Source organism: Vallitalea okinawensis (assembly GCF_002964605.1).
GTDB classification, from domain to species: Bacteria; Bacillota; Clostridia; order Lachnospirales; family PQDH01; genus Vallitalea_A; species Vallitalea_A okinawensis.
On the sequence record NZ_PQDH01000002.1, the window covers coordinates 57672 to 519044 of the forward strand.

Here is a 461373-nt window from a genome sequence, read left to right on the forward strand (position 1 = left end):
CAACGTACATGGCGACTAAGGAATATCTGGCTGGAAATGAAGATGTCATTCAAGGATTTACCAATGCCATTTACAAAGGCCAAATTTGGGTAGAGGATCATACCCCCGCTGAAATTGCAGAAGTTATTCAACCTTATTTTGAAGAAACAGATCTAACATTGATTACACAAATCGTTGAAAGATATAAAAGTCAAGATACTTGGCGAACTGACCCTTACTTTGATGAAGGTGGATATGACCTACTTCTTGATATATTAGAAACAGGTGGTCAGCTAGAAAAACACCTGAGTTTGATGTTCTAGTTAATAATACTTATGCTGAAAAAACAATGGAGTAGCTCACGCTACTCCTTTCTCAATATATCAATGTGCATTTAGTACTATCGGTACGTAACTCTATTTAATTTTTTTATTCTCTCTAGTCTATATGAAGTAAATCATATCCGCCATTTTCGTTCAGCATGAAAATACCTTCGAAACTGAAATGATTCCCATAAACATTTTCTACACCTTCCACTGTTACCTTCAACTTTTCTACTCCAGGTAAGTTTAAAAGAGTCATTACTAGTACATTAGTCCGAGTTATGCCACCACAGCTGCCATTATCAAAATTTATGGAAGCCGCTTCTGTTAAATCAGCAATGACTAGTTTTTCATCCTCATTAATCGTTAGATTATTTAAGCTTATTCCACTTTCTGAAAAAATTAAATTTAATACTTTAACCAAATTATTATTATACTCTTCTTCTGATATTGTAATTACTTTAATGTCTTCTGGATTATCATAATCATCAGCCCCGAACTCATAGAACGATAGAACTACATCAGTATTTACCCCTCCAGACTCTACACTTCTCTTTTCTTTCATATAATCTAACAAATTTGTTTTCTCATTCATATTGTCGCTGTAAAAACTTAAAACATAGCCATTACGAATATATGAAATGTACCAAGATCCTCCTGATAATTCAGCATCAGAATCAATAAATCCTTGAAGATCAGGACTTCCTAAAACCTCAATAATTTCCTCTGTAGTCATACCAAGTTTAACGCCTAAGAGTTCATGATTATTCCTAACAGAAATCAGTGAAACCGAACCTGTTCTATCACTTCCATCTCCAAAATAGAAGATGTCATCATAGTTAATATAATAGCCACTAAACCATCCTTCTTGATCAGGCTCGCCCAACTCAGTTGCTATGTCTTCTAACTTTGTACCAAGTCCAAATCTAACATTTTCTAACTCTCCACCTTCTATCCCTTGTAATGGGTCTAGCATTTCACTTTCTTCAACTTCTTTTATTTCATCGCTCTTCTCAACTTTATCAACCACAGGCTTTTCGTCATGCTTTGTTGATTTGTCTATACTATCTACTTTCATCACATCGTCATTAACTTCAGAATTTATCTGATTATCACCACCTACACTATCTGCATTTTTTACGCATCCGGTAATAGATTGTAATGACAAGATTATTGCAGTAATTAACAATAGATACCTAAACCTATAAACTTTATCTTTCATATGTACACTCCTTCGTTTCTATATAAGGAAATTGATGAGTTTCATACTTATTATAGATTGTTAAATAATATATGTCAAAACTTTTATATCCAATTTTTACAATTACGTTTTAATAATTTAAAAAAGCCTTATGAGACCATTTATATAGGTCAATTTGAGTGGAGGATCATTTGAATACCATTAACATATATAGTATACTGTAGATACTAACTTAATATAATAAGAGCAAACAGGTAGTGACGTGCCTACTAAGTGATGAGGGGGGTAATCATGAAAACAATAGGAAATATCATATGGATCATCTTTGGGGGACTCTTTGGTGCAATAGGTTGGTGTATTAGTGGCTTAATACTTTGTATAACCATCGTTGGTATCCCATTCGGAAAGCAGTGCTTTAAAATGGCAAATCTTCAATTAGCACCATTCGGTAAGACTGTGAGAGATAATGGTTCTGGAACTTTAGGCTGTTTTGGAAATATTATATGGCTTGTTCTCTTTGGTTGGGAATTAGCTCTTGCTAACTTAATTGCTGGTATCATTTTTGCTATTACCATCATTGGTATACCTTTTGCAAAGCAAAGTTTTAAATTAGCTAGACTTTCACTTATGCCTTTTGGTAAAGACATTGTGTAAATAACAAATCTAAATCCTAGGATCACAAGAAATAATGTGAACTTAGGATTTTTTTATACCATAGGGAAACATTTACTTCCGGTCTAGACCATGTTATAATACAGATGAAAAAATATCAAAGATGGGGTGACAGCAATGGGAACTCGAATAAAGTACATACCAGGTATTCTTTTGGTACTGGTAATATCTATAATTTCCATGTTTCTAAATGACTTTCTAATAGCTGAATTTAATTTAGCTTTGGAAGCGCTTACAATAGCTATTATTATTGGTATCCTTTATAACAATACGATTGGTACAAGCGTTAAGTTAAAAGATGGTATTACATTTTCATTAAAGAAGTTATTAAAAGTTGGGATTGTCTTACTGGGTTTTAAGCTAAACTTTGCAGCACTTCTCAGTTTAGGACCTAAAATCCTTATGATGGTTATTATTTATATACCTGTTGCATTGATACTTTCTGTTTTGCTAGGAAAATTATTTAAAATTGATACAAAATTAGCTACCTTAATAGGTGTCGGTTCCAGTATATGTGGTGCTTCAGCAATAGTAGCCATGACACCTTGTATCAACGCAGATGATGAAGACTCTGTTATCGCTGTATCTATTGTTAGCTTTCTAGGTGCCATTGGTGTTCTCGCTTACTCTGCAATCGCAGTAAGCAATATCGGTTTATCAGATTTACAATATGGTGTTTGGTCTGGTTTAACACTACATGGTGTTGCTCACGCTATTGCAGCAGCCTTTGCTAGAGGAGATGCATCAGGTGATATTGGTACCTTTGTAAAGATGACAAGAGTGTTAATGCTTGTACCAGTTTCATTAATTCTTAGTTTCATCTTTAATAGAAACGCTAACTCAGAAGAACGTAAGAAAGTTAAATTCCCTATGTACGTCTTATACTTTGTTGTGGCAGGAATCATCAACTCCTTGGGTATTTTACCACCTGCATTAACAAATGTTCTTAAAGAGTTAAGCAGTCTATTTATATTAATGGCAATGACGGCCATGGGGCTATCAGTCAGCTTAAAAAGCATCATAGGAAAAGGTCTTAATGCTCTTATAATGAGTTCCATTATGTTTACACTTTTATCATCAGTAGCATTAATGATTATATTTCAGATCATTTAAAGTACTAGCTAAACTTATAAATGAATTTAAATAGTACAAAAGCTCATTGGATTATATCCTATGAGCTTTATTAACGCATAACACTATTCAATTATTGAGCAGGTGCAAAACTCTCTAATAACCAAGAGCCATCAACTTTCTTAGCTGTATAAACCCAATCATATTCTTGTAATGTTTCTACACCATCTTGCACTTTTCTAAATTTCTCATAATTATATATGTATGCAACATCGCCTTCCACACGTATATCGTTCACTGTCATCTCTAAAAGTTCTTCTGTTAATCCTACTTTTTCGAATACCATGATATCATAATGGATATCACTGTTGTTTTCTACATAGTTAAGTACATCTGTTGAATCCTCATTAACATAAGTTATCCAAGCATTATTAAAGTCAGTTATTAATGCATTCAGCATATCATGATCTGTTAGTTCTGTAGAGATTGTTGGTTCTGCTTCATCAGTGTCGCTTTCATTTTCTTCATTATCATCTTCGACTAAAGTAAGTTCACCTTCAATAAGGTTTCCTTCTGCCAATGGATCTTCTTCATTACCATTAAGCATACCGAATACAAATAAGAATACAACAACGACTACAATGACTCCTAGAACCAAATAAGAATTATAATTTTTTTTGTTCATACCAAGGCCCCCACAATATTATTAAGGCTGGTTATTTTCAGCCTTAATAATTAATTTTCAATAATATTATATTTGCGAGAAAGCCAAAATATGTTTTATTTTTTAAATAAGCTTTGAATAAATTACAAATATGATTATCATAACAATGATAATTAATCCAATATTATAGCCAATAAAGCTTTTATCAATATTTTTCATTATAAGCACCTTCTTTAAATCAATAACAAGTACTAATATTATAGCAACTATACTCAACACATTCAAGCTATCGAGTCTAGATATCTATAAGCACATTCAAAGCTAATCCTTAATATGATAATACTATGGAATAATGTGTTAACTAGGAGGTTAAGTTATGAAACCCCTTTTATCAATAAAAAATCTTTCCATGAACTATCACACCCTTCGAGGAGAGACACCTGCCTTAAGAAACATCTCTATGGATGTGCATAAGGGAGAATTCATATCTATTGTCGGACCCAGTGGCTGTGGTAAATCTACATTACTTTCATTAATAGCTGGTTTATTGGACAGTTCAAGAGGTACCATTGAATTAAATGATTCTCAAATCACCAATCATTCACATCCTATTGGCTATATGTTTCAAAAAGACCATCTCTTCGACTGGCGCACTATCGAAAGCAATGCTAAAATTGGTCTGGAAATACAAAAGATGAAAACGGACGAATACCTTTCTTATATTGAAACTTTGATGAAAGACTATGGACTAGATGACTTTCGTAATCATTATCCTTCACAACTTTCGGGCGGTATGCGACAAAGAGCGGCTCTAATCAGAACACTAGCATTACAACCTGAAATATTATTATTAGATGAACCCTTTTCTGCCCTTGACTATCAAACACGCTTAAGACTTTCTGATGATGTTTGGAAAATCTTAAAAAAAGAAAAAAAGACAGCATTACTTGTTACACATGATATTTCGGAAGCCGTCAGCATGTCGGATCGTGTTTACATTCTATCCGAACGACCTGCTACAATTAAGAAAGTGGTCTCCATTCAATTCGAAATCGATGAGCCATCACCAATAGCTTTTAGAAGCATCCCTAAATTTCAAACTTATTTCCATACTATATGGGAGGAGCTGAACGAAACATGACAGATGCTCAAAAGTCCTATATTAATCAAATAAAAAAACAAGAAAAAATAATATCCATTTCTCGTGTGCTTATATTAATCTCATTCCTTGGCTTGTGGGAAGTTGCTGCAAGACTTAAATGGGTAGATGCCTTTATTTTTAGTAGCCCCAGCCGCGTTGCCATAGCATTATGGGAGATGATCATTAATGGATCTATTTTCTACCATACTGGTATAACTGTATATGAGACATTTTTAGGCTTTATTTTGGGCACTAGTTTAGGTATTATCATTGCTATTATACTGTGGTGGAATCATACTTTAGCACGAATTTTAGAACCTTATCTTGTCATTTTAAACAGTTTACCGAAAACTGCATTAGCACCAATACTTATCGTATGGTTTGGAAACAACATGAAATCAATCATCATAACATCGATCTTAATATCTGTCGTCATTACCATTATGACCACATTAACAGGTTTCCTGGAAGTTGATGAAGATAAAATAAAACTCATCTACTCCTTCGGTGGCAAAAAGAGTACAGTACTAAAAAAAGTAATTTTACCTGCAAATATCCCAACAATCATGAACGTATTAAAAGTCAACATCGGCTTGTGTTTAGTGGGGGTCATTATTGGTGAATTCCTAGTTGCTCAAGCTGGATTAGGCTATTTAATTGTTTACGGAAGCCAAATTTTTAAGTTAGATTGGGTAATGCTAAGTATTATTTTATTAGGTATCTTAGCAGCATTCCTCTATAAGATTATTGTGTATATTGAAGCAAAAATAACAGAGCATTTTCAATAAACATTAAAAAAGATTATAATAATAACTGATAAACAAAAGGCACATGTTCAAAGTCTCTTTGATCATGTGCCATAATTTATTCACTCACTAGATTTTTAACCCACTTCTTTGAACGATAGCGGTATAGTCCAAAGAAAAGTTTGAACACCTCTTCAAACATCACAAGTATGTACACGCCATAAAGATCAAATCCAAGAAAATACCCAAGCCATGCAAGTGGTACACCCACACCCCATACACCAATACCATCCAGTAGGAGTGTAAAGAAGGTATCTCCACCGCTCCTTAATATACCCACTATGTTTATGGTATTGAAGACCTTAAAAGGCATGACAATCGCATAAATAACGATGCAGCCTAATACATAATCAATAACAACCTGCTCTACATTGTATAATTGTAGGTATAACGGTGCAAATCCTACGAGTGCTATACCGATAACTACGGAAATCATAGCAGATAATAATACAATTTTTTTAGAATAGTCCCATGCCTTATCCAATTCACCATTCCCCAGAGCATTACCAAGCATGACTGCGCAGGCATTACCCATACCAAAGAAGAGTACCATGCCTAATTGCTCGATAGTACCTAATATGGTTATGGCTGCAAACTGTTCTGTTCCTAAGTGACCATAAACTACTGAATATATGGTAACTCCAACTGACCAAGCAATTTCATTTAAAACTACTGGCAAAAGTTTAATAGTTACTTTCATTAAAAGCTCTTTGTTCCAATCAAATAATTCTTCGAGCTTAGCAGCCAAGGGTGTTTTCTTTGCATAAACTAATAATAATAAAATAACCACTTCTATTAGTCTGGCGATTAGTGTAGCTATAGCAGCTCCCAATACACCTAGTTGTGGAAACCCTAAAAGTCCAAAAATTAATACAGCATTTAAACCTATATTAATAAACACTGAGATTATACTTGTCACCATCGGTAAAGTAGCTTTACCAATGCCTCTCAAAGCAAATCCATAGCTAAATGAGATTGCTGTTATACCATAACTGAATCCAATAACACGTAGATACATTGCTCCAGCTTTGATAACCTCTGGGTTATCATTAAATACACGAATAATGTTCTCTGGTATAAGAACCGCCCCTAAAGTAAAAGGTAAAGCTCCTATGATACTTAGAGTCATGGCAAAACCTAAAACTCTACGTATATTCTTAACGTCTTTAATCCCCCAATATTGAGATACAAAAATAGCTGCCCCACTATTAACACCGAAAATAAATAAATTAAACAAGAAAAATAACCTGTTAGCAGCACCTACACCTGCTATGGCAGAATCACCAAATTGTCCAATCATTAAGTTATCTGTCATATTTAATAAGGTAAAGATTAAGTTTTGAAAAGCTATAGGTAATGCCAAAGAAAATAACTGTTTATAAAATACTTTATCACCCTTTTTAAGTAACTCTTTCAACATATGATGCACCTCCTATACATGTCATGGAATTAACTCACTCCAGGTTTTATGTAATAAATTAATATTTAAGTTTTGCTGTTAAGTTCGTACTCTATGAGTTAAAACACAATATAAGCAATTAATGGTATCGTAATCATCGATAACAACGTGGATATAAAAATACTTTTTGAAGCTAGATCCGGATGCTGATCATACCGTTCAGCTAAAATAGCAGCATTAACAGCCACCGGAAGTGCTGATACAATAATAGGTACTCCCATAAGATAAATATTCAAGCTGTCCCCAAAAAACAATCTCATCAATCCGAATATTAATAAAGGAAATACAATCATTCTATAAAAACTAACAAAATAAATCATATAGTCTTTAAAAAGATCTTTTAACTTAATATCAATCAATAACCCACCAACTATAATCATGGATAGGGGGGTTGTTAGTCCTCCTACAATACTGATAGCTTCATTAATGGCATAAGGTAGTTTAATAGGTAACACAAATAACGCAAACCCTATAAAGACAGCTATAACACCTGGATTAAAGCATTTCTTAAGGTTAAACTTTTCAACATGTTCATTATTCTTCGTCATATAATAATATCCTAGTGTATAAACTAGAAAATTAAAAGGTAAATTGAAGATAGCAGCATAAAAGATAGCTTCTTTCCCCAGAACAGCCTCCACTAATGGATAGCCTATAAAACCAACATTAGCAAAAACTAAAATAAACTGATATAAGCCTAATTCATTCTGTTTGATAGGTAATAGTCTAGGTATGATCATTGCCAGAACAATAGCAATCAAATATGTAACGATGGAAATACCGGTTAGCAATAGAGTTTCTTCCAGCAGTTCTGAATTAAAGTCTCTTAATTGCATGGAACTAATAATTAACGCGGGAAGCGTTACCTTCAGTAAAAAACCAGATAATTTCTTTATAAAATTAGCGTCTATGATTTTAAGCCGATGAATAACATAACCTAGTATTAATAATAAAAATAATATAATTATTTGATTAATAACTAATATAAAGTCCATAGATGGGCACCTCTTCTGTCTTCTTTTCTCATTATGTACTCCCTCTATTATATCTTATCCTAATCAAAAAACAATACCTTTATCTTGAGGTACTTAAAAAAACACAAGATTGAAGGCTGCTCACATGAGCAGCCCTATGTAGACTATTTGTAGTTTTCATTTAATCCAAAACTAATCATCAAACATTTATCTACTTTGTTCATAATATCTAAATCAAGATGACAGATTTTTTCTTTAAGCCTTTTCTTATCAATGGTTCTAATTTGTTCTAATAAAATAACCGAATCTTTAATCAATGCATATTTCTTTGCCTCTATCTCAATATGAGTAGGCAATTTTGCTTTGTTAATCTGAGAAGTTATAGCAGCGCAAATAACTGTAGGACTATATTTATTTCCTATATCATTTTGAACAATTAATACTGGTCGAATACCTCCTTGCTCTGAGCCAATAACAGGTCTTAAGTCAGCATAAAAGATATCGCCTCGTTTTACGATCAAGTTTTTTCACCTACTATAAAGGAATAGGAAAATTTATAGCCATATTTGCTCTTCTTAATCGTTTTTACAACTTCTCTATATTTATTTTGTCGGTCTTTATTTGACATATAAGCAATCACTCCAATATCAAAAAGTCCATTATCTATTTGATATTATTGCCAGCTGTGACGCTTACTATTCCCATTATTTCAAATTTTTATATAAATTACTTCAAATAGCCTCTTGGAACTCTCTTGCCAACCATACAAATAACCTCATAATTAATGGTTCCCATAAGAGACGCAATATCTTCAAAAGATATCATTTGATCACCTTGACGACCGAATAATACAACTTCATCTCCCACTTTTATATCTTTTATATGCGTTACGTCTATCATAAATTGGTCCATACAAATTCGACCTATTATAGGTGCAAATTCATTATGAACTAGTACGCCGCCTTTAGAAGACAGCAATCTAGAATATCCATCACCGTATCCCACTGGAATGGTTGCTATTTTTTTCTTACATGGTGTTAAGTAGGTACCTCCATAACTTATAGGTGTACCTTGATCAACATCTTTTATGAAGATAACGTGTGTTTTCAGGGTCATTGCTGGTTGTAAACGAATCAGGTCTTTATTCGTAAACTCTGAAGGGTATAACCCGTATAAAATGATTCCGGCTCTCACCATATTAAAATGGCTGTCACCAACATCAAGAATTGCTGCACTATTCGCAGCATGCTTTATGGGTATATGGATGCCTCGTTCTTCAAGTCTTTGATTAAATGCATTAAATTGATTGATTTGATTAACTGTAAAAGATTTATCTTCTTCATCAGCCTTCGAAAAATGTGTAAACATACCCTCTATATCAAGATGAGGCAGCTTATAAATCTGCTCGATCTCATTTATGGCCTGGTCATTACATAAAAAGCCGATACGTCCCATTCCAGTATCTATCTTTATATGTATTTTTGCTTTCTTTCCAAGCTTATAAGCCACCTCCGAAATAGACCTTGCCATACTATATGTAAAAACAGTTTGAATAAGGTCATATTCAACGATCTTGTCACTGAATACTTCTGGTGTATAACCTAGTATAAGTATAGGTAAGTTTATCCCTTGTTTTCTTAACTGTACCCCTTCATCAAGAATAGCAACCGCCAAACGGTCGACGCAGTTTTCTAATAGTGTATTACAAATACCAAAGACTCCATGCCCATAGGCGTCCGCTTTTACAACAGCCATAAGTTCTGTATCCCTCGGTATAATCCTTCGTATTTCGTCTATATTATGCGCTATAGCATTTAAGTCAACCTCTGCCATAACACGATAATATTCTTCCATGCTGGTTCCTCCTAGATAGATTTGAATTATTGCTTAACTTCAGGTATTTTAAATAAATCATCCTCCAAACCTACATTATATATGAAATCTTCATATTGAACAACTATGCTTTCTTTTCCCTCTGCATTGAGGACTGTCATCGAAATGGGATTTAAAGTTTCATTATCAATCAGTAATTTGTGTGTAACAAGATGAGGATTATTGCCTGGTATGACTGCTTCAAGTTCAGTCACATTTTCTAAATCACTGCTTGCAACAACAACAACATCTTCACCTTGTAAATAGTTTTCAATAAAACTATTTAGCAGTACAAGATTACGTACCACATTTGGCTTAGCCACGTAAACTTTACCACCTACTCGATTATCAATTTGTACAATTGTATTTCCATCATATAAAGTTACAGTATCTTTTAAACGTTCAGGTTCTAGTATTTCCATACGGTATTCGCCACTCATTCTCGCATATTGAACCATTCGATAATCATTTTGGCTCTTGTTACCGATGAATGTAACAACACATGTGGCTTTGTAATCTTCCATAGTAGTAAACATCTTTTGTATTTTAGCCAGAGGAGGTTCATCAGAATTCGTTCCTGTACATCCTACACTAAAGGTAAAAACACCAATCAAAAGAAGAACAATAAGTATTTTAAATCTTTTGATAAAGCATAACCTCCTTACCGAGGCCAAAAGGTTCTACAGAAGAAGCTTTAACATATCATGACGACTTATGATACCTACAAGTTTTTCATCATCATTCACTACTGGTACACGATTAACATTGTCTTCTACCATTATTTTTGCAACTCTTTCTGAAGGGTCATTTTCATTGACATACTTTACTTCACTAGTCATGATTTCACCAACTTTTGTAGCAACTAGTTTTTTTAACTCCCTTTCGTACCTCTTTACACCTTCAATATATATTATACTCCCAAGAATATCGATATATGAAGGTAGACGAGGTTCTTTTTCTTTCTGAATTAAATCTGCCTCAGTAACCATCCCAATAATATGCATGTCATCATTAACTACTGGAACACCACTAACACCTGTATTATACAATAATTTCACTACATCCTCTATCAGCATTTCTTCGTGAACATAGTGTACATTTTTTTCCATCATATCTTTTATCAGCATAGTATCCCTCCTAAACCATCGCATAAATCTCCAGCCATTAAGGCTCTCATACCATTTTCTTTCGCTACCCAATCGCCTGATGCACCATGAAAATAAACACCTAAGAATGCAGCTTCATTTACAGACACACCTTGAGCAATTAAACCACAGATTATACCTGTAAGTACATCCCCTGAACCAGCAGTTGACATCCCCTGATTTCCTGTTTGATTGATATATACTTCACCATCAGGGATGGATACAATTGTTCGCGCATCCTTTAAGACACATACAACACCATACTCTTTGCTAAACTCACTAGCTGTATCAATAGGATTACCTTTAATCCAAGCTATACTCTTTCCAGTAAGACGACTCATTTCACCAATATGAGGTGTTATTATAATTTGATTACTACAACGCTTAAGTAAATCTTTGTTATTTGCAATCAAATTGAGACCATCTGCATCAATAACTAGAGGACATTGACTTTTCTTAATAATATCCTGTAAGAAATCATATGCATAATCCTCCTGACCTAAACCAGGACCAATGCCTATGACAGTAGATTGAGTGCATAATTGTTCAAAAGTGTCTCTATTTATAATATACCCAGAACCATCAATTCCATAAGGCAAAGTAACAGCTTCTGCTAATCCTTGCTGTATAATAGGTTGAATATCCTCTGGTATGATAAGGCGTACTAATCCCGAACCGATACGATAAGCAGCTTTCCCAGAAAGAATAGCTGCTCCAGTCATGTTTTTTGATCCTGCAATAAGCGAAACTTTACCAAAAGAACCTTTATTACTCCATGGAAATCGCTTCGGTAATTTACTGTAAGCTTCCTCTTTCGTAAGAGTAAAAATATTTGCTTCTTCTATTCGAGGTATATTTTGAGGTATACCAATATCAGCTACCGTTAATTCACCACTTTGATAGGCTCCTGGATAAAGCAGATTACCTATTTTAGGTAAAGCAAAGGTAACTGTCTCATCAGCTTTAATAGCCACACCCATGATTTCCCCTGTATCACCGTTAATTCCAGATGGGATATCTACCGCTATCGTGTAGGAACTATAGGCATTAACCATATTAATAACATCTAAATAAACCCCAGTCACTTCTCTTGATAATCCTGTTCCAAATATACAGTCAAGAACCAAATCACTCGTTCCTATGATCTGATTGAGATTCTCTATTGGATAATGTTGGCTTATCAGAGTTACGTTAATACCTAATGGCTCAAGCATATCATAATTTATCTTAGCATCACCTACAATCTTTTCCGTCACTCCTATGATGAAAACTTCTACTTGATAATGCTTTTGATTAAGATGGCGTGCCACTGCAAAACCATCACCACCATTATTCCCTTGTCCACAAAATATGAGGATTTTTCCTGATTGTTTATATGTCTCAACTGCATTTACAACGCTAATAGCTGCATTTTCCATCAGTATAATGCCAGGAATACCATAGTCTTTAATAGCGGACTCATCGATCAACCTCATCTGAGAATTATAAACTACTTTCATCTAATGACCTCCTCAGCCACCACAAAAGCAACTACATCTTTTCGATTATGACTTATCGTCACATGAATATGGTCAATACTTAGTTCATTTTTAAGGGTTTTGGCTTGATTATATAAATTGACATAAGGCTTACCTAAGCGATCTCTTAGAACTTCAATATCTAACAAAGAAAAACTTCTAAAGCCAGTTCCTAAAGCTTTTGAGACAGCTTCTTTTGTTGCAAAATTGGCTGCAATCGTACTGGGATTAAATGAGCGTTTTTCAAATAAATCACGTTCATCCTCTGTAAAATGCTTTGTTAGAAAACGTTGATTCTTTTCAACGGCTTCTTTTACTCTGTCAATTTCAATAATATCAGTACCAATTCCTTTAATCATCTTTGCCTCCAAATATATTATCAAGTTTTTCTACAACTATTGCCCCTGCTACATTATGTATACTTTCATAGAGATGCTCCATCTCTGAATTAATTTCTTCTTTTTGTACCATCTTCTCTTTAATCAGTTGACGAAGTTCTTCAACTTCTTTATCGATCTCACTTACTTTTTGACTTTTTACTTCTAATTTATTATAGCATACAACTGCGCTATCAATAAATAATGCTTTGTTAGCAATCTGGATTTCATAAGGAACGTCGATTAAGCGATCTTGTATTTGAATCATTTCATCATTGATGTCTTCAACTCTTTCTTTTAGTTTAAGCAATTCATCATTGTCTTCTCCAGAATTTAAATTCTTATTGGCAACAACTAAAATCTGATCCATTAGCTGCTTCTTTGTTTTAAAAAGTCTTTTGTGATCGTTAGTTAATCCTCCTCTTTCTTTAAGAAGAGTATTCACTTTTTCCTCTAATTTTATAATCTCTTGATGCTTCTCACCTTCATCAAATAACTCATGCCAATTTACATCAATGGTCAATATGTTAAGTTTACTAGCTGCAATCTCGCTATTAAGCCTTTGAAATAGTTCTTCTTTATCTTGTTTTTTTAAATTCATCTTCAACCTCTTTCTAGACCTATTGAACTCAATAATTAAAGGTTTCTTTCCTTAACGCTCAATAAGTCTAACATGAATAGCATTTTAATCTTTTTTTTATGCTTAAATCTTACCCGTCTCATTGGGGGTAACGGGTTCCATATAATATATCGACAGTTCTATCAATTATTTGAAGTTAATGTCTTCATCTGCTACACGATGAATAAAGCCAAATTGATCTCTAGCAAAAAGAGTTAATGAATATGTACCTTTCAAATCTTTTTTAATAGCATTAACCCTACCATCATCCAAGGATTTGATGCCGCTTCCTAACCTTGCAACAGTTTTATCACTCTTCTCAATTCTCTTTATAGGTTCTGGAAAACTATTGTCACCTTTCGGATACATAATGAGAGTATATTCTTCAGCATCATTAATAGGTATCCAGTTAACAAGGTGACTCTTATACCCTTCTAATACGTCATTTTCTTCAATGATGAGATTGGTATATGACAGAGTCTGTGGCATTATTACCGGTTTCGTACCTGTAACTTTCTCATACCAGTATTCAAATAATCCGACCACATCAGCTGCTAAAGGTATATCCAAGTTCTCTTGGGGTATGAGATTAAAATCCACGTTTGTATAGGAATATTGATAAATGCTATCTTCTAGTCTTTCCTCAACATCTTTAAAATCAATGGAATTCCTAGCTAAATCTGATCCAAATAACTGTACATAATCTTCAGCAGCTATTTCACTTATATCCCATCGATGCTTAAGTGGGTCTAATTTATCATCATATGACTTCACCAAAGGGTACATATAAAATTGCCTTATTTTAGCGTATTCTGTTTCTGTCCACTGTTTTTGCCCCTTTCTCTCTTTTTCAATCAGATAGTAGGTGGTGAAATGATGCCCATATTCATGGGCTAATACTCTTGCGATCTCTTCTATTTGATTATACTCGTCCATGTTGTAAATCTCAATCCGAGCCTTTTTGCCTAATGAAATCCCACCATCTCTTTCGTAGTAGTCATCATAATAATATGCTGCAACATCTTCTTTTTGTGGATACAGATAAATTCCTTCTAAGTACTTTAATTCTTCACCATGAAAATTATTTAGCAACTCATGGTAAAGCAACTCAAGTTTTTTTACATCCTTCCAATTATTTGAATAGCTAATAATCCTAGTGCCTTCTTGTCCTTTATAAACACTAACCGGCTTGTCAGTACTATAATAAAATACTGCTAGTCCAATCAATATTAATGAAGAAATAAGCACATATATTTTAAAAAATCTCATCCACTATCACCTTGTCCTTTATAAAAATCTATTAAGAACAACGTTTATTTAGTACAATTTTTGGATAACCCCTAGAAAAAAAACTAAGAAACCTATATAATAATTGAGATAAACAATATTGAAATGAAAGTTTTAGAATATAGAATGGAGTGTTTATATTGGCTAATATTGAACTCATCGCCACTTCCACATTTGGTTTAGAAGCCATTGTAAAAAAAGAGGTTAAAGATTTAGGTTTTGAAATAAAACAGGTTGAAGATGGTAAAATAACCTTCTTAGCAACTAAAAAGGATATCCCCAAAGCTAATTTATGGTTAAGAGCCGCTGATCGTGTTCTTATCAAATTAGCTGAATTTAAAGCTGTTACCTTTGAGGAACTTTTCCAAGGCGTTAAGGCTATCCCATGGGAAGAATGGATTTCAGAAGACGGAAATTTTATTGTTAATGGTAAGTCTGTTAAATCCAAATTGTACAGTATTCGTGATTGTCAATCCATCACCGAGAAAGCTCTCGTTGAGCGATTGAAAAAACATTATGAGACAGACTGGTTTAGTAAAAAGGGACCTGATTTTCAAGTACAAGTTTCTATCCTTAAAGATGTTGTTACTATAACGCTAGATACATCGGGTCCAGGGTTACATAAACGTGGCTATCGAACGCAGGCAGTTGCAGCGCCTTTAAAAGAAACCTTAGCTGCTGCATTAATTGATATAAGTTATTGGAATCCTAGTCGTGTGCTACTAGATCCTTTCTGTGGTTCAGGAACTCTAGCAATAGAAGCTGCCATGATGGCGAGAAATATCGCTCCTGGCTTAACAAGAAGTTTTGATTCCGAAAAATGGCCAACCTTAAATAAAGAATACTGGCAAGAAGCTCGTAAAGAAGCTTATGCAGCTATAGATCTTTCCAAAGACTTAAAGATCTACGCCTCTGATATTGATGAATCTGCCATTGAAATAGCAAAAGAAAACGCCATAGAGGCAGGCGTTGATGATTGCATTCACTTTGATGCCAAAGGAGTAAGTGAAATCAAAGTTGAGGATAATTATGGTGTTTTAATTACCAATCCACCGTATGGGATAAGGATAGGTGAGAAAAAAGAATTAATAAAAATCTATAAAGATATGCGAAGAATATTCCGCAATCGTAAAACATGGTCTCTTTATGTGATTACTTCCGACGAGCGTTTTGAAGGAACTTTTGGGAAAAAATGCAACAAAAAAAGGAAGCTATACAATGGTCGCTTAAAAGTTGAGTACTATCAATACTTTGGTGAGCGACCAAGCTCCCTTTAGAATTAAATTATGAATCCACCTTCGCCAAGTTGGAATGTAATTGTTATACCAACAGTAGGTGTTAGATTAACTGTTAGTGTGAAATATGGTGGATCTGTTGTAGTTCCTTGAGTAAAAGATAGATTAAATGATATATTGGCTTTAGTTAATGTATTAATAGCAGCATGGACTTGTGCAAGATTAGCTGCTTCTAAATCACATGACGATTTATGTATATCCGTTAATATCAGGTCTAAGAGTTCCTTATCGTTCATAAGCTGCCCACCTATTAGTTCTCTTAACCATTATATGCAATATTATGTATATCGGTGAACGGGCAAGCTTCATTTAAACTATTGAATTAAACCTCCTTCTCCAAGTTGGAACGAAATTGTTATGCCTACAGTAGGAGATATAGCGATAGTTAGTGTAAAGTAAGGCGGATCTGTATTCGTTCCCTCATTAAATTGAAGGTTAAAAGATACATTAGCTGATGTTAATAAATTAATGGCAGCATGTACCTGCACAAGATTAGTAGCCTCCAAATCACAGGTTAATTTATATATATCTGTTAATATGAAATTTAATAGATCTTTTTCGTTCATATGCTGTCCCACCTATTAGTTCTGTTATCATTATATGCAGATGATATAGACATATTCGGTAACTAAATCATTTACAGAAAAAGAAGTATACAAAAAGCTCCTTATAGGAGCTTTTATATACTTCTTAGCCATTTATTAACCGTTATAAAAATTTCTCTGATCCGATATAATTCACTTTCTTTATTGCGTTGTCGCCATATCCTCTTATACTTAACCAACCATTTTTCTATCCCCTCAGCAATTGTCTCTGGATTTAGTAGAAGTTGACACGATTGATTGAGTATATTTTTCTTGCATACAAGATAGAGTGCATTGAACAGATAAACACCTTCTAAAGAAATCAGGAACTCCTCCAAATCTTGACGATGCTCTACTTTTAGACAACCCAAATAATCTAAAAGCTGCTCTTTTATTTCTATTAGCTCATTGTTGGCTTTAAAGACAGATTGCTCTTCTACCTTCAAGTCCTTAAGTTTTTCTACATGACCATTATGAAAATATCTGCCAATAGGTGTAAGATCCATTAAATGATTATTCGACACTTCAGCTATCCTATTGACCAATTTACCAGTCGTATCACCATAGTGAACTACACTTATTGCCTCATTACATTTTTCAAAATCTCTATCCTCATCTGTGTTCCATGACATGATTGCCCCATATATGAGACCTGGCGTAGAATTAGCCAAAAGATTAATGTGTCCATAATCGCCCCAATCTGTATTTAGTAATCCAACAGCATTATATTTAGCAGCGTATTGACTTAATCGTCTAATATTCTCATAGGCATTTTGATGGTGATTCATTAACTTATTCCATCCCATTACACCTGGGCATACATATTGCTGTAAGCCACTCTTAGCAATTTCAGCAAATTTATCTTCTTTGACCTTCGGATTGTAATCCCAGTTTAAGCAAATGATGTCCTTAGGTAATTCTTCTATGAAAGCAGGTTCATTTAAAATAATATCTCCCCAAAACATCACCTTTTTATTATGCCCTTTTACAATATCTATGATTTGCTTCAAAAAGTCTACATACAGTCGGGTTTTGCCAACTTCTTCAGCTTTAACCTTATTCTTACCACGACCTAAGTCAAATGTTTCATCTGCACAAATATTAAATTGGTTGGATGTAAATAGAGGTATAAATTCATCTATCATATTTTTCACAAAATCTATACTCTTTGGATTAGATACATCTAAAGTATGATGCGCCATTCGATCATGCCAAGAATAGTTTGTATCTAACGAGTCATCTAATTCACATAATTCATTAAAACTATAGCTTTTTAAGGCTTCATAAAGATGCCCAAATGTAGCTATCGAAGGAACTAACTCAATGTATCTTTCTTGGCAATAGCGATCCAGTTCCATGATTTCTTCGGCAGTTAAAGGGTCTGTAACATTCCAAACTTCGCTTTGACCTTCAAATGCAAATGTATGCTCAATATAAAGTTGAAGTTGATTGATTTTATACATGGAACAGATATCAACTAAATGTTTCATCGTATCAAGTGTTGGAATTTTCCCTCTTGTTACATCATGATAAAATCCCCTATGAGGTAGTGATGGTTCATCTTCAATTTCTAAGCAAGGAATGCGTCTACCATATTGCTTGACTAGTTGTAAAAGCGTTTGGATACCATAAAAGACACCCCTGGATTCTCTACCAAGAATTTTAATATTTTCCTCTGTTATAATTAAGTGATAACCCTCAATATCGCTCAAGTCCTCTGATAATATCAGCTCAATGCATCTCTTACTATGTGAGAAGCAATCTAATTGGCAATGTAATCCTAAATACTTTTGAATGCCTTTTTGAAGCTGCTTACTATTGAATAACATGGCATTTTCTCTTTTAGAAATAATCTTTATCTGGTCATCAATGGCAAAACATCCAGTATGTTTGACCAATGTTTTAGGTTTTGGTAATAAGTACATAAAAAAACCACCTTCCATAATGATGTTTACATTATAAAAGATGGTCTATTTCTCAACAAGGAGAATGTTGCTATTATTTAGCACAATATTGCTATTGATTAAAGACACTTGATTAATCTCTAAAAGAATTATCGAAGTCATGTCCTTTATATTTCTTAATTAGTTCAGATAATTGTTGAGCATGATGGCCTTCATCTTCTGCTAATTGTTTAAAACAGGTACACACTTCTTCGTCTTGAATACCTTTGGAATACATTTCATAGTCTCTTACTGCTTCCTGAGTATTTAATAACGCTCTTTCTAAGCAATCTAGTTTATCCATAGTAAAACCTCCTACATCAATTTTCATGGATAACACTAGTATACCCATTATTTCAAAGCATATGCCTAAAATAATATTTTCTCATCTAAACGACTTCTTGCTCTTTATGGCTGTACTTTTTTCGTACCTCAATAAATTCTTCTTGATTTAAGAAGAAGAGTTCTATTAACCTTGGGTCGAATTGCTTACCCTTTTGATCATTAAAATATTCCATAATATGTTCTCTCTCCCACGCATCTTTATAGCAACGTTTGCTACTTAACGCGTCAAACACATCAGCTATAGCTACTATTCGTGCATAGATATGTATGGATTCACCCTTTAATTTTCTTGGATAACCAGATCCATCCCATTTTTCATGATGTTCATAAGCAATAATACGAGCCATCTCAAAGAGTTCACGTTTAGAACTTTTTAAGATGTCATTACCTAGCTTAGTGTGGGTTTTAATAGTTTCAAATTCTTCTTTTGTCAATTTCCCTGGTTTCATAAGAATTTTCTCAGGTACACCAATCTTTCCTATATCATGTAAAGCCGAAGCTATTTTTAAGTTTTCAGCTTCATTTTCTGGTAGGCCCGCTTTAATCGCTAATAAATAGGATAACTCGGCTACACGTTTTACATGATCAGAAGTTGCTAGACTTCTAACTTCTATTACATTACCTAACATATAAATAAGTTCCTTTTGCGTATCCATTAATTCATTAGATAAATCAATGACTTCGCTATTCTTCTCTTCAATGACTGTTTGTCGTTTGTTGACTGCCATTAAATGAGCAATAATCATTAACAATAAAGCCATTATGATTGAGAAAAAAAGAAGTATTAATCCATATTGATCTAGAAAGCTTGGTGGTTTATTTACTAACACTGCACTTTCAGGTAATGAAGCTTCAGTAATATGGTATCTTTTTATTTTTGAATAATCATAAATTGAGAACTTAAATAATTGCTTGTCTTGTATAATAGAGGGTAAGTCAATACCACTCCAATACTTTTCTAAGGTTTCCACTGCTGTTTTTCCATATGTCATTTCGGAAACTACGTAGCCACCAAAACCACCATCTTCTATTTCATATTCAAAAAAACAAAAAATAGGAACCGATGATATCTCAGAAAAATCTCGTAAAGCATAGGTTGGATTAAATCGTTTACCATTAGCATCCTGAGCAAAAACACTATAAAATATCAAATCTTCTGGTGTTGCCTCATACAAAACTCTCTGTAAATCTGAATACGAATATTGATCCAGATACTCAACATTATATGTTTCACTATAAGGTTCTAATGTTTTTTCTAATTCTTTTTTTAAATAAATACCAGTTGTTGTTTGGTCTACGATAACTTTAATATTTTTGGTATCTTCGTTAACCATAAGTGCTTCCTTAAAAGCCCTATCGTAATCAACTTTATCAGATATAACAGTTGTAAGAGGTTGTATCTCTTCTACTGTATATAAATTATTAATACCAATGGCTACAATAGGTTCATCTTTAAATAATGTTTCTCGATTTTTTGTTATAAATTCGTAAGCATTATCATCTGTAAGGATAATACCATCAATAGCCATATCACCATATTTCATTAGTAGCTCTTCATAAAGCTGTGCAAAATATTCATCTGAATAATGTAATTTCGTATCAAAATATTCAACATAATATGTAATTTTATAATTTGATGTTTGTTCGATGGTTTCAATTTGCTCTATAATCCCTGAATGAAGTTGATTGGTCCATTGATAAACTGCATCATAGGAATGTAATATTAAAATACTCTTTTCTTCCTTTGCACTTACTGTAGTCATCTTGGGGGTATTAAATAAATTAGCATTCTCCTGAGTAATAATGAATATAGATCCTAGAACAGCTAATAAAATAATAGATGATACGAGTAGTAAAATGTTTATATTTCTAAGCTTCTTCATCCTAATCACCTTATCGTATATTTTTTATCTAGGTTTTTCGAATAGTAAAATTTCCTATAAAATAAAAACACATCAATTTTTTCTCTCTATAAGTAGTGGTATTTCACACTAAAAGGAAGATGAAAACGGAGCTTTTACGCTCCTTTTCTTAAACTTATTAAATTATAAAAGAGCACATACACACATAATAACATCATTGTAAATAATCCGACAAAAGATAGCATATCCATATGTAATGTTTGGATCACATTATTGAATAGTTTTATTGGATTTAAAATATCCCAACTATTTAGTCTTAAATATCTACCTATATATATAGCATAACTACTGAGAACCATAACAATTGCGACAAATCCCCAACTAAATAATGGTCCATAATTGGAATCAAGTATATTTTGCATTGCATATAACGAGATAATCCCCATAATAAAACCAAGTAAGATCACGAATATTAGTAACCAAAATTTAAGCCAACCGCCATTGTCCATGACAACAATGTCGTTATTAAAGTAGTAATCAACTCGACTTTTTATGTGTAACGCATCTGTGATTATATATAGTGTATTGGGGTAAAAAAATAACCACATCAAAGTTAATAAATGATTAACCCATGACCTGCCGCGTTTTATAATCATTTTTCTTCTATAAATAATTAGAGAAATAATATATGGAACCCAACTTAAGAAGATATTCCATATCAAAAACATAAGACTCCTATCGTCAAAGAACATGTATCTACTAGCTATAATCACAGAACTAACTATTGAGAAAAAAAGTAATAGGCTGGACATGAATTTGAATTGATCATAAAATTTATTCTTCATAACACCACCACATAGTTTATTTAGATTTTACTGCAACGTATACTTTGTCAACACCCTCCTTTTTTATTTCCATGAGAAAATTATACCAAATTTTTTGACAAGTTACAAATAGATTATTCAAGTTTCGTCTTTTTAGTAAACCTGTTTACTTCAAATTATTCCATATTATATGGGTAAATGAAATAAAGCACATATCAGCATAAGACATGTGCCTGTATTGGTTAAATAACATTTAAAAGATTTTCTATAAATTCAAAGTTACTGTACCAGTGGATATGAGGATATCCACATAAAGTATGATACTTTTGCATACCAGATTGCCACTTAGACTCTCTGCCATTTCTAATCTTGTTCATGTTAAATAGCAAATCTTTTTCTTCCTCTAGTTCAACGATGGACCGATGAAATTCATGCACTTTAATTTTTCTTCCTGCTATACCGTAAAGGGACGAATCAGCAAGTTCAAGGTTAGCGTAACCAAATCGCTGCAACCTTTCTGTCATCTTACTTTTCCCATTAATGAATCCAACCATAGAAGCTTTATTTCCATCCAAATCTTCAATCTCATTGGTTAAGTACATATATCCTCCACATTCAGCTATACAATAAAGACCCCTCTCTAAGTTTTCAAGTATTGAAAGTCGCATGGAACGATTATTCTCTAATTCTTTCATGTAAACCTCAGGAAATCCCCCACCTATATATAACAAATCCACATCTTCAGGTAGCATCTGATCTCGCAAAGGGCTAAAAAAATGTATACTAGCACCATAAGCACGAAGTAAATCTAAGTTATCCCAATAGTAAAAGTTGAAGGCTTCATCAAAAGCAACTGCTACTTTAATCTTTCTCCCCAAGGGTGTAATAGATGGTTCCAAGTAGTGTAGTTCTTGTGTGGAGTCGGGTGTAGCTGCTAATTCAAGTAATCCATCCACATCTATGGTTCTTTCCATGGAAGAAGCAAGTAAATCCAGTCGTTCATTTAGCCCTTCTTGTTCTACACTTGGTATAAGACCTAGATGTCTTGAGGGTAATGTAATTGCTGCATCATTTTTAACGTAACCAAAGGGCTTAATATCTGTATAAGCCTCCACGGCTGCCTTTAACAATTCATAATGTGCTTCACTGCTTACGCGATTGAAAATTACACCCTGTACTTGAAGATCAGAATCAAATTCAGAGTAACCTTTTACGATGGCAGCACTACTTCTTGCCATGGCCTTTGCATCCACTACTAATATCACAGGTGCTTTAAGTATCTTGGCTACATGAGCTGTACTCCCCAAATCGTTATCTGGCTTTGCCCCATCAAATAACCCCATAACGCCTTCAACAATGGACACATCTTTTCCCTTAGAATTCTTATTAAAGAGATATTTAATGGTGTTCTCTTCTAACAAAAAACTATCAAGATTCCTACACTTTTCCCCAGTTATATAGGTGTGGAAGCTAGGATCAATATAATCAGGACCTATTTTGAAAGACTGAACATTCATCCTCTTAGAAAGTAGTTTCAATAGCCCCATGGTGACAGTTGTTTTGCCCGCTCCACTATGGGTACCCGCTATGACTAATTTAGGTATGCTCATCACTTAACCCCGTTTCTTATTCACAATAATAGTAGATAAGTAATTAATTTTTGTACCTTTTTTACTTATAAGATCTTTACAAATCTCTTCTTCCTCATAACCACATTTTGTGATCATATAGGCTTGATCCAATAATTGTTGTTCCTCCAATTGGTCAACGATCTGGTCAAATGCCTTTGCAGCTTTCATTAACACTACATTATCAAATTCCTTTAAGTAATACTCGATCTTATCTGTCTGATAGTTAGATGGATAGATAAGCAAAGGTTCATCCCATTCACAAAGACTTTTACCTCTCTTGGCTGCAATAGAACAAAAAGAAGGAATGCCAGAAATAAGTTCTACATCAAATCCTTTCTCCTTAACGCCATCCATAATATAAGCAAATGTACTGTAGATTGAGACGTCGCCAATAGTCACAAATCCTAACTGCTTGCCTTCTTCTAAGTGTGTAACTAATTCATTGATATTCTTATCCCATTGTTCAAAAAGCACCTTTTTATCCGTTATCATTGGGAAATACATCTCAATTATATCTTGATTAGCAAGATAAGACTCAATAGCACGATATGCTTGACTCCTCTTACCTCTCATGCTCAATGGAACGATAATAGCATCGCATTTTTCGATAGTTTTAACAGCTTTTATTGTAATTTCTTCTGGATCTCCTGATCCAACACCTATACCGTATAATTTCCCACTCATCATATGCCTCCTTAAAGCTTAACCCAACTAGCCTTTCTCTATCACTACCTGGACCATGGATATCTTTTCGGCTGTTGCTTCTAAATAATAATATTAATTCATATTTTGTAAGTATTTAAGAAGCTCATAGATCTCATTAAATACTTTGGGATACTTAATAGCTGGTCGCTCTACGAGTATCGTCTTAACACCACACGCCTGCGCTGCTTCAATTTTCTCCTTTGCTCCACCAATCTCTCCACTGTCCTTAGTAATAATTGTTTTAATATTAAACTGTTTATACAATGCCATATTGAGCTCCTTAGAAAAAGGACCTTGCATTGCAATTATCTGTCCTAACTTAATTCCTAAGTCTAAACACTCTTTAATGACTTCTGGTTGTGGCAATATTCTAACAAACAACCTATCCAACGGTATGCTCATGACTAATTTCTCTAACCTTCTACTTCCAATAGTTGATAAAACATTACCTTGTTCAAGTGAGGCAACTTTTGCGGCTTCCAAATAATCTTGAACTGCCACAATTTTATCCATTGAAAGTTCTTGAAGAATTGAAGGTCTTTCGTAACGAAGATAGAGAATGTTCAGCTCCTTTGCTACATTTAAAGCTAAATGACTTATTGCTTCGGCATAAGGATGGGTCGCATCAACAATCACCGAAATCTCGTACTGTTGAACTACACTGTGTAATGCTCCCTCATCTAACTTTCCACAAAGAACTTCCAAGCCATTTTCTCTTAATAACTGACTCCCATAGTTGCTTGTAGCTGTTGCAATAACCTTTAAATGACTATTCTTTAGTTCTGTGCCTATTGCCCTTGCATCAGAGGTTCCTGCTAATAAGAGAATCATATATGATAACCTCGAGGTGTAATGAATAAATTGTTAGAGATAAAAGAGCAACTATTACCGATTATAACAATACTATTCATGTCCACCCATTCATCATTGAAATCTTTCAAGGTTGATAAAAACAACTCTTCCTTCTCTCTTCCTGCATGCTTGACAATTCCTACTGGCGTATTAAGTTGTTTATGCTTTGCTATGATGTCACGAGCTCTTTTCAATAGATGAGGTCGTCCGTTACTTCTTGGATTATAAAGTGCTATTACAAAATCTCCAGCTGCTGCATGTTCTAACCTCTTTTCAATGGTTTCCCATGGGGTCAGTAAGTTACTTAGACTAATGATTGCAGTATCATGCATTAACGGTGCCCCCAAAGCTGCAGCACCTAAATTCATAGCAGTGATTCCTGGAATTACTTCCACATCAACATCCGGGAATTTTTCTGCTTTTAATTGAAGGATGGGACCAGCCATACCATAAACACCAGCATCACCACTACTGATCATAGCAACCTTTTTACCTTCTCGGGCACATTCCAACGCCTTAGTGCATCGTTCAATTTCCTTTTTCATACCTGTACTGAAAATCTCTTGATCCTCTATCAAATCTTCTATATATTGGATGTAACGTTTATAACCAACGATCATGTCACATGTCTGTATGACTTCAATAGCTTTCAAAGTCAACGACTTCCTATCCCCAGAACCAATCCCCACGATATAAAGTTTATTCTTCATGTTAGACCTCCATATAAAGTGTCAAATTTCATTTGCTATGCTCACTCCTGACGTGTAAGACCCAATGTCTTTCCAATAGTTGTATGAATAACTCTATTTAATTGATACATTTCCCAATTCAATACCAAAAGCTTATTTGGGGGGCTATGGAGCAGTGAGCCATGGATGGTGAACCCAACTGTCTAAGACATGGACATCTTTTCAGTTGGCGTAATAGTACCCCATATAAGCTTGACTCAATTTAAATTTCTATTGAATACGCCCTCTCTTTAACCAACGCAAAAGTAATCCCATCATAACTCTCTTTACCTACAATAACCTCTGGCTCCGTTGCCCCTAGATAAGCTGCCGGTTCACATACAGCCCCTACCCCAAGTACATTTTTAACAAAAGGTGATTCCTCGAATAAATGAATTACCCTAGAGATTTCATCTACACCATAAGTTATGAAAGGAATATTATACTCCCTAGTTAATTCAATAATTCCTTGTTCATCTGCTTTGAGATCAATACTGACCACCTTAGTAATAGAAGACATACTTAAACCCTTTTGTCCAAGAAAGTCTTTTAGTGCTGTATCAATTTTAGCTTTTTCTACACCACGTCTACACCCTATTCCTAATATAAGGCTAGGTGGTCGTAATATTAAGGCTTCCTCATCAATATTGAATACACGTTCTGAAATGATAACCTTACTTTCAAAAGCCTTTAAGTCATCAATATGCTCAACAAGTTTAATGGAATTAGGAAGCTGGGTAGGAAGATCAACAGAACTGTATAACCCCACTTTTTTATTTTCCAATAAACCAGAAGAGATTTCCTTCAAGTAATGGAAATTCTCAATTTTGCACTTATTTTGTTTAGCAATAACGTCAAAAGAAAGGACTCCTTGAACATCAGTTGCAGTTGTTATCACTGGCTGTGCATCAATTAAGTCAGATACCTTTATAGCCCAGTCATTGGCTCCGCCCAAATGTCCAGAGAGTAATGGAATAACAAAGTTACCACCTTGATCAAGTACTAGTACTGCAGGATCAACAGCTTTATTCTCCAGTAACCCATCTATAGATCTAACGACTATTCCTGTCGCCATGATCATGATGAACACATGATAATCCTTCCAATTTTCAGTTAAACTCTGCTTTAAGCTACCAACTATAGGATGGTACTTTTCATTAGCATGCCTTTCTGAAACAAATAGATAGCAATCTTCTAACTGGTCTATTATTTTTTCAGCTAATTTTATTCCTGGTTGAGTCAATGCATAAATTGCTATCATCCTTCACTTTTCCTGTACTCATGGGTAAAGTTTTTATCATAAAGCTTTGAAAGCTCGTAATCATCTCCTAAAAAATCACCAACTAAAATTTGAGCTGTCTTAGTAATATTGGCTACCTTTACTTTCTCAGAGATAGTGCTGAGATTCCCTAAAACGATTATTTCATCTGGCCAACTGGCTCGTTGGACAACAGCAACAGGTGTATGCACTGGATAATGAGTCTTTAGATCCTCAACTACTTCATCGATCATACCCACACTTAGAAAAATAGCCATTGAAGCTTGATGAGCAGCTAAAAGTTTAAGATCTTCTTTCTCTGGTACAGGAGTCCTACCAGCTTTGCGGGTCAATATAACTGTTTGTGATACTCCAGGCAAAGTGAATTCTTTATCAAGAGAGGCTGCTGCTGCAACAAAAGAGCTCACTCCTGGTATCACTTCGTAGTTTATATTTTCATCTTTTAATCGATCCATCTGTTCACGGATAGCGCCATAGATACTAGGGTCTCCTGTATGTACTCTAGCAATTATTTTATCCTTTTCTTTCTCCTTTACCATCACGTCAATAACCTCATCCAAGTGCATGCCTGCACTGTTATAAACAATACTATCTGCTTTTCGCCATTGCAAAACTTCTTTATTGACAAGAGATCCTGCATATATGAGAATGTCTGCACTTTCAATAATACTCTTTCCTTTTAACGTCATGTATTCTGGTTCGCCAGGTCCTGCACCTATAAAGTAAACTTTCATTTTTTTCACTCCTTATCAGCCCAAATAATATGAACGGGGTTAAGTGGTGAATAATAATGTCCCGTCCCCAGTCGTTTTAATCTCTTTATATCAACGGAAATACTGCTTGGGTTAAACCCTTTGTCATTTAATACTTTCATAGCGTCTTGATAAGTTTCTAATAGTATAGCATTGATTACTATCCTTCCACCCGGCTTCAATACTTGAGACGCCCAAGATAATATAGCTGCTAATTCTTTTCCGGCACCGCCGATAAAAATTCGATCTACATCATAAATCTGACGAATAATCTCTTCAGCTTGCCCTTTTATAACTTCTATATTACTACACCCAAATTTTTTACAATTTTCATGGATAAGCTTTATAGCTTCATCCTTTTTTTCAATAGCAAGGACTTTTCCAGAAGGCAAGTAACGACTAGCTTGGACAGAAACAGAACCCGTTCCTGCTCCAATATCAACTAAGGTAAGTTCATCCTTTAATTTTAATTTCGCTATTGATAATTCGCGTATTTCTTCTTTTGTCATCGGAACCTCACCACGAATGAAATCACGATCTTCTATATTTAAATAATTATTATTCATCATAAATCACCATCACATTCAAAGGGCTAAAAGACTTGTCAATCCATTCTTCTAATACTACTTTTGTAATACATTCATCATCATAAGACAAATTTTCCCCCACTAAAATACGTTTATGTTTTATAGAGGCATTTTGTAAGCGCTTTACAATAGCATTGGGATGATTAATAGCGTCAGTAAATAAAGCTACTTTTTCATGGGCACCTACTATTTCTTCTAATTTTAATAATTCTCTACCATGTAAACTCGTTATATAGCTTTCGTGCCATGGAATAATCCCCTTTGCAAAGAGATATTGAACAGCAGATATCCCTGGATAAACTTCTAAAATATTCGAAGGAAAATAGTTCATTAGTGTCTGAGTAAAACTATATAGCCCGGGGTCTCCAGATACAAGAATTGTAATTTTTTTATCGGCATATTCATTTTTGATGGTTTCTACAATACCTTGGATATCTTTTGTTATAGGAACTTTGATTCCGGTAAATGTTTTAAATAGCTCTAGATGCCTAAGACCACCTATCAACATATCTGCATCTCCTACTAGTCGATGTACAAGAGGCAAAATATAATCTGGATGACCAGGTCCCATTCCACAAACATTAATCTTATTCATTTTTCATCTCCTTTATCATTTGCTCGGCACTTTTATCCCGGTATAGTTCACCAGTGCTTCTTGAAAAAATAACCGTCCCTACATTTACTTCTTCATGACAATAAGAGGTTGCTCTACTTGTGACCCCTTCAGCTATTTTTTTATAGAGATTTTGTATCTCATTAAATTCCTGTTTGACTAAGATCTCAATTGCCGCAACTGTTGTTGATGCTTCAAGCAACTCCTGTAATAGTTGCTGATCTCCACCTAATAAAGCAACATACGCAATCATTAACTCGATACGACAATCCGCTTGTCTACTATGAGTCTGAAAGATGCCACCAGAAACTTTTATGAATTTACCTAAGTCTCCAACCATCAAAACTTCTTTAACTTTTAATCTCTCACATTGTTCCAGCATATAACCAACAAAATTACTCATCTTTATGATAGGCCATCTATTCATACCTAAAATATCTTGGCAGAAATCATAACCATAGTTACCTGGTACTAAAATCACTTTTGAATGACCGTTTTTCACATACATTTCTAGTTCAATACGCAAGGATTCTTTATAGGCATCCTCTGACATAGGTTTTACTATGCCAGTTGTTCCTAGGACAGAAATGCCACCGATAATACCTAACTTTGAATTCAAAGTCTTCTTAGCTAACCTTTCACCCTCAGGCGCATAGATGGTGACAATAATTCCCTCTCCTTCTGGTAGTAGCTTTTTACATGCGTCTTTGATCATCTGATATGGTACTGGGTTAATAGCATGCTTCCCTAATTCAACAGGTAACCCTTTCTTGGTGACCATACCAATACCTTGACCACCTTTAATAATAATTTCTTGACTATCATTTCTCTCTACCTTGGCATAGATTTCAATACCATTGGTGATGTCTGGATCATCACCTGCATCTTTCACAACACAACAGCTTACATAGTCCTTCCCCATTTTTATATTACTTATTGGGATGACAAGCTTCTTACCGATTGGCAAATCAACACGACAGTATTCTAATCGACTTTTTGAGAGCAACATTTCCAAGGCAGCTTTTGCTGCAGCTGTGGCACAGGTACCTGTAGTAATCCCGTTTCTTAATTTCTTACCACCTACATAGGTATATCCTAATAATTGCTCCAGTCCATCCATCTACCGCTCACCAATCATGTATAGTATTGCATTGACAATTGCAGCTGCTACATTACTGCCACCCTTACGGCTAAGTGTAGTAATGTGGGGTACTTCATGTCTTGCCAATAGCTCTTTAGACTCTTTAGCTCCAACAAATCCCACAGGTACGCCTACTATCCCTTGTGGAAATGCTTTCTTTTGCTCTGTTAATTCTAAAAGACGTACAAGAGCAGTTGGTGCATTACCAAATACAAACAGGGCTTCGTCAAAGGTATTAACTGCTTTATCTATAGCTTTTACAGATCGTGTCATCCCAGTCTCTCTTGCCACTTTACGGACATCTTCATCCCCTACAAAACAATGGATTTCACATCCAAATTGGCTTAAAGTTCTTTTATTAATCCCTGCTTTAACCATATTAGTATCCGTAATAATAGGCAATCCTTTTTTGATAGCCTCACTAAAAGCCTGGATAAAATCATGATTCATTCGAATAAAATTCTCATAGTCAAAATCAGCAGTAGTATGTATAACCCTTTTAACAATCTGTAATTCTTGTTTCGTAAATGATTCAGGCGATTTCATTTCAGCTTCAATTATAGACATGCTGTTGTTTTCAATGTTCATCGGGCGTTTATAAAAGTCTTGGTAGTTCATTTTCCTTCCTCCTAAGTCTGGTTATTTTTAAAAATAAAAAAACTGGTCAATGACCAGTTATGTATATGAATGGATTATAGAAAATCTTTTCAATTCATAGACCTAACTTCCCACCGAAGTATTGCTAACAGTTAGGATAAGGCAGGTCTCCTGGCTTCGATTCAACTTACTCCCAACCTTCCCAAAACAAAAGCTTCAGTGGTATTTGGTTTCATCCTCGTTACAGTAGCGGGGGCTGCGTCGGTTTCTCACCGATCTTCCCTTTTCATCCATCTTCTCTTTTGATGTTATCCATTAGCATTTCATCAAATGATTAGAAGATTAGAACCCGATCCTTTTATTCAGTTACTTATAATTATAATTCGTTACAAGTAAAAGTCAATGCTTTTTTTGATACTCCTCTTTCTTTCAGTCTTTAAGAGGTTTTTTTAGAATACTTTACTGATAGTTAACTGTCCTATGGCACTTAATAGAATGAATAACCTGTCGAAAATATCTCGTTGACAAAACTTCTTTCGGTATGCTAAATTGAAGAAGTACAATTGAATGTTAAGAAATAATAAGTTAAAGGAAGTTCGGTGTAAATCCAACGCAGCCACCGCTACTGTGATAACTACCTATGTACATTGCCACTGATTAATAAGTTTCTTACTTATATTGGGAAGGCGTCCATAGGGTTTGATGTTTAAGCCAGGAGACTTACTTATTGTTTATAACATTCCATATTTCGGATGGGAATTATGGAATATTCTTTCACCCCCATCCTTAAAGTAACACAGAAAATATTCTGTCTTTTAAGGAGGTTGATCATTATGATCAAGAAAAATTTAAGTTTCTATTTACTATTATCACTGTTTTTTCTATTGGCTCTGTTTACACCTGAGCGTATCTATGCTATGCATATCATGGAAGGCTATTTACCTCCAGGTTGGTGCATTTTTTGGTCCCTTGTATCTCTACCATTCTTTATTTTAGGTATTTTAAAAATCAAACAATTGATTGCAGACCATCAAGAAAACTTGATGCTAATCGGTGTTGGTGGTGCATTCTCCTTTGTCCTATCTGCTCTCAAGTTGCCTTCCTTGACAGGAAGTACCTCCCATGCAACAGGTATTGGTTTAGGTGCTATTCTTTTTGGTCCATTTGTTATGACCGTTGTTGGTTCCATCGTACTTCTTTTTCAAGCCTTATTATTAGCTCATGGCGGTATTACTACTTTAGGCGCCAATGTCTTTTCAATGGCAGTTGTGGGATCCTTGGTAGCTTACGGTATTTACGCAGGGTGCAAGAAACTAAATATATCATTGAAAATATCAGTGTTTTTAGCTGCCTCACTTGGAGACTTAGCAACCTATATGGTTACATCAGGGCAACTTGCACTTGCTTTTCCTGATGCTAATAGTGGCTTCATTGGTGCATTCACTAAATTTATGTCCATTTTTGCTATAACTCAAATTCCTCTAGCAATTGCAGAGGGTATATTAACTGTACTGATTATAGATATACTCTATAAATACAATAAGGAAAACTTACATATCTTTCAAAAGTCAAACATAAGAAAGGGTGTGAACTAAAATGAAGAAAAACATTTTCCTCCTACTTATTGTTTTACTATTGGTCATCGTACCTTTTTATATACAAGAAAATGCGGAGTTCGCTGGTGCTGATTCCCAAGCTGAAGAAGCTATCATAGAAATGAATCCTAACTACACACCTTGGTTTGAGTCAATTTATGAACCTGCAAGCGGGGAAATCGAAACTTTACTATTTTCTCTTCAAGCGGCACTTGGAGCTGCTTTCATAGGCTATTATATTGGATATAAAAAAGGTAAGTCAGGTAATACAAGATGATCATCGATAACATTGCACAGGAGAGCCCTTTAAAAGGGCTTCATCCTGTCGAAAAAATCATTGGCTGCATACTAACATTAACTACATTACTCGTACTTAAAGAGATAAGATCACATCTTTTAGCAATTGTTCTTTTGAATATGTTTTTACTTTTTATAGCAAAAATTAACTGGAAAACACTAAGCCTTATGCTACTTGCTTTTTTGCCATTTCTTTTGTTTGGTGCTTTATCCATTGCTTTAACACTATCCGTTGATTCTGGCATAACGGTAAACATAACATCAGCGAGTTTAAACCAAGGCATATTCATTTTTTTTAGAAGTTTCTCCTGTCTCTTATGTATGTATTCTCTCGTATTGACGACACCTATTCAGCAAGTCATTTGGGGATTAAGGAAGTTAAAATGTCCAACAATAATATGTGAAATGATGTTAATTATTTATAAGTATATCTTTATTCTTGCTGAAACTTCAAAAAAAATATACCTTTCTCAACATGCAAGACTTGGTTACAAAGGTTATAAACAAAGTTTACGTTCCTTTGCTGCATTACTTTCGGCTTTATTCATAAAGTCTCTTGATTACGGTAGAAAATTATTTACTTCATTAGAATCAAGAGGCTATGTTGGTACTTTGCACACAGTTGCTACGTACCCTCCTGTTAAAATCAGTCATTTACTAAGCATCTTAATCATCAATTTAATCATTTTATTCTTTGGCTATTAATGGTAAGCCACTATTATTAAGGATACTTGTTTAGAAAGAAGGTCATTTATGTGTCAATCACTTTACCAGATACAGTCACTTGACTATCGTTATTCCAATGGAACAATGGCTTTAAGAAACATCAATGTAACAATTCATAAAAATCAGCGTGTTGCCTTAGTTGGCAGTAATGGAGCAGGTAAGTCTACCTTCATACAGCATTTAAATGGTCTTCTGAAACCGACAAAAGGAAGGATTTATTTTGAAGGTAACCCCATAGATTATCATAGAAAAAACCTCAATCAAATTCGTCAAAAAGTAGGTATCGTACTACAGGATCCAGATGCCCACCTTTTTTCACCTGACGTATTAGATGAGTTAATATTCGGTCCCATCAATTTTGGTATGGAAAAAGATGAAGCAATAAAAAATGCTTATCAAATTATGGATAATCTAGGTTTAAAACATTTAATTGAGCAACCTACACATCATTTAAGTTATGGACAGAAGAAACAAGTGAGCATTGCATCAATCTTGGTAAGTAAGCCAGATGTCATTATATTAGATGAACCAATGGCTGGGCTTGACCCATATAATCGTCAGTTAGTCATGAGATCTTTAGATCATTTATATCAACAAGGTATTACGATCGTATTATCAACCCATGATGTCAACTTAGCTTATGAATGGGCAGAAGAAGTCATCGCTTTTTCTAATGGACATTGTATTGGTCAGGGAGACCCTATTACTATCTTCTCTAATGAGATACTATTAAAAGAGGCGCACTTAGCCTGTCCTATGGTTCTTGACCTTTATAATAATCTTCCAGATAAGCTTAAAAAACAAATTCCAAGAAATCATGAGCAACTAAAATTACTTCTGCAAAATGCTTAATGAGATGTAATATTCTTAGATACGGGATTAAAATATATTTTATTATTGTGAACTGAAAGGATTTGAATCAATGAAAAATGCAATTGTCGTTGTTAGTTTTGGTTCCAGTATGGAACATGTTATAAACACATATATACAGCCAGTTGAAAAAGCTATTAAAGCTGAATTTACAGATGCCCATGTCATCAGAGCTTTTACCTCAACCTTCATTCGCAAGAGATTAGGGAATAAAGGTGTTCATATTCTGTCTCCTGAAGAAGCTATTGAAAAACTCATTTCTGAAGGTTTTGATACCATTAGACTACAACCCCTCCATATCATTCCAGGTTATGAATATGAGAAAATTGAAGAGGCATACAGAGCTTATAAAGATCAAGTAAAACTCTACCTTTCTCAACCATTACTTTTCTCAAGTGATGATTATAGTCGTGTTGTCAATGCCATTAAACCCCACTTACCAGAATTATCTTCTGAAGAAGCTTTATTATTTATGGGTCATGGAACTAATCATCCTGCAAATGCAACTTATTTTTGTATGGATCATCATTTTAAAAAGATTCACCCCAATATTTTTATGTCAAACATAGAGGGCATCCCTCTCTTAGAAGAAACCATTCATCTCTTAAAGGAGAAAGGTATAAAAAAAGTAAACATTATGCCTTTTCTATTAGTAGCAGGAGATCATGCTCATAATGATATGGCTTCTGATGAACCGGATTCATGGAAAAGCCAGTTACTTCGTGAAGATTTTGAAGTTGAAGTGATCATGACAGGATTAGGCTCTTTTCCTAGCATTCATAAAATATTTGTAGAGAAATTAAGGAGTACTTATGAATAATGGTTGTTTTAGCATTTAAAAATTATACTGAGCAAAAGTAATTTAGTCTCGCTCAGTAACTTGTTTTCAAGAGAAGAAGAAAAGAAGGACATGGTAAGTAAAATATTATACTTATTATGTCCTTCTTCAAATTTAACCTAAATGGTCTTTTATATTATTACGTAAAGCTACTGCTTCTTTTGGATTTCTCCCTTTTGAAGAAACTGCAATCTGATAATCATCAGCTTCAATTAAAGCCCCAAATCTAATATTACAATCGTCAGGTGAAGTGATGTTGTTGACTAAAATATGGTACTTCATACAAAACTCAGCTATTACCTTGTTAAATGCCTCATCATTTGTTGCAGCTATAACTAGGTACGCCTCCTTGAGGGTATCCATTTTAAAGTCATTCTCAATAATTTTTTTACTCGGAAGAACTTCTCTAATCCTAGATTCTTTCACTTCCTTTGTAAATACCTTTACATCCGCTCCATATTTCTGCAAGGTTCTTATTTTACGATAAGCTATGTGTCCTGCACCAATAACTATACACGGCATCTTCTCTAATTTTAAGAATAGAGGAAAATAATCATGCATCTCATCAACTTCTTTCACTTATTGCTTTAAAAGCCTTATCAATAGCACTTAATGTCAACTCTAAATCCTCTTCCATATGAGCACTGGATACAAAATGAGCTTCAAACTTGGAAGGAGGTACCATTATCCCTTCTTCAAGCATCACATGGAAGTAAAGATTATAGTTTTCTGTTGAAGTAGCCAAAACATCATTTAGAGATGTCACGCTATCACTTATTGTGAAGAAAAGCGTGAACAGTGATCCTAATTGATTGATACAGATAGATACGTCATATGCTTTTGCAATCTCTTTAATTTTCTTAACAAGATTCTTAGTACGTTTCTCAAGAGTTTGATATAAGTCGTGGTTTTCTTGTAAAGTTGTAAGAGTTTCTAACCCAGCGCATACGGATATCGGATTGCCAGACAAAGTACCAGCATGATATACATCGCCAACTGGCGCAATGTGATCCATTAATTCCTTCTTACCACCAAAAGCACCTACAGGGAATCCACCACCAATTATCTTACCTAATGTAGTTAAATCTGGTATGACCCCATACCTTTCTTGGGCACCCCCTAAACTTAATCTAAAACCACTGATGACTTCATCAAAGATTAGAAGAACACCGTATTGATCACATAGATCTCTTAGACCTACCAAATATTCTTTTTCTGTGCAGATTAATCCCATATTAGCAGGTACTGGCTCAAGGATAATACAGGCAATATCTTGATTTTCTTGTAAAGCATTCTTTACTGCATCTATTTCTCCAAAAGGAAGTACAAGGGTATCTTTCATTGTTCCTTCAGTAATACCATTACTATCTTGGTGACCTGAAGTCAGTAATCCAGATCCAGCTTTGACTAATAAAGAATCACTATGCCCATGATAGCAGCCATCAAACTTAATGATTTTATTTCTTTTTGTCACTGCTCTAGCAAGGCGAATAGCTGACATAGTAGCTTCAGTACCCGATGTGGTTAAACGAACCTTCTCTACGGATGGAACCAATTCAACTACTTTTTTAGCTAATTCAATTTCTCCCTTAGTGGGTAACCCAAATGAGCTCCCCTCATCCAGTTGTTCTTTAACTCGATTAAGTACTTGATCTGGATTATGTCCCAAAATCATAGGCCCCCATGAACCTATATAATCAATATAAACACGGTCATCTTCATCGACAAGCTTGCTACCTTTAGCGCTCTTTATAAATACGGGATACTCTTTACCAACAGCTTGAAATGCTCTGACTGGACTATTTACACCACCAGGTATGATGCGTCCAGCTTCTTCAAATAATCCTTTTGATCGGCTCATCTTAACACTCCTTCAAATATTCCGCTATATCTAAAGCAAAATAAGTAATGATAATATCTGCACCAGCTCTTTTAAAACCGTACATGGTTTCCATCACAATTTTCTTTTCATCAATCCAACCATTTTGAGCTGCAGCTTTAATCATGGCATATTCACCACTTACATGATAACATGCGATAGGTACGGGATAACGATCTGATAAATCCTTGATGATATCCATATAAGCACCAGCAGGTTTTATTATGAGAAAATCGGCTCCTTCTTTTAAATCTTCTTCAGCTTCAATAAGGTATTCTTTTTGACGTCTGAAGTCCATCTGATATGCTCTCCTGTCTCCAAAACTAGGAGCAGAATCTGCTGCATCTCTAAAAGGTCCATAGAAAGATGATGCGTACTTAACACTATAAGCCATGATAGGTACATGTTGATAGCCTTCTTGATCCAATAAAGATCTAATAGCTTGTACACGTCCATCCATCATATCAGATGGTGCTACAATATCAGCACCTGCTTTGGTATGAGATAAGGCTACCTTGGATAAATAGCCAATGGTAATATCATTGTTCACATCACCATTTTCCTCCAAGATACCGCAATGACCATGGGATGTATATTCACACATACATACATCAGTGATTACTAAAATATCGTAATGTTTCTTAATGTATCTAATAGCTTTTTGTATGATACCATCATCATTATATGCTTCTTTTCCCATTTCATCTTTAACAGCAGGGATACCAAATAGGATAACGGCTCCAATCCCTGCTTCTACCACGTTATTCATTATTTCATTTAAGCTCTTCATTGTATAACGAAATTGACCTGGCATTGATGGAATTTCTTTTTTATAAAAGTCTCCTTCATCAATAAAGATGGGATACACTAAGTCCTTTGCAGTTAAGTGAACATCTTGTAACAGATGTCGCATACCTTCACTTCTCCTTAACGATCTTGTTCGTTTAAACATGTCATTGCCTCCAATAATCCTTCTACAGTATATTCCTTAGCTTCAATAGCTACCTTTAACCCATGCGCAACAATCCGCTGGCTTGTTTTAGGTCCGATTGAAGCGTAGTGTAGATGTTCTAAACCGGAATAGTCACCTTTCAAACAATTATGAAAAGACTCTACAGATGAACCACTTAAGAAAGTGACTATATCCATATCTTTTAAGATCTCTATCATTTCATCTCGCGTATATTCGATTGCACTAGTAGTGTGACTAGTGATTACATGAACCGTCTTGCCATAAGCTTCTTGAAAATTTACTTTATGAAGTGGAGACTGATCTGATGTAATCACTAATATCTCCTCATTGCTATTAGATGCTTTTATTGTTTCTTTAATTAATACATCTGAAACATATACTTCTGGCATTATATCTGGAGTTATTCGATACTTTAGTAGAGCTTCTTTTGTCTTTATACCTACTGCCCCAATTTTCTTGTCTCCTAAAATCCGAACATCAGTAATTTGATGGAAGAAGCTATGGACACCATTAGGACTATTAAACAAAATGTATTTGTATTGATTTAACTGGATTTCAGGTAAGCTATAGGTAATATCCAATAAAGGTAAGTGAATACCCTCACCACCAAAATCGTATACTCCTTGAATTAATGATTGTTCTTGCCCTTTTGCTCTAGTAACCAATACCTTTTTACCATAAAGAGGTAGTTTTGAGAACCAACCAAAATCATTTCTTAGATCAACAACTTCACCAATAACAATAACAGCTGGGGGTTCCACTTCTTCCACCTTAGCAATATTGATAATAGTATCTAAAGTACCTGTTATTGTTCTTTGCTTTGTCCTTCCACCTTTTTCAACAAGTGCAATGGGTGTCTGTTTATCCTTCCCAGCCTTTATTAGTCCATTGACAATTTTGTCAAGATTACCAACCCCCATGAGAAAAATAAGAGTTCCCTCTAAAGGGGCTATAGCCTCAAAATCCAGCATCATGGATGGCTTACTAAAATGAGCAGTAAACACGTGAAAAGAACGACTGATACCGCGATGGGTAACAGGTATTCCAGCATATTCTGGAGCTGCTAATGATGAACTTATACCTGGTACCATTTCAAAAGGAATTCCCTCATCGATTAAAGCCCCAATTTCTTCCCCCCCTCGTCCAAAAACAAATGAATCTCCGCCCTTTAATCGGACGACTACGGCATGTTCTTTTGCTTTATCAACCAATGTTTTATTGATACGCTCTTGTAACGTTCCACCTTCTGTATTCCCTTTGCCTAAGTAGATTAATTCTGTTTTTTCTTTACAATAGTTAAGAAGCATAGGATCAATTAGTCGGTCATAGATAACACAATCTGCTTTTTCTAATAAACTTTTACCTCTAACTGTAATCAGTTGATATTGGCCGCACCCAGCCCCAACAAGATACACTTTACCCATTAATCTTCCTCCATATATCTTCTGCTAATCTATCAGCTAATATTTCTGGTTTACTTATAGATCCTTCAGCTGTTCCTCTATAGAGATTTCCTTCATAGACGTACATCCCTTGAATGGTCATTTGATCACCTTCAAAAGAAGTTGTACACCCCATAGGTGTATGACAGCCAGCATCAAATAATTTAGCAAATTTTTTCTCCACCTTAGCCATAATAGCTGTTTCTGGGTCATTAATTGCAGAGAGTATTTTTAATGTCGACTCATCATCTCTTCTGCATTGAATGGCTAATATTCCTTGTGTCGGAGCTGGTAACATCTCATCATAAGTAAAATAACAAGTTATTCGCTCTTCTAAACCAGCTCTTTTTAAACCAGCAGCTGCTAATACGATGCCATCATAATCGCCAGCCTCCATTTTTTTAATACGTGTGTCAATATTTCCTCGGATAGGTTTAACCTTAAGGTCTGGTCTCACATGTAAAATGCTTTCTTGTCTTCGCAAACTGCTAGTTCCAATAACAGCTCCTGCTTTAAAATCATAAAGAGGTATATTTCCACCTGAGATCAATACATCACGGTTATCTTCTCTTTTTGGTATAGCTCCAATGACCAATTCCTCATGAGATACTAAAGGCATATCTTTCATGGAATGCACTGCTAAATGAATATTGCCAGCTAAAAGCTCTCGTTCTATCTCTTTAACAAAATCAATCTTTAGTGATCCGCTGTCACCAATCATAGGTACCTTTTGATGCTGATCTCCCGTAGTCACAATGGTCTTTATTTCAAATGACAATTGAGGATGAACTTCTTCTAGCATTTTCTTGACAAGATTGGTTTGCTTGACAGCTAAAAGACTTCCTCTTGTGCCAATTATTACTTTCTCCATAATTTGCACCTTCCTAGAATATAAGTTAAAAAATCCCCTAAACAGGGGACTTTTCATATACTAAAGTTTCCTAATTCAATTATAATAATTGGATGCTTTACTGTCAATTAGTTGAGTGATATTTATTTACCTTGTTGATAAATACTCATAGGTACTCCTAATCCTTCATGGTATGGTACCATTTCAAATGAAAACTGAGCTTTATGCGGCATTAAGCGATATTGTTCTAGAACCTCTGGTCCACAACTATGATTACCAAGACCACATTGAGCGTAATCTAAATTAATAATAGTTTCCTTTCTCTTTTTTAAGTCGTAGGTATGCATAGCTTCTTTTAAGTCTTTTGCTGTATAGTGATGAACACTCATATTGATAGTTGTATTAGCACATATCAACCAACCAAAACCGTTACCATTGGAAACTAATCCCCAACGAGTATCCATCTTATTACCGTTTTCTTGAGGTACGATATAATTAACAAATTGCTCATCGACAGTACCTTTATAAACGTCAACAATGGCACTTTCATTTCGATCAACATAACTTTCATGAGGTCCCTTACCGTACCAACTGAAGTATTCAAAACCTTCAGGAGTAGCCATTGTAAGACCTAATCGTGGTAGTACAGGTAGCTCTTTTTTAGGGTCGAATGTGGTATCAACTTTAATCTTACCACTTCCATCCACTATATATGCAACATTGGTTTCAAAGGCAATCTTTTCACCTGGTTTACCAAAGTTGGATAATACATTAATCTTAACTTGATGTTCTTCTTTTTCAATCCTTATACTTAATATGTTACGCATGAATACATCTAAACCTGCTTTTGTCCATTGTCCAGCATAACTGTCTTCTCGTTTCTCCCAGCCACGTTCATCATTGTCTGTTCCTGCTCGCCAGAAGTTCTCTTTCAATCCTCTATGAATAAGCTCTACACCTTTGTAGTTATAAGAAACAAATGTACCCTCAGCACGATCAAAGATGGTAGTGAAATCTGTTCCTTCAACAACAATGTTTCGCTTCTCCTCTTTCACTTGAAGAAATGAAGTTAAGTGACAAACTTGCTTTTCTTCCTTATAATCAACTGGGATACTAAATTGCTGTCTTCTTATTTCATGCCCAGGTTTCCCCCACTTTGTGACCGTTTTTGTGGTGAAATAAATATTCAGCCAATATTCACCTTTCACTGCTTTATTGATCTTATATGGTAATGCTATATCTTCCTCTTGATGAGCTTGAATACCTTCTGCTGTCATCTGCCCACTATCAATAACTTGCTCATCACGTTTCAACTCCCAAATGAGATTGAGATGGTCTAGAGTAAGAAAGTCATAGCGGTTAATAATCTTCACGATACCTTCAGTGAGTTCAACAGGAACAGCTTCAACAGGTGCAATTAAGTTTTTGTATTCGATTAATCCGGTATGAGGTTGTCGATCAGGATCTACCATGCCATCAATACAGAATTTAAAATCATTAGGATAATCACCAAAGTCACCACCATAAGCAAACCACTCTTCGCCCTCTTCAGTAAACTGACGTATACCATGATCTGCCCACTCCCATACACATCCACCTATCAATCGAGGATATGAGTAGATGGCATCCATATATTCTTTAATATTCCCCATGCTGTTACCCATAGAGTGGAGAAATTCACATTGGAAAAATGGTCGTTTATCTGTATCATTTTTTCCAGCTTCAATGAATCGCTCTACATCCCAATACATAACACTAACGACATCTACCATCGGAGCATCTACAGCACTTTCATAGTGAATGGGACGCGTTGGTTCATGAGCCCGAATCCATTCTGCCATGGCATCATGGTTGGTCCCATAACCGGATTCATTTCCTAATGACCACATGATAATGGATGGATGATTCCGATCTCTTTCTACCATTCTAATTGCTCGCTCAACGAAAGCCTCAGTCCATTCGGCCTCACCATTAATAAGTGTTGTCTGACTAATTCCATTATGACTTAATCCCTCAGTTCTTATTATTCCATGCATTTCAAGATCAGCTTCATCAATGACATACATACCATACTGATCACAAAGATCATACCAGTATGGATCGTTGGGATAATGAGATGTTCGAACGGTATTAATATTGTGTAATTTCATAGTTAGAATATCTTTAACCATATCATCTCTTGTAACTGCATAACCTCGATCTGGATGAGTATCATGACGATTAACACCTTTTAACTTAATGGATACGCCATTCACCCATAATTGCTGCTCTTTAATCTCGATTATTCTAAAACCAATATTAAAAGCTTTTACTTCTAAAATATGATTTTCACTGTCTTTAATTGTAACAAGAAGTTGATATAGGTTTGGTGTCTCAGCTGTCCACTTGTTAACCTTAGGTATTCGTGCACTAAATTGATGCTTTAACCCCTTATCCGCTTTCACTTTTAATTCCTTAATATCAGAATAAGACAAATCATCTTTAAATAATAGGTTTACCTCAACTTTCACACACTCATCAACTGTAGAGGAAAGCTCAAGATCAATAGTTAACTGTCCATCTTCATATGTATCACTGAGTAAAGCATCTACATGAATATCACTAGCATGAATACGTGGTTCTGAGATTAAATACACCTCTCTAAAAATACCATTCAAACGCCAGAAATCTTGATCTTCAATATAACTCGTGCAACACCACTTGTAGACTTCTACGGCTATAGTATTCTCACCACTAACGATGTAGTCTGTTATATCAAATTCAGCCGGTATATGGCTTCCTTGACTATATCCAACTTCTTTACCATTAACATAAAGAGTAAAAGAAGAACTTACGCCACCAAAATGTAAAATAACCTTGTCGTCATTCCATTCATCTGGCACAGCAAATGTTCTTCTATAACACCCAATAGGATTTTCTTCAGGAACATGAGGTGGGTTAACAGGGTATGGATAAATAACATTGGTATAAACAGGTATATCATAACCATGCAATTGCCAGCATGCTGGAACGGGTAACTGACCCCAATCCCTATCATCAAAATCTGGATGCTCATAACCATCTGGAACATCTAGAGGATGTTCATTATATAAAAACTTCCAAGTACCATTTAACAACATAAAACGATCTGACAAGTGTCTTTGGCCTTCTAATGCCTCTTCTACGCTTGGATATGGTATTGCAGTTGTTGATGGACTCATTCTATTTATGCTCAAGCAATTTAAATCTTTCCAATAGTATTTTGCTCCCATCATCTTACCTCCATTAATAAATTATTTTAAGTATTTACCTTCATATATAAGAATTTTCATCTATTCATACTTACATTTTAACAACCTATTATTTATCATTCAATCTAAATATATAAAGATAACTATAACAATATTAAGATATAAGAAAGTAGCTTTGCTACTAAAAAAACACTACCGAAGTAGTGTTTAGCTAATTTTTTCTTTATATTTGCACCAGTCTAAAGTCTTATTCATGTACTCTTGTAAGATGAAGTAATAATTCTTCATATAATCTTGTCTCTCTTTAAGGCATTGGTTATAGACTTCCCAACAATCATCTAAGTTAAGTAAATCCACGCCCTTTAATGTCTTCACTTCACTTTCAATATCCCGTGGTACAGCTAAATCCAATAATACTCTTTCTTTCTCATCCACAAGATAATCTTTCATGTCCTCAAAGAATAAGATGGGATGCGGCGCAGCAGTAGCGCTAATAATAATATCACTATCTGGAATGAATGTATACTTATCTTTGTAATCAATACCTTTAACAGCATACTGTTTAAGAATTGGATGCAGTTTATCACCGTTTCTATTACAAATGGTTATATCAGCTGTCTCTCCAATAAGGAGCTTCATAATATCTTGAGCTAGATCACCTATCCCTATGATGAGTACACGCTTTTCATATAATGCTTTACCATATTTACTCCTGAGTAAGCGTACAACAGTAGCGGGTAAGGATTGACTGTTATGAGAAATCCTACTTACAGTTCTAATCTTTTTCCCTAAAGCAATAGCCTTATTCATAAGGACATTTAAAAGTTTTGAAGTTGTTTTTTGCTCAGTCGCTTTAACACATGCTTTTTTAAGCTGTGATAGTATTTCATCTTCTCCCATGATGACAGATTCAAATCCACAAGCTACTCGGTAAAGATATTCAACAGCATCTACGCCTGTAAAAATCTGACACGCTTTCATATAATCCACGAAAATGCACTTAGCAGATTCGAATGATTCTTGGTCACACTCCAAATAAAACTCTAATCGAAGACATGTAGATAGATGTACATAACCCTTCAATAGCTGTTTTTCTAGCAATTCTTGAATTTTCATATGAAATTTCTCTTTAACGATTAATTCTCTTTCCTCAAGTTGAAGATATTTATAATTTAAACTTATGCAGTAAAAATTACTAAAGTAAATCCCCATGTTATGTCACCCTCTATTAGCGTTCTCTCGAAAACAAACAAAAAATAATACATAATATCTTGTTTTCATGCAATAATTATTGCAACATATATATCATTATATGGAATAAGTTATAGCTTGTCAATTCAATCAATTGAACAATTACATCCACAAATGTTAAAAATTGAGAACATAAAAGAGATAGGGAATGGCGTTCCTATCTCTTCTAGTATTCTATATATTCCTAGGGGAAGGTTTATATGAAAAAAATTATTAACTTTTACGCTTTAGCTTTATTCTTTCTTGATGAAATATCAACCCAAACAGCAATTAATAAAATTAAACCCTTTATAATATATTGCCATGTTGGTCCAACATTCATCAAACTCATACCATTATTAAGTGTTGCCATAACTAGAGCACCTATAATAGCTCCGACAATGGTACCTTCACCACCTAATGTACTTGTTCCACCAATAATGGCAGCTGCAATAACCTCAAGTTCCATACCATTACCAGCTTGTGCACTTGCAGCATTTAATCTTGCTGTAAATACAATACCACCAATAGATGATAAAACACCCATTAATACAAAAATCATCATGTTAACTTTTCTAATATTAATACCTGATAACTTAGCTGCCTCTTTATTACCACCAATGGCATAAACATAACGCCCAAATGGTGTCTTATTTGTTACGTAAGTGAATATAAGTGCTATAATCAGAACTAATATAATTGAATACGGAATACCTTTGTACATAACAAGAATCATAAAGAATGATCCAATTGCTATTGATACAAGAATCATCTTGATTAATTGAAGTGACATAGGTAAAACTTGAAAATCGTATCGAATTCTTTCGTTTCTTTTCTTAATTTCAAATAGAATATAGATTAATATGCTTGCTGCACCAAAGATCAATGTCGTTACATGAAATGATGCATTCGGCATAATATTAAACAAATATTCTTGACCAATAGCTTTAAAACTATCGTTCATTGGAGCAATTGTTGCTCCATTTGTTATACCAATAAGCGCGCCTCTAAAAATAAGCATACCTGCTAACGTTACGATAAAGGCTGGGACATCTCTATATGCCACCCAATACCCTTGCCAAGCACCTATTAATGCACCTACACCTAAAGTCAGGATAATAGCTGGTATTGTACCTAAACCAAAATTAACTTGTAATATGGCTGCAATAGCGCCTGTAAAACCTACTACTGAACCTATTGATAAGTCAATATGCCCTGCTACTATGACCAACACAACACCTGCAGCTAAAATAGCGATATGACTTGTTTGTGAAAATAAGTTTGATAAGTTTCTGGAACTGATAAATGTTCCTTCTGTTAAAAATGTAAAAATAAGCATGATACCTATAAGTGCTATAAACATGGTATATTGACGCATGTTATTCTTAATAGAAAACTTAAGGATCTCAGAAGCTTTCTTTTCTGTAGAAACTTTTCCCTCCATCTTACATACCTCCTGTTGCAAAATGCATTACTTTTTCTTGTGTTGCTTCTGCCCCGATAATTTCACCTGTTAATTTACCTTCATGCATGACTAGAACACGATCACTCATCCCTAATACCTCAGGTAACTCTGATGAAATCATAATGATAGACACGCCTTTTTTGGCAAGTGAATTCATAATATTATAGATTTCATATTTGGCTCCAACATCAATACCACGCGTTGGTTCATCTAAGATTAAAACACTTGGTTCAGCCATTAACCATTTTCCTAGAACAACCTTCTGCTGATTACCACCAGATAAATTATTTGTTTTTTGTTCTATAGATGGTGTTTTAATACGTAACATTTCTGAATAGTCTTCAACCTGCTTGATTTCTTCATTCTCATTGATGGCTAAACCACTTTTTATTTTATCCAAGCTGGCCATTGTCATGTTTTGCTTTATGTCCATCATGAGAACTAGACCATTCTTTTTCCTATCCTCTGACAGATAACAGAGTCCTTCTTTTATAGCACTCTTTGGATTTTTTATATGAACTTCCTTACCATCCATTTTAACTGTTCCTGATTTATTAATACCGTAGGCACCAAATAGACTCATGGCTAATTCAGTTCGACCAGCTCCCATTAGACCTGCAATACCAAGTATTTCACCTTTTCTTAATTCGAAGTTAATGTTATCAAGAACCTTTTTCTCTGGTAATTCTGGATTATAAACATTCCAATTCTTTACTTCCATAGCTAAAGCTTTTCCAGGTGCATAATCCTTACTTGGATAACGCTCTGTTAATTCTCTACCTACCATGAGAGATATGATCTTATCTTCTGTCATGTTTTCATCATTAGGTAAAGAATCAATTGTTTTACCATCACGCAAGACAGTGATTGTATCAGCAATAGCTTTAACCTCATTCAGTTTATGCGATATATAAATACATGTTACACCATTATTTTTTAACTCACGAATAATATTTAGTAAGTTTTCACTTTCAGTCTCATTAAGTGCTGCTGTTGGTTCGTCAAGAATCAATATGCTGATATCTTTTGTCATTGCCTTTGCTATTTCAATAAGCTGTTGTTTTCCGATACCAAGATTAATAACCTTTGTCAAAGGATTGTCATCAAGTCCTACTTGACCCAAAACTTTCTTCGTCTTTTGAACTGTCTCATTCCAATCAATGAATTTACCTTTTTTTATCTCATTTCCTAAATAAATATTTTCAGCAATATTCATTTGCTTAACAAGAGCAAGCTCCTGATAAATAATAGCGACTCCAGCTTCTTCTGAATCTTTGATTCCATAGTATTGCTGTATTTTCCCATTTAATACAATATCACCATCATAGGAACCATTAGGATGCACACCACTTAGAACCTTCATTAATGTAGATTTCCCTGCACCATTTTCACCACATAAAGCATGGATTTCTCCGCGCTTCACCTTGAAATTAACATTATCCAATGCTTTTACACCAGGGAATTCCTTAACAATGTTCTTCATTTCAAGTATAAAATCACTCATTCTTTCACCACCTATAATGTGAATCTAAACCTTTATTCCATCAAAGAAAAGCGAAGGGGCATATAGCCCCTCAACTTTCTTAAGTGTATCTTACTTGTATACATCTTCTTTCTTTAAATAACCGCTCTCTATTAGAAGTTCATCTATATTATCTTTATCAACTACATAAGGTGTTAATAAAACAGATGGTACGTCTACAGAGTTATTGCTAACAGCCCCGTTTGTTTTAACTTCTTCACCATTTGCAAGAGCAATAGCAATATTGATTGCTTCTGCACCTAGCATTCTTGTATCTTTGAAGATTGTCATGGATTGAGTACCTTCTACGATTCTTTGAGCTGCTGCTAATTCAGCATCTTGTCCAGTGATTGGAACTTGACCGTCTAAACCTTGTGCTGCTAAAGCTTGTATAGCACCACCAGCTGTTCCATCGTTAGGAGCTAAAATAGCTTGTACATCATTGTTTGCTTTAGTTAAAGCATTTTCTATGATTTTAAGTGCGTTTTCTGGTTTCCAGTCATCAACTGGTTGGTCTACGATGACATTAACTTTACCTTCGTCGATTAATGGTTGAAGATAAGTCATAGCACCTTCTTTGAATAATTTAGCATTGTTATCTGTTGGTGCACCTGACATGATGATATAATTACCTTCTGATACTAAGTCAGTGATATAAGCACCTTGAAGCTCACCTACTCTTACATTGTCAAATGAAAGGTAGTAATCTAATTTATCTGTGTTTGTGATCAAACGATCATAAGAAATAACAGGGATTCCCTCTTCACTAGCTGCTTCTACGATTGATGCTGCTGCAGCTGCATCTTGTGGAGCTAAGATAAGCACATCGATACCTTGTGCAATAAGGTTTTTAGCTTGTGCATCTTGCTGCGCCACATCATTGTTAGCTACTTGAACTAATAATTTAACACCAGCTTCTTCAGCTGCTGCTTCCATTTTCTCTTTATCTCTTACCCATCTTTCTTCTTGTTGAGTAGGTAATGATAAACCAATAACGATCTCATCGTCTGCTGGTTCTTCTTTTTTAGTTTCTTCCTTCTTAGTATCTTCTGTTTTTGTAGTAGTTTCAGTTTTTGTTTCTTCATCAGAAGAACATGCTGCAATTGTGAATACCATTGTTAATAATAAAAATATTGCTAAACTTTTGCGTAAAAATTTCATTACATTCCCTCCATTTTAAAACTCTTCTTATATAATACTAGTTACTAGAGTGCTCATCCATCTAATATGAATTACCAATGTGTTAAGCACCTTGTGATATTATAATACTGAAAATATGCACAAATAACACTAGAATTAAATACGATAATCTAGATATTTTTAAGAAAGAGAAAAAAATAAATCCACTTAATAGCATTATTTTAATATGGTATTTGTACTATTACTTCTTTTTTGCAGAATAAAAGTAGCTTTGCTATACCTATCTTTGAATTAATAACTCTATAAAATGAAAAAGGTGGAGAATCAAGGATTTCCCTTGACTACTCCACCTCTTTATTAGCATTTGTCGTTCTTTCAGGCCATTCACTTTCTGGGATGTAGCGATAAACATCTTCAAACTTGTGAAAACCATCAGCAATAACTGTGTCAACAATATTATCTTTATTAACCGCTACAGGCTCGATCATAACATATGGAATCTCTCCAAAGCCATTATTAATAGTCTCTTCATAATCAGCCGTTTCATTGATGACCAGTTCTATAGCTAAATCTACAGCTGCTGTTGCCAGTTGACTGATTGGTTTATATACTGTCATCAACTGTGTTCCTTCAACAATTTGCTGACACGCAACCAGATTGGCATCATGTCCTACAACCTGAACCTCTCCTGCCAAACGGTATTCAGATAAAACACGAATAGCAGATTCTGCTAAACGATCATTAGCGCAAATAACAGCATCTAAAGTATTCCCTTCATTTAATAACCGATTTAAGGATTCATAGACAATATCCTCTCTCCAATCATCAGCCCACTGTTCATCAATAACTTGTATTTGACCAGATTGAATATAAGGTTTCAAGACATCCATATACCCTTCATTAAACATATAGCTATTGTGATCAAAGGTAGAACCGTTGATCACTGAATAATTTCCTTGTGGTACATTTTCAACAATTGCCTGCCCCATAAGCTCACCTACTTTAACATTATCAAAAGAGATGTAAGCATCAATATCTGCATTCAGTATCAGACGATCATAGGATATAACTTTGATTCCTTTTTTCTTTGCCTCAGCGATAACCTCAGTAAAGCCATCTTTATCATAAGGAATGATGACAAGAACATCTACATCTGAATTGATAAGTTGTCTTGTTTGCTCTACTTGCTTTTCAAGGCTTTCATTTGCATTTTGGACGATGACCTCTGCTCCTTTTTCCTTTGCATTAGCTAGAAACATATCACGGTCTCTTTGCCATCTTTCAATGACAAGAGAATCCATAAGTAAACCAATCTTAATCTGTTCATCTTTTTTCTCCCAATTGCTTACACACCCAGTTACTAATATTAGAATAGACATTATTGATATACCAACTTTTAGTACTCTCTTCATACCTACTCCCCCTAAAATTCTTTAACATATTCAGTTGGTCGGCACCCTACTTGCTTTTTAAATAATCTGCTAAAGTAATTAGGGTCTTTATAACCAACTTCAAAACATATCTCCTTAATACTTAAATTATTTTCTTTTAACAGCTTTTTAGCTTCTTCTATACGTAAATGCGTCAAGTATTCTATGAAGCTTCTCCCCGTTTCTTCCTTAAACACTTTACTAAAATACTGCGGACTAATAGCCACGTTATTCGCTACGTCCTCTAAATTAAGATCAACCTTGTAGTTTGCGCTGATAAATGTAATAGCTTCTTTAACTTGAGTACTTATTCCTTGAGTCTTTGATTCTTCAATATGTTGCACGATATCAAGTAACGTTTTAATACTCCTTCTAACTACTTCTGCTAATCCTACTCCTGTATCTAAGACAAAACTATAACTGGTCTTGTCCATATTTTCCACAACCCCTAAATCCATAGCTTCTCTATTCATAACTACTAACATCTCTAGTAGTTGGTTCTGGATAAGCCCTACAGCCTTTGTGTTTAAATCAACAGAATCTACAAGATGGATATATTCTTTCCCTAGCAGAGTCATTTGCTCAAAATTTCCAGCTTTACCTTGACGAATAATATTTTCTTTTAAGTCCTTTAATTTATTAAGACTTTTATCAAAATAATGACTGACATCCATGATATGAAGATAACGTTCTCCATTATTATACCATAATGCTTTTAAAGCTTCATCATAAGAACTATAGAGTTGTTCCATTCTCTTATAACTTCCAATGCCAATGAAGAAATTAACATCTGATATAAATTCAATTTGTCGCCCAATGCTCTTTAAAAGATGGAGTGCTTCTTCCTTTTCATCCAGGGCTTCATCATGCTCATAAGATGGTATAAAAATCACTAATCGATTAACGATAATCGGACCAACAATACATTTAGTTTTGTATTTTAATATTTCTTTAACAGATTCATAGATCTTTTGACTCTGTATACCTGCCCCGATCTTATTAACCTGTTTTTTGGGATCATCACCTTCGCCAAATTGAATAACCACCATGTATCCACCAGTTGTTTTAATATCAAAGAGTTCACGATAAAGATTAATCTCATCCTCAAACTCTTGATTCATCATAATGGAATAGATAAATCCATTCTCCAGCATTGGGGTGACCTTATTGATTTTTTCAATGGTCTCCAGTTCACGTTTCTTTACATCTTTTTCTTTCTTAATCATCTCAATAGTTTTCTTAATTGTTTCAACTAACTTAAAGCGATTGACTGGTTTAATTATATAATCAGTTACACCTAGAGCTACTGCTTCTTTAGCAAATTCAAATTGTTCATAGGCTGATACAATAATAAACTTGATGGCAGGATCTCTTTTCTTGATTTCGCGAATAGCTTCAATCCCATTAATACCTGGCATACGAATATCCATTAAGATGATATGAGGTCTTGCCTCTTCAATTTTTTCAATAGCTTCTCTACCAGATCTTGCAACTTCTATAACTTCAACCTGCTCCATGTACTTATCTATTATAAATTGAACACCTTGTATAACGATCTGCTCATCATCAACAACCATCAGTTTATACATACTCTTTCCTCCCCACTTAAAACTTCTTAAATCATACAGATACTTCTTTAACTATCTAAGCTTGTATGATGAGCTGGTAAAACAATACGTACTTCTGTCCCTTCTCCAAGTTGACTCTTAATACTCAGTATATCTTTAATTCCATAGAATATTTCTAGACGATGAATAACATTTGACATACCAATGCCAGTGGTATGTCCCTTTTTAGGCTTTGTTAAAACAGATACTTCAGGACAATTCACCTTTGAATAGATATGATTAATATCCTCTTCACTCATTCCTTTACCATTATCTATAACACAGATAACGATGTTTTCATCTTCTCTTTGAACTTTAATCAGAATTCTCCCACCATCTTCACTGTCTCCAACACCATGTATATAGGCATTTTCTACAATAGGCTGTAACACAAGTGGCGGCATTTTCATACCTAATGTACTTTCTTCAACATTAAACTTAAATTGTATTAAATCTCCAAAACGTACTTTAAGTAACTCATAATAGGACTTAACATTTTTAACCTCTTCTTTTAGAGTAACACTTGTATCTAACTTACGAACATTATAACGGAACAGGGATGCAATGTTTTCCACAAACATACTTGTTTGGTCTGCTCCCTCGATCATGGATAATTGCACTGCAGCATTTAACGTATTGTATAAAAAATGAGGATTAATTTGAGATTGTAGTGCTTGTAATTCTGCATTGTTCAGAAGATGTTGCATGTTAAGATTCTTCATCTTCTCGTCCATTAATGTCGCTTCCATCTCAGCTTTCTCATGCAATTCATTAATATATTCCTGAATGTTGTATTTCATCTTATTGAATGCTTCAACCATGACCTTAATCTCATCATCAGAAGTAACATTGACTTCTTCAACATCAAAATTTCCCTTGGATAATTCATTGGCTGAATGGGATAGTTTTCTAATAGGTTCAGTCATCGTATATGTTGAATAAATAATAATCAAAAGTACCAGTAGAACAATAACCACAATCATAAAAATATTTGCACTTTGAATGTTATTCATATTCTCTGAAATAGCTCTATAAAAATCTGTATTCTTGTTAATTTCTGTAATACTTAACTCATCAATATATATCTTAATAAAGCCTGCTATTTTGGATGCTTCTTTGTAATGACTCATGTATTCATCAACTTTACGACCTCTTTTAGCAGCTACAGCACTATCTGCATATTCAAAATACGTAACAGTCATGTTCACTATATCTTCAAGCTTTAAATATTCATCATAATCGTGTAAATTCGCTTCTAGCTCATAAGCATCATTTAAGAGCTCAGTGCTATAACTGTTATACAGTACCAAATTATCTGAACTCTTTGTTGTCAAATATTTCGTTAATTGCTCTTGTAATAAATCCAGATCTGTCTCAATCTTCTTTAGTGAAGTCGTTAAATCATACATATTGCTCATCTGATCAATAAAATCTTCAGATACTTTGAATGAATAGATACTAACAGTACTTATAAGTACAGTCGTCATAATAAACACAAAAAGCATTCTTTTTCTAATACTGTTAAGCTTCACCTTTCATCCCTCACTTATCTGAGTAGTTCTTTATGTTGTCTTTTGTATAAATGATAATTCCAGTATCAATGAATTCTGATACAACTTGCTTTTTTAGTATCTTTTTCATGGTTTCTATGCTTTTTACTCCCATTTCTCTAGGATTTCTAGCAATAGCACCATAAACAATACCTTTTTGTATATAGTCCACCATGTCTTCACTCATATCATAACCGATAATTTGAACACTTCCAACTCTATTAAACTCAATCATAACCTGAGCCACACCAAGGGTATCATTAGCACTTGTACAGATGATCATATTTGCTTCTGGATTGTTGTTAATGATTTTATATGCAATACCTTCAGCACTAAAATCAGCATAACTTGATTTTTCCTCAGCTATGATTTCCATGTTCTCGTCATTATTTATTACTTCATATATACCAGATAAATAATTACTGGTACTTATGTCTGTACTCTCGTGTTCATCTTCCTGAGTAATAATTACGATCTTAGCCTCATCCGTAGCTTCTTTAATAAGTTCACCTGCTTTTAGGCCCGTCTCATACGCATTGGTTCCTATGTAAGATTGGCGAGTACTTTTAATACAATCAGAAGCAACAGTTATTACTGGAATCCCTTTTTCTGTAGCTTTATTGATATAGGTTTCAAAAGCTATATCTTCCTCAGCTTGTAGAATTATACCATCTACTTTAGAAGCTATTGCCATATCGATCTTCTCTAATATACTTTCTTGGTCATCTAATGGCGATACCTTACTAATTTCTAAGTCAACCTCTTCTTTGATACATGCTTCCAAAGCACCTGTAACAAATTCTTCCCAAAAAATGCTATCTTCTTCACTATAAATCAGAACATAATGACCTTTTTCATTATTATAATCTCTTATCTCAGGTATTTCTGTTTGTCCTTTAATCTTATTACCATAATAAAGAGATACACTGAGAGTACCGAATAAAACAACAAGTAAAATACCTAAGGTTACTCGAAATAAAATTTTCATCTTACTCACCCTGTCAAATACTACTGATATTTTTATATTCAACCTTCTATATCTAGTATGGATTTTTTTAAAATCATTTATAAGGTTTTTAGCACTCTTATAACTCATTGATTTTTGCAGTTCTTATTATAACACGATATTTCACAGAAAAACAAGAACACCTACTTCGATACTTGTAAGTGTTCCATCATAGCTTCATTCCAATGACCATATATGAATTAAATAAATCTAGCTCACCATATCCCCACTCTCTATTGGGGTATAGGAGCATCTCCTTTCTTCTAGCCCCTCTTGCAAGATAGGTCTTAACTGCCACTGTATTAAGTAATGGATCGTTCCCTTTTACTATTCCCCACTCCAGTAAGAGGGCGCTGGCACCAGCTGTGATCGCCGCTGATACACTGGTCCCCGAATAGAGTCCATAGACATTGTTCGGGTATGGTCCTATGACATTTACTCCTGGAGCAACAATATCTGGCTTGATTCTATTATCTTTTGTATAACCTCTACTGGATGGTAAGTAAATACTGTTAGCAGCTACATTGTATGCACCCACAGTTATGGTCCCCACATTAGTTCCTGGATTCACAATAGTAGTATTTGGATTGGGTTGCATAAACACAGTTAAATCATCTATAAACCCTTTTACTGGCAACCATATATCAAATTCTCCATTGATAACAATGTCTCCATGAATAACAATAGTCCATAATCCAGGTAAGGGATTAAGAATCCTTACATAGATGGCTTCTTCACCACCACGCTCTTCTATGAATTCATAATAGATAAGAATTTTAGTTGATTCCAATAATACCTCAATTTCTTGCCACTCATCTGACACAAAAGGAACTTTACCTGTTGTTTCTCCTGAGGGAGTAATAAGTTCAATGGTTAATTCATCTGGGAGCCCACACCAGACATTGAAGAAAAGTCCTCTTTCTTCCTCAGCAATATTGAGAGATATATTGATCCGCTCTTCATCATCTCTAAAACGACCATGATAATGTTTACTTGCTCCTGTCTCATTACCTGCACTTACTACAGAAACAACTCCAAAAAAATTACCGTAATATTCTAGTTCCTTCTCCAAAAAAGCACTTCCATTATGGGGACCTTCATTTGATGCACCTGTAAATAATACCACAAGAGGCTTCTTGAATTCCTTGGCTTTTGACTTTAGATAATTGAGTCCTTGGATGATATCATTTGTCTGAAATGCTACAGCATCCTCTTTAACTTGAAAATAATCGATAACATTCTTTTTTGCTTGCTTTAACTTAACAATAACGAGTTCTGCACCAGGTGCAGCCCCCTGAAAATTCTCTTCATTATTAGGCATACCCGCTGCTATACCTGCTAAAAAAGTCCCATGTCCAATATCGTCAGTAGAAGATACTATGGATAGAGGATTTTCAGATTGCAATGCATGATTAATTTCTTCATTGGTATACTCAGTTCCATAAAGAAATCCTTCTGGCGAGTTTCCAGCAATACTCTGATCCCATATGGCTATTATTTTGCTCCTTTTTTCATCGAACCTAAAAGCTTCATGGGTATAATCGATTCCTGTATCCAAAATACCTATAACAGTACCTTCACCCGAAATTTCTAAACTTTTATTATCTAATATAGCACTGATCCCTGCAGCCTCAATACTTTCACTACTTGTCAATCCATAGATATTCGGTAATATAATATGAGGAGTAGTTTCAAAAAAACTCTCAAGATCTTTTTCTTCTACTTTAACATGTAGTACCCAATCATTTGGTGCCAATTGCTGAAAACACTCCACATTAAGTTCTTCAGCTATCTCTTTAATCTCATCTATCCCTATGGTACTCCTTTGATAAATGTCGATGTATTCCTCTGATATTATTATTTCATGACAGTTCTGTCTTTTATCAAAATCATAAGATTTCATATTGACTCACACCTACTCGTTAAAACTATTTTGTTCCAACTACATTATATGTGTTCAATAAATCTAACTCACCAAATCCCCACTCCCTGTTTGGATAATCAATATTCTCTCTTCTTTTTGCTCCTCTGATCAGATAGGTTTTCACTGCAACTGTGTTAAGAGCTAGATCATTACCTTTTACAATACCCCATTCTAATAAAAGTGCACTGGCTCCAGCAGTGATACCTGCCGATGCACTAGTACCAGATAAGACGCCATAGACACCTTTTGGATATGGACCAATAATATTTACACCAGGTGCTGCAATATCAGGCTTTATTCTCCCATCTTTTGTAAATCCTCTACTTGAAGCAAGAAAGATACTATTATAGACCTCATCATATGCTCCCACAGTGATTGTTCCTGGATTAGATGATGGATTCACAATGGTTATATTAGGGTCCGGCTGCAAGAATATTGTTTCACTATCGATTAGACCACTAACAGGTAACCATATATCAAACTCCCCATTTAGAACAAAATCTCCATGTACTGCAATGGTCCATATCCCAGGCATCGGATTAATCATTCTTACATAAATAGCTTCCTCACCACCTCTTTCCTCAATAAATTCATAAAATACAAGTATTTTTGTGGCTTCCAGTAATAATTCAATTTCCTGCCACTTATCAGAGATAAAGGGGACTTTACCCGATGTTTCTCCAGAAGGCGAAACAAGTTCAATGGTTAATTCATCTGGTAGAACACTCCACATGTTGAAGAATAAACCTCTGTCTTTTGGGGATATATTCAGAGCCACATTAATCTTTTTCTCACCTTTTTCAAATTTCCCATGATAATGATGAGCTGCATTACCTTCATTGCCTGCTGCTATAACAGCCACAACGCCATAAGTATTACCATAATAAGCAAACTCTCTTTCTAAGAAAACAGATCCATTGTGCGGTCCCTCTGTCGAAGCTCCTGTAAATAAAATAACCATTGGCTTGCCAATCTCTTTAGCCTTTTGCTTTAAATAGTTTAATCCTTGCATGATATCGTTAGACTGGAAACCAACTGCATCTTCCTTAAATTGATAATATCGCATGAGACACTTTTTGGCCTGCTTTAATTTAACAATGACTAGATCTGCATCAGGTGCAGCCCCTTGAAACCTCTTTTTTCTATTAGTCCTACCAGTAGCAATTCCTGCTAAAAAAGTTCCGTGACCAACTTCATCTGTTGAAGGTATCATTGATAAAGGATCTTCTAAACTTAATGCCTCATTAATTTCTTCATTGGAATATTCAGCCCCATAAAGAAATCCATCTGGAGGATTACCAGGTAGGGTTTGATCCCATAGACTCAGTATCTTACTGGTATTATCTTCATATATAAAGGCTTCATGGGTATAATCAATACCCGTATCCATTATTGCAACGACGACACCTTTACCAGTTATGTCTAAACTTTTGTTCTTTAGTATTGGACCTATGCCTGACGCATCAATACTACTCATGCTGGATAATCCATAGATATTCGGTATAACCATATAGCTTAATTCATTATAGTAAGCATCACATTTATCTTCATCCACTTTTATATGAAATATCCAATTCTCTTCAGTTAGATTTTGAACACATACAGCACCAGCCGCTTTAGCTTTCTCTTCAACATCTACAGTTAATCTCTGGTAAATATCTACATAATCTTCTGAAGTAATAATTTCATGACAGTTTATTCGATCTATTTCTTTTGGACACATGCCACTTCACCTCTATAGAAAGCTTTATTAGTGTCTATATGTACTTCATTATGTAATTCCATTAGGCAACGTATTGTACTAATTCTTTAAGAGCATCAACAAGTATATCTATTTCATCAACAGTGTTATACATGCCTAGACTAATACGAACTACCCCTACAGGTTTACCTTGAGTATACTTCTCATATGCTTCCTGAGGATTAACCTCCATTAAAGATTGAACATATACATCTGCTCCTACAGTTCCGATTCCTACCTCAATACCATGATTATAACCAAGATACTTACCAACCTCCATAAAATCAATACCTTCTATGTTAAAGGAGATAATTGGAATATTGATATGACATGAGTTCTGTGCATACATCTCAATTTTGGGCACTTCCCACAATTTACTTTGCGCATAGACCAATAGTTTTTTTTCATAATCAGCAATTTGGTCAAGTCCTATTTTTTTAAGAAAGTTTAATGCTTTACCCATAGCCATTACTCCAAATATATCAGGGTATCCTGCTTCATAACGTTGAGGTGGGTCATCTAATATAATTTTTTCTCTACTAACAAATTGAGTGCTACCGGAACCATCAACAAAAGGATGATATTTTTCAAAGAACTCCTTGGGTCCTACTAAAGCTCCCCCATCAAAAGGTGTATAACATTTATGGGCACTAAAAACCATAAAGTCCAAATGATCATCATCGCCATAAGGTTTCATACTAAAAGGACGGTGTTGTATTGATTGTACGGCATCTATTAGTATTTTTGCACCATATTTATGTGCTAGTTTAGCGATTTTATAAATTGGAGGTGTAATACCTGTTACATTACTTGCTGCAGTAACTGTAACTAATTTTACTTTTCCCTTAAACTTTTTAAGCTTATTCTCCAAATCGTTTAAATCAAGATCACCGAATTTTGTTACATCTACAATGGCTATTTTAAACCGACTTACAAAAGGTAAATAGTTAGCCATATGTTCCATGGCAGTGGTAATGACAATCTGATCAGGGTCTTCTTGATAGAATAAGTCACTTAGTAGATTAATACCTTCTGTAGCATTCTTTACGTAAATAACATCATCTTTTTTTTCATCTCCGCCAATATAATTAATAATCATCTGCCTTACTTCTTCATAATGTATTGTATTCCTTTTGCCTAATGGACTGGGTGCATCTGTATATGTTAACATCGGAACATTGGTATTAACTTTCCTCATGACGGATTTTAAAGCTAATGATGTTGCTGCATTATTAAAATATATTCTTTTCGTTATTTCTCCATCTTTAGTCTTAACAGGTAGGTTCGCTCCCTCAATGTATTTATTCATATTATTTAGCACTACTTATACCCTCTTTTAAGCTCTAAATTACCTTTTACTAATGTTTATTTTTCTTATCAAGAAAAATACCTGCTTTCTTGTATTTAGCAAGTGATTAATAACTTTTATGTTGAATTTAATTATACAAGGATTTCAATAGAGGCTTACTTTGAAGAATCCATAGACAGCTCTATAGAATCAACCAGCAACAGAATAAAATCAAAGGTATGTTAACATTTTTTGTAGTGTTAACAATAATTGGTTTATTATTTTCACTCTTAAATATGTTAGCAACTTATTAAATAGAATAAGAATAGAGCGATAGCTTAAACCCATCGCTCTACTCATGTAAGTATTAGAAAAATTATCTATTGATATACTAGTACAAGCTCTTCCTTAAATAAAATATTGTCAACTAACTCCCCTGTAATATCATATGTTAATTCCATCTTTTCTCCATCTTCAAATAGTCTATTAAAAGTAATTTCTAAGGTATAAGGATCAATAAGTGATTCTGATATTTGAGGTGTTCCAGGCTCTTCATTATAACTAATTGAGTGAGAACTCCTATATGCTTCTTCAATCTCTGATTCAAACTTAATAATGATTTTTTGGGGTATTGCTGTAATATCAGGTTCCTCCCCCTGTATTACCTCATAACTTAAATGCTTTGAATCATTTTTTGCAATACTTGCCACTTTAATCGTTCCATAAGCATTTAGTACTAATAAAACTATTAGAATGATTAGACTAATTCTTTTTATTGATTCATGATTTTGAATTGATTTTTGTGATATCAAGTACATTACATTATTCTCTATATCCTTTCTCCATAAGAATGCAAATGGGATAACAACAATTATAGATATCAAATGCAATACTTGCCCAAAGTTCTCAAAAAAACCTTGTTGCTTTACTAATACCTCGAAAATAGGAATCCCAAATAAATCAAATATCAATAGAAGAATAGATAGAATTATGTAGATGTCTTTGAATAGTCTCTTTCCCTTATGTTCATATAGTATAATAATAATAAGTATGAAAAATGTATGATACCCCCATGCTATCCCCGATGCTCCATGACCTAAAAATCTACTTGTTGTATGAAGATAACTGACCAGTGTTGTTGAAAAAAAAGTCAACACTGTTATAAAGGCAAATCGCTTAGAACCTATTAGCATCTCAGCTAAAACTCCAAAAAGTAAAAATGCCAAAAGATTTCCTATGAGATGTGTCCCTAACATACCTGGAGAATGTGTGAATGAACTTAATGTAAATAAATAAAAACTTTCTGCAGTTGCTTTTTGGCTAGCGATGTCACTATAGATAACCGGCAAAAAAAATTGTGGCACCGTTGAGAGAATACAAGACAAGATGAGTAAAATACTGACAATAGGTACCTTCTTTTTAAATTGAAACATTAAATCTTTTATCATCTGAATACTCCTTAATAACTTATATATACTTTTAAAAACTGAGAAAATCAACCTAGTAACTTAGTACCTCCAAAAATCAGCAATTGAATCAATAACCCAATTCTTGGTTACATTTTCGTTTTTTCTTTGTTCGTTCTTCAACCAGATATAAAATTAGAAGTAGAACAAGAATTCCGACCAAAGAAGCGCTTAGCATAAATACACCAATAACATTTTTCTCAAAACCAAGTCTTTTGCTTAGAAACATTGCTAGAAAAGGAAATACAAATCCCCCAACCGAGTTGATAAATCGTTGAATGGATAATATGTAAATCTCTTTCGGTAACCCTTGATACTGTTTAAATGCTCCAAATATCCTCATTGTATCATCCCCTCGTACTAATATATTTTCAAAATTATTGTTATACATTAATTTTGTGTATTATCATATAATGAACCAAACCCCATTGCATGTCAAGAAGTTTTTTCATATTTTAATATAGATCCAACCCTTTACTTACAAACAAAGCAAAAAGTATAAAAACCAACTAATTAATATATTGAAATAAAGATAAATGATTTATAAAAATCTAGGATCTTGCGTAAAGATAATTTTTTATTTTAATGTATAAAAAATTTTAAAACGTGCATACTATTATTGATAGTAATTATAGTCTTTAGTAGATTATAATTTACTATCACCTATATCTCGATTGATATAGGTGAAGAAGAGCGATGACTACGAGGTTGTCGCTCTTTTTTTACTGCTTTTCATTATTTTTCTTATATCTTCATTCCAAATTAAGACCATAACCTCTATAGTCTGAACACTTTATCAGCTGTAGCATATTATGTAGTAAAACGTATTATTGAGGTTGGAAGGAGATATAATTACATGAATTTAGAGCATATTTGTATAAACAAGATCGAATGTGGTGATGAAACTGTCTTCTTAGCGAGAGTGAAACGTGATTCTGCTGAAGGTGAAATTCGTATAAGTGAAGAAACAGCTAATTTCCTAAATCTTATTCTTGGTGTTCCATTCTGTGAAGAAAATATTTAAAAGTATAAATAACTTAAAAGATCTCTGACTAATCAGAGATCTTTTATAAAACCCATAATATCTTTACCTATCCGAAAAGCTACTCTTGTCAAATATAGTTTGATGAGGAACTTTTATTAACTCCTTAAAGCTTAAATCAGGATACTTTTCCATGAATGACTTAACAATTTTACTTCCGAAATAATAACCTGCCGAAGGTGGTATCCCTAATTTTTTATTCCCAAACATATAATGACCCAGGTCTTTTAGAGAAATTTCATCATAGAGTACAGATTTGAAAATTTCCCATACCCTCTGTTCATCTTCTAATGAGACTCCTTTATGCCATGAAGGCTGCCAACCAGGATACAGACTTTTTGCAAATTCATCTGCTTCACCTTCATTAATAAGTTTCTCTAATAAATTACCTTTAGTTTCTTTCCCTTCTTTTTGACAATACCAGTAATTTCCCAAAGCGACATGATGATATTCATGCGCAAATACAAAGGGGATCAAATTAAATGATTTTGCTGTCAATGGATTAATACATATTATAATGTTCCCCCAAACATTTGATCCAAAGACACCCTCATCAATGTTAGTGGCTGAAGGATAAAATGCAATCGTCATTGGGTCTTCATCTTCGATAGGTAGTTCTTTAGCAATATTCTTAAACACCTTCTCGAAAGTAGATAAATCTAATTTCTTAAATAATTCAACCTGTTTTATAATGATTTGTTCATCTTGAATAGCTGTAGGCTTCATAAAATCACAGGAATCCCCCGCCCATTCAGAAATTTGATTCCAGTATGGAGATATCATTATCCGTTCCCACAATTCATCTTTTTTTTGCGGGTATTGCGAATATTGCTCTAATTGTTTATAAGGGTACAGAAATTTAAATTCCATTTAAAGTCCTCCGTTATATTGAGAAGTATGCTCTTCTCTTTTATTAACTCTAAGCATCTGATGTAATAATCATAAGATAGACAAAAAAAGATATCAATGCAGAAAATAACTATATCCATACTTACCAACATGCACCTTCTTCAAATAGTTAACATTTATACTAAAAAGAGAGAGGATAACTCCCCCCCCTCTAATTCAATATTTAACCTTAACTACTTAATATATTTACCTATTATCATTCTTAACAACAGGTATCCATACTTCAAACTTATAATCATCATCATGCTTATTTCCTGCATTGGGGAAACATTCAATCTCTATTGATTCAGCATGTTTATAGTCTGACGTCGGTAACCATTCAGAAAAAATACGCTTCCATGCTTCTGCCATTGCGGTTTTAACTGGTCCCATCACTTCAAATATAGCCCATGTCGATTCGGGTATTATTTGACTACTCATGCCTTCTGGTACTTCATCATCAGATATGCAAGCAATGGTATAGTCAACAGTATCCTCTCCTAAGACTTCGATAAAACCATGTACGCCACTAGGAATACCTGATGATAGGTCAGATAAATCTTGTAGAACTCCATTTCTGTAAAGTTCAACCCAAAATTCAGGTACAACAATTCCACTTTCGTCAGGAGCTTTAAAATGCTTCTTGATACCTATAATCTTAAAAGCTTCTTTTCTCTCAATCCTGTAATTCATTTCATCATCTCCCTTAATTGATATATGGAAGGATATACGCGGGTAGGCTTTCAAAGATACACCTCCCTTTCGAACTTTTGAAGGGATTATCCCATGTAAATTTTGAAATGCTCGTGAAAAGGAGTCTGGTGACTGGTAACCGTATTTGATAGCCACGTCAATAATCTTAACATTGCTATTTTGCAATTCAAAGGCAGCCAGTGTCATTCGCCTACGCCGTATATAATCCGATAAAGTTATATCAGCTATAAACGAAAACATTCTCTGAAAATAATAAACTGAACAACATGCTAAATTTGCTGCTATCTTATAGTCAATTTCTCCATCTAAATTATTCTCAATATAATCTAATGCATCATTCATTCTTTGCAAATAATCCATTCTACGTCCTCCTTCCTGATAATAATATATCAGAAATGAATTACTCTAACCCGATGATTCATGCTCTTAAAAGTGGGGTTTAAATCGCCCATTTTTTTACGTAGAGGCATGAGAAAAGAGCCTATGGGCTCTCTACTCTTGACTTTCTTCTAATAACTTTTCCATTAAATCTAACATTCTTAGTCTTTGCTCTTCTGTAAAAGGTAGATCATCTCCTTTTTCATCTGGGGCTTTTGAGTTATCATCTTCTTTAGTATTCATGCTGTCATCCCCTTCCTGCGTCTACTTTGCTTAGATTCTTTATCTTTTGTAAATATATATATGACACTTTTAAAAGCTATTTTGTTCCAGAAAAATTGAAATTTAATTTCTTTTATTTATATTAAACCTTTTGATTGTAAGAAGAGTTCTACTTAAAGTCTTATAAATTATTGTATTACAGGTAAGAGCTATAGTTGATTTATTAAAGACAACAAAAAAGACCCTATATCATTATAAGGTCCTTATCACTACTTCTTTGATTATGTACTTTTACTTAAGCTGATTTTATTTATTCTCAAATTATGATTGAGCTAGTTCTATCGTAACGATGTAACTCTTATCATTAACACGTGAAATACCAATAATGCTTTCTTCTTCAATATTTGATGAATTGAAATCGAATTCTTCAATGTCATCAATGTAATATACTTCATTGGTCTGACCATTTTCAGATTTGATATATAGTATTTTTTCGTCTTGCAATAGAATAAGATACTCTTCTAAAGTCATATGGTGCGTATAGATGTACTCTGAATGCACGTTACCAACATAGCGATAATGCCAAGGTTCATACATAATATTTGTTATTTCTGTCTTATCCTCAGGATATCTAAGTATAAAACCATATTTATAAGCATTGTCCATTAACCACGTTCCTGCTGGTGTTTGAGCAAAAGAATTATCTAAACGGTATGTAGTAGTAGATAAAAAGTCAACAGCCATGCCAGATTGATGCTCACTTGTTCCTGGTGGAGCAACTGCTAAACTAGCTTTCTCATATGCTTCCTCTTCACTATATGTATTGGTATAAAGGTTCATTTCTCTATTAAATAAGTTCCTTTGATAATTTATGTCTCGGTACCCACTAGCAATTATAAGATCTGAGATATTACTAGCGGTACTATCCTTAAATAACTGATTTAATGCCTTTTGTGCTTGATCATTCATGGATATTACCTTGGTTGCTGGCAAATCATTCTCAACTAAGTTGCTAGTGAAATCAACTTGTATAGGACTTGTTTTACTAATTAACAGTACTTCTGGTATATCATCGCTGATAATCCTCTGCTTTAATGATTTTATCTCTTCTGTTGTTTTTAATAATTGATCTTCATTAGATGCTTTTGCTTCTACACTCTGATATTCAATACGAGATAAGTTTCTCTGTTGAATATCTTCTTCAGTTGTTACTTGAGTAAAAGTAAGCATCGCAGAGGAAAATAATACAGCAAATGTAATGTTTTTCATCACAAGATATCATCCTCCTTTTTTGTATGACATTATTATATCCTACTCGACCCTTAGAGTCAAATATATTACATTTTTATTGCACTATGTATGATTTTTGTAATATTTTTTACACTCCATAGTATTAATCCGACTTAGAATAAGTTCTATACTCATTATTAAGCGAATTTAATTGCTTCACGAGTAATTTATAAACTATATGGCATTATAGCCTTGATTGGTATATAAATCTAATTTTATACACTAAAGTATTGAAATGGATTATTATATGTAGTATACTTAACAGTCTAAAAAATGTCATGTAGGGGGTAAAAGCATGCTTGTTGAATCTAAAATTATTCAAGGAAGAAATTTTTCATGGACACTGAGATGTCCTACAAAATCTGATGCATATGAACTATCACAACTGAGAGTTAAAATCGATGAAGAAACTGATTACCTCGACCGTGAGCCTGGTGAAGGGATTTTATCACCAGAAGATTTTCAGTCCCTAATTCATGAAGATACTTCAACTGATAACAATTTATTTTTAATCGCAGAAGTTGATAATAAGATTGTAGGTTTCACACGATGCGCAGGCAACACATTACATAGGTTTAGACATAAAGCAGAATTTGGTATATGTATCCTAAGGGAATATTGGGGAAACGGAATTGGACGTGAATTACTCTCTAATCTTCTAAAATGGACTGATCATGCAGGTATTGAGAAAATTACCTTAACCGTAGTAGAAGATAATACTAAGGCCATTCAATTATATAAACAGTATGGGTTTGTTGAAGAAGGATTATTAATAAAAGATCGGAAGCATAGTGATGGGCACTATTATAATACTGTTGTTATGGGGAGAATTTCATCACAGTAGTATTCAATTAAATTATTATTTTTTAGGGGTAAAGGAGCGTGATTATAATGCCACATGCATTAATTAAACTATGGACAGGTAGATCAGAAGAACAGAAAAAGTTACTTGCTCTAAGAATTTCTCAAGTTATAGCTGAAACTGCTAATGTTGAAGAAGAATGTATTTCAATCGCTATTCAAGATATAGAAAAAGATGTCTGGTACGAGCAGGTTTATTCAAAAGATATCATTGAATACCAAGATATACTCTATAAAAAACCCGGTTATGGACCTTTATCTGACATATAAATTATTTAATTCAAAACTTAACTACATTTATTATTGTTTTAATTCTTAAGTGCAAATCATTAAGGTCAATAAAAGAAAGAATAGGGATGTTAAGTGATAAACAATCATACACGTAATACATCCTTATTCTTTATAACAACTTTCTTATCTTTTATGCAAGTTTCCTCATCAAAGTTAGAACACATCTTAAGCAGCTTAATAATAAAATCACAAAAAATACTAAAGTTCTAAGTATGATGCATTATTATTGTTGGATTTGCTACTTTGCAACTCTTTAAGCAAATACTTATATAAGCCTATGGTTCCAACTAAGGCTATAATACCAGTATACAGATGTAGATTTACAATATCTATTTGATCCATTAGTACTCCTATTAACGGATACAATACTGCAACTGTAAGATTCTCGCAAAGACTTTTAAAAGAAATTATCGTAGCCCTTTTATCTGTAGGAATATTATCATTTACATACTTTAAGAGTAACGGTCTTCTAATTCCTCTAGCGAATTCCTGAAATAGAATAAAGAATGCGCCTATATATAGTCTTGTCATTCCCATCATCAAAAATGAACTTATGAATAATGAAGCTAAAAATAATAGCGATTTATTTTTCAGTCTCTTCATAATGACATTTGCATTTCTTGAGCCGATAGCTGCAGCTAGATTAAAAATAGAAAATAATATACCGAAATATTTAGCATCAATATAAACTGCTTTCATATAGGGCTGATAATACCAAAATCCAATTCGCCATATAATATAAATGAATACTGAATACATAATGATAGCTCTAATCTTATGATGTTTCATTACATAGGCAGCACTAGATTTTACATGTTTATAGTAATTTGACTTCTCTTCCCCTATTTGTGCATGAGTCTCTGTAAAAAAAATAGTGAACACTCCAGAGATAGTTAGCAAACCTATTGAAACAATATAGGGCAAGTTTACGTTTATATTGTATAGATATCCTATTATGATAGATCCAACTGACTGTAATAATAGAGCATAAAACAGAGCTTTCCCCTGTATTGAAGAAAATTCCTCCTCTCGTTTTAGCTCCTTCAGTGTATCGTATAAGAGTGCACTATCAGCTCCCGACTTAAAACTCAATCCCAGTCCAAACATAATTTCTGCAAGAATGAATAGATAGAAATTTCTTGTGACTACATAGATTATTAAACCAATAATCAACATTATACTAGATATCATTAGGCTGAATTTCCTACCTACTAAATCTGCTATAGCTCCAGTTGGTACCTCAAGTAAAACGATACTTACAGCATTGATGGACTGGAGCATCATTATCTGTGTAAAACTTATTCCTTTATCCAACAAAAATAAGACTACGATCGGAGCAATGAGTCGAACCCCAAACCCTAAGTATAGATAATAGATAACAATATTCTTTTTTAAATGTTTATTATTTACCTTATTTCCTCCTTTATAGTATTTAAATTTCCGCACATTTTTGTAAATACTATTAATAATATTAAATTCCGACCACATTTCCAAAATTTATTATATAGCATAAAATCATTTATTTCAACCTGTTTTCTCAAATCTTACTATTTTACTTGCTAGCATACTTTTTATGTTTATGCTCTATTTAGCTACTATAAATTCCATAATAATCTACTATATGTTATAATTTACTCAATTAGTTATGCTCTATATATCATGCATAGAAATGAGGGATAAAATGTGGAAACAAGTTTATAAGACCTTACACTATCATCGCCTTATAATTATTACTTTGGTTACATACTTAACAATTCACCTAATCGAAGAAGCTCTTTTAGGATTTCCTGCTTGGGCATTAACACGATGGGGTATTCCAGGTTATACGACTTTTAAATGGTTAATACATAACGTTTATTTTGCCGGCTTCTTAATTATAGGTTATTTCATTTATAGAATTAATAAAGAAAAATATCTCGTGTTCGGGTTAGGTATTGTTGTATGGGGCTTATTGAACGCATTAAATCATATTATTTTTACAGTTATTTTTTTGGAATATAGTCCTGGACTTCTTACAGGATTACTATTTTTAGCTTATACAATTATGACAATTTTTAAATTAAAAGAGCAGGATAAATTATCGTTTAAGATAATATCTTTATCTATTTTTATTGGGGTAATTTATTGGGTGCTGCCGATCGTTAGTTTTATAGAAATAGATAAATTAATGGGTCTATAACCTCTCCCATGACTCGCTATCTAGTTTTGATCTCCTAATTCTATTAACTATCTATTCTATTCTGAATATCTTATACTAGAGTTATTATAATAGGAGATTCAATTATCTATGTATTAACATAGCAAATCACACGATCAAATAGGCATGAACAAGGAATATTAGCTCATAATTTCCTTGTTCATGCCTATTTGATTAAGTTAATAAATTAAACATCTCCTAATAGTACATTATCATGTTATTTTTTCTTTCTTATATCTATTTTGTATGCTTCTGTTACGCTGATGAGTATTCCCACTATAATCAATAACCAAAATAATGTATACGCTGAGGTTGCATCATAGCACAGCAAAAAGCCTTTAAACCCACTTATGCTATTATAGGTACATGGCTTAAAAATTGAAATAACCAATAATAATAGATTTCCAACAAAACCACTCAAGTACAGTAATGTACCTAAATACATTTTTTTCATTCTTTTCCTCCAAACTAAACTTAGTCAACCACTTTCCCCTCAATTAATACTCTTCCATTGTCTGGACATTTGCATTGAAATTTTTTGGCTTTTCTGGTTCCAAAGTCTAAATCACCATTATTTATTAACGTGTAAACACTAGGGTATATACATTGCCATAATTCGTGGCATATAGGAGGACAAATATCCTCAACTATGTAAGTATCACCTTCTTTATGATAGCCTCCTCGACATGTGCTTTCTAAGACAGTTAATTTAACTTTCATAATAAATTTCCTTTCAATATGTAATTTATGCAAAAACTTTGTTAAATTATAACATAGAAAGTAACTAATTAGTATCAATCACATAAATAAACACCAGATATGGTTATTACCTTGGAGATAGGATGTCACATTTACTTTATACTGTTAACATCCTTTAAAATTTCCTCAAGCTTATCAACAGCTGAAATTCGCTGGTTGCACTTGGTGCTATCTAGACATATATCAAAACCTATTGACCTATAGGTACCTTTTTTAGAATTAGCTGATTTACAGATATGTGAAACGAAGGCTACTTCACTACTACTACCTGTATGATAGCATAGTATACATATATGAATATTATTTGAACTATGCTTCGGCATCCTACATGCCATTCCTATGAGTTTACCGTTCATATTGTAGACAACAAATAATTTTCTAATGGCTTCATCGATCCAACCTAAATACACACTCTTTGTACCCTGTGTATTAATATTTGGTATTCTAATTTTCTTTTCTTTTTTAAATAGTCTCTTTACTTCTGCGGCTGTTATGTTTGGCATCCCATATACATATTCATCCAAATTAGCTAAGTAGTTATCAATTTGCAACTGCTCCTTAATTGTACTTATATCAAGTAATTCTTTTTGCTCCCATGATAAATCCGAAAAAAGATTTAATATCTTATCTTGCAAATATGCATTCGTTGCATCAATAATATTTATATCTACACAGCCTCTAAGAGTATTATTTAAATCCGTTAAACATTGTTTAATATAATTGTACTCATGTTTTTTTATAAATGCATCCATTATCATTACACCTCTCTTCTTACAACAATTATTTTTTATACTTTTTAAGAAGTAATTATATTTCTCTTGTTTTTTCTCACTAGCCTATCACTAAAAAAGATGATTATTATTACTCCACTGAAAGTAACAATAATCATCTTTAATAAAAAACACACTAATCTTTTGCAATCATTTTACTCTTGATCTTTGTGTTAAACCAAAATGATAACTTTCATTGGATTACTACAATGAAATCATATCATAGTTTAAAATAAGGAATCAATCTAACAAATAATTCTGGAACGATTATGAGCATAGACGTTTCTTTTGACCAATTATTCTTCTTATGCTCTTTTCTGATAAATAGTACTCTTGTGTTAGTTCTTTAATCGTAGTACCTTGATTATATTTTTCGTAAATTTCATTATTTCTGACTTGAAGGCTACTCTTTATACCACTCTTTTCTCCCCATGATTTATGATTTTCATGTTTTCTGGGTACATAAAGATATTTTCCATCTACATATTCTTGTATTATTTTAATTATTTCCTCAGGTAACACTTCTAGTGCTTTTACATATTTCATTTCTTTACTCCTCCACTTTAGTCAATAGTGTTCTAGCAAAGAATACTAAAAAGCTATGTGTTACTGAACCTAAACCTGTTCAGCTAAATTAACAGATTAGGCTCCAAGCAAAGCATAGCTGACTATGTTGTAGTCTTTGCAAGGAGCAAGCTGTTTTGGAGCTGAAAGTATCTATAGCTTTCAAAAAAACACCCCCAATACGTTAACATATTATATCATAATTAATGTTAACTTGGAAATTTTATATTTTATAGGACTATCTATACTAACTTTTTTTATTCTCACTTCTATAAGTACCAATTTAATCTATAATGTGATATAATTTACTCAATAAATTATGGGGGAATGTTTATGGAAAATAAAATAGCTATTAAAGATTTAATAGATACTTTTTATGATATTATTTCAGGTGAAACTGAAACAGAAAGGGATTGGGATCGTTTTAGGACATTGTTTTTTGCAAACGCTCACCTAATGCCTTTAAGATTTAATGACAGCAATGAGTGTGTAACAACACCAGTAAACGTGGAGGCATATATTTTAGGTTTGGATAGGTTCTTAAAATCTAAAAACTTCTACGAGTATGGACTAAATTATAAAATAGACATTAATAATAATATCGCTCATGTGTATAGTGAATATGAAGCTAAAATATCTTTGCAAGATAAAAAACCGATTAAAAGAGGAATAAACTTAGTGCAACTCATAAAAGAAGGGAATGAATGGAAAATACTGAATATGTTGTGGCAAGATAAATGAAGCTTTAATCAACCCTGATTGATTACTTGGAAGATTATATTATGGATAAGAAGCTTGATGGTATAAACAAAACGCAATACTATCCTACACAATAAAAAAGGATAGTTTCTACAGTTATATGTATATGCTATCCTTTAGAAATACTTATTGCTTCTTAAACTAAAAAACCTTCGTAGCTACTCCAGGGATTAGAATGCCTAGTGGTGACCCAGTATTTGAAAGGCTAAGTATAGGTAAGTATTATTATCCTGATAATTAAATTCTTCTGTGTAATATTCTAAGTCAAACTTTTCATTTAGTTTATACTCACGAGAAATCCTAGGTAAATACTCCTTAATAATTTCTCGAATCTCTCTATCCTTATTTTTATAATTCACTTTAAAAAGAATATACTCGCCTTTAGGTATTATAATCTTATGAAAATCATTTATCTCATCACAATACTCTATTTCGCAAGCAGCATAGTATTGATAAGATTCTCTCTTGTCACTCTCATTCAAATATTCCCTATATCCTATAGCTTCGTGATTTTCAATTAATCTATCAGTAAACTCACTGCTATATAACTTTTCAGTGAAATGTTGCCAAAATGTATGTATATCGGTATAACTACTATTATTCTCATTATCATATTTCAAACCAATATAAACTCTGTCTTGAGGAAACAATTTAATCTGAAAATTCATTATAAACCTTCTTTCATTATTATATCTACTTTACTCCTTTACTAAAATAGATCTATGTACACTGGCCTATAAAGAACTTCTCCTAGCTTTATATATACCAATCAATAGAATAAGATAGGGTATGCCACCTAGAATACTCATAAGTATAATAATTGGAGCATTTAAATATCCTAACAATATCAAAAAATCAGACTGGAGACCAAATTCATGTAATAAAGATATTGCAAGTGAGTAAAGTATACTTATAATTCGTACTATTATCTTAGCAATCAAGAATATATTAATGTACTTATATATAATTGATTTTTGCTTTAAAGGTGATAAAAAGATAATTCCCAAAATATAAAGAATAACTTCCCCACCACTTAATAGAATTGTAAAAATCATCTTCTTCTCCTTCTTTTTTAAATAGTTTACTGAGTAAATTATATCATATTTTAGATTACTTTGGAATTTATTGCATAGAAAAAGAGTAGCGTATTCATAATACCTTTCATTCGTCAGCACTCATTTTAAGTAGTGGTATGTATACACAGAGTGAATCCATGCAAAATAAATGGAAAAAACCTATGTACTGTTAGTTTGATTATTCAAACTCGTGCTATTCTATGCTATAATTTAACATATTTAATTGGAGGTGAGTAATTATGGATCAAAAGCTAAATAAAAAAATAATAATTCTTATTGTCACTTTATTGATTTATATATATGGAATACTCATACCCATCATCCCTTTAGGTACGTTTTTCTTGTCTGATGCAAATATTATAAGAGTATATCCACATCATATTTTCCTCCTAAAAGAATCCCCTAATAATGAGGCACCTGACTTTGAAAGCTATATGAAAAGCAAGGGTTGGAGTAATACAGGAGAAATGGAAAGTTCAACGATATATATAAAAGAAAACTCGAAGCGATATATTCACGTTGATCAATTTATACATGTTGTTATGAATGACTCTAATATACAAATATATCGAGGAATGACTTCTTTACTTGATTGGTCAATATTTGGGTTTAGTATAGCCTTCATGTTTTACCTATCACCTATATTGGGTTGTATTATTCTGATAGTAAGAAATAGAAAGTTAATAATGTATAAATATAGAAATTAAAAAATAAGAGAACCTTGAAAGCTTACTAGAATATCTAACTAGCTTTCAAGCTTATATTTAGGTTCCTCATTCCATTCATTAAATCCAACTTAGATAAATAACATTACGCGTTCGCGACTATTTATCAACTTTTAATAGAGGTCCATGCCCTAGCAAAGGGCTATTTAGACTATATGCTCTAGTACATCTATTAAACTATCTGTGTTTAGATAAACATCAGCTTTTCCTATAAGTGAATCCGAATAATTTATTGCAATAGCTTTCTTACATTTCTCAAATACTTTTATATCAGATGTGCTATCACCTATTGCAATACATTCGTTTAGATCTATATCATTTGCTTTACAATAAGATATTAAACATTCTAACTTACCGTTGTCTCCCAAATGATTTTCAATTTTTCCTGTGAACTTTTCATCACACACTTCATATGTACTTCCATATACTTTTGAAAACAGGAATTTCTGCCCTAAAACATCAGCTACTTGAACTGGTCCAGCTGTGACAATAATAGATTTTATATCATGCTTGTTCAGTTCAGACACCACCTCTGCAATTCCATCAATCAACTTTACAGTTGACTCAAAGTTCTTATTTACTTCATGGATTGATAAATTTTGAAATAATTGTGCTTTTATATAATCAGCTTCAATCCAGTCAATCTCATGTCTATCTTCTTGTTCTTCAATCTTGTCTACTTCACTTTTATTACCACTAAGTTGACATAAGTACTTAACCGAATTCGTTTCTCTTATTAAAGTACCATCCATATCAAAACATACTAATTTAAACCTTTTATCCATGAGACTCTCCTTTCTAATGCTCATAAAAAATAGCCCCGTCACTTTCCTTAGCCTTTGGTATCTATTTATTCATGGTTCCACTTATCCAACCAATTTTTTTCTCCTAATTCTTTCAACTGATTTTGATTCAAAATTAAATTTTGTCCAAGTTTCCTCCAGCTTTCTGAAAACTTTTTAAATCTACTACATGGAAATGTCTTGCACTCAAAACAATAATCATAACCTTTTTTTTCCTTACAACATACATAAATCCCTTTGCACTTTCTATTCTTACAATGTTCTTCTGCTCCTAAACAAGGATTTTTTTCTCTTAAATAGTTTGGGCACCCTCCACAGTAAATGCCACACGGAGGTATGAAACCATTATATTCTTTGATATAAACCATTTCCTTTCTCTAAGAAACTCTTCAATTGATAGGGTTATCTGAGATAAATAAATCATTTCACTATTTAAAACTGTTCTCATATATATCAAAAAATTGCGATATAATACGACCTTGTTCTTTACAACACATAATTATTAAGTTTTATTTCTTTCATCATTTCTTAGATATATGTACCAATAAATTGGAATAGTTATAAATGAAAAGAACCAAATGCAAACAGTCCAAATAATTTTTTTGCCAATGATCAATTCCTTATTCATAGCAAATATATGTACAATATAACCAATAATAAATCCCCATAATAATAATACAGATACAAGTAATAGTATCAACCACAGAATGACTACACTACGTAAAGATACTGGGATTTCTTGATTTACAAGATCAGAATTAACAATTATTGCAGCAAATACTAGACTTAAAATTACTATCACCGATGGTAGTACACTACCTAACATAACCAATTTCTTCTTCATAAGTCCTCCTTTATATTATCTTTAGTTGATTATAAGTTATTATGTTAAATTATAACATATAATGAAACTAAGTTGAATATTGTATTAAAAAAGAACATTGCCCGAATTTTATTATCTCAGACACTTAATTTTTATTAATTGACTGTTAAAACTTATATCGACTATGGTATACTTCTACTGTAAATAGAATTTTTAGGAAACATTAAAAGGGAGAATTTCACATGGAGACATTTGCACTATTAGGTTTTGTTTTTGGTATGTTTGCCTTTTCTCAAGTGCTTATACTACCAAATAGAATTAAAGCTTTGGAACAAAGAGTGATTATTTTAGAAGAAAGAATTAGAGAGAAGGAAGAAGATAACTTAGACACTGATGACTAAACTTAATTTTAACCTACATGAATGTAGATTATAAGGATGAAATCTAGGACCAGAAGGTAAAGCTTTTAACACCTTATCCAATACAAAAGGGAAAATTAGTATTATCATTATGCTTCTTGTAAGACACAGCGAGTATGTTTCGCTGTGTCATGTAAATTAAATTCTTCCGAAGAATACCATATAATTGTGACCATAATGCTTAGAGCACTTTGGACAAGTGGTATAAAAGACGAAGAATTCTTTCATTTTATGTCCTTTGGATTGAATAGAGGTTTCTAATTTTTTGATTAGTTCAGGAAATTGCTTAAAATCAGCATTGAATACCTTTGTTATAAATGTTCCTGATATACGTACCATTTCTAGTTCAGGGACTTCTTTGGATACACGAAAATAATGGTCTGCTTTCCATTTGGAAACATCTTGAGATAATGTCAGGTAACCACAATCAATATTCGCATTGGATTTGTCTATAGCTTTTTGAACATTAGCAAAAACTTTCCCCAAATTAAGAGGCATGTAAAAAAGGCTTTTTGTGGATGCTTTGGCAAATAGCATGTTGTTTAATACGATAGTTTTTTCATCCCATGGTTCAGGTGAAAACTTAGGGCAGCATCCTGTTTCAGCATTCTCGGGGTCGATAAAGGGTAGATTATTGACTTCACTCATTGGGTACCTCCTTAAATATAACGAAACTATTTTATATACGTATATTTAATTATACAATAATAAATCTGGCTTTGTACAGAATATAATTCCATTAAAGGCACCCTTACTCAAATTTCTTATACATCGAAATGCTTTGTACCCCAGGTAAAAATCCCATTTTATAATATAAACCCTCCGCAGCATTACCAACTGTCACATCTAACTTTACTGCTGGTGATATGTCTTTTAAAACAGTTAATGCTCTCTTTATCATGTTCTTAGCAATACAATCTCCTCTGAAACCCGGTGTTACTCCTATTTGGTTAATCATAGAGAACTCATTGTCATCTTCCTCATTTTTCCCTGCTAAACAAACCCCTATTAATTCATTAGTATTTCTTCCATAAACTAAAGTAGAAGCCTGTATACTATTCGTGGAAATGTACCTTTCTAAAAACATCTTAGAGTATTCAACTTCTTCATCTTGAGTGTTGTTTGAAAATTCTTCATAATGGATGCCGCCTTTATATGATTCATGTAACACTTTTCCGATCTCAATAGCATCCTCAATTGTAGGTATTTTAATAACTAAATCTTCCCTCCACTTTATATCATCAAATATCTCCGTTGGACGAATCATCATTCTTCTAGCAAAATTTCTCCTATATCCAAGCCTATTGTAAGAATCAACATCTCTTGGAGGTATTGTATATAAAACGATTTTCTTATTCTTATCTGACCAGTGTAATAATGCATTGTTTAGTTCACTAATTACAGAAAACTTGTCTACTGAATAGGGTGATACTACAAATAAATACGCCAAAAAATTAGGCTGTATTACTACACCACCAACTTTTTTATTATCCTTAAAAATCCAAAATCTATTGAAATCATCCCCATCTGTATCATGAGACAGCTTGTTCCAACTATATGTAAGTTCATCATCCATATCTCCATATATGGCATAATGTATTCCATAGTCAGCTTCATTAGCTCTTATAAGAATAAATCCATCATCTAACTCATATTGCTCTTTTCCCTCTTCCCACTTCTCAATATTTTTCATATAAGTTCCCCCTTAAGTAATTCATTTTTAGCTATATTCATTTTAATAAATTATATATACCAGGTAAAGATAAAGAATAATTCTGTATTATTTTTTACACAAAAAAGCTATCCTATTTCTAACCACTAAACAACTTCATTTTTTACAATTTATATCAGAAGTTCAATCATTGATGACTTTATTCGATTGGAGTAAATTTCTTTCTTATAGAATGGAATTTACTCATTAGTATTAATATCGAATTCATGATTCGAGATTTGCTATTCTTTTGTTGGAATCTATCATAGATATGGTTTCTTGTTTAAATCCTCTATTCATCTTGCATTTAGTTATTTTACAACTTAAAATGTATATATAAATAAAAAGAGAGGGGTTTTATTATGGACATGTTAGCTGGTATTGTAGGTGGATTATTTGGATTAGCTTTCTTTGTAGCTTATTTTGGTTTTTGCATCTACCTATTAGTTCTTACAGTTAAATTTCTCAGAAGAGGTATAAAAGCTTTTGATAAATACTTGGCTGAAGATAATAATAATTCGAATCAGTTCTAGTACATATCATGCTACCAGGTATTAACTTGGTAGCTCAACCTTGGACTTCGCAGCATAAGAAAAGAAGCAAGATGAATATATTACTCACCTTGCTTCTCACTATAAATTCTTCTTATATTCTGATGTAACCTTTGATAAATCTTTTTACATTTACAGAAAGGGAGTAATGTGCTTGATATTGCTATGATCGAGGTGCTTCTTTATTTTATCCTGGCAATCAAGTTGGTCAAAATGGGAATGATCTAACAAAGAGTAAAACCCTATGATTAGACTACTTTTCATCAATACAAACCACTGTGGCACAAAATTTATACATCTAAGAAAGAACCTTTTCAAAAGGTCCTCAAATATCAATGGATATGCATTCTATAACATGAAAGCGTACCAAGTACTAATTAAAATCATCTCTTTTTTTAAGTTCTTTTAATCTCTTTTTGTGTCCTTTTGCTGTTCTCTTTTCTTGCTCTGCTGCATTAATATATTCTTGGTATGTTTCAAATAATGATTCATCTGATTCTTCATAGTTATAAATTATTTGATTACTTAATTTCTTAATCTTCTTGTTAAATTTATTATAGCGAGCTGTTTCTTTTTTAATTTTGCTTTTTTCTATATCAGATGGATTTGAATATTTATGGATACGATTATAACTTTTATACTTTTCCTCAGACATTTGATAACACCCCATCATTAATAATAGCTACATGCAAACGTTTTAGCTATTAATACTACTCAAATTCATAATAGTCTAAGTAAAAAAGAAATTCAATATAATAAATAAATATAATTATATTCTCATAAAAACTTAGATTTTGAACAAGGTCCATGTCTTTCTATTTTTATTATATCTTATTCACACCATTAGATTAATTAATCTAATATAATTTAATTCTTAACAAGGTTGGTCAGTAACTAGATTAATAAGTTTCTCATGGCTAAATGTACAACTAGCTATAGGGGTAACTTTTACAAATCCAGAACCAGCTGCCTCCGTACGCAGAGCCGTATAACAGTATACTCCTGGTTTTATATTAAAGTACTGTACTGCTAATTGATTACCCATCATACCCATGAGATTTATCGGAACTTCAAAATTATCAGTCATACCAGCTGGTATTCTTCTTTGATCTGTAATACAGCTTCTATTACCAGCAAATGTATATTGCACTACATTTATGTCAATAACTTGCTCAACATTAGTCTCATTCTGAACTGATATTATTAAACTACCTGTTTCATTCTTAAATATAATAGTATCAATAAAGAAAGGTCCTGTTGTTAAATCTAATGCACATATAATTTCTTCAATACATTTTACCTCACTCTTTATTTCTCTTAGTCCAAATTTTGGATTTTTAAGCAAGCATATTATTTCATTTACTTTATTGCAAATTTTCTTTAGAAGTTTAATTATATAATTTATAGCCCCTTTTTTTTCTTTTGGGTTATAAGGATCACAATAATTACAATCTCTACTCCTTTGCATTTAATATCGCCTCCAGCTAATACATTAATATTTATTTTTATAATTTATATTATGATATTCAATATATAATTGTTAATATTTATCAAAATATGATAATGATTATCATATTATTATAATTATAATGACATTAAATACTTTTAACTCTAAATAGGTTTTTTTATTTATTAAAATGGACCTATAAAATTTTTGTGATTATGAAGCATGCGACTGTTGATGGTAGAGTTAATCTATAGTTATAGAGTTCAATTTATATCACTTCTTTACATGAGTAAAGGAGTATACTCCATAAAATTCAAAATTAGAGCATAAAAAAAGAATGTTTAAATGTAAACTAAATACATTCATAACATCCTAAATTGATGATTTATATGTAATGAGCAAGTCTATAAGCCGAGTTCTGTATTGGATGATCATCTATCTCGACTTACTGTCACCAGTAAGCTCTAGCAACCTACCCGGGAACGTGGCGGGCTACCACAATTGTTCCCCTATCCGGTTTTGCTCCGAGTGGGGTTTACAGAGCCCTCTTTGTCGCCAAAGAGGCGGTGAGCTCTTACCTCACCTTTCCACCCTTACCAGCCGAAGCTGGCGGTTTATTTCTGTTGCACTTTCCTTAGAGTCGCCTCCACTGGGGGTTACCCAGCACCCTGCCCTATGGAGCTCGGACTTTCCTCACATACAGCCTTTCAGCTTTGTATATGCGATCATCTGACTTACTCATTCAATTTTTCAGCTAGTATAATATAACACATTTAATTAAGCATTGTCAAATAGAAATATATACCTTTTATAAATCTTCATCATAACTATAACGGATATCAATAAACTCTTGACGATAGTCGAGAAATATTCTTATTAAATATGGATCGAACTGTTTCCCTTTTTGTTCTTCTAAGTATTCAAGAACTTCATCAATATCCCATGCCTCTTTATAGACCCTTTTACTGCAAAGTGCATCAAAAACGTCTGCTATAGCTACTATTCGAGATGGAAGATCTATAGCTTCACCTTGTAATCCATTGGGGTAACCCCTACCATCCCATCGCTCATGATGTTGAAGCGCTATGCTAGCTATCATTTTAAACAGCTCTCTCTTAGAATCCTTTAATAAGTCATAACCAATCTGAGTATGCGTTTTAACTACAGTAAACTCTTCTTGTGTCAAAGTACCTGGTTTACTAAGAATTGATTCGGGTATACCAATCTTACCCAAATCATGTAGGGCAGAAGCTACTTTAAGATTCTTTGCATCTTGTTCGCCAACTCCTGCTCTAACTGCTAAGAGATATGATATTTCTGCAACTCTTTTAACATGAGCTGATGTAGCAGAAGACCTTTGCTCTATTATACTCCCCAATCGATAAATGATCTCTTTTTGAGTGTCTAATAATTCATCGGACATTTCTAAGAGCTCTTTTCGTTGCCTGTCCATGTTAAGTTGTCTTCTATAGATAAATAATAGATAAATAACGACAAAGGAAAAAGTTAAGACAGTCATCAAAAAATTTCTAACTAAATCTCTATTCTCTAAAAAGTAATCAGGTGGTTCATTCAGCAATATGGCGTCATTAGGTAAATTATTTTTATCCAATTTATACCGTTCAAAAACGGGATAATCGTATACATAATTAAATACATTATCATAATCATGTAGTATTTTAGGAACCTTTTTACATTGCCAATAACCTTGTAACGCATTGATGGCTTCCAGGGCGAAACTATAGGTTGATGACATATAGCCCCCTAACACATTGCTCACAAATTGATATTCATAAATAGCATAGATTGGAGCATTTGAAATACTAGCAAGACTGGAAAGCGTTTTAGTAGGGTTAAAACGTACTTCTTGACTATCCACAGCAAAAATGATGTATAGAATGATGTCGTCATCCGGATCACTGTTTTTCAGCACTACCTCCACTTCATCTAAAGAAGCATTATCGTAATAGTAGAAGTTGTATCGATCCTCATAGGTCTTGTAAGCCTCTAACATTTGGTGTTTATTATATTGTCCTGTTGGTGTACTATCGATTATAAGATGTACATTCTCTGCATTAGGTTGTAAAGCTATAGCCTGTTCTAAATTATCTATGTATGGAATGACTTCCGGTATAATGCTAATGCCATCTTCTATTTGCGCTTCACTATACACCTTATTAATTCCTATTGCTACAATGGGAATATCTTTAAAGACATCTTCATTGAGCTCCATGACAAGCTCAAATCCTATATCATCTGTAACAATGATACCATCCATAGGTGTATCTTGATACTTATATGTAAGTTCTTGAACCAGTATGTCCATGTATTCCTCAGTATGAAACTGCTTGGTATCAAGGTATTCTGTCTCTATTTGATATTCATGAGTATCAGATTCTTGTGTTACCTTAGTAATGCTTTCCTGTAAACCTGCTGTCCATGCAAAACCCTCATCATAAGAATGGATAACTAGTATAGTCCTTTTTTCTATAGGTGGTTGTAGAGGTATTAAATGTACGGTGTTTTCTCTATTCATCTCTTCTGTAATTGATATGTACATAAAGGATATGATAAATATGAGAGGTAAAAAGATCAGTAATACAAATTTTATCCTATTCATCAAAATCACCTCATTATAATTATCGATTATTTTCCTTAGTTTATCAAGCATTATCCACTAATTATGCTCTGTTTATTTATAATTCAGAAAATCTTACCATGCAAAGCCCCTCACTGATGTAAGGGGCATCTACTAACTTCTAAAAATACTACCACCAATAAATTCTCGAATAATCGAGTGTCTTGGTACGTCTTCCGAACTAACACCTAGGAAATAATCTAAGAACTTAATAAGGCGTCGTGCTTCAAAAAATTCAGGCTGATCTTTAGTAATATTAAAAAGTAAAGGCTCAGCGTATTGTTTCAGTACGGCTAATTCATAGATATGAGATGAGTTAAACATAACATCAGCACCCTCTTGAAAAGGGAAAATATTTTTCTCTTCTCCTCTACGAACAGATGGCCACATCTCAATGGTTCTTGATGCATCAATTCCTCGATACTGATTATCTCTAACAATTCTTCTTAATAAACGTACATCTGTTGTTGGTATACGGTTATGGTCATCGATATTTAGTTGCGTTAAGGCACTAACATAGATTTTATATTTTAATTCTTTGGGTATATCCTTGGTCAGTTCATCATTAAGACCGTGAATCCCCTCTACTACCAATACATCGTTGTCATCAAGTTCAACATAGTGACCCTTATATTCTCTTTTCCCTGTTTTAAAGTTAAAGGAAGGAATTTCAACTTTTTTACCATTTAATAAATCCATTATATCTTCATTAAACTTCTCTATATCAATTGCATAAAGGGACTCAAAATCATATTTCCCATCTTCATCTAATGGTGTAAATTCCCTATTAACAAAATAATCATCAATAGAAATAGGATGTGGTCTAACTCCATTTACTCTCAGCTGAATGGATAAACGATGAGCTGTTGTTGTCTTACCACTTGAAGAAGGTCCCGCAATGAGAATAACTTTTGCTCCGCCCTGATCGATGATCTTATCAGCAATTTCCGCTAGTTTCTTCTCATGCAATGCTTCTGAGACTTGAATCAGGTCACGAATCTCCCTCTTTGATATATTATCATTTAGTGCGCCAACTGTATTGACATTAAGTATGTTACTCCACTGTTTAGACTCTTTAAATACACTAAATAATTTATTAAAAGGTTTATATTCGATTAATTTGTGAGGTTTCTTCCTCGTTGGGTACTGTAGAACAAAACCATCATCATAAGGTATTAGCTTAAACCATTTAAGATAACCTGTACTCGGAGCCATAAACCCATAGAAATAATCTGTAAACCAACCTAATGTATATAGATTAACTGTTGAAATACGACGATATTTAAACAACTCAACCTTATCATACATTTTATTTTTTTCGAATAACTCTAACCCATTATCAAGAGATAGTGTGTGTTTCTTAATAGGTTCATCAGCCTCAACGATGGCTTTCATTCTATCTTCTATTCGTTGGATAAGTTCGTCTGTTATAACTATAGGAGCATCAATATCACAATACAAAGCTTTATTGATAGAGTGATTAAGAGACACTTTTTTAACTTCTTCCCTTCCAATGACTTCAAAGATCGCACGTAGTAAAACTAGACTTAAACTACGTTGATAAATTCTCAAACCATCAATATGAGTTAAATCAATAAAGGATACTGTACAGTCATCTTCAACAGTCTCAAATAATTCTTTTAACTTGCCGTTTAATATACCAGCTAAGATTAAGGTATCTTCCTCTGTCTTAATCATTTTTGAAATCTCTAATAATGAAGTCCCTGGTTGAACATGTAGTTCTTCCCCACCCTTGAATGTTACTTTTACCGACTCCTTATGCATGTAACATCACTTCTTTCTTTTTATGCTTATGACATAGATTGATTTCTATGCATACCCCATCTATTATAATGTTATAAAGGGGTCCTTTTGAACCTTTGTTCTAATAATATCGACATTTGCGAATATATTATTTAGCTTTTCCTCTAACATCTGTAATATGAGGCATTCTGTTCCGAAATGACTCGCATTAACAAGTGCTATACCATCTGAAACTGCATCAGAGGCTTCATGATACTTAATATCACCAGTTAGATAAACATCTGCACCTGATCCTATGGCATCATCAATAAAATCCATTGCAGACCCTGTACATAAAGCCACTTTTTTAATAATCTTGTTTGGATCACCTACATATTGGATGGATTCTAGCTGTAACTTCTCTTTAACTTCTTTAGCAAAACTTTCTAGTGACATTGTTGTTTTTAGATAACCTACTCTTCCTGCGCCGAAGGGTTGGTCTTCTAATTTTAGTGGATAAAGATCATAAGCAACCTCTTCATAAGGATGAGCATCTATCATTGCTTTAATAACATTACTTACTTGACTGCTTGATACAATCGTCTCAATTCTCAGTTCATTAACTTTTTCTAAGTGACCCTGCTGTCCAATATAGGGGTTAGATCCATCTTGAGGTAAAAATGTACCTTCTCCAGATGTACTAAAAGTACAATGGCTGTAATTACCGATATGCCCTGCACCAGCATCCCCTATAACCTGCCTCACATGTTCAGCATCCTTCTCTGGTACAAAAACTACCAACTTTAATAGCTTCTCTACTCCTAATTGAGTTAAGAGTTTTTGATCCGTAAGCCCTAGTAGATCAGCAACTACATCGGCTGTGCCACCAGTTGTAGCATCTAGATTAGTATGAGCCGTAAATAATGCAATCTTATTCTCCATAAGGTCTAGCAATTGCCTGCCAACTAGATGATCCGAATTAATGCGAGAAACAGGCTTAAAAGGAACAGGATGATGTGTGATAATTAAATCTACTTTATTGTCTATAGCTTCATTAATTACATCTGGTGTAGCATCTAACGCTAGTAAGATTCTTTGTACTTTCCTTTCCTTCCTGCCTACGAGCAAACCAACATTATCCCATTTCTCAGCCATATAAGTTGGGGCGATCTGCTCCATTGCCTTGCAAATATCTTCTACACGTACATTCATTCCATTGCTTCCTCCAACTCTTTTGTCTCCATCTGCAATTCTTTTAGCCGTAATTTACTTTCATCACTTGACTGTGCTTCGAGATGCTTAATGACCTTTTTCTTTTGATTAACCAGTCTATTCATATAAGATAATAACAGTGGATCTTTTTTTTGCAAAAGTATTTTTCCGTATTTATAATATATGTCTTGTTCATAAGATTCATAGCCTTTTTCACATAAAAATATAAAATAAACTTTATTTGCATCCTCAAGTATTTTCTCATCTACTATTTTATAACCTGACACATGAATACCTCTTCGAACCACATCATAGTCAGACTGAGGTTGCAATATGAGTTGTTGGATGTTAGTAAGTTGGTCTATACCTTCTGTGATAATATTCTTTACAAGGTGCCCACCCATCCCAGCGATAATAACTGTATTAATAGCATCCTCATTTTTTAACTTATTTAAACCATCAGAAAGCCTTGTCTCAATAATACCATCCAGTTGATGAGACTTGATATTCTGTGTAGCTGATTCTAAAGGACCTTTATTAATATCCATGGCAATGACATGTTTTGCAATCTTGTTCAGAACTAAATAGATAGGTAAATAAGCATGGTCTGTACCAATATCGGCAACATTCGCTCCTTTTTTAACGTATCTAGCAATCTCCAGTAATCTTTTCGATAGTTCCATTGTTTTCCTCCATACTGCCTTGATTAAAATTATTATTAACTATAGGATATAGATAAACCCTCCATTTATGGAGGGCTTTAATAACTATTTGTTTTGACTATACCTTACTCTAAATAATCCTTCAACTTCTTACTTCTACTAGGATGACGTAATTTTCTTAATGCTTTTGCCTCAATCTGACGGATACGTTCTCTCGTTACATTGAATTCTTTACCAACCTCTTCAAGAGTTCTTGCACGCCCATCATCTAAACCAAATCTTAATCGAAGAACTTTTTGCTCACGCTCAGTTAATGTATCAAGAACATCAACCAGTTGTTCTTTTAGTAATGTAAAGGCTGCAGCATCTGCTGGTACTGGCATCTCATAATCAGGAATAAAATCACCCAAATGACTATCTTCCTCTTCACCAATTGGTGTTTCTAATGATACAGGCTCTTGAGCAATTTTTAAAATTTCACGCACTTTTTGAACAGGTAAATCCATTTCTTCAGCTATTTCTTCTGGACTAGGTTCTCTACCTAATTCTTGTAATAGCTGTCTTGAGACACGGATTAATTTATTGATTGTTTCAACCATATGAACCGGAATACGTATCGTTCTGGCTTGGTCAGCGATAGCACGTGTAATGGCCTGACGAATCCACCAAGTTGCATAGGTACTAAACTTATAACCTTTTGTATAGTCAAACTTCTCAACTGCTTTTATTAAACCTAAATTTCCTTCTTGGATTAAGTCTAAGAAAAGCATCCCCCTACCAACGTATCTTTTGGCTATACTTACAACAAGTCTTAAGTTGGCTTCAGCTAATTTTTGCTTAGCAATTTGGTCGCCTTCTTCCATTCTCTTAGCAAGCTTAACTTCTTCATCGGCAGATAGTAATGGTACTTTACCAATTTCTTTTAAGTACATACGCACAGGGTCATCAATATTTATACCCTCTGGTAATGAAATATCATTGATATCTTCCTCTTCTTCTTCTTCTTCTGCATCAATGATTCCAAGAACATCTATCCCCTGACTTTCAAGATACTCATAGATCTTATCAATCTGATCAGGATTAAGATTCAAGTCTTGGAAAAAATCCATGATCTCTGTGTATTCTAACACATTTTTCTTTTTCTTAGCAATTTCTATGATCTGCCTCATCTTTTCCTTTAATTTTTCAGCATCATTAGATTGCACGGAAACCATCCTTTCGTAATCCTGTTTAATCCTCTTTAGAATTTAAAGATATATTAATGGATTGTAATTGCCTCTTCATCTGAATCAATTTGTTCAACTGATTAATATCTGTAGTAGTTCGACTGTAATAATCTATATTAGCTTGTTTTAAAGCTTTTACTAACTCATTAATAGCTTTCTCTTCTAGAAGTTGTGATTCAAATTTGATTGTAGGATTTAATACATTTGTGATACGGTTTTGTTCGCCAACTTCATCGTATAGAGCAATAATACTCGCTAGTTGAATATTATTTCCTTTTTCATGCTGTTTATATACATATTCAGCGGCTTTTCTATAAAAGGGACTAATAAACTCATCAACTACTACATGTTCCTTTATCGCATTAAAGAAACTTGGGTATTGAATGATGAGTGAAAGAATATTGCTCTGAATTTTATCAGTGCTGTCTTCTTGATCCTCTTTCTTAGCTTTAACTTCTTTCTTTGCTTTATTACTATGATTAACAATTCCAGTATTTTGTATTACTTTTTTCATCTGCTCTTTTAGTATATTGAGAGAAATTCCAAAACGTTTTGCAATATCCTCTGTATAAACGTCTCTAGCTACGTTATCTTCAATCTCTAAGAGCCGTCTAGTAACTGCTTCAATGAACTTAATTTTCTCATCTGGTTGATTAATATCATGCTGGTTTCTTAATACAGTAATATCATAAAGAACTCCTTGAACAGCTTCATTGACTAATTCTTCAAAAGCAGCACTTCCTTTGTTCTTAATGAACTCATCTGGGTCTTTATAGTCTACTACTGTTAGTACTTTTACATTAAGACCGTTTCGCTCTAAGATAGGTATGGTTCTTAATGTAGCTTTCACCCCGGCTTGATCACTATCAAAAGCAAGTACAACATCCGTAAAATAACGTCGTAATAACATTGCTTGTTCTGGTGTAAATGCAGTCCCTAATGGGGCTATAGCGTTATCAAATCCAGCTTGATGAAGTGCTATCACATCCATATAGCCTTCAACTACTAAGGCATAAGGTTTCTTTGATGTTCTAGCAATATTTAACCCATAAAGATGTTTTCTTTTGTTGTAAATATTGGACTCAGGTGAATTAAGATATTTGGGTTCTGCATCTCCAAGTACCCTACCACCAAAACCAATAACCTTGTTGTGGACATCTAAGATAGGAAACATTAAGCGATTCCAAAAGCGATCAAAATAGCCATTACCACTTTTCTCAGGAATAATGAGTCCAAGTTCTGATATAGCTTCTAAATCAAATTTCTTTGATCGTAAATATTGAAATAAATCATGTCGAGTTATGTTTGAGTAACCCAAACCAAATCGTTTATAGATATCTTTTTCAATTTTTCTATTAAATAGGTATTGCAATACCGCACTACCTCTGTTAGAATAGAGTTGGTGATAGAAATATTTGGCAGTTTCCCTATTAATCTCCAATAACTGTTGTCGGTGTTGAAGCTTTTTCTTTGCTTCCTCAGATAGTTCTGGAGTAGGTAAGGTAATATTTGCCTTATCAGCTAAATGTTTAACAGCTTCCAAAAAGGCATAGTTTTCCATTTCCATAATGAATGTATAAACATTGCCACCAGCGCCACAACCAAAACAATGATAAATTTGTTTGTCAGCGCTCACACTAAAGGAAGGTGTTTTCTCATTATGAAATGGACAAAGCCCAAAATGAGAACTCCCTTTTTTATTAAGCTGTATATATTCTGAAATAATATTTACTATATCATTACGTAATCTAATTTCTTCAATTAATTCTTCAGGATAATACATCAAATACCCCTTTATTCAATTGAATATTTATAAACATGCTTAGCATGTTATTGATACCTCTTATATATTCGACAAAACAAATTAAAATCCTTTTATTGATTTTATTTTTTTTGCGCATTTATATATTATTGTTATTTATTTTTTTCGAGCAAGCCTATATAATATCAGCTTTTTAAAGCAATGTCAATAAATATCCCATGGTCTTGGTAATTTAAGTCTACAGTATGCATTTATAGCAAAAGTATCTGTCATACCTGCGATATAATCGCACACCACCCTTTCAATAGGTTCTTGATGTTTAATAATCAAACTGGTGTATTCATCAGGCATTGCCTCCCAATTCTCATGATAGTAGAAAAAGAGACTTTTAATTAAATCTTTAGCTTTCTTTTCTTGCTCTTTAGCTTTTGACCCAATATATACGTTCTTAAACATATATTGCCTAATTTCCTTTAATGCCATGCTATAAGCATCACTCATTGTAATTTTATTTTGATCAAGACTATGTATGATTAGATTATGAATCATGTTATTAATTCGTTCCCTACTGGTATCTCCAAGAACTTTAACAGGCTCCTCTGGTAAACGACCTAAATCCAATACTTTTCCTCTAACTGCATCATCAATATCATGATTAATATAGGCTATTTTATCCGAAATTCGTACTACCTGCCCTTCTAATGTATGAGGTTGATTGGATGTAGGATGATTGAGGATACCATCAATCACTTCATAGGTAAGATTCAGTCCAGCACCTTTTTTTTCGATCTGTTCTACAACTCTTACACTCTGCTCATTATGTCTAAATCCCATTTTTGTTATTTCATTTAATGCTTGTTCACCACTATGACCAAAAGGTGTATGGCCTAGATCATGTCCCAAAGCAATGGCTTCTGTCAGGTCTTCGTTAAGACCTAGCGCTCTTGAAATTGTTCGTGCTATTTGAGCAACTTCTAATGTGTGGGTAAGGCGAGTTCGATAATGGTCACCTTCTGGTGCAATAAACACTTGAGTTTTATGCTTTAATCGTCTAAAAGCCTTGCAATGAAGTATCCGATCACGGTCGCGTTGGAATTCGGTTCTTATATCACATTTTTCCTCTTCTTGCTTTCTTCCCTTAGACGACTTACTTCTGGTAGCAAATTGATTTAACAACTGCTCTTCCTTATCTTCATAAACCTCCCTTAGAATCATCATTGCTCCTCCTAAAAAAACCTCTATATATTATATACTACAAAAGATCCCGTATCCCTTTTTTATAATATAGGAAAGTTCGTATTTTGCTAAGCTAAATAATCAAGGAAGGAATCCTACTTTCCTAGCGGCAATTATTTTCTCGTTCGCACACTTGTCCTTTGCTATCTCTCTTTATTATATTTAAAGAAAATTTTTTTAGAACTAATTAATATGAAAAAGAACTGGTTAGCCTCAGCTTTCCAGTTCTTTTTGAATAAGATCCCAAAAATCTTTTTTGATATCTTCAATATAGTTGTATTCATTTTCTTTAAACTTCAAATCAAATTGACATATAGATGAATATTGACAGTAATCACAACCTGTTTCTGTGCTTCGCTTATAAGGTTCAATACTCACTTTACCTGATAAAATATCCTGTCCAAGAGATTTTGTTTTCTTTCTTACATAGTTCTGTAAAATTTGAAAACCTTCTTCATCAGCTACAGATGAATAACTTGAGAAACTTCCACTCTTATTTAATCTAACAGGAACGATCTGTGAAGTTGTGTTCATACTTTTATCCATCCTACGAATGATAGACTCATCACTTAATACAAGACCTGACATCTTCATTTCAGAAAATAATTTATTTTGAAGTTGTTCCACAGTGATCTCACCATGTTCTTGAATAATAGGATCATCAACTTTGAAGTAGAAAACACCAGCAGGCTTAATGGGTTTCTTAAAATGTTGCTCACCTAATTCAGTCAAAGCATCTAGATAGACAATCAATTGAAGCTGTAAACCATTATAAATAGCTACGACATCAAATTTTTCACTTCCAGATTTATAGTCAATAATCTTAGCATAGTAGTGATCCTCTTCTTCAAGTAAATCTATCCGATCGACTTTCCCTGTTAGCTGCATCTCTTTGCCATCCTCTAATTCAAACTTAATGGCTGGCAGCTTTCCATTTTCACCAAAATCCAATTCAAAGTCTTTAGGTACAAATTCTCCTTGATTTAAGTGTTCTTGTAAGGTGGATACTGCTTTTTGGGTTATTTTCTTTAGACGATACTTTAAATAATTGCTACGATTGGATTGTAAGAAGGTAGTGTATTTAATGAGTGGTGAAACTTCTTCAATACTATCTTCTAATAACTCCACTCGAGTCTTTTCATCTAGCTGACTCCATTCCAAGCCTCTATATTGCAACTTTCTTGCGAAAACTTCTAATACCATGTGGAAAAAAACCCCTACATCTGGAGGACTGATTTCATTCAGTTTTCTTTCTTCAGCTTTTAGACCATAGCGTAGGAAGTATGCAAAAGGACAAGCCGCATAACTCTCTAGTTTGGAAACAGAGCCATGTAAAACATCACCATAAAGTTGAACTACAGCTTCATCTGATAGATGAGTCTCTTGATTCTCGTGGTCAAAGCCACCTTTAATTTTTCCATACCGTAACTTCCATTCCTCACTACTTTCAAACCATTGCTCTACTTTTAGCCACTCTTCATCTAATTCACCATCTTTTCTTTTCTCTTGTATCAAATTGAAAAGTGTAGGTCTTGGCATCGTTATATGACGCTCATCACAACATTTAGGATCGTCGAACTCTTCCTTTGTGAGCGGAAGAATACGATGAATTTGCTTGAGTAAAAAGGATTCACTCATTGGTTTACCTTCATTAGTGGCTAATGAATAACTTAAGTAAAGTCTTTCTTTTGGTTTTGCTAAGGCATTATAAACTAAGAAATGCTCCTCATTTACTTTCTCTTTATTACTTGATCCAATACCCTTACTCTTTTCATTGATCAGATTTCTATCATCATCGGTAAAGAGCCCTCTCTCATCTCTGACCGCAGGAATCAATCCATCATTAAAACCCATTATAAACAAAGCTTTAATTCCATGTAACCGGGTTCTCTCCAAATCACCTACAATGATTTGATTAATACTTGGAGGGACTAATCCAATCTTACACTGCTCCAGCCCAGCTTCAATGAGTCCTGCATAATCTTTGATAGAAATTTTTTCTTCACCAAGAATTTCTACCACTTGATCGAGTAATTCCATTACTGTCTTCCAGATCTGAGCATACTCTTTAGCCATTGTTAATTCATTCTTTATCTCAAAGTTCTCCTGCATTGCTCGTAATTGTTTGGGACATTCTAATTCAATCATGACATCGTATAATGCTTCAGTTAAGTCCTTGACTCTTTTATCTTTCAATGCCATACAGCCAGTGAAACTTTGAATTTCATCGATAAACTTGTGCTTAGCTTCTTCAATTCGCTTAAGCCTAACAAGGTTCTCCTCAGATAGATGTTCTTTTTTCTCATAGGCATCAATCCATTCTACAGATAACCAATTCTTTTTCCCTTTAATACCTTTTTCTAAAACATAGTTTTCTAATAAATCGATGGCTTCCATATCTAAACGTGAAAATCCTGTTTTTAAGAAACGCATAATACTCTCATAACTAAAGTTGCTGACATATATATTTAATAAGCTTCTGATAAGTTCAATTAAAGGATTAGAAAGGATCTCACGCTTACTATCGATGAAATAAGGAATGTGATATAAATGAAAAAGTCGTTCAAGGGGTTGCTTATACCCTTCTATATCCCCGGTCAATATAGCAATATCTTTATAATGATAGCCTTTTTCCTTAACCAAATGATAAACCTGTCTACAAACATATTCACACTCTTTTAAAGGATTAATAGATGACGTTACGTTCACATGATTCTCTTTCCCTTGATAAACTTCATATGGATAACGGAATATATTATTACGCAGATGTAATAAATCCTCTTTAAAACATTTCAATTCCTCTTGTATCATAATAGGACGATTAATTTTTATTTCTTTATCTTGAGCTAATTTACACAACTGATCAAAGGTGTCCTTACTGGTATAAAACAGATGAGTCTTGTCAAGTTGCCTTTGTAATTGTTCCTTTTGATCAATGGTAATCGTGAATATCAGGTGCTGGGTAATATCCATCAATAAATTGATAATACTGTATTGCTGAGGTGTAAAACCGTAATAACCATCAAAGATAATAATGGCATCTTTTAATAGATTAGATTTATGAAGGCTACCTTGCAGCAAGTCCAATGTTTCTTCAGTGGTTATATAATGATCCTTTATGTACTCACTAAATGCCTCATAAATGAGTTGTAAATCATTAATCTTATCCATCAAAATGGGGCGTTCTTCTATGACAGCAGACAGATTGCTTAAATCCTCACTGCCATATTCGTATTGATGAAATTCAGTAATAATGGATTTAAGGTTATCGATAAAACCAAACTTATCTACCATGTTTGTAAAATAATTAAGATCCTTCCTATGTTCTGAAACAACTTTTCGAAGGACCATACTCTTACCTGTATCCTCAAGTGTTCTTTGCATAGCCATGCCTACCTCTTCAAAAACACGAAAAGCAAGACGCTGAAAGCTCAACACTTCTATTTTCATTATACCTCTATCTGGATGACGACTTACTATATCCATTTGTGCTTGCATAGTGAATTGCTCTGGTACAATGAGTAATATATTTTTATCCGTTTGTTGTTCAGATAGACCTATAATCCCTTTATAAATATGATCTGTTTTACCAGAACCAGCCCCACCACAAATAAATGTTATAGGCATCTCATCACTCCTTACATACTTTATCTACCTTATATCTAAAAATATTACCTAATCTTATATTCTCCCATTATATCAGAGATTCTATAGGAGTACAAAAATACTAAAGCTATTAGTAAACTAAAAAGGATGACCAACATTGATAGTGGTCATCCCCTAATAAGCTTATTCTAGTAGACAATTAATTCTTTTTCACCCAAACTATCCATATTTACATTCTTCTCTTGATTACTTGGTACTGCAATGGTATTTGGATTACCATCTGATCGATAACGTTGATTTGGACTTTGTTCGTAATAATTAAAGGCATACCATAAGTCCCAATCATACCCCTCAGAAGCAGTCACCCTAGGATGATTAAAAGGTTGATAGTTAATATGATTAGGTCCAACATATGGTGCACTGTACCCTACTCTAAACGCAATTTCATTTGTATATGTATAATCATTATATGTGCCTTCTTCGACAAGATCAATAGCATTTAATGGTCTTTCACCGAATGGGTACGCTAAAGATCTTACTTCATAACCTGGTACTGCATTTGAGATCATTTCATCAACGATAGCCATTTCTTTCTGAAGTTCATCAGCTGATAAGGTATTTAAATGAGCATGTGTTGCAGTATGATTCCCTAAACTATAGTCGTTATCAACAAGCCATTGTAATCGTTCCCTATAAGTTCCATCGCCTTCTCCAAATGCATCGTCACCATTGATAAAAAAGGTTGCAGCTTTGCCGAAATCAGGGTGTTCCTTATAGAACTCCTCCATCATATAAACAGCGGTACCCTCTTTAGGTACTAAGGTACCATCATCACCTTTCGTTAAGGAGAATGATGAGGATAGTCCGTCATCAAACGCCAATACAATCGGTGTTAATCCAGCTTGTACAGTAATATTGTTATTTATATAATCTTCTATAGATATAGGACGATACCCATTTTCATACATGTAACTAAGATCTTTTTTAAAATCTTCTGCAGTTCGATGATAAGGTGGATTATCCATGATACCATGATACATTACCACCATAATGCTTCCGATTTCGTTAGGTTGAACCTCTTCATAGTTAATCGGCTCAGGTTCCAAAACCACTTCTTCTTTAGTCTCCTCTGTAGGTTCTTCTGTAGGTTCTTCTGTAGATTCTTCAGACTGATCTGTTTCTTCTGGTGTAACCTCTTCAACTTCTACTGGTTGAATGTTCTCTTCTTTTTCACTTATTTCATTATTAGGTTGAGGTTTTGGTTGGTCTGTATCACTACTGTTACACGCCACGAATACAAACGTTAACATGAGTGATAATAGTAAAATCATTGCTTTTTTCATTGTCTAGCCCTCTTTTCAGTTATATGTATTAACAGTAATATTTGTGGGTCAAAAGTAAAGTACTTTTGATACATAATTCAATAATAGAATCAATATCATTATTATAACACAAAATATATAGATTATATATATGGAACTTAACATGTTTTACCTTACCCAAAAAGATTATTGCTTTCCTTTAATATTGTGGGATTAAAGGCTCAATCAAATTGTTGGTTTTATAGTTAGTATTTAACTCATATGATATCCTGTGAATACTTTTATACATTTTAAAAACCTTATTCATAATTCCACACCTTGTTAAATAAAATATATTAACGGAAGGTTATAAGGAGGCTATAGTATGAGCACACCCAAAATTATCATACTCAAAATGAAAGATATTATTTATACAGCCCTGTTTGCTTTACTTGGTATAATTTTAATTATCGTATTGATTTACATGTTTATGCCCGGGAATTCTGATTCTGAACCAACCATTCATTATACCCCAGGTATTTACACGTCATCAGTTATACTCAACGATCAAGTCGTTGGTGTCAACGTAACTATATATGATAATGAAATACAAAGTATTAGCTTTAAAGATTTAGACCCTGATTTGTCAATGATGTATCCTTTGCTAGAAGAAACGATGACAAATATCAATGAACATATGGAAAAAAAGGGTGATATTAAAGAAGTTAAGCCTAATGATGGTGCTGTAGAAACTACAGCATATATAATGAACGCTGTTAATAGTGCTTTAACAAAGGCTGAGATAAAAGAATGAACACCATACATATAGTAAATTTTTTTTCAAAAAATTCTACAAGAAAAAAAGACTAGGGATTTAATCCTTAGTCTTTTTACATGCAACATGTTTTTGATTACATCATTCCCATGCCACCCATACCGCCCATACCTGGTGCTCCACCTGGCATAGCTGGTTCTGGCTCTGGTTGATCTGCTACAACTGATTCAGTAGTTAATAATGTAGATGCTACTGAGTTTGCGTTTTGTAATGCACTTCTTGTTACTTTAGCTGGGTCAATAATACCTTCAGCTACCATATCAACATAAGCTTCTGATAAAGCATTGAAACCAACACCTTCTTCGGACTCTTTAACCTTATTTACAACAACTGATCCTTCTAAACCAGCATTTGCAACGATTTGACGAAGAGGAGATTCTAAAGCTTTAAATACGATCTTGGCACCAGTCTTTTCGTCACCTTCTAATTTTTCAACTAAAGCTTCGATACCTTTAGTAGCGTGTACGTAAGCAGTACCACCACCTGCAACGATACCTTCTTCAACTGCTGCTCTTGTAGCTGCTAAAGCATCCTCAAGTCTTAATTTTTTCTCTTTCATTTCTGTTTCAGTAGCGGCACCAACTTTAATTAATGCAACACCACCTGCTAATTTAGCAAGTCTCTCTTGTAATTTTTCACGATCAAATTCGGAAGTAGTTTCTTCGATTTGAGCTTTGATTTGGTTAACTCTTGCATCGATTTCACCACGATCCCCATAACCATCAACGATGATTGTGTTTTCTTTCTGGATCTTAACAGATTTTGCTCTACCTAACATTTCTAATGATGTTTCTTTAAGGTCTAAACCAATTTCTTCAGAAACCACTTGACCACCGGTTAAGATAGCGATGTCTTGTAACATAGCTTTTCTTCTATCACCGAAACCAGGAGCTTTAACAGCTACACAGTTAAATGTACCTCTTAATTTATTAACAACTAATGTTGCTAATGCTTCACCTTCAACATCTTCAGCAATAATAAGTAATTTTGCTCCTGCTTGAACAATTTGCTCTAATACAGGTAAAATCTCTTGGATGTTAGCAATTTTTTTATCAGTAATAAGGATGTATGGATCTTCTAAAACAGCTTCCATCTTATCCATATCTGTTGCCATGTAAGGAGATAAGTAACCTCTGTCAAATTGCATACCTTCAACAAGTTCTAATTCAGTCTCCATTGACTTAGATTCTTCAACAGTGATAACACCGTCATTTGTTACTTTTTCCATAGCGTCAGCAATAAGTTGACCTACTTCATCGTCACCAGCAGAAATAGCAGCAACTTCAGCGATTTGAGCTTTACCAGCTAAAGTCTGGCTAACACCTTGGATATATACTACAGCTTCATCTGTTGCCTTTTTCATACCTCTTCTTAAGATAATTGGGTTTGCACCAGCTTCAATGTTTTTGATACCTTCTTGTATCATAGCTTGAGCTAATACAGTTGCAGTAGTTGTACCGTCACCAGCAACATCGTTAGTCTTAGTTGCAACTTCTCTAACAAGTTGTGCACCCATATCTTCGAAACGATCTTCTAATTCAATTTCTTTTGCAATTGTAACACCGTCGTTAGTGATTAATGGTGTACCAAATTTCTTATCCAAAACAACATTTCTACCTTTAGGTCCTAGTGTAACTTTAACTGTATTCGCTAATTGATTAACACCTGACTCTAAAGCTTTTCTTGCCTCTGCACCAAATTTAATATCTTTAGCCATTTATATAAACCTCCCTTTTACTATTGTACGATTGCTAAAATATCGTTTTGACGAACAATAATGAACTCTTCGCCTTCTAATTTAACTTCTGTTCCAGCATATTTAGAATAAATAACTTTATCGCCTGCTTTAACTTCCATTTTAACTTCTTTACCGTCTACAATGCCACCTGGTCCAACGGATACTACTTCAGCTTCTTGTGGCTTTTCTTTAGCTTGGTTAGGTAATACGATACCTGACTTTGTCATTTCTTCAGCCTCAAGTTGTCTAAGTACAACTCTGTCACCTAATGGTACTAAATTCATAAAAAATACCTCCTTACAGAAATTTCATATTGTTAGCACTCACCTTTAAAGAGTGCTAACTTCTTTAACTAGTTTATTAAATACCTAAAACTTATGCAAATATGAGAAATAGGAAAATATTAGCTTATACTCATTGTGAATCCTATTATTCCTGATTAACTCACTTATTCTCTTTATTACTCAATATTCCTATGCATATTGATTATGTTCCATTAATTTCTTACATATTATGTCCTGCTAAGTCGTTTTTATACCCATGTTAACCCCTTATTTACCAATTTTCTTCTCTCTTGCATAGTAAAATAAGTACTGCTGAGCAAATCCTGCTTGTCGTCCGAATTTCTCTTTAGCATAGACTTGAATAGCATCTAATTTCGTATCTTCTTTTAAATAAAAATACTCCATGACCCTTTTTACCCAGATATCAATTGGGAATACCTCATGACGTCCTAATGAAAAAAGAAGTACACAATCAGCTATCTTGTTGCCCACACCTTTAATCTGCAACAATTCCTTTTTAGCTTCTTCAGTAGTTAGCTCTTGTAGACCATGTAAATCTAATTCTCCAGTAAGAACTCTTCTAGTCGCATCAATAATATAGGGGGCACGGAAACCTGCCTTCAAATCTCTTATATCTTGCTCTGTAGCTTCTCTTAATTGCTCAGGCGTTGGGAAGGTATAGAGCTTCTCTCCATCATGGTCTCCAATGTAATCACCGTAAGCTTCTGAGATATTCTTAATGATTTTTTGAATATGAGGAATGGCTTTGTTTTGTGATATGATAAAGGATATTAAGCACTCCCATACCTCTTGTTTTATGATTCGCACACCTGGCTTATAAGCGATAGCTTCTTTCATAACCAAATCTTCTTCAAAACTACTCTTGATACCTCTGTAATCTCTATCCAAATCAAAATAATGTACCCAAGTATCATGATATTCTTCTAGGGTTGTATGATGGAAGTGGATTTCATTATTTTTTTGCATAACTTCTAATACCTTGCCATGAGCAATCACCTTATAGTGCCCATCATCTAATTTCATATATCTAAAACATTGTCCACACTCTAGGGTTTGTTCAAGATCAAAATCTTCTATTTCCTTAATAAATGTAGTCATTGCTTCCTCCTTCATAACCTGATAGTAGGGAATTGATTAGTCCTTTAACTATTATAAAAGAACCTCTCCACACAAACAACTGTTATATTGTAGGAGTTATATTTTGCTGTTTTCTTTCTTTTATTAATGCTTTTTGTAGAACGATAATACTTAGTGCTCCTAATATTGTATAAATAATTAAGCTGCCAAATCCGACTTGTATACCAAAAATGTCCCCTAATTTACCAACAAACCACATAAAAACATATTGCAACATGCCGCCCATCATAGAAATCCAACCAATCAGTTCTGCATTATCTTCTCCCAGATTCTCTTGCATCATCGTCATGATTAATGGATAAGTTAAGCTGGTAAATATACCTGTTAGTGAAATCAATATTAATTGCCCTGTTACTAATCCTAGAAGAATTAAAGCAAAGTTAGCACAGAAAGAAATCAGTAAACTCTTATATTCTCCTAAAGTTGTAACCACTTTACTAAGTAACAATCTGCTTATAGGAAAGCAAACCAGGAATAAGGTTAAGTAGTTAGCTGCCTGGAATTCAGTTAAGCCATTAGTTTTTCTTGCATAAATGATAAACCATGTGCCAACACCATACTCCCAAATCTGTGCAGATATGTATATGAAAATAAACATGATAACAACAGTACTCTTCATATTGTACTTAGCAGTTTTATTTTGATCCGTGTCCAACTTCTCTTCAGTAGTTATAACATCTGATGATTCCTTTACAAGGAATAAAAGGATCAGTAAAATGAAAACAGGGATACTAGACAAACTAATAATCATTTGCCATGTTATTCCTCTGCTCATTAGTTCGCTTAACATTTTAGGACCTATACTAAAACCAATGGATGCACCAAAGTGAAGGATCATTAACGCTTTTCCTCTATTCGCTGCTAGAACACCAGTGTACATATTTAAGGCTAAAATACAGAAACCAAACCCAAACATGTATATGGTAAACAAGGTATCAAATACAAAAATGGATTTAACTGTAATCATGGACAGTATACTTATACCAACAATACTCATGCCGATATACAACGTTGGTTTATGACCAAGTCTTTTGATACTGTGGCCAGATAAATAGATCGCTAGTTGCATGAGTATACCTGAAACCAGTACTAAGGTTGCTATATGACTGTAATCTAAATTATAATCACTTTGGATAATAGAAAAAATATTCGTTCGCAACGCTATTATAAAACATAACTGAGCATAAATCATTAAAAGTATAAAAATCGTTTTTTTAGAATTAGATTTCATTCATTTATCCCCCACCAGTATTATTTGTTCTCTAGAAAAAGTATAAGTCTGTATGTATGATAAGACAAGGGGCAATTTTATAGTTTTTTGACAAGATTTTTAGGTTGATTTCTGTTCATTTATCATGAAATTCAGATAAATACCTCTTTTCATATGTATGGGATGGAGAAGTATGTTATAATTGTTATATTTCAAAGTCTGGAGAGTTAAACTGAAATAATCAACTTTAGGTATTTAATGAGGTGAAAGGTATGAAGGAAAATATATATACGATTCCAGTTTTAGATGGATTTAAAGATGATCACGAATGTCCCTTTTGTAGTATGAAGAGTAAACTTGAACGAGATACCATCAATTTTGTGTTAGGTCCTTCTTATATGGAAGATGACGTAAGAACAGAAACCAATAAATACGGATTCTGTAAGGAGCATATTGAAAAACTGTATAAGGAAAAAAATCGTCTTGGCTTAGCTCTTATGTTACATACTCATATACTAAAAACACGTGAAGAGATGGAAAAACTACTAGCAACTCATCGTCCAAACTCAAACAGTGGTTTGAAAAAATTCTTTACTAAGGGTTCCGAAGATGGCTCAAACCCATTTCATTCCTTTATGGAAGAAAAGATCAATGGGTGTTATGTTTGTAACCGTGTTAACTCAACCTATGATCGGTATATTGATACTTTCTTTTTCTTATTGAAAAAAGATCCTAGTATGTGGGAACATCTTCGTTCAAGTAAAGGTTTTTGCTTTGAGCATTTTTATCAAATATACTCTGTTGCATCAGAGCATCTTAATCAAAAGCAATTGGATGAGTTCATGGATATCATCATCGATATTCAGATGTCCAATTTAAAGCGTATAGAAGACGATTTAGAGTGGTTTACGATTAAGTTTGATCATCGGTTTAAGGACGAGCCTTGGAAGAACTCTAAAGACGCTATACCACGTGCTATGATCAAAACAAATAGTATCATAAATGAGTAAATGAGAAGTGCATTGATTGGATCTAGTCCATCAATGCACTTTATGTATTTAGCATATTTATCGATTAACAAATTTATACGTTGCGTAATTCTTCACGCCGATCACGAGCTTTATCCCTTAATCTAAAGTTAGCTCCTGCATAGGACGCTACCTTTGTAAACCACTCATAGGCCTCTTTATCCTGACCTAACTCTGAGTAAAGTTGACCAATGATATACATCAACTTACTCTCATCAAATCCAAAACTGCTGAAGTGTCCTTTGAGATAGGCATCTAAAAATCCTTTCAAAGCTTGTTCTGTTATATTATCCTTCTGTTGCCTATACTCAATGACTTCGGGATGATTATCATCTTCTATGGATTCAATAGCTACATCAAACAGCCATTTCAATTTCAAGCATAAATAAGCTTTCTCAATAGATGGTGCACCCTTTAAAACTGCATTCAGTAATGCTAACTTATAACGCAATACGCTGGTCTTGTAGTCATAAATATCTGGATAAGTTTCAGCATTAAACTTTGTACCTATTTTTTGCTCAATGACTTTTGCTTGAATGGGAGTTATTTTTGTGAATACACTGTTCAATGCTCCATACCCACATTGTGGACAAACGACAACATCGTATTTATACATCTCGAAATAATCGTAAACAGGTCTTAAATCGTATTCAATGCTTAAAATACGTTGCCTGGATGACTTTACTGCTTTATCTTTAAACTTTGATTTACAGACGGGACATATATAGCTTTTATCATACAAAGCTTCCTTTTCAACTATGGTTTTATGTTCAATGTCAATCTGCTCACCATCATTATAAATATCTATACCTTTTGTCTTATCAAGTCCGTATTTTTCAAGCCCTTTAAATATATTACCCAGCATTTTATCCCTACTTTCATCCCCTTAGTTATAACCCCAAAATTGCTCTATATTATTTTTATCGTCAAATTATTTAACTATCTAAACTATTCCGAATCAATTTCATCTTGATTGATAAATGAGAAAGGAAAAGCATATGACCAGTCCTTCGCTTGGTCATATGCTTTATTCTATTTCTTAGGTGGTTTATAGGAGCTCTTAAGTGATACAATACGATTAAAGACGATGTTACCATCCTTTGTATCTTCCGTATCAATAATGAAATAACCATGTCTAAAGAACTGATAGCGACTACCAGGTTCTGCATCTTTAATGGATGCTTCGATCTTACATCCTTCAAGAACTTCCACAGAATTTTCATTTAAGATGGACTCCCCTGATTCTTCATCTTCATTAAATAAATGATCATAAAGGCGTACTGATACGTCAACAGATTCTGTTGCAGATACCCAATGAAGAGTTCCTTTTACTTTTCTTCCAGTAAAACCAGTACCTGATTTGGTTTCTGGATCATAAGTACAGCGTAACTCAATAACCTCTCCATTCTCATCCTTAATCACTTCTTCACACTTAATGAAGTAAGCATGCTTTAAACGAACTTCTTTACCAGGTGCTAAACGGAAGAATTTCTTTGGAGGTTCTTCCATGAAGTCGTCTCTTTCAATATAGATCTCTCGACCAAATGGAATTTGACGTTTACCCATTTCAGGAACTTCTTGATTGTTCTCAGCTTCTAGGTATTCAACTTCGCCTTCTGGATAGTTGGTAATGACAACTTTTAAAGGATCAAGAACACCCATGATTCTTGGCTGTGTTAACTTCATATCTTCACGAATAAGGTGCTCTAAGAAGGCAAATTCAACCACACCTTTATTCTTTGTCAACGGTGTCTCATAACAGAAAGTGCGTAGAGCATCTGGCGTAACACCTCTCCTTCTAAGTCCTGCTATTGTTGGCATACGTGGGTCACTCCACCCATCAACAATACCATCTTGAACAAGCTTTAGAAGTTTACGTTTACTCGTCACGATATTGGTAAGCTCTAAACGAGAAAACTCAATTTGCTTAGGTGCTTCTTTCCATTCTAATTGCTCTAAGAACCAATCGTAAAGTGGACGATGATCCTCAAACTCTAGTGTGCAAATAGAATGTGTAATCCCTTCAATAGCGTCACTGATTGGGTGCGCAAAGTCATACATTGGATAAATACACCACTTGTCACCAGCTTTATGATGATGAACGTGGGCTATACGATACATAACTGGATCTCGCATAGTAATATTAGGTGACGCCATATCAATCTTTGCTCTTAATACCTTTTCACCATCAGCAAATTCGCCTTTACTCATTCTCTCAAAAATATCCAAATTTTCCTCTACAGAACGATCACGATATGGACTATTCTTACCTGGCTCAGTAAGTGTACCCCTATATTCACGCATCTCTTCGGCGCTTAGATCACAAACATAGGCTTTTCCTTTTTTGATTAATTCTACTGCACACTCATATAATTTATCGAAATAATTTGATGCGTAGTGTAGCTCATCCCATTGAAAACCAAGCCACTTAACGTCTTCCATAATAGACTCTACGTACTCAGTGTCTTCTTTGATAGGATTGGTATCATCAAATCTTAAGTTACATTTTCCGTTGTATTTCTTTGCCATTCCAAAATCTGTACATATGGCTTTTGCATGACCAATATGTAAGTATCCGTTTGGCTCTGGAGGGAAGCGTGTATGAACACGTTGTCCATAAACATCTTCTTCTAAATCTTTTTCAATTATTTCTTCAATGAAGTTTTTTGCTTCATCCATGCCATTTCCTCCTCGTGTAATTTATAACTTTACTATAGTATAAACTTTTTTCATTTTGTTTACTCTTACGCTGTCTTTTGATTTCCATCCATTACTATATATTAGCATAAAATATTCTTTTTTTAAAGATGAAGTTTGTAAAATAGAATCGAAAAGAGTACCATCAACGCAGTACTCTTTCATCTCTTAAGATTATTCTAGATCTAACGCTTTTAAGACTTCTATTTTACGCTTGAGTTGATTATCATCATCATTGAGGTCTACAGCACTTTCTACGTTAATATGATTTATCTCTTCAATAATGATAAAGTACTGATCTGAACTCCCTGATGGTAAATCCTCTACCTTCGCACGTAAGGTGATTTCATATGTACCATCTTTTTTAGGCAGCTTATCAATGAGTAAATACTTATAATCATCATTATCACGCCTAGCATTATCCACTCCACTAGTTGTTGTTACTACATTCTTTATTTCAAAAGCATTGATAACAGATTCTACTTCAAGATTACCTCCACTATTTTCAGCTGCTTTGACTACTTTAAATCTTAGCGAAAAATCATCTATATCAACTTCATCAAATGCCTCTATAGAAACCCTAAAACTTCCGTTACCTGAGTATTCAAAAACTCCAAATGCATGATTACTGAAATACACAATATCCTCTAAAGGAGTGCATGTAATCACTCTACTGTCAGTACGATTGATACGTACTTTTTCACTTTCACCGGAAGGTGTTAAATTGATTGCTGTCAATGACAGCTCCATGCTATCAATATCAGAATCAAGTACTTTATCCTTCTCAAACATAATTGGCACGCGAAAAGTATAAACACTATCCACATCTAAAGGTTCGTCATAATTAATGGTCACAGTGTTATCTGCATTTAGTACAGTTGTACAACGAGCCACCTGTTCTTCAATACCATCTCTTTCCTTCATTAGAACTGCAACATCGCCATTTGGTATAATGCTTTCATCAATAGCATCCACTATTTCATCCAGGTTAATGATGAAGTCGATGTTATCGATATCTATAGGTAAATCTAACTTTAATTCCGCATAGTACACTTGATCTTCTATAACTACATTCGCTGTAGGTGTGCTTCTAAGTAAGAGATTAAATCCATTACCAAATTTAATATTCAAGTCATCATTATAACTGATTTGTATAGTAGCCTTAATAGGATTGGATGATACTTTTAAGTCTACACTCCCGCTTATTAGGCCATTAGTACTAGATACCGTACTTTGAGTTACACCTTCACCGTTATCTTCTTGAACAGTTAAAGTTACTTGTTCATAGACATTTGTATTGAAATCATATTCAACATTAAAGACGCCACTACCAGGCAAATCTGTAACTGAAACAGTACCATTTTCTGCAGTAGTATATTCTTTCCCATTTACTTTAACTTTCTGTACTCCCATTGGACTATCGTTTTCATCAAGAACCATTAATGATATCATACCTTTAGAAACTTTTAAGTTATTGTTTTCAATAAGGTCACTAAAATTATGATTAAAGCGTTCATTTGTAATCTCGACATCAAAGCTTATCTTATTGGTTATATCACTAAAAAGTAAATCAAAACTATCATCTTCATATAAATTAACACTATGGTCTCTGAAATTCTCAATTTCAGTTTTACTAAAATTTAGATCCCCAATACTTTTTGTCCACATTACTTTATCAGAAGTTGTACTCTTTGTCCAACCGGCTACATCAGTACTTTCATTAATAACTTTTATATAATCTTCTTTATCAGCACTAACTTTAAGCTTAACATTTTCAAAACTAATGGATTCTATAAGTTCTAAATTAGCTGTACTAATTTCAACGCCTAATCCAATATGCATTTCTCCATGATCTCCATCAAGTATCTCATTTGAGGTCCATCCAGTATCTGAACTTAATACCAATTGCGTATCATCACTATTCTTTAATCCGGTTATTTCTTTATCCCCTTCTGCACCTTGGCTATCAGAAGCTACAATTTTTAAATCAAAATCATTCAGGTTATTAAAATCTTCTTTATCTAACCTTATTTCCATATACTCATCATTGGTGACTACTTCATAGCCCGCACTAGGGTAAATTTGCTCATCATAGATAACTTCAGGATTACCATCGTCATTAAAGTCATTACTCTTATCATTGTTAATATAAATTCTTAACTCTGATTCTAAATCTTTTAAATCAAAATCGCTTACTAATACATCAAATACTATCTCATCTTGAGATTTAAAGTATTCTTTGTTATCACTTATTCTACTTACCTGCACAATAGGTGCATGGTTAGCAGAACTGGCGGCTTTAAGCATGGTATTAACAAATAACTTATTTTCTTCAACTTTTCCACTAGGGCTTTTATGACCTGTCCCTGAATAGGTTACATTCCCTAGTGAATAGACATAATAATTGTTCCTAGCATCAAATTCATCATAGTAGCTGCTATTCAATGTATACCATACTATAAGATCTTCATCCTCTAGGTCCGCCATATAGTATTGCGCATGGGTAGTAGCTATACTTAGATCTTTATCCGTATCAGTAGGATGAAGTATGTATGGAAACATATTTATTGCTCCCGTATTTAACTTATAAGCCTGTGTTGTCGTCTTTAAGCTGTTCCCTACATAAGAGGTAATACTATAATCACTAGAAGGTTTATAAGAGTATTTATTATAGTAGCGTTCCATATGTGGACGGGTAAACCCCACAGAGTTATACTCAACTCCATTTTTAACAGGGTATTCTTCTCGCCAGTCATAAAGACTTTCATTATTACTATTCATATAGTCTTTTGCATAAATATTTTGACCCATTGGATCTCTGAATTTCTGCGTAAACTTCATGTAACTGCGATCAATATCACCGACATAAAAGTGAAACATATCATGAGTAATCATTAAGGATTGTCCCGTCTCAACAAAACTTTCTATAGCTGCTAACGCTTGTGGACTATTAATATCGGCAGTTTTAGAGACACTATCACTAAAACCAATAATGATCATATCATACTTGCCGTTAAGTTCACCTGGATTAGTATTGAATTCCTTAGAACCCATTCTATCAACAGTTATTTCAAACAATCCATCTTCACTTAATAAATTATTTCCGCTTATATTCTCTAATGAGCTTAGGTCAAATATATCTTTCGAATTACTACCACCGTTGTTATTAGGATATATTTGAAGCACTTTTATTTCGATTGGTTCACCAACATTATTTTTATGTTTGAAAGCAGTATACCCAGTTTCATACGTCTTAACATTTGTTATCTTATCAATAATTTCAACCTTCCAACCAAGCATACCAATGAAACCAACTGGTAGCATATAATCAACAATTGCTGAATCTGGATTTAGTATATCCCGAGTTACAAATACTTCCTCATCCTTGAATATGCCATCGCCATTAATATCAAGATAGAGCTTCACTTCGTAATTATGCTCCTGATAACCTTGAAGTTGGTAACTGAATCTTAACCATCGATCTTCAGTATCTTCTTGGTACGTTGGTATTCCATCTTTTGTATAATCTAAAGGTACACTACTCATCACTAGTTTAGGTCTTAGAACACGTTCTCCATTAGAGATATCGTCAAGTAAGTCATTAAGTTCAGACGTAACTTGGTCAACAACTAAGAAATTCTCATAGTCACCTTCTTTATAGGACAAGAAATTCTCATAGAGTTTTGTATTGTCGTAGTTCGTTTGGAAGATGCTTTCATCAAAAAGAACTAGCTGACCAGATTCTATAACTTCCTTTATGGCCTCACTTTGTAAGGTTGTAATGTCGTTTCCCGGAAAAACCTCGCCTAACATTCTATTATTATCAAAGTTAAGCAAGTATTTTTTCTTGGACGTTACACTGGTTCCAGATTGATTGGAGGTAGATGAAGTAATAAAATCAGGGTGGTTTCCATTATTCCCCCCATCAGGTGTGTAGTTAATCAAAGGACTGTATTCACCTGTCTTCATTCCAATATAAATTAAATCATATTTACCATTCAATTCTTCTCTTTGTGAAACAAACATGCCCATAGGCATTTGGGTAACAGTAACGTCTGATCTACTTGAATAAGAAGAAAGTTCATAGCTGTTGGTTGGTTGAATTTCTAGAATATGTACAATCTTGCCATCATTGATATCATGGTTTGTTGAATCAGTGGCTTCTACTGGAGTTGTCCAAATAGAAAATACCATTGTTATACATAGAATCATACTTAGTATTTTTTTCACTATCATTCACCCCACTTCCAAGAATTTATCTTATAACGCTTTTTCTCTGTGAAATAGCCTGTAGTTGCAGTTTTATATTTGTAGATATTAGGAGTCCCATGTGTGTACTCGTTAAAGAATTCTTCTACCTCACTACTGCTGTTGAGCAACTTAGCAATGACTTGTTCATCATAGTTAAGAATAAGCTTATCAGTTCCTGAACCAGATGAGGCAATTGTAACATTACCGTCACAGATGATTGTTCCATTAAAAGATCCACTTCCTTGAATAGTTAAATCACCTTTGCAATAGATAATTCCTTTTGTATTACCTGATATTCTAACTGGTAAGGAACCATCAGTATAAATAAATTTTTTATTAGCCTCTCCACCAGGAGATAGATCTATCAACGCATCTGTTGATGAAGGCTTATAGATATAATAATCAGAAGTAACTGTGTTCATATGACTCTCTTTAACAAATTCAGTAACTGTGGTTTTACCCGACGTATCTAATAAGCCAAATTGAGTTGTTTTTTGATTATAAAAGTCTGTTACCTTTATATTCCCTATCGTCTCTTCATTCAGCGTTGCATAGGTTGTATTCAGATCTATAATTCCACCCTTTTTGTAATCAGCAGATGCATCATAAGTACCAACACCATTTTTAAAATGCGCTAATACTGCACCGGTCGAATAACCTATAACATGAGTTGGAGCATCAACATTAATAAATATATTTGTCTCTACATCCAGGTTATTATCACTATCATAGTCCAACACATTAAATTTATCTTTTAATTCACTATCATCACTAATGATACCAAAGTAATCTTCAAGGTAATAATCAAATTCACCCTGTGGAGTAACTAATGTATACCTTGGATTACTAGAATCACCTGTATCATAGACTTCTGTGAAAATTTCTGTATTATTCGATGTTATACCCTCAACTGTTCGAAAATAATGGTTCCCCGAATTTCCGTCTAATTTATCAAAAGGCATAAATGCTAAACCTGTAATGAGGTATTTGTTTAAAGTAATTTTGCCACCTTTATTAAATGAGTTATTAATAACAGTACTACTCTTTGTAGGATCTATGCCTGAGCTCCCATAAGCCCCTTCTGAGTTTAATCCTAATAATATTTTATTAATCATTAGGTTAGAGTCTCTATTAAAAGTATCCTTAGTACCATTCATGATGACATCATTGAATACCCACGCATTTTCAACTTCAAGAATTGCATTCTCAGCAGTACCTACCTTCAAATTATTACAATATACATTACCGCCTTCATCGTCTTTATTAAAATACCAAAAATCTTTATCATCCATCTCGCCAATAGAATAGGGTTTATTACCATCATCATCTTCAGGTCCAAAAGTTGATGTGACATTCTTACCGTTAACACCTTCCAAGTAATATAAGCTGTCTATAGTATCACTATATAGATGCTTTTTGTAACTCACCTCCATGGTATCTACATAGGTTTCTACATTTAACTGGCTACTATTTCCTTGCACAACTATATCCTCAGGTGTATAAACATTACCCTTTACTACCGCATTGGCTCCTGAAGAAACACTAACACCTTGACTACTATTTTCACCAACTGCGTAGAGATCACCATTGATCTCAGTTTCACCACTTGTAAAATCGATATAGTCTGAAGCAATTATAGCATTCGTCCAAACAGGATTTGTGCTAAATTGCTTATAGGATATCTCTGGAGCTACTTGGTATTGCGGGATTATTACTTGAAGTTTAAGCTTTAAAGATTCGTCTACGCCATCGCTTTTTCCTTCAACAATCAAATCTGGTTCATACATACTACGATTATCTGGACCTAGACCACGATTATCATCTAAAGTCAATGTAAAATAATCCTCAAGAGGTTTAGAACTATCCTCTAATAAATCATCTAAACGTTCTTTTGCCACCATAAAATAGATTGAGTTAAATATTTCTTGAGTATAGTCCTCTAAGAGGTCAAAGTAAGCATTTGCAGGAGCACTTGTATCAAACTCATCTTTTAATAAATCTGCTTGTTCCACTACATCTCGAATGTACTTCTCATGAAAATATGTCTGATAATTAAAATCAGTATTAAACAATTGTAAATAAGTAGCATCATCTTGTTTTGGCAACTCATAATCATATATTGTTTTCAGCAAACTACTCATATTAAAACTTTGAGTTCCTATTGATTGATCAAGTTGATTATCTGATAAATCACTTATCTTATAAAGTTCGTTGCTTATATATTCTTGCGCAAACTTTTCTGCCAATTCTAATTCCGTGTCAATATGCTTTAATATTACTTCTGACTGCTGATCTAATTCGTAAAACTCATTAGAATTTTCATTATAAGCATGGCTAATTTTAAAATGTGCTGCACTCAAAGTGATTAATACCGTTGATAAAACTACTAGTAACATCATAACCACTACTGTCATGAGGAGGGTAGAACCATTAACATCATAGCGAAATTTTTTTAACATTCTATAGCCCTCCATATTTATAATTCTGCTTAGTGATTACTTGATAAGATTCATCGTCCTTCTTAAAAAATTCTATAGAAATTGATTGTAGATTTTGGTCGCTTCCAACTTGTACATCTTCAGTGATAGTTATACCTACTCCAGGATTCGTTATAGTAAAGTTATCTTTTTGAAGCGTATGTTCCTTATCATATAACAGTATTTTTACAGGTATATCAACCTGACTCTCTATGTTCTTCATTGGTAAATCATGATCGCCTTCAATCAAGATAACTAATTCATTCCCAATAGCGCTCTTGTTAAGTAATTTTTCTTGTCCATAGATTAACTTGATTTGTGTTGAGTCAAAGTCTTCTATTATTAGAGTATTATTTATCAAATTGCTAGCACTTATATTGCAGTCTTCCTTGGTATAAGTTCCCTTTGTCTTAATTGTGGCCCCAGTTCCATTATCAATGATAATTGTACCTTTATAATACTGATGAGCTTCGTTGGTTTCCTTATACCAGTTATAATCAAAGTATTTATCATACTTAATTCCTGAATAGGTATTATCTTTCTGCCAACCTGAAGCAGCCCCTGAAGTGTTTGCACTTAAAATACTTTCAAAACTGCTTATACTTTCAGCTAAATCATAGAAACCAGCTATCTCTTCACTGATACTTAATGCACGTTCTCTTGCACTTGCTTTAGCCTCAACTTGAGCTGAGAAGATGTACATGTTTAGCAATGTACCTGTGATGATAGATAAAACAGCAAGAGAACAGACAAGTTCGACAAGGGAGATACCTCTTTCATCCTTAATTAATTTCTTTAATTTCATTTTTTGACAATCACCCTCCCACTACTTTCAACTAATCGAAAGCGTGGACTATTCTCATCATCACTTATAATAGTCAACTGAACTAAATGGTTCGTATCATTATTAAGTGTCAACAACACACCAGTTTGATCATTTTGATCAACTCGTTTTTTGGATACGACATTAATATATATGATCTCATCCTTACTACGAATCTCTGAAAATTCTCCCATATAGGTCGTTTCTCCAAACCCATAAGTATATGTATACCTATCTGCCCCCTCAGAAATGAGTATATTTGCTTCAACAACTTTGTTACCATCAACATAAACTTCAGAAGAGTTGTCACCACTCTTACTTAAACTAAATTTTGGTCCATTCTCTAAATATGTGTTAATTAGCAGAGAAAAGTCTGGATTGTATTTATTGTAACTATTCTCAGTAGGAGCGCTACCTTTGAAGTCAGTTTGAGCAAAAATACTCTCTCTATCTCCCGTATTCTTTAAAGAATTATTGATGACATTAGCCTGATCTCCATTTAAGAATCCAATATAAGTGAGATTTAGAGAGCAGTTTATCCTTCTCTCTGAACTTACCATAGAAACAGTATTAACTTTTATATGCTCTTCATGATTTTCAATTGCTTCAATAAAATCATATACCTCTTGAAAGTCTCCGTTAAGGCTCAAAGAAACACCATATTCCAAAACATAAGCATTGGGATACTTTGATAAATCTACATCTAATGTATTAGTAGTCGCACTTTTTTCTGATTTATTTTCACCGTCTAGTGATTGAATTGGCTGATAATCAGCAATAGGAAATAACTCTAAAGTGTTAAAACTATAGTTACTAATAACGACTTTACATTCTTCTTCATCACTTATTAAATCTAATAATATCTTTTCTTGATCGATACTATCCGGGAATTGCTTAGTAAAAACTTTAATCTCATCTATTAAATTATTTTTTTCTTCGTCATAGGCATCTTTTTTTTCTATATCTTCTTTTACATGTACCGATTTGGTCCGTGCTATTTCAAATTGAGATTTGGCTTGATCATGTTTCTCCATAACAGGTGTTACAATATAAGTGTAACTCAAATACATGAGTAAAACTGTGAATAGTACAACAATAAGTACTAACTCTCTAAAACTTAATTTACTTAATGCTTTGTTACGCCCCATTTGATTCACCTTCTATCTTGAATGTAAGTGAAAATGATGACTTACCTTCCTCATTTACTGTAATTGAACTAACTTCTATTTGATAAAAACTCTTATAGGTCTTCAGGTTATTGATGAGATAAGCAACACTTTCTTCATCATCAGCTTCACCAGACATTGTACAATCGCCTTGATCATTAACTGTATAGCTCAAGATAAAGACCCCTTCTGGAAATAGCAATTTTAAATCATCAAACAATGTAATCTGACTAATTGATCCATTAGCATTCTTAAGACTTTCATAGATTATCTTCAAATCTTGTAAATCTGTTATTTCTGTTTTAATTTCGTTAATTTGAGCTACTGTATTTTGATCTACTTCAATAGCTATTCTTTTTTCTTCATATGTACTGGTCTGCATAACATAAGATATATACATTATTGCTGTTATGGCAAATACAAGCAGAATGGGTAAAGCTAATAAAAAACTCTTAGTCTTATCTCTTCTTTTGGCATTTAACTTTTCTTTAATGGTATATAGTAAATTTATATCAGTCATTTAGTACCCACCTACTCTCTTATGGTACAACCAATTATATTGGCAAATGTACCTTCTTCCTTCATATAAGTATTAACTGGTATATTCGTCATTCCTTTAATAACATCACATAATGGTTTAAGGTGTGCATACTCACCGTATAATAATATCTCATCTAATATTAAATCTTTTCTATTATACTGCATGAAATCAACGAACTGATTAATAATATCTTCGAGTTCCATTACTCCTTGATTGATGTATCCCTTGAACTCATCTTCACTAATTTCAAAACGTTTATAATCTCCTTGAAGGCAAGCACTCACCTCTTCTTCAGCTAATGCAAGTTGCTTTTGCAATGTATAATCGACAAAGTTCATACCATTAATGACATATTTACTTAATAAAATCTTCTTCTTACTCGTTAACATGACATTGATGTAATTATAATTAACGTCAACTAAGATATAATGTTTGTTATACTTCTGTCGAGTAAAATACTTAACTGCGCAATTTGCTGAGATATCTACCGTTTCTGGAATCATTTTTAGCTCTCCAGCTAGCACCATATAGCTATTAATGATATCCCGAGGTACTAATACAACAATACCTGATATTTGCTCATCTATCTCCTCATAAATTTTAAAGGACATAAAATGTGTCTTAAGAATATCAGGTAATGTCTCATAAAGTTTTATTTCAATTGCTCCTCGAATCTCTGATTCACTTTTTAATTTTGGTACTATAAACTGTCTAATAATGGTTTGAGATGAGCTTAAGCAAAAGGAACATCTTTTTGCCTTTAACTTATTATCACTCAGTAGACTTCTAATTCTTGTTGATAGTTTTTGTGATTCTACAATTTCTCCATCATTAACAACATTTTCAGGTGTATCAAAAACAAATTTATGATCAGCATCATACATAAGTTTCGTCTTGTTCTGTGTGACTTCTATGTATAAATGTTTATTCCCCATAATTATTCTCCTTAATGATCGGACTTAATCGGTATTAAAATGGAATTTGATTCAAAATCCGCTGAATCATTTATATAGTATTCTACTGTCACTTTTATACTATCTGGATATGTCTCTCCATCTGGTTCTTCTTCAAACTTCAAGCTTTTAATTTTATTATCGTAAGTTAAGGAATAGGTCCTTGAAGTATCATCGAGATCAAATGAGATTTCAAAAGAATTATCACTAAACTGATGGTATACACTATTATCTTTGAAATAAATCCATTGATACTGATATAGATTATTTGAAACACTAAATTCATTCTCAGACTTAATCTCCAGAATATCATTTCCACTCTTTGTTCTTAATGCTATAGCATTGGATACATCGTTTCTCTTAATTTCGGTTGTAATGAAATTAAGAGCAAAATTTCCTTCACTTCGTCCACCTATGGCATCGCTAATATTGTGAAACTGCTGTCCACCAAAAGATATGAGTCTGAGTATCAATGTTCCAACAATTGCTATCAACGCCATGACAGTAATAAGTTCAATTAAAGTAAAACCTTTTTCATTTTTCTTTATTTTAAGCATGGTTCACCTACTTATTTTGCTTCTACTTCTATTTTGCCAAATAACCCTTCCAGGGTATATTTAAACTTATAGTCATCATTAAAATATATATTGGTCTGATTATGTAGTACTTGGAAAAATTGATATTCCTGTAGATTGGTATCATCGGTTAATTCTTTAAATCCACTAAATTCTCCTACTGTGTGCTTAACATCAGAATCATCCATATAGTATAGTTTCTCACCGTTATCTAAATAAAACTGACGTAATGCTATGTTTAGCTCTTTTTCATAAGCTTGTTTGTATTGATTTTCTTCTACTGATTTCATATCTATGTACTGCGGCATAGCGATTGATGCTAGTATTAATAAAATGGCTATAACAACCACTACCTCTACCATGGTAAAACCTTTTTCATTCATTTTCTTTCACTCCCTAAAGGGATAGTAATTTGTAATAATCCCAAATAGCAGGTAAGCCAAGGCTGTACCTTGGCTACATGTTCTTATTAAATTACTTTTTATCAACTGTTATTTCACCTTCTGAAGTAATGTCAACATCATAAGTATTTCCATTGTCAAGATGCACTTCATAACTTATAACTCCAGAAGATAGACTAAAATCCGTAACTCCCTTAATTGTGTAGGTTCCATAAGTTGTAGCATCGAAAACTAAGTCAGTAGCCGTATCTGCATCTTGACCACCAGTAATGATATCACTAGCCTCTGACCCAACTGATGGATATCCAGCTTCACCAGCATGGTACAGATTAACCATTGATAAGAATTGTCTACTATCTTGTTCTATAGCTGCTTGCTCCGCACTTGATGTAAAATTACTAAATCTAGGCACCATCACTGCCGCCAGAATTGCAATTATAGCAATAACAACTATCAATTCAATCAACGTAAACCCCTTCTCTTTTTTTAATAACTTTTTACTCCATTTTCTCATTTGTATTTACCCCTTTCAAAATATGTATATGTATTTTTTCAACCTTCGCACTCTATATTGATTGCACATCAAGCAATAGTAAGGGTAGTTATTATCGCTGACCATTTTAGCGAATGTTGATTTATATCAAGAGCATTTCGCTCTTAATAGCTTCATAATATGTATTTGACTACATTCCACTCATTGCACTTTGCATAATCTCTGTCATTGGTAACATTATAGACAATATAACGATTCCTACGATGATTGCCAAGGAAATAATCATGATGGGTTCAATTAACGTAGTAGCTCTGTTGATTGATTCCTCCACTTCATCATCGAAAAAATCTGCTGTTCTAAGTAGCATATCGTCCAGTTGACCTGTCTTTTGACCTACAGAAATCATTTCGATGAGTAGTGGCGAAAAGACTTCAACCTTTTCTAAGGCTACAGATAATTCATAACCTTTTTTGACTTCCTCTTTAGCTAATTTAAATCGCTCTTCTACAGCCGTATTACCGATAAGAGAAGAAATAATATCGATGGAATCCAACATAGATATACCACTATACAAGAGAACACCTAGACTTCTAGCGAAGCGTGTAGTAATGACTTTTTTTTGCACATTTCTAACGACTGGTATGGCTAGTTTTAGTGAATCAAAGAAGTAGCGCCCTGCTCCTTTTCTTCCCCATAGATAGAGAAGTGTTATAGTACCTCCTAATGCAATCATGATGTAAAGAAAATTCGCTTGCATGAATGCACTTACAGCCATTAGTATCACAGTGATAGCTGGCATCTCTCCCCCAAATCCAGCTAATGTATCTGCAAAAATAGGCAGTACGAAAGTAAATAACATAATTAAAACACCTAACATAAGTATCAGCAGAATGATTGGATAAATCATCGCTGATGTCACTTTGTTTTTGATCTTATTGTTCTTTTCATAGTATTCAGCCATTCGAGTAAGAATAAGATCCAAATTACCACTGATTTCCCCAACTCGCACCATGCTTCTTAAAAATTCCGGGAAAACATCATGATGTAACTCCATTGCTTCTGATAGCAAACGTCCTTTTCGTATGTCTTCATAGATTTCGGATAGGGTTTTCTTAAATTTCTTATTCTTAGTTTGTAATGCCAGTATATTAATAGCTTCTGCTATATTCACACCAGAACTAAATAATACAGCGAACTGTCGACAGAAGAGTGCTAAGTCTTTCAACTTAACAGACGACAATAATCTAATTTCTTTAGAACTATCACTGAGCACCTTATATTCAGATAGATAATAGCCTTGACTTCTGAGATGCTCTCGAAGTTCTTCCATATCTGCAGCTAGATACTCACCTTCTGTTTGTTTTCCTGCCAAATTCTTAGCAGTATATTTATATTTAATCATTTGTATCCTCCTTTAGGTATATGGACATTTCAACTCTCAATATACCCTAGTGACGAGCGAGCATGACATGAAGTTCATTTAAATCATAAGTTTGGCTTGTCATAGATCTCCTAGAAATCGTACCTTGTTTATAAAGTTCAACTAAATGTTGATTCATGGTTTGCATACCATCCATCACATTGGTCTGAATCACATTTTGAATCTGATAAACTTTGTTTTCCCTAATAAGATTGCTGATAGCAGAATTATTTTTGAGCACCTCACATGCTGCAACCATACCTGTACTATCTTGACGTGGTATCAGCTGTTGAGTGACAACTCCTCTTAATACTGTTGCTAATTGGCTCCTTATTTGGTTCTGCTGCTCATGTGGAAAAATATCTATAATACGTTCAACAGTTTGCGCTGAACTAACTGTATGCATGGTAGAAAATACCAAGTGACCGGTCTCAGCAGCAGTGATAGCAATTCTTGTAGTCTCCAGGTCACGCATTTCTCCAACAAGAATTACATCAGGGTCTTCTCGAAGTGAGGCCCTTAAGGCAGTTGCAAAATTGTTTGAATCAATCCCCATTTCACGTTGATTGACGATACTTTTCTTATGTCGATAAAGATACTCGATGGGATCTTCTATGGTAATAATGTGTTTTGCATCTCGTTTATTAATAATATCAATCAAACTTGCAAGAGTTGTAGATTTACCACTACCAGTGACCCCTGTAACAAGCACTAAGCCTGATTGATAGTTTGTCAGTTCTTTTGTGACAGGTGGAAGATTCAAGTCCTGAAAATCAGGTATCTTATAGGGTTGTATCCGAATAACCAGCGCATAACTACCTCTTTGCTTGAAAGCATTAGCTCGGTAACGTCCTAAATTCTCTCTAGAGAAAGAGAAATCGCTTTCACCCACATCTAAAAGCATATGTAAATTTCTATCATCAATACATTGCTTGATAAGTTCAAATGTATGATTAGGTGATAGTTTACCGAAATCATCTAACTGCGTTAATTCACCAAGTCGTCTAACTCTTGGGTACGTGCCAACAGATAAATGAATATCAGTAACATCCATTTCATGAGCTTTCATCAATAAATCATTTAACGTAAAATCCAAATCTATATCCTCCTCTAGACAAATACAACACGAGTCATTTCTTCAATGGATGTTTCGCCTTTTAGAACGAGTCGCTTACAACTTTCGAACAATGTATCCATACCTTCATTGACAGCTAGGTTATTGATCTCTTGGGTTGTTTTTCCTTCTGCTATAGCTGCTTTAATCTTATCACTTACATCAAGAATCTCGTGAATAGCTGATCTTCCTGTATAACCTGTCCAATTACAGATATGACAACCAATGGGCTTAAATATGGTTAGGTTTTGATCGACTTTTAGGGTTATCTTCTCCATATTCGTTGCTAAAACCTCATTTTTACAATGTGGGCATAATCGTCTTACCAGTCGTTGTGCAATAACACCTACGATCGCATCCGCTACTAGATAAGATGGAATTCCCATGTCTAATAGTCTAGTAATGGTACTTGCTGCATCATTGGTATGGATGGTAGACAATACCATATGACCAGTGATAGCCGAACGTACGGATATCTCAGCTGTTTCTTCATCACGAATCTCGCCAACCATGATAATATCTGGGTCCTGCCTGAGTATACTTCTTAAGCCTTCTGCAAAGGTTAATCCAGCTTTTGTATTTACCTGTACCTGGTTAATACCAGTAAACATATATTCTACTGGATCTTCTACTGTTACTAGATTCTTATCAACTGTATTTAATTCTTTTAACATGGCATACAGAGTGGTTGTTTTACCACTTCCTGTAGGTCCAGAAACTAGAACAATGCCATAAGGAATCCTCGTAAAACGATTGATAATTATTTTCTCTTCATCTGTAAAACCTAGATGTTCAATGGCTAATAAACTAGCGTTACGATGCAATATCCGCATGACAATTTTTTCACCAAAGGTAGTTGGTAACGCCGAAACACGTAGATCAAACTTTTTACCATCAACTTCTGTTTCAATACGTCCATCCTGTGGCACCCTTTTTTCTGCAATATTCATATCTGCCAGTAGCTTTATCCGAGTGGATATGGCAGAAAAAGATTGGATTGGTATACTCATGACCTTTGTTAATGAACCATTAATTCGATTTCTTACAAAAATCTCTTGATCAAAGGGTTCTATATGTATGTCACTAGCCTTCATGCGAATAGCTTGGGTTATTATTGAGTTAACTATCTTAACGGTTGGAGCATTAGCTATATCATCATTCTCAATAATTTCATCTACAGTGCTATTATCATCTAGTTCTTTAACTAACTCTTCAATAACTTCTTTCGAGGAACCTTCTTTGTAATATCGATCAATAGCTTCTTCAATTTCCTCATCACTACATAAGTGAATTTTGACTGATTTTCGAGTTATGAGTCTAACATCATCTCTAGCTTCCATGTTATAAGGATTAGACACAGCAATATGTAAAATGTTATTTTCCAATCTAAATGGAATGATATTGTACTTCTTTGCAACACTTTGGGGAACTAATTTAACAACAGGTTGCTTAATATCTTCTTTCTCTAATGAAACAAGTGGAACAGATAACTGTTTAGATAAGGTTTCTATAATTTCTTGATCGGTTATGTATTGCAAAGCTACCAGTGCTTTACCAATCTTGCAATTATGTATTTTTTGATAGCTTACAGCTTCCTCAAGACTTTTTTGATCGATTTTGACAGCATCTATTAATAGTTCACCTAATTTTTTTCTTTTCATAATAGTCCCACATTCTATATAATTTCTAATGAAATCAAACCTAGTTTTATCATTTGTCATGTTAAAATTATTTATATTGCTCCATTAAAACGAATTTTTACTTTCAAAACTATTTACTTAATCATTGTTTGTTACACATTTATGTCAATTATGATAATATAAGTTATTACAGATATTATTTTACATTATTTTACAAACAAATAAAAAAGTTGCAGTATTATTGAATACTGCAACCGATCGATCATAGTTAAAAACCTTAGACTCTGGTTTTGCGTCTTAGCTTTTCAGCTAATTTGCCCTTTTTTAATTAAGTTAAACATATTATAATATAATTCTCACTTTATGTAAATAGATATTAATAGATCTTGTTTTGTAGAATTTTGTAATCTAACAGGATTTCTAACAATTAAAGATAGTAATTTACTATTTGCTCACCAAAAATCAGTGCTATTAAGACACCAATGACGATAAAAGGTCCAAAGGGTATCATTGATTTTCTATCAATCTTAACAAAACTTAATAATACTACACCAACTACTCCCCCTATTACAACAGCAAACCACAAAGATATAAGTGTTAATGGCCAGCCTAAAAAGAGACCTAGAGGAATATATAACTTAATATCTCCCATACCTATTCCTGCCCGACCTTTATATATGATTAGTGATAGAATATATATAAGGATTAGTAACGATAATACCAAAACAATCGCTATAAAGCCACTAAATCGACTAAAACCTAAGTAAATACCATAATTTCCAGTAATTATATGATACCCTTGAATAACTAAGCCAATGACTAAACCAAATAAAACAACTTTATTAGGGATGATCATATGCTTTAAGTCAATGAAAAATACCACATTGAGAATACAGCACAAAGTTGCCACTGCAAAAAAATCAATACTTAAACCATAAAGATAAAAGAATAATATGAACTCAATACCTGTTAATAATTCAACTAATGGATATTGAATGGTTATATGCTTTTTGCAGAATCTACACCTGCCTTTTAATAATATATAGCTAAAAAAAGGTATCAGATCATAGAACTTCAGCTGTTTTTGGCAATGTGGACATTTAGAACGTCCATTAGCAATACTTTCTTTCGACGGGATACGATAGATACACACATTTAAAAAACTACCTATGACTAGACCCAAGATAAAAATAAATAAATATATTGTCAATCACCCTTCACGCATTTTTATTTTTAACCCTTATTTCAACCTTATATTACCATAAATTATTATTAATATCAATTTTTTTGCTTAATTTATACGAAATAATAACCATATCCCCTTGCACCCTTCCCTCAAAGATGCTTTAATGATATGTATGGTTTATATACAATCGGAAAATAGGGAGGCTTATATGTATTGGGATGACAAACCTTATTACTCGCTGAGTTATAAATTAAAAGAGAAATATGGGGAAAAAGTATTTAAAATTGCTTTAGATGCTGGTTTTACCTGTCCTAACCGAGATGGTACTATTGACTCAAGGGGATGTATTTTTTGTAGTGCAGGTGGTTCGGGTGATTTTGCCTCTTCTAAACAATTATCCATACACAATCAAATAGAAGAAGGTAAGCTGCGTCTACAGAAAAAATTCAAAGGTGATCAATTTATCGCTTACTTTCAAGCTTATACGAATACCTATGGCGATCTAGACTATCTAAGAAAAGTGTATTTTGAAGCTGCTAATCATCCAGATATAGTCGCTATCTCCATAGCCACACGCCCTGACTGTTTAAGTGCTGAAGTCTGCGAGTTACTAAAAGAACTCAATCAAATAGTCGATGTTTGGGTAGAATTAGGACTTCAAACGATACATGAAGAAAGTGCAGTTTTTATGAGAAGAGGATATACTCTTCAAGTTTTTAATGATGCTGTATCACTATTAACTTCTTATAATTTAGATATTATCGTTCATATCATTTTAGGGTTGCCAGGTGAAAGTCAATCAGACATGCTGACAACAGTTAAATACGTTAGTCATCTTCCTATCCAAGGTATCAAACTTCAGCTGCTTCATGTTCTTAAAGATACGGATTTGGAGAAAGTGTACTTAGATGGTGATTATCAACCCTTAGAGCGAGAGGAATATATCGACCTAGTTATCGATTGTATTGCGAACATTCCTTCTCATATTGTTATTCATCGTATTACCGGTGATGCACCTTGGAAATTACTTGTTGCACCCCGCTGGAGCACAGATAAAAAAAATATTTTTAATCAAACCTTAAAACGCTTTAAACAGAGGGATTCTTATCAAGGTAAGGCATTTCATGCAACAAAAAGTACTTGTAACTGATTACTATTTGTTATACAATATTAATAACGAAAATTTGTTCTAGCGTTAAATACCGCGAAGGTATTGGAGGGATTAATATGACCCAGAATACCCACGATTTAACTGCCAATAAGCTTATACTTCTTTTTCTGCTAAAAAACGTCTCAGGTCCTTTGAGCCAAACGCAGATAACAGATTTTATATTATTCAATAACTACACGGATTATTTTTCTTTGCAGCAATATTTAGCAGAACTTGTTAATGCAACATTAATTGCACAGTCAAAGAATAATAATACTACCTTATATGAGATTAATCAAAAGGGCATTGATACGCTGGAGCTTTTCATAAACCGTATACCTTATAGCATACGACAAGAAATAATGGAGTTTACAAAGAATAATGACTGTAAGGTTAACCTTTATAGGAGAATTGAATCAAATATAAAAGAGGAAGATGGACAATACGTTGTCAGTTGTTCCATTAAGGAGAATGATAAGCCCATCATTTCCTTGGATGTTAAAACAGAATCTGAAGACGAAGCTAAAATGATAAAAACCAATTGGCAGAAAAGAGCTCGGTCTATTTATAAGACAGTGGTCAAAGATTTAAAAAATGAGAATTAGAAATAACCTATCGACAAAGGTCAATAGGTTATTTTTTATTTACTCTTCTATTTCTTTTACCTCATCTTCCATAGCTGCATGTTGATCAGCATATTCTTGTAATAAGGTATCAAATCGTTCCCAAATTTCATCTTTACCTTGTTTACTCACAGCTGAAAATGGAATAATATTTTTTTGGTTAGGCATTTTTAATGCTTTTTGTATCACGTTTAAGTGTTTCTTGATTTGACTTCTTTTAAGTTTATCCATTTTCGTAGCAATGATCAGAGGTTCGAAGCCTTGATACTTAATCCAATCGTACATCAGCACATCATTCTTACCTGGTTCATGTCGGATATCAATGAGTAAGACTACTAATCTTAATTGCTGACGAGTAGTCAGATAATCCTCAATAAAGCGACCCCATCTTTCTCGATCTGCTTTGGATACTTTAGCATAGCCATAGCCAGGCAAATCAACAAAGTAAAGCTGCTCTTCTACGTTGTAAAAGTTAATGGTTTGTGTTTTCCCAGGTTTTGAACTTGTTCTAGCTAAAGACTTACGATTAATCAAGGTATTGAGTAAAGATGATTTTCCTACATTTGATTTTCCTGCAAAAGCTATTTCTAAAAAATCTGTGTCAGGTAATTGATCTTTTCTCCCTGTAACAACATCTAAATATACATTATTTACATTCATTCTTCTCCACCTTCTTTATAGGCTCAGTTAGTGCATGGCTGAGAACTTCATCCATGTGTGACATGAATAAAATGTCAACACCTTCTCGAATATGCTCTTCTAATTCCATTACATTCTTTTCATTATCAACAGGCACTAGGATAGTTTTAATCCCCGCCCTTTTAGCTGCCAATATCTTTTCTTTTAAGCCACCGATTGGAAGGACGCGACCTCTAAGGGTAATCTCACCTGTCATTCCTACGTCATTACGAATTGGTATATTGGTCAATGCTGAAATCATAGCTGTAGCCATGGTTATGCCCGCAGATGGTCCATCTTTTGGAACTGCACCTTCTGGTATATGGATATGAGTATCCACCTTTTGATAGAAATCTTCTTGGAGCCCGAGTTCTTCTGACCTTGAACGAATGTAACTCATAGCTGCTTTAGCAGATTCCTTCATCACATCACCAAGTTGTCCAGTTAATTGAAAAGCACCTTTACCTTTCATGGTATTGACTTCTACTGACAAGGTATCTCCACCTACACTAGTCCATGCAAGTCCTCTAGCAATCCCAACATCTGCTTTGTCTATTATTGTATCATATCGGTAAGTTTTTATTCCCAAATACTGATCAATATTTTTTTCAGTAACTTTTATGTAGCTCCTATCACCAGAAATAATCTCTTTTGCACCTTTACGAATAATCTCAGCCAGCTTTCTTTCAAGATTACGTACACCAGCTTCTTTTGTATAATTATTAATAATGGTCTTTAATGCTTTATCATTTATACGAATATGTCCCTTTTTGAGACCATGGCGCTTGAGTTGTTTAGTTAAAAGATGTTTCTTTGCGATGAAGAACTTCTCATCTTCTGTGTAACTGGATAAATGTATAATTTCCATACGATCCCTTAAAGGTCGTGGTATTCTTTGCAAATCATTGGCAGTCGCTAAAAATAACGTATCCGATAAATCAAAATCTAATTCTATATAATGATCTCTAAAATTCTTATTCTGTTCTGGATCAAGAACCTCTAATAATGCTGCAGTTGGATCTCCTCTAAAATCGTTACTCATTTTATCAATTTCATCTAATAACATTAAAGGATTATTGGTTCCAGCTTGTTTAATAGCAGAAATAATACGCCCTGGCATAGCACCTACATAAGTCTTTCTATGACCTCTAATCTCAGCTTCATCACGAACACCGCCTAAAGAAATTCGGACGTACTCCCGATTTAAACTCTCTGCAATTGATGATGCAATTGATGTTTTACCAACACCAGGAGGTCCAACTAGACAAAGTATTGGACTATACGATTCTGGAGCAAATTCACGTACTGAAAGATGTTCCAATATCCTTTCTTTAACCTTCTTAAGACCATAATGATCTCTTTCAAGGATCTTCTCAGCTTTCCTGATATTCACAAGCTCTTTTGACTTATCTTTCCAAGGAATATCCAATACCCATTCAATATAGTTACGCTGCACAGCTGATTCTTGAGAACTAGGTGTCATTCTCTCTAAACGTTTAATTTCTTTTGTTACTTTCTTCATAACATATTCAGGAACGTCTTTTTCTTCTAATCGCTGACGATATTCATTGATTTCATCACCAGCCACAGCATCATCACCTAAAGTGTCTTGGATAATTTTTAACTGCTCGCGTAAATAGTAGTCTTTTTGTGTTTTATTAATCTTACTTTTTACCTTAGATTGAATATCTTTTTGTAGCTTAATGATATTGCCTTCCTCTTCAACAAGCATAATAATCTTCTCTAAACGTTCTAGAGGATTAGTCAAACAAAGTAATTCAACCTTTTTTTCAAGTGAGAACGGTAGATTAGCGGCGATTAAATCCGCCATCTCATCAGGGTCTTCTGTAGATAAAATACTTACAACTGTATCAGGAGCAATCCTTCCCATTTCAGCAAATTGTTCAAGTACATCACCAACAGTTTTCACCCATGCTTCTGAATATTCTTTTTCCAATTCATAAGTTTCTGTTGACACTTCTGCAAAGAAAAAAGGCTCTTCATGAACATACTTTTCTATAACTGCTCGCTCAACAGCCTCTACTAAAACCCTTATAACACCGTTGGGCAGCTTCATGATCTGCTTAATTCTAGCTATTGTTCCAACCTGTGTAATATCTGAAACTGTAGGTTCTTCAATCTTAGCATCTTCCTGAACTGCTAATAATATGTATTCATCCTCAACCATTGCTTTTTCAACTGCAAGTATTGACGATTTACGCCCTACATCAAAATTTATTATCATCTTAGGAAAAATTACAAACCCTCTTAATGGTAAGACAGGTAATGATCTTCTTCCATCCATATGGTCACCTCTATCTAATAATCACATAATTACGAAAGTATCCTTTTTAGTATACATCCTTTATTTCATAACTTCAAGTATTTTATATGGGCAGTAAAATGAGCACATGAAGTATGCCATTTGATACAACTTCACATGCTCTTTCAGTCTTAACCACAGAGCAAAAAAATATTTTACACTTTACTTGCAGTTAACACTTCACTCTCTTTGTTTTGAATAGTCTCACTTACAGCTTCTTCTTTCTTCATTAAGAGATCCAGTATTTCTGTTATCGTATTAACTGGTATTACCTGTATCTTATAACTACTATAACTCTCTTTATAATTTGCCATCGGAATATAAACCTTTGTAACACCAGCTTGGCTTGCAGCATTAACCTTTTCTTGGACTCCACCGACTGGTAATACATAGCCTGCAATAGAAACTTCGCCAGTCATGGCTATCTTTGAGGATATGGATTTATTGAAAACAGCTGAATAAACAGCACAAAATATAGCTGTTCCTGCTGATGGTCCATCCACCGGCACGCCACCTGGAATATTGATGTGAATATCATAATCTTTATGACTAATTCCAGTTATATTCTCGATTAATGTAAGCACATTCTCTATAGAACCTTTAGCTGTGGAATCCCTCTTTAACTTAACATGACCACGATTTATCTCTTCTTCTTGTACGAAGCCAGTCAATGTTAATTTACCATGTCCCTTTATATTGGCTTTTTTAGCATTCACCTCAACTTCTAAAATACGACCTATACCAGTTCCGAAAACACCTAAACCATTGATACACCCTATTCGATCTTCATCTTTTACTCGTTGAGAAACTTTAGGGTTATAATGACCTGATTCTAATACCCATTCTACATCTTCTACAGTTATCATTTGTCGCTCATCAATGATAGCTGTACAGCCAGCTGTTTGCACGATATTAACTGCATCACGGCCATTATCAGCGTACTTTGATACTAAATCAGACGCCCCTTCTTCTAACTGGAAATCGCCTTTAATTGCGCAATTTTCCACGATGTTTTTTATCTCATTGGGTCTAAGTGGTCTAAAAAAGATCTCTGTACATCTGGATCGTATGGCTGGAGGTATTTCATCTGGTGTTCGAGTTGTAGCACCAACTAAACGAAAATCTGCAGGTAAACCATTTTTGAAAATATCATGTACATAAGATGGAATTTGACTATTCTCAGAAGAATAATATGAGCTTTCTAAAAGAACTTTTCGGTCTTCCAATACCTTTAACAATTTATTAAGTTGAACAGAATGCAGTTCACCTATTTCATCAATAAACAAAATTCCACCATGGGCTTTGGTAACAGCACCTTCCTTGGGTTGAGGTACTCCAGCTGGCCCATAAGCTCCGGCTCCTTGGTAAATCGGATCATGAACTGAACCAATTAATGGATCAGCAATCCCTCGTTCATCAAATCGCAAAGTTGTAGCATCCATTTCAACAAACTTAGCCGTATCACCAAAAGGACTAACAGCTAACTTTTTAGCTTCTTCTAGTATAACTCTTGCTGCAGCAGTTTTACCTACACCTGGTGGACCATAAATGATTATATGTTGTGGATTGGGTCCACAAAGGGCTGCCTTTAATGCTTTGATACCATCTTCTTGCCCAACAATTTCGCTTAAAGTAGAAGGTCTTGTTTTTTCAGCAAGAGGTTCTGTAAGTTTAATCTTTCGTAGCCTAAAAAGCTTTTCTAACTTCTTCTTGGATTCTTTTTCTAAGGATGTCTTGGATACTTCTTGGTTTTTTAGCTGAGAATAAAAATATAACCCAATAATAATGGTTATAACAAATTGTACTATGAAAAAAACAGAAGTTAAATTTAAGCTCATCTTATCACTCCTTCTCAATGTTCTTAGTATGCTCGATAAAGAATAAGCTTAATCTTAAATTTAACTACCAAAAAAAGAAAAAAGCTTCTTTAGTATAGAAACTTTTTCCTTGTTAGATTTACACTCTCAATTCTCCGTCTCAAAAATTAATTAATAAATTAAACCTATCACTAACATAAAGGACCCATCTAAGGGTCCTTCATACTTATTTATTGAATATTGATATCGATAGCTCCTACACCTTGAGTAATATCAACTGTTATATAAGGACCATCTTCGCTATACAAATCATTGGTATAATAGCCTTCAAACAACCCAAGACTTACCTTCTTGCCTTGATCACTTACAGATGCACTATTGACTCCTGTTGTGAGAATCTTTATACCTACGTTAGCTGGAAGCGTTAAGTCTATGTTACCTACACCACCTTCTACAGAAATAGAGCCACCTTCGTTAAATGCACCTGTACACTGGATTTCAGTATCACCAACACCACTCTCTACATTGAAAGTGACAGGTTTATTAAATTCTCCGCCCATTTTAAATTCTGAATTCCCTACGCCACCTTCTAAAGAATAGCTTTGTTCTTGGTCATAGATACCATTAGCAACAACCTCTAAATCACCTACACCACATTCGATATTCACATTACGGATTTTTACATCTGTTAGATCGATATTAGCCTCTCCAACACCCATGCTTAAGTCCATGTCTGTAATAACATTGGCATTGATTTTTGTATTGATTTCAGACTCTGCTCTTCCAGTAAAACTTCGCAAATTTTTTTGCTTGATGCTGTAGTTAACTTTTGTATCCCCGCTTATACTGAATTCTGGTTCAAGGGGCTCATAATTATAAGTTGCTTCTGTCTCTACTAACTGTTCTGTTGTACCTTCTAAATTCAGATTGAATTCAGTAACAGAGAAATTAAAATCTAAAGCTAACTCCTCCTGATTTTGATACGCTTCCGTAAAACTGACATTCCCATCAACAGACTCAAAATTCTCATCATCGAATTGAGAGACGATAAATTCCCCGAGACTCACATCTTCACCAAACTCATCATCATTAAAAGTTATTCTACAACCCGTAAAGGTAAATAGTAACAACATAATTAAACATAAACTTAAACTCTTTTTCATTACACTCACCTCATTATAAATTTATCTTTTTATCCATTAAATAAGCTGTTGCAGTAAACAAGCCGGCCCCCACTATTAAGTAAGTTAGACATTCATAACCCATATTATACATCCATGTACCTTCCAAAATATCCTCAAACATAAATTCATTTGTTGAATATAACCCTTGTGCAATGCTGTAAACCCTATTAACAAGATAATTGATAACTAAGAAAAAGCCAAAGCTGATTAATCCACCATACCTTACATGGGCTAGTAAACTCTTAAAAAGGGTTATGGCCAATGTAATGGTTAACATAAAATTCAACCAACCCAAAGCTATAGTCATACATATGAATAGAATTGTAAGGAAATCATTAACAGTATAGTCAATCTGAATATACTGGCTGATCCCCAATGCTCCTAATGGTTCTTCAACTATATTTAAAAAGGTAACTGTAAAAAATAGACCTATTAGAGCATATAAAATAATGAAAACAGCATTTTCAATAACTGTAGCAAGGACTTTTGATCCTAAAATTTTATAACCATTATTCGGTGTTAAGAACACCATATAGCCTGTTTTACGTCGCAAATCACTGCTAAATAATAGTATATTATTAACCAGTAAATAAATGACTAAAACCCCGCCTAGTAACAAATATATGCTAAAACCTATTAAAGCTCCTTCAACTTCTCCATCAACAAACAAGTATAATGTATATAAACTCATCAAACCAAAAACACTTAATAATATTAATAAACTCTTATATTTTTTTATAATTTCATATTTAATTAATTGGATCATGCTCCAAACACCTCCTTGTAGATACCTGTTATAGACATTCCTCTTTCACTACGTAAGTCATCAGAATCACCTTTTAACATGATTTGACCATCTTTAATCATTATAACTTCATCAAGAATTTGCTCAATTTCGTTGACTAGATGACTTGAGATTAGGATAGTTTGTGTTTCATCTGCTTCATTAATGATGCATTTAATGATCTTTTCTCTAGAAATAAGATCGATGCCATTAAGCGGCTCATCAAGCATCACTAATTTAGCCCTACGAGCTAAAGAGACTGCTAACTTTAAGCGGTTCTTTTGACCAGAAGATAAGCTGCCAACTTTATCTTCTTCTTTAATATCTAACTCCGCAATAAGGCGATTAAAAGCTTCCACATCAAAATCTTTGTATAGATCTTTAAAATAATTTCTAACCATTTTAACTTTCATGAACTCATAAATATAGTTTTCTGTAGGCATGTAAGAAATGGCAGCCTTTGATTTCTCTCCGATTTCATGACCATCTACAATTATCTCACCTTCACTAGGTTTAAGCAAACCACTAACCAGTTTCATTAATGTTGTTTTACCACTTCCATTGGGTCCAAGTAAACCATATATTTTACCTTGTTCTAATTCGAATGAAACATGATCAACTGCCGCTTTACTAGAAAATCTTTTGACTAACCCCTCAATTTGTAACATCATTTATTCCACCTCTTTCTCGTACTTACTCACCAAACAGTCAACTATTTCTTTTTTTGTGAATCCTAGTTTGACCATTCCATCCGTGAATTGTTCAAGTAGCTGCTCAGCGAGTTCTTGTTTTAATGTGTCTATAATTTCTTTAGAATCTATAACATAAGTACCCATACCTCTTTTTGTATAAACCATACTATCATTCTCCATTTCTCTATATACTCGACTAGCTGTATTAGGATTAACGCCATATACAATGGCTAGCTGTCTAGTTGAAGGCAACTTATCTCCTGGATTAATTTTACCAGTTGCTATATCAGTCTTTATGCTATCAATAATCTGTAAGTAGATCGGTATATTATTATCATATTCCACGCCTTCACCTCCTTATTAATTTAACTCATCTTCATGGTATAGCGCAAGGTTCATCATATTATCATAGCGACTTCTGCTTATCATACTCTTCAAAAATTGATTTTAACAAAGAACTTGAACTTTCCATTGCCAAATCATAGACTTTAGAACCATCAGCTGTTAACACATTAGCATCTGCACCAGCTGCTAATAATGTTTCTGCAATTTCACAGTTATCCATGATCAATACCATTTCAAGAGGATAGTGACCTTCTGAATCTGGTTGATTAATATCCAACAGATTTTCTTCAATAATTGCATTGACTAATCCAGTATCATTACTTAGGATAGCATTTGTTAACTCATCTATTGTGTAAGAAGCTTCAGTCATGTTTTCTGTATTTATTGTGTCAGTCGTGTCTGTGGTAACTGTTACTTCATCTCCTAGATTAACACTTAAATCTTTAGAATCATCTTTTGATCCCATACAAGCAGTTAAGACCATTAAGCAAAGTAACAGTGTAAAACTTACTCTTTTCATTTGATCACTCTCCAAATCATTTATCCATAAATGCTATACAGTATTAGTGTACTATCTACATAGTACACTAATATGCAATCCATGTCAATATATTTTTGTAATTTTCTTCTAGATTTATTAAGATGTTAATACGACATACTTATGTCACAATAATACATGTATAATAGAGTTATAGGAGTAAATGAAATTGGAGTGAAGTTGATGAAGATCACATACAAGGAAGCAAAAAAAATGCTCATTAAGAATAAAAGACCCGCGTCATGGTTTGGTACCTATTACACCATGAATATCTATAGAGGCTGCCAACACGGCTGCATTTATTGCGACTCAAGAAGTAGTTGCTATCAAATAAGAAACTTTGATTCTGAAATCATTGCGAAGGAAAATGCTATTGAATTGCTTAAACGTGAGTTACCATCAAAGACTGTTAAAGGAACCATTGGGACAGGTGCTATGAGTGATCCCTATATGCCAATAGAAAAAGAACTCTCATTGACAAGACAAGCTTTGGAACTCATGGCTTATTATCGCTATCCCGTTCATATTAATACAAAAAGCGATCTAGTCCTTAGGGATCTGAACTTATTGAAAAAAGTCAATGAAGTATTCGCTGCTGTCGCTATTACCATAACAACTACCAACGATGAATTAGCAAAAATTATTGAACCCCATGCACCCTTGCCCTCTAAACGACTCGAAGCAGTAAAGGTATTAAGCGAAGCGGGGATTTATGTAGGTATCTTATTAATGCCTATACTTCCTTTCATTGATGATAGGGTTGAACAGGTCATGGATGTGGTTGAGAAAAGTATTGATCATGGTGCTAAGTTTATATATCCCAGCATGGGGATGACTATCAGAGATGGGCAAAGGGAATATTTCTATGAACAGCTCAATAATCACTTTAAAGGTCTATCTCAGAAGTACCATGATACCTTTGGGAAATCTTATAGTTGCTATTCTCCACAATCAAGGCATACTTATAATCGTCTTAAGGAGTTTTGCCAAGGTAAAGGTATCCCCATCAAGATGAGGGATATTAAAACCTATCATACCAACTCTTATGAACAAATTGGACTTCCATTCTAAATTCATTGAATGCATACATGAAAAAATCGCAACCTTTATAGGTTGCGATTTCTATTAAGCTGTTTCACCTTTTTTATTATCAACTGCTTTTTTGCGTTTCTTAGCAATAGGCTGTTTGTTTTCATTAATGACAACTGATGGTGGTTGATTATTCTCAATGGTTTCTTTAGAGATAATCACTTTTTCCACATGTTTACGAGAAGGAATCTCATACATAATTTCAAGCATAGATTCTTCAATAATAGCTCTTAAACCTCTTGCACCTGTTTTTCTTTCCATCGTCTTATGCGCTATGGCTTTTAATGCGTCTTCCTCAAATTCAAGGCGTACATCATCCATTTCAAACAGACTCTCGTACTGCTTAACTAAAGCATTTTTAGGTTCTGATAGAATACGGATAAGCGCTTCTTCATCTAAAAGATCAAGAGTAACACTTACAGGTAAACGACCTACAAATTCAGGAATAAGCCCATACTTGAGCAAGTCCTGTGGTAACAAGTTTTTAAGGATTTTATCCTTCTCTTTTTCTTTAGTAGTCTTAATATCTGCACCAAATCCCATGGCTTTTTTACCAATACGATTTTGAATAATTTTATCCATACCATCAAAGGCACCACCACAAATAAATAGAATATTTGTCGTATCAATCTGAATAAAATCTTGATGTGGATGTTTACGACCACCTGAAGGTGGAACTGATGCAACCGTACCTTCCAATATCTTTAGAAGGGCTTGTTGCACACCTTCTCCACTTACATCACGTGTAATGGATGGGTTATCTGATTTACGAGAAATCTTATCGATTTCATCAACATAAATGATACCGTGTTCGGCTTTCTCAATATCATAGTCAGCTGCTTGAATCAGCTTTAATAGGATATTTTCTACGTCTTCACCAACATAACCAGCTTCTGTTAAAGATGTAGCATCAGCAATTGCAAATGGTACATTTAAGAATCTAGCTAAGGTTTGAGCTAAATAAGTTTTACCAGAACCAGTAGGTCCAATCATAATGATATTACTCTTTTGAAGTTCAACATCATTATGTTTATTACCAGCATGGATACGTTTATAATGATTATATACTGCAACAGCCAATGCTTTTTTAGCATCATCCTGACCAATAACATATTCATCAAGAAATGTTCTAACTTCTGCTGGTTTAGGTAAATCACTCATTTCGTAGTCTTCTTCAAATTCTGCAAACTCTTTTTCAATAATCTCTGTACAAAGATCTACACACTCATCACAAATATATACTTCATTACCCGCAATAAGTCGTCTTACTTGATCCTGAGATTTGCCACAAAATGAACATTGTAGTTTTCTTTTATTATCTTCAAATCGATTAGGCATTGCATCACCTCTTTAATTATCTGTTAGCGATAACTTTATCGATAAGTCCATATTTCACAGCTTCATCGGCTAACATAAAGTTATCTCTTTCAGTATCTCTCTCGATAGTTTCAAGGTCTTGACCAGTATTCTCACTTAATATAGTGTTAAGGCGTTTTTTCATTGCTACGATTCTTTCCGCATGGATTTGAATGTCTGTAGCTTGACCTTGTGTACCACCAAGAGGTTGATGAATCATAATTTCAGAGTTAGGTAATGCGAATCTTTTACCCTTTGTGCCTCCGGCAAGTAAAAATGCACCCATACTAGCAGCCATACCAATACAAATAGTTGAAATATCAGGTTTGATGTATTTCATTGTATCGTAGATAGCCATACCAGCAGTAATAGAACCTCCTGGACTATTAATATAAAGTTGAATGTCCTTATCAGGGTCTTCAGCTTCTAAGAATAATAGTTGCGCTACTATAAGGCTTGCTGTAACCTCATTAACTTCACTACCTAAAAATATGATTCTCTCTTTTAAAAGTCTAGAATATATGTCGTAAGAACGCTCTCCGCGGCTAGTTTGCTCAACAACCATTGGTACTAAATTACTCATTATCATACCTCCTAACTGTTTTATCTTACGTAAATAAGCTAAAAAATATTACACTTCTTTAGCATTTTCAACTAATAAATCTAATGCTTTACGAGTTGCTAAGTCTGCTTTGATGTTCTCTTTCTCATGCTCACCAACAGCTTTAGTTAACTCTGCTAATTCCATATTATACATTTCAGCCATTTTTTTCATTTCTTCATCTAAATCTTCTTCAGAAACTTCAATTGCTTCAGCTTTAGCAATGGCTTCTAATACTAAACGGCCTTTAACACGTTTTTCAGCTTCATCTTTCAAACTATCTCTAAATGTAGCCATGTTACCGCCAGTCATACCTAAGTATTGCTCTAATGAAAGACCTTGGTAACGCATTGTGTTTGCAAAGTTGCTAACCATGTTATCAACTTCATTATCAAACATTTCTGCTGGTACTTCCATCTTTGCATTTTCAACAGCTTTAACTAATAATTCATCTTGTTGTTCTTGCTTTGCTGAATCTTCTTTTTTGCTAGCTAAAGTTTTAGTAATATCTTCTTTTAATTCTGCTAATGTATCAAAGTCAGATGTATCTTTAGCAAATTCATCGTCTAACTCTGGTAATTCTTTTGCTTTAATAGCTTTAACGTTTACTTTGAATAATGCAGGTTGACCTTTAAGTTCATCAACATGATATTCTTCTGGGAAAGTAACGTTAACTTCTAAATCATCACCAATATTCTTACCAATTAATTGATCTTCAAAATTGTCAATGAAAGAACCTGAACCAATTACTAATGGGTAGTCTTCACCTTTTCCACCTTCAAAAGCTTCACCGTTTACGAAACCTTCAAAATCAATAGTAACTTCATCATCTTTTTCAACTGCACGATCAGTTACTTCTATTGTTCTAGAATTTTGCTCTGCTCTTTTCTTTAACTCTTCTTCTACTTCTTCGTCAGCGATAGTTACATCTACTTTACTAGCTTCTAAACCTTTATACTCACCTAATTCTACTTCTGGCTTAACAGCTACAGTAGCAGTAAAGATGAAAGTTTCACCTGCTCCGATTTGCTCAACATCAATCTCTGGACGAGAAACAACTTCCAATTTATGTTCATCGATAGCTGCTTCGTATGCATCAGGAATAACATGATTTGCAGCATCTTCATAGAATACTTCTTTGCCGTACATACGTTCAATCATATGTCTTGGAGCTTTACCTTTTCTGAAACCAGGTAATTGTATACTTTTTTTGTTTTTATTGTAGGCTGCTTTTAAGCCTTCTTCAAAACGTTCAGATGATACTTCAATCGTTAATTTAACTTTGCTATTCTCAAGCTTTTCCACTTTAGCACTCATCTTATTAAATTTCCTCCTTATATATACTGTAGATGCAAAAGTATTTATTACATCTAACTTTGAATCTACGTCACAAATGGATACTACACAGAGTACCTCAAACAAACATATATTATAACATATATTCTTTTGAATATCTACAGAATTAGAACAAAATACTTTGCATTTATAAAATTTTTGCGTAAATATTTATCAGTATTTTACATGATTAGTATATTTACGTCGTTAGTTTATACCATTCTAAGCTATTATAACGAAATCACTGTTTCAAGTCAAGATAAGAAGGGTAAGATTTGGTACTCTGTTAAAAATAAGATATGATTTACTCTCTATTTCGTGCAAGGACATCAAAACAAAAGTCATTAGCAACTGTAGGCTCTAGAAATATTCAATCTAAAAGGGGCGTTCTGCCCCTTTACTATGAAGAAGCACCCTTCTCCTCATCTTTCTTTTTCATTTCTCGCTTTTTCTTTGTCATAAGTCCACCAATACGACCAGTCTCTCTTGCAGTCAATGACTTCCATCCCTCTGATTGAACTTTATCCAGTAAACCTAGCTCTTCAGCAATTTCATATTTTAGTTTTTCGTGAGGTGTTAATATTTTTTTCTTTTTTTTGCTTGTTTTATATTTACTCATAAATAAGTACCTCCTTGACTCATAATATATTCTTGTATCCATTGAATTAAGTATCTAAAAGTATAGGCCTATATAAACGATAATATACGTCATTTAAAGAAGATTCTTGTCCGCTTATTCTAATTCGTTTATAATTGAATTAAAGATTCAAAAGATATTAAGTTCAATATATAAGATAATTGGAGGGATCTTATGTTACCAAGAGAACAATATTATGAAAATTTATCTAAAAAGATAATTAAGTCATTAGAAAAACGAAATATGGTAGGGTATTATTACCCGACTAAAGATGAAGCTATTAAACAAGTTCTGAACCTTATTGATAAAGAGAGCACTGTCTCCTGGGGTGGTTCTATGACTTTACATGAAACAGGTCTTTTAGAGGCATTAAAAAAAGAAAACTTGACCTTACTTGATAGAAGTCAGTGTTCGTCTCCAGAAGAGATTCATGAGCTTTATCACCAGGCACTAAGCGCTGACTACTATCTAATGAGTACAAACGCCATCACTATGGATGGTAAACTGGTTAATATAGATGGTAATGGCAACCGTCTTGCTGCACTGATTTATGGCCCTCGTAACGTCATTATCGTCGTAGGTATGAATAAGGTCGTTCTAGATGAGGAAGCAGGGCTTAAACGCGTACGTAATGAAGCTTCTCCCATTAATACTGTTAGGCTAAATATGAATACACCATGTTCGAAAATAGGTCATTGTCATGATTGTCTTTGTGAAGATACCATCTGTTGCCAAACAGTTATCACTCGAATGTCAAGACATCCAGGCCGCATAAATGTTATTCTTATAGGCGAAGAATACGGTTACTAAGGGAGCATATACTTAAAGTGAAGGGCATATGCTCCTTCACTTTTTTTGATTTGTGTCTATTATTCGCTATCTTTTGGCAACCAATAATTTGCATCCATGATATCATGATTGATTTTATCTTGGTCATTATTTATTATTTCCTGATAAAAATAAGCTTGGATAGAAATAATAAATGAACTTATAAATATACCAATAAAGTTAGTAATCAATTGAACTAGATTTCCCATTATCGGTGAAGCAAATGCAAAAAATAAAGTAATTATAAAGAGTGGTAACAAAGTTACTATTGAAATCAAGAAAATCAAACCAAAATACTTCCCTTTTAAGCCTTTCATCATTTCAGAACTCTTCTTAACTATCTCAGTAGCACTTGTTGTTTCATCTTGAACAAGATACAGTATTTGAGCATACCGTAATTCAACAATAATAGGGATAACTAGCAATGGCAATGCAAGAAAAAGAAAGCCTACATGAACATAACTAAGTCCCATACATATAATGGCTGGTATGGCGGTAATAAAAACGATGAGACCAGCTAGAAAAGATGCTTTAAAACCTAACCAGAACTTTTTATAACCCATAAAAAAATCTTCAAATTGATATTTACCGGTTCTTACAAAATTCAGCGATGCTCTAGCATACCCCATCCGCAGATAAACTCCCATAACTAGTGCAAATACCGTTATTATAGCTAAGATTATAATTATTAACATTAATCTTGATGTTGGTATGGAAGGTGGTACAAAGTTATCTATAGGTGTTGTCATCGATGTCTCCATAAAAGCATCCGCACCAAATGCAAACATACTAATGACTATAATAACTGCGGGCACCATAATTATCAGTGACATAACTAGTTGGACAACAAACATAGCCGCAGATGACAATATCCATGAATAGTTCTTCGTCCACTTCTCAAACGTCGTTGAGATCATATCTGTTATTGAACTGATATTTTGAGTATTAATATTCATCATTAACCTCTCTTCTAATACATGGTAAAGCAATATATTCGCAGTCATACAACTCCTTTGTAGTAATGATCTACTGCATACTTGCTTTCATGTAATCAATATTTAAAAATAATATCGTATTAAATGTATTTAAAAAATAAACTAGACCGCTAACAAACAATTGTATCAGTATGTTTAATATAATATTCTCATTTAGGATGAATATACCTGATACCACAAATAGACTAAAGCCAATGGTTATAACATTGAGTAATAAGGTATATAAAAATACTTTCCACCATTGACTCTTAACTATATTAAAACTATAACGTATTGCTTCAAATCCATAACTCCCTCTAAGTACCGTAATCGGATTAGCAAACGTTAAATAGACCATTAAAATAATGCCTGGTAGTATAAGTAGGGAAAAACCAAATGTAATAAGAAAGTTGGTTAATATATAGGTCATAATAATTTTGGGCCACAAAGTAAAAGACTGGTTAAAAAGTTCAAAAAACTTAACTTCCTTCTTACCATGCAATCGCTGATCTGCTAAAAGTGTAACAGCAACCACTGGCATTAAAGCTATCAAGCCAACAGCTGTGGATAATAAATTGCCCCAAAACCCAAAATAGACAAGAAATTCGATGCTTATTAAACTTTGTAGGATCGTTACTGGTAATCCAACCATAAAGATTAAGAGTACATATTCCTTAATAGAACCGAAGAAAACCTTTGCAGTATAAACGAGTATTTTTAAGAAACCTAAAGGATGGCTCCTAACCTCTTCTATCATTTATTTTCCTCCAATATATTGAGTAATTTTGAAACTGATGTCTCTATATCTGTTCCATCACAATTCACGACCATATCTGCATATGCCTTATATAAGCTACATCTTTCTATATAAATATCATGTAATGATTGGGTCTTATCCATAGCAATACCTCTGGTCTTAATGTTGTGGAGTCGCTTCTCAACGGTCTCATATGATAATTCTATGTAAATAAGTAGACCTTGGCTCTTTAAATGCCTCATACCTTCTTCACAGTAGACCACACTTCCACCTGTTGCTATAACATGTTTTTCCAAATCTAATTCTGTAAGCATTTTGTTCTCAATTGCTTTGAACACTTCTAGTCCTTTTAACTCTATTATTTCTTGTAATAACTGACCTTCTCTATGTTGTAATATAAGGTCAGTATCAATAAATGAATAGCCTAAAGCTTTAGCTAGCAATACTCCAAGTGTACTTTTCCCAGCACCAGGCATACCAATTAAAATCACATTATTCAAATTAATCACCTTTAAATCTCCTTCCATCTCTATAGACAGAAGGAGATTATCGTTTATTCTTCTGTCTCTTGTTGTTCAATTAAGTAGCTATTATTCTCTTCAATTGCCAGTGTATCATCTAAACTGGGCTCATCATCATCTAATAAGTCATAGTAAAATTTAGCTGACGCAGTCATAGAAAATGAGTAAAGTAATGGCATCAGTAACATGGAAGCTCCGGCAATTATGATTAAACTACCAGCTGCAGCAATTATTGCTTCTCCTAGAACCATAAAAATAATAGGGACAGTCATCAATAAGGTTGGTATTAGTGTAATTAGCATAATTATTAAAATGAAACCCAAATATTTTAATTTAGCCCCTTTCATCAACCTTACACTTTCTTTGAATGAATCGATGGTCTTCTTTCCTTGGTCAACCATAACGTTATACACTTGAGCAAAAGGTAAGAAAACAAGGATTAATAGGAGATAGAACAAGAGTACTCCAATAACGACGAATACTGTACTATCAATGAAAACTCCAACACCAATTAAGATGCCCAAAGATGGTATTGAAACAGCGAAGACTAATAAAACAAACAGTAACATTGCTAATAACCCTCTACCTAACCATTTATATCCTTTAAAAACATTTTCAATATGGGCTTTTCCCGATTTCACCATATCCAGTGATAAATAAGTATAACCTAATGTTGTATAAACACCGTATATGATAAGAATGATGTAAACAACAATAAATCCTATAATAAATCCTCCAAAAACTGGACCCATAGATGATGGATCATCCATAAACATCATTGACGGAAATAATAAGACAAGATAAATGACACCTATAAACATTTGCCCGATAAACTGAATGGCTAAGATTCCTGCTGAACTAATCAACCAATTGAGTTGCTTTACCCACAAGGTCCAAGTCTCTTTAAGTAACGCAAAATTGTTCGTTAACTCTCTATTCATAAAAACCCTCTTTCTATATACTTCTCAAAGCGATTTTACCATATTTAGGCTTAACAATCAACAATGTCCCTGAATAGTATATATTAAATTCTTAACAAGATTGGGGAAATATATAATGTTTAGACAACGTTTTTGGTTAAGACCACCTGTGTTTCCATTTCCTTTTCCTGGCTCTGGGTCTGGTTATGGACCTCCTGCACCACCACCAAGTACTGGTGGAGGCCAACAAGGTGGAAAAAGGCCTCCTGGTCCACCTCCCACAGAAGTACCTAAAGAGGAAACTGGTCCATCTTTAGCAGCCGTTGATCCTGGTGCCATCAGAAGATGTATGTACCGTTATGTGTATATCTGGACCGTCAGAGGCGATGGTTATTGGGCTTGGTTAACTTACGTAGGTCGTAAATCAATTGCTGGTTATCGTTGGATTGGTTACCGCTGGGTATACTTTGGTACTGACCTTGACAATATTGCAAGCTTTTATTGTTACTAACGTATAATTTTCTTACAATAAATATAGCCAGTTAGATATGCTCTAGCTGGCTATTGTTTATTGTCTAATATATCTTCTAACACTTTAACAGAAGTATAGGAAAACATTCCATATCGAGGTATTTCATATGGATCAGTTTCTTGGGTTACCCTACCTTCCTTCGTAGTAAAACCTAGCTTATAACCTAATTCCTTCACTATATCTATTGTTGCCTCGTCATAGGCACCAAAAGGATAGGCTACGGCTGTAGTATTGAGCAACTCCATACTTGTCAATAAGTCTTCTCTAATCGTTTTATCACTGAATGCAAATATAGCCGGCTGTCCATATATCAATTGATGCAAATTATGGGTATGACTCCCATATTCAAATACATCATCTGTAACGCCTATTTGACCCCAACTTAATTTATCTCTTTTATTAGGATCAAAGACTACCGACTTCTCTTCTACAGCATGAGTAATAGGAAAAACTACACCCTGCATACCGTAAGCAGCAAGTAAGGGAAATGCATATGTAAAGTTTGATAAGTACCCATCGTCAAAAGTGATCAAAACACTTTTTTTTGGTAAAGGGGTCTGATTATATAAGAAATCCTCTAAATCCTTCAAGGATATCGTTGTATAACCATTCTCTGAGAGATACTTTAGATGATCCTCGAAATAGTTATAAGATATAACACTGTAATTATTCTCATAAGGATTTTCTTCGTCCTTAAGGATATGATGATACAGTAAAACAACAACCTCTTCATTAACTAAAGAAGTTGTTGATAATTGACGTCTTGATGATTCCTCAATTGTTAGTTGCAGAGTTTTTTCTAACTGAGGTTGCACAGCATGTTCAACTTCTACATGCATGCTATTCAGTGACTCAACTTGTGAAATTTGAATCTCAATAGGTATTGTTTCATTCTTCCAAATACTCATCGTCGACAGATAGCCGATTAAAAAGGATAGGACAAGAATCAAAATTAGGAAAAAATATTTCATATTTTTATTCATGTAAATCAACCTTATCTTTAGTAAAATTTCTCATATTTTATTATATCTGATAACCAAAGATATAACAAGTTTTTTATAGAATACTCATTTAAATCTAACATGAATTTCTATAAAAGAGTAAAAACTCCATTCTACTAAAAGTTTAGCAGAATGGAGTTCTAATTATCCGATAGGATTCTCAATGAGAGTCGTAGCATTGAAATCATGCTCATGGAAGAAATCACAAGAAGTTGTTCCATCCATGACATGAATATGACCAATTACGTTACCCTCTTCATCTCTAACAGGTATTGCAGGACCTGTTTCAATCTCTATCCTATGAAAATGATTAAAGAAAAAATCAGTGTTTGTACATACTATATGGACATGGCTACCTTTAATAGGTTTCACTGGTCCAGAGACTCCTGCAAAACGGTGATTGTGTAACAATCCTTCAGTATCAGGAGGTGCTGCTAACATGACACTTCCTGTGAACTCGTGAACATGTGTTTGAAAAGAATCACATTCATCTTCACAGTAATGAGGTTTAACTTCTATCATAATATCACCCTTGTTGGCATTATTGCCTTAATATTTTACTTCTATTACACAATATGTACAAGCTGCGATATATGTTACTATCAAAAAATTATTTAATCATCCATAGAAAAAAGCTATTGATGGTCCCAGACATCAATAGCTTCTATTCATATTGTACAAACTTATTCCTTAACAGTCCCAGAATAAGGATTGCCTCCTTATATGTTAAATCATAAGTCTAATACAATTAATTATTTTAAGTTAAACCAAGCATCTAAACCTAAGTATTCAGCTGTTTCAGCTAATTCTTCTTCGATTCTGATCAATTGGTTGTATTTAGCAACACGGTCAGATCTACAAGGAGCACCTGTTTTGATTTGACCAGCGTTTACAGCAACTACGATATCTGCAATAGTAGCGTCTTCTGTTTCACCAGATCTATGAGAAACAACTGCAGTATAACCAGCTCTGTTTGCCATTTGAATGGCATTGAAAGTTTCTGTTAAAGTACCTATTTGGTTAACTTTGATAAGGATTGAGTTAGCTACACCAAGTTGGATACCTTTTGATAATCTCTCAGTATTAGTAACAAATAAATCATCACCAACTAATTGCATTTTAGTTCCTAATTTTTCAGTTAATAACTTCCATCCATCCCAGTCTTCTTCGTCAAGACCGTCTTCTAATGAAATGATAGGGAATTTAGCAGCTAAATCTTCATAGTAAGCAACCATTTCTTCTGAAGTTCTTACTACTTCTTCACCCTTCATTTTACTTTCACCAGGGAAATGGTATTTTCCAGTTTCATCGTTGTATAATTCTGATGCAGCAGCATCAATAGCGATTCTAATGTCTTCGCCTGGCTTGTATCCAGCTTTTTCTACAGCATCCATAATAACTTGGATAGCTTCTTCTGAGCTAGCTAAGTCAGGTGCGAAACCACCTTCATCACCTACTGCAGTAGCTAAACCTTTTTCACCTAATACTTTTTTAAGGTTATGATATACTTCAGCACCCATACGTAAACATTCGCTGAATGACTCAGCACCAACTGGCATAATCATGAATTCTTGTAAGTCAACAGTATTGTCAGCATGCTCACCACCATTTAAGATGTTCATCATTGGTACTGGCATAACTTTAGCATTAACTCCGCCTAAGTAGTTATAAAGTGAAGTTCCTAAAGCTTCAGCAGCAGCTTTAGCAACAGCCATAGAAACACCTAAGATTGCATTAGCACCCAATTTAGCTTTGTTAGGAGTACCGTCTAACTCGATCATTTTCATATCGATTTCAACTTGATCTAAAGCATTCATACCGATAATTTCTTCAGCGATAATATTGTTAACATTGTCAACAGCGTTTAATACGCCTTTACCCATGTAAGTGTCGCCACCATCACGTAATTCTACAGCTTCAAAAGCTCCAGTTGAAGCACCAGAAGGAACTGCAGCACGGCCAAAGTAACCGCCTTCAACAAATACTTCTACCTCTACAGTTGGGTTTGCTCTTGAATCTAAGACTTGTCTAGCATGTACGTCAATAATTTCAATATATGTTTTCATCTTAAATTTCTCCCTTCAAATTTAATTACATTCATCATTTAGTATTTCCCTATTACTCAATAAATTACACGGCATGCCTTACTTAAATGTAATTCAGTTGCAATAAAGAATTTAATTATTTTCCATAAGTAAACTGATACCTGTCATTTCTTCTGGAATTGGAAGTTCCATCATCTCTAATAATGTAGGAGCTATATCAGCAAGCTTAGCGCCTTCTTTTAATACAACACCTTCTTTGTAATTAACGAGAATAAATGGTACTGGATTTGTTGTATGCGCTGTAAAAGGGGAATGATCATTATAGTCAATAAGTTGTTCAGCATTTCCATGGTCTGCACAAACAAACATTTGACCATCAACTTCAAGTAAAGCTTCAACAGCTTTACCCACTTGTGCGTCTACAGTCTCAACAGCTTTAATTGCAGCTTCCATAATCCCCGTATGACCAACCATATCAGGGTTAGCAAAGTTAATAATGATTAAATCATACTTATCAGATTTAATGGCATCTACTAACTTTTCATCTACTTCTGGAGCGCTCATCTCAGGTTGTAGATCGTAAGTTGCAACTTTTGGTGATGACACTAACACACGTTCTTCTCCTTCATTTGGTTCTTCAACTCCACCATTAAAGAAGAATGTTACATGGGCGTATTTTTCCGTTTCAGCTAAACGAAGTTGCTTTAAGCCTTTCTCAGCAAGATACTCACCAAGAGTATTACTTAAGCTTTCTTTCTCAAATGCAATAATTTTATTTGGAATCGTTACATCATAATTGGTGAAGCAAACATAACATAGTTTCATGAATGGACAATCAAAACCATCAAAATTCTCATCACAAAAACTTCTTGTAATTTGACGAGCACGGTCCGGTCTAAAATTGAAGCAAATGATAGAATCATTTTCACTAATAGTAGCAGTTACCTCACCGTGGCAAGTAACTACAGTTGGTAAAACGAACTCATCATACTTCTCTTCCTCGTAAGATTGTTGAACTGCAACAACAGCAGTAGGTGCAGTAACACCTTTACCTTTTACTAATGCGTTGTATGCTAATTCAGTTCTTTCCCAACGGTTATCTCTATCCATAGCGTAGTATCTACCAGAAACAGTAGCTATTTGACCTACACCGATTTGTCTTATTTGCTCCTCCAACTGCTCCACATAAGCTTTACCAGATGCTGGAGGTGTATCTCTACCGTCTAAGAAGCAATGTACATATACTTTTTCTAAACCATGCTTTTTAGCAAGTCTTAATAAAGCATATAAATGCGTATTATGACTGTGTACACCACCATCAGATAATAGACCATAAAGATGTAAAGCAGAGTCATGTTCTTTGCAATTGTTAACAGCTTCTAAGAAAGCTTTATTGTCGCAGAAGTCACCATCTTCAATAGCTTTAGTAATTCTTGTAAGCTCTTGATAAACGATACGGCCAGCACCGATATTAAGGTGACCTACTTCCGAATTACCCATTTGACCGCTTGGTAAACCAACATCTAAACCAGAAGCGTTACCATGAACAAAAGGGTAGTCTGTCATTAATTTATCTAAGTTTGGCGTATTAGCCTGTTTAATAGCGTTGCCTTCTTCTTTTTCATTCAAACCATATCCATCAAGGATCATTAAAACAGTTGGTCTCTTAGTCATCGTAAACTCCTCTGTCTCTAAGACCACAAAGTGGCCGAATTATTATTTATAGTTAACAACTTTGCCAAAATCAGCTTTTAAGCTTGCGCCACCAACTAATCCACCATCAATGTTAGGCATAGCGAATAACTCAGCTGCATTGCCAGCATTAACACTACCACCGTATTGAATACGAACTTCTTCAGCTGTAGCATCATCATAGATTTCTCTAACAACTTGGCGAATAGCTGCACATACTTCTTCAGCTTGCTCTGAAGTAGCTGTTACACCAGTACCGATTGCCCAAATTGGCTCGTAAGCAATAACTGATTTTTTAGCATCGTCAGCAGTCACATCTTTTAGAGCAATTTTGATTTGTTGTCTAACTAGGTCAATTGTAATACCTTGCTCTCTTTGTGTAAGTGTTTCACCACAACAAATGATTGGAACTAAACCATGTTCAATAGCCTTTAATACTTTTTTGTTAACAGTTTCATCCATTTCACCAAAGTATTCTCTTCTTTCAGAGTGTCCAAGCACTACATAGTTAACACCACATTCTTTAAGCATAGCAGGTGCAATTTCACCTGTGTAAGCACCACTTTCTTCAAAATGCATGTTTTGAGCACCAATTTCAATGTTTGTACCTTTAGCAGCTTCAACCGCTAACAATAATGATACATATGGTGGGCAAAATACCACATCTACTTCTTCGTTCTTTACTAAAGGCTTTAACTCTTCGATTAACGCTAAAGCTTCCTTAGGTGTTTTATTCATTTTCCAGTTACCTGCAATGATCTTTTTGCGCATTGTATTCCCTCCTATTATTAACAACGTTACCTATTTATCGTTAGCTGCTGCTACCCCTGGTAATTCTTTACCTTCTAAGAACTCTAATGATGCTCCACCACCTGTAGAGATGTGTGTCATCTTATCACCGAATCCTAAGATATTAACAGCTGCAGCAGAATCTCCACCACCAATGATTGTAGTAGCATCTGTTTCAGCTAAAGCTTTAGCTACTGCAATTGTACCATGAGCAAAGTTTTCAAATTCAAAAACACCCATTGGTCCATTCCAAACAACAGTTTTAGCATCTTTAACAGCATTAGCATATAACTCCATAGATTTAGGTCCAATATCAAATCCAGACCAACTTTCTGGAATGCCTGCCTCAGCAGTTACAACTTGGCTTTCTGTATCATTCTTGAACTCTTTACCAATAACATGATCAACAGGTAATAAGAAATTAACACCTTTTTCTTCCGCCTTCTTAATCATTTCAGCAGCATAGTCTAATTTCTCAGCTTCGAGTAATGAACTTCCTACTTCTAAACCTTGAGCCTTTAAGAAAGTATAAGCCATACCTCCACCAATGATAATTGTATCTACTTTTTCTAATAAGTTATTGATAACATTAATTTTATCAGATACCTTTGCACCACCTAAGATCGCAACAAAAGGTCTTTCAGGATTGTTAACCGCATTACCTAAGAAGTTGATTTCTTTTTCCATTAAATAACCTACTACTGCTTCATCAACAAACTCAGTAACACCTACATTAGAACAGTGTGCTCTATGAGCAGTACCGAAAGCATCGTTAACAAACAACTCTGCTAAGGAAGCTAGTTCTTTAGAGAAAGCTTCACCATTTTTAGTTTCTTCTTTACGATAACGCGTATTTTCTAATAATACAACATCACCATCATTCATAGCTTCAACAGCTTTTTTAGCATTCTCACCAACAACAGTATCATCAGCTGCGAATACAACTTCTTTTTCTAATAATTCACTAAGTCTTTTAGCAACAGGTGCTAATGATAATTCTGGCTTAGCTTCACCTTTTGGTTTTCCTAAGTGAGAACATAAGATAACTTTTGCATTGCCTTCAATTAATTTTTTAATAGTTGGCAATGCAGCAACTAAACGATTTTCATCAGTAATAACGCCTTCTTTTAATGGTACATTAAAATCACAACGTACTAATACTCTTTTACTTTTTGGTTGTATATCTTCAACAGTTTTTTTATTTAACATATTATTTCTCCTTCCAACACGAATAGAGTCTTTTGTAAAGCCTACAAGAAAAGTGACTATAAAATAATAAAAAGGTCCGGTCCATAGCTTAACTACAAACCCGGACCTTTCTGGTCTGATTTAAATTGTATTAAATCTTATAATTATAATCTTTCAGCAACGTATTCTGTTAAGTCTATGATTCTGTTTGAGTAACCCCACTCATTGTCGTACCAAGATACAACTTTAACCATGTTGTCACCCATTACTAATGTAGATAAACCATCAACGATTGATGAACGTGAATCCATTCTATAATCGATAGATACTAATGGCTCTTCTGAGAAACCTAATACTTTGTCATCAGCAGCAGCTTTTAATGCAGCATTTACATCTTCAACTGTTACATCTTTACCTAATTCTACAGTTAAATCAACAACTGAAACTGTAGGAGAAGGAATACGCATAGCCATACCAGTTAATTTACCTTTTAAGCTTGGAATTACTTTAGCAACTGCTTCTGCAGCACCAGTAGTTGTAGGAATGATAGATTCAGCAGCAGCTCTTGCTCTTCTTAAGTCAGCATGTGGTGTATCTAAAATTCTTTGGTCATTTGTATATGAATGAACTGTAGTCATGATACCTTTTTTGATTTCGAATTTGTCATTTAATACTTTAGCGAAAGGCGCTAAACAGTTTGTAGTACAAGAAGCATTATCAATGATGTCATCGTTAGCAGCATCGTAATCAGCTTCGTTAACACCCATAACGATTGATTTTGTTCCTTTACCTGGTGCAGAAATGATAACTTTTTTAGCGCCAGCTTCGATGTGTAAAGCAGCTTTTTCTTTTTGTCTGAAAAGACCAGTTGATTCAATTACTACTTCAACACCTAATTCACCCCAAGGTAAATCAGCTGGGTTTCTTTCAGCTAAAACTTTGATTTCTTTACCATTTACAACTAATGCATCGTTTTTAACTTCAACAGTACCGTTGAATTTTCCGAAACATGAGTCATATTTAAGTAAGTGTGCTAATGTTTTAGAATCAGTTAAATCGTTGATAGCTACGACATCAAGACCTCTTTCCATAGCTATTTTGAATGCATTACGGCCAATACGACCAAAACCATTAATTGCGATTTTTGCCATTGTTAATTCCTCCTATGTTCTACTTTTAAGATATACATCTTAAGGATTATAGTTTATTATCCAGCTGTGATTACACAGCGAACTAACAGTGATAAGAAAACATCTCTAGATTAATTTTCCCATCTTAAATAAAATAATTCTAACAATATATACTGAACTTAATATTATTAAATACTTATAAATGTTCAATATATTTTCTTGATTTTATGTATAGGGACATTTTTTGACCCACTATGCAAATTCAGTCCCAATTCATAAGTCATTTATATTTTAAACGAAAACACGTCATTTTTCAAGCCTTTTATCATAAAATTAATAACAAAAAAAATGAAATAAATAGAAAAAGATGAGGCATATTGACCTCATCACGAATTGCATATAGCTATTATTTCTTTTGCAGCACCTTCATCTATGACTAGGACCCCACCTTTTAAGTACTTTTTCAAAGCCAAAATAGCCTTAGCTTTTGATGTACCTCCTGCTAATGCAATGGTTTTATGATCCTTTATCTTATCCAAATTAATTCCAATAGTTCTTGATCGATAAACAATTTGCCCCTGCTCATTGAAATAGTATCCAAAAGCCTCAGCTACAGCTTCTTTTCTTTTTAAGAAATCGATTAGGGTATCAGAAAGTTTTCTCTGATTAGCTAACTTAATAGCGTCACCTATCCCAAATACAATGGCATTTGGATTATTTAAATACCTTTTGATAGCATCAATTTCAGGTTCTTTTTGAACACTCTCCAAGGCTTTTCTACTGAGATGATCTGGTACATTCAATAGCTTATAACTCCCATTCAATTTCTTTGCCAAAGTTGAAGCTAAGATATTTGCTTGATATTCAACTCTAGTGCCTAATCCACCTCTTGCAGGTATTACCAAAATATCATGATTGCTATTCACATCTTCTTTACATTGTTCAACCATATGAGCAACAGTTGTTCCTCCAGTTATAGCAATGATATCATTATCCTTTAATGAATTTAATAAAACAGCTGCAGCTGCTTTCCCAATATCACCTTTGGCATCATCACTGATATCTGCATTCCCTTCAACAACGATAACCTTTACATCTTCTAGAAGATCTCTAAGCTTTGTTTCAAGATCTTTCATACCCTTTAAACTGCTGATGATTTCACTTAAGCCATCTAATAATTTTTCACCCTCACGAGTTATAGTCATACCTGATCCTGATACTTCTATAAATCCACCATCTTTTAGAAACTCTGTATCAGATCGCAGAATACGCTCAGGCAATTCTAAAGTAGTTGCAAGTTTTCTTCTACCAATAGGTTGATAACGTCCAACCCCTTTAAGAATTTCATATCGTCTTTCAAGTTCTATTACGCCATTTGGAACAATCTTTTTCAATAGCCCAAATATATCATGCATGCTACTCACCCACTTCTCCCAATTCCACACAACTCTCTATTATACATACCCTCTACACCTCAAATGATGAACGCCGAGAGGCAGTAAATATCCAAAACCATCAAAAAAGCATAAACCAATTTTTGGTTTATGCTTTATATTATCATAATATTAGCACTCTGATAATGTATTGTCAATATCATCGACCTTTATTTTTTTATATAAAAAACACTAATTGTGCCAGGACCAGCATGAGTACCAATGGTTGCACCAATTTCAGAAAAAATAATCTCGCCATCAAAATTAAAGTTTTCTCGAATCCTAGTTTCTAATTTCTTAGCAACCTTTTCATTACATGCGTGGGCTATAGCCATAAATTCTGTAGCTTCAAGGTCTATGTTTTCTTTCATGTGATTCATGAAGAATTCCATAACTTTATTTCGCCCTCTAACCTTGCCTATTGTTTGAGTAATCCCTTTATCTACTGTTAATATGGGTTTAATATTCAATATCTCACCTATTACAGCGCTTGAAGCCTTTATTCTGCCACCTTTCTTGAGATACACAAGGGTATCAACAGAGAAAAGATGTTCAATACTACCTCTCACGTTCTCTCCGTACCCAATAGCTTCACCGATAGATTTTCCTGCTTCTAGTTGCTCAGCAATGAGGATGGCTAACATACCTGTTCCCATACATAACCCTTCAGAATCCACTAAATGAATACGATCACTTTCTAACTCACTTTTGGCTATTGTCGCTGATTGAAATGTACCGCTAGCTTGTGATCCGATAGTAATACATATAACATCGTGATCACGATCCAACTCTTTTTTGAAAGCATTAATAAATGCATCAGGTGTCACTTGACTAGTCTTAGGTAACTCCTTGGCTACTTTTAATTTATCATAAAATTCAGTAGGTGTAATATCCACTTTGTCAGCATAAACTTCATCTTCAAAATTTATACCAAGTGGTAACATGACCATGTTGTATTTTTCGAGTACTTCTTTTGGCAAATCACATGAACTATCAACTATGATTGTATATGCCATGAAAATCCCCTCTTTCGAATACTATTTAAAACTTTCATTAGTCAAAATTTCAACATTTCTGTTGTCAAAATTGTGATTCTATTGTAGCACTAATCCAGAAATTAGTAAAGGGTTCTTGAAATTAAAAAATGCCTCCACTATGGTAGGCATTTTAGTCACTAATACTTGTTATTGTAGGTCTTCGTACTCTTCTTCTACACCTTCTACGATATTTAAAGAATGGTCAGAAACTCTTTCTAAGTTACTGATGATATCTAAGAAAATGACACCAGATGTTGAGTCACAAATATTTTGTGATAGACGATAAATATGTTTTTGTCTTAATTCCATTTCCATATCGTCAATAATTTCTTCGTTTTGCTTAACTTTACGAACAAGCTTTCCATCGTATTCACGACGAGCTTCAATAGATGCATTAAGTGATTCTTTAGTAATGTCAAACATGCGATCCAATTCATCAAATGCTGCATCAGAGAATTTTAAATCAGATTTGTGATACTCACGAACTAATTCTGCTAAGTTTTCAGCATGATCACCGATTCTTTCGATATCATTGATCACGTGGAATAATCCTGTCACCGACTTAACTTGATGTGAATTAAGTTCAGAGTTATTAATCTTAACTAGGTAGTTTGTAATCACTCTTTCCAGAGCATTAATGGTTTTTTCAGTTTCAAAAATCTCTTGCAATGCATCATCATCACGATTTCTTAACGTACTGTAACATGCATCGAGATTTTTATAAGCTAATTCACCCATTCTTACAATCTCTTTTACTGCATTCGCTAAAGCTAAACCTGGTGTTTCAAGAATACGCTTATCGAGATGACGAAGCACAATCGCTTCTTCGTCTTCTTCAACTTTTTGTTCTTCTTTAACAAAGAGACCTGATAACTTCACAATCAAAGTCGCAAACGGGAATAAAAGAACTGTTACCGTTACATTAAAGATTGTGTGGAAGATACTGATTCCTGTCATTGTTACTTCTCCGCTTCCAAATGTTGGATTTAACCTAAAGAAGATGACCATAACAATTGCAAAGAATACAGACCCAACGACATTAAAGAGTAAATGCATATATGCCGCTCTTTTAGCTGTCTTATTCGCACCGACGGAAGAAATCATAGCAGTAACAGTTGTACCAATATTTTGCCCTAAAATAATGTACACAGCTGCATTCCAAGGTACTAAGCCCATGACAGCGATGGTTTGTAAGATACCAACAGAAGCTGAACTACTTTGAATAATTGCAGTTACAGCCGCACCAGCAAGTATACCAAGAATTGGATTTCGCCCTAATGTTATAAACAAATCTTGGAATACTGGTGAATCAGAAAATGGGTTAACAGCATCCTTCATTAAATCAAGCCCTAGAAAAAGGATACCGAACCCTGCGATGATTTCACCAACTTGCTTTGTGTTCTTCTTCTTGGAGAAGACCATCATGAATACACCGACACCAATAGCTAATGGTGCAAGCGTTGATGGTTTTAAGAACTTCAGCCACTCAGCACTGGATACAATCCAAGATGTTATGGTTGTACCAATGTTCGCACCCATTATGACTCCCATAGCTTGCATAAGATTCATAATACCTGCATTAACAAAACCAACAATCATAACTGTTGTAGCAGAACTACTCTGCACAATGGCTGTTACTAAGGCACCAGTTGCTACGCCTAGTAATCTGTTATTAGTTAATGCACCTAGGATACTCTTCATTCGGTTACCGGCTGCTTTTTGCAAACCGTCGGCCATTCTGTCCATACCATAAATAAAAAGCCCTAAACCACCAAAAAATAAAAAGATTAATGTAAGGTTTTCCATAAATTATATGCCCCCTCAGCACTTTTTTCGTGCCATAACGCACAATTTTCATTTTAACACGTAACTATTTTTTTGTGCAAGGTGTTTTCTGTCGAAAAAGAAAAAAAGTTTTTTACACATACATTTATTATATCTTATTTACTTTTTTTGTATACTTTTTAGTTAAAATTTCTAAATTAAATGACAAACAGTGTATTTGAACAAATATACCCCCTTAAATTTTTCACTTCATATGCATTATTGAATATTTTTTATCGAGTCACTGCTTTATCAATAATATTTACTAATAGTTAATCTTATATCAGCACTTTGATTAACCATATTAAATAGCCATAACATCCTGTACTAAATCCTAATTTTACTTATTTTTACACATATACAGGTGTGTTCTCATTTAAAGAAACTTGTGTACACAAAAAAAAGATAAATTGGACTTTGACACAATAACAACTTCTATTATAATAATAACTAGAGGCTTAAAAAAATCATATGTTTTATAATAGATTACGACTTGTATACAAAGGAGGTTTTTCACAATGGCATATAAAGCTGATTATCATGTGCACACCCGTTTTTCCCTAGACAGTCACACACCTATGAAGAGGATGATTGAAAAAGGAATTAATCTAGATTTAAATGAAGTTTGCTTCACTGAACATATGGAATTTGATTATCCTGGCAAATATATTTTTGAAGTGGATTATGATCACTACGTTCCTAAAGTTAATCAGTATAAAGATAAGTATAAGAATAAAATTCAAATAAAGTGCGGTGTTGAAGTAGGTCTACAGCCAGATGTACTCGACAAGGTTCAATCCTTTATTGAAGCATATCCATTTGATTATGTAATAGGTTCTGTTCACGTTATAAAGAAATTGGATCCCTACACAGGAGAATACTTTACGAATAAGACTCAAAAACAAGCATACGAAGGCTATTTTACTGAAATACTAAATGTCATCAAATCATGTGAACATTTTAATTGCTTAGGTCATCTCGATTACGTTATTCGATATCATCCTAGTGACAAGAAACATTATGAATATAATGACTACCGTGAACTTTTAGATGAAATATTAAAGACTTTGATTGTCAATAATAAAGGTATCGAAGTCAACAGTTCTGGGTTTAGAAAAGGTTTAGCTCAACCTCATCCTCAAAACAATGTTATAAAAAGATACAAGGAGTTAGGAGGACAAATCATCACGACAGGTTCTGATGCTCATAGAACCTCGGAACTTTGTTCTGACTTCTCCACTGTTTATGATTATTTAAAGAGTATTGGCTTTAATTATGTTACTACTTTTACTCAAGGAAAACCTGACTTCAAAAAGATATAAGTATCTCCTATGGCAGGAGAACTCTCTGTTCATTCCTTGTAACTTATATAGAATAGGTGATAGCATTGCATAAAGATAAATTTGATGCTTTTTTTAAAAACCGAAAGAATCTTATTTTCCTTTATAACAAAGGTGACTTAAGCAAAGAAGAATTCATTGAAGAGAACTTCACGTATATCATGAACATGAACGTTAAACCCTTTCGTAAAATCGATCATATAAAAAAAGGTGTCTTTAATTATCAATACTATAACTCTATGGCAAAATACTACCGTATGATGGCATATGATTATTCCCCACATTCGTCAAAAAGAGTCCAATACTTGGATTATACGAATGACTATTATAGTAAAAAAGATTATACAACTTTGAAAATACTTGAGTTACTTGATTATGAAAATCTTGATGCATATTATGTCAAGGTTAAATCAACTAATTTTAAGAATAAGCTTATAGAAATCGTACTTCATGATTATCCTGACGTTATTCTTCATACTAAGAGTTCTATGATTAAGAAAAGATTAGTCGATAATTATGCTTTTAGTGAGACTAAGCAGCACTCTGTTATTGAGGATTATATTAATGAGAAGTATTAGCTTTCTGTATACTCTAACGTCGTTAATAAGTTTAGATAGCTCCTTAGCTCTTGAATAGAAATAATAGTCCACTTTTAGGTTATAGTCCCTCTAATCATGCAATATAATGAAGTAAAGCATGATTAGAGGGGTTGTCCCAATGTTAACTAATAATAGGGTTGTTAAAATCTTATCTGTCGATGGCGGTGGTATTCGCGGTATCATCCCTATTGTCATACTACAATCTTTACGCGAGATACTCAAGGAAAAGAACACAAATAAACCACTTTATCAACTTTTTGATTTAATGAGCGGTTCATCAACTGGTGGTCTCATTAGTCTTGCATTAGCATCACCTAATCCCATGACAAATGAACCAATGAGTTTAAAAGAACTTTTAAATTTCTATGTAAATAAATCTTCCTACATATTTGAAGGTTGTCAACCTAAAATATACAAAGTCATATCAAGTTTGTTTAAAGCCCCCATAGATCCTACAAGGTATGAAGAACAACTCTTCAAAATCTTCGGTAATGAAACTCTTAAAGATCTACTTACAGATGTTTATATTACAAGCTTGGATATTGCTAATTTCCAAACTGTTAACTTTAATCGAATAGCTTCCCACCAGCTTAGTCATGAAAACTTCTACTTAAGAGATGTAGCAAGAGCGACTTCTGCTGAACCAACCCTCTTTCCACCAGCGCAAGTTCGATGCATCAACAAACCTCTTGAATATTGTCTTATCGATGGTGGGTTTTATGCTCTTAATCCCAGCTTAAATGCCTATTTATACGCCAAAGCTAAATACCCCACAGCTTCCAAATTTGTTATCTTATCATTAGGTACTGGGTATTCTCAAATGGATATCGATTGCAAAGAGGCTGAACACTGGGGGTTAATTGATTGGATATCACCTTGGAACAAGATACCTGCCATCCAAGCATTTCTACGAGGTCAAATGAGTAATACATCAGATTTGTTAAAATATCCGGACGATGTAAAACTAATCCGTATACAGCCTACATTGACTGACGAGGAAGATAGTGTAGCAGATACTAGCGAAGCTAATATAGAAAATTTAGAAAAAATAGGCATCAAGTACGCTGCAAAACATGAGAATCAGCTGAACCAGATAGCCAATTATCTTATTCGTTAACCCTCTAGGTCCGATGCCAGACTTCTTTTCAAAGCAAAATAACAATTACCCTATAATATTATTAAAGCACATAATCAATGTATCATTTCCAACATTGATTATGTGCTTTTGTTTTGAATTAGATTTTCTTAATAATTGTTCCTCCACCTAATACATAATCACCATCATAAAAAACGACAGCTTGTCCAGGTGTAATAGCCCTTTGTGCTTCATCAAAGACACACTCTAATGTATCTTGATCAATCATACGAATTACACAATCCGCTTCTTTATGACTATAACGAATTTTTGCTTTCGTCTTTAATTCTCCATCAAACTTCTCTATGGTCATGAAATTAAGTCGATTAGCAAGTAAACGGTGCCCAAAAACATCTTCATTATCACCGATGACCACTTCATTGGTTTCAGGACGAATTTCAACAACAAAACCGGGTTTTCCAAGAGATAAACCTAATCCCTTACGTTGACCAATTGTATAATGAATAATTCCCTTATGTTGTCCTAAAACATTACCAGCCTGATCAACAAAATTACCTTCTGGAACAACATAGCCTGTCTCTTCTTTGATAAACGAAGCATAATCATCATCAGGCACGAAGCAAATCTCTTGACTATCAGGCTTATTAGCTACCTGCAAATCAATCTTCTCAGCAATAACTCTTATTTCATCTTTTGTATACTCACCAACTGGCATTAATGTTTTCTTTAACTGCTCTTGACTTAAATTATAGAGTGCGTATGTTTGATCTTTTCTTGCAGTTGCCGACTTTTGAATCGTATACCGACCATTATCTAATTGCAATACTCTAGCGTAATGACCTGTGGCAATATAATCTGCTCCAATAGCTAATGAACGATGCAACATACTTTCCCATTTCACATATCGATTACAAGCAATACATGGATTAGGCGTTCTCCCTTTAATGTACTCATCAACAAAATAGTCGATAACATTATCTTGGAATTCACTCTTGAAGTTCATAACATAATAAGGTATGTCTAATTGATTAGCGACTCTTCTTGCATCTTCAACAGCACTTAGACCACAACAACCACCTTGATCTTCAATTGAACAAGTATCTTCATCTTGCCAAATCTGCATGGTAACACCAATCACTTCATAACCTTGTTCTTTTAGGAGGTAAGCCGCAACAGAGCTATCTACTCCACCCGACATACCAACAACAACTTTTTTAGACATGAAACTACCTACTCGTCTTCGTCTTCATCATGATCGTGGTCATGATCATGGATATCTTCTTTAGGTGGTTCTAAACCTTCGATAGTAATATTATTCTTCTCAGCATAATCCCACAAAGCTGCATGTAACGCTTCTTCAGCCAATAGCGAACAGTGAACCTTGTTAGTTGGAAGACCGTCTAAAGCTTCAAGAACAGCTCTGTTAGTTATTTGTAATGCTTCTTCGATTGTTTTACCCATAACTAATTCTGTCGCCATACTACTTGTTGCAACTGCAGCCCCACAACCAAATGTTTTAAACTTTACATCTTCTATAATACCATCTTCAACTTTCAAGTAGATACGCATGATGTCACCACATTTAGCGTTACCAACAGTACCTACACCACTTGCTTCTTCAATTTCACCCATATTTCTAGGATTTCTAAAATGATCCATTACTTTATCTGTATACATAACTAACACCTCTCTACTTTTGAATAATTATTGACCCTGCTCTTGCATATAGTCTTCATATAAAGGAGACATATCTCTTAATCGTTGTACAATTTCTGGTAATACACTTAATAAATAATCCACATCTTCCTCTGTATTAGATCGACCTATTGAAATCCTTAAAGAACCATGGGCAATCTCATGAGGCAGTCCAATTGCTAATAAAACATGGGAAGGATCTAATGATCCAGAAGTGCATGCTGACCCACTAGAGCCAAACACACCGTACATATCTAGTGTAATAAGAAGGGCTTCACCTTCAATAAATCTAAAACTTAAGTTAGCATTACCCGGTAAGCGATCGGTTGGATGACCATTTAATTTCGTATGAGGAATGGTTTCTAATGCACCTTTAATCAGCCGTTCTCTCAAAGCAATTAACTTTTCATTCTCTTCTTCCATGCTTTCCATGGCTAATTCGATAGCTTTACCAAGACCTACAATACCAGGTACATTTTCAGTCCCACCACGTCTTTTTCTTTCTTGTGCACCACCATGGATGAATGCTCTTAACTTAACACCTTTTTTCACATATAAAGCCCCTACACCTTTTGGTCCATAAAGTTTATGACCAGATAAGGACAGTAAGTCAATGTTCATTTCTTGGACATCAATTGGTATATGCCCTACAGCTTGAACTGCATCTGTATGGAAGATGACTCCATGTTCTCTAGCTACCTCACCAATCTCTTTAACTGGTTGAATGGTACCAATTTCATTATTCGCAAACATGATAGTAATAAGTATTGTTGTTTCTTTAATGGCACCTTTTAAATCTTCTATAGAAATCTTACCATCTTCATCAACTGGTAAGTAAGTTACCTCATAACCATTTCGTTCTAAATATTCACATGTGTGCATGACAGCATGATGTTCTATTTCTGTTGTAATAATGTGATTACCTTTATCTTTATAACTTTCTGCAATACCTTTAATTGCCCAGTTATCAGCTTCTGTACCGCCTGCAGTGAAATAGATTTCTTTTGTATCAGCATTAATAGCACTAGCTACCTGTTCTCTTGCAACATCAACAGCTTGCTTATTTGAACGTGCAATTTCATAGACACTAGAAGGATTACCATATTGTTCATTAAAATAAGGCAGCATAGTCTCTATTACTCTGCGATCAGTTGGAGTTGTAGCTGCATGATCAAAATAAACTTTTCTTTCCATTGATTTATTCACTCTCCTTTAAACCATTATAATCATCAACCATATCTTGTAACGTTATATTATTAACAACATCATTGATACTATCACTAATTTTTTTCCAAACATATTTCGTTACACAATAGTCTTGCTCACAACATTCCTTTTCATCATTAACAAGGACACAGTCAACAGGATTTAGTGACCCCTCCAAAGCTCTTAATACGTCACCAACAGATATTTGTTTTGGTGGTAGAGCAAGGGAATAACCACCTTGTGCTCCCCTTGTACTTTTAACTAATTTTTGCTTTTTTAGTAGTGCGACTAATTGCTCTAAATAACTCTCACTTAGATCTTGTCGCTCTGCTATTTGCTTGATTGAACAATTACCTTTGTCATACATTATTGCTAATTCTAACATAGCTCGTAAGCCATATCTCCCTTTTGTTGATAACTTCAAGGTACATCACCTCAAATCCTACTGATTCACTAGGTTTTTTCTATAGTACAGATTATCACTTTAGTTTATCCTTGTCAATGCTAATTTAAAAAATTCCTAGCATTTTTATAGGAATTAAAGTTTACAAAAAAATTTTTGAACCTCTCTTATGCATTATACCCGTAAAATACCTCTTCATTTCAGTACTTTTATGAAAATCCAAGCTAGATTTCCGTATTTTCCCTTAGCCAACTATCCATTCATCTCTTTTCATGATATAATTGAGATTAACGAACAAAAGTAGCTGCGCTACATCTTCTTATAGAAGTTTGTGCGTTAGGAGAGACAAAACCTATATGGAGGTGCTTTGATGTCGAAACTGACTAAGCAAGAAAAAAGTTGGATACTTTACGACTGTGGGAACTCGGCCTACTCACTAGCTATTACGACTGCAATCTTACCCATCTTTTACAAATCAACAATTGCTGCAGATATCAGCAATGCCCAATCAACAGCTTATTGGGGCTACACCAATACAATCGCTATAATCCTAGTTGCTATTTTGGCTCCCATTCTGGGAACAATTGCAGATTACAAAGGATTTAAGAAGAAATTTTTTACTGTCTTCATGCTTATTGGAATTATTGCAACTGCAGCCTTAGGTACTTTAGGACAAGGTGATGTAATGGCATGCCTGATTATATACGCTTTCACCGTTTTAGGCTTCTCTGGAACTAATGTATTTTATGATTCATTTTTGGTGGATGTAGCGAAGGACGATAATATCGATAAAGTATCTGCCTATGGTTTTGCATTTGGGTACATCGCAAGTATATTGCCCTTTATTTTATGTCTTGCCATTATAATGGTCCCTTCACTTGTAGGTCTAACCACATTGAATGCTACCCGAGCTTCATTTATTATTGTTGCCTTATGGTGGGCCTTACTATCTATCCCAATGGTGAAGAATGTGAAACAAGTTCATTATGTTGATAGGGAACCGGCTCCTATTAAAAATAGTTTCATTAGGCTTTTCAATACCTTTAGCGAAATAAGACAATATAAAGTGGCAGCGATTTTCTTATTAGCTTACTTCTTCTATATCGATGGTGTTCATACGATTATTAGAATGTCCACTGTTTACGGTTCCGACATAGGCATCAGTGATGATACAATGCTAATCGTATTATTAGTAACACAAATTGTTGCATTTCCAAGTGCCATTTTGTTTGCAAAGTTTGCTAAAAAGACATCAACTAAATTCATGCTGATGTATGGTATTATTCTGTATACGATTATAACCATATTTGCTTATTTTATGTCCAAAGAGATACATTTCTGGATTTTAGGTATCCTTGTTGGAACAGCCCAGGGTGGTATTCAAGCATTAAGTCGATCAGCATATGGTAAGCTAATCCCTAAAGAGAATTCCGCAAAATATTTTGGACTTTACAATATTCTAGGTAAAGCTTCAGCAGCCTTAGGTCCTTTCTTAATTGGATTCATAGCACAAATGACCAATAACTCACGCTTTGGCATTTTAAGTTTAATCATTCTCTTTATTATCGGAGGAGCTATTCTATCAAGAATTCCTATTGATAGTCCCATGACTCAGAAAAATACTAATTAATAATAAAGGTACAAGATGCCATAAACAAGGGTCTTGTACCTTTTATTCATATGATTAAAAACTCTGTTTTACCAATCCATTTGTTAGCTCTGCGATTAAAACAATGAAACACCCTAAAAAAATAAACATATCTGCTAGATTGAAAACAATGCGAGGATACCACTTGAAAGCAAAGAAATCTGTCACCTCTCCATGTTTCATTCGATCGTACAAGTTCCCTAAACCTCCCCCGAAAAGCATCCCAATCCCCAGTTTTCCAGTAAGAGTGATATTTTTAGATACAATCAATGGTAAAATAAGTATCAAAGCTAGTATAGCAGCTCCAATATTTAGCCCCTTAACAATGTGGGGTTTTTGCTTTAGCTTACCCAGCATTAACCCTTTATTTTTCATTAATTTAAACTGTATGATATCTCCTATACCCTTCGGTGTATTATCAGAAGTTAACTTCTTTTCCATGTGCACCTTGGTCCATCGATCAAGGACAAATGAAACACCTGCTGTAATGATACTGATCATCTATTCATCTCCTACCTTTCCTTCTACTATAAACTTATCATAAATTCGTCCTTTTGAGAATATTAATTTGTACTAGACAACATATATATAATTATACGAAGATGATTAAAGAACTAATCCAATATTATTTCAGTAGGTGATTGCAATGAGAAGGAATTCGTTAATTGGTGGAGCTATTATCTTAACAATAGCTGGTTTCATCACACGAATATTAGGTTTTGTTTACCGTGTATACATATCCAATTTGATTGGTTCAGAAGGTATGGGACTTTTTCAGTTAATCTTCCCTGTTTATCTCTTATGCCATACAGTCTGTGCCTCTGGCTCTTTTATAGCCATCTCTAAAATAATAGCTGAAGAAAATGCAAAAAGACAACATGGTAACATGCGAAAAGCACTCAAGATTGGTGCTACTCTCTCCTTAGTCGCTAGTATAGCCGTTAGTGGATGTCTCTTTATAGGTGCTGATTTCATTGGAACGACACTTCTCAGTGATGAAAGAACAGTTATCGCATTGCGTGTTTTATCCTTTACCATACCATTCTCTGTATTAAACAGCTGTTTTAAGGCTTATTTTTATGGTACAAAAGAGATGCATGTTCCAGCAACATCACAAGTCATTGAGCAAGTATCACGTATGGGGATCATTTATTTAATTTCAGGTTTATTTATCCCTAAAGGTCTTACATATGCTTGTATCATGGCTGTAATTGGCACTGGTGTTGGTGAAGTTGTTTCCTTCAGTCATGTCTATCTCTCCTATAAACATCATACGAGAAAGAAAAAACTTAAACACTATCAAATACACCCCTCATTATCGACAGGAGCTTTGCTTTCATCAATGTTTGCAGTGATCATACCTTTAACATCAAGTCGTACGATCACAACATTATTAATGAGTTATGAGAATATTATTATCCCAACCAAACTAGAAGCATTTGGATTGACAAGTGGAGCTGCCATGAGCTTATACGGTGAGCTAACCGGTATGGCATTACCTTTAATCATGTTTCCTTCTTTACTCACTAATGCTTTGTCAATGTCTTTGCTACCAACAATTTCTGAAGCTTCAGCTGTAAAAAACTCTAAGAAAATATGCATAACCATATCGAAAGCTTTACAGTTCACTGCAATAATTGGTATCGGAAGTACTTGTTTATTCATGACCTTCCCTCATGAGCTTGGTATCACTTTTTATAACCAACCTAACGTAGGTACTTTGCTTTCATTGTTAGCATTCATGTGTCCATTTATCTACATTCAATCTACATTTGGTGGAATCTTGAATGGACTAGGCTTACAAAAAGTTGCTTTTATCAACAATCTAGTAGGTACTTCAATAAGGATTAGTTTTATCGTATTTCTAGTACCCAAATATGGGATAAATGCTGTCTTAATAGGTTTTACATTAAGTTTCATTATTGTATCTTCATTGAACATACGAAAAGTTCTTAGGGTAGCCGTTGTTAACTTCCAGGCAATAAACTGGCTCCTTAAACCGACTTTGGCTGCTTTAGCAGCAGGTTTAACATCAAATTATGTTGCGAAACACTATATTTATCCTTACTACAGCATGACTGTAAGCCTCATCCTTGGTATTGGTATTCTTTGTTTGATTTACATAGCTTTTATCCTCTTATTAGGATGTATCAAAAAAGAGGATATCGATATTGTCAAGCATTCACTATAAAACAAAAAAACGCCCACCAGGGCGTTTCTTTATGAATAGATGTTATTCCCACTTATAAGGTGTATTTTGATAGACATAGTAATTGAGCCAGTTAGAGAATAATAAGTTAGAATGACCCCTCCAAGTAATTAAAGGTCTCTTATTTACATCACCCCCCGGAAAATAGTTTTTTGGTTTTTGAATGTTTAATCCTTTTTGTACATCACGTTCATATTCATGCTTCAATGTATCTATTTCATACTCTGAATGTCCTGTAACAAAAACATATTTCATATCTCTTGAAGCTACAATGTAAACTCCAGCTTCTTCAGATTCAGAAAAGATTAATAAATTTTCATGTTGAAGGACATCCTCCCGTTTTATTTCAGTATGTCTGGAGTGAGGTGCGTAGAAAGTTTCATCAAAACCTCTTGTTAACTGATAATTACCAACCTTTACACGGTGATTGAATATACCAAACATTTTTTCATCAAGGGGGTATTTGGGGATTCCATAATGATAATATAACCCAGCTTGAGCTCCCCAACAGATATGCATAGTGGATGTAACATTTGTTTTAGTCCATTCCATGATTTCCATTAACTCGTTCCAGTATGTAACTTGCTCAAACTCAAGGTGTTCAATAGGTGCACCAGTTATGATCATACCATCAAATTTCTTATGTTTAATGTCATCAAATGTTTGATAGAAAGCCCCTAAATGTTCCTTAGATGTGTTTTTAGAAGTATGGCTAACAGGATGAATCAAGGATACTTCAACTTGTAAAGGTGAATTTCCTAATAATCTGAGTAACTGTACCTCAGTATCTTCTTTTATTGGCATTAAGTTTAGAATAACAACCTTTAACTCACGAATATCCTGATGCACAGCACGGTTCTCATCCATAACAAAAATTCGTTCTTCACGTAATATTTCCTCTGCCGGTAAACTGTTAGGTATCTTAATCGGCATCTACTCACCTCTATCCCTGGATTTGAATTATTATACCACAGGCTTGATGGACTGTCATCTAAATTTTCTGCCTATTTTTTGTCTAGCATATTTTTTCTCTTCTTTTATAGTTCTGTGTAACTTATTAAATGAACTATGATAGATCATTTAAGTCCCTATAAATAACAGAAAATATGTGAATGGTTCTATGGAGCAATGCACCAAGGACGATGAGCCTGGCTGTCTAAGACATGGAAGTCTTTCAAGCCAGCGTAATAGTATCCTTTGCATACTTGACTCTACAATGATTTACTAATCCTTAATTTTTATGTATATCAAAATAATGACAAGCCTTTATTTGAAGAATTTGTAAGCAAAATTAAGTATTTTAACTATAATATGTAGTAAAGATGTATCATAGAACTTTTTACTCTTATTTTATGTAATATCAAACTTGATTATATGTTTTGTTTGTATTATTATATAAATATAATAACAAATTATTTAGGAGGTGTTTCAATGTTTGATATATCACCTTATAGAAGAGGACGCCATTGCAATTGGCATAATGTTGATGAACTCTTTTACGATGATTTTTTTAGAATGGATGAAAAATTCTTACCACCTTTTTACGGCTCTCATAAATTGAAAGCTGACATTAGAGAAACAGAAGATGCATTTGAAGTTGAAATTGATGTTCCTGGTATGACAAAAGATGATATTACTTTGCGTTATGAGCAAAAAACATTAATTATAGAAGGTAAACGTGACTTCAAAAAAGACATTAAAGAAGAAAACTATATAAGACGTGAACGTTCTTATGGATCTTTCGTTAGAGCATTTTACTTTGATCACGTTAATGAAGAAGCTATATCAGCATCCTTCCAAGATGGTGTTTTACTTGTTCAATTACCAAAATTACCATCTACAAAACCATCAAAAAGACATATTAATATCGACTAATCTTCAGTATATCAAGCCCCATCTCACCAAATCATAATTGGTGAGATAGGGCTAATATATTTTTTTCGCGTATTTTCTTTGAATTTTGGTTAATAATTATGTATAATAAAGTAAAGTCAAAAAATTGGTTAATTTTAGTAAATGAATAACATTCATTATTATTAATCCAGGAGGAAAAGACGTGTTACGTTATTTAGTATTAGACATGATTAAACGCATTAAAGATGATGAGATCACCGCGTATGCTGCTCAAATTACATATTATTTGATTTTATCCATATTCCCATTTATGATCTTTTTTATTACAATTTTAGGCCGAACAAACATTATAGCTACTGGTATAGAAGGTTTAACCAATATGATGAGTTTTGTACCAGAAGAAATATCAGATCTCTTGGACCAAGTCTTAAGGGAAATAACCAATAAACAATCCGATACATTAGTATCTCTATCTATTATCATTACCATTTATTCAGCTTCTCGTGGCGTGCGAGCTATCATGAGAGGAATGAATAAAGCTTATAAGACAAGAGAAACAAGAGGTATTGTTCAAAAGTTTTTCATATCCTTTATCTACACCATTGGTTTGGCTTTAGTTATTGTAGCTGCACTAGCACTCGTTGTTTTTGGTACTATTCTTGGGCAGATGCTATTCGAGTGGTTAGGTATTGAAGAACTGTATAGACAAATGTGGGATTTTTTCCGTATAGGCGTCCCTGTATTACTTATGTTAGTCATACTACTCTTTATTTATCGTGCCACACCAAATGTTAAATTGACTTTTAAACAAGTAATTCCTGGTGCCATCTTTTCAACTTTAGGGAGTTTTATTGCCAGTGGTATCTTTTCATTCTATGTGAATCATTTCGCCGACTATTCGGTAGTCTATGGAAGTATTGGTAGTATTATTATCTTGTTATTATGGATATATATCATCAGCATTGTACTAATATTGGGTGGTGAGCTTAATGCATCTATAAAAGTATATCAAGATAAAATTCAAACGGATTAAAAACAATATAAATGAATATGTAAAGCCCATGATGATGTAAATAACAAATGATCATGGGCTTTTTTATAGTGTAAGAAAGTACTGCGTTTTGCTCGCAAGGTACCATACTTTCTTGCACATACTTGAAACGTGACGTTAGTCACTTTTCTTATAACTTAATTATACGTATATAAAGATTTCTATCGCATCATAGAGCACTTTATATGTTTAAGACTAAAATATAGGCTCTATCTTAATGCCTTGATAAAAATGCTCTAATATAGATTGATAATTGTATCCTAGATCCACCATCCCTTTTACCCCATTCTGACTCATCCCAACACCGTGTCCATAGCCACCTCCAATAAACTTAATCTCAATTAAGTTACCTTGATCATCTTTTACTTTTTCTAGACTATAAAATGCACTTGGCATAACACTATAGTTGTCTTTAATCACATCATTTTGAAGGTAAAGTTTGATGGATTCTTCTCCTTCAATATATTGAACTGGGCGAATCAACTTTCTAATATGATACTCTGTGGATACTTTAACAGTACGTTCAGATCCTTCAACAATCATTTCCATGATATTTCCGCCCTCACCTCTCTTATAGACATTGACATCAATCAACTCGCCAACACCATCTATATAGTTTGACCTGAAAATACTATTTTCATCTAATGTCCGGACTAAATGAGGCTTTGACTCATACAGATCTTTCAAATTGTAATTAATACTTGCTTCTATCTCTTCTCTACTCATTGTCACATTCCATCTGTACCAAGTGAAACTTTCATCATAAGCATCTACTTGATCTGTGGAAATAAATTGATAAAAAACTTCTTCGTCTGTAAGATCACTATTAAAATCCGTTGAGTACTGAGCTGCAGCTGATAGGTATGTGGGTGTATTTTGTGGAAATTGCCCTGTAGAACTATTCGCCCAGACATCTCCTGAATTAGCCGTGTAGCCACAGGAAGTTGAAAAGAAATTAGCGCTAACCACACTTTCTCCACTCTTTAAACCTAGACCTTTCGTCTCCTCTACAGCTGTAATTGATGTTTCATTCTCTGGAATATTATTATACACCTGGCAATTGACGCTATCATCAACATGAGCACCATATCGATAGTAACGATTACCGTACATTTGATTGTAAGCATAACTTCTCGCTGTTATGGCTTGAACTTTTGATGCTTCTACGCCATAGGAAGAAGGCATCTCACTAGGTACAACTGCATATAGATATTCTTCTATAGGTAATTCATTGACAATGCTATAACCTTCATCCTGCTTTGCAACCTCAATTATTCCCCTATAGCTTGGTTGACGATAAGTCTCACCATATCCACGGTCAATTGTTATGACCTTTATCCGGTCACTGTCATTTTTAGGATAAATACTAACGCGTTTGTCACCAATAGCCATTCCATCTCCACCAATAATGACTGTATCATTTGCGGCAAACTCCTTTATTTCGTTACCTGATTCTAAAAGAAAAGGTCCATCGCAAGTAACTTTTACTTCCCCATGAACGAGACCTTTAAATCCAGTACTATTAAGAGCTACTCGAATCTTCTCTAAATGAGGCTTTACATTCATGATGACACCACATACTTTTTTGTCCTCAATAATAAAAGTTGATGTATTGGAGCCAACGAGTAAATCTGATTTACCAAGCCATCTTACTTGTCCATTATAGTTACTATATATCTTAGCCTCTTCTGCAAATTCATAACTTTTATGTGCTAACTCTATTTCGTCACTATTTACCCTTTTAATAACTCCTTGATCTTTTTCTTCTTTAACAGATAGTTCTTTAACTGTACCTTGGTCATCTATAAAATCTACAATGCTGCCTACGCTAACATCTGTTTCTAAATCTAATAGAAGCTTTCGACTACTACCTCCCAAGAAAAGAGTGATTTCTTCATTATTAATAGCTGATACATATGCGTTCGTTACAAGTGGCAATTCCTCAAGAATCCCCTCAACAAATAAGATCTTATTGCCATTGGCTATAAAAATAGCTTCTTTGTCAATAAAACCATCTAAGGATAATCCTCCAAAATCATAGATTCCTTTGTCTGTTGCAACTTGCCAAGGTCCCAATTGTTCATCAGTTAACTGGGTTGAATAGACAAAGAGTTGACTTGCTGAAACTTGGATATTTTCCTGATTAACCTGGATTAACTCCGTATATAAAGCTATGAATGCATCATATGAGATAGGGTCACTTGTTTTTAAATCATAGCCCGTCATGTCAAACCCATTATAATCTTCACATACTCGGCTAAATAATTCTTTCGCCTCTATTTCAGTTAGTAACCCATAAGGATTAAAAACATCTTCATCACTTAACATCCACCCATTAGCTATAGCCACATTAACATAGTAGAAATACCAATCTTCTTCCGAACAGTCTTTAAAATTTATGTAGGTATCCATAGTTAATAACTCTGAATAATCATAGAAAGTTAAAGCCATTGCCTTCGCTGCCAACCCCCTCGTTATTGCATAATCAGGAACTTCAAGTATGGTATCTTCCTTTCCTTCCCCTACAGTCTGCCCCTCTTTTGCATCACCAATTATCAAAGGGTTTCCTGACTCATCTCCTATTCCCTTTTGCTGAGCTAGATCTCCTATTAATAAAAGAGATAGATAAAATATTGCTATACAAGCACATATAACGTACACAATTTTTTTGACCATTCAATCCCCTCCTATCTCCATCTTCTATCTTTTTTATCCCAAATTATTCACAATGATTCATTAATGTTTTGAACTTCTAAGCATCCTAACCATTTCAAGATAAACCTTTAGGCGCAATCTTAATATGGTAATAACACTGATAAATTCAGAATCAATACGTATCATCATTGTTTATCATAAATAATTTGTGTTTACTTAATTATATTGGACATGTTATTATTTTAGCACTAACATTACAAAAAAATCAATTTTCTTAAAATTTGCAAATATTCACAATCATAAATTCATTTCATATCTACTACAAATTGACAAATTAATCTTATTTAGACTTTATGAGTCTATTAAATCATGGGACTTTCATGCCTATCATGAAAAATACATAAAAAATCTAAAATGAAATTTTATTTTTTATGAATTCATTGTATTGAATTGTCTAACAATTTGTGTTATACTTTTGATTCAAATGAAGAATTTAGAACTTTACTAAGCGAAAGTGTATTTAACCCGAGGGTCAATATAGAGATAGGAGGAAGGAATATGTTTAAGTCTTACGGATTGCCTGAAAAACAAGGTTTATACGATCCCCAATTTGAAAAAGATAGTTGTGGAGTAGGCTTTGTTGCTCAAATGAAAGGTAAGAAATCACATAAGATAATAAAAGATGGTTTGCAAGTTCTCATTAACTTAACCCACCGTGGTGCCGTTGGCGCTGATGCAAGAACTGGGGATGGTGCAGGAATTCTCATTCAGATTCCTCACAAATTTTTATGCAAAAAGACAAAAGAACTCGGTTACTCTCTTCCGAATGAAGGTCAATATGCTGTTGGTATGATTTTTTTACCACAAGAGCCGAATGCTAGATGGTACTGTGAAGGGGTCTTTGAAAAAATTTTAAAGCAAGAAGGTCTTACCTTATTAGGCTGGCGTGATGTTCCACTTAATGAAAAAGCCTGTGGTCTAACAGCCAGCGGTACTCGTCCAACAGTTCATCAAATTTTTATTGCAAAAGATCGCTATTCTAATGAGGATTTTGAGAAGAAATTATACATAGTGAGAAAGCTCGTAGAAAATGAAATACGAAGTAAGAAAAAACCTTATACAGAAAGTTTCTACGTTTGTAGTTTATCCTCCAAGACAATGATCTACAAAGGTCAATTGTTAGCACATCAAATTGAAGAATTCTATCCTGAACTTAGCGACAAGGACATGGTATCTGCTATCGCCCTTGTTCATCAGCGTTATTCTACAAATACATTCCCTTCATGGGATAGGGCTCAACCATTTCGTTATTTAGCCCATAATGGTGAGATTAACACATTAAGAGGGAATGTTAACTGGATGAATGCAAGAGAAGGGGTTCTTGCCTCTTCCGATGTTTTAGCAGAAGATATTCAAAAGATATTCCCTATCGTTGAACCTAATGGTAGTGATTCTCAGAGTCTAGATAATGCACTAGAGCTTTTAGTTGCTTCTGGCAAATCCATGGCTCATGCAATCAGTATGCTTATCCCAGAAGCTTGGCAAGAAAATAGCGGCATGGATGAAGATAAAAAGGCTTTTTATGAATACCATGCAGGTTTAATGGAACCTTGGGATGGACCAGCTGCTATTGCTTTTACAGATGGTATTCAAATTGGAGCCACTCTTGATCGTAACGGTCTTAGACCTGCTCGTTATCTTGTTACAGATGATGACATGGTTGTTCTTGCTTCCGAAACAGGTGTATTACCTTTTGAAAGTAATAAAGTTAAATTGAAAGGTCGTCTGCAACCGGGTAAAATGTTCCTTATTGATACAAAGGAAGGACGTATTATTGCCGATGATGAGATTAAATCATCATTAGCAAAGGCCCATGATTACAAACAATGGATTGCAAAAAATAAATTAACTGTTGATGATCTCCCTGTACCTCATGAACCTGCAATACTGAGTAGAGATCAATTATTAAAGAGACAGATTATTTTTGGTTATTCAGAAGAAGAATTAAAACGTATCATTGCACCCATGGCTGAAGATGGCAAGGAAGCAATTGGTTCAATGGGTAATGATGCTTCATTAGCTGTACTATCCAATCAACCACAACTTCTATATACTTATTTCAAGCAATTATTTGCTCAAGTAACCAATCCACCTATTGACCCTATTCGGGAAAAACTGGTTATGTCACTGAATCAGTTCATAGGTGATAGAGGAAATATTCTCAATCAATTAAATAAAAAGTATAACCGTAAGTTTATAGAAATTGATCAACCTATTTTAGACACAGTATCTTTTGAAAAAATCCGTCATATTGAATCAAAAGATTTTAGACCTGTTAAGATACCAATGACCTTTGAATCAGCTAGTAGTGGCCAAGGATTAGAAGAAGCCTTACAGCGTCTTTGCAGACGTACTGTTGAAAACATTGAGCAAGGCTATAACATCATCATCCTTAGTGATCGATTTATAGATCGCTATAATGCTCCAATACCAAGTCTTTTAGCTCTATCATGTGTTCATCATCACCTAATAGAAAAGAAACTTCGTACAAAGGTAGATTTAATTGTAGAGACTGGTGATGCGAGAGATGTTATGCATATGGCCCTATTAATTGGTTATGGTGCAACAGCCATTAACCCCTATGTTGCCTTTGATAGTATTCATCACTTATTAAAGAGTAAATTGTACATTAATAAAGATCTAACTGAAGATGAAGCATTTAAAAACTACGTTAAAGCTCTTGGTAATGGCTTATTAAAAATTCTATCCAAAATGGGTATCTGTACACTACAAAGTTATAATGGCGCGCAGATCTTTGAAGCTATTGGTTTAAGTACAAAGGTAGTTGATCAGTACTTCCCCGGCACTCCATCAAGAATTGATGGTATTGACTTAGATATAATTGCTAAAGAGGTTGTTATCCGTCATGAAGAAGCTTACGACCAATTGAGAAATCCCTACAATGGATTATCAATTGGTGGCGAGATCCATTGGCGCAAATCAGGAGAGAATCATCTCTTTAATCCTGAAACAATCTACAAACTTCAACATAGTTGCCGCACCAATGACTATGAATTATACAAAGAATATGCTGGACTTATTAATGATCAATCTAAAAAATTAGGTACTATCCGTGGTTTATTAAAATTCAAGAAATGTGAACCTATTCCAATTGAAGATGTAGAACCTATTGAAAATATTCTTACACGCTTTGCAACAGGTGCTATGTCCTTTGGATCTCTAAGCAGAGAAGCTCATGAAACGTTAGCTATTGCAATGAATCGTATTGGTGGTAAGAGTAACTCCGGAGAAGGTGGTGAGGATCGTCATCGTTATCTCACTGATGCCAATGGCGATTTAAGACGTAGTGCAATCAAGCAAGTTGCCTCTGGCCGTTTTGGTGTGACAACAGAATATCTTGTCAATGCTGAAGAATTGCAAATTAAAATGGCTCAAGGTGCAAAACCAGGTGAAGGTGGTCACCTCCCAGGTCACAAAGTAAGCAAGGAGATTGCAAAAGTAAGACATTCAACACCAGGAATCGACTTAATATCACCACCACCTCATCACGACATCTACTCTATTGAAGATTTAGCCCAATTAATCTTTGATCTGAAGAATGTCAATCAAGAAGCACGTATCAATGTTAAGCTTGTTTCTGAAGTAGGCGTTGGGACTGTAGCTGCTGGTGTTGCAAAAGGGCATGCTGATGTGGTCTTAATCAGTGGTCATGATGGTGGTACAGGTGCTTCTCCTGTCAGCTCAATCAAATATGCTGGTATCCCTTGGGAACTAGGTTTAGCTGAAACGCAACAGACATTATTGATGAATGACCTAAGAAGTCGAATTACTGTTCAAGCAGATGGGCAAATGAAGACCGGTCGTGATGTAGCCATTGCTACATTATTAGGAGCTGAAGAGTTTGGATTTGCTACTGCTGCTCTAATTGTAAGTGGTTGTATCATGATGCGGAAATGTCAGAAAAATACCTGTCCTGTTGGTGTTGCTACACAAGATCCTGAGTTAAGAAAACTCTTTAAAGGAAAACCAGAGCATTTGATTAATTACTTTACGTTTATTGCATCAGAATTAAGAGAAATAATGGCTTCCTTAGGTATTAAAACAGTTGAAGAAATGGTAGGTCGTGTAGATTTATTAGAAGCCAACAATTCTAATCGCCATTGGAAGACTAAGCAACTTGATTTAAGTACAATCCTCTATCGTCCTGAATTACCAGCACGTATTCAACCTCGCAAGATTTATGATCAAGATCATGGTTTAGATACAATTTTAGATCGTAGTCTTGTTGAAGACTATCGTTCTTTATCACAGCGTAAGAAAAAAGTTGAAGGCAACTATCCTATTATGAACACAGACCGTTCAGTTGGTGCTATGCTTAGTGGGCAGGTCTCAATAGATCATGGCTCTGACGGTTTACCTGAGGATACACTTCAATTTGCTTTCAAAGGTTCTGCTGGGCAAAGCTTTGGTGCCTTTGGTGCTAAGGGAATAACCTTTATATTAGAAGGAGACGCCAATGATTATCTAGGAAAAGGATTATCTGGGGCTAAAATTATCGTATCACCGCCAAGTGATTCAACCTTCAAACCTGATGAGAACATCATTGTTGGTAATACCCTTTTATATGGCGCAACATCCGGTGAGGTTTATATCAATGGTGTCGCCGGAGAACGATTCGCTGTTAGAAACAGTGGTGCTACCGCCGTTGTAGAAGGTGTTGGAGATCATGGCTGTGAATACATGACTGGAGGTAAAACGCTCATTCTTGGCAAAACAGGTCGAAACTTTGGAGCTGGTATGAGTGGCGGTGTAGCTTATATATACGATGAAGACGGTACTTTCGTTACTGATCAATTAAACACAGGTATTGTTAACCCTGAAGCTCTCGAAGCTAAGGATCAAGAACTTGTTAAAGAGCTTGTAACAAACCACAGAAAATATACTAACAGTGAAAAGGCTGAGAAAATACTTAATGATTTTGATAGCGCAGTAACTAAGTTTGTTAAAATCATTTCACCAGCATATAAGGCAATTATTGAATCTAATCAAACTGAAGAAGCTGCAGCAGTCGCAGGATTATAGGAGGTGATAAAATGGGAAAAATCACTGGATTTAAAGAAATAGAAAGAAAAGTTGGTACTTATAAAGCACCAGAAGATCGTGTCAAGAACTATGAAGATATCTATGCGCCTCTAACTCCTGAGGAAGTAGAGCAACAAGCTGCTAGGTGTATGGACTGCGGTGTTCCATTTTGCACCTACTCTTGTCCATTAGCTAACAATATTCCTGATTATAATGATCTCATTTACAATCATCAATGGGAGAAAGCTTTACAGATCTTACATTCTACAAATAATTTCCCTGAGTTCACAGGTAAAATCTGTCCAGCTTTATGTGAATCAGGATGTGTACTTGGTATAAATCAAGCCCCAATCACGTGTAAGCAAATTGAATTAGCGATCATTGAAAAAGGTTGGGCTGAAGGTTGGGTTGTACCTCAACCTCCAGCAACACGAACAGGCAAGAAGATTGCCATTATTGGGTCTGGTCCTTCAGGTTTAGCAGCCGCTCAGCAACTTGCTCGAGCTGGTCATAAGGTGACTGTATTTGAACGTTCACCTAAGCCAGGTGGTCTTCTACGTTACGGTATTCCTGATTATAAATTACCAAAATTCTATGTAGATAGACGTGTTGAACAGATGGTAGATGAAGGTGTCAACTTTAAATGCAATACCCATGTAGGGTTAGATATCCCTGTAGAAGTGTTGAAGAAAAAATATGATGTTATCTGCTTAACTGGCGGATCAAGCAAGCCAAGAGATCTTGATGTACACGGACGCCGTTTGAAAGGCATCGAATTTGCCATGGATTTTCTTCCTCAACAGAATAAAATGAACGATGGTATGGAAATACCTTTAGAGGAACAAATTAATGCCGCTGGTAAGAATGTTGTTGTTATCGGTGGTGGTGATACAGGTTCTGACTGTGTTGGTACTGCTATTCGTCAGGGAGCTCAAAATGTAACACAATTAGAACTGATGCCTATGCCACCAAGTGAACGCTCTGAATTTCATCCTTGGCCCACATACCCTCTCATTTTACGTACGTCTACGTCACATGATGAAGCAACTTATAAATATGGCCATGATATACGTAACTATGCCATAGCTACAAAATACTTCTCTGGTGAAAATGGAAAAGTGACAAAACTCCATTGCGTTAAGTTAGAATGGAGCAAACCAGATAAGAATGGTAGAAGAACTTTTAAGGAAATACCAAAAAGCGAATTTACTATTGATGCTGATCTCGTTCTTTTTGCTATGGGATTCTTACATCCCGAACAAAAGGGATTACTTACTGATCTCGGTGTAGAATTTGATCAGCGAGGAAATGTTCTTACAGATGATAATTATCAAACAAGTGAACCTAATATCTTTTCAGCTGGTGACATGCGACGGGGCCAATCCTTAGTTGTATGGTCTATATCAGAAGGGCGAAAACTTGCCCACTGCGTAGATGAACACCTCATGGGTAAAACTTATTTACAAACTGCTTTATAAATTAAATTGAGGAACACAAAAGCCATAACCTTCAAGCAGGTTATGGCTTCTTCTATGTCTTATATGATTTTTCTCATTAGTAAAAATTAATTTCTCACACTAAGTTGAATAGGGTTTATATGACATATATAGTTAATTCAACTTAGAAATTCACCTGTTAATAACTTCTATAATTTTAATATGTAAGTTTTGTAGTTCTCCCATATCGAAATCATATGGTTGACGTACTATTTTATGGTTATTATCTCTTAGGACTTTAATAACAGGTCTTGAACAGTATTTTGGAAGAATTGATACCACAATTCCTTCATGACCATTGCTCAATTTCACTGAAGTACCTATTGGATATGGCGCAACATGATCAGTAAATATAAGAACTAAATCAGCATCAAAGTGTGTACCACTATGCTCGATTATATATGCCACCGCCTCATGAGCTGGAATTCCTTTTCGGTATATCCTATCGGCAGTCAAAGCATCAAAAACATCGCATATGGCAATTATACGGCCATTTAAGCTAATTTCTTTACCTTTTAAACCTTTTGGATATCCAGCACCATCAAAGCGCTCATGATGTTCTAAAGCACAATTAATTATATGTTCATTTACTTGAAAGATATTCTTCAGAAGCTCTGCTCCAAAATCCGGATGCTCCTTAATTATATCCATCTCATGGGGGGTAAGTTTATCTTTTTTGTTAAGGACTTCGATATCAATAAATTTCTTACCTATATCGTGCATCATTGCTCCAAATCCTAGTTCATAAAGTCTCTCTTGGCTTAACCCATAGTGAATACCAATGACAACTGAAAGTACTGTTACATTCACAGAATGCTCAAATGTATAATTATCATAAGTTTTTAAATCATATAAATTTATTACAAGAGCATCATTGCTCATCAATTGCTCAACTATTTTATAAACAACTTCAGTTATCTCCCTTTTTGCCCGATCATATTGATCGGTTACAAAGGTATCTTTGATTATATCTTTCGCACGTCTTCGTATTTCATCTGTTACGACGTCTTTTGCTTCTTCATTATCAATAGTAATTTCTTCTACTACTATATATAATCCTTGGTATCCTAAATCAACTATTCTTTTAATATTGGACACTGTAAGCTGATGCCCCTTGTTTAAAAGAACGTTATGACTATGGTCATAGAGAGTCTTACCTAGCACCATTCCTTCTGTGAGAACATTGGCAGGTACAAATCTCATACATTTTTCTCCTTTGTTATTCCATGAGTAGAATAAAGACTACATGTATTGCTGTCCACTTTAATTATATAATAAATATAAGTTTTTTTCAATAATATATTAATTATCCTATTTTATGCACCAAAGCTGCATACTTCTTGGATTCCACCAATTACTAGACCGCATTCTTTCAGCATAAAATACCTCTTTTCTGCACTAAAAAAAGAGGTTTAATAACCTCTTTCATTTTCATAAACAGCCCGAAATGCCGGTCCTGCATTTTGACACCTAGCTCTACGCTAGGTGGGTGTTCGCATCTACATCTTTGCCTTCCTCCGCCCAAAGGGAATTAACTTGAGGCCTGACATCAATGCAAGTCATGTAGAACTCCCGTTTTTGTCATGTAGGTTCAAAATAACAGGTTTATCGTACATTTCAGGAACTTTTCATTTATTATGTTGCTATTATAACGCAAATAAAATAATATTTCAAGTTTTTTTTCCTTTAATATTTAACGATTTATTGCTATAATATGTGTAAGACCCCTATAGGTAGGTGAATATATGAAGTTTACAGAGCGACAGGAAAATATTATAACAATTGTAAAATCCAACCAACCTATTACTGGAACGGATATTGCAAATGAACTTGGCTATTCTAAATCAACCATCCGATCCGATCTTAGTCTTTTGACCCATACTGGTGTTTTAGATGCAAAACCCAAAGTAGGTTATATAATAAATACGGACAAACAGTCAAACACAGTCAACATGAAACTTTTCGAAACAACAGTAAAGGATATAAAATCCAAAGCCGTTTGCGTCAAAGAGAATATTTCACTCCATGATGCTGTTATTCAAATCTTTTTAAATGATGCAGGTACTGTTTTTGTTACCAATGAACAAGACTATTTATGCGGTGTTGTATCTCGTAAAGATTTTCTAAAAAGTATTTTAGGTAATGTGGATATTAATCAAGTACCCGTTAGTGTTATTATGACCCGAATGCCCAATATTATTATTACTAATGATCAGGAATCTATTGTCGATGCAGCCAAAAAAATCATTCAACACAAAATAGATGCTCTCCCTGTTGTAGAAGAAATAGAACCTAATTCTTTTAAAATAACAGGACGAATATCTAAGACAACTTTATCAAAATTATTTGTTCAACTTACAGAACTCTAGACATAATACTTAACCCATAATTAAGTTCAATGTAAGTTGAATTTAATCCATTTAATAACCTATTATTATAATAATACAATCATACAATATATATCTAAATTTATGATAATTAAAACTAAATTTTGTTTTTCTTACATACACTATTTTAAGTATATTATTATTGATTGAGACTATACTAAAATTGAGGTGAATTTATGTTAATTCAAAATGATTTAACTTTATTTGTGGTATTTGTAGAAGGTTTATTATCTTTCCTTTCACCATGTATACTACCACTCATACCCGTATATATTAGTTATTTAGCAGGAGCTACTATAGATGAAATTCAACATGATCAATCTTTAAGGCGTACCATGTTGTTAAATTCCTTTGGATTCATATTAGGGATCTCTACAGTCTTCATTATTCTTGGAGCTGGTGCTTCTTCCATAGGAAGTTTCTTTGTTACATATGATGTTCTATTTAGAAAAGTTGGTGCCATCATCATCATTATTTTTGGTCTCTTTTCAACTGGAATACTGAAAATTAACTTCTTGAACTATGAAAGACGACTTAATGTGAAGAATAAGTCGCCAAAGTTCATTAATGCTTTTCTACTAGGAGCAACATTCAGTTTTGGATGGACACCCTGTATAGGTCCAATTTTGGGTTCTGTTCTCCTGCTAGCTAGTACATCTAGTACAACTGAAGCTATGTTTATGCTATTGGTTTATTCTATAGGTATGACAATTCCTTTCTTTTTGACAACCCTTCTTGTTGGGAGGGCTATGCGTCAATTTAAGAAAGTCTACAAATACTTTAATACGATTAAAATCATTAGCGGCGTTCTATTAATTATCATGGGTATAGCTATGTACTTTGATTGGCTTAGATTCTTTACAAGTATTAGTTATTAATAAAAGATCCACTAGGAATTTGAGTTCTAGTGGTTTTTTAACTTATTTCTTCTTTATACTTCTCGAATTGATATAATACACAAATATTCTAATTGATATGTACCAATTCAGATTATTTTTTATAAAATTACACTTTATATATTGCATAAAAGAGTAATAATGTGTATTATATATCATATAATTAATAAATAGTACGTATTATTTAATTCTATATGAGGTGATTAATAGTGAATTGTCTTGTTGCCCAATCTGGAGGACCAACAACAGCGATCAATGCAAGTTTAAGCGGCGTTATTAGTGCCGCAGTTAAAGATTCAAGCATAACGAACATCTACGGTGCACTTAACGGCGTTCAAGGGATACTTAACGATAACATCATCGAACTCCACAAAACTTTTGCCAATGATGCATCATTAGAACAATTAAAGCATTCTCCATCTATGTTTTTAGGTTCTTGTCGTTTTAAGCTTGATAAAGAAATAACTTCTCCACAATACGAAGAAATATTTGCTACTTTTGCTAAATACGATATTAAATATTTCTTCTATATTGGTGGTAACGACTCAATGGATACTGTCGATAAACTTTCTCAATATGCTACAGAAAAGGGTGTAGATATTAAAGTCATCGGCATTCCAAAGACAATTGATAATGATTTATTTGGTACAGATCATACTCCTGGATTTGGGTCAGCTGCTAAATTTGTTGCTACTTCTATCCTAAACATCGCACATGACGCATACATATATGATATGAAAAGTGTGACCATTGTTGAGATCATGGGAAGAAATGCTGGATGGTTAACGGCTGCATCAGCATTAGCTCGTAACGCGTACAATGTAAGCCCTGATTTGATCTACTTACCTGAAATACCATTTGATACTTATCATTTCTTAAACGATGTGAAAAACTTAATTGCTAAAAAGAATAATGTCATTATAGCGGTATCAGAAGGTATTAAAGATATAAATGGTAACTATGTAAGCGCGACAGCGACAAATCAACCTACTGACGGTTTTGGCCACGCCCTATTAAGCGGCACTGGTAAGGCATTAGAAGGTATCGTAAAAACAGCATTGAACTGTAAAGTTCGTTCAATTGAGTTCAGCGTCTTACAAAGAAGTGCTATGCATATTGCTTCAAAGACTGATTTAGATGAAGCCTTCAGTTTGGGAAATAAAGCTGTAGAATATGCAAAAGAAGATTTAACAGGTATTATGCTTACCTTAAATAGAACTAGTAACGATCCATATGACAATGAAATACATTACATTCCAATATCAGAAGTTGCAAATAAGGAGAAAAAAATCCCACGTGAGTGGATCAATGAAGCTGGTAACGATATTACTGATGACCTATTAGCTTATATGAAACCACTTATTGTAGGTGAATCTCCATTAAAATATGAAAACGGATTACCTCATTACATGAATATTCAACATCTATTTGATAAAGCTTAAATATGAAAAACCCTGCTATGTACTTAGCAGGGTTTACTTAATTCATCATTATTTAGCTGCTATTACTTCAATTTCTACTAATGCGTCTTTTGGTAATCTTGCTACTTCTACTGCTGAACGTGCAGGCTTATTGTCAACAAAGTACTCTGTATATACTTCATTCATAGCACCAAAATTATTCATATCACTTAAGAATACCGTTGCTTTGACAACATTGTTTAATGATAATCCTTCTGCTGCAAGAATTGCTTTTACGTTTTCTAAAGATTGTTTTGTTTGTTCAGTAATGGATTCAGGCATTGTACCTGTTTTTGCATTAATTGGGAGTTGACCTGAAGTAAATACAAAATCTCCAATGCGAATACCTTGAGAGTAAGGTCCTATAGCTGCAGCAGCATCATCAGTTTTAATAAATGTTTTATTCATAGAATAAATCCTCCTTAGTTATTTGTATTAAATTTATATCGTGTATTTTAGTATTACGAGAATACTTAGTAGATTCTCTATCCTTATAGATTATAACATAAGATAAAATAAATAAAAATAAAACAAAAATTTTTATGGTAAACCGATTATTTTATTCTACCGTATTATCCTTCTTACAAAAAATGTTCAAATTTTTCACATAATGCTAAAACATATTCATGCTCTTCAATGATATGCTCAAGTGTACCATAGAATAGATCTGGTAAAGAAGCCTTTAACTCTTCAGGTAGGTATTTAGGATCTTCTTTAAATGCTTCTAGAAAGGCTAAGAAATCTTCATTGTACTTTTTAAAGTCTTTATAAACTTCTCTTAAATTTTCTTGATCCAAATCTTCGAAGATAGACGATAGTTGATAAGCGCAACCATTGAATCTATCCCTAAACTCATAGAACTTCTCAATGGTCACTTCAGGCAACTGGTTCTTCTCAGTAGGTGTCACATTCATGATAATGGATGGGTGCTCTGCTCCTATAAGACTCCAAAAATACATGTGCCCATATATACAATTTAGAGGCGAATTACCTAATCCCATCTTTCTAAATATTGCTTGAATTACAACATCTTCAGGACCTTTACTCTTTGAATACAGCATGGATTTGAATATCTCTTGCACATACAATTGTTCATACAAAATATGATAAGTCACTTGATATAAGATTGGAAATCCATTAAAACCTTCAAATTTAAGTCTTTCAAGGGTTCGAATAAAATAGCGATTAGTTTCTATGAAATAATGTAACATGTGATACGGATTTTCATCATATTGATTTTTATCTAGAGTTTTATAAATCTCCTTAAAGGCTTTGTATAATTTCTCAAGCTCTTCCGCAAAATACGGGTACAATGTTGCTCCATTGGGCTCTGCACTGCCTAATAGAACTTCAATATGTTCATATGAATTCTGTGCCCAAAACTTAACAGCTTCTAATGCCATCATTTCTGGAAAAGATAGCACTCCACAACCGCGCATATAAATCCCCTCTCCTTATATGTTAATATCTATAATATTATAAGCATGTATATAAAGAATTGACACAAATAGCTATAAGAGATTAGTTTTATCATCACATCATGCCATATATAACATGTGACAAAAAACTGTTGTTTCATATATTTGGTAATTCATGTGAACAAAAAAAATTTGTCCCATTTCTAAATTACTTAAAAAATAATTTAATATTTTTATATATTTGCATATATTAACCATATAATTTATAATGAATATATACCTTTACCCATGACATTAATTCGTCCAGTTTACTCAAATTTTAGGATGAATCAATTCCATGGGTTTATTTTATATTTTTATGGAGGAGGAAATTATATATGAAACATATGTTTAAGCGCTTCACTGCGTTAGCATTAACACTAGCAATGCTTTTTACTTTTGCTCCATCTGTTAACGCTGCTGATAGTAACGAAACCACCATAACCATCCTTTCTACTACTGATTTGCATGGCCGTATCTACTCTTATGACTACGCCATTGACAGTGAAGATAAAGATGCTGGGTTGGCAAAACTTTCAACGTTAATTAAACAAGAAAGAGCTGCGAATCCTAATTCTCTATTAGTAGACTGTGGAGATACTATCCAAGATAATAGTGCAGAATTATTTAATGCAATGGATGTACATCCTATGATTCAAGCTATGAATTTGATTGGTTATGATGCTTGGACAATTGGTAATCATGAGTTCAACTTTGGTCTTGATTTATTAACTAAGAACATTGAAGCTTTTGATGGTGCTGTATTATCTGCTAACATTTATAAAGAAGGTACTGAAGAGCGCTGGTTAGCTCCTTATGAGATCTTTGAAGTAGATGGTGTAAAAGTAGCTGTTGTTGGTATGCTACCACCAGAGGTCCCTCGTTGGGAAGCGAGTACGCCAGATCATTTTGCAGGTCTTGCTTTCACAAATACTTTAGCAGAAACTAAAAAGGTTCTTGCAGAGCTTGAAGGTCAATACGATGTCCTAGTAGGCGCATATCATGTTGGACCAGAAGGTGAATATACTTATGCTGGTTTAGAAGAAATTGCTGAAGAATGTCCTGAATTTGATGTCTTATTGGGCGGACATGCTCATGCCAAGTATTTAGAAGAAGTTAATGGTGTGACAATTCTTGAACCTGGTAAATATGGATGGGCATTAGGTAAAGTTGACATTACAGTTGATAAGGCTGATAACAACAAAGTAGTGAGTGTAGAAGGTGCTCAACTTGAAACTTATGAAGTAGAAGCTGATCAAGAAATTCTTGATGCCTTTGCAAATGTTCATGAAGAATCTGTAGCCGATGCTAATCAAGTAGTTGGTACTATTACTGCAGACTTTATTGCATCTCCTGATTATATAACAGGTGAAAGTTCAATATCAACTATGCCAACTGCTCAATTAATGGATACAGCTGTCATCGACTTAATTAATGAAGTACAAGTACATTTTACAGAGGCTGATGTATCAGCAGCAGCTTTATTCAACTTTGGATCTAACTTAACACAAGGTGATTTCAAGAAAAAGGATGTTGCCTATATCTATAAATACCCTAATACCCTAGTTGGTGTTAACATCACTGGACAAGGTTTATTAGATTATATGGAATGGTCTGCATCTTACTATAATACATACACAGATGGCGATATTACCATCAGTTTTAATGAAGAAATAAGAGGCTATAACTATGATATGTTTGCAGGCGTAGATTATGAAGTAGATATAAGTGAAGAAGCTGGTGACAGAATTAAGAACGCTACAATCAATGGTGAACCTATTAATCCAACAGCTACTTACAAGTTAGCTGTTAATAACTATCGTTTTGGTACAATTCTTAAGTTAGGTCTTGTAACTTTAGAAGATAAATATTATGATTCATACGATGAATTCCAAGATGCTGGAAGAATCCGTGACTTAATCATTAATTACACTGTTAATGAAAAAAACGGCGTTCTTGAACCTCTAGTAGATAATAACTGGAAAATCGTTGGTTATGATGAAGATGTTGCATACAAAGAAGAAGTATTTGAAATGGTTCGTAATGGCGCCATCACTATTCCAACATCCGCTGATGAAAGAACTAAGAACGTTAAGTCCATTAACTTATATGAACTCATTGAACAAGGTGTTATAGAGTTAGGTACTTATGCCATCCAAAGCGGTGATGTGTTATGGCAAATTGCCGAAGAGCATGGCACTACATGGGAAGCATTAACAGAACTTAATAACTTAGTAGATCCACATTTCATTTTACCTGGTCAAGAACTACTTGTACCAGCTAAGTAAAGCTAACTAAATGTCAAAAAGCTGAGATATCTTCTATCTCAGCTTTTTTTATCATTATACTTATACATCGTTATCTTCACTTGATTGTTTCTTTGTATTACGATTATGATTTTGAGCTTCTCTTGTAATAGGTGTTTGCCCATTACTTTTTTCCATTCTTCTTCTTTTATTATCCGGTTGACTATCTTTTGGCATTCTAATAATCCTCCTTACAATAAGATTCATTATTAGATTACCCTATCTTAGCTCAATTATGCTAAAGGTTAGTCTCTTTCTCGATAGTCCACATCTATAATATCATCATCTTGTTTAGTTTTTCGCTGCTGTTGATTATATGGCTTAGCTCCTGTATATCTGAATGGGGTCTGCTTCGTGATGTTAATAAATTCTTTACCACGAATAATCATTAACCCACCAAGAACCAAGAGTACAAAACCTAGAATTAATACGATAGTTGTTATTGCTGCACTACTATTAAAAGTAGCATAGACACCAATTAGTATTAGTACAACAGGATAGATCAAACGTGCCCATTTTCTATCTGGATTCGCAAGCAAATATAGAAAGTCTCCTAGACCGGACATCATACACCCTATCCCAACAACAAATAAAATAATACCTGGGTTCAAGAAAATAACTAAACCTACTACAACTAGCCCAATACATAAAGCACTTAAAAATACACTTCCTAATTTAAATGACTTAACCAATAAATACACACCAATCGTCATAATAAACCCAGCGAATAACAAGATAGCTGTATTGCCAATTAACCTAGGAAAAAGCAAAAACAATACACCAATTAATGCCAATATCAAACCAAATTTCTGTATACCATTAAGTTGGTTTTTCAATAATGTCACCATCCTTTAGTAATCTTCATTCGTTAAATTTTGTAATGATCTTTATATGATTCTAACACGATTCCATTTGTTTTAAAATAGGAAATTTCGTATTCTTTTCTTATACCTAAGTATTTCAATCATAAGAATGAATTATTCAACTCTAGCTTTCCTAAAGATTATCAAAGTTACTCCTTCTTCACTTGACTCTTTTAAATAAACACATAATTAACTAAAGTAACAAATGCTTCCCTGATCCATACTCGAAAGCAGATAAGGCGTACTATGGAGCAGCGAACCATGGACGGTGAGCCTGGCTGTCTAAGACATGGACGTCTTCCCAGCCAGCGCAATAGTACTCCTTATCTGCTTGACCCTATTAGTAAAACAAAAGAAGCATAGCAACTCTTACTATTTATAGCCAGCTGCTGTGCTTCTTATATTTACTTATATTCTTATTATATAAACTTATGTTTTTTTACTTAAACTTCAGCTCTCTTCTTTCCACATCCAGCCCTAAAGTTCCACCGGGATTCATAATATTATCAGGATCGAAATGCTCTTTTAGGGTGCGAATAATCTCATAGCTAGTAGAACCTATATTGTGTTCCAACCAAGGACCAAAGGCTTTCCCAACACCGTGATGATGACTAATAGCAGCTCCATACTTCACATAATTATCCAAAATGCCAGCTTGGAATTCAAGATACTCTTCTGGCTCTACATTAGCGATCAAAAAGATAAAGTATAGATTAGCTCCTTGAGGATAAACATGAGACATATGGGTCATACAAATCGTATTAGGTCTTGACTTAACATATTCCCTTAATCCTCGATGAACTTTTGGCATCTCATCCCATGATACAGAACATTCCATGGTATCAATAATAATACCAAAATCTTGCATAGGTTCTCTTATATAAGGATCATTAAAACGCCCTTTTTCCCATTCCTTTGTAGGCTGGGCTGTCAAGTACATTGCTCCGTATTTCTTGCATATCTTATGTAATTTCCTCTTCATATTCTTACAAAAGTCTTTTTCACCATCTGTAAAGCCGAGGAATAAACAACGTTCCATAGCCTTATAGCCTCTTCTGCTCATGATCTTATCGATCTTCGTACCCTCAACTTTATAATGACTTAACATAACAGATGTTTCTTCTGGATCAGATACTCTAAAAACTGATGGCATACCAAACTCACCTTGCGAGATGTCTCTAGCAGCTGCCTGAGCATTCTCCCAGCTGGGGAAAATATAACTAAAATATTTACGGTTCTCAGGCATGTGTTTAAATACTCTTAATGTACAGTGAGTTAACACACCAAAAGCTCCCTCAGAACCTATCATAATCTGGTCGATATCTGGACCAATGGCTTTTGCAGGGTATTCTCCAGTCTTAACAATACCCACAGGTGTGGCATATTCTTGACAGATAACAATGTCTTCAATTTTGCCATAATAACTTGAATTTTGTCCAGCACCTCTCGTAACTACCCAACCTCCAACACCAGAATACTCAAAAGATTGAGGAAAATGACCGCAAGTATATCTCCCTTTAGCACCTAATAATTCTGGTGCTTGATTCAGATATCTCTCTAATTCTGGACCGGACATACCTGATTCTACAGTAATGGTTTGGTTCTTTTCATTAAATTCTATAACTTTATTAAAATTTACTGCTAAGTCTAAAGAGATACCACCCTTAATGGCTTCCATACCTCTCGTCACTGTTGATCCCCCTGCTCTACAGTAAATGGGTATTTTAATCTCTGTACAATAAGCAACAATCTCTTCTATTTGAGTTTTACTACTTGGGTATAAAACAGCATCTGGAATATTTTCAACGACTTGATTTCTTAATCGTATGAGATCAATCATTGTCTTACCATATGAAACTCTAAGCCGGTTATAGGTATCTGTCTTTACATTGGCTTCACCTACAATTTTCCTGAAGTGTTCTAAATGATTCTCATCCAACCGGCATGGTACATTATCAGGTACTGTTTCTAGTCCTTCTGGCTTCTTCTCTTTAAAGTCGTCATCTGTCATATTAAAAACTTTCTTCATGTAAGTGTACATACCCTCATTAGGGTATTTGAAAAACTCTGGGTCTCCCCATTTCAAGATGGATCTAAAGGAACCCTTTGGTGGCGCTTCATTTTCCCATTCCGGACAAAAACCTTTGTATTTTCCCATTATAATTTCCCCCTAGCTTTATAAATTTCTTTTAATTCTTGATAAAGAGGACGCATTCTTCTATAGATATTCTTGTAAACCCTGTGATAAATATCGTAATAAATTTCAACGTTCTCTCGAATTGGCATAAAATAATCCTTAACATGAACCATACTCTTAACAGCTTCATCATAATCTTTGTATACTCCAAGACCCACAAAACATATGATGGCTGCACCTAAACCAGAGGTTTCATAAGTCTGTACACGATAAACAGGTTTATTAAAGACATCTGCTGTTATTTGACAAATAGCATCACTTTGTGAACTTCCACCAGAAAGCATTACTCTTTTAATCTTAACACCTGAATGCCTTTCAATACTCTTCATGCCCTCAAATAAACCATAAGCTATTCCTTCAATAATAGCTCTATAGATATGGATGCGAGTATGGTAGTCAGAAAACCCAATGATAGATCCTCGTGCTTCAGGTAATTTGAGAGGTGAACCCCAATAGGGTTGTAGAATAAGTCCATCACTACCAGGTGGTATTTGATTAAGGTACTTATTCAAAAGTACTTCCGGTAGAATGCCAGTTTTCTTTGATTCCTCCATCTCTTTTCTGGCAAATTCCTTTTTGAACCAAGTGATCATCCAATAACCTCTATAGATTTGCAACTCAGGATTATAAGTATTTGGTATAGCCGCCGGAAAAGGAGGTATAAATTTATTCAATTCATAATACTTTTTACTTGTTGTCTGTATAGTCGCCAAAGAACCCATGGAAATGCTCACCGTCTCATCGTTAACACATCCAGCTCCTAATGTTTCACAACCTTTATCAGAAGCAGATGCGATAATTGGCAATCCCTCTTTTAAACCTGAAATTTCTGCAACCTCTTTTGATACTTCTCCAATAATTGTTCCTGGCTCTACTATATCATAGAGCTTTTCTCTCTCAATCTGAAAAATCTGTCGCTTTAACCCTAAATCACTCTCCCACTGAAACTTTTTATAGTTAAAGGGTATATGTCCAATTGTAGAAGCGATACTGTCGATATATTTACCCGTTAACCTAAAGTTCAAATAGGCAGATAGCATTAAATATTTATGTGTCTTATCCCATGTTTCTTTTTCATGTTCCTTTAGCCAGTGTGCTTTACAATGAGCCCCAACTTTTCTTGAGACTTCATGCATACCAACTGCTGAAGTGGCCACTTTATATGGTAATTTGAAACTCTTTTTACTGGCTTCTCTTTGATCCATCCATAAGATAGCAGGTCTCAAAGGTTTACCTTCCTTATCGACAACAATGCAACAGTCACGCTGAGTGGTCACTGTCATACCTGCAATTTGATCATAAATCTCATCGTTCTCATCTCTTAATACTTTTATGATATCGCACATGGTGTTGAAATATAAATCTGGGTCCTGTTCTGTCCACCCGGGCTGTAATGAAAAGTAAGGCTCAATTTCCTTTTTTATTTTTAAAACAAGCTCTCCATACTGATTAAATACTAGTCCCCTAATTGACTGGGTTCCACAATCTATTGTTAGTACATACTTTTCATTAAACTCCATACTACCCCTCCATAATTACTCAATTGTCATTCGTTCTGAGATAAAGATCTGTCGTTGCAACAATATTAGCTCCACTGTTACAAACATTTTCTATAATAATATCTCCTGTTCTCACTTTATATTTTATCAGAACATGATGACAAGCGTCCATAACTTCTCTTATTTTTTCGAAGTTTATCGGACAATCTGTTTTTACTGATAAACGAGGGTGTTCACTAAAGATGGTTTGTACTGTTGTTTGAATATGACGTTTGGGACAAGTTAGTTCTTGTACTGCATAATCATAACCACGCCTGCATGCATGCCCTTCAATAATCAACTCATCACCTTCTTGTTTTGCTTTTATCCGGCATCCTTTTGGGCATACAATACATGTCATTTCTTTCACTCATCATCACCTACCAATTCAAAGGATAATTCTCTGGTATCTTGACGCTCTAATTGAATTTTAAGTTGAATCCTTTCCATCTCAGGAGGCTTCAGCATTTTATATTTTTTTATTAATATTATTTCTTCTCCGAGTCTTACAATAAGTTTTGTTTGATGACGTTGGATTCTACTTCTAAAATAAAAGATAGCTTCATCCATTGAACTCCTATCCACCGACTGAGGTACTATATAAAGGAATTCTTCATCTCTAAACCTAACAGGTAGGAGATTTCTTACATGATCTAATGAATTATTAACATAATCACAAGCACTTTTTGCAGCTGTTTCAGCACTTTCGGATACATAATCTACTAAATCATTGACATGCAATGCATTACCACAACTGAATATTCCGTCTTGATTGGTCATTAGATTTTGATCCACTGTAGGTCCTTTTGTATGAGGGTCTAATAGTATGTTAAGTGATGTCGCTAATTCATTTTCTGGAATTAAACCTACTGATAATATAACCCCATCGCATGGAACATACTTCTTTGTATCTAAAAGCGGCTTTAAGTTTTCATCCACATCACATATGGTCACCCCGTTGACCCGATCCTCTCCATGAATACTTAGGATGGTCTTTGAAAGATGTAAAGGTATCTGGAAATCATCCAAGCATTGAACCACATTTCTCGTAAGACCTGAAGGTGAATCTTTTATTTCATAGACACCAACGACTTCAGAGCCTTCTAATGTTATACGTCTCGCCATGATTAAACCAATATCACCGCTTCCTAAAATGACACACTTTTTACATGGTAAGCATCCCAAGATATTCACATAATATTGAGCAGTCCCAGCTGTATAAACCCCTGCAGGCCGATTACCATGAATGAATACTTGTTTTGAAGTACGCTCTCGGCATCCGTTGGCCAAGATTAGTGCTCTCACCTCGTGATAAAATACACCTTCCTCTTGATTAACTAATTTTAATACAAAGTCATCTTCCTGCTTTTCGATTGATGAAACAAAAGTGGAGGTAAAAATATCAATACGAGCTTCTAGTACTTCTTTTAAGAAGCGCTCAGTATATTCTGGACCAGTTAATCGCTCTTTAAATCTATGCAGCCCAAAACCTTCATGGATACATTGCTTGAGTATCCCCCCTGCTTTCTCTTCCCTTTCAATGATTAAAGGTCTGTGACCATTTCTATGAACCTCTAAGGCTGCTGCTAACCCTGCTGGTCCCCCACCAATAATAGCAATATCATACTGGCTCATTGTATTCCTCCTTGTAGATGCTTTCTGTAAGTAACTCTGACCCTTTTCCCTTCTTTGTAATATCACACAGCTCACAATGATTATGGTCAGCAATTATTTTTGAAACTAGAGGAGCACAAAATCCGCCTTGACATCTTCCCATTCCTGCTCGAGTCCGTCTCTTCACAGCATCTAATGAGTTCACTGGAATCGGTGAGTTTAAGGCATCAATGATCTCCCCCTTACTTATTTCTTCGCAACGACAAATGATAATACCGTAATTTCTATTGGCTTTAATATATGCATTTCTTTTGGTATCACTTAACAGATTAATTTGCTTAATTCCCTCTCTCGTAGGTATCCACTCAGCCTTTTTCTTAACGTACATTATACGTGATAAGATCTTTACTGTTATCTTCTCTATTTCCTCGGCAATAGCTGGTGCTGATGCATACCCCGGTGATTGAATACCTGCTGCATGAATAAGGTTGTTGACATGTTCAGATGCCTCAATTATAAAGTCTTCTTTAAATGTAGCCGCACGAGTTCCTGCTAAATATGTGATGACATCTGTACGTTCTAAGCCTCTAATATAGCTTAACCTTGTGTTAATCAGTTTGTTGATGTTTGCAGCATGTGTTGAATACTCTTCTTTAAATGGCTGTTCGTACGCATCAGGACCAACTAAAATATTACCCTCTATGGTTCTTACCAACCCTCCTCCTTTAGTAGTGGATCTAATGGTTTTTATGTTAAATTTAGCCATTACAGAATTGATGTAATCTTGCTTAGCTTTATCTAATAGTAATATTTCTCCTTTTCGAGGGTGTATTGTAAAGAATCTGTCGCCAGCCATCTCAGCTATATGGTCCGAATAGACCCCGGCCGCATTAATAACAACTCTTGGATAGAGTGTTCCCCTGTTGGTTTTGACAGAATAAATATGGTCTTTTGTTAATTCCATCCCTTTCACATATGTATTGAGTGATATTTCTACTCCATTCATTACTGCATTCTCAGCTAAAGCTATTGTCATTTTATAGGGTGGACAAACACCAGTTGTTGGCATATGAATAGCCCACTTTATATCTTCTTTTATTCGTGGTTCTCTTCTTAATAGCTCTTTTCGAGAAATCATTTTAACACCAGGAACACCATTTTTCTCTGCTCGATTCAATAATAAGTAGCCAAATAATCTAGCTACTTGGCTATCAAAAAGAAAATGTGTACCAATACGTTCAAAGGGTACATCTAGATCCTTTGCTAGTTTCTCAAAGAGATAGTTCCCTCTTACATTATATTTTGCTTTATTACTCTTTGGTTTTGGATTAACTCCAGGATGAATCATGCCATCATTCCTAGAAGACTGGTGCATTGCAAGATCATCTTCCTTGTCGACAAGTAGAATAGAAATGTCATATTGAGATAAATATCTAGATATAGCTGAACCGATAATACCACCACCGATGATTAAAACATCAACCTTTTTTCCATCAAGAAAATGATCATTTAAAGCAGGTTGTCGTGGTGGTGGTTGAAATAACCCCTTAACAGTGAGATTATTAATGACCCCTTTATAAGAAGATTTAGCCGCTATTTTCCCAGCTTTAATATAATCTTCCCAAGAGTTTATCTCTCCTTCAATTTTAATGGATTCTCGATATTCCGAGCATAGAATGAATCCACTAATCTTTTGGAGTTGTTTGTTGATTTGATGAAAATCACCCAAATTGAACCACCCCTTATAGTTTCGGACGTCCGAACCTCTATATGTATATTTTACCAAATTCACAGTATCTTTTCAATCCTTAAATAAAAGAAAAGAGAAGTATTAAAAATACTTCTCTACATCTCTTAAGTTTGGTAAGGAATGAATTGCCCCCTTTGAAGAAGCAGTTATCCCGCCTGAAATATTTGCAAATCTTAATATATTCTTCAGCTTGCTGTCTGACAACTGATCCAACAAACACTCATCTTTAGATAACTGATAGAGTACAGCTGACATAAAAGCATCTCCTGCTCCTGTTGTATCCACTGCTTTAATCTTAATACCTTCAACTATTGTCAACTGGTTGTTATAATAAAAACCAGATCCTTTTGCTCCAAATGTAATTAAAACTAATGGAATATCAAACTCTTCTAAGCTAGCTAAAGCCTTATATATATCCTGTTCATCTGTTATGAATTCCAATTCTTCTTCTGAGATCTTAAGAATATCAGTTTTGGGAAGTATACTTGCAATCTCTTGTTTAGCGTGGTCCGTGGAATCCCACATGTTGATCCTCACATTAGGATCAAAAGATATATAGTTTCCTTTTTCTCTAGCACAATCAACCGCTTTTTTTACAGCAGTCTTTGTAGGTTCCTGAATCAATGATATCGAACCAAGATGCAGTGCATATTGTGAATCAAATATACTTTCGTTGATATGATCTACGTGTAAGAATTGATCTGCACCTTTATCATTATAAAATACGAAAGATCTTTCTCCACTCTCATCATTATTAACAAAAACAACTTGTGTTTTAGCTTGAGTTGTTTTTTGTATATATTCTGTACTCACATCATAAGACTTCAATACTTGAATGAGGTAATCCCCAAAGAGATCCCCACCAACAGTGCCAACAAAACTTGCTTCACCACCTAATTTTGCCACTCCAACAGCAACATTAGCTGGTGCTCCACCTGGATTTTTAATGTAAGCAGAATTTTCCTGATCCATAGGAATAAAATCTATTAACACTTCACCAATGGTCACAACACCCTTCATTCTATCACCTCATTCAAATTATTAAACGCACATTCAATATATCAAAAAGCAAGATTATATATATCTGATGGTACGATAAATTTAATATAAAAGTACACACCATCTTCATCTTTAATATAGATCCAACGGTCCATTTCCAATAGCTTAGTATCTTCATCGACTTTTAATAGCTTTTTTTCTTCTTCTGTCGGCTCTTTTATCGTGATAACTTGCTCAATCTTTTCAATAGTCTTATTTAATACTTCTAAAATATATCTTGAAATCGATTTCTCAAAGTTATAAGCTTTATCATTACTTTCATTCTTCAAGTAAGTGTATTCCAATGCTAAAGGTTTTCCATCTACATATCTCAATCGTTCAATATACCTACATTCATCTTCTAAGCTCATTTTCGTTAGCTTAGCAATCTCATCATCGATAGAAATCACCTTATTGACAAGAACTTTATTTCTATCCTTTAATCCTCGCACTTGTAAAATGTGACTAAGACTGATCAATGGTTCAAATCCAATTGCAGGTTTTTTCTTTGCTACAAAGGTTCCTATTCCCCTCTTCTTTACCAAATAACCTTCTTGAACAAGTATAGCTATTGCTTTGCGAACAGTTTCTCGTCCAACATCATTAGTATACATGAGCTCTTTTTCAGATGGAATTTGGATACCAACTTGCCACTCATCGTTCTCTATTTTTGATAAAATATCATCTTTTAACTGCATATATAACGGTAATCTACTAAAACGATCCATATTCATGCCCCCTCATGTCTATTTTACAATATTTAATAATGTTAATCAAATGATTATGTCACCAATGGTTTAATCATTCAACACATGACGGGTATGATTTTCATACATTTTATTTTCGTATTAAACCGTAGCCACCACGTACCATTTTTGTTTCTGTGACTGATATAACAGACTTTATATCTTGTTGCTCGATAAGTTGCATGACTTTATCTTTATTTTTACGCTTAATGTGCAACATCAAGATTGTTCTTGGATTATCTTTTCCCTCACCCCTTACAAGGGTTACACCAATTTTGTTCTCTCTTAAGTAATTGGCTAAAGGTACGCCTTCTTCCTCAGATACAATAATTTGTAACGTTAACAATCCGATAGCTAATTTTTCTTCTAATATAGATCCTACATAACAACCGACTGCAAAACCCAAGGCGTAGATAACCATTTTTTTAGGGTCATTTTGTACTGTTGACAATACATTACTCACTACGATGAGCCATATAAGGACTTCAATAAAACCTATAAATGAAGCCAGAACTTTTTCTCCTTTGGTTAAAAATACGGTTCGTAATGTCATCAAGGACACTTCTATTATTTTAGCAAAAAAAATAATTATAAGTTCAATCATTCTATATCCCCTTCATCATCTCTTAACCAAACAATCCACACTAATTTGGATTAAACTATTTAAATACCGTAACATTATAGCACCATCTTATGTGAGAAGATATATAAAACATATATAAAAAAAATATTTTTTCCCTATAAGATTTGAGCAAAAGAAACAACAATCTTTGACATGAAAATAGAGCTAAAATAGTGGGTATTTTAGCTCTACCTTTTCTTAAATCAAAATTATTCATAACAAATCATCCGGGTTAAATATTATGGTAATTATTAATTTTTTGCCATGGATGTTTGGTTATCTTCTTAAACCTGGCAACCATGATGGAAAGGGCAATAAAATATAAAGGTATAACGACCAGCAAATTCCAATAAATCATATTAAAAATCCTTTTTTCAATCTCTTGGTTAGCTGTAATTTCTAAATAATTTTTGATGCGATCCATGTACCACTGAAAATCAAATAAGTATGTTGGTAACCAGTGCATGGGCAGTGATATATCCGATGAGGAATATAGCATGATCACAATTATTAAAAGAATACCGATAACACCTATTATCATATACCTGATGAACCACCAAGGATTATAATAAATAGCCTGTAGTGGGTAGTATTCATCTAATTTCTTCTTATACTCACCTATAAAGCGATTAAATATTTTAATGAGTGCTTTTAATAAATAATAGGATAAAAGCAAACCTGTTACGAATAATAAAATATTATCTGTTTGGCACAAGATAGAGACGATAGTTGTATGTTCAAACAAATAATAATGGTTTAAGTCTAAATTGTATTTTACTACAACCAAGTCATTGTATTCAAAAGTCCCATTTTTATTTGCAAAAGCCATCATATCTAATGTTTGCTCAGGCGCCATATTTTCATACAGTGCAATAGGCATAAAAAACTTAAAATCCTCTTCTTCAAAAATACCAACAATGGTATAGATTTTCCCCATTAACTCAATTGTTAATCCTTCTGTATCATCAGAGCCATAAAGATAATCTGATAATCCTGAACTAATCACTACAACAGGCTCTAATTGTTGTTGACTTCCAAAAAAGTGACCGTCTGTAAAATGTATGCCAAAAAATCCAGGATACAGATAATTCGTACCAATGGCTGTTGCTTTTGCATATAGGTCATTACCGACTATTCCTGTCACCATTTCGGAACTAAATGTGAAATAATAATCCTCAAGTTCCTCCATATATTTTAAGTTAAGCTCTTTTAAACCATCATTTAGTTCAGCATCTTTATGTTTTATATAGATAAACTTTTCTTGACTATGTAAAGCATTTCTTTCCGATAGTATTTTTTCTTCTGTATGATGATAGATAAACAAAGTGACAATGAATAGCAAAGGAATTAAGATATACTTAATATCACTCTTGGACATAGACATCACATCCATCTTCCAAAGGTTTGCTACTAGTATTAACTATTTTTTCACCAGCGAAGAGACCATCTGTAATTCCTACTATTAAATGAGATCGATCACCAGTTACAACACGTCGTTTTTCTACAACATATTTTTCACCTATAATTGATTTTCGTTCCTCTAATACAAAAACATATTCCCCTCCCCCGTCTTCACGAATAGCTTCAACAGGAACCCAAGCACTAGAAGGTCGGGTAGAAAATCGCATGTTCACCTTTCCTCTTTGTCCAATATAGGCATTAGATCCTTCTTCAAGTATGATTCCGAGGACAACATTGATACCATCATCATTACTATAGATGTATTCTATTCGCCCTTTAGCGACTGTATCACCTAACAGTACAGTAACCTTTTTACCACGGTGAATTTCTCCTTCTTTATCAACAGGAAACAATGCCTCAAAAATCATATTAGCATCTCGATTAAGAACTTTTACCACAGGTGTATAGGCAGGAACTAAATCTCCTTCATTAACTTTTATGTCCTTTATGAAGCATGTATAAGGCATACTTACCTCCTCATTCATTTCTTCATATTTACTCTTTTCTAATTTAAGCAGCTCTAATTCTGCTTCTAAGCTTAATTTTTCTAATACATAGGACTCTTTTTGCTCTGCATCTTGTTGACGTTGTATGTTTAGGTCTTCATTGGTCCATTCTAATTCTGTCTCTTTCATAGACAATTGATCTAGAATTTTCTCATATTCTTCTAACGATGTTGCTCCAGTCTCATAAAGTTTTTGCGTATATGCGACATCCTCTTGTAAGGATTCAATCTCAGACTCCAATAAATAAACTTGTCTTTGTGTAGCTGTATAATCACTCTGTTCGCCAATAAGCTTGTTGTACTTTGCTAAATTTGCTTCTAACTTCTGCTGATTCATCTCAAACTTTTTAATCTGTTCTTCCATATAATCCATATCCAGCAGCATCATCGCCTGGCTCTTTGGCAATCGTTTACCTTCACTATAGAGTATTTCTTTGATTTTAACTGGAACTTCATATGTAAGTTCCTCATAATCTTCTGTTATGACTTGTCCATAGCAACTAATCTCTGGAGTTATTTCATCTGATTGGGTTGTAGAATATGTAATTACTGGTATTGTTGCATTGGATAAAGTTTTTGAAATAAAAGCAAGAAAAATCATTGTAACAACAAAATAAATAATAAATTTTTTGATTTTTTTCTCCATACCATCACCCCTTAATACTGGAATACTCGATTCCTTCAACTAGTGCATTTCTTGAAATTAAGAAGACGCAAATTGTCGGAATGATATAAATCGTACTCGCTGGAAAAGCGATATTCACTTGATACTTATTAATCTCTGATAAATAGATAGACAAGGGCCATTTTGTCATATTATCTATAAATAAAAGCGGTTGTTCTATCATGTTCCAATAATCAATAAAGAGTAAAATACATAATGCACCTATAGCGTTTTTACTCAATGGTATTATGATCTGGCTAAATATTTCGAATTGATTAGCCCCCTCAATTTTAGCCGCTTCAACACAGGCATTGGGAATATAGGCCATGAATTGACGAAGTAAAAAAACGCCAAAAGTACTAAATATACCTGGATATATCAGTGCTTCAAGAGAATCTAACATGTGTAAACTATTCAATGTAAAATAATTTGGTACGAAAATAGCCTGGAAAGGTAATAACATGGTAACGATGTATATAAAAAATAATGTGTCTCTTCCTTTGAACTTTAATCTCGCAAAGGCATAAGCTGCCATTGAAGCGATAATCAATTGGCCAAACATAATTAAAGCAACTACAATAACTGAGTTAGTTAAGCAAATAAAATATTCAGGTGTTAAAAAAAGTAATTCCAGATAGGGTTTCAAAGAAATTTTATCTGGTGCAAAGGTCATTTCGATTATACCGTCTCGCTGCCCATATAATAAACCATAGTGATTAAAAATCTCTATCTCAGACATCATGGAGTTAGTAGCTATAAAAATTACAGGTAGAAGCGACATCAATATAATGAAACTAAAAAATACTAATATAATAATTTTCCATCTCTTTTTCATATGTATCAGATCCTTCATTAGATTCTTTTCATTTTTCATCTATAGATGCGTAATAGAATCAATGAGCTTACTCTGTAATTTGAAGAAGATAAACACAATGATGAAAATACTGAGAATTAACAGAATAGAAGCTGCAGTTAATTTAGATACGTCTAAATAAATAAATAAGTTATTCATATAATGTTGTAGAGAATAAACCGTCAAATGAGGATACGCTCCAAATAATAGAAATATTTCTCTAAACATCTTAAAGGAGTTAACAATGGATATAATGAATACAAAGAAAGTGGTAGGCATCAAATAGATAATGGTAATCTTTCTAAATAGATACCATTCGTTAGCCCCCTCTACTTTTCCACATTCATAATAATGTTTTGGTATATTTTTTAGACCTGCCATAAAAAGTACTACATTATATCCTACGTTCTTCCATAGAAACATTATAACTATAACTATCCGTGTCATTTCACTATTCAGCCAAAAAACGCTATCCACATTCATTAAATTTAAAAGCGTATTGATGGTTCCATCTGAATGGAATAAGATTCTCCAGAATAGAAGTACACTGGCAGTTGGAATAACTAACGGTATAACCATAGCACTCATGATAAAGTTTTTCTGCCTGTCTAATCGTTCTAAGAGTACTGCAATGATAAGAGAAATAACAATAATTAAGGGAATTGATAATCCCATCAATACCATTTGATTTCTAAACGCGATTTGAAAGATATTATTATTGAGCAAATCCTTATAATGAAATAAACCGATAAAACGACTGGTCACAGGATCAACTGTGGAAATTTTAAGCATATTTAAGAATGGAAAAAAATAAAATATACTGAATCCAATTAGACTCGGTAATAAAAAAATTAACGCTATGTGCCATTCTCTTTTCACCTTAGCCTTTTTCATGATTCTCCTCCCCTCTATATAGTCAATATCTGTCTTTATCCGTACCATTTTTTACATTATACTCTCTTTGTTTAATCGAGTCAATCATTTAGTTATAAAATTCTAATAATTGAAGGAACAAAAAATATTACCGACATTTTATTACAAAGTTCCCTTCCCCAACTTAGTCTTTAACATCATGATAAATAGCATTTTTAACTAAAGATTTCCATAAGAGTTTAGGAAAACATCTAAAAAAAGAAAAGCATATGATAAAGAATTTTCTCCTTATCATATGCTGCATACCTACTTTATAATTGGAACACCTCAACAATCTCTTCCAATTCTTTAGACATATGGGCTAAGTTCTCCGTTTGTTGACTAATAGCAGTCATGGATTCCACTTGATTCTTAATAGATGCCGTTATCTCTTCCGTAGAAGAAGTCGTATCTCTTGATACACTCATAATCGCATCTAATGATTGAATGACTACATGTTTCTCTTGATCCATTTGACTTATTTGATTTACTAATGTCTCTATAAGTTCTGTAGTTTTTGAGTTAGTTGCTTTAATATTGTCAAAAGCTTGCCGTGTATTATCTGAAGCCTCATTCAGTAAAAGATTAACCTTCATCGCTTGACTCATCGCACTTTGTGATTTCTCAACTTCCATTCCAATCTCTGTAGTTATGTTCTCAATTCGTTTTATAGACTGAGTTGTTTGTTCAGATAGTTTTCTAATCTCATCGGCTACAACTGCAAAACCTTTCCCTTGTTCTCCAGCTCTAGCCGACTCGATGGCAGCGTTTAAAGCTAGTAGATTGGTTTGTTCAGCTATTTCTTGAATAGTGATAAGTATCTGGTCAATGACCTTTGATTTCTCAGCTAAGGCATTAACAGCTTGATTCACTTCGCTGACAATAGTATTGCTTTCACTATGGCACTTATGTAATTGTTCCATTTTTTCTATACCTAGAACATTAACATGTTCTATCTCTTTAGAATAGTTTAGTAGTTGGTCAGACTGTTCAACTGTATGACTTATTATCTCTGATAAGCTATTTAGATTATCATTGGATTTACTAATTTCATCAAGTTGCTTAACTGACCCCTCAGCCAACTCCTCAATTGCTGACGCCACTTCATTAGTACTGTTTTCACTTTCAAAAACATTACTGCTGATGGTATCTGAATTATTACTTAATGATTGGGCATTTTCAGTAAGTTGCTCCAGCACATGAATTAAGTGCTTTTTCATCTTAACTAGATTAGTCGCAATATGAAATACTTCTCGATTAATCATAAAAGAATCGACACCGATATCATTTACTCTAAAATCAAAATCACCTAATCGGTCCACTTCACCGGCTAGAACTTTCATGGGTTTTCCAATCTTATTACTGATAGCAATAACCATCAATATAGCTAGTCCGGTATTGATAAGTCCACTTATAATTAAAACTGCAATAATAATTGTAACCATTTTCTCTATTTGCCCTTGCATAGCGGCTACTTGCGTATCAATATCTGTTAGATAATTACCTGTTCCTATGATAATATCAAAAGGTTCATAATAATAGGAATAAGAACGTTTAGCAGAAGGTACATCTTCCCCAGGCTTGATCCACTGATACTCTGTATAGCCGCCACCTTCTAAACCAGCATTAATAATGTTCTGAATAAGCTTATTACCATCTGCATCTACTAAGTCCAGTCGATTCTTACCTTCATCATTTTTACCAAGGTAAACAACACAAGTACCATCGGGTCGATCTGCCCAAAAATACCCTTGTTGGTCATCTCCATAACGCAACTCTCTCAAAGTATCAAAGGCTATATTTTCTGCTTCTGAATAATTATCACCGTATTTGCGATAAATACTATCCAATACCGTTGTTGCAGTGTCCACTTGCCCTTGAATCATCTCATCATATTGATCGATTGATGACTTAGCAGCAATATCAATAAGTTCTTGATCATACTTTGTCAGATAAAAAATGATAACTGCACATAAAATACTAGTTACTAACAAAAAGATGAAAGAAAAACGATAAATGAGTTGCATTCTTAAAGATCTTAATTTTTTTGACATCTTGCTCCCCCTTAATCCCTTAAAATGTCTTATTTATAGTATATATAATCTCTTACTATTATTTCAAGTATGATTTTGTAAAATTTTCAATTAGACACTAAACTTTCATTTTCATTTGGAAAATTCCTTTTCAAAGTTCATCTTTCAATGTATAATGTTTTATACACTTAACTAAGGAGATAATTTTATGGCAAAACTCACTTGGAAACCAGGTAACATGATTTATCCTGTTCCCGCAGTTCTCGTAACCTGTGGTAATTCAACCGATAATTATAATGCCATTACTATTGCTTGGACAGGTACTATCTGCACAAATCCACCCATGACGTATATTTCAGTTCGTCCTTCTAGATATTCTTACAATTTAATAAAAGATTCCGGAGAATTCGTCATCAACTTAACTACAGAAGATTTAGTCTTTGCAACAGACTTTTGTGGCGTGCGCTCAGGCAGGGATATGGATAAAATAGAAGAAATGAAGCTTACCTTGGAAAGCGGTGACCATGTTAAAGCACCACTTATCAAAGAAAGTCCTGTTAATATTGAATGTAAAGTTACCGAAATCAAAGAATTAGGATCCCATCATATGTTTATAGCAAAAGTACTTGCTGTGCATGTTGATGATGAGTATCTGGATGAGTATGATAAATTTCATTTAGATCAAGCAAACCCTATTTGCTATTCTCATGGACAGTACTATGCTCTAGGTCGTCCACTTGGTAAGTTCGGCTTTTCAGTCAGTAAGAAAAAAAAGAAGAAGAATCACTTATCTAAACCAGAGAAAAAAACAAGATTAGCTGCAAATAAGAAAAATAAGAATAAGAAAACTAAACAGAAAAGTAAGAACTAAACTTTATACAAGATGCTACAGTAATTAGCATATTAGAAAGGCACATGATTAAATTCATGTGCCTAATTATTAATTAATTTTTTCAAGTTTTGATCGGCAGCTTTCTGATGACTCATTTTCTTATTAACAAGCCAATAAAGTCCTGCAACGAATAGAACCCCACCAACAATGTTCCCTAATGTAACAGGAATTAGATTACCAAGGATATGTTGCATGTCAATACCGTTAACGGCTTCAACAGATAAATGACTTCCTTCAATATATAGTGGATTCCCTTTAGCTAAGAATCCCATTGTCAGATAATACATGTTGGCAATGCTATGCTCAAAACCCGAAATAACAAATGCCATTATAGGTAAATAGCTCATTATAACTTTTCCGACTGTTGTTCGAGTTGTATAAGCTCCCCAAACTGCCATACAAACAAGGATATTACAGAGTATCCCACGTATAAAAGCCTGATTAAAGCCTAAAGTTACTTTTTTACTAGCAACTTTAAGAGCATAAGCGCCAAGAAGCCCTTCGTTATTATCTAATAATCCGCTATAAAAAATCAAAATAACTATGATAGCAATTCCAATGAAATTACCACAGTAAACTAATAACCAATTCTTTAGCATACTCTTTGAAGAGAGTTTCTTTTCAAACCATCCTACTGCTAATAGGTTATTGCCTGTGAAAAGCTCAGCACCACATAGAATAACCATCACCAATCCAACAGGGAAAACTATTCCAGATATTAATTTGGAGAAGCTGTAATTATCAATTCCATGAGATGCTCCTGCCGCTGCAAAGCTTGCTAATGCAATAAAAATTCCAGCTAAAACACCATTGATGATGGATTGCTTGGGAGTCTTCTGAGTCTTTTTGATGCCAACATCAATAACATATTCATAAGTTTCTTTCGGTGTCCTGACTGTGCTATTCATAGTAATCTCTCCTTGCTAGTAGTGTATTGTATACTGTATACAATATCATAGCATATGAGCAAGGAATTGTAAAGACTTCTACACATTAGTACTTAACTGTCCTCCCTAAGTCTACTTCCATTCTATTACTGTACTTTAAATTGCTGTATACTATTTTGTAAATCTGTTGCTAAACTTGATAAAAGCTCTGTAGCTCTAGCTACATCTTCCATCGTGGCTGTTTGCTCTTCAACAGTAGCCGAAGCCTCCTCTGTACTAGCAGCATTTTCTTCAGCAATAGCTGAAAGATTTTGTATCAGGTCTAATATCTCTACTCTTTTAACAGACATGGCTTCTCCAGCTGATTTTATGAATTCTGCTGATTGATTAGATCGTTCCATAGCTTTTGATATCGCTATATACTTTTCTTCTGTAGCTTCAACACCTTTAGCTTGTTTATGTATAATACTTGAAACGGAATCCATAGTATCTACAGCCAATTTTGAGCTCGTTGATAGTTCATAGATAATGGCATTAATCTCTTCAGTATTGTTGGTTGACTGTTCAGCTAACTTACGTATTTCATCAGCAACAACACCAAATCCTTTACCAGCTTCACCTGCTCTGGCTGCTTCAATTGTTGCATTAAGAGCTAATAAGTTAGTCTGTTCAGCTATAGAAGCAATCACATTACTTGCGGTTCCAATCTTTATTGTATTATCATTGGTTTTAGTAATGACATCTTGTATTTTTTCTGTAGCATCTGTCGTTTCTAGTGTTGTCTGAGTTAATTGATTAATTAACTCCAAACCCTCATCGATCAATTTAACAACCTCATTAGAAGCATCCGTTAACTGTCTTGAGTAGGTCTCGTTACTATTTATCATACCGTCAAGGTCATATGTTTTTCTTGCACCAACCTCAGTACTTTCAGCCTGTTCGGAAGCACCTCTCGCTATTTCTTCAATGGTTTTTGCCACTTCCTCCGATGAAGATGCTGTTTGATTAGCAGTAGCAAATAACTCTTCCGCAGATGCAGCTAATTGACCTGATGTTTGCTGGATATCATTAATCAATTCTGATGTATTAGACATCATTTGTCCAAATGAATTAGCTAGGTCTCCAATTTCATCTTTTCTATTGCAAAATTTCTCAGGTAATACCCCTGTTAAGTCACCTTCTGCAATTTGATGAGCATATTTTGTTATGGATTCGATAGGTTGTGTTACACCTTGAATTGTCATGTAGACTACAGTTAAAATAATAAACAATCCCACAAAACTGATAATTACAAGTCTCACAGTACTATTAATAAGCCCTTGATAAATTTCGTCTGTTGGAACTAGTGTTCCGTAAACCCAGACTACATCAGCTTGTCCTAACTCTAGAGGAATGTAAGTTACCAACGCTTCTTCCCCCAAATAATCCACATATACTGTATCGACAATCGGTTCAACTTGACGTATGACTTCATCAACTAGATTCTTATTCTCGACTACTTCTTGAAATACGTAAGCTTCGTTCGGATGAGCAACAACAGTATCGTCATGAGATATTATGGTTCCATAACCACTTTCATAAAATTGAGTATTAGCATTCATCTCAGCCAAGTAGTCAATAGCTATATCCACTCCTGCCACCCCTAATACTTCTCCATCCAGTACAATCGGCATAGCAAGAACAACCATGGTGATATCCTGACCACCTACATTATAGACAATCGGCTCTGATATGTATTCTTCTCCAGTATTATAAGGAATCAAATAGTAATCGTCAGACGTGTATCCAACAGCAGGCTCCAAGGTAATCTCTCCTCCACCACGTGACCACACAGGAACGAATCGCCCAGTAGCATCATGCCCCTGGGCATTAACGTATTCCTTATCTCTACCATCAAACGCGTCTTTTTCCCATACAACCCAAACATCAATAAATCCAGGGTTTTCTGCTAAAATATTCTTCATAATTGCATTTGCTTGTTCACGGTCCGCTACTCCCGTTTCAACCATACCCTCAAAGGTATCTGCAATTGTATTTGTTACTATGAGACCTGATTCAAAAAAACTATGAAAGATTTCTTCAGACTTTTCTGATGATTCCATGATAAGCGATTTCGCTTGCTGTGTAGCTTGGTCATAGCCTGACATAATATTGATTCCTACAATCAGGCTAAAAATGAGAGATGTTAGACCAAGTATTGTAATAATCATGCGCATCTTTAGTTTCATATATTTTCCCCCTATGGAATGTATTATAATTGAATTATACCAAATAATAACACAAACTACAAGATATATATTATTGTTTAATATAAATTATTATTTAATAATAGTCTATGAGGTTCTAAAGATGCTTTTCTTGTGAAGACTTAAGTTCATTCCTGATCTAGTATTAACTCTGCGAATTTTCGCTTACCAACTTGAATAATGTCTTTATTATTAAAAATAGCAAATGCTATATCCTCAATTTTTTCGCCGTTAATTCTAACACCACCCTGAAGGATTAATCGCCTAGCTTCACTCTTTGATTGAGCAAATTTACCTTGTACTAAAATGTCTATGAGATTCCCTTCACCAACAACTAATTCTTGTATAGAGTCTGGAAGTTTATTATCTCTGAATACAGTTATAAACTCTTCTTTTGCCTTTCTACCAGCCTCTTTCCCATGGTATAGACTTACTATTTCTTCCCCTAAAGTCATCTTTGCTTCCATAGGGTTCAGTTCTCCATTATCCATAGCTGATCCCATTTTTTTAATATCTCTTGGATGCCAATCCGTTACTAGTTCAAAGTATCTAATAATCATCTGATCCTGAATGGACATGATTTTTCCAAACATATCACTAGGCTTCTCATCGATACCAATGTAATTACCTTTACTTTTGCTCATCTTCATCTTACCATCAGTACCTTCTAGAATTGGCATAAAAATAGCTACTTGCCTCTCTAGGTCAAACTCCTTTTGTAGAGTACGCCCCATCAGTATATTAAAGGTCTGATCAGTCCCTCCAATTTCAATATCAGCCTTAATACTGATAGAATCAAAACCTTGCATTAAAGGGTAGAAAAATTCATGTATACCTATTGTTTGCCCATTCTTAAATCGGTTCTTAAAATCCTCTCTTTCTAACATTCGCGCTACTGAGTATTTTGATGCCAATTGAAGAACATCTTCAAAAGATAGCTTTTCTAACCATTCACTATTAAATTTGACTTCTGTTAGATCTGGATCCAAAATCTTGAATATTTGATCTGTATAAGTTTTCGCATTAAGCATGACTTCTTCCTTTGTTAAAGCTGGTCTACTAGTATCTCTTCCTGTTGGATCGCCAATTCTTCCTGTCATATCACCGATGATAATAACTACTTGATGTCCTAAATCTTGAAATTGTTTTATCTTTCTTAAAACAACGGTATGACCAAGATGAATATCTGGAGCAGTAGGATCTAATCCCAGTTTGATGGTGAGTTTTCTACCTAGTTCTAATTTCTTCTTTAATTCTTCTAAGTTAATGATTTCAGCTACACCTTTGGTTAATAATGTACATTGCTCTTGAATTGATAACATCTTTATTCCTCCTTTTATTTTGGCAAGATTAATGGAATAACCAAGAAAGTGACTATCTTCACATTTCAAGGTGCAGGAAAGTAGGATTCCTTGCGAGCAAAATGCGGACTTTCCTCCACTAAAAAAACAGTCCACCTCCTCGATTACCGAGGACGTGAACTGTTCACGTGGTACCACCCCTATTTATTAATACTTCACAGCATCAATCTCTTCAAGTACGGCATAAAACTATGCGAATACTCTAGCATGATAACGGATGCAACCGACAACCTCTACTCCCAAATGGTTTTGAAGCGTAGCTCAAAGGGGTATTCAAAATAATTTTCTTCGCTCCATCTCACCAAAAGGAGCTCTCTGTAGAAGAAAGGTTCATTTCTACTCTTCCTTATCTCTGCCTTTAAAAATGTTATTAGTATAGTATTATATGCAAATTTGAGAAAAAGTCAATAGTAAATAGCAAAAATTTATAATCTTAACCTATCAATAATAGAGTCAAGTATAGATGGAGATCTATTGCGCTGGCTAGAAAGATGACCATGTCTTAGTAAAAAATTAATAATCTACCTTGTCAGAGATCAATTATTCGTCTATGATAGTAGGAGAAAAAGGAAAGTTTGGAGTTAGCTATGAAAGAAAATTTGATTAATTATTGTAGACAGTTAGATATAAATCAAGTGGGAATAACCGATATAGGTCCTTATAATGATCTAAAAACACTGTTACTTAATAGATATCATTTAAATACAGGATTTGAAGAAAACGATATTGTGAAAAGGATTGATCCAAAATTGATTATGGAAGATGCTAGGTCCATTATTGTCTGTTTATTTCCCTATTATGTTGGTGTCCATGAAGGTAATTTATCGAACTATACTTATGGGCGAGATTATCATCTTATCACTAGAAATTTATTGACGAACATAGGGGACTATCTTAGTTCACAGCTTGATAACTTTAATTATCAAGTATTTGCTGATACGGGTCCTCTTGTTGACCGCTACTTAGCTTATAAAGCTGGATTGGGCTTTTATGGGATTAACAGTCATTTAATAAATGATCAATATGGATCTTATTTCTTTATTGGCTACATCGTTAATAATCATCCTTTTGAAGTTGACAAACCTCTAGATAAAAGATGTTATGGATGTAAATCATGTGTAAAAGCGTGTCCTGGGCAGATTATTTTGGACAACTATGATATTGATGGGAGAGGTTGCCGTTCTTTTCTCACCCAAAAGAAAGAACTTCTGACAGAATCAGAAATAGAGGTTATTAAAAAGGACAGCATTATTTTTGGATGTGATGTCTGTCAAAGGGTATGCCCACATAATAAAGATCTTACACCTACTCCTTTAAAAGCTTTTAAGGAAGATTTAATTTTCAAATTAGAGAAAAATGATATTGAGACTCTCAGCAATAAAGCCTTCAAAAGAACCTATGGTCATCGAGCCTTCAGTTGGCGTGGTAAGAAACTATTACTTAGAAACATGGACTTAATCAATGAACAAGAAAAGTGATTAACGATAAGTTTAGACTTTCCTACATTAAAATAAAAGGAGAATTCTATGATAAGCATTGCACCTATGGTTGATCGAACGGATCGTTACTTTCGTTATTTTTGCCGACTTATTTCAAAGGAAGTACTTCTGTATACAGAGATGATTACTGCACCAGCCATCATTCATGGCGATATAGAACATTTATTAGCTTTTGATGCCTTTGAGGGTCCTGTGGCTCTCCAAATTGCTGGAACTAATGTTGAAGAGATCTTCAAAGCAACGAAAATTGCTGAGGCTTTTCCTTATACAGAAGTTAACTTAAACGTAGGGTGCCCATCAGATAGAGTATCAGGTAATTACATGGGGGCTTGCCTTATGGCATACCCCGAATTAGTAGCCGAAATGGTACAAGCCATGAAAGAAGCAACCAATAAACCAGTCACTGTTAAGCATCGCATTGGTATTGACGGCAGGGGGACATTACCTGATGACCAACCAAAGAAAATATGGGATCAATACGAAGATCTTTATTATTTTGTTGATCTTCTTGATCAAGTTGGGGTTGATGGTCTTACAATTCATGCACGCATTGCCATACTTGCAGGGTTAAGCCCAAAAGAAAATAGAGAAGTTCCTCCACTGAGGTATGAAGATGTTTACCGTTTAAAAGACGATTTTCCTCATATCCCAATGGAAGTAAACGGCGGCATTACAACATGTGAAGCAATAAATGAACATTTAAAGGTGATGGACGGTGTTATGCTTGGACGAAAAGCCTATGATGATCCTTTTTTCTTGGCACATCTAGATCATTATTTAGGTCATCGTACTACCGTAACACGTGGTGATGTCATAAGAGGACTAATACCTTATGTTGAAAGAATGGTTAGTGAAGGTCATAAAGGACATCGTACTTTAGCCCATACCATCAATCTATTCCATGGTAAGAGAGGCTCTAAGCTTTGGAAGCAACTCATTTCTCCCCCTTGGGATGATCAAATAACAGGTAAAAATATTCTAAAAAAAGCTCTTCTAACACTTCCAGATGAAGTATTAAATGAACGTCCGTAAATAAAGCACATAGCTTTAGGCTATGTGCTTTAGTACGCTTACATATTTTTTATTTTTTCAAGTAGCTCTTCTCGCTTCTCCATAAAAAACATGGATAAAGCACCTAATCCTACATGAGTACCCACTGCAACACCCATCTGCATAATGTATATGTCTCCCATAAAATCGCTTTCTAAATTAATTTTCTTTTTGAGGGTTTCAGCAATACTTATATCAGATGTGTACCCAATAATCATAAAGTCAGTGAGTTCTTTATAATTTCTTTTCTTAAATTCTTCAACATAATGCTTGAGTACTTTTTTTGTTCCGCGCTGTTTAGAGACAATTGCTCCTTTTCCGTTCTTCATAGACATGATAGGTTTAATATTAAGGACTTTTCCTATCCATCCACTGGCATTAGAAAGTCTGCCACTTCGTATAAGGTGATTAAGATCATCTACGGAAAGGAAGTGCTTTACAAAAACTTTATAAGTTTCATTAAAATCTACTATTTCATCAAATGTAGCGCCCTTTTCTCTAAGTCGTGCACTTTTTAGAATGAGCCACCCACTCCCATGACTCATGCATTTTGAATCAACCACATGTATCCTAACATTAGACTCAGTATGTTCTTCATAAAAGTACTCTTTTGCTAAAACTGCTGATTGATAAGAACCGCTGGTTCCACTGGACATACATATACATAATATTTCTGTATGTCCATTCTCAACTGCCTTTTCCATGATGTTTAAAAACTCGATTGGGCTAGGCATTGCAGTCGTTGGGTGTTCTTTCAAGTTTTCCATTCTATCATAAAATTCATCCGGTTGGATATCTATGCGATCACTGTAATTTTCTCCATCAACTGTTATCGTTAATGGTGCTATTCCTATGTCGTATTGATTAATCATATCTTGCGATAAATCACAAGTTGAATCCGCCATAATTTTGATCATCTAAAACCTCCAAATTTCTGTCTATTCATAGTGTTCATTTTATCATAAATTGATGGATTATAGAAGTTAACTTTTTATGAATAAAGTTATTTTTTATCAATATTATTAGAGGATTTGTACTATTTTGTAGTTTTGTTAAGGATTTTATTGGAACATTTCCCATTCACTATAGGCATCTTCCAATATCTTGTTTAACTCTACCTTTTTATTGTGTATCTCTGTTAGCCTCTCGTAATTATTTGTATTTTCCTTAGCAGCTTTATCTAGCTCACCTATTTGCTCTTCTAACTCTTCGATGCTATCTTCTATTATCTTTATTTTATTGGAGTGGATTCTATTTTGCTTATCTACACCTTTCTTACCCTGACGCCATTTTTCATTATCACTAGTAACTTTTTGCTCTACTCTTTTAACTGGTATTTGGATATTTTTCTTTTTTTCATCTTTATAATAGCTATAATCACCATCAAATACTTTAATAGCATAATCAAATACTTCCATAACCTTTGCAGCAACTTTATTAATAAAATAACGGTCATGGGATACAAATAATACAGTTCCTTTGAAATTCATCAGTGCGTCTTCAAGTACTTCCCGTGAATTCATATCTAAATGATTGGTCGGTTCATCAAGGATAAGAAAATTTACATCTTGATTTAACAATAAACACAACTTAAGTCGACTTTTCTCCCCACCAGATAAGTTCTGAACTTTTTTGTATACATCATCACCATAGAAGAGGAATCTTGATAATATTTGTCTAGCCTGTCCTTCTGGCATGGGAAGTTCATCCCGTAAGCACTCTACTACTGTCATTTTTTCATCCTTAAACACAATGTTTTGATCGTGGTAACCAATTTTAACACTTGCTCCGATCTTAATATCTCCTTCTTCTACATTCAATTCTTTCACACCATGAAGTTCCTCTCCATGTTGATCTTGATATGCATTCATGATGAGTTGAAGTAAAGTCGTTTTCCCACAGCCATTAGCACCTAATAAAGCTACTCTATCTTTATAACTTATATCCATATCTGCTTTTTCAAAAAGTCTAAGCTTATCAAAGGATTTACTAAGTTCTCTGACAGTGATAACATCTTTGCCACTGCGTTTCCCTCCATCAAAAGATAACTTCATCTTCTTATCGTTTTTAGGACGTTCAATATGGTCCATTTTGTCAATTCGCTTTTGCATATTGGCTGCCTTTTTAAAGAACCTTGGGTCATCAGAACGTGTTCCCCAATCACGAAATCTTCTTATCGCCTCTTCCATTGACTTAATTTTCTTCTTCTGTTGCTCATAAGCCTCTAGCTGTTGCAAGATACGTCGTTCCTTTTCTTCAACATAATATGAATAATTACCGTGATATAAACTGCAAGTTTTATTTTCAATTTCAATAATTTTAGTGATAACTTTATCTAAGAAAAATCGGTCATGGGATATAACCATTACACTACCTACGTAACTTTCTAAGTATTCCTCAAGCCACTCTATTGAACTTACGTCAAGATGATTTGTTGGTTCATCTAAAAGTAAAACATCATGATCTTCTAGTAACAATTTACCTAATATAACCCGAGTCTTTTCACCACCACTTAAATCCTCAAAGTAGTTATTGAGAAAAGCTTCATCAAATTTTAGACCTGAACAAATCCGATTAACCTTTTCTTCAATTTGATAACCACCAAGTGCTTCAAACTTTTCCTGAAATTGAGCATATGTTCCAACCAATTGATCAAGATCTTCAGCTGTCATACCAGCTTCTGCCATGTTTATCTCAAGATGATTCATTTGCTCTTTTAGATCTTTCAATTCTCCAAATGCGGTATTCAAAACATCCATTACCTGATATTCTTCAGGAAACTGAGGTATTTGATCTAAATAACCCACATTAATTCCTTTCCTTAAAGAAAGCATCCCATCATCATAAGTTTCAATCCCACTAATAATTTTAAATAAAGTTGATTTACCACAACCATTCTTTCCTATAATTCCAATTCTTTCTCCTGTTTTTAATTCTAAAGTAATACCATTAATGACTTCTGTAGCCCCATAGTATTTAACCAAATTTTGAACTGCTATCTCTATCATGTTCATCCCTCCGATTTATCTATCATTATTTTAATTTCACTTAAGTAAACACAAAAGGTCCAGACAGCTTAAGCCATCTGAACCTCAATTATCTCCACTTACTTAGCAAACTATAAGCAAGTTACTTTTTAAATAATCTTTGAATAATATCCTAAAATATACTTGAAGTGTTAACTATCTTGCGAATCAAAAAAACCGAGTCATTCAACTCGGCAATCATCACAAAACAATCTCTTGGTATATATTATAAGATTAAGTGATTAATGCATTTTACTTTAATCACTTAATGTAACAAAGATAAGGTTATGATGGTATTGCCAACATTCGTTTTTGTATATGCAATTTTGGACAGACTTCACCTGTAAAACGATCATCAACATGCGTTATTCCAGATAATGACATTGGCAATCTATCTAAAATTATATTATCAAAAACTTGTTGTCCCATCATTACACCTCCTCTTTCATAATAATCCTACATACACCAGTTAAATATTAACACACTTTTATGTAGAATGCAATAATTTTACAACTATTAGTGACTTATATCTAAAGCAGAATATTTCACATTATACTTGATATGCAAAAGCGGTAATTCTTCCTTATCCTCATCAAACTCAATCTCATTATCAACTTCACTTTTTTCATCTATACCTTCAACCTTAATATTCCATCCTTCTGGAACTTTGATATCAATACTGCTAAAGGCTCCATATAAATCCAAAGTAGCAATATCACCTTTAAGAGTTGCTTTCCTCAAATCTATATCGACACTTGAGAAAATTGCTCCAATTGAATCACCACTAAATTCTTCATTTTCGTTTAACTCAATATCTTTTGCACTAAATACTAAGCAGTTATTATACATGCTATTAAGTTTCTTCCATTTAGCTCCTATACGAAAAGCAGCATAGCCTGCTGCTACAAGGGAGGCTAAAAATATATTTCTCTTAGTTGATTTTCTCATGCTTATCCTCCTAAAACTTGTCGTATTTACTTCCCTTACTTATCATTATAGTCCTATCTCTATAAAACATCAATGTCTAATTTATCTGAAAACACCTGTTAATCTGATCAATTTATTAACACTAAAGATGCAAATGACCTTCAAACATTTCATAGGGAATACGAAATTCTGGTATTCCTTTTACATACGGCGCTATTTGATACAGATCAAAATATATCACTAGGCTGTCTGGCTCGAGATAAAAAGATTGGTTAGGGTTGATTGTAATAAAGCTATCTCTGCCTTGATAATATTCTTCAGGATGTTCATTAATAGCATCACTAATTGCTCCATTGATAACTCTCCTATAATTATATCCTTTATCAAAAAGATCAATTAGGAAGAAAGAATCACCAGTCATTAAATTATAGTTATAAGCCTTTCGTTTTGTATAGCCATGAGCACCTCCTTTAAATTGATAATAATCTATTGTCATGCTCAATACAGTAGGACTGATCAAGTGGATAACAAATGTTGTTACTCCTTCAAAAGGGCGTAGAGGTATTTGACCTAAAAACCCTGTAAGTTGATAAAACTTTCTTGCATCATCTTTAATATTACTTGCGAATGCATGTATATCTTCTTGTATTTGCCTATTAATCTTCATTTCTACTTCTTCATCGTTATAACTTACTTGTGGAAATGAGAGTTGTAGTTCATAATAGGGAGTCCTTTCCCTTATGACTTGTTCAATAACTTTCAATTCTTTTTTAAAAGTAGCTTCATGTTTCCTTATTTTCTGCACTTTACGCTTTTTATTTGCCATTTCATAGGATGCAAGACCAAACCAGTACAAAAAATTATTCATAGGCATCCTCCTTCTTCCTTTGTACAATTCTATGTGTCTTAGCCTGTCCATAGTCGTTAAATTATGAATCAACGTACAAATGCTCTTTATCTGCATAAAACTAAAAAAGTTCATCAGATAAAGAGCATCTTCTTAATACAATCTTGGGCGTAATCTTCGACCTGGTCGTCTTCCATAGCCATATCCATAGCCGAATCGACGACCATAACCATAAGGACGGCCATATCTATATCTGGCTCTAATCCCACGACCACCGCGTCGTCTTCTAGGACTATTCCCATATCCATAGCCATATGGGCGTCTACCATACCCATAACCACCATAGCCACCGTAACCACCGTAGCCTCCATATCCACCATATCCATTAGGCATGCTTTCACCTCTATATATTCATTCTTACTATATTGTATACGTTTTGAATGAAAAATGTGACAAGCATATAACACAAAAAACCCTCCATTGAAGGAGGGTTAATGCAAGTATGTACTTGCAAATAAATCTTATTCATAAATATGAGGGGTTTATGAAAAAGAGGGGGGATGTTGTTACAAATATTATTATAGTAGAATTATATGGCTAAACTATGTAGTAATTATGAATAAGTTGTAAACATTTCGTTTAATTCTTCATATCTATTATAAATTTTCGCTGAAAAGCTTGATTTGCCTTTCTAATTGAGCAAAATCTATAAAACGAGATGTACGAAAGATTTCTTTACCCTCAAAGAATAAACAGAGAGTCGGAACCGTCATAATCAAATATTGACCAGTAATCTCACTTCCCTCATTCAAACTACATTTTACTACTGTTACCTGCTCATAATTCACTAACATGTTTTGTAATCGAGGTAAAATAGCATGACATACACCACAATCCTCAGAAGTCACATAAAGAAGTACTAGTGGATGACTATCCATGATTTGCTGAAGTTCATCAAGCTCTTTAGCATTTAAAAATGTCATATCAGTTATCTCCTAATATCTCTTTTAGTTTATCAACTTCTTCTTTGGATAAAGTTATACCTTTTCCCATCTTTTCGTGGTCAGGACCCCAATCTCTAATATCAAACTTAGGCTCTCTCTCGTTCCAACTAATTAAGTTAAATTCTTTTGTCCATCCACCTTTAGTCTCTGAAAGCACACCAAAACTTTGAACGATTTCATATTTAAATTCTGACATATCTACTTCTCCTTTGTTTGCTTAATTAACTTCTACCCGGATTTATTGTTAAATTTGGGTCTACTATTATTATACCCAACACCAAATGAATAACAAGTAAAAATTATTTTAAAGCTTTACGTACGAATTGCAGTATACCTTCAATGACTTTTTCATGATCTTCCATCAGTTCATCACCGAGAAGTATAGCCATCCGGTTGCGATAATAATGGGATGTAAAGGAGAACTGGTACATCATAATGAGATTATCAAAGCAGAAAGATAAAATGTGAAGATTCATCTTCTCTTCAATTGCCCCACGATTTTGTGCCTTCTCAAGGACCTGCATGTAGTAATTTGCTGTAATGGTTTCTAGTTGTTTTGATAGTCGACTGGATAGATTGGATAAAGCTTCAGTGGTTATATCTAAATAAATTTGATTATGTTCAGGGTACGTACAAGCATAATGGGATGCGCTCCGTAAAAGTAATTCAAAAAACTCTAGCACATCATCTGTTTGTTCATAAGCTTCAGTCAATACCCTTTCCAGTATTGAAAAACAATCCTCGACAATGGTCAGAAACAAGTCTTCCTTTGAAGCAAAATAACTGTACATAGAACCAATGCTAATACCAGCTTTTTTCGCAACCTCATTAATATTAGTTGCCAGGTATCCCTTTCTTGCAAACTCTTCACGAGCAGCCTGTAATACTTTTTCTCGTCTTTCCTCGGCAATCTTATCGAAAGTTTCTTTATAAAAGGCCATGATTTCCCCCTTACGACATTTTCTACTATTATACTATATAGCATTTCCAATTGCATACCCTGCTTTAACCGCTTCTAGTACACGACCACATATAAAGGCATCTCCAATATTATATATTTCCTTTGCTAATTGCTTTTTATAAACTTCTTCATAGAGCCTCTGATTGGATTGAACTCCTGTACACATGATGACAGCATCTGCATGTATCCTTTCAGTCTCAAGCTCTTCTCTTACCTTCTTTTCTAGAGGATTCTTAATATTATCAGGTAAAACCGGTGACCATGTTACATGTGGTTCAGGAACACTTTTATGAACATTTTTTTGAACAACCACTTCTTGGTTATCAATCTTTAATAGTTTGGTTGCATTCAGTAGTTTTACACCCTTTTTATGAAGATGATAAAGCATGTAACCTCTATTAGAAGTACAACTCTTTCTCATGAAATAATCATCCATTTCAAGGATAGTGACTTTTCTACTCATCTCATAAGCCAACATATAAGCTACCTCGCATCCTACATCAGAACCGCCTACTACAATAACATTTTCAGCATCATTAATCATGGTAGGATCTTTCAAAAACTGAATCCCTGTTATCACATGCTTTTTTCCCCTGCCTTCAATAGGTGGTATCATCATCTTGGAACCAGTGCTAAATACTAGTACTTCAAAACTTTCATCAACTAATAATGTTGCATCAACTTTTGTATTAAGTTGAAGCTTTAACGCATGAGACGCTACTATTTCTTCAACAGACTTATTTAAATAATCCACATAATTTTTTAATTCAAATTTGATATGTGGAACACTACCAGCAAGTAACATCCCCCCAACACGATTATTCTCATCATAGAGGGTTACATCATGCCCTCGCTTGGCAGCTGTAATAGCCGTTATAACACCAGCTGGGCCTCCACCTATAACACCTATCTTTTTCTTGTTTATTATTGGGTTCAATTGATTATGGAAACAATCTTCAAACCCTGCTCGTGGATTAACGGCGCAATGGGGATGCCCTCCAGTGGCTAATTGCCCTAAACAACCTTCATGATCACCAATACAAGGTCGTATACTGGAAACTCTCCCTGAATAAACCTTATTTGGCCATTCTGGGTCTGCTAATAATGATCTTGCTAGCATGACCATATCACAAAGCCCATCTCTTAAAGCTTGCTCAGCTAAATCAGGGAAACCCAATTTACCTACGGCTATAACCGGCACCGGTAAGCCCGTATTACTTATAACTTGATTAGCTTCAAAATGTTCTTTAACGCGTTTGGCTACAGATAAGTAAGCTCCTGGTGGCATACCGTTTGGTGGATGAGGCATCCACCAATTTTCATACCCCCCTATATCAACATCGAAAACATCTACTCCTTCTTTGACAAGAGTCTCCATGTAGCTTAAAGTCTCTTCAGGTAACCTTCCATTTTTAAATTTTTTTAAAACACTATTTTTTTTAATCTCCTTACCGTAGGTCTCGTGTAAGCAAAGGGATAGATCAATACGATAGTGAATAGGGTATTTTTCACCACATCTAAGTCGGATTTCTCTAACTAAGTCTATCCCAAAATTTTGCCTATTAGCATAACGACCTAGCTTCCTACGATTAAAAGCAGTATCTGTCATCTGCTCAATCAAATAGCCTGAATGACCATGGAGATAGACGCCATCAATTCCAATTTCCTTAGCATCAGCTGCAGCCTGACCTGTATTCTTAATTATTTTCTTTATAGCCAAATCTGAAAGGGGGCGGCAAGGAGCATCGGGCATATACCAATTAGGGTTCCATGAAGATGAAACAGGCAATTTCTTTTTCTTTAAGATGCATTCAGGATTACCTACTCGCCCCATACCAGGTGATAGTTGAATGAAAAAATGTGAGCCATAAGCATGGCAACCTTCAACGACATCTTTCCACCCTGCCAAATTACTTCTATGAGAATCAATCCGAGGAAATATACCTGTATCATCCAAATCACCTACAGAAGGATCTCGTTTATAATCCACAGGAACCATACCACTCGTAATTAGTCCCACGCCGCCCTTAGCCCTTTCTTCAAAGTACTTTTTCATTTTTACCCCTGGCTTGCCAGTTTCATCTGACATGGCGACGTTACCCATTGGACCCATAACAATACGATTCTTAATACAGAGGTGATTGATTTTAATCGGTTCAAAAAGCTTTTGGTAGGGGTATAACTTATTCGTCATAACCCCTTTACCTAATATCCGTTCATCTTTAAACCAATCACCAAACGTATCCGTTAATTGTTTTAAATGCTCATCATTCCTCATGAGTTCACTCCTTCAATCGGTAGTATTTCTTAAAGGAACCATGCTTCATCACTCGCCCAACTATACCACCTAAAAGTCTTATCGCATGATAATTAAACTTTAAGTCCATTATCTCAATCAGATTACCATCTGGATCTTTCAAAAATACCCAATCTGAGCCATTATTTTTTTGAGGTTCTGAATAAAACTGAACACCTTTAGCTTTTAAGCATTGATAAACTTTATTGACGTTCTTCACATCCAGTGCAACATGGGTATAACCTGGCTGATTCCACTTCACTTTACTCTTTTCAAGGGTTGGCGAAAACTCAAAGATTTCTATAACACCACCCTTTGGAAACCTTAAAAAGCCTATTCTTATAGAGGTATCTTTTAATCCATAAAGTTCATATAAACCTTCAACCTGCTCTTTATCCAAATGTAATTCACTGATTAAATAGCAACCAAATGTATCATGATACCATCTTACTGCATTCTCGAAGTCAGTAACTGTTACACCTACATGGCTTAACGAACGCGCTTTCACATAATCACCCTCCCTTTGCATAACTGCCAATCATCATCATGAAATCGCCGATCATAGCCCCATATTCAGGTGCACCTTCCATTATCATTTTACCTTTTACAGTAGCATCCAAGAAATCATCAATTTGTAGTAGTATGCCTAATGCACTTTCTACATCACTAAACCGCATGGTGAAAAAGGGCTTTGAACGTTTATACTCACCTCGACATGCTTTTGTTTTACCAGCTTTCACACGGATATAAGCTGATAGGTCTGGTCGATCATTCACAGCCCAAGCATATACCCGATCTGGACTTTTCTTGGCCCATTTACTTACCTCTGGATGAGTGGCTTTATTCAATTGGCTAACGCCAGAGGATAAGAGATAAAAGTATAGTTTCACTAAGAGCTCCTTTTCATCTTCATCCTTAGGAACATTCACTGCACCAAGCAGGTTAGCCATACTTAAGAGGGCTTTTAGGAACTTAATCAATAAACCTACATGATACCACCCAATGATTTTGGGTAGCTTTTTGCTAGTACCACTAAAAAAGCCATTCAATGCTTCCATGGAAGGAAATTGGAGATCTATATCTGCTTCATTTGTAATTCCCTTAACCACTTGCCACTGACCATCTTCTACTATAAAATGGGTGCCTACTTTTTCTTTACCATTTAAGGCACTGACCTGAAGAACAGTATTCATACCTTGGAAACTTTTTGTAAGACCAGGTTTGGACTCAACGATTACCTTCAGAAGTGGTAAAGCACCATTCAAAAATATTCGATTAGCATATAATACATCTGAGGTACTCATCTATACTTCATCCTCCCAGTCCTCATCTTCTTCAAAATCCCTTCCCATCAATTCTCTAACATTGTCCACTATACCATTGGCGTCAATCTGATAATGAGCCATTAAATCTTCGTGAAGACCTATAACAGAAAATTCATCAGGTATACCTAAGCGCATAAAGGCACATGCTTTACCACTCTCTGATATAACCTCTGATACAGCACTTCCTAGCCCACCAATGATATTGTGATCTTCTACAGTAACTATTCTTCTTGTTTCATGTAAAGCCTTTAAAATCATCTCCTTATCTACAGGTTTAATCGTATGCATATTGATAACTCTCGCCTTAATACCGTCCACTTGATCTAGAATACTTGCTGCTTGAATGGCTTGATAAACAGTAGAACCACAGCCAATAATCGTAATGTCCGTTCCATCAGTCATTTGAATCCCCTTGCCGATTTCAAAACCATAGTCAGCATTTTGGAATACCTTTTGATCAAATCCCCGATTAATTCGAATATAGACAGGTCCTTCTTTTTCGTAGGCTGCAACCACAGCATTAGCTGTTTCCATGCCATCTGCTGGGACGATCACTGTACAATTGGCCATAGCACGCATGATAGATAAATCCTCAGTACAATGATGGGTAGAGCCTGCTTGCCCGAAAGATACCCCTGCATGAGTAGCAATCATTTTAACATTAGCATTCTGATAACATATATCTGTATGTACTTGATCAAGACCTCTCATGGATGTAAAAATAGCAAAGGTTGATACAAATGGAATAAGACCTGCTTTTGCCATACCTGCAGCTACACCAAATAAGTTCTGCTCCGCAATGCCCATATTAAAGAACCGATCTGGATGGGCTTCTGCAAAAACACCTATCTTAGTGGATTTAGCGAGATCAGCTGATAGCCCAACCACTTCTTGATGTTTATTCCCTAATTCCTTTAATGTTCTGCCATATACTTCTGCAGTGGATAAGTCTGTAGTATCAAAAACTGTATAGGTGAGACCTGCCATTTTTACACCCCTTCCACTCTCTTATTATAGTGACGCAAAAGACTTTCTTTACTAAGCTTAATCTTCTCCGAATCCAAACCACCATAATGCCATCTATAGTTATTCTCTATAAAATCGATTCCGCATCCTTTTACAGTTCTAGCTATGATAACGACAGGTTTCTCATGATGATCATGGGCATAATCAATAGCATCAGCCAGCTGGTTAAAATCATGGCCCTCAACCTCAATGACATGAAAGCCAAAAGCCTCCCACTTATCTTTAAAAGGTTCTAGAGACATCACATCTTCTGTAGCCCCATCCATCATCAAGCCGTTACGATCAACAAAAGTAACTAAATTCGTTACATTGTAGTGTGCAATAGCCATGGCAGCCTCCCATACTGCCCCTTCATCACACTCACCGTCACCAAGTAGGCAATAGGTCATATAAGTCTTATTCCTAACTCTGGCTGCTAAAGCAGTCCCTAAAGCAATGGGTAACCCATGACCTAAAGAACCCGTCGAGGCATCTAATCCTACAACCTTTCTCGAGTCCAAATGCATCCCTAAATTAGAACCAAAATGATTATATTCTTTTAAATCTTCTTTACTAAAAAACCCCTTATCCGCTAATACAGGTGCAAAACCAACCCCGACATGACCCTTGCTCAGTATAAAACGATCCCTATCCTCCCAATTTGGATTCTTTGGATCAACAGACATATACTTATGATAGAGAATCGTAAAAATATCCATGGCACTAAGCGCTCCCCCAATATGACCACTTCCCGCCCAGACAACAGTATCTACACATAACTCTCGTAATTCATGAGCCTTCTTCTCAAGCATTAATAATTCTTGAGCTTGTAATCCCATTTACTTTCTCCTTTCAATCCTTTTTACATTCTATGTCTACTATGAAGAATTCTGAATGCCTCATCTGCAACTTCTAATGAATAGTCAATATCCTCCTCGGATACAGCACAGTTCATAAATAAATTATGATGATTGGTAAAGAATATGCCCCGACGTACACATTCTGCTACCCATTCTTGGTGGAGCATTAATGAATTATCATCCGTAATACGCATATACCACATAGATGGATGCCCTGATATTTTTAAGTTAAATCCATTGGCTTTAGCTGCATCTTTAAGCCCCGTTGTTAAAGCTACGCCTCTCTTATCCATGATCTCTGGTCCATTAATGGTTTTAAGTTTATTGATAGTTGCTATACCCGCTGCAAATGGAACTGCTGACAGCCAATAGCTGCCTGTATACATAACAGAAGCTGCTGCATCTTTAAGGTCATCAATCCCACATATCGCCGAAAAGTTGAAACCATTACCTAGAGCTTTACAAAAACACATAAGGTCTGCTTTAAATCCAAAATAATGATCAGAGCCTTTAACATCTAAACGAAAACCACATCGTACATCATCTATGGCAAGTACAATACCTTCTTTGGTACATAGGTTTCTAATTTTTTGCCAGTACCCCTTTTCTGGCAATTGGTTATCTTCAAAAATAGGATGATGATAAGGTGTTGCAAGAAAACAAGCAATTTCACCTTTATGTTCTTTAACAATCCTTTCAAACTGCTCATAATCGTTCCAATTCACATAGAGATTGTTATCCACATCTTCTGGTGTAATGCCTGGATAACCTAATTTCTGGGTCCATGGTGCTACCCCATGATAACCCCCTTTAACAAGAACCACTTTTTTACGACCTGTTGCTGCTCTGGCAATCATTAAGGCAAAACTTGTGGTATCGCCACCATTCTTTGCAAAGAAAGTCCAATCAGCCATTTCCACTGTATCAACCATCAGCTCAGCTAAATCAACCATAACTGACGAAGGTGATGTGACACAATTACTAAGCTTTAGCTGTTCTTTAGCTGCTTGATCCACATCTTCATCGTTATAACCTAATACATTAGGACCATAAGCACACATATAGTCAATGAATCGATTCCCATCCACATCCCAGAAATAAGCACCTTTAGCTTTGGATGAAAAAACAGGATAGGCGTCAACTGGGATAAAACAGCTTTCTGCTGGGCCTAAATGTCCGTATACACCTGATGGAAGGACTTTTAAGGCACGTTGAAATAATTCTTTACTTTTAGGATATTTATAAGGTTCCATATAACCCTCCTTTCATCAGCTTAGATAAAACGGTACTTGAGCTAATAACTTATTCATGTTATCCAACATAGGAATAAATCCTCTCATCTGTAAGTCACCAGTAGCAATGCATGAGTAAGAATCAATCTTTCCATTGAGTATACTATTGGCTGTCTCCAAGTTCTTAAAAGTCATAGAAGCACGATACTGTTTAGGAATACCTTTTCTAACATTCAGCTTTCCATCCCCTGCTTCAATGTATAAAGCCGGTCCTTGATCTACTGCAATCATGATATTGCCATTAGGTATTCTTCCTGCATTCATTTTACCTATTGGGTCAGTATTGCCAATTTCACCAAGAGCGTAAAAAGCAGCATAAGCACTTAAATAGGTATTAATTTTAAAGTAAGTTGGATTTTTAAGAAGTTCATCATTTGGACGTAGATAATAAGATAATCTTTCCGTTAATGTGATAAAGTCATTTGTGAGAAATTTAAGATGGGTAAAACCTTTGAGCGGTATGGGATTAGCTTTCCCTTCAATCATTTGATTAAAGTGTTCAGGTGATTTGAAATAAAGTTTAATGTTAGATTTGCCGTGTTTACAGGTAAATGAACATTTACCTTTGTCAAAGATTAGCCGTGCATAGGGACCATTTTTGATTGTAAAGCTGATTGTAATCTGTTGATCCTGGATGAGCTCCTTAGACGATTCATCAAACTTACAGAGCTCAACAAGATTTTGAAGGACCGCAAACAGATTAATATTTGCCATGGTCAAAGCATCCTTCAATCTACTCCCCCCTTATTCCTTTACATTTTTTGATCTGAGTAAATCATTTTGTAAATATCGAGCGAGTACTCACTCTTAAATTATATTACAAATATATGCCAATTACAAGACTTTAGAATTATTCTTTTACTTTAATGCTTGTATTTTACTTCTTTACTGAAGTATTATATAATAATATGGACGCTTTTAACTATCTTAATGGTTGATTAGGTACAAGGAGGAATGAAGATGGCTACGAAAATCACTTATTTTGCACATAGTACAACAACTGATAATATAAAAGGCTTAAGCACTGGTTGGGCTCAAGGTGAACTCTCTGAATTAGGTATTCAACAGGCTAAAGAGTTGGCTCAATTGGTAAAGGATAAAAATTTTGATATTATCATATGCTCCGATTTAAAAAGGGCTATTGACTCCACTAATATTGTATTTGCGGGACATACTCATATTGTTAAAGACGAAAGATTAAGAGAAGCTAATTATGGTGATTTAACATTAGAACATAAAAGCAAGTTTGAGCCTGATACTACTTACATAAACCAACCATTCCCAAATGGTGAGAGTTTTAAAGATGTAGAAAAGAGAATACATGATCTTCTATTGGATATAAAAGATAAGTATAACGGAAAAAATATCGCCTTCGTAGCACATCGCGCACCTCAATTGGCTCTTGATGTCATCATCAAAAAAATAACCTGGGAAGAAGCCATTCGTCAGGATTGGAGAGAACATAAGAAGTGGCAGCCAGGTTGGGAGTATGAGCTAAAAATTTAGTAATTCAGTATTGAAATTATTGGTAATACATGCTATAATACCTCATATCAATAACATGGGAAATTAACTCAGCTGGTAGAGTGTCTCCTTGACGTGGAGGAAGTCATCGGTTCGAGTCCGGTATTTCCCATTATGAAATGAACCCCTGATTTTCAGGGGTTCTTTCTATTGTTTCCTTTATTTCTATCCTTTTTTCTTAGCTTCCATTGATTCATTGATATGAACGAAATGATGACGTGTGGCTGGCATAAGCAAGATGCCTGCTACTGTTTTTTTGCCCCAGAAGTCAAGTAACCAAAGAGCTTCTTCATGATTTGCTACTGCTCCTAGTTCCATGATCTTTATAAGACCGCTTTCAAGGACTTTTACTTTTAGATCTTTATAGTCTAGTGAAGCAACAATCTTTCGTGTCTTTTTTCCAACAGCGTTTCTGTAACCTCTTAATGACTGTATATCTATTGATTCACTGAAATTGAGTATGCCTTCTGAATCTAATGCATTACCTGTATCATAGATGGATGAATTAATTCTCTCTTTCCAATTTTCTTGATCAATCACCTGCTCTTCTCCAGCAACAAGAAGATTCATGGTGATGTCTTCAATACGTGCTGAATGCCACATACCATAAGCAACGGTTCGACCTTTTTTATTCTGTCCTTTTCGGAAAGAGGTATCATTTAAATCTTCCCATAATTCGTCTTCAAAGGTTCTACCTTCTAAGCCAGACACCTCTGAAGCATGTACTCCAGCGTGTTGATCCATAAATAACACTATACTCTCTTCAAAAGTTGACTCCTTCTTGAATAACTCTCTTAACTGTTTCTGATTTTCATTCCATGTTTTTCTCGTGAACTCCACTGTTTATCACCTTCTATTATAACTTTTATAATATCTCATCTGCTTTAGCAAGAATCGGTATATAAAGGTCAGCAACAAGTTTTCCTTGATGAGAATAGTAATATTCTATATCGTGAGTTCCAGCATGTTTATATGATGATTCATTGAGCCAGATGGTATAAATATAGTCCCAAGTTTTCTGTACACTTTCAGTTATTGGTCCGATGGTTTTGAATATTGCATAGAGTGAGCCTTCTAGCTTATGAACAGTCATATTTTCAGGAACATGATCAGTTGAATGCACTTCATGTCCAATCATATAGTCGAAGTTAACTCCCTCTGATGGTATACAAATGCCCATGCACTCATTTTCATATTTACTATCTTTAATTTGCTCCCATGCCCTCTCCTTAACCCATTCATTCCATAGTAATGGGATCTCTTTAAGATTACTGCCATCTGCTTTCATCTGATATTTCTTACCAATTACATATCTATTAGGTAATTTACGATATGCTGGCTGCATACCTTCTGTTCTTTGTTTATATTGAAACATCATATAATCAAAAGTGATAGGTTCTCTTATATGGTACAAAGCACAATTTTGTCTCACTTCAGAAGGATTTCTCCCATAGACTTGTTTAAAAGCTCTACTAAAGGCTTCCCTTGATTGATAACCATATTTGACTGCGATATCAATTACAGGTTCATTGGTATGTGTTAATTCTTTCGCCGCTTCAGTAATTCTTCTTTTTCTTATATAATCTTTGATGGAATCACCTACTGTACCTTTAAAGATACGTTGGAAATGATAAAGTGAATAACCAACTTCTCTAGCAAGGACAGCTAAATCAATGTCATCATTCAAATGTTTTTCTATATAATCTAATGCTTTTTCGAGTGCGTTAAGATATGACATCTAACCCCCACCTATTTTAAACAATTAATAACTTCATTTAAATTATCTGGTACTTTTATTGTATCATGTTCCGTTACAAATGTGTATAAAGCATCAAAATCACCATCTACATGTAGAGCATATTCAGCTAACTGATCCATGATCAAATAGTCTTTTTCACTCCATTCAGAAACTGGTAAGCTCTTATATCCTTTCCAACTATCCCATGGTTGCATGGGCATCTTTACTAATGCATTAGCATCAAGGAGTAGGTTACTAATTAAATACTCATAACCCCACCATTTAAATATCCCAAATAGTTCAGGATTCACTTTACCTTCACGGCACATCTTCCAAGCCCTTGGTGCAATAATAAAATCGCCATTACCTACATCCAATGAATTAAAAGATATCCCCAATTCATTTTGCTGAAAATCATCAAGTTGTGCATCCACTAAAATCCACCGTTTTTTATCTTCACACCAATACTCTAGAACCCAGTGGTCAATATATTTATCTTTTTCAAAATAAGTAGCGAAGCCACATCGTGCCCTTGCTGGAATACCGACTTCTCTACAAAGAGCAGCTGCAACAACTGAAAAGTCACGACATATTGAAATCATTTTATCTTTCAATTCTTTTTGATCCGTTATGTGTTCATATCCTACTTTATTTAAATGAATTAGCTTTTCTTCTACACTTCTTACCCAAGGCTCTTTGACATTTTCTTCATCTAACTCTATTCCGTACCGTTTTGCCCAATGTTGATGCAATAGAATATTTTGTACAGTTAAAACGATACCTTTTATATCATGAGGTAGGTCTATAACCATATGTTGATTAGTCTTTATCTCAGTCATCCTACCATGTGCCTTATAATAATCAAGTATTTTTTCCATTCAAAAATACCTCCACTCACTTAACATTTTTTATAACATATTTTGAAGATATATACCAACATATTGTTATACGATGATACGCACTAAAACTACCAATATATAAATCACTATTTAGACTAACATACATTAATTACTAGTTTATTTTATTAACAAGTTTCTACTGTTAATGGAGTTGGCTGTTTCCCGTCTATATCTGTAAAACCATATTCGCTTGCTAATTTTGCAGCTATGCATACCTTTCCAGTCTTTGTTATTACATTTGAATCTAATGCCAATGCAACTACAGCTCTACCTATAAATTCAGGAGATTCAGAATTAGATAAGTCTAAGTAATCCTGAGCCGCTAAAACCGATTCTGTTCTTACTAAACCTGGATATAGAGAGATTACAGTAACATTATATTTTTCAAGTTCATAAGCCATCGTTGCAGTCATTTTATCAGTAGCAGCCTTTGCAGTTCCATAAGCAACACCTCTATCATTCTTTTGTGAAGCCCAGAATGAAATATTTACAATCAAACTAGAGTTTTGTTTAATCATAGTTGGTGCTGCTAAGTGGCTTGTCACATAATGTGCCCTAACACCAGCATCAAACATACTATTCCAACGTGAGATGGGAATCGTCCAAAATTCTTCTTCTTTCCAAAATTCAGTACCATTATTAAAATGTTCATATCCTCCCCAAACATTGTTCACAAGTATATCAATTTTTCCGTGTTCAGTATTTATTATATTAATAACTTTTTCTACTTCTAAGTCAATAGTATGATCACACTTTAAGCCAAAAGCCATACCTCCATATTTTCTTACTTCATTTTCAGTTTCACTTAACGATCCTGCAAGTTTAACTGCACCTTTATACTCATTTTCCGTTCTTCCAGTAAAATAAACTGTCGCTCCAGCTTTTGCAAGGGCAATTACAATCCCTTTACCAATGCCTCTAGTTGCACCTGTAACAAGTGCTACTTTCCCATTTAAACCTTTCATATCTACTCACCTCTCTTATGGCATAATAAAAATTTAGCTGACATAAGTATATCAATCAATATAACTGAATGAGTGATATTTTGTGCGATAAGTATAAAAAAAGAGAAGGCTTTAAGCCTTCCCTCTATACCGTGATGACTTTATCATAAGTCATCATTAGTTCTACTATTTCTCCCATATCTGTACTACGTCCAACTTTCACTTGATCAGCTAAATGATAATGGTTAAGGCAGGTTCCACATGCTAGGATATCTACCCCTTTCTCATAAAGACCATTTAAAGCATCTAATACCATTGAACCTTTAGCAACAAGCTTAGCTCCCGAATTATAGCAGACAATCGTGTCAGGCATTTCATCGCGAACCCATAGTTTTTTAAGGTAAGCACCCATCAGTCTTTTGCCTAGTTCATCATCACCTTTACCGAAAGATTCATTATTGATTACTATTAACGTTTTCATTCTAATACTCCCATCTAAATGTCTATTGCTATAGAACAACTCTATACAGTATACACTATTACAACGTCATTTTACAATAAGAAAGCGATAAACAGAAATACTTAGACTCTACAAAGCACCTATACCAATACTCGTATAGGTGCTTTGATATTAAGATTAACCTTACATTAATAACTCTGGTAAGAATGTTACTAAACCTGGTAAGAATGTAATCAAGAGTGCTGAGGCTATCAATGCTATGATGAATGGCCATCCTTTTCTCAAGAACTCTACAACTGAAACTTCACTAATGGTACATGTAAGATACATAATCGAACCAAATGGTGGTGTTATTCCTCCTACAGCTATGGTACAGATCATAACGAAACCAAAGTGGATTGGATCTATTCCTATGGCTTGTGATGCTGGGAATAGAAGTGGAGTTGCAATCATTAATAATGCAGTTCCTTCTAAGAACATTCCCATGATTAATAAGAAGGCATTTATCATTAGTAGGAATAATATTTTATTATCTGTAAAATTAACTATCATTTCTGTAAGTACTTGTGGTATTCTCTCCCATGATAAATAGGCTCCAAAAACATTAGCAGCTATAATAACAAACATGATTGAAGATGTTGCTATAACTGATTCAATGAGTATCTTAGGTAGATCTTTGATGGATAACTCTTTATAAACGAATAATCCGATAAATAAGCAAACGAATATAATAACAGCTCCTGCTTCAGTAGGAGTAAAAAATCCAAATCGTAATCCGAATATAATCATTATTGGCATAAACAATGCCCAGACACATTCTTTAAAACTCACCCAAATTTCTTTTAAAGTAGCTCTCTTTTCTCTGCTTGGTTTATAGCCTTCTTTCTTGGAGATTATCGCCACAGTTGCTATTAATGTAAGGCACATAACAAGTCCAGGGATAAACCCGCCTAGAAACATCTTACCGACAGATGAATTAGTAATTACAGCATATATAATCAAGGATACTCCTGGTGGAATAATTGGACTGATTAATGATGAGGCCGCTGTTACTGCTGTAGAAAATCCACGGTTATAGCCTGCTTTATCCATTTGAGGAACTAAGATTTTACATTGCATTGCTGCATCTGCACTGGCTGAGCCTGAGATACCTCCTAGTAGTGTACTAAGCAATACGTTAACATGACCAAGCCCACCACTCATATGCCCAGTCAATGTATCACAAAACTTCATCAACCTTTTACTTATACCAGAATAGTTCATAATGACACCAATCGTAACAAAAAAAGGAACTGCTAATAACGTAAATGATTCATTAGATGCTACCATCTTTTGGACAACTAAATGGATCGGTAGTGACTGATCAAAGAAAACAAAATAGGCAAAAGTTGAAATCAGCATTGAAATCGCAACAGGTATTTCTAACAAAAATAACACAAAACATAAGATAATAGGTAGTATTACCATTACGCAGCCCCCCTCCCTTTTCTGATGTCATTGACTATATTTCTTATTAAATGAATTGTCATAAACAAGAAGCCCAGAATAACGGATAAGTCAATATAGAAATAAGAAATGTTTAATAAGGATGTTGTCTTTTGAATTGCTCCCATTGCTAATATATAAGCGTAGTAGATTATGTACATATTGAATAGCAAGACCACTATGTCTGTCACTATATTAAGCACTCGCTTTATTTTCTCTGGTAATGTGCTAACGATAAAATCTATTCGTATATGTTTGCTACGTTTATAAACAACACTAATACCTAGAAATGTTACCCATACAAATCCTGTAATCGCCAATTCTTCTAGTTGACCAAAACGCTTTCCAATAGTCCACCCTAAAAATGTATTAATCATTACAGCAATTATCGTAACACTTAAAGCAATAGAGCAGATGATTTCTTCAAGATTATTGAGTATGAGCTTTGCTTTCGTCCTCATCTTTAATGCCCCCCTAAATAATATCAGGGTATATTTCCTAGGGAGATATACCCTGAACCTTGTTCTACTTGTTAACTTCAGCTATTGTATCAAGCAGCTCTTGACCAATTTCATATTCAAGTACAATGGATTTAGTTGCTTCTTGGAAAGAAGACTTATCCACTTCATTAAATGTAACACCTTCAGCCATTAACTTCTCTTTAAACTCACTATCAGCTTTCTTAGCTAAATCATTTTGTACAACCTCTGCCTTAGCAATTTCTTCTGTGATGATTTCTTTGTATTCAGTAGGTAGTGTATCCCAATACTTAGTACCAATAAAAACACCAGATAAATCAATAATATGGGCCGTTTCTGTAACTACATTTTTAACCTCGAACATTTTAGCATTATAGATATTATTAGAAGTTCCTTCGATCGCGTCTACAACTCCTTGTTGTAATGATGTATATGTCTCACTCCAGTTGATACTAGATGGATTAGTATTCATGAGTTCAAAAGGTTTAACAAATACAGGGTTACCAGGAACTCGAATCTTTAAGTTCTCAATATCTTCAACTGAATTAACAGGGTAATCAGTAAGTAGATTTCTAAATCCTGATACAAAATTCAATGATAATGTATGGATTCCAGCTGCATCAGCCTCTTCTTTTAGTTTACTAATAACTTCTGTATCCATTAATGCACTATACTCTTCAAAAGAACCGTATAAGAATGGTGCTTGTAAAGCTGCAAAATTTGGAACATAATCTGAAAATTGACCTGGTGATGAATAGAAAATATATGGTGCACCAGCTATAACTGACTCAACTCCATCTTGATAAGATGATAACTCACCATTTGGATAAATTTGAATGTCAACCTTGCCACTTGTTCTTTCTTTAATCTTATCAGATGCGCCTTGTAGAGATATATGTACAGGATGATCGGTGGCAAGTACATGTCCAAGTTTAATAACATATTCTTCACCACTATCATTTTCTGCTTTACTATTCGTTTCGACTTGCTTATCGCTGGCTTCTTCCTGCCCACAACCTGTAAAAATACCAACTACTAAAATTAAACTCATTAAAATTGATAAAATCTTCTTCATTATTAACCCTCCCATAGTAAATTAGTTGCTTATATTATTTATAAGAAGATTGGATTTGTCCATGCTTTATTACCATTAAAATCAGTACATTCAACGCGAACATATCGCTCATCTCCGAATAATCTATACTCTGCAGCCGTTAAGCCTTCTTCATAGTTAAAAGACGACCAACCCCTTCGGTCGTAAGTTATAAAATCAATTCGTTTTACTTTGGAACATTTTACATTAACACAATTATCAATGATTTGATATTCTAGAATCTCAGGACCTGTTGATGAATAAAATCGACCTTCTTTAAGTGCCATTGCTATACTATTTTTTGTTAGGTCTTTTGCTTTTACACATACCCACCCTTTGCAAGAAGCCCATCTCTCATGATCTTCCAAAATCTTTTTACCACCAGGTATGTTAATGACATCTTTATTGTGATTATCATCTGCAGCAAATCCCCATACTTTCATACCCTTTCTTAATAATAAATCCCAATAAACGACGCCCGTTCCTGTGTCATCACCATCAACAGCACATTGAGAATTATAGATTTCCAATGCAAAATAGTGGTCGATATTTAATAAATCTTCTGGTAATAATCTAGACCAGATGGGATGATTCACTGTTACCATAACCCCTCGATTTATTAATGTATTCACCAGCTCTTGAGTATTTGAATGATATGTATCCAAATCATTCAAAAGAGGTCTCATTATCTCACCTTTTTCGAACTTGTTACCATTCTCTTCATCATTAGGGCCTGATAAGCACAATAAGTGATATCCTCGAAAGTCTCCGCATTTATCTGGACTAGATGAAAGTAATGACTTTATCTCCATTCCTGGATACACGAGAAACTCTTCATCGTTTAGGTGATCTAAATCAGTAAACACATCGTGATCAGTAAAAGCCACGAAGGAATAACCGTTTCTTTTATAGATATCTTTGATTTCCTCAGGTGTATATGTACCATCAGAAACAGTTGTATGGCAATGCAAATTCCCTTTGAACCAAATTCCTTCATTTTCAAAGTTGTTAAAATTCACTGATTCACCTCATTTCAGTTTAAAATCCATGATCATTCAAAATACATAATTACTTTTCACAATCAAATACTATCACGTCATAGAATTTATGTCAATACTTTTATATTAATTAATGAATAAAATTCTTTGATTGTGCGTTTTGTATTGTTTATTGTGATTTTTATAACGATATCTATCCTTTATTACCAATATAATCAGGATTTTCATCGAATTCTATTGAATAAAATTCGATGGGATGCTATAGTTATAATGAAAGGAGAGCTGTCAAATGCCTTCATATCAGAATCCGTATTTAATATTAAAGAATTTGTATCCCAATATGTATAACGTTGAAAAAAAGATTGCTGACTTTATTTTAGAAAATAAAGGATTAGTATCTTCAATGACAATTGCACATATTGCAAAAGAACTCAAAATAGCTGAATCCAGTATCGTTAGATTTAGCCAAACTCTTGGCTATTCAGGCTTTACTGCATTAAAACTAAGTTTAGTGCGACACTCTGATAATTCAAGTTCTTCAATCTATGAAGATATTGATTTAGATGACGATATGGTCACAGTTACCAAAAAAGTATTTAACGGTAATATTAGCGTCCTTCAAGATTCATTGAATATGATCGACTTTGAGAAAATCAAAGAAGCCATTGATGCTATCGATAATGCTAAGAAAATTATTTTCTATGGTGTCGGTTCCTCCTCTACCATAGCTAATGATTTTTATTATCGCTTCATGCGAATCGGTTTACCTGCTCAAGCTATAACTGATCCTCATATCAGTTATTTATCTGCAAGTCTATTGGATGAGGATTGTGTAGCAATTGCCATATCTCATACGGGAAGAACTAAAGAAATTATAGATAATATGAAGATGGCTAAAAGTAAGAATGCTACGACTATATCTGTTACAAGTTTTCTTAAAAGTCCTTTGAATGACTGCTCCGATATCGTGTTATGTATTTCATCGAAGGAAATTGAATCTTTAAATGAAGCTATAGCATCAAGAATTGCTCACATCACACTCCTTGATAGCATCTATGCTGGACTTGCCCTCAAACGGAAAGATAAAGTACTACCACTCATTCAAAACATGAATGATATTTTACAAAGGTCACGTCTATAGCTTAAATAAACCAAAAGACCCTATATCAAACTTGATTCTTCATTACTATAATCAAGTTTAATATAGGGTCTTTCTTATTTTGGAATAAGAAAGTTCGCGTTTTGCTCGCAAGGTACCGTACTTTCCTATTCCAGTTTTAACGTGGCGGTAGCCGCTTTTGTACTTATAACATCACTTCTTGCTTTTGATTCACTCTTAGATGATTCATTACCATAGCTATTATTCCAACAGATGTAATGGCTATCCATAATACCAATACGCCATTCCATCCAAATTGGTCAACAATAAGCCCTGTAATAGATGCAGTTAATCCAGCTGCCATATAGGAGACAAAATCTAAAAAGCCGGCTATAGATGATGTCTTATTATATTTTGCATACTTCATCGGTATAGAACCTAATAAAATAGTATTTGATCCATACATCATAGCAGATGATAAGGATAGAAATAATAAACCTAAGACGGCACTAAAACCTCCAACTTTAACCAATCCTATGTTCGTTAAAATTGATATAATAAATAAGACACTGATTGTAATCTGATCTTGATTTTTATACTTTTTGCTTAGCCATCCAGCAAAAAGCATACCAATGAAGTTCATGAAAGGAATAAGCAATATTAATCCTACAGTCGACTTCAAATCCAAACCTTGGGTTTCCATCAAATACATAGGTCCCCAAAGTGATATACCTTCCTTTACTATTCCCTTTGCTGCACATGCAACAACAACATACCAAAGTTTTGATTGATTAACCACTTTCCAAAAGGATACGGAGTCTTTCTTAGAATCTTCTACATTACTTTCTTTTTTAAAGTACTTTTCGTTAGGATCTTTAAATCCAACATCTATTGGATGATTACGAATCCCAGTCACCCAAATAATCGCATAAATTAATAAGAAAATTCCGGGGGACCAAAAAGCCCATTTCCAGTTTGTCTGTTCAATGATTATGCCAGCTAATCCCCATGCTAAAATATAGCCTCCAACCATGGATGTGGATATGAGGGTTGCCGTTTTCCCTCGTTTTTTATTTTCATTCCAAAAAGACAATGTTTTGATCATAGGTCCCCAAATCATGGATTGAAAATAACCATTTATTCCCCATAGAACAACCATTACAATTAAACTTGTTGCAAAACCAAAACAAATATTGGTTATAGCAATTAAAACAACTCCTGCAAATATGTAGAGTCTACTCGATACTTTATCACCTATATAGCCATTAATTAAATGCCCAATACCATATACCCAAAAAAATACACTACCAATCATACCAACTTGCGTTTTACTCCACCCAAAAGCATTTTGAATTTCAGGTAGTGCCACAGATATATTTACACGTCCAAAATAAACACTGGCATAGACTATCCAACATAAAATAAAAATCTTTATCTGCCATTTCTCAAATGCACTTTTTCTCATTTTCGAATCCTTTCTTTTAACGATATAATTTACATACAATAAGTCCCTTTCTGTTTTTTCTATATTATAAAAACATCATTCGTTCCTTTAGTTCTTGAAAAATAATTATGTAAACTGTGTGAAAAGTAATCTAATCAATACTAATTACTATATTCAGAAACTTTAATTTAACTCTAAATTCCTCTATTAAAATATAATAATTATAGTACTACTATATTCGATTAATGAATATTTGTCAATAATATATATCTGATCGCAGAATTTTATTCCTTGTTAAATCTCACGTCTTATTCTGATTTTGTTGTAAATAAAGACATGTTTCAACACATATAATAATATGAACCTTATTTATAAGGAGACATCTATGTACCAGTTATTATATGCAATGCTATGTTTACCCATGATTAATCGTAATCCTACAAGAACCCGAAATCGAGTAAAGAACGCTATGGAAGAACTCCAGTCTATCCCCAAGGACTATCCTATAGAGACAGCATTAGCAAATGGAAATGTTGTTATTACCGATCGCGGAGAAGTTCACAATAAGGAAAGATTTGAATCCTTCTTGAGCAATGTTAATAAAGGTAAACCAGATCATATTCAATTTGTGAAGTATACTATTAATGGTATACCACTAATAGGTATACTTGAATATGATGGTATGAAGATTAAATTCACTTATGATACAACACGTTCTAAGAATATTGGGTATGGATCAATAGATACTCACGAAGGTACTGAGATCATATTAGGGACAAAGGAAAGACCATCTGGGCATTTAATTGGTACATACTACTTAATCATGCCTAAAGGTAAACAAATTATCTTTTCATTTAGTTATAGGTTTTAACCCCAATACAAAAGCGAAGCTTACGCTTCGCTTTTGTATTATCTAGTCAGTTTCCATTACTAACTCTTTGTTTTCAAAGAAAAAGTGTACATATAATGGACAAGCTAACAATAGCAATCCTGATAGTAGGAAGACTACCTGCATGCCATTAAAGGCAAAGAAACCCATTGTCAACTGTGTCCCCTCTAGCAAATTTATTATTTTTGAACCCAAGGAAGCACTCAGGAAACTGAATATTCCTCCTAAAGCTGCATTTAATCCTATGTACATGGTACGACCTTCCTTCTTAGCAAACAGGAATTGAATATTAAAGAGAGATATACCGACTCCAGCCCAAGCAAATCCTGCACTTATATGAAGCAAAGGAGTTAGTATAATGTAATTACTTTCTGTTACAAATGCCCACATGAAATGAGTAATAGCAAGAATTAATATCGAAAACTTGGTACTAAGAAACCAAGATTTTTTATCTGCTAATCTTCCCCAATAACTTGAACAAAGAACACGAACCATTGTTGCTACAACAGATAATGCCATCATAAAAGTGTAACTTAACTCTAAAGAAGTTACCATGTATACGGCAACATATGGTCCACCGATTTGTAATCCAATATTCCATATGACATAAAGTATAATTACCTTTCTAAAGCTAACACTTTGTAATGGTATCGTTACTGTATCTTTAACTCTATAATTTCTTTGAATGTTTTTCTCCTTTGGCTCACTTATCTTTGATAACGCAAATACATTAATCATTGCTAGTAACAATAATATGCTACCAATGATAATAAAACCTGCATACTTATTCCCTGCTCTATCCCAATAGTCTAGCACACCACCTAATGAGATAGTTAGTATCGCAGATACAAACAAAGAAATTTTATCTTTCATTGCAGTATATTGTCCTCTGATTTCAATTGGTGTTAGATTAATCATCCAGTTAGCAACTGCAGGCATTAAGAAAGCATTTAATCCGTATGATAAACAATAAATTAAAACAAATAGCTGTAAGGAGTATCCTGTCTTTAACAACAAAATAGGAATAAAATAAATGGTAGCTAACAGTATACGAAATATACTAGCTACACTAATAATTGCTTTCTTTCTACTCGCCATCTTTTCAAAGAAAACAGAAGAAAATATTTGAAAAATTCCTGTTGCTGCTGGTATGACAGCAATAACACCATTGATGTCATCACCACCTCCTAATAAGCTAATGAACCCTGCTAAAAATGCACCAGTAGTTAGTACAAATTGGCTAACTCCTGTAATACCCTCAAGAATGAAGTAATTACGACTCCTTGAGATATCATCAAGTCCCCTCATAATACGAAACACGGTCCCCACCTCGGTTTCTCTTAAAGTAAATATCAATTTATCAATAAGTTATCACACTATAAGTCGGTTTACAACTTGGAATAATGATGAAATAATAAGGCATTTGTAGCAGTAATTCGGGATGTTTAACATAACATATATGTAACTTTATTGGATAGCTTTAAAATGGCTGATTGCACGCAAAATCCATTATATGTAATCTAATATTTTATATCATAAAAAGCCTATTTCTAAAAGATGAAACAAGCTTTTAAATATTCCCTTAATATGAAATACAATTATTTGTATAATTATTTTTCTCTGTAATAACTCATTTGTATCGTAATCATGTTCTTATCTTTATCTAAGTAGATGACTAAGGGTAGTTGATATTCTTTTGGAAGACATTTATCAGGATTTCCAAGATCAAAATAGAGATATTGCTTGCCTTCGATAAATACATGCCGTTGTTTCCATGATATGTTATTGCTTTCTTTGAGATTTTCTAGAGGTATATACAAACCACCTGGTCTTTTTTTATCTTTTTCTACTAGACATCCTTTTTCAATGTGTAGTACATCTATATCCATATACTCATAATTCAGTTCTTGAGGGTCAACTAAGTATATATTAAATAATGCTCCGTCTTTATTGCAATAGTAGTCACCATATCGTTTATATAAACCTATTAACTTATATATTTTGTATTGAATTTTAAATGTCTTTCCATGAAAGGTTCCATAATATAATAGGACACCAATACCAAATAATATCATTATAAATAGTGCTTCATCATTTTTCAAAGTCCAAATCTTATTTCTCACTATCATAAAAGTATCTCGATTAGGTAGCACTTTTGCATGAAAGAAATCTTCTGATAGTATCCCAATTATTAGCGGAAGTGTACATATTAGTCCAACAATTAATCTTTTAAAGATATTAAATGATTGTTCATTATAATTTTTATGATAAATGCCAATTATTTTATAAGTTCCTAAGTAGATGACAGCAAATGTAATCAAATATAAATCTCCAGATAAGATACTTGAGAGAAATCCATATAATAAACCAATAATAACTGCCCACATAAAGCACATTAAATATGCTTTATAGATGCTAGAAGTTTTCTCCTCTAATTGGTTTGTTTCTTTCTTATCATCTACTAAAAACCCTTCCCTTTGTAAAAACTCATTAATCTCATCACAATTCATTTTGTCTTCAATAGTCATAAACAAACGTTCTACATCCATTTGCTGTAAAAAATCTAATTGAATTAATATTTCATAAGGCGAGTATAGCAAATCATTTAAGACTCTATTTTTTTTCTGTCTCAGTAATTTTTTCTTTGTGATGATGCCTATTAAATTCTTATCATTATTGGCATTTAAAACAATGCTTACAACTTCATCCCATCTAACCGTTTTGCTTATATAGCTAAATTTAATTTTAATATAATCACCAGATATCTCTAGATAAGATCTATAAAATCCAAAAGTAATAGCTAGAAGAAGAACAATAATGAGTATACCAACCATCATCATAGTATAATCTTCTGCTATTAACCCCAAATATGATAACGATATAAAAATTAATATGACAAAAAATAGTGCCATCAATCTCTTTTCAGAAACTTTATATTTAAAGGTAATTGGAACTTCATATGGTAATTTTATATCTACATTATCATCCACTTATTGTCACCTCAATAATCGATAATCTAACTCTATCACTTATTGTAACCTAATATACAAATCTTAATATGAGTGCCAGTAAAGCTTTGTTGATAAAAAATCTCCAACCTCATCTAATAAGATGACAGGTTGGAGACTTTTATTAATCGCTATTGGATATCTTTTACTATATGCTCTATTTCATGTTCTAAACTACTTTTTTGTCGTGTTAACTGATTTTTTTCATTCTGAATATTACTCATAATACTTTGAATTTGACCTCTTACATTATATATCTTATTTTTTGCATCATTTATTTTTGATTGAACTGCCCAATCTACAATTAAGCCATCAAAGAAATAATCAGCGAATCCAAGAAAAGAATTAATCTGTAGATCCACGTCTAAATAAGTATCTACATCCTTTAGTTCTCTACTAAATGTTCGCATTTGATTTTGTAATGTATGGATATGATTCTGTGCTGTATGCATCTTGTCTCGTTTTACCATGGTAGCTATGGTTCCACCACCAATCATATCATAAGTCCCCCAGTTAGCAGCAGAACTCAGTGCCTCTTCAGTTAAACCAATAGTAGACATAACTCGATTACCAGCTTGAATGGCTTCATTAAGTTCTTTCAGTTGACTAGTTATAACATTGATTGCATTAGTCATCTTTTCAATAGATTCCCATTGATCTGGCATGTATTGTTCTATATAGGATTTCTTTTTATCCATTAATATAGAATAATTTCTTTTAGATCCTGACACTTCATTGTATTTATTTTTATACACACTTAAACTATTATCAGATGCCTGCAGTTCTGCCACGGCAGAATCGTATTTCAGCTTAGCTTCAAAAGCTTCTTGCTCTTCCTTATTAAGCTTTTCTGCCTTATCATTTAATAGAGTATGGAGAAAATTAGACAAACTCATTTTTTTGAGCTTTTCCACGTCCTCTTCTTCTTTGCGTAGTTGCTCTTCTAACTTATGGCATTTCTTCTTTAATTCTCTCTGTTCATCTTCTATTGATAAAATTACTTTATCGAGTCTTTTTGCTTCAGCAATCTCATCCATTACTTGTTTTAACTCTGCATTTATTTGTTGTAGGGTGCTCTTATTTTCATTCATCTATATCCCCTCGCTTTCTCAACCTATTATAGCATAAATTGGTTGTTTATACCTCCTTTAACTTGTCAATTTCTTCTTGTATTTGCTTTTTATCGATTCGCTCATATAGTACATTGGCTTCCCCTATTTGCTTATCTCCATCTAATTCAATATATTGCCATAGAAAGTCATGATCGACTTTAAGTAAATCTCTTATTTTCTGGCATCCAAAAGGTAGAAATGGATAAAGTAAGTTAGATAGGTTATAGATTATGGTAACTGATGTTTTTATCACTTTTTTGCACTTCTTCGAATCATCTTTCACTGTTACCCAAGGTCGACCTTCATCAAAATATTTGTTAGCTCTCTTTATAAAACCGAAAATACTTTGTATCGCATGTTTCAGCTCACCTTTTTCAATAAGTAATCCTACATGACTATAAAGAGAAGTTAATTCTTCTACAATCACCTTATCAATCTCTGCTTCCGGGACCCTATTATCAAAGTACTTATTAATAAAAGCAATGTTCCTATTAACAAAGTTTCCAAAACCACCTAATAACTCACCATTGTGACTCAGTATAAATTCATTAAAGGTAAAGTTAGCATCTTTCTTCTCTGGTCCATTTGCTATAAGATGATAGCGTAATGTGTCTGGGTCATACCTTTCTAGAAGGTCATTAACCCATAATGCCCAATTCTTACTTGTGGATATTTTTTTACCCTCCAATGTCAAATACTCATTTGATATAATATGGTCAGGCAACTTGTAATCAAAGGAGCCCAACAATAACGCTGGAAAGATAATAGAATGAAAAGGTATATTGTCTTTAGCATGAATGTAGTACGACCGACAGTCAGCATCTTTATGCCAATAGTCTAAATAATCCAGCCCCTTCTCTTCACAACATGCTTGACTCATACTTATATACCCTAACACGTTTTCTATCCAAATATATATTTTCTTGTCTTCATAACCATCAATAGGAACATCTATACCCCAGTCTAAGTCTCTTGTACATGCTCGGTCTTGAAGACCTTCAGCTAAGTATCTCTCTGTAAATTTTACTGCATTTGTTCGCCAACATGCTTCTTTTTCTTTAACCAATTTACTAATTTCATTTTGAAATTTAGATAAGGCAAAGTAGAGATGCTTATTTTTTCTTAGTTTCGTTGGAGTCCCACATAAAGCGCATGTTGTTTGATGCACTTCTTGGATATGAACCAGACGACTACAATCGTCACATTCATCACCTCTGATTTCGCCACCACAATATGGGCATATACCAAGAACGTAGCGATCAGCTAAATAGAGTTGACATTCCGCACAATAATATTGCTCACTCTCTTTTTCATAAATATGTCCATTTTCATATAACTTCGTAAATAGGTCCTGAACAAAATGATGATGCTCTTCATCTGTGGTTTTCCCATAACAATCATAGCTAAAGCCTAATCGTTGAAACGCACTCTCTATTTGCTCATGATAATAATTAACTATATCTAAAGGGTCTTTGTTTTCTTTTCTAGCTTTAAATGTTATTGGTGTCCCGTGGCAATCGCTGCCAGAAACATATAACACGTCATCACCTTTCTGTCGATAATATCTTGCAAGAACATCTCCTGCAATTAAACCTGCTATATGACCAATATGCAATTCTCCATTGACATAAGGCCATGCTCCACCAATTAATATTTTCATTATATACACCTCCGAGAATTATAAATGTTCAACCCATTCCATTTTGGGTAATAAAAAAACTCTCACCTCCAAATCCTAAGATTCAGAGGACGAGAGTTATAATTCCCGTGGTACCACCTCTATTTACTAATACCTCACAGTATTAGTCTTATCAAGTACGGTTTGTGAACAAACTTATACCCTAGTACAGTAACGGGTACAACCGTCGCATTCTACTCATCCATTAGATTTTTGATGCGCTACTCCAAGACCATGTTCGATAGACTATGACCTGTATCATCTCACCAACCGATACTCTCTGTATAGCTTTTATCTATCTACTCTTTCTCTTCACCGTATTTAATATAGTAGTATATGCTTCTTTATAATATTTGTCAAGTTTTTTTCATTATACCAATTAAGATTAATTATAGGTAATATACATGGACTTTTTATGTGACAAACATCTACTGTATAGCATAAGATGTAATGTATTTATAAATATCTAATTTGGAAGGTGGAGGGAAATGCACGACTATTTCGTTGGAAAAAGGTTATTAATCTATACCAATAGTGGTAATGAATATGTTGGAGTTTTAAAACAAGTGGTTTGGACACCACCACATAAGTATCTTCTTGTGGAGCTTGATCAATCCACTGAACCATTTGATGAAGGTGATCCCGTTTATTTAGAAACAAAATCAATAGAATCATTCGCTGTATTCCCGGATTAATTGGACTTCATAATTCTTTCAATTCTTAATTGAAAGAATTATTTTTTATGCTCTTAACTTCTATCACTAATGGTGAGGAATTGTTTTCATCTATATCTTCAAAATTGATCCACTCCGCTCCAAGAGAGTCATCTATCTTTGGACAGTTTTTGATATCTCCTTCAACATACTCAACTCCATAGTATATAGCTATATGATGGATATGAGTATAGTCATCATTACTTTCCCATGGAACTATATAATCTCTCGTGAATAGTTGCTCAATAACTTTAATTCTTATACCCGTCTCCTCCCAAAACTCTCGATGCAAGCAATCTACCATAGTCTCATTCTCTTCAATACTTCCACCAGGTAAATCAAATCTTCCAGAGTATGGTCCTCTACCTTTATGTATCACTAGCATCTTGTTATCCTTTTGGCAAATACCATATACGCCTAAGTGCCGATGCCATTTTTGTTTCATCTGCATGTGGCTCCTCCTATATATTATCATTAAACTCTATTTTGTTAGGATAAAGTTAAATGTATCTTCATCCTCATCTATTAATTTGAATCCGTTTTTCTTTAAGACTTTTCTGGAACCAATATTTGCTTTTAAAACTCTTGTTGCAGTTATTGCTGTACATTTTTCATTACTAAATGCCCATTTAATAAGAGTCTCAACAGCCTCAGACATATACCCTCTTCCCTCATATTTTGGAGTAATTCCATAACCTATCTCTACCTTACCTGTATCATCTATGCCCTTAAATCCCACTAGACCTAATGCTTTATAATCGAATTTATTAATAATTAGCCAATAGGTATACCATTCATGAATGCTCTCATCTATATCCTTCATCTTCTCAACTTTAATTCTTATTGCTTTTCTTTGGGTTTCTGAGATAATTAATTCAGAGATATCTATATGATCTCTGTCTAACTTAAAATCCTTTTCGTAATTAATTAATTCTTCTAAACTTAGAGATTCCAAAGCTAATCGACTACTTTCAATTCTCATGTTATTACCTCCATATAACTCATCATTCTTTATCTATTGATACTAGCTAATATCAAACTAACTTTACCACTTTTTCAATATTAATACTAGACTTATAATTTGAGCTATGTTATCATAATGTATATAGTGTATTTAAGCAAAAACTAGTCACTGAGTAATACAGTAACTAGTTTTTCATATGATATCTATTAATTTAATCTTGTAAAAACGTTCTACTTAAACCTACACTTTTATGATTTGCCCATCATAACCAAATTGGATATGATCATATTCTTTTTCTATTGCTACATAATCGTCATAACCTAATCCATCAGATTCTTCAATATGCGTTAATATGACTTTTTTAGGTTTCAGGTCTTTAATTATTCTAAGTGTATCTCTTTCGAAATTAGTCCATTCCACATTGGTATATTTACTATAACCTTTACCGATTATCAATAGGTCAACCTTATATAGTTCATCCATATAAGGTAAATGCATACCATGACATGGGCAATATAATACTCTTTTATTATTCTCATTGATCAAATAGGCATATGCAAAGTCGTTTAGTAGTTTAATTTTCTTTATGCTAATTGAGTTAATATTAACTTCTCTATCTGAAGAAATAACATTACAAAAATTTATGGAATGGTAAAAATCAAAGATAGAATTTGATTTGTTAATAACAATCTCAATACTCTCCTCCGGCATATGTACATCAATTGGCTTCTTATTTTCTACACCATCCATCAAGGATTCAATAATTCTACATCCCAGTGTATGATCTGGATGCCAATGAGTATAAAAAATATGATCAACCTCTTTTATTTCATGGTCATTCAGCTCTTCATTAATGTCTTCTGGTGTATCAAAAAGGATATTCTCATCATGTAAAAATAAGCTCTGTCCAAGTCGTTTATATGGATACCCCTTCTGCCTTGCTTCATTGCATATGGAGCAATCACAACAAGCTCTTGGAATCCTAATAGCTCCACCACTTCCTAGTATAGTAAATTTCATGCTAACCTCCTCACCTTAGTATTTTATTAAGCTATGCATAAATCCGCCTTAGTCGTGGTAAGGCGGATTTATTTACATGTTAATAAATTTAAAAGCTTCCTCAAGTAAATCATTAAAATTATCAGGATAATCATGGTCTAAATTCTTTATTAATTTGAATTTATTTGGTAACCCTTTATTATTTAGCATATCAATGAACTTCATAGCACCTTCAAGACAGTCTTCATCTTGATCTCCACATATAACATAACTCTTTATACCTTTTATCCTTAGCAGCTCTAAAAGATTTTCCCATTCATCAATTTCCGGTAACCAAGGTCCTACAAAGATTAAACCTTTTACTTGGATTAAATCATTTAAAACAGTATTAAGGGACACTCTCGCTCCAGCAGAGAAACCACCTAAAATAATACTTTCAGAATCAACATTGTATTCTTTTAGTAGCTTATCGTAGTGGTTCTTCAGTTCATCAGCACCTTTTGCTATATCTTCCCAATTATAAGCATCAGAAAACTCTATTTGAGATGATTGAGGTAGAGCTAACATGTTACTATCTTTCAAGCAAGAGCTCCAATTTTTCTCTGTTATGAAAATGTTCTCTTGATTACCATGCAATGCTATGATCAACTGTCTCTTTTGTTCCTGATCCGAATCATTTGTCATGATTACCTTTAAATCGGGCTTAGAATCTTTTAGCGTTTCTAGCTCTCTTGTTTTGCATATGTTTGCTAATTCAATAAATTGGTCTTTTTTATATAATGGTTCAAGGTCATCATCTTCCATTAAATACTCATATGAGTACCAATAGCCTTTATCAACAACTGCTTCTTTCATTATTTCTAATGATAAATCAGTTAACCCTGCTTTGCAGGCTATTGCGTAACGAAAATTAAAAATTTGTGCTTCATTACCTTCTACCTTAGGAGCATTTTCTGTAATATAATTATAAGCTTCTAAGTATTCATCTTTTAAATATATTTGCAAAGTTTCATTGATTAGTTTTGTATATGTCATATCTCTCATAATTTGCCCCTATCTTTATTTTTCTTATTCATTACTTAATTTGGTAAATCGTTATTTAATCATTGTATCATAAACATTGTTAATAATCCATAACTGGTATTCTAATTTCAGTAGTCATTAATAACATCTTCAATAATCTTTATTTTATCATCTTCTGTGTATTTATCATCATCAAAAATAATATCAATCACCGGCTCATATAGACCATAAAACAAATCAAAATCATATTTTTCATAAAGGCTATATTTACCACTATCAATGGTATCATAAAGGTACTCTCTTAATCTAATGACTTCCTCATTTATATTGTTGTTACTCTCAAATGCAGCAACTTCATCTTCAACACTGTTAACAACATAACCACTAATATGTCTTTGCGTTTCGCCATATTTTGTATAGAGTTCAAATGGTTGTTTACCTCAGATCATCTACTCAACTAGTAAGCGAATTTTCTCAAATAAGACGTTATTGTTATTAATTGGTCTATCATATACAATTAAACTATATTAATCACTATTGAGGAATTGGAGGGGAATTAAATGGATAGAATTAAACTTTCAATAGCAAACTTAAGAAAAGAGAAAGGAATAACTCAGACTGAATTAGCTGATTCTCTTGGGGTGTCCTTTCAGTCTATAAGCAAATGGGAGACTGGTATAACCTTGCCCGATATAACACTGTTACCAACTCTTGCAGATTATTTCGAAGTGTCAGTAGATCAAATTCTAGGCTTAAAACCTTTAAATAACAGAGAATATATATTACGAAGAACTGATAGTAAAGAACATTGGGATCATCGATTGGACTATTTAAAAAATTCTAGACCATATATTTGGAACAATGACTATATGGAATTTCTAATTGATAAGGTGTGGCAAATATCCAAACCAATCAACATAGTCGACTTTGGTTGTGGCTATGGGTACTTAGGTTTGTTGTTGTTACCTAAGCTACCGAAAGGCAGTACATATACAGGTGTCGATGTTAGTGATAAGCTTATAGAGGAAGCAAGAACTCTTTTTAAGGATAGCTGCTATAAGACTGAGTTTATTCAGAGTGATTTAAACCTTTTCAAAACCACAGAAAAGTATGATATGGCAATATGTCAATGTAGATTAAGACACTTACCAGATCCAAAAGAAACATTAAAGAATATGGTTGATGCTGTCTTTGCCGGAGGTATGGTTGTTACAATATCTATCAATAGAGAACTTGAAAATGCAGGTCTTTATATAGACGGATTGGATTATAGTTCTTTTGACTATAAAACATCTGCATTAAAAAAGCTATGGAAAACAGAGCTGCATTCAGAAGGTAGAGATTATTCTGTTGGTATGAAAATCCCAATTTATATGCAAGAATTAGGTTTAAAAAACATAGATGTCCGAATGAATGATAAGATTAACTATATTAACCCCGATGAAGATAGCGTTTATTACAGCGAGCAAATCAGTTCACTACTAAAAACAAATAGTTGGGATAAACCTATACCAAATGATGAACAAGAAAGAATTATTGATCTCTTTATGAATAGGGGGTTGACCCGTGCTGAAGCAGAATCGTATGTGAAAACAGAGATGGCAATCAGTAATTATTTACTAGCTAATAAGGAAAACGTATCTATTCTCATGGCACAATGTTTGCTTATAACTTACGGAATAAAATAAATCTATTGACTATCTGCGTAACTGTTAAAGAACTGCTTCTCTTCTATTGAAGCAGTTCTTCATCATCTTCCCTATTCAAAAACTGGTTTCTTATTGAAGAAAAAAATTAATACCATGGATTAAAAATTCATTGAGCTCATTTAATCTTATTCTTAGTTCACTTTCCGATAACTGATCTCTTAAAAATTTTTCGAAGGGATTAATATATAAATCACATAAACTCTTAATTAAATCCTCACTAGGCATCTTTTTAAGGACTTGAGGATGGGTCTTAAACTTCTCCTTAGCTGTAGATACTTCAATATCATAGTATAACTCTTTCAGTTCATTCCTGAAATCTGCATATTGACTTCCTGTTGATTTTATTAATAATAATTTAAGGACCTCTTTATTTTTAGCAACATAACTGATTAGTTGACTGATCGTTTTTTCAAGATCTGATTCGTAATGATCTATTCTTGTATAGTACATACTAATAGCCTCAGTGGTATTGAAATGCAAAATTTCCTGGTATACGTCTTTTACAATTTTTTGAAATAACTCTTCTTTGTTTATAAAATAGTTGTACATATTACTAACAGAGATTTTACTCTTCTTGGCTATATCACGCATAGATGAATTTAGAAAACCTTTTTCCATGAATTCTTCTTTAGCATTCAATAGAATTCTCTTTTTTATTTCATCTTTTTTATATTGAGCCATTATTCTCCTCCATGAACTTAAGCATTTTTCTATTGACCAATTCTGCTTCTCGATCAATCATGGGCATGTGACCACCATGTGTAAATCTTATATACTCTGCACCTTTTATCCCTTCTGCAGGAAGATCACCGTTTGATACAGGTATTTGATTATCCGAAGGACTAAAGAGAATTAATGTAGGTACCTTTACATTGCTAAAGTCAAATTCTTTCATTTCACTGTAATTCTTTATATCATTGAATGAACCAATATTTCTTAATGAAGGTGGTGCGGTCATCTCAAAGAAATTATCTAATAACGCTAATCTTTCATCATTCTCCTTGACATAGTTGTAATCAACTCCAAGTTCTTCAGCACTCTTTTTTCTAAAAGAGCTCTTGAAGACTCTGCTCATATTCCATAACATCCAGATTCCTCTATTCGATAGCATCATTTTCTCAAACTTTGTGATTTTATGTACCCAACGGTGAGATACAGCACAAAATAGTATTAATCCATTCACATATTCAGGATACTTTAATGCAAAAGCAATAGCAGGTGGACCACCAGCAGACCATGCATGAACAAATACTTTTTTAATCTTCAATTTATCTAAAAAATTCTTAAAAAAATCAGCTTGTTCTTCAATACTCTTACCTAACGCTAAATCTGTACCTAAAAAACCCGGTCTAGAGGGTGTTACAACTCTATACCCCTGCTGAGTAAAATCCTTTAAGAATACAGGTCCTATATCAGCTCCAGCTGGAGATCCATGAGAGTGAAGAATCACTGGTCCCTTACCGATATCCGTATAGTGTATAGAACCTCTTTCAGTATGTAGATATTGTGCATCTTTGTATGCTTGTTCTTTCATCATATGAAACCACTTTTCATATCTCATAACTAATCCCCTCCAATAAAGAACAGTGTTCTTTTTTAATTTATACTAAATTAATTTCTTTGTCAAGCATGCAAGATTATTTAACTCTACTCATAAGCAAAAAAAAGCCCCTTTAAGGGCCTTCCTTGATATTACTTTTTAAAGTTCTTCAACGTTTACTTCGACTTCTTTTTGTTCTCTCATGTATTCTCTGTACTCTTTTAATGTCATGCCTAGTTCTTCTGCAGCCTCTGTATCACTTTCTATTTTAGCTTTTAATTCCTCTACTGTAATTCCTTTTTCTGCAGCTAATTCATCTAATTTTGCTTCTCTTTCTGCTTGGCGTTCTGCATCAAGATACTCTTTGTATTCATCCCTAGTCATACCTAATTCTTCAGCTTCAAGTTTATGGGCTTCTATTAGCGCTTCTGCTTCTTCAAATGTAATACCTCTATTGGCTGCAATCTCTTCAATTCTTGCTACCCTTGCTGCTTCTCTTTCAGCTTTCTTGTATTCTCTGTATTCTTCCATCGTCATACCTAACTCTTCAGCTTCTGCTTTCCCCGCTTCAATATGAGCTATTAATTCTTCAACGGTAATTCCTTTTTCTGCTGCTTTTTCTTCTAATTTTGCTTCTCGTTCTGCTTCTAGATATTCTCTGTATTCTTCCAATGTCATGCCTAATTCTTCAGCCGTAAGTTTACGTTCTTCAATAAGTGCTTCAGCTTCTTCAAGTGTAATCCCCCTGTTGGCTGCAATCTCTTCTATTTTTGCTTCTCTAGCAGCTTCTCTATCAGCTTTCTTATATTCTCTGTATTCTTCCATTGTCATGCCTAATTCTTCTGCTTCAGCTTTTGCACTTTCTAATTGCTCAACTAATTCTTCTATAGTAATTTCTTTTTCAGCAGCCTTTTCTTCAAGTCTCGCTTCACGTTCTGCTTTCTTGGCTTCTTTATCTGCTTTTTTTGTCTCAACAGTTGTTGCTTGATCTTGCTCTACCTCGTTAGCAGATACATTCATTGCACTTCCTAAAAGCATCATTGTTACTAAACTTCTTGTGATAAATTTTTTCATAATATTTTCCTCCTAAATGTATGTTTTGTAAGCTGATGTGTCATTCATCACTAACTTACAAACATAGTTTACTGCTCAATTGTGGAATAAAAATATTATAAATGTGGCAATAATGTGGCAAAAAATCATTTTGGTAGTTTAATGAGAAATTCTGCACCGCCAGCCTCAATATTGTGGGCTGTAACCTCTCCTTGATGACCTTGAACAATCTTTTTAACAATGGACATACCTAAACCGCTTCCTTCTTTTTCGCCCTTGTAAAAACGATCAAATAGTTTATTCAGGTCTATGTCACCAAATCCCTTACCATTATCACAAATCCTAATTTCAAAACAATTACTTCTAATTGTAGTTTCTACATCTATTGTGTCCTTTGTGTACTTCAAGCAATTGGATAATAAATTAATAATCACTTGAATCATTTTGTCTTCATCAACAATAAGTCTAATATCTTCCCCTGGTGTGTAATAGATATCAATATCATTAAGAATAGCTATACTCTCTATCTTTTCAATAGCATTAATGATAATTTGATTCACACTACATTCTTTCATATCAAAGAACTCTTCAACTGTATCCAATTTAGATAGAAAAATGATATCATCAACAAACTTTTTGATTCTTTGACTCTCATCGATGATAATATCTAAAGCATGTTCTTTGTCTTCAAACATGTCTTCTTTCAACCCTTCAGCATACCCTTGTATGGACATCAGAGGTGTCTTTAATTCATGAGAAATATTCTGAAAGAATTCTTTTTGATTCGTATCGTATTGCTGAATACTATCTGCCATTGTATTAATGGCTATAGCCAAATCTTCAATCTCATCACCAGTTTTTATATCTGCTTTCTCTTTAAAATCTCGATTGGCAAGCTTCTCAGCAGTACCTTTAAGCTGCTTAATAGGTCTTGTCATTTTTCTTGATATGAGCCAACCGATTATAATGGATATGATTCCAACACTCAACATTGATAATATAAGCATTCCAAAGATATAGCGATTGATATCATTTACTTGAGTTGTTGGCATATAGGTAATAATAATACCATCAAAGGTACTGTCTTTCATATTTACTTCAAGTGCAGGTAATGCCACTGCTAAGCATTCTTGATCATCTAGTGTAATTCTAAAAAGCCGGCCATCTGTTCTAGTACTATTACGAACTTTATCAATTTCTTCATCTGTTAATACTAATTTTCGGTTAGTAGATGATAATTGCTGCCATCCTTTTCTTGGAACTTTAATAAGGATAATATTTTCGCTCTCAAATTCCATTCTTTGAATACCAATTTTTTCCTTATATTCTATTAGACTTTCTCTATCGATCACCCGATTATCTCCATCTACTCCAATGGATGTTAAGAATAGCTTAGATTCTCGCTTAAGATCCCTAGTGATATCTTCTTCTATGTATTTCTTTACAGCAAAACTTGATAAAATCCCCATAAGCAATAAGGCAAATACAACACTAAATACGTTTAATCGTATAATCTTACCGAAAATACTTTTCTTCATCCTTTACACCTACCCACTGATTTTATAGCCATACCCCCAGACAGTTTCAATCTGGCATTGAGCATTAGCTTCCAGCATTTTTTTTCTTAAACGTTTGATTAAGTGATCCACTTGTCTTGTTTCTCCAAAGTAATCATATCCCCAAATACGTTCAATAATAGTATCCCTTGAAAATGCCATGTTTTTATTCTTGATCAATAAAAATAACAAGTCGAACTCTTTAGATGTCACTTTGATTTCTTTATGATCAATTAATACAGTTCTATTCTCCTTTGAAATAATGAGATCTTTACAATGTATTTGATCTACATCCACCTCTTTCGGAGTAGCTTGTTGAGACCTGTTTATTCGTCTAAAAATATTTTTTACTCTTACAATCAGTTCTCTTGGACTAAATGGTTTTGAGATATAATCGTCACTGCCTAATTCTAATCCAAGTATTCTATCAATTTCCTCATCTTTTGCAGAAACAATTATAATAGGGACTTCACTGGTTTTTCTAATTTCTCTACACAAGGTATAGCCATCAACATTAGGCATCATAATATCTATAATCAGCATATCACAGGTTTGCTCACTGAATCTATCCAGAACTTCTTGTCCATCTTCAAATAGTTCAACTTTATATCCTTCTTTTTCTAAGTAAGTCTTGAGTAATTCTCTTATTTGCTTTTCATCATCTACTACGTATAATAATCTCTGTTCCATTTGCTATATCTCCTTTGTATTTATGAAAAACTTATAGTTTGATTATAGCACAATTTTTTATGACGTATAAGTTAATTACTACTTTTGATTTTACTGCATTGAATAAAGTAATAGGTTTTTCCAAATACTTGGTATATACCTAATTATACACAATAGGAGGTCATTATGAAAAAATTAAGTTTTATGTTAGTACTAGTATTAAGTTTAAGTTTAATCGGGTGTACCACTGACAATCTCGATACTAATCCAGATGACAACAATGTTGAATCTCCAGATGGTAATGGAGATGAAATGACAGAAGATACTCCTGATCCAGATGAAGCTCCTGATGCCAATGGAGACACTAACGGCGATATGACTGCAACCTATACGGATGGCAGTTACACAAGTATGGGTGATCCTTGGGATTATGGTTCTGAAGACGCAACAGTGGAAATTAAAGATGGCAAAATGACTAACATTACTTTACGCCGATTTGATTTAGAAGGTAATGAAGTAGATTATGACATGTGGACTGGTGAAGAAAAAGATGGCAAGGTCTATCCTAACTTAAAGCAATATAGAGAAGATTTAGCTAATGAAATGATAGCAAAACAAACCTATGAAGTGGACTCTATTGCTGGTGCAACTGTTTCATCTGAGAACTGGAAACTTGCCGTTAAGCGCGCCCTTGAAGAAGCACAGTAATCATACAAGATAGAAAATAGTCTAGATACGCATTAACGTATATCTAGACTATTTTTATATTATACCAGTTTTATTGTCTGCCTAAGAACCTTCTTACCACTCAGCCTCTCACTGACTCCATCAGGTTGACTACCACCAATAAAGATTGTATATTCACCTGGTACATAAACTTTTTTACCTTCCTCATTGATAAGCATGAATTGTTCAGGCAATAAAGTTATTTGTTTTTCTTTAGAATCATTGGGATTTAAATCAATAACTTCTATATTAGCTAAGGACCAATGTGGTACAGGAATACCAGGGTTATTGGCTTTTATGTATACTTGAATAACTTCACTTCCTTTTATTATGCCATTATTGGTTACGGTGACACTTACATCGAGTTTTTGATTTTCAGATAATGTTTGAGATGATACTTGCATATGTGAATATGAATAATCATTATAACTTAATCCATAACCAAAGGGATATAATGGCTCCTTCTCTATATAGCGATATGTTCGTCCTTTCATATTGTAATCTCTAAAATCAGGTAAATCTTCAGTACTTTTTACAAATGTAACTGGCAGACACCCTGTGAAATCATCTACACCAAACAATAAATCCGCAAGGGCAGCTCCACCTTCAGCTCCTGGGTACCAAGCTTGAATAACTGCAGATGTATTTTGATCAGCCCATTGTAAATCCATAGCACTACCTGCAAGTACAACAACAATAGTTGGAGTCCCCGTTGCAACCACCTTTTCAATCAGTTTATTTTGAAGTCCCGGTAGCTTTAAAGATATCTTATCACCAGCAGCATCTGAGTTAGAAGCATCCCCTGCTTCCCCTTCAATTAGTGGGTTTAGCCCTACACAAATTACTGCCACATCAGCTCGTTCAGCTACAGATACCGCTTCACTAATTTTACTTGTAGAATTACCAAAACCATCAATTTGATCACTTTGAATATCACATCCCTCGGAATAATAGACACGTGTATTTTCATTAACAGCTCTTCGAATTCCCTCCAATGGAGTACATGTTACTGATGGTGTACCATTATAATTTCCTAATAATGCTACCCTATCATCTGCATTAGGTCCAATAATAGCTATTGTGTTTAATTTATCTTTTTTTAATGGAAGAAGATTTTTTTCATTTTTTAGTAGTACCATTCCTCTTCTTGCAATATTTTTAGCCAACTCGTGGTGTGCTTCGCAATCATTCAATTCATAAGGTATAGATGTATAAGGGTTCTGCTCTTCTGGATCGAATTGTCCCAACCTAAAACGTGTTGCGAAAAGTCTTTTTATAGCCCTATCAATCGCATGCTCATTAAGTAACCCTTGCTCTATAGCTGAGAGTAAGAAAGCATACGTATTACCACAATTTAAGTCACTTCCTGCATTAACAGCCAATGCAGCGGATTCTTGGGGTGTTTCAGTTATTTTATGATACATATGAAAGTCACATATAGCCCCACAGTCTGATACAACATGACCATCAAATCCCCAATCATCTCGTAAAATATCGTTGAGTAGAGTTGTTGAGCCACAGCATGGCTCACCATTAGTTCTATTATATGCTCCCATGACCGCTTCTACTTCTCCTTCTTTAACACAGGCTTCAAAGGCTGGTAAATAGGTTTCGTATAAATCCTTCTTGGAAACAATTGCATCAAAAGAATGCCTATGCTTCTCAGGTCCACTATGTACTGCGAAATGTTTTGCGCAGGCTGCAACTTTTAGGTATTTTGGATCACTACCTTGCAATCCTTGTATAAATGCTACACCTAGCTTTCCTGTTAGGAACGGATCTTCACCATAGGTCTCATGGCCACGCCCCCATCTAGGATCTCTAAAAATATTAATATTTGGGGACCAAAAAGTTAATCCCTTATAAATCCCTCTATCTCCCTGCCGTACATACTCATGATGTTTTGCTCGAGCTTCATCAGAAATTACAGTTGCAGCTTCCTTTATTAATCGAGCATCAAAGGATGCAGCCATCCCTATAGCTTGTGGAAAAACTGTTGCAACACCAGCTCTTGCAACACCATGTAGGCACTCATTCCACCAGTTATATGATGGGATTCCTAACCTATTGATTGCAGGTGAATAATGCAACATCTGCGATATTTTTTCCTCTAAAGTTAATCGAGTTACTAAATCATTAACACGTTCTTCTAAAGTTAACTCTGTATCTTGAAAAGAGTAATTATATTTTTCCATAGTGACCTACCTCCATGTCTTTTGAGAACTTCAGTACTATCTTTATTTTATCTATTCCCATAGCTTTGTACAATTCAATATATTCTGTTTTTATTTAGAAATCTTATGGTATAATTTTAGTTAAATAGCTATATAGATAGGATTATTTTGTGATAATATAAAAATATTACTTAGGGGTGGTTAAGATAACTATTAATGAAGATATGTTTAATCCCAAACTACTGTATTGTTCCTATTTTTCTCAAGGTATGGTCATGCCTATAGGAAAAGAACTTAATAAACGAACAGTTTATGATTATGAATTAGAACTCATCACAGAAAGCCTTGGAGGATGGATGTATATTGATAATAGAAGAGTAGACGTACATCAAGGTGACATATTATTTAGACAGCCTGGTCAAACAACACAAGGTGTAATGCGCTATAACAGTATTTGGACATGCTTTCAGTTTGCTCAATTGGAGTCCTCTTTTACTCCTGATTATTTACATACTGAGAAAAGAAAAATTACCGAGCGCATTAACCATCCAATTATTAACCAAATTAGAGAAAAAAATATATGTGGGCATTTTGATAAATACTTCAACATCTTTATGGAGTTATTTAATCATCATATTAACCCTCAGCAGGGTTCAGAAATATACATAAAGTCTTTACTCCTTCAACTGACCTACAGACTCTCTCTGCAATCAAGAGAAGATACATTAATGGAACAGCAAAACAGTAATAAAATGTGTGAAGTTGGTGAATACATAAGAAATAATTTAGACAAAGATCTATCTCTACGAACGTTAAGTGAATACGCCATGTTTAGTCCTACTTATTTTCATCAACAATTTACACAACTTATAGGGTCTACTCCAAACCAATATGTTAAACAACAAAGACTAATAAAGGCTAAGGAATTACTTATTCATACTCCAAAAACTATTGAAGATATCAGTATTACTTGTGGTTTTAAAAGTAGTGCTTACTTTTGTTTTACTTTTAAGAAAGAATTAGGTATAACACCGAGTGAATTTAAAAAAGGATATACAAAGATTTATTAAAATCACTTAATTTTAGAGTGTATTTTCATTAATTGCAAATGCTAATGATATATTATTATAATCATGAGAAAGGTCAATAGTAATGAATACATTTAAATCACACTCATATTGGATTACGTCTACTGAAGAAACTAGTTATCCCGCATTGAAAGAAGATTTAAGAGTAGATGCTTTGGTTATCGGTGGAGGTATTGCTGGTATTACATCTGCAACATTATTAAGTGATGCAGGCCTATCTATCGCTCTCATTGAAGCAAATAGAATTTGTAGAGGAACTACAGGACATACAACTGCTAAAATAACTTCTCAACATAACCTTATCTATGCAGACTTAATTAAACATTTGGGGTTTGAAAAAGCAGAACAGTATGCTATAGCTAATCAGCACGCTATTCGAAAGATACGTCAATTGGTTAAACAATACTCTATCGATTGTCAACTTACCAATAGAAATGCATACGTCTATACAGACGAACTATCTAATGTATGTTCTATAGAAAAAGAGGTAAAAGCTGCTCAGAGTCTTAATCTTCCAGCAGATTATGTTACTAACTTAAACTTTCCAGTTAAATCACTATCTGGTATTCGTTTTTCTAATCAAGCAGAGTTTCATCCAAGAAAATATATACTAAAACTAGCTTATGAGCTTACTAAAAAAGCTCCTATTTACGAGAATACGCGTGCGCTTGATATTGATGAAAATACCCCATATACAATCTCAACTACTGGTGGGAAAGTTATCGCTGACTATGTGATTGTTGCCTCTCACTACCCCTTTTATGATAAAGGTAGTTTCTACTTTGCCAAGATGTATCCAGAGACTTCATATATTGTTGGGACAACAATGAAACATGATTTTAATACAGATATGTACATTGGCTTCGATGATCCTACTAGATCTTTACGAAGTTATTCATCTGAATCCGAACATCTGCTTCTTGTTGGTGGCGAATCTCATAAGACAGGTAAGGGAAAAGACGGTTCTATACATTATAAACATCTTGAAAATTTTATTGAATCTGTATCGCCTCAATCACCTATCCGATATCGCTGGCTAGCCCAAGACTATATCACTTTAGATAAGGTACCTTATATTGGTCTTTTGAATAGAAATATGGATCACGTTTATGTTGCCACAGGATTTGGTAAATGGGGAATGACTAGTGGTACTGTGGCTGCCATGATTATTAAGGACTTAATTCTTAAAGGAAAGAATCCATGGGCATCCGTTTTTTCACCCTCAAGACATCTTGATGGCCAAAAAATTAAGCAGATCATTGTAAATGGTACAGATTCTGCGTATGAGTTAATTAAAGGAAAACTTACTGACTATCAATCGACACTAGAGGCTATTCCTATAGATCAATGTAATATTATTGAGATAAATAGTAATAACATTGGAGTTTATAAAGATAAAAATGGTGAATTATTTGCTGTAGATATAACTTGTCAACATCTAAAGTGTGAATTAGTCTGGAATCAAGCTGAAAGAACATGGGACTGCCCCTGTCATGGTTCAAGATACAACTATAGGGGGGAAGTCTTTGATGGTCCTTCAAACGCTAATCTCGTCAGGATTGACATTGACTCTATTTTTTCATAATTACTTGTGCTTCTTCTATCATTTGTTGAACATTAGATGGGGTGTAGGTTGGTCGCTTATTGTTATAATTGAGCCTACAGGTATGACAACCTTGTGCAAAGGTATGGTCTGCATTTACCCCCATCTCAAAGCGTTGACTGTAAATTGGATCACCAAAATTACAGAATACCTTTAAGGCTTCAGCGTCTTCAGCCTGGTAGAATTTGTGTACAGCACATTCGAGAAACTCAAATTCTACTTCCACTTCTTTTCCTTCTTTTTTTATGACTTCTATAGTATAAACGAAGTCTTCTGGATATTGTTTTAATTGGGATTTCTCAGCCTGCTTTTTAAAGAATTTTATGCCTGCTCCAGTAAAGGGTACTTTGCCTATCAGTGCACCTATCGGTTTGGGAATTTTATTAAATATACTTAAAAATACTGCCCTTGCTATATAAGCTACTACTGTTGCATCAAAACCTTTTTGATTCATGGCTTTATAGAAACTGATAATCCAACCGTTAAATTCAATTATAGGAGTCATAACATTGTTTTTCCCACCTATATAAGGTAATCTAGGAATAATATTCTTATATTGCTCTTCTGTTTTAATGATAATTTCTGTCACTGTATCCTTATCATAAACTTCTAATAATATACTTTCAGCCTTTTTTGATAACTTACCATATGATTTTAGAATTTTATTCTCTTTACTCATGTAATACTTATGCAAAATGCCACCTCCAACCTCATATTCCTATGGACTACTTAACTAATTTATCTTATGTATAATCTTCAACCAGAGATTATATACTTCTGCTGTCTCAGCCTTTTCTCCAATGTCAAAGCTTATATTTCTAACTACCCACCCAAGTAGATTGAAATGTATCTTTAATCCCTGACGATATGACATGCGTGTTCCGTCTTGCTCTGGGCGTATATGAAAATCGATATCGCCAAAATTCTGCCCTAAAACTGTTGCCCCTAATCGAAGATATCTTTCTGGTCGAACTTCAAGAACTTCTAGCTTCAACTGTATCTTAAATAGCCCCCACAATATTGCTCTAGCAATAATTACATTCCCCTTGGTTAATAGAAGGCTATCATCTTGAGATTTATGAATCTCAAGAGGTTGGGTACTGATGGATGATAATTCGGTAAATCGCTCTAAGAAAAGTGTGGTTATACTTACCCATGCAGATTGGGGTGTTACATTTTCAAATCGGGTTGCATCAACCCAAGTCATCTCATGATCATAATAGGATTTAATATCATTGGTATCTATGAATTTTACTTTTTTAGTATGTTCGAGATTCTTCATTGTAGATTCCATAGATAATTCCCCCTCTTATTTTGTTTGTACAATATAATGGCTAAATACTATTATGGATAGAACATTTATTATTATTACAGTATATATTCAATCGTCCTATATATGTTATCAGCTAATGTCTTAGTCGTCATTTGTTCATCCGTGACATATTCTAAAAAGGCAAAGACTATATTCGAGTAAATGATTCTAAGGATAACATCTATTTCATTTGTACATTTGTGTTCATAGACATGTTCCAAGTACCTTCTTAGATTGGCCAGCACCTTATCATCTGCCATTTTTAAAACATTAAAAATCTGGGTGCTTTCATTTCCTTTATACGTAATTGTTGCAAAAATGACTTTTAAAAAACACTTATCCACTAAATCTACATTACTTAAATAATATTCCAACCCTCGATGAATTTCTGCCTTCACCTCTTTATGATCTTTTAAGTTATAATTAAAAGCATAATCTTCCATAACTAAATACTCATCTACAATAGTCACTAAAATTTCTGCTTTGGTATTAAAATAATTAAAAATGGTTCCCTCTGCTATACCTGCTTCTTTAGCAATTAATGAAGTCTTTGCCTCTTCATAACCTACTTCTTTAAATATTTTCTTAGAAACATCTAAAATCTTTTGCTTAGTCAATTTCTTTTTTTCTTCTCTTTTACCCATATCCACTCTCCTTTAATGAGTCTACTCATTTTTATAATACACCCCGTTCAACTATTTGTCAAACAAAAATGAGCCGACTCATTTATTTCTGCAAACTTAAAGGATGATTCTTTATTAGCGAATCATCCTTTAAGTCCTTTTCATCATTTACTAATTTGCTAAACTCGTCCTAATCTCGTCTCTTACTTTTATAAGTTCTTCGTATTCATAGAAAAACAATACTTTCTTATCAGCAATGGTTTTCCCTGCCGGCTTATCTTTTAATACGAAATGAATAAAACTTTCAGCTATATCTTCTACTGGGTCCGATGAAGCATAATCTGAAACAAATTGATCTTGATATTTCTCATAGAATTTCATTGCTTCTTCTTCAGCTTGCTCAGGGTCCTCTTCACCAAGATCTTGGATCTTCATATATTCATCATTAATTTTTGACCAAAATTGCTGATAAAATTGATTAAGATAAGACTTTGTTTTTGTAGTTCCTTCTTGTATCGTATAATTTTTGCTCGTTTCATCTACCAATTCCTCTACCTGTTCGCCGTTCAATGTTATGATATGGCCTAATTCATGAATAAGTGTATGTGTTAATTCATCATCGCTCACGTAGCCATTTGCATCAAAACTATCTGCTAAATCAAGTGATAGAAGAAATGTTTGTTTTGAGTCATCCATTGGTGCAGTTGCTCCCATGGTACCATTATAACCATCAGATGCAATCTCAAAACTCCTAATCATATCTTCATATTTCTGAGGGTAGATCTTTGTTACCTTATTCCATAAGAGTTTATGTATATTAAATTCATCTTTTTCTACTTCGATATCAATTTGTCCATTCACAACGTCATATTCTTTAATTATATTCTCTGAACCTTGCTCATCGAAAGTAATATCCAATTCAGCTAGAATACCATCGATTTCTTCGTATAACTCTGTTCCTTTATCAAAATCTTCTTTTTTATCTGCTTCTATCATTTGGTCGCAGAGTTGGATAAGCTTGTCATATGTGTCTTTTGGTATAGCATCCCTATTTTCTTCTATCATAGCTTTTAATTCCAGATCATATTCTAGATAATCATCAAAACTCATATCGTCATCAAAATCTTCATTCTCATAGGTTCCAGCAGCTAGTTGAACCCTATTCTGCTCGTCATTATGACTAAATCTACTTTCAGACTCCAAATTTTCTTGATTTCCTGAACATGCAGTAAATACTAAAATGATGGCTAATACTATACCTGTCATTATTCTCTTATTCAACATTTTAAATCCCCTTTCGATTACTGTTAGCTCTTAACATGGATAATAATAACATATCCATGTGTATTCTTTGTGTCTTCTATATGGTTTTCTCAAGAAATAAACCTAGGCATTAACCTAGGTTCAATATTTAATAGTCTCTCATATATTTAATTTCACCATTGACAATAGTCATATCCACTAAGACATCTTTTAATAAATCATTAGATAAATTCATAATATCCCTGTCAAGTACGACTAGGTCTGCTAATAACCCTTCTTCAATGGAGCCTTTAAGATGTTCTTCAAATGAAGCATAAGCGCTTTCTTTAGTATAATTGTGCAATGCCTCCATTAAAGTTACTTTCTGATCAGGTAGCCAACCTCCTTTTGGAACACCATGTAGATCTTCTCTAGTAACCGCACAAAAAATACTTTTCATCACGTTAAAAGGCTCTACTGGGCAATCGGAACCATAGGGTGTATGAATACCTAAGTCCATCATGGTCTTAAAATTATAGCTTACCTTAGCTCTATCCTTTCCAATTCTTTTTTCAACAATAGGGATATCAGAATCCAAAAAAATAGGCTGTATATAAGCTATAATATTACTCTTTATTAAGCGACTTGTAAGATCTTCTCTTGTTATCTGACAATGAACAATACCATGTCGATGATTATTTCTTGGCTGCAGTTGAAGTGCTTTCTCATAACTTTTAATAGCTCTATCAAGGATTTCATCTCCGATACAATGAATAGCTATCTGCATTCCATTATCATGCGCATAAGTTACTATAGCGTCCAACTCTTCTTGGGTAAATACCCCTATACCACATGTTGATGGATCATCCTCATAAGGTTGTGATAATAGTGCTGTTCTTGCTCCAAGAGACCCATCTGCTAGCAATTTTAATGGTCCTATTTTAAAATATTCATCTCCATAACCTGTATAATAGCCTTTATCTAAAAACTGCTTTAAATCATTGAGTTCCTGCAACAGACATTGTTGATAAATTCGTATAGGCAGATTTCCTTCCTCTTTTAACTCCTCGTAAGCTTGAATTATTTTATCATAATCACTGTCAGAGAAGGTTTGGAAATCATCTGTTTGTATAGAAGTAATACCGTCTTTGAGAGCTAATCTACAAACTTCATAGATCATACTTTTTATCTCATCTAGACCTGGTGATTCAATAAAATCATAAATGAGTCCTATAGCATGTTCTCTAAATACTCCTGTAGGCTCCCCCTTATGATCAACATCAATTTGACCACCTTCTGGCTGAGGTGTATCACTGTTGATGCCTGCTATTTCAAGTGCTTTTGAATTTACTACCATGACATGTCCACATGCTCTTGTCATGATAATTGGGTGTTCTGTACTAATTTGATCAAGGTCATATTTGTTTAGAAAGCGTTTTTCAACGAAATTCTCTTGTTTCCATCCTCTTCCTTTTATCCAACCTGAATGATTTGGATGATTCTTTAAAAAAACTCTACTAAGGCTGATAACTTCTTCAATAGATTGACAATCACTAAGTGGTATCATCCTTCTAACATTGGCAAAATTGATTAAGTGCATATGGCTATCATTAAATCCTGGAACTAACGACTTGCCTAGAAGGTCCATTACTTTTGTATCTGTATTTCTATGTTGCAATACTTCTTCATTGGATCCGACAATAGCTATCTTTGATCCTCTAATTCCAACTGCTTCAGCATAGGGTTGCTCATCATTAAGGGTTACTGCCTTCGCATTATACAAGATTAAATCCACAGACTCTCCTCCTATGTATTTAAAATATCTTTCTATATTATAGCATACCCATTTCTTCTCTATCAATGAACCCCTCAATCTATCTTTAATTGCTGAATGCAACAAAAAAACTTCCATGTTTATCTTAACAGGAAGTTCTTGTTACTGTATTTTTCTTTTACCACCATACAATTCTGAATAAATATGAACGTACCAACAATGATAAGTAAATCACCAATACTTAGTAACTTCGGAAATGGATAAGGCTTAGGTATTGGGATTACGTCTGCGAATGTAATAAGACGGGTACCCTCATCTAAAATAGAATGCCATAGATCTACTTTAGGATTAGGTCCATAAGGAACATGAACAGGCATTGTCCCATTATTAGCTAAAATACAAATAAAGTTAAGGACTGTACCTACCGTTATTAACTGAAAAGATTTTCTTTCAATGTTAAGGATAAGTCCAATTAATAAAAGAATATACGAAAGTATATGTATATAAAAATAGTAATTATCTAGAATATTTATAATTGCTTCATTCTTCCCTAGGTACAGCTTTGCACTTGCTACTTGTACCAAAGCACTCAATAATATTAAATACCATCCTTTAATGTATACATGCTCGAAATTCGTAAATTTACCTTTCCGAATTAAAGCTATGATAACTGATGATAAAACCGCTTCAGGTAACATAAACTGGCTCCTTTACTTAGGCAATTATCTTAAGAAACTCATCAACAAGTTCAGGTACAAACTGTGTTCCAGAATTATCAATTAATTCCTTTATAGCTTCCTCTTTAGATAAGGCTTTCCTATAAGGTCTATCGGATGTCATTGCATCATAAACGTCAGCTATAGATAGAATTGAAGATTCGATAGGAATCTGATCCTGAGTCAGATGATTAGGATAGCCCTTTCCATCAGCCCTTTCATGATGACATCTGATAATTTCAGCAATATCCTTTAAGAAGTCCACATTGGATAGGATATTGGCTCCAATAGCTGGATGCGATTGAATTTGCTCATACTCTACCTTTGTTAAAGATGATGCTTTATTCAAAATATTATCAGGCACACCTATTTTACCAATGTCATGCATTAACGCTGCTGTACTAACTTTCTGAATCTGTTTCTCAGACATTCCCATTGCTTTCGCCAAATCAACAGCATATTTTTCTACTCTCTTAGTGTGACCACTTGTATATGTGTCTTTGCACTCCAGAGCTTTATTTAATGCTTGGATTGTATCGATGTAAATATTACGCATATCTATGTACAATTTAAATGTATACCTTGCTAAAAGTAAAGGTGCAAAAAATAATATGACCGCTGGATATCCATAGTGCATATATGAAAGCGCTATGATGATGCCTATTATGCCAATTCCAAAAGAGTTTATACATATTTCTTTAATATGCTCCTTTAATAAAGTAACATAAGATCGTTCTGTTACTAGGGTAAATAAACCTGACATTATTATTGCATTAACTATTTCATAACAAAAAATAACTAAAATCAAAATATGTAAAGAATAGATTTCTAACTGACCTTTTGTAAAATAAAGATATAGCAACCCTGCAACACCATTTATGATAATTGCTTGAGCTACATTAAAAGCTGTTTTATATAGAGGTGTATTAAATAAGTGTATCCGCCCTCTACCTGATATGTAGGGCATACGGAAAATAAAACCAATAGCAGTAACTATAGCCGCAAATAACGGTCCCCCAACCATAATTGCAACAACTGATATAGCAGTTCCAACCGAAACACCAACAGGTCTATTTGGTAACTCAATTAAAAATGACTCAGTTACAGTAACTAACAATCCCCATAAAATTATATCAAAATAATTTAAGTTATCATATCTAACACCCAAATAACAAAGCATCAAGATAGCTAAGAAATAGATTAGACCAATATAAGCTCTAAGTTTTTTTGACATGTCTATATTTCCCCTCCATATTTATATCAAGTCGGCTTATTATTATTGCTATTTAGATCCAACTTGCAGTTGCACCTGCTGATAACACTAATGCTAAAATGCTAACTAATGCAAATAAAATTCTTTTCATGAATATAGCCCCCTTTACAATGACCTCTGTCATTCCGCTATAACAACAGGCTATATCCGCTCCGCTAGAATTTGAAAATTAAGCCGACTTTGATATTCCTCTAAACGTGAACCTGATTAAGCACTCGGTTCACTGCATCCAACGTAGCACGGGCAATTGCTTCGTTAAGATCATGTTTAACAATGGCTGTTCCTGATAATATCTGTTCATGCCCTCTTATGAAAGATGAAACGATGACAACTACTACATCTAGATTAGATAAAGTCACTAGTGTAACATCTTCTAAGTTAAATAAATGTTCTATATCACAATACTCTTCAACGACTTTCAAAACAGTATTACCAACAAGGCGCTTCAAACTGTTGACAGTATTTATTCCAGAAGCACTATTCTCGTAAGTCTCTTCATCTTTCTGTAAAATGACTTTAATAGTTCCCTTGGAACCTTCATTGTGATATTCAACCTTATTTAAAACTAATCGGGCATCGTCGCCTTGCTCAACTATATCTTCTTTTATCTGAGCAACACTTATCTTTTTATGATCAATTGATAAATCAAATTTTGTCAATAATATAGCTTCAACATCTCTAATAATTTGTTTTGGACTTCTATTTAGTCCTGATAAAATATGTATTTCCTCTATTCGTTCATTTTCATCAATAATTATCTTACAGCCTACTACAGACTTAATTTTCTGCAGATACTGCTCTATAATCTGAAAATCCATCTTTTTCCCCCCAATTGATAGATATCAATTTAGTCTTATAGTTAATTATATAGAATAAACACTAATAATTCAATGATTTTTGAGGTTAAATCTACCAACTTGTCATAATGAACAAAAAAAAGAACAAAACTTAGTAAGAAAGTTTTGCTCTCCATGCGCTCATGCCGCCTGTCATATTTTTGACGTTATACCCTTCACCAGCTAGCAAGTTTGCAGCCCTACCACTTCTTGAACCACTTGCACACACTAGGATGACTTGTTTATTTTTATTAACCTCATTCAAACGACCTGTAAGTTGGCCTAAAGGAATTAATTTAGCTTTTGGTATATGACCACTTTTATATTCATAGGATTCTCGCACATCGATAATTTGTGTATTTTTATCATTTATAAGACTTTCAACTTCTTTAGCTGTTATGTTTTCATAGTTTTTTTTCAACAGGTTATCAAATAATCCAAACATTCATAAACCTCCTTGTTTTAACAACTTAATATCTATATATTGTATTATATAGATATTAAGTTGTTTTGTCTAGTATTTTTTTTAACATTCTTTATTAAATTATTACCATTGTCAAATGAATTATAATTTTTTTCGTTTAGCTCATCTATTTCCCTTTTAAAATTCAAATATTTCATGTATAATAGATATAATTATTTTCTTGTACAAATGATTATTGAATAAACTATAGAAAGAAAAGTATGAAAGGAGTGCATATAATGAAAAATACAGCTGCTTTTTTTGATATAGATGGTACACTTTATCGAGAGGGTTTAATTACTGAAATTTTCAAAAAACTTATTAAATCAGAAATCATTGAACAACAACGCTGGTATAATGAAGTTCGAGAGAACTATAATAAGTGGGATAAGCGTCAAGGTAACTATGACGACTACCTTATAAAAATGGCAGATATTTATGTAGATGCAGTAAAAGGTATGCATCGTTCTCATATTGATTTCATTGCCAAAAAAGTGATTAATCAAAAAGGGGATCGCGTTTATACTTTCACTCGAGATCGAATTAAATGGCATCTTGACCAAGGTCATAAAGTTATCACTATTTCTGGCTCCCCTGCAGAACTTGTTAGAGAGATGGCCAAAAAACATGGTTTCCATGATTATCTAGGTTCAGAGTACGTAATCGATAAAAATGATCTCTATACTGGTGAAGTAGTACCTATGTGGGATTCTGTTAACAAGCATAAGGCCATAGAACACTTTGTCAAAAAATATGAGATTGATTTGTCCCAATCTTATGCTTATGGTGATACAGCAGGTGATTTTAGTATGATGCAACTTGTTGGTCACCCAGTCGCTATTAACCCTACAAGAGAGTTGCTTACTAAACTTAAATCCGATGAAACAACAAAGGGTAAAGTACAGATTGTCGTTGAGCGTAAGGACATGGTATATGTATTACGACCAGATTGTATTCAGATTAATTAGGGTGATTTATTCACCCTTTTCACAATCCAGTTCCTCAATATCTAATTCCTTCTTCTCTTCATATACAATGGAAATTTCATCGCTTATTTTTGTAATGGAAAAAAAAGAACAACTTTCTTATATATTGTTCTTAATATCCACAAGCTGGCTAAGCTTTTCATTCTTCTGATAGATGCCTTCTAGATCGGATTCAATCCAAAAATGATCTATAACTGCCTCTTTATTGATGGGTCCATAAACATGGGGGAAGTCTTGACCCTTTTGGGATAAATCCTCACTTTTCCACTTACTCGTAAGTTCATTTTCATTAATACATACAATCATAACTCCCTTTTCAGCTATAAAATGCTTATTGAGTACCCATAATATTTGATGAGGATAGCAGCAATGAATAAATCCTTCTGTTTCCAAACTTGGACTTACAAATTGATTTTGATTTTGAATTGTAACCCATTGCTTATCAGTTGCCGTAAAAATAATCATTTCTCTCACTCCCTATTGGAATAATAATAGTATAAATGCCATAATAGACCCAAGTAATGCCCCTAACCAGGTTATTGCTCTTAGCTCTTTTTGTGCAATGCTTAAAATCATTGCTTCTAATTCTTTTAATTCAAAAGCATTAATCTGTTCTTCAATAATTCTAGCTAAATTAATCGTCTCAATGATTTCCTTAATCCTTTCGTCAATCGTTATCTCATACTGATCTACAAAACGATCTTCTATTTTCTTCATCATTGTAGGTGAAAAATTAATTTTTTGCCTAATGAGATTATTAACTTGATTTTTAATGATTTGATTGGTCAACCCTCTAAACTCATCAGAATATAGCTCGTTGATGATATTCTCTGCAATATAATTGAAACCCTCTCTCAATCGTTCTTCAGAAATAAACTCATTAATTGCTTTATTGCTTATTGACTCTACTAATCCTATCATAGCTTGTCTTAACATTTCTTGTGTTTCAGCATCATCAAGAAAATCGTCTACTTTAGATACTATTATGTTATAAATACTTCCTGAATCTACAAACATCGCACCGAGAGCACCAAATTTTTCACTAATAACATCTGACAACATACTTTTCAGTTTTACTTCAATGTTATCTTCTCTTAATAACCCTTTTAACGATTCTTTTATTATAGGCACATTATTCAGTAGTACTACTTCTATATTACTGATTATTTCAGTGCCAAATACCTCTTTCAACGTCATCTCAGGTGAAAATTTATTCTCTAACTTGGTGTAGATGAGTTGTTGAAGGTCATCACCTTTAGATGCCAATTCTAGTTCAATGGTTGCATTAATTTTGTTCTGTATGAAGTCAATAACTAGTTGTTTGTCATCACTAAAAATTCCTTCCAAGAGTTCATCAATAATTATCCCTATAACGAGAGGTTGTGTTTTTTCTCGAAAAAGTATTCTGATTTGATCTTTTACCACTTCAGATTTTAACTCTTTATTAAGAACTTCTTCAGTTAACACGTAACCACCAACAGCTTCTGAAATTTTATTAGCAATTCTTTCTCTCTCTTTTGGAATAAGTCCTGGCGTAAATGGAATCTTTATATTCCCTATATGTTTCTCTGTATACGGTCTAAATAACATTTTTATAGCAAGCCAGTTAGTGCTATAACCAATTACTGCACCAACAATGGGAGTTATAATCCAATTCATCCATTCTGTCATGTTATCATCCTTTCGTACAATATCCTAATGTCTACTTACATTATAGTCGATTATCAAAAAATGTAAATACATAAAAACAATCAATTAACTTGTATTGAATGATTGTAAATGTGCTGTGACAAACATTCTTCAACGAAGTCCATATCAGGATTAGCAATGACGTTCTCTAAAATTAACTCCTCATTGGTAAACCCATAGACGCTTAATAATTGGCAAGATAATCCGATTGCTCCAGATACCATATATTTGTAGCTAATTAGTTCTTCTTCACCATCATCATCAATATCTATTATGTTATAACCCCTTATACCACCCTTATTATGCAACCAATCATCCGTTAATAAGTCTAATCCATTTTCCTTGTGGTATTCAATGTAATCATCAACCTCAGCTTTCTCTTCATCAGTTAAATTGATTTCCATCTGCAGATCACCATTGTTAAAGGCTATTGCAATTGTATCTCCATCATAATTCACTACTTTGTTTTCATCAGGCTCATCCCCATCCCAAACCCTCTCTAATCCATCGTTTTGATCATAGGTATAATACTGCAGTCTATAAGATTGATTCCATTCCATTGGACCATCGACGTATAATAGTCCTCTTCCATTTTCACTAACAATGGTTTTAAACATACCATTGTACCTATTTCCATCATCATCAGCTCTAATTTTATTTTCAGCTAACCATTCAGTCATAGTTTCTACCTCTTTGCCAACTCTTAGTCGGACTCTACCATCATAATATAAAATAATCGGATCACTTTGACCATCATAATCAAGATCAACAGATTGATTTTGTTGTATGATGGTCTTCTCAAAGGAATCATAATGGGCTTTATTATTTATAACTTTGATAATCACCCGATCCCATTGCTGTCTAAAAGGTTCATCAAGTCTCCACGGTAAATTATAAAGTTCACTCTCACCTTTGAACCAGAAACTATTATAATCTAAATTGACATAAATTTCTTCATAACCATCGAACTTTAACTTTAGATGATGCTGATTTAAATTCTTATCCTTATAAACGGGTTGTCTTTTTCCCTTGAGAATTGCTAATATCATGCTTGTAAAATCTTTTGTTGCTGACATGTATAAAAAGTCATCTTCTTTTATCATTAAGGTTATATCTTCTTCCTCTAGTAGACTATCTAAATCACGACTTAATGATTTCTTTTCAATTTGGATATCTATAAGCTTCTCTTCAATAGTTTCATTCTGTATCAAAACAGTTTCACTACTTTCAAGTTCTGCCTTATCACTGTTATCATACCTGCAAGAACTGAGTATCATTAGTAGAACTATCAAACACGAGATTAATAACAAATTTCTCATAATTTACTCCTCATATACATAACTTTAAAATTAAAAACCTAATGGTATCATACCATATTTTTCATAAGATAACTATAAACGTTTAAGATCAAAGAACATTCCCCAGGAAATTGTCTACCATAAGTCTAATATCAAAAAAAGTGCATTGTTAAGTGTATAACGCTATACACAACAATGCACTTATTATTAATACCCCACTACCAGTACTTAAAAAATTGATTATGATGAGGTTGGTCATAAGGTTGGCGATTACAACAAGGATCACAATAAGGATCATTTTTTGGAGGACATGGACATCTAGGTGGGTAGCACTGATCAGGACATGGTCCACAAAGATACAAATAGGCTTTATCTAGACACTCATCAATTATACAACATATATCCTTCATCAAATCACATCCTAACAAACATTATGCTTGTCTATAATCCATTATATGTGTTAGGGACCAATAAGGTTCTAAATCAATTGAATATTTAGTAAAGGAACAAACCTAATGCTACTAAAATCAATCCTAGAATAGTTGAAGCTATATTGATTTTAGTGATGATACTACGGTCCTCAACTAAGGCTTTTACAACAAACAGTCTGAACTTATCATAGTTAAATAAGAGTTGGAATATCTTTATTAATGTCAACGTTACCAACATTGAAATGATAAGTGAATAAGGTACAGCTGTGGTAAGTTCAATATACCAAGTTATTGAAACAAGGGCTAAACTCAATGCACCGACTCCCCATACCCATTTAGGTTGTTTCTTCTTATACGCTTTGTTGAGTTCAAAATCATTCCATTGTTTAGGAATAAGATGAATAAGTGGTCTAACTGTTATAGCTAAAATCCCCCATACAAGACTCAATACTTTAAAATACATACTACTTCACTCCTCCAATACCATTTTTCAAAACATAGAGCATTTGATCAATCCACCTCATGAAGGTATCAACATCTTGATTATTCTCATTTTTTAAATAGTGTTCACTTAGGGAAGTACTTAGATCATTAATCATAATCGCTACTAGCCTAACATCAATCTCCTGATTAACAGTCCCCTTCTTTATCCCTAATTGCAGAAGTCCTTCATAAAAGTCTACACCTTTTTCAAGAACATCACCTAACATTTCTTCTTTGAGTTGATTCGTTCCGTTAATTAAACTATTAACTATTCGAGCTTCTTTGGGATGATCATTAGAATATTGAATTCCTGCCACATAAAGTTTTCTTAACATTATGAAAAAATCTATTTGCTCAATATCATCTAAGATTCCCCTTAGGTATTTTTCTTTATCTACTGCTGTCTGATCTATAATGTATTTGAACAAGTCTTTTTTATCACTAAAGTATTGATAGAAACTTCCTTTTGCAATCCCTGCATCTTTAACTATATTGGATATACTAGCTTTGTCGAATCCCTTCTTCTGGAATTCTTCAATGGCGATTTTAAGGATCATAGAACGTTTCTCTTCTTGTAAATTATAAAAAGTCTCTTTTGGCATAGTTATCACTCACTTATAATAAATTGATGTGACTATATAGTCATGTGACTGTATAGTCATATTATATCACAACAGTTCTGAAGTGTAAACAATCACCTGTATTTTATTTTAAAAAAATAAACGCTATTATTGAAATCAATAATAGCGCCCCTATACTTTATGAAACTTTTTTACTTAACTTGGTGTTTTCATATAGATCAGATAAGGAAAACTCTCCTACTAAATACCCCTCATTATTCTTAACACCAATCCTATCAACCCCAAGATCAAACATCACCCTAATCCCTTCCATAATAGGTGCCTCTATATTCAATGTTGGGTCTGTTTGGTTACTACATCTTTGTATCATCTGATCATTAATTGATTTGTAAACATCACCTACTGCAGCTACATTCAGGTAGGAGGTAAAACCTTTTAGACCAAGAAAGTCTATTACAAATTGGCTGCTTGGTGAAAAAATCATCTCTTCCTTTGTTCCAATTTGTTCAATGATCCCTTGATTAAACAAGACTACCTTGCTCCCTAGTTTTAAAGCTTCTTCTATATCGTGAGTGACAAAGATAATTGTTTTCTTTAGTTCAGAATAGATTCTTAGAATTTCATCTTGAAGAACTCTCCTGGATATTTCATCAACGGCTCCTAGGGGTTCATCCATCAGTATAATATCTGGATCCGCTGCTAAGGCTCTTGCAACACCAATCCTTTGTCGTTGTCCGCCACTTAATTCTCTAGGATATCTGCTGAGGTATTCTTTTTCTAATCCGACAAGTTGGATTAAGTCTGCCGCCTTTTCTTCTCTTTCCTTCTTAGGAACTTTTTTTATATTGAGTACGAAACTTATATTTTCTGCTACTGTCAAATGCGGAAATAACCCTATTTGTTGAATAACATACCCGATATTTCTTTTTAACTCAATGGGGTTCCATTGACTTAGTTCCTTACCATATAAATATATACTGCCACTATTAGGCTTAATTAAACCGTTAATGAGTTTTAGCATAGTAGTTTTACCACAACCTGAGGGACCTATTAAGGTTAAAAATTCACCTTTGTTCACAGAAAGGTTTAAGTTCTCAATGACAAAGTCCTCTTTATTATAGCTTTTGTAGACATTCTCAAACCTTAAAATTTCCATTATATTAAGCCTTTCTCCACGAGAAATTCTTTAGCAACATCTTTAGGATCTTTATTCTCTTTTTCAACTAAGTAATTGAGTTGGATCATTTCCTCATCACTAATTTGACCTGCTAACATGTTTAAAACCTCTTCTAGCTCAGGGTATTCTTTTAGAGTTTCACTTCTTATTAAAGTAGAAGGCTGATAAGCTGGAAAGAAGTTTTTATCATCCTCTAGAACTGTCAGTTCATATTTTTTTAATAACCCATCAGTTGAAAACACATTGATAACATCTACTTCATTTGATGCAATAGCTTCATATTTTAATCCAATATCTAATTCAATTTTATCTTCAAATTCTAAGCCATAAACATTTTCTAAACCTGGATATCCATCTTCTCTTTCATAAAAATCATATTCTGCACCAAAGTTCAATCCATTACCTTTCAAAGCTAATTCTGAATATGTGCTAATTCCCAGTTCATCAGCAAGAGGTTTTTTTAAAGCTAAAGCATATGTATTATTGAACCCGTAGAGGTCAAGCCATTGAATATTATAATCTTCCATGTATTTAGCTTTAACTTCTACGTACAGCTGTTCTGGATCATTAATGAGTTCTTCTTTTAAGACAAACAACCATCCTGTTCCAGTATATTCAGGATAGATATCAATTTCACCTTTTTCCATGGCTGGATGGATATTGGCTGTCCCTCCACCAATACCAAGCTTTTGCTCAACTTGTATATCTGTATGAGTCTCAATTAATTGAGTAATCATTTCTGCAAGTATATATTGTTCTGCGTGAGGTTTTGAAGCTACAACGACTTTCTTTTCATCTTTTCCACAAGCAACTAAGCTAAGTAACATGATTATACTTATGAACATAATAATTATATTTCTACGCAATTGTCTCAACTCCTATTTTATTTATTCCTAAAACTTTCTTTCTAAATCTTCTTTCAAGTACCCCTAAAATCAAATCTGAAAAAATGGCTAACAAGGCTACAAGTAAACTTCCCGCTACTGTCATTTCAGAAAAGTTGGTTGTAATACCTCGCCATATAGCTACTCCCAAACCTCCAGCCCCTATAAATGAAGCTATACCACCAAGTGCTATTGTCATTACTACCATGGTTCTAAATCCAGCAATTATAACTGGTAATGCAATGGGAAGTTGCACCTTGAAAAGTAACTGCTGATCTGTACACCCCATTCCAATAGCAGCCTCAACAATTTCATCATCAACTTCATTGATCCCAACATAGGTATTTCTAATCATTGGTAAGACACCATAGATAGTTAAGGCTATTAGGGCACTTTTGTTACCTATACCAGTTAAAGAGACTAGGAAGCCAAATAAAGCTATGGATGGTATAGTATATAAAAAATTGGCTGCTCCCAAAACTAAATCTGCCATTTTTTTATTTCTAGTTATGTATACTCCTAGACTTATGCCAATTATGCTAATGAATATTATAGCTATAAAGGATAAAATAATATGCTCTATTAATAGATTGAGAAAAAACTCGCTGCGGTCAATATATAAGTTAAATAAATTTACTATAAAGTTCACAATTCACCTCACTCCTTATCATTTTTAATGAAGTAGGACTAGAATCCATCTGCTAATATAACATATATTACTCAATATACAAATATATGTTATTTCTTCTTTCTCATTACGGATATTATATCGAATATATATTCGTTTGTCAAAGAATTTAAAACCAAACAAGAAATTATGTTCTATTCATCACATTACACAAAAGAAGACCAGTCTATCAGAAATGATCTGATTCACTGGTCTATTAACAACTTAGAACTGGTGTAGAACCTCTTTAATTCTCTCGCTAGTTTTTGCTTTTATTGCATCGGTACCTGGTTCTGGAAAATTAGTGCCTTCGATCAAGACTGACTGAACATCTACTACACCAAAGAGACCTAATATAGCTTTAATAAAGTTATTCCCATGTTCTAGGGGTTTCGCTGGTCCTTCAGAGTAAATACCACCTGATGCTTGAATGTGGATAGCTTTTTTATTGACTAGTAAACCAACTGGTCCGCTATCCGTATATTTAAATGTTTTACCAGCTATACTGATTGTGTCAATATAAGCCTTCATTAATGGTGGTACAGAAAAGTTCCACATAGGTGTTACAAACACATACTTATCCGCTTCTATGAATTGTTCAGTGAAGACATTAATTTGACTTATTTTTGATCTTTCTGTTTCTGTTAATTCCTCAAATCCCTTACCACTTTGAAGTTTACCCCAACCATTAAATACTTCAGCATCAATATAAGGTATGTCAATGTCATATACATCGATTTCAGTAACCTCATCATTAGGATTATTTTGCTTGTAGAGTTCAATCAATTCTCTCCCTGCTGCTAAACTAAAAGATTGTTCTTCTGACTTAGGGTTTGCTGTAATGTATAATACTTTATTCATAATACTTCATTCCTTCCATTTATTCATTTTTTATTAAGTCTGTGACTTAGTTTTTTCTCTTTTAAATTTTCTATTCATTATTATCTTTTAAACGAAATTATCTGCATTTATTACTAATTATTATATAACTAATTAGTAATAAATAAGTAAAAAAATTTATTAATAGCGACTAAGTTTTTTGAGTAATACTAATAGTATTTCTTTTTCTTCTTTCGATAACACATCATATATTTCATTTAAAGAATCCAAATGCCTTGGAAAAATATCATCCATTAATTGCTTTCCCTTATCAGTTATGCTTATAAGCGTCGCTCTCCTATCGGCTGGATCAGGATACCTACTAACAAGCCCATCCTTTTGCAAGTTGTCAATAACGACTGTCATATTACCTCCTGTAGAAAGGGTTTTTTCAATAATTTCACGTATCCTTAGATCACCTTTATGATACAATACTTCTAAGACTCCAAATTGAGAAGTAGTCAAACCTCCCTCCTTCACACTTTTTAGTCCACTACGTTGGATAAATTGACTTGCTCTAGATAACGCAATTACCAATTTTAAATTAAGATCATTTATTTCTCCATAAGATTTATAATTATTTTTCATGTTTTAATAATACTACTAATTAGTACTATTGTCAAGCGTATTAAAAAATCTAAGAATATCATCTTCTTAGACTTTAATTTACTTAATTTCTTTTTTACTATAGTTTCTTTTTTTTAGCTCTATAATAAAACCTCCGAGAAATCCTTAATTTCTTTGGAGGTTTAACGTAATAATGATAGGATACCCTCTGGCGTTGCATTAGCTTGAGCTAATATCGCTTGTGAGGCTTCAATTAATATATCATTCTTAACTTTTTCAACTAACCCTTTTGCTATATCCAAATCAGAGATTCTGGATTCAGAAGCTGAGAGATTTTCAGAATAATTCTCAACGTTATTCAATGAATGTTCTAAACGATTCTGATAAGCTCCATACTTGGAGCGCTCACTTGAAACTTTATTAATGGCTTCGTTTAATAACTCGATAGCTAACTGTGCTGAATCTTGAGTACTTACGTTAACATCACTGATCCCAATGCTCTCTGCTCTAGCATCCGATAAATTCATATTGATATGATCCCCACTATTTGCTCCTACTTGAAAAGTACACACTTCTGTACTCACTAAACTGTCTAACCCAAGATTACCAACAAATAATCTTGACTCAGTTGTGCTTATTCGAGGACTTATAAGTAGTTTTTCACTATCTTCACTCCATTGAATTTTTATGTGTATAACTGACCCGTCTGTAATATCCGTACTTGCAACAGGTACTTCAGTTTGCTGTGTACCATCACTATTCATTACGAATACTTTCCACTTGTTATTAGCACTATCAAATGCACTATAAGCTATTTGAGTGCCATCTGGTGAATAAACAGGTTTCTCCTTTTCAAGAGAATCATTCGTCAATTGTTGAAGGTTACTTCCATCCACATTGATTGAGTAAATATTATCATCACTAGAAGCAAAAATCACTTTACTGCTATCTGGGGAAAATGAAGCGCCTTCACTTATTCCGCCCAGTCCCAGTTCAACTTGGTTACTTCCATCAAGATTCATGGTATAAATCCGTTGAGTTGCTGTATTCTCATATAGTATTTTAGTTCCATCTGGAGAAAATCCAGCCATGAAATCAGAGCCACCAGAATTTGTTAATTGCTCTACACCAGATCCATCAACATTTTTTCTATAAATATCAGATCCACTTTGATAATAGACTTTACCATCAGGCGAAAAAGGATTATAGTTCAAGAGGGTTTTAGTCGCATTATACTGACCCATTACATTAGGCATATTAGCATCTATTTCGTAAAATTCTCCTGTTGACTCAGCAGTATATATCTTTGTCCCATCATCAGAGAATTTAGCATCTGTAAAGGTTATCCCGACTGGTGTAAGTTTACCTAAATCTGATCCATCTTTATTCATACGCCAGAGGGGTCCAGATCCTCCATCTTCTAATAATATAATTTTATCACCATTAGGTGACTGCATGAATTCGGCAAAATCTACACCATCTGTTGAAATTTTAGCCTCACTATAATTAATATTTAAAGGTACATTCTTATCCGTAGGTGCTAATAATTTCTTCCCATTGAATTCAGTATTATCAGCTATATTATCAATACTCTCTTTCAATTGATCAATTTCAGCTTGTATTTTAAGTCGATCATCACCAGTTAAAGTCCCGTTTGAGGCTTGGATAGCTAGTTCTCGCATACGTTGGAGGGGCGGTGTTAGGATATTAGCCAATCCCCCTTCTGCTGTTTGAATCAATGAAACACCATCACTTATATTGCGTTGAGCTTGACGCAGTCCTCTAATCTGAGCTCTCATTTTTTCACGTATAGCTAGTCCTGCAGCGTCATCTGATGCAGAATTAATACGCAATCCTGTTGAAAGGCTTTCTAGGATGTCTGCTCTTTTATTATCTTTTTTTCTTACTCCATTCCATGCATTTAAAGCCGGTAAATTATTATTTATAACCATAACAAACTACCTTTCAGATTAACAGTCCATATATACTTAAACAAGTAATGCCACTACCATGACATTAAATGTATAGAGAAACACCATTATTAGTAAATTAAACTCTACTTGTAACTCTCTATAATAATATCGGAATTTAGCCTAAATAAATTAATATATTCCATGTAATAAATTAATATTCTTTAATTGTTTAACATGGATAGATTTGCTACATAAAGGTTTTAAAGATAAAATGTAAAAAAATCTAAGTATATCATCTTAGATTTTTTGATATAAAAACTCTACTTTAAAATTTCAATCTTATAATTACATTTAAACGTTTTACTAACGTCTAAGTACTGAATTCCTTTTTTATCCTCTAAACGATTTGTTGAATCTATAGCATCTGCTATCCCATACCAAGGTTCAATGCAAATAAATTGAGCATTAGGAGTCCATATCCCCACATAAGGAAAACCTTCAAAGGATATTTTTACTTTATCCTCCCTATTTTCATCACATATTGTAATAGAGTTTAGTTCTAAACTATCGAATATAAGAGCATCATGCGTAAAAAGATCATCATGTAAAGGAAGTCGCTTGGAGTTGGTTACTATTAATCTTTTACCTTCTTCTCTCAACCCACTTTCTGTGTTGATTATATAACTCTGCAATGTTTCATTTTTTTCAAACTCTAGATACTTATCGCCTTCACTTATATTACAATTGAATGCTGGATGAGCACCAATTGAGAAGTACATTCCCTTATCTCCTTTGTTTACTACCTCATAACTGATATCAAGTTCCTTATCATTTATTCGATATGTGACAAATAGTTCAAATAGATATGGATATTTCTTAAGTGTTAGTTCACTATATAAAAGCCTATATTTTAGTGCGTCTTCCTTCTTCTCAACTAGCTGAAAATCCATATCTCTAGCAAATCCATGTCTACCCATCTCATAAGTCTCATTATCTTTATTGTACTTATTATCTTTTAAACATCCTACAATAGGAAATAATATTGGTGCGTGTTTTCCCCAATACTGTGGATCGGCTTGCCATAAATATTCTTTATTTTCCTCAATAGACTTCAAACTACAGAGCTCAGCACCATGATTTTTAACAGATATACTTATATACTCGTTCTGAATTGTATGAATCATATGTCCTCCTTCTATGATATTCTTATAGCGTTTAGCAGAATTTATGAAATGTTTTGGAAATTGAGTTGCACATAGGAGAGGTACTTATAAACAATAATATCAAGCTTTTACCTGACTATTTAATATTTCAGATATTGTATCAGCCACTTCTTTCACTGTCTTTGCTTCAAGTTCCAAATCTTGAGATTCTGAATAAATCCCACTTAACTCAATAGCAGTTGGTATACTATCATTTTTAGTATAGATTGGTGCAGCAACGGAGGATAAAAAATCATGATACTCACGAATTTCCATCCCATAACCCAACTTCTTAATCTTAGCCAATTCCCCATTTAAATCATATGGATTTGTAATAGTATTCTCAGTAAACTTTGTAAATTCTATATCATTTATTACCTCTTCACATAAATCATAGTTAGCCAATAAGGTTTTACCAATGCTGGTTGCATGCAAGGGACCCTCTACCCCGATATTGGGTAGGTTCACTATATTATTTTTAGGTTCATACTTAAAGGTATAAACAAAGCAAGTCTTGTTCATTTTACCAATGTAAACCGTTTTATTGAATCTTTCAGCCAGTTCTATCAAATAAGGCTCAGCCACTGCCACAAGATTATTTGATTTTACATATTTATTACCTATTTTAAAGGCTTTAATACCAATCTTATATTTCTTAACTTCTGTAATAGTCTCCTCAAACATCCCTAAAGCGAGTAATGTACCTGAAATATCATAAGCACTTGATTTTGGTATATCCATAATTTTACTTATTTCAGTTAAGGTAATACCATCTGGATGGTTTGCTACTAACTCAAGCATTTCAATACATCTGAATGTAGAACGATGTAACTTCATAACCAGCTCTCCTTTCCAACTTCCAACAAATAGACCACTATTCTTTCTTCATAAGAAAATAAGTAATCAATTCTATAAATATTATAGTATATTTTTCTTATTGATTCAACGAACACTCTCTTAAACACTAAACCCTGCATGATCATAATTTAAAAAATAACCTTTCATTGATAAGGAGTCATCTTTTAGTATGACTCCTTATAGCACTCAACATAAAGATATGCTTGACCTAAATTTCGTTTAATATTTCTTTTGAAGAGTCTTTATCTAAAAATAGTTTAACACTCCTATGTCTACGTAAAATACTAGCAGGATTAGTATTGATTACATCTCCTAGTAATGTTTCCTTAACTGCATCTTTCTTATGCTTTTGCGGTACCGCTAAAAAGATGTGCTTTGCTGAAACAATTGCAGGTACCGTCATGGTCATTGCAACTTTTGGTACAAAATCCTCACACTTAAAAATACCATCTTTTTCTGAGGCTTGATTAATGGATTTCTGATCAAGATTAATTTTTTTAACTTTATAAGGATCGTTAAAATCTGATACATGCGGTTCATTGTATGCTAAATGTCCATTTTGACCTATTCCTATAACAGCTATATCAAGAGGATATTGTTCAAGTAAATTAGCATAACGCTGGCATTCAGCCTCCACATCTGTTACATTACTTCTCATAGTAAATATATTATTAAAGGATGCTTTTGAGAATATATGCTTATAAGCAAAGTTAACAATTCTTTCCGGAGCATCATCTGGTAACCCGATGTACTCATCAAGATGGAAGGCATTCACTTTATGCCATGGTACATCAGCAAACGTAAATAATATTTCATAGACTGCATAATGAGAAGCCGCTGGTGCAAAAACAATATTTATCTCTTCTTTTTCTTCACCTAATCCTTTAATCATCTCTGTTATTGCTTTTGCATCTGCTTCTGCCATAGATTTTTCATCTTCATAAATAAAAACTTCTATCTGATCAACCTTTGCTTGCTTTATTAGCTTTTCTTGTAACATAAGTTCACTCCTTATATAATTAGGGGTTATTATACGCCAGAACTATTATTAGGATCTAACTACTAATACTGTAAGAATCCCTATTACTTATAAATCATTGCACAACAGTGGCATGGGCGATATTTTTATAAAATGCTTTTATTTTCTTATATTCCAAACCATTATTAATCTCATCTAATTCAGGAATTCTAGGGCGAATCCCTTTTAGGTACTCATTAACATAAAGTATAGCCTCATGGTATCTACTTATCATTCCTCCATAACGGACTTGCATAACATCAAAACCATAGGTCTTAAAGTTTTTCATCCAAATCCTTCTATGGCAGATAGCTAAATCTTTGGTTAAGGAAATGAGTACTTTATAATACTCAAGGTTATCTTTAAATAAACTTTCATCCTCTTTGTAGGCTGTAATAAGGCTTGTTCTAGCAAGTATTTTATACTTACATATGTTACATACGATACTTGCGTACTTATAGGTATCGTGTTTTGATTCGTGCTTCGATAAATACTTCTCTAAATCTTGGTAGTGTTGTAGGGCTTTGTACCAAACATCCTTATCCTTCCTTAACTCATTGTTATAACCTATGCCAAGAATGGGATCGTCAAAATATAGATTGGGTAGTTGGAATGCCTTATAATTAACATCAGATAACCTTTCCATGATGTGATAATCATATTTGAATAAGTAGTTGAATTTTTCTTTATTAATTTGATCTTTACAGTATATCTTTTCTGCTAAATAATATAATCCCAAAGAATAACTAGCTGGGTCACAATAAGCACCATCATCTCCCCAAATAGCCAACATGAGCTCTTGAATAGGATACTGACAAACTGTTTCATAGACTGCATCTAAATGAGCAGCAGATTTATTGTGATCATAATGAGTCGTAAAATAGGTGTATAAACCAGAAACTAGTATTGTTTTGCGCTTTAATTTTTCATGCAGTTTTAGATTGAGAATTAATTGTTCACTATCAACTTCATCATAATTCCAAAAACCTAAAGTTATGTCTTCAATACTATCAATAAACTCTGGTTTAAAGGTGACAGTATCTGGCTCATAATAGCTATGATTAGAGGAATTCATCTTAATAAACATATCGCTCCAAAGATAAGTTTCTTTATAACCATGTTGATTAGCAATTTCTTTAACCTTCTTTATGTGGCGCAAGAATAATTCTTTCTTGCCTTGAAAACCAAACTTATCAATATATTTTCCTCTCCCTAGACTATGAACCTCGTCCATTCCTAGTGCTATTACTTTCGAATCAAAGACCTCACTCATTGTTTGTAGCATAAGGTCTATTAATTGATAGGTCTCTTCATTATCTACCATCAGATTCGCAATCCCATCTTGCACTTGTGAAAAATATTTCCAATGAAATAACTGCTGTAAATGTCCTAATGTCTGAATACACCCAACCAATTCTATACCTAATAACTTTCCAAAATCATTAAGTTCTCTAAGTTCTTTTTTTGTATATTTGCCACGTAGGTATCCAAAAGCAGGTACTTCACTAATTTCATACATATCTTCGGTATATAGCATAAGCCTAGAGTACCCCATTAAACTTAACTTAACCATGAACTCCTTTAAAGCCTTTACAGTAGTAACCGCATTTCTTGAATTATCTAACATGCAAGTAAGTTGAGGTACCAGAGATTTTTCTATATAATCTGGAGTAACCAACCTACCAAATAGTAAAATCAAACACCCACGCATTGCATATTGCATACTCTCATATGTTATTGAGAGTACTTCTTTCTTTTGAAGCCTTAAACCTTCTCCGCCTTTTATAAAAACCACATTTTCTTTGCCTTCTGGTACATGATGAACATCAAAATAATCACCTAATATCTTTAAAGCACCATATAGTTCTTTTGGTGTACTGACTTTATTCCATCTTATATACATAATCTCACCTATGATTTAATGCTTCTGTTAATACCATCATTCCAAGCCCTTGTGCGTAGGCTCTAGTATGTAATTCTTTATCCTTGTAGAAATTTAATGACACTGCCCCTAAAGCAGTCCCATCGCTAGCTAGTTCTAGTTTCCCCGTTTCCATATTTATGTTATCATAGATACCTTGTAAACCAGCAATCGCCATTTCTCTATAAGAATCATCTAAGAGATTTAATCTCATGGCCATTAATGTGCCATAGGTAATTCCAGCAGTACCTGTTGTCTCTAAGTAGGAATCTTCGTGATCCAGCAATGTATGCCAAAGACCAGTTTCTTTATCTTGTAACTGTTCTAGGGTTTTTGTCTGAGCATTTAAAGTTTCTTGTAAAAATAGTCTTACTGCTCCATTTATTTGTGTTATTTTTAAGAATTCTGGGATTCCAGATGTTATCCAAGCATTTCCTCTAGCCCATAAAGCTTCTGTATAAGCATGATGACCATTAAAAGTCCATACATGATACCATAAACCTGTTTTTCTATCTGCTAAATACTTTGTATGTATCAAAAACTGACGTGCAGCCTCTTGAACATAATCTTCTCTATTTAAAAGAACCCCTGCTTTTGCTAAAAACAATACGGTCATGAATAATGTATCATCCCATAATTGCTGATCATTGAAAGAAGGCGTTCCTTCTTTTCCGCAAACATGCTGAAAACCAGCTTCCTTGGTTCTGGTTAGTTCCTCCATTACCCAGTGCGCCCAATCTTCTATTAATGAAAGATATTCGGCTTTCTTATTGATTTCGTATATACTAGTAACTGTCAACATAGGACATACTGTATTGATGTGTCGCATATCTGGTTGCCCTTCTTCTAATCTTCTTTGAATCCAACCTTCCATGAAGTTTAAAATTTCTTCATCCATTGTCACTTCATATAATTTGAATATGCCATAGAGTCCCACACCTTGTCTCCAGTTCCAAACTGAAAACTGAAGATCCGCTTTCCAATGTTCTTCACCAGCTAAAATTTTTCTTTCACTTTCTTTTAAAGCTTCATATAATTTATAACATTTTAATAAAATCTCTTCTCTAGTCAACATAATCATCTACTGATAAGGGTATCAGCATCCTCCTTTAACTATGAGTTTTGCTTTAAAAATCAATGCTTCATCTAATCTAACTTCTATGGTTCTGTGTGGCTTAGTAAGAGGCATACAAAGTATTACTAAACTTAATTCTTTGAATGCCTCAAAAATATACTTCATACTTTTTTCTATCTAAGAATTATGAATCAACTCAATCAAGTTAACGGGTTGGTGGTGTATGTATATCAAAATCCTTTGGCTCTAAACCATAGGATTCTTTATATGCCTCCCACGCTTTAATTGCCAGTTCTTCTACATTTTCATATCCAAGTGCGTAAATTCTTTCTACAAACGCATCATAATCTTTCTCAATGGTACTTTTACCTGTTAAGATTCCTATTATAAGGGTATCAATTTCTAATCTTATCTGAGACATAAGCTCTGTATATTCTGCTAACTCATGGGTATCTAAAGTATTGATACCTGTTCTAAACCAATTAGTGTCATTTAATACTCTCGTATAAGGATTATTGATTTCTCTAACTGCTGCTAATGCAGGATCAACTTCTCCTCCACTTATAATTGTATCTCCAGTTAGTCCAAATTCTGAGGTACGTATAAACATTGGTGTGAAAACTTCTGGTGTAGAAAACTCTTCCTTAAGTTTTTTATCCCCATCAATGATTTCATAGGTCTCACCCTCAACCCCAAAGTTCTTAAGTTCAATTCCCTCTTCAGTGAACCAAAAATCTAAAAACTTGATGGCTGTAACAGGATCTTGTGCAGTACTTGTAATAGCTAACCCTCTTTTTGCAAAAGGTTCATCATTTGTTGACCATACCCAACCTGCAGCTGGTTCCCATGCAGTTAACTCAAAGCCATCTACATAATACACTTTATTTCCAGCATCATCCATAGAATAACCATAGTTTAACACGGATTCACTTGATGTATAAGTCATTCCACCTAAGCTACCTTCAGCAGACCATAATTGTTCTCTCTTATTTTTTAAATCACTCTTTGTACCACCTGGTAAATCAGGATCTATGTAACCAGCCTCTACCCATCTACGTAATAGAGTTAACCCATCTTTAAATTCTTCCTGAAATGCTCCAAACTGAACATCTCCATTAGAATCATAATAAAATAAATAGTGCGCTCCTACTAAACCTAGAATATTAGGTCCTGCAATATGACTTTTTGAATCTAAGTCTCGTCGATCAAAGAAACAAACTCGATTTGGATCTACTGACTTCCAATAAGCAAAAACCTCTTCTAATTCTTCTAATGTTATAGGCATCCATCCGTCTTGCTTATTATTTGCCTCTCTATACTCTTTCATCCAATCTTCTCTAATTAAGAAAACATCACTAGTTGAAGATTCATCAACATTATAGGAAGGTATATTATAAATTTTTCCATCTTTCCAAGTTGCTTGGGTTTTTGCTTCTGGGTTTGCATCAAAGTAAGCTTTGATATTTGGTGCATGTTCATTAATTAAATCTGTTAAGTCTACTAACATCCCAGTCTCAATATACGTTTCCATTGCAAATGCGTTTGTCAATGCAATTGCGTCTGGAATGTCACCAGCTGCAATTGATGTATCTAATTTTGAGTATTCTGCCGTATTACCTGAATGCGCTATTATTTCTATGCCTGTTACTTCTTGAGCTTTTTGTAAAACATAAACCAATTCGCCATTATCGTCTGTCATTGAAGGTAAGAATATGCTAACAGATTTTGTACCCTCTTCAACCTTTACATTTTCACTTTGGTCTTGATTAGCATTTTCATTGTCAGTTGTTACTTTCGTTGTGTCTTTTTCATCTGAACATCCTGTGATTGCTGATACCAATAGTATTGCTACTAAGAATGAAATAAGAACTTTTTTCATATAAATCTTCTCCTTCTCATATTCATATTTAGATAGGCGTTTGTTATACGCCATAACCCGTATAAATACGGGATATTCTCTGCATTACTTTAAACCTAAAAAATACGATCAGTAGTAGAACAGTCTGTTTATCATTTCAATAAAGGCTTTGTTTCATTTATTAATTTATATTTAGGTCCTAATAAAATAGATATCTTACCCCTTCACAGAGCCAACCATTACCCCCTTCTGAAAATATTTTTGCACAAATGGATATAGTATCATCATAGGTATCATAGCAACAACAATAGTTGCATATATGAATGAATCTTGTGATACAGCAGTATTTTCTGTTATAACAACTTCAAAAGCCCCATCTACCTCTAAGTCAACAACCCATTTTTTTAATAATACTTGTAAAGGTTGCTTACTTGTATCATCAATAACTACCATAGGCCAAAAATAAGAATTCCATCCTTCAACTAAGTAAAAAATTGCGACCGTTAATAATGCCGATACAGATAGTGGAAGATGAATTTTGGTTAATATTTTCCATGAGTTAGCCCCATCAATGGTAGCAGCTTCTTCCAATTCTTTTGGGATTGAGTCAAAAAATGACTTTAGAATAATGATATTAAATACGTCTACATTCATTCCTATAATAGGAGCCCATCTAGAATTTATAAGTCCTAAATCAACATAATTTAGATACGTAGGTATTACCCCAGCCTTTAACCACATATTTATAATAAAAAACCATAACCAGAACATATAAGCTTTTGGCTTTCTAGATAAGAAATAAGCAGCAGGTATAGTTAGGGACATCCCAAATAATGTACCTAGAAATGTATACATTAATGAGTTTTTTATGGCACTATTAAACACCGGTGTACTAAATAACTGTTCAAATGAAGCAAAGGTTATTTCTTTTGGGAATAACCAGATCTGATCTTGTGCAATCATATATGGACTACTTAGAGAGTTGCTTAATACATAAATTATTGGATATAAAAATATGATCGAAAAAACACTCAATATTATTATGTTTAAAATATTTAAAGCTCTTTCATCCTTACTCATAGCTTTCTTGTTACTCTTCTTCATGTTAATCCCCCCTACCACAAACTATTACCTGTTTTCTTAGCTATTTTATTTGCCATGGTTACCATTATAATCGATACAACAGTATTAAATAAGCCTACAGCCGTTGCATAACTGTATTGAGGAACAGGTGAATCAATAGTTAATGATAATACAAAAGTAGATAAAACCTCTAAAGATTCTGCATTTTGAGTATTTCTTAGTAAGTATAATCTTTCATGACCTACATTTAAAATTCGACCAATTCTAAGAATTAGCATTATTATAATTGTTGGAGTAATAGCTGGTATAGTTACATTCCAAATCTTCTGTAGTTTACTGGCTCCATCAATGCTTGCTGCTTCATATAAATTAGGATCTATTCCTGATAAAGCTGCAATGTAAATAAGTGCAGAATACCCTGTGTTTTGGTATAATCCTACGGCAAAATACACTGCCATAGACCATAATGGATCAAGTAAAAAATAAGTTCGTTCCATACCTAACCAAGTAGTAATATTATTTATTATCCCTTGATAACGAAAGAAATTAACAAATATCCCTACAACTACAACTGTAGAAATAAAATAAGGAATAAATGAAACTGTTTGAAAAAATTTCTTTGACTTTAGGTTTCTTAATTCATTTAACATTAGAGCAAAGATAATAGAAGTTGGAAATATGAATACAATACCATAGAAATTAAGTACCAAAGTATTAATCATAACTTCTTTGAACTTAGCATGTGTTATAAACTTCAAAAAATGATCAAAACCCACCCAAGTACTTTTGGCTATGCCCAAAAATGGATGATAATCTTGAAAGGCGATTACAAGTCCTAATTTAGGCTTATATAAGAACAATATCATCCAAATAAAAACCGGTACAAACATCAAGTATAAAACCCAGTCTTTTGATAACTCTTTCTTCCAATCCGCTAGATGGTTTATACACCAGTTTTTAAATGACGATTTACTACGTTTTCGCCATTTATTCTTTTCCAATCGTCTGTCTTTTTTGAATGTATCAGCCTTTACTCGCATATTTTCAGAGTTTGCAATAAATATATGTTTGGTTAATTGCCATAGAAAATACGAAGATACTATTATTAACGAAGTCGATATGACCCATAGATTCAACTCACTCATATCCCCCAAATAAAAGAAGAGAAAAATTAAACTCGTAATAAATGAAATAACTACTACAGAAGTATATATTAATCCTTTCATATTAAATGTCCTATCAAGGGGTAGATGATTTCTTTTGCGAGCAAAATACGCTTTTACTGTTTGAAATAAGTTCAATACGCAAATACATAATATTAACAGAGTTATGGCAACGGTAAAAAATTGACTCGGTATCGTTAGCCATACAAATACAAACCCAATACTAGCAAAAAAAAGCTTGACGTTATTGCTTTGCAGCTTCTCATCAGAGAAATTGGATTTTAAACACTCCAAGTTATATAATTCAACTATTTCTCTATTATGATCTCTTGTAATATTATCTAAGGTTTGTCTATATGCTTGTCTTGTCACAAGTACACCTCCACATCTCTTTCTAGTATCATGTTCCCTTATTTACTCTCTAAATCAATAATATATACATTAGCATATTCCTTACCTTTTCCTTGATCAGTAACAAAGCATATATATCGACCATCTTTGCTGATGGATGGATGCGGATGTACTTCATTGCATGTCATAGAAGAGTTATGTGTATAAATAGGTCGAGGTGTACAAGTCATATGCTCGTCATTAAACTCCAATATACTAATCTTATTCCTCCCATCTGCGATAACCTTATCTCCATTAGGGGTTCTAGTACTATGACCAGGTGCATACCCTTTTGGACAAATCCATTCTCTATCATTCGTACCGTCAGCACTCATAATTCCATATGTATCTCGAATTTTCTTAAATTTATTACTTTCCATAACAAAGAACTTACCATGATAGGCAATTTGACTTCCATCATTGGTAAAATATTCATGTGTACGATGTTCATTAGGTTTTTCTTCTCCTAACGGCCCACCCTTCGTTCCATAAATATTGGTTCCCCAAACTCTATGATGGGTTGGCCAATACCCCCATGCACAATAAGTTAAGTACTCTGGATCAGTTGGACTACATTGGATATGATCAACCTTATAATTTGCATATAACACATCACTTTGCTTTAATGTCTCGATGTCTATTTTAAGAATTCTCCACATTTTTTCCTTTATTAATTCACCATCATTATTTCTAAATTTATGTATGTATTCATGCTCCGCAAGAACATACTTTCCATCACATGTAATTGCAATACTAGGACCTAACCCTTCAATCTCTTTACTAATGTCATCAAGTTTTAAAATGACTTTATACTCTAAAGTATCAATATTTACGCTAAAAATTTTCTTATCTGTTCGGCAATATAGAATATTGGTACACCTATCTAGATAACTTAATGTTGTGTGTATATTGGGTTCATCTGTTAATTGAATATACTCGCCTGTGATAAAGTTCAGCTTATACAGATTATCACATTCATTTATATTACTACTTATAATGAGATGTTCTCCATCATCCAAAAACGGGTTACTAGTAAAATACAATGTCCTATTCAACCCTGTATCTAAGGGACGAATTAAAGTATATCCATATTCCTCATCCAGAAAAACTTTTACCTCGGATGTATAACTATCACCAACCCCCATTATTTGCCACCTCCAAATGAACTTTTATCCAAATAGAGTGTACTATTATCGAACCTTCGTAAAATTGTAGATGGGCAAGATTCATCTATAGAATCATTAAGCGTTCGATAAACTGCTGATGCCTTTTGAGCTCCTGGCACAACGCAAAAAACTTTCCCCACATTCATTAAGAATGGTATTGTTAATGTAAGTGCATGGCTGGGAACTTCTTCAATTTCATTAAATGCCCCATCATGAACTTGTTGCATCTTACAGACGTGATCTAACTCAACCACTTTTAATACAGCCTTATCATTAAAATCTGCAACTGGGGGATCATTAAAAGCTAGATGACCATTTTCACCAATTCCACAGATAACCACATCTATTTCTTTTTCTTTTATTTTAATTTCATAGTTTGTTATTTGTTGTTCCAAAGGTATTCTTTCATCATCACAAAGAAGATTAACTTCTTTAAAACTTAAAGCATTAAATATATGTTTATTCAGAAAATTACCAAATCTTTGTTGAGCAGTGATAGGCAATGTATGATACTCATCCATATGAAAAGCAACTACCTTACTCCAATCTACTTTATCCGTTTCTTTTAATACCTTTAATACATCTAATTGACTCACTGCAGCTGCAAATATTACCCTTGCCTCACCCTTCATTTCAATAACTTGGTTCAATGTGAGAATTAGATCCTCTGCTACTTTAGTTCCCATCTGAAGTCGATTATTATATACTTCAACATTCAATTTGTCTACTTTAAACTGTGTCATGTACGTTAATGCCTCCATTCTAATTAGCAATAAAAGTGTTATTTATATGTTTAGCATATTATTATTTCGAACACTTTATATTAATTAAACGTATATACGAACAGGTTGCTTGTTACCATTATACAATGTTATTCCTAATATTTCAAGTTTTTTGTACAGAATTATGTGAATTTTTGTGTTAATTTATTATCATTATCTCTTTTGCTATCTTTTATAATCCATAGTATAAAAAATCTTGTTTATCAGTACCACTTAGAGAGTTTTGATACTCTACAAATAGCTTAAATGAAAAAACATAGAACGTAAAAACCCCATCAATTCATATACTCAATTGATGGAGTAAATATTTTTATAGTAAACCTATCACAGTATTCTTTTAATCTTTCATGATTTCTGTCTTGTTAAAACTAGAACGTCCTTTAATTTGTGGTGGGCGGCGATCCAATGCTGCAAGCGCAATCTCTATATCCTCACTCGCCTCATCAGGTGTTAAGCAACCAACTGTAACCATATCACATGGTCGAATAGTATTGTAAGAAAAAGTTAAACCTACGAAGGGACTTACACGTCCTGCTGCCATAGATTTAATAGTCATAACTGGTTTCTTAGCGTTCCAAATTACTTTATGTATATATTCAATTTCTACCTGCATTAAAAATCCCATGCAATTATAAATTTGAATGTAAGTCTCAACATCGTAATCATTTAAATCAGAATAAACGATTAGCTCAGGCATATGACAAGAGAGTCCTGGTATCATATCATACTTTCGTATCATCTTTAAATAATCTGGCAATCTATCTATTGTTTTTTTATTCCTGTTAACTAATTTTTCTACAGATGAATGGTGTGGTAGGCAGAAAGTAGCTCCAATCTCTTTACTAAGGGCAATTCTTTTCTCTGCTTCTTTGCGTGATGCATCATCATCGTTTATATTTATCGCTGGGGTATCAATAATTATTATTTTCTTGCCTGTTTGATTCTCAGCTTCTTTAATCGCCTGCTGCATAAGGGGATTTTTTCCAATGCCCCCCATTATTGCATTAATATCATAACGTAGAAATACTTTTAATATTTCTACAATTTTTTCTACTGTTCCATTTTGCTCCTTTATATGATTATCTGCAGCTACACTCGTGTGACTATACCCAACAATCCAATTGGTACCAATAATCATCCTTGGTAATGAAACACCACCTACATCAGTACGTGGAAACATATTTTTCATGACATATCCTCCTTGTTATTTGATAAAGCAACTAGCCCTTCAAATGAACCAATGTATCATTTGCCACTCTAGTCTCCATTTTCAGTCAATAATATAGCTTACCTCTCTTCACATAAAAAGCAACTTATATCAATTCAAAGTATCGTTATTTCGAATTGATTAGTTTTATTTTCGTATATACGAACAACTAACTTATTCCCATTATATAATGTCGTACCTATAAATGCAAGAATTATTGTTTAAAATTATCTAATTTACAATTCTTATTAGTTCATTTGCTTACTTTACTCATCTAATCTATAAACATATATGATACATACATTAATACCTATTTAAGTATTATAGTATAAATAATACTTGAATAGGTATTTTTCTATTTCTTCATTTACACTATCAATATCATATTCCATATTTATTTTTCATGTTTACTCTTGTGTATACCAATCTTTTTGCCATCTATAATACCTGCATCAGCGTTTTCTGAAGGATTTAATTTTCTTAATTCTGGATTACTTTTTTCTCGATCTCTCTTCCTATTCTTATTATTATTCATAAACAGATCTCCTTTGTTATATTATTGTAGTTAGTATCCATTAATTAATAAAAATTATTCTGTCATTAAAACTCAATTATTTTTTTACATATAATTTTCAATTATATATCACCAAATAAGGTTATTTAAGTAGCATTAAAAATTATGATAAGCTATTTATCTCACTAATATCATTCATATCGCTCATCCAAGTTTGTGGCAGTTGGTCGTATCCCATGTGAGCACCTAAAATCATGCCTAGTACCATTCCTCTTGCAGCTGAATCACCACCAGCATAAAGATTTTTGAGAATGGCTTGGTGGTAATCATCTTTATATTTGAGCACTAGATATAAAACAGCTTTGAAAGCGAAACGACTACTACAGCTTTGTCCAACTGACCTAATGTATTCAACTGGATCATCCTTAATATGTTTCTCAACTACATCAATAGTGTTCTTAATATCAGAACTGCATTCACCATATAGCAATCTAATTCCTTCCAAAGGATTTTTACCATCTAGTATACGTTGTATGAGTTTGACTATAAATAGTGATTTCTCAACCAACTCTTCATTGTTATGAGTCATCCTAAGATTTGACTTAACAAATTGAAGTAAATCTTTATCATTATGATATTTGTAAATGATAGGTGCTAAACGTGCAAATCCTCCTAATTCATCAGAGTCTGACCCACAATCAGAATTTGTTAATAATTCGATGCTTGCTTTGGTTGCGTGATCTTTATACCCTTTGTAGTTCTTCATATATTCAAGCCATTCTTTTTTAAATACCATTTGATTATAACCATCCATGTCTTTGATAGACTTTAAAAGCATGAGCGCTTGATCACCATAATGAGTGAAGTCACCTTTTAGTTTACCAACATGATAGCTGTTACAAGGCGGAGTTGTTATGCCAGCTATGTTTCCAAATTCACTTCTAATGAGATCTGTATCATAAATCCAATGAGGTCCTAATGCCATGGCGTCACCAAGAAATGATCCGTAAAGTAAACCTTTTAATTTATCCATAAGATTTCACCTCTTTTAAATTTTAATATCTTCTATGCTCATTATTATATCATAATAATTTCTGGATAATGCAATCCCCTGCTATCAACACCTATACGTTCGTATTGATAGCAGGGGATTATTTATTTTTTAAATCGCTTGTATCCAGTAAATATTCCTAATCCAACAACTACAATAAGTAAGATTACTGTAAGAATTCTTCCTACTTTAGAGCTGATATTTGTGTCTTCTACTTCTGGCTGTTCTATTTTGGAATCAGCTTCTACCGAGACCTCTATCTTCTCTTGAGACTTATCTATTGTATATAGGACTTCCTCAGCAGTTAAGACAAGCGCACTCCTCCCCTCAACAGTAGCCTTATTACCAGAAATTGTTTCCAGAACTTCGGTCCCTGCACTTTCTCCGTTAATATATACGTGCCAACCTCCATCAGGTATAGTAACTTCCTTTGATTCAGGATTGGCGTTAAATAGTGTAAGAATCGTACCTGCTTTATCTCCATTAGCATGATTGGTAATGAGGTAGCCTACCATGTTTTTATCCGGTAACCGAAGATCAGCGTAGTCCTCTCCCATTCCAAAGAATACAAGATTATTATTGATATCTTCAGTTGAAGTCATTCTTAAAGCAGGATGGGCTTTTCTAAATTCTATTAACCCTTTATAATAATTATAAACATCCATATACTCTGTTTTACGACTCCAGTCTAACTGATTAATCGCATCTGGTGATTTATAACTGTTTTCATCCCCATCTTTTGTTCTCAGCATCTCAGATCCAGCATGTATAAAAGGTATCCCTTGTGATGTTAAAACGATTGCATTACTTAATTTATCCATTTTAATTCTTTCTTCTTCACTGTCATTGGGATTAGTTTCAGCTAGTTTATCCCATAAAGTAAGATTATCATGGGCTGACACGTAATTAATGGATTGAGATGGTTCTAACGCCCATGGGCTATTAGAATAATTGACATTACTGTATCGAATTTGGTCATGTTGTGTGGCAGCTACGATACCGAACTTTACGCTTTCTTCCATACCATCTAGACCATTTGCAAACCCTGGTTCATCTTTTGAGAAAACATGACCTTTTATACCATCTCTCATATCATCATTGAATGCAGCAACACCATGTACTTGGTTAATATTCTTTTTAAGTGCACTTTCACCCTCTAATAAAGGAGTTGCACCACCAGTCCAGCCTTCTCCATAGATGATAATAGTTGGATCAACCTTGTCAAGTGCCTCTCTAATCGCATTCATTGTCTCAATATCATGTAAACCCATTAAGTCAAATCTAAAACCATCAACATGATATTCTGTTGCCCAATACACCACTGAATCAACGATCATTTTTCGTACCATTGCACGATCAGATGCTGTTTCATTACCACAACCTGAACCATTTGAGAATTTACCATTAACTAAACGGTAATAGTAATCTGGCACTAACTTATTTAAGTTAGAATCTGCTGTTGCTCCAGTATGGTTATAAACAACATCCATGACCACGCGTAAATCATTTTCATGTAAAGTTTTGACCATTTCTTTATATTCTTTAATTCTAGTTGTACCAGAGTATGGATCCGTGGAATATGACCCCTCAGGTACATTATAGTTTTCAGGATCATAGCCCCAGTTGAAATTATTATCATCTAACTTTGCTTCATCAATACTTCTATAATCAAATGAAGGTAAGAGGTGTACATGAGTCACTCCTAGATCTTTGATGTGATCTAACCCTGTTGATAAACCTTCCGCATTAGTTGTTCCTGCTTCTTTTAATCCTAAGAATTTTCCTTTATTTTCAATACCTGAGTCTTCATCCATGGAAAGATCTCGAATATGTAACTCATAGATGATTGCATCCGTGAAATTATTCATAACCGGTTTTGTATCTTGTTCCCAACCATCTGGGTCCGTTAATGATAAGTCAATAACCATTCCTCTTTTACCATTAACTCCAACTGCCTTAGCATAGGGATCTACACCTTCATTAATCTTATCTTGTACTTCTACTTCATAGGTATAGAATGTTCCGCTTAAATCACCATCTCCTTTTGCAACCCAAGTTCCATTGATGTCTTTTGTCATATCAATCCCTCTATATACTTCTCCTTGATCCCCATCTTTGTATAATAGAACTCTTGCAGAACTTGCAGTTGGTGCCCATAATCTAAATGTTGTGGATTCTTTTGAATAGAAAGCACCTAAATCATTCTCACCATAGAAAAATGCTTCTTCAAATTCCTCACTGCTATATAAACTTGCAAATGAAATGCTCATTTCCTCATAACCCCCTTTAGCTATTTTATAGTTTTTACCAAGCTCAAGAGGTTCCTCAGTAATAACCGTTGCAGTAGTTACAAATTCTTCTGGAACGCTGCATGTCACATGTTTGATAGGTATATTCTTTCCATCATCAGAAACAATACTAAAACTTTCTTTACTATCAACTAACTTAAAAGGTACTGACACTTCAATATCCACTTTATCCAGCTGAGTTAATGAAGCACCTAAGAAGCGAGGAGATAAATCAATATCCTCTTGGTCATAATACAAAGTTGAATCACCTTGAAGAATATAGAGGTCTAGGATACCATCATCTCCAACCTTTGATATCTCCATGTACCTGTCTTCATCTATATCTTTAGCTTCCCATTCATTCATACGAACAATAACGCCAATTCCTGATACCCCCTTGGTATTTGGCACCTCGACTTCAGCTATTTTTCCAAATTCATCTTCATCATTAAACTGGTATGCTGAACCTTCCCCACCTTCTGGCCATAGCCATAGATTCCAACCTTCATAGTTATTATCATAACGACGATAATGCACTCTTAAATTAGTGGAATCTTCTGTATTCACTTCTGGACTTTCATCAGCGGAAACGGTTGCACTCGATGCATAAAAAAATGAGTATCCTTCTGGAGCCTCGTATAAAACATCTTCTTTTCCACTATAAATCCAAATCTCAGCGACTTCATTTTTTATATCCACAAATCGGTCTTCTGAGACATCTTTATCCCAATCATCAGTACGAACAATGAAACCAAACTGTTCAGCTGTCATCTGGTGATTAACGACTGCTACTTTACCAAAATCATCTTCATACTGAAACTCAAAAACTTCACCTTCTCCACCGGTAGGCCATATCCATAAATTCCAATCATCGTAGTCCCTATCATCTCTTTGATAGTGAACAATTAACGTTGATTCTGCTGCATTAACATTGATAGTGATTGGTACAGAAAATGCACTTATCAAAAGTATAAATGCTAGGCAAATTGACAGAACTTTTTTCATAAACCTTTCCTCCCTCTTTTAATGTCATTTCAAATATACCATAGATTTTACCAAAAATCTATAGCCTCTCTTAAGTTTATATGACAAATCAGATAACTATAGCACTAAGTTTACTTAATCATAGTACAAGCTTCTCCCAGATTTGAAAATCCAGGAGAAGTTCTAAACAATCAATAGCCGGCTGCTTCTTTTACTTTTTCTTGATGTAAAGGATCAATTTCTCCATCTTTATGACGCGTACTATTAAGAAAATGAATATCAAAATGCCCATCAAAGTTATTATCTTCTATATACTGAACATCATGAGGCATAAAAGACATAGAAGCCGCAATCTTTCTTCCACCTTCCTCTACAGTAACTGCACGTGTCTCCCAAGAATAACCACCCCAAATATCATAAGCTACTGAAGAATCTGAACTTGTTAATGGCTCACAATCAGCATGATTGGCACCGGTTGTTCTCTTTACAGTAAAACTTCTACCAGTTACTAGATCTGTCACTTTTGCTGTATCATTTGTTTTGAATAAATATTGTGCTTCCTTCCACCAATCCAGATATTCACCATATTGAGGTCCTGGTGTTGATTTTACAGGTATATGGTGTACTGGGATCTTAATAACTTGACCTACACTAAAATAACTTTCTGCTGATACACCATTCGCTTCAGCAAGTTCATTAGCTGGTATTCCATGATCGATACTGATTGACCATAATGTATCTCCTGATTTCACTGTATAATTGGAATAAGTTACAGATGGATTGGTCTCTGTGACAGTTCCCGTAACTTTTAACTTTTGTCCTGGGTAAATTGTATTGCTACTCAGATTGTTTAAATTTTTTAATTCATTAATAGAAATACCATATTTCTGAGCTATATTCCACAGATTGTCTCCTGATTGAACAGTATATGTTGATGTAGGTGTAGAAGGTGATGGTGCAGGTGTTGGTGCTGGAGCAGGTGTCCCTTGACTTTGCGAAATATAGAGTGTTTGTTCTGGGTAAATGGCATCTCCCTTAAGGTTATTACTGCTTTTTAATTGAGAGATAGATGTTCCATAATTCTTTGCAATCTTGTAAAGAGAATCTCCTGATTTCACAGTATAAGTAATAACATTTCCACCTGGTACTTTAAGCACTTGATTAGGATATATGGTATTACCACTCAGGTTATTAAGGGATTTAATTGCATTAACCGTAGTTCCAAACCTCTTAGATATTTTCCACAAGCTATCGCCAGACTTAACAGTATAGTTAGTGTTACTTGCTTTAGCTTCTGCCGCCTTAACTGTTGGTACCTGTCCACCTGCCAGTATGACTGAACCGACTAACATAGATCCGATCATTACTTTACATAGATTGATTTTGAGTCCAGGAAATTTTTCATCAATAAACCTTAAGAGGTTGCTACGAGCTTCATCTTTCTTTTCTTTACTCATATGATCAAATTCTTTTGCAAACTCAACCCCAAACTCACTTAAATAAACGATCAAAGTATAGCCATCTTGTTCTTCAATTAATTTATAATCTTTAATATAATCCATATCATCACTCCTAAGAAAACAATCTTAGTGTTATTTTCCCTTAAGGAGTTACTTTTATTACTCAACTTCATAATTATTTTTCAATTAAAATCACTAAGTGCTAGAGGTGTTTTTAGTACCCCCTTGCACAAAATAAATGAGTAAGCTATGCTGTAAGTAGTTGTTGCAGCAACTACTATAAAGGATGTGATCATATGATTGACAAATTACTGAATATGGGGTTTACCACCTATGAAGCAAGAGCATATATTACTCTACTTGAAAATGGTCCACTAAACGGCTATGAACTATCAAAGCAATCTGGTATACCAAAATCAAATGCCTACTCCTGCTTACAGACTATGCTTGAGAAAGGTTTTGTTTACAAAGTTGAAAGGGAATCAACTCATTTTGCTCCTAGGGATTTTAAGGAGATTACTACCATTTTAAGGGATCAACTAGAGGATGATATTCAGTTCTTATCTAATAATCTACCAACATATAAAACTGAAGCGAGTAACTTTCTTACTATTAAAGGAGAAGATAATATCTTTGACAAGTTAAAACTAATGATCAGAGACGCTAAAGATAAAATAATTATTGACCTTTGGAAACAGGATCTAATCACATTATTAGGTGAACTGAAAGTTGCTAAAGGAAAAGGAATACGTATTTACGCTATTGTTATGGAAAGTTCTAATTATAAACAATATGACTCTGAGTATAAATTTGACTATCTGTATAATCACCCTTCTACCTCTTCAGATACTATAGTCAGAGATATTAACATAGTTTGTGATAATGATGAAGCCCTAAGCGCTCAAGTAGGAACTTCCTATTGCACAGGTATCTATTCCCAGAATAAGAACTTTGTCAATATTGTTAGAGAAGGGCTTGCTCATGATATTCTCTTGAACGAGGCTCTAAAGGGATGTACAGACAAACACATCAAGGAACTATCACAACTGGAAAAACTATTGTTTTAAGGAGGATCTGTTAAATATGCAATCTTACATAGATAATCTATATAAAGACAGACCAAGTATAAGTAAAGCCAAATATATAACTGAAACAAAATTACAAGATTTCATCCCTGTTGTTGATGAAGACGTTGCAAGAACGCTCGCGCTCATTTTACAGATTTCTAAAGCAAAACAAGTCCTAGAAATTGGTACCAGCATCGGTTATTCTACTGTATCCATGGCTAAAATACTTCAACAGCAAAATGGTCGAATCACTACTATAGAATATGATGAAGTTGTAGCTGATCAAGCTAAGTGTAACTTCATTAATGCAGGGATTAATGAGATTGTTGATTTAAAAATTGGTGATGCCAGAGACATCTTGCCTACGCTTGAATCAGAAAGTTATGATCTTATCTTTCTAGATGTCGATAAAACCCTCTACAAACCTTTATTGAAAACCTGCATTAGCTTATTAAAAAGGGGTGGTATACTCCTCGCTGAAGATACATTATTTCCTATCCTCAATCTTGAAGAGAAGTGGCGATATCTCATTCCATCTATAGAAGCATTTAACCAAGCCATTATTAAAAGCGATGAAATTGACAGTACAATACTTCCTATTGGCGATGGACTAACAATTGCAGTCAAAAAACTAAAAGCTCACTAACGATAAAGGAGAAGGGCGAACCCCCTTCTCCTTTGTCGTTAATTATGAAATATCTATTTTTATTATTGATACCATTACGTATAGAGTGTACAAAACTATTTGCTAAAATTTAAACTAATTCTTCGGTACTATAAAACTGTACATTGGTTGTATAAGCATTAATACCTTGACTAAATGTATATGACTCTATTTCTGGTAACTGTAAGCCATTTTCCTCAGCTAATAACTCTCTTTCATTACCATTAATTGTGCCATCTTCATCCTCATCAAAAGCTTCCATAATCTCACTAATATCTATAGAGATACCTAAATTTTCAACAAAAGCTGCATAGTTTTCTAGCTCACTTATAGACCAACTATCATCCTCATTAGTATCTAGGTCAGGACCTTGGGTTGCATTACCCATGGGAGGCATTGCACCTTTAGCCATAGGTGGTTTACTTGGCATTTCTGGGAGCTTCAATGCATTATCTTGTATCAAAACTTCTCTCTCTTCACTCCCTATTAGGCCATCACCATCTTGATCATATGTATTCATAAGATCCTCTGAATCGATTGAAACACCTAACTCCTCAGAGGAATAAGCAGCATATTCGTCTAGTTCATCTTTACTCCAATTGCCATCATTATCAGTATCTAGCTTTGGTCCTTTTGGGGGTTTGGCGTTACGACCTGGTCCACCTGGACCTTTTGGTCCTTGTTGAATTTTACCTTCTTGATTTTGGTTATCTTGCCTTGACGCATTTAAATAACCATAGGATGTAGACGAATACCCACTTAAACTGTTAATTGTCATGTACTTCCCTCCTTTGTACTCTTTATTACATAATATCTATAAACGCTATCACATAATGATATCTACATTATAGAATAACCTACTTATGTCACACTTACGTCACAGTTTGCGAAGACATATATTATTATCTACTTATTTCTATGGTTAATCACTAATTTATTAAAATACCTACTTAAATCTACTAATTTATCTGTTTTATAAAATTGTGTATTGATAATGTATGCACCAACACCATAGTTGAGTGCATCATTTTCAATAACTGGTTCCTGCATGCAGTTAAATTCGGAATGATACCCTATTTTTTCACTTTCCTCTTTAAGTATATCATCACCTTGCTTTAAGTCTTCTATAATTCTGCTAATGTCTATGGAAATACCTAAATTTTGTGCAAAAACTGCATAGTTTTCTATCAGGTTTATTCGCCTATTACTATTACTCTCGGTATCAAAATTTGATCCCTGCATGGACATACCTAGTGGTGGATGTATGCCTCCTTTACACATAGGTGGTACACTAGCTATCAGTATCCTTTTTTTATTTTTTGTCATAACATCACCATCTTGATCTTTAATGGATTTCCTGATTCTATTATATTGTTTACGTTCATTAGTAAATCAGTTAACCTATTATGCTTTTAAGTATGCTAGCATTTTTAATAGGATACCATCGACTTGTGATGAAACTGTGATTATACCTAAAAATATCCAAGATATAGCACATATCTATGTATTATATCTTGGATTCATCATCTAATTATATCATTCTATTGTATTGAGTACTGAAAGGATAATATAAAATACTATTCCATCCTCTGTATTCTCTGCTCCATATTTCCCTCCATGTGCTTGAATAATACCTTTAACAATCGATAACCCTAATCCTGTACCGCCCATTTCTCTACTCCTAGCTTTATCAACACGATAGAAACTATCCCATATCTGATTAAGTTTTTCTTCATCAATATGGCTGCCTGTGTTCTTTACATTTATACGTATGCCATCCTTTACATCTTCTGTCCATATCGATATACTTCCGCCCTTAGGAGTGTGATTACAGGCATTACTTATAAAATTATCTATTACCTGTACGATACGTAATCTGTCCATCATTATTGAAACACCTTTAGCTTCTTTAACTGTGAAAACAATCTTCTTGTCTCTCATCATTTTTCGATAACGCATATTCAAGTCGGATAATAATTCCGATAATATAATTTCATCTTTTTCCAATGTAAACTCTTTTAATTGCATTTTTATAATCTGTACTAAATCCCTAACCATATTAGCCATTCGATCACTTTCATCTAGAATGATATCTAAATAACGTCCACGTTCATCATCTGAATCGGCTATGCCATACTTAATGCCATCAGCATAACTTTGTATGATACCAATAGGTGTTTTAAACTCGTGAGAAGCTATGGCTATAAACTCATTTTTCATTTCATCCACTCTCTTAAGTAATTCTACATCCAGTTTTAATTGCTCATTAGCTGTTTGAAGTGCATCGATATTCATACTTAATTCATCGGATATATGATTAATGTTTTCTCCAAGCCTCGCAATCTCATGTTCACCTTGTACATCAAATCTTCCGGAGAAATCTAAGCTGGCTATCTTCATAGTTTGTTTATGAAGATCACGAATCGGTTGTGTTAATCTACCAACTGCAACATATAAAAGTATACCTTCAATTAGTATGGTTATCATACTTACAATAAAAATAAAATTATTAGAAGCATTGACATTTTCCTTAACAATTGCTATGGGTTTTTGCAGCTGAATTACTCTTCCATCCTCTAAATTTATGATTAACTCCAATGCACGCAGCTCCCCTTGGAGAGTGCTAGAAATTCTAAAGATTAACTCATTACTACCTATGTATTCTCTATTGACTTCCTCATAAGTAAGCTGTCTTCCTACACCTGGAAGCACCCCTTGCCCAGGTGGTGGTATTGATGATACACCTTGTCTGTATTCAGGTGGTTGTTCTGGTAATGGCCCTTGTCCGTGTTCAGGTAGTACTCCTGGTGGTACTGCTTCTACATTGGGTTGCAGCAACCTCCCCTGTGATCCTAGGTCAAATAATAAAATCTCCCCAGGGTTCATCGTAGAGAAAATTCCAGTACCCATCACTCTTTCATTAATATATTCAGCCAATTCCACATCCTCTAATTTTACTGCATTTGCAATAATATCCTCTGCTAATTTGGATAGATTTTTCTGACTATCATGTATACTATAATCAAGAAAGAATACCTTGTTAGTGATGAGTATTAAAGCTATTGATACGATATTAAAAGATAAGAAGATGATAAAAAATCTTGTCTTAATCGATTTCATCTAATCCATCCTCCTCGAAGCAATAACCATACCTATAAATTGTCTTTATTCTGTTTCCTAGCTCACCCAATGCTGCCCTTAAACTCTTTATATGGGTATCAACAGTTCTTTTGTCTCCATCATATTCATATCCCCATACCCGATCTAAAATCTGTTCTCTACTTAGTGCTTGACCTTTATTCTTAACTAAGTATAATAATAGATTAAATTCTCGAGGTGTTAGATTCAACTTTTCACCATCAATCTCAACACTACGCCTATTCTCATCAAGTTCCATCCCTAACAGAGATAAAATCTGTTTCTCGTCTTTTTTCTTTCTTCTTAGCATTGCATTAATATGAGCCAGGAATAGTGGATAAGAAAAAGGTTTGGATATATAATCATCAGCTCCAATATTCATCCCTTTGATTTCATTGATATCATCACCTAGAGCTGTCAACATCATAATCGGTACATCTGACGTCTTACGAATTTCATTACATGTTTCAAAACCATCCATTTCTGGCATCATTACATCCAAAATAACCATATCAAAATTAGGATTATCTGCAAATAAAGCTAATGCCTCTAACCCATTTTTAGCTATGGTTACTTTGTAATCATTTTTCAAGAGAAAAGCTTTTACTATATCCCTATAACGCTGGTCATCTTCTGCATATAAAATTGTCTTCTTCACACAATCATTCCCTCTTTTATTTTCTCTTTTATTCCATACATACAATTAAGTAATCTTTAATATTAATGAGATGACTACCATTGTAGTAATCCCATTAATATCATAACATATGAAAGTGATGAAGTTGTGAACAATTTAAAAAGAGCTGAGAATACTCTCAACTCTTTCACTCATCAAATATTTATTTCTATAAATCAAAATACATTTCATACTCAACTGGACTTGGAACGATATGAACTCTGGCAGCATCTTTTCTTATACTCTTGATCTGATCTTTGATGATACCTTCTGAAAATACATCACCTTGTAATAGGAACTCATAGTCATTTTCTAAAGCATCTGCAGCTTCATCTAATGATTTTGGTAATCCTTTAATTTTAGCCTTTTCTTCTTTAGGTAAGTCAAAAATATTTACATCGTAAGGACCGAATCCCTCTTTCACTGGATCAATTTTGTTGTTGATACCATCTAGCATAGCCATCATTAGTGCTGAATAAGCTAAATAAGGATTAGCTGTTGCATCGGATGGTCTAAATTCAAAACGCTTAACTCCGGGCTTTTTAGCATAGCCAGGAATACGAATAACTGAACTTCTATTAGCTGTTGCGTAGCAGATACTTACTGGTGCTTCATAACCAGGAACAAGTCTCTTATAGGAGTTTGTACTTGGATTAGTAAATGCTAAAAGTGCTGCTGAATGTTTAAGGATGCCTCCAATTGCATAAAGAGCTGTATCACTTAACCCAGAGTAACCATTCTCGTCAAAGAAAATAGGTTCTCCTTCTTTGAATAACTGTAAGTGAACGTGCATACCATTACCTGCTTCGCCAAAGAATGGTTTCGGCATAAATGTAACTGTCTTATTGTTTCTAATAGCTTCATTTTTTAAGATGTATTTGGTTAACATGGTTCTGTCAGCCATTTCAAGTAAACCACCAAAACTCAATTCTATTTCTAACTGACCAGGACCACCTACTTCTGGATGATGGTACTTAACTGGAACGCCATTTTCTTCAAGCATTAACATCATGTTATTTCTTAATTCAAAGTTAACATCAAATGGAACATCTACATGATACCCTCTGTGATGAGGTACTTTATAGCCTAAATTTTTGGTATCTTTATTTCCTGTATTCCACTCTGCTTGTTCAGCATCTAAGTATACTTCCATATGGTTAGGTGATGTTTTGTAAGAAACATGATCTAATATATAGAATTCAAATTCTGGTCCATAAAAAGCTTGGTCAGCAACACCTGTTTCACTCATGTATCTTTCTGCTTTTTCAGCTACATATCTCGGATCGCCTTCGAATCTCTCTGTTTCTTCACCCAATGAATAGATATTTCCGATCATTGTTAATGTTGGTATTTCCATGAATGGATCCACAAAAGCACTACTTAAGTCAGGAATGAAAACCATGTCTGATTTTTCTACAGTTAAAAAACCATAGCTTGATCCGTCGAACCCAATACCATCTTCTAAAGTTTTCTCACTAAAACGTGTCACTGGAATGGTAAGATGATGCCATCTTCCAGCTAAATCTATCACCTTAAAATCGATTACTTTGATCTCATTATCTCTACAAAAATCTCTAAGTTCATTAATATTCTTAAACATGTTCATACCCCACTTATCAATAAATTAATTTTCTTCAAGGTTATACATCATGGTTTCCTTAAGCGTGGATAACGCTAAGTATGTATAGGTATTTTTAGCTACACTATTAATCTTATCAATGAGTTTCTCCAATTTCTTAGTGTTTTTTGCTTTTACCTTAATAAAGAAGCACGTATCCCCTGTGACTTTATGGCATTCCAAGACTTCAGGCATGTCTGTTAAAAACTTAGCCATCCCTTTGATGTCCATATCTCCAACTGGGACTGTGATGAAAGCGGTTATATCTAGACCAACCTTATCACCATCTATTATTGCCCCATAACCTTTAATAATACCTTCTTGCTCCAATTTTTTAATTCTTTCTTTCGTTCCAGTAGTAGAAAGCCCAATTTTTCTTCCTAACTCTGCAACACTAATTCTCCCATTTTTCTGAAGTTCCATAAGAATCAGATAATCATAAGTATCCATCTCTCACTTCCTTTCATAATTGCATTTTAAATCAATTCAACTAAATTTTCCATACATCATAGTCAATATGGTTATTTTTTTGGCTATTTTCTTTTAATCAAAATAATTTTTCATTTATAATTAGTCTATTAGCATAATTTAAAAACTAATAAGGCTAAAAGTAGGTAAAAAAAAACTGTTAACTCAACAGTTCTCTCTTTATCTATTCTATTTTCTTATACATATATCTGTTTCTCCCTGAATTCTTAGCTTTATAGAGTAGTTCATCTGCCTGATCAATAATTTGAATAGGAGAGAGTGCTTGACTTGGCATTGCCATAGCTATTCCCATACTCACTGTAACGCGTCCAAAATCATCATTATACTCATGTTTAATATCAAGTTTTGCCAACTCATCATTAATACGATCTGCTACTAATAATGCACCATCCATTGGGGTGTTTGGTAATACAATTATAAATTCTTCCCCACCAAATCTACCTACAAAATCTTCTGACCTCATTAAACTTTCCATAAGAACATTAGAGACATCTTTAAGTACTTCGTCTCCACTAACATGACCGTAATGATCATTGTAATTTTTAAAATGATCCATATCCAATAAGATGAGAGATAAAGGCAAATGGTACCGTGCACAGTTTTTCCAATGTATATTAAATAATCTTTCATACCCTCTTCTATTATAAGTCTGGGTTAAGCTATCTTCCATACTGATACTTTCTAATAACTGCTTTTCTTCTTCCATGCGATTAAGTTCTTCTACTTTAACAGCTAATTCTTCAGCTTGTTTTTCAATCAATCTTCTTTGAAGGTACATTTCTTTAAATATATTGACTTTACTTCTAAGTATTATCGGATCAAATGGCTTAAATAGATAGTCTACTGCCCCCACTTCATAGCCTCTAAAAATAGATTTTTGTTCTTTACTAATGGCTGTAACAAAAATAATAGGTATATGTTTTGTTTTCTCAATACTTCTTAGTAGTCTTGCAGCTTCAAAACCATCCATATTTGGCATCTGCACATCCATTAATATAACAGCAAAAGAATGAGATAAGCATAATTTTAAAGCTTCTTCTCCTGATATTGCCTTAACTAAATTTAGCTCTTTATCTGTTAAAACACTCTCCATGACAAGATGATTTTCTTTCTTGTCGTCTACTATAAGTATGTCAACCTTTTCATTCATAAACTTTCTCCTAATTCCCGTTCTTTTAATGCTCACTAGAAAAGTAATAAATTACTTCTCAAATCTATCATTAAAAAAAAATTTTTTTCTTTAGTAATATCATTTCATTATCATGAAATTATTTAAAGTAAGTGCTTCTATGTAAATTGTTATATTCTCTGTTTATTAACCTTTTTCGGTATACTTTCTGCTTGGCTTCATAAACTTCAAAATAACCCTGTGCTTCGTTAGTTTTTAAAGTTTCTTTTGATCCTAGACATAGGATCCCACCTTTGCATAGACTCTCATTGAATAATTTTATAACCCTATTCTGTAATTCATTGTTAAAGTAAATCATGACGTTTCTACATATAATCATATTCATTTCACCAAAGACTTGGTCTGTTACAACATTATGACAAGCAAAAATGATATTTTTCTTCAAAGATTGATGCATAATTATTGCATCATACTTAGCAGTGTAATAATCTGCAAAATTAACTTTCCCTCCGGCTTGAATATAATTACTTGTATAATCTTTGACTACCTCTAATGGATAGATGCCCTCTTTAGCTTTTTCAAGTATTTTTTCATTGAAATCAGTGGCATAAATCTGACATCGATCATACACCCCCTCTTCCTGAAGCATGATAGCCATTGAATAGACCTCTTCTCCAGTAGAGCATCCAGCATGCCAGATTTTAATCTTTGGATAGGTTTTCAGTAAAGGTATGATTTCCTTTCTAACATAGTCAAAAAACTCAGGATCTCTATACATCTCTGTTACATTGATTGAGAACTCAGGTAGTAAACTCTTAAAGTACGCATCATCTGTTAACATCTTATGCTGCATTTCTGAAATACTATTCAGGTTACTCATTAATAACTTATTCTTAATCCTTCGTTTCATATGAGACCAAGAGTAGTCTCGAAAATCATAACCATGTTTTAAATACATACCTTCAATAAATAGTTTAACTTCAATTTCTTCAGTGGTCATGATTGCTTCTTCTACTTTCTTCATACTAACCACACCTTAAGTAAAGATATGAGTTTGTCAATCTCTATTGGCTTGGTCATATAATCATTAGCACCTGCTTTTATACATTTATCCCTATCATCTTTCATAGCCTTGGCTGTTAATGCAATAATAGGTATCTTGTTTGCAGATTCAAGACCTCTTATTGTCCTTATTGCTTCATAACCATCCATCTTAGGCATCATGATATCCATTAAAATCAGATCAATGTTTTTAAACTCTTTATATGACTTAATAGCATCTTCGCCATTTTTAGCAACTATCACTTCAATGCCATATTGCTCGAGTACATTAAGTAAAGCAAATAGGTTGCGTTCATCATCGTCAACCAGTAATACTTTTTTATCACTGAATATATCCATATTTTCTATCTTGTTCTTAAGTCCCTTGGTTACTTGATTATTATCGGTTCCTGTGATAGCTATATAGTCTTCAATATTTTTATTAATGTCATGTAAAAATATGAGAACCTCATCAACTAATCGATCTTGTGATTTAGAACTTTTTAGAATAATGCTATCAGCATATTGGTTAATATCATCAACCTGTTGATCATCCATCTCTTCATCAGTATAAATAACTACTGGAACAGCGTACTCCAGCTCTTCTTTAAGTTGAACTAAGAAATCGACACCACTCATATCAGAGAGCTTAATATCAAGTACAACACATTGATAATCATCATTCTTCAAACACTCTAATCCTTCTCTTCCTGAAGTCACTTGTTGAAGCTCAACCTGCCCCATGTTTGTAAAGTATTCGAAGCTTTCTCCTCCACAATCACCTACGATCAATAATTGTTTTAATCCCTTTTGCTGTAACCCTTCTAGTTTAGCAAGCGTCTCGTAGATAGCCTTAATATCAACGGGCTTTTTTAAATAACCAATAATACTCTTTGGCATACTGCTGTTTTCATCACTCTCTGAACCAGAAATGATATGTATTGGAATATCCTTCGTTGTCTTATGTTGACCTAACTTCTTAGCTAAATCCATACCATTGATATCTGGAAGACCAATATCTAAAATAATAGCTGATGGTTGAATTGCTACGGCCTTATTAAAACCTGTTATTCCATCTAAAGCAATCTCAGCTTTATAACCTTTATCTTTAGCTATGTCCGCTAAAATGGTCGCAAAATTATTATCATCTTCTATAATGAGTAATGTCTTTACACGATCTTCTAGAGATAAAGATATTGCTTCTTCTTTATGAAGATCTTCATAGTTAATAGCATTATTAATGATCGTTCTAGAATCCATATTATCTTTAACTTTAGCTTGATTCATTTGTAGCTTTAGAGGAATCAAAATCGTAAATGTACTTCCTTTACCTACTTGACTATCTAATAATATATGACCACCAAGAGCATGTGCTAATTCAAGTGAAATCGTCAGCCCTAATCCTGTTCCTCCATATTGGCGGCTTGTTGTCCCATCTGATTGTCGGAAGGCTTCAAATATAACCTCTTTTTTGTCCTCAGGTATACCAATCCCTGTATCCTGAACTTCTATAGCTATGTAATCATTTAAGTTATCTATTACCATATTCTTATCAGACATCTTAGGCTTTTTAATAGCTAAAACCACTTCTCCTGTATGAGTGAACTTAATCGCATTAGATATTAAGTTTTTGATAACCTGAAGCAAACGCATACCATCACTAGTGATGGTTTCTGGTAGCCCATTTTCAAGTTCTGTCTTAAACTCAATCTGCTTAACCTCTGCAACTGGTTTAAATAGTTTATCACATTCACTTAAAATACCATTCAAGTTCAAATCCTCATGGTTGAGTTCAAGTCTACCAGCTTCAACTTTTGATAAATCAAGTACACTATTGATCAATGTTAACAAATCAGTCCCTGACGAATTAATGGTCGTTGCATACTCAAGCTCTTTCTCTGTTAATGGTTCCTTTGAATCACGATTAGATAGTAATTGAGATAAAATTAATATGCTATTTAATGGTGTTCGCAATTCATGGGACATGTTGGCTAAAAACTCCGACTTATAACGATTAATGGTCTCAAGTTCTTCTGCCTTATTTAAAATTAATTGTTGTGATGCAATAATCTCTTGATTTTTTTGATCTAATTCTTGCTTCTGCAGCTCTAATTCACGGGAATGTTGTTCTAATTCTTCATTAGATACTTTTAACTCTTCTTGTTGAGTCTGCAAACGCATTTCTGATTCTTTAAGAGCTACTGCCTGCTCCTCCAACTCTTCATTAGTCTGCCTAAGTTCTTCTTGCTGTACCTGTAACTCTTCAGCTTGATTCAAAGTTTTATTTAGCAACTCTTTCATTTGGATTCTTAGTTTTGCTGAGTTGATGGAAATACCAATAACATTTGCTAAAGCCTCTAATAGATTAATTTCTTCTCTTGTATAAGCCTTTAAACTTCCAATCTCAATAACACACATTAATTCTTCTTCGTACATACAAGGTAACACGATAATATTTTTAGGAACAGCTTCTCCTAAACCAGATTGAACAGCCACATAATCATCAGGTATCTCTGTTATAACAAATTTCTTCTTCTCAAGTGCCGCCTGTCCAACAAGACCATCCCCTGGTTGAAGAATCTTAGGCACACCTTTTCTGTTATGATAGGCAAATGAAGCTGTCATTGATAATTTATCTTCGTTATTGAGATAGAACGCACCAATATTCGCATCGATGTAATTGCATAAATAGCTAATAATCTTACTACTCAATGTAACAATATCTTCTTCATCCCTTAATAGATCATTTATATCTGATTGAGCAGTCTTTAACCAATTTTGATATCTGACATTATTCATAATGTCCTTTAACTTAATCATGAATTGATTGAATGATCCTGCCATTGTCCCTATTTCATCTTTACTTCTTTCATCAAGTCTAAAATCTAGATCCACATCACCTAAAGCTATCGCTTTGAAGGTTTCTGTTAAAGTCTGTATAGGAACTAGTACTAATTTAAGTAAACCAAGAGCTACTAATACTGAGAAGATTAATGCTATAAATGCTATAACCCCCATGGCACTTATCATCATGGTCACTTGACTTTCAATTTTTTCTTCATATATCTCTTCCTCCAAAATAATGGAGTTGTTTATTTCTTCTATAATTTTTGTTACATTAGTACCTATCTGATCCATCTCAAAAATCAATTGATCCATTTCCTTAATGAACTGACTTAGTTCTAACATCTCGTCGGAATAGATACTTAGATTCTTTTCAAGAGTATTTAAATCAGCGTTATATTGATAACCCTCAGTTTTATTTCTTAATTCATTTGCATACTCCATAAACAAGACATAATTATCTATGTAAGATTCAAAATTCTCCTCTTCATGGAAATCATAATATTTAGAAGCATAAAGTCTTGCAGTTAGTAAGTACTGGAGACTATTTGCTGCTAGATCTAGAATAACTTCATTCTCTTCAGCATAAGCAATATCTTTAATATGCTTTATTGCATCAACCATTTCTGTACCGGTAGTTACAATATCATCATATATTTGATAAGATTTTTCATCCAGTTCTTTAATATGTTTAAATCCCACATTATAATTCTTCAGTTCTTTTTCAATAGTACTAACATATTGTACCCGGTCATTATTCCTACTTAGTCTAATAAAATCTGCTATATACTGTTCCATATGATAATATTGTTCATCAAAAGTATAAGCCATTTCTTCATTTCCTGATGCTACGAAATTATTAAAAGAAATCCGGCTGGATAGCAGTTCAGTTTGAATTTTTTCAGCCATTTTTACTTCATTTGCTATAATCCTAAAATCTGCAAATTGTTGACTATTATTGAGTAGTCCAAATAAGCCAAAAGAAAGCGCTGCTAGCATCAGTATCATAACTAAGGAAAATCCGAAAACCATTTTTGATCTTAGTTTCATATTTCTTATTAATTTCATCCAATGTTACTCCCCTATATATTATTCCCCTATTAATTGATACCAAGAATCCTATCAAGGTTCGAGGTATTATATGCTATTATTTAAACCTCTACGTTATAATACTACATAATTATACCATAGTTAATATTATGTGTCATTATTTACTATAACACAAAAGACACCTACTTTTGTAGATGTCTTTTTGTATCGAATTATGGTAATTAGATTCGTTGAATATACATTATTTTTTTATAGTTACTTGATCACTTTCACCAATACACATACTATCTTTTACTTTGCTACCTTGAATAATGACTCCTTCTGCATTATACGTTCCAGGAGTAACTACTCTCGCATAATAATAAAGTGGTTGATATTCTTCAGTATTCTTATAAACATGGAAAGTTACCCTTTGACCGTCTATATCTCTGTACCAATAACCATTACCAGTTTTCAACCCTATCTCCCAAGGATTATCAATTGGTTTTAAACCTGACGGTGCAAAATCAGTTATCGTGTAAGCATTATCAATTGCTGTCTTAGCAATATCCCAATCGATTTTCACTTTAACAATATCAGATTCTTCAAAGTCATTAGTAACCTCTCCAGTCGAATAACTCATGTAGGTTCTTGTTACTTTTAAGTCCTCATCTTTTTGATTTGATACAATCTCTTTATCATAAACGGCTACAAGTGCAGCTTCTCCTTCAACATCTGTGATCTTAAAATCCTTTAATTTAATTGAAGGAACTTTAACGGTTACCGCCCAACCATTCTTAACATTCTTTTCATAATCTTCACCATCATAGATATAGCTCACCTTAAGCTCTTCATCAGCTAAGCCGCCTATTTCTTCACCAACATAAACCATTAGTTCTGCATTGACAAGTATTTCTTTAGAATATGCATGAGTCACATAATCAAAGAACAACTCTTTTTCTTCAAGATCAAGCTGTGATGCCAGCATCATTACTAACGCTGTATATTCAAGGTAACTGTCTTCTGTATGCCCATATTGAACTCTTGCAACATTATCATAGGTCTCAACATAGCCTTGGATTTCATTTTTGTATAACGCTTTTGCTTTATAAAGATCGCCAAGCTCAGCAAATGCCAATGCTAGATATATCTCTTCTTTAAATGTAAGATTGGAAATTTGTTCTAATGTTTCAGCTTGAAGTAAAACTGGTTCACCTAGTAAAGCTAAGCCATACAACGCAGCAGCTCTGTTTCTGCTTTCCTCATTATTTAACTCATTATAGAGATACATCTTAACTTTTAGTGTATTTGTATCCTCTTTTATAACTGGCAATAATTTTACTGTAGTTTCCACATCGCTTTCAGAATAAGGTAGAATGGCATAACCACCATCGTCTACTTGATAATCCTCTAAAACTACTTCTTCATTTTCATAGAATTCCATACCGTATGAATTCATCAGTATATCCCTAGCTTTATATGCTAAGTACTTTTGATCAACTCGTTTACCACTGTTATATGCTAAAGAGTATAATGTTGGCATTAACAACCCTTTCCCTTGATCAACAAATGTTAAGCTCGTCATCCCAGCATCATTGGTTTTAACAGTGAGTCCAGGTTCTAAATCATAATAATCAGCAGCTTCAACTTTGTGATAAGTTTTCACAACATTAATTTCTTCTTTTAATCCATCAGAATAACCTGATTCTGATACTGCCTTAACAGTAATATGATAATTACCTTCCTCCATTTCCCATAGTGGAATATTAACACGTTCAAATGCTTTACCTTCTGCAGTTGTTACATAACCTGTTTCTTCGCAGGTGACCTCATAATGAACTGCCTCACCTTCTTTAAGTTCATTACCATAAGTGGTAACCCCTATAAATGGTTGATCACCCACAAGGTAAGTTGAGTTAATATTTGTGCTGATGAAGTATGGTAGTGTAACTTTTAGTTCTTCAATATTTGATCCCGCTTGAAGTGTTTCTGAAATGCCAGCCATTGTCATACGCCATGCAGTAACATTGTCTGGTAACTTAAATGTAAGAGTTCCCTCACCCTTTTCATCAAGATAAACCGTTTCAAAGATGGCTGTATCTTTAAATTCAGAGCGAACATATACTTCTGCAGAGGACTCCTTAGTAACCATCGAATAATTTGCTCGAACTGCTGCATCTTCCATAACATCACTTTTCGCCATATCCAAACCATAATACATAGGTTCAATCATATTATTACCTGAATTGCTATGTGAAGCATAGGTACTATTAATCCCTCCACCAATCCAGCGATAAAGTTCCTGCAAAGTATCTACATTCTGATCCCATAACTCAAATAAGGCTTCATCAACTATACTCACATTTACCATAACATCTTTAGCATCGACTAATCTTTGCATCTCATCAGAATATACTTGAGCTTTTAGGTTAACTGTAACCTCTTCACCAGGTTTATATGTTGATTTATCAGTCTCAGCAGTAAATATAATTCTATTCTTTTCAAAATTGAGTCTTGGTATAAAGCTATCGGATTCTATATAGGTTTTACCATTAAAGTAAATACCCTTTACTTCAACATTAGGGATACTTGCTAAATCAAATACTTTGCTATAAGACGATGAATCTGTTACATCATAGTCTTTGATTCCATTTTGAGCCGTAACGTAAAGGTAGTTACCTTCTCCTAATGCCTCTTCTCCTTTTACAAATTGGATAGCCATCATTTCATCTACATTATACTCTTCTTTTTCAGATTGAAGCATATAGTAATCATAATCATAGGGATCGTAAGACCATGGTTCTGAAAAATAGGGGTCGAATGTCATCTTCTTTCCTGATAAATCTGTTGTCATTAATTCTGCTGTATAATAACAGTTTTTATCTTCCGGAAGATTAATCTCTACTTGCGCCTTACCTTCTTGATCCGTTACTAAAACGATATCTTGTAGTTTTGTTGTTTCCTTATAATAATCATATTGCTTTTTAACTTCCTTATTGATGAAGTCATAGTATTGACCAACTTCTCTTTTTTTCCATTCATTTTTATAAATAACTCCAGTAATCTTTTGACCTTCTACTGAATTACTTAAAAAATCATAATCATTTTCAGCAGTACCATTATTGATTCTTTCTAAATCAATTTCATTTACCTGAGCTGTAACAAATCCTTTATTATCTTCAATTTTAGCATCTATGTTTACATGAATATCATTCACAAATACTCGGATAGTTTCATCAGCATAGATTTGTCCTGATTCAGGTAACCTTGCGTAGGCATTGGCGTAGGCAAATACAATATCCTGGTACCCTGAATTATATTTTGGGGTAAAACTAATGACACTTTTACCAAGTAAATCCGTCGTAGTAACCCCTTCCTTATAATCCATACCACCAATATTATAATTCACATCTAAATTGGCTACTGGTGTTCCCTCATAGAACATAGTACTCACTTCAAAGTTAACCTCTTCGCCTACAAAAATTGCTTCCTTATCTTTGGTAACCTCAATTTTATAAGCTGGTTTCACATAGTTTTCAACTTCTATATAGGTACTTGAAATAATCTCATCTTTATGTTTAATCGTTAGTTGATAGCCACCTTGTTCGAGGTTAGGTAAACTTAATTCTCCGTTATAGAATCCATTCTCCACTTTAAATGTCTCTATAACGTAAGGCATTTCCTGACCAAAGTAAGGTAAGAAATCCCAATACCACCATCCGCCTTGACCAATTTCTACTGTTACTTCATCAATCTTTTCATCTTCATAGCGATGTTGCATGAAGCCCCAAAACTTAACTTTATCATCTGGTTGATAAAGATTTCGATCTGTCTGGAAGTACTTCCAATACATGTCACTTTGGTTAGTACCATAATAGTAATATCTATAGGTGAGCAATACAGCACTGTGTCCATTGGCTTCTATGGTATAGGTTTTCTTTTCATTTTGATCAGATTGGTTATTGATTTCTACTATACCATCATCATTACTTGTGTAAAGATTGTCAGTACCCACTTCGCTAACGGTAGCAGAATTTACGGGTTTATCTGATTTTAAGTCATTAATCCACAGTAAGCTTCCATCAATGGATTCCATATAGTAGAAACTTAAATCCGTCACTTGAATAAATGTTTGAAACTGAATATCTTCCCAAGTACAATCCACAAGATAATAACCTTCTGGCAATCCTTCTGGTAAGTCTAAAAACTGCTGATAAGATCTTTCTTGATTAATAGGCTGTTCGAAGGACATGACTTCGTCTAATCCTTCTGTTGCTATTTTATTTTCTTCTACTCCAAAATAAGACCATGATGGTGTTTCACTAAACTTATCAATTGCTTCAATAAAATCATTCATACTCTTGTAAGCATATACATTGGTCTTAATTGAATCGTCATATTTATCATTATAGACATAATAATTCATTGGAATTTTGGGTACTTCATCAGTACCAAATTCATTCATCATATTACTAAAATTAAAATAACCCTTAGGTTCTGTATACTCACTTTCATCTTTTGCAGCTGTTTCAAAAGTAAATGTATAATCTTCTTCTAATGATTGTTCAGATTCAGCTAATGATAATCCTGCTTTAAGTGTTATTGTATAAATCGTCTTCTCTTTTAATGCATTTGGCACAAAGACAACAACATTGCCATGCTCTTCAAATTTACCACTTACATTGGGTTCTATTTCAAAATAATCCTCTACTTCTGCGCCATAATGGCTAAAATATAATTCTATGCCTGTATTAACAGGAACATTAGAAGTCTCTGTACGTGGTAATGTTCCTAGAAGCTTGAAATCTGCAGTTGTCTGAAATGTCCAAGTCGATTCCAAAAACTTAAAAGTATATAGTTTATTTTTTTCCAGTTCTTTTTCTAATGTTATGAGGAAGCCATCTGCCTGTTCACTAACAGTAAACTCTATTTCTGGGTTAATGGTTAATTCCTTATCAATCTGCTCAAGAGCTATTTTTTCTTCCTCTGATTGTAGTAAAAAAGTTGACTTTGTACTAATTCCAGTAGAATCTTGCTCCTGCGGAATGAGTGTATAGCCATTTCTAAAAGCTTCAGCTTTTACTTCTATACTACTATTAAATGAATTACTGTATATAGCAGTAATTAAAAGTGCACAAACTAAAACAACACTTACAATCCTCTTTTTCATGATAGATTGCCCCTTTCAGTATCTATTGACCTACATTTTTCTTAATGCTTTCTATACTTTAGACGAAACGGTATGAAAAAAGTTCCATAAAAAATAAAAATATATTAAGAAAAGATGAGATTCCTTCTCATCTTTCGTATATACCTAATAGTTCATCGATCTCTTTACTTTTTTTAACTTGTTTTAGATGTAATAATGTTCTATAAATATGAATTGCATTTTGCAGTTGATTGTTTGCTAAGTATACCTTCATTATTCTCAAAAGAATTGCTTGATCTGGTTTAAAGTATGGTTGATATAAACCTATGTCTAAGGCTCTATCAAGGTAATTAACAGCTGATTGATAATCCTCGATATTATAATAATAAAAACCTATCCTACCTAATGCCTCCAAGCGCTCTGACTCAGATAAAAAGGACTCCTCTAATCCCTTCTCAAGATGCTTAATACCTTTACAATAATAATCGTGAGATTTTTTAAATTCCCCAATCTCAGAATAGAGTTTAGCTACCTCTTCTAAAACCAATATCTCATCTTCTTTAGATAAATAATCACTATTTAATACTTCAATATAGAGATCAATGGCTTTATGTTTATTCCTACTCTTTCTTGCTTTTTTTAATCTAGCTTCTGATCTATTATGGGGAGTTATCCAGTCTTTGACTTTATAAATATAACCAATAAGAATCAGTAGTGGAATCTGTATCCAAAGTGGCAGTATGCTAGTATCTTTTAGCATACTGCCAAAAGCTATTACTAATAAAAACAATACAATCTCAATAAGGCATCCTATTCCTTTTGAATACTTCATTAGTACCTCCAACTCTACTTCAAATGTGTATCAGAAATACAATCCAATATATTTATTATAACCAAAAACCATCATTATACATTAATACCATTTTAGTCTATAACATCTACTTATCCAGTCTAAAAGTCATCTTTACAGGATTATGATCTGAGTTTTGAAATTCTAATGAAATGCCTTCAACTTCTTGTATCTCTATATTAGGAGATACTAAAAACCCATCAATAATAGACACATAATTTTCGCCTTTTACATAAGGTGCTTCGTTTGTTCTATTAGTTGGCACTCTTGGATCTGCTCCCCAATTAAATCCTTCAGGAGTAAAATCATCTGGTATATCCTTTAACCAATCCGGCCATGGTAAGTTATTCTCAAAGACAGCTTGATCAACTCCTGGTAATAGGTGATTCCAATCGCCCCCAACTACTATGTAATTCCCATTCTGATATTCGTCTGTAAGGCATTCTTTTAAATAAGTCAATTGTTGCGCCCTGATGACTCCACCCTTATCATAAGCAGAAAGATGCGAATTGATAACAACTAATTCTTTCCCATCTTCAATTGGTATTCTACTTTCTAAGAAGCAACGATCCAGTAACGCTAATTGTCTTGGCCATTTTTCTTTTCCTGGGTATTGATACCTAATTGCTGAAGATACATCATATTGAGAGAAGGTTGCTAATCCTGATTCTACGTAGCCATGAGGCTTTGTAATGGGTATAGGCACCCATGGTACTTTGTAATTAGTAGCATAGCTAGCATTATATCCTATTAGATTTTCCTTTAAGAGTTCGTATTGATTCACTTGGTGACTTCTTGTAGCATCAATATCCATCTCTTGAATAAGTATAAATGAAGGTTGTTGATCCACTAGAAAGCTGGTTATTTCAGTTAGATTCTCTATTGTATTATCCTTACTGTTAGACCTTGATCCTGTTCCTCCATCCATAAAAAAATCCTGATCTTGATCCAGACCACAATAGCCTATATTGTAGGTTATGATGGATAAAGTATCTTCTAAAGTTAAAACAGATTGCTGATTGTTTTCAATGTTCAATATCTCTATTTCTTCCGGTTTATAATCCGTTACAGTCATAAACAATAAATATAAAGACACGATACCAGCTAAAAACAAAGTTATAAACATCACTTTTCTTACAATTGATTTGACCAATATACATCCCCCTATAATCTATTTAATCAAAAGCTTCGTGAACAACGGCTTTATCCATCCATGCCCCCTTTTTATAATAATAATACATAAATAGAAAACTAACCACAAAAGATAAACCCATTCCTAACCATACCCCTTTAACCCCCAGCGTCGTAAAGGATAAGATGTATGCAAATGGTACTCTAAATCCCCACAAGCAGATGAGACTCAACCACATGGATAAAGATGCTGCTCCTGCTCCTTGAAAAACATGAGACATGACCATCCTGCATGCAACAAAGGCAAAAAATAAGGTCACACCATAGACGTAGTATCTCCCTAACTCGACAACTGCATGATCTACATCAAATAATGTAAAGAAAGCTGTTGGGAAAAGTGCTAAAATACCTCCTAAAACTAGAAGTATTACGAATACAGACTTCATGGCATATTTGCCACTTTCATAAGCACGTTCTTTTTTCCCTGCACCGAGATTCTGTCCGACCATGGAATTAGCAGCCTGGGAAAGCCCTAATGCTGGCATGAATAGCAGTGAATCCAATCTTGAACCAATACCATGTACTGCAGTTGCTATTTCACCAAAGCTATTGACTCTTGCAATGATAACTGTTCCTCCAAGACTAATAGCAGCTTGAGAAATACTTGATGGTATACCTATTTTAAATAGTTGTCTCGTAATCTCCCAATCAACTTTGAAATGCTTCAAGTTCATTTTTAAAAAAGTCTTCCCTCGTACTACAACATAAAAGATATAAATTGAAGCAATTAATCGTGAAAAAACTGTGGCATAGGCTGCCCCAGCAACACCTAGCTCTGGGAACCCCCACCATCCAAATATTAAAAAGGGGTCCAAAATCATATTAAGTATACCTGATAGAATCCCCGCTATCATAGGCGTTCTCGTATCACCCACCCCACGTAGTATACCACTCATGATAAAGAATATAAACATGAACAGCATACCTACCATAATAATAATAAAATATTCTTTTGCGACTGGCATAATATGATCCGGTGTCTGAAGTAGTCTGAATAAAGGTCCTTGAAATAAGATACCTGCTAATACAAAAAATAAGGCAACTGCTCCCACAACAATTAAAGAAGTATAGGTGACTTCTTCCACTTTCTCAAACTTTTTTGCACCATAATATTGTGCAGCTAATGTGGCTGAACCTACACCCAACCCTGCCGCTAAAGATACTAGTACAATAATTACGGAAAATGAGATGGTGACGGCTGCTATGGCTTCAGTACTATTTTCCAACTTACCAACCCAAAAGGTGTCAGCCATGTTGTAGGCGACTTGAATGAGATTTCCAATCATAATTGGCCATGCTAATAGCCATAAATTCTTTTTAATACTTCCCTCAGTAGCATCAATATTTCCTCTTTTTTTCATTAGTTAATCCTTTCATATCCTCATCAAACATTTACATATATATTAACAAATTCTTCTATCATAATCTATTATAGACTATTTCTAATGACAAAAATAGTTTTAATTCATTTTATAGAATTTGCATTAAGTGGCTAAGGTCACATTAAACTGAAATAGGAAAGTACGGTTCCTTCTTACACTATAAAAAATCAGCCTAGCTTATGCAATCTAGACTGTGTTGTTCTTACTTATCGATATGCTTCTAGTCTATCTTTGAAAATGTCTTTTATCGCCTCATTTTCATCCAGACGGTATATTCTAGCTGGTTGCTTATCTGCATCCCAGTCAATACCATTCCACCATATAGCTACTTTAACATGATCATAGTGATCAATCCTATCAAACATATCATTAATCCACTTAACCTTATCACCACCTACTGAATTAGAGCCAAATTCTGTAATCATAAAGGGTTTATTAAACACTTCCATGTACTCATCATAAAGGGGGTCATAGATGGCTTTGAATTCTCTCCAATTTTCTCCTGTATAGTAGGTCCCAGTATTGTATCCTGTTAAGCCAATGATATCCACATACTCATCTCCAGGGTAATAATTCAAATAATGATTCCATTTGAAATTCGGGAATGAAATATCATTTGGATTCCAAACCCAGAGTACATTATCTACACCTTCATCTTCGAATATTCTGTAGATGTATTGCCACACCGCTTTATATAGACTAGTATCCTTAGATGAGTAATAGCTAGAGTAAACGCACCAATCACCATTCATTTCATTATTTAAACGGAATAAAACAGGGTGCCCAAATCTCTTCATCTGTTTAGCGTATTCTATAATAAAATTATCATGCTGACCATCTAAGATCTCATATGTAATACTAGCGTTATCCCTTCCATCTAAGAACATAGTTTGGAGAGTTAGTTCGACGACTCTTCCATGCTCATAAGCATTTTTCATCTCTTTCATGGGAAACCCCTCACTGGATAGGGACTGGTATTTTAATAAAAAGTCGAAGGTAAAGTTCAACTCGCTTTCTAAATTACTAAGAAACTCAAAACTTTGGGGTGCTGAGTTCTCAAATATCCCCCATGTTAAAGTGCTATCATCCGCAAAATATTGTTTATAAAATGCTGCTGTTTCTTTGTTCCAATCTCTTTTTTTATTCTTAAAGGTAGTTGTAAACTGAGGAGTACCTTTTCTTTCTATAAGTTTAAAGCTTTCAAGAAAACTCATATAATCTTCTTGATTATTAAAAGGTACCGTTGACTTTATGAATACTGTGTAGACTTCCTCCTCATTCTTTACGATATCTGCACTAACATAATAATTCTTATCATTATGAACTCTTTGAAGCTTATCTCGTTGCCACATTAATAGTGATACATCCATACCATTAATGGACACTTCTTGTTGCACCACCTTCTTATGGTCTCTCTTATTTTCAAGAAATTGATTACTATAATTGGTATAAACGAAAGGTGAATTAATCGTATCACTGAAATTATCATAATAGATCTCAATCTGTTTATCCTCATCTACTATAACAGTCCTAATAGGAGCTAAGGATAAATCAACCTTCATTTCCTTAGGATATTTTAATGTATAACCTGAGGAAAAGTCTATTAGCCTATAATGCAGGTCATCAGAAGATTCAATGATCTTTATATCGTCGTCTTCAGTAAAATTTGCTTCCCTAACTATTTCATTGTTCTTAATATAGTAAACATCCTGTTGCTTGTTAATTTGTCGCAGAATTATAGGCGTGATCAGGCAACCAATCAAACATACCACTAATATCGTCATCTTTTTAGCAATAACAAATCACCTACCCACTAATCACTCGGAATGTGTTAAACAAATCTAATTCACCATACCCCCACTCTTTATTTGGATAAATCATACCTGATCTTCTCATTGCACCTCTCGCTAAAAAAGTCTTCGCTGCAATGGTATTGATTGTCGGCTGATTTTCTTTTACAATCCCCCATTCTAATAGAAGAGCACATGCACCAGCTGTTATTGCTGCTGCTACACTGGTACCAGATAGTGCACCATATTGACCTCTTGGATAGGGACCTATAACGTTAACTCCTGGTGCAACGAGATCAGGTTTAATACGCATATCTGTTGTATATCCTCGGCTAGAAGGTACATAGAGGCTATTGATAACCTCATTAAATGCCCCAATTGTTATTGTTCCCACACTTGCTGATGGATTAACGATGGTTGTGTCAGGACTCGATTGCAAAAATATTGTATTATCATTGATTAAACCCCGGACGGGTAACCAGATATCAAACTCACCATTGATAATAATATCCCCATGGACAACTATGGTCCATACCCCTGGTGTTGGACTGATTATACGAACATAAACAGCTTCTTCACCTGTACGTTCTTCAATTAATTCATAGTTAACTAGAATTTCTGTAGATTCAAGGGGAAACTCCATCCTTTGCCACTCCCCGGACTTAAAGGGTACTTTCCCTGTGCTAGCCCCACTAGGTGAAATAAACTCAACCGTTAACTCGTCAGGTAGGCGACTCCACATATTGATAAACAAACCTCGCTCATCATCAGAAATATTTAGCTGAACCTCTTTGGTTCTCTCATCTCCCTCAAAAATTCCATGATAATGATGGGATGCATCAGCTTCATTTCCAGCAGCAATTACACTGATGACACCATACAAACTACCGTAATCTGCAAACTCTCTCTCAAGAAAAACCGTACCGTTATGAGGTCCTTCATTAGATCCCCCTGCAAACAATACTACAAGAGGTTGATCAAATTCTCTTGATTTCTTCACGAGATAATTCAAGCCTTGCATGATATCGTTTGATTGAAAAGCAATAGCATCCTCCTTTACCTGATAATAATCCAATAAGCACTTCTTAGCAGGCTTTAACTTAACAATCACTAGATCCGAATCTGGTGCTGCACCACTGAAATTCTTACTCCTATTAGGTCTACCTGCCGCAACCCCAGCAATAAAAGTCCCATGACCAACTTCATCAGTGGTTGGTACTACTTCTAAAGGGTTCTCTGCTTGCAATGCCTCGTTTATTTTCTCCTTTGAATATTCCACTCCATATTGAAAGCCATCCGGAGGATTTCCAGTTTCTGTCTGATCCCATATACTCAAGATCTTGCTGGTATTATCCTCATAAACAAAAGCTTCATGGGTATAATCAATCCCTGAGTCAATAATGCCTATGATAACGCCCCTACCTGATAAATCCAGCGCTTTGCTCTTCAACACAGGACCAATTCCTGCTGTTTCAATACTGCTCAAACTGGAGAGTGCATAGATATTAGGTATAGGCATGTATCTAAATTGTCGATAGAATTCTTCACAATTCTCACCATTCAACTTAATATGAAAGATATAATCTGTATCAGTCAGCTTTTGAGTACAAGCAGCTCCAACTTCTTTGGCGATATCCTCCACATCTGCTAATAGACCAAATTCATAGAGGTCAGCATAATCATTTGATTTAATAATTGCATCACAATCTATATCATTATTATTATCTTGTCTCAAAGGACTCCTCCCCTTAACTAATTACCTTTCTATAATCTTAAATGTATTTAATAAGTCTAGTTCTCCATAACCCCATTCTCTATTTGGATAAGTTATTCCAGTTCTTCTCATAGCACCTCTAGCTAAATGTGTTTTTGCAGCCATTGTGTTTAATGCTGGCTGATTACCTTTAATAATACCCCATTCTAATAAAAGAGCGCTGGCTCCAGCAGTCATAGCAGCTGATACACTGGTCCCTGACATAACACCATATTGATCTTTTGGATAAGGACCAAAAACATTAACTCCAGGTGCAACGATATCAGGCTTAACAAGGTTTTCGGTTGTATAACCTCGACTTGAAGGTACATAGATACTATTAATAACATCATTAAAAGCGCCCACAGTTATTGTTCTTTTATTGGCAGCTGGATTAACTATAGTCGTATCAGGACTTGGTTTCAGAAAGATAGTATTATCATCAATTAAACCTCTAACGGGTAACCAAATATTAAATTCTTTATTAATAATAATCTCTCCATAAATGACGAGTGTCCATAATCCTGAAGTCGGATTAATTATTTTTATATATATTGCCTCCTCAGCTGTCCTTTCTTCAATTAATTCATAATCAATTAATATCTCTGTAGATTCGATGGGGAATGCAAACTTCTGCCATTTACCAGATATTGCAGGAACTCTATCTGTGGTTTCTCCGCTAGGCGAAATTATCTCAATTTCTAATTCATCCGGAAGACGACTCCATAGGCTTATAAAAAGTCCCCTTTCCATCTCTGCAATATTTAATTGAACCTCCTTTCTCTTTTCCTTCTTTTCAAAAACACCGTGAAAGTGATGTGATGCATTAGCTTCATTGCCAGCCGCTAAAACTATAATAACACCGTATGATCTACCCATTTCTGCGAATACTCTTTCAGGCAAAGCATCTCCATTATGTGGACCTTCATTTGATGCCCCTGTAAATAATACAACGACAGGTCTTTTTAATTCCCTAGCTTTTTTTATGATATAATTTAATCCTTGCAAAATATCATTAGACTGAAAAGCAATTGCATCTTCCTTTACTTCAAAAAATTCCAGAATGCATTTTTTTGATTCTTTAAGTTTTACAATTATTAAATCTGCATTAGGTGCTGCACCACTAAAATTTTTCTTTCTGTTTGGTCTTCCTGCTGATATACCCGCAATATAAGTCCCATGACCTATTTCATCACCTGTTGGTACAAGTGATAAGGGTGTTTCGGATTCTAAAGCTTCATTTATTTGCTCATCTGTATACTCTGTTCCATATTGAAATCCATCTGGTGGACTTCCAGCTTGGGTCTGGTCCCATATACTTATAATCTTGCTTGTATTATCTTCATAAATAAATGCTTCATGAGTATAATCTATACCAGTATCTATAATCCCAATGATTACACCATTACCTGAAAGATCTAAAGCTTCACTCTTAAGCACAGGACCTATTCCAGCAGCCTCTATACTACTCAAACTCGATAGTGTGTATATATTAGGTACTTTTAGGTATGGAATACTATTATAAAATTCTCTACATGCACCCTCCCCCACCTTAATATGAAATATATAATCCTTATCCGTAATCTTTTGTATGCATTCTGCGCCAGCTTCTTCTGCAACTTCTTCTATATCTACATCAGGTAATAACCTTAACGCGTAAATATCTACATAATCCTCTGAGGTTATTATTTCATGGCAATTGTCTAATGCATTATTATTTTGCCTCAAACTCGTCCTCCCCATTAACATCAATCCGTTACTTTACCCTAAATATATGAGCTACAGCCTATATGTATACCACTAACTCCAAAGCGTTTAATTTATATACCATTAGGTGCATAATATATGATATAATACTTAGGAATTAATTTAGATTAAATATATTAACAACACGAAAGGAAGAAGTTGAATGTCTTTATATGAACAATGGCAAGGACAAGCTTACGTTGAGCGCACGCAAGAAGAATACAATGCCTTTTGGGAAGCTTATCTTGTAAAGGAACAGAAAAATTATGAATATATTTTAGAGCATAAAGATGAAATGATTGGAGGACCACTAAGTCAACTAGCTGAGAAATTTGACATGGACTCTATCACTTTCACCGGATTTTTAGATGGTATTAACACAAGTCTTACAGAAACGCTGGATTTAAATAGCTTAACCGAAGAAAGCCAAGTAACACTTTCTATTGATTTTGAAAAACTTTATTATAATATGCTTGATGCTAAGGCAGATTGGCTTTACAACCTTCCACAATGGGAGCATATTTTAACAGAAGAAAAAAGAAAAGAAATAAAAAAAGAATTCAATAAAGCGCATATCGTTGTTAAAGATAAAAAAATCGGCAGAAATGACCCCTGTCCATGTGGAAGTGGTAAGAAATACAAAAAATGCTGTATAAACAAATAGATAAAGTAATAGTACAAAGTGGCTAACGCCACATTTAAACTGGTGATAGGAAAGTATGGTACCTTGCGAGCAAAACGCAGTACTTTCCTATACTAAAAAGCAAGTGAGCCTACTGGGCTCACTTAATCTTTACTCTTTACCAAGGCTCTTATCGCCTGACATTAGAAAGTTCATCATATTCTTAAAATCTTCTTCTTCATAAAACTTCAACTGCATTTCTTTGATGATTGGGTTATCCAGTAGATTAGCAACCATAATTATTTGTGAGAGTTTTGATTTCATATTAAGTACATCACCTTCGTTAGTGATAAGTTCTACTTTACCTTTACATTTATTAATTCTTTCAAATAGACCTTCAGTATTTTTAATATTGGATAATGTAATTTTCATCTTGCAATCCTCCATTATAACAGCGTATTTGTTATTAGTGTTACCTTATTACGCTTTTAATATGAAGGTCTATTAATATTATTCAAGATAAACTTTTTTTGTAAGGTCTTTGATCCCATTCTCTTTTCCTAACTTCCTCGATTGATGGTTGAGAAAAGCTGCCAATGGTCTTAATAAGATTCTAGGAATTTTGACTGTTATCAATTCTTGTGACTTTGAAGATATTTGCTTTCCTTGGAGGGCATCTTCTAAAGCCAATTTAAAAGCTGCAGTAATTTTTCTTCCCTCTTTCCCTAGATTTTCTACTAACTTACCATTTAAAATTGCTCCTCCTCCATAGCTTAAACCACCTAACCATTTCATACCTGTTTCTTCAGCAAAGAGCCTACAAGATTCGATAAGAGGCTCGTTACGTGTTATATCAGGAAAACCACATTGCCCTATGGCAAAGAAATTTTTTCCTCGAAGATCTGTTTGAAAATCAGCAGCTAACTTTTCTAGAAACCACATAACTGGATAAGGTAGCGTATCCACATAGAGTGGGGCTACCAAAGCAATCATATCGCTTTTCTCTATATTATATTTTAAACCCTCTAAGCTTATCTTTTCATCAAAAAAGTCAATAACATGCAGAATTTCTGCAGTATGACCTGCTTCTTCTATTAGTATTTTGAGGGTTCGCCCAAAACTAAATGACGTTCCTTTTTTTCGTGGGCTACCATTGAAGATAAGAAGTTTTTTATGTATCATGTTATATGACCTCCATAAGGGCATTAGCCACTTCAGTCTCAATCACTTTTAGATCTTCTAGGGAACGGTATATGAGGGCTTTTGCAGAGGATAGCATGTTTAATGCGTTATTCTCTACTAAGGTTTTGAAACATCCTACTTGGGCAGGAATTTCTTTTTCTACCACGCCAATTACAATTAGTGTCTTGCTCCCATAACGGGAAGGATGTAAAAGATGACCGTTCTTTACCATATACAGTGGTAATGCTGTCAACGCCAACTTATCCACAGCTTTTTTTAGTAGTGAGGAATAACCTCCAAATGTGATAGGGGTGAGCATGATGACAACATCACATGTTGCATAGCCTCTTAGAATTTCAGGCATATCATCTTCTATCACACATCTTCCAGGTGTCTTATGACCACATGCACCACAGCTTCGACAAGGTGATATATGCATATCTTCTAATCGAAAATAAGCATATTCTTCATTTTTTTTACAAAAAAAATTACTTAACCATGTCCCTAAAGGATTAAGATTTTTCATACCATCCAGCACTATCGTTCTTATGACGAACACCTCCTGCGATTATGCATTATTCATAGCTTTTGCAAACTTCTGTATGTTATTATCTGAAATCATGTCTATTACCCCAGCATCATTTTTAACTGGGATACCTTTATCATTCTTTGTCACCATTTTTATGATTAACTTTTCAAAGAAATTCATGTCTTTGAAGTCAAATACACCACCTAAGGACTCCATCACGACAGCATTTCTAATCAACTTATCTGGAAAAGACTCTTTTAATTGATTTCTAGCTAAGTCTCCCCCTTGCATACAACTAATAAAAAGACCCACCTTTTTATCTTCAAGAATCTGAATATGATTGTTGCAAAACTCACTGACTTCTTTTTGTATACTCCCTGCATAGATTGACCCACCAATAATTACTTTATCATATTGTTGTAGATCAGGTATTGGATTGCTTTTAAGATTACATTGATCGATTTCACCTATCAACTGATCCGATAATAAACTAACACATTTCTTTGAACCTCCGTGCTTTGTGGCATAGATCATTAATGTTTTCATCTCTATCCATCCTTTCACAAATAACTTTATTTTTTAAAACTAGTTAAAATCATTACTCCTCATCTATTGACATAAGTCCATTCAATACCAGTTCAAAATGATGATCGATTAAGCGATCGATTTGTACTTGCGGCACATCTTTTTCCATTATAAGTTTCATGACTAAGCCAAAAACAGACGTCCATAAAATTTGAGCCGTAAGTTCTGGATCACACGGCTTATATCGCCCTAATCGAACTCCTCTCTGGATATTTTCACATAGCATCCCCATGGTTGGACTGTTTTTAGATACGCCCTGATGGAGTAAACTTGTTTTACTAATTATTAAGGGATCATCACTTAAAATAAAGGCTCTATATTCTTCTGGCGCAACTAGAGCAGCCTTTATATATTTCCTAAAAGATTCTTTCATTTCTTTTTCTGGTTCATTCTCATTTCTCTCTATAGATTGAAGTGAAGTTAATATTCTTCGATATTCTTCACTGGTAAGTGTTTCTACGATTTCATTTTTATCCTTAAAGTAATGATAAATGATAGCAGGAGAATAATCGATAGCATTCGTAATTTTACGAATGGAAAGGCCTTTAACACCCTCTTGAGAAATTATTTTTCTTGCAGCATCCAAAATTTTAAGTTTAATTTCTTCCTGTTTACGTTTTTGTCGCTCTTTACTCAAACTAGTAACCAGCTTTCCCTTTTATTAAACACCGTTTAATAATTAAACAGTGTTTAATTCCATTGTATTTCTTTTCAATCTATTTGGCAATACATTTGGAATAAAAAGAATCTTAAATTTATCTTAAGTGATTCCTGATTTGAGGTCAAAAAAATCGGTTGAGAATTTCAAATTCTCAACCAACTCTTTTGTTATTCTTCTTGGCATTTTTCGCAGTAGTATATACTCCCCCCCATATATGCTTTCTTGATTATTTGTCCGCCACAGATTTCACATGGTTGATTAACTGTTCTTTTACTTAATTTAGTCTTATAACCACCAAAACAGCCAAATAAATCTTTCTCTGTATCTCTTCCTCCTTGTATCGTCATTTCAAACAAGGTATCTTTAATGGATTGAAAAATCCTCTCTTTTTCTTTCTCAGAAAGGTTATTTACTTTCTTTTTTGGATGGATTCCAGCATTATAAAGTATATCTTGTAGGACCCCATTACCTAACCCAGGTATACGTTGTTCTGTAGCCAATAAGGCTTTAACACTTTTCTTTTGAACACTCTCTTCAGAAGTTATTTTCTTGAAATATTTTTCATTGAATTGGTCAGAGAGCGGGGATGGTTTTTCCTTAGCTATAAAATAATATTGATTATCAAATTGCCCTTTTTTGAAGCACCACATACCACCATACATCTGGACACTGGCTACAAGAAAGCTCCCATCTGTAAATTGAATGCATAATTGATGCTTCTTAGGTAGTTTGCTTTTATCACTGAATAACCTTAAGGCTACACCGTCTCCTAGTACCATCCGAACATCATCTAAATATACTTCAATTAATCCTCCATGATTAACTGCTTTATTTATTTCTTTTCCCTTTAATAAAGCATCGTATTCTTCAGGATCACCTGCAAACCATGCAAACTTATGAGGTGACTGATTCGTTATAACTTTTTGAATGACTTTACCAATCAATAATTCATTCATCTGTTCAGCTAGAACCGCAGCTTCTGGTATTTCAAGCATTATTGAAACCTCCCATATACATTTGAATTTATCTCTCGTGGAAATGATTCTTTACCTATTATACCTTATAATACCATAACTTTTACGACAACACTATGTCATATATACATGAAAGTTATACTTCTTGTACCATATCTATTCTACTTTTCTACTACGCAATAATTTCTGTTACAGTATAGTAATTACCAGCTTTAACTACGCAAGGGCTTTCCTATATTTTGAACATTATTGATAAACTTACTAAATAGGTGTATAATCTAAATGCTGCTATTATTGGTTAATTATTATATCATATAACAGCAGAAATATTATCTTACTGATGAAAAGGAGATGTTATCTTGAGGTCCAAGAAAACAGTAATTCCGGTCCTTATTGTTATAGCTATTATCGTTTTATTATCCACGGGTTGGATACATACGTCTCAAAAACAAACTGCAGATTCTAATGTAATTTATGTTTCAAATGACACCGTCAACTACAAAATTTATACGAACTATATGATGGATACATACATCATAGCTAGTGCATTATATTTGGATTTTAATAGTTCTGTATTATTACCCTATACAGAAAGTCACGAAATCTATAAGAAGGCAAAAGAATACTTCTCCCCTTATAAGGAACATCATTTTATAAAAAACTTTAACGCATATGTAAATTATGAAGATATCAATGGTGATGTTATTGGTATTTTACTAAGTTGTAGTAATGATCCTTCTTTAACACCTATCCATGATTTTGATGATAAATATCTTCAAGGGGTCTTTAAAGACTTAGAAGTAATTAATGCCTTTCTAACAGGGCTGAAAGCTTTCTATGAAGATACTCATGCAGAAGATTTTTTTATGGAAAATGCAAAATTGTATACAGATATGAATAACTATATACTTAAACATATAGATGATACCCAAATCACAACTCTTATTAGTAATACTGAGGCTTATTTGGGCACAAAGGAGAAGTACTTTGGTGATTCATCTATTGAATACGAAACAGTCTTAACCTTATTCAGACCCTCCATGGCATCTTTTTACTCTCTGAAGACACAAAATGGTTATAAGATTGTAACCTATCAGTCACCTAATGACTTCACCCAGAATCCCTATAAATATGATATTGACTTTATGGTTGAATCAGCAATCCATGAATACCTTCATAGTTACATCAACAAACCTGTTGCTGAGCAACGTGAACATATAAATGCATTAATGACTAACATAGATAAGAAGATATTTATGAAAAATCCTATGTATCAAGGTATGCCATATCATAGAATTTTTGATGAGTATTTTGTAAGAGCTATTGAGGGGAGAATATATAAGGAAACTTTTGATGAAAAAAAAGCTTTAAATACCATCATCCATAAAGAAGTAGAATACGGTGGTTTTAATCAATTGATGGGACTCTATCAAGAGCTTGACAACTACGAAGAAAATCGAGATACCTATACTGACATGGATACATTTTTACCATCTTTGATTGACTTGTTAGCTAACTAATTAATTGATTTACACAGTAATATTAGCTATAGAATATCCATATTAGATAGGAATGCTATTAATGCTTCAACCTAATAACATTCCTATACTAATTTATGTTCATTAAATGATTCCTATCGGTATTTTTAACCTACGCCAAAATCAGTATTTACCCATAAAACTTCACATTTCGATTCTTGCTCAAGCGATTTATATTTTTTTTGAAACCATTTTATTAGTTCATGATCTGGTTTAATGGCTGTTGAATTTTCTGTATATACATTTACTGTGAAATGACTAAAATGTTCTCTTGCTAGATCAATATCCTTTTTAATCATAGCCTTTGTTTGTCCTTCAACTCCAACTAATAGACATATAGAATCAAAAAAACCCTTTAACTCACCAATGTCTTTATATTGAAACCCTTTCATTAATACCTTTTCTCTAAATTGCTCATCAAAGGTTTCTAAACCTGTTTTAAACATTATCTTAACATTAAAAAATTCCCTAATCTCATCTAGTCGCTTTCTATAAATCCAATGCGCTTCTAGAAAGAGGCAATTAATATTACAATCAACAATTGTTTTTCTTATAGCTTCTAATGTTTCTTTAGGAAGTTCAAAAACATTACCTGAATTAATAACTTCCAACACCCCAAACTCTCCAGTTACCTCATCTAATATCTCTTTATTAATTTGATTAATATAATTAATATCTTTTGAATTATCCTCAATATAGTCACAGAAAGTACACTTCCCCCATCGACATGGTGTAGATTTCAACATGACTATTTCTCTTTTAAATTTTTCAACTATTCGACTATATCTTATCATTTTCATCACCTTGAACTAGTATAACATAAAAATCTGCTTTAATTAACACTTTCCACATTGTAACAAGTCATATAACTTGAAATTTAACTGATTTTAGTTTATAATATATCCTGTTTGCATAGAAACCGCAGTTCGAAACCATCCTGCGACATCAAAACTAGGAGGAATTTGAATGAATAACTTATTAGTATTTTTAATTTTTGCTGTTGTCAACTTTGGACTTATAGCAACAGCTTACAAGTTTTTTGGAAAACGTGGTATTTTAGGTTACATAATTTTAAGTGTAATCGCTGCTAATCTACAAGTCAATAAAGGTGTTATGTTTGACTTTGGATTATTTGAGCTAGAAGCTACTCTTGGCAATGTTATGTTTGCTGGTATCTTTTTAGCTACAGATTTACTTAATGAAAAGTATGGCTACAAAGAAGCCAAAAAATCTGTGTATATTTCAATCTTTGCTAACTTATCCTTTGTTCTCATTATGTATATTTCTACATTATTTCAAGGACTAGAATACAGCAAGGATTTTAGTGAAGCACTTGAATTATTTTTCTCCATTAACGGTGGAGCATTAAAAGCCGTTTTAGTTGGAAACCTTGTTTATCTGATTAGCCAAACATTAGATGTTTATGTTTATTCAAAACTCAAAGCTTGGAACGACTCAAAAAAATATCTTTGGCTTAGAAATAATGGTTCAACCTTTATATCACAATTAGTGGATTCAATACTTGTTACCGTTGGTTTTGCTCTTGTAGGCATTTTCCCAATGGATATTGTTGGTACTGTAATCATTACAACTTTAGTTGTTAAATATATTGCTGCCATTATTGATACACCTTTTATGTATATTATGTCATACATTACACCAAAGGATGATGTTGATGCATAAAAAAGTCATTATTGATGCTGATTGTGGAATTGATGATGCTTTAGCTTTGATCTTTGCCATCAAATCCAATCTTAACATTATTGGTATCACAAGTGTAAGCGGTAATGTCAATAGTTTAGAAAGCGCTAGAAATATTAAAGCTATCTTACAACTTCTTGAAAAAGAGATCCCTATCTATACCAGTGATCTCTGTAACCTTCATGGTGAATTCATCGATGCAAAAGATACCCACGGTGAAGATGGTTTAGGAGAAACTTACTATGGTAAAGACTATGATGAGCACTCCATCGTTAAAGCTGAAGATTTTATATTGGATGTTTTATCACGTTATGAAGATGTGGATATTATTGCATTAGGTCCACTAACTAACCTTGCTAGGGCTTATATAAAAGATAAGGATACATTTAATAAATGTTCATCCATTCTCTCTATGGGAGGCACATACAACGCATTTGGCAATATGTCTCCTGTGACAGAATTTAATTATTATCATGATCCTAAATCTGTAGAATTAATATTAGAATCTAAAGTCCCTATGACTTTAGTTACTTTAGATGTGACTCGTAAAATATTTTTAACACCAGATATGACTTTTGGTTTTAAAGAACAAAACGATATCGGTCGTTTCATTTATGAAGTTACACAATTCTATATGGATTTTCATAGAAAAGTTGAAAACTTTGATGGTTGTATTATTAATGACATATTAAACATCGCCTACTATTTAGATCCTACTGTTTGTACTGGTCTGACAGCTCCAGTAAAAGTTGTTACAGATGGCGAAACACGTGGTCAAATTTTAGTTGATGCTTGGAATATGTTTTATCCCGAACAAAAAGAATGCTTGGTACTTAACCAAGTTAATGCTTCAAAAGTCATGAAGCTATTTATGCAAACACTTGAATTAAAACAATAATATATTATATATAAACTAAAGCCGAACATAGGATATGTTCGGCTTTACTATATTTTACTAAACCAATTTTTCCTATTGGTTTAGTCATACTCCTTCATGTAATTTTCAATTAGCTTCACTCGATCATTTCTTCCTCTTAGCTTATTAACATAAAGTTGTAGGGATAACGGAGGCACTTTGATTTCATATCCATTCCAAGTTATTACTTCTAAATGCTCTTTTGCATATGGACCACAGTCTACAGGTTCAGGGTCATCTAAACAAGCTTGAGGGTCAGATGCTATATCTATTCTTGCATGTAAAAAGAGTACGCCAAAATCTTTTGTTAACCATCCATTTGTATCAATGATGGGTTCAACAATATAATTAACAAAGAGTTCACCTATTTTGTTAGCGTCCTTAGAATCAATCATTATATCAACATCATGAGGATTCAGTGGGATTCCTCTAATACAAGCTGCACAACTTCCCGTCAACCACCAGTCAATCCCTTTTTCATCAACTTTCTTAGCAAATTCTAATAGAGCCTTTTCCCAAGGAATAGGTGTAAAATAACCTACTTGGCTAAACATTTTTTCTGCATTACTTTTATAATTATCTTTGATTCTGTTCATGTTTGGGGTATCTTTTAAGAATAGTTTTTTATAGCTATCCTCATCTTTTTCATAAAAACACATCTCTAAAATTTTCTCATACTTCACATCAAAATCAGAAATCCTAAAAACCGTATAATTACCACTATCTTCAAACGTTATCTTCACTATCTCATCTCCTTTATTATGCTTATACTTTGCAGTATAGCACTATAATAAGAGACTTTTCTTGACCAGAATTGCTATCCCTATTCCACTTGATCCATAATCTTTATAAATTTTTTTTCAGCAGTAAGTTCTTGAGTTACAAATTTTCCTTTATAAAATAAAGAATAGATAGTAAAAGGTGAAGGATTCTTTATTGCCTTATCTTGGCTATCAATTAATACTTTCTCATAGATATATCCACTATCCTCAGCAAGTTTGGATTGAAGATCAATATAATATTCCATATAAGGACATTGGTTAGAATAGAAAACCTTGAAACCGCCGTTATCATCACATACCCCTTCTCTTGCAATTGGCAGAAATTCTGGCTTTTTTATCTGATCTTTCAGAGGTAAGTATAGTAATTCAAAATATGGCTCTGATGTATCACATGTTTCAAAACCCTGATTTACAAAAAACTTTTTATCTGACATAAAAGGTCTCTTTTTATCGCTACATAAGACAATGATACCATCTTTCCCTTTTTGTCGGCTGTCTTCGATACACTTATTTAGAAGCTGTTTCCCATATCCATTCCCCTTATATTTTCCAGATACCCAGAAACAATTAACCACCATGTAGTTAGGTGCTTGTACTGGTAAATAGGCTATTTCTGACGGACAATACTCGATAAAGACTTTGGCTCTTACATTTAATTTAGTAAAAACATAACCATTTTCTATTTGCTTTTTTAACCAATTTTTTTTAGCTAAATAACCACTCTTGCTTTTCTTATCAGAAATTGCACAGCATATATGCTCATCATCAAGATTATCTACAGTTAAAGTTATAAAATCCATACCATCATCTCCTTGCCTAAAAATTATCTCATGCATACAACTATATTAACAAATACAATGCGACAACAGTATGTCATAATCAATAAAAGTATAAAATATTAAAATAAACACCTTTTTCAAGGTGCTCAATCATTATTCATAGAGTTGTTTTTCTTTTTTCATATGATATATTCTTTTCATCTGTCCCATGGCCATAGATGTAAGTTTCATTCCTATAAGTAAATTAATTATTCCTACAACCAAATTCATGGTTGGTTCTGATGTATGATGTGTTAATGGCAATAATAAATTAATTATTGCACATAGCAAATTCACAACTCCACCAATACCTTGTAAACTTACTATTCGTTTATGGTGCTTGATACGCATTTCATAATCTGAATAGATATCAAATGGACCGCTATCAGCTTTTTTTCTAAGGTAGACCCATCTGTACCATGTTGACATACATTCCACACCTGACTCCTTTAAAAACTTAAGATACGCTTTACTTTCAGGATGTGATGGAAGGTTTTCTAATAATTCAATCCTATAAATATATTCACCAGACTGACCTTCTTTAAATAAGTATCTTGTAAAGGAATAATCAACAAAATTTATCCCTTTGACTGCCAGCTCATTCAGCCACTTTTCTTCTTTTTCATAGTCAAGAAATACTTTTCTAATAACATGTATCATCCTTCTCACCCCTCACAATTGTTTTACCATTTATAATTAGCTCTTCTAATCGCTTAATCTCACCCTCTATAACGCTACGTCCTTCATCCGTTATTTCATATTCCTTCTTTCTACTATTTTTACTTTCACCAAGGGCTTTTATCCACCCCTTTTTAAGCATCGTGTTGATTGCACCATATAAGGTTCCTGGTCCCAAATTTACACGCTCTTTACTAAGTTCTCTTACAAACTGCATAATACCATACCCGTGCATGGGTTGATAAAGTGCTAATAAAATATAATAGACTGCTTCGGTTAAAGCCCCATGTTCGTCACTTTTAGGCATTTCATCACTCCTCACAAAACTATCGTCTAATGTTATATCGTTAGACGATATATCGTAACCTGATTATATCACCTGCCGATATAGTATGTCAACATCAATTATATATTTGCCACTTACACAAAAACCCCTGTAGTTGATTTCAATTCAACTACAGGGGTCTTATGGACTATTTTTCTTTTCTTTTTACTGAAACTATAATATCCATTTCAGGAGGATTCATAATCATATCTTTAGGGGCTCTTTGAACTTGTTCAGGTAATGGATGATCTTTCAAACTGCGACAATCATATACTTCTGCAGCATAATAACCAGTCATCTCATAATCACTATTGGGTAACCATGTTTGTAGGAAATAAGCGAATGCTTTATCAAGGGCAGCATTTGTCAATTGATAAAAATCCTCTCCAGAGAATGTACATACAGCAAAAAATCCAGATGGTATAGTAAATTGATCATATTGCCTGTGTTCATCACAAAACTCTTGAACCTGCTTTGCAGCTAAATAGTTGAATTTTCCAGTTATCTCAGAAGGTAAAGAGATCCCATATTCAACATGGGGTGTACAATCTTTACTGATTGAGTCTCTTATAGCATTGTAGTCACTCCAAGCAATACTGGGATTATCTTGCCCCGCAGGCTCCATAGAACACTCTTTTAAAGTTCCTACAAGCTTAATATCATCAGTAATCTCTTTGGTATTTATTTCAAGAACTATACCAGAAGTAATTAAAGGCACGCCTATGTCCGCATATCTATACTTTAGAGATAAATCTGTTTTATAAAAGTGAGCAAGAGGTATATTACTCTTTTTATATTCAGTTGGCGTCATTTTGTATATGGCCTTAAAGGAACGTATGAATGTTTCAACATTATTAAATCCATAGTTAAAAGCAACATCTGTAATATTATTACACTCTTTAATTTCATCTGACGCCCTTGCTACACGTCGCAATCTTACATACTCCATAACCGTCACGCCAACGAGTTTATAAAACAATCTCTGAAAATAAAATTTAGATAGCACAGCCATTTCTGAAAGTCTGTCAATACACAATTCTTCGTCTAAATGTTCTTCAATATAATCAATTATCTTTTGCATATCATCATAATGATTCATAAAAACTTACCTCCATTTGCATTTTCTGACTTCATTATAGCACTATCTTCTCTATACTTCTTGACTAAAAATGCCTTTTTAAACCATTATCTTCTTTTAATTTAACTTCAGCATACTCTTCCTCTGTTTAAATGAGATTAGGGCTTGCTTGTTTTCATCATATAATTGTAAAAGTGCTAATGGTAGGCTTGATACTAATGTCACTGTTTTTACATCTGTAAAATGATCATTGTTCTTATAGCATACTTTTAAATTGTAATTAGGTATTTTGGAGTTGAGATGGTGTATATGATGATAACCTATGTAGCCACTAATCCATTCTAATATAGTTGGCAAACGATAGAATGTACTACCTTTTAAAGCCGCATCAACAAAATCCCATGATTCATTCTCTTCCCAATAAACTTCTTCAAACTGATGTTGGATATAGAAAAGCCAAACACCTAAACTACTTGCTATAGCAAGGGTGATTAACTGAACAATTAAATAGTCCTTTATTGAAAAAATACTCCCATATATGGTACCAATAATGATGATACCCAGATTGGTTATCATATAACTGGTCCATTCAGATTTACCCGAATGCCTTTTAGGTAATCTATTAAGTACCGCAAATAGTGATATCGGCGCTACTCCAAACAAGAAAATAGGGTTACGGTATATTCGGTAAATAACCTTTTTATACCATTTAGAATTATCATACTCCTTGACAGTCATTGTCCATATATCACCTGACCCACGACGTTGCAAATTCCCAACAGTACCATGATGAATCGTGTGCTCTTTTTGCCAGGGTACAAAAGGTGTAAATGTGAAGATACCAAATATAGTCCCCAATAGTTGATTCCAATTATTTGATTTTACGAATGATAGATGGGTACAATCGTGGAATAATATAAAGACTCGTACCATAAATCCAGCAGAAGCAATTAGAACTGGGATTAATAGTATAGGTGATGTTTTCTCTTGAAATAGATATAGAGATAGAGTCAATAAAATAATATAGGGTACTAGTGTATTAATAATTTGAATGATTGCTTTTTTATAATTAGGTTTTGCGTATTCTTTTAGGTCTTTTGCCCATTGTCTCTGTTTCATAATTATCTCCTTTACCATATGATGTAGTAATATTAACTACATATAAGTATAGCGAAAATAATAATCATTGTCAATAAACATTTATTTTCCTGTACTCATTCTCTATTTTTCCCCTACTAGTTTTTCGACGATTTGTTTATTCCGAGCAAAAACTGCTCTACAAAAATATTCCACTAAAAAAGCACCTAACATTTTAGTTAGGTGCCCTTAAAATTCCCTATTTCATAGGAATTAGCTTTATATAATCTTCAACAGTACCATCATTTAAGAAGCACTCAATTATTTCTCTACCAATTGGTAATAATTCATCAGTATTAAACTTAACAATTTCTTTCTTAAAGAAATCTGTTAATACTTTTGCACCTGCATCATAAGCCTCATTACCAACTCCAAGCTGATAATTTGTTTGTAAAAGACCTTTTGGTAAATCTTTACCATCAACTCTTAAACGCTTCAATGCATAGCCTAGAAGTGAGCAACGTGATGCTTCAATTTGATCATCTTTAAATTTAGCATTACCTTTTCTAGCTAAATATTCTCTGACAATCCATTGTGGTGTAAAACCAACTTCATGAGAACCGATATGTTGATTTGGTATAAGGACATATCTTGTATTAGGTGTGTTAATAATTTGTTCTAAAAGTAGGTTTGCTTGATCCACCATTTTACCAGTTGCAAATGGCCAATATGAACCTACACCTTCACTACTCATACCCTCAGTATCTGTAATACTTGGGTTTGCATGACCTCTTGGAGCAACTAATCTCCAAATCCATGCTAAAGCTGGAGGAAGTACATGTAAGCAACCAATGATACCATAACTTGGGTCATCAGCAGTACACGCTGGTGTTCTAACACCAAAACTACGTATATCTACTTCAACAGGCTCATTAACAACGCCTGGAACAAAACTTCTAGGCATAATAACCCTTGGATTTGGACATGGTTTACCAGGAGCATCCATGATATGATCCCAAATAAGAATAGTGGAACCAGGTGAAGCATCCATATTTAAGAAGATTAAAGGCTCTTTTGGATGGATACATAATTTTTCATGGTGTGGTGATGTACCATATTCTGTAATATGATTAAAGCGTAAGAACCAGCCTGCTTCTGCATCTTTTACAACAAGTTTGCTTTGATTTTGTAGTTCTGGATGACAAATTGCCATGTCATCAGTAATTGGACTGAGCTCACATGTATCAGAGATTTCTAAGAAGAGTTTTTCTTTCGTAATTAAGTCCTTAGCTAAAAGAACACTACCATCTCTTTCTCTATGAATCTCCTCAATCATTTCACTCTTTCCACCACCACTTGCACCTTCATGCATAAGTACTAATTGGTTATCATATGGTGTCGTAACTAGAACTGTAGAAGCATGAACTGTTGTCCAGTTCTCTAACTCACCAATGTTTAATAAAACACCGTAGATACCTTTTTTTGCACTTGGTCCTGGATATAGATTAAATGAAAATACCTCATGAGCGTGTTTTAATCTGTTATGAACAACGACTTGTTTGCCGTCAAAATGCGTATGTCTGAAAACAGGCGCTAAGTAAATAATTGCTTTTGGTTCAAAGTTATCATTAACTTTATCTTTTGGAATAAAACCTTGTAAATCAGCCAGACCGGCTGTAAAGAATGCTGCATTCTTTGGTCCTATTAATAATGCTGGGTAGCCATATACTTCATCACCAGCAATGAATGGCATTGCAATAAGCTCTTGCTCTTTTAACCACTCAAAAGTCTCTAATCTTACATCATCAAATGAATGGTCATATCTTTCCTCATAACGAGTTTTATCAGTTTCTAAACTATCTCCAATTAATAGACAGTTTGGGTCACGTCTTCTCATATACTCTTCATGATAATTAACAGACGCACCATTTTTACATTTAGTTACAGTCGCTTCTTCAACTACTCCTATACCTTTTACATCATACTTAACTTCAAAGACTTCTTCAGCTCCCCCTGTAGCCAACTCTAATAAGTGTTGTCTACTTTCAGGAATTATTACTTCTGAGGCAGATTCTAAAATATCTAAAACATCCTCATGTAAAACAAAATAATCACTAATTTTGGTTTTCATAATAGTCCTCCTTAAGTGTTAGTAAATGTTACTCCTCATAAACTTCAGCCAGGAATATCTCTTTATCAGTATTGTGAGAAAATTCCTAGTATAAAAACTAAAGCCAATATTCATACAAATACTTAATGAATATTAGCAACTCATAACTGGTTCAATACCATTAATTCTATCTTTAATGTCATAATAGTACTGTGGGAATACTCCCCTCCACTATGAGATGAGTATAAATCATCTCGTCATTTGTCATAAATTTAAACACTATATACATGCCACTGGAATGGACCTAGTTCAGACTACGTCAATTCCTCCCCCATGTTACCACTTTATTCTATCATACTTTGAATAATCTTGCAAGTTATTATTAAAATACATGCAATTATATAAATAAATCTTGTTATGTCAGCTTCTTTCAGATACCTAGTGGTTTATCATATTGATAACTTATTATTAACAATCTACACAGTACTCATCCAGTTAATAATCCGTAACAAAGCTCGTCATCTTATGTTTATCATGAAGAACTTTCACGTTAAACATGCTATCTCCTTAAAAAGTGAATTATACAAATGGTCAATACAGTTATAGAATTATGTCGTATTATTCACAATCATATTGAAGCTTCTCAGTTGCTACACAGCAAATATCGCAGAATACATTATCCAATACACAGCTGTCTTCAATTGCTTAGACCTCCTTTCATCACTTTAATGAATTCACCTCCATTTAAACTTCAAAACCACGGAAATGGTCTTTGTTGAAAATCATTAATAGACTAATAACACATTTTATCCTTAATTCCATTAATAGGTATTTACATTTTTCAATTGAAGTATAGAGAAGTAATTTATTCATTTTCACAATATTATATCAATTAGCTAACATGTTTTTGTCTTTTATTTCACGAGATCCCTATTATTTATTGCTGATCTCCAAGGATTTATTATTTTTCGATCATTTTACAATAGTGTTACTATTATGATAACACAATTACAGAAACTTTCAATAGTCAGAATTTTTACAACCTCTAAATTCCTTTACTATTTTTAAATTATTCCATTTCAGTTTTAGATTTAAATACCAGGTCTCTTGCCTTAAACTTCATCTAATTTATTGAAATATGCTCCTTTTCATCTTTATATTCCCCTAATTCCTCCAGTTTATTTAATTTAATTTCTTGCACTTCACCAGTACTCATATCTTTGACATTAACTTTCCCACTTTTTATTTCATTATCACCGATAACCATAACATATGGAATTTGTTCTTTGTTGGCATAACTAAGAGCCTTCTTTACTTTTCTACCAGTCATATCTATATCAACTCTTAATCCTAAATTCCTTAAATCTTTCACAACTTTTAGGCACTCTACATTTGTTCCCATGGGTATAACATAAACCTCAATATAAGGATCTTTCTTAATTTGATTCTTTAATTTTAACGCTTCATAAATTACATCTAGACCAAATGTCATACCTACTGCTGGATATTCATTACCGTTATCAAGAAAAGTTCCAATAATCTTATCATATCGCCCCCCTGCCCCTATGCTGGATGAAATACTACCATCTTCTAGAAATACCTCCCATACAGTACCGGTATATATTTCAAGACCTCTAGCTAGACTGGGAGTGAATCTAACAAATTCTCTCAAATCAAGAGCATCTAAGTATTGATTTAGCTCTTTTAATTCTGTTATTCCTTCTATTATACTGTCATCGTTGATTGTCTTAAGTTCAATCAATAACTGTTTAGGGTCCATTCTCAGATACTTCAATAATCGGTCGACATATTCTTTAATTATTCCTTTATTCTCTAACTCATTGCATACACTTTCTTCACCTATTTTTTCAATCTTATCTATGGTTAATATAACATCATTAAACTGCTCCTTTCGTATACCAGCTAACTGTATAATCCCAGATAAGACGTTCCGATTATTATAAGAAATGTATACATCAAGATCAAGGGCGTCATATATTTCTTTAGTCATGGATATGAGTTCTGCTTCAGCCATGACCGATTTCACACCAACTATATCAACATCACATTGGATAAACTCCCTGTTTCGCCCTATCTTCACAGGTCCATCTCTATACACTTTACCAATCTCAAAACGTTTAAAAGGCATTCTCAATTGGGGATTCATACCGATTACTCGAGTGAATGGGACTGTTAAATCGTAACGAAGACCTAGCTCACGCTGTCCTTGATCACTCAATTGATAGACTTCTTTCAATATCTCTGATCCTCCAGCATACTTCCATGACAAAACGTCAAAATAACTTATAATTGGCGTTTCTAAAGGTTGATAACCATACTTCTCAAATACATCTTGTAATTGTCTTATTATTCTCTGTCTAACTCTTTGATCCTCTGGCATGTAATCATAGGTTCCTTTTACATTTTTAAGCTCTAAACTCATACAATGACCTCCAAATTTATATTTTTGCTTCGGTTATAAATAACAAAGCACTATAAGTGGATGATGAAGATATAATTCTTCATACAAAAAAACACCATCCAGGTTGAATTTTCATACCTGAATGGTGTTTTGCTCTATCTTCAACACCTCAGGCACAAACACGAATAGCGCTTGTGCCTAAGGCTAAATGACCTTACTTACAAGCGCTGTTTATGACGGTGATGAAGTTGTTGTATTGCTATTAATGTAGTAAACATATTAATCACCCTTAAAGTTTTGTTCATTATAATTCAATCAAAATTAAATGTCAAGAAATTTCTTAGATAATTAGTAATTATTATTGTTTAATACGATTTCTTGTGCTACCATATAAATATGAAAATAATGACATTTATAAGGAGTTTCTTGCGAAATACTCTTCGACACTTTATGAGTCGCATGGTGCTATTATGAAAGAATACGTAACTATTCCAGATGAATTATTACAAAACACAAAAGAACTCCGGAATTACTTAGATATATGTTCTGTTTATATAAAACACTAAACCTAAAGTATCAAAAAAGAAAAGTAATTAATTAACTTTACTCTTTAACAACATGGTCAATAAACTAGGAGAGAGAAAATGAACAAATATTTTAAACCTTATTTAGCACTCATTAATATTATCGGATTTGCAACTATCATATTTTCGAGTTTAACTTATCCATTAGTCATTAATGGGCTATGGGTAATACTATTCTGTTTTTCTGTCATAGCAGAATTTACAAGCATTCAATATAGCTCAAATAAACATATTTCTCTTGTAGCACCATTAAGTATTGTCTCTTTGTTTTTTTTAAACCTAACTTCAACATTATTTTTAATCGTAACTACTCATATAGCAATCAATATTATCGGAAAATACTATCATAAGACTGTTGATAAATTCATCAATGATAAATTTCTTTTTAATATGTTTTGTATTGGTATTAGTACAAATTGTGCCTATTTGATTTATCAACTGGATTTTAATTTATTTCAAATATATAGCTTTTACATAACCCTTCTCCTTATGGTTATCGTACATAGTCTTGTAAATTATTTATTAGTCAGTATTGTGGTTTATTTATATACTGGAAATACAACTGAATCGAATTTTGATTTAAAACAAGTTCTATTTAGTTTTTATTATTTTTTTATGACTTCATTATTCCTTATTATTGCTCATAAAGATTACTCTTATTTTGGTTTATTCGCAGTATATATCTTTCTGATACCTTTCCAAACCAAAATGTTAACATATATCAGTGGTAAGGAATTACACGATAATTTAAATACAGATCAATTAACCAAAGCTTATAACAGGTATTGTTTAGACAAGATAATGACAGATAAAATTAATGAAAAAATACCTTTTACTATTTTGTTCTTAGATTTTGATAAATTCAAATATATCAATGATACATACGGGCATTTAGTTGGCGATCAAATTCTGGTTCACTTTGTACAACTAATTAATCATCACGTTAAAGGATCTTATAAACTCTTTCGCTATGGAGGAGACGAGTTTTGTATCATACTTAATAATCCTAGTGACAAAGAGCTTATTATTCATCAACTTGAAGAACTAAAAGACCAATACAAAATGACTTATGAAAACGAAGTGATTACCTATGGTTTTACGATTGGTGATTATACTTATAATGGTGAGAAAGATGTAAAACCATATCACATATTAGAACATGTAGACAAGTTAATGTACGAAAAAAAGTAAATATAGGACAAAAAAAAGGAAAGAAGCTATCTTCTCTCCTTTTTTTGTCCTACCATCTACTATAGTAATTCTGAGTTTGTACTCAATCCATATATAACCATATCCATGGGTTCCCCGCTAAAAGTTTCCTTTTCTTCAAAGTCAGCTATTTTTTTAAACTGACTTCTTACCAAAAGAGCAATGGATTTCATATTGTTTCTATTGGTGTATGCTTCTATTTCTAGAAGTCCCATAGTATTAAAACCATAATCAATCACTTTCTTCAATGCTTCAGACATAATCCCTTTACCGATATTGCCCGGGAAAAGTCCATATCCTAACTCAGCTTTAGAATTTTTTTCAGAAATATTCCAAATCGAGATAGTACCTAATATAATGTTTGTTTGAGGATCAGCAATTGCCCATATAATCCATTGATTCTCCTTCACCCCCTTATTCATCTTAGTAATATACTTTCTAGCCTCATCAATTTCTGTATAGATCTGCATATCCACATAAGGAAAATTATCTTTATCAGACTGATAATTGTAAATAAGTTGAGCATCTTCTTCAATAATTTGCCTTAGTAATATTCTATTAGATCTTAGTATTGGAAAAGGAGTAAAGTTCAGTTCTTTCATACCTCAGCCTCCTAATTAGAAATATTATTTTTATTATAACATTCAATTAAGGGTATATGCACTAGTTTAGTGCTCCATCTCCCTATAACCACTTATCTCTATGGTTTCCACATGATCTCGCTTTAAGTATAAAAACGCGATCTAACATTTTATCTATGAATGTGACTCACCACTGTCAGCAAAAGACTTCGGGATATTGATAATTGCCTTAAAAAGATCTCCATCAATATCAACTCTAAATTGCCCACCTTGAAGTTCTGTTAAACTCTGAGCAATACTTAAGCCTAATCCACTACCTTCACTGCTTCTAGCTTCATCGCCACGCTTAAATCTTACCATCAATTCATCAACAGGAATATTTAAAGCATGATTTGAGATATTTTTCATTACAATGGTTACATCATCCTGATCTTCTATGATGTCTAAATAGACTCTGGAACCAGTCATAGCATATTTAAAAATATTTGATAAAAGATTTTCCATAACACGCCATAATAATCGTCCATCAGCTTGCACATAACAAGGAGTCTCTTCTCTATTAAGTTTAAATATTAAACCCTTTTCTTCTATAACATGATTTAACTCCCCTAAACCTTGTTTTATTAAAGCTATAACATCAATTTTTTCTAAATGGACTGGAATATTGCCACTTGATGCTTTTGATGCTTCGAAGAGATCATCTGTTAGCACTTTTAAGCGATTTGCCTTTTGTTCAAGAATTTCAACATAGTCATTAGCCTTCTCTGACTTCTCCTCTTTCTTGAGTAAGTCCACATAGGTAATGATAGATGTAAGAGGGGTTCGGATATCATGAGAAACATTGGTAATTAACTCAGATTTTAAGCGTTCGCTTTTTATCTCATTTTCAACTGCTTCTTGTAGACCACAGCTTATTTCATTAACTTCATTAGCTAGCTTACTTAACTCACCATTGGTTTCTAATATAACCTTATGGCTCAACTCACCTTTTCTCACTTTCTCCATACCTGATTTAAGACTATGGAAATCTTTCACTTGTTTAAGCAGAAGCCACATGACCACCAAGAACGCTAAAGGAGCAAGAAGTGGTAAAACAACACATAGTATTGTATAACCTAGTATGATGATGGTGAGTTTTACCCCTAAATTACCATTGCTGTACATCTCTATCATAACTTCTTTTAGCCACCTAAATACTTTATAAATTAAGGAATGCTTAAGGAATTCTCCCATTGATAAATCTTTGGTCATGGTAAACAATAGTGGAAAACCTATTAGAGCTGCTCCCCCTGTAGCAAGAATAGCTCTCATATTAGGATCGTAATAATACCTGCCGTAAATTTCCATCATAAGAAATACCCATGCAAGGATAATTGAGCCCCCAAGCATTAAAGAAATATCCGTATAAATCCCTCTCTTAGCATCTTGCCTTTTACCTTTTCGCCATGCAGAAACAGCCAAAATAATAAAACCAATTATAAATCCAGCTAAATATACCAATGTTTCCTTTGCAATATTAAGAACAACTGCTCTTTCACTACTCCACTTATCAGCTATTGGTTGTGTATATTCCTCTCCTATAGCCATGTAGATATGCCCGTCCATTCCATATTGAAGGCTCTCCATGAACCATGTCTCATTATGGTTATTTAACTTAACAGGATAGACCGTCATATCGTTGTTATCTACAATAATATGAACTGGATATTCTTTAAAGTAGTTTTTATTATTTCCTTCACCAACCACGAAGGTTTTATTCCCCTTTGAAGCTGAGAAATATAATCCTTCTTCCTTACTTAGTCGTGAATAAATAGTGTTTTGGAGTTCCTTATCATCTGTCGTCAGCATATTATGTATACTCTCCAAGGTATCACTTAATTCGTTATAAAGGATCTGACTTCCATAAAAATCGTTCTCACTAAGTAGATACAGTGAATGACGATTTGTACTATAAAAGTTTGCTGCTGTTACTATACCAGCTGTAAAACTACTTATAACCACTATAAACATAATAAGATAAATAAATTTATGACTCATATTTTTCAATTTTGTAACCAATGCCCCACACCACCTTTAAATATTTAGGTTCCTTTGGATTAATTTCTATCTTCTCACGAATATGACGTATATGTACCGCCACAGTATTTTCTGGATTAATTGCTTCCTCTCCCCATACTTGATTATAAATTTGGTCAATGGAGTAAACACGGCCAGCATTCTTAATTAAAAAACTAAGAATTCCATATTGTACAGGGGTTAGTTGTACAACTTCACCATCGACGGTGACTTGTTTACTGGAATCATCTACATAAAGACCTCCTGTACAGTACACATTTTGCTTAATTTCCATACACCCCAATGACGTATAACGTCTTAACTGTGATTTAACCCTTGCAATTAGTTCTAATGGATTAAATGGTTTCGTCACATAATCATCAGCACCCATGTTTAACCCTATGATCTTATCAGTATCCTCTGTTTTTGCAGAAAGCATAATAACTGGGATATTCGCTTTCTCACGTATCTTCATAGTCGTTCTTAAGCCGTCCATATTTGGCATCATTATATCCATAATAATTAAATGTACTTTATACTCTCTCATAATATTTAATGCTTGTATACCATCATAAGCTTTTAATACATTATATCCTTCATTAATCATATATACTTCTATTGCATCAACAATAGCTTGATCATCATCGCAAATCAATATATTCATGATGTATCCCCCTGTTTTGGTAATAAATTTCTCCTCATATTATATCACCTCAATCTCTTTCTTCATATAGAATTATAATGGATAAATCTTAAGACTTTCTTAATGAAAATCTTAGGATATTCTTAAAAAAAGGGAAAAGCTAAGGGACATAAATATTGTTTGTAGGATTTAAGTATGATAGAATGGATGTAATTTACGAGGAGGTATGCTATGAACTCAAAAATAAATACTATTATTTTCGATTTAGACGGCACATTATTACCAATGGATGCTGAGTTATTCATGAGCATTTATTTTGATGAAATGGGTAAGCATTTTGCCGATTTAATAGATCCACGAGAACTTATTAACCACGTTTGGTCATCAACGAAAGCAATGATAACAAACCTTGATCATAAAACAAATGAAGAAGTTTTTATGGCTGATTTTGAGAAAAGAATTAATGGTGACTTAAACATATACACACAAAGATTTGATAAATTTTACGATACATTATTTAGTAAGACTAGACAAGCCGTTTCCGAAAATGATTTTATTAAAAAAAGTATTCAATTATTAACAGAAAAGGGCTATACACTTGCTATTGCAACTAATCCCTTGTTTCCTAAAAAGGCAATTTTGCAAAGAATTGAATGGGCAGGACTTGAAGCCAGTGACTTTTCTTATATAACTCACTATGAAAACAACCACTATTGTAAACCCCAAATTCAATTCTATGAAGAAGTATTACAAGACACCAATAAATCTGCTGATCAATGTATGATGGTCGGGAATGATGTAAGAGAAGACTTAATTGCAGGGAATATCGGCATAAAAACTTTTTTAATTAAAGACCATATGATTCATAATGGCGAGGATCACATTGTATCTGACTATATTGGTGAATACCAAGACTTCTATAAGTTTGTTATTAATTTGCCAAAGCTAAATTAATTCGTCCAAATTTAAAAGCAGACCTCCCTTTAATGATTGTTATAGACATCAAGGTGATGGTCTGCTTTTATCTTACATTAAATAATTTCTGGTATTATGTTCTCAATCCAATTACAGAATTTCACTGACGCTTTATTAGCTGTTTCTACTACCCGCTCATGGGAGTGTTTGACTTTCTGAATACCTGTTGCCATATTAGTAATACATGATATCCCTAAAACATCGAGTCCTAAATAATTCGCCGCAATTGTTTCAGGTACTGTGGACATACCAACAGCATCTGCGCCGTTGCCCGCTATCATTTTAATTTCTGCTGATGTTTCGTAGTAAGGTCCCATGAAACCAGCATAAACGCCTTCTTTATAGTCGATTCCAATAGTCTTAGCAACTTCTTTCGCTTTATCCATGAGATAGATTTTATAAGGTTCTGTCATATCAGGAAAACGAGGTCCAAAACGTTCATCATTATAACCGATCAGAGGATTGTCCGATACTAAGTTAATAAAATTATTGATTAACATTAATGTACCTGGTTCAAAAGTTGTATTAATACCGCCACAAGAATTTGTGATGATTAACTTCTCTATTCCTAGTAGCTTCATAACATATACAGGGTAAGTCACTTCTTTCATGGTATAACCCTCAAAATAATGGAACCTACCTTGCATAGCTAAAACTTCTACTCCACCAACTCTCCCAATAACTAATCGTCCATTGTGACCTTTAACTGTTGACTGTGGAAAATTAGGTATATCTTTATAATCGATATATTCTTTACCTTCCATTGTATCAACTAACCCACCAAGACCAGAACCTAGAATTATACCTATCCTAGGCTTATATTCGGTTTGATTTTTAATATAGTCTACTGATTCTAAAACTTTTTCATACATTTTTTCCATAACGTCTCCTCCATTTTCCATAAAATTAATAGTCATATTTAAACTGATAACCATCAAATACTGCTAAACCTTCATCATTGAGGACATTTTTTAATTACTATCTGTCCATCTTTAACTAATAGAGCTCCAAATGGTTCATTGCCAGCTAAACGCGATTCAGACGCTAATTGAAGGGCTTTTCTCATATAATGAATATCATAACTGTCCATGCATACTATTCCCTTCAACTCTGCTTAATAACACAATTGTATAGTAAATAAAGTATTCAATATATGACATTTGTCATATACAGAAATGTTAACAAAACTACTCTTATGTGATATGATTGAATAGCAGTTGTTAAGGACTATTAAAGTTGGTGAAAAAAGACGATGAATGATAGAATGTTAATCAGTAAATATCTAAAGGAATTTCAACTAGAGGAAGTACTTTCTGAAGAACTCATAACTAACTTAACTCTTCAGAAACATAATAGTGGTGACTATATCCTTGCACCTTTAGAACATATAACCTCACTTTCATTACTTGTTAGGGGTAATGCAAAAGTATTTACAATTGGAAAAAACGGTCACGCATACTTATTAAGATTTTATAAGCCGCTTGAAATTATTGGTGAAGTAGAATGGCTCCTTAAGCAAACATCTAGTTGTATTGTTGAGGCACTTGAAGAATGCCATACCCTTAATATTAGCTTTAGTTCTCTCAAGCAATATACTGATGATAATTGTCCATTTTATAGATTCATATCAACTGAGTTAGCCAAGAAATTAGCTAAGTCTTCAAAGGCAAGCTCAATTAACTCTTTATTCCCTTTGGAGAACAGATTAGCAAGCTATATCATCAGCATACCATCCACTAATACTTCAAACTCCATCTCTAATACCGTCATTGAACTACCACAATTACAGAATGTAGCAGAATTATTAGGTACTAGTTACCGTCATTTATTGAGAACACTTCGCTCTTTGGAGAGTAAAGGACTATTAAAACAAAACCGAAATCGAATCACTATCTTGGACTATACCTTGCTTAAAGATTTAGCTGGTGATTTATATGAATAATCACCTTTTAACATGTCTATTTTACTTTAAAAAAATAGTTTGAATAGGGTTTGATTTACTCCCTTAGAGGTAAAGATAGAAAGAGACACCTGATTAAGGTGTCTTCTTATTTATTGAAGCTTTTCAACTCAAATTCTATACAAAATACAGTTTCTTTACCTATTTCACTTTCCATATAAATTTTACCCCTATTAAGTTCTGTGAACTCTTTTGCAATAAATAACCCAATACCCATACTTCCAAACTCAGTATTTCTACTTTGATCAACTCTATAAAAACTTTCAAATATTTTTGTTTTATGCCTCTCTTCAATACCTTCTCCTTTATCTTTTATAGTAATAACGACTTTACCTTCATAAGAGAGACAACTAATACCTATATACTTACCTGTTTTCCCATATTTCATAGCATTGACGATAAGATTTCTTACTACTCTTTGCATGCTAGGAATATCAATCTCGACAATATGCTTACAACTTGGAATATTGATGTCCAGTTCTATATTTTCCTTTTTTAGTAGTGGAATATATTCAATAACCAAACGCCTTATCAATTCGTTTATATCGCAGAGTTCAAATACTAAAACCTTTTCATTAACTTCAAGTTTCATCAGCTCCAATAGATCATCCAACATCTTTTCCATGGCTTTTGTATTCTTCTTCAATATGTTAAAAGCTTCTTCTTGCTCCATCTGAGTATGGTAAATTTTGTTTTCTAGTGCTTCAATATATCCAGCAATAAGTGTTAATGGTGTTCTCAAATCGTGAGATAAACTTGTCACCATTAGATGTTTTTTTTGAAGATCTTTTTCTCTGTTATTAATTTGTTTCTTTATTTTATGAGTCATCTGATTAAATACATCTGCAAGGTGCCCTATTTCATCATTATAGGCATCTTCAATTCTAATGTTTAAATTCCCCATTTCAAATTGGCTTAAAGCATTATTCAATCTATAAAGCCTAAAAGTGGTTTTTTGCATAAAAAGAAAAGCTATACCACCGGATATCACTAATGTAATGATTAAACCTATAAGAAAGATTTTACCAGCTAACCCCACTCCTTTATTATTGAATGCTACCATGATGGATTGGTAGTCATTTTTATTCACAACAATAAGCAGTATAGCTTCATCTTCTGAAGGATAGGTGATGTCTTTTGCCACTACCCATTCCTCTTGAGCCCAACTTGCATGTTGTGACAACCTATCTAAAATCCACTCTCTAGAGTATACACCTTTAACATCACCAGTAGTATGTATTAAATCAAATTGATCTGTAAGTAATTCAAATTCCATATGAAGATAATCTTCTGCGTATCTATTTATAATGGAAATGCTTTCTTCTAGAGTTGTCCTTTCTAACTCCTCAGCAACTATATCTCTTACTTCCCGCATGTATTGCTCATTAATTTGTTCACCCCATAGTGTGCTCTTAAGAAGCAGAAAAGTGACCAACAAAAAAACTGCTACTGATAAAATGATAGAGATGAAAAATGTCAAAACAATTCTTGATTTATAGGTCATGTTTCCTCCTTATTTATGGAATGAACTGATACCCAATGCCCCAGACAGTTTGAATATGTATAGGTTGTTTAGGATTTAACTCAATCTTCTCCCTAATATGACTGATATGTACCATTATACTGTTATCATCTGCCACTTGATACCCATAATCATTCTCCAACCACACGTTACTAAAAATCTGTACCTTAGTAAAAACTTGATGAGGATTTCTCATGAAGAAAGCCATAATTTTTAATTCTGTAGGTGATAGATTGATGACCTCTTTAGACTTATAGAATGTATAATTGGTATAATCCAGTTTAAAATCTCCACATACAAGTATTTCTGTTAGCTTTTGTTGATTAGTGATAATGCTATTCCTTCTTATTTGAGCTTTAACTCTGGCGACTAATTCTGCTGGACTGAAGGGTTTTGTTACATAATCATCCGCACCTAATCCTAAACCTAATACCTTATCTGAGTCCTCCTTTTTTGCACTGATTAATATAACTGGAGTCTCATTACATTCAGAACGAATTTTCTTCAACAGTTCCAATCCACTCATATCTGGCAGCATAATATCTAGGATAATGATATCTAATTCATGATTGGTATAGTAACGTATAGCTTCTCTAGAACAACTCGCTTCATAAACAGTCATATTTTCTTTAATTAGATATTTAACAATCAAACTCCTAATATCCTTCTCATCATCAATAACTAATACTCTTATTTCTGTACTATTCATTCCTCCACCTGCTTATAACAAACTAGTATCTAAAACCAAGTAAATTCCAATAATTTAAAAACCATATATATGCAAGAGAGATTAAAATACTCACTAAATAATAGGCATTTCTTATGCCATATTTCATACCTGTTCTAATATCCTTAATCCAAGTTATTAACATCACTATTATTAAGGAAAGTGATATAAAAGGAACCATTAGAAGGGCTTTTACATCAATTGGAACTCCATACTGTAGGCGTCCGTTAAAAGTATACAAGGATGTTATAATAAACCCCGCATTTAAAGCACTCGTTAATACGGAAATGTATATTAATTTATTATATGGTTTTATACTTATTTTTTTATACTTACTTCTAATTATACTATATAATTTCATGATTAGAAAAGTAATCATTACGATAATAAAGAAGGTCATACAGACAATAAATAGGCTAAGTTGAAATAATGGAGTTTCATACCACTTTAATTGAACATAAGTTCCGTGATGGCTTGTATTCGATTCTGCCATAAAGATTGTTGGTGAGTCTTCACTTTTTCTAAATACGATTGTTTGGTTATCTTCTAGATTTTTAAAAACCATATTTTCTATACGTTCTAATGTGTATGTCTTTTGGTCTGGAAAGTAATAACCTTTTTCTTCTAGAATCATTTGTCCATTTTGATTAATTTTTACGCGATAATCTTGCCCATAAGGAAAAACACTGCATTTATCAAAGGTCGTCTGTGTCATTTCTAAGAATCGATAATAACCAATAAAATCTTCAATATCTAACCAAGTTTCAGTCTCAATATTCTTATCATTTATTAAAGATTTCTTCTTTGGCAGAAACTCATCAATAATGGCTCTAACAGCTTCCTCCGGAAAATTATTATCCCCTTGATTAATCGTTACAAATATCCCCAGATTATACTCTGGGATCAAACATAAATCTGTTAAGTAGCCTAAACCATATCCCCCATGTTCCAGCAATTTATAGTTGTTATATTCTCTTATCCAATAAGTATAACCCATTCCTGTTAATACAGGATCAAAGGTTTCTTGTTGATTATGAATTTTTTTAATAGATTGCTTGGATAAAATTTGAACATTATTATACTCACCATCATTTAGATGAGCTATCATGTATTTCCCCATATCAGATGCCGTTGATAAAACACCTCCAGCCGGATAAATATTAAAATATCCAAATGAAGGATATAATTTGTATTGTCCATCACTATACTGATAAGATCTGGATAAACTCTCTACTTCCGGTAACATGGATGTATTCATCATACCAAGAGGTTGAAATATGTTTTCTTCTACGTACATACTATATTTTTGATTGGTAACATCTTCAATAACTGCAGCTGCTAAAGCTATACCATAGCTATTATACTGAATGACTTCACCTGGTTGTCTTACGACAGGTAATAAATTACTTTCTAAAAACTCTGATAGGGGTTCAATCTCTTTTCTATCTATTGATAAGTCACCTATTCTTTGATCATCTAAACCTGATGTGTGGGTCAATAATTGATGCATTGTAATGGGATTATTAAATGGATTACTAATTTCTATTGTTTTCAAGTATGAAGAGATATCTTCATCAAAATCAATTTTATTTTTTTCTGTTAGCTGCATAACAGAGTCTGCTACGAAAACTTTGCTCACCGAACCTATTCTAAAGACTGTTGATTCAGGTGACACCTTCTCTTTTGTCGCCACATCACTATAACCAAACCCTTTACTCAATAGTACTTCTTTCCCTTGTGTAATTATTATTGCAGCTCCAGGTATATGTTGACTATCCATTTCTTCCTCAAATAATTGTGTCACATATTCTTCAAGTTCTTTTTGATCAATTTTTAGGTCTTCTTGTTGTGAAATAGTCTTTCCTTGTACAGAAATAGAGAATTGCATTATTAACACTAAGCTAAATATGAGTAACACTTTACTTTTCATAATACTTTACCCCCAATTACTTTTTAGTTAGATTATAAAGATCATAACTAAAATACCTCTTAAGAAATTCTTAAAATTCCTTAAGATAATAAAGTATTCTCTTGTGTATAATTAAAATAGTGCTAATAAGATACCTACACTTAGGTAACCCATTAGCACTCTCGCAATTTTACTTCCACTCCTCACAATTCCAAACATTGGTTACAATGTCCATATAAAACTCTGGCTCATGACAGACAAGTAGAATACTGCCTTCGTACTCACTTAATGCTCTCTTCAATTCATCTTTTGCATCTGTATCCAAATGGTTGGTTGGCTCGTCTAAAATCAAAATATTAGTAGGTTGATTAATTAGCTTACATAGCCTTACTTTAGTTTGTTCACCGCCACTCAGCATACATATACTACTGTCAATATGCTCACTTGTTAATCCACACTTGGCTAAAGCACTTCTTACAACATGTTTCTTTAACCCTTCCAGTTCGTACCACACTTCATCCAAAACAGTGTGCGTATTTACACTCTTTACCTCTTGCTCAAAATAACCTATCTTCTGATAATTACCGAGTTCAACATCTCCTTGTAAAGGTTGAATTAAACCCATTAAACTCTTTAATAACGTGGTTTTTCCAATACCATTAGCTCCTATTAAAGCTATTTTTTCTCCTCTTTCCATTTTTAAATTCAATGGCTTAGTTAATGGATACTCGTATCCTATCATCAAATTCATTGTTTCAAAAATTAATCTCTCAGATGCTCTAGCCATTTTAAAGTTGAAAAAAGGTTTTGGTGCTTTCTTTGAAATTTCTATTCGCTCTATCTTATCGAGTTTCTTTTGTCTAGATTTAGCCATCTTTGCAGTTGAAGCTCTAACTTTATTTTTGCGTATATAATCTTCTAACTTTGTTATCTCTTTTTGTTGATTGATATAAGCTATTTGTAGTTGTTTCCTATTCTCTTCATAGTTTCTTAGAAAACTTTCATAGTTACCATTATATCGTGTTAAAATATTGTTTTCGATATGATAAATCACATTCACTACATCATTAAGAAAATGCATGTCGTGTGAGATTAATATAAAAGCATGGTCATAGTTTCTCAAAAACACTGTTAACCATTGAATATGATCTTCATCCAGATAATTAGTTGGTTCATCTAGTAAAAGAATATTAGGCTTTTCCAGAAGGAGTTTAGCCAGCAATACTTTTGTCCTTTGTCCACCACTTAACTCTGTAACCGTTTTATCCAAACCAATATCACGTAGCCCAAGCCCTCCTGCTATTGCCTCTATTTTAGAATCTATACTATAGAATTCATTCGTATCTAAGGTATCTTGGATTCTTGCTGTTTGTCTAAGTACTCTTTCAAGTTGGATATCATTCATTTCACTTATACGATTATAGAGCTCATTCATCTCCTCCTCTAAATCGTATAAGTATTGAAAAGCCTCACGTAATACACTTCTTATAGTCTTGTCTTTACTTAACTGAATATGCTGGTCCATATAACCCACACTGACTTGACTACTCCATTCAATTATTCCTTCATCTGGGATAAGCTTATCTGTAATAATGTTCATGAAAGTAGATTTTCCTTCACCATTTGCACCAATAAGTCCTATATGCTCATTTTTTAATAATCGAAAAGATGTATTTGAAAAGATAACTCTGTCACCAAAGCTATGACTCATGTTTTTAACTGTTAAGATACTCATTGTTTCACCTACTTATGTCTTTTTCGCTGATCTTAATTCAATCATAGCATTGGGTAGTTACTACCTCAAGTTCATAAATGATTCTGTACTAAAATGGATCCATCCAAAAAATCGGCCTCTTAAATCCTTCATCAGATTTAAAACACCGATTAATCTTAAACAACTTCTTTTTCATTTCTAATTATTCTTCTAATACTCTGCTCAGTGAGATAGTATTGCTTAGTCAAATCTTTAATAGATTCTCCTTGATTATATCTCATAAGAATCTCTTTATTTCGATTCCTTAAACAAACTCTTGTACCGCTACTTTCTCCCCAAGCTTTCTTATTTTCATGTTTTCTTGGTATATATAAATATTGACCGTCTGCATATTGTTGAATTAATTCAATAACATCTTCTGGTAATACATTTTGTGCATTTTCATACTTCATAATTTCTGCTCCTATCTACATAAAGTTCCGTAAATACCAAGCAAAAACTACATGAAAATACTATGCCTTAATCAATCTTTTAGGATTAGGCTCCGAACAAGACTTGTTCTTTCATGCAGTCTTTGCGCGGAGCCTTCAACACTAGTACATGTTTCTGAGTTCATAATTTATAACCCTCCTATCTATATGATAAATACAATATCAAATAATTCCATTACCCTATTATAACATATTATTCTGAAATACCCAATATCTTATGTCCTAATATCCAAGAACCTATTATCCTAGAGTCTAGAATTCTATTATCATCATTTGAATGCCAGCATGAATTGGACAGGTAATTCTGAAACTACTCTTGCATACATTTATGTATTTTGACCATTTCCCCATCATTATATACCACATAATTGTAAACAATGACGATTGACACTTCATCCAGATGGGCGTATTATTAAAGCATAATTTGTGACTTGACTTAGTCTACTTGCTAGAAAGAAGTCATAGCCACAAAGTGAAAATATATTTTTCACTTTATAACAGCATATGCTTAATTCGAAAGAAGCGGGGGACCCACCTTTTTGGGGCGAATTCCATTTGGATAGGACACTCTTTCAGTCCGAGCCCGACAGCTAACCTCGTCAGCATTGAAAGAGAGTACGCCTGTTATTCTGGAAGTCTATCCATAACTCTAGGTACTCCTAGAGTTTTTCTGTTACCAGGAGATATTTCTCTCACCTAAAAAGGTTTAACGTTTCTTTCTAAGCGTTGTTATAAGTTATGTCATGTTGCATAAGTATTAAACAATGCAACCTATTAAAATAACCGGGCATGTATAAATGTACATCAATGCTCTAAAAGAGCATGATAAGCTAGTATGCTTGTGCCAATAACAACTATTTAGAAAGAAGGGGTCGTATGTCAAGCATTATTATAGGTGTAGGTATTCTTTTAGGAGTCGTTATACTCATTTGGCTCATAGGTTTTCGTATTATACCCAATAACAAAGTTGCTGTTGTAGAAAAATGGTGGTCTATAAATGGTTCTTTATCCGAAAGAATCATAGCCCTCAATAAAGAGGCTGGGTATCAGCCCAATGTGCTACGTGGAGGTATTCATATACTATCACCACTTATGTACAGAGTACATATCTGTCCACTAGTAACAATACCTCAGGGGGAAATTGCTTATGTTTTTGCTAGAGATGGTGAAGCACTACCTGAAACTCAAACATTAGGAAGAGTTGTTGCTGAGTGTAATAACTTTCAAGATGTAGTAGAGTTCTTGAATAATAGAGGCCAAAAAGGTATTCAGCGTTCTATCCTTCGTGAAGGAACATACGCTTTTAATCTAGCTCAGTTTGTGATCATTACGAAAGATAAAATCTATAGCCTACCATTAGAAAAAGGAGACTCAGCAACAATACAAACGATGTCAGAAAAAATACATCAAAGGAATGGCTTTACTCCAGTCATAATAAAAGGTATAGACGATTTACTAGGGATTGTAACAGTCCATGATGGTCCTTCGCTTTCACAAGAGCATATTGTTGCACCAACAGTCGGTGATGATAGTTCCAATCGTTTGACTTATCATAATAACTTTCAAGATATTGAAAGATTCCTAGCTGCTGGTGGTTATCGCGGAAGACAGTATCAAGTTCTCACAGAAGGTACCTACTTTATTAATCGTATGTTTGCTACCGTTGAGCTGATCCCTAAAACCATCATTCCAGTTGGTAGTGTAGGTGTTGTAATATCTTATACAGGTGAGCGAGGTGAAGATGCTTCTGGTGCAGAATACAAACATGGTGAACTCGTTAAAAAAGGCTTTAGAGGTGTATGGAAAGATGCATTAACACCAGGTAAATATGCTTTCAATACTTACGCAGGCAAGATAGTTGAAGTCCCAACTACAAATATTATTCTTAAATGGATATCTAATGAAGGTGGTGAACATCTATACGATTCCAATTTGAAAGAAGTTAATCTCATTACGAAGGATGCATTTGAACCCACTCTTCCATTATCAGTTGTACTACATATTGACTATCGCAAAGCGCCTTATGTTATCCAACGTTTTGGTGACATTAAAATGTTAGTGGACCAAACCCTAGACCCAATGGTATCTGCTTACTTTAAGAATATAGGTCAAAGTAAAACACTTATAGAACTCTTACAAGAACGAAGTGATATTCAAGAACTCGCCTCCACAGAGATGAAGATTAAGTTTGAACACTATAACATCGAGCTTGAAGAAGTGCTGATTGGCACCCCATCTTCATCCAAGAAGGATAATAAAATTGAAGTTATACTTGGACAATTACGAGATCGACAAGTTGCAATGGAGCAAATCGAAACCTATAATCAGCAAGAAAAAGCAGCTGTTAAGGAACGGGAATTAAAAGAAGCCCAATCGAAAGCGGAACAACAAAAAGAATTAACTCAATCTGAAATCAATATCGAAGTCCAAAATAATGCTGGTAAAGCTGCTTATCAAAGATCCTTACATGACGCAGAAACCATTAAAACTTTAGCTAATGCTGAAGCAGAAAAAGAAGCTAAAATGGGTATTGGTAAAGCTGTTGCAATCAATGAACAAGTAAAAGCATATGGCGGTCCAAAGTATCAAGTGTTACAAGATATCGTAACAAAATATACCGCAGCAATTGAAAACGGTAAAATTCAAATTATGCCGAATACACTAGTCAATATGGGTGGTGGAGATGGTGCTGGTAACATCAATCCATTAGAAGCTTTTATAACATTATTATTGGCTAAGGAATTAGAAGATGATGGTCAGTTATTTGATGAAAACAATAAAATGACTAGTGATTTAAAGGACTTTAAAGACGCACTGTTGAATGAACAAAGTCAACCTGAATAATGAAATAGCGGATAAAGCCATCTTGTATAGTGGTTTTATCCGCTTTTATTAACTCTATAAACAGTCACTTATTCATCAAGTATCTCCACTGTACCTGTTTCACCATTGACTCTTACCAACTGACCATCCATTAATAAATCTTTAACAGATGGAATACCAACTACTGCTGGTATTCCATATTCTCTAGCAACAATACCACCATGACTGAGAGGTCCACCATATTCCATAATTAGACCTTTAGCTGCCATAAACAGCGGCGTCCATGCCGGATTGGTACTTTCTGTTACAAGGATTTCTCCTTCTTGAAGTTCAGATGAATTGGGATCAAATACAACACGGACACGCCCTTCGTAAACACCGGCTGATAAGGATATGCCTTGTAAAACTTTACTCTTAGGATCAAATTTGTGCGCTGAATAGTGTGTTTCTCCAGTATTAAGAACAATTCTAGGAACACTGTTTCTTGTCATTTCTTTATTATAGAGTTCTCTATTTTTACGAACAGTCTCTTTAGATAGTTTACCACTTAAAATATCCTTCTTAGTTAGGAAGAAAATATCTTCTGGGTCATCTAATAGCCCTTGTTGCTGATAGGACTTACCAACACCTAACATAACTTTTCTCGATAGATCTAAAGACTGAACAATGTTAAATTTTGGATATTCCCTCATCCCCGCTGCTCTTCGATAATCAATGATCATATCTCTTAACTTCTTAGCTTTTCTAATTCCTTTCTTCACTTTGACTTCTTCGAATATTTGTTCAATGAAATCACGAGCTTCTTTAGCTTTTTCCTTAACCTCTGCAATATTTCTATCATACATCTTATCTACCATATAAGACCTCATTTGATTGAATAGATATTTTGGATCTTCATGCCATCGCTTATAGCCAAAATCAAGCTCTACAGTACTTCTATGCCCAAACTTCTTAAGGAAAGCTTTCATCATAGGATCATCAGCAGTCGGCTCCAAACCCTTTTCGTCAAAGTACTTAGCCATTTTATTAAGCTCTAGCCCAAGTTCAACTGTAATACATTCAGGTAAAGCATAAGTGAGTATATCTAAGTTGTATTGATCTCCAAATATCTTTTTAAGACTTTTTTCTATTTTGGAGTAGTTATTGACTTCAACACAGTACAAGGCTTGATTTTGAGTTAATTTAAAGACCTTAAGCATGGAATCTTCACAGAACTTTATTTTTTCTTCAACTGTATTCAATTGCTCAGCTTCATTAAGAATATCTTGGTAAAATTCTTTACCTAGATTTCTTATGGCTTGGTATCTGTCATCAGGAGCTACCTTACGAGCTATCTTATAGTTTTCCATCATACCAAAACCATACTTAAAGATTCCCCATGGTATTTTAAACCTAATCCCTTGATGCCTAAAGGTCTTACCATGCATTTTAATGACGTGATCCATTGTATCTTTAAGAGGTAAATCACTTCCTGAAAAGGCATTACCAAACTGTTTAGCAACCAGTCTACTTGCCATAAGATAAGTGATATCTACATAAATTCTACCACCAGCGTATTTCACAAAATTATCTGATATCGGTTTCTTACGCTTTAACATGACATTAAGCACCATTGGGAACATACCCCCATATAAATCTGCACCCAAAGGTGTAAAAGCCTCTTTCATCCCTAGCAATACCGAACTGGCTGCTAAATAAGCTCTTAGCTTCCCATCCTGGTCAAAGCTATCTATTGGGAATAAGGTGGTAATGCCTCTCGACTGAAGTATATAGAGATTATTTTTTTGATCGATTGCAAATTCCATATCCTGAGGACACCCAAAGAAGTTCTGTACTTTCCCAGCTTCCTTTACAATCTCCTTGATATGATTAGGCTTTAGAGAACCCCTTTCTTGTTCTTGTGGTTCAACGGCCACGTATTCAATCCCTTCCTTAGCATATTGACACAGTACTTCTTTCTTAGAAATCTCTTCCTTTAGTACAGTACCACTATGATGATCTAAGGTATATTGATCGGGATTAACTTCTCCACTAACAATGGATTCGCCTAGACCATAAGCGGCATTGACCAATATCTGAGATCGAACACCAGATACAGGATTAGCTGTGAAAATAACGCCTGCTACCTTAGCTTCAATCATTTCTTGAACAACAACCCCATGAGAAAACTCAGTTGTTACATCGTATTTCTTTCGATAGTCAATAGCACGCTGATTCCAAAGTGATTGCCAACATCTTATAACTTTTTCAATTAAATCATCTTGAGTAACATTTAAATAACTACTGTATTGTCCTGCAAAACTCATTCCCGGCAAATCTTCAACAGTTGAACTGCTTCGAACTGCAACTCTACCACTCGATATGTGTATGAAGGCTTCTTTTATCTCTCCAACCAACTTCTTCGATACGTTTTCTTTAATAAACAATGCTTTTATCCTATTTGATTTTTCTAAGCTACTTATATGTTGCTTAAGAATTCCTTCAATAATAGGTGTTAAATCATTGTCTTTGATATAAACATCATATGCTTTTGATGTGATAACAAAACCATTTGGTACTTTCAACCCGCAATTATACATTTTACTTAAATTATGGCCTTTACCACCAACTAATTCAAAGTCTGTTTCCTTGATATCACTAAACCATTTGATCATTTCACCATCTCCTTCAAAGCTATTTGCTTTTTCATATGATCAATATAAGCTAAGACAACTGACTTTATTTGAATAACCTGATCAACTAATCCTAATTCTCTATTAATTAAATTCTCAGTAAACTCTAGACCAAGCATAAAAGCTTCATCCACTTCTGTTTCTTTTTTGATATATTCTTTCCTAGCTAATCGATTGATTTGTAACATTTCTCTCGTCCAGAGTCCAGCAAGTGCTTTTGGATATTGACTGGTAAATTCACCTTTTTCACAACCATCTTTGATAATCTTTGAATAGATCTTAGTCATCAGATCTTCAAAATCTCTAGCAATCTTTAAGATAATAACGTGACTTCCTTTGAAAGAGAAAAGATTATAAAGTTTTGACCAATCTTTCATCTGACCAACTTTGTATTCGTGGAACATAGTAAAAACTCTATTAAATAATTCTGTTGATGAACCTACATGTTCATCCATAATTCTATTATAACGTTCTGAAAATTCTTCAATATAGTCATCTGTAATGGCTTCCAGTATCTCTTCTTTAGAATTAAAGTGATGGTAAAAGCCTCCCCGCGAACTCCCTGCTAACTTTATAATATCTGAGACAGTTGTTTCCTCATATCCTTTGCTGGCAAACAGTTCATAAGATGCTTCCACAATTTTTTCTCTTAAACCCATTATCATCACCTCCATACCGACACGATGTCGGTTTCTTGTTTTTATCATACTACAAATTGTAAGTCATGTCAAAATAATTTTACTAAGCGTGACTAACTCATATTTAAACTGAAAGAGGAAAATATGCCTCCTTGCTTGATCATTACGTGTGGCGAAATGGATTAAAAGCAAAACACAATACTTTCATCTTGCAAAAAAAGAAGCAATGTTTTTGAAAACATTACTTCTTATCTCATCAATCCACTCTATTTATTTTCTCTTTTCAGTCTCAATGAACTTATCAATTGAGGATAATTTACCAGCACTTTCTGGCATTTCTCCAATTCCAAATAGATAATCCATATTAGGTATTTCAGGCATTTCTACAGGAGTAGAATAGCGATAAGCACCATCTGGAACTACATCAAGATTTCTTAATTCAAGAAGAGCAGCTCTTTGTTCTTCTGTAAGTGTGCGATTAACCTCAGCAAATCGTGATGCATACAATGATGACATCCAGCCGTCCAACTCACCATAACGTTTAATAAGTGTATAAACCTTCTCTTGATCCACACTATCTTCTGTCATCGCCTTGCGTAACTCATTAGATACTTCCTGTCTTATTTGAACTATTTCTTCTAATGCATTCTTTTGTTCATCTATAATACTAGTAATTAATACTCTTTGCTCATCATTCAATATATTTAAAAATTCTTTTCCACTATCTCCAGTTACAGATGTACTGATGAAATAATCTGGATTATTCATTGCAGGATAATCTTTCATATAAAATCCACCAAAGTATGTTCCATGGCGTTCAGGGCAAAAATACACATCTGCCTCAATATTCCCTTTATACCATGAAAACAATTCACTTGCATAGGTCATCACTGCTACAAACTCTACATTTGTCATGCTTTTCTTTAACTTATCATCTTCACCAACTTCATTCCAGGTCGATGAATCATTGAATTCCATTTTACTTAAATATTCAATTTGCTCATCTGTAAAGGATTGAACGATTTCACCTAAAACCATAGCCCTTTCGTATGATAGTTCTGCATCATATTTATAAAGAGATGAGGTATAAAGAGCAACTGCTTCTTGATCTAGCTCAGAAGCTCCATCCGGTAAATCCCCTTCTAAGTTTCTACGAAAAGCTTCCATCAATGGGAAACGATTATAAGCGAAGTCTTCATACAACATGGATTGTTCCATGGCTAAGTCTACAAGCTTCTGCTTTTGCTCATCATTTAAGATATAAAAAATATTATTAGCTGCCTTCGTTAAGAAAGTTGTATTGTGACCGTAGCCGGCAACATCAACATCCCTCATATATTGAAATCCAAAAAAATCGGCAACTTTCCCAGGTGGTATAAAAGAATCGGCACCTGCACTACCTGTTAAGAATGCTAGCCCTGAAAATGCGATTGTAGTAAGCTGAGCATTATCACTTATAGCTTGATCTACAGAATACTTCATTCCTTCATTCCCTTTATCTTCTTGAGATTGACCCTCAGGTTGTTGATTCTTTGGCTGCTGCTCCTTGGTTTGTTGATCGTTTGGTCGAGGCGGTGGTGGATTTTTCGCCTCTGAAAAGTTTCCACAGCCACTAATGATAAGGCTACAAATAAGTATCAATCCAATAAGACCTTTAAATTTCTTCATATTTTCACCTTCCTTAGGTAGTTATTTAATATGCATCTATCATAACCCCCTAATGTGAAATTAATGTGAAATTTTGGGTAGACGAATAACAAATCGAACCCCATTATTTAAATTTTCCACAAAACATATACCATCATGAAGTTCTACTATACTTTTTACAATAGATAACCCTATTCCTTGTCCTGCTGAATTTCGTTTACGTGCTTTATCAACTTTATAAAAGGCATCCCAAACCCTATCAATCTCTTCCTCTGGGATAAAGCTTCCTGTATTAAATACCCCTATCTCAAACATTTCGTTAAGTTCATTAAAGGAAATTTCAATTTTACCATTTTTAGAGGTATGCCGTATTGCATTGACTATAAAATTAGTAATGACTCGATCTATTAAATACTGATCCGCAACTATGTTATTTTGATAGGCATACTGAGAAGTAACCCCAATCCTTTTCCCCTTTAACTCCTTATGGAATCTTTCCATAATAGATTTTATAAGTACTTTCATGTCTATTTCTTCTTGACGCAACTGTACACTCCCAGATTCTAATACCGATTGATTGAGAAGCTCTTTTACCATCCTATCCATTCGATTACACTCGGATATGATAATGTTGTAATATTCATCGCTATCACTGGATACTCCGTATTTTAAGGCTTCCACATATCCTAGAATCACACCAATTGGTGTTTTAAGCTCATGAGTTATATCTCTAAGTAGTTGTTTTCGTTTATCTAAATTTTCATTTAATCGAACTATGGCATCATCTAAGCGGTCGGCCATTATATTAATACTCTCTGATAGACTTCCCAGCTCATCTTTCGATAGAACTTCAACTCGTCTTGAGAAATTAAGCTCAGCTATATCCATTGCGATATCCCTGATTTCTTGAACAGGTTGGGTTAACCTTTTTGAATATAATTTCATCACTATACTGCCAATAAGTAATAATAAAATCCCTATATACATAAAGAACTCATTAGCAATACTAGCATTATAACTAAGCTCCTTCATTGATTTGCTAATCATAAGGTATTGATCCTTAGATATTTTTGTTACAAGTACAATATATTTAGAAGAATTCATTGCTGTTACTGCATCATAGATGTATTCCTGGTCAGCATTGTCCTTTAGCTCTTTAATTATCTCTTCTAATTCAGCTGGGATACCACTTTTATCCTTTGGATTCATAGGATTTGAACTTTTTAGCATTTGCAAATCTTTATCTACAACAAGAGTACTAATACCCTCATCTCTATCTAACTCAACTATATATTGTGAGAAATCTTCCTTTTGATTGAGGAACTTTTCTATTTGAATCTTCTCTGATAGAAGATATTTTTTATTTTTGAATATAAAATAATCTTCAAGAAATAGCTCATTTAATAATACATTACATAAAGTAAATACTGCCATTAACACGAAAAATATGATAAATAGTCTGGTAGATAGTTTTTTCATCACACACTACCTCCTTCAAACATATAGCCTGTCCCTCTTAAAGTCTTAATAAGTTGCCCGTAGTCTCCTAGTTTATAACGCAATGTCTTTATATGGGTATCAAGAGTTCTTGGGTTACCATCAAAGTCATATCCCCATATCTGAGTGATGAGTTGGTCTCTCGTCATAACCCGATTACGATTGATGTATAAATACATTAATAAGTTAAATTCTTTGCGATTTAACTTACAATCTTCTTCTCCGATATAAGCTCTTCTGCTTTCCTGATCAATGACAAGGTTCTCTAATGTAATCCTTTCAAGTTGTCTTTTTTTAGTTTTTCTTAATAAGGCTTCTAACCTTGCTACAAAAACTTTATAGGAAAACGGTTTACCTATATAATCATCAGCTCCATGACTGAATCCTTTGACCTCATTAATTTCATCACCTAGCGCAGTCAACATGATAATTGGAACATCTGAGTCTTCTCTTATTACTTTTAAAACATCCCAACCATTAAATATTGGCATCATTACATCTAAAATCACTAAATCTATATCACTATTCTCAAAAAATATATCAATGGCTTCTTCACCATTTTCTGCAACAAATGATTGGTATCCTTGTTTTTTTAAAATATCCACCATTAATTTAATAATGTAGGGATCATCATCTGCAACCAATACCTTAATCTCCAATACAATCCACTTCCCTCTAATCATCTTCAATACACATTCTATTACATTATAAACTGGTTTATTTATATCATCAACAAAATTTGGACAACATAAAAGCCATCAAATAAATTGATGACTTTGCTCTTTTAGTTAGCTATTAATTTTCTTAAATTTTCAATTCTTTCACCATTATCACCTTCACCCTCATCATAGGCAAATGCCTTTAAATCATCACAAGGAAAATTAGAACAAAGACCACAGTGATCTAATTTTTTCTCTATAGCACACTTAGCCAGTTTGCATTCTCCCCAAAACATAATTCCTTTACTTTCTCTACATCCCTTGCAACCACATTTCTCTTTATACTCACATTTGGTACAATTTATCCCACAGATTGAATATGTATTCATATACTATCAACCTCCTTCTTTTCTAGACGATCTATCTTGTTATTTAACATCTGTCATTTCATTTATACCACTTTATTTTGTTTTATACTTACAAGTTCTAAACTTACCTTCAATCCAGAATGTTGCTTCTATGGTTTTGAATTTTAATAAAAAGCATTTAGGATCTTCCACGCCGTTTTTAAAGAAATTCCTATCACAATAGTCATCGAAAGTTTTTTTAACTTCCTTATCTTCTACTATATCAACATTACCAATAAGTGTAACGCTATTACCATCCAAATAGTAGCAGACACTGGCTTTAGAATTATTCTGAAAATGTGTGGCTTTCCCATTAATATGTGATCTTTTTGAAGTAAAGAAATAAATCTCTTTAAAACCATTTGCTTTGATTTTATTGATTGCACACGTTCTTGGATAACCCTTTTCATTAATTGAAGTAAGGGTTACGACATCACATTTTTCTAATAATAAATCCGCTTCCTCTTCAATTTCTTTGATTCTTTCTTTTTGAATCTCATAAGCTGTCTTTGCCATATCATTAACTCCCTTCTCCACAGTAATTACTCAAAAAATTATCTTATGAACGGCTATTTTCAGTCATTAATTCCCATCTGATACCAAATCTATCAATAATAGAGGTAAAACACCCACTATAAGTAGTTTCTATAAGCTGTTGCAGAACTTCCCCTTCTTTAGATAATACATCATATGCTTTCTTAACCTCATCCCCGCTATCAAATGTAATGACGATGGATATGGTTTGACCATATGGTACAGAGTCAAAAGAATCAGAAAAGAAAAAGCGTTGATTTCCAATCATCATTTCGGCATGGTACACCTGCTCCTTTTCACTTTCAGTTAGCTGATCAATGTTATAGTCAGAAGGGTCTGCATCACTATACTGAAAGAGCTGTGTTATCTTTCCATCAAAGGCTGTCTCATATAGTGCTAATGCTTTTTTACATACGCCGTTAAAATGCAGATTAGGTGTAATAATCATTTTTCACTCTCTCCTTTTCCCCATGAGCCAATCTCTATTAAATTACCATCTGGATCTTGAACAAAGGATGACCTCATACCCCAAGGTTCAGACCTAGGTGGAAAAACTGGTACAGCACCCAGTGAAACGACTCTTTCGTATTCTTTGTCCACATCCGAAAACTTAGGTAAATCAATGGCTAATTCAAATGTTCCATTGGTACCCTTTGGATATGAAACCTCTTTTCCCAAATAATCCTTCAACTCTTTTCTTTCATACATCATAAATCTGATTCCTTCATGCTTAAATTCTGCAAAGGGACCACTACCATCCCAATCAATTTCAACCCCAAGTACGTCCCTATAAAACTCAACCATTACTTTTAGATCTATAACAAAAATACCAAATGCATCAAATTTTAATCCCATTTTAGAACACCTCTTTATGCTTTATGGATAATCATTTATTTAATAATAACCTTAGATTATTTGTTCATCTAACCTATCAAAATTTCTTAATAAATTAATTTTATCTATGGTAATATAAGCTTTCCACCAATTTTGACTTATAGCAAACTCCTTTGCATATTTAGCATTGTTTTCAAACCAACTCCATGTTATATCCCATACTCCTTTTTGTGGTCTTGTCTCAATTAAGTAATCAAGTTCCCTTGACATAATTTCCTCATTCCCCTTATAAAAAATACTTTCTGGAGATGTAATATATTGAGAAGGGGTTACAGTGTAGTTAACCCATTTTGTTGTATCCACCTCAATGGAATCATGTATCAGCTTCGATAAAGTTTCTTTAAGAAACTTACAGTCAAATCGCCATGTTAAATTAGCTTGTTGAATATCATCAAGCAATACACAATATCCCCTAATACCCATGTCCCCATACTCTTCTGATTTACCAAGCTTATTGATGATTATATCGGTATAGGTTAGAGCCTTTTTATACAGTTCTGAATCTTTATCTGCGTATCTAAAAACAAAAGCCGCTATTTCAGCAGTAACCCCTATTCCCTCTACCGCATTCGCTTCCATATTGAATGTCCACCATGGAGCATGGGCATAGCCATCATTAGACGGAATATTGAAATACCATCCATTTTCAGAACGAAAGGTACCACTTTCTAGGAATTTTAATATGCCCTTAATAATTGGATGATGTACATCTGTAAATTCTATCTCCTTTAAAATAGTAATTGCTCTTAAGGTTGTGTAAGGTGACGAATTCGGATTCCAACTATCAGCTTCAAGGCCATGGCCGAATCCACCATCATCATTTTGGTAGAATGAAAGGGCAGATAAAACAGCTTCTTTACTTCCTTTTTCAAAGCAATACTGCCACCTCGTTAAATCAATTTGCCTAGCATTTCTGTACATCCATGATCTAATTTCTTGATAGTCTTCAAATGATAATTTCATATACCTTCCCTTTCCAGACTCTTTTTTTAACGCCATAATCTTTATCTCTTATCCTATCACAATACAAACAGCCAGTATTGTAAAAAACGGACACATTTTCTATACTTAAAAGCACAAGAAACGAGTATGATTCCTTATTAGGTCACACTCGTTTCAGTCAAGTTCTACTTCATTATTTCTGTATTCTATTTATTCCCTTGCCATTGGCACCATTCTATGATTTGTATAACTTTCATAAGCATAACCTATTTCAATCAACTTATAATCGTTATTGAGAGTACCGACAAAAGTGACACCAAGTGGCTCATTATTTTCTCTAAATGCTCCCGGTATTGTTAAAGCTGGATAAGTTGCCACTGCAAAGAGATCTGATAATTCATTACTAAAAGAAGCTATAGCAATTATGTCGTTCTCTTCTAAAGTTTTATCAATTTCCTTACTAGTAAGTTCTCGATTCTTCTCCACAATTTCCTTATATTCATCTTCAGATAGATCACTTGATAATGCTCCTTCTAACAAGGCTTGCCCATAGGGCATATGTAAATGTGGATTTTCTTTATTAAAATTAATGATTTCTTTTAAGGACTTAAACTTTGTATTGACATCTTTATTGTTTAATAAAGCTGCAACATCATTGATCATTCCATAATTATAAACTGACATCCTATCAGCTTTTGGATGGTTTATCTCAATTTCAACGACATCTGCCCCACAGCTAATGAGTTCATTTTTTAATTGTTTAGTAGCTGAAGATACAATTTCCGATGGAACAATTCCAATACGTTTCCCTACTAAGTAATCCTTATCTAAGTTCCTTTTAAACTGCTCCATATCAAAATTAGCTGCATTCATTCCTAATGAATCTTTGTTATCATATCCTATAGCATATCGAAACACTTTAGCTACATCTTTTACAGACTTCCCCATAATACCTGCCGTATCTTGTGCCTCTGTTATAGGTATGATTAAATCTCTGCTCAATAACCCAACTGTTGGTTTCAATCCAACAACATCATTTTGTGAACTTGGATAAACTATAGAACCACATGTCTCTGAACCAAGAGCAATCATGGAAAAATTCATCGCAACTGCTACTGCTGAACCTGAACTTGAACCTCCAGCATCAAACATACCATAGGCATTTTTTGTTTGCCCTCCCAAAACAGAAAACCCATTTGATGATGGGTCTGACATGAAGTTAGCCCATTCACTTAGATTTGCTTTTCCTAATATGATAGCGTCTTCTTTTTTTATCTTTTCGATAATAAAAGCGTCCCTCTTGGTAGTTAAATCCTTTAATGCATAAGCACCAGCAGAAGTAGTCATATTCTGCTCAGCAATATTATCTTTAATCAAGACAACTGTACCAGATAAATCACCAAGTTTTTCATTATTCTTTAACCTCTCATCCTGGTATCGAGCTATTTCCAAAGCTTTAGGATTTATTTTCATGACAGAATTATAGTAGGAGTCATACTTCTTTATCCTATTAATATAGTAAAGTACTACTTCTTCGCATGTTAAATCGCCATCTTGAATACTATTCTGAATGTTTTCAATGTCTCTCTCAAAAATAAGCCTATCTAATCTTTCAAAGTCACTTTCACTATACTTGTTTAACGCACTATCAAAAATTGAAAAATCAATTTCATTTTTTCCATCTGATATAACTTCATCTTGATATTGAATTCGTAGTTGTTCCTTCATATACTTATCAAACCATTCAACCATCAAATATTCTCCCCCTTATCCTCTGTTTTTTGTTTATAGTTTCAGTATATAACAATATATCCAGAAAAAAAAGAATTAACTTACTATTATTTAATAAACACTAGTATGGAATCAACTATATCCAATAAGACGTGTCCTGTATTTTTTATGATTACTGTTTTTGACTCTGGCAGTAATCGAGATAATCTATCAGCGATTTTTTTAGATGGAAGTAACGCATCCTTTTCCCCTCCCATGTATAAGGTAGGCATAACTAATCTTGAAAGTTCTTCATCTGTTAGTACTGGTAAAGAACCCATCCGTGGAATATAATGCTGCAAAATAAGATTACCAAACTCTACAGCCTCTTCGGGTACCTCCTCATTTCCATACACTATTTTATTGATTCTATCAATTCCCTTACGACCCAACAACATCAATGGCATTATTTTAATTAAAAAAGATATTTTTGCTGGTGATATACCTGATGTAGCTAATAAAATGAGTTTTTCAACTTTTTCAGGATGATAGGTTGCGTATTGTAAAGCCATCCAACCACCTAAAGAATTACCGATCACTATTGCTCTATCAATGTTTAAGGATTCTATAACTTCATCCAGCCATATACCATAATGATCACCAGACATATCAGGACGTGTTTCATCACTCAAACCTGGTTCACCAATAATATCCACAGCATAGACTCTATAATCCTTACTCAACTTTTCTATATCTCCCATCCACATAGCAGAGTTTGTTGATGAACCGTGAAGTAAGATCATTGGTTGCTTTTCATTTGAACCACTAGCTATTATAAAAGTTTTTCCATATTGAGTAGCTAGAGTGATTCTCTCATGGCTTACTGGCCAATTCCTAATAATATTTTCGTAATGATTAATTATTGATTCTTTACCAGTATCCGATTTATAAATCGAGTTATTATTCATGCTAAACACCTCCATTTATCCATTGTTTTCTTCAATCAAAACAGCTATGCTGCTAAGTAAAGCTTCAGTAAAGTAAATAGTCCCCCATAGCATTACTCGTAGCTTCCCTGATTTTTCAATAAATTGAATATTAATGGTTGAATGACCGTATTGAGGATCTTTTGAATTCATGACTGCTAACAAGGTATTTGATATTCTATCAATTTCATCTTGATTACTGACCTGAATATCTATTACCGTAGAGACTGATGCTTTACTAGCATTTTGACCTGATATTACCTGTAAATCAGAAGTATGCATTGTTATTTCATCTTTTGGCATAATATTATTTTCACCTTCAACAAGAATACTTAAATCATGTCCGGTAATCCTCCATTGTTTGCCTACTTTTGTAGCCTTCAATTTACCTTCCCGTATATACTTACGGACTGTTTTTGAGTGTATGTTAAGAATCTCAGCTACCTCGTCAACCGTATAAAATTTATTTTCCATCATTTCATCTCCTTTTTTACTTAAATCCATCATAGCACAACTTTCAGGAATTTTCAACCCTTTTTATCCCTTTTTGGTATTTTGTACCCCTTTATTAAACCTTTATAGCACTCCCTCTTCCCAATATTCAATAAATATGATATTCTAAGTGTGATGTTGGAATTTTACATATATACACCAAGGAGGAAATTTAAATGAAAAAACTACTCGCATTGATAATAATCACTTTTTTATTCGTAGGTTGCTCACCTAAAGAAGAAACTGGAGATGCTACACTACCAGTAGAAGAAAATGAAGTGACTGAAACGCCAACAGAAGAACCTTCATCTGAGGCTACTGAAGCAGTCAATATCCTTGAAGCTGAAAATGAAAAAGCTAAAGAGAAAATTGATGAACTGGAGACAGAAATTACTCATAAAGATAAAGAAATTGATAACTTAAAGAATGAACTTGATGAGTTAGCTAAAGAATTAGACGATGAGAAAAATAAAGAAGCAAATATCACACCAACTTCATCAGGTACATCAAAATTTTATCATGTCATTTGTGGTTCATTCAGCAATATGACAAATGCTAATAAACAAAAAGATCTTTTAAAAGCAGCAGGATTTGATAGTTATGTTCTTCATTCTGGGGATTATTATCGAGTAATCTCAGGCTCATTTAAAAATAAGGCTAATGCTGATAAGCAAGAAGGTAATCTTGAGAAGGCTGGCTACGATGCCTTCGTCATCTATTCCAATTAAAATAAAGTATAGCAAAAGGTCTCTTACTCCAAGAGACCTTTTATACAATTAACCATGATCGTTTTTACTTTTCAATTATAGGTATCCATACTTCAACACTACCTTTAGGATAGACTTCTAGTTGAGGTCCTTCCGCTACTTCATAATCAGAGGTTGGAAACCATTCAGTGAAAATTCTCTTCCATATCTTTTGAATAACTTCAGTAGTATCCTCAATTCTTTCATAGCTATCGGAAAATACTACCCATTTAGCAGCAGGTATGGTTAATACATCGAATTCTTTAGGTACATGAGTTTTCGGTGGTAATAATGTATTAATCATATATTTGTTCTTATAGGTATCATCATCAAAGTCATATAATGTGGATTCTAAAAATGTATTCTTATAGGGCTCAAATCCTGCTATCTCACATAATTCTTCATAGCTTCCGTCTACTCTTAAATCATTCCAAAGTTTTGGAATAACTTCGTAGGGGTTATCATTTAACCCTATAGTAATACTCTTACCAAATACCTTATAGCTTTCCTTGTCTTCAATTCTGTAGTTCATCTCTACATCTCCTTTTATTGAAATATGAAAGGATAAGCGAGGATAAGCTTTGAGCTCAACACCCATATTGCGCGCTAATGTAGGTGTAACTCCATGAATTTGTTTAAATGCCCTTGTAAAAGCGTCTGGTGAATCATAACCATATTTAATAGCTAAGTCAATAATCTTAATAGGACTATTTTGTATTTCTAAAGCTGCAAGGGTCAGTCGTCTCCGTCTAACATACTCAGATAAAGGTATGTCAACGATAAAGGAGAACATTCGTTGAAAGTGGTACACCGAGCAACAGGCTATTTTTGCTACCTCTTCATAGTCCAAATCATCTATAAGATGCTTCTCGATATAATCAATTGCTCCATTCATTTTTTGTAACCAATCCATAAGCTACCTCTCCTTTCTTACATTAAAAGAGTACCATGGATGTACTTCAGACTTCCGACTTTTGATGCCATTTTCTGCAGGTTGAAAGATGCTATTCACCCATAACTGTGAATACAATCTCTCTCAATCGGTCTCTTGTATCACATTCTATCAACGTAAGGTTTTGCCATGGACCTAAGGTTATCTTTCCATCAATGATAGGAATTGTGATGAAGGGGGATAATAATGCTGCCTTAATATGACTTGAACCATTGTCATCATGCCAAGTTTCATGATGTTTATAGTGAATAACACGACCTGTTTCATCCTCATAAGGTGAAAATATATCCATCGCTTTCTTAAGATCATGTTTAACAATACCAGGCTCAAACTCGAGAGTCGTCAAACCAGCTACCCCTCCTGTAGTAAAACCAGTTATCGTCCCATTTTGTATGCCCTTTTCCCGTGATGCTTCCATCACTACATCTTGAAAATCTTGACTTACATCAATCATACCCATATGTGCTTTTGTTTGATATTCTTTAATCTTGCTGTAAACTGCCACTTATATCATCCTTATCTATAGTCATTTAAAATTAACCAGAATATGAGATCATTACTTTCATCATGCCTAATATTACCATATCTCTATGGATAATAAAAGAGTTTAAACAAGCTACATAAATTGATTATTATCTTAATATATCATAAAGCTTTCTATATTCAGTGGGACTCATTCCTTCATGTTTCTTAAAAATCATGCAAAAATAACTAAAGTTATCATAGCCTACTTGTAAGGCAATATCTTTTATAGTCATTTTAGGATTATTCACAAGTAATTCTTTACTTTTAGCTATTCGATATTCAGCTACAACAACCATCGGTCGTTTATTATAATGCTTTTTAAAGATTTTGCAAATATATTCTGGAGATACACCAAGCTGATCTGCTAAATTCTGTAGAGTAATGATGTTGGAGTAATTACGTTTAATATAAGTCATAACAGGTTTTAACCTCCTCCTATCAGCATCGGATTTTTCCCATGGTATAATATTTTTGCATAATGTTAACAACAATTGATATACCAAAAGTGAACATTCTAAATAACCTTGTTGTTTCTCTTTCTGTGTCACAGCTAGCATCTTTCTCATAATTTTTTGTAGCAACTCAGGTTCCTTTACAGTATATACACCACAGTCATAGATACCCCAATTATTCAATAGAACCTTTACCTCTCTCCCTTGAAAGCATGCCCAATCTACTAACCAAGAATCTGTTATAGGATAGTACTTAACAGGTCTTTCAGGAAAAACGAAGATCCCTTGTCCTTCTTTAATAAAATACTGTTCTTCACCAATTTCTAAAATTCCGTTACCTTGTTCACATTGTATCCAATTAAAATAAGGAATACCTGTTACGCGATTTTTTAAAGGTTGTTCATAATGACATCCCACCCCTACAAGATAATAAGGTAACTTCAATTGCAAGTCGTCAACAATTAGGAATTTCTGATTACTCATTTTATCACCTATGTTCAATATTTTAATAATCACTTCAATATCTTTTGATTGAAATGCTATTTGTTTATCCTATAGAATATCAATATATTAATATTATCATATTTTATTCTGTTCCTCAATTATGAAAGGAGAACTGTCATGAGTAATCACCAATATCAGATTAACCTCAACGGCTTATGGGAGGTAGGTAATCTTCGTCAATATAATAAAACAGCAATGGTGCCTGGGTTAATTAGTGATCCTAAAATAACTAATAAAGAACCTCTTTGGTTCAGAAAAAAAGTAACACTGCCAGCTCATCTCTGGTCCCACTCCAATTTACATCTTAAAGGAGCACGCTTTTGTCCATCAGTTTATATTAACGGGGACCTTGTGGCTACATCAGAAGGCGGAATGGCACCCATCAACCTTTCTCTAAAACATCCCTCCCTTGTTCCAGGCAATACTATTGAACTAGAAATTGAATTAAAAGGTCTTGATGAAGTTCCCCTTGATGATGCTTCACGTATACCTGATGCAGACTTATGGCGAAGTAATGTATCCTCTCTTTTATGGGATGATATTGAGCTCATTTTTTACAACCATATACATATCAAACGCATGATTCCTCACTATACATTATCCAATGATAGCTTAAATCTTCAATGGGAGCTTGTCGACATTTCAAATTACCTGAGTAGAGAAAACATCTATATTAAGCTTCAACTATTCGATGACAATGGTGAGTTAATTATCGAAGAATTAAAGCCATGTAGAAATACTCAAGATGCACTTTCAATACAGCTAAAAGGTCAATGTAAACAATGGAGTCCTGAATCTCCAATATGTTATCAACTACAATCAACCATCCTATTAGACGATCTTATTCTTGATTACAATCCTATGACCATCGGACTAAAGGAATTTGTAACTGATGGTATTGGTTTTCTACTAAATAATAAGCCTATCACATTACGAGCAGGTACTGTTGTTTGGCATCGATGGCTTCGTGATCCAGAAGCTTCAGAATTAGCCTTTAATGAAATTTGGTTTCGCGAAAACATTGTTAAGAGATTAAAAAACTTAGGTGCCAATACCCTTCGTTTTCATTTAGGTATGCCACCTGAAAAGTTTCTGGATTTATGCGATAAATATGGCTTACTGATTCAGGCCGAATGGAGTTTTTTCCATGGTATGAAGGGTTCCAAAAAGAGCTTAGTTGAACAATGGGGGCACTGGCTAGATTTATGTATGAAGCACCCTTGTATCGCTATTATACATCCCTGGAATGAGACCAACGATATGGAACTAAAAGTAGCCTATGATGCTTTAAAAGAGTTAGAACAAAATTACCCTCCCCTTGTTATTGGCCATCGAGACGTTATTCATATCCATAAATATTGGTGGAGTTTATTTGAGAATATTGGATTATACTATGATTCAGCAGAAGAATTTACTCACCCTATTATGGTTGATGAGTTTGGGGGTAACTACTTAGATGGCAATGGTAATCCTGGATTATACCCGACAGTAAAAGGAAGTCTCTTACGTTTCCTAGGTCCCAATCATACAAAGGAGAAAAGATTGGCCATCAATCGAGATGCTAATGTGAAAATAGCTGAGTATTGGAGAAGAATTGGTGCAGCAGGTTTCTCACCCTTTTGCATGCTTGGTAGTCCAGAAGATGGTAATCATCATTTCATGGGTCCTTTACAAAAGGGTAAAACAAAACCTGTCATGGATGCTTTAGCAGTGGTTTACTCTCCACTAAGTTGCAGTTTAAACCTATGGGATAGAAATTTCTACCCCAATCAGAGTCTTGAAATACCAGTACATTTATTTAACGATACAGATCAAGAAGAATTATTACATGTTCAAGTTAGTATTTGTGATAATGGTAAGATGGAAGAGATTATAAACACTATTGAATTTTCTTCTTCTACTCAACCTCATAGTCGTAGCATTAAGTATGTTACCATAACTTTACCTAAAGAGAATGGTCTTTGGACCATAAAGAGTACTCTACTTAATCCACCAAAAAAAGTAGATAAACCTGTCGTATCCCAATGGACTATAAGAACTTTAACACCAGCTCCGGATTCTTACTTAGAAGATAGCATAATTGGTGTCTATGATTCAGAGCAGGAACTAAAATTATTCTTAGAAGATCATGGTTTTGATGTCCGGGATATGACTGATAAGAATTGTGATCTCATCATGACTTCCTCAAGAACATGGAATCTATTAAATAAAGATCAATCTTTAAAAGATTTTCTCCAATTAAGATTAAATCAAGGCTGTAGTATAATCATGTTTAGCATTGGACCTAGACAACTGTATCTTCCAGGACATACAAGTGCACTAGATGGTATATATACACCAAAGGCTTATGAAATTGAGAACATTAATCTTTTTCATGATATTCAAATAAAGTTTCAGCAAGTGCCAGAACCTGAAAGCTGTATTCACTCTGCAAACTTAAATTATTTATGGGATTATCTTGATTCTGAGGCAACCCAGATATGGAACGGATTACGAGGTGGACTTATTGTTCCAACATGGGATATGGAAGTTAATAGCCCTAATGGTGACGCTTTTTTAGAAAAATGGAGTAATCGTGGTGCAGATGTCCCCCTTTTAAAAAGAGGCGATTACTATGCCTACGAACTAGCAGGTCACTATCATTTTTCCATTGGAAAAAGTAAAATTGCTGATGAAGAATTAAGAAAAAAGGTCCATTTTTTAGTAGAAGATGCCCCTGCTCTTAAAATATCTATTAATCCTAAAGCTCCAATTAACAGAATTAATCTTTCTGAAGAATGGCGAACATATCAAAATACTACAGTTGACATGCAAATTAAGCCACTTGCTATATGTGGTAAAAACCTAACCCGAACACCAGTTATACAAGTAGATTTAGTAGAAAACAGTGGTCGATTAATACTTTCGCAGTTGCTTACTGAAGGAAGACTACATACTAATTATAGTGAAGAAGGTTTTTATGGCATTCGTGAAGATGCAGCCACCCAACAATTTGTATTCAATATGATGAAACAAGCACTTTCCCAACAAGAGTGACTCCATCACGTTTGCACAGAGTAGCTAACTATTAAACCATGTTGTATTTATATACAGCATGGTTTACTTCTCTTACTTAAAGGTGATAGATATGGTATACTTATGAAAATACATATTCAAGGATTGAAGGGTGATTTTGTGAACGAAAAACTACTTTCTACTACCAATGTGAATATAAGAGTAATGGCATACACAAAAGTTAAAATAACCTGGAAAGAAGAGAATATCCAACCTGAATTTAATCGACTTTACTTTATATGTGATGGTGAAGGTGTTATAGAAGTAGAAGGAAAAAAGTACTATCCAAAGCCAGGTGATATAGCCATCTTACCAGCAGGTAAGCAACAATCCTTTGGAACACTCAATGAGAATACTTATTTAAAATATTGGTGCCATTTTGATGCAAAAGTAGGGAAACAAAATCTATTCGATCTCATTTCCCTTCCATATGTTGTTCCAGTTAAAGAGTATTCTCACACATCTGATCGATTTAAGACAATGCTAAGTTACCATCATAAAGAGGATATTACTTCTTTACTTATGGCTAAATCTATATTATTAGAACTCTTAGCACTTTATTTTAAAAATGCACGCAGTATGAATAATTATCCTCATCCTGTTCCAATTGTAAAATATGATGAGCAAATCTCTCTTATATTGTACTTCATAGAAAAAAACTTACATACCCATTTAAATAATGAGCAATTAGCAGAACAGTTACATTTTCATCCCAATCACTTTATCCGTTTTTTTAAGAATGCTGTTGGCATATCCCCTATGAAGTACATCAACCAACGACGTATGGAAAAAGCTAAGCATATGCTTAGCTCTTCATTTATGAGTATAACGGAAATCGGTCAAAAAGTAAGTTACAGCAATGTATTTCATTTTTCTAAAGCCTTTAAGCAATATATGGGGTATTCACCATCTGAATATCGTCAGCATTATATGGAACTTGATCATGGTGATATGCATGGTCACTAAGGCTTATATATTTTACCTCCATGTAATGGTGGGTAATAACTGCATCTTGCATAATTAGGCTGCTGATCAAACTCCAGTTCAAAGACGGGTATGCCAACATTCTCATCAGGATTTTTAACTGGTAAGTCTAAAATAATACGATGACCAACTTGTTTGAAATCAATAGGTGAGCTGTCTTTTAATAAACGTACGGTTTTTAGTTGTGCATCCATTATGCCTGCTAGAACTAGTCGTTGATCTTTTGGCCATATTATATTCAATACGTAGCACTTGTTATTCTCGCATATAGCTTGGCAGACACCACTTACGTTGACAACTCTATCGTTCCCTTTATCTTTTTTACCATAAACAGCTTCACCATTCTCTATTAACCACTTCCCAACTTTATTAAGAGGTTCGATTACTTCTTTTGGTAAAGAACCATCGGGTTTTGGACCCACATTCAATAAAAGATTACCGCCTGAAGCAGTTACCTTTCTGATCATACGTATAATCTGTTGAGGTGTATAACTATAAGGTAATACTTGATCGGAATCAATATATCCCCAGCTTATTCCATTAAAGGTCATACATGCTTCCCAATCTCTATCTTCTGCTGTGATATGTTCTTCTGGTGTACCAAAATCCTCATCTAGTTTACTTCTGTTATTAATGATAATATGAGGTTGAAGCTCCCTTACCATTTGATTAAGTTCTAAAGAATTCCATCCTTCATGGGATTCCATTGGGCGAGGAACGTCATACCATAAAATATCTATCTTGCCATACTGAGTCATTAGCTCTCTATTAAGCTCTTTAATATAATCATTAAAACGCTTTCTAGCTTCGCTGTCATAAGCACAACGACCACCATCCGGATGCTGCCAATCCATTAATGAAGAATAAAAACCTATCTTTAAATCATATTCCCTGCATGCTTCTACAAACTCTTTAACTATATCTCGTTTTGGACCATAATTAACAGAATTATAGGGGTTCACTTTGGAATCCCATAGGCTAAAGCCCTCATGATGTCTTGTTGTTAACACCATATACTTCATACCTGCTTCTTTAGCCAGTTTTGCCCATTCTCTTGGTGCTTCTTCTCGGGGACAGAAGGAGTTAGCCAATTTCTTGTATTGTTCTACATCATAATTTTCTAAAGCCATTACCCATTCATTTCTACCTAACTCTGAGTATAATCCATAATGAACAAACATACCAAACCTAGCTTCTCGCCACCATTGCATTCTTTCATCCCTAGTTTCTGCTATCTTTACTTCATAGTCAGCTTTACATAATACACTCATCTTTCAAATCCTTCTTTCATTTAATAGTATACTTACTATGTAAGATAGCTTTATTGTAGCCAAAACAAACATAGATTTATATAAAACTAGCAAAAGAAGAATGATCTCTCATTCTTCAATCCACTTTTTTAACTAATGTTTTTTTATGGTCACAATAGATACGGTACCAGTAACCTTTATAGAAAATCTTAAATGACATGTATTCTATTTCCTTAGGCAGTCTAGGCGATAATGAAAGTTGATCTGATTCAAAACTATTTTTCATACCCCCAAATCCCATAATTAAACCTTGCCAAATCCCTCCACAATTTGCGATATGAATACCTTCAGCCGCCCCCTTCTCTTCCATGTCTATGCCTATACTCTTGGCGAACATATCATAAGCATTTTCTGAGTCACTTAAATCACTGTAAACGAGAGCATGAAAAATATAGGATAAAGAAGAATCATGTGTGGTCAAGGGTTCATAATAATCCATACAATGCTTTTTCATGGTATTATTAAAATCTTTTCTAAATAGATAGAGAAGGGCTATGACATCGGCTTGTTTTAGTGCTTTACTTCGATAATTCCTCTCTTGTGATATGAACTGTCCAAAAGGTCTACTCTTATCCGTCCAAATCTTATCCATATCGATATCTTCAAAATTACTAAAGTTCTCGCATTGATTAATGAATCCCTTTTTATCATCAATAAGTAAAACCATATTCTGAACTATATCTTTAATCTTCAATACCTCGTCTTCTGTAATATTCAACTTTCTTAATAGGGTTTTATTCTTCTCATCAGCAAAGGCTATAGTGTCTATTGTTGCTTGCAATGTAAATCGAACCATGTAATTCGTAAAGGTATTGTTATTGGTAAAGGGTAAATATTCGTCAGGACCCATAACACCTCTTAAATGATAAGTACCCTCTTCCTCATAGACTCTCTCCATCCAATACCTTGCTGTTTCCATAAGCATCTCTAATCCTTCATTCAATAGAAACTCTTGATCATTCATATTCTTACAATAGTGCAATAAGCCATAAATAACATCAGCTGTTACATGTACTTCTAAATCTGCATATTGCCAATTAGAACATTGCTCTTTACCTGAAATGCATGACTCCCAAGAAAATTTAGCCCCATTATAGCCATATCTCTTAGCATTCTCTTTAGCACCTTTTAGGGTATTGTATCGATACCTAATCAATTTCTTTGCATATTCCGGTTGAGTATAGATAAAGAAAGGTAATAAGTAGACCTCTGTATCCCAAAAATAGTGCCCATAATAGGCTTCACCTGCATAAGCTTTAGCATCGATAGCAACATGATCCTTCTCATTAACACTGCGTAATAGATGGTAGATGCTAAATCTCACAGCCTTTTGTAATTTCTCGTTTCCTCCAATTTCTATATCGGATTTTTCCCATTTTTCAGCCCAGATTCTATTATGCTTTTCAAACTCATTGTGACTATCCCCAATATTGATATTATTTTGTAAATGCTTTCCGATATCTCCACAGTACTCATCGTCAATACTGGTGGCATAATATATTCTTTTTTCAATAATTACTTTTTCATTAGCTTTAAGATCCAGACTTCCATGTTGATATATTCTATTCTCCACTTTATGTATCCTATTTTCTAACATGGTTCCTTGGGAGATACTAATATCCACACATAACCCAACCTCTTGATTAGTATCTGTTATAAGATATGCAGAAAACTCCTCTTCATCTAGATCAATCTTATTGAAGTGATTATAACCATTTGTGGTTACACCAGTATCAATAAAATGACTGATCTCTAGAATACCATCTTTCTCAGAGGTGATTTCGGTCCTTTGGACAATCATGTTCTTGATTGCCATGCTGCAATACCTTTGAACATTGACCTTAATCACATTATTGTTAATGCTCCAATGAAATTTTCTTTCTAAGCTACCATTTCTAAGATTTAGCTTTCTTTCAAAATCGGTATACATGGACTGATTCATATCAAATCTCTCATCTTCATAAATCATGTTCATGCCCAAAGCATAAGGTAGATTAATAATTTCTTCACCTAAAATAGGATGATTGCCGTATATCCCTGGTATATATGTACCCCATTTACTTAACGGATGGCGTTGCTTTTCTAAAGTTACATTTGCAGGAAGTCTCCAGTAAACATCATCTTGAGATGCTTCTGATAGATCTTCATCAAAGGTCGCTCGTAAATTCAAGTAGCCATTACCTTGAGCATATGCTCCTTCATAATGCTTATTGTCGCTCTTATTGTAATCCTTATTTGTTAGTATCCAACCCATATTTTAATACCTCATTTATTATAAAGTCTATTTGTATCAAATCTTTTTTGTAACCCATTGAAGCATGGTGCACCTTATACAGGTGCACCATATTTACTAGTTAATACATTTAATTTATCTGATTACCTCTATTCAATTGTGTAATCATTGTTTTTTTTATCTTTTTTTTCTTTTTTGTCTTTTTTGTCTTTTTTATCTTTTTTGTCTTTTTTATTTTTTTCTTTATACCACTGTGCTTCTAGAACTTCGATTTCTTTAACAACAGTATCTGTTTCACCATTGATCAACTCAAATGATATAGTTTCTGTTGTTCTAATCTCACCCAGGTTAATAAGATTAAATCCAACCTGAAGCTTATTATTCATTTTTTCTGCTTCAACTAATCCATCTACTTTAATGACGAACTTCTCTGGTAGTGTTTCAAAATATATGTTAATATCTTGAATCTCCTTGATTTCACTAAATGTCATTGTTAGTTCATTTGTTGTATTTGCGCCAGAAGCTTGCCACGTTGCATCGTTATCAACTGCTCCATCAATGACACCTAATATGCTATCACTTGGCATTGTAAAGCTTTGATATCTGGCTTCTTCTCCAGTATGACCTACACCATAACCAGTGGAATAGTTAAGAGGGAAAGAAAAATCGATTGTTGCTTGCTCACCTTCATTTTGATCAGTATGCACTCTCAACCAACCTGTTCCAAGGAAACTTTCATTGGCAACACCAGTTATAGTTCCAGTATCATTACTTGTATACTTACCAAAATCTTCACCAGTAACCCCTGTACTATTACTTGTAGGCCATCTATAACAAGTAACTCCTCCGTTATATACGGTTTCTTGAGTTGCTCCTAAAACATAGCGCTTACCTGCTTCTAAGGTCACTTGTTCATCATTGGCATCTCTCATGGTAATATTATAGGACTTATTTAACCCGCCATTCTCAATAGTCGTAATTGGAAGTGTCCCAGTTGCAATAGGGTCCCCTGTTGGTCCTTTGCCATCTTCAGAGATAGGATAAAGATGAACTTTAAAATCTGTGAAATCATCAGGCCATACCTCAGGTCTGTCAATACATATAAACATATCCACTGAATCCAATAGGGCATCTGTTGAAAGACTGGATTCAATAATAGTTAAAGGTGTACCTTCCGCATTTCTTTGAGTAGCAATATTTCCTGTATGGAGTGCTTTAAATCCATATAATGCAACTGATTTACCTTCCTGATTCTTCAATAGAATTCTAATACCCATGGCTTCAACCATATCGAATTGAACAATATTTTCATCAGGTGCTATATACATTGAACCAATGGCATTACTAACAGGTTTCCAATGTCCATCAAGTAAGTATTCAACAGTATAGTCTGTAGGAAGACCAATTGTATCATCAGTTAAACCTGTAGGCTTATAGTATACATTAAAATCGAGTTGATTCATGTATCTTGAATTGTTAAACACAACGCCGTAATAGCTATCTGTTTCAATTTGGGATTCCCATCTATGCTCCTTACTGATGCTATCCGCAATTGGCGCAGTCTCATCAGAATCCATATTGGTTGATGAAGTGATGACTGTTCCATCACTTGCTATATTAGCACCATTGTAAGGCAAAGCGCCTTTTGGAATTGTTTTTAAGCCGTCTAACCATAGATCAAGACCTAAACTACCGCCTGTTATGGTATTGAATGTTATATAATTAATCTGACTTAAATTCGGTTCCCCTGTAATGGATTGAATCCACATACTGTTTCCATCCAATGGTATATAAGCTGCATACCACTCATGTCGGTACTGCATTTCAGTAAAGTTTACATAATGGAAAGGTGATAAAACTGTTTCAGTCGGTGTAAACGTCATATAGTTACTTTCATCTGTATACAGTGTCACGACAGGTGTCTTACTCGCATCTCTATTCTGATTACGTATCTTCATACTGAATGTGAGAGCCGCATCATCACTAAAGTCAAAACCTCCATCTTTTGTTTTGGGATATGTCAATACATTAGTTGGTGCTGTTGTTGTCATCTTAATGGATTGATTACCATCAATAACATAATATATTGGATAATCCACTAGAGATGTTGCACCAACCTGTGGAATCGTCATATCAGGACTATCATTAGTAAGTTCTGTCTTCCCATCATTTGCTGTTACATCCCAGTTGGATACATGCTCTTCTGTACCGATTTCTTCTCCAGAAGCAACAACATTCACATTAATCCAATCAATATCTGACCAATTTCCATTAGTAACAGTCACAGCCACATCATAAAAACCTGGTTCTTGATAGGTATAGTTTACTGATTCTCCAGTAAGGATTGTTCCATCACCCATATCCCATCGATAGGTTAATGGTTGATTGTTTGGATCTGTACTGCCTGCAGCAGAGAACGTAATTGCTTCTTCAGTATAATAACGCTCTCTATCAGAATTGATAATAGCTGATGGCACCTGATTTAAATAATCATCATAATCTTCTTGATATGCCGCGCCTTCTCTGATGATAATATCTTCTGCATTAGCTGTTGTATAGATTGCATTGTTATTTCCGTTACCTTCAATTAAATTACCATTGATCTCAAACCATTCTGCGTGATCCAAGTAAATAGGATACATGGTATTGTTCACAATTCTATTGTTTTGTATTAAAGCATGATAGGAAGGTTGCTCCTCTTTATAGCTCATACCAATACCTGAACCATTGTTATCATGGATATTATTATTGATAATAACCATATGTTCTGAAGACCAATATTTCATTGAAATACCTGCATTTCCGAAGTTTTCTGGAGCATTGGCAGGTTTAATTCCATTATAAGCAATTTCATTACCTATCAGTACGGATTCATCTGAACCACCTAACCAGAAACCATAACTTGAATAATTGGCTTTATTTCGAATATAATAGTTTCTGCCCATGCCACTTTCAACTGCATTGTTATTAGCAAAAGATGTATCATTCTCTTCAAATACATTTCCTTCAGACACATAGCCGTTTAAAGCTCTGACAAATATCCCATCACCACCGTGAGTGAAATCATTCCCCTTTATGTAGTTATAGTTTGAACCTGCTTCAATAAGCGATGAAGTTGAATCTCTAGCATGTACTTCATTTAATGGGTCAATTCGAATCCCCCAACTGAAATCATTATCACTGATCGTATTGAAGCTTGAATTCCAAAGTTCCAATGCTACATCAGAACAAACAGAGAAATTGTTGTCTTTGACTGTATTATGATCTGAGTATCTTAAGGATAGTCCATTAGCATTATTGGTAGCGATATTACCATTGAGTTCACTGTTATTAACATGATTGAAAACAACAGCTCCACCATCTTGGTCGCCCCATCCACCATTTGGATTGGTGTAATTATTCGAGAAGTTATTGTCCTTAATGACTAATTGGTCACAATTATTAGCTTCTAATGCATAATAGAAACCACTAATATTAAAACCTGTTATCGTTACATTGGAGGAGTCGTTAACTGTGATAGCTGTACCTTTAAACAAACCAGTATCGATATCATAACTTGTTCGATCAAATGGTTTATCTGCTAAATGATCAGGAACTGTCATTCCGTCATCATAGGATAAGTTCCATAAATAAAATACTTTTGCTTCTGCCAAATCACTAAATGTTCTTACACTATCCTCTATTACCTCTATGGTATCGATCATTAATCCCATATTCTTCATTTCATATGTAGATAAGGTATTATTATGATAAGATAGTTTAACATCAACTTCTTTACCAGCATAAGCATTCAAATCAACTGTGTACTTGCCCCAACTGTTGCTTATATCTGTTTCAATAAACACATCCGTCCAGGTCACTGTGTCCTCTGAAACTGAAACTTTCAATTCTCCACTAAATGCGTCAGCTTTTGCATCAAAGCTAAAAGTTATCTGATTAGACTTAGTAAAGTCAAAGTGTCTAACCATGTTATAAGAATCATTTCCTTCAATTGGATTTAATTGGTAGGCATAAGCACCTGTTGTTACATCTTCTTGTATGTCTTCTTCTGGTGCATTAACAATCGTTACCCCTGTACCATCCACAGTGATATGATCTCCTACAATGGTTATACCTTTTGATGCACCTTCAAAATAATACTCTCCTGGTTTGAGCTTTATATCTTCATTAATAACCATACCAGGGACAGGAATAATCGATCCATCCCCATCTTGTACCGTTACTGTGATTGACTCACTAGCATTCTCACAGGAAACTGTAATTTTGGCGATACCACCAGTGACTGCTGTGACCATACCATTTTCATCTACAGTTGCTACATTTTCATCAGACGACATATATTGAATTTTTCCACCTTCAAATACTGCTCCAAACTGATCTTTAACTATAGTATTAATGGTTGTTGTATTCCCAATTTTTAAGATGGTTTGATCTGTTGAAAGTTCAATAGTGGTTGGTTTAGGTAAGACAGGTTGACTATCACCAAAACTAACCTTTAGATAGCCTGTACCTAAGAAAGATTCATCAATAAAATCCTGTCCAACGACCTTACCAAAAAACTCTTGCCCTGCAAGTCCTTTATCCGAGGTTGGCCAATCGTAGCATGTTGCTGTCGATGGGTCTTCATTTTGTATATCATCTGTTGAAAGATCAATAGCATATTGTTTACCCGCTACTAAATCATATTGCAGGTCAATGGTTGCAATACCATTGGTTTCTATTTCTCCACTTGGTTTTGTTATCGTTGTCAGTACATTCGTTGGGCTATTATTTTCAACCTCGTAGAGGGTTGCCACCAAATTAGGAAAATCTAAACCAAATTGATTTTTCTTAATCAAATAAACATCAAATGATGACATTCTATCTGTTACGTGAGAAGTGAAAGTTTGCCATCTACTGGAGCCATCTGTTATACCAAAGGAGAATCCCCATGTTCGCGTACCCTCGAATGTATAATCAATTGGTTCTGAATTTGGTTCCCCGTAGTAAATTTTTGTCCAATAGGTATGTACCCACTGGGTTTCATCAATGACGTTAGTTTCATTTGTTATTTTACCAGATGGATTGGTTGCATCTTTTCCAATATCTTTATTAGCCCAGTCATAACGAGCATGATCATTATCTTGAAGCCCTAGTGGACTAGCTGTTAAAACAAGGGCATATTGCTTACCCTTTTCTAAGCTTGTATTGAATTCTATTCGGGTTATATCCTGTGATTGAATATGATCTGAGGATATAGTGGTGGTATCCAGTACCTCACCTAGAGTTCCACCATTTACATCATAGATTTTAGCAATTACTTCAGATGGTAAACCTTCCTTTTCAGGATTTATCTTAATTAAATATACCTCTACTGCATCCAGTATGCCATCTTTAATTGCAGTGAAAGTTTGCCATCTAGCCTGTGCATCTGATTCAATTCCAAAACTTGCTCCCCATGGATTTGGATTTTCATGTGATAAATCAATCACATCTACATTCTCCAAGTATATTAAGTTATCCATAGCCGTTTGCAAATTATTAGCTGCTTGATCAACTTCTTCTTGGGTTGCATCTTCTTTGTCCCTTACTTGTATAGCCAGATCATTTGCATTTTGAAAGTTCGTCCAACTCTCAACAGTATACTCATCTTCTATTTTGGTATTAGCTGTTTCTATAAGGGATATCAATGTATCCTTATTAACACCATTTGGTACTGTATCTACTTGCATTTCGATTTTAGTCCAATAGGTATGTACCCACTGAGTTTCATCTACTATGTTGTTTCCAGGGGTGATCTTACCTGATGGATGAGTTGTGTCTTTCCCTATATCCTTATTAGCCCAATCGTAACGTGCATGTTCATTATCTTGAATACCTAAAGGATTTGTGGTCAAGGAAAGGGCATAGGTTTTACCTTTTTCTGCTGCCACATCAAACTCAAAGCGGGTTATATCTTCTGAGATAATAGTCACAGAAGACGCCGTTGTTGTTTGTAATACTTCACCTGGTAGTCCCCCATCAGCCTTATGTATTTTTGCAACGACTTCAGTAGGTAGTCCTTCTTTATCTGGATTAACTTTAATTAAGTAAACCTGTACTGCATCTATTATGCCATCTTGAGTAGCCGTAAATGTTTGCCATCTAACTTGTGCGTCTGCTTCAATCCCAAAGCTAGCTCCCCAGGGATTTGGATTTTCATGTGATAAGTCTATGACTTCAGTCGTATTCAATGTACTTTCAGTTATTACTACGTCCTTTTCTGTTTCTGCTGCACTTGTTAATCCAACATTGGTAAAAATCATGTTAATCACCAACATTAGAGCGAAACATTGTCTTAGCCTTTTCATTGCAAAGTGCCCTCCTATATTTTTATTCATCCAATAGTAAATAAAATCTCATAGATAACGAATTTCATGATAAATTCCCTACTTTAAATTCCCTACTTTAAATCCCCTCCTTATTATTATAAAATTCTTTATATTCACACACTTAATAAATCGTTATCTATAACCTATTGAATGTTAAATAACTTCGAGAAAGTCTCTATTAGGCAATGGTTTGTGTGGTTGGTGTGGTTCTGCTTGATACCAGTAAACAACTGACGATATATCATCCTGTAAAGGTAAGAATCGTTTAAACTTATTTCTCCACCCTAAGGCTTGCATGGTAATCTTCAAATCATTTTCAAAATAAATGGGGTCATAGATGTGGAATCGATACATCCCAAAGCGTTGGTTTAATTTGTAGGCTCCTTCAGGATTCAATACTTGATTTAAGCCTGCATACAAGTTACTATATTGCTTATAAGTCCCTTTAGGATCTTCAAAACTCCATGCTCCTCCAAAATAGTCTTCTGTACCTGTTCCACAGATTGTAGGAAATTCTTTATCCCCATCCATGTAGAACTTTATTTCTCCTTCTCCCCACCAATAGTTATTATTAGCTTGCCAAGCCATGTATGCACCCACATATTGTCCTTTACCAATGATATCATCTGCTAGGACATAGGCTTCTTTATATTTCACTGGATTGGTCCGATTAAATTGTGCATGAAAATAAGCAGCTTTTTCATCTACATCCGTTATATCATAATTTATCTGATAGAAGAATGTTTGTTCTTCTCGGCTCAAATTCTCTACTGTTATCCTTGCATGCTTTCTAAAAGGCATCTGAAAATAACTGTTATAACCTCCAGCAGGATTTACATTGATAGGTAATGCTGATACGTAAGTTGGTGTGCACCAACCGCTGCAATAGAAATCCCCTAAAGGTACTTCAACTGATGGATGCTCTTCATCATCCCAATAAAACCTTAAAATTAGAAATCTCAATGCTTCTGGGAAACAAGTCATCCACATGCTTCTGATGATAGCTGGTCCTTCAACACTACCAATTTCAACTGTTTCGCCACTTTTAATGTGCAAACAAGGACGAACCTTCCATCCCTGCCCTAGATCAAAGGCAGGATTTTCTTCATCCTCTGGGAATGCCATTCCACCTTTCCCTTTTTCACCAGTTGGATTTTCTGCGCTCAAAGACCGACTGATATTATTGGTCATCATAAATAAATCTGAAAGTCCATTACTCATAATTGGCCTCCTTATCCTTTAACTGCTCCAGCTGCAAGACCTGAAACAACTTGTTCTTGTAAGGCAATGTATACGAATATACTCGGTACAACTACCATGATGGTAGCAGCAAACATGGCACCGTAATTACTTGCAAATTGGCTCTTGAAATAATAAAGAGCGATAGGTAAAGTCCGCTTGCTATTGGATGATGTCAAGCTTAGAGCAAACTGGAACTCATTCCAGCAAAGTAAAAACTCTAGGATAGCAGCTGTACCAAGGGCTGGTTTTGCAATAGGCAATATAATACTAACAAATGTTCTAAAAAAGCCTGATCCATCCATATAAGCTGACTCTTCCATTTCTCTAGGTATGGTTTTAAAATAACTTCTCATGATATAAATCGTTGATGGTAACCCAAATGCCATATAGATAATGATGAGACCAGTTAAGGAATCATTCAAATGAGCTGTAGTCATGGTCTGATATAAAGGTTGTAAAAGAGCTGCTCCAGGAATCAATAAACCCACTGAAAACATCATCGTAAAAAAGCCATTATACTTCCAATCAAATCTAGCTATCGTATACGCAGCCATGCTCAGTAAGAAAACATTCCCTACTGTTGCCACAATGGATACGATAATACTGTTGAAATAAAATTGTGGTATGGGAGCAATCGTCAAGGCATCTATATAGTTCTTAAAGCTAAAGACACTTGGTAACCCTAAACCACCTGAGAGAATTTCACGATTAGTTTTGAATGAAGAAACAAATACCCATAATAACGGTCCCAAGGATATAATGATGATAGCGGTTATAAAAACAAAAATAAGTGCCTTTATGATTAGACCTTTTATAATCGATTTTTTTCCTTTCATTGTTTTTCTCCTTTTTAATAATAGTGGTTTTCTGTCTTATAAATTCTATTAATGATAGCTACTGCTACTAATCCTAAGATAATCATTAATACACCGCTTGTATTCGCTAATCCAAAGTCGTTAGCAATAAACGCTGTATTATAAACATATAGAGGTAAATTCATCGTCATATTACCTGGTGCACCTTTTGTTGTCATCATGACCAAATCAAGCTTTTGTAGCATACTTGTAGCACCAAGAATTGTTGTTGTCCCTATAATCGTTTTTGTCAGAGGTAATACAATATAGATATTCTTTTGCATTTCTGTTGCCCCATCCATGATTGCTGCCTCCATAATAGAGTCTGATAAAGATGTCATCTCAGCCATTAGTAGTATCGTAACGATGCCTGCGTAAGGCAACCAGGTCATGGTAACAGATATAAAAGATGTCTCGCGGCTCATGAACCAGTTAGGTAGATCAGTAAATCCTAATTGGGTTAAAACAGAATTCACAGCACCAAAGGACGGATTAAGTAGAAGTACAAAAAGCATTCCTACTGCTGCGCTGGATATAATATTAGGTAACATAAAGACAGTCCGTGTAAACTTCCAATAGAATTTTTTTCTAGCCAGTATTAATGCTAACATAACACCAATAGCTATATGTATGGTTGACTGTAAAAACATCCAGATAATCGTGTTCCAAGTTGCTTGCAAAAATTCTTCATCTGAGAATAATTCAATATAATTATCGATTCCAATAAAAACAGGTTCTGAAGCTACTATCCATTCTGTAAAAGATGTGCCTATCAACGTTGCTACAGGTACAGCATAAACAAATAGAAAGAGTGCTGTAGCCGGTAATAAAAAAATAAATCGCCATTTCTTACTTATATTCATGGTTGTACACCTTCCTATAGTTCCTTTTCTATGTATCATCTATAAATCTCCACTTACATAATAAGTGGAGATTTATTTGTCATTTCAATTATTTTTTATAAGATGCATCTTTACTTGCTGCTTCATCCAGTTGAATAGCCATTTCTTCAGGTGTAATCATATCATAAGCTAATTCAGGATATAGTCGACTTAAAGCATTCAATGCTGTTGGATAACTAATTGTATCAATTGTTTTATACTGGTATTCAATATCACTTAATAGACCAACAAAGTCAACAACAAGAGGATTTTTCGCCTTAAACTCATCAGATAATTCTACATTAGAAGTTAATGGTAATACACCCGCTTCTTCTAAATGAATTAATTGACCATAGGCATCTGTTTTAAATTTGATAAACTCAAACGCAGCATCTTCAATGGCTTTATCACTCTTTGCAATTGAAAAACCTCTCTCAAATTGAGAAATAGTACCATTTCCTGGGTATAGTGCAACCCCTACCTTATCTGCAAAGCCTTCTTCAGCTTTATCAGTGTTTGAGAAGTCAGGTGTCATCCAAGGTCCATTAGCAATAATCGCTGTTTCACCATTTAAGAAGTGATTAGCCGCAGTAGCGTAATCTGAACCTACAGCATCAGGAAGAGCATATTCTTTAAGCATGGTTTGCATTTTACCAAACGCATCAACTACCTCTGGTGTATTGTATGTATCCACGTAACGTGTGTTCATAAAGGTATTTCCAGCTTCTCCACTTGTACCAATCATTGAAACCAAAATTAAGTTAGAGGTCCAACCATTCTCACCAGTCATGAGAGACAGTGGAGCTTTACAAACACCTGAACTCTTAAGTACTTCAAGGTTTGACATCCACTCATCCCAAGTTTTTGGTACTTCAATGCCAGCTTGTTCATACATATCTTTATTATAGAAATAGCCGATAGCTTGTAAACCGTAGGAAATGTTATATAGTCCTTCATCTTCCCACTGTCGACCTGCTGCTATAGCTCCTTCACCGAGTTCAGATTTATATTGAGGATCAGCATCTACATAACCCATCATATCAACAGCTATACCATTTTTGACTGCAAGCTCTAGTACACCGTTATTACCTTCAAAAACATCTGGCAAATTATTAGCTGTAGCTAAAATCTTCATTTGATTATAGTATTCTGCATCACTAGGCATTTCAGTTACCTTAAGGGTAATCTTTTGGTTATCAACACCATTATATTTTTCCTGGAATTCACTAAAATATCTTGTTTCAGCATTGGCAGCATTGTGGGTACCTACTCGGAAAGTAGCAATATCCAATTCGATAGCTTCTGGTAACCCGGATTCTTCTTTTTCATCTTTCACTTCTTTCTTTTCAGTTTCTTCTACTACACTAACTTCTGCTGTTGGCTCATCAACTTTTTTCTCCTCAGATGCCCCCGTGCATCCAACAGCGCCAAGCCCAATAATAGAGGCTAACGCAATTGCTAAAGCTGATTTAAATTTGATTTTCATACACATACCTCCTAAGTATTCGATAATCCCTAAACATTCAGTGACTATCTACGTTATGCCTCTAATATTACCGTAGTTAAGACATAAGATGAATAGCTATAATTTACATTAATTGGGCTATAATAGACAAATAATTAAACCTGTTTTTTATTGATAAACTTTCTTGCAGTTAATTGACCTATCTATGACTATTTTGCACATCCTACTAATTATTTTATAAATTATTTCTATAATCACTTGGACTCTGTCCCACATATTTTTTAAAAATATTTGTGAAATAGGCTGGATCATCATATCCGATTAAATGTCCAATTTCATATATCTTCTGAGTATTATCTCTTAATAAAACTTTAGCTCTCTCAACACGATATCGGTTAATGGCTTCTGATAAAGTGATACCAGTTTTCCTTTTGTAGACCCTACTGATATAGCTTTTGCTAACATGAAGATGTTCACTTATACCTTCTAATGTAATATTGTTCATGTAATGGGTCTTAATATAATGATCAATATGATTAATTAAATAGGACTTGACCACTTTTTGCTCATCAATCAGTTCTTGGCTAAATTTCATCAGATCTTTACAAACTTCTAATAGTGCATAGATGGTTTTACTATTTTCAACTGCTTGATAAAGGTTTTTTTCCTTCTCCTTTAAGCTAGCTTTTTTATCAAAGTGTTCCAATCTTCTTAGTATTAAAGAACTGATATAAAGTACATCTACCTTACAACTATGTAACGGTCTTTTATGCATAATTAATTTTCTTTTCCAAATCTCCAAAGTCTGTAATGCTTGATGATAGTCCTTAGAAAAAAGATACTCGATAAGCTCCTTTGGTATTTCAGTTTTATGGTTGGAAGCGCTTTCTTGCTCTTTATGAGTATAAACCGTTATCACACTACCACCATCACCTAGTTTGCCTAATGCCATGACAGATTGCTCATAGGCAACATTAAGCCTATATAAGTTATCAACAACTTGACTGATGCCAAACCGTATATCAATTTGCATGAATTGTTCAATCATCTGTAATGTTTGCAAACATTGTTCCTTAACCTGCTCAACATTCAACCGATCATTGGCATTCTTACTTACAATAAGCATAATATTATTCTTCTTAATGTTAACCACATAGTAACCATAGCCCTTAAAACTAATGGCTACAATATCTTCAATCATCTTAATCGTATCCAACACATTTATACCTTGGTCATTATAAAGAATTTCACATGAGCAAATACAGTATTTCTTTTGATCCAAGTTATATTTTTTTATTTGTGAATCATCTTCAATAAGTCTAGACATTGCTATAGTTTCAAGTATGTAAGATGTAATATCCTTTATATCCTTTTCATCCAAGGGGTCCTTAGCTAACTCTTTTTCCTTTTCAGATTCGATGATTTTTTTAGCCTGAAGGACAGCTTTAGGTAATTCATTGACAAAATCATTCTTAATGACAAAATCAACAGCACTGTAGCGAATAGCTTGTTGAGCATAATTGAACTGAGAGTATGCTGTTAGTATAATACTCTTAGTTGATGATTCTTTTTCATATAACGTTTTTATTAACTGAATACCATCCATTTGAGGCATCTTGATATCTGTAATAAGTATGTCTACAACGTTGGATTCCATAAAGCCAAGTGCTTCTATTCCATTTGCACAGTCACAAATGACTTCACAGTCCATACTTTTCCAATCAATGAGACTTTTTATTCCTTCTCGAATAACTTGCTCATCTTCTACAATAAGAACTTGATACATACCGTCTCCCCCCATCGCCTAGGCTATCTTATCCTTTTGAATCTTAATAATAACTCTCGTACCTTTCCCCTTCTCACTATGAATAATTAACCCATACTCTTCACCATATATCCGCTTTAACCGGGTGTTAATATTACTCAATCCTATTTTTTCACGACTGTTCCCATCTTTCACTTGTATATCTTGAAGTTCCAGCTCATTGGTATCAAAACCACTACCATCATCATTAACTTCCACATATAGATCCTGGTCATCTTCCCAAACTGTCACGACTATTTTCACCACATCTTCATGATTTTCAACTCCATGGATGACTGCATTTTCTACGATAGGTTCTATCGTAAGTCGAGGTACCTTAATCTCCTTAAGGTGTTCATCAATATTAATCTCATAATGCAACTTCTCTGAAAAACGTTGTTGTTGCAAATAGAGATAAAAATCCACATACTTCAGCTCTTCCTCTAGAGTTGTATAGGTATTCTTATTGGAATGTAAAGACGCCCTTAGTAAACCTGATAAAGAAGTCAGCATGTTATAAACCGTCTCATCTGAACTCATCTTTGCCTTGATTTGAATCACCAATAATATATTAAATAAGAAATGAGGATTAATCTGCTGTTGTAAGAACTTAAATTCCATCTCTTGAAGCATGATCTTAGATTCATATGTTGTTTGGATAAGATACTTCATTTCCGTTGTCATAGCGTTGAAAGTATGACTAATGCCATCTACTGCATCATTTTTGTAGCTAGGCATTTTCACATCGTAGTTGGCATTCTTTACTTCTTTCATGGCATTAGTCAAATCCTTAATAAAGGCTGTGACTTTCTTTGATAAGAAAGTACCAATGACCGCTATAATAATACTTAGTATCAGAGCTGTATTAATAAAAAGTGGAAACTGATCAAAAGCTTGATTAAAAATGTAGTTGTGCGGTACTAAGTTTATAAACACTAATTGGCTATTTTCTACTTTTTTAGCTATAGCAACATATTTCTTATTATTTAATGTGAGATTGCTAATTTGATCATATGTCATGCTACTCATAATAGCATTATCACAGAGCTTTCCGTTCCTTGTTTCATCACTTGATGAATAAATCATGCCGTCTTCATCAGTTAAATAAGTCTGTGTATCCTTAGAAGCTATAGCACCGTGATAGAGTCTTTTAAAAGCATTTGCTTCCGTTGCAATAAGAATAACTAAAGATTTATTACTTTGGAAATCGTATTTTAATTTCAATGCATAATAGATGTAATTGCCCTGTTCTAAAGGTGGTAAAAATTCTGAACCAGATACTTTATTTAACTTGCTATAGGCTTCATTAGAACCTGCTATAATCTGCTTTTCTGACAATGGTTTTGCATATGTATAACTGATCAACTGGTCATCTACAAAGATAGAAATATAACTGATGAGGTCTGCTTTCCAAGCACTACTATAGTTGAGTACATGCTTGATTTCTTCTTCTAATTTATTAACACTGCTATAAAAATCTTTTCCTTGGGTATCTAAACTCTGAGGATTATCAATCCATGTCACAATGGTGTTGGAGGCCGCTACAGCATGAGCCGTATTAGTTATCAGTGCTAGAGTTTGCTCAATGTTTTCCTTTGTCTTATCCACATAAATGGTCATCTTCTCATAGGTTGCATCTACAGATTTTGTATATAGGATGATGGATGAAAAAATTCCCATAATCATCATGGCTATAAACATAAAAAGCACAGAAGCTACAACAATTTGATTTTGAGCAGACACATGCTTAATTTTATGAACTATTTTATATTTAAGAATAATACCTCCCCCTTCGGTAATTCCGATTTTGAGCCTTTAGAAATGTAACTATAGAAAAAATCTCCTTTTATGTTATGAGTAATTCTCTAAAATAAGCAGTAAAAGGAGATTTCATATGACCAGTTTATTACAAAATCCATGAACATTCAACCCTCATTTTACAATAATTCTCAAAATATTATTTTACTTTTCCCCTTGACTTTAGCTTTAGGCGAAGGTTTATACTAAGAAACAGATAGGAAAAAAATGAATAAAACAAAAGGAGAGAATTCAATGCCAAATGATAAAAGATATACTATTAATCAAGTGGCTCAGCTTTTTCAGATTACGACTAACAAACTTAGATTCTATGAAAAAAAGGGATTAATCAAAGCAATACGTGATAAGCAAAATAACTATCGCTATTATAGCGATAAACACTTAATTAAAATACAGGCTATATTGATGTATAGGGTCCTGGGGTTCTCAATAGAAGACATTCAGACGGTTTTAAATAAAGATTATCGTGATGGCTTCTTAAACCTCTTTTATAACCAATGGAAAATGGTTAATGATGAGATGCATCATTTAAGACTTCTTCAAGGATCACTAGAGAAAATTATGGATGCCATGTATGAAGGGGATGAATACAATACTATGGATAGAATTATAGAATCATGTAAGAGAATTAATGAAGTCCAAGCTATCAAAAATAATTGGGAAGATAGATGGAATTTTGATCATTGGTCTAAGACATATGATACCTCTGTTAAAAATAATGTGGGGGAACTTGGTATCTATGAACATTATGAAGAGGTTTTGGAGAACGTATACCAATTAGCAACAAAAGATATTCATGAAACACCAAATCATATTAAAGTATTAGATATTGGTGTTGGAACAGGTAACCTTTCAGAGAAATTCTTATCCAATAACTATGATATTGTAGGCATTGATCAATCGAGAGAAATGCTTAATGTAGCTAAGAAGAAATTTCCTAAGCTCCCAGTTAGATTAGGTGAATTTCTTAAGATTCCCTTTGATAATAATCAATTTGATATCATCGTAACTACATACGCTTTCCATCATTTAAATGACTCCGAGAAAAGTATAGCCATTGAAGAGATGCTCCGAGTATTAAAGGATAAGGGTGTTATAGTCATAGGGGATATGATGTTTGAAAATGAGGGGCAAAAACAAGAGATGCTGAGTCAGCTATCGGTACAACAACGGGCTGAAATCGAAGATGAATATTATACGAATATCGAACTTTTGAGACAAGTTATTGAAGAGCATGGTATGAAACTTAGATATGAACCCATTGATTATATTAATTATCTTGTAAAAATTTCTATATAGTAACACGTGTGGCAGGTGATCTAATAATACCACTTATGTGAAACGAAACGCTCATAAATAAATTTAAAAGCATGAATCTGCTTAAAATAGATTTCATGCTTTTTAAGAACTTCCTTCTTATTTAACTTGATTGATGAATAGCACTTCCTCCATTTTTCGCTTAGGTACATTCAAGCATCCATCGTCATCTAAAAAATAGCGTATTGATTGGTCTTCACCGACATCCACGACTTTTGGTTCTTCAAGGGGATAACCTAGAGCAATAATGGAGTGTAATTGGTAAGTTTCTGGTATGTTGAGTAGTTCTTTAATTGCTCCCCGCTCAATAGCACCTAACCAGCAACTTCCTAACCCTTGAGCTTGTGCAGTTAACAATATACTCTGACCAACAATACCTGCTGCCACATCTGCTTTTGTTTGTTTCTCTTCATCTACTAGTAACGCAATGTAGGCAGTGGGTTTTTCTCCCTCCTGTGGTGTATAATCTGGATATAGATATCCTGCCCACTTAGTATGAGGAAATATATCCTCAATTAGTTGATCTTCAGTTATTATACAATATTTCATGGGTTGCTTATTCCCTCCTTGCGGAGATACACGAGCAACATCAACACATGAAACTAATAGCTCTAGATCTATTTTTTTCTGTGAAAATTTCCTTATACTTCTTCTTTTCTTGACGACTTCAAAAAAATCCATAGGCTTACCTACTTTCTATAATAAAATCCAATTAAATCTATTATAGCATACTCATGAGATGTTTATTATTACCGCTAACTTAATATCTCTTCACCTTTACAGAACATATACTATAAAGAATAAAAAAACGTAAAGGGTGATTACTTGGATAATTACAGTTATAAAGACTTAGATGATGCTAAATTATTAGACAAACCTAATTTTTTAATCATCACAGTCGACGAAGATCGTTTTCCACCTGTTTATGAATCCGATGAAATAAAGGCTTGGAGAAAAAAATATCTTAAAGCTCAGGAAATGTTGAAGGATAATGGTCTTCAGTTTAATAATCACTATGTAGGAAGTACAGCTTGTTCACCAAGCCGTGGGACTCTATATACTGGTCAATATCCATCACTTCATGGCGTTAGCCAAACAACTGGCGCTGCAAAAGATGACTTTGACCCTGATATATTTTGTTTAGATCCAAATACAGTACCCACCATTGGTGACTACTTTCGTACTGCTGGATACAGAACATTTTGGAAAGGCAAATGGCATGCCTCACAAGCTGATCTTTTAATTCCTGATACCCATGACTCATACCTTACCTACAACTCGGAAACGGGTGTACCAATATCTGCTAATGAAGAGTTATACCTTAATGCTAATCGTCTTAAGGAATATGGCTTTGATAGCTGGATAGGACCAGAACCATTTGGAAGTAATCCACGTAATTCTGGCTCATCAGCTTCTATAGGGTTAAGTGGACGTGACATCATTTATGCAGATGAAGTTATAAAATTAATACGAAATCTTGACGATGAACAGAGGCGCACAGATAGACCTGATACCAAGCCTTGGGTTATCATGAGCTCATTTGTTAATCCTCATGACATAGCTTTATTCGGTGCAATTACACGAATAGATCCATTGTTTCGTTTTGAAATTGATCCATCTGTTCCTGATATTCCACGTGCTCCTACAGCAGATGAATTATTACTCACAAAACCTCGAGCCCAAAGAAGCTATAGAGAGGTTTACCCAAAAGCTTTACAACCTCTAGAAGATACTCTATTTTATCGCCAACTCTACTATACACTTCAACTTAAGGTCGATAGAGACATGCAGAGGGTCATAAGTGCTATTAAAAACTCCTCCTTTTATAATAATACTATTGTTATATTTACATCAGATCACGGAGATATGATAGGAGCCCATGGTGGTCTATTCCAAAAGTGGTATCAAGCTTATGAGGAGACCATTCATGTGCCCTTCATCATTCATAATCCAATTCTATTCAGTAAACGTGAATCAACTAGCATTCTTACTAATCACGTTGATATTTTACCAACCCTATTAGGGTTAGCTGGTATAAATACTAAGAAAGCTCAAAGAATACTGGGTAAAAGTCATACTGAAGTACATCCATTAGTAGGTAAGGATCTATCCCCCTTTATTTTTAAAGAAGTGGTCGATCAAGTTCTGGATGAGCCCGTGTATTTTATGACTGATGATGATTTTACCAAAGGACTCAATCAAACTAGTATTCTTGGTGTACCCTATAATTCAGTAGTTCAACCAAACAGTATTGAAACTGTTGTTACCACATTAACTACTGGTGAGGATAATTCTAAAGAAATTTGGAAATACTCCCGTTACTTTGATAACCCACAATTTTGGAGTGATCCTGGTTGTGAAGACAAAGATGTCAGTCAAAGTAATGAAACACAGATAACACCAGACATAAGTTGCTCAACTTGTATAACAACTGTGAAAACTCGCCCTGTAGATGATGAAATTGAATTCTACAATCTAACAAAAGATCCCCTTGAAACTAAAAATCTTTCAGATCCTGAATTTTCTACCCCTGAATCAAGAATCGTAGAAATAGTTCTTGCAAAGATTTTGGAAGAACAATGTAGGCAGAAACGACTATATCCTACCAGCGGTAATGTTCCTGGGAAACCGTCTTGTCAGACATGTGCACCAGACTATAATATTTAAAACTCCAGATTTCTGGAGTTTTATTTTACAAAATTAACTTGACAAAGAACAGATTTAATTTATAATAATACTTATGATAAGTCTTAACGAAAGTCGAGGTGGTATTCAAAATGCCTGCTAATTCAATGAAACTTAAAGAAATTAATACTGAGCTGGTTAAATCTGTTCTAAAAAAGCAAGATTACTGTACAAAATCAAGTATTGCAAAAGCAACAAGTCTTAGCGTGGCTACCTGCGGGAATATCCTTAAAGAATTGATAGCAACAGGAGAAGTCTTAGAAATTGATTTAAAACCATCAACTGGTGGTCGACCAGCAAGGCGATTTGTGTATAATGAAAATTACGCTTACGTTGCTGTGCTTTATGCACGTAAAGAAGGTGATTATAAAAGTCTAACTTGTGTTGTATCAAATATGATAGGTATACATGTTTATGAAACCTATTTGGAACTGGAGGATATCTCAATAAAGGAATTTGATGATGCAATACACATGCTATTAAAGCTCTATCCCAATATAAAAGTACTAGGAATTGGTATACCAGGTGTTGTTCGTCAAGGTATTATAGATATTTGTGACTTCAAGAAACTGAGTGGAGAACCTCTTCAACAACATTTAGAAAAGAAATTCAACCTCCAGGTTATTATTGAAAATGACGTGAATAGTACTGCGTATGGTTTCTTTCATCGAACTCAATATACAGATGCAGAAAGTATGGTATACATCTACTATCCAATAGATGAGAACCCAGGTGCAGGAATTATTGTTAATGGACAAATATTGCTGGGACAGTCCAATTTTGCTGGTGAAGTTTCTTTCCTTCCTCTTGGAGTAAATCCAAAAAATCAAAGTGATATTCAAAAGAATAAAGAACTCTTTGCTGATCTTGTTGCTAAAACAATTATGTCCATAAATTGTGTCATTAATCCAAAGAGTATCATTTTATCTGGATTCTGTTTTACGGAGCAAATGATTGAATCTATTAAGACTTTACTTCATTTATTATCTCCAAAAGGACATCTTCCTGAATTAATAATTGAGGATGACATTCATGATAGTTATATTTACGGTTTGACTTCTATGGCCCTAACAAAATTGTCATGCAATATTCAACTCATTGAAAAATAATAGATAAGGAGAATATCATGGTTACAATCATATTACTTATCATCATTTATTTAGCTTTTATTAGTCTAGGACTTCCTGATTCTTTACTTGGCGTTACCTGGCCAGCAATGCAAATTGAATGGGGAATGCCATTAGATGCTGCTGGACTTATTGCTATGTTAACTACCGGTAGTACAATCCTTTCCAGCTTTTTAAGTGGACATATCATTAATAAATTTGAAACTGGAAAAGTTACCTTTATCAGTTGTATGATGACAGGTGGTGCTTTACTAGGCATTTCTTTTGCACCTTCTTATTTTTGGTTACTTGTATTGGCTATACCTTTAGGCTTAGGGGCAGGTTCAGTGGATACAGCACTCAATAATTATGTAGCCCTGCATTATAAAGCTCACCACATGAATTGGTTACATTCATTTTGGGGTGTAGGTGCAACTTTAGGTCCTCTTATTATGGCTCAAACATTACTTATGACATCCTCTTGGCGTTTAGGTTATCAAAGAATTGCTAGCTTTCAACTTATTTTAGCTTTTATTTTATTATTAAGCTTACCTCTTTGGACCAAACATAAAACACTATTTGAAAAAGTTAAAGAGGCAGATGACTCTCCACCAGAAGAAAAATCTAAAGAAAAGCATGTCTATAAGATAAAAGGAGTTAAGCACGCACTACTAACTTTCTTGTTCTATGTTGCTGTTGAATTATCCATTGGTTTATGGGGAAGCAGCTTCTTAGTAGAGATGAAAAGCCTATCCATAGAGGTTGCAGCTTCTTGGATTGCCATGTATTATGGTGGTATTACTTTAGGAAGATTTATATCTGGTTTTGTATCATTTAGATTAACCAATATTCAGATGATTCGCATTGGGATACTAATCGCTCTCTTCGGGTCAGTATTACTACTATTACCTTTACCAAACTTTATCTTAATGGTCGCTTTTGTACTGATTGGACTAGGTTTAGCTCCTATATTCCCGGCAATGATTCATGAGACACCAACTCGTTTTGGTAAGAATCACTCTCAAATTATAATCGGGTATCAGATGGGATTTGGGTATATCGGTAGCGCTATATTACCACCACTTTTTGGTGTTGTAGTAAGAAATACAAGTATGGTGATCTTTCCATTTTACATAGCTGCTTGTATTCTAATCATGTTATTTTGTTCAGAAAGACTAACAACTCTAACAAAAAAGGTAGACTTATAATAAACAGCCTTATATATCACTGATTGCATAGACCCCCTGCTTAAATAATAAGTAAGGGGGTCTTAATCGCATATATGCTAAGGAGTTCAGGGGAAGGTTTACTCTTCAACATTCTTAAAATAATCTTCAAGTCCACTAATAATCCCCACTGCAATCTTTTCTTGATACTCTGGAGTATTTAGTAATTGATCTTCATCATTATTGGTCATGAATCCCATCTCAACTAAAACAACCGGTACATTTGACCAGTTAAAGCCCGATATATCACCTCTCTCAATGATTCCATTATTCTTTGCGCCTGTTACATCTGTTAATCTTTCTAATATACAATTGGCTGCTCTATTACTATCTATTAACAGTTGTTCGTCATGAATAAATTTATTACTTGGTACTAATATTGATATACCATTCACTGCTGCATTGCTAGAACCATCTGCATGAAGCCGAACAAATATATGGGACTCATTATTATTCGCAATTTCCGCCCTTTCAATATTACTAATATTCACGGCAGCTTCTTCTCTAGTTAAGACCACAGTAGCACCATTGTTCTCAAGTTCACTTCTCAATAAGAGCGCTACCTGTAAATTCAACTCATACTCAGGGACTCCTGTTATAATACCTTGTGTTCCGCCTGAACATTTAATTTTATATTGATCGCTACTAGGTGCAATTAATTCTTGCTCAAAATTAGCTACCTCTTGATGTCCTGGATCAATACAGATTATTTTATCAGCTAAGATATGCGCTTTATCTTTCACGTCACCCTCAATTTCTCCATCTAAATCCGATTCACTGATTTCTTCATTTACATGATTAATTTTTTGAGTATCTTCGCTAGGTACACCTGTTTCCTCATTATTGTCATTGAATGTAACGTGACTTTCAAATACCTGCTCTAAACAAACTTCAGATGTTTCTTTTTTACTAATTACCTCTTTTGTCTCAATATGACTATTATCAGAAACTTTTAATGGTTCACTTGTACTTTTTTGACTAACTAAAAATAATAAGCTACCCAAAGCTATTACTATAAATATAAGCCCTACGAAAAACAACTTATGACTAGTTTTCAAACTGTTTAATAAATTGGGCATTGTATTTTTCATACTCATTAAGATCCCCTTCACTAAAGTTACTATTCGGACTATACCAGGATTTGCTTTCAAAATACAATCTATACTTTTCTGTTGAAAAAATGTAACCTTTTCTAGCGTATATCTCATTTCTTGCTAATGCAAGTTCTTCTAAAGTTAAGTTTTCTAAATCCTCTTCAATCAAATATCTATTACTACTATATGGAATGATATAATCAATTTCATCAGTACTGCTTATATTTGATTCTATCGTAAGCTTTGGAATATTGTCTAATTCTATATAAAATAGATTTCTATATGTAGAATTTCCCCACTGAGCAATATAATTATTGGCTTGACTTGGTGGATAAATATCTGTGAAAACCATCATGTCTTTTATAAGATTGATTTCCATACCATATATTGTATCAAATAGTCGCTCCCTCTTCCTTGTATTGATGTTCAACCTTGTCATCCCTGTGGTATCTCCATAATAAATATAATCTCCATATTTATTAACTCTTCTAAAAACTAAATCATCCGACATTTTTATTTTATCTCTTGTATCAATATTTAGTCGATACAACCTTCCTAAATAAAAACTTTCTCCTTCAGAACTTACCGAATCACCATCATTACAGTTAGCATAGTAAATCCACTCGTTGTAGACTAGAAAATCATTGGTACCATCATTAGTTATTTTTTCCTTATCTTGACCATTTGTCTTAACTCGATATATGGTACCAAACTCCTGATAAGATGTACCATCAAGCATATTATCATAGGTATATGTAACAGAGTCACTCAGGTTTAAATAATAAATCCAGTCATCAATAACATTAACAGTATGACATTGGTCATAGACAATTACTTCTGCCTGCCGTGTAATTAAATCAAATTTCATGATATTATTATTTTCATTCAAATAGTAGCCTGTATCATTAGCTATTACTAGGTAAGAAAAAGTAAATGCATCTTCAGCAATAACACTTATAGTATCACTTGAATTAAGATCCATTTCATAAATGTTAGTCTCGCTATAATCAATAGAACTCAAGCTAAAGTATAATTTATCACCTATAACATTTAGATACATAGGTGTGTTATCAGTGTCCAATAATTTTTTCTCTTCTCCGTTATAGGCGTTATATCTATATATTCCGCCTTCTACACTATAGATGATCCAATCATTCCATGATGCTACATAACCTGCATTTTTAATGTTTCCTGAAGTATTGCCTAGAATTAGTTCTTTAGGAGTGATTGCATAAGTAAATTCACTTTGACTAGTCAGGCTATAGCTGTTGGTAATAGCTAATCTTAATATTGTTTCTCCTTCTCTGATATGAATACTACCTTCATATTCTGCACCGTTTTCCATTGGGTCACTACCATCAGTTGAATAATAAGCCTTGTCACCATTATTTAAATTAGTTAGTTCTATGTTAAGCTCTTCTGAATAGTCACCACTATCCATATTCACAAGAGGGTTTTCTGGTGTTTTCTCTTTTATCCATCTATTAAACTTTTTTCTCTCAGTACTTTTGTAAGCTTCTTCTACTAACTCCTTAATTTCTATTTTCGGTTTATTCATTCGTTCATATATTTCTATGGCAAGCTCCCAACTGTCATCATCTTCTTCATCCATATCTATAGCTTCCATTATAATTTCTTCTGCAGCCTCATAGTCTTCTAGTTTAATATAAGCATCAGCCATACCCACTCTAGCCTTAACACTATCTTCATCAATTTCGATAGCTTCTTCATAAGCAGTTATAGATTCTTCATAATTTTTTTCATCAAAGCATTCGTGGCCTAGCTCCATTTTTTTTTCATATTGGCTCCCACCAGTTCCAATGAGTATAACCACACCAAAAGAAGCTAGTGCTATGGTAGTTAAAATGACTAAAATAATTACTTTTCTACTCATATTCCCCTCCTAAATTTAAGTTTGTGTTGTTAATAGTTTTATATCAACTCGCTTTGCATGTATCCTTTATTATTACAGTTTCTTATACAATCGATATAACATCATAGCAGCCTCTACTCTTGATATTTCTTTTTCTCCATCAAATAGTTGATCTATATTGGGTACCACTATACCTTCTCTTGTTGCCAATGCTACATAATCTAAAGCCCATTCTTCTATTTCATCTGGATTACTGTACATGCTAAGATAAATCTCCTTTTGTTCAGGATATTTATAACCTTTGCAATAGGATAATAATGCAGCATTGAGTTTAGTTAATTCTACTTTTAATATAGCATGATCCGGTCTAAAGGTATTATCATCATAACCTGATACAACACCGATTTCTTCTGAGGATGATATGTATGGATAGTACCATGCACTTTCTTCTACATCGACGAAATCACTTTCTGCATTCTTATTATGCAAATAAGCCATCTTGATTAAAGCTGTCGTTAATTCTGCCCTATTAACTTTTTCATCAGGATTAAATTTTCCTTCTTCACCTGATAGTATTTCTTTGGATGCAATTATTTTTATGGCTTCTTTTTCTGCTGTTGTTAACCCTTCTATATCTTCAAAACTCTTTTTATTGTTGATGACATAATAATCACCACTATCATCTATACTAACAGCCATTTTACCTGTTTCTTCATCATACCTTCCACCCATAGCCTCTTCTAGACCATCAGTATTCTTGAAAACACAATTGTATTTGTTGTCATCCGAAACAAGACTTAAACCAAGTTTACCATCAGACATACCTGCTCCATTATTAATATGAATTGTGTAGATAGTTGTATTGAATGTTTGCTCTATGGTCTCAGCAGCTAAAATAATTTTATTCGCATTGTCGCTAGTATTAGCTATCGTAGCTCTGCTAATTACTTTAACATCGTTCATAAGCTTTTTAATCCCCGATACACTATCGTCTTCTATAAAGGTTTCAACATCTGCTACAACTTCATTGGTAACTATAGCTTCTTTATAGTCTAATTCGATCTTCAGAATACCATTATTTTTTGTTGCTTTTTCGATTTGATTAGGAGTTACCGATAGGATAACACCTCCTGTATTAACATTAATCTTATCAACATCTTTTATTTCACTGAGATTATTTGAAAAAGTTAGTTCAATAGTTTTGTCTTCCTCTAATGATCCAAATTCTATTTCTATAATGGCTTCTATTTTTCTATCTAATGTCACATCATCTTCTTTTAACATCGACTCTATTTGATTCTTCATTTCTATAGCTGTTGCAATTTCTGCGTCTATCAAGGATGTATTGATCATAAGCTTGTTATCTTCAGATTCTAATTTTAGTGCCCCAGTTTCTCTTATGATCTTCTCTGCTTCTTTCGTCAACTCTTCTATTGTATCACTATCAAACTTATCTTTTAATGCTTGAATAGCATCCGTTTGATCAACATCACTTTGCCATATAACATCCACATCTCCTGATTCAAAGTAATCAACTATTGAAGCAAGTTCTTTTTCGTTTGCAATACTCTCAGTTATATTAATAGCTTCAAGATTAGTTAAGCTTTTAAATGGTTCAGTATTTTCAATAGCATTATAGCTTATATTCAATGTCTTTAAGTTTTTAAGCTTATCAAGTCCTTCTACACTTTTTATATTCATACCGGAAGCATTAAGACTTGTTATTGTTGCTAGCTCTTCTTCTAAGATATTACCACTAACTTTTCCTAGTTCTTGTCGAATAGTTGTTTCAAGGTTTTTATCAAAATAACTTAATTGTGATCCTATTTCATTATTTATCTCAATTGTATTTGAACAATTGTTATAGTTTTGTAGTAACGTATAAGCTGTTGTATCATCTTTAATTACTTCTCCAGTTAATAATTTTTTGGCAGATTCATTATATTCCTTTTCAAGTTTCTCAAATTCTGCCCTATTATTGAACCAATATTTTATTTGCTCGTTTGCGTTATACCCATCTTCATCTATTGATGCTAACATTTTACCATTAACAAAAAAAACTTGATGAAAGGAAGGTTTGGTATCAACATCGTAGTAATATATAAGTTCTCCAGATTCATTAAAATAGTAATACCTATCTGACCAAGAATCGTATACATGTACCAATACAATTTTACCATTATTTTCATAATAATTACAACTAATTATTAAACCATTAGATTCTGTATAATAAGTTTCTATAATCTTGTTACCATCTGAAATTCGGTTTAAAATGCTGGTTAATACTTGATCACATGTTTCCTTAGAATCATAGTCCCCACTTGAGCTCTTTTGAAGATTTAAATATTGATTATTAAACTTGATTTCACTTATACATAAATCATTATACATTGTGCCATTAATAACTTCTGTAAAGTAGAGTCGTACTCCTTTAATATTTTCAAATCCCAACTCGATGTTCTGAAAGTCCATAATCCCATCCATTAGATTGACTTCTCTGACTTGTCCATTGGAAGCTTCAACTCTTATTCTCAAGGCTCTATTATTTTTATAATATAAGCTTTCACTTTTAGCATATCCATTAATTATTTGAAGACTAGCTAAATCAAATGAAGAATTACTGTTAATATAAACCCATTCGCCTTCTCCATTTCCTGATCCACCTTCTACCCATGCAGTATTAACATTATTATCAGAAATATTGACTGGTTCATATACAACATCTTCACCATTAACTTCTTCTTCTAATACTGAAGATGCTTCTATTTCAAAGACCATATCTGTAGCAGCTATAATGTCTATGGATGATGTATTAATCAAAGTAAATAAAAGTACAAAAAGTAATACGAAGCTCGTGATTCTACTATAAATCATTTTTTTCTCCTCTCTCTTCTTATCAATAACCTTAAAACATATTACAGGCTTACTGATATTCGATTTTTTGCTCTTGCATAGCTATATTCCAATTACCTAATAGATGTTGAGCTTCTTGTTCAAGAGTATTAACTACTAAAGTCTTTTCTACGATGTTACTATATGCTTCCTCTAAGGCTCCATCAGCTTCAATGCTCTCAAGATCTTTTGTCATTTCTAACAATTCTTTACTATATTCATTAATTAAATATTTTTTATTACACCATTGAATCAGCATTTCATTTATTGTATTAACTTCTTCGTTTTTTGTCTTTAGCCCATTAATATCATTAATAGTAACTTCTAATGCTCCTCTATGCTCTATTAATATCTCTTCTGCTTCAGTTATGTAGTCTTTATCATTAACATCAATTCTACCTATTCTCTCTTCTATTTCTATGATTAATTCTATCCCTGCTTCGATCTGCATTTTATCTATATATTTCACATATCCAGCTGAGGTCTCAACTAACTTTGATAGACTTATATAATATATACTTCCTGCTATAAGTCCTAAGCTAATGATAATACTCCATGTGATAACTATCTTCTTTGTCTTCTTTTTTTCTCTTATAGTCTTTAATTTCTTGGTTTTCTTTGTTTGATTCATTCCCTCAAAGTCTTTTATAGCCTCTTTTTCAGGTATTAGCATAGCAGTTTCTTTGTTTTGATTTTTAGTCTTTATGTTACCTTTTATTTTAGTTCCACATTTAATACAAAAATTATTATTGTCGTCAATTTTACCACCGCATTTTATACAATACATTTTGCGCCTCCAACATTATATTAGGTTTAACTCCTTATGCATTAATGATTATTAAACCTATATTTACAAGCATTAATATCTTTCCAGATATTTTGGGAAGAGGTCTTCACCTCTCCCCTCTATGCGATACTCATAGCACTTTAATCTACGACATACAATTAATCAATAATAACGTAAGCTCCATAATAAAAATAATACGTATTATTAGATATTTTAAAATATCCAACATCTTTAGGACTATCTATGTACAAGACATCATTATTCTTAAAAGTAACATAACCTTGAAAAGGTATGCGTACTATGTATTCATTATCTAGATCCTCGGCAACGGAACGCTTGATTTTATCATCACTATCTATATTATAGAAACGCTCCCTGAGGACAGATTCAAAATCAGGGTTCTCCTCTTTAAAATCTTCTACCTTTATCGATAGTGGCATATGGTATGTTAGTTCATCCATCATCCCATAGTTATAATTTTCAAAATTACCCTTTAATCCTTCCCATTCCACAGTAGTAATTACCTTGTTAGGGAATATATGTTTCATATCAATATTTACATCTATTCCTTCATCATCAAAGATGTCTTCATAATAGTCATAAACTTCTTCCATTCTATCTTCATAGCGTTTAAAATCATCATCATAGAAGGTACGTTTTATTTTAATCTCATCCAAATCTATGATTTCACATTCAGTTTTTTGCATTGGTCGTACATAATTAATAGACTTGTAAAAAAATCCGATATTTAATAATAAAATCACGCATACAAATATGGTTAGTATAATTTTTGCTGTAAATTTGTAATTATTAAAATATGCGAATAAACTAAACTCTTGATTTATTAATGCTATTTTATTAATTTTAAAACATGCTATAATTAAACCACTAAGTGATAAAATTGCAAAAGCTAAACAAAAAATTATGCAGCTGAACATACTATCTAAAACTAGTAACATATCATCAATATTCAGTTCCATTACAAAAAGTCCATTGATGCCTATGATTATAAGTGAGACAAAGACGGTAAAGATCGCACTGATTCTAAAACATACTAAAAACAAACCCTTTTTATTAAAAGCAAAACCAGCTAAAGCAATAAACAAAAGAACTACAACCACAGCATAAATAATTGATAATATTGGCAAGTAAAAAAATCCTGTATCATACCCATTAATAAACTCTGTTAACACTCTTAACTCTTCATAAAAATACTCGTGGAGTTCCATTGAAAAACCACTTGACGGTATTCTTTTAAGAATATCAAACATACTAACCCGCGCATATGTACTTGGTATTACTGGAACAAAGTAAAATATTATCTGCAATAACCCTATTGAAAATAAGGTACCTACTCTACTAATAACCTTACTTTCCTTAACTTCCTTATTCTCCTCAAAATTAACTTGATCACTATGCTGATCTTCTTGAGAATCTGTATTTCCATTTACTTTATATTGACATACTGTACATAGTTCTTCCGTAGTATCAATTTCTTTTCCGCATTTTACACAAAACATATAATCCCTCCATATTGCGTTTCATTGATTATATTTACATAAACGTCCAAAATATCTCTTGCATCAGTTCTTCTATCATAGCCTTTATTAGTTCTTCCTGATCAATAAAATAATTATCTTCTGCTAAATCTTCAAAGAAGTCTTCTAAATCATCATTCTCTTTAACATAATCATCTAAGTAGTCCACAATATCCTCAACTAACTCATATTGATCCTCTATGTCCATTTTTTCAATATCTTCTCCATCTCTTGTTGAGTATTTTCTAACCGGACGATAGCCTTTACCATTTTCAATAGTTAAAGTGAAACTCTCATCATAAGCTTCTGGCTCTATAACGACTGTTTTAATACGATTGAATATATCAAAGGTGACAGTAACTGTGAGTTCGAATTCTTCATCCTCATAATACTCTTTATCTTGTTTGAAAGCATCTACCATTTCTTCCAGCCCATCAGCAAAATCATCTTCAAAATCTTTATCATCAATGATGTCCAGCATTTCCTCCCAAACATCATCATCCATATAGCCCCATTCAAAATCATCTTCTATCATTTCGTTAAAGACTTTTTTACCATTCTTTTGAATCCAGCTAGCTAATTTTTCGTCATCTTCTGCTGTTTCTAATATCTCTTCCATCATATCTATAATCGTATCACTCTCAAGTTCAAATGTTACTTCATTGAATTTTTTATCCAAATCACTTTCTGTTGCTTCATAAATTGCATCAGCATAGATTCTAGTATCCAATCCTTTAATATCGATCATATCAATATATTTTCCTATTGAATCGAAAGACTCCTCAGATGCAATATCTTCTAATTCATAATAGAGATATTCATCATCTTCAAGTACTTCAGGTACATCAAAATATAGAACCCCCTCTTGTGCTAGTAGAACAAAATCTATAATCTTTTCATTGTTATATTGTGTTTCGTAGGCACCTGCCATCGTTCCTTTTCTCTTATCAATAGATATTTTAAATTTATTATCTATTTCTTTTGTTAATTCATCTAAGGAATTATCCAAATTTGTTTCTAAAGACATTGTTAAATCATATTTATTCTGTGAAACAAACTTATTGAGACCATATAGGGTTCTGTATACTGGATTTGATGATATAACAAGATGAGATATTAAAAATCCTATAATAATAATTGCTACTAAACCACTTGGTATAATATACCACTTGCTGAAGTTTAATTTCTCAAGGACTTCTTTTAAGTTATTCATAATTTCATTAATTTTATTACTGACTTTATTTTCGTTAATCCCATTGTTTTCAGTAGTCTCTTTATCATCTCCAGATTGCATGTCGTCACTTATTTCTTCTGTCTTTTGTTTCTCTGAGCTTAAAGTATCATTTGTACCTTTCTCATTTTTGTCTAGCTCTAGCCTAGCTCCACAATTATTACAAAATATCGCTTCTTCAACATTTGCTTCATTACATTTAGTACACTTTTTCATGATTACCACCCCATAAATTTATTAATTGTTTATACTCTTTATACTATTAAAAGACAATTCTGTCTTATAATACTTAACCATTTCCCGGTTACTATTATACTGTCCAAAGCTTCTCATATATCCGTATAACAGCATTGCAACCTCTACAATTACTCATTCTGTTTCTCTATCAAAGAGTTAATCAACATTAGTTAAGAACATATGATTATTAGATCTGATTAATCTGAAATATGGTTCATGGAATTGGGACATAACAAGAAGACTACCCCACAAAAAATTAGAATAGCCACTTGATATAGTGTTAGATTACTAGATATTCTTTACTTTTTGTCAAGTTACATACCGGCAGATAACATCCCTTTCAGCAGAATAACATACTTCCTAACAAAAAACCTCCATCACTAATGGAGATATTTATAGTCTATGAGTACTCAAAAAGTACATAAAAACACCCCCCCAATAAAATTGGCGAGAGTGTTTTATATAAATCTCCCATATTACACTAACTTTTCTTAAGTAAGAACCTCTTAAGTTATTTATCTATTTGTTATTACGCCTACATGAGTTATTTTAGATCTTGCTTCATCTTTGATTAATTTTCCTCCCTCATTATCTTAGTACATACTGAAACTCTAATCCCCTAATTAACTTAAATAAAATCTTAGTTCTATTTTCATTACTCACTTTTTGAATATCATAGACAGCATAACACAGTGTATAATAAAAAACCTCCATTGCTAGTGGAGATTTTTGTTGAATTACTATGTACCTTTTGGTATTATTTTTATATAATTATATGTGCACATATGTGACGCTTTTTCATCTTTTAAGTTTATTTCTTGGAGGAATTATTTTGAGCTACTATGACAATGATCTCTTTAAAAAAGACAGCAAAACAAATCATTATGGTAAGACAAGAATTTATAATATAAAAAAGAATCTCCAATTCACGACCATTGAAGATTCTCCTGAGGCTCCACCTTACTATAAGATTATATTAAATCAATACCATCTAAAATATCTAGCCGAGATGGATGCAAAAGGTACTAAACCTCTTAGTTTTAATTATATGAAGTTAAAGTATGGTCTGCCTAATAATCTTGATCACTATTTCATAATAAATCCAAAGCATGAAAGTTTTAAAAAACCAAAGTCAATTCACCAGAAAAATGCTTACATACTGATTATTTTTTATAAAATGAGCCTTGAACACGCCAATCTATTTCTGGAAAGTCTAAATTATCCACGACTAGATTCACCACTGGCGTCAAACTTAACCAAATGTATACGTTATGCTCTTTCTTGCTCATATACTCTAGAAGAGGTCAATCAATTGTTATCTGATAGTAAAATCGAGACTCTATTTTAAGAATGACCGTGTTCACCTACTTTATAACAATCTCAAAAATGTTTTTCTCAGATTCGTTACCTCTTTTATCTTCATAGTAAATTTCTACTTGATAAGTACCTTTTTCAAGGGTTTCAGAAAAATCAATGAATAATTCATTTGTTGTTAAACTAGCTATTAGTTCCAGAGAACTTACTTTATAAAAGTTTATGAAATAATTATTAGCCTTCTCTGCCGGAGACCATGATAATAATATATCCTCTGCATTATTCCATTCTAATTTTTCATTATTATTTATCATGACTGCCGGAAGGTATGGTGGTAATACCGCAAAATTGACCTTTGATAATGGTGACATAGTATGGTCTTTAAGATAACTTAAAGTACATTCGTAGGCACCCATATTTAATTCTAATGAATCTAAATCAATATTAGTTATATCTCCATTAAAACTCTTTTTGATAGTTTGTCCTGAGACTATATGATAAAGTACCATATATATCTCTTTAGGGTCATCCATATTATCCCACTCTAATTTCTTTTCACCATTATAAGGAAAAATACTATTATTTCTTATGTTAAAAGTAGCTCTTTTGGGAATATTATCTTCAACTATTGAGATATCTGATTTAGCATACTGTGAAATTTCTTTATCACTTTTAGACTGAATAATCAAGGAATAATACCCACTTTTATTTATTAAATCATTTATATTAACTCTTTGCTCACTTATTTCATGGGTTGTAATTTTATTAGGACCATAGTAATCGATTAAAGAAACTACATAAGTTAAGTCATCATTATTAGCATAGAAATCAATGTATTTATCATCAGATATATTATAAGAGTAGAAGTCTGTATCAAGTTCCACAGGGCTTAATAATTTTTTATCTATAGGTTCACTAACCACAAAATCAAAGTACTTCATATAAGCAAATTTATTATTCGGATCTGTAACAAAAAGCATCAGTCGATAATTGGCAGGGTTTAATCCTAATGTATCCAAATCGAAACTCGTTCCATTCACATAGAATTGTGGCGTCTCAATTTGCCATGTCGAAGTATTCATAACGCACACAATATATCCTGGAAAATCATGTGGGTTTGACCATTCAACTAACTTTGTATCAGTAAAATCAAAATTTCTATTCTGTGATGTAATAAATGTAACTTCTTCGGTATTTATGACTTCATCTTTAATCTCATTATCTGGCTTATCCTCTGGATCTTCACTTTCATTATCTATACTTGGCTTATTATCTGTATTTTCACTTTCGTTACCCATACTTGGCTCTTCATATGCATCTTCACTCTGGATACCTATACTTGGGGTTTCATCCGTATCCTTATACTCATTACCTATACTTGGCTTATTATCTGCATCTTCACTTTCGTTACCTATGCTTAGCATATCATCTGCATCTTCACTTTCGTTACCTATGCTTAGCTTATCATCTGCATCTTTACTCTCGGTACTTATACTTTGCTTTTCATCCGTATCTTTAATCTCATTACCCATAATTGGCTTATCATTCGTATCTCCACGTACACTATTATTTTGAATATATGTACTTACAGTTTTACTGATATTCAAATCATTATTAGTATTTGTTATTTTTCCATCTTTTTGAACTAGTATATAAAATAATAATCCGACTGTAAATATTGCAATAATGGATAATATAATCATTTTTATAGGCATACGCTTATGGCGTTTACCAATTATTTCTTTTACTTCATTTATATTCTGTATTCGTGATTTAGGAGATTCTTCACAGGATTTAGAAATTATAGCATTTATCTTATTTCTATCAACAGTTTCATTGATTAGATTTAAGCCAAGTTCATATGCCTCTTCCTTCGTTCTAAGATTGATGTCATTTTTATAACCTAAATGAAAGATTAAGTATTCAAGAATTTTACCTAATGAATATATGTCTGACCAAGTCCCTTGAGTATTCGATCCTATTTTCTGCTCAGGAGATGCATAGACTTCGGAATAACAAATTGTATTACTCTTATTAATGTCTTGTTTATATTTAGAAATACCAAAGTCTCCAATAACAATCTTATCTGGCATAACAAATAAATTACTAGGCTTAATATCACGGTGAATAATTCCAGCGTGATGAATTTCTTCAACAGCCGTCAACAGAAGCATATATATCTCTATAGTGTCTTGGGCTGTTATTAACTCTTCTGATGTTATTAGTTCACTTAATGTTGGATAATCAATATAGTCAAGAACAATATAGCCAGTATTATTAGTTTCAAAGCAATCATTAACATCTATAACATATTTATTTATCGATAACTCTTTTAATTGCTCAGCCTCTTGTAAAAAACGATTCAAAAGTGTCATATACAGTTCATACTTCTTTGGTGTAAAAGAATCCAGTTCTACTGCTTGACTGATTTTATTTCTTCTTAATCTTATTAACTGATCACCATATTCAATATTATCCCGTGGATAAAACTCTTTAATAGCAACATAATCCTTTGTAAAGCTATTTCTAGCCCTATATACAAAACCATTATCACCTGAATACATTACATAGCATATCTCATATTTATTATTAAGTAAATATCCCTGTGCTAAAGCTTCACTATTTTCAATTCTGTATCTATTTTCTTTAGCTATTTTTTTTAGCATCCCCTGATCAATCATACTTTCCCCCAATAACACTAGCAATTTTCTATTTTCAAACTATTCAAGTTACTTCATTGTGTAGATATATAAAGCTCAGATATTCATATCCATTTTATTCACGTCAATATTTTTCTGCCTAGGCTTTAAATATCACAAATTCACTACAATTATATCAATTCGTTAAAAACAAGTCAATCAGACCATAGACCCCCTTGCTTAAATAATAAGAAGGGGGTCATAATCGCTTAAACATTAAGAGGTTTCAATAATAATTGTATTTTATACGCTAATCGCTCTAGCCAATTAGCATTCTTACTTTCATTAGTTTTATCTAATAGTTTTTGCAAATTAGGTATGTACTGGCTAATATCCTCATTTTCCATTTGACATTGTTCATAAAAAGATATCCCCCAGACCTCGGTAAAATTTCTCCACCGTGGGTCCCTTCTACTCAATATATCCCAGATATCACTTTTATGTATCTTTGTAAGAGTTGGCTGAACAATAGGAACGTCAAAGACGGCTCGAATGAAAGCACTTGAAAAATTAGTATAATTCAAAGAACACTGATTATCAAAAGTACAGTCTATTAGTTCAGCATTACAAAATCTTGCATGATTGAAATTGCAATTATGAAAACTTACGTTAATAAACGATGTATCATCCATTGATGCATAAGACAAATCTGCATTTTTTATGGTGACGTTTTTTATACTGTTCTTTAAGATACTAATCCCTCTGAAGTCAGTCTTGTTTGAATCTCCACTATCGTTAAAAGAGTGTACAGTTCCAAGGTCATCAAAGCTATATCTGTGATGGCCATAGGTAAATCCAATATCTTTGAAGTCAAGTATTGCTCCTTCTTCTGCTTTTCTAAATACCTTCCTCATCTGAAACTTTGTTAATACACCTAAATGTGATCCCCATCGTACCTTCATCTCAAATTCCTCTAAAAATCTACTATTCAAAAGTAAACTAGGCTTTTCGTTCCTGATATAATCAATTATCTCTGACTTGTGTTCAACCCAATATTCAAATATGTTTTCAGTACCGTCATAACCATATTCGAAAAGCACAGAAATTATAGGATTGCTTACTAACATATCAGACCCCTCCTCAAAAATAAGTACAATCAATTCTATTTTAAATTTGTTTTAGACCACACATACTATAAGATTAAACATAATATATCGTCTCCTTATGTTTATTAAAAATTTAAGTCTGGTATTAGTAATCAGAAGGTGTTTGACTTAATACAACACAGGTAATTAACCATTCTGGTAACCATCGTCTTGCTAATCTTATCCCTAAAGTCGTTTTAAATGGGAACATGTTTTCTTTTTTGTTCTTCTTAATTCCCTCTATAATGTATCCCGCAGCCTTTTCTTTGCTAATCTCATAAGGTGCAGGCATACCATCATCTCTTACAGCCTCTGTATCAACAAAGCCAGGATGAATTGTTTGAATATGTATGTTTTTGAATCCAAAGTGCTTCAACTCCATTCGAGCAGTTTGCATAAATAATCGAACAGCTCCTTTTGCTGCTGTATAATCTCCTTGCATTGGAATACCAAAAAAAGATGCTAAAGAATTCATATGGGCAATCATACATTCTGTCCTTTGCTTTTTCATCTGGTGCATAATAGGTACATAGAAATGAATAAATGTATCAAAGTTAATTTGCATACAATGCTTTATCTTTATAGCCGAAGCTTGAAGTGTATTCGATGGGGGTCCAATACCAATATTAAGAATCGCTAGATCAATAACTCCATACATCTTTATAACCTCATCTACGACCTCATTACAGAAATTTTCATCAAGTGCATCTCCAGTAAAGTAGTGACAGATACTCCCATTATCTCTTATGATTTCTGCTACATCCTCCAGCTTATCTTTTCGTCTAGCAACAATAATGATAGTATTTTTGTACTTACTTAAAGCTAAAGCCGTTGCTCTCCCTATTCCAGAAGAAGCCCCAGTTATAATGATGACTTTGTTACGGATGTTCATGCAATCGTCCCCTTTTAATAAATTGTTGCTATAATGATATAATCGCCCACACTATAACCAATATAAATCCCATAAATTATTACACGCTTTTACTACAACTTGTCATAACCTATATCATACCTTTAAATAGTCAATATAAAAGCCAATGTGATCATGAATTTTTTTCATAATCTCTTCTTGATTTTGTTCCCATACGTGAAGTAGTAAAAACTCATTTAAAAGTCCCATTAGACCGTAATAAAATTGTGCTGTTATTAACTTCACATCACAATTTCTAATTGATCCATTTTCAATCATTCTAGTAAGAATAATCTCTGTATACTCCTTTCTCATATGATACAGATTTCGTGTGTTTATTTCGAATGCTTTCTCATTCACAAAACATTCCATAAAAATAATTTGAAGTATAGTTAGGTAAAGTTTATCATCAGCAATTCTACCAAACTTTTCCATGTTATATCTAAAGAAATATGCAATATCTTTTGAACTTACAATATGATCTATTTCCTTCTCTGTTAAAATTACACCTTCATATTGTTGAACGAAATAGTCCATGATCGTATCAAAAAGCTCTTTTTTCCCTTTATAATGATTATAAAATGAACTTTCTTTAATATTAACTGTCCTGCATAGTTTTCGAATACCAACATTGGCATATCCATATTCTGAAAACAAAAGGACACCACTATAGAATAATTTTTCCTTTGTAGTCTTAGTTACTTTAATCTTCTCTCTAAAATACTGTTCTTTATTCATATACAACTCCTCTAGTTAACCAGTTAAATTTTAAAATCACTAACATAATATTAAGTATATTGTGTGTTTTATACTATTTTGTTAAAATTTTAAGATATCTTATTATAACAAACTAACGTTTGTTAGTAAAGATATTATGAATATATTGCATAATAAAATACAGGTCATTGTTTAATCCCTTCCCATGGTGTATAATAATGTAAATCTGTTCAAAATAAAATTATAACTGTTAAGGAGATGTACCAATGAGAAAGACTCTTTATAATTTAGAAATGTGTAGGTACATATGGTTGATAGGATCAATTATAGGAACTCTACTACACATATCCAGTTCGCTGTACCTAGCATTTATCTTTCTTTCATTAGTCATTTTTATAAATTCACAAGTACGGCTAAAAATACTTAAAAATCGACTTTTTTTAATCTCCATCTTCTTAGAGGTATTACTAGTACTTTATCTGCAATCGTTGACAGGAGGATATATTTATATCATTCTCTTCACTACTATTACTGATTCTGTCTTGCGCCTTAAAGATGAGGTCTATTTAATATTCGTTCTAATCGCTTCAACATTATTATATTCTTTATATCCTGTGTATTCTTTGGAATGGATTATTATAATCTTGCTATTTTATTTGATTACTTATCTCCTACTTCGTCAACTTCGACAGGAATTAGATGCCAGAATGGACACAGAGGTACTTTACGATCAGATACGAAAATATAATTACGAATTAGAAGCAACTCGCGCTCGTCTGCTAAGTTACACAAAGCAAGTGGAAAATGTTGCGCAACTGGAAGAACGTAATAGAATATCCAGAGAGCTTCATGACTCAATCGGACATGATCTTACTGGTATCTTATTACAGGTCGATGCGTCTATTCAATTACTACCGATTGATGGAGAGAAGGGAATGGAAATACTCAACTCAGCTTACGATAACATCAATAAGAGTATTGAAAATGTTAGACAAACGGCTGGAAAATTACGTCCAACAACTTTTCAATCACATATGACGACCCTTAAAGAACTAATCGAAAAGTTTGAAAGAGATACAGGAGTTAATGTAGAGTTTTTAACAAAAGGTACGCCATATCAACTCTATCCCAGTATAGAGCTGGTTATCTATAAAAACATTAGAGAGGCTTTAACCAATTCAGTACGACATGGTTATGCTAAGAATATTCATATTCAACTTATCTACAGTAGCCAAGATATGCAAATAATAATTGAAGATGATGGTTTAGGTTCAACCCATATACAAAAGGGATTTGGATTAAGCGGTATGGAAGAGAGATTGGAGATTGTAGAAGGTTCTATAACTTATGCTGGAGATAAAGGATTTCGCATCCATATGAAAATACCAAAACGGGAGGTTATGTAAATGCCTATACATGTTGCCATAACAGATGATGATGCTCTTATAAGAGACAGTTTAAAATTAATATTAGAACTTGATGAAGATATTGAAGTAGTTGGTTTATGCTCTAATGGTGATGAAGCCTATAGACTTTGTATGGAAAAGAAAATAGACGTCATATTGATGGATATAAGGATGCCTGTATGTGATGGCATCATTGGAACAAAGAAGATTAAAGAATCATTTCCTCAGGTACATATTCTTATACTCACAACCTTTCAAGATGATGAATATATCTATCAAGCATTAAAAAATGGGGCTCATGGCTACTTGTTAAAAAACACGCCTTCGGCTAAGATACGTGAACAAATCAAACTGGTTTATAGCGGAACAATGCTTATTCATCCAGAAATAGCTGAAAAACTCCCCTCCATGCTCTATCAAGAGAAAGAAAAGGATTTATCTAGCTATCATCTATCTGGAAGAGAAATAGAAATCATACAGTTGATAAGTGAAGGATACTCCAATAAGGAAATTTCTGAAAAATTATTCTTAGGGGAAAGTACGATTAAGAACTATATCTCGGGAATTCTAACAAAATTGGATTTACGAGATCGTACCCAAATTGCAATATTCTACTTAAAAAATTAGTTACTCTTTTGAAAGCAGCCTAGCTGCTTTTTTTATAGTGTTGGAAAGTCCGCATTTTGCTCGCAAGGAACCATACTTTCCTATCTCAAGTTTAAATGTGGTGTTAATCACTTTTGTACTAGTGTAGGAAAGTCGTATAATTCAATGTTTAAGTGATGTGAGTCACATTATAATAGTACTTTTGTACTATTATAATGTGATTGAAGTTACCAGTCTTTCGACTCAAATTTAAATATACTATTAACATAAGAATTGTTTCGAGAAAATTAAAGGAAAGGATGATTCTTTTGGCTATTATTAAAATTAATGATTTAACTAAAAAATATGGCAACACTATAGCAGTTGATCATATGAACTTAGAGATTCGAAGAGGTGACATTTTTGGTTTACTTGGTCCCAATGGAGCTGGCAAAAGTACAACTATCAACATGATATGTGGTCTATTAAAAATGGATCAGGGAAATATCCATATCGACGGCATTAACATTAAAGATAATCCATTGGAAGCTAAAAAATATTTAGGTTTAGTTCCACAAGAAATAGCCTTTTACGATACACTTACTGCATATGAAAATATAGCTTTCTTTGGTAAGTTATCAGGTCTTAAGGGAACGTTATTGAAAGAAAGAACTAATGAGGCCTTAGAATTTGTTGGCCTCACTGAAAAAGCTCGTAATTATCCCAAAGAGTTTTCTGGTGGCATGAAACGTAGGTTAAACATTGCTTGTTCTATCGTTCATCACCCTAAAATCATCATTATGGATGAGCCTACTGTTGGAATTGATCCTCAATCAAGAAATAATATTTTAGAGTCCGTTAAGAAACTTAACCAAATGGGTTCAACTATTGTTTATACCAGTCACTATATGGAGGAAGTAGAAAACCTTTGTAATCAGATAGCAATTATGGATCATGGGCGAGTGATTGCCAATGGTTCAAAAGAAGAACTCAGGAAGATTGTCAATGACAATGAGAAGATAATTATCGATTGCTTAAATCTAAATTATAATTTGGTAGAGGACTTGAAGAAGCTTCATGGTATAAAGAGTGTTGATACAAAGGATCATTTACTTGAGATTATCGCTCAGAACGTGCAATCAGTACTCCAAGATGTATTCTTTATCATCTCTAAAAACAATGTTCAAATCAGAGAAATACAACTAACTACACCAGATCTTGAGACTGTCTTTTTATCGCTAACTGGTAGAAAATTAAGGGATTAGGAGGTGGATAAAGTGAATTATAAGAACATTCTTCATATAACATCATTAGAGCTGCTTACCAGTTTTCGTAACCCAATAGCTCTAGCTATTAATCTGATCATGCCTATTCTCATGGTCTTTATCATGGGGAATATTATGCAACCTCTTTTCGATGTAGCTGAGAATGGCATTGATCAATTTTCTATCTTGTATCATAATCAAGATGATGGACCTTTTGGCGCTGCCTTTGATAGCTTTATTCATGATGAAGGTAGTGGTTTCTTAAATGTTATTGAAATGCCAATTAAAACTATTGAAGAATCAATATCTGCTGCTGAATACCCTGCTGCAATCATAATCCCTGAAAATTTCTCATCATTAATCCTTTATGGAGAGACCACTGAAATTCAACTAATAGGCTCAGGTAACCATCCCATTGAAGAAAGCACTCTCAAGGCTTTTGTTAATAACTTTAGCCTATGGACGAATACACCACTTCTTTTTAATGATGTCATTCAAGAGCAAAATTCTAATAAGTCTCAAAGCGACACAACCAAAGCCTTTAATGAAGTCTTTGATGATTTTGGTAATAGCTTTATCAAGGAAGAAGTGTCTATTAATTCTATTCAACAGCCTATTAACAGTTTTCAATTTTTTGCAGCTAGTATGCTTGTTTTCTTTCTATTAACTTCATCAATGGGTATAGGGTGTAGCCTAGTGGATGACAGAAAGAACAAGACATATAAAAGAATCTTTTCTTTTCAAGTTAAAAAAAGCGAATACTTATTAGGAAAGATTATCGGAAATAGTTTTATTGCTATTTTACAGGCAATAAGCATCATTTTAGTTACCTATTTTGTATTTGATGTGGCTTGGGGACAACAGTACTTTGGTATTACAATCTTAGTCCTCCTAATAATTTTTATAGCTTCCGCAATAGGCATCCTTTTTTCCAACCTAGTGCGTTCAAGCGGAGCTCTGACTACTGTTCTCATTATCATATTCTGGTTCATGGCTTTTGTAAGCGGTGGTTTTACAGGTTCTCCGATATTAGAATCTGCTAGTAAGTTTACCATTAACCATTGGGCTTTTAATGCCTTTACCAGCCTTATGATTGGAGGAGAATTAAAAGATATTACAGGAAGTTTAATGGTGTTGATATGCTTAGCATTAGTTCTTTGGACCCTAGGTCTAGTATCTTATAATAGGAGGGCTTCCTATGAATAATAGTCTATTAATAACAGGAAATATGATTAAAAGAGCCTTTAGAAATAAAAAAGAATTGCTTATCTTAACATTGCTACCCATACTGATTATTGGGTTGATGACCGTACTTGGGGAACAGCAAAACTCAGAACCAATTCATGTAGGATATATCAATTTAGATCAAGGTAATCTGGGATTATCGCTTATTGATTATATTAATTCACAGGATAGTATCACATTAGTACCTATTGAAAAAAAAGATATCGCCAATCCTTCTGATTATAGCTTTACATTTTTAATACCTGTTGATTTCACTAGTCATATTTCTAATAACCAATTGACTCAGATAACCTTTTACCCTTTTGAACATAGTCTTTACTATGAAAATCTTAAAGGAAACATCAATCAATATATTGCAAGCCTTTATGTAATGAACAAGTTAGCTGATGAAACACTATTGCCTAAATTTATAGCAAGTTTGAAAAATCCACCTATAAATGTTTCTTATCGTATAGCTGGTGTAGATACCACACAGGTTAGTTATGAAGAGCGCCTTCCCTCTATGGGTTTTGTCATCACGTTTATCATGCTTTTAATCATTACAACAATGGGTTCTCTCCTAGAAGATAAAAAGAGATTGACTTTAGCAAGAGTTTTTACTCACCCAGTTAAATATTGGGAAGTTATAACTGGTAACTTATTAGGTAGCTTAGTACTGGGGTTATTGCAACTTATTCCTATTCTCATTACTTTGAAAATCATATTCCAAATACCGTTTGACAAGCAATTTCTAGGTTTAGCTCTGATTCTTTTTGCTTTTTTAGTAACATCCATTGGGATTGGGATTGGTTTGGTAGGTATAATAAAAAACAATTTTAATCCGTTATTAATTTTTTCTAGCATCATTATACCAACATCAATATTAGGAGGTACATTCATCCCATCCTCCATGATGCCTGATATTATTAATAAAATAGCTTATATCGTTCCACAGAAATGGGTTATGGATTCTATAGAAAAAGTACTCCAAGGTGCCCCTTTAAGTACTATACTATTTAATGTAGGTGTTATTCTTATGTTTGGTGTTGCCTTTGCCACCTTTGGTACTAAGACATTAAAACCCCTAAATGAATGAAAAAAGTTCGTATTTCTACATTAATTATTGACATGTGTCTTTACAGAAGCTTCAGAATATGCTACCCTCTTTCTGAGGAGTGATATATTGAATACATTATTTCAGGGTGTTATTAATTTTAAGAACACTTCATATAAGAATCATGAACAACTATACAATCAATTAAATGACCATCAAAATCCACATACACTATTTATTACTTGTAGTGATTCCAGAATTGTTCCCAGTATAATAACTGATACTATACCTGGAGAACTTTTCGTCATCCGAAATGTAGCTAACATTATACCAACATTTGATAAGATTCATGAGAATCCATCTGTTGGCTCAGCAATAGAATACGCCACAAAGGTGTTAAATGTAGAAAATATCGTAGTATGTGGCCATTCCAACTGCGGTGGTTGTAAAGCTATGACACAGGACCAGGATGAACTCATAGAGGTACCTATTACTGAGAAATGGATACAAATGGCTGATTTCGATTCCCAAACGACAAAGAACTGTGTTGATGATCACAAACAAATAGAGCTAAAAAATGTACTTACGCAGATCAATCACTTACTGACCTATCCATTTGTGTCACAACGTTATAAGAATAAGAAGCTTAACATCTATGGGTGGTATTATGATATTGGTACAGGACAAATCTATAATTATAACAGAGAAAAGCAAATCTTTGAATTAATACAGTAATTAGTAATAGCGAGGGATTAACCCTCGCTATTTATCTAAGTATTCTATTTAAATCTTATTTGTAAAATAAATCTCTGAGAAATTCAATATACTGATCTAAATTTTCGAATAATTCTTCCGGATTTAATTCTATCTCATTGGCTCTAACCTTATCTTGATACTCATCACTGCACTTTTGCATGGTCCACTGAATGACATTAATGGTTTTGTCTATATCAATATCCTCCTTAAATTTACTCAAGTCGATATTTTTCAAGTAAAACCTTGTCTGTATATCTGAAAGACTAGCATTTGACTTAATCACATCATTTCTGATTTTTTCCTTCGATTCTTTATCTACATTATTAATATAAAAGTCCATCATATAAGGGAATTCCAAATACACATCTAATTTAATTCTTAAAGATTGCTTAATTCTACTAAATAAATCAGTTTCTTCCCAATAAAATTTCTCGTTAAAAGTTTTAATTAATTGAGTTATAGAGAATTCTAAGAGAAAATCATATAACTCTTGTTTATCAGTAAAATAATGATACATCAATCCACGGGATACATTAGCCGCCTTAACAATGTTATTAGTTGATGCTTTTTCAAAATTATTCTTACTAAATTCCTCTAAGGCACAGTTAATGATTCTATTAATTTTTTCATTATCCAAATCTATATTTTTAAACTTTTCATCCATCAGTATAACACTCCTTCATAGTAATAGACAACTTGTGTCTATCTTCATTATACACCTAACCTCCAAAATTTATCAATTATTTTTTTGGGGGCTACTTTCTTGGTAGCTTGCTTTTGCAGTATGTGTTTTAAGAATTCGACATCTATCGAATTAGATGTTATAATAAGATATTCTTACGAACAGGTGATTATATGAATAATGAATATGAATTAAAGGTGATTCATAAGCCTAGTTACTATATTGAAATGGTTGCTTTGCTTCATAGTATCATTACCAAGCAAAAAGAGCCTTTTACATTGGATAAAGATTATACTGAACTAATAAATATATTCCATGGACTGAATTTGAAAGGCTGTGAATTATTTGAGTTCTTTCTCCATAATCCAATAGAGAATTACAACGAGCTTAAAACTTACTTTGAAAACTTAGATGAGTTAGAATTCTTAACAATCTTATTTGATAATACTTTTTCTGCTGAAGAAGTAAAACAATTATATAAAGATTTTGATAGTATCAAAATGTTGGCTAAAGTCAATGTTAATGCAATGGATAATGATACAAAATCAATGAAATACATCTTTCAAGAAACAGAGTCATTTGCTAAAAAACTACTAGTTCTCTTTCAAGATCTTGATCATATAGTAACTGCTCAAATGAAACATACAGATATGTATCAAGAAAAGATGAAAATTATTAATAGTATGTTACAAAAGATGATGCCCATTAATGTATCACAAGAAATTATGGGGAAAAAATTTAGAAAGCAATATGCTTATACTAGTTTCTATTTTGTCCCTTCATACTTCTTTAAACGATTTCCTATGCGAACCTATAATGACCATACCCAAATCCTAGCTTATCCCATTTTGGATTATGACTATTATGATGAAAAATATCTGGTGAAAGCTATGAAAATATTAGGTGATCGTATCCGGTTACAAATGGTTAAAAAGTTATCCCAAAGACCTATGTTTGGTAAAGAATTAGCTCAGGAATTAGGTATTGGACCTTCTACAGTTAGTCATCATTTAGACCAACTTAACTCTGTGAAGCTACTGCACATTGAGCGTGATAAAAATACTAAATATTTTAGTTTGAATCATAACGAGTATCATCAACTGCTTGATGGTATGAAAAAATATATTTCCAAAATTGATCATTAGATTGATGAACAGACTCTATCATAAATATTAAACCTATTTATGTTGAGTCTGTTTTTATTATTTATTACTTATATTGACTTGACTCTTCTCTCTTACCGTGATATCATGGACATCTAATTCGATGTTTGTAGAATTAGATTCTTATCCCATATATTCTCTCAATTGATTTATCTGAAGAAAGGATTGATGAATATGAAGACAATACTGAGTTCGTTTAACCACTACAGGGGTTTGCCAAAAGAAATATACATACTTACTATTCAACGATTTATAAATTCAGTTGGTGGGTTCGTTCATCCCCTACTAGTCATGTTTTTAACAAAACGCATAGGTTTGGATACAGAAGTTGCAGGCTTTTTTATGTTAATTGCTACTTTTGCTAGTTTACCTGGTTCCATTATCTCAGGTTTTTTAGTTGACCGTTATAGTCGTAAAAGAATTTTATTGTCCTCAAGGGCTATAAGCGCGACCATTTTTATGATTTGTGGTTTCTTAGGCAATTCTATTTGGGTTGCTTATCTTATCATTCTTTCTAATTTCTTTTGGAGCTTTTCAAAACCAGCAACAAGTGCTATGACAGCAGATCTTACTACACCCCAAAACAGAAAGCAGAGTTATTCACTGCTTTATTTAGGGATGAATCTAGGTCTAGCTTTTGGTTTTATGCTAGCAGGCTATTTATTCGAGAATTATACGAGATGGTTGTTTTGGGGAGATGGTATAACATCCTACTTGAGCTTATTATTGGTCATCTTTTTTATAAAGGATACCAAACCATCACAAGATGATATCCAAGAGATTAACGCATCCTATCGTCAAAGTGAAAAAGAAGAGAAGGGGAATAGTTTTAGAGCTTTATGTAATCGTCCATACGTCGTCGCTTTTATAATAATAAATGCAATGATATGGTTTGTTTATCAGCAACATAGTTTTATCATGCCTCTTCATTTAGAAGAGCTCTCCCCTGAAAAGGGTTCATTATTATTTGGTCACATAATGACCATTAATACTATTATCGTTCTTATTTTTACTCCTATTTTACTACAATTAACTAGTAGGAATAAGCCCATCGTCAATATAGGTATTTCTGTTATAGCCTACATTATTGGTTTTGGTATGTTAGCTTTTAGCTCTACACTATGGCCATTCTTCATTTCTGTTATTATATGGACTTCTGGGGAAATTATAGGAATGGTTAATACAGGTGTTTACGTATCAAATCATACACCAGTTAACCACAGAGGGCGTTTTATTGCTTTTAAAGACGTATTACAAAGTGGAGGTCGTTCATTAGGTCCATGGATAATGGGTAGCTATCTTACAGGTCGGCACTATAGTCAAGGCTGGGCTTTAACAGCTCTAGTAGGATTGGTTATACTAGGGTTAGTAATAATCCTATTCAAAAGCGAAGAGACTGAAATGCAAAAGAGCCTAAAGATCCGTTAACAGTATAAAAGATCAAGCATCACACTTTGAGATAGATGCTTGATCTTTTTGACTAACAAATAGCTTTTTTCCTCTTCTTACCTAAACGTCCCATATCCTTTATTTTCATAATTGATTCAGTTGCTGGAGGTACTTTACAGGAAGTCTTGCCCATATACACGTTAACTTTCCCTATCTCTTCAGCAATCGCTAATGCTTCATCTGTTAATTCTGGGATAAAGGATCCAGCACAAATAATAAAGTTATTCATGGTGTACTTGACACGATTATTTTCTTCATGAATCTTGGCTTTAATATGATTCATAACTTGTCTAATTTCTTCATAATCCAATTGCTCATTAGGTACAATGGATATATAATTACCATAAGCTGAATAAGCTGCTGCCCGTTTCTGTTTATTCTCTTCTCCTTCTTGATCAATCCAATCATGAATACATGGTAATGCAACAGGACTCTCTGCTGCTACTCTACTAACAACATACTCATTAATCATATAACTATTGGCATCCAAGAGCCACTCATCTAATATTTCTTTGGTTATCATCTTTGGATCTACAATATATTGAGCCAGATACATAGCATCATAGTTACCAGTCTTAAATAATTCTAAGCCCAATTGATGATCTTTTTTAATCTTTTTGATAAGTTTTTTGAGGTCACCTATCTTAACACCAAACATTGGGTCTTTACCACCATGGTTTTTATATATTTTCCTAGTCTGCTCTGTTCCCATCAATTCCAGTTCCATCATTACATCAGGTAAAGTCATACTACTCACCTCTCAATTAACTAAAATTATCAACTAATAACATTTCTTATATAATTATTATAAAGCAACTCTTTTTCAATGTCAAACTACTAAAGGTTCGCTATCATGTAACTGTTGTGCTTTATTCCAAACCTATATGAAAAACAACCAAGTCATTTTTTCTTCCATACACTGTAAAAAGCCTATAGGACCAGTCATTAACACTCATCCTACAGACTTCATATAGACTTGGATTATTCATTTTTTGTTGCTCAAATCAGCTATTGTTCTTCCTTTATTTCTCTTGCTTTCTCAACAGCGCTCATGGCATCTGTTGAATAAACATCTGCCCCTATGGCTCTAGCATAATTAGATGTTACAGGAGCTCCACCTATGAAAATCTTTACTTTATCTCTAAGACCTTCCTTTGTGAGTAATTGAATTGTTCGCTTCATATTAATCATCGTCGTTGTTAAAAGTGCTGACATAGCCAGTATATCAGGATTATGTTCTATAACAGCATCAGCAAATTGTCTAGGAGATATATTGGTACCAAGGTCTATTACTTCATAGCCTAAACCTCCTAGCATCATTTTTACTAGATTCTTACCAATATCATGAAGATCACCTTCAACTGTGCCTATGACTACCTTCCCAACATATATATTACTGTTTTCATCAATTAGAGGTTTAATGATATCCAGAGCAATATTAAAAGCTCTCGATGCAATTAGAACTTCTGGTACATAAATATCATTTCTTTTAAATTTTGTTCCAATAACATTCATAGCTTCAAGGAGAGTATCGATAATCTCTGTATAATGATGACCTGCATTAAGAGCAGTAATTGTTAGTTCCCGTACCTTTATAGATTGCCCTTTTTGTACATATTCATAAATTCCAGATAATATATCATCCAATAAAATGCCCTCCTATATATAACTCTACTGTTATCTTAGCAATACTTTATAAATCTATCACAAAATAGAATATTAAGTCACAATAATTTTTAGTATTGAAATTTCTAACAAAAGTATTTCAATGTTTTGATGAATCTCATATTCATCTGTAAAACTACTTTTATAGTTAAAATCATTTATAATCTTTCTGAAAACTTTATCATAAATTTAGTACTGTATCAACATAGGGCTACACTTACTAGAGATACATCTTTCGATATTTTCCTGGTGATAACTTCTCATAGTTTTTGAAAACCTTTGTAAAATAACTCTGATCACTAAATCCAACCATAATTGCAATATCACTGATACTATAATGTATATCCAATAAATATTTTTTACTTTCTTCTACTCGAACCATATTTAAATAGTCACAAAACTTCATACTGGTTTCTTTTCTGAAAAAACGACTAAAATATGTGGGACTTAATCCTACATGGCTTGCAATTTCCTCAAGAGAAATACTCGTACTGTAGTTACTATTGATGTATTGTAATGCTTTATTAATAATCTGCACATTATCCACATTATCTTGATCCAATTTAAAGACAAATGCTGTAAATCTTTCAAGAACATCAACAATCCACACACATAACTCCTCTATATCATTAACCTTTGATGCTGTCTCATAAAACTTCACATTATGCTTGATAATATCTTCAAAGTTCCCTCCACCATCTACAGCAGCTCTTGACATAACCACCACTAATTCAATAATGAGTGAAATAACTAGAGATTTATTACCACCATGTTTAAACATAATATAGCCTAAAATCTCATTGAGTATGGCTTTGGCCCCTTGTAAATCTCCAACACGTATCTTCCCACTTAATTGTTTTTCTAGTTCAATAGGATAGGTTTTAAAAGTAACATCTGTACTTTCCTTTATTTCTTGAATATTTTCGTTAATAATTTTCTGTTCTAAATAAAAGGCTTTTTTCTTCTCCAGTGTTTTACCTTGCTCTCCCATGATATCCTTAGTAAGTATGTAAAGTAATTCAGAAAGGTAGTGTACTTGATCAGGTGGTATTAGAGGAATCATTTTATAATTCAATTGTAAGATTCCTCTTAAGGACATAGGTAAATCATAGACTTTAATCAAGTTATCTATTATAAAAGGATCAGAAATATTCATTTGAATAGGACCAGCTATTAAAGCCCCTCTAAAAACTTCACCAATGACAATGGCAGCACTAAAATGTACTAATCCACCAGGGCAGAAAAAAATATAAGATTCACCTAGTTTCTCTGCTTCTTTGCTACCATAAAGGTGAGCACTATTACAAGGACAGTTATCTCCTGTTTCTTTCTTAAAAATATTACAAAAATGATAGGACTCTCCCTCTGATAGGATGGTGTTACCCATATCATCAATAAGGGAACAGTTGATGTTACTTACTTTATGAAAGATTTCTATATGTTTCCTAATATGAGCTAACTCACTCTCACTAAAAGCATTAGACATCCCAATCACCTACATTCCTTCCGATGTTAACGTACACGATTAGCTTCATTATAGTATTTAGTATTGACTCTGTCAATCAAACCCGTTCATTATAACTTTCTATATTAAATATCTTTTTACAAGTTTGATATTTATTCAATATTTATATTAATCTGACCCACTAGGGCTTTTGGCATCTCTTCTTGTATAATTCGAATTAACTTTGTACCTATACTCGATATTAAGACAAGTTGATGATGCTTACCAACATCTTTACTATACTCACTTATCTCTAATTTATCCTGAACAGCATCTAACTTATAGGTTCTATCTCCCATGGTGAGTAAACCTTTAATACGATAACAATGACTTTTAATCCTTTTCAATAGAGTTATTATATCATTGATCTCGATATTTGATTCCTTAACAGTAATTGTAATGGTTCTTGGACGATTACTGGTTGTATTTGACGTTTCACTTGGCTTTTGCATACTCTCAGCTTTAAAACTTAATTGATCAATTGTTATATTTCCATATGTTGTCTCAATTAGATAAGCTTTTTGATTCAATTGATTGATTAACTCCTTTATCTCATTTAATCTGGATGGTTCTACTAAATCTACTTTATTTAAAATAATAATCTGACTGTGCCTTATTTGATTACCAACACTAACCAACATCTCATACTCTTTAAAAAAGTGGAGACAGTCCACCATACAAATGGCTCCAATATAAGTAAAATTGTATCTACATTGCTTCCGTAATAAGTCTACAATGGTTACCATATTAGATGGATCAGCTAATCCTGAACTCTCAATGTAGATACAATCCAGATTTCTTGATATGAGTTCCTTTAATCCCTCTATAAAATGGTCCTTAAGGCAACTGCAGAAAATAGACCCATTCGTCAGTTCGATCATATCCATATCCTGCTCTTCAACCAGAGTGCCATCAATACTCGTTTTGCCAAACTCATTCATAAGAACACCAACTTTATGACTCTGCTGTTCTAATTGCTTCTGAAGAAATGTTGTTTTACCTGAACCTAAAAAACCTGTTATAAGATATATTTTAGTCAATTTACTCACCCTAGCCTTCTACTCTCATTCTTTTTTTATTTCATTGAAAGAACATATGATCAATATAAGCTTTATTGAAGTGAACATCCATGGATAATTCTATATACTTACACATCTGTTGTATCTCTCTAAAGGATTCTTTACTCTTATACTCAAGGATAAATTTCGCACAGCCTCCCAAAGAACTGTTTCCTATAAGTTTCACCTTGTTTTCTAATAATGAGTTGATTAATCCTGATTGAACCGCCTGATGAATATCTAAATTGTTACCAAAGCCACCTGCTAAATAGACATGGTCAATAGCAGTATAGTCTAAACCTGCATGCTTGAGCAATACCTCCACACCTGCTGCAATAGCCGATTTAGCAAGTTGGAATTGTCTAACATCTTCTTGGTAAAGAGCAACATGATTTACTTCATCAGAATAAATCTCAACTTGCTCTTTTACCATTTTACCAGATGGCTCTATTAAATCATGGCTTGCTAACTCACCTATCAAATCTATGAGAGCTGAGCCACAAATACCAGTAGGGCTACAATGACCAATAACATCATACTCAAATTCATTATTCTGTAAACGTATATGATTAATAGCTCCCTCTACACTGGACATACCACATTTAATATTAGCCCCTTCTAGAGCAGGTCCTGCAGCTGTAGAAGCGCAAAGTATGCAATCGTCTACCTTCAGAGCCATCTCTCCATTGGTTCCAATGTCAATAAACAAGATATTCCCCTTTTGGTTCATCAAATTACTATAATAAAAACCAGAGGTAATATCTGAACCAATATAAGCTGATATACTTGGTAAAAGAGTTACTGGACACTCCTTTTGAGTATTCTTAAAAATTTGACTCCATTGATATTGATGAAGCGATAAGTCCATTGTAGTAAAAGGGCTTATGGCTAGTTTATGAGGATTCATATCTAAGAGTAAATACTGCATAGTTGTATTACCGCTAATAACTACATCAACAATATCCTGGTCATGAATGTTATTTTCTTTTACTAAAGAATCAATTCCTTCTAGAATTGCCTTTCTAATAAGACGTCCTTGTACATGGGTATTATCCTCTATCTCAAAGTTGATCCGACTGATGACATCTGCGCCATATGCACCCTGTGGATTAGAGATCTTATAAGAATCTACTTCCCTATAATCCATCAAATCAATGAGAGAAAGTACCAGTGTTGTCGTTCCAATATCAACTGCTACTCCATAAGCTTTTATGGAGCTTGAAGAAATTTTAATAACCTCCAAATCATCCTTAATTAAGAGAAATAACTTCTCTTTTAAATGATTGACTTGTGAAAGCTCCCTTATAGTTTGGAGGTTAAACACATATGCCTTATCTAGTTTCTGGTTTATTAATTGTGTTACACTAGGCTGGATTTCTGGGTCTTCAACTAACCCTTCAATTGACACTACCTGATACTTACTTTTTTTAGGCTTGTTAACATGGTAATCTCCTACAATGTTTGAAGTCTCTTTTTCCTCAGCAATCTCCACTTGAATATCCTTTATAAGATTATGGAAACAAGCTAGTATAACACCCTGTCTTATTTCTTGCTCTGTTAATAGAGCTTTCTCCTCTAAAGATAATACGAGTTGCTCTCCCCCCACTTGTTTAACCTTACACTTACCGCAAGCTTTTTTACCATTACAAAATGCAGGAACCGATAAATCATGGGATCGCAAAGCATCGAGTAGATTGGTTCCTTTATTTACTTGGATTGTCGTTAATAGATCTCCTTGTTTAATATCAACCAATACTTTTCTATAGTGACAATCTTGTGATTGACATTTCCGACAGTCGTGATCAATAATATTATTCGGTAGGTCAGGTGAGGCTCCATAATAAAAACCTAAGGTTTTTTGTGGTGCATACATGTAACCAGTGGATAGGGTAATAGCCGTCTTGTATTCACTATGTATTTCATCAAGAATCTGTTTTTGAAATTCCACAGGAATGTCACCCATACCAGGTTCAAATCGACTCGTCATATGAAGTCCCTCTGCTTTACTCTCACCTTTAATGCGATTATATAGTTTTCTACTTGATTCAAATAGTAAAAAATCACCAATAGTATTTACAATCATACCTTTTACAAAATCATTATGCAGAAAATACTTATTCACCAGGTTATCAAATTCTACCCCTAATGTGACGATACAGTATATCAAATATTGATATACTGTATCGGTATCCATTCTCTTATCAGGCTCTTTCTTGACATAATAACCTGTTATGGTTAAGCTAGAAAAATCCTCTGCAATGATCTCGTCATAGGCTAAACTATAGTCCGCATAACAAGGACTATTCTTATAACACTGCATCATACTTAAAACGGTGCTTTTATTTAGTTTTTGCTGAATACTAACTTTCATTTCATCACCTTTAGTCTCGTTTCTATGACGATATATTTATGTTTAACAATAACTATCAATGACTTCAAACAACTCTTCTTTGCTTGGAATGATAGAGGACCACTTTAACTCACCATTGATATAAATGGCAGGTAAATTAGTTACACCCATCTTTTTGCATCTAGCTATATTAATCTTTTCAGTAAACTTATATTCAATGGTATCGATACGATCACCAAAATGCTCTTTTGCCACGTTGATAGCTTGCATCATATACGTACAAGCTGCACATGAAGCTGAATCCAGTGTAAAAACCTCTATAAATGGCTTATCTAAGCTTGCATAGTCAGGTAATTCCACTTCAATATCTTCACCCTTTGCTTCGTAATTCTTAAGCATTTCACGTACTGATTCAGTTTCTCGAATAGCTTGGCTAATAGCTATTGTATTCTCTTTTGGAACTGCAAAAGGCATGTCACAACCAGGAGAAATAATAAGATTTTCATTAGAAACTGTATCAATCATATCAACAACATACTTCATATTATCTTGTTGTGATCCATGCAACATCAAAGTTGTTAAAGGAATGTTACCACCAATAGTAACCCCATAAGAATCGGTGATCGCTTTAGCTTCTGCCATAACAACATTTTCATCAATTGAGATACTATCTGGCTTAGTCTTACACATAACTTCAATTTGGCGAGTTGCATTACCACAAACAAAGAATGAAGAAAGAGCACCTTTCATTTTTATATGACTAAAGATTGTTGAGAAAGACTCGTGACAAAGTGATGTAAAATGCTCTGGTGAAATTTGTGATACTAACGGATCAACAATAGCAATGACATCCATACCAGCTTCTGTATAGTAATCAACCATCTTTAACACAACTTCAGTACAGAATTCCATAAGTTTTAACACATAAGATTCATCAAGAATCATATCCATGAAAATATTATTACCTCTAATATGTGATGCTAATGTAAAAGGTCCACAGATTAATCCATATAGTGCAGTAGTATCACCAACAGAATCTTTCATTCGTTTCATAACATCTAAAACAAGAGGGATACGACCACTTTCTTTTTTGGGCATTAAGCACTGGCAAGGAATTTTAGCTTCATCTGAACATGGATGAGATTTAACAGATGGTGGACAATCATCAGCCCATACAAGCTCACATCCAAGAATTTCAGCTTCAATTTGTAAATCAAAAATTACTGGCATACCATCAGGTTGGTATAATTTATATGCTTCCATTAACGAGTCAAATAATTTATCAGCGTCTTTAAGTACTTCTTCTGCTGTATAACCTAAGATAGAACCAGCATGAACGCCTACAAAAGGTACCCAAGGTATTCTATCTACAACTTGTTGCTTCATAATTGCTTGTACTCTCTCTTTCCCAGTCATATATAAGTCGCTCCTTTTATGATTTTTTTATTCTTTTTATAACGTTATTGCTTTAATCTTTTTCATAATGTTTTTATTCTATGAGTTGATTCTATAGTTTTGTAGCTTAATTACTTTAAGGTATGTAACTACTTTTAGTTTGTAACAAATTCACGAGCTACTTCTGCTGCTGTCGCTGCATCAGGTGTATAACTATCAGCACCAATCTCTTCAGCGTATTCATTTGTAACTGGTGCTCCACCAATCATGACTTTAACTTGATCTCTAATGCCCTTTTCTTCAAGTGCTTCAACAACAAGTTTCATATTTGGCATAGTTGTTGTTAATAGTGCTGACATAGCAACGATGTCAGGGTTATTCTCTTCAATTGCGGTTATGTATTTATCCGGTGATACATCAACACCTAAGTCAATAACTTCAAGACCTGCACCAACTAGCATCATTTTAACAAGGTTCTTACCAATATCATGTAAGTCACCTTTTACAGTACCTAAAACAACTTTACCTACAGGCTCAATACCTTCATCGGCTAATAATGGCTTGATAACATCTAAACCACCATTCATTGCACGGGCTGCAATAAGTACTTCAGGAACAAACACTTCATTTCTTTTGAACTTTCCACCAATAATACTCATACCATGTAGAAGTCCTTCTAATATCTCAGATGGTCCCATACCTTCTGCTACTGCCTGCTCAGCTAACTTTACTACCTCTGGTAGATTTCCTTGTTGTAGTTTTTCAGACATATTTTCTAATAATGCATTCATTTTATTCACTCCCATAGTTATTGTTTAATTTATCTGTGATAAGTTTAACTTTTTTATTGGTAAATTTATAGCAGGATACTGCTTATTTTTGTACTATTTTATGAAATATGTTTGCCATTATCAATCTTTTTGTTTAAATGAGAACAAGCACCTTTAAAGCAAATATTGCTCTTTAGGTGCTTGTTACAGACAATTAAGCCACAGATTCAATTTTCTTCTTATTGAGTTCTTCTACAATTTCATTATACCGATCATCAGTTAAATCATAGTATTTAAATATTATTACGCTAATAAACATAAGAACTGCAGGGATCAATCCTATTAGAGCTCGAATACCCCATAAAGCTAATGATGACTGAGGAACATTTGGAACATACCCAGTTAGTGTTAAGACTATACCTGGAATAATCCCGCCACCAGCCATACCTAACTTAAATGCAAAGCCAATAATTGCATTAACAAAACCATCAGCCCGAACCCCTGCTTTCCACTCTCCGTATTCAATAGTATCTGGTACAAAAGCCCAAATAACTGTTCCAAAAGGAGCTGCTGATAAACCTGTAAGGAAGCTTAAGACTATAAATAAGGTTGCATTTGGTGGAATAATGAATTTAACAAACATGAGTATCCCTTGTAGAGCACAACATGCTATCATAATTTTCTTTTTACCAAACTTTTTAATCAGCGGTAATACTAAAGGCTGACCTAAAATAATTGGTACCATAGCCATTAGAGACACTATCATGTACAAGTCCATACGATTTAAATAATAATCCAAATAATAAAGTCCAACAGCACCTGTTATTGAGTTCACAGCAAAGGTAAGTATAAAAATTATGATGAGAATCATTAGAGGTTTATTCTTTTTAACCATAATCATACTTTCTTTAAACTTAGGAGCCTCCTCTTCATTACAAGCTACTATAATTTCTCTTGATGTAAAGAATGTTGTTAACATTAATAATGTTGCTAATATACTTAACATTCCAATTGTAATTCTATAACCAACAACGAGATCACCATTACCTATTGTTTCAGTAAGTGGTATAACTAATATAACAATTAGTAGTGTAGCAAATAATGCACCTAATGAACGGAAAAAAGTGAGCTTTTCACGTGCCTTTAGATCTTGTGTCATTGCAGATGTTAAAGCTCCGTAAGGTACACCTATAACAGTATAGATCATACCAAATCCTATATAAGTAACATAAGCATACACTAGCTTGCCAACTCGGCTCATATCTGGCGTATTAAAACAAAGAAAAGCAAATAGCCCCATAGGAATTGCTCCAAATAATATGTAAGGTCTAAATTTACCCCATCGTGATTTCGTCTTATCAACGATTACACCCATAATTGGATCATTAACTGCATCCCAAGCACGTGCTACAAAGAACATGGTCCCTGCTGAGGCTGCTGTAATACCGAATACATCTGTATAGAATTTTAATAAGTAAAAACTCATTAGTCCATATACAATGTTCATGGCTACACTACCTGTTCCATAGCCAATGTGACTCATCATTCCTAATTTACCTTGTTCTACTTTGATAGTAACCCCTCCAATTGTACTTAATTCTAAATTTTCTTGTTATTGTGTTTGTCAACTTTGTGTACTAACCTCATTATATTATGATGAATTTATGCAGTCAACTCGCCCTAACCTTTCAACTTATTCATACAAGTTGTTTTTGCTTAGTTTTGTAAAAAACTAATCACCATCTAAATGACTGAAGTTTATTATTATCTCTCCTACATTTTTATATCTATTGCTATTAGAATAGATATATCTCTTTTTAAGCTCATTTATCTTTATCAGCCATTTGTAAATTATTAACCACTTTAAAAAGTCCTAAAAGAAAAAAAAGGAACCCTTAAGGGTCCCAGATAGTTTAAAATGCATTATTAAAATACTTGTCTAAACAGTTACTTATTGTATCTTCCATAGGTTTTACCAACTTCAATTATTGCCTCAGCTTTCTTAAAATCTAGGCTTGATGGATATTCACAACCTGTAGCCAAGATAAAGCCACCATCATTTGCAAATAAATCAATATCCCGTTTAGCTTGTTCAATAACAGTATCTACGGAACCAGTCATAACTATACCTGGGTCGATGCATCCAATCAAGGTTGTTTGATGACCGTATTTTTCTTTACATTCTTTCATGTCCTTACAATCATCAGGTACATGTAAGAAAGAAATAGCTTCTGGTTGCATACGCTTAATCTGAACATCAAAATAGATTCCATTACCACAGTTATGAATCATCACCATACAACCTCGCTGGTGAACGTGATTGGCTAATTCTTCTACATAGGGTCCTTCGAATTCATCCCACATTTCTTTACTTAATATTGATTGTGAAGCATAGAGTGTATCATACATTATGGCATGAACACCTGTATCCATCATCAGATCAGCATAATCCATTAATGTTTTATTGATAGCTGCTAAAGCTTCTTTAACTTCTTCCGGGTGCATAATTAAATCCATAAATAATTCTTGTTGACCTCTTAGCATACTTAAAACTCCTAACGGTCCAAAAGCAAATGCCACTATAGGGGTCTCATGTCCCTTTGCCTCCATCAAGAGCTTACATAACTTAATATGCTCCATCATACGCTTCCCAGTTTCAACATTAATAGGTTTAATTTTTTTATAGTCTTCGGAAGATTGAATATAGCGGAAATCTTTATCTGGAAAAGCTGCTTCCTCTTTATCGTATATGATTTTGGCACCAAAGTCAGCTGCCTCTATGGATAAATCAGTAAGTGTACAAATAACATCTAAATCATATTCTTCTGTTAACTTAATATATGCTTCAGCACAAATCTCAGCATCCAAAGCTAACTGATCATATGTCGCTCCTATTAGTTTTCTTGCTACACTATTAAGCAAAGGATATATAGGTACTCGGTCTGCTTCTTTATGTTGTAAGGCTAATGATACTCTCTCCAATGAATTCATTGTATCCCTCCATGTTCTTTGTAAATCATTATTGACACTATTATAAAAGAACATAAAGATGAATTATTGTATAAAATTAATATTTCATGTATAGATTTAATGATGTTGATTTTTATATTCTCTAGGACTCATGTTCATCACTTGTTTAAAATGTCTTGAATAATGACTTTGATCACTAAACCCAACTAAGTACGCAATCTCTGATTGAGGTATCCCCTCTTCTAATAAATCTAAACTTTTTTCAATCCTAACCTTATTGAGATGTTTATTAAAAGAATAGCCTGTTTCTTCTTTAAATATCTTACAAAAATATGGTGGTGTAAAATGAACATGTTCAGCTATATCATTTAATGTCAATTTATTCATGTAATTGGTTTGAATATAATGCATAGCTTTATGAATGGCATGCGTATGTTTTGCCTGACTTAAGCCAATCATATTACTTGTTAGTTTACTTTGAATATTTCTAAAAGTACTATCTGATACTTGCTCAGCTAGTATCTGCAATAATTGAGATAAGGCTAATACCTTTTTAGTATCCTGTATTTTTATTTTGGAAAAAGATAGCTTAATTTCTTCCATATCGAGTTGGTACTTTAATAAGTTTGTATAAAGATAATCATCAGGGGGTGTCATTAATACATGCCCCCCAAGAATAGCTCCTACCATCTCTTGCTGAATGATTATTGGACTGGCAAAATGAACTAGACCGATGGGGCAAAAGAAAATATAACTGCCTCCAAAGAGTTCAGCTTGATAAGCACCAAAGAGATGTGATTCCTCACACCTCTTCCTGTCAATACAATCACAAACCTTACATCTGTTATTTTGATCAAAACTTGCATATAAAGTCTTGCCACACTTATCAATAAGTCGACCTTCCAAACCTGTAGAAGTTGAAAAGATATTAATTTTTTCTATAGCATCATCAATGATATCTTTTTTCATAACCATCACCTAATTCATTATGATAGTTCTATTATATCAATGACATCTGCTCCATACTATGACTATATAGTCATAAATGGTAATATTATGTCCATTCTAACGAAGCAACTATAAAATAATTACTTTCAATTTAAGGATTTACGATTAAATCCTATTATTTAATAGCGCCTCCATGAAAAATACATTCATAAACTTTCATATCATTATAAAATATTTCTTCATAGCCATTAAACCATTGGAATTCTCCATTAATGACACAGTGATATTTATAATCACCGTTTTGATGTACTAAAGGTCCACGATATGGATATTCTTTTGGTACTAACAACAAACATTCTTTAAGAAAATCACCTGAAAAACCATCTGCTAAAATCCGTCCAATATAGTTCATAGACCAAAAAGGTAAATCATCACACCAAAGCGCTTCTTCTCCAGCAAATTTCTCTCCTCCTAAATAGGTGTCAATGTATTTAAGATTGTTTTTCACATATTGCAAATCATGTGAATGAGGTCTCGTTGAAGTTATCTCAGCTCCTTTACCAGCATAAGTAACTCTTTTAGCATGGCATAAGAAATCTATTACATCATCCTTGATATAATCCTGCTGCTCTATATAATCATAGGAACAATTTTGATCATCCTCTTTAACAAGCTTATCAATACTTACTCTAAAAAGACCACTTAGAGCAATTAAATTATTCATGTCAGGGAATGACTGACCTGCTTCCCATTTGGCTACGGCTTGTCTTGAAATCCCTATTGCCTCAGCCAACTTTTCCTGAGACATTATTTTTTGTTTTCTTAATAATTGTAATTGATCTTGAAATTTCATCTCCATCACCTCTATTAAGAGTATACAAGAAAGAAAGCCCCATTTCTACCAACCATCCTTAACAAACATGCCAACTTTCAGTTGCTTTATGTCATAACCGTAGTAATTAGACTTACTGAAAATTGGGCAACCAGTACGGCTACCCAGTATAGTTTTTATACTATTTATAGTATGGAAAACAGGTGACTCTTAACTTTGTCGCAGCATAAGGAACTAATTCTATGGTTTCCTCACCTGTCTCCAACTCTACAGGTGATATCGGAACTTCCTGAGCTGAATATCGTTCCATTTTCCAAGACTCTAGCTTTTTTGCTTTAGCGTAGATTTTTACAGGGGTATTAACTTTATCATAAGGTTGATATGGCATATCATCTTCTTTTACAAGTAATTCTTCTAAACAGCATTGCTTTAGAGCATAATTCCAATCCGTTGTAGGATAAACTTCCCAATCAGCAAAAGGTTCAGTCCGACCATACTTTTTCCATTCCTCTCCAATATTTAATGAAAACAATAGCGAACCTCTCTCTAAAGCAATGGATTGATTATGCCAATTCGTGACTCTTACTTCCATTGGAAGGTGTAACACAATCTTCTCTTTCCCATCAAAAGTCTCTTCTACGATAAAATACTCTCCAGCAATGCATTGGTGTTCTCTCCCTTTATATGTAACAGTTGCGCCATGAGCCCAGTGCGGGATACGTAGTTTTAAAGGGAATACAACCGCTTTATTAGAGTTGATATTGAAAGTAATATGATCATTGAAAGGGTAATTTGTTTCTTCTGTAATTGTTACTTCTACTCCTTGTACAAGGGTTTTCACTACGCAAGGTCCGTAGGTAATAGCGACCAGACCATGATCTTCAGTTTTCATCCACATATTCTTAACAAACTTTGGTAATCCTTGATGCATATTAGCCGTACAACATCCAAAGTAAGGTTCCAACCCAAAAGTATTGGCTTCATCATAATTATTATAAAAGATGCGCCTATGAACAGAAGAAAGTACTTGATTCGGTTGTTGATCATATTGATGAGCAGTCATATCTTTATTCATAGTTGCTGGTATGGCATTATAGGCTAACTTTTCTAGACGGTCTGCATAAGACACATCCGTAAAAGTTCTCACCATGGTGGCCAGAGAAAACATAAACTCTGTGACAGAACAAAACTCTGTCCCTTGAGAAGGATTCGTTCCCATTAAATGCTCATCACCCGACCACATACCATGTGCAAGCCCATGATATTTCATGATAGAATCTATTCCTCGCTGAGTAGCTCTGTAATAGTATTCATCTCCAGTTATTTGATATATTAATGGCGCCAACTTAAAACCCATAGCTATATTAACAGTATGAGTAGTAAACTCACTCATCAACTCATACTTTTTCCAAAATTCATCTTTAACAATGAGATCCCATGGATAATAATAGCTGGTAGGACGAACATGGGGAAAATTATAGAAGTGTTCATCCCATGGATAAGACTGTCTATATAATATCTCAACTAGATCTAATAAATAAGATTCTTTCGTCTCCCCGTAAAGCCATAATACTACATAAATATTATCACAAGCTCTGGTTCTCCCCCATCCTTCTAATGGTCTTTTGGGTAAATGAGCTATCTGGTAACGAAAATACCCCTCCATAAAGGGAATGACTCGCTTATCCCTTGTTACCTCATAGTACTGTTTTAAGACCTTTAACATGACCATTCTTGGCCACCAGTCATTATTCTTTTCAGGTCCAAACCATCCTTCACCGGTTTGACTATTCAAAGTCCATTCAATCCATTTCTTTGTTTTATCAATGAGCTTGTCATCACCTAATAAATAGGCTAAAGGTAACATCCCATCTAAATAATAGGGTGCCCTTTCCCAAGAATGACCGTTTCCACCAAGCCATCCGTTGTATATACCCACTGATTCCCATATCTCTTCTAAATGACCTGTCAAACCATTGGCTTGTATTTCTAACTGATTTCTTAACCATCCCTTAGGTAGAATTGCACCTAAGGGTAATTCTTTAAAAGGTGTTTCTCTATAATTTATCTCACTCATATCCTTCATGATTTTTCACATCCATTACATCTATTCAATATTAATTAGTGTCGATTAGTAATTGCTACTCTCTTTGCTATATAGCTTGATAGCCCCTAAATAAAACTCACAATAACTACTTATATGAGGTCCTATCTCAAAAGATAGTTTGTCTATGCTATTCATATTAAACCCTGATTCAGCTTTTTTCTTCCAAGTATCATCTCCATTAAGAGGTATGTCAAGGTACATCCAATTATTTTTATACTCATTTACTGCTATACCATACATATTGAGGTATGCTATTTCCGGTATGTAGGAACATCTTTTCCCTTGGTCATCGGTCAATATAATAACAGGTCTCTTACTCAATCCATCTAAATCTGCTGACTCAACAGAGTAATTTAGCAAAAAACATAGATGGCTCTTAGTTTGAAAATCTCTTAATTCATTAGCTTGAAGTTGATAAGTTAAAATATGGCATATACCTTCCATAGCTTTAACTCCAACTACCATTCCATCCATCACTTGAGTTACTTCTTGAAGCAACATTTTAGTTTCTTCTCTATCAGAATGAAGGGTCCATTGCTTAAGTACAGAGGTTCCTCCTATACTTGTTGAATCAGGTGTGACATAAATATTTAAATAGGACATATTCGCTTTCTCACCATCATCCACTGTCAGACCAACTCTATATAACCCAGACTCTTTGAAAATTTTGGATACTTTATATTCATTACTAATTGTCCCATCCCCAAAATCCCATCTTACATGCATTTCCTCATTATTAAAAACCTTAGATTTGGAGGCATCAAATGTATAGACCTTATTAGTAATAAAGCTTTCAGAATTAACATTCAAAACACATGAAGGTCTCTCGTAGTCACCTCCTGGCAAATACTGAACATCTGATACATGCTCATCTATGTAAATATCTTGACCATCGTTATGGATAAAGTCATTCTTCACAAAAGTAACCCATTTAGCATTCTTTACATAAACGCCATGTCCTTTATAATTATCACTTGATTGATTACATTCAAATGTATTATTCTCAATAATCCAATGATAGGATGGGTAATCTTCTTTATAACGAATGGCAAGCCCTGGTCCAGTATTATGGTGTATATGATTATTCATAACTTTAAAATGACTTCCTGAACCGTTGACTACAGCAATCCCACAATTCCCAAATTCTTCTGGTGCGTTATGAAAATTACCACCGTTGTAGGCAACTTCATTACCGATTAGAACTGTCTGGTCCGAATTACCCAACCAAAAACCGTAACTGGAGTGATTAGCCTTGTTATTAACATAAGTATTATTGTCAGACCAAGCCTCAATAGCATTGTTATTGGCAAAGCTCATATCATTTCCTTCAATCCTGTTGCCTGTTGACATCCATCCATTCAAGGACCGAATAAAAAAGCCGTCACCACCATATGTCATATTATTTTTTCTAAAGACATTATCGTTAGAACCTGACTCGACAAGTACGCAAGCTGAGTCTCTAGCATGAACTTCACCAGGTGATTTTCTTAATCCCCAACTAAAATTATTATCTTCGATGATATTGTTACAAGCATGCCATAGTTTCAGTCCTGTATTTGAAGTATGTGAAAAATTATTCTGTCTTATCTGGTTGTTATTGGAATGCGCTAAGACCAAAGCGTCCCAGACATCTGTAGCTATATTGTCACTGATGGTACAATGATGGCAATGTAAAAGATGCATAGCTCCCCTTATAGGGTGATTCTCCCATCCCCAATCCATGTTGTGATAATTATAGGAAAAATCATTGTGCTGGATCTGCCACTGAGTGCAATCTTCTAGTTTTAACCCTTGAAGAAATCCTTTTGCATGCATATTTTTTAGGGTTACACCAGCTGTCCCTTTAGATTGTAAAGCTATACCATAATAGCCTCTACTCTCAGCATCACATTCACTATCACCATATGTAAACTCTGTAAATAATCCTTCACTGTTTTTATTACCTTGAGGTTGCCCATTGATAAAAACCGCATCATTAGCATCGATGGTAATATTGTCTGCTTCTACTGTTATGCCCGGCTGCATATAGAAATCATAAACGCCTGGATAAAACTGAACATCTTCTTTTATAATAAGACCTGGGTAAGGTTTGATCATCTTCAATGAACTTCTCTCCTCTCTAATCAAGTTAATCTATCTAACCTTTCATTCCTGAAAGAGCTATTCCTTCAATAAAATATTTCTGAGCAAAGAAGAAAATAATGATTACAGGTAAAATAACCATTGTAGATGCAGCCATTAGCATATCCCAAGATGCATAATAGTTATTTTTGAAAGTACTTAACCCAACTGAAAGTGTATATTGATCTTCCTTTAAGTAAAGAATTGGTCCCAAGAAATCATTCCATGTACCTAAAAAGGTATTAATGCCCACTACGATCAAAGCTGGCTTGGATAATGGCACAATAATTTTTTTATAGACATAGAAAGGTGTAGCTCCATCGATATAAGCTGCTTCTTCCAATGCCACGGGCATTGTTGAAAAAAATTGACGTAATAGAAATATGCTAAAGGCACCACTACTAAGTGCCGTCCCTCCACCTAACCAAGCTGGTACCATGAGAGGCAGTCTGGAACCAACCAATCCTAAGTCACTCCATGTTACATAAAGAGGAATCATCGTTACTGTAAAGGGTAACATCATGGTTGATAATAATATGTAGAATAAAATCTTCTTACCTGGAAAAGGTAATCTTGCAAAGGCAAAACCTGCTAAAGATGCCGTAAAGGTAACGCCAATAACAGCATTAATCACAAGAATGGATGTATTCAAGAAATACTTGGCAAAAGGTGCTGCCTTTAAAGCATTGGTATAGTTCTCCCATGCAAAAGGCTTTGGAATCCATTCTATAGGTGATTTGAATATCTGTAATGTAGTCATCAACGAACTACGAACTAACCATACAAATGGAATAACCATGAGTATACTGGAACCAATTAATATGAAATAAAGTAATATTCTCTTTAATCTTTTAGCTTTCATAGTTCCCTCCCATTTTAATCTTTATATACCCACATTTTTGAGTTCTTAAAAGTAATCGCTGTCAATATAAGAATGATCATAAATAAGATCCATGCTAAAGCTGAAGCATATCCCATTCGTCCAAATTCAAATGCTTCTTGGTATAAGTAGTAATTAAAGAAATAGGTTGCATAGTTTGGTCCACCTTCTGTCATAACGTAAGCCTGTGAAAAGGCTTGTAAGCTCCATATAATCAACATAACTAAATTAAAGAATATAATAGGAGTCATCAGCGGAATCGTTACATACCATAATTTCTTCAAAGCACTTCCACCATCGATCTCGCAGGCTTCATATAAAGTTGGAGGTATCCCCTGTAACCCGGCTAAAAAGATAATCATGGTACCTCCAAACTCCCATGCCCGCATAAGTACTAAGGAAGGTACAGCCGACTTGGCACTGAATATCCACATGGATGTTGGTAAATGTAAGAATTCTAAGATGGTATTAAGTACACCAAAGTTAGGATTAAACAACCACATCCAAAGCACTGCATTAGCGATTGCTGGAACAATGGTAGGGATATAAAAAATTGTTCTAAAGAAAGGTAAACCCTTTACCTTTTGATTCAATAAGATCGCAATAAAAAAAGATAGTATAATAACAACTGGTACACTTAATAAAGCGTATTTAAAGGTGGCTATCATAGACTTCCAAAATAGTGGATCATTAGTAAGTAACTCTTTATAATTATCCAGTTTGATAAAGTTAACTGAATGTCCAATCTGCTTATCTGTAAAACTATAATAAAGGGATAATATCATTGGATAGATGGTTAATCCTACTAGACCTATTACTGTAGGTAAAACAAATAGAAGTCCTGCATTTCGTTTACGCCTATCCAACTGGCTTAATTTACGTTTAGCCATAGGAATCCTCCTTTTTTCTTATTTTAAGCAAATACAACTTAAAGGGTACCATAGCCATGATACCCTTTATTGTATCTTAATTATCTATGCGTTCCTTGAAGTAATGGCTCCATTGCCTTTTCAGCGTTGTCTAATACTGATTGAACATTCTTCTCTGAATCATCTTTTATGTCTACAAATTCATTCCAGATATTATCAATATGCGCATTCATCTCACGCTCAAGCTCTCCCCAATTCTTCAAACGGTAAACTGGAGCAGATATGGAATCCTCTAAAGTTAAAGTAGTGTATACATTAAGGTTCTCTAAATCATGATACTCATCGTTTAACCATTTGTTTCTGCCCTCTTCAGTTGTATAGTAATCTTTCTGTAGGGGCATCCACAAACCATCTCTGAACATGGATACATACTCAGGATTATTATGATATTCATAGAATTCTACTATAGCTTCTAATTCTTCTTTTGTACGACCTTCTTTATTAAAGATAACCGTTGGATCACCAAGTTCTACAGTATAAGCTTTTCCTGTTGGATCAAATGTAGGTAGTGGTGCAACACCAATATCAACTCCGGTATCACCAAAACCTGAGTGAGCCCAATAACCACTTACAGTCATAGCAATAGTCTTTGTTTGGAACATAGTAGCAGTATTCATTCCTAATGCTTCAGAAACGTCTGCAGTAGGCGCTAACCTATCATCATATATGTACTGGCGTAACTCTTCAATAACTTCAACAACTCGTGGATCATTGATAGTTACATCTGTTCCATCTTCATTGATAAAATCAACACCATTACTTAAAATTAATGGATAATAGTACATCCACCAAGTTGAATATTTCATAGCATATTGCTTAATATTCTCTTTATCAAAATCAGATGAATGAGCATTGTTACCATTTACATCTACTGTGAGAGTTTTGGATATATCAACAAATTCATCCCAAGTCCATGTGGTTTTGCCATCATAAATTGGCAGGTCAATACCGTTTTCTTTAAATAAATCTTTGTTATAGTACACCATAATCGTCTCACCACCAGTATTGGTACCAAATGTCTTTCCTTCTTCCCACCAGTAGTAAGTACTACTAATTCGATTTCCAAGTGTTGGGTATTGATCAAAGTACTGAGCGATATCAAGTACATGGCCTTCTTCTGCCCAAGAAAAAGCTAACGCCGCACTACAATAACCCACATCTGGAAGTGTACCTGCCTCCATCTGAGCTTGAATCCAAGATTCATACTCACCAGGTTTGGCAATGACTTCTACTTCAACATTAGGATGATCTGCTTCATATGCTTCCACCATAGCATCTAATTGACCAGCTACTTCTCCTGAATCAAAATGTGCAAAAGAAAACTTAATTTTATCCTTTTCATCTACTTTAGCAACCTTTTCTTCTCCGCCCTTTGGTGAGTCGGTATCTACAGTCTCTGTTCCTGTGCAACCTACTGAAACTAATAGAATAATAGCTAATATAATTGATAACCTCTTCATATTTCCTCCCCTCGCTTGTCATTTAGACAAACCTCTCCTTCATAATTAATAAAGCTCAGCATGTCTAGTACTATAACAAAAGAAATATAATGAAAATAACTTGAATATTCTGCCAACTAATACTATAATATGGCTATAGGTTCTTTTATTAAGTACTATATTGCTTTATTAACTAGATAATATCATGTTTGAATTTTCTTAACAATGGATAAAAAAAACTAAAAGTATAACAAATCAAACTTATTGGAGGTTATATGGAACTGATTAATTTTGCATGTCCACCGCTTCCTCATTTTGTGGTAGCTGGAAGTGCTAACTATGGCGAAAAGAATGTCCACCCCACACGCAAAAATGTTGGTGTCTTTGACTTGATTTTTGTAGTAAGTGGTAGACTGTATATAGCAGAGGAAGACACAAAATATATTTTAGAAGAAAATCAATTCATTATTTTGTCCCCAGATACACGGCATATCGGCTATAAACATTCACCAACCTCAACTAAATTCCACTGGCTTCACTTCCAGTCTCATGGTGAATACATAGAATCTGATAAAGAAGTTATGATACAACCTTTAGAATTAGCTATACATGTAAACTCTTTTAGACCAGAAAGTCCTTTTAATATTGCCATACCCAAAACTGGTGAATTAGTGCCACTTGTAGCAAAAGAAATTGAAAGCTATCTAAAAAGCTTGGCTACCATCCATGTTGATTTAGAGAATGAACGAATTTCTATTCAGGAGCTTGATATATCAACCATGCGACAGCAAACCATTTTTATGAACATATTAGATACTCTCTCTTACTCTACACAAGATTGCCAACCAGACATACCGACTTTAGTAACGAACTATATTAAATCAAACTTCTCAAAGGCTTTTACACTGAAGGATATGGCCAAGGAGTTAAACTTTCATCCCAACTATATCACAAGAGTAATGAAGCAAAAGATGTCCATTACTCCCATGGAATTCCTGATGACTTATCGCATCAATTACTCAAAGTACCTCATGTCTCATGGTAACTTTCCCATAAAAAAAATAGCGAAGGATTCTGGTTTTCAATCCCCCGCTTATTTCTCTAAGATTTTTAAGGCTAGAACAGGTATGCTTCCGTCTGAATACTACGCAAAAATTCACCAATAGCTTATTGAGTAATTTAGTTAGCCTTCTGCTAGAAAATATTAAAAAACGAGAAGTTGATTACCTTCTCGCTAGTTTTTAAAGTCTATTCTATTTTGACAAGTATCTCATAAACTGTTTGTAAGTCTTCCTCTGATAGATTTAGAGAAAGCTTTAATATTTCTTGATCAGCAGTTTTATGAAGTTCACGGCCTGAGTCTGTAATTGTTATATAAACAACCCGTTGGTCTTCTTTACTTCTTTCTTTAATAATGTGTCCATTTTCCATTAACTTATTTAATGACCTAGACACATTTGGACTTTCATCAATCATAAACTGTTTTATTTGGTTAACAGTTAATTGACCAGTTGGCACTTGTGAGAGTATATGAAGTATATTCAGTTGTGTATAGGATAAATTCATTGGCCGTAGGCAACGATCTACTCTAACATTTTGTTCCTGTGCAATGCATTGGAGTAGCCCCATCACTTTATGTTCTAGTTTCATATCTGAATGTATAATTAATTCCTTTTTCGCCATAGTCAACCACACTTTCTTCAAGTCTCAGCAATTTAAATTCGTTATTTTATACTAATGTTACAGTATTTCGAAAGTGATGTCAAATATGCTAAAAGAATGCTTTTCTCTATCATTAGCAAATAAACTCATCTATTAATCTTCTATTTTCATATAACGCACAACCACCTTCTGCTTCTGTTAACAGATGATGATTTTCTCTTATTTTTTGGAGCATTCTAGATTTTAATGCAACTTTCAAAGATACCTCTTTTAAACTCACATCAGAAATTGGAGCAAAAGGGCACGCCTCTAAATTACCAGTACTACTTATATGTAAAAACCCTCTACCTGCCGCTAAACATCCACCAAAGTATTCCTCGTCTCCCGGTAAAGGAATAGCTAACATAGAGTAGTTTTTACTCATCGTTTTCATCTGTGTAATCAAATCTTCTTTTTGTTTTAGACTTAGACATAACTCTTTATCGCCATTACAGGGTACATACTCGATAAAGAATACTGCTCTACAACCTCTTTTTTCTAGATTGCATAGATAAGTATCATTAATAACCATGTCAAAATTCTGACTGGTTAATGTAATTGAAGAACCAAATACTATTTTGTTTTCATCAAGCTTCTCCATAACTGACATAACATTATTGTATACACCTTTACCACGTCTTGCATCTGTAGCTTCTTCATCACCTTCTAAACTGAATGCTAATACTAAGTTTTTAATGTTTTTCAATTGTTCTATTTTTTTATCATCAACTAGCAGTCCATTTGTAAACATGACAAAGAGTGTATCAGAATATTTTTTAGGAATATCTAAAATGTTTTTCTTAATTAGTGGCTCCCCACCAGCTATCATGACAATACTTACACCTAAATCGATTCCTTCTTGGACTATACGATCTATATCTTCTACAGTCATTTCATCTTCTTTGACTCTATTCTGAGTACAAGCATAACAACCTGCACAGGTTAAGTTACAATCATTTGTAACACTCGTAATCAGTATTGGTGGTACAGTAAGATCATCACTTTCTACTAGTTCAGTTCTTATTTTTTCTTGTCGCTTCAGTTTTGCAGCAACTTTTGCGTATGCTTTTAAATAATTAGATCTACCTGCTAAAAATTTTCTATTCTCCATTAAATTTTTACTTATTGCATTGTTAAACAGTTTTATACCATCCATTTAATCTGCCTCCTTTTATAATGCTCGATTAAACTATACTTCTAACTTTAGCCTACCAGAAAATTGAGTTTGACACGCTAATCTATAACCTTCTTTTATACCCGATTGCCCTATTTTTTTAATTTCTTTTTCTGTCGGTCGAGATACATTGCCATCTATTACTTTTACTAAACATCTACCACATATCCCTCTTTTACAGAATGATTTAATTTTTATGTTTTGCTCTTTAGCAATTTTTAATATAGTCTCTCTATTATTACTTGTTAACGTCACAACATTACCTTTCATCTTCTTGCCTCCTAATATATTTATATTTTAGCATAATTATTAATGATTTATATAAATTTTATAAATTCAGTTATAAGTAAAACTTATTTTAAATATATACTTTTGGTTCTTTTCTTCTATCACGATACTGCACAACATTATTAACAGATTTAATCATCGTTTGACTTGCTGATTTTATAGCCTTTTTGGGGCATACATTAGCACATCCATAACATCCAATACACTTGCTTCTATCAAATTCAATCTCATCATTTAACGTAATAGCTTCTACAGGACAGTGTTTAACACATTTACGACATTTTATACAAGCATCTGATACAGATAACTCATTCATGGAGTAAGGAAGTTTTCCTCCTATTCCAGGTGCTGCAGATATGAGAGCACATTTAATAGTAGAGAATGTCCCTTCATCAGGCCAGTCGATTTTAAGTTTAGTATTAAAGCTATAATCTTTTCTAACAACAACCTTTCTATATATATCTTCACCAAACTTAATTTGTACTTTTTCATCCTTTACATCAGGTCTACCTGTAGCAACCTTTGATGTGAATGAATATTGACCTATAAAGCCTCCTCCTGCTACCATTTTAAAACCTCTTGCTTCCATTGCCTTTTTTAGTACAATAAGACCTTTACCAAAGTAACCATTACCACATGTAACTGCCCCCACAAATGGAGTATCATTACCATTTAATGAGCTAATAATCTCACTTGGAAGACCAAATAGTTTACTGGCTGTAGGCATACCAATTATGATTAAATCATTCTTTGTAAAGTTATAGGTTTTTTCTCTATTCTCTCGTCTTAACATGTCATGTTCTATAACTTCAACATTCTTAATTCCTTTTGCAATATTCTTCACTGTTTTTTTTGTAGTTCCACCTGGACTAAAATAAACTAAATGAACTTTCATACAATCGCCTCTTTCATTTATGGTTGCATTGACTAGGAGAATCTTATTATTCATATAGAATTATTAATTCAAGGATTTATCATCCAAGGATTACAAATATGATACCATACACGTAATTATATATCAAGGATTATATTTTTGTAATAATCACATATTTTTCTACCTTTCAATATTTAATTGTGATATATGTAAAGAGGAGAATAGGCATTCTAATCTACTTTAGAATGCCTATTCTCCTCTTATTTTGAATCATTACAATACCAATATACTATTGTTATTTTGTTATATATTTTAGAAACCTTTAAGCTATATCTTTAGTCCTTTCTTTCCAATTCTTAATTCTTAGTTTGAGATCATCAATTACCGATCTATATTCTGTATTTTTCACGAGATTATTCATTTCGTAAGGATCTTCATTAAGGTTGTACAATTCGTCATCTCCAATTGTACTCCAACTGTATTTCCATCCTTCAGGTGTGATAATAGTCCTTACAGGGTCACCTAAGGATTTAACAATTTGATCTCTTTCTCCTACTTTAAGAGAAGATTTTGGGACCTTTGCACCACCAACAACATCACCAAAGCCACCATTCATGCCATTCCATTCAATAAATACATCTTTCTCAACAAGCTCACCCTGTTCTTTTAGAAATGGTATAAGGCTATATCCTTGCATAGTATTTGGTATATCTTGTTCCATAGCATCTAATATGGATGGAACTAGGTCTATCTGACTTACAGGTTCGATAATTTTTTTACCATTGTTTTCAAGTCCAGGTATTCTCATTAATAAAGGTACTTTCACTGCTTCTTCAAACATAGTACATTTAGCCGTTAATTGATGTGAACCCATCATATCACCATGATCACTTGTATAAATAATAATTGTATCTTCTAATAAGTTAAGTTCTTCTACCTTGTCAAGTATTCTACCTAGGTGAGTATCTACCAGACTTACCAAGCCCCAATAATTTGATATTAATTTTTTCCAGTCACCTTCAGTTTTTAAACTTAACCCACTGTGCCCATTATCGTATAATGCTTGTTTAAAGGCAAGTAATTTAAGTGGATGATCATCTCCTAGTTCATGATGAAAATTTGGTGGAAGCTCAATATCCTCTAAACTATACTGATCATCTCTACAGCTAAAATAGGGCATATGTGGTTCAAAGAAATTGACATATAGGATAAATGGATTACTATCATTTTTTTCTAAAAAATCTATTGCTTCATTAGCGAGATAAGCAGGTTTACTCAACTGTTCTGGAAGTCTTGCTGAAAATTGCCTACTAAAGTACCCCTTATTTTTAACATCTGGTTTCATTCCCTGCTCAATAAGGAAGTTATTATAACTGCTTACCTTACTTTTATCTTTACCTTCAGAATAATACTGGTTATATGTATCTTCAATACTTTTCCACTCATCAAATCCATGTTGATTAAACACTTCATCTCCTAGATGCCATTTACCATAATAAGCTTTTCTATAAGACGATAAATCACCCATTTCAGTTAAACAAGGGGTTTCATGCTGTAAAGGAATATTATTCTCTGTACACCCATTCGTATGTGGGTATAAACCGGTCATTAATGTTGATCTTGATGGTGTACATACTGGTTGTGTTACATAAGCTTTCTCAAAGATAAAACTTTCTTCTGCAAGTCTATCCATATTAGGTGTTTTAATCTTACTATTACCATAGCATTTCATGGTATTAACCGCCTGTTCATCTGTAAATATAAATAATAAGTTCTTTTTCTTCACTGTAAAACCTACCTTTCTTCTCAATCAGTCTATTCATATTACTTGTATTACAGTATAATGATATCAAGAATGATTATTCAATTACTCACACATCTTACTTAATATATAATAAATCTTATTATTTGAGGAGGTAAAAGAATGGTCCTCGATGAAAGTTATATTTATACTTTTGATAAAAATAATTATTTAATGAAAGTTATGCATGAATGCATACAACAGAAGGACATCCCGTATAGAAGTACATCAACACATTGCTTCCGCATTATACTCATACAAGATGGTGAAGGTTCTGTAGTAATTAATAATGATAGATTGGACATTATAAAAAATGATATTCTTGTACTTAACAACACTGAAAGTTATAAGATTAATTCTTTAACGAATAAAGAATTGTCCATATTTACGCTGGTATTTGAACCATCTTTCGTAAGTTCCTTAGATAATTATTCCTTTGACTTAAAATATCTTAAAGTTTTCATAGATCGTAACAATGATTTTAAGAATCTAGTTTGCCGCGATAATACTGCTACAAAAAAAGTACTCTTTTTGATATTAGAAATCGAAAAAGAGTTCCACAATAAAAACAAAAATTATAAATTAATGTCCAAAGTACATCTGCTACATATACTTGTTCTCTTATCTCGATATTATCATTACATCAATAGAATGCCTCAACAAAATCCATTTACTAAAGAGAAAATTCTTAGTGTCTGCAAGGTAATTAACTATATGAATGAGAATATTGCAAGTTCTATTTCCTTATCTGAACTAACTCAGTTAAGTAATATGAGTCAATCCAACTTTGCAAAAGCATTTAAGGAGTTAAATGGGATACCACCGATGGAATATTTGAAAAGGAAACGTATTTCTTATGGCATTCAACTTTTAACAAATACTGATAGAACAGTACTGGATATTGCCTTATCATGCGGATATAACAACACTTCCAATTTTAATAGAACTTTTAAACAACTTGTTGGAAAAACTCCAAGAGAACTTAGAAAGTGATACATGAATAAGCAGCCAATAATATTATTAATCATTGGCTGCTTTATCTTACTCAATAATTATCATAACACCATAGAAACCTTTGTAAAACTTCCATTTCTACTGGTTATCACCCCTCTTTATCCTAGCCACTTATACATTTCTACTTGGCTGATTGGATCTTTTTTCATCCGATAATGATTAGCAAAAGTATGTATTTGAGAGTTATTCGAATAGGTTAATCGTAAGACTTTTGGTTTTATCTCTGTAATGATTTTATTTAATAAAGCTTTAGCATATCCCTTATTTCGATATTCAGGATGTACCCATAGATAGAATATACGAGTGTTAGTAGCGGTAATACCTGCAACAATGTTCCCATTATCTTTTACTCCATAATAATGACAATCCAAATGTTTAAAATAAACAAATTCTCCTTGCCATGGTAAATGAGATAAATCTATTTTTCTTAACTCATAAATATCATCGAAGGTCATCATCTTAACTTTTTTCTCAAGAGAGTTATCATCTATTTTCAAAGGATTCTTACCTTTTAAATCCCATGAACGATAAGTTAAATTGTATACCTTTTCAAATCCCATTTTTTTATAAAACCCTATTGCTCGATCATTGCCATCAATGACTTCCAGAAATAATTGCTTACATTCAATTTCTATACCAGCCTTTTCATGTAACTCCATCAATGTCTTTGCCAACCCTGTTCCTCTTTCTTTAGGAATTAGTGCCATTGCTCCACATCGTAGAGTTTTGAAATTCTCGCCTGTTTTAATACCACCTAAAATAATACCAACTGGTTTATCTTCTCTGAAAGCTATATACGATAATTCTCTATCATTACCTTCTGCTCCAAAGAATCTGTTTATAAACGAGATCTCATCCATTTTGACCTGAATCATGTAATCCGCAAAACCCTCTGTAAAAGCTTTAAATATTTGTGTATCTGATACTTCTGAGCATTTTTTAATTAAGTACATCTAACCTCTCCTCTAAAACCATTAACAATTTATATAATTATTGTAATTATATCACAAACAAATACAAAAGTATCTACGGCTCTAAAGATAATAGTTTGTCCATAAGGTTTTATTTTTGAATCTATTGAATATACTCTTAACGGAGGTGTTTCAAATGGTAACTTTTATTAAGGATCATGATCTCAGAAATATTAAGCATAAACTTTTATTACTATATCTTCTTAATGTGACAGATATAGTTTTTACCCTACTACTTATTAATTCAGGGTTTTATCGTGAAGTAAATCCAATAATGAATCAATTTATCTCTTATGAATTGTTTAGCATTCTATTAAAGGTTATTTTACCTGCAGGTCTATTGCTATATATATCACTTAGAATAAGAAAAGCTACTGAACATCAATTAAGACTATCTAATATCCTCATTAATCTAATTACTTCTATTTATGTCATCATTAATATTTTACATTTAATCTGGTTTTGTTTATTAGGGGTAAGTTTAATATTTTGATAAGGTTAATCACAATCGAACCTGTGATTTTTTAAATTTTATCACTTTAAATCGATAAATTATCTTGAAATATTCTGTAAATAACTATATAATGCTATATAATACATTTGCACACATTACATAAAAGGAATGATTAAAATGAGTTTGAAGCTTATACAAGAAATCCCTTCCCCACAAACAATTTTCAATGAGCTGCCAATGCCTAAAAATTTAAAACGCATTAAAGATCATCGTGATAGCATAATCAAAGATGTCTTTACAGGTAAAAGTGATAAATTTGTCTTAATTATAGGGCCTTGTTCTGCTGATAATGAGGATGCAGTATGTGAATATATCAGTAGGCTTGGTAAGATTCAGGAAAAAGTAGAAGATAAGATAGTCATTGTACCAAGAGTTTACACCAATAAACCACGCACCACAGGTGAAGGCTATAAGGGAATGGTCCATCAACCAAGTCCTACAAAAAAATCCGATATGTTCAAAGGTATCATTGCTATGAGAAAAATGCATATTAGAGCCATCAATGAATCTCATTTAACTTGTGCTGATGAGATGCTCTATCCTGAAAACTATGCTTATCTTGATGATATTTTAAGCTATGTTGCAATTGGTGCCAGATCCGTTGAAAATCAACAACATCGTTTAACCGTTAGTGGTCTAGAAATACCTGTCGGTATGAAAAATGCTACTAGTGGTGACATTACCGTCATGCTCAATGCTATTAAAGCTGCTCAAATAGAGCATACTTTTATTTTTAGAGGCTGGGAAGTAGAAACCGATGGTAATCCTCTTGCGCATGCTATTCTTCGTGGTGCAGTTAATCGCTATGGAAGAAACATAGCCAATTATCACTATGAGGATATCATTGATTTACTTACTGAGTATGATAAAATGAACTTAAAAAATCCAGCTATTATCATTGACACAAATCACGCTAATTCAAATAAGCAATATATGAGGCAACCCAAAATAGCTCTTGAGACTATCTATAACATGTTCTATGATGATGATGTCAAACGACATGTCAAAGGTTTAATGATTGAAAGTTATCTTGTTGGTGGAAGACAAAACGTAGGCGATGGTGTTTATGGACAATCCATCACAGATCCTTGTATTGGATGGGAAGACACCGAGAGATTGATATTTAATATTGCAGATAAACTATAATATCTCATACATTGTACGCACACATAAATTCTAGTAATTAAAATAACACAAAAATAATTTCATTTTATGGTAATTATAGATTCTTTATGGTATATTTATTGTAATACATTAACCCCTTTTTGGAAGGAGTCTATAATGAAATGTACACTGGTCAACCACAAATTAGTGCAAAAAAGTGATGCTTTAGTACCTTGGTGGAGCTTTGGTAAAACAGCCTTAGCTACGTGTGTATTGAAATTAGTTGAAGAAAATCAATTATCTTTGAGCAAACATTATTTTGGACAAGCTGGAACACTGGAGCAAGTTCTCCGCCATGAAAGTGGTCTTAAAGATTATTATTGTAAAGCATACCTTGAAGCTGTTGAAAGAAATGAAATACCTTGGACTTTTGATGTACTTCTTGAGAAAACAAATAGTCAAATACTATTGGGTCCAGCTGGCAAACAATTTCATTATTCTAATATCGGATATTATTATATTCGAAGGCTCGTAGAAAATACTATGGATATGCCTTTAGAGAAAGCACTCTACGCTTTAATTTTTGATGAATTAAAGATTAAAGATGTTTTTGTAGCGATAAACCCAGAAGATTTAAAGGTTTGTACCCAAGGCATAAAAAAAGAATATCATCCCAGTTGGTTATACCATGGCATGATCATTGGTTCACTGAATAGTGCTTGTATCTTTTTAGATTATTTGGCTTCAGGGAAAATTATTTCTTCTGATATGTTAGAGCATATGAAGGATGCTTACATGATACCATTTGATATCGGTAATAGACCTTGGCAGAAACCGGGCTATGGATTAGGCTTGATGATTGATGCAGTTGAAGGAAGGTTTCATTCCTTTGGTCATACAGGTTCAGGTCCTGGTAGTACAATTGCGGTTTACCATTTCCCAAATGTAAACAGTGGTATGACGGTAGCTGCAACCTCCGAAAGTTCTGATCAAAGTATCGTTGAAAACAAGGTTACTAATCTAATCAAAATTCATTAGAATATTAAAATAGCCTCAAATGCCTATCTCTATCACCACAGATTGCATTTGAGGCTATCTTCAATTAGCTTTCAATTTCTCTAAAACTAATTGATACTTAGCTTTTGTTAAAGGATAAAAAAGTATTGGAATAAGTGATAGTAATATTAAAACAGCTGGTACTAGAGTAAATATGCCATGCATACCAGTTAATGTTTCTTTTGATTGGATAGCATTAGGTATATAGTCTATCACTGTTAGTAAATATCCAAGTATAATACCCGATAACGAACTTCCTGCTTTTACAACAAAAGTCTGTGTTGACCACATAATTCCTTCTGTTCTGCTACCTGTTATTGATTGGATATAGTCAATAGTTTCAACCATCATCGAAGGCAATAGGACTTCAGTAGCTCCAAAAGTTAATGATACGAGAGCCAATACCCCCATAAATACATACAGGCTATTATAGCCAACTAAAAATAAACTAATATAACCAATGACTCTTACAACCATAAAGAAAATGCAAAGGTATTTTTTATCAAATCTTTGTGCTAACTTAGATGCTATAAATATACTTCCCAACATAGGAATGATAATCGTTAAACTCAATACTGGCATCAGGTTAGCATCA

General features: G+C 33.7%; 406 protein-coding genes, 1 tRNA gene, 2 other RNA genes, 4 riboswitches and 2 other annotated features (2 of these 415 running past the window's edge). Of the genes, 83 read left to right on the forward strand and 326 right to left on the reverse strand.

Annotated elements, in window-relative coordinates; all coding sequences use genetic code 11:
* Positions 1 to 302 carry the 3' end of an ABC transporter substrate-binding protein gene (locus C1Y58_RS05430; RefSeq protein WP_105615000.1) on the forward strand. 379 nt of this gene lie to the left of the window's left edge, so the window shows 302 of its 681 coding nt (coding positions 380-681); its start codon lies beyond the left edge, outside the window; it ends in the stop codon at positions 300 to 302.
* Positions 303 to 417: 115 nt separating this feature from the next.
* Here C1Y58_RS05430 and C1Y58_RS05435 read toward each other — a convergent pair whose 3' ends face one another.
* A complete protein-coding gene (locus C1Y58_RS05435; RefSeq protein WP_105615001.1) occupies positions 418 to 1524 on the reverse strand; it encodes a DUF4309 domain-containing protein in 1107 nt (368 codons plus the stop codon).
* Positions 1525 to 1794: 270 nt separating this feature from the next.
* Here C1Y58_RS05435 and C1Y58_RS05440 point away from each other — a divergent pair, with 270 nt between their 5' ends.
* On the forward strand, positions 1795 to 2157 hold the full coding sequence (locus C1Y58_RS05440) for a YccF domain-containing protein (protein ID WP_105615002.1): 363 nt from the start codon (positions 1795 to 1797) through the stop codon (positions 2155 to 2157).
* 135 nt (positions 2158 to 2292) lie between these two features.
* Entirely contained in the window at positions 2293 to 3288 is a 996-nt protein-coding gene (locus tag C1Y58_RS05445; RefSeq protein ID WP_105615003.1) for a YeiH family protein, read from the forward strand.
* Between the two features lie 91 nt (positions 3289 to 3379).
* On the opposite strand, the gene C1Y58_RS05450 is transcribed toward C1Y58_RS05445, so the two are convergent.
* Entirely contained in the window at positions 3380 to 3931 is a 552-nt protein-coding gene (locus C1Y58_RS05450; protein WP_105615004.1) for a TcaA NTF2-like domain-containing protein, read from the reverse strand.
* A gap of 355 nt (positions 3932 to 4286) precedes the next feature.
* Between C1Y58_RS05450 and C1Y58_RS05455 the strand changes: the two genes are divergently transcribed.
* Together C1Y58_RS05455 and C1Y58_RS05460 are read left to right on the forward strand one after the other, a co-directional pair.
* On the forward strand, positions 4287 to 5051 hold the full coding sequence (locus tag C1Y58_RS05455) for an ABC transporter ATP-binding protein (protein WP_105615005.1): 765 nt from the start codon (positions 4287 to 4289) through the stop codon (positions 5049 to 5051).
* Complete coding sequence (locus tag C1Y58_RS05460) at positions 5048 to 5839, forward strand: ABC transporter permease (protein WP_242985343.1); 792 nt, start codon at positions 5048 to 5050, stop codon at positions 5837 to 5839. The genes C1Y58_RS05455 and C1Y58_RS05460 overlap by 4 nt, the downstream gene beginning before the upstream one ends.
* Positions 5840 to 5915: 76 nt before the next feature.
* Here the strand turns inward: C1Y58_RS05460 and C1Y58_RS05465 are convergent, their stop codons facing one another.
* From C1Y58_RS05465 to C1Y58_RS05510, 10 genes are all read right to left on the reverse strand, one after another.
* A complete protein-coding gene (locus C1Y58_RS05465) occupies positions 5916 to 7277 on the reverse strand; it encodes an MATE family efflux transporter (RefSeq protein WP_105615007.1) in 1362 nt (453 codons plus the stop codon).
* A 98-nt stretch (positions 7278 to 7375) separates the two neighbouring features.
* Entirely contained in the window at positions 7376 to 8311 is a 936-nt protein-coding gene (locus C1Y58_RS05470; RefSeq protein ID WP_105615008.1) for an AEC family transporter, read from the reverse strand.
* 143 nt (positions 8312 to 8454) lie between these two features.
* Positions 8455 to 8811 (reverse strand): type II toxin-antitoxin system PemK/MazF family toxin, encoded by a 357-nt coding sequence (locus C1Y58_RS05475; RefSeq protein WP_105615009.1) that lies wholly within the window; start codon positions 8809 to 8811, stop codon positions 8455 to 8457.
* A gap of 205 nt (positions 8812 to 9016) precedes the next feature.
* Positions 9017 to 10144, reverse strand: a complete 1128-nt coding sequence (gene alr, locus C1Y58_RS05480; RefSeq protein WP_105615010.1) for an alanine racemase — start codon at positions 10142 to 10144, stop codon at positions 9017 to 9019.
* A 26-nt stretch (positions 10145 to 10170) separates the two neighbouring features.
* Entirely contained in the window at positions 10171 to 10686 is a 516-nt protein-coding gene (locus C1Y58_RS05485; RefSeq protein ID WP_105615011.1) for a hypothetical protein, read from the reverse strand.
* 156 nt (positions 10687 to 10842) lie between these two features.
* The gene (locus C1Y58_RS05490; protein ID WP_170311530.1) at positions 10843 to 11289 is read right to left on the reverse strand and encodes a CBS domain-containing protein; all 447 of its coding nucleotides are present in this window, start codon (positions 11287 to 11289) and stop codon (positions 10843 to 10845) included.
* A complete protein-coding gene (locus C1Y58_RS05495; RefSeq protein ID WP_105615013.1) occupies positions 11283 to 12806 on the reverse strand; it encodes an NAD(P)H-hydrate dehydratase in 1524 nt (507 codons plus the stop codon). Before C1Y58_RS05495 ends, C1Y58_RS05490 begins: the two co-directional genes overlap by 7 nt.
* Positions 12803 to 13183, reverse strand: coding sequence for a holo-ACP synthase (acpS, locus tag C1Y58_RS05500; protein WP_105615014.1), 381 nt, complete (start codon positions 13181 to 13183; stop codon positions 12803 to 12805). Before acpS ends, C1Y58_RS05495 begins: the two co-directional genes overlap by 4 nt.
* Positions 13176 to 13802, reverse strand: coding sequence for a V-type ATP synthase subunit I domain-containing protein (locus tag C1Y58_RS05505; protein WP_105615015.1), 627 nt, complete (start codon positions 13800 to 13802; stop codon positions 13176 to 13178). Before C1Y58_RS05505 ends, acpS begins: the two co-directional genes overlap by 8 nt.
* Positions 13803 to 13967: 165 nt before the next feature.
* A complete protein-coding gene (locus C1Y58_RS05510; protein ID WP_105615016.1) occupies positions 13968 to 15089 on the reverse strand; it encodes a hypothetical protein in 1122 nt (373 codons plus the stop codon).
* A gap of 158 nt (positions 15090 to 15247) precedes the next feature.
* On the opposite strand from C1Y58_RS05510, the gene C1Y58_RS05515 reads away from it, so the two are divergent.
* Positions 15248 to 16384 carry a THUMP domain-containing class I SAM-dependent RNA methyltransferase gene (locus tag C1Y58_RS05515; RefSeq protein WP_105615017.1) on the forward strand — a complete coding sequence of 379 codons (1137 nt, stop codon included), beginning with the start codon at positions 15248 to 15250 and terminating at the stop codon, positions 16382 to 16384.
* 2 nt (positions 16385 to 16386) lie between these two features.
* Here the strand turns inward: C1Y58_RS05515 and C1Y58_RS05520 are convergent, their stop codons facing one another.
* From C1Y58_RS05520 to C1Y58_RS05595, 16 genes are all read right to left on the reverse strand, one after another.
* Entirely contained in the window at positions 16387 to 16638 is a 252-nt protein-coding gene (locus tag C1Y58_RS05520; RefSeq protein WP_105615018.1) for a hypothetical protein, read from the reverse strand.
* A 78-nt stretch (positions 16639 to 16716) separates the two neighbouring features.
* Positions 16717 to 16968, reverse strand: a complete 252-nt coding sequence (locus tag C1Y58_RS05525; protein WP_105615019.1) for a hypothetical protein — start codon at positions 16966 to 16968, stop codon at positions 16717 to 16719.
* 113 nt (positions 16969 to 17081) lie between these two features.
* On the reverse strand, positions 17082 to 18911 hold the full coding sequence (locus C1Y58_RS05530) for a beta-N-acetylhexosaminidase (protein ID WP_170311531.1): 1830 nt from the start codon (positions 18909 to 18911) through the stop codon (positions 17082 to 17084).
* 112 nt (positions 18912 to 19023) lie between these two features.
* Complete coding sequence (locus C1Y58_RS05535) at positions 19024 to 19233, reverse strand: ferritin family protein (protein WP_105615021.1); 210 nt, start codon at positions 19231 to 19233, stop codon at positions 19024 to 19026.
* Between the two features lie 85 nt (positions 19234 to 19318).
* A complete protein-coding gene (locus tag C1Y58_RS05540; protein ID WP_105615022.1) occupies positions 19319 to 21157 on the reverse strand; it encodes an HD domain-containing phosphohydrolase in 1839 nt (612 codons plus the stop codon).
* A gap of 134 nt (positions 21158 to 21291) precedes the next feature.
* The gene (locus C1Y58_RS05545; protein ID WP_105615023.1) at positions 21292 to 21981 is read right to left on the reverse strand and encodes a DUF1361 domain-containing protein; all 690 of its coding nucleotides are present in this window, start codon (positions 21979 to 21981) and stop codon (positions 21292 to 21294) included.
* A gap of 221 nt (positions 21982 to 22202) precedes the next feature.
* Positions 22203 to 23570 (reverse strand): cobyrinic acid a,c-diamide synthase CobB, encoded by a 1368-nt coding sequence (locus tag C1Y58_RS05550; protein ID WP_105615024.1) that lies wholly within the window; start codon positions 23568 to 23570, stop codon positions 22203 to 22205.
* 3 nt (positions 23571 to 23573) lie between these two features.
* A complete protein-coding gene (gene cobI / locus C1Y58_RS05555) occupies positions 23574 to 24275 on the reverse strand; it encodes a precorrin-2 C(20)-methyltransferase (protein ID WP_157949968.1) in 702 nt (233 codons plus the stop codon).
* A gap of 93 nt (positions 24276 to 24368) precedes the next feature.
* Positions 24369 to 25127 carry a cobalt-precorrin-6A reductase gene (locus tag C1Y58_RS05560; protein ID WP_105615026.1) on the reverse strand — a complete coding sequence of 253 codons (759 nt, stop codon included), beginning with the start codon at positions 25125 to 25127 and terminating at the stop codon, positions 24369 to 24371.
* On the reverse strand, positions 25124 to 25858 hold the full coding sequence (cobJ, locus tag C1Y58_RS05565) for a precorrin-3B C(17)-methyltransferase (protein WP_105615027.1): 735 nt from the start codon (positions 25856 to 25858) through the stop codon (positions 25124 to 25126). Before cobJ ends, C1Y58_RS05560 begins: the two co-directional genes overlap by 4 nt.
* 241 nt (positions 25859 to 26099) lie before the next feature.
* Positions 26100 to 27137, reverse strand: coding sequence for a cobalt-precorrin 5A hydrolase (locus tag C1Y58_RS05570; RefSeq protein WP_105615028.1), 1038 nt, complete (start codon positions 27135 to 27137; stop codon positions 26100 to 26102).
* Positions 27134 to 27889, reverse strand: coding sequence for a precorrin-4 C(11)-methyltransferase (gene cobM, locus C1Y58_RS05575; RefSeq protein ID WP_207655715.1), 756 nt, complete (start codon positions 27887 to 27889; stop codon positions 27134 to 27136). Before cobM ends, C1Y58_RS05570 begins: the two co-directional genes overlap by 4 nt.
* A gap of 5 nt (positions 27890 to 27894) precedes the next feature.
* Positions 27895 to 28416 (reverse strand): precorrin-6Y C5,15-methyltransferase (decarboxylating) subunit CbiT, encoded by a 522-nt coding sequence (gene cbiT, locus C1Y58_RS05580; protein ID WP_157949969.1) that lies wholly within the window; start codon positions 28414 to 28416, stop codon positions 27895 to 27897.
* A gap of 49 nt (positions 28417 to 28465) precedes the next feature.
* Positions 28466 to 29089: a precorrin-6y C5,15-methyltransferase (decarboxylating) subunit CbiE gene (gene cbiE, locus C1Y58_RS05585; protein WP_105615031.1), complete on the reverse strand. Its 624-nt coding sequence runs from the start codon at positions 29087 to 29089 to the stop codon at positions 28466 to 28468.
* Entirely contained in the window at positions 29082 to 30227 is a 1146-nt protein-coding gene (gene cbiD, locus C1Y58_RS05590) for a cobalt-precorrin-5B (C(1))-methyltransferase CbiD (RefSeq protein ID WP_105615032.1), read from the reverse strand. The genes cbiE and cbiD overlap by 8 nt, the downstream gene beginning before the upstream one ends.
* The gene (locus C1Y58_RS05595) at positions 30228 to 30866 is read right to left on the reverse strand and encodes a precorrin-8X methylmutase (protein ID WP_105615033.1); all 639 of its coding nucleotides are present in this window, start codon (positions 30864 to 30866) and stop codon (positions 30228 to 30230) included. It lies immediately after the preceding gene.
* Positions 30867 to 30989: 123 nt separating this feature from the next.
* Positions 30990 to 31178: riboswitch (cobalamin riboswitch) on the reverse strand.
* Positions 31179 to 31410: 232 nt separating this feature from the next.
* A riboswitch (cobalamin riboswitch) is annotated at positions 31411 to 31587 on the forward strand.
* 94 nt (positions 31588 to 31681) lie between these two features.
* Here C1Y58_RS05595 and C1Y58_RS05600 point away from each other — a divergent pair.
* The 5 genes from C1Y58_RS05600 to C1Y58_RS05620 all read left to right on the forward strand — a co-directional run bounded on the left by C1Y58_RS05600 (position 31682) and on the right by C1Y58_RS05620 (position 35153).
* A complete protein-coding gene (locus tag C1Y58_RS05600; protein ID WP_456300733.1) occupies positions 31682 to 32440 on the forward strand; it encodes an energy-coupling factor ABC transporter permease in 759 nt (252 codons plus the stop codon).
* Between the two features lies 1 nt (position 32441).
* Positions 32442 to 32717 carry an energy-coupling factor ABC transporter substrate-binding protein gene (locus C1Y58_RS05605; protein ID WP_105615035.1) on the forward strand — a complete coding sequence of 92 codons (276 nt, stop codon included), beginning with the start codon at positions 32442 to 32444 and terminating at the stop codon, positions 32715 to 32717.
* Complete coding sequence (gene cbiQ, locus C1Y58_RS05610; protein ID WP_105615036.1) at positions 32714 to 33442, forward strand: cobalt ECF transporter T component CbiQ; 729 nt, start codon at positions 32714 to 32716, stop codon at positions 33440 to 33442. Before C1Y58_RS05605 ends, cbiQ begins: the two co-directional genes overlap by 4 nt.
* Before the next feature lie 48 nt (positions 33443 to 33490).
* Positions 33491 to 34315 (forward strand): energy-coupling factor ABC transporter ATP-binding protein, encoded by an 825-nt coding sequence (locus tag C1Y58_RS05615; RefSeq protein WP_105615037.1) that lies wholly within the window; start codon positions 33491 to 33493, stop codon positions 34313 to 34315.
* A gap of 70 nt (positions 34316 to 34385) precedes the next feature.
* Positions 34386 to 35153: a sirohydrochlorin cobaltochelatase gene (locus tag C1Y58_RS05620; protein WP_105615038.1), complete on the forward strand. Its 768-nt coding sequence runs from the start codon at positions 34386 to 34388 to the stop codon at positions 35151 to 35153.
* Between the two features lie 132 nt (positions 35154 to 35285).
* On the opposite strand, the gene C1Y58_RS05625 is transcribed toward C1Y58_RS05620, so the two are convergent.
* The 19 genes from C1Y58_RS05625 to C1Y58_RS05715 form a co-directional block, all read right to left on the reverse strand.
* Positions 35286 to 35732, reverse strand: a complete 447-nt coding sequence (locus tag C1Y58_RS05625; protein WP_105615039.1) for a precorrin-2 dehydrogenase/sirohydrochlorin ferrochelatase family protein — start codon at positions 35730 to 35732, stop codon at positions 35286 to 35288.
* Positions 35733 to 35736: 4 nt separating this feature from the next.
* On the reverse strand, positions 35737 to 37032 hold the full coding sequence (hemL, locus tag C1Y58_RS05630; RefSeq protein WP_105615040.1) for a glutamate-1-semialdehyde 2,1-aminomutase: 1296 nt from the start codon (positions 37030 to 37032) through the stop codon (positions 35737 to 35739).
* Position 37033: 1 nt separating this feature from the next.
* Positions 37034 to 38002, reverse strand: coding sequence for a porphobilinogen synthase (gene hemB / locus C1Y58_RS05635; RefSeq protein WP_105615041.1), 969 nt, complete (start codon positions 38000 to 38002; stop codon positions 37034 to 37036).
* Positions 37978 to 39447: a uroporphyrinogen-III C-methyltransferase gene (cobA, locus tag C1Y58_RS05640; protein ID WP_105615042.1), complete on the reverse strand. Its 1470-nt coding sequence runs from the start codon at positions 39445 to 39447 to the stop codon at positions 37978 to 37980. The genes hemB and cobA overlap by 25 nt, the downstream gene beginning before the upstream one ends.
* Complete coding sequence (hemC, locus tag C1Y58_RS05645) at positions 39440 to 40336, reverse strand: hydroxymethylbilane synthase (protein WP_207655716.1); 897 nt, start codon at positions 40334 to 40336, stop codon at positions 39440 to 39442. The genes cobA and hemC overlap by 8 nt, the downstream gene beginning before the upstream one ends.
* A gap of 122 nt (positions 40337 to 40458) precedes the next feature.
* Positions 40459 to 43566: a beta-galactosidase, LacZ type gene (locus C1Y58_RS05650; protein ID WP_170311532.1), complete on the reverse strand. Its 3108-nt coding sequence runs from the start codon at positions 43564 to 43566 to the stop codon at positions 40459 to 40461.
* Positions 43567 to 43752: 186 nt separating this feature from the next.
* Positions 43753 to 44757 (reverse strand): glutamyl-tRNA reductase, encoded by a 1005-nt coding sequence (hemA, locus tag C1Y58_RS05655; RefSeq protein ID WP_105615044.1) that lies wholly within the window; start codon positions 44755 to 44757, stop codon positions 43753 to 43755.
* 259 nt (positions 44758 to 45016) lie between these two features.
* Positions 45017 to 46219, reverse strand: coding sequence for a multiple monosaccharide ABC transporter permease (gene mmsB / locus C1Y58_RS05660; RefSeq protein WP_105615045.1), 1203 nt, complete (start codon positions 46217 to 46219; stop codon positions 45017 to 45019).
* A 1-nt stretch (position 46220) separates the two neighbouring features.
* Positions 46221 to 47744 carry a xylose ABC transporter ATP-binding protein gene (locus C1Y58_RS05665; RefSeq protein ID WP_105615046.1) on the reverse strand — a complete coding sequence of 508 codons (1524 nt, stop codon included), beginning with the start codon at positions 47742 to 47744 and terminating at the stop codon, positions 46221 to 46223.
* A 90-nt stretch (positions 47745 to 47834) separates the two neighbouring features.
* On the reverse strand, positions 47835 to 48923 hold the full coding sequence (locus C1Y58_RS05670; protein ID WP_105615047.1) for a sugar ABC transporter substrate-binding protein: 1089 nt from the start codon (positions 48921 to 48923) through the stop codon (positions 47835 to 47837).
* Positions 48924 to 49243: 320 nt separating this feature from the next.
* A complete protein-coding gene (locus tag C1Y58_RS05675) occupies positions 49244 to 50314 on the reverse strand; it encodes a D-xylose ABC transporter substrate-binding protein (protein ID WP_105615048.1) in 1071 nt (356 codons plus the stop codon).
* An 11-nt stretch (positions 50315 to 50325) separates the two neighbouring features.
* Positions 50326 to 51921, reverse strand: a complete 1596-nt coding sequence (locus C1Y58_RS05680; RefSeq protein WP_105615049.1) for a response regulator — start codon at positions 51919 to 51921, stop codon at positions 50326 to 50328.
* A gap of 47 nt (positions 51922 to 51968) precedes the next feature.
* Complete coding sequence (locus tag C1Y58_RS05685; protein ID WP_105615050.1) at positions 51969 to 53471, reverse strand: sensor histidine kinase; 1503 nt, start codon at positions 53469 to 53471, stop codon at positions 51969 to 51971.
* 10 nt (positions 53472 to 53481) lie between these two features.
* Positions 53482 to 54477 carry a substrate-binding domain-containing protein gene (locus C1Y58_RS05690; protein WP_157949970.1) on the reverse strand — a complete coding sequence of 332 codons (996 nt, stop codon included), beginning with the start codon at positions 54475 to 54477 and terminating at the stop codon, positions 53482 to 53484.
* A 187-nt stretch (positions 54478 to 54664) separates the two neighbouring features.
* On the reverse strand, positions 54665 to 56398 hold the full coding sequence (locus tag C1Y58_RS05695) for a S8 family peptidase (RefSeq protein WP_105615052.1): 1734 nt from the start codon (positions 56396 to 56398) through the stop codon (positions 54665 to 54667).
* 25 nt (positions 56399 to 56423) lie between these two features.
* Positions 56424 to 58142 (reverse strand): S8 family peptidase, encoded by a 1719-nt coding sequence (locus C1Y58_RS05700; protein WP_105615053.1) that lies wholly within the window; start codon positions 58140 to 58142, stop codon positions 56424 to 56426.
* Between the two features lie 61 nt (positions 58143 to 58203).
* On the reverse strand, positions 58204 to 59481 hold the full coding sequence (locus tag C1Y58_RS05705) for an aminotransferase class V-fold PLP-dependent enzyme (protein ID WP_242985344.1): 1278 nt from the start codon (positions 59479 to 59481) through the stop codon (positions 58204 to 58206).
* A 347-nt stretch (positions 59482 to 59828) separates the two neighbouring features.
* Complete coding sequence (locus tag C1Y58_RS05710; RefSeq protein WP_105615054.1) at positions 59829 to 60896, reverse strand: rhomboid family intramembrane serine protease; 1068 nt, start codon at positions 60894 to 60896, stop codon at positions 59829 to 59831.
* Between the two features lie 88 nt (positions 60897 to 60984).
* Positions 60985 to 61257 carry a hypothetical protein gene (locus C1Y58_RS05715; protein ID WP_105615055.1) on the reverse strand — a complete coding sequence of 91 codons (273 nt, stop codon included), beginning with the start codon at positions 61255 to 61257 and terminating at the stop codon, positions 60985 to 60987.
* Positions 61258 to 61770: 513 nt separating this feature from the next.
* Here C1Y58_RS05715 and C1Y58_RS26370 point away from each other — a divergent pair.
* Positions 61771 to 61938, forward strand: a complete 168-nt coding sequence (locus tag C1Y58_RS26370) for a hypothetical protein (protein ID WP_157949971.1) — start codon at positions 61771 to 61773, stop codon at positions 61936 to 61938.
* A gap of 63 nt (positions 61939 to 62001) precedes the next feature.
* Here the strand turns inward: C1Y58_RS26370 and C1Y58_RS05720 are convergent, their stop codons facing one another.
* The 4 genes from C1Y58_RS05720 to C1Y58_RS05730 form a co-directional block, all read right to left on the reverse strand.
* The gene (locus C1Y58_RS05720) at positions 62002 to 62826 is read right to left on the reverse strand and encodes a DUF2268 domain-containing putative Zn-dependent protease (RefSeq protein ID WP_105615056.1); all 825 of its coding nucleotides are present in this window, start codon (positions 62824 to 62826) and stop codon (positions 62002 to 62004) included.
* A gap of 225 nt (positions 62827 to 63051) precedes the next feature.
* Positions 63052 to 63918: an AraC family transcriptional regulator gene (locus C1Y58_RS05725; protein WP_105615057.1), complete on the reverse strand. Its 867-nt coding sequence runs from the start codon at positions 63916 to 63918 to the stop codon at positions 63052 to 63054.
* A 132-nt stretch (positions 63919 to 64050) separates the two neighbouring features.
* Entirely contained in the window at positions 64051 to 64179 is a 129-nt protein-coding gene (locus C1Y58_RS27000) for a hypothetical protein (protein WP_278286075.1), read from the reverse strand.
* A gap of 300 nt (positions 64180 to 64479) precedes the next feature.
* The gene (locus tag C1Y58_RS05730) at positions 64480 to 65427 is read right to left on the reverse strand and encodes a M15 family metallopeptidase (RefSeq protein ID WP_242985367.1); all 948 of its coding nucleotides are present in this window, start codon (positions 65425 to 65427) and stop codon (positions 64480 to 64482) included.
* A gap of 316 nt (positions 65428 to 65743) precedes the next feature.
* On the opposite strand from C1Y58_RS05730, the gene C1Y58_RS05735 reads away from it, so the two are divergent.
* Entirely contained in the window at positions 65744 to 66292 is a 549-nt protein-coding gene (locus C1Y58_RS05735; protein ID WP_105615059.1) for a GNAT family N-acetyltransferase, read from the forward strand.
* A 47-nt stretch (positions 66293 to 66339) separates the two neighbouring features.
* Positions 66340 to 66579 (forward strand): tautomerase family protein, encoded by a 240-nt coding sequence (locus C1Y58_RS05740; RefSeq protein WP_105615060.1) that lies wholly within the window; start codon positions 66340 to 66342, stop codon positions 66577 to 66579.
* Between the two features lie 219 nt (positions 66580 to 66798).
* Here C1Y58_RS05740 and C1Y58_RS05745 read toward each other — a convergent pair whose 3' ends face one another.
* Complete coding sequence (locus C1Y58_RS05745) at positions 66799 to 68046, reverse strand: MFS transporter (RefSeq protein WP_157949973.1); 1248 nt, start codon at positions 68044 to 68046, stop codon at positions 66799 to 66801.
* Between the two features lie 235 nt (positions 68047 to 68281).
* Here C1Y58_RS05745 and C1Y58_RS05750 point away from each other — a divergent pair, with 235 nt between their 5' ends.
* On the forward strand, positions 68282 to 68779 hold the full coding sequence (locus C1Y58_RS05750; protein WP_157949974.1) for an HXXEE domain-containing protein: 498 nt from the start codon (positions 68282 to 68284) through the stop codon (positions 68777 to 68779).
* A 235-nt stretch (positions 68780 to 69014) separates the two neighbouring features.
* Here the strand turns inward: C1Y58_RS05750 and C1Y58_RS05755 are convergent, their stop codons facing one another.
* The 4 genes from C1Y58_RS05755 to C1Y58_RS05770 all read right to left on the reverse strand — a co-directional run bounded on the left by C1Y58_RS05755 (position 69015) and on the right by C1Y58_RS05770 (position 70872).
* Positions 69015 to 69251, reverse strand: coding sequence for a hypothetical protein (locus C1Y58_RS05755; RefSeq protein ID WP_105615063.1), 237 nt, complete (start codon positions 69249 to 69251; stop codon positions 69015 to 69017).
* Positions 69252 to 69271: 20 nt separating this feature from the next.
* The gene (locus tag C1Y58_RS05760) at positions 69272 to 69517 is read right to left on the reverse strand and encodes a TIGR04076 family protein (RefSeq protein ID WP_242985345.1); all 246 of its coding nucleotides are present in this window, start codon (positions 69515 to 69517) and stop codon (positions 69272 to 69274) included.
* 131 nt (positions 69518 to 69648) lie between these two features.
* On the reverse strand, positions 69649 to 70308 hold the full coding sequence (locus C1Y58_RS05765) for a FusB/FusC family EF-G-binding protein (RefSeq protein ID WP_105615064.1): 660 nt from the start codon (positions 70306 to 70308) through the stop codon (positions 69649 to 69651).
* Between the two features lie 285 nt (positions 70309 to 70593).
* Positions 70594 to 70872, reverse strand: a complete 279-nt coding sequence (locus C1Y58_RS05770; RefSeq protein ID WP_105615065.1) for a CD3324 family protein — start codon at positions 70870 to 70872, stop codon at positions 70594 to 70596.
* Between the two features lie 351 nt (positions 70873 to 71223).
* On the opposite strand from C1Y58_RS05770, the gene C1Y58_RS05775 reads away from it, so the two are divergent.
* Positions 71224 to 71631, forward strand: coding sequence for a hypothetical protein (locus tag C1Y58_RS05775; protein ID WP_105615066.1), 408 nt, complete (start codon positions 71224 to 71226; stop codon positions 71629 to 71631).
* A gap of 197 nt (positions 71632 to 71828) precedes the next feature.
* On the opposite strand, the gene C1Y58_RS05780 is transcribed toward C1Y58_RS05775, so the two are convergent.
* Together C1Y58_RS05780 and C1Y58_RS05785 are read right to left on the reverse strand one after the other, a co-directional pair.
* Positions 71829 to 72317, reverse strand: coding sequence for a GyrI-like domain-containing protein (locus tag C1Y58_RS05780; RefSeq protein WP_105615067.1), 489 nt, complete (start codon positions 72315 to 72317; stop codon positions 71829 to 71831).
* A 66-nt stretch (positions 72318 to 72383) separates the two neighbouring features.
* Entirely contained in the window at positions 72384 to 72704 is a 321-nt protein-coding gene (locus tag C1Y58_RS05785; RefSeq protein WP_105615068.1) for a hypothetical protein, read from the reverse strand.
* A gap of 260 nt (positions 72705 to 72964) precedes the next feature.
* Here C1Y58_RS05785 and C1Y58_RS05790 point away from each other — a divergent pair, with 260 nt between their 5' ends.
* A complete protein-coding gene (locus C1Y58_RS05790; RefSeq protein ID WP_105615069.1) occupies positions 72965 to 73432 on the forward strand; it encodes a hypothetical protein in 468 nt (155 codons plus the stop codon).
* A gap of 164 nt (positions 73433 to 73596) precedes the next feature.
* Here the strand turns inward: C1Y58_RS05790 and C1Y58_RS05795 are convergent, their stop codons facing one another.
* From C1Y58_RS05795 to C1Y58_RS05805, 3 genes are all read right to left on the reverse strand, one after another.
* Positions 73597 to 74235 (reverse strand): HAD family hydrolase, encoded by a 639-nt coding sequence (locus C1Y58_RS05795; protein WP_105615070.1) that lies wholly within the window; start codon positions 74233 to 74235, stop codon positions 73597 to 73599.
* A 65-nt stretch (positions 74236 to 74300) separates the two neighbouring features.
* A complete protein-coding gene (locus C1Y58_RS05800; RefSeq protein WP_207655717.1) occupies positions 74301 to 74621 on the reverse strand; it encodes a DUF3795 domain-containing protein in 321 nt (106 codons plus the stop codon).
* A gap of 134 nt (positions 74622 to 74755) precedes the next feature.
* Complete coding sequence (locus C1Y58_RS05805) at positions 74756 to 75097, reverse strand: hypothetical protein (protein WP_105615071.1); 342 nt, start codon at positions 75095 to 75097, stop codon at positions 74756 to 74758.
* A gap of 221 nt (positions 75098 to 75318) precedes the next feature.
* On the opposite strand from C1Y58_RS05805, the gene C1Y58_RS26375 reads away from it, so the two are divergent.
* Entirely contained in the window at positions 75319 to 75477 is a 159-nt protein-coding gene (locus C1Y58_RS26375; RefSeq protein ID WP_157949975.1) for a hypothetical protein, read from the forward strand.
* 156 nt (positions 75478 to 75633) lie between these two features.
* Here C1Y58_RS26375 and C1Y58_RS05810 read toward each other — a convergent pair whose 3' ends face one another.
* The gene (locus C1Y58_RS05810) at positions 75634 to 76143 is read right to left on the reverse strand and encodes a hydrolase (protein ID WP_105615072.1); all 510 of its coding nucleotides are present in this window, start codon (positions 76141 to 76143) and stop codon (positions 75634 to 75636) included.
* 103 nt (positions 76144 to 76246) lie between these two features.
* Positions 76247 to 77188, reverse strand: coding sequence for a GNAT family N-acetyltransferase (locus C1Y58_RS05815; protein WP_105615073.1), 942 nt, complete (start codon positions 77186 to 77188; stop codon positions 76247 to 76249).
* A gap of 380 nt (positions 77189 to 77568) precedes the next feature.
* Here C1Y58_RS05815 and C1Y58_RS26380 point away from each other — a divergent pair, with 380 nt between their 5' ends.
* Positions 77569 to 77739 carry a hypothetical protein gene (locus C1Y58_RS26380; protein WP_157949976.1) on the forward strand — a complete coding sequence of 57 codons (171 nt, stop codon included), beginning with the start codon at positions 77569 to 77571 and terminating at the stop codon, positions 77737 to 77739.
* Between the two features lie 391 nt (positions 77740 to 78130).
* On the opposite strand, the gene C1Y58_RS05820 is transcribed toward C1Y58_RS26380, so the two are convergent.
* The 12 genes from C1Y58_RS05820 to C1Y58_RS05875 form a co-directional block, all read right to left on the reverse strand.
* Positions 78131 to 78412 carry a hypothetical protein gene (locus C1Y58_RS05820; protein ID WP_105615074.1) on the reverse strand — a complete coding sequence of 94 codons (282 nt, stop codon included), beginning with the start codon at positions 78410 to 78412 and terminating at the stop codon, positions 78131 to 78133.
* Positions 78413 to 78631: 219 nt separating this feature from the next.
* Positions 78632 to 79225, reverse strand: a complete 594-nt coding sequence (locus C1Y58_RS05825) for a hypothetical protein (protein WP_105615075.1) — start codon at positions 79223 to 79225, stop codon at positions 78632 to 78634.
* Between the two features lie 370 nt (positions 79226 to 79595).
* An RNA gene (gene rnpB / locus C1Y58_RS05830) (RNase P RNA component class A) lies at positions 79596 to 79945 on the reverse strand.
* Positions 79946 to 80012: 67 nt separating this feature from the next.
* Positions 80013 to 81824: an HD domain-containing phosphohydrolase gene (locus C1Y58_RS05835; protein WP_157949977.1), complete on the reverse strand. Its 1812-nt coding sequence runs from the start codon at positions 81822 to 81824 to the stop codon at positions 80013 to 80015.
* 132 nt (positions 81825 to 81956) lie between these two features.
* The gene (locus C1Y58_RS05840; RefSeq protein WP_105615077.1) at positions 81957 to 83627 is read right to left on the reverse strand and encodes a nucleoside kinase; all 1671 of its coding nucleotides are present in this window, start codon (positions 83625 to 83627) and stop codon (positions 81957 to 81959) included.
* A 63-nt stretch (positions 83628 to 83690) separates the two neighbouring features.
* Positions 83691 to 84797, reverse strand: coding sequence for a Nif3-like dinuclear metal center hexameric protein (locus C1Y58_RS05845; protein WP_105615078.1), 1107 nt, complete (start codon positions 84795 to 84797; stop codon positions 83691 to 83693).
* Positions 84794 to 85480 (reverse strand): tRNA (adenine(22)-N(1))-methyltransferase, encoded by a 687-nt coding sequence (locus tag C1Y58_RS05850; protein WP_105615079.1) that lies wholly within the window; start codon positions 85478 to 85480, stop codon positions 84794 to 84796. The genes C1Y58_RS05845 and C1Y58_RS05850 overlap by 4 nt, the downstream gene beginning before the upstream one ends.
* Positions 85481 to 85584: 104 nt before the next feature.
* A complete protein-coding gene (gene rpoD / locus C1Y58_RS05855) occupies positions 85585 to 86673 on the reverse strand; it encodes an RNA polymerase sigma factor RpoD (protein WP_170311533.1) in 1089 nt (362 codons plus the stop codon).
* Between the two features lie 16 nt (positions 86674 to 86689).
* On the reverse strand, positions 86690 to 88468 hold the full coding sequence (gene dnaG, locus C1Y58_RS05860) for a DNA primase (RefSeq protein WP_105615081.1): 1779 nt from the start codon (positions 88466 to 88468) through the stop codon (positions 86690 to 86692).
* Positions 88469 to 88651: 183 nt separating this feature from the next.
* Positions 88652 to 89662 (reverse strand): deoxyguanosinetriphosphate triphosphohydrolase, encoded by a 1011-nt coding sequence (locus tag C1Y58_RS05865; RefSeq protein ID WP_105615082.1) that lies wholly within the window; start codon positions 89660 to 89662, stop codon positions 88652 to 88654.
* A gap of 234 nt (positions 89663 to 89896) precedes the next feature.
* Positions 89897 to 93310, reverse strand: coding sequence for a helicase-exonuclease AddAB subunit AddB (gene addB / locus C1Y58_RS05870; RefSeq protein WP_105615083.1), 3414 nt, complete (start codon positions 93308 to 93310; stop codon positions 89897 to 89899).
* Positions 93311 to 93477: 167 nt separating this feature from the next.
* The gene (locus C1Y58_RS05875) at positions 93478 to 94632 is read right to left on the reverse strand and encodes a polysaccharide deacetylase family protein (protein ID WP_105615084.1); all 1155 of its coding nucleotides are present in this window, start codon (positions 94630 to 94632) and stop codon (positions 93478 to 93480) included.
* Positions 94633 to 94975: 343 nt separating this feature from the next.
* On the opposite strand from C1Y58_RS05875, the gene C1Y58_RS05880 reads away from it, so the two are divergent.
* The gene (locus C1Y58_RS05880) at positions 94976 to 95404 is read left to right on the forward strand and encodes a hypothetical protein (protein WP_105615085.1); all 429 of its coding nucleotides are present in this window, start codon (positions 94976 to 94978) and stop codon (positions 95402 to 95404) included.
* A 97-nt stretch (positions 95405 to 95501) separates the two neighbouring features.
* Here C1Y58_RS05880 and groL read toward each other — a convergent pair whose 3' ends face one another.
* The 4 genes from groL to C1Y58_RS05900 form a co-directional block, all read right to left on the reverse strand.
* Entirely contained in the window at positions 95502 to 97142 is a 1641-nt protein-coding gene (gene groL / locus C1Y58_RS05885) for a chaperonin GroEL (RefSeq protein WP_105615086.1), read from the reverse strand.
* A 20-nt stretch (positions 97143 to 97162) separates the two neighbouring features.
* The gene (gene groES / locus C1Y58_RS05890; RefSeq protein WP_105615087.1) at positions 97163 to 97447 is read right to left on the reverse strand and encodes a co-chaperone GroES; all 285 of its coding nucleotides are present in this window, start codon (positions 97445 to 97447) and stop codon (positions 97163 to 97165) included.
* 267 nt (positions 97448 to 97714) lie between these two features.
* Complete coding sequence (locus C1Y58_RS05895) at positions 97715 to 98566, reverse strand: DNA-3-methyladenine glycosylase family protein (protein ID WP_105615088.1); 852 nt, start codon at positions 98564 to 98566, stop codon at positions 97715 to 97717.
* Between the two features lie 82 nt (positions 98567 to 98648).
* Positions 98649 to 99836: an MFS transporter gene (locus C1Y58_RS05900; RefSeq protein ID WP_105615089.1), complete on the reverse strand. Its 1188-nt coding sequence runs from the start codon at positions 99834 to 99836 to the stop codon at positions 98649 to 98651.
* Positions 99837 to 100087: 251 nt separating this feature from the next.
* Here C1Y58_RS05900 and C1Y58_RS05905 point away from each other — a divergent pair, with 251 nt between their 5' ends.
* On the forward strand, positions 100088 to 100825 hold the full coding sequence (locus C1Y58_RS05905; RefSeq protein ID WP_105615090.1) for a DUF6062 family protein: 738 nt from the start codon (positions 100088 to 100090) through the stop codon (positions 100823 to 100825).
* Between the two features lie 73 nt (positions 100826 to 100898).
* Here the strand turns inward: C1Y58_RS05905 and C1Y58_RS05910 are convergent, their stop codons facing one another.
* From C1Y58_RS05910 to C1Y58_RS05980, 15 genes are all read right to left on the reverse strand, one after another.
* Positions 100899 to 101708, reverse strand: coding sequence for a DUF2225 domain-containing protein (locus C1Y58_RS05910; RefSeq protein WP_105615091.1), 810 nt, complete (start codon positions 101706 to 101708; stop codon positions 100899 to 100901).
* A 167-nt stretch (positions 101709 to 101875) separates the two neighbouring features.
* Positions 101876 to 103522, reverse strand: coding sequence for a glutamine--tRNA ligase/YqeY domain fusion protein (locus C1Y58_RS05915; protein ID WP_105615092.1), 1647 nt, complete (start codon positions 103520 to 103522; stop codon positions 101876 to 101878).
* 192 nt (positions 103523 to 103714) lie between these two features.
* Complete coding sequence (locus tag C1Y58_RS05920; RefSeq protein ID WP_157949978.1) at positions 103715 to 107770, reverse strand: DUF5057 domain-containing protein; 4056 nt, start codon at positions 107768 to 107770, stop codon at positions 103715 to 103717.
* Positions 107771 to 107772: 2 nt separating this feature from the next.
* Positions 107773 to 110250, reverse strand: coding sequence for a polymer-forming cytoskeletal protein (locus tag C1Y58_RS05925; RefSeq protein ID WP_105615094.1), 2478 nt, complete (start codon positions 110248 to 110250; stop codon positions 107773 to 107775).
* A 1-nt stretch (position 110251) separates the two neighbouring features.
* Positions 110252 to 111073, reverse strand: a complete 822-nt coding sequence (locus C1Y58_RS05930; RefSeq protein ID WP_105615095.1) for a type IV pilus modification PilV family protein — start codon at positions 111071 to 111073, stop codon at positions 110252 to 110254.
* Positions 111070 to 112239, reverse strand: coding sequence for a hypothetical protein (locus C1Y58_RS05935; RefSeq protein WP_105615096.1), 1170 nt, complete (start codon positions 112237 to 112239; stop codon positions 111070 to 111072). The genes C1Y58_RS05930 and C1Y58_RS05935 overlap by 4 nt, the downstream gene beginning before the upstream one ends.
* Positions 112229 to 112777: a PilN domain-containing protein gene (locus C1Y58_RS05940; protein WP_105615097.1), complete on the reverse strand. Its 549-nt coding sequence runs from the start codon at positions 112775 to 112777 to the stop codon at positions 112229 to 112231. Before C1Y58_RS05940 ends, C1Y58_RS05935 begins: the two co-directional genes overlap by 11 nt.
* An 11-nt stretch (positions 112778 to 112788) precedes the next feature.
* The gene (gene pilM / locus C1Y58_RS05945; RefSeq protein ID WP_105615098.1) at positions 112789 to 113733 is read right to left on the reverse strand and encodes a pilus assembly protein PilM; all 945 of its coding nucleotides are present in this window, start codon (positions 113731 to 113733) and stop codon (positions 112789 to 112791) included.
* Between the two features lie 11 nt (positions 113734 to 113744).
* Positions 113745 to 114308, reverse strand: coding sequence for a prepilin-type N-terminal cleavage/methylation domain-containing protein (locus tag C1Y58_RS05950; protein ID WP_105615099.1), 564 nt, complete (start codon positions 114306 to 114308; stop codon positions 113745 to 113747).
* A gap of 11 nt (positions 114309 to 114319) precedes the next feature.
* A complete protein-coding gene (locus C1Y58_RS27005; protein WP_105615100.1) occupies positions 114320 to 114709 on the reverse strand; it encodes a type II secretion system protein in 390 nt (129 codons plus the stop codon).
* A gap of 91 nt (positions 114710 to 114800) precedes the next feature.
* Entirely contained in the window at positions 114801 to 115241 is a 441-nt protein-coding gene (locus C1Y58_RS05960; protein ID WP_105615101.1) for a prepilin-type N-terminal cleavage/methylation domain-containing protein, read from the reverse strand.
* Positions 115242 to 115410: 169 nt separating this feature from the next.
* Positions 115411 to 116622 carry a type II secretion system F family protein gene (locus tag C1Y58_RS05965; protein ID WP_105615102.1) on the reverse strand — a complete coding sequence of 404 codons (1212 nt, stop codon included), beginning with the start codon at positions 116620 to 116622 and terminating at the stop codon, positions 115411 to 115413.
* A 46-nt stretch (positions 116623 to 116668) separates the two neighbouring features.
* Positions 116669 to 117736, reverse strand: a complete 1068-nt coding sequence (locus C1Y58_RS05970) for a type IV pilus twitching motility protein PilT (RefSeq protein ID WP_242985346.1) — start codon at positions 117734 to 117736, stop codon at positions 116669 to 116671.
* Positions 117737 to 117750: 14 nt separating this feature from the next.
* Positions 117751 to 119415: a GspE/PulE family protein gene (locus tag C1Y58_RS05975; protein WP_105615103.1), complete on the reverse strand. Its 1665-nt coding sequence runs from the start codon at positions 119413 to 119415 to the stop codon at positions 117751 to 117753.
* Between the two features lie 225 nt (positions 119416 to 119640).
* Positions 119641 to 119723, reverse strand: a riboswitch (cyclic di-GMP riboswitch).
* 98 nt (positions 119724 to 119821) lie between these two features.
* A complete protein-coding gene (locus C1Y58_RS05980; RefSeq protein WP_105615104.1) occupies positions 119822 to 120604 on the reverse strand; it encodes a prepilin peptidase in 783 nt (260 codons plus the stop codon).
* Between the two features lie 184 nt (positions 120605 to 120788).
* Between C1Y58_RS05980 and C1Y58_RS05985 the strand changes: the two genes are divergently transcribed.
* Positions 120789 to 121730, forward strand: a complete 942-nt coding sequence (locus tag C1Y58_RS05985) for a tRNA modification radical SAM protein MnmL/YtqA (RefSeq protein ID WP_105615105.1) — start codon at positions 120789 to 120791, stop codon at positions 121728 to 121730.
* Between the two features lie 77 nt (positions 121731 to 121807).
* Entirely contained in the window at positions 121808 to 122335 is a 528-nt protein-coding gene (locus C1Y58_RS05990) for a DUF4364 family protein (RefSeq protein ID WP_105615106.1), read from the forward strand.
* Positions 122336 to 122374: 39 nt separating this feature from the next.
* Here C1Y58_RS05990 and yihA read toward each other — a convergent pair whose 3' ends face one another.
* The 8 genes from yihA to C1Y58_RS06030 form a co-directional block, all read right to left on the reverse strand.
* Complete coding sequence (gene yihA, locus C1Y58_RS05995) at positions 122375 to 123013, reverse strand: ribosome biogenesis GTP-binding protein YihA/YsxC (RefSeq protein ID WP_105615107.1); 639 nt, start codon at positions 123011 to 123013, stop codon at positions 122375 to 122377.
* Positions 123000 to 125336 carry an endopeptidase La gene (gene lon / locus C1Y58_RS06000; protein ID WP_105615108.1) on the reverse strand — a complete coding sequence of 779 codons (2337 nt, stop codon included), beginning with the start codon at positions 125334 to 125336 and terminating at the stop codon, positions 123000 to 123002. Before lon ends, yihA begins: the two co-directional genes overlap by 14 nt.
* 173 nt (positions 125337 to 125509) lie before the next feature.
* The gene (gene lonB, locus C1Y58_RS06005; protein ID WP_105615109.1) at positions 125510 to 127192 is read right to left on the reverse strand and encodes an ATP-dependent protease LonB; all 1683 of its coding nucleotides are present in this window, start codon (positions 127190 to 127192) and stop codon (positions 125510 to 125512) included.
* A gap of 209 nt (positions 127193 to 127401) precedes the next feature.
* The gene (locus tag C1Y58_RS06010; RefSeq protein ID WP_105615110.1) at positions 127402 to 128334 is read right to left on the reverse strand and encodes a hypothetical protein; all 933 of its coding nucleotides are present in this window, start codon (positions 128332 to 128334) and stop codon (positions 127402 to 127404) included.
* A 13-nt stretch (positions 128335 to 128347) separates the two neighbouring features.
* Entirely contained in the window at positions 128348 to 129121 is a 774-nt protein-coding gene (locus C1Y58_RS06015; protein WP_105615111.1) for a hypothetical protein, read from the reverse strand.
* Entirely contained in the window at positions 129118 to 129807 is a 690-nt protein-coding gene (locus C1Y58_RS06020) for an ABC transporter ATP-binding protein (RefSeq protein ID WP_207655718.1), read from the reverse strand. Before C1Y58_RS06020 ends, C1Y58_RS06015 begins: the two co-directional genes overlap by 4 nt.
* Positions 129808 to 129810: 3 nt before the next feature.
* Complete coding sequence (locus C1Y58_RS06025) at positions 129811 to 130176, reverse strand: GntR family transcriptional regulator (RefSeq protein ID WP_105615113.1); 366 nt, start codon at positions 130174 to 130176, stop codon at positions 129811 to 129813.
* A gap of 61 nt (positions 130177 to 130237) precedes the next feature.
* A complete protein-coding gene (locus C1Y58_RS06030; protein ID WP_105615114.1) occupies positions 130238 to 130696 on the reverse strand; it encodes an ankyrin repeat domain-containing protein in 459 nt (152 codons plus the stop codon).
* A gap of 201 nt (positions 130697 to 130897) precedes the next feature.
* Between C1Y58_RS06030 and C1Y58_RS06035 the strand changes: the two genes are divergently transcribed.
* Positions 130898 to 131785, forward strand: a complete 888-nt coding sequence (locus tag C1Y58_RS06035; protein WP_105615115.1) for an SPL family radical SAM protein — start codon at positions 130898 to 130900, stop codon at positions 131783 to 131785.
* 54 nt (positions 131786 to 131839) lie between these two features.
* Here the strand turns inward: C1Y58_RS06035 and clpX are convergent, their stop codons facing one another.
* The 4 genes from clpX to C1Y58_RS06055 all read right to left on the reverse strand — a co-directional run bounded on the left by clpX (position 131840) and on the right by C1Y58_RS06055 (position 135714).
* Positions 131840 to 133141 (reverse strand): ATP-dependent Clp protease ATP-binding subunit ClpX, encoded by a 1302-nt coding sequence (gene clpX, locus C1Y58_RS06040; protein WP_105615116.1) that lies wholly within the window; start codon positions 133139 to 133141, stop codon positions 131840 to 131842.
* A 16-nt stretch (positions 133142 to 133157) separates the two neighbouring features.
* The gene (gene clpP / locus C1Y58_RS06045; protein ID WP_105615117.1) at positions 133158 to 133742 is read right to left on the reverse strand and encodes an ATP-dependent Clp endopeptidase proteolytic subunit ClpP; all 585 of its coding nucleotides are present in this window, start codon (positions 133740 to 133742) and stop codon (positions 133158 to 133160) included.
* Between the two features lie 48 nt (positions 133743 to 133790).
* On the reverse strand, positions 133791 to 135077 hold the full coding sequence (tig, locus tag C1Y58_RS06050; RefSeq protein ID WP_105615118.1) for a trigger factor: 1287 nt from the start codon (positions 135075 to 135077) through the stop codon (positions 133791 to 133793).
* Positions 135078 to 135495: 418 nt separating this feature from the next.
* On the reverse strand, positions 135496 to 135714 hold the full coding sequence (locus C1Y58_RS06055) for an alpha/beta-type small acid-soluble spore protein (protein WP_105615119.1): 219 nt from the start codon (positions 135712 to 135714) through the stop codon (positions 135496 to 135498).
* A gap of 192 nt (positions 135715 to 135906) precedes the next feature.
* On the opposite strand from C1Y58_RS06055, the gene C1Y58_RS06060 reads away from it, so the two are divergent.
* Complete coding sequence (locus C1Y58_RS06060) at positions 135907 to 136542, forward strand: lactate utilization protein (RefSeq protein WP_105615120.1); 636 nt, start codon at positions 135907 to 135909, stop codon at positions 136540 to 136542.
* 59 nt (positions 136543 to 136601) lie between these two features.
* Here the strand turns inward: C1Y58_RS06060 and C1Y58_RS06065 are convergent, their stop codons facing one another.
* The 4 genes from C1Y58_RS06065 to C1Y58_RS06080 form a co-directional block, all read right to left on the reverse strand.
* Positions 136602 to 137516 (reverse strand): hypothetical protein, encoded by a 915-nt coding sequence (locus C1Y58_RS06065; protein ID WP_157949979.1) that lies wholly within the window; start codon positions 137514 to 137516, stop codon positions 136602 to 136604.
* Between the two features lie 70 nt (positions 137517 to 137586).
* The gene (locus C1Y58_RS06070; RefSeq protein ID WP_105615122.1) at positions 137587 to 138291 is read right to left on the reverse strand and encodes a hypothetical protein; all 705 of its coding nucleotides are present in this window, start codon (positions 138289 to 138291) and stop codon (positions 137587 to 137589) included.
* Positions 138288 to 138800 (reverse strand): shikimate kinase, encoded by a 513-nt coding sequence (locus tag C1Y58_RS06075; protein ID WP_330404397.1) that lies wholly within the window; start codon positions 138798 to 138800, stop codon positions 138288 to 138290. The genes C1Y58_RS06070 and C1Y58_RS06075 overlap by 4 nt, the downstream gene beginning before the upstream one ends.
* A 44-nt stretch (positions 138801 to 138844) precedes the next feature.
* A complete protein-coding gene (locus tag C1Y58_RS06080; RefSeq protein ID WP_105615124.1) occupies positions 138845 to 139753 on the reverse strand; it encodes a DUF7847 domain-containing protein in 909 nt (302 codons plus the stop codon).
* A 115-nt stretch (positions 139754 to 139868) separates the two neighbouring features.
* Between C1Y58_RS06080 and C1Y58_RS06085 the strand changes: the two genes are divergently transcribed.
* On the forward strand, positions 139869 to 140243 hold the full coding sequence (locus C1Y58_RS06085; RefSeq protein WP_105615125.1) for a hypothetical protein: 375 nt from the start codon (positions 139869 to 139871) through the stop codon (positions 140241 to 140243).
* A 50-nt stretch (positions 140244 to 140293) separates the two neighbouring features.
* Here C1Y58_RS06085 and C1Y58_RS06090 read toward each other — a convergent pair whose 3' ends face one another.
* From C1Y58_RS06090 to C1Y58_RS06135, 10 genes are all read right to left on the reverse strand, one after another.
* A complete protein-coding gene (locus tag C1Y58_RS06090) occupies positions 140294 to 141247 on the reverse strand; it encodes a polysaccharide deacetylase family protein (protein ID WP_105615126.1) in 954 nt (317 codons plus the stop codon).
* A 162-nt stretch (positions 141248 to 141409) separates the two neighbouring features.
* Positions 141410 to 141787, reverse strand: coding sequence for a YmaF family protein (locus C1Y58_RS06095; protein ID WP_105615127.1), 378 nt, complete (start codon positions 141785 to 141787; stop codon positions 141410 to 141412).
* Positions 141788 to 142017: 230 nt separating this feature from the next.
* A complete protein-coding gene (eno, locus tag C1Y58_RS06100) occupies positions 142018 to 143331 on the reverse strand; it encodes a phosphopyruvate hydratase (RefSeq protein ID WP_105615128.1) in 1314 nt (437 codons plus the stop codon).
* 111 nt (positions 143332 to 143442) lie between these two features.
* On the reverse strand, positions 143443 to 144984 hold the full coding sequence (gpmI, locus tag C1Y58_RS06105; protein ID WP_105615129.1) for a 2,3-bisphosphoglycerate-independent phosphoglycerate mutase: 1542 nt from the start codon (positions 144982 to 144984) through the stop codon (positions 143443 to 143445).
* 42 nt (positions 144985 to 145026) lie between these two features.
* A complete protein-coding gene (gene tpiA, locus C1Y58_RS06110) occupies positions 145027 to 145773 on the reverse strand; it encodes a triose-phosphate isomerase (protein WP_105615130.1) in 747 nt (248 codons plus the stop codon).
* 30 nt (positions 145774 to 145803) lie between these two features.
* Positions 145804 to 147000, reverse strand: coding sequence for a phosphoglycerate kinase (locus C1Y58_RS06115; protein WP_105615131.1), 1197 nt, complete (start codon positions 146998 to 147000; stop codon positions 145804 to 145806).
* A gap of 143 nt (positions 147001 to 147143) precedes the next feature.
* Complete coding sequence (gap, locus tag C1Y58_RS06120; protein WP_105615132.1) at positions 147144 to 148130, reverse strand: type I glyceraldehyde-3-phosphate dehydrogenase; 987 nt, start codon at positions 148128 to 148130, stop codon at positions 147144 to 147146.
* Positions 148131 to 148495: 365 nt separating this feature from the next.
* Positions 148496 to 149524, reverse strand: coding sequence for a sugar-binding transcriptional regulator (locus C1Y58_RS06125; RefSeq protein ID WP_105615133.1), 1029 nt, complete (start codon positions 149522 to 149524; stop codon positions 148496 to 148498).
* A gap of 188 nt (positions 149525 to 149712) precedes the next feature.
* Positions 149713 to 150558: a DegV family protein gene (locus tag C1Y58_RS06130; protein WP_105615134.1), complete on the reverse strand. Its 846-nt coding sequence runs from the start codon at positions 150556 to 150558 to the stop codon at positions 149713 to 149715.
* Positions 150559 to 150726: 168 nt separating this feature from the next.
* The gene (locus C1Y58_RS06135) at positions 150727 to 152385 is read right to left on the reverse strand and encodes a Na/Pi cotransporter family protein (RefSeq protein WP_105615135.1); all 1659 of its coding nucleotides are present in this window, start codon (positions 152383 to 152385) and stop codon (positions 150727 to 150729) included.
* Positions 152386 to 152921: 536 nt separating this feature from the next.
* Between C1Y58_RS06135 and C1Y58_RS06140 the strand changes: the two genes are divergently transcribed.
* The 3 genes from C1Y58_RS06140 (at position 152922) to C1Y58_RS06150 (ending at position 155459) form a co-directional block, all read left to right on the forward strand.
* Positions 152922 to 153725 carry a histidinol-phosphatase HisJ family protein gene (locus C1Y58_RS06140; RefSeq protein ID WP_105615136.1) on the forward strand — a complete coding sequence of 268 codons (804 nt, stop codon included), beginning with the start codon at positions 152922 to 152924 and terminating at the stop codon, positions 153723 to 153725.
* 65 nt (positions 153726 to 153790) lie between these two features.
* A complete protein-coding gene (locus tag C1Y58_RS06145; RefSeq protein WP_242985347.1) occupies positions 153791 to 154321 on the forward strand; it encodes a DUF6648 family protein in 531 nt (176 codons plus the stop codon).
* A 139-nt stretch (positions 154322 to 154460) separates the two neighbouring features.
* Positions 154461 to 155459 carry a patatin-like phospholipase family protein gene (locus C1Y58_RS06150; protein ID WP_157949980.1) on the forward strand — a complete coding sequence of 333 codons (999 nt, stop codon included), beginning with the start codon at positions 154461 to 154463 and terminating at the stop codon, positions 155457 to 155459.
* A gap of 118 nt (positions 155460 to 155577) precedes the next feature.
* Here the strand turns inward: C1Y58_RS06150 and mnmA are convergent, their stop codons facing one another.
* The 4 genes from mnmA to C1Y58_RS06170 are packed head-to-tail and all read right to left on the reverse strand — an operon-like array spanning position 155578 to position 158763.
* On the reverse strand, positions 155578 to 156660 hold the full coding sequence (gene mnmA / locus C1Y58_RS06155) for a tRNA 2-thiouridine(34) synthase MnmA (protein WP_105615139.1): 1083 nt from the start codon (positions 156658 to 156660) through the stop codon (positions 155578 to 155580).
* Positions 156661 to 156668: 8 nt separating this feature from the next.
* Positions 156669 to 157115, reverse strand: a complete 447-nt coding sequence (gene nifU / locus C1Y58_RS06160; protein ID WP_105615140.1) for a Fe-S cluster assembly scaffold protein NifU — start codon at positions 157113 to 157115, stop codon at positions 156669 to 156671.
* Positions 157116 to 157142: 27 nt separating this feature from the next.
* Positions 157143 to 158327: a cysteine desulfurase NifS gene (nifS, locus tag C1Y58_RS06165; protein ID WP_105615141.1), complete on the reverse strand. Its 1185-nt coding sequence runs from the start codon at positions 158325 to 158327 to the stop codon at positions 157143 to 157145.
* 4 nt (positions 158328 to 158331) lie between these two features.
* On the reverse strand, positions 158332 to 158763 hold the full coding sequence (locus C1Y58_RS06170; RefSeq protein ID WP_105615142.1) for an RrF2 family transcriptional regulator: 432 nt from the start codon (positions 158761 to 158763) through the stop codon (positions 158332 to 158334).
* Positions 158764 to 159112: 349 nt separating this feature from the next.
* On the opposite strand from C1Y58_RS06170, the gene C1Y58_RS06175 reads away from it, so the two are divergent.
* Positions 159113 to 160372, forward strand: a complete 1260-nt coding sequence (locus C1Y58_RS06175) for an MFS transporter (protein ID WP_105615143.1) — start codon at positions 159113 to 159115, stop codon at positions 160370 to 160372.
* A gap of 54 nt (positions 160373 to 160426) precedes the next feature.
* Here the strand turns inward: C1Y58_RS06175 and lspA are convergent, their stop codons facing one another.
* Positions 160427 to 160891 (reverse strand): signal peptidase II, encoded by a 465-nt coding sequence (lspA, locus tag C1Y58_RS06180; RefSeq protein ID WP_105615144.1) that lies wholly within the window; start codon positions 160889 to 160891, stop codon positions 160427 to 160429.
* Between the two features lie 145 nt (positions 160892 to 161036).
* Between lspA and C1Y58_RS06185 the strand changes: the two genes are divergently transcribed.
* Positions 161037 to 162581 (forward strand): putative polysaccharide biosynthesis protein, encoded by a 1545-nt coding sequence (locus C1Y58_RS06185; protein WP_105615145.1) that lies wholly within the window; start codon positions 161037 to 161039, stop codon positions 162579 to 162581.
* Between the two features lie 42 nt (positions 162582 to 162623).
* Here the strand turns inward: C1Y58_RS06185 and metA are convergent, their stop codons facing one another.
* Positions 162624 to 163532 (reverse strand): homoserine O-acetyltransferase MetA, encoded by a 909-nt coding sequence (gene metA / locus C1Y58_RS06190; protein WP_105615146.1) that lies wholly within the window; start codon positions 163530 to 163532, stop codon positions 162624 to 162626.
* 498 nt (positions 163533 to 164030) lie between these two features.
* On the opposite strand from metA, the gene C1Y58_RS06195 reads away from it, so the two are divergent.
* Together C1Y58_RS06195 and C1Y58_RS06200 are read left to right on the forward strand one after the other, a co-directional pair.
* Complete coding sequence (locus C1Y58_RS06195; protein WP_157949981.1) at positions 164031 to 164474, forward strand: Hsp20/alpha crystallin family protein; 444 nt, start codon at positions 164031 to 164033, stop codon at positions 164472 to 164474.
* 181 nt (positions 164475 to 164655) lie between these two features.
* Entirely contained in the window at positions 164656 to 165486 is an 831-nt protein-coding gene (locus C1Y58_RS06200; protein ID WP_105615148.1) for a YihY/virulence factor BrkB family protein, read from the forward strand.
* 213 nt (positions 165487 to 165699) lie between these two features.
* Here the strand turns inward: C1Y58_RS06200 and C1Y58_RS06205 are convergent, their stop codons facing one another.
* Positions 165700 to 168180 carry a SpoIID/LytB domain-containing protein gene (locus C1Y58_RS06205; protein ID WP_105615149.1) on the reverse strand — a complete coding sequence of 827 codons (2481 nt, stop codon included), beginning with the start codon at positions 168178 to 168180 and terminating at the stop codon, positions 165700 to 165702.
* Positions 168181 to 168717: 537 nt separating this feature from the next.
* Between C1Y58_RS06205 and gltB the strand changes: the two genes are divergently transcribed.
* On the forward strand, positions 168718 to 173262 hold the full coding sequence (gltB, locus tag C1Y58_RS06210) for a glutamate synthase large subunit (protein WP_105615150.1): 4545 nt from the start codon (positions 168718 to 168720) through the stop codon (positions 173260 to 173262).
* 11 nt (positions 173263 to 173273) lie between these two features.
* Complete coding sequence (locus tag C1Y58_RS06215; RefSeq protein ID WP_105615151.1) at positions 173274 to 174740, forward strand: glutamate synthase subunit beta; 1467 nt, start codon at positions 173274 to 173276, stop codon at positions 174738 to 174740.
* 150 nt (positions 174741 to 174890) lie between these two features.
* Here the strand turns inward: C1Y58_RS06215 and C1Y58_RS06220 are convergent, their stop codons facing one another.
* On the reverse strand, positions 174891 to 175961 hold the full coding sequence (locus C1Y58_RS06220; RefSeq protein WP_105615152.1) for an HD-GYP domain-containing protein: 1071 nt from the start codon (positions 175959 to 175961) through the stop codon (positions 174891 to 174893).
* A 232-nt stretch (positions 175962 to 176193) separates the two neighbouring features.
* Positions 176194 to 176385: non-coding RNA, 6S RNA (gene ssrS, locus C1Y58_RS06225), on the reverse strand.
* Positions 176386 to 176503: 118 nt separating this feature from the next.
* Here ssrS and C1Y58_RS06230 point away from each other — a divergent pair.
* The 3 genes from C1Y58_RS06230 to C1Y58_RS06240 all read left to right on the forward strand — a co-directional run bounded on the left by C1Y58_RS06230 (position 176504) and on the right by C1Y58_RS06240 (position 179483).
* Positions 176504 to 177127, forward strand: a complete 624-nt coding sequence (locus tag C1Y58_RS06230; protein WP_105615153.1) for a transcriptional regulator CcpN — start codon at positions 176504 to 176506, stop codon at positions 177125 to 177127.
* Positions 177128 to 177321: 194 nt separating this feature from the next.
* Positions 177322 to 178023, forward strand: coding sequence for a cytochrome c biogenesis CcdA family protein (locus tag C1Y58_RS06235; RefSeq protein ID WP_105615154.1), 702 nt, complete (start codon positions 177322 to 177324; stop codon positions 178021 to 178023).
* A gap of 224 nt (positions 178024 to 178247) precedes the next feature.
* Entirely contained in the window at positions 178248 to 179483 is a 1236-nt protein-coding gene (locus C1Y58_RS06240) for a 6-phosphofructokinase (RefSeq protein ID WP_105615155.1), read from the forward strand.
* A gap of 48 nt (positions 179484 to 179531) precedes the next feature.
* Here the strand turns inward: C1Y58_RS06240 and C1Y58_RS06245 are convergent, their stop codons facing one another.
* Both C1Y58_RS06245 and C1Y58_RS06250 read right to left on the reverse strand, forming a co-directional pair.
* Entirely contained in the window at positions 179532 to 179909 is a 378-nt protein-coding gene (locus tag C1Y58_RS06245; RefSeq protein ID WP_105615156.1) for a RidA family protein, read from the reverse strand.
* A gap of 173 nt (positions 179910 to 180082) precedes the next feature.
* Entirely contained in the window at positions 180083 to 180940 is an 858-nt protein-coding gene (locus C1Y58_RS06250; RefSeq protein ID WP_105615157.1) for a BAR domain-containing protein, read from the reverse strand.
* A 356-nt stretch (positions 180941 to 181296) separates the two neighbouring features.
* Between C1Y58_RS06250 and C1Y58_RS06255 the strand changes: the two genes are divergently transcribed.
* Entirely contained in the window at positions 181297 to 183246 is a 1950-nt protein-coding gene (locus C1Y58_RS06255; RefSeq protein ID WP_105615158.1) for a 5'-nucleotidase C-terminal domain-containing protein, read from the forward strand.
* Between the two features lie 60 nt (positions 183247 to 183306).
* On the opposite strand, the gene C1Y58_RS27010 is transcribed toward C1Y58_RS06255, so the two are convergent.
* From C1Y58_RS27010 to C1Y58_RS06325, 15 genes are all read right to left on the reverse strand, one after another.
* The gene (locus C1Y58_RS27010) at positions 183307 to 183441 is read right to left on the reverse strand and encodes a hypothetical protein (protein ID WP_278286077.1); all 135 of its coding nucleotides are present in this window, start codon (positions 183439 to 183441) and stop codon (positions 183307 to 183309) included.
* A gap of 68 nt (positions 183442 to 183509) precedes the next feature.
* Complete coding sequence (locus tag C1Y58_RS06260; RefSeq protein WP_105615159.1) at positions 183510 to 184100, reverse strand: DUF308 domain-containing protein; 591 nt, start codon at positions 184098 to 184100, stop codon at positions 183510 to 183512.
* Between the two features lie 466 nt (positions 184101 to 184566).
* Complete coding sequence (locus C1Y58_RS06265; protein ID WP_105615160.1) at positions 184567 to 186285, reverse strand: FAD-binding oxidoreductase; 1719 nt, start codon at positions 186283 to 186285, stop codon at positions 184567 to 184569.
* Entirely contained in the window at positions 186285 to 187844 is a 1560-nt protein-coding gene (locus C1Y58_RS06270; RefSeq protein ID WP_105615161.1) for an FGGY-family carbohydrate kinase, read from the reverse strand. Before C1Y58_RS06270 ends, C1Y58_RS06265 begins: the two co-directional genes overlap by 1 nt.
* 19 nt (positions 187845 to 187863) lie before the next feature.
* Positions 187864 to 188223 (reverse strand): DUF1667 domain-containing protein, encoded by a 360-nt coding sequence (locus tag C1Y58_RS06275; RefSeq protein WP_242985370.1) that lies wholly within the window; start codon positions 188221 to 188223, stop codon positions 187864 to 187866.
* A gap of 5 nt (positions 188224 to 188228) precedes the next feature.
* On the reverse strand, positions 188229 to 189497 hold the full coding sequence (locus tag C1Y58_RS06280; protein ID WP_105615163.1) for an NAD(P)/FAD-dependent oxidoreductase: 1269 nt from the start codon (positions 189495 to 189497) through the stop codon (positions 188229 to 188231).
* The gene (locus C1Y58_RS06285; protein WP_170311534.1) at positions 189484 to 191205 is read right to left on the reverse strand and encodes an NAD(P)/FAD-dependent oxidoreductase; all 1722 of its coding nucleotides are present in this window, start codon (positions 191203 to 191205) and stop codon (positions 189484 to 189486) included. The genes C1Y58_RS06280 and C1Y58_RS06285 overlap by 14 nt, the downstream gene beginning before the upstream one ends.
* A gap of 102 nt (positions 191206 to 191307) precedes the next feature.
* Positions 191308 to 192246, reverse strand: a complete 939-nt coding sequence (locus tag C1Y58_RS06290; protein WP_105615165.1) for a carbohydrate kinase family protein — start codon at positions 192244 to 192246, stop codon at positions 191308 to 191310.
* A gap of 41 nt (positions 192247 to 192287) precedes the next feature.
* Positions 192288 to 192992, reverse strand: a complete 705-nt coding sequence (locus tag C1Y58_RS06295; protein ID WP_170311535.1) for a GntR family transcriptional regulator — start codon at positions 192990 to 192992, stop codon at positions 192288 to 192290.
* Positions 192993 to 193101: 109 nt separating this feature from the next.
* Positions 193102 to 193614: a DUF2179 domain-containing protein gene (locus C1Y58_RS06300; protein ID WP_105615167.1), complete on the reverse strand. Its 513-nt coding sequence runs from the start codon at positions 193612 to 193614 to the stop codon at positions 193102 to 193104.
* Positions 193615 to 193864: 250 nt separating this feature from the next.
* Positions 193865 to 195010 carry an ABC transporter permease gene (locus C1Y58_RS06305; protein ID WP_105615168.1) on the reverse strand — a complete coding sequence of 382 codons (1146 nt, stop codon included), beginning with the start codon at positions 195008 to 195010 and terminating at the stop codon, positions 193865 to 193867.
* Positions 194997 to 196244 (reverse strand): efflux RND transporter periplasmic adaptor subunit, encoded by a 1248-nt coding sequence (locus tag C1Y58_RS06310; protein WP_105615169.1) that lies wholly within the window; start codon positions 196242 to 196244, stop codon positions 194997 to 194999. The genes C1Y58_RS06305 and C1Y58_RS06310 overlap by 14 nt, the downstream gene beginning before the upstream one ends.
* 4 nt (positions 196245 to 196248) lie before the next feature.
* Positions 196249 to 197097, reverse strand: coding sequence for a carbohydrate ABC transporter permease (locus C1Y58_RS06315; protein ID WP_157949982.1), 849 nt, complete (start codon positions 197095 to 197097; stop codon positions 196249 to 196251).
* Between the two features lie 39 nt (positions 197098 to 197136).
* Positions 197137 to 198009, reverse strand: coding sequence for a carbohydrate ABC transporter permease (locus tag C1Y58_RS06320; RefSeq protein WP_157949983.1), 873 nt, complete (start codon positions 198007 to 198009; stop codon positions 197137 to 197139).
* Positions 198010 to 198299: 290 nt separating this feature from the next.
* Positions 198300 to 200081, reverse strand: a complete 1782-nt coding sequence (locus tag C1Y58_RS06325; protein WP_105615172.1) for a methyl-accepting chemotaxis protein — start codon at positions 200079 to 200081, stop codon at positions 198300 to 198302.
* A gap of 187 nt (positions 200082 to 200268) precedes the next feature.
* On the opposite strand from C1Y58_RS06325, the gene C1Y58_RS06330 reads away from it, so the two are divergent.
* Positions 200269 to 200931, forward strand: coding sequence for a flavin reductase family protein (locus C1Y58_RS06330; protein ID WP_105615173.1), 663 nt, complete (start codon positions 200269 to 200271; stop codon positions 200929 to 200931).
* Positions 200932 to 200993: 62 nt separating this feature from the next.
* Here C1Y58_RS06330 and C1Y58_RS06335 read toward each other — a convergent pair whose 3' ends face one another.
* The 3 genes from C1Y58_RS06335 to tyrS all read right to left on the reverse strand — a co-directional run bounded on the left by C1Y58_RS06335 (position 200994) and on the right by tyrS (position 205407).
* Complete coding sequence (locus tag C1Y58_RS06335; RefSeq protein ID WP_105615174.1) at positions 200994 to 201860, reverse strand: formate/nitrite transporter family protein; 867 nt, start codon at positions 201858 to 201860, stop codon at positions 200994 to 200996.
* Between the two features lie 125 nt (positions 201861 to 201985).
* A complete protein-coding gene (locus C1Y58_RS06340; protein ID WP_105615175.1) occupies positions 201986 to 204067 on the reverse strand; it encodes a methyl-accepting chemotaxis protein in 2082 nt (693 codons plus the stop codon).
* 146 nt (positions 204068 to 204213) lie between these two features.
* On the reverse strand, positions 204214 to 205407 hold the full coding sequence (gene tyrS / locus C1Y58_RS06345) for a tyrosine--tRNA ligase (RefSeq protein ID WP_105615176.1): 1194 nt from the start codon (positions 205405 to 205407) through the stop codon (positions 204214 to 204216).
* 145 nt (positions 205408 to 205552) lie between these two features.
* Positions 205553 to 205808, reverse strand: a binding site (T-box leader).
* A 225-nt stretch (positions 205809 to 206033) separates the two neighbouring features.
* Here tyrS and queG point away from each other — a divergent pair.
* Together queG and dusA are read left to right on the forward strand one after the other, a co-directional pair.
* On the forward strand, positions 206034 to 206924 hold the full coding sequence (gene queG, locus C1Y58_RS06350; RefSeq protein ID WP_105615766.1) for a tRNA epoxyqueuosine(34) reductase QueG: 891 nt from the start codon (positions 206034 to 206036) through the stop codon (positions 206922 to 206924).
* A 48-nt stretch (positions 206925 to 206972) separates the two neighbouring features.
* Complete coding sequence (gene dusA / locus C1Y58_RS06355; protein WP_105615177.1) at positions 206973 to 207977, forward strand: tRNA dihydrouridine(20/20a) synthase DusA; 1005 nt, start codon at positions 206973 to 206975, stop codon at positions 207975 to 207977.
* A 38-nt stretch (positions 207978 to 208015) separates the two neighbouring features.
* Here the strand turns inward: dusA and C1Y58_RS06360 are convergent, their stop codons facing one another.
* From C1Y58_RS06360 to C1Y58_RS06430, 16 genes are all read right to left on the reverse strand, one after another.
* Positions 208016 to 208912 (reverse strand): DegV family protein, encoded by an 897-nt coding sequence (locus C1Y58_RS06360; protein ID WP_105615178.1) that lies wholly within the window; start codon positions 208910 to 208912, stop codon positions 208016 to 208018.
* 144 nt (positions 208913 to 209056) lie between these two features.
* Positions 209057 to 211003 (reverse strand): ribosomal protection-like ABC-F family protein, encoded by a 1947-nt coding sequence (abc-f, locus tag C1Y58_RS06365; RefSeq protein WP_170311536.1) that lies wholly within the window; start codon positions 211001 to 211003, stop codon positions 209057 to 209059.
* A 303-nt stretch (positions 211004 to 211306) separates the two neighbouring features.
* Positions 211307 to 211450 (reverse strand): hypothetical protein, encoded by a 144-nt coding sequence (locus C1Y58_RS26685; protein ID WP_170311537.1) that lies wholly within the window; start codon positions 211448 to 211450, stop codon positions 211307 to 211309.
* 87 nt (positions 211451 to 211537) lie between these two features.
* Positions 211538 to 211969, reverse strand: coding sequence for a hypothetical protein (locus tag C1Y58_RS06370; protein ID WP_105615180.1), 432 nt, complete (start codon positions 211967 to 211969; stop codon positions 211538 to 211540).
* Between the two features lie 121 nt (positions 211970 to 212090).
* On the reverse strand, positions 212091 to 212816 hold the full coding sequence (locus C1Y58_RS06375; protein ID WP_170311538.1) for a DUF3298 and DUF4163 domain-containing protein: 726 nt from the start codon (positions 212814 to 212816) through the stop codon (positions 212091 to 212093).
* A 132-nt stretch (positions 212817 to 212948) separates the two neighbouring features.
* Positions 212949 to 213188 (reverse strand): hypothetical protein, encoded by a 240-nt coding sequence (locus tag C1Y58_RS06380; RefSeq protein WP_105615182.1) that lies wholly within the window; start codon positions 213186 to 213188, stop codon positions 212949 to 212951.
* A 263-nt stretch (positions 213189 to 213451) separates the two neighbouring features.
* Positions 213452 to 213778 (reverse strand): thioredoxin family protein, encoded by a 327-nt coding sequence (locus C1Y58_RS06385; protein WP_105615183.1) that lies wholly within the window; start codon positions 213776 to 213778, stop codon positions 213452 to 213454.
* A gap of 1 nt (position 213779) precedes the next feature.
* Positions 213780 to 213995, reverse strand: a complete 216-nt coding sequence (locus C1Y58_RS06390) for a YdbC family protein (protein ID WP_105615184.1) — start codon at positions 213993 to 213995, stop codon at positions 213780 to 213782.
* Positions 213996 to 214098: 103 nt separating this feature from the next.
* Positions 214099 to 214740 carry a TetR/AcrR family transcriptional regulator gene (locus C1Y58_RS06395; RefSeq protein WP_105615185.1) on the reverse strand — a complete coding sequence of 214 codons (642 nt, stop codon included), beginning with the start codon at positions 214738 to 214740 and terminating at the stop codon, positions 214099 to 214101.
* A 33-nt stretch (positions 214741 to 214773) separates the two neighbouring features.
* A complete protein-coding gene (locus tag C1Y58_RS06400; protein WP_105615186.1) occupies positions 214774 to 217038 on the reverse strand; it encodes an oxidoreductase in 2265 nt (754 codons plus the stop codon).
* Positions 217039 to 217042: 4 nt separating this feature from the next.
* Positions 217043 to 217564 (reverse strand): VOC family protein, encoded by a 522-nt coding sequence (locus tag C1Y58_RS06405; RefSeq protein ID WP_157949984.1) that lies wholly within the window; start codon positions 217562 to 217564, stop codon positions 217043 to 217045.
* A gap of 4 nt (positions 217565 to 217568) precedes the next feature.
* Complete coding sequence (locus tag C1Y58_RS06410) at positions 217569 to 218360, reverse strand: hypothetical protein (RefSeq protein ID WP_105615188.1); 792 nt, start codon at positions 218358 to 218360, stop codon at positions 217569 to 217571.
* The gene (locus C1Y58_RS06415; protein WP_105615189.1) at positions 218361 to 219368 is read right to left on the reverse strand and encodes a transketolase family protein; all 1008 of its coding nucleotides are present in this window, start codon (positions 219366 to 219368) and stop codon (positions 218361 to 218363) included.
* A gap of 2 nt (positions 219369 to 219370) precedes the next feature.
* Positions 219371 to 220225, reverse strand: a complete 855-nt coding sequence (locus C1Y58_RS06420; RefSeq protein ID WP_105615190.1) for a transketolase — start codon at positions 220223 to 220225, stop codon at positions 219371 to 219373.
* 23 nt (positions 220226 to 220248) lie between these two features.
* The gene (locus C1Y58_RS06425; protein WP_105615191.1) at positions 220249 to 221499 is read right to left on the reverse strand and encodes an aminotransferase class III-fold pyridoxal phosphate-dependent enzyme; all 1251 of its coding nucleotides are present in this window, start codon (positions 221497 to 221499) and stop codon (positions 220249 to 220251) included.
* Between the two features lie 15 nt (positions 221500 to 221514).
* Positions 221515 to 222270: a hypothetical protein gene (locus tag C1Y58_RS06430; protein ID WP_105615192.1), complete on the reverse strand. Its 756-nt coding sequence runs from the start codon at positions 222268 to 222270 to the stop codon at positions 221515 to 221517.
* 228 nt (positions 222271 to 222498) lie between these two features.
* On the opposite strand from C1Y58_RS06430, the gene C1Y58_RS06435 reads away from it, so the two are divergent.
* A complete protein-coding gene (locus C1Y58_RS06435; protein WP_157949985.1) occupies positions 222499 to 223044 on the forward strand; it encodes a histidine phosphatase family protein in 546 nt (181 codons plus the stop codon).
* A gap of 57 nt (positions 223045 to 223101) precedes the next feature.
* Positions 223102 to 223174, forward strand: a tRNA-Val gene (locus tag C1Y58_RS06440).
* A gap of 53 nt (positions 223175 to 223227) precedes the next feature.
* On the opposite strand, the gene C1Y58_RS06445 is transcribed toward C1Y58_RS06440, so the two are convergent.
* From C1Y58_RS06445 to C1Y58_RS06485, 9 genes are all read right to left on the reverse strand, one after another.
* Positions 223228 to 223902: a hypothetical protein gene (locus tag C1Y58_RS06445; RefSeq protein WP_105615194.1), complete on the reverse strand. Its 675-nt coding sequence runs from the start codon at positions 223900 to 223902 to the stop codon at positions 223228 to 223230.
* 25 nt (positions 223903 to 223927) lie between these two features.
* Positions 223928 to 224800 (reverse strand): AraC family transcriptional regulator, encoded by an 873-nt coding sequence (locus tag C1Y58_RS06450; RefSeq protein WP_105615195.1) that lies wholly within the window; start codon positions 224798 to 224800, stop codon positions 223928 to 223930.
* 11 nt (positions 224801 to 224811) lie between these two features.
* Complete coding sequence (locus C1Y58_RS06455; RefSeq protein ID WP_105615196.1) at positions 224812 to 225678, reverse strand: transglutaminase domain-containing protein; 867 nt, start codon at positions 225676 to 225678, stop codon at positions 224812 to 224814.
* A 146-nt stretch (positions 225679 to 225824) separates the two neighbouring features.
* Positions 225825 to 226664 (reverse strand): SDR family NAD(P)-dependent oxidoreductase, encoded by an 840-nt coding sequence (locus tag C1Y58_RS06460; RefSeq protein WP_105615197.1) that lies wholly within the window; start codon positions 226662 to 226664, stop codon positions 225825 to 225827.
* Positions 226665 to 226788: 124 nt separating this feature from the next.
* Complete coding sequence (gene yedF, locus C1Y58_RS06465) at positions 226789 to 227124, reverse strand: sulfurtransferase-like selenium metabolism protein YedF (RefSeq protein WP_105615198.1); 336 nt, start codon at positions 227122 to 227124, stop codon at positions 226789 to 226791.
* 162 nt (positions 227125 to 227286) lie between these two features.
* Positions 227287 to 228570, reverse strand: coding sequence for a TRAP transporter large permease (locus tag C1Y58_RS06470; RefSeq protein ID WP_105615199.1), 1284 nt, complete (start codon positions 228568 to 228570; stop codon positions 227287 to 227289).
* Entirely contained in the window at positions 228570 to 229049 is a 480-nt protein-coding gene (locus C1Y58_RS06475) for a TRAP transporter small permease (protein WP_105615200.1), read from the reverse strand. Before C1Y58_RS06475 ends, C1Y58_RS06470 begins: the two co-directional genes overlap by 1 nt.
* A gap of 64 nt (positions 229050 to 229113) precedes the next feature.
* A complete protein-coding gene (gene dctP / locus C1Y58_RS06480) occupies positions 229114 to 230142 on the reverse strand; it encodes a TRAP transporter substrate-binding protein DctP (protein WP_157949986.1) in 1029 nt (342 codons plus the stop codon).
* A 38-nt stretch (positions 230143 to 230180) separates the two neighbouring features.
* Positions 230181 to 231179, reverse strand: coding sequence for a CehA/McbA family metallohydrolase domain-containing protein (locus C1Y58_RS06485; RefSeq protein WP_105615202.1), 999 nt, complete (start codon positions 231177 to 231179; stop codon positions 230181 to 230183).
* Between the two features lie 268 nt (positions 231180 to 231447).
* Here C1Y58_RS06485 and C1Y58_RS06490 point away from each other — a divergent pair, with 268 nt between their 5' ends.
* Positions 231448 to 232299: a MurR/RpiR family transcriptional regulator gene (locus C1Y58_RS06490; RefSeq protein ID WP_105615203.1), complete on the forward strand. Its 852-nt coding sequence runs from the start codon at positions 231448 to 231450 to the stop codon at positions 232297 to 232299.
* Between the two features lie 163 nt (positions 232300 to 232462).
* On the opposite strand, the gene C1Y58_RS06495 is transcribed toward C1Y58_RS06490, so the two are convergent.
* Positions 232463 to 233722, reverse strand: coding sequence for an MFS transporter (locus tag C1Y58_RS06495; RefSeq protein WP_105615204.1), 1260 nt, complete (start codon positions 233720 to 233722; stop codon positions 232463 to 232465).
* 364 nt (positions 233723 to 234086) lie between these two features.
* Between C1Y58_RS06495 and C1Y58_RS06500 the strand changes: the two genes are divergently transcribed.
* The gene (locus C1Y58_RS06500) at positions 234087 to 234572 is read left to right on the forward strand and encodes a DUF4362 domain-containing protein (protein ID WP_157949987.1); all 486 of its coding nucleotides are present in this window, start codon (positions 234087 to 234089) and stop codon (positions 234570 to 234572) included.
* A 42-nt stretch (positions 234573 to 234614) separates the two neighbouring features.
* On the opposite strand, the gene C1Y58_RS06505 is transcribed toward C1Y58_RS06500, so the two are convergent.
* The 4 genes from C1Y58_RS06505 to metG all read right to left on the reverse strand — a co-directional run bounded on the left by C1Y58_RS06505 (position 234615) and on the right by metG (position 240370).
* Positions 234615 to 235910 (reverse strand): MFS transporter, encoded by a 1296-nt coding sequence (locus tag C1Y58_RS06505; RefSeq protein WP_105615206.1) that lies wholly within the window; start codon positions 235908 to 235910, stop codon positions 234615 to 234617.
* A gap of 290 nt (positions 235911 to 236200) precedes the next feature.
* The gene (locus tag C1Y58_RS06510; protein WP_105615207.1) at positions 236201 to 237580 is read right to left on the reverse strand and encodes a hypothetical protein; all 1380 of its coding nucleotides are present in this window, start codon (positions 237578 to 237580) and stop codon (positions 236201 to 236203) included.
* 149 nt (positions 237581 to 237729) lie between these two features.
* Entirely contained in the window at positions 237730 to 238689 is a 960-nt protein-coding gene (locus tag C1Y58_RS06515) for a hypothetical protein (RefSeq protein WP_105615208.1), read from the reverse strand.
* A 46-nt stretch (positions 238690 to 238735) separates the two neighbouring features.
* The gene (metG, locus tag C1Y58_RS06520; protein WP_105615209.1) at positions 238736 to 240370 is read right to left on the reverse strand and encodes a methionine--tRNA ligase; all 1635 of its coding nucleotides are present in this window, start codon (positions 240368 to 240370) and stop codon (positions 238736 to 238738) included.
* 82 nt (positions 240371 to 240452) lie between these two features.
* Positions 240453 to 240713 (reverse strand) — a binding site (T-box leader).
* 163 nt (positions 240714 to 240876) lie between these two features.
* Between metG and C1Y58_RS06525 the strand changes: the two genes are divergently transcribed.
* Positions 240877 to 241083, forward strand: coding sequence for a hypothetical protein (locus C1Y58_RS06525; RefSeq protein ID WP_105615210.1), 207 nt, complete (start codon positions 240877 to 240879; stop codon positions 241081 to 241083).
* 25 nt (positions 241084 to 241108) lie between these two features.
* On the opposite strand, the gene C1Y58_RS06530 is transcribed toward C1Y58_RS06525, so the two are convergent.
* From C1Y58_RS06530 to C1Y58_RS06545, 4 genes are all read right to left on the reverse strand, one after another.
* The gene (locus tag C1Y58_RS06530; protein ID WP_105615211.1) at positions 241109 to 241552 is read right to left on the reverse strand and encodes an NUDIX hydrolase; all 444 of its coding nucleotides are present in this window, start codon (positions 241550 to 241552) and stop codon (positions 241109 to 241111) included.
* Positions 241553 to 241582: 30 nt separating this feature from the next.
* Positions 241583 to 242083 carry a GNAT family N-acetyltransferase gene (locus C1Y58_RS06535; protein WP_105615212.1) on the reverse strand — a complete coding sequence of 167 codons (501 nt, stop codon included), beginning with the start codon at positions 242081 to 242083 and terminating at the stop codon, positions 241583 to 241585.
* A 222-nt stretch (positions 242084 to 242305) separates the two neighbouring features.
* Positions 242306 to 243085 (reverse strand): MBL fold metallo-hydrolase, encoded by a 780-nt coding sequence (locus tag C1Y58_RS06540; protein ID WP_105615213.1) that lies wholly within the window; start codon positions 243083 to 243085, stop codon positions 242306 to 242308.
* A gap of 72 nt (positions 243086 to 243157) precedes the next feature.
* Entirely contained in the window at positions 243158 to 244108 is a 951-nt protein-coding gene (locus C1Y58_RS06545) for an alpha/beta hydrolase (RefSeq protein ID WP_207655719.1), read from the reverse strand.
* Between the two features lie 539 nt (positions 244109 to 244647).
* Here C1Y58_RS06545 and C1Y58_RS06550 point away from each other — a divergent pair.
* Entirely contained in the window at positions 244648 to 245775 is a 1128-nt protein-coding gene (locus C1Y58_RS06550) for a DNA (cytosine-5-)-methyltransferase (protein WP_105615215.1), read from the forward strand.
* 90 nt (positions 245776 to 245865) lie between these two features.
* Here the strand turns inward: C1Y58_RS06550 and C1Y58_RS06555 are convergent, their stop codons facing one another.
* The 5 genes from C1Y58_RS06555 to C1Y58_RS06575 all read right to left on the reverse strand — a co-directional run bounded on the left by C1Y58_RS06555 (position 245866) and on the right by C1Y58_RS06575 (position 250635).
* Positions 245866 to 246477: a TetR/AcrR family transcriptional regulator gene (locus C1Y58_RS06555; RefSeq protein ID WP_105615216.1), complete on the reverse strand. Its 612-nt coding sequence runs from the start codon at positions 246475 to 246477 to the stop codon at positions 245866 to 245868.
* Entirely contained in the window at positions 246464 to 247357 is an 894-nt protein-coding gene (locus tag C1Y58_RS06560) for an alpha/beta fold hydrolase (protein ID WP_105615217.1), read from the reverse strand. Before C1Y58_RS06560 ends, C1Y58_RS06555 begins: the two co-directional genes overlap by 14 nt.
* Positions 247358 to 247495: 138 nt before the next feature.
* Positions 247496 to 248410 carry a coiled-coil domain-containing protein gene (locus C1Y58_RS06565; protein ID WP_105615218.1) on the reverse strand — a complete coding sequence of 305 codons (915 nt, stop codon included), beginning with the start codon at positions 248408 to 248410 and terminating at the stop codon, positions 247496 to 247498.
* Between the two features lie 125 nt (positions 248411 to 248535).
* On the reverse strand, positions 248536 to 249927 hold the full coding sequence (locus C1Y58_RS06570) for a sensor histidine kinase (protein WP_105615219.1): 1392 nt from the start codon (positions 249925 to 249927) through the stop codon (positions 248536 to 248538).
* A gap of 9 nt (positions 249928 to 249936) precedes the next feature.
* Positions 249937 to 250635 (reverse strand): response regulator transcription factor, encoded by a 699-nt coding sequence (locus C1Y58_RS06575; protein WP_105615220.1) that lies wholly within the window; start codon positions 250633 to 250635, stop codon positions 249937 to 249939.
* Between the two features lie 165 nt (positions 250636 to 250800).
* Between C1Y58_RS06575 and C1Y58_RS06580 the strand changes: the two genes are divergently transcribed.
* Positions 250801 to 251322 (forward strand): FMN-binding protein, encoded by a 522-nt coding sequence (locus C1Y58_RS06580; RefSeq protein WP_105615221.1) that lies wholly within the window; start codon positions 250801 to 250803, stop codon positions 251320 to 251322.
* A gap of 59 nt (positions 251323 to 251381) precedes the next feature.
* Here C1Y58_RS06580 and C1Y58_RS06585 read toward each other — a convergent pair whose 3' ends face one another.
* Positions 251382 to 253535, reverse strand: coding sequence for a glycoside hydrolase family 3 C-terminal domain-containing protein (locus C1Y58_RS06585; RefSeq protein WP_105615222.1), 2154 nt, complete (start codon positions 253533 to 253535; stop codon positions 251382 to 251384).
* Positions 253536 to 253789: 254 nt separating this feature from the next.
* Between C1Y58_RS06585 and C1Y58_RS06590 the strand changes: the two genes are divergently transcribed.
* Positions 253790 to 254584, forward strand: coding sequence for a helix-turn-helix domain-containing protein (locus C1Y58_RS06590; protein ID WP_170311539.1), 795 nt, complete (start codon positions 253790 to 253792; stop codon positions 254582 to 254584).
* 82 nt (positions 254585 to 254666) lie between these two features.
* Positions 254667 to 256187, forward strand: a complete 1521-nt coding sequence (locus C1Y58_RS06595; protein WP_105615224.1) for an FAD-dependent oxidoreductase — start codon at positions 254667 to 254669, stop codon at positions 256185 to 256187.
* Here the strand turns inward: C1Y58_RS06595 and C1Y58_RS06600 are convergent.
* The 9 genes from C1Y58_RS06600 to C1Y58_RS06640 all read right to left on the reverse strand — a co-directional run bounded on the left by C1Y58_RS06600 (position 256174) and on the right by C1Y58_RS06640 (position 264426).
* A complete protein-coding gene (locus tag C1Y58_RS06600) occupies positions 256174 to 256899 on the reverse strand; it encodes an L-2-amino-thiazoline-4-carboxylic acid hydrolase (RefSeq protein ID WP_105615225.1) in 726 nt (241 codons plus the stop codon). The two genes, C1Y58_RS06595 and C1Y58_RS06600, sit on opposite strands and share 14 nt — an antisense overlap.
* 39 nt (positions 256900 to 256938) lie before the next feature.
* The gene (locus tag C1Y58_RS06605; protein ID WP_105615226.1) at positions 256939 to 257499 is read right to left on the reverse strand and encodes a hypothetical protein; all 561 of its coding nucleotides are present in this window, start codon (positions 257497 to 257499) and stop codon (positions 256939 to 256941) included.
* Between the two features lie 74 nt (positions 257500 to 257573).
* On the reverse strand, positions 257574 to 258161 hold the full coding sequence (locus tag C1Y58_RS06610; protein ID WP_105615227.1) for a TetR/AcrR family transcriptional regulator: 588 nt from the start codon (positions 258159 to 258161) through the stop codon (positions 257574 to 257576).
* A gap of 150 nt (positions 258162 to 258311) precedes the next feature.
* Positions 258312 to 259424: a hypothetical protein gene (locus C1Y58_RS06615; RefSeq protein WP_105615228.1), complete on the reverse strand. Its 1113-nt coding sequence runs from the start codon at positions 259422 to 259424 to the stop codon at positions 258312 to 258314.
* Positions 259425 to 259551: 127 nt separating this feature from the next.
* Positions 259552 to 261177 carry an amidohydrolase gene (locus C1Y58_RS06620; protein ID WP_157949989.1) on the reverse strand — a complete coding sequence of 542 codons (1626 nt, stop codon included), beginning with the start codon at positions 261175 to 261177 and terminating at the stop codon, positions 259552 to 259554.
* 119 nt (positions 261178 to 261296) lie between these two features.
* Positions 261297 to 261854, reverse strand: coding sequence for a DUF5317 family protein (locus C1Y58_RS06625; RefSeq protein WP_105615230.1), 558 nt, complete (start codon positions 261852 to 261854; stop codon positions 261297 to 261299).
* Positions 261855 to 261870: 16 nt separating this feature from the next.
* Positions 261871 to 263106, reverse strand: a complete 1236-nt coding sequence (locus C1Y58_RS06630; protein ID WP_105615231.1) for an HD-GYP domain-containing protein — start codon at positions 263104 to 263106, stop codon at positions 261871 to 261873.
* A gap of 230 nt (positions 263107 to 263336) precedes the next feature.
* Positions 263337 to 263963 (reverse strand): hypothetical protein, encoded by a 627-nt coding sequence (locus C1Y58_RS06635; protein ID WP_105615232.1) that lies wholly within the window; start codon positions 263961 to 263963, stop codon positions 263337 to 263339.
* A gap of 130 nt (positions 263964 to 264093) precedes the next feature.
* Positions 264094 to 264426, reverse strand: a complete 333-nt coding sequence (locus C1Y58_RS06640) for a rhodanese-like domain-containing protein (RefSeq protein ID WP_105615233.1) — start codon at positions 264424 to 264426, stop codon at positions 264094 to 264096.
* A gap of 257 nt (positions 264427 to 264683) precedes the next feature.
* Here C1Y58_RS06640 and C1Y58_RS06645 point away from each other — a divergent pair, with 257 nt between their 5' ends.
* The gene (locus C1Y58_RS06645) at positions 264684 to 265412 is read left to right on the forward strand and encodes an HAD family hydrolase (RefSeq protein ID WP_105615234.1); all 729 of its coding nucleotides are present in this window, start codon (positions 264684 to 264686) and stop codon (positions 265410 to 265412) included.
* Positions 265413 to 265529: 117 nt separating this feature from the next.
* Here the strand turns inward: C1Y58_RS06645 and C1Y58_RS06650 are convergent, their stop codons facing one another.
* The 27 genes from C1Y58_RS06650 to C1Y58_RS06775 form a co-directional block, all read right to left on the reverse strand.
* Positions 265530 to 265895 (reverse strand): DUF952 domain-containing protein, encoded by a 366-nt coding sequence (locus tag C1Y58_RS06650; protein ID WP_105615235.1) that lies wholly within the window; start codon positions 265893 to 265895, stop codon positions 265530 to 265532.
* A 12-nt stretch (positions 265896 to 265907) separates the two neighbouring features.
* Positions 265908 to 267101 (reverse strand): DUF445 family protein, encoded by a 1194-nt coding sequence (locus tag C1Y58_RS06655; protein WP_105615236.1) that lies wholly within the window; start codon positions 267099 to 267101, stop codon positions 265908 to 265910.
* 80 nt (positions 267102 to 267181) lie between these two features.
* On the reverse strand, positions 267182 to 268438 hold the full coding sequence (locus C1Y58_RS06660; protein ID WP_105615237.1) for a hypothetical protein: 1257 nt from the start codon (positions 268436 to 268438) through the stop codon (positions 267182 to 267184).
* Positions 268439 to 268635: 197 nt separating this feature from the next.
* Complete coding sequence (locus tag C1Y58_RS06665) at positions 268636 to 268827, reverse strand: hypothetical protein (RefSeq protein WP_105615238.1); 192 nt, start codon at positions 268825 to 268827, stop codon at positions 268636 to 268638.
* Positions 268828 to 268912: 85 nt separating this feature from the next.
* Complete coding sequence (locus tag C1Y58_RS06670) at positions 268913 to 269311, reverse strand: hypothetical protein (protein ID WP_105615239.1); 399 nt, start codon at positions 269309 to 269311, stop codon at positions 268913 to 268915.
* Position 269312: 1 nt separating this feature from the next.
* The gene (locus tag C1Y58_RS06675; RefSeq protein ID WP_105615240.1) at positions 269313 to 269933 is read right to left on the reverse strand and encodes a TetR/AcrR family transcriptional regulator; all 621 of its coding nucleotides are present in this window, start codon (positions 269931 to 269933) and stop codon (positions 269313 to 269315) included.
* Positions 269934 to 270090: 157 nt separating this feature from the next.
* A complete protein-coding gene (locus C1Y58_RS06680; protein WP_105615241.1) occupies positions 270091 to 271068 on the reverse strand; it encodes an ABC transporter ATP-binding protein in 978 nt (325 codons plus the stop codon).
* Positions 271068 to 271955 carry a glycine betaine ABC transporter substrate-binding protein gene (locus tag C1Y58_RS26860; RefSeq protein WP_242985348.1) on the reverse strand — a complete coding sequence of 296 codons (888 nt, stop codon included), beginning with the start codon at positions 271953 to 271955 and terminating at the stop codon, positions 271068 to 271070. The genes C1Y58_RS06680 and C1Y58_RS26860 overlap by 1 nt, the downstream gene beginning before the upstream one ends.
* Positions 271948 to 272622: an ABC transporter permease gene (locus tag C1Y58_RS26865; RefSeq protein ID WP_105615242.1), complete on the reverse strand. Its 675-nt coding sequence runs from the start codon at positions 272620 to 272622 to the stop codon at positions 271948 to 271950. Before C1Y58_RS26865 ends, C1Y58_RS26860 begins: the two co-directional genes overlap by 8 nt.
* Before the next feature lie 243 nt (positions 272623 to 272865).
* A complete protein-coding gene (locus C1Y58_RS06695) occupies positions 272866 to 273501 on the reverse strand; it encodes an FMN-dependent NADH-azoreductase (RefSeq protein ID WP_105615243.1) in 636 nt (211 codons plus the stop codon).
* 159 nt (positions 273502 to 273660) lie between these two features.
* A complete protein-coding gene (locus C1Y58_RS06700; RefSeq protein ID WP_242985349.1) occupies positions 273661 to 273984 on the reverse strand; it encodes a MarR family winged helix-turn-helix transcriptional regulator in 324 nt (107 codons plus the stop codon).
* A 284-nt stretch (positions 273985 to 274268) separates the two neighbouring features.
* A complete protein-coding gene (locus C1Y58_RS06705) occupies positions 274269 to 276038 on the reverse strand; it encodes a flagellin N-terminal helical domain-containing protein (RefSeq protein WP_105615245.1) in 1770 nt (589 codons plus the stop codon).
* A 281-nt stretch (positions 276039 to 276319) separates the two neighbouring features.
* On the reverse strand, positions 276320 to 277183 hold the full coding sequence (locus tag C1Y58_RS06710; RefSeq protein WP_105615246.1) for an aldose 1-epimerase family protein: 864 nt from the start codon (positions 277181 to 277183) through the stop codon (positions 276320 to 276322).
* A gap of 99 nt (positions 277184 to 277282) precedes the next feature.
* Positions 277283 to 278038 (reverse strand): IclR family transcriptional regulator, encoded by a 756-nt coding sequence (locus tag C1Y58_RS06715; RefSeq protein WP_105615247.1) that lies wholly within the window; start codon positions 278036 to 278038, stop codon positions 277283 to 277285.
* Between the two features lie 229 nt (positions 278039 to 278267).
* On the reverse strand, positions 278268 to 279059 hold the full coding sequence (locus C1Y58_RS06720) for a 6-phosphogluconolactonase (protein WP_105615248.1): 792 nt from the start codon (positions 279057 to 279059) through the stop codon (positions 278268 to 278270).
* A 94-nt stretch (positions 279060 to 279153) separates the two neighbouring features.
* Positions 279154 to 280980 (reverse strand): family 20 glycosylhydrolase, encoded by a 1827-nt coding sequence (locus C1Y58_RS06725; RefSeq protein ID WP_105615249.1) that lies wholly within the window; start codon positions 280978 to 280980, stop codon positions 279154 to 279156.
* A gap of 4 nt (positions 280981 to 280984) precedes the next feature.
* Positions 280985 to 282073, reverse strand: a complete 1089-nt coding sequence (locus C1Y58_RS06730) for a glycoside hydrolase family 88/105 protein (RefSeq protein ID WP_157949990.1) — start codon at positions 282071 to 282073, stop codon at positions 280985 to 280987.
* 205 nt (positions 282074 to 282278) lie between these two features.
* Positions 282279 to 283952, reverse strand: a complete 1674-nt coding sequence (locus C1Y58_RS06735; protein ID WP_105615251.1) for an extracellular solute-binding protein — start codon at positions 283950 to 283952, stop codon at positions 282279 to 282281.
* Positions 283953 to 284147: 195 nt separating this feature from the next.
* Positions 284148 to 285035, reverse strand: a complete 888-nt coding sequence (locus tag C1Y58_RS06740; RefSeq protein ID WP_105615252.1) for a carbohydrate ABC transporter permease — start codon at positions 285033 to 285035, stop codon at positions 284148 to 284150.
* An 11-nt stretch (positions 285036 to 285046) separates the two neighbouring features.
* Positions 285047 to 286549: an ABC transporter permease gene (locus tag C1Y58_RS06745; RefSeq protein WP_105615253.1), complete on the reverse strand. Its 1503-nt coding sequence runs from the start codon at positions 286547 to 286549 to the stop codon at positions 285047 to 285049.
* Positions 286550 to 286587: 38 nt separating this feature from the next.
* Positions 286588 to 287712, reverse strand: a complete 1125-nt coding sequence (locus C1Y58_RS06750; protein ID WP_105615254.1) for an oligogalacturonate lyase family protein — start codon at positions 287710 to 287712, stop codon at positions 286588 to 286590.
* The gene (locus tag C1Y58_RS06755; RefSeq protein WP_207655720.1) at positions 287712 to 288476 is read right to left on the reverse strand and encodes a 6-phosphogluconolactonase; all 765 of its coding nucleotides are present in this window, start codon (positions 288474 to 288476) and stop codon (positions 287712 to 287714) included. Before C1Y58_RS06755 ends, C1Y58_RS06750 begins: the two co-directional genes overlap by 1 nt.
* 376 nt (positions 288477 to 288852) lie before the next feature.
* The gene (locus C1Y58_RS06760; RefSeq protein ID WP_105615256.1) at positions 288853 to 289704 is read right to left on the reverse strand and encodes a hypothetical protein; all 852 of its coding nucleotides are present in this window, start codon (positions 289702 to 289704) and stop codon (positions 288853 to 288855) included.
* Positions 289705 to 290116: 412 nt separating this feature from the next.
* A complete protein-coding gene (locus C1Y58_RS26700) occupies positions 290117 to 290257 on the reverse strand; it encodes a hypothetical protein (RefSeq protein WP_170311540.1) in 141 nt (46 codons plus the stop codon).
* Positions 290258 to 290399: 142 nt separating this feature from the next.
* Entirely contained in the window at positions 290400 to 291269 is an 870-nt protein-coding gene (locus tag C1Y58_RS06765) for an ADP-ribosylglycohydrolase family protein (RefSeq protein WP_105615257.1), read from the reverse strand.
* A 122-nt stretch (positions 291270 to 291391) separates the two neighbouring features.
* Entirely contained in the window at positions 291392 to 294580 is a 3189-nt protein-coding gene (pulA, locus tag C1Y58_RS06770) for a type I pullulanase (RefSeq protein WP_105615258.1), read from the reverse strand.
* A gap of 170 nt (positions 294581 to 294750) precedes the next feature.
* On the reverse strand, positions 294751 to 296121 hold the full coding sequence (locus C1Y58_RS06775) for a LysM peptidoglycan-binding domain-containing protein (protein ID WP_105615259.1): 1371 nt from the start codon (positions 296119 to 296121) through the stop codon (positions 294751 to 294753).
* Between the two features lie 194 nt (positions 296122 to 296315).
* Here C1Y58_RS06775 and C1Y58_RS06780 point away from each other — a divergent pair, with 194 nt between their 5' ends.
* On the forward strand, positions 296316 to 297086 hold the full coding sequence (locus C1Y58_RS06780) for a TrmB family transcriptional regulator (protein WP_105615260.1): 771 nt from the start codon (positions 296316 to 296318) through the stop codon (positions 297084 to 297086).
* Between the two features lie 16 nt (positions 297087 to 297102).
* Entirely contained in the window at positions 297103 to 297732 is a 630-nt protein-coding gene (locus C1Y58_RS06785; protein ID WP_105615261.1) for an O-methyltransferase, read from the forward strand.
* A 109-nt stretch (positions 297733 to 297841) separates the two neighbouring features.
* Here C1Y58_RS06785 and C1Y58_RS06790 read toward each other — a convergent pair whose 3' ends face one another.
* The 16 genes from C1Y58_RS06790 to C1Y58_RS06865 all read right to left on the reverse strand — a co-directional run bounded on the left by C1Y58_RS06790 (position 297842) and on the right by C1Y58_RS06865 (position 323557).
* Positions 297842 to 298528, reverse strand: coding sequence for an EF-hand domain-containing protein (locus tag C1Y58_RS06790; protein WP_105615262.1), 687 nt, complete (start codon positions 298526 to 298528; stop codon positions 297842 to 297844).
* Positions 298529 to 298656: 128 nt separating this feature from the next.
* Positions 298657 to 299076 carry a hypothetical protein gene (locus C1Y58_RS06795; RefSeq protein ID WP_105615263.1) on the reverse strand — a complete coding sequence of 140 codons (420 nt, stop codon included), beginning with the start codon at positions 299074 to 299076 and terminating at the stop codon, positions 298657 to 298659.
* A gap of 210 nt (positions 299077 to 299286) precedes the next feature.
* Positions 299287 to 300870 (reverse strand): sensor histidine kinase, encoded by a 1584-nt coding sequence (locus tag C1Y58_RS06800; protein ID WP_105615264.1) that lies wholly within the window; start codon positions 300868 to 300870, stop codon positions 299287 to 299289.
* Positions 300857 to 301546 (reverse strand): response regulator transcription factor, encoded by a 690-nt coding sequence (locus C1Y58_RS06805; protein ID WP_105615265.1) that lies wholly within the window; start codon positions 301544 to 301546, stop codon positions 300857 to 300859. The genes C1Y58_RS06800 and C1Y58_RS06805 overlap by 14 nt, the downstream gene beginning before the upstream one ends.
* Before the next feature lie 187 nt (positions 301547 to 301733).
* A complete protein-coding gene (glnA, locus tag C1Y58_RS06810) occupies positions 301734 to 303164 on the reverse strand; it encodes a type I glutamate--ammonia ligase (protein ID WP_105615266.1) in 1431 nt (476 codons plus the stop codon).
* 24 nt (positions 303165 to 303188) lie between these two features.
* Positions 303189 to 303632: an Lrp/AsnC family transcriptional regulator gene (locus tag C1Y58_RS06815; RefSeq protein WP_105615267.1), complete on the reverse strand. Its 444-nt coding sequence runs from the start codon at positions 303630 to 303632 to the stop codon at positions 303189 to 303191.
* 202 nt (positions 303633 to 303834) lie between these two features.
* Positions 303835 to 304821: a GGDEF domain-containing response regulator gene (locus C1Y58_RS06820; RefSeq protein ID WP_105615268.1), complete on the reverse strand. Its 987-nt coding sequence runs from the start codon at positions 304819 to 304821 to the stop codon at positions 303835 to 303837.
* Between the two features lie 118 nt (positions 304822 to 304939).
* On the reverse strand, positions 304940 to 305824 hold the full coding sequence (locus C1Y58_RS06825; protein ID WP_105615269.1) for a CheR family methyltransferase: 885 nt from the start codon (positions 305822 to 305824) through the stop codon (positions 304940 to 304942).
* Positions 305821 to 309753 (reverse strand): response regulator, encoded by a 3933-nt coding sequence (locus C1Y58_RS06830; protein WP_105615270.1) that lies wholly within the window; start codon positions 309751 to 309753, stop codon positions 305821 to 305823. Before C1Y58_RS06830 ends, C1Y58_RS06825 begins: the two co-directional genes overlap by 4 nt.
* Before the next feature lie 223 nt (positions 309754 to 309976).
* The gene (locus tag C1Y58_RS06835; protein WP_105615271.1) at positions 309977 to 314884 is read right to left on the reverse strand and encodes an Ig-like domain-containing alpha-2-macroglobulin family protein; all 4908 of its coding nucleotides are present in this window, start codon (positions 314882 to 314884) and stop codon (positions 309977 to 309979) included.
* 127 nt (positions 314885 to 315011) lie between these two features.
* Positions 315012 to 315695, reverse strand: coding sequence for a tetratricopeptide repeat protein (locus C1Y58_RS06840; protein WP_105615272.1), 684 nt, complete (start codon positions 315693 to 315695; stop codon positions 315012 to 315014).
* Between the two features lie 106 nt (positions 315696 to 315801).
* Positions 315802 to 316866 (reverse strand): endonuclease/exonuclease/phosphatase family protein, encoded by a 1065-nt coding sequence (locus C1Y58_RS06845; RefSeq protein WP_242985350.1) that lies wholly within the window; start codon positions 316864 to 316866, stop codon positions 315802 to 315804.
* 22 nt (positions 316867 to 316888) lie between these two features.
* Positions 316889 to 318265 carry an MATE family efflux transporter gene (locus tag C1Y58_RS06850; RefSeq protein ID WP_105615273.1) on the reverse strand — a complete coding sequence of 459 codons (1377 nt, stop codon included), beginning with the start codon at positions 318263 to 318265 and terminating at the stop codon, positions 316889 to 316891.
* A 227-nt stretch (positions 318266 to 318492) separates the two neighbouring features.
* Positions 318493 to 320049, reverse strand: coding sequence for a glycoside hydrolase family 26 protein (locus C1Y58_RS06855; protein ID WP_242985351.1), 1557 nt, complete (start codon positions 320047 to 320049; stop codon positions 318493 to 318495).
* A gap of 43 nt (positions 320050 to 320092) precedes the next feature.
* Complete coding sequence (locus tag C1Y58_RS06860) at positions 320093 to 321811, reverse strand: S8 family peptidase (RefSeq protein ID WP_105615275.1); 1719 nt, start codon at positions 321809 to 321811, stop codon at positions 320093 to 320095.
* Positions 321812 to 321832: 21 nt separating this feature from the next.
* A complete protein-coding gene (locus C1Y58_RS06865) occupies positions 321833 to 323557 on the reverse strand; it encodes a S8 family peptidase (protein WP_170311541.1) in 1725 nt (574 codons plus the stop codon).
* Positions 323558 to 323738: 181 nt separating this feature from the next.
* Between C1Y58_RS06865 and C1Y58_RS06870 the strand changes: the two genes are divergently transcribed.
* Positions 323739 to 324239, forward strand: a complete 501-nt coding sequence (locus C1Y58_RS06870; RefSeq protein ID WP_105615277.1) for an SEC-C metal-binding domain-containing protein — start codon at positions 323739 to 323741, stop codon at positions 324237 to 324239.
* Between the two features lie 129 nt (positions 324240 to 324368).
* Here C1Y58_RS06870 and C1Y58_RS06875 read toward each other — a convergent pair whose 3' ends face one another.
* The 6 genes from C1Y58_RS06875 to C1Y58_RS06900 form a co-directional block, all read right to left on the reverse strand.
* The gene (locus tag C1Y58_RS06875; RefSeq protein ID WP_105615278.1) at positions 324369 to 324629 is read right to left on the reverse strand and encodes a polya polymerase; all 261 of its coding nucleotides are present in this window, start codon (positions 324627 to 324629) and stop codon (positions 324369 to 324371) included.
* A gap of 78 nt (positions 324630 to 324707) precedes the next feature.
* Positions 324708 to 325379 carry an NAD(P)H-dependent oxidoreductase gene (locus tag C1Y58_RS06880; protein WP_105615279.1) on the reverse strand — a complete coding sequence of 224 codons (672 nt, stop codon included), beginning with the start codon at positions 325377 to 325379 and terminating at the stop codon, positions 324708 to 324710.
* Position 325380: 1 nt separating this feature from the next.
* Positions 325381 to 325905: a flavodoxin family protein gene (locus C1Y58_RS06885; protein ID WP_157949991.1), complete on the reverse strand. Its 525-nt coding sequence runs from the start codon at positions 325903 to 325905 to the stop codon at positions 325381 to 325383.
* A gap of 42 nt (positions 325906 to 325947) precedes the next feature.
* Positions 325948 to 326454, reverse strand: coding sequence for a flavodoxin domain-containing protein (locus C1Y58_RS06890; RefSeq protein ID WP_105615281.1), 507 nt, complete (start codon positions 326452 to 326454; stop codon positions 325948 to 325950).
* A gap of 52 nt (positions 326455 to 326506) precedes the next feature.
* Positions 326507 to 327130, reverse strand: coding sequence for a TetR/AcrR family transcriptional regulator (locus C1Y58_RS06895; protein ID WP_157949992.1), 624 nt, complete (start codon positions 327128 to 327130; stop codon positions 326507 to 326509).
* A 191-nt stretch (positions 327131 to 327321) separates the two neighbouring features.
* On the reverse strand, positions 327322 to 328149 hold the full coding sequence (locus C1Y58_RS06900; RefSeq protein ID WP_105615283.1) for a DNA-formamidopyrimidine glycosylase family protein: 828 nt from the start codon (positions 328147 to 328149) through the stop codon (positions 327322 to 327324).
* A 338-nt stretch (positions 328150 to 328487) separates the two neighbouring features.
* On the opposite strand from C1Y58_RS06900, the gene C1Y58_RS06905 reads away from it, so the two are divergent.
* Positions 328488 to 329648, forward strand: coding sequence for a DUF4932 domain-containing protein (locus C1Y58_RS06905; RefSeq protein WP_105615284.1), 1161 nt, complete (start codon positions 328488 to 328490; stop codon positions 329646 to 329648).
* A gap of 125 nt (positions 329649 to 329773) precedes the next feature.
* On the opposite strand, the gene C1Y58_RS06910 is transcribed toward C1Y58_RS06905, so the two are convergent.
* Positions 329774 to 330460: a radical SAM protein gene (locus tag C1Y58_RS06910; RefSeq protein WP_105615285.1), complete on the reverse strand. Its 687-nt coding sequence runs from the start codon at positions 330458 to 330460 to the stop codon at positions 329774 to 329776.
* Positions 330461 to 330632: 172 nt separating this feature from the next.
* Here C1Y58_RS06910 and C1Y58_RS06915 point away from each other — a divergent pair, with 172 nt between their 5' ends.
* A complete protein-coding gene (locus C1Y58_RS06915; RefSeq protein WP_105615286.1) occupies positions 330633 to 331349 on the forward strand; it encodes a queuosine precursor transporter in 717 nt (238 codons plus the stop codon).
* Positions 331342 to 332265: a nucleoside hydrolase gene (locus C1Y58_RS06920; protein ID WP_157949993.1), complete on the forward strand. Its 924-nt coding sequence runs from the start codon at positions 331342 to 331344 to the stop codon at positions 332263 to 332265. Before C1Y58_RS06915 ends, C1Y58_RS06920 begins: the two co-directional genes overlap by 8 nt.
* 80 nt (positions 332266 to 332345) lie before the next feature.
* Here C1Y58_RS06920 and C1Y58_RS06925 read toward each other — a convergent pair whose 3' ends face one another.
* The 8 genes from C1Y58_RS06925 to C1Y58_RS06960 all read right to left on the reverse strand — a co-directional run bounded on the left by C1Y58_RS06925 (position 332346) and on the right by C1Y58_RS06960 (position 341594).
* On the reverse strand, positions 332346 to 333026 hold the full coding sequence (locus tag C1Y58_RS06925; protein WP_207655721.1) for a nucleotidyltransferase domain-containing protein: 681 nt from the start codon (positions 333024 to 333026) through the stop codon (positions 332346 to 332348).
* 80 nt (positions 333027 to 333106) lie between these two features.
* Complete coding sequence (locus C1Y58_RS06930; RefSeq protein ID WP_105615288.1) at positions 333107 to 333865, reverse strand: GNAT family N-acetyltransferase; 759 nt, start codon at positions 333863 to 333865, stop codon at positions 333107 to 333109.
* Between the two features lie 132 nt (positions 333866 to 333997).
* Positions 333998 to 334543: a DUF2812 domain-containing protein gene (locus C1Y58_RS06935; protein ID WP_105615289.1), complete on the reverse strand. Its 546-nt coding sequence runs from the start codon at positions 334541 to 334543 to the stop codon at positions 333998 to 334000.
* A complete protein-coding gene (locus C1Y58_RS06940; RefSeq protein ID WP_105615290.1) occupies positions 334527 to 334868 on the reverse strand; it encodes a PadR family transcriptional regulator in 342 nt (113 codons plus the stop codon). Before C1Y58_RS06940 ends, C1Y58_RS06935 begins: the two co-directional genes overlap by 17 nt.
* Positions 334869 to 335034: 166 nt before the next feature.
* On the reverse strand, positions 335035 to 335985 hold the full coding sequence (locus C1Y58_RS06945) for an AraC family transcriptional regulator (RefSeq protein WP_105615291.1): 951 nt from the start codon (positions 335983 to 335985) through the stop codon (positions 335035 to 335037).
* 96 nt (positions 335986 to 336081) lie between these two features.
* The gene (locus C1Y58_RS06950) at positions 336082 to 337083 is read right to left on the reverse strand and encodes a fatty acid desaturase (RefSeq protein ID WP_157949994.1); all 1002 of its coding nucleotides are present in this window, start codon (positions 337081 to 337083) and stop codon (positions 336082 to 336084) included.
* 217 nt (positions 337084 to 337300) lie between these two features.
* Entirely contained in the window at positions 337301 to 339172 is a 1872-nt protein-coding gene (locus C1Y58_RS06955; RefSeq protein ID WP_105615293.1) for a DUF4914 family protein, read from the reverse strand.
* 1102 nt (positions 339173 to 340274) lie between these two features.
* Positions 340275 to 341594 (reverse strand): histidine--tRNA ligase, encoded by a 1320-nt coding sequence (locus C1Y58_RS06960; RefSeq protein WP_105615294.1) that lies wholly within the window; start codon positions 341592 to 341594, stop codon positions 340275 to 340277.
* Between the two features lie 623 nt (positions 341595 to 342217).
* Between C1Y58_RS06960 and C1Y58_RS06965 the strand changes: the two genes are divergently transcribed.
* Complete coding sequence (locus tag C1Y58_RS06965; protein WP_105615295.1) at positions 342218 to 343348, forward strand: GGDEF domain-containing protein; 1131 nt, start codon at positions 342218 to 342220, stop codon at positions 343346 to 343348.
* A 59-nt stretch (positions 343349 to 343407) separates the two neighbouring features.
* Here the strand turns inward: C1Y58_RS06965 and C1Y58_RS06970 are convergent, their stop codons facing one another.
* The 3 genes from C1Y58_RS06970 to C1Y58_RS06980 all read right to left on the reverse strand — a co-directional run bounded on the left by C1Y58_RS06970 (position 343408) and on the right by C1Y58_RS06980 (position 346669).
* The gene (locus tag C1Y58_RS06970) at positions 343408 to 343968 is read right to left on the reverse strand and encodes a GNAT family N-acetyltransferase (protein WP_105615296.1); all 561 of its coding nucleotides are present in this window, start codon (positions 343966 to 343968) and stop codon (positions 343408 to 343410) included.
* A 153-nt stretch (positions 343969 to 344121) separates the two neighbouring features.
* Positions 344122 to 346005, reverse strand: a complete 1884-nt coding sequence (locus C1Y58_RS06975) for a HAMP domain-containing sensor histidine kinase (protein ID WP_105615297.1) — start codon at positions 346003 to 346005, stop codon at positions 344122 to 344124.
* Positions 345974 to 346669: a response regulator transcription factor gene (locus C1Y58_RS06980; RefSeq protein ID WP_334293835.1), complete on the reverse strand. Its 696-nt coding sequence runs from the start codon at positions 346667 to 346669 to the stop codon at positions 345974 to 345976. Before C1Y58_RS06980 ends, C1Y58_RS06975 begins: the two co-directional genes overlap by 32 nt.
* 207 nt (positions 346670 to 346876) lie before the next feature.
* On the opposite strand from C1Y58_RS06980, the gene C1Y58_RS06985 reads away from it, so the two are divergent.
* On the forward strand, positions 346877 to 347599 hold the full coding sequence (locus C1Y58_RS06985; protein ID WP_105615299.1) for an HAD family hydrolase: 723 nt from the start codon (positions 346877 to 346879) through the stop codon (positions 347597 to 347599).
* 77 nt (positions 347600 to 347676) lie between these two features.
* Here C1Y58_RS06985 and C1Y58_RS06990 read toward each other — a convergent pair whose 3' ends face one another.
* Both C1Y58_RS06990 and C1Y58_RS27015 read right to left on the reverse strand, forming a co-directional pair.
* Positions 347677 to 348501 (reverse strand): purine-nucleoside phosphorylase, encoded by an 825-nt coding sequence (locus C1Y58_RS06990; protein ID WP_330404402.1) that lies wholly within the window; start codon positions 348499 to 348501, stop codon positions 347677 to 347679.
* Between the two features lie 74 nt (positions 348502 to 348575).
* Positions 348576 to 348710 (reverse strand): tRNA-specific adenosine deaminase, encoded by a 135-nt coding sequence (locus C1Y58_RS27015; RefSeq protein WP_278286081.1) that lies wholly within the window; start codon positions 348708 to 348710, stop codon positions 348576 to 348578.
* Between the two features lie 162 nt (positions 348711 to 348872).
* On the opposite strand from C1Y58_RS27015, the gene C1Y58_RS06995 reads away from it, so the two are divergent.
* The gene (locus C1Y58_RS06995) at positions 348873 to 349562 is read left to right on the forward strand and encodes a Crp/Fnr family transcriptional regulator (protein ID WP_105615300.1); all 690 of its coding nucleotides are present in this window, start codon (positions 348873 to 348875) and stop codon (positions 349560 to 349562) included.
* A gap of 106 nt (positions 349563 to 349668) precedes the next feature.
* On the opposite strand, the gene C1Y58_RS07000 is transcribed toward C1Y58_RS06995, so the two are convergent.
* The 5 genes from C1Y58_RS07000 to C1Y58_RS07020 all read right to left on the reverse strand — a co-directional run bounded on the left by C1Y58_RS07000 (position 349669) and on the right by C1Y58_RS07020 (position 355904).
* Positions 349669 to 351084 (reverse strand): sensor histidine kinase, encoded by a 1416-nt coding sequence (locus C1Y58_RS07000; protein ID WP_105615301.1) that lies wholly within the window; start codon positions 351082 to 351084, stop codon positions 349669 to 349671.
* Positions 351085 to 351097: 13 nt separating this feature from the next.
* Positions 351098 to 351811 carry a response regulator transcription factor gene (locus C1Y58_RS07005; protein ID WP_242985352.1) on the reverse strand — a complete coding sequence of 238 codons (714 nt, stop codon included), beginning with the start codon at positions 351809 to 351811 and terminating at the stop codon, positions 351098 to 351100.
* 22 nt (positions 351812 to 351833) lie between these two features.
* Positions 351834 to 353759, reverse strand: a complete 1926-nt coding sequence (locus C1Y58_RS07010) for a serine hydrolase domain-containing protein (RefSeq protein WP_105615302.1) — start codon at positions 353757 to 353759, stop codon at positions 351834 to 351836.
* A gap of 169 nt (positions 353760 to 353928) precedes the next feature.
* Positions 353929 to 355473, reverse strand: coding sequence for an ABC-F family ATP-binding cassette domain-containing protein (locus tag C1Y58_RS07015; RefSeq protein WP_105615303.1), 1545 nt, complete (start codon positions 355471 to 355473; stop codon positions 353929 to 353931).
* A 155-nt stretch (positions 355474 to 355628) separates the two neighbouring features.
* On the reverse strand, positions 355629 to 355904 hold the full coding sequence (locus C1Y58_RS07020; protein ID WP_105615304.1) for a CD3324 family protein: 276 nt from the start codon (positions 355902 to 355904) through the stop codon (positions 355629 to 355631).
* 534 nt (positions 355905 to 356438) lie between these two features.
* Positions 356439 to 356564, forward strand: a riboswitch (cyclic di-AMP (ydaO/yuaA leader).
* Positions 356565 to 356819: 255 nt separating this feature from the next.
* Between C1Y58_RS07020 and C1Y58_RS07025 the strand changes: the two genes are divergently transcribed.
* On the forward strand, positions 356820 to 358787 hold the full coding sequence (locus tag C1Y58_RS07025) for an SPFH domain-containing protein (protein WP_105615305.1): 1968 nt from the start codon (positions 356820 to 356822) through the stop codon (positions 358785 to 358787).
* Between the two features lie 68 nt (positions 358788 to 358855).
* Here the strand turns inward: C1Y58_RS07025 and C1Y58_RS07030 are convergent, their stop codons facing one another.
* The 13 genes from C1Y58_RS07030 to C1Y58_RS07090 all read right to left on the reverse strand — a co-directional run bounded on the left by C1Y58_RS07030 (position 358856) and on the right by C1Y58_RS07090 (position 371826).
* On the reverse strand, positions 358856 to 361420 hold the full coding sequence (locus tag C1Y58_RS07030) for a PEP/pyruvate-binding domain-containing protein (protein WP_105615306.1): 2565 nt from the start codon (positions 361418 to 361420) through the stop codon (positions 358856 to 358858).
* Positions 361417 to 362097: a TetR/AcrR family transcriptional regulator gene (locus tag C1Y58_RS07035; RefSeq protein WP_170311542.1), complete on the reverse strand. Its 681-nt coding sequence runs from the start codon at positions 362095 to 362097 to the stop codon at positions 361417 to 361419. The genes C1Y58_RS07030 and C1Y58_RS07035 overlap by 4 nt, the downstream gene beginning before the upstream one ends.
* A 249-nt stretch (positions 362098 to 362346) precedes the next feature.
* On the reverse strand, positions 362347 to 363744 hold the full coding sequence (locus tag C1Y58_RS07040) for a Spy/CpxP family protein refolding chaperone (RefSeq protein ID WP_105615308.1): 1398 nt from the start codon (positions 363742 to 363744) through the stop codon (positions 362347 to 362349).
* A 60-nt stretch (positions 363745 to 363804) separates the two neighbouring features.
* Entirely contained in the window at positions 363805 to 365202 is a 1398-nt protein-coding gene (locus C1Y58_RS07045) for a sensor histidine kinase (protein ID WP_105615309.1), read from the reverse strand.
* Positions 365202 to 365903 (reverse strand): response regulator transcription factor, encoded by a 702-nt coding sequence (locus C1Y58_RS07050; protein WP_330404403.1) that lies wholly within the window; start codon positions 365901 to 365903, stop codon positions 365202 to 365204. The genes C1Y58_RS07045 and C1Y58_RS07050 overlap by 1 nt, the downstream gene beginning before the upstream one ends.
* 101 nt (positions 365904 to 366004) lie before the next feature.
* Positions 366005 to 366268: a DUF3795 domain-containing protein gene (locus tag C1Y58_RS07055; RefSeq protein WP_105615310.1), complete on the reverse strand. Its 264-nt coding sequence runs from the start codon at positions 366266 to 366268 to the stop codon at positions 366005 to 366007.
* Between the two features lie 72 nt (positions 366269 to 366340).
* The gene (locus C1Y58_RS07060) at positions 366341 to 366802 is read right to left on the reverse strand and encodes a pyridoxamine 5'-phosphate oxidase family protein (RefSeq protein WP_105615311.1); all 462 of its coding nucleotides are present in this window, start codon (positions 366800 to 366802) and stop codon (positions 366341 to 366343) included.
* A 43-nt stretch (positions 366803 to 366845) separates the two neighbouring features.
* Positions 366846 to 367268, reverse strand: a complete 423-nt coding sequence (locus C1Y58_RS07065; RefSeq protein WP_105615312.1) for a VOC family protein — start codon at positions 367266 to 367268, stop codon at positions 366846 to 366848.
* Positions 367265 to 367675, reverse strand: coding sequence for a VOC family protein (locus tag C1Y58_RS07070; RefSeq protein WP_105615313.1), 411 nt, complete (start codon positions 367673 to 367675; stop codon positions 367265 to 367267). The genes C1Y58_RS07065 and C1Y58_RS07070 overlap by 4 nt, the downstream gene beginning before the upstream one ends.
* A gap of 51 nt (positions 367676 to 367726) precedes the next feature.
* Positions 367727 to 368713, reverse strand: coding sequence for a hypothetical protein (locus C1Y58_RS07075; RefSeq protein ID WP_242985353.1), 987 nt, complete (start codon positions 368711 to 368713; stop codon positions 367727 to 367729).
* A gap of 153 nt (positions 368714 to 368866) precedes the next feature.
* On the reverse strand, positions 368867 to 370408 hold the full coding sequence (locus C1Y58_RS07080; RefSeq protein ID WP_105615314.1) for an amidase family protein: 1542 nt from the start codon (positions 370406 to 370408) through the stop codon (positions 368867 to 368869).
* 86 nt (positions 370409 to 370494) lie between these two features.
* On the reverse strand, positions 370495 to 371334 hold the full coding sequence (locus C1Y58_RS07085; RefSeq protein WP_157949996.1) for an alpha/beta fold hydrolase: 840 nt from the start codon (positions 371332 to 371334) through the stop codon (positions 370495 to 370497).
* Between the two features lie 15 nt (positions 371335 to 371349).
* Positions 371350 to 371826, reverse strand: coding sequence for a helix-turn-helix domain-containing protein (locus C1Y58_RS07090; RefSeq protein ID WP_105615774.1), 477 nt, complete (start codon positions 371824 to 371826; stop codon positions 371350 to 371352).
* 194 nt (positions 371827 to 372020) lie between these two features.
* Here C1Y58_RS07090 and C1Y58_RS07095 point away from each other — a divergent pair, with 194 nt between their 5' ends.
* On the forward strand, positions 372021 to 372572 hold the full coding sequence (locus C1Y58_RS07095; RefSeq protein ID WP_105615316.1) for an SPOR domain-containing protein: 552 nt from the start codon (positions 372021 to 372023) through the stop codon (positions 372570 to 372572).
* A gap of 64 nt (positions 372573 to 372636) precedes the next feature.
* Here C1Y58_RS07095 and C1Y58_RS07100 read toward each other — a convergent pair whose 3' ends face one another.
* From C1Y58_RS07100 to C1Y58_RS07110, 3 genes are all read right to left on the reverse strand, one after another.
* Positions 372637 to 373503: an AraC family transcriptional regulator gene (locus C1Y58_RS07100; protein ID WP_105615317.1), complete on the reverse strand. Its 867-nt coding sequence runs from the start codon at positions 373501 to 373503 to the stop codon at positions 372637 to 372639.
* A 91-nt stretch (positions 373504 to 373594) separates the two neighbouring features.
* Positions 373595 to 374047: a YjbQ family protein gene (locus C1Y58_RS07105; RefSeq protein WP_105615318.1), complete on the reverse strand. Its 453-nt coding sequence runs from the start codon at positions 374045 to 374047 to the stop codon at positions 373595 to 373597.
* 127 nt (positions 374048 to 374174) lie between these two features.
* Positions 374175 to 375002, reverse strand: coding sequence for an AraC family transcriptional regulator (locus tag C1Y58_RS07110; protein ID WP_105615319.1), 828 nt, complete (start codon positions 375000 to 375002; stop codon positions 374175 to 374177).
* A 138-nt stretch (positions 375003 to 375140) separates the two neighbouring features.
* Between C1Y58_RS07110 and C1Y58_RS07115 the strand changes: the two genes are divergently transcribed.
* Positions 375141 to 378059: a glycoside hydrolase family 2 protein gene (locus C1Y58_RS07115; protein WP_105615320.1), complete on the forward strand. Its 2919-nt coding sequence runs from the start codon at positions 375141 to 375143 to the stop codon at positions 378057 to 378059.
* Positions 378060 to 378197: 138 nt separating this feature from the next.
* Entirely contained in the window at positions 378198 to 379043 is an 846-nt protein-coding gene (locus C1Y58_RS07120) for an AraC family transcriptional regulator (protein ID WP_170311543.1), read from the forward strand.
* Here the strand turns inward: C1Y58_RS07120 and C1Y58_RS07125 are convergent.
* From C1Y58_RS07125 to C1Y58_RS07165, 9 genes are all read right to left on the reverse strand, one after another.
* A complete protein-coding gene (locus C1Y58_RS07125; protein ID WP_105615322.1) occupies positions 379040 to 380332 on the reverse strand; it encodes an alpha-L-fucosidase in 1293 nt (430 codons plus the stop codon). The two genes, C1Y58_RS07120 and C1Y58_RS07125, sit on opposite strands and share 4 nt — an antisense overlap.
* A gap of 115 nt (positions 380333 to 380447) precedes the next feature.
* Entirely contained in the window at positions 380448 to 382625 is a 2178-nt protein-coding gene (locus C1Y58_RS07130; RefSeq protein WP_105615323.1) for a glycosyl hydrolase family 65 domain-containing protein, read from the reverse strand.
* Between the two features lie 128 nt (positions 382626 to 382753).
* Positions 382754 to 388933 carry a right-handed parallel beta-helix repeat-containing protein gene (locus tag C1Y58_RS07135; protein ID WP_170311544.1) on the reverse strand — a complete coding sequence of 2060 codons (6180 nt, stop codon included), beginning with the start codon at positions 388931 to 388933 and terminating at the stop codon, positions 382754 to 382756.
* A gap of 174 nt (positions 388934 to 389107) precedes the next feature.
* Entirely contained in the window at positions 389108 to 390175 is a 1068-nt protein-coding gene (locus C1Y58_RS07140) for a glycoside hydrolase family 172 protein (RefSeq protein WP_242985354.1), read from the reverse strand.
* Positions 390176 to 390186: 11 nt separating this feature from the next.
* Positions 390187 to 391032, reverse strand: coding sequence for a carbohydrate ABC transporter permease (locus tag C1Y58_RS07145; RefSeq protein ID WP_105615325.1), 846 nt, complete (start codon positions 391030 to 391032; stop codon positions 390187 to 390189).
* Positions 391033 to 391046: 14 nt separating this feature from the next.
* Positions 391047 to 391952: a carbohydrate ABC transporter permease gene (locus C1Y58_RS07150; protein ID WP_242985355.1), complete on the reverse strand. Its 906-nt coding sequence runs from the start codon at positions 391950 to 391952 to the stop codon at positions 391047 to 391049.
* 49 nt (positions 391953 to 392001) lie between these two features.
* On the reverse strand, positions 392002 to 393417 hold the full coding sequence (locus C1Y58_RS07155) for an ABC transporter substrate-binding protein (protein WP_157949997.1): 1416 nt from the start codon (positions 393415 to 393417) through the stop codon (positions 392002 to 392004).
* A gap of 214 nt (positions 393418 to 393631) precedes the next feature.
* Positions 393632 to 395182: a response regulator transcription factor gene (locus C1Y58_RS07160; protein WP_170311545.1), complete on the reverse strand. Its 1551-nt coding sequence runs from the start codon at positions 395180 to 395182 to the stop codon at positions 393632 to 393634.
* 18 nt (positions 395183 to 395200) lie between these two features.
* Entirely contained in the window at positions 395201 to 396943 is a 1743-nt protein-coding gene (locus C1Y58_RS07165) for a sensor histidine kinase (protein ID WP_105615328.1), read from the reverse strand.
* A 309-nt stretch (positions 396944 to 397252) separates the two neighbouring features.
* On the opposite strand from C1Y58_RS07165, the gene C1Y58_RS07170 reads away from it, so the two are divergent.
* Positions 397253 to 398317 carry a MerR family transcriptional regulator gene (locus C1Y58_RS07170; RefSeq protein ID WP_105615329.1) on the forward strand — a complete coding sequence of 355 codons (1065 nt, stop codon included), beginning with the start codon at positions 397253 to 397255 and terminating at the stop codon, positions 398315 to 398317.
* 117 nt (positions 398318 to 398434) lie between these two features.
* Here the strand turns inward: C1Y58_RS07170 and C1Y58_RS07175 are convergent, their stop codons facing one another.
* Positions 398435 to 399016, reverse strand: a complete 582-nt coding sequence (locus C1Y58_RS07175) for a nitroreductase family protein (protein ID WP_105615330.1) — start codon at positions 399014 to 399016, stop codon at positions 398435 to 398437.
* Positions 399017 to 399160: 144 nt separating this feature from the next.
* On the opposite strand from C1Y58_RS07175, the gene C1Y58_RS07180 reads away from it, so the two are divergent.
* The 3 genes from C1Y58_RS07180 to C1Y58_RS07190 all read left to right on the forward strand — a co-directional run bounded on the left by C1Y58_RS07180 (position 399161) and on the right by C1Y58_RS07190 (position 403334).
* Positions 399161 to 401002: a sulfatase family protein gene (locus C1Y58_RS07180; RefSeq protein ID WP_105615331.1), complete on the forward strand. Its 1842-nt coding sequence runs from the start codon at positions 399161 to 399163 to the stop codon at positions 401000 to 401002.
* Positions 401003 to 401112: 110 nt separating this feature from the next.
* The gene (locus tag C1Y58_RS07185; RefSeq protein WP_105615332.1) at positions 401113 to 402129 is read left to right on the forward strand and encodes an ROK family protein; all 1017 of its coding nucleotides are present in this window, start codon (positions 401113 to 401115) and stop codon (positions 402127 to 402129) included.
* 17 nt (positions 402130 to 402146) lie between these two features.
* Positions 402147 to 403334 carry an MFS transporter gene (locus tag C1Y58_RS07190; protein WP_105615333.1) on the forward strand — a complete coding sequence of 396 codons (1188 nt, stop codon included), beginning with the start codon at positions 402147 to 402149 and terminating at the stop codon, positions 403332 to 403334.
* Between the two features lie 98 nt (positions 403335 to 403432).
* On the opposite strand, the gene C1Y58_RS07195 is transcribed toward C1Y58_RS07190, so the two are convergent.
* From C1Y58_RS07195 to C1Y58_RS07220, 6 genes are all read right to left on the reverse strand, one after another.
* Positions 403433 to 404449, reverse strand: coding sequence for an N-acetylmuramoyl-L-alanine amidase family protein (locus C1Y58_RS07195; RefSeq protein WP_105615334.1), 1017 nt, complete (start codon positions 404447 to 404449; stop codon positions 403433 to 403435).
* Positions 404400 to 406340, reverse strand: coding sequence for a DUF5050 domain-containing protein (locus C1Y58_RS07200; protein WP_105615335.1), 1941 nt, complete (start codon positions 406338 to 406340; stop codon positions 404400 to 404402). The genes C1Y58_RS07195 and C1Y58_RS07200 overlap by 50 nt, the downstream gene beginning before the upstream one ends.
* A gap of 72 nt (positions 406341 to 406412) precedes the next feature.
* Positions 406413 to 409193: an S-layer homology domain-containing protein gene (locus C1Y58_RS07205; protein WP_105615336.1), complete on the reverse strand. Its 2781-nt coding sequence runs from the start codon at positions 409191 to 409193 to the stop codon at positions 406413 to 406415.
* Positions 409194 to 409242: 49 nt separating this feature from the next.
* A complete protein-coding gene (locus tag C1Y58_RS07210) occupies positions 409243 to 409998 on the reverse strand; it encodes a zinc ribbon domain-containing protein (RefSeq protein WP_105615337.1) in 756 nt (251 codons plus the stop codon).
* Positions 409999 to 410156: 158 nt separating this feature from the next.
* A complete protein-coding gene (locus C1Y58_RS07215) occupies positions 410157 to 411518 on the reverse strand; it encodes a hypothetical protein (protein ID WP_105615338.1) in 1362 nt (453 codons plus the stop codon).
* Positions 411519 to 411552: 34 nt separating this feature from the next.
* The gene (locus C1Y58_RS07220; RefSeq protein WP_105615339.1) at positions 411553 to 412983 is read right to left on the reverse strand and encodes a zinc ribbon domain-containing protein; all 1431 of its coding nucleotides are present in this window, start codon (positions 412981 to 412983) and stop codon (positions 411553 to 411555) included.
* 853 nt (positions 412984 to 413836) lie between these two features.
* Between C1Y58_RS07220 and C1Y58_RS07225 the strand changes: the two genes are divergently transcribed.
* Positions 413837 to 414352, forward strand: a complete 516-nt coding sequence (locus tag C1Y58_RS07225; protein ID WP_105615340.1) for a hypothetical protein — start codon at positions 413837 to 413839, stop codon at positions 414350 to 414352.
* A gap of 16 nt (positions 414353 to 414368) precedes the next feature.
* Here C1Y58_RS07225 and C1Y58_RS07230 read toward each other — a convergent pair whose 3' ends face one another.
* From C1Y58_RS07230 to C1Y58_RS07245, 4 genes are all read right to left on the reverse strand, one after another.
* Positions 414369 to 416999 carry a protein kinase domain-containing protein gene (locus C1Y58_RS07230; protein ID WP_105615341.1) on the reverse strand — a complete coding sequence of 877 codons (2631 nt, stop codon included), beginning with the start codon at positions 416997 to 416999 and terminating at the stop codon, positions 414369 to 414371.
* 227 nt (positions 417000 to 417226) lie between these two features.
* Positions 417227 to 418084 carry a pentapeptide repeat-containing protein gene (locus tag C1Y58_RS07235; protein WP_105615342.1) on the reverse strand — a complete coding sequence of 286 codons (858 nt, stop codon included), beginning with the start codon at positions 418082 to 418084 and terminating at the stop codon, positions 417227 to 417229.
* Between the two features lie 124 nt (positions 418085 to 418208).
* Positions 418209 to 418994, reverse strand: a complete 786-nt coding sequence (locus C1Y58_RS07240; protein WP_105615343.1) for an SDR family NAD(P)-dependent oxidoreductase — start codon at positions 418992 to 418994, stop codon at positions 418209 to 418211.
* 114 nt (positions 418995 to 419108) lie between these two features.
* Entirely contained in the window at positions 419109 to 419750 is a 642-nt protein-coding gene (locus C1Y58_RS07245; protein ID WP_105615344.1) for a TetR/AcrR family transcriptional regulator, read from the reverse strand.
* 245 nt (positions 419751 to 419995) lie between these two features.
* On the opposite strand from C1Y58_RS07245, the gene C1Y58_RS07250 reads away from it, so the two are divergent.
* From C1Y58_RS07250 to C1Y58_RS07275, 6 genes are all read left to right on the forward strand, one after another.
* Positions 419996 to 421135, forward strand: coding sequence for a sensor histidine kinase (locus C1Y58_RS07250; RefSeq protein WP_105615345.1), 1140 nt, complete (start codon positions 419996 to 419998; stop codon positions 421133 to 421135).
* Positions 421136 to 421762, forward strand: a complete 627-nt coding sequence (locus tag C1Y58_RS07255) for a response regulator transcription factor (protein ID WP_207655722.1) — start codon at positions 421136 to 421138, stop codon at positions 421760 to 421762.
* A 287-nt stretch (positions 421763 to 422049) separates the two neighbouring features.
* The gene (locus C1Y58_RS07260; RefSeq protein ID WP_105615346.1) at positions 422050 to 422985 is read left to right on the forward strand and encodes an ABC transporter ATP-binding protein; all 936 of its coding nucleotides are present in this window, start codon (positions 422050 to 422052) and stop codon (positions 422983 to 422985) included.
* Positions 422986 to 422997: 12 nt separating this feature from the next.
* Positions 422998 to 424191: an ABC transporter permease gene (locus tag C1Y58_RS07265; RefSeq protein WP_157949999.1), complete on the forward strand. Its 1194-nt coding sequence runs from the start codon at positions 422998 to 423000 to the stop codon at positions 424189 to 424191.
* On the forward strand, positions 424184 to 425305 hold the full coding sequence (locus C1Y58_RS07270; protein ID WP_105615348.1) for an ABC transporter permease: 1122 nt from the start codon (positions 424184 to 424186) through the stop codon (positions 425303 to 425305). Before C1Y58_RS07265 ends, C1Y58_RS07270 begins: the two co-directional genes overlap by 8 nt.
* Positions 425306 to 425392: 87 nt before the next feature.
* The gene (locus tag C1Y58_RS07275; protein ID WP_105615349.1) at positions 425393 to 425998 is read left to right on the forward strand and encodes a carbonic anhydrase; all 606 of its coding nucleotides are present in this window, start codon (positions 425393 to 425395) and stop codon (positions 425996 to 425998) included.
* Positions 425999 to 426053: 55 nt separating this feature from the next.
* On the opposite strand, the gene C1Y58_RS07280 is transcribed toward C1Y58_RS07275, so the two are convergent.
* Positions 426054 to 426683, reverse strand: coding sequence for a TetR/AcrR family transcriptional regulator (locus tag C1Y58_RS07280; RefSeq protein WP_105615350.1), 630 nt, complete (start codon positions 426681 to 426683; stop codon positions 426054 to 426056).
* 191 nt (positions 426684 to 426874) lie between these two features.
* On the opposite strand from C1Y58_RS07280, the gene C1Y58_RS07285 reads away from it, so the two are divergent.
* Complete coding sequence (locus C1Y58_RS07285; protein WP_105615351.1) at positions 426875 to 427846, forward strand: ArsR/SmtB family transcription factor; 972 nt, start codon at positions 426875 to 426877, stop codon at positions 427844 to 427846.
* 192 nt (positions 427847 to 428038) lie between these two features.
* Positions 428039 to 429292 (forward strand): MDR family MFS transporter, encoded by a 1254-nt coding sequence (locus C1Y58_RS07290; RefSeq protein WP_170311546.1) that lies wholly within the window; start codon positions 428039 to 428041, stop codon positions 429290 to 429292.
* Positions 429293 to 429344: 52 nt separating this feature from the next.
* On the opposite strand, the gene C1Y58_RS07295 is transcribed toward C1Y58_RS07290, so the two are convergent.
* From C1Y58_RS07295 to C1Y58_RS07370, 16 genes are all read right to left on the reverse strand, one after another.
* Positions 429345 to 430061 (reverse strand): DNA alkylation repair protein, encoded by a 717-nt coding sequence (locus C1Y58_RS07295; RefSeq protein WP_105615353.1) that lies wholly within the window; start codon positions 430059 to 430061, stop codon positions 429345 to 429347.
* Between the two features lie 260 nt (positions 430062 to 430321).
* Positions 430322 to 430960 (reverse strand): cobalamin B12-binding domain-containing protein, encoded by a 639-nt coding sequence (locus C1Y58_RS07300; RefSeq protein ID WP_105615354.1) that lies wholly within the window; start codon positions 430958 to 430960, stop codon positions 430322 to 430324.
* Positions 430961 to 431198: 238 nt separating this feature from the next.
* Positions 431199 to 432464, reverse strand: coding sequence for an AraC family transcriptional regulator (locus C1Y58_RS07305; protein WP_105615355.1), 1266 nt, complete (start codon positions 432462 to 432464; stop codon positions 431199 to 431201).
* 131 nt (positions 432465 to 432595) lie between these two features.
* Positions 432596 to 433531: a GTP-binding protein gene (locus tag C1Y58_RS07310; protein WP_105615356.1), complete on the reverse strand. Its 936-nt coding sequence runs from the start codon at positions 433529 to 433531 to the stop codon at positions 432596 to 432598.
* A gap of 31 nt (positions 433532 to 433562) precedes the next feature.
* Entirely contained in the window at positions 433563 to 435911 is a 2349-nt protein-coding gene (locus C1Y58_RS07315; protein ID WP_105615357.1) for an ASKHA domain-containing protein, read from the reverse strand.
* A gap of 42 nt (positions 435912 to 435953) precedes the next feature.
* Positions 435954 to 437306 (reverse strand): uroporphyrinogen decarboxylase family protein, encoded by a 1353-nt coding sequence (locus tag C1Y58_RS07320; RefSeq protein ID WP_105615358.1) that lies wholly within the window; start codon positions 437304 to 437306, stop codon positions 435954 to 435956.
* Between the two features lie 134 nt (positions 437307 to 437440).
* Positions 437441 to 438076 carry a corrinoid protein gene (locus C1Y58_RS07325; protein ID WP_105615359.1) on the reverse strand — a complete coding sequence of 212 codons (636 nt, stop codon included), beginning with the start codon at positions 438074 to 438076 and terminating at the stop codon, positions 437441 to 437443.
* A gap of 193 nt (positions 438077 to 438269) precedes the next feature.
* Complete coding sequence (locus C1Y58_RS07330; RefSeq protein ID WP_105615360.1) at positions 438270 to 439601, reverse strand: glycoside-pentoside-hexuronide (GPH):cation symporter; 1332 nt, start codon at positions 439599 to 439601, stop codon at positions 438270 to 438272.
* Between the two features lie 401 nt (positions 439602 to 440002).
* Positions 440003 to 441046 carry a uroporphyrinogen decarboxylase family protein gene (locus C1Y58_RS07335; RefSeq protein WP_105615361.1) on the reverse strand — a complete coding sequence of 348 codons (1044 nt, stop codon included), beginning with the start codon at positions 441044 to 441046 and terminating at the stop codon, positions 440003 to 440005.
* Positions 441047 to 441142: 96 nt separating this feature from the next.
* Positions 441143 to 441994, reverse strand: coding sequence for a PocR ligand-binding domain-containing protein (locus tag C1Y58_RS07340; RefSeq protein ID WP_170311547.1), 852 nt, complete (start codon positions 441992 to 441994; stop codon positions 441143 to 441145).
* A 154-nt stretch (positions 441995 to 442148) separates the two neighbouring features.
* The gene (locus C1Y58_RS07345; protein WP_105615363.1) at positions 442149 to 442826 is read right to left on the reverse strand and encodes a DUF5680 domain-containing protein; all 678 of its coding nucleotides are present in this window, start codon (positions 442824 to 442826) and stop codon (positions 442149 to 442151) included.
* 160 nt (positions 442827 to 442986) lie between these two features.
* Positions 442987 to 444891, reverse strand: a complete 1905-nt coding sequence (locus tag C1Y58_RS07350; RefSeq protein ID WP_105615364.1) for a beta-L-arabinofuranosidase domain-containing protein — start codon at positions 444889 to 444891, stop codon at positions 442987 to 442989.
* A gap of 45 nt (positions 444892 to 444936) precedes the next feature.
* Complete coding sequence (locus tag C1Y58_RS07355; protein ID WP_242985371.1) at positions 444937 to 447009, reverse strand: right-handed parallel beta-helix repeat-containing protein; 2073 nt, start codon at positions 447007 to 447009, stop codon at positions 444937 to 444939.
* 40 nt (positions 447010 to 447049) lie between these two features.
* Entirely contained in the window at positions 447050 to 447895 is an 846-nt protein-coding gene (locus C1Y58_RS07360) for a carbohydrate ABC transporter permease (RefSeq protein ID WP_105615366.1), read from the reverse strand.
* A 14-nt stretch (positions 447896 to 447909) separates the two neighbouring features.
* Positions 447910 to 448803 carry a carbohydrate ABC transporter permease gene (locus C1Y58_RS07365; protein WP_105615367.1) on the reverse strand — a complete coding sequence of 298 codons (894 nt, stop codon included), beginning with the start codon at positions 448801 to 448803 and terminating at the stop codon, positions 447910 to 447912.
* Between the two features lie 80 nt (positions 448804 to 448883).
* The gene (locus C1Y58_RS07370; protein WP_105615368.1) at positions 448884 to 450302 is read right to left on the reverse strand and encodes an ABC transporter substrate-binding protein; all 1419 of its coding nucleotides are present in this window, start codon (positions 450300 to 450302) and stop codon (positions 448884 to 448886) included.
* Between the two features lie 254 nt (positions 450303 to 450556).
* Here C1Y58_RS07370 and C1Y58_RS07375 point away from each other — a divergent pair, with 254 nt between their 5' ends.
* On the forward strand, positions 450557 to 451447 hold the full coding sequence (locus C1Y58_RS07375; protein ID WP_105615369.1) for a helix-turn-helix transcriptional regulator: 891 nt from the start codon (positions 450557 to 450559) through the stop codon (positions 451445 to 451447).
* Between the two features lie 82 nt (positions 451448 to 451529).
* Here C1Y58_RS07375 and C1Y58_RS07380 read toward each other — a convergent pair whose 3' ends face one another.
* The 5 genes from C1Y58_RS07380 to C1Y58_RS07400 form a co-directional block, all read right to left on the reverse strand.
* Positions 451530 to 451964 (reverse strand): MarR family winged helix-turn-helix transcriptional regulator, encoded by a 435-nt coding sequence (locus C1Y58_RS07380; protein WP_207655723.1) that lies wholly within the window; start codon positions 451962 to 451964, stop codon positions 451530 to 451532.
* Positions 451965 to 452076: 112 nt separating this feature from the next.
* Positions 452077 to 453138 carry a radical SAM protein gene (locus tag C1Y58_RS07385; RefSeq protein WP_105615371.1) on the reverse strand — a complete coding sequence of 354 codons (1062 nt, stop codon included), beginning with the start codon at positions 453136 to 453138 and terminating at the stop codon, positions 452077 to 452079.
* Positions 453139 to 453171: 33 nt separating this feature from the next.
* Positions 453172 to 453426, reverse strand: coding sequence for a 2Fe-2S iron-sulfur cluster-binding protein (locus C1Y58_RS07390; protein WP_105615372.1), 255 nt, complete (start codon positions 453424 to 453426; stop codon positions 453172 to 453174).
* Between the two features lie 88 nt (positions 453427 to 453514).
* The gene (locus C1Y58_RS07395) at positions 453515 to 454339 is read right to left on the reverse strand and encodes an EFR1 family ferrodoxin (RefSeq protein ID WP_157950002.1); all 825 of its coding nucleotides are present in this window, start codon (positions 454337 to 454339) and stop codon (positions 453515 to 453517) included.
* A 301-nt stretch (positions 454340 to 454640) separates the two neighbouring features.
* The gene (locus C1Y58_RS07400) at positions 454641 to 456104 is read right to left on the reverse strand and encodes a sulfatase-like hydrolase/transferase (RefSeq protein ID WP_105615374.1); all 1464 of its coding nucleotides are present in this window, start codon (positions 456102 to 456104) and stop codon (positions 454641 to 454643) included.
* A gap of 138 nt (positions 456105 to 456242) precedes the next feature.
* Here C1Y58_RS07400 and C1Y58_RS07405 point away from each other — a divergent pair, with 138 nt between their 5' ends.
* Entirely contained in the window at positions 456243 to 457112 is an 870-nt protein-coding gene (locus C1Y58_RS07405) for a helix-turn-helix domain-containing protein (RefSeq protein ID WP_105615375.1), read from the forward strand.
* Between the two features lie 119 nt (positions 457113 to 457231).
* On the opposite strand, the gene C1Y58_RS07410 is transcribed toward C1Y58_RS07405, so the two are convergent.
* Positions 457232 to 458086, reverse strand: coding sequence for a GNAT family N-acetyltransferase (locus C1Y58_RS07410; protein WP_105615376.1), 855 nt, complete (start codon positions 458084 to 458086; stop codon positions 457232 to 457234).
* 154 nt (positions 458087 to 458240) lie between these two features.
* Between C1Y58_RS07410 and C1Y58_RS07415 the strand changes: the two genes are divergently transcribed.
* From C1Y58_RS07415 to C1Y58_RS07425, 3 genes are all read left to right on the forward strand, one after another.
* Positions 458241 to 458597: a DUF5658 family protein gene (locus C1Y58_RS07415; RefSeq protein WP_105615377.1), complete on the forward strand. Its 357-nt coding sequence runs from the start codon at positions 458241 to 458243 to the stop codon at positions 458595 to 458597.
* A gap of 138 nt (positions 458598 to 458735) precedes the next feature.
* On the forward strand, positions 458736 to 459764 hold the full coding sequence (locus C1Y58_RS07420) for a 3-deoxy-7-phosphoheptulonate synthase (RefSeq protein WP_105615378.1): 1029 nt from the start codon (positions 458736 to 458738) through the stop codon (positions 459762 to 459764).
* 135 nt (positions 459765 to 459899) lie between these two features.
* A complete protein-coding gene (locus C1Y58_RS07425; protein WP_157950003.1) occupies positions 459900 to 460760 on the forward strand; it encodes a serine hydrolase domain-containing protein in 861 nt (286 codons plus the stop codon).
* A gap of 60 nt (positions 460761 to 460820) precedes the next feature.
* Here the strand turns inward: C1Y58_RS07425 and C1Y58_RS07430 are convergent, their stop codons facing one another.
* Positions 460821 to 461373, reverse strand: the 3' portion of a protein-coding gene (locus tag C1Y58_RS07430) for an MFS transporter (protein WP_105615380.1). 791 nt of this gene lie beyond the right edge of the window; 553 of the gene's 1344 nt are visible here — the last part of the coding sequence; its start codon lies off the right edge, out of view; the stop codon is at positions 460821 to 460823.

What these genes read in the sequence shown, in the direction of transcription:
- C1Y58_RS05950 (WP_105615099.1), bottom strand. Translation starts at nt 114,308, where the DNA reads ATGCTTAAAATAAAGAAAAATGAAAAAGGTTTTACTTTAATTGAACTT.
- C1Y58_RS06495 (WP_105615204.1), bottom strand. Translation starts at nt 233,722, where the DNA reads ATGAGAAAAAGTGCATTTGAGAAATGGCAGATAAAGATTTTTATTTTA.
- C1Y58_RS07380 (WP_207655723.1), bottom strand. Translation starts at nt 451,964, where the DNA reads ATGGCGAAAAAGGAATTAATTATACATTCAGATATGAAACTAGAACAT.
- C1Y58_RS06540 (WP_105615213.1), bottom strand. Translation starts at nt 243,085, where the DNA reads ATGAAATTTACTATACTAGGAAGTGGTGGAGCTATTAGGATTCCAAGA.
- tig (WP_105615118.1), bottom strand. Translation starts at nt 135,077, where the DNA reads ATGAGTGCTAAAGTGGAAAAGCTTGAGAATAGCAAAGTTAAATTAACG.
- C1Y58_RS07420 (WP_105615378.1), top strand. Translation starts at nt 458,736, where the DNA reads ATGAGTTTGAAGCTTATACAAGAAATCCCTTCCCCACAAACAATTTTC.
- C1Y58_RS06625 (WP_105615230.1), bottom strand. Translation starts at nt 261,854, where the DNA reads ATGTTACCTGAAGCGGTTTTATCATCAGTTATCATAGCTTTAATTCGG.
- C1Y58_RS06670 (WP_105615239.1), bottom strand. Translation starts at nt 269,311, where the DNA reads ATGTATTTTAAAGTATTGAGTCTTGTATGGGGGATTTTAGCTATAACA.
- C1Y58_RS06725 (WP_105615249.1), bottom strand. Translation starts at nt 280,980, where the DNA reads ATGTATATAAGATGGAATAAAGTCAGTACACCAAAAGAACTATATGGT.
- C1Y58_RS06090 (WP_105615126.1), bottom strand. Translation starts at nt 141,247, where the DNA reads ATGAATAAAAATATGAAATATTTTTTCCTAATTTTGATTCTTGTCCTA.
- C1Y58_RS06135 (WP_105615135.1), bottom strand. Translation starts at nt 152,385, where the DNA reads ATGGAAAACCTTACATTAATCTTTTTATTTTTTGGTGGTTTAGGGCTT.
- C1Y58_RS06065 (WP_157949979.1), bottom strand. Translation starts at nt 137,516, where the DNA reads ATGAATATTAATACTCAAAATATCAGTTCAATAACAGATATGATCTCA.
- hemC (WP_207655716.1), bottom strand. Translation starts at nt 40,336, where the DNA reads ATGGAGAAAGTAATAATTGGCACAAGAGGAAGTCTTTTAGCTGTCAAG.
- C1Y58_RS06015 (WP_105615111.1), bottom strand. Translation starts at nt 129,121, where the DNA reads ATGATCCAATTAATTAAATATGAAATTATAAAAAAATATAAGAGTTTA.
- C1Y58_RS07325 (WP_105615359.1), bottom strand. Translation starts at nt 438,076, where the DNA reads ATGAATGCATTATTAGAAAATATGTCTGAAAAACTACAACAAGGAAAT.
- C1Y58_RS05715 (WP_105615055.1), bottom strand. Translation starts at nt 61,257, where the DNA reads ATGAGGATATTTGGAGCATTTAAACAGTATCAAGGGTTACCGAAAGAG.
- C1Y58_RS07085 (WP_157949996.1), bottom strand. Translation starts at nt 371,334, where the DNA reads ATGAATAATAACTCGATTTATAAATCGGATACTGGTAAAGAATCAATA.
- C1Y58_RS07130 (WP_105615323.1), bottom strand. Translation starts at nt 382,625, where the DNA reads ATGGGTTGGATACTAACAAATAAGGATTACAATAAGAGCGACAATAAG.
- C1Y58_RS06490 (WP_105615203.1), top strand. Translation starts at nt 231,448, where the DNA reads ATGCCTTCATATCAGAATCCGTATTTAATATTAAAGAATTTGTATCCC.
- clpP (WP_105615117.1), bottom strand. Translation starts at nt 133,742, where the DNA reads ATGAGTAATTTAGTACCAATGGTTGTTGAGCAAACTAGCCGCGGAGAG.
- C1Y58_RS05485 (WP_105615011.1), bottom strand. Translation starts at nt 10,686, where the DNA reads ATGGAAGATTACAAAGCCACATGTGTTGTTACATTCATCGGTAACAAG.
- C1Y58_RS05545 (WP_105615023.1), bottom strand. Translation starts at nt 21,981, where the DNA reads ATGAAGAATAAATTTTATGATCAATTCAAATTCATGTCCAGCCTATTA.
- C1Y58_RS06580 (WP_105615221.1), top strand. Translation starts at nt 250,801, where the DNA reads ATGAAAAAATTAAGTTTTATGTTAGTACTAGTATTAAGTTTAAGTTTA.
- C1Y58_RS06675 (WP_105615240.1), bottom strand. Translation starts at nt 269,933, where the DNA reads ATGCCAAAAGAGACTTTTTATAATTTACAAGAAGAGAAACGTTCTATG.
- C1Y58_RS05825 (WP_105615075.1), bottom strand. Translation starts at nt 79,225, where the DNA reads ATGCAAAGGAGTAGAGATTGTAATTATTGTGATCCTTATAACCCAAAA.
- C1Y58_RS27010 (WP_278286077.1), bottom strand. Translation starts at nt 183,441, where the DNA reads ATGCCAAAAGATAGTCAACCGGATAATAAAAGAAGAAGAATGGAAAAA.
- C1Y58_RS07055 (WP_105615310.1), bottom strand. Translation starts at nt 366,268, where the DNA reads ATGAATACATATTCAATCTGTGGGATAAATTGTACCAAATGTGAGTAT.
- C1Y58_RS05675 (WP_105615048.1), bottom strand. Translation starts at nt 50,314, where the DNA reads ATGAAGAGAGTACTAAAAGTTGGTATATCAATAATGTCTATTCTAATA.
- C1Y58_RS07410 (WP_105615376.1), bottom strand. Translation starts at nt 458,086, where the DNA reads ATGTACTTAATTAAAAAATGCTCAGAAGTATCAGATACACAAATATTT.
- C1Y58_RS06645 (WP_105615234.1), top strand. Translation starts at nt 264,684, where the DNA reads ATGAAAAATACAGCTGCTTTTTTTGATATAGATGGTACACTTTATCGA.
- dusA (WP_105615177.1), top strand. Translation starts at nt 206,973, where the DNA reads ATGATAAGCATTGCACCTATGGTTGATCGAACGGATCGTTACTTTCGT.
- mnmA (WP_105615139.1), bottom strand. Translation starts at nt 156,660, where the DNA reads ATGTCTAAAAAAGTTGTTGTTGGTATGTCGGGTGGAGTAGATAGCTCT.
- C1Y58_RS27015 (WP_278286081.1), bottom strand. Translation starts at nt 348,710, where the DNA reads ATGGACAGTTATGATATTCATTATATGAGAAAAGCCCTTCAATTAGCG.
- C1Y58_RS06220 (WP_105615152.1), bottom strand. Translation starts at nt 175,961, where the DNA reads ATGAGATTTGTACCTGCCAATGTTCTCACAGAAGGAATGGTGCTAGGT.
- C1Y58_RS05865 (WP_105615082.1), bottom strand. Translation starts at nt 89,662, where the DNA reads ATGATTCTAAGGGAGGTTTATGAAGATAAGGAAGAGCAGTTGTTAAAT.
- C1Y58_RS06565 (WP_105615218.1), bottom strand. Translation starts at nt 248,410, where the DNA reads ATGAAAAAATTTATCACAAGAAGTTTAGTAACAATGATGCTTTTAGGA.
- C1Y58_RS06775 (WP_105615259.1), bottom strand. Translation starts at nt 296,121, where the DNA reads ATGGATTATATTAAAGATTATAAATTAATTGAAGAACAAGATGGCTAT.
- C1Y58_RS05535 (WP_105615021.1), bottom strand. Translation starts at nt 19,233, where the DNA reads ATGGATAAACTAGATTGCTTAGAAAGAGCGTTATTAAATACTCAGGAA.
- C1Y58_RS07125 (WP_105615322.1), bottom strand. Translation starts at nt 380,332, where the DNA reads ATGAGTGTATTATGTAAAGCTGACTATGAAGTAAAGATAGCAGAAACT.
- C1Y58_RS07025 (WP_105615305.1), top strand. Translation starts at nt 356,820, where the DNA reads ATGTCAAGCATTATTATAGGTGTAGGTATTCTTTTAGGAGTCGTTATA.
- C1Y58_RS05460 (WP_242985343.1), top strand. Translation starts at nt 5,048, where the DNA reads ATGACAGATGCTCAAAAGTCCTATATTAATCAAATAAAAAAACAAGAA.
- C1Y58_RS05800 (WP_207655717.1), bottom strand. Translation starts at nt 74,621, where the DNA reads ATGGTTTATATCAAAGAATATAATGGTTTCATACCTCCGTGTGGCATT.
- C1Y58_RS06820 (WP_105615268.1), bottom strand. Translation starts at nt 304,821, where the DNA reads ATGAATGAAAAGGTTGACATACTTATAGTAGACGACAAGAAAGAAAAT.
- C1Y58_RS05880 (WP_105615085.1), top strand. Translation starts at nt 94,976, where the DNA reads ATGAGCACACCCAAAATTATCATACTCAAAATGAAAGATATTATTTAT.
- C1Y58_RS05650 (WP_170311532.1), bottom strand. Translation starts at nt 43,566, where the DNA reads ATGGGAGCAAAATACTATTGGAAAGATTTAAATTGCTTGAGCATAAAT.
- C1Y58_RS07425 (WP_157950003.1), top strand. Translation starts at nt 459,900, where the DNA reads ATGAAATGTACACTGGTCAACCACAAATTAGTGCAAAAAAGTGATGCT.
- C1Y58_RS06585 (WP_105615222.1), bottom strand. Translation starts at nt 253,535, where the DNA reads ATGGAAAAATATAATTACTCTTTTCAAGATACAGAGTTAACTTTAGAA.
- C1Y58_RS06830 (WP_105615270.1), bottom strand. Translation starts at nt 309,753, where the DNA reads ATGAAATTAATAAGAAATATGAAACTAAGATCAAAAATGGTTTTCGGA.
- C1Y58_RS05695 (WP_105615052.1), bottom strand. Translation starts at nt 56,398, where the DNA reads ATGAAATCTTATGATTTTGATAAAAGACAGAACTGTCATGAAATAATA.
- queG (WP_105615766.1), top strand. Translation starts at nt 206,034, where the DNA reads ATGAAAGAAAATTTGATTAATTATTGTAGACAGTTAGATATAAATCAA.
- C1Y58_RS06955 (WP_105615293.1), bottom strand. Translation starts at nt 339,172, where the DNA reads ATGAAAACCAAAATTAGTGATTATTTTGTTTTACATGAGGATGTTTTA.
- C1Y58_RS07360 (WP_105615366.1), bottom strand. Translation starts at nt 447,895, where the DNA reads ATGAAAGCTAAAAGATTAAAGAGAATATTACTTTATTTCATATTAATT.
- C1Y58_RS06575 (WP_105615220.1), bottom strand. Translation starts at nt 250,635, where the DNA reads ATGGAACAGAGATTATTATACGTAGTAGATGATGAAAAGCAAATAAGA.
- alr (WP_105615010.1), bottom strand. Translation starts at nt 10,144, where the DNA reads ATGGAAGAATATTATCGTGTTATGGCAGAGGTTGACTTAAATGCTATA.
- C1Y58_RS07280 (WP_105615350.1), bottom strand. Translation starts at nt 426,683, where the DNA reads ATGGATGAAAAGTTTAAAAATATAGATTTGGATAATGAAAAAATTAAT.
- C1Y58_RS06780 (WP_105615260.1), top strand. Translation starts at nt 296,316, where the DNA reads ATGATTGACAAATTACTGAATATGGGGTTTACCACCTATGAAGCAAGA.
- C1Y58_RS06280 (WP_105615163.1), bottom strand. Translation starts at nt 189,497, where the DNA reads ATGAGCCAGTATGATATTGCTATTATTGGTGGGGGACCAGCAGGGTTA.
- C1Y58_RS05450 (WP_105615004.1), bottom strand. Translation starts at nt 3,931, where the DNA reads ATGAACAAAAAAAATTATAATTCTTATTTGGTTCTAGGAGTCATTGTA.
- C1Y58_RS05850 (WP_105615079.1), bottom strand. Translation starts at nt 85,480, where the DNA reads ATGGAACTATCGAAAAGATTACTGGAGATTGCTAGATACGTTAAAAAA.
- C1Y58_RS05665 (WP_105615046.1), bottom strand. Translation starts at nt 47,744, where the DNA reads ATGAGTGATTTTATACTTGAAATGAAGAACATTGTTAAGGAATTCCCT.
- C1Y58_RS06215 (WP_105615151.1), top strand. Translation starts at nt 173,274, where the DNA reads ATGGGAAAAATCACTGGATTTAAAGAAATAGAAAGAAAAGTTGGTACT.
- C1Y58_RS06070 (WP_105615122.1), bottom strand. Translation starts at nt 138,291, where the DNA reads ATGATAGAAGAGGTTAGGAGCCATCCTTTAGGTTTCTTAAAAATACTC.
- C1Y58_RS07290 (WP_170311546.1), top strand. Translation starts at nt 428,039, where the DNA reads ATGAAGACAATACTGAGTTCGTTTAACCACTACAGGGGTTTGCCAAAA.
- C1Y58_RS06500 (WP_157949987.1), top strand. Translation starts at nt 234,087, where the DNA reads ATGTACCAGTTATTATATGCAATGCTATGTTTACCCATGATTAATCGT.
- C1Y58_RS06020 (WP_207655718.1), bottom strand. Translation starts at nt 129,807, where the DNA reads ATGTTACAAATTGAGGGGTTAGTCAAAAGATTTTCTAGTAAAGCGGCA.
- C1Y58_RS06535 (WP_105615212.1), bottom strand. Translation starts at nt 242,083, where the DNA reads ATGAGAATTGAAAGTAGTCGATTAGCTTTGGAATCTCTAAGTTTAGAA.
- C1Y58_RS05540 (WP_105615022.1), bottom strand. Translation starts at nt 21,157, where the DNA reads ATGAAGAAGCTTAGAAATATAAACATTTTACTACTCGTATCATCTATT.
- C1Y58_RS06875 (WP_105615278.1), bottom strand. Translation starts at nt 324,629, where the DNA reads ATGAAAATTACATTATCCAATATTAAAAATACTGAAGGTCTATTTGAA.
- C1Y58_RS05960 (WP_105615101.1), bottom strand. Translation starts at nt 115,241, where the DNA reads ATGAGAAAATGGAGTAAAAAGTTATTAAAAAAAGAGAAGGGGTTTACG.
- C1Y58_RS06010 (WP_105615110.1), bottom strand. Translation starts at nt 128,334, where the DNA reads ATGAAAAAGAGTTTAAGTTTATGTTTAATTATGTTGTTACTATTTACC.
- C1Y58_RS05975 (WP_105615103.1), bottom strand. Translation starts at nt 119,415, where the DNA reads ATGAAAAGAAAAAAATTAGGTGAACTATTAATAGATGCTGTCAAAATC.
- C1Y58_RS06610 (WP_105615227.1), bottom strand. Translation starts at nt 258,161, where the DNA reads ATGGGTAAAAGAGAAGAAAAAAAGAAATTGACTAAGCAAAAGATTTTA.
- C1Y58_RS05840 (WP_105615077.1), bottom strand. Translation starts at nt 83,627, where the DNA reads ATGCATAAGGAGTCGGTAAAAGTAACATTCAAGGGTGGGGAAGAACTA.
- C1Y58_RS07030 (WP_105615306.1), bottom strand. Translation starts at nt 361,420, where the DNA reads ATGATCAAATGGTTTAGTGATATCAAGGAAACAGACTTTGAATTAGTT.
- C1Y58_RS05780 (WP_105615067.1), bottom strand. Translation starts at nt 72,317, where the DNA reads ATGAATTTTCAGATTAAATTGTTTCCTCAAGACAGAGTTTATATTGGT.
- C1Y58_RS06310 (WP_105615169.1), bottom strand. Translation starts at nt 196,244, where the DNA reads ATGGAGAAAAAAATCAAAAAATTTATTATTTATTTTGTTGTTACAATG.
- C1Y58_RS26700 (WP_170311540.1), bottom strand. Translation starts at nt 290,257, where the DNA reads ATGAATAATAATAAGAATAGGAAGAGAGATCGAGAAAAAAGTAATCCA.
- C1Y58_RS06320 (WP_157949983.1), bottom strand. Translation starts at nt 198,009, where the DNA reads ATGAAAAAGGCTAAGGTGAAAAGAGAATGGCACATAGCGTTAATTTTT.
- C1Y58_RS06530 (WP_105615211.1), bottom strand. Translation starts at nt 241,552, where the DNA reads ATGCAGATGAAACAAAAATGGCATCGGCACTTAGGCGTATATGGTATT.
- C1Y58_RS05760 (WP_242985345.1), bottom strand. Translation starts at nt 69,517, where the DNA reads ATGAAAGTTAAATTAACTGTCTTAGAAAGCACATGTCGAGGAGGCTAT.
- C1Y58_RS05625 (WP_105615039.1), bottom strand. Translation starts at nt 35,732, where the DNA reads ATGCATGATTATTTTCCTCTATTCTTAAAATTAGAGAAGATGCCGTGT.
- C1Y58_RS07100 (WP_105615317.1), bottom strand. Translation starts at nt 373,503, where the DNA reads ATGGATTGGTTACAAAAAATGAATGGAGCAATTGATTATATCGAGAAG.
- C1Y58_RS06515 (WP_105615208.1), bottom strand. Translation starts at nt 238,689, where the DNA reads ATGAATGAAAATAAGAGCACCCTACAACAAATAAATGCAGAGTTAAAA.
- C1Y58_RS05730 (WP_242985367.1), bottom strand. Translation starts at nt 65,427, where the DNA reads ATGAAAAACATTACATTTGCTGTATTATTTTCCTCTGCGATGCTTACT.
- C1Y58_RS06840 (WP_105615272.1), bottom strand. Translation starts at nt 315,695, where the DNA reads ATGAAGTATTCAAAAGGAATAGGATGCCTTATTGAGATTGTATTGTTT.
- C1Y58_RS06630 (WP_105615231.1), bottom strand. Translation starts at nt 263,106, where the DNA reads ATGTCAAAAAAACTTAGAGCTTATATTGGTCTAATCTATTTCTTAGCT.
- C1Y58_RS07015 (WP_105615303.1), bottom strand. Translation starts at nt 355,473, where the DNA reads ATGAGTATCTTAACAGTTAAAAACATGAGTCATAGCTTTGGTGACAGA.
- C1Y58_RS07230 (WP_105615341.1), bottom strand. Translation starts at nt 416,999, where the DNA reads ATGATTGATCAGGGGATGCTAAAAAAAATAGCTAAAGAAAATAGATAC.
- C1Y58_RS05740 (WP_105615060.1), top strand. Translation starts at nt 66,340, where the DNA reads ATGCCACATGCATTAATTAAACTATGGACAGGTAGATCAGAAGAACAG.
- C1Y58_RS05895 (WP_105615088.1), bottom strand. Translation starts at nt 98,566, where the DNA reads ATGACTACATTTATTAAGGAAATAGAAGATTTTGATCTTGAACAAACC.
- C1Y58_RS06555 (WP_105615216.1), bottom strand. Translation starts at nt 246,477, where the DNA reads ATGGCTCAATATAAAAAAGATGAAATAAAAAAGAGAATTCTATTGAAT.
- tpiA (WP_105615130.1), bottom strand. Translation starts at nt 145,773, where the DNA reads ATGCGCAAAAAGATCATTGCAGGTAACTGGAAAATGAATAAAACACCT.
- C1Y58_RS06915 (WP_105615286.1), top strand. Translation starts at nt 330,633, where the DNA reads ATGAATAACTTATTAGTATTTTTAATTTTTGCTGTTGTCAACTTTGGA.
- C1Y58_RS05505 (WP_105615015.1), bottom strand. Translation starts at nt 13,802, where the DNA reads ATGAATTTAAAAAAACAAGATAAAGAAGAACTATTTCAAAGGCTTAAT.
- C1Y58_RS06395 (WP_105615185.1), bottom strand. Translation starts at nt 214,740, where the DNA reads ATGGCCTTTTATAAAGAAACTTTCGATAAGATTGCCGAGGAAAGACGA.
- C1Y58_RS06880 (WP_105615279.1), bottom strand. Translation starts at nt 325,379, where the DNA reads ATGATACATAAAAAACTTCTTATCTTCAATGGTAGCCCACGAAAAAAA.
- cobA (WP_105615042.1), bottom strand. Translation starts at nt 39,447, where the DNA reads ATGGGTAAAGTGTATCTTGTTGGGGCTGGGTGCGGCCAATATCAACTG.
- C1Y58_RS26375 (WP_157949975.1), top strand. Translation starts at nt 75,319, where the DNA reads ATGGAGACATTTGCACTATTAGGTTTTGTTTTTGGTATGTTTGCCTTT.
- cbiT (WP_157949969.1), bottom strand. Translation starts at nt 28,416, where the DNA reads ATGACAAAAGAAGAAATACGCGAATTATCAATAGCGAAATTAAAATTA.
- C1Y58_RS06550 (WP_105615215.1), top strand. Translation starts at nt 244,648, where the DNA reads ATGGATAGAATTAAACTTTCAATAGCAAACTTAAGAAAAGAGAAAGGA.
- glnA (WP_105615266.1), bottom strand. Translation starts at nt 303,164, where the DNA reads ATGTTTAAGAATATTAATGAACTTAGAGATTTTTGTAGAGATAATGAG.
- C1Y58_RS05615 (WP_105615037.1), top strand. Translation starts at nt 33,491, where the DNA reads ATGTGTCAATCACTTTACCAGATACAGTCACTTGACTATCGTTATTCC.
- C1Y58_RS05510 (WP_105615016.1), bottom strand. Translation starts at nt 15,089, where the DNA reads ATGAGATTTTTTAAAATATATGTGCTTATTTCTTCATTAATATTGATT.
- C1Y58_RS07210 (WP_105615337.1), bottom strand. Translation starts at nt 409,998, where the DNA reads ATGTATTGTATAAAATGCGGTGGTAAAATTGACGACAATAATAATTTT.
- C1Y58_RS07250 (WP_105615345.1), top strand. Translation starts at nt 419,996, where the DNA reads ATGAGAAAGACTCTTTATAATTTAGAAATGTGTAGGTACATATGGTTG.
- C1Y58_RS06325 (WP_105615172.1), bottom strand. Translation starts at nt 200,081, where the DNA reads ATGTCAAAAAAATTAAGATCTTTAAGAATGCAACTCATTTATCGTTTT.
- yihA (WP_105615107.1), bottom strand. Translation starts at nt 123,013, where the DNA reads ATGAATGTAAATAATGTATATTTAGATGTTGTTACAGGGAGAAAAGAT.
- C1Y58_RS06885 (WP_157949991.1), bottom strand. Translation starts at nt 325,905, where the DNA reads ATGAAAAATCTTAATCCTTTAGGGACATGGTTAAGTAATTTTTTTTGT.
- dctP (WP_157949986.1), bottom strand. Translation starts at nt 230,142, where the DNA reads ATGAAGAAGATTTTATCAATTTTAATGAGTTTAATTTTAGTAGTTGGT.
- C1Y58_RS05835 (WP_157949977.1), bottom strand. Translation starts at nt 81,824, where the DNA reads ATGAATAGGATAAAATTTGTATTACTGATCTTTTTACCTCTCATATTT.
- C1Y58_RS05670 (WP_105615047.1), bottom strand. Translation starts at nt 48,923, where the DNA reads ATGAAATTTTTACGCAAAAGTTTAGCAATATTTTTATTATTAACAATG.
- C1Y58_RS07040 (WP_105615308.1), bottom strand. Translation starts at nt 363,744, where the DNA reads ATGAAGAAATTTAAAGGTCTTATTGGATTGATACTTATTTGTAGCCTT.
- C1Y58_RS05785 (WP_105615068.1), bottom strand. Translation starts at nt 72,704, where the DNA reads ATGATTTTTACAATTCTATTAAGTGGTGGGGAAGTTATTCTTTATATT.
- C1Y58_RS06450 (WP_105615195.1), bottom strand. Translation starts at nt 224,800, where the DNA reads ATGTCATATCTTAACGCACTCGAAAAAGCATTAGATTATATAGAAAAA.
- C1Y58_RS07050 (WP_330404403.1), bottom strand. Translation starts at nt 365,903, where the DNA reads ATGATTAGAGGGAAGTGGATTGTATTGGAGATTAAGGTATTGGTTGCA.
- C1Y58_RS06360 (WP_105615178.1), bottom strand. Translation starts at nt 208,912, where the DNA reads ATGATCAAAATTATGGCGGATTCAACTTGTGATTTATCGCAAGATATG.
- C1Y58_RS05845 (WP_105615078.1), bottom strand. Translation starts at nt 84,797, where the DNA reads ATGAATGTACGTGTAGAAGATATTTGCAAGGCAATGGAGCAGATCGCC.
- lspA (WP_105615144.1), bottom strand. Translation starts at nt 160,891, where the DNA reads ATGATCAGTATCATTACAGCAGGTGTTTCATTTGTCCTTGATCGATGG.
- C1Y58_RS07115 (WP_105615320.1), top strand. Translation starts at nt 375,141, where the DNA reads ATGAGTAATCACCAATATCAGATTAACCTCAACGGCTTATGGGAGGTA.
- C1Y58_RS07320 (WP_105615358.1), bottom strand. Translation starts at nt 437,306, where the DNA reads ATGACTGGGAAAGAGAGAGTACAAGCAATTATGAAGCAACAAGTTGTA.
- abc-f (WP_170311536.1), bottom strand. Translation starts at nt 211,003, where the DNA reads ATGATAGAGATAGCAGTTCAAAATTTGGTTAAATACTATGGGGCTACA.
- C1Y58_RS06385 (WP_105615183.1), bottom strand. Translation starts at nt 213,778, where the DNA reads ATGACATTTTTAAATGCTAAAGAGCTTGATGAACTTCAGCAAATCATG.
- nifS (WP_105615141.1), bottom strand. Translation starts at nt 158,327, where the DNA reads ATGGAAAGAAAAGTTTATTTTGATCATGCAGCTACAACTCCAACTGAT.
- C1Y58_RS06545 (WP_207655719.1), bottom strand. Translation starts at nt 244,108, where the DNA reads ATGAGAGATATGACATATACAAAACTAATCAATGAAACTTTGCAAATA.
- C1Y58_RS06755 (WP_207655720.1), bottom strand. Translation starts at nt 288,476, where the DNA reads ATGACACAGTTTAAAGTAGACAAATTGAATGTTGAAGTATATAATAAT.
- eno (WP_105615128.1), bottom strand. Translation starts at nt 143,331, where the DNA reads ATGAAAACATATATTGAAATTATTGACGTACATGCTAGACAAGTCTTA.
- C1Y58_RS06965 (WP_105615295.1), top strand. Translation starts at nt 342,218, where the DNA reads ATGAACAAATATTTTAAACCTTATTTAGCACTCATTAATATTATCGGA.
- C1Y58_RS06655 (WP_105615236.1), bottom strand. Translation starts at nt 267,101, where the DNA reads ATGACAGAATGGATGAATTGGATTATAACTCCCATTGTTGGTGCAGTA.
- C1Y58_RS06400 (WP_105615186.1), bottom strand. Translation starts at nt 217,038, where the DNA reads ATGAGGAATGATGAGCATTTAAAACAATTAACGGATACGTTTGGTGAT.
- C1Y58_RS06795 (WP_105615263.1), bottom strand. Translation starts at nt 299,076, where the DNA reads ATGACAAAAAATAAAAAAAGGATACTGATAGCTAGTGTACCACCTATG.
- C1Y58_RS07240 (WP_105615343.1), bottom strand. Translation starts at nt 418,994, where the DNA reads ATGAACATCCGTAACAAAGTCATCATTATAACTGGGGCTTCTTCTGGA.
- C1Y58_RS05900 (WP_105615089.1), bottom strand. Translation starts at nt 99,836, where the DNA reads ATGAAATCTAATTCTAAAAAAACGATTTTTATACTTTTAATGATTTAT.
- pulA (WP_105615258.1), bottom strand. Translation starts at nt 294,580, where the DNA reads ATGAAAAAAGTTCTGTCAATTTGCCTAGCATTTATACTTTTGATAAGT.
- C1Y58_RS06715 (WP_105615247.1), bottom strand. Translation starts at nt 278,038, where the DNA reads ATGAAGTTACATCGTTCTACATTCAGATGTATTGAAATGCTTGAGTTA.
- C1Y58_RS06735 (WP_105615251.1), bottom strand. Translation starts at nt 283,952, where the DNA reads ATGAAAAAAGTTCTTATTTCATTCTTAGTAGCAATACTATTGGTATCA.
- C1Y58_RS07295 (WP_105615353.1), bottom strand. Translation starts at nt 430,061, where the DNA reads ATGACTTTACCTGATGTAATGATGGAACTGGAATTGATGGGAACAGAG.
- C1Y58_RS06525 (WP_105615210.1), top strand. Translation starts at nt 240,877, where the DNA reads ATGCACGACTATTTCGTTGGAAAAAGGTTATTAATCTATACCAATAGT.
- C1Y58_RS06125 (WP_105615133.1), bottom strand. Translation starts at nt 149,524, where the DNA reads ATGCATGATATATTTGGGCTATTGAAAAAGATTGTTCCAAATGGCGTA.
- C1Y58_RS05680 (WP_105615049.1), bottom strand. Translation starts at nt 51,921, where the DNA reads ATGTATAAACTGATGGTTGTTGATGATGAGCAGATCGTTATACAAGGT.
- C1Y58_RS07385 (WP_105615371.1), bottom strand. Translation starts at nt 453,138, where the DNA reads ATGGATGGTATAAAACTGTTTAACAATGCAATAAGTAAAAATTTAATG.
- C1Y58_RS06375 (WP_170311538.1), bottom strand. Translation starts at nt 212,816, where the DNA reads ATGAATAATTTTTTGTACTGGTTTGGTCTTGCATCCTATGAAATGGCA.
- C1Y58_RS07305 (WP_105615355.1), bottom strand. Translation starts at nt 432,464, where the DNA reads ATGTCTAATGCTTTTAGTGAGAGTGAGTTAGCTCATATTAGGAAACAT.
- addB (WP_105615083.1), bottom strand. Translation starts at nt 93,310, where the DNA reads ATGCCTATAACATTTATTTGTGGTGGGGCTGGTTCTGGTAAAACAGAT.
- C1Y58_RS07390 (WP_105615372.1), bottom strand. Translation starts at nt 453,426, where the DNA reads ATGAAAGGTAATGTTGTGACGTTAACAAGTAATAATAGAGAGACTATA.
- gpmI (WP_105615129.1), bottom strand. Translation starts at nt 144,984, where the DNA reads ATGACTAAGAGACCAACTGTTTTAATGATCCTTGATGGATATGGTTTG.
- C1Y58_RS05720 (WP_105615056.1), bottom strand. Translation starts at nt 62,826, where the DNA reads ATGGAATTTAAATTTCTGTACCCTTATAAACAATTAGAGCAATATTCG.
- C1Y58_RS05985 (WP_105615105.1), top strand. Translation starts at nt 120,789, where the DNA reads ATGTATTGGGATGACAAACCTTATTACTCGCTGAGTTATAAATTAAAA.
- C1Y58_RS07215 (WP_105615338.1), bottom strand. Translation starts at nt 411,518, where the DNA reads ATGTTTTGTGTAAAATGCGGAAAAGAAATTGATACTACGGAAGAACTA.
- C1Y58_RS05805 (WP_105615071.1), bottom strand. Translation starts at nt 75,097, where the DNA reads ATGAAGAAGAAATTGGTTATGTTAGGTAGTGTACTACCATCGGTGATA.
- C1Y58_RS07020 (WP_105615304.1), bottom strand. Translation starts at nt 355,904, where the DNA reads ATGAAGTATGAAAATGCACAAAATGTATTACCAGAAGATGTTATTGAA.
- C1Y58_RS06115 (WP_105615131.1), bottom strand. Translation starts at nt 147,000, where the DNA reads ATGTTAAATAAAAAAACTGTTGAAGATATACAACCAAAAAGTAAAAGA.
- C1Y58_RS06615 (WP_105615228.1), bottom strand. Translation starts at nt 259,424, where the DNA reads ATGTTGAATAAGAGAATAATGACAGGTATAGTATTAGCCATCATTTTA.
- C1Y58_RS07175 (WP_105615330.1), bottom strand. Translation starts at nt 399,016, where the DNA reads ATGGATTTTTTTGAAGTCGTCAAGAAAAGAAGAAGTATAAGGAAATTT.
- C1Y58_RS06185 (WP_105615145.1), top strand. Translation starts at nt 161,037, where the DNA reads ATGAGAAGGAATTCGTTAATTGGTGGAGCTATTATCTTAACAATAGCT.
- C1Y58_RS07315 (WP_105615357.1), bottom strand. Translation starts at nt 435,911, where the DNA reads ATGAAAGTTAGTATTCAGCAAAAACTAAATAAAAGCACCGTTTTAAGT.
- C1Y58_RS07345 (WP_105615363.1), bottom strand. Translation starts at nt 442,826, where the DNA reads ATGAAATTTCAAGATCAATTACAATTATTAAGAAAACAAAAAATAATG.
- C1Y58_RS05440 (WP_105615002.1), top strand. Translation starts at nt 1,795, where the DNA reads ATGAAAACAATAGGAAATATCATATGGATCATCTTTGGGGGACTCTTT.
- C1Y58_RS07190 (WP_105615333.1), top strand. Translation starts at nt 402,147, where the DNA reads ATGGTTACAATCATATTACTTATCATCATTTATTTAGCTTTTATTAGT.
- acpS (WP_105615014.1), bottom strand. Translation starts at nt 13,183, where the DNA reads ATGATTAAAGGAATTGGTACTGATATTATTGAAATTGACAGAGTAAAA.
- C1Y58_RS07195 (WP_105615334.1), bottom strand. Translation starts at nt 404,449, where the DNA reads ATGAGTATGAAAAATACAATGCCCAATTTATTAAACAGTTTGAAAACT.
- C1Y58_RS06790 (WP_105615262.1), bottom strand. Translation starts at nt 298,528, where the DNA reads ATGACAATTAACAGTTTAAGTGGGTATTCGTCTACATCCTATGGTTAT.
- C1Y58_RS05905 (WP_105615090.1), top strand. Translation starts at nt 100,088, where the DNA reads ATGAAGGAAAATATATATACGATTCCAGTTTTAGATGGATTTAAAGAT.
- C1Y58_RS06380 (WP_105615182.1), bottom strand. Translation starts at nt 213,188, where the DNA reads ATGCCTAATGGATATGGTGGATATGGAGGCTACGGTGGTTACGGTGGC.
- C1Y58_RS05935 (WP_105615096.1), bottom strand. Translation starts at nt 112,239, where the DNA reads ATGGGGCGTAACAAAGCATTAAGTAAATTAAGTTTTAGAGAGTTAGTA.
- C1Y58_RS06035 (WP_105615115.1), top strand. Translation starts at nt 130,898, where the DNA reads ATGAAGATCACATACAAGGAAGCAAAAAAAATGCTCATTAAGAATAAA.
- C1Y58_RS06930 (WP_105615288.1), bottom strand. Translation starts at nt 333,865, where the DNA reads ATGGATTTTATAACTTTAACTGTAGATAATCTTGATGATGAGCATATA.
- C1Y58_RS26380 (WP_157949976.1), top strand. Translation starts at nt 77,569, where the DNA reads ATGGACATGTTAGCTGGTATTGTAGGTGGATTATTTGGATTAGCTTTC.
- cobI (WP_157949968.1), bottom strand. Translation starts at nt 24,275, where the DNA reads ATGAGTGGGAAATTATACGGTATAGGTGTTGGATCAGGAGATCCAGAA.
- C1Y58_RS05570 (WP_105615028.1), bottom strand. Translation starts at nt 27,137, where the DNA reads ATGATAGCAATTTATGCATTGACTCAACCAGGAATAAAATTAGCTGAA.
- C1Y58_RS05445 (WP_105615003.1), top strand. Translation starts at nt 2,293, where the DNA reads ATGGGAACTCGAATAAAGTACATACCAGGTATTCTTTTGGTACTGGTA.
- yedF (WP_105615198.1), bottom strand. Translation starts at nt 227,124, where the DNA reads ATGAAAACGTTAATAGTAATCAATAATGAATCTTTCGGTAAAGGTGAT.
- groES (WP_105615087.1), bottom strand. Translation starts at nt 97,447, where the DNA reads ATGAATTTAGTACCATTAGGTGACAGAGTTGTACTTAGACAACTTGAG.
- cobM (WP_207655715.1), bottom strand. Translation starts at nt 27,889, where the DNA reads ATGAAAGTTTACTTTATAGGTGCAGGACCTGGCGAACCAGAATACATG.
- C1Y58_RS07285 (WP_105615351.1), top strand. Translation starts at nt 426,875, where the DNA reads ATGAATAATGAATATGAATTAAAGGTGATTCATAAGCCTAGTTACTAT.
- C1Y58_RS07035 (WP_170311542.1), bottom strand. Translation starts at nt 362,097, where the DNA reads ATGGGTTTAAGAGAAAAAATTGTGGAAGCATCTTATGAACTGTTTGCC.
- C1Y58_RS06680 (WP_105615241.1), bottom strand. Translation starts at nt 271,068, where the DNA reads ATGGAAATTTTAAGGTTTGAGAATGTCTACAAAAGCTATAATAAAGAG.
- C1Y58_RS06815 (WP_105615267.1), bottom strand. Translation starts at nt 303,632, where the DNA reads ATGGATACTTATGATTATCTGATTCTTATGGAACTTCAGAAAAATGGG.
- C1Y58_RS06255 (WP_105615158.1), top strand. Translation starts at nt 181,297, where the DNA reads ATGAAACATATGTTTAAGCGCTTCACTGCGTTAGCATTAACACTAGCA.
- C1Y58_RS06960 (WP_105615294.1), bottom strand. Translation starts at nt 341,594, where the DNA reads ATGAGTTTAGAGCTTAAAAATGTAAAAGGAACCTATGATTACATGCCA.
- C1Y58_RS07395 (WP_157950002.1), bottom strand. Translation starts at nt 454,339, where the DNA reads ATGAAAGTTCATTTAGTTTATTTTAGTCCAGGTGGAACTACAAAAAAA.
- C1Y58_RS06390 (WP_105615184.1), bottom strand. Translation starts at nt 213,995, where the DNA reads ATGTCAGAATTTAAATATGAAATCGTTCAAAGTTTTGGTGTGCTTTCA.
- C1Y58_RS26370 (WP_157949971.1), top strand. Translation starts at nt 61,771, where the DNA reads ATGAATTTAGAGCATATTTGTATAAACAAGATCGAATGTGGTGATGAA.
- C1Y58_RS05930 (WP_105615095.1), bottom strand. Translation starts at nt 111,073, where the DNA reads ATGAAATTAAAGAAATTAATTAAGGATGAAAGAGGTATCTCCCTTGTC.
- C1Y58_RS06470 (WP_105615199.1), bottom strand. Translation starts at nt 228,570, where the DNA reads ATGGTAATACTACCTATTATCTTATGTTTTGTGTTATTTTTGTTAGAA.
- C1Y58_RS06750 (WP_105615254.1), bottom strand. Translation starts at nt 287,712, where the DNA reads ATGGGGGTTGGTGATAGTTATACATCCGAGGTAAAAGTTTTTCTGGAT.
- C1Y58_RS06665 (WP_105615238.1), bottom strand. Translation starts at nt 268,827, where the DNA reads ATGAAGGATATATGTTGTATAATTGATGAGTGTCTAGATAAAGCCTAT.
- C1Y58_RS06945 (WP_105615291.1), bottom strand. Translation starts at nt 335,985, where the DNA reads ATGAATCATTATGATGATATGCAAAAGATAATTGATTATATTGAAGAA.
- C1Y58_RS07415 (WP_105615377.1), top strand. Translation starts at nt 458,241, where the DNA reads ATGGTAACTTTTATTAAGGATCATGATCTCAGAAATATTAAGCATAAA.
- C1Y58_RS07160 (WP_170311545.1), bottom strand. Translation starts at nt 395,182, where the DNA reads ATGTATCAAGTTCTTATTGTAGAAGATGAGCAAGTTATTCGAGAAGGA.
- C1Y58_RS06970 (WP_105615296.1), bottom strand. Translation starts at nt 343,968, where the DNA reads ATGAAAGAACTGAACTTTACTCCTTTTCCAATACTAAGATCTAATAGA.
- C1Y58_RS07005 (WP_242985352.1), bottom strand. Translation starts at nt 351,811, where the DNA reads ATGAATAGTACAGAAATAAGAGTATTAGTTATTGATGATGAGAAGGAT.
- C1Y58_RS06250 (WP_105615157.1), bottom strand. Translation starts at nt 180,940, where the DNA reads ATGCGCGGTTGTGGAGTGCTATCTTTTCCAGAAATGATGGCATTAGAA.
- C1Y58_RS06560 (WP_105615217.1), bottom strand. Translation starts at nt 247,357, where the DNA reads ATGAGATATGAAAAGTGGTTTCATATGATGAAAGAACAAGCATACAAA.
- C1Y58_RS06710 (WP_105615246.1), bottom strand. Translation starts at nt 277,183, where the DNA reads ATGATTCATACAATTCAGAACGAGTATATAAGTATATCTGTTAAAAAT.
- C1Y58_RS06275 (WP_242985370.1), bottom strand. Translation starts at nt 188,223, where the DNA reads ATGACATGTATTGTATGCCCAAAAGGATGCCGGATAAAAGCAAAACAA.
- C1Y58_RS06295 (WP_170311535.1), bottom strand. Translation starts at nt 192,992, where the DNA reads ATGGATCGTTTTAGTAGATTACCGTTATATATGCAGTTAAAAGATGAT.
- C1Y58_RS07075 (WP_242985353.1), bottom strand. Translation starts at nt 368,713, where the DNA reads ATGGCGTTAAAAAAAGAGTCTGGAAAGGGAAGGTATATGAAATTATCA.
- C1Y58_RS05750 (WP_157949974.1), top strand. Translation starts at nt 68,282, where the DNA reads ATGTGGAAACAAGTTTATAAGACCTTACACTATCATCGCCTTATAATT.
- C1Y58_RS05690 (WP_157949970.1), bottom strand. Translation starts at nt 54,477, where the DNA reads ATGAAAATTTTATTTCGAGTAACCTTAGGTATTTTACTTGTTGTTTTA.
- gltB (WP_105615150.1), top strand. Translation starts at nt 168,718, where the DNA reads ATGTTTAAGTCTTACGGATTGCCTGAAAAACAAGGTTTATACGATCCC.
- C1Y58_RS06595 (WP_105615224.1), top strand. Translation starts at nt 254,667, where the DNA reads ATGAATACATTTAAATCACACTCATATTGGATTACGTCTACTGAAGAA.
- C1Y58_RS07060 (WP_105615311.1), bottom strand. Translation starts at nt 366,802, where the DNA reads ATGGCAAAGACAGCTTATGAGATTCAAAAAGAAAGAATCAAAGAAATT.
- C1Y58_RS07045 (WP_105615309.1), bottom strand. Translation starts at nt 365,202, where the DNA reads ATGAAAAAACTATCTACCAGACTATTTATCATATTTTTCGTGTTAATG.
- metG (WP_105615209.1), bottom strand. Translation starts at nt 240,370, where the DNA reads ATGAAAATATTAATTGGTGGAGCATGGCCTTATGTCAATGGAGAATTG.
- C1Y58_RS05790 (WP_105615069.1), top strand. Translation starts at nt 72,965, where the DNA reads ATGGATCAAAAGCTAAATAAAAAAATAATAATTCTTATTGTCACTTTA.
- hemB (WP_105615041.1), bottom strand. Translation starts at nt 38,002, where the DNA reads ATGTTTAAACGAACAAGATCGTTAAGGAGAAGTGAAGGTATGCGACAT.
- C1Y58_RS06890 (WP_105615281.1), bottom strand. Translation starts at nt 326,454, where the DNA reads ATGAAAACATTAATGATCTATGCCACAAAGCACGGAGGTTCAAAGAAA.
- C1Y58_RS05435 (WP_105615001.1), bottom strand. Translation starts at nt 1,524, where the DNA reads ATGAAAGATAAAGTTTATAGGTTTAGGTATCTATTGTTAATTACTGCA.
- C1Y58_RS27000 (WP_278286075.1), bottom strand. Translation starts at nt 64,179, where the DNA reads ATGAATACTAAAGAAGATGATAACTCAAAAGCCCCAGATGAAAAAGGA.
- C1Y58_RS06990 (WP_330404402.1), bottom strand. Translation starts at nt 348,501, where the DNA reads ATGGAAAAAATGTATGAAAAAGTTTTAGAATCAGTAGACTATATTAAA.
- C1Y58_RS05520 (WP_105615018.1), bottom strand. Translation starts at nt 16,638, where the DNA reads ATGAACGATAAGGAACTCTTAGACCTGATATTAACGGATATACATAAA.
- C1Y58_RS06760 (WP_105615256.1), bottom strand. Translation starts at nt 289,704, where the DNA reads ATGAAAAATATGTTTCCACGTACTGATGTAGGTGGTGTTTCATTACCA.
- C1Y58_RS07185 (WP_105615332.1), top strand. Translation starts at nt 401,113, where the DNA reads ATGCCTGCTAATTCAATGAAACTTAAAGAAATTAATACTGAGCTGGTT.
- C1Y58_RS07350 (WP_105615364.1), bottom strand. Translation starts at nt 444,891, where the DNA reads ATGAAGGATATGAGTGAGATAAATTATAGAGAAACACCTTTTAAAGAA.
- C1Y58_RS06140 (WP_105615136.1), top strand. Translation starts at nt 152,922, where the DNA reads ATGGCATATAAAGCTGATTATCATGTGCACACCCGTTTTTCCCTAGAC.
- C1Y58_RS07090 (WP_105615774.1), bottom strand. Translation starts at nt 371,826, where the DNA reads ATGGAAAATAAATTTTATACGGTTGACGAGGTAGCTGAGATTCTTAAC.
- C1Y58_RS06270 (WP_105615161.1), bottom strand. Translation starts at nt 187,844, where the DNA reads ATGGAGTTTAATGAAAAGTATGTACTAACAATAGATTGTGGAACCCAG.
- C1Y58_RS05620 (WP_105615038.1), top strand. Translation starts at nt 34,386, where the DNA reads ATGAAAAATGCAATTGTCGTTGTTAGTTTTGGTTCCAGTATGGAACAT.
- clpX (WP_105615116.1), bottom strand. Translation starts at nt 133,141, where the DNA reads ATGCCTAATCGATTTGAAGATAATAAAAGAAAACTACAATGTTCATTT.
- C1Y58_RS06335 (WP_105615174.1), bottom strand. Translation starts at nt 201,860, where the DNA reads ATGAATAGCACAGTCAGGACACCGAAAGAAACTTATGAATATGTTATT.
- C1Y58_RS06410 (WP_105615188.1), bottom strand. Translation starts at nt 218,360, where the DNA reads ATGAGTACCTCAGATGTATTATATGCTAATCGAATATTTTTGAATGGT.
- C1Y58_RS05765 (WP_105615064.1), bottom strand. Translation starts at nt 70,308, where the DNA reads ATGGATGCATTTATAAAAAAACATGAGTACAATTATATTAAACAATGT.
- C1Y58_RS05810 (WP_105615072.1), bottom strand. Translation starts at nt 76,143, where the DNA reads ATGAGTGAAGTCAATAATCTACCCTTTATCGACCCCGAGAATGCTGAA.
- C1Y58_RS06290 (WP_105615165.1), bottom strand. Translation starts at nt 192,246, where the DNA reads ATGAAGGGTGTTGTGACCATTGGTGAAGTGTTAATAGATTTTATTCCT.
- C1Y58_RS07200 (WP_105615335.1), bottom strand. Translation starts at nt 406,340, where the DNA reads ATGAGTAGAAAAGTAATTATTTTAGTCATTTTAACTACCATAGCACTA.
- C1Y58_RS07095 (WP_105615316.1), top strand. Translation starts at nt 372,021, where the DNA reads ATGAAAAAACTACTCGCATTGATAATAATCACTTTTTTATTCGTAGGT.
- C1Y58_RS07405 (WP_105615375.1), top strand. Translation starts at nt 456,243, where the DNA reads ATGGTCCTCGATGAAAGTTATATTTATACTTTTGATAAAAATAATTAT.
- C1Y58_RS06590 (WP_170311539.1), top strand. Translation starts at nt 253,790, where the DNA reads ATGCCTATAGGAAAAGAACTTAATAAACGAACAGTTTATGATTATGAA.
- C1Y58_RS06785 (WP_105615261.1), top strand. Translation starts at nt 297,103, where the DNA reads ATGCAATCTTACATAGATAATCTATATAAAGACAGACCAAGTATAAGT.
- C1Y58_RS06455 (WP_105615196.1), bottom strand. Translation starts at nt 225,678, where the DNA reads ATGGAAAAAATACTTGATTATTATAAGGCACATGGTAGGATGACTGAG.
- C1Y58_RS06150 (WP_157949980.1), top strand. Translation starts at nt 154,461, where the DNA reads ATGTTAACTAATAATAGGGTTGTTAAAATCTTATCTGTCGATGGCGGT.
- C1Y58_RS07270 (WP_105615348.1), top strand. Translation starts at nt 424,184, where the DNA reads ATGAATAATAGTCTATTAATAACAGGAAATATGATTAAAAGAGCCTTT.
- rpoD (WP_170311533.1), bottom strand. Translation starts at nt 86,673, where the DNA reads ATGGTTTCCGTGCAATCTAATGATGCTGAAAAATTAAAGGAAAAGATG.
- C1Y58_RS06940 (WP_105615290.1), bottom strand. Translation starts at nt 334,868, where the DNA reads ATGCCTAAAAGTGACGAACATGGGGCTTTAACCGAAGCAGTCTATTAT.
- C1Y58_RS06835 (WP_105615271.1), bottom strand. Translation starts at nt 314,884, where the DNA reads ATGAAAAAGAGGATTGTAAGTGTTGTTTTAGTTTGTGCACTTTTAATT.
- C1Y58_RS06825 (WP_105615269.1), bottom strand. Translation starts at nt 305,824, where the DNA reads ATGAAGAAAGTAGAAGAAGCAATCATGACCACTGAAGAAATTGAAGTT.
- C1Y58_RS07065 (WP_105615312.1), bottom strand. Translation starts at nt 367,268, where the DNA reads ATGATTATTACACCTAATCTGCATTTTAACGGCGTATGTAAAAAAGCA.
- C1Y58_RS06305 (WP_105615168.1), bottom strand. Translation starts at nt 195,010, where the DNA reads ATGTCCAAGAGTGATATTAAGTATATCTTAATTCCTTTGCTATTCATT.
- C1Y58_RS06130 (WP_105615134.1), bottom strand. Translation starts at nt 150,558, where the DNA reads ATGGCATATACAATCATAGTTGATAGTTCATGTGATTTGCCAAAAGAA.
- C1Y58_RS05925 (WP_105615094.1), bottom strand. Translation starts at nt 110,250, where the DNA reads ATGTTAAAAAAATTTCGCTATGATGTTAATGGTTCTACCCTCCTCATG.
- C1Y58_RS06315 (WP_157949982.1), bottom strand. Translation starts at nt 197,097, where the DNA reads ATGAAAAAGAGATGGAAAATTATTATATTAGTATTTTTTAGTTTCATT.
- C1Y58_RS06425 (WP_105615191.1), bottom strand. Translation starts at nt 221,499, where the DNA reads ATGGAACCTTATAAATATCCTAAAAGTAAAGAATTATTTCAACGTGCC.
- cbiE (WP_105615031.1), bottom strand. Translation starts at nt 29,089, where the DNA reads ATGAATAAGATTAATGTTTGTGGAATGGGACCTGGTCATCCAGATTAT.
- C1Y58_RS05465 (WP_105615007.1), bottom strand. Translation starts at nt 7,277, where the DNA reads ATGTTGAAAGAGTTACTTAAAAAGGGTGATAAAGTATTTTATAAACAG.
- C1Y58_RS05795 (WP_105615070.1), bottom strand. Translation starts at nt 74,235, where the DNA reads ATGGATAAAAGGTTTAAATTAGTATGTTTTGATATGGATGGTACTTTA.
- C1Y58_RS06435 (WP_157949985.1), top strand. Translation starts at nt 222,499, where the DNA reads ATGGCTACGAAAATCACTTATTTTGCACATAGTACAACAACTGATAAT.
- C1Y58_RS07000 (WP_105615301.1), bottom strand. Translation starts at nt 351,084, where the DNA reads ATGACCTATAAATCAAGAATTGTTTTGACATTTTTCATCTCTATCATT.
- C1Y58_RS06705 (WP_105615245.1), bottom strand. Translation starts at nt 276,038, where the DNA reads ATGGTTATAAATAATAATTTACCGGCTTTAAATGCATGGAATGGAGTA.
- tyrS (WP_105615176.1), bottom strand. Translation starts at nt 205,407, where the DNA reads ATGTTATCAATTCAAGAGCAATGTACATTATTAACCAAAGGTGTAGCT.
- C1Y58_RS05775 (WP_105615066.1), top strand. Translation starts at nt 71,224, where the DNA reads ATGGAAAATAAAATAGCTATTAAAGATTTAATAGATACTTTTTATGAT.
- C1Y58_RS07205 (WP_105615336.1), bottom strand. Translation starts at nt 409,193, where the DNA reads ATGATTTATAGTAGAATCACGAGCTTCGTATTACTTTTTGTACTTTTA.
- C1Y58_RS06920 (WP_157949993.1), top strand. Translation starts at nt 331,342, where the DNA reads ATGCATAAAAAAGTCATTATTGATGCTGATTGTGGAATTGATGATGCT.
- C1Y58_RS05490 (WP_170311530.1), bottom strand. Translation starts at nt 11,289, where the DNA reads ATGCTGATAAAAGATATGATGGAAAAAAATGTACACTATGTTCACGAA.
- C1Y58_RS05470 (WP_105615008.1), bottom strand. Translation starts at nt 8,311, where the DNA reads ATGGACTTTATATTAGTTATTAATCAAATAATTATATTATTTTTATTA.
- C1Y58_RS05735 (WP_105615059.1), top strand. Translation starts at nt 65,744, where the DNA reads ATGCTTGTTGAATCTAAAATTATTCAAGGAAGAAATTTTTCATGGACA.
- cobJ (WP_105615027.1), bottom strand. Translation starts at nt 25,858, where the DNA reads ATGAAGAATAAACTTTATATCGTGGGGATTGGTTCTGGGGATAGGAAG.
- C1Y58_RS06640 (WP_105615233.1), bottom strand. Translation starts at nt 264,426, where the DNA reads ATGTTTGGATTATTTGATAACCTGTTGAAAAAAAACTATGAAAACATA.
- C1Y58_RS06060 (WP_105615120.1), top strand. Translation starts at nt 135,907, where the DNA reads ATGTTACCAAGAGAACAATATTATGAAAATTTATCTAAAAAGATAATT.
- C1Y58_RS05560 (WP_105615026.1), bottom strand. Translation starts at nt 25,127, where the DNA reads ATGATTCTCTTATTAGCAGGAACCTCTGATGCAAGGGCAATAGGCACA.
- C1Y58_RS06080 (WP_105615124.1), bottom strand. Translation starts at nt 139,753, where the DNA reads ATGAATAGAGAGTTAACGAACAATTTTGCGTTACTTAAAGAGACTTGG.
- C1Y58_RS07135 (WP_170311544.1), bottom strand. Translation starts at nt 388,933, where the DNA reads ATGAAAAGGCTAAGACAATGTTTCGCTCTAATGTTGGTGATTAACATG.
- C1Y58_RS06870 (WP_105615277.1), top strand. Translation starts at nt 323,739, where the DNA reads ATGTCTTTATATGAACAATGGCAAGGACAAGCTTACGTTGAGCGCACG.
- C1Y58_RS06475 (WP_105615200.1), bottom strand. Translation starts at nt 229,049, where the DNA reads ATGAGGACGAAAGCAAAGCTCATACTCAATAATCTTGAAGAAATCATC.
- C1Y58_RS05605 (WP_105615035.1), top strand. Translation starts at nt 32,442, where the DNA reads ATGAAGAAAAACATTTTCCTCCTACTTATTGTTTTACTATTGGTCATC.
- C1Y58_RS07140 (WP_242985354.1), bottom strand. Translation starts at nt 390,175, where the DNA reads ATGAGTAATGGACTTTCAGATTTATTTATGATGACCAATAATATCAGT.
- nifU (WP_105615140.1), bottom strand. Translation starts at nt 157,115, where the DNA reads ATGTATACAGATAAAGTAATGGATCATTTTAGAAATCCTAGAAATATG.
- mmsB (WP_105615045.1), bottom strand. Translation starts at nt 46,219, where the DNA reads ATGGAGGGAAAAGTTTCTACAGAAAAGAAAGCTTCTGAGATCCTTAAG.
- C1Y58_RS06635 (WP_105615232.1), bottom strand. Translation starts at nt 263,963, where the DNA reads ATGGATTTTCAGATTATAGAGCAGTATCTGCAGAAAATTAAGTCTGTA.
- hemL (WP_105615040.1), bottom strand. Translation starts at nt 37,032, where the DNA reads ATGAGCCGATCAAAAGGATTATTTGAAGAAGCTGGACGCATCATACCT.
- C1Y58_RS05710 (WP_105615054.1), bottom strand. Translation starts at nt 60,896, where the DNA reads ATGATAAAAGATTTAATGTTTCAATTTAAAAAGAAGGTACCTATTGTC.
- C1Y58_RS06330 (WP_105615173.1), top strand. Translation starts at nt 200,269, where the DNA reads ATGGCAAAACTCACTTGGAAACCAGGTAACATGATTTATCCTGTTCCC.
- C1Y58_RS07370 (WP_105615368.1), bottom strand. Translation starts at nt 450,302, where the DNA reads ATGAAGAGGTTATCAATTATATTAGCTATTATTCTATTAGTTTCAGTA.
- C1Y58_RS06370 (WP_105615180.1), bottom strand. Translation starts at nt 211,969, where the DNA reads ATGAGAAAATCAACTAAGAGAAATATATTTTTAGCCTCCCTTGTAGCA.
- C1Y58_RS06245 (WP_105615156.1), bottom strand. Translation starts at nt 179,909, where the DNA reads ATGAATAAAACATTTATTAAAACTGATGATGCTGCTGCAGCTATAGGA.
- C1Y58_RS07070 (WP_105615313.1), bottom strand. Translation starts at nt 367,675, where the DNA reads ATGGGATTAAAATTTGATGCATTTGGTATTTTTGTTATAGATCTAAAA.
- C1Y58_RS07365 (WP_105615367.1), bottom strand. Translation starts at nt 448,803, where the DNA reads ATGGCTAAACGTAAATTAAGCCAGTTGGATAGGCGTAAACGAAATGCA.
- C1Y58_RS07375 (WP_105615369.1), top strand. Translation starts at nt 450,557, where the DNA reads ATGGAACTGATTAATTTTGCATGTCCACCGCTTCCTCATTTTGTGGTA.
- C1Y58_RS06175 (WP_105615143.1), top strand. Translation starts at nt 159,113, where the DNA reads ATGTCGAAACTGACTAAGCAAGAAAAAAGTTGGATACTTTACGACTGT.
- C1Y58_RS06300 (WP_105615167.1), bottom strand. Translation starts at nt 193,614, where the DNA reads ATGATTGAACTTATAATTATTTTTTTTGCTAAAATAATAGAAGTGTCC.
- C1Y58_RS06720 (WP_105615248.1), bottom strand. Translation starts at nt 279,059, where the DNA reads ATGTTACAAGAAAAGCTAATAAAGCAAGCAAAGGTTGATCAGATAGAA.
- C1Y58_RS05595 (WP_105615033.1), bottom strand. Translation starts at nt 30,866, where the DNA reads ATGAACTACCAAGACTTTTATAAACGCCCGATGAACATTGAAAACAAC.
- C1Y58_RS07355 (WP_242985371.1), bottom strand. Translation starts at nt 447,009, where the DNA reads ATGATCAAACCTTACCCAGGTCTTATTATAAAAGAAGATGTTCAGTTT.
- C1Y58_RS06850 (WP_105615273.1), bottom strand. Translation starts at nt 318,265, where the DNA reads ATGAAAAAAAGAGGAAATATTGATGCTACTGAGGGAAGTATTAAAAAG.
- C1Y58_RS27005 (WP_105615100.1), bottom strand. Translation starts at nt 114,709, where the DNA reads ATGAATGAAAAAGGTTTTACCATGGTAGAGGTAGTGGTTGTTATAGCC.
- C1Y58_RS06265 (WP_105615160.1), bottom strand. Translation starts at nt 186,285, where the DNA reads ATGGGAAAATACAAAGGTTTTTGTCCGGAATGGGAAAATGAAGCGCCA.
- C1Y58_RS26685 (WP_170311537.1), bottom strand. Translation starts at nt 211,450, where the DNA reads ATGGGACAACAAGTTTTTGATAATATAATTTTAGATAGATTGCCAATG.
- C1Y58_RS07170 (WP_105615329.1), top strand. Translation starts at nt 397,253, where the DNA reads ATGCCAAATGATAAAAGATATACTATTAATCAAGTGGCTCAGCTTTTT.
- C1Y58_RS06730 (WP_157949990.1), bottom strand. Translation starts at nt 282,073, where the DNA reads ATGTTGACTAGAGAAGAGATTTTATTAAAATGTTATAAATTATATGAA.
- C1Y58_RS07010 (WP_105615302.1), bottom strand. Translation starts at nt 353,759, where the DNA reads ATGAAAAGTAAAGTGTTACTCATATTTAGCTTAGTGTTAATAATGCAA.
- C1Y58_RS06095 (WP_105615127.1), bottom strand. Translation starts at nt 141,787, where the DNA reads ATGATAGAAGTTAAACCTCATTACTGTGAAGATGAATGTGATTCTTTT.
- C1Y58_RS05940 (WP_105615097.1), bottom strand. Translation starts at nt 112,777, where the DNA reads ATGACTGATATAAATTTACTATATACCATTAAAGAAAAGTTAAATGCC.
- C1Y58_RS05910 (WP_105615091.1), bottom strand. Translation starts at nt 101,708, where the DNA reads ATGCTGGGTAATATATTTAAAGGGCTTGAAAAATACGGACTTGATAAG.
- C1Y58_RS06740 (WP_105615252.1), bottom strand. Translation starts at nt 285,035, where the DNA reads ATGAAGAAGAGTAACAAGAAAGCTATGAGTAAGGATGAAAGAGCTTTA.
- gap (WP_105615132.1), bottom strand. Translation starts at nt 148,130, where the DNA reads ATGGCAAAAATCGCAATTAATGGTTTTGGTCGTATTGGCCGTAATGCA.
- C1Y58_RS07110 (WP_105615319.1), bottom strand. Translation starts at nt 375,002, where the DNA reads ATGAGTAATCAGAAATTCCTAATTGTTGACGACTTGCAATTGAAGTTA.
- C1Y58_RS06415 (WP_105615189.1), bottom strand. Translation starts at nt 219,368, where the DNA reads ATGGCAGGTCTCACCTATACAGTTTTTGATACTACAGACTTATCCACT.
- C1Y58_RS07145 (WP_105615325.1), bottom strand. Translation starts at nt 391,032, where the DNA reads ATGAAAGGAAAAAAATCGATTATAAAAGGTCTAATCATAAAGGCACTT.
- C1Y58_RS06900 (WP_105615283.1), bottom strand. Translation starts at nt 328,149, where the DNA reads ATGCTTGAAATACCAGAAGCTGCGGTTCTAGCTGAACAGATGAATGAA.
- C1Y58_RS05725 (WP_105615057.1), bottom strand. Translation starts at nt 63,918, where the DNA reads ATGGATTATTTGCAAAGAATGAATGATGCATTAGATTATATTGAGAAT.
- C1Y58_RS06695 (WP_105615243.1), bottom strand. Translation starts at nt 273,501, where the DNA reads ATGAATAAAGTATTATACATTACAGCAAACCCTAAGTCAGAAGAACAA.
- C1Y58_RS07245 (WP_105615344.1), bottom strand. Translation starts at nt 419,750, where the DNA reads ATGAATAAAGAACAGTATTTTAGAGAGAAGATTAAAGTAACTAAGACT.
- C1Y58_RS05875 (WP_105615084.1), bottom strand. Translation starts at nt 94,632, where the DNA reads ATGAAAAAAGCAATGATTTTACTATTATCACTCATGTTAACGTTTGTA.
- C1Y58_RS06205 (WP_105615149.1), bottom strand. Translation starts at nt 168,180, where the DNA reads ATGGTCAAAAAAATTGTGTACGTTATATGTGCTTGTATAGCAATATTT.
- C1Y58_RS06995 (WP_105615300.1), top strand. Translation starts at nt 348,873, where the DNA reads ATGAATGATAGAATGTTAATCAGTAAATATCTAAAGGAATTTCAACTA.
- C1Y58_RS06085 (WP_105615125.1), top strand. Translation starts at nt 139,869, where the DNA reads ATGTTTAGACAACGTTTTTGGTTAAGACCACCTGTGTTTCCATTTCCT.
- C1Y58_RS07330 (WP_105615360.1), bottom strand. Translation starts at nt 439,601, where the DNA reads ATGATGAGTCACATTGGCTATGGAACAGGTAGTGTAGCCATGAACATT.
- C1Y58_RS07150 (WP_242985355.1), bottom strand. Translation starts at nt 391,952, where the DNA reads ATGATACATAGAAAAGGAACTATAGGAAGGTGTACAACCATGAATATA.
- C1Y58_RS05455 (WP_105615005.1), top strand. Translation starts at nt 4,287, where the DNA reads ATGAAACCCCTTTTATCAATAAAAAATCTTTCCATGAACTATCACACC.
- C1Y58_RS06570 (WP_105615219.1), bottom strand. Translation starts at nt 249,927, where the DNA reads ATGAAGAAAAGTATTTTCGGTAAGATTATACGATTAAACGTATTTAGT.
- C1Y58_RS06235 (WP_105615154.1), top strand. Translation starts at nt 177,322, where the DNA reads ATGTTAATTCAAAATGATTTAACTTTATTTGTGGTATTTGTAGAAGGT.
- C1Y58_RS06230 (WP_105615153.1), top strand. Translation starts at nt 176,504, where the DNA reads ATGAAGTTTACAGAGCGACAGGAAAATATTATAACAATTGTAAAATCC.
- C1Y58_RS07335 (WP_105615361.1), bottom strand. Translation starts at nt 441,046, where the DNA reads ATGAATTCATTGGAGAGAGTATCATTAGCCTTACAACATAAAGAAGCA.
- C1Y58_RS06340 (WP_105615175.1), bottom strand. Translation starts at nt 204,067, where the DNA reads ATGAAACTAAAGATGCGCATGATTATTACAATACTTGGTCTAACATCT.
- C1Y58_RS05815 (WP_105615073.1), bottom strand. Translation starts at nt 77,188, where the DNA reads ATGAAAAATATTGAGAAGTGGGAAGAGGGAAAAGAGCAATATGAGTTA.
- C1Y58_RS07235 (WP_105615342.1), bottom strand. Translation starts at nt 418,084, where the DNA reads ATGTTAGTAAGCAATCCTATAATTTCTGTGCTTTTCGAATATGGTTAT.
- C1Y58_RS05495 (WP_105615013.1), bottom strand. Translation starts at nt 12,806, where the DNA reads ATGAAAGTAGTTTATAATTCTCAGATGAGGTTGATCGATGAGTCCGCT.
- C1Y58_RS06800 (WP_105615264.1), bottom strand. Translation starts at nt 300,870, where the DNA reads ATGAAATCGATTAAGACAAGATTTTTTATCATCTTCTTATCTTTTAAT.
- pilM (WP_105615098.1), bottom strand. Translation starts at nt 113,733, where the DNA reads ATGGGGAATAAACATTTATACATAGAAGTCACACAGAACAAGACGAAA.
- C1Y58_RS07155 (WP_157949997.1), bottom strand. Translation starts at nt 393,417, where the DNA reads ATGAAAATCAAATTTAAATCAGCTTTAGCAATTGCGTTAGCCTCTATT.
- cbiQ (WP_105615036.1), top strand. Translation starts at nt 32,714, where the DNA reads ATGATCATCGATAACATTGCACAGGAGAGCCCTTTAAAAGGGCTTCAT.
- C1Y58_RS05965 (WP_105615102.1), bottom strand. Translation starts at nt 116,622, where the DNA reads ATGATTAAATATAAATATACTGCTAAGAATTTGGCAGGAAAACAAACA.
- C1Y58_RS06910 (WP_105615285.1), bottom strand. Translation starts at nt 330,460, where the DNA reads ATGATAAGATATAGTCGAATAGTTGAAAAATTTAAAAGAGAAATAGTC.
- C1Y58_RS05915 (WP_105615092.1), bottom strand. Translation starts at nt 103,522, where the DNA reads ATGGATGAAGCAAAAAACTTCATTGAAGAAATAATTGAAAAAGATTTA.
- metA (WP_105615146.1), bottom strand. Translation starts at nt 163,532, where the DNA reads ATGCCGATTAAGATACCTAACAGTTTACCGGCAGAGGAAATATTACGT.
- lon (WP_105615108.1), bottom strand. Translation starts at nt 125,336, where the DNA reads ATGGATGGAAGAAGATCATTACCTGTCTTACCATTAAGAGGGTTTGTA.
- C1Y58_RS06420 (WP_105615190.1), bottom strand. Translation starts at nt 220,225, where the DNA reads ATGGGATTACAAGCTCAAGAATTATTAATGCTTGAGAAGAAGGCTCAT.
- hemA (WP_105615044.1), bottom strand. Translation starts at nt 44,757, where the DNA reads ATGGGGATTTACTTTAGTAATTTTTACTGCATAAGTTTAAATTATAAA.
- C1Y58_RS06935 (WP_105615289.1), bottom strand. Translation starts at nt 334,543, where the DNA reads ATGATACATGTTATTAGAAAAGTATTTCTTGACTATGAAAAAGAAGAA.
- C1Y58_RS05770 (WP_105615065.1), bottom strand. Translation starts at nt 70,872, where the DNA reads ATGAAATATGTAAAAGCACTAGAAGTGTTACCTGAGGAAATAATTAAA.
- C1Y58_RS07080 (WP_105615314.1), bottom strand. Translation starts at nt 370,408, where the DNA reads ATGGTTGAATGGTTTGATAAGTATATGAAGGAACAACTACGAATTCAA.
- C1Y58_RS06055 (WP_105615119.1), bottom strand. Translation starts at nt 135,714, where the DNA reads ATGAGTAAATATAAAACAAGCAAAAAAAAGAAAAAAATATTAACACCT.
- C1Y58_RS05755 (WP_105615063.1), bottom strand. Translation starts at nt 69,251, where the DNA reads ATGAAAAAAATGTATTTAGGTACATTACTGTACTTGAGTGGTTTTGTT.
- C1Y58_RS06650 (WP_105615235.1), bottom strand. Translation starts at nt 265,895, where the DNA reads ATGATTATTTTTACGGCAACTGATAAGCAATGGGTTACAATTCAAAAT.
- C1Y58_RS06985 (WP_105615299.1), top strand. Translation starts at nt 346,877, where the DNA reads ATGAACTCAAAAATAAATACTATTATTTTCGATTTAGACGGCACATTA.
- C1Y58_RS06660 (WP_105615237.1), bottom strand. Translation starts at nt 268,438, where the DNA reads ATGAGAAATTTGTTATTAATCTCGTGTTTGATAGTTCTACTAATGATA.
- C1Y58_RS05525 (WP_105615019.1), bottom strand. Translation starts at nt 16,968, where the DNA reads ATGAACGAAAAAGATCTATTAAATTTCATATTAACAGATATATATAAA.
- dnaG (WP_105615081.1), bottom strand. Translation starts at nt 88,468, where the DNA reads ATGTATTATCCTGAAGAATTAATTGAAGAAATTAGATTACGTAATGAT.
- C1Y58_RS06195 (WP_157949981.1), top strand. Translation starts at nt 164,031, where the DNA reads ATGTTTGATATATCACCTTATAGAAGAGGACGCCATTGCAATTGGCAT.
- cbiD (WP_105615032.1), bottom strand. Translation starts at nt 30,227, where the DNA reads ATGGATGGACTGGAGCAATTATTAGGATATACCTATGTAGGTGGTAAG.
- C1Y58_RS05700 (WP_105615053.1), bottom strand. Translation starts at nt 58,142, where the DNA reads ATGTGTCCAAAAGAAATAGATCGAATAAACTGTCATGAAATTATTACT.
- C1Y58_RS05530 (WP_170311531.1), bottom strand. Translation starts at nt 18,911, where the DNA reads ATGTACTTATTACCAAAACCTAAAACATTGGTCAAACATACTGGATGT.
- C1Y58_RS07255 (WP_207655722.1), top strand. Translation starts at nt 421,136, where the DNA reads ATGCCTATACATGTTGCCATAACAGATGATGATGCTCTTATAAGAGAC.
- lonB (WP_105615109.1), bottom strand. Translation starts at nt 127,192, where the DNA reads ATGAGCTTAAATTTAACTTCTGTTTTTTTCATAGTACAATTTGTTATA.
- C1Y58_RS07340 (WP_170311547.1), bottom strand. Translation starts at nt 441,994, where the DNA reads ATGAAAAAAGATATCATTGATGATGCTATAGAAAAAATTAATATCTTT.
- C1Y58_RS07220 (WP_105615339.1), bottom strand. Translation starts at nt 412,983, where the DNA reads ATGAAAAAGTGTACTAAATGTAATGAAGCAAATGTTGAAGAAGCGATA.
- C1Y58_RS05550 (WP_105615024.1), bottom strand. Translation starts at nt 23,570, where the DNA reads ATGAGCATACCTAAATTAGTCATAGCGGGTACCCATAGTGGAGCGGGC.
- C1Y58_RS06950 (WP_157949994.1), bottom strand. Translation starts at nt 337,083, where the DNA reads ATGAAACAGAGACAATGGGCAAAAGACCTAAAAGAATACGCAAAACCT.
- C1Y58_RS06460 (WP_105615197.1), bottom strand. Translation starts at nt 226,664, where the DNA reads ATGAAAGGTTTAAATGGGAAAGTAGCACTTGTTACAGGTGCAACTAGA.
- C1Y58_RS05990 (WP_105615106.1), top strand. Translation starts at nt 121,808, where the DNA reads ATGACCCAGAATACCCACGATTTAACTGCCAATAAGCTTATACTTCTT.
- C1Y58_RS06605 (WP_105615226.1), bottom strand. Translation starts at nt 257,499, where the DNA reads ATGGAATCTACAATGAAGAATCTCGAACATACTAAAAAAGTAAAATTC.
- C1Y58_RS06030 (WP_105615114.1), bottom strand. Translation starts at nt 130,696, where the DNA reads ATGAAAAGAGTAAGTTTTACACTGTTACTTTGCTTAATGGTCTTAACT.
- C1Y58_RS05820 (WP_105615074.1), bottom strand. Translation starts at nt 78,412, where the DNA reads ATGTCTGAGGAAAAGTATAAAAGTTATAATCGTATCCATAAATATTCA.
- C1Y58_RS06765 (WP_105615257.1), bottom strand. Translation starts at nt 291,269, where the DNA reads ATGGATAAATTAAAAGGTTTACTTTACGGATCATTTCTTGGTGACGCC.
- groL (WP_105615086.1), bottom strand. Translation starts at nt 97,142, where the DNA reads ATGGCTAAAGATATTAAATTTGGTGCAGAGGCAAGAAAAGCTTTAGAG.